The 449,025-nt window shown below is 66.9% G+C and carries 414 protein-coding genes, 4 tRNA genes, 1 other RNA gene, 27 pseudogenes and 2 riboswitches (2 of these 448 running past the window's edge); of the genes and pseudogenes, 217 read left to right on the top strand and 229 right to left on the bottom strand.

Annotated elements, in window-relative coordinates; genetic code table 11:
* The 9 genes from ROSELON_RS11725 to ROSELON_RS11685 form a co-directional block, all read right to left on the bottom strand.
* Window positions 1–237: the beginning of a hypothetical protein gene (locus ROSELON_RS11725; protein ID WP_025312574.1), read on the bottom strand. 360 nt of this gene lie to the left of the window's left edge; only the first 237 of its 597 coding nucleotides appear in the window; the start codon lies at window positions 235–237; its stop codon lies off the left edge, out of view.
* 3 nt (window positions 238–240) lie between these two features.
* Window positions 241–1,950, bottom strand: a complete 1,710-nt coding sequence (gene ureC, locus ROSELON_RS11720; RefSeq protein ID WP_025312573.1) for an urease subunit alpha — start codon at window positions 1,948–1,950, stop codon at window positions 241–243.
* Between the two features lie 16 nt (window positions 1,951–1,966).
* A complete protein-coding gene (locus ROSELON_RS11715) occupies window positions 1,967–2,467 on the bottom strand; it encodes a GNAT family N-acetyltransferase (protein WP_025312572.1) in 501 nt (166 codons plus the stop codon).
* Window positions 2,464–2,859, bottom strand: coding sequence for a carboxymuconolactone decarboxylase family protein (locus tag ROSELON_RS11710; protein ID WP_025312571.1), 396 nt, complete (start codon window positions 2,857–2,859; stop codon window positions 2,464–2,466). Before ROSELON_RS11710 ends, ROSELON_RS11715 begins: the two co-directional genes overlap by 4 nt.
* Before the next feature lies 1 nt (window position 2,860).
* Window positions 2,861–3,691: a cyclase family protein gene (locus ROSELON_RS11705; protein ID WP_025312570.1), complete on the bottom strand. Its 831-nt coding sequence runs from the start codon at window positions 3,689–3,691 to the stop codon at window positions 2,861–2,863.
* A gap of 80 nt (window positions 3,692–3,771) precedes the next feature.
* Window positions 3,772–4,077 carry an urease subunit beta gene (locus ROSELON_RS11700; protein ID WP_025312569.1) on the bottom strand — a complete coding sequence of 102 codons (306 nt, stop codon included), beginning with the start codon at window positions 4,075–4,077 and terminating at the stop codon, window positions 3,772–3,774.
* A 74-nt stretch (window positions 4,078–4,151) separates the two neighbouring features.
* Complete coding sequence (locus ROSELON_RS11695) at window positions 4,152–4,454, bottom strand: urease subunit gamma (protein WP_025312568.1); 303 nt, start codon at window positions 4,452–4,454, stop codon at window positions 4,152–4,154.
* 24 nt (window positions 4,455–4,478) lie between these two features.
* On the bottom strand, window positions 4,479–5,315 hold the full coding sequence (locus tag ROSELON_RS11690; RefSeq protein ID WP_025312567.1) for an urease accessory protein UreD: 837 nt from the start codon (window positions 5,313–5,315) through the stop codon (window positions 4,479–4,481).
* A gap of 86 nt (window positions 5,316–5,401) precedes the next feature.
* Entirely contained in the window at window positions 5,402–5,962 is a 561-nt protein-coding gene (locus tag ROSELON_RS11685) for a hypothetical protein (RefSeq protein WP_025312566.1), read from the bottom strand.
* 63 nt (window positions 5,963–6,025) lie between these two features.
* On the opposite strand from ROSELON_RS11685, the gene pyrC reads away from it, so the two are divergent.
* From pyrC to ROSELON_RS11630, 11 genes and pseudogenes are all read left to right on the top strand, one after another.
* Window positions 6,026–7,069: a dihydroorotase gene (pyrC, locus tag ROSELON_RS11680; RefSeq protein ID WP_025312565.1), complete on the top strand. Its 1,044-nt coding sequence runs from the start codon at window positions 6,026–6,028 to the stop codon at window positions 7,067–7,069.
* 16 nt (window positions 7,070–7,085) lie between these two features.
* Window positions 7,086–7,766, top strand: a complete 681-nt coding sequence (locus tag ROSELON_RS11675) for an orotate phosphoribosyltransferase (protein WP_025312564.1) — start codon at window positions 7,086–7,088, stop codon at window positions 7,764–7,766.
* A 234-nt stretch (window positions 7,767–8,000) separates the two neighbouring features.
* On the top strand, window positions 8,001–9,509 hold the full coding sequence (locus ROSELON_RS11670) for a replicative DNA helicase (protein ID WP_025312563.1): 1,509 nt from the start codon (window positions 8,001–8,003) through the stop codon (window positions 9,507–9,509).
* A 148-nt stretch (window positions 9,510–9,657) separates the two neighbouring features.
* Window positions 9,658–10,701: an alanine racemase gene (gene alr / locus ROSELON_RS11665; RefSeq protein WP_025312562.1), complete on the top strand. Its 1,044-nt coding sequence runs from the start codon at window positions 9,658–9,660 to the stop codon at window positions 10,699–10,701.
* Window positions 10,701–11,492: an MlaE family ABC transporter permease gene (locus tag ROSELON_RS11660; protein WP_038650384.1), complete on the top strand. Its 792-nt coding sequence runs from the start codon at window positions 10,701–10,703 to the stop codon at window positions 11,490–11,492. The genes alr and ROSELON_RS11660 overlap by 1 nt, the downstream gene beginning before the upstream one ends.
* Complete coding sequence (locus ROSELON_RS11655) at window positions 11,489–12,235, top strand: ABC transporter ATP-binding protein (protein ID WP_025312560.1); 747 nt, start codon at window positions 11,489–11,491, stop codon at window positions 12,233–12,235. The genes ROSELON_RS11660 and ROSELON_RS11655 overlap by 4 nt, the downstream gene beginning before the upstream one ends.
* A gap of 75 nt (window positions 12,236–12,310) precedes the next feature.
* Window positions 12,311–12,691, top strand: coding sequence for a hypothetical protein (locus ROSELON_RS11650; protein ID WP_025312559.1), 381 nt, complete (start codon window positions 12,311–12,313; stop codon window positions 12,689–12,691).
* Window positions 12,692–12,733: 42 nt separating this feature from the next.
* A pseudogene (locus ROSELON_RS11645) lies at window positions 12,734–13,181 on the top strand (paraquat-inducible protein A).
* Window positions 13,182–13,221: 40 nt separating this feature from the next.
* Window positions 13,222–13,602 carry a hypothetical protein gene (locus ROSELON_RS11640; protein WP_156945934.1) on the top strand — a complete coding sequence of 127 codons (381 nt, stop codon included), beginning with the start codon at window positions 13,222–13,224 and terminating at the stop codon, window positions 13,600–13,602.
* Window positions 13,603–13,644: 42 nt separating this feature from the next.
* The gene (gene radA, locus ROSELON_RS11635) at window positions 13,645–15,012 is read left to right on the top strand and encodes a DNA repair protein RadA (protein ID WP_025312557.1); all 1,368 of its coding nucleotides are present in this window, start codon (window positions 13,645–13,647) and stop codon (window positions 15,010–15,012) included.
* 37 nt (window positions 15,013–15,049) lie between these two features.
* Window positions 15,050–15,607, top strand: a complete 558-nt coding sequence (locus ROSELON_RS11630; protein ID WP_025312556.1) for a CvpA family protein — start codon at window positions 15,050–15,052, stop codon at window positions 15,605–15,607.
* 4 nt (window positions 15,608–15,611) lie between these two features.
* Here the strand turns inward: ROSELON_RS11630 and ROSELON_RS11625 are convergent, their stop codons facing one another.
* Entirely contained in the window at window positions 15,612–16,073 is a 462-nt protein-coding gene (locus tag ROSELON_RS11625; protein WP_156945933.1) for a hypothetical protein, read from the bottom strand.
* 184 nt (window positions 16,074–16,257) lie between these two features.
* Between ROSELON_RS11625 and purF the strand changes: the two genes are divergently transcribed.
* Window positions 16,258–17,739 (top strand): amidophosphoribosyltransferase, encoded by a 1,482-nt coding sequence (gene purF / locus ROSELON_RS11620; RefSeq protein ID WP_038651462.1) that lies wholly within the window; start codon window positions 16,258–16,260, stop codon window positions 17,737–17,739.
* 177 nt (window positions 17,740–17,916) lie between these two features.
* Here purF and ROSELON_RS11615 read toward each other — a convergent pair whose 3' ends face one another.
* Complete coding sequence (locus ROSELON_RS11615) at window positions 17,917–18,513, bottom strand: biotin transporter BioY (protein WP_025312553.1); 597 nt, start codon at window positions 18,511–18,513, stop codon at window positions 17,917–17,919.
* Between the two features lie 154 nt (window positions 18,514–18,667).
* Here ROSELON_RS11615 and ROSELON_RS11610 point away from each other — a divergent pair, with 154 nt between their 5' ends.
* Window positions 18,668–19,330 (top strand): SDR family NAD(P)-dependent oxidoreductase, encoded by a 663-nt coding sequence (locus ROSELON_RS11610; protein WP_025312552.1) that lies wholly within the window; start codon window positions 18,668–18,670, stop codon window positions 19,328–19,330.
* Window positions 19,331–19,408: 78 nt separating this feature from the next.
* Here the strand turns inward: ROSELON_RS11610 and ROSELON_RS11605 are convergent, their stop codons facing one another.
* Both ROSELON_RS11605 and ROSELON_RS11600 read right to left on the bottom strand, forming a co-directional pair.
* Complete coding sequence (locus tag ROSELON_RS11605) at window positions 19,409–19,822, bottom strand: cell division protein ZapA (protein ID WP_025312551.1); 414 nt, start codon at window positions 19,820–19,822, stop codon at window positions 19,409–19,411.
* Window position 19,823: 1 nt separating this feature from the next.
* Window positions 19,824–20,882 (bottom strand): coiled-coil domain-containing protein, encoded by a 1,059-nt coding sequence (locus tag ROSELON_RS11600; RefSeq protein ID WP_025312550.1) that lies wholly within the window; start codon window positions 20,880–20,882, stop codon window positions 19,824–19,826.
* 342 nt (window positions 20,883–21,224) lie between these two features.
* Here ROSELON_RS11600 and tkt point away from each other — a divergent pair, with 342 nt between their 5' ends.
* Window positions 21,225–23,249, top strand: a complete 2,025-nt coding sequence (tkt, locus tag ROSELON_RS11595; RefSeq protein ID WP_025312549.1) for a transketolase — start codon at window positions 21,225–21,227, stop codon at window positions 23,247–23,249.
* A gap of 50 nt (window positions 23,250–23,299) precedes the next feature.
* On the opposite strand, the pseudogene ROSELON_RS11590 reads toward tkt, so the two are convergent.
* Window positions 23,300–24,260, bottom strand: a pseudogene (locus ROSELON_RS11590) (DUF808 domain-containing protein).
* A 242-nt stretch (window positions 24,261–24,502) separates the two neighbouring features.
* On the opposite strand from ROSELON_RS11590, the gene gap (ROSELON_RS11585) reads away from it, so the two are divergent.
* From gap (ROSELON_RS11585) to ROSELON_RS11555, 8 genes are all read left to right on the top strand, one after another.
* The gene (gap, locus tag ROSELON_RS11585; protein WP_025312548.1) at window positions 24,503–25,507 is read left to right on the top strand and encodes a type I glyceraldehyde-3-phosphate dehydrogenase; all 1,005 of its coding nucleotides are present in this window, start codon (window positions 24,503–24,505) and stop codon (window positions 25,505–25,507) included.
* Between the two features lie 149 nt (window positions 25,508–25,656).
* Complete coding sequence (locus tag ROSELON_RS17550; RefSeq protein ID WP_025312547.1) at window positions 25,657–26,673, top strand: hypothetical protein; 1,017 nt, start codon at window positions 25,657–25,659, stop codon at window positions 26,671–26,673.
* A 956-nt stretch (window positions 26,674–27,629) separates the two neighbouring features.
* Window positions 27,630–27,884, top strand: a complete 255-nt coding sequence (locus ROSELON_RS11575; RefSeq protein ID WP_025312546.1) for an LCCL domain-containing protein — start codon at window positions 27,630–27,632, stop codon at window positions 27,882–27,884.
* Between the two features lie 117 nt (window positions 27,885–28,001).
* Window positions 28,002–28,145: a hypothetical protein gene (locus ROSELON_RS18205; protein WP_156945932.1), complete on the top strand. Its 144-nt coding sequence runs from the start codon at window positions 28,002–28,004 to the stop codon at window positions 28,143–28,145.
* Between the two features lie 132 nt (window positions 28,146–28,277).
* The gene (gene gap, locus ROSELON_RS11570; protein ID WP_025312545.1) at window positions 28,278–29,276 is read left to right on the top strand and encodes a type I glyceraldehyde-3-phosphate dehydrogenase; all 999 of its coding nucleotides are present in this window, start codon (window positions 28,278–28,280) and stop codon (window positions 29,274–29,276) included.
* 139 nt (window positions 29,277–29,415) lie between these two features.
* Window positions 29,416–30,597 (top strand): phosphoglycerate kinase, encoded by a 1,182-nt coding sequence (locus ROSELON_RS11565; RefSeq protein ID WP_025312544.1) that lies wholly within the window; start codon window positions 29,416–29,418, stop codon window positions 30,595–30,597.
* 61 nt (window positions 30,598–30,658) lie between these two features.
* Window positions 30,659–32,269: a hypothetical protein gene (locus tag ROSELON_RS11560; RefSeq protein ID WP_025312543.1), complete on the top strand. Its 1,611-nt coding sequence runs from the start codon at window positions 30,659–30,661 to the stop codon at window positions 32,267–32,269.
* Between the two features lie 105 nt (window positions 32,270–32,374).
* Entirely contained in the window at window positions 32,375–33,265 is an 891-nt protein-coding gene (locus ROSELON_RS11555; protein WP_025312542.1) for a fructose bisphosphate aldolase, read from the top strand.
* A gap of 72 nt (window positions 33,266–33,337) precedes the next feature.
* Here ROSELON_RS11555 and ROSELON_RS11550 read toward each other — a convergent pair whose 3' ends face one another.
* Window positions 33,338–33,820 carry a bacterioferritin gene (locus ROSELON_RS11550; RefSeq protein WP_025312541.1) on the bottom strand — a complete coding sequence of 161 codons (483 nt, stop codon included), beginning with the start codon at window positions 33,818–33,820 and terminating at the stop codon, window positions 33,338–33,340.
* 201 nt (window positions 33,821–34,021) lie between these two features.
* Between ROSELON_RS11550 and ROSELON_RS11545 the strand changes: the two genes are divergently transcribed.
* The 6 genes from ROSELON_RS11545 to ROSELON_RS11525 all read left to right on the top strand — a co-directional run bounded on the left by ROSELON_RS11545 (window position 34,022) and on the right by ROSELON_RS11525 (window position 38,633).
* Window positions 34,022–34,312 carry an FtsB family cell division protein gene (locus tag ROSELON_RS11545; protein WP_025312540.1) on the top strand — a complete coding sequence of 97 codons (291 nt, stop codon included), beginning with the start codon at window positions 34,022–34,024 and terminating at the stop codon, window positions 34,310–34,312.
* A gap of 143 nt (window positions 34,313–34,455) precedes the next feature.
* Window positions 34,456–35,478: a pyruvate dehydrogenase (acetyl-transferring) E1 component subunit alpha gene (gene pdhA / locus ROSELON_RS11540; RefSeq protein WP_025312539.1), complete on the top strand. Its 1,023-nt coding sequence runs from the start codon at window positions 34,456–34,458 to the stop codon at window positions 35,476–35,478.
* 18 nt (window positions 35,479–35,496) lie between these two features.
* Window positions 35,497–36,876: a pyruvate dehydrogenase complex E1 component subunit beta gene (locus ROSELON_RS11535; RefSeq protein ID WP_025312538.1), complete on the top strand. Its 1,380-nt coding sequence runs from the start codon at window positions 35,497–35,499 to the stop codon at window positions 36,874–36,876.
* Window positions 36,877–36,888: 12 nt separating this feature from the next.
* Complete coding sequence (locus tag ROSELON_RS11530) at window positions 36,889–37,875, top strand: 2-oxo acid dehydrogenase subunit E2 (protein WP_407059655.1); 987 nt, start codon at window positions 36,889–36,891, stop codon at window positions 37,873–37,875.
* Window positions 37,833–38,237 carry a 2-oxo acid dehydrogenase subunit E2 gene (locus ROSELON_RS19205; protein WP_407059654.1) on the top strand — a complete coding sequence of 135 codons (405 nt, stop codon included), beginning with the start codon at window positions 37,833–37,835 and terminating at the stop codon, window positions 38,235–38,237. The genes ROSELON_RS11530 and ROSELON_RS19205 overlap by 43 nt, the downstream gene beginning before the upstream one ends.
* Window positions 38,238–38,294: 57 nt before the next feature.
* The gene (locus ROSELON_RS11525; RefSeq protein ID WP_025312537.1) at window positions 38,295–38,633 is read left to right on the top strand and encodes a carboxymuconolactone decarboxylase family protein; all 339 of its coding nucleotides are present in this window, start codon (window positions 38,295–38,297) and stop codon (window positions 38,631–38,633) included.
* Between the two features lie 214 nt (window positions 38,634–38,847).
* On the opposite strand, the gene ROSELON_RS11520 is transcribed toward ROSELON_RS11525, so the two are convergent.
* Window positions 38,848–39,381, bottom strand: a complete 534-nt coding sequence (locus tag ROSELON_RS11520; protein ID WP_025312536.1) for a pseudouridine synthase — start codon at window positions 39,379–39,381, stop codon at window positions 38,848–38,850.
* Between the two features lie 98 nt (window positions 39,382–39,479).
* On the opposite strand from ROSELON_RS11520, the gene ROSELON_RS11515 reads away from it, so the two are divergent.
* A complete protein-coding gene (locus ROSELON_RS11515; RefSeq protein ID WP_025312535.1) occupies window positions 39,480–39,716 on the top strand; it encodes a DUF2798 domain-containing protein in 237 nt (78 codons plus the stop codon).
* Window positions 39,717–39,777: 61 nt separating this feature from the next.
* On the opposite strand, the pseudogene polA reads toward ROSELON_RS11515, so the two are convergent.
* Window positions 39,778–42,592: pseudogene (polA, locus tag ROSELON_RS11510) on the bottom strand (DNA polymerase I).
* An 84-nt stretch (window positions 42,593–42,676) separates the two neighbouring features.
* On the bottom strand, window positions 42,677–42,880 hold the full coding sequence (locus ROSELON_RS11505) for a zinc-finger domain-containing protein (RefSeq protein WP_025312534.1): 204 nt from the start codon (window positions 42,878–42,880) through the stop codon (window positions 42,677–42,679).
* A 104-nt stretch (window positions 42,881–42,984) separates the two neighbouring features.
* Between ROSELON_RS11505 and ROSELON_RS11500 the strand changes: the two genes are divergently transcribed.
* Window positions 42,985–43,932 carry an ABC transporter ATP-binding protein gene (locus ROSELON_RS11500; protein WP_025312533.1) on the top strand — a complete coding sequence of 316 codons (948 nt, stop codon included), beginning with the start codon at window positions 42,985–42,987 and terminating at the stop codon, window positions 43,930–43,932.
* A 128-nt stretch (window positions 43,933–44,060) separates the two neighbouring features.
* Here ROSELON_RS11500 and ROSELON_RS11495 read toward each other — a convergent pair whose 3' ends face one another.
* Together ROSELON_RS11495 and ROSELON_RS11490 are read right to left on the bottom strand one after the other, a co-directional pair.
* Window positions 44,061–44,444 carry a histidine triad nucleotide-binding protein gene (locus tag ROSELON_RS11495; RefSeq protein WP_025312532.1) on the bottom strand — a complete coding sequence of 128 codons (384 nt, stop codon included), beginning with the start codon at window positions 44,442–44,444 and terminating at the stop codon, window positions 44,061–44,063.
* Between the two features lie 14 nt (window positions 44,445–44,458).
* Window positions 44,459–46,033, bottom strand: a complete 1,575-nt coding sequence (locus ROSELON_RS11490; RefSeq protein ID WP_025312531.1) for a DUF5928 domain-containing protein — start codon at window positions 46,031–46,033, stop codon at window positions 44,459–44,461.
* A 150-nt stretch (window positions 46,034–46,183) separates the two neighbouring features.
* On the opposite strand from ROSELON_RS11490, the gene ROSELON_RS11485 reads away from it, so the two are divergent.
* The 3 genes from ROSELON_RS11485 (at window position 46,184) to ROSELON_RS17545 (ending at window position 49,284) form a co-directional block, all read left to right on the top strand.
* Complete coding sequence (locus ROSELON_RS11485) at window positions 46,184–47,002, top strand: sulfotransferase family protein (protein ID WP_025312530.1); 819 nt, start codon at window positions 46,184–46,186, stop codon at window positions 47,000–47,002.
* A 145-nt stretch (window positions 47,003–47,147) separates the two neighbouring features.
* Complete coding sequence (locus tag ROSELON_RS11480) at window positions 47,148–48,419, top strand: tetratricopeptide repeat protein (RefSeq protein ID WP_025312529.1); 1,272 nt, start codon at window positions 47,148–47,150, stop codon at window positions 48,417–48,419.
* Between the two features lie 175 nt (window positions 48,420–48,594).
* The gene (locus tag ROSELON_RS17545; RefSeq protein ID WP_156945931.1) at window positions 48,595–49,284 is read left to right on the top strand and encodes a FecR family protein; all 690 of its coding nucleotides are present in this window, start codon (window positions 48,595–48,597) and stop codon (window positions 49,282–49,284) included.
* 9 nt (window positions 49,285–49,293) lie between these two features.
* On the opposite strand, the gene ROSELON_RS11470 is transcribed toward ROSELON_RS17545, so the two are convergent.
* Together ROSELON_RS11470 and ROSELON_RS11465 are read right to left on the bottom strand one after the other, a co-directional pair.
* The gene (locus ROSELON_RS11470; protein WP_025312528.1) at window positions 49,294–51,498 is read right to left on the bottom strand and encodes a CHASE2 domain-containing protein; all 2,205 of its coding nucleotides are present in this window, start codon (window positions 51,496–51,498) and stop codon (window positions 49,294–49,296) included.
* Between the two features lie 158 nt (window positions 51,499–51,656).
* On the bottom strand, window positions 51,657–52,403 hold the full coding sequence (locus ROSELON_RS11465; protein ID WP_025312527.1) for a Crp/Fnr family transcriptional regulator: 747 nt from the start codon (window positions 52,401–52,403) through the stop codon (window positions 51,657–51,659).
* 381 nt (window positions 52,404–52,784) lie between these two features.
* On the opposite strand from ROSELON_RS11465, the pseudogene ROSELON_RS11460 reads away from it, so the two are divergent.
* Window positions 52,785–53,553, top strand: a pseudogene (locus ROSELON_RS11460) (phosphate ABC transporter ATP-binding protein).
* Between the two features lie 142 nt (window positions 53,554–53,695).
* Here ROSELON_RS11460 and ROSELON_RS11455 read toward each other — a convergent pair.
* Window positions 53,696–54,688 carry an adenosine kinase gene (locus ROSELON_RS11455; protein WP_025312526.1) on the bottom strand — a complete coding sequence of 331 codons (993 nt, stop codon included), beginning with the start codon at window positions 54,686–54,688 and terminating at the stop codon, window positions 53,696–53,698.
* Window positions 54,685–55,377: an endonuclease III gene (nth, locus tag ROSELON_RS11450; RefSeq protein WP_025312525.1), complete on the bottom strand. Its 693-nt coding sequence runs from the start codon at window positions 55,375–55,377 to the stop codon at window positions 54,685–54,687. The genes ROSELON_RS11455 and nth overlap by 4 nt, the downstream gene beginning before the upstream one ends.
* A gap of 110 nt (window positions 55,378–55,487) precedes the next feature.
* Between nth and ROSELON_RS11445 the strand changes: the two genes are divergently transcribed.
* The 3 genes from ROSELON_RS11445 to ROSELON_RS11435 all read left to right on the top strand — a co-directional run bounded on the left by ROSELON_RS11445 (window position 55,488) and on the right by ROSELON_RS11435 (window position 58,038).
* Complete coding sequence (locus tag ROSELON_RS11445) at window positions 55,488–56,369, top strand: methylated-DNA--[protein]-cysteine S-methyltransferase (RefSeq protein ID WP_025312524.1); 882 nt, start codon at window positions 55,488–55,490, stop codon at window positions 56,367–56,369.
* Between the two features lie 130 nt (window positions 56,370–56,499).
* Complete coding sequence (locus ROSELON_RS11440) at window positions 56,500–57,165, top strand: OmpA family protein (RefSeq protein WP_025312523.1); 666 nt, start codon at window positions 56,500–56,502, stop codon at window positions 57,163–57,165.
* A 102-nt stretch (window positions 57,166–57,267) separates the two neighbouring features.
* Window positions 57,268–58,038: a FadR/GntR family transcriptional regulator gene (locus tag ROSELON_RS11435; RefSeq protein WP_025312522.1), complete on the top strand. Its 771-nt coding sequence runs from the start codon at window positions 57,268–57,270 to the stop codon at window positions 58,036–58,038.
* A gap of 60 nt (window positions 58,039–58,098) precedes the next feature.
* Here the strand turns inward: ROSELON_RS11435 and ROSELON_RS11430 are convergent.
* Together ROSELON_RS11430 and ROSELON_RS11425 are read right to left on the bottom strand one after the other, a co-directional pair.
* A pseudogene (locus ROSELON_RS11430) lies at window positions 58,099–59,318 on the bottom strand (mandelate racemase/muconate lactonizing enzyme family protein).
* Window positions 59,319–59,416: 98 nt separating this feature from the next.
* Window positions 59,417–60,505, bottom strand: a complete 1,089-nt coding sequence (locus ROSELON_RS11425) for an alcohol dehydrogenase catalytic domain-containing protein (protein ID WP_025312521.1) — start codon at window positions 60,503–60,505, stop codon at window positions 59,417–59,419.
* Between the two features lie 158 nt (window positions 60,506–60,663).
* On the opposite strand from ROSELON_RS11425, the gene pcaD reads away from it, so the two are divergent.
* From pcaD to ROSELON_RS11410, 4 genes are all read left to right on the top strand, one after another.
* Window positions 60,664–61,467 carry a 3-oxoadipate enol-lactonase gene (gene pcaD, locus ROSELON_RS11420; RefSeq protein ID WP_025312520.1) on the top strand — a complete coding sequence of 268 codons (804 nt, stop codon included), beginning with the start codon at window positions 60,664–60,666 and terminating at the stop codon, window positions 61,465–61,467.
* Window positions 61,464–62,006 carry a lyase family protein gene (locus tag ROSELON_RS19080; RefSeq protein ID WP_342665286.1) on the top strand — a complete coding sequence of 181 codons (543 nt, stop codon included), beginning with the start codon at window positions 61,464–61,466 and terminating at the stop codon, window positions 62,004–62,006. Before pcaD ends, ROSELON_RS19080 begins: the two co-directional genes overlap by 4 nt.
* Window positions 61,888–62,844, top strand: coding sequence for a lyase family protein (locus ROSELON_RS19075; RefSeq protein WP_342665336.1), 957 nt, complete (start codon window positions 61,888–61,890; stop codon window positions 62,842–62,844). The genes ROSELON_RS19080 and ROSELON_RS19075 overlap by 119 nt, the downstream gene beginning before the upstream one ends.
* Before the next feature lie 160 nt (window positions 62,845–63,004).
* Entirely contained in the window at window positions 63,005–64,153 is a 1,149-nt protein-coding gene (locus ROSELON_RS11410) for a TCR/Tet family MFS transporter (RefSeq protein ID WP_342665285.1), read from the top strand.
* Window positions 64,154–64,352: 199 nt separating this feature from the next.
* Here the strand turns inward: ROSELON_RS11410 and ROSELON_RS11405 are convergent, their stop codons facing one another.
* Genes ROSELON_RS11405 through ROSELON_RS11395 form a run of 3 tightly spaced genes read right to left on the bottom strand, consistent with a single transcriptional unit; the run spans window position 64,353 to window position 66,846 of the window.
* The gene (locus ROSELON_RS11405) at window positions 64,353–65,327 is read right to left on the bottom strand and encodes a threonine ammonia-lyase (RefSeq protein WP_025312519.1); all 975 of its coding nucleotides are present in this window, start codon (window positions 65,325–65,327) and stop codon (window positions 64,353–64,355) included.
* Window positions 65,324–66,157, bottom strand: coding sequence for an alpha/beta fold hydrolase (locus ROSELON_RS11400; RefSeq protein WP_156945930.1), 834 nt, complete (start codon window positions 66,155–66,157; stop codon window positions 65,324–65,326). The genes ROSELON_RS11405 and ROSELON_RS11400 overlap by 4 nt, the downstream gene beginning before the upstream one ends.
* Complete coding sequence (locus ROSELON_RS11395; RefSeq protein WP_025312517.1) at window positions 66,157–66,846, bottom strand: haloacid dehalogenase type II; 690 nt, start codon at window positions 66,844–66,846, stop codon at window positions 66,157–66,159. Before ROSELON_RS11395 ends, ROSELON_RS11400 begins: the two co-directional genes overlap by 1 nt.
* A 182-nt stretch (window positions 66,847–67,028) precedes the next feature.
* Here ROSELON_RS11395 and ROSELON_RS11390 point away from each other — a divergent pair, with 182 nt between their 5' ends.
* Window positions 67,029–67,457 (top strand): FKBP-type peptidyl-prolyl cis-trans isomerase, encoded by a 429-nt coding sequence (locus tag ROSELON_RS11390; RefSeq protein WP_025312516.1) that lies wholly within the window; start codon window positions 67,029–67,031, stop codon window positions 67,455–67,457.
* 26 nt (window positions 67,458–67,483) lie between these two features.
* Here the strand turns inward: ROSELON_RS11390 and alaE are convergent, their stop codons facing one another.
* Window positions 67,484–67,915 carry an L-alanine exporter AlaE gene (gene alaE / locus ROSELON_RS11385; protein WP_025312515.1) on the bottom strand — a complete coding sequence of 144 codons (432 nt, stop codon included), beginning with the start codon at window positions 67,913–67,915 and terminating at the stop codon, window positions 67,484–67,486.
* 115 nt (window positions 67,916–68,030) lie between these two features.
* On the opposite strand from alaE, the gene ROSELON_RS11380 reads away from it, so the two are divergent.
* Complete coding sequence (locus ROSELON_RS11380) at window positions 68,031–68,627, top strand: hypothetical protein (RefSeq protein ID WP_025312514.1); 597 nt, start codon at window positions 68,031–68,033, stop codon at window positions 68,625–68,627.
* Here the strand turns inward: ROSELON_RS11380 and ROSELON_RS11375 are convergent.
* The 4 genes and pseudogenes from ROSELON_RS11375 to fabA all read right to left on the bottom strand — a co-directional run bounded on the left by ROSELON_RS11375 (window position 68,618) and on the right by fabA (window position 71,948).
* The gene (locus tag ROSELON_RS11375; protein ID WP_245605338.1) at window positions 68,618–69,148 is read right to left on the bottom strand and encodes a dimethylsulfonioproprionate lyase family protein; all 531 of its coding nucleotides are present in this window, start codon (window positions 69,146–69,148) and stop codon (window positions 68,618–68,620) included. The two genes, ROSELON_RS11380 and ROSELON_RS11375, sit on opposite strands and share 10 nt — an antisense overlap.
* A gap of 164 nt (window positions 69,149–69,312) precedes the next feature.
* Window positions 69,313–70,101 carry an enoyl-ACP reductase FabI gene (locus ROSELON_RS11370; RefSeq protein ID WP_025312513.1) on the bottom strand — a complete coding sequence of 263 codons (789 nt, stop codon included), beginning with the start codon at window positions 70,099–70,101 and terminating at the stop codon, window positions 69,313–69,315.
* 6 nt (window positions 70,102–70,107) lie between these two features.
* Window positions 70,108–71,337: a beta-ketoacyl-ACP synthase II gene (locus ROSELON_RS11365; RefSeq protein WP_025312512.1), complete on the bottom strand. Its 1,230-nt coding sequence runs from the start codon at window positions 71,335–71,337 to the stop codon at window positions 70,108–70,110.
* Window positions 71,338–71,437: 100 nt separating this feature from the next.
* Window positions 71,438–71,948 (bottom strand): annotated as a pseudogene (gene fabA, locus ROSELON_RS11360) (bifunctional 3-hydroxydecanoyl-ACP dehydratase/trans-2-decenoyl-ACP isomerase).
* 204 nt (window positions 71,949–72,152) lie between these two features.
* On the opposite strand from fabA, the gene irr reads away from it, so the two are divergent.
* From irr to ROSELON_RS11345, 3 genes are all read left to right on the top strand, one after another.
* Window positions 72,153–72,572: a Fur family transcriptional regulator Irr gene (gene irr / locus ROSELON_RS11355; RefSeq protein WP_025312511.1), complete on the top strand. Its 420-nt coding sequence runs from the start codon at window positions 72,153–72,155 to the stop codon at window positions 72,570–72,572.
* A gap of 157 nt (window positions 72,573–72,729) precedes the next feature.
* Entirely contained in the window at window positions 72,730–74,550 is a 1,821-nt protein-coding gene (typA, locus tag ROSELON_RS11350) for a translational GTPase TypA (protein WP_025312510.1), read from the top strand.
* Between the two features lie 59 nt (window positions 74,551–74,609).
* Window positions 74,610–75,314 (top strand): hypothetical protein, encoded by a 705-nt coding sequence (locus ROSELON_RS11345; protein ID WP_156945929.1) that lies wholly within the window; start codon window positions 74,610–74,612, stop codon window positions 75,312–75,314.
* A gap of 81 nt (window positions 75,315–75,395) precedes the next feature.
* Here ROSELON_RS11345 and cysE read toward each other — a convergent pair whose 3' ends face one another.
* From cysE to ROSELON_RS18200, 27 genes and pseudogenes are all read right to left on the bottom strand, one after another.
* A complete protein-coding gene (cysE, locus tag ROSELON_RS11340) occupies window positions 75,396–76,214 on the bottom strand; it encodes a serine O-acetyltransferase (protein WP_025312508.1) in 819 nt (272 codons plus the stop codon).
* 233 nt (window positions 76,215–76,447) lie between these two features.
* Window positions 76,448–76,642, bottom strand: coding sequence for a hypothetical protein (locus ROSELON_RS18450; RefSeq protein WP_198020754.1), 195 nt, complete (start codon window positions 76,640–76,642; stop codon window positions 76,448–76,450).
* Complete coding sequence (locus ROSELON_RS11335) at window positions 76,594–77,157, bottom strand: DUF2793 domain-containing protein (protein ID WP_198020753.1); 564 nt, start codon at window positions 77,155–77,157, stop codon at window positions 76,594–76,596. The genes ROSELON_RS18450 and ROSELON_RS11335 overlap by 49 nt, the downstream gene beginning before the upstream one ends.
* Window positions 77,150–81,059, bottom strand: a pseudogene (locus ROSELON_RS11330) (baseplate multidomain protein megatron). Before ROSELON_RS11330 ends, ROSELON_RS11335 begins: the two are co-directional and overlap by 8 nt.
* 3 nt (window positions 81,060–81,062) lie before the next feature.
* The gene (locus tag ROSELON_RS11325) at window positions 81,063–81,503 is read right to left on the bottom strand and encodes an NlpC/P60 family protein (RefSeq protein ID WP_025312507.1); all 441 of its coding nucleotides are present in this window, start codon (window positions 81,501–81,503) and stop codon (window positions 81,063–81,065) included.
* Window positions 81,500–82,387, bottom strand: coding sequence for a DUF2163 domain-containing protein (locus tag ROSELON_RS11320; RefSeq protein ID WP_025312506.1), 888 nt, complete (start codon window positions 82,385–82,387; stop codon window positions 81,500–81,502). Before ROSELON_RS11320 ends, ROSELON_RS11325 begins: the two co-directional genes overlap by 4 nt.
* A complete protein-coding gene (locus tag ROSELON_RS11315; RefSeq protein ID WP_025312505.1) occupies window positions 82,384–83,016 on the bottom strand; it encodes a DUF2460 domain-containing protein in 633 nt (210 codons plus the stop codon). The genes ROSELON_RS11320 and ROSELON_RS11315 overlap by 4 nt, the downstream gene beginning before the upstream one ends.
* A gap of 15 nt (window positions 83,017–83,031) precedes the next feature.
* Entirely contained in the window at window positions 83,032–83,697 is a 666-nt protein-coding gene (locus tag ROSELON_RS11310) for a phage tail tape measure protein (RefSeq protein ID WP_025312504.1), read from the bottom strand.
* A complete protein-coding gene (locus ROSELON_RS11305) occupies window positions 83,681–83,908 on the bottom strand; it encodes a rcc01693 family protein (protein WP_025312503.1) in 228 nt (75 codons plus the stop codon). Before ROSELON_RS11305 ends, ROSELON_RS11310 begins: the two co-directional genes overlap by 17 nt.
* On the bottom strand, window positions 83,905–84,219 hold the full coding sequence (locus tag ROSELON_RS11300; protein WP_025312502.1) for a gene transfer agent family protein: 315 nt from the start codon (window positions 84,217–84,219) through the stop codon (window positions 83,905–83,907). Before ROSELON_RS11300 ends, ROSELON_RS11305 begins: the two co-directional genes overlap by 4 nt.
* A gap of 11 nt (window positions 84,220–84,230) precedes the next feature.
* Window positions 84,231–84,644: a phage major tail protein, TP901-1 family gene (locus ROSELON_RS11295; RefSeq protein ID WP_025312501.1), complete on the bottom strand. Its 414-nt coding sequence runs from the start codon at window positions 84,642–84,644 to the stop codon at window positions 84,231–84,233.
* Between the two features lie 46 nt (window positions 84,645–84,690).
* Complete coding sequence (locus ROSELON_RS11290) at window positions 84,691–85,095, bottom strand: DUF3168 domain-containing protein (RefSeq protein ID WP_025312500.1); 405 nt, start codon at window positions 85,093–85,095, stop codon at window positions 84,691–84,693.
* The gene (locus ROSELON_RS11285; protein WP_025312499.1) at window positions 85,092–85,421 is read right to left on the bottom strand and encodes a head-tail adaptor protein; all 330 of its coding nucleotides are present in this window, start codon (window positions 85,419–85,421) and stop codon (window positions 85,092–85,094) included. Before ROSELON_RS11285 ends, ROSELON_RS11290 begins: the two co-directional genes overlap by 4 nt.
* On the bottom strand, window positions 85,418–86,014 hold the full coding sequence (locus ROSELON_RS11280) for a head-tail connector protein (RefSeq protein WP_245605337.1): 597 nt from the start codon (window positions 86,012–86,014) through the stop codon (window positions 85,418–85,420). Before ROSELON_RS11280 ends, ROSELON_RS11285 begins: the two co-directional genes overlap by 4 nt.
* 215 nt (window positions 86,015–86,229) lie before the next feature.
* On the bottom strand, window positions 86,230–87,399 hold the full coding sequence (locus tag ROSELON_RS11275; RefSeq protein WP_025312497.1) for a phage major capsid protein: 1,170 nt from the start codon (window positions 87,397–87,399) through the stop codon (window positions 86,230–86,232).
* A gap of 25 nt (window positions 87,400–87,424) precedes the next feature.
* The gene (locus ROSELON_RS11270; RefSeq protein ID WP_025312496.1) at window positions 87,425–87,985 is read right to left on the bottom strand and encodes an HK97 family phage prohead protease; all 561 of its coding nucleotides are present in this window, start codon (window positions 87,983–87,985) and stop codon (window positions 87,425–87,427) included.
* A gap of 9 nt (window positions 87,986–87,994) precedes the next feature.
* A complete protein-coding gene (locus tag ROSELON_RS11265; RefSeq protein ID WP_025312495.1) occupies window positions 87,995–88,243 on the bottom strand; it encodes a GTA head formation protein, RCAP_rcc01685 family in 249 nt (82 codons plus the stop codon).
* The gene (locus ROSELON_RS11260) at window positions 88,240–89,403 is read right to left on the bottom strand and encodes a phage portal protein (protein ID WP_025312494.1); all 1,164 of its coding nucleotides are present in this window, start codon (window positions 89,401–89,403) and stop codon (window positions 88,240–88,242) included. The genes ROSELON_RS11265 and ROSELON_RS11260 overlap by 4 nt, the downstream gene beginning before the upstream one ends.
* Window positions 89,404–89,493: 90 nt before the next feature.
* Complete coding sequence (locus ROSELON_RS11255; protein ID WP_084613770.1) at window positions 89,494–90,870, bottom strand: DNA-packaging protein; 1,377 nt, start codon at window positions 90,868–90,870, stop codon at window positions 89,494–89,496.
* Window positions 90,764–91,120: a hypothetical protein gene (locus ROSELON_RS11250; RefSeq protein WP_025312492.1), complete on the bottom strand. Its 357-nt coding sequence runs from the start codon at window positions 91,118–91,120 to the stop codon at window positions 90,764–90,766. Before ROSELON_RS11250 ends, ROSELON_RS11255 begins: the two co-directional genes overlap by 107 nt.
* A 313-nt stretch (window positions 91,121–91,433) precedes the next feature.
* Window positions 91,434–92,591 carry an endolytic transglycosylase MltG gene (mltG, locus tag ROSELON_RS11245; protein WP_025312491.1) on the bottom strand — a complete coding sequence of 386 codons (1,158 nt, stop codon included), beginning with the start codon at window positions 92,589–92,591 and terminating at the stop codon, window positions 91,434–91,436.
* 6 nt (window positions 92,592–92,597) lie between these two features.
* Window positions 92,598–93,854, bottom strand: a complete 1,257-nt coding sequence (fabF, locus tag ROSELON_RS11240) for a beta-ketoacyl-ACP synthase II (RefSeq protein WP_025312490.1) — start codon at window positions 93,852–93,854, stop codon at window positions 92,598–92,600.
* Between the two features lie 183 nt (window positions 93,855–94,037).
* On the bottom strand, window positions 94,038–94,271 hold the full coding sequence (locus ROSELON_RS11235; protein ID WP_025312489.1) for an acyl carrier protein: 234 nt from the start codon (window positions 94,269–94,271) through the stop codon (window positions 94,038–94,040).
* A 210-nt stretch (window positions 94,272–94,481) separates the two neighbouring features.
* Window positions 94,482–95,219 (bottom strand): 3-oxoacyl-[acyl-carrier-protein] reductase, encoded by a 738-nt coding sequence (fabG, locus tag ROSELON_RS11230; protein ID WP_025312488.1) that lies wholly within the window; start codon window positions 95,217–95,219, stop codon window positions 94,482–94,484.
* Between the two features lie 78 nt (window positions 95,220–95,297).
* Complete coding sequence (locus ROSELON_RS11225) at window positions 95,298–95,873, bottom strand: hypothetical protein (protein WP_025312487.1); 576 nt, start codon at window positions 95,871–95,873, stop codon at window positions 95,298–95,300.
* Window positions 95,866–96,808, bottom strand: a pseudogene (gene fabD, locus ROSELON_RS11220) (ACP S-malonyltransferase). Before fabD ends, ROSELON_RS11225 begins: the two are co-directional and overlap by 8 nt.
* 96 nt (window positions 96,809–96,904) lie before the next feature.
* Complete coding sequence (locus ROSELON_RS18200) at window positions 96,905–97,534, bottom strand: hypothetical protein (RefSeq protein WP_025312486.1); 630 nt, start codon at window positions 97,532–97,534, stop codon at window positions 96,905–96,907.
* 578 nt (window positions 97,535–98,112) lie between these two features.
* Here ROSELON_RS18200 and rpsF point away from each other — a divergent pair.
* The 6 genes from rpsF to ROSELON_RS19070 all read left to right on the top strand — a co-directional run bounded on the left by rpsF (window position 98,113) and on the right by ROSELON_RS19070 (window position 103,210).
* Window positions 98,113–98,466, top strand: a complete 354-nt coding sequence (rpsF, locus tag ROSELON_RS11210; protein WP_025312485.1) for a 30S ribosomal protein S6 — start codon at window positions 98,113–98,115, stop codon at window positions 98,464–98,466.
* 15 nt (window positions 98,467–98,481) lie between these two features.
* Entirely contained in the window at window positions 98,482–98,709 is a 228-nt protein-coding gene (gene rpsR, locus ROSELON_RS11205) for a 30S ribosomal protein S18 (protein ID WP_025312484.1), read from the top strand.
* Between the two features lie 12 nt (window positions 98,710–98,721).
* Entirely contained in the window at window positions 98,722–99,348 is a 627-nt protein-coding gene (rplI, locus tag ROSELON_RS11200) for a 50S ribosomal protein L9 (RefSeq protein WP_025312483.1), read from the top strand.
* A 259-nt stretch (window positions 99,349–99,607) separates the two neighbouring features.
* Window positions 99,608–101,872 carry an Ig-like domain-containing protein gene (locus ROSELON_RS11195; protein WP_156945927.1) on the top strand — a complete coding sequence of 755 codons (2,265 nt, stop codon included), beginning with the start codon at window positions 99,608–99,610 and terminating at the stop codon, window positions 101,870–101,872.
* 110 nt (window positions 101,873–101,982) lie between these two features.
* Window positions 101,983–102,987, top strand: a complete 1,005-nt coding sequence (locus ROSELON_RS11190; RefSeq protein WP_342665284.1) for a PQQ-dependent sugar dehydrogenase — start codon at window positions 101,983–101,985, stop codon at window positions 102,985–102,987.
* Entirely contained in the window at window positions 102,974–103,210 is a 237-nt protein-coding gene (locus tag ROSELON_RS19070; protein WP_342665283.1) for a PQQ-dependent sugar dehydrogenase, read from the top strand. Before ROSELON_RS11190 ends, ROSELON_RS19070 begins: the two co-directional genes overlap by 14 nt.
* A 39-nt stretch (window positions 103,211–103,249) precedes the next feature.
* Here ROSELON_RS19070 and ROSELON_RS17540 read toward each other — a convergent pair whose 3' ends face one another.
* From ROSELON_RS17540 to paaN, 14 genes are all read right to left on the bottom strand, one after another.
* On the bottom strand, window positions 103,250–103,732 hold the full coding sequence (locus ROSELON_RS17540; RefSeq protein WP_025312481.1) for a hypothetical protein: 483 nt from the start codon (window positions 103,730–103,732) through the stop codon (window positions 103,250–103,252).
* A 103-nt stretch (window positions 103,733–103,835) separates the two neighbouring features.
* The gene (locus ROSELON_RS11180) at window positions 103,836–105,692 is read right to left on the bottom strand and encodes a hypothetical protein (protein ID WP_156945926.1); all 1,857 of its coding nucleotides are present in this window, start codon (window positions 105,690–105,692) and stop codon (window positions 103,836–103,838) included.
* A gap of 344 nt (window positions 105,693–106,036) precedes the next feature.
* Window positions 106,037–107,365: a trigger factor gene (gene tig / locus ROSELON_RS11175; RefSeq protein WP_025312479.1), complete on the bottom strand. Its 1,329-nt coding sequence runs from the start codon at window positions 107,363–107,365 to the stop codon at window positions 106,037–106,039.
* Between the two features lie 139 nt (window positions 107,366–107,504).
* A complete protein-coding gene (locus tag ROSELON_RS11170; protein ID WP_025312478.1) occupies window positions 107,505–108,440 on the bottom strand; it encodes a lysophospholipid acyltransferase family protein in 936 nt (311 codons plus the stop codon).
* Window positions 108,441–108,480: 40 nt separating this feature from the next.
* Entirely contained in the window at window positions 108,481–109,092 is a 612-nt protein-coding gene (locus ROSELON_RS11165) for a class I SAM-dependent methyltransferase (RefSeq protein WP_025312477.1), read from the bottom strand.
* Window positions 109,093–109,294: 202 nt separating this feature from the next.
* On the bottom strand, window positions 109,295–109,939 hold the full coding sequence (locus ROSELON_RS11160; RefSeq protein ID WP_025312476.1) for a DUF1826 domain-containing protein: 645 nt from the start codon (window positions 109,937–109,939) through the stop codon (window positions 109,295–109,297).
* A gap of 122 nt (window positions 109,940–110,061) precedes the next feature.
* Window positions 110,062–111,267: a GTP-binding protein gene (locus ROSELON_RS11155; protein ID WP_025312475.1), complete on the bottom strand. Its 1,206-nt coding sequence runs from the start codon at window positions 111,265–111,267 to the stop codon at window positions 110,062–110,064.
* A gap of 170 nt (window positions 111,268–111,437) precedes the next feature.
* Complete coding sequence (locus ROSELON_RS11150) at window positions 111,438–113,447, bottom strand: 3-hydroxyacyl-CoA dehydrogenase NAD-binding domain-containing protein (protein WP_025312474.1); 2,010 nt, start codon at window positions 113,445–113,447, stop codon at window positions 111,438–111,440.
* 2 nt (window positions 113,448–113,449) lie between these two features.
* Entirely contained in the window at window positions 113,450–114,151 is a 702-nt protein-coding gene (locus ROSELON_RS11145; protein ID WP_025312473.1) for an ABC transporter ATP-binding protein, read from the bottom strand.
* Window positions 114,138–114,923 (bottom strand): ABC transporter ATP-binding protein, encoded by a 786-nt coding sequence (locus ROSELON_RS11140; RefSeq protein WP_025312472.1) that lies wholly within the window; start codon window positions 114,921–114,923, stop codon window positions 114,138–114,140. Before ROSELON_RS11140 ends, ROSELON_RS11145 begins: the two co-directional genes overlap by 14 nt.
* Complete coding sequence (locus tag ROSELON_RS11135) at window positions 114,920–115,876, bottom strand: branched-chain amino acid ABC transporter permease (RefSeq protein ID WP_025312471.1); 957 nt, start codon at window positions 115,874–115,876, stop codon at window positions 114,920–114,922. Before ROSELON_RS11135 ends, ROSELON_RS11140 begins: the two co-directional genes overlap by 4 nt.
* Before the next feature lie 2 nt (window positions 115,877–115,878).
* On the bottom strand, window positions 115,879–116,751 hold the full coding sequence (locus ROSELON_RS11130; RefSeq protein ID WP_025312470.1) for a branched-chain amino acid ABC transporter permease: 873 nt from the start codon (window positions 116,749–116,751) through the stop codon (window positions 115,879–115,881).
* 87 nt (window positions 116,752–116,838) lie between these two features.
* A complete protein-coding gene (locus tag ROSELON_RS11125; protein ID WP_025312469.1) occupies window positions 116,839–117,987 on the bottom strand; it encodes an ABC transporter substrate-binding protein in 1,149 nt (382 codons plus the stop codon).
* Between the two features lie 38 nt (window positions 117,988–118,025).
* Window positions 118,026–119,681, bottom strand: coding sequence for a phenylacetic acid degradation protein PaaN (gene paaN, locus ROSELON_RS11120; RefSeq protein ID WP_025312468.1), 1,656 nt, complete (start codon window positions 119,679–119,681; stop codon window positions 118,026–118,028).
* A 105-nt stretch (window positions 119,682–119,786) separates the two neighbouring features.
* Between paaN and paaG the strand changes: the two genes are divergently transcribed.
* From paaG to ROSELON_RS11100, 4 genes and pseudogenes are all read left to right on the top strand, one after another.
* The gene (gene paaG / locus ROSELON_RS11115) at window positions 119,787–120,581 is read left to right on the top strand and encodes a 2-(1,2-epoxy-1,2-dihydrophenyl)acetyl-CoA isomerase PaaG (protein ID WP_025312467.1); all 795 of its coding nucleotides are present in this window, start codon (window positions 119,787–119,789) and stop codon (window positions 120,579–120,581) included.
* Between the two features lie 14 nt (window positions 120,582–120,595).
* Entirely contained in the window at window positions 120,596–121,021 is a 426-nt protein-coding gene (gene paaI, locus ROSELON_RS11110; RefSeq protein ID WP_198020807.1) for a hydroxyphenylacetyl-CoA thioesterase PaaI, read from the top strand.
* 29 nt (window positions 121,022–121,050) lie between these two features.
* Window positions 121,051–122,360: pseudogene (paaK, locus tag ROSELON_RS11105) on the top strand (phenylacetate--CoA ligase PaaK).
* Window positions 122,361–122,457: 97 nt separating this feature from the next.
* Entirely contained in the window at window positions 122,458–123,057 is a 600-nt protein-coding gene (locus ROSELON_RS11100; protein ID WP_025312465.1) for a TetR/AcrR family transcriptional regulator, read from the top strand.
* Here the strand turns inward: ROSELON_RS11100 and ROSELON_RS11095 are convergent.
* From ROSELON_RS11095 to ROSELON_RS11040, 12 genes are all read right to left on the bottom strand, one after another.
* Window positions 123,041–123,661 (bottom strand): acyltransferase, encoded by a 621-nt coding sequence (locus ROSELON_RS11095; RefSeq protein ID WP_025312464.1) that lies wholly within the window; start codon window positions 123,659–123,661, stop codon window positions 123,041–123,043. The genes ROSELON_RS11100 and ROSELON_RS11095 overlap by 17 nt on opposite strands.
* Window positions 123,658–125,718 carry a phenylacetic acid degradation bifunctional protein PaaZ gene (paaZ, locus tag ROSELON_RS11090; RefSeq protein ID WP_025312463.1) on the bottom strand — a complete coding sequence of 687 codons (2,061 nt, stop codon included), beginning with the start codon at window positions 125,716–125,718 and terminating at the stop codon, window positions 123,658–123,660. Before paaZ ends, ROSELON_RS11095 begins: the two co-directional genes overlap by 4 nt.
* 15 nt (window positions 125,719–125,733) lie before the next feature.
* Window positions 125,734–126,489, bottom strand: a complete 756-nt coding sequence (locus tag ROSELON_RS11085) for a Phenylacetic acid catabolic protein (RefSeq protein ID WP_025312462.1) — start codon at window positions 126,487–126,489, stop codon at window positions 125,734–125,736.
* Between the two features lie 19 nt (window positions 126,490–126,508).
* A complete protein-coding gene (paaE, locus tag ROSELON_RS11080) occupies window positions 126,509–127,585 on the bottom strand; it encodes a 1,2-phenylacetyl-CoA epoxidase subunit PaaE (RefSeq protein ID WP_025312461.1) in 1,077 nt (358 codons plus the stop codon).
* A 20-nt stretch (window positions 127,586–127,605) separates the two neighbouring features.
* Complete coding sequence (paaD, locus tag ROSELON_RS11075; RefSeq protein ID WP_025312460.1) at window positions 127,606–128,130, bottom strand: 1,2-phenylacetyl-CoA epoxidase subunit PaaD; 525 nt, start codon at window positions 128,128–128,130, stop codon at window positions 127,606–127,608.
* 12 nt (window positions 128,131–128,142) lie between these two features.
* Window positions 128,143–128,997, bottom strand: coding sequence for a 1,2-phenylacetyl-CoA epoxidase subunit PaaC (gene paaC, locus ROSELON_RS11070; RefSeq protein ID WP_025312459.1), 855 nt, complete (start codon window positions 128,995–128,997; stop codon window positions 128,143–128,145).
* Entirely contained in the window at window positions 128,997–129,281 is a 285-nt protein-coding gene (paaB, locus tag ROSELON_RS11065) for a 1,2-phenylacetyl-CoA epoxidase subunit PaaB (protein ID WP_025312458.1), read from the bottom strand. The genes paaC and paaB overlap by 1 nt, the downstream gene beginning before the upstream one ends.
* Window positions 129,282–129,359: 78 nt before the next feature.
* On the bottom strand, window positions 129,360–130,364 hold the full coding sequence (gene paaA, locus ROSELON_RS11060) for a 1,2-phenylacetyl-CoA epoxidase subunit PaaA (protein ID WP_025312457.1): 1,005 nt from the start codon (window positions 130,362–130,364) through the stop codon (window positions 129,360–129,362).
* A gap of 16 nt (window positions 130,365–130,380) precedes the next feature.
* Complete coding sequence (gene pcaF, locus ROSELON_RS11055; RefSeq protein WP_025312456.1) at window positions 130,381–131,586, bottom strand: 3-oxoadipyl-CoA thiolase; 1,206 nt, start codon at window positions 131,584–131,586, stop codon at window positions 130,381–130,383.
* Window positions 131,587–131,725: 139 nt separating this feature from the next.
* A complete protein-coding gene (locus ROSELON_RS11050) occupies window positions 131,726–132,634 on the bottom strand; it encodes a PaaX family transcriptional regulator C-terminal domain-containing protein (protein ID WP_025312455.1) in 909 nt (302 codons plus the stop codon).
* Between the two features lie 97 nt (window positions 132,635–132,731).
* Complete coding sequence (locus ROSELON_RS11045; protein WP_025312454.1) at window positions 132,732–135,872, bottom strand: efflux RND transporter permease subunit; 3,141 nt, start codon at window positions 135,870–135,872, stop codon at window positions 132,732–132,734.
* Window positions 135,869–137,011 (bottom strand): efflux RND transporter periplasmic adaptor subunit, encoded by a 1,143-nt coding sequence (locus ROSELON_RS11040; protein ID WP_051508402.1) that lies wholly within the window; start codon window positions 137,009–137,011, stop codon window positions 135,869–135,871. Before ROSELON_RS11040 ends, ROSELON_RS11045 begins: the two co-directional genes overlap by 4 nt.
* Before the next feature lie 268 nt (window positions 137,012–137,279).
* Between ROSELON_RS11040 and ROSELON_RS11035 the strand changes: the two genes are divergently transcribed.
* The 6 genes and pseudogenes from ROSELON_RS11035 (at window position 137,280) to ROSELON_RS11010 (ending at window position 143,551) form a co-directional block, all read left to right on the top strand.
* Window positions 137,280–137,798, top strand: coding sequence for a YeeE/YedE family protein (locus tag ROSELON_RS11035; protein WP_281172812.1), 519 nt, complete (start codon window positions 137,280–137,282; stop codon window positions 137,796–137,798).
* Window positions 137,799–137,812: 14 nt separating this feature from the next.
* A complete protein-coding gene (locus ROSELON_RS11030) occupies window positions 137,813–138,262 on the top strand; it encodes a DUF6691 family protein (protein ID WP_025312451.1) in 450 nt (149 codons plus the stop codon).
* A gap of 31 nt (window positions 138,263–138,293) precedes the next feature.
* Window positions 138,294–139,178 (top strand): MBL fold metallo-hydrolase, encoded by an 885-nt coding sequence (locus tag ROSELON_RS11025; RefSeq protein WP_025312450.1) that lies wholly within the window; start codon window positions 138,294–138,296, stop codon window positions 139,176–139,178.
* A 122-nt stretch (window positions 139,179–139,300) separates the two neighbouring features.
* A complete protein-coding gene (locus tag ROSELON_RS11020) occupies window positions 139,301–140,974 on the top strand; it encodes a bifunctional protein tyrosine phosphatase family protein/NAD(P)/FAD-dependent oxidoreductase (protein WP_025312449.1) in 1,674 nt (557 codons plus the stop codon).
* Window positions 140,975–141,113: 139 nt separating this feature from the next.
* Window positions 141,114–142,855, top strand: a pseudogene (locus tag ROSELON_RS11015) (SulP family inorganic anion transporter).
* Between the two features lie 120 nt (window positions 142,856–142,975).
* On the top strand, window positions 142,976–143,551 hold the full coding sequence (locus tag ROSELON_RS11010; protein ID WP_025312448.1) for a peroxidase-related enzyme: 576 nt from the start codon (window positions 142,976–142,978) through the stop codon (window positions 143,549–143,551).
* 12 nt (window positions 143,552–143,563) lie between these two features.
* Here the strand turns inward: ROSELON_RS11010 and ROSELON_RS18190 are convergent, their stop codons facing one another.
* Window positions 143,564–145,021: a tetratricopeptide repeat protein gene (locus ROSELON_RS18190; RefSeq protein WP_025312447.1), complete on the bottom strand. Its 1,458-nt coding sequence runs from the start codon at window positions 145,019–145,021 to the stop codon at window positions 143,564–143,566.
* Window positions 145,022–145,245: 224 nt separating this feature from the next.
* Between ROSELON_RS18190 and ROSELON_RS18760 the strand changes: the two genes are divergently transcribed.
* The 7 genes from ROSELON_RS18760 (at window position 145,246) to ROSELON_RS17535 (ending at window position 150,958) form a co-directional block, all read left to right on the top strand.
* A complete protein-coding gene (locus tag ROSELON_RS18760) occupies window positions 145,246–145,926 on the top strand; it encodes a haloacid dehalogenase-like hydrolase (protein ID WP_245605336.1) in 681 nt (226 codons plus the stop codon).
* Entirely contained in the window at window positions 145,833–146,753 is a 921-nt protein-coding gene (locus ROSELON_RS18755) for a UbiA family prenyltransferase (RefSeq protein ID WP_245605335.1), read from the top strand. Before ROSELON_RS18760 ends, ROSELON_RS18755 begins: the two co-directional genes overlap by 94 nt.
* Window positions 146,744–147,172 carry a GtrA family protein gene (locus ROSELON_RS10995; RefSeq protein WP_342665282.1) on the top strand — a complete coding sequence of 143 codons (429 nt, stop codon included), beginning with the start codon at window positions 146,744–146,746 and terminating at the stop codon, window positions 147,170–147,172. The genes ROSELON_RS18755 and ROSELON_RS10995 overlap by 10 nt, the downstream gene beginning before the upstream one ends.
* The gene (locus ROSELON_RS10990; protein WP_025312445.1) at window positions 147,169–148,494 is read left to right on the top strand and encodes an FAD-binding oxidoreductase; all 1,326 of its coding nucleotides are present in this window, start codon (window positions 147,169–147,171) and stop codon (window positions 148,492–148,494) included. Before ROSELON_RS10995 ends, ROSELON_RS10990 begins: the two co-directional genes overlap by 4 nt.
* A complete protein-coding gene (locus tag ROSELON_RS10985; RefSeq protein ID WP_025312444.1) occupies window positions 148,491–149,228 on the top strand; it encodes an SDR family oxidoreductase in 738 nt (245 codons plus the stop codon). The genes ROSELON_RS10990 and ROSELON_RS10985 overlap by 4 nt, the downstream gene beginning before the upstream one ends.
* Before the next feature lie 132 nt (window positions 149,229–149,360).
* A complete protein-coding gene (locus ROSELON_RS10980) occupies window positions 149,361–149,768 on the top strand; it encodes a hypothetical protein (protein ID WP_156945925.1) in 408 nt (135 codons plus the stop codon).
* Window positions 149,753–150,958 carry a hypothetical protein gene (locus tag ROSELON_RS17535; RefSeq protein WP_156945924.1) on the top strand — a complete coding sequence of 402 codons (1,206 nt, stop codon included), beginning with the start codon at window positions 149,753–149,755 and terminating at the stop codon, window positions 150,956–150,958. The genes ROSELON_RS10980 and ROSELON_RS17535 overlap by 16 nt, the downstream gene beginning before the upstream one ends.
* An 89-nt stretch (window positions 150,959–151,047) precedes the next feature.
* Here the strand turns inward: ROSELON_RS17535 and ROSELON_RS10970 are convergent, their stop codons facing one another.
* Entirely contained in the window at window positions 151,048–151,425 is a 378-nt protein-coding gene (locus ROSELON_RS10970; protein ID WP_025312441.1) for a PAS sensor domain-containing protein, read from the bottom strand.
* Between the two features lie 284 nt (window positions 151,426–151,709).
* Here ROSELON_RS10970 and ROSELON_RS10965 point away from each other — a divergent pair, with 284 nt between their 5' ends.
* Together ROSELON_RS10965 and ROSELON_RS18185 are read left to right on the top strand one after the other, a co-directional pair.
* Complete coding sequence (locus tag ROSELON_RS10965) at window positions 151,710–151,964, top strand: hypothetical protein (RefSeq protein ID WP_025312440.1); 255 nt, start codon at window positions 151,710–151,712, stop codon at window positions 151,962–151,964.
* 24 nt (window positions 151,965–151,988) lie between these two features.
* Window positions 151,989–152,288 carry a hypothetical protein gene (locus tag ROSELON_RS18185; protein WP_156945923.1) on the top strand — a complete coding sequence of 100 codons (300 nt, stop codon included), beginning with the start codon at window positions 151,989–151,991 and terminating at the stop codon, window positions 152,286–152,288.
* A 233-nt stretch (window positions 152,289–152,521) separates the two neighbouring features.
* Here the strand turns inward: ROSELON_RS18185 and ROSELON_RS18750 are convergent, their stop codons facing one another.
* Genes ROSELON_RS18750 through ROSELON_RS10955 form a run of 3 tightly spaced genes read right to left on the bottom strand, consistent with a single transcriptional unit; the run spans window position 152,522 to window position 155,212 of the window.
* Window positions 152,522–152,737, bottom strand: a complete 216-nt coding sequence (locus ROSELON_RS18750) for a hypothetical protein (RefSeq protein ID WP_245605334.1) — start codon at window positions 152,735–152,737, stop codon at window positions 152,522–152,524.
* A complete protein-coding gene (locus tag ROSELON_RS10960) occupies window positions 152,734–153,543 on the bottom strand; it encodes a hypothetical protein (RefSeq protein WP_245605333.1) in 810 nt (269 codons plus the stop codon). Before ROSELON_RS10960 ends, ROSELON_RS18750 begins: the two co-directional genes overlap by 4 nt.
* A 4-nt stretch (window positions 153,544–153,547) precedes the next feature.
* The gene (locus ROSELON_RS10955) at window positions 153,548–155,212 is read right to left on the bottom strand and encodes a hypothetical protein (RefSeq protein WP_198020752.1); all 1,665 of its coding nucleotides are present in this window, start codon (window positions 155,210–155,212) and stop codon (window positions 153,548–153,550) included.
* Between the two features lie 432 nt (window positions 155,213–155,644).
* On the opposite strand from ROSELON_RS10955, the gene ROSELON_RS10950 reads away from it, so the two are divergent.
* Window positions 155,645–156,241 (top strand): hypothetical protein, encoded by a 597-nt coding sequence (locus ROSELON_RS10950; protein ID WP_156945922.1) that lies wholly within the window; start codon window positions 155,645–155,647, stop codon window positions 156,239–156,241.
* A gap of 18 nt (window positions 156,242–156,259) precedes the next feature.
* Here the strand turns inward: ROSELON_RS10950 and modC are convergent, their stop codons facing one another.
* Genes modC through ROSELON_RS10930 form a run of 4 tightly spaced genes read right to left on the bottom strand, consistent with a single transcriptional unit; the run spans window position 156,260 to window position 159,229 of the window.
* Window positions 156,260–157,342, bottom strand: a complete 1,083-nt coding sequence (modC, locus tag ROSELON_RS10945) for a molybdenum ABC transporter ATP-binding protein (RefSeq protein WP_025312437.1) — start codon at window positions 157,340–157,342, stop codon at window positions 156,260–156,262.
* Complete coding sequence (modB, locus tag ROSELON_RS10940) at window positions 157,339–158,034, bottom strand: molybdate ABC transporter permease subunit (RefSeq protein WP_025312436.1); 696 nt, start codon at window positions 158,032–158,034, stop codon at window positions 157,339–157,341. Before modB ends, modC begins: the two co-directional genes overlap by 4 nt.
* A gap of 1 nt (window position 158,035) precedes the next feature.
* Window positions 158,036–158,806, bottom strand: coding sequence for a molybdate ABC transporter substrate-binding protein (gene modA, locus ROSELON_RS10935; RefSeq protein ID WP_025312435.1), 771 nt, complete (start codon window positions 158,804–158,806; stop codon window positions 158,036–158,038).
* Window positions 158,807–158,863: 57 nt separating this feature from the next.
* Complete coding sequence (locus ROSELON_RS10930; protein WP_025312434.1) at window positions 158,864–159,229, bottom strand: winged helix-turn-helix domain-containing protein; 366 nt, start codon at window positions 159,227–159,229, stop codon at window positions 158,864–158,866.
* 330 nt (window positions 159,230–159,559) lie between these two features.
* On the opposite strand from ROSELON_RS10930, the gene ROSELON_RS10925 reads away from it, so the two are divergent.
* Genes ROSELON_RS10925 through ROSELON_RS18740 form a run of 4 tightly spaced genes read left to right on the top strand, consistent with a single transcriptional unit; the run spans window position 159,560 to window position 164,172 of the window.
* Window positions 159,560–160,621, top strand: a complete 1,062-nt coding sequence (locus ROSELON_RS10925) for an efflux RND transporter periplasmic adaptor subunit (RefSeq protein ID WP_245605332.1) — start codon at window positions 159,560–159,562, stop codon at window positions 160,619–160,621.
* An 11-nt stretch (window positions 160,622–160,632) separates the two neighbouring features.
* The gene (locus ROSELON_RS10920) at window positions 160,633–163,692 is read left to right on the top strand and encodes an efflux RND transporter permease subunit (RefSeq protein ID WP_025312432.1); all 3,060 of its coding nucleotides are present in this window, start codon (window positions 160,633–160,635) and stop codon (window positions 163,690–163,692) included.
* 28 nt (window positions 163,693–163,720) lie between these two features.
* Window positions 163,721–164,002: a VOC family protein gene (locus ROSELON_RS18745; protein ID WP_245605331.1), complete on the top strand. Its 282-nt coding sequence runs from the start codon at window positions 163,721–163,723 to the stop codon at window positions 164,000–164,002.
* A gap of 2 nt (window positions 164,003–164,004) precedes the next feature.
* Window positions 164,005–164,172, top strand: coding sequence for a VOC family protein (locus ROSELON_RS18740; RefSeq protein ID WP_245605330.1), 168 nt, complete (start codon window positions 164,005–164,007; stop codon window positions 164,170–164,172).
* 81 nt (window positions 164,173–164,253) lie between these two features.
* Here ROSELON_RS18740 and ROSELON_RS10910 read toward each other — a convergent pair whose 3' ends face one another.
* Window positions 164,254–164,823 carry a cytochrome b gene (locus ROSELON_RS10910; RefSeq protein ID WP_025312431.1) on the bottom strand — a complete coding sequence of 190 codons (570 nt, stop codon included), beginning with the start codon at window positions 164,821–164,823 and terminating at the stop codon, window positions 164,254–164,256.
* A 358-nt stretch (window positions 164,824–165,181) separates the two neighbouring features.
* Here ROSELON_RS10910 and ROSELON_RS10905 point away from each other — a divergent pair, with 358 nt between their 5' ends.
* The 6 genes from ROSELON_RS10905 to ROSELON_RS10880 are packed head-to-tail and all read left to right on the top strand — an operon-like array spanning window position 165,182 to window position 172,343.
* Complete coding sequence (locus ROSELON_RS10905; RefSeq protein WP_025312430.1) at window positions 165,182–166,474, top strand: amidohydrolase family protein; 1,293 nt, start codon at window positions 165,182–165,184, stop codon at window positions 166,472–166,474.
* A gap of 31 nt (window positions 166,475–166,505) precedes the next feature.
* Window positions 166,506–167,489, top strand: coding sequence for a BMP family protein (locus ROSELON_RS10900; RefSeq protein WP_025312429.1), 984 nt, complete (start codon window positions 166,506–166,508; stop codon window positions 167,487–167,489).
* A 10-nt stretch (window positions 167,490–167,499) separates the two neighbouring features.
* Window positions 167,500–168,858 carry an amidase gene (locus ROSELON_RS10895; RefSeq protein WP_025312428.1) on the top strand — a complete coding sequence of 453 codons (1,359 nt, stop codon included), beginning with the start codon at window positions 167,500–167,502 and terminating at the stop codon, window positions 168,856–168,858.
* Window positions 168,855–170,372, top strand: coding sequence for an ABC transporter ATP-binding protein (locus ROSELON_RS10890; protein WP_025312427.1), 1,518 nt, complete (start codon window positions 168,855–168,857; stop codon window positions 170,370–170,372). The genes ROSELON_RS10895 and ROSELON_RS10890 overlap by 4 nt, the downstream gene beginning before the upstream one ends.
* Window positions 170,362–171,405 (top strand): ABC transporter permease, encoded by a 1,044-nt coding sequence (locus tag ROSELON_RS10885; protein WP_025312426.1) that lies wholly within the window; start codon window positions 170,362–170,364, stop codon window positions 171,403–171,405. Before ROSELON_RS10890 ends, ROSELON_RS10885 begins: the two co-directional genes overlap by 11 nt.
* Window positions 171,402–172,343, top strand: a complete 942-nt coding sequence (locus ROSELON_RS10880; RefSeq protein WP_025312425.1) for an ABC transporter permease — start codon at window positions 171,402–171,404, stop codon at window positions 172,341–172,343. The genes ROSELON_RS10885 and ROSELON_RS10880 overlap by 4 nt, the downstream gene beginning before the upstream one ends.
* Before the next feature lie 44 nt (window positions 172,344–172,387).
* Here ROSELON_RS10880 and ROSELON_RS10875 read toward each other — a convergent pair whose 3' ends face one another.
* The 5 genes from ROSELON_RS10875 to ROSELON_RS18440 form a co-directional block, all read right to left on the bottom strand.
* Window positions 172,388–173,002, bottom strand: a complete 615-nt coding sequence (locus ROSELON_RS10875; protein WP_025312424.1) for a DUF3726 domain-containing protein — start codon at window positions 173,000–173,002, stop codon at window positions 172,388–172,390.
* Window positions 172,999–174,657, bottom strand: a complete 1,659-nt coding sequence (locus ROSELON_RS10870; protein ID WP_025312423.1) for a hypothetical protein — start codon at window positions 174,655–174,657, stop codon at window positions 172,999–173,001. The genes ROSELON_RS10875 and ROSELON_RS10870 overlap by 4 nt, the downstream gene beginning before the upstream one ends.
* A gap of 27 nt (window positions 174,658–174,684) precedes the next feature.
* Window positions 174,685–175,671, bottom strand: coding sequence for a membrane dipeptidase (locus tag ROSELON_RS10865; protein ID WP_025312422.1), 987 nt, complete (start codon window positions 175,669–175,671; stop codon window positions 174,685–174,687).
* 102 nt (window positions 175,672–175,773) lie between these two features.
* Complete coding sequence (locus ROSELON_RS18445) at window positions 175,774–176,154, bottom strand: aspartate dehydrogenase domain-containing protein (protein WP_198020751.1); 381 nt, start codon at window positions 176,152–176,154, stop codon at window positions 175,774–175,776.
* 7 nt (window positions 176,155–176,161) lie between these two features.
* Entirely contained in the window at window positions 176,162–176,584 is a 423-nt protein-coding gene (locus ROSELON_RS18440; RefSeq protein ID WP_198020750.1) for a hypothetical protein, read from the bottom strand.
* Between the two features lie 104 nt (window positions 176,585–176,688).
* Between ROSELON_RS18440 and ROSELON_RS10855 the strand changes: the two genes are divergently transcribed.
* Window positions 176,689–178,041, top strand: a complete 1,353-nt coding sequence (locus ROSELON_RS10855) for an NAD(P)/FAD-dependent oxidoreductase (RefSeq protein WP_245605329.1) — start codon at window positions 176,689–176,691, stop codon at window positions 178,039–178,041.
* 8 nt (window positions 178,042–178,049) lie between these two features.
* Here the strand turns inward: ROSELON_RS10855 and eutC are convergent, their stop codons facing one another.
* The 3 genes from eutC to ROSELON_RS10840 all read right to left on the bottom strand — a co-directional run bounded on the left by eutC (window position 178,050) and on the right by ROSELON_RS10840 (window position 180,702).
* On the bottom strand, window positions 178,050–178,745 hold the full coding sequence (eutC, locus tag ROSELON_RS10850) for an ethanolamine ammonia-lyase subunit EutC (protein WP_281172864.1): 696 nt from the start codon (window positions 178,743–178,745) through the stop codon (window positions 178,050–178,052).
* A 52-nt stretch (window positions 178,746–178,797) separates the two neighbouring features.
* On the bottom strand, window positions 178,798–180,174 hold the full coding sequence (locus ROSELON_RS10845) for an ethanolamine ammonia-lyase subunit EutB (RefSeq protein WP_025312419.1): 1,377 nt from the start codon (window positions 180,172–180,174) through the stop codon (window positions 178,798–178,800).
* Window positions 180,175–180,306: 132 nt separating this feature from the next.
* On the bottom strand, window positions 180,307–180,702 hold the full coding sequence (locus ROSELON_RS10840; protein WP_025312418.1) for a hypothetical protein: 396 nt from the start codon (window positions 180,700–180,702) through the stop codon (window positions 180,307–180,309).
* A 186-nt stretch (window positions 180,703–180,888) separates the two neighbouring features.
* On the opposite strand from ROSELON_RS10840, the gene ROSELON_RS10835 reads away from it, so the two are divergent.
* The 9 genes from ROSELON_RS10835 (at window position 180,889) to hisH (ending at window position 189,084) form a co-directional block, all read left to right on the top strand.
* Window positions 180,889–182,076, top strand: a complete 1,188-nt coding sequence (locus ROSELON_RS10835) for an aminotransferase-like domain-containing protein (protein WP_025312417.1) — start codon at window positions 180,889–180,891, stop codon at window positions 182,074–182,076.
* A gap of 116 nt (window positions 182,077–182,192) precedes the next feature.
* Window positions 182,193–182,927 carry a Flp family type IVb pilin gene (locus tag ROSELON_RS17530; RefSeq protein ID WP_217520156.1) on the top strand — a complete coding sequence of 245 codons (735 nt, stop codon included), beginning with the start codon at window positions 182,193–182,195 and terminating at the stop codon, window positions 182,925–182,927.
* 67 nt (window positions 182,928–182,994) lie between these two features.
* Window positions 182,995–183,069, top strand: a tRNA-Gly gene (locus tag ROSELON_RS10825).
* A gap of 326 nt (window positions 183,070–183,395) precedes the next feature.
* Window positions 183,396–185,459 carry a YjbH domain-containing protein gene (locus tag ROSELON_RS10820; RefSeq protein WP_217520154.1) on the top strand — a complete coding sequence of 688 codons (2,064 nt, stop codon included), beginning with the start codon at window positions 183,396–183,398 and terminating at the stop codon, window positions 185,457–185,459.
* Window positions 185,450–186,163 carry a YjbF family lipoprotein gene (locus ROSELON_RS10815; RefSeq protein ID WP_025312414.1) on the top strand — a complete coding sequence of 238 codons (714 nt, stop codon included), beginning with the start codon at window positions 185,450–185,452 and terminating at the stop codon, window positions 186,161–186,163. The genes ROSELON_RS10820 and ROSELON_RS10815 overlap by 10 nt, the downstream gene beginning before the upstream one ends.
* 176 nt (window positions 186,164–186,339) lie before the next feature.
* Window positions 186,340–186,609 (top strand): hypothetical protein, encoded by a 270-nt coding sequence (locus ROSELON_RS10810; RefSeq protein WP_025312413.1) that lies wholly within the window; start codon window positions 186,340–186,342, stop codon window positions 186,607–186,609.
* Window positions 186,610–186,685: 76 nt separating this feature from the next.
* Window positions 186,686–187,795: a DUF1972 domain-containing protein gene (locus ROSELON_RS10805; RefSeq protein WP_025312412.1), complete on the top strand. Its 1,110-nt coding sequence runs from the start codon at window positions 186,686–186,688 to the stop codon at window positions 187,793–187,795.
* A gap of 58 nt (window positions 187,796–187,853) precedes the next feature.
* A complete protein-coding gene (hisB, locus tag ROSELON_RS10800; RefSeq protein ID WP_025312411.1) occupies window positions 187,854–188,441 on the top strand; it encodes an imidazoleglycerol-phosphate dehydratase HisB in 588 nt (195 codons plus the stop codon).
* A gap of 4 nt (window positions 188,442–188,445) precedes the next feature.
* Window positions 188,446–189,084: an imidazole glycerol phosphate synthase subunit HisH gene (gene hisH / locus ROSELON_RS10795; protein WP_025312410.1), complete on the top strand. Its 639-nt coding sequence runs from the start codon at window positions 188,446–188,448 to the stop codon at window positions 189,082–189,084.
* Between the two features lie 74 nt (window positions 189,085–189,158).
* Here the strand turns inward: hisH and ROSELON_RS10790 are convergent.
* Window positions 189,159–189,440, bottom strand: a pseudogene (locus ROSELON_RS10790) (DUF2147 domain-containing protein); the annotation flags it as partial.
* 278 nt (window positions 189,441–189,718) lie between these two features.
* On the opposite strand from ROSELON_RS10790, the pseudogene hisA reads away from it, so the two are divergent.
* The 3 genes and pseudogenes from hisA (at window position 189,719) to ROSELON_RS10775 (ending at window position 191,559) form a co-directional block, all read left to right on the top strand.
* Window positions 189,719–190,436, top strand: a pseudogene (gene hisA, locus ROSELON_RS10785) (1-(5-phosphoribosyl)-5-[(5-phosphoribosylamino)methylideneamino]imidazole-4-carboxamide isomerase).
* 56 nt (window positions 190,437–190,492) lie between these two features.
* Window positions 190,493–191,254 carry an imidazole glycerol phosphate synthase subunit HisF gene (hisF, locus tag ROSELON_RS10780; protein ID WP_025312409.1) on the top strand — a complete coding sequence of 254 codons (762 nt, stop codon included), beginning with the start codon at window positions 190,493–190,495 and terminating at the stop codon, window positions 191,252–191,254.
* Window positions 191,251–191,559, top strand: coding sequence for a phosphoribosyl-ATP diphosphatase (locus ROSELON_RS10775; protein ID WP_025312408.1), 309 nt, complete (start codon window positions 191,251–191,253; stop codon window positions 191,557–191,559). Before hisF ends, ROSELON_RS10775 begins: the two co-directional genes overlap by 4 nt.
* 7 nt (window positions 191,560–191,566) lie before the next feature.
* On the opposite strand, the gene ROSELON_RS10770 is transcribed toward ROSELON_RS10775, so the two are convergent.
* The 4 genes and pseudogenes from ROSELON_RS10770 to rlmB form a co-directional block, all read right to left on the bottom strand.
* Entirely contained in the window at window positions 191,567–192,040 is a 474-nt protein-coding gene (locus ROSELON_RS10770; protein ID WP_025312407.1) for a CoA-binding protein, read from the bottom strand.
* Between the two features lie 202 nt (window positions 192,041–192,242).
* A complete protein-coding gene (locus tag ROSELON_RS10765) occupies window positions 192,243–192,719 on the bottom strand; it encodes a YHS domain-containing (seleno)protein (protein ID WP_051508399.1) in 477 nt (158 codons plus the stop codon).
* A 44-nt stretch (window positions 192,720–192,763) separates the two neighbouring features.
* A complete protein-coding gene (locus tag ROSELON_RS10760) occupies window positions 192,764–193,072 on the bottom strand; it encodes a hypothetical protein (RefSeq protein WP_025312405.1) in 309 nt (102 codons plus the stop codon).
* 3 nt (window positions 193,073–193,075) lie between these two features.
* A pseudogene (rlmB, locus tag ROSELON_RS10755) lies at window positions 193,076–193,865 on the bottom strand (23S rRNA (guanosine(2251)-2'-O)-methyltransferase RlmB).
* Window positions 193,866–193,996: 131 nt separating this feature from the next.
* On the opposite strand from rlmB, the gene ROSELON_RS10750 reads away from it, so the two are divergent.
* The 3 genes from ROSELON_RS10750 to ROSELON_RS10740 all read left to right on the top strand — a co-directional run bounded on the left by ROSELON_RS10750 (window position 193,997) and on the right by ROSELON_RS10740 (window position 196,123).
* Window positions 193,997–194,080: transfer RNA gene (locus ROSELON_RS10750), tRNA-Tyr, on the top strand.
* Between the two features lie 260 nt (window positions 194,081–194,340).
* Window positions 194,341–195,009: a sugar transferase gene (locus ROSELON_RS10745; protein ID WP_245605328.1), complete on the top strand. Its 669-nt coding sequence runs from the start codon at window positions 194,341–194,343 to the stop codon at window positions 195,007–195,009.
* Window positions 195,010–195,097: 88 nt separating this feature from the next.
* Window positions 195,098–196,123 (top strand): hypothetical protein, encoded by a 1,026-nt coding sequence (locus ROSELON_RS10740; protein ID WP_025312401.1) that lies wholly within the window; start codon window positions 195,098–195,100, stop codon window positions 196,121–196,123.
* Between the two features lie 123 nt (window positions 196,124–196,246).
* Here the strand turns inward: ROSELON_RS10740 and clpX are convergent, their stop codons facing one another.
* Window positions 196,247–197,512 (bottom strand): ATP-dependent Clp protease ATP-binding subunit ClpX, encoded by a 1,266-nt coding sequence (gene clpX, locus ROSELON_RS10735; protein ID WP_025312400.1) that lies wholly within the window; start codon window positions 197,510–197,512, stop codon window positions 196,247–196,249.
* A 156-nt stretch (window positions 197,513–197,668) separates the two neighbouring features.
* Entirely contained in the window at window positions 197,669–198,292 is a 624-nt protein-coding gene (locus ROSELON_RS10730; protein ID WP_025312399.1) for an ATP-dependent Clp protease proteolytic subunit, read from the bottom strand.
* 120 nt (window positions 198,293–198,412) lie between these two features.
* Here ROSELON_RS10730 and ROSELON_RS10725 point away from each other — a divergent pair, with 120 nt between their 5' ends.
* Window positions 198,413–199,645, top strand: a complete 1,233-nt coding sequence (locus ROSELON_RS10725; protein WP_025312398.1) for an FAD-binding domain-containing protein — start codon at window positions 198,413–198,415, stop codon at window positions 199,643–199,645.
* Between the two features lie 123 nt (window positions 199,646–199,768).
* On the opposite strand, the gene ROSELON_RS10720 is transcribed toward ROSELON_RS10725, so the two are convergent.
* Genes ROSELON_RS10720 through ROSELON_RS10710 form a run of 3 tightly spaced genes read right to left on the bottom strand, consistent with a single transcriptional unit; the run spans window position 199,769 to window position 202,460 of the window.
* Window positions 199,769–200,215, bottom strand: a complete 447-nt coding sequence (locus ROSELON_RS10720; protein WP_025312397.1) for a PaaI family thioesterase — start codon at window positions 200,213–200,215, stop codon at window positions 199,769–199,771.
* Window positions 200,212–201,228, bottom strand: coding sequence for a phosphotransferase family protein (locus tag ROSELON_RS10715; protein ID WP_025312396.1), 1,017 nt, complete (start codon window positions 201,226–201,228; stop codon window positions 200,212–200,214). Before ROSELON_RS10715 ends, ROSELON_RS10720 begins: the two co-directional genes overlap by 4 nt.
* Window positions 201,225–202,460, bottom strand: a complete 1,236-nt coding sequence (locus ROSELON_RS10710) for an acyl-CoA dehydrogenase family protein (RefSeq protein ID WP_025312395.1) — start codon at window positions 202,458–202,460, stop codon at window positions 201,225–201,227. Before ROSELON_RS10710 ends, ROSELON_RS10715 begins: the two co-directional genes overlap by 4 nt.
* Before the next feature lie 141 nt (window positions 202,461–202,601).
* Between ROSELON_RS10710 and ROSELON_RS10705 the strand changes: the two genes are divergently transcribed.
* The 3 genes from ROSELON_RS10705 (at window position 202,602) to ROSELON_RS10695 (ending at window position 206,178) form a co-directional block, all read left to right on the top strand.
* The gene (locus ROSELON_RS10705) at window positions 202,602–203,816 is read left to right on the top strand and encodes an acyl-CoA dehydrogenase (RefSeq protein ID WP_025312394.1); all 1,215 of its coding nucleotides are present in this window, start codon (window positions 202,602–202,604) and stop codon (window positions 203,814–203,816) included.
* A gap of 104 nt (window positions 203,817–203,920) precedes the next feature.
* Window positions 203,921–205,108, top strand: a complete 1,188-nt coding sequence (locus ROSELON_RS10700; protein ID WP_025312393.1) for an acyl-CoA dehydrogenase family protein — start codon at window positions 203,921–203,923, stop codon at window positions 205,106–205,108.
* Between the two features lie 8 nt (window positions 205,109–205,116).
* Window positions 205,117–206,178, top strand: a complete 1,062-nt coding sequence (locus tag ROSELON_RS10695) for an acyl-CoA dehydrogenase family protein (RefSeq protein ID WP_245605327.1) — start codon at window positions 205,117–205,119, stop codon at window positions 206,176–206,178.
* 159 nt (window positions 206,179–206,337) lie between these two features.
* Here ROSELON_RS10695 and choV read toward each other — a convergent pair.
* Window positions 206,338–207,347 (bottom strand): annotated as a pseudogene (gene choV, locus ROSELON_RS10690) (choline ABC transporter ATP-binding protein).
* A complete protein-coding gene (gene choW, locus ROSELON_RS10685) occupies window positions 207,344–208,300 on the bottom strand; it encodes a choline ABC transporter permease subunit (RefSeq protein ID WP_198020749.1) in 957 nt (318 codons plus the stop codon). The pseudogene choV and the gene choW overlap by 4 nt, the downstream one beginning before the upstream one ends.
* 77 nt (window positions 208,301–208,377) lie before the next feature.
* Here choW and ROSELON_RS10680 point away from each other — a divergent pair, with 77 nt between their 5' ends.
* Window positions 208,378–209,022 carry a glutathione S-transferase family protein gene (locus tag ROSELON_RS10680; RefSeq protein ID WP_025312390.1) on the top strand — a complete coding sequence of 215 codons (645 nt, stop codon included), beginning with the start codon at window positions 208,378–208,380 and terminating at the stop codon, window positions 209,020–209,022.
* 26 nt (window positions 209,023–209,048) lie between these two features.
* On the opposite strand, the gene choX is transcribed toward ROSELON_RS10680, so the two are convergent.
* On the bottom strand, window positions 209,049–209,978 hold the full coding sequence (choX, locus tag ROSELON_RS10675) for a choline ABC transporter substrate-binding protein (protein WP_025312389.1): 930 nt from the start codon (window positions 209,976–209,978) through the stop codon (window positions 209,049–209,051).
* A gap of 156 nt (window positions 209,979–210,134) precedes the next feature.
* On the opposite strand from choX, the pseudogene betI reads away from it, so the two are divergent.
* The 3 genes and pseudogenes from betI (at window position 210,135) to betA (ending at window position 213,854) form a co-directional block, all read left to right on the top strand.
* A pseudogene (gene betI, locus ROSELON_RS10670) lies at window positions 210,135–210,721 on the top strand (transcriptional regulator BetI).
* A gap of 5 nt (window positions 210,722–210,726) precedes the next feature.
* Window positions 210,727–212,172: a betaine-aldehyde dehydrogenase gene (betB, locus tag ROSELON_RS10665; protein ID WP_407059683.1), complete on the top strand. Its 1,446-nt coding sequence runs from the start codon at window positions 210,727–210,729 to the stop codon at window positions 212,170–212,172.
* Window positions 212,172–213,854 (top strand): choline dehydrogenase, encoded by a 1,683-nt coding sequence (betA, locus tag ROSELON_RS10660; RefSeq protein WP_025312387.1) that lies wholly within the window; start codon window positions 212,172–212,174, stop codon window positions 213,852–213,854. Before betB ends, betA begins: the two co-directional genes overlap by 1 nt.
* A 4-nt stretch (window positions 213,855–213,858) precedes the next feature.
* On the opposite strand, the gene ROSELON_RS10655 is transcribed toward betA, so the two are convergent.
* The 3 genes from ROSELON_RS10655 to ROSELON_RS10645 are packed head-to-tail and all read right to left on the bottom strand — an operon-like array spanning window position 213,859 to window position 216,899.
* Window positions 213,859–215,085: a vWA domain-containing protein gene (locus ROSELON_RS10655; protein WP_025312386.1), complete on the bottom strand. Its 1,227-nt coding sequence runs from the start codon at window positions 215,083–215,085 to the stop codon at window positions 213,859–213,861.
* Window positions 215,082–216,188: an AAA family ATPase gene (locus tag ROSELON_RS10650; RefSeq protein WP_025312385.1), complete on the bottom strand. Its 1,107-nt coding sequence runs from the start codon at window positions 216,186–216,188 to the stop codon at window positions 215,082–215,084. The genes ROSELON_RS10655 and ROSELON_RS10650 overlap by 4 nt, the downstream gene beginning before the upstream one ends.
* A gap of 3 nt (window positions 216,189–216,191) precedes the next feature.
* Complete coding sequence (locus ROSELON_RS10645; RefSeq protein ID WP_025312384.1) at window positions 216,192–216,899, bottom strand: hypothetical protein; 708 nt, start codon at window positions 216,897–216,899, stop codon at window positions 216,192–216,194.
* A gap of 134 nt (window positions 216,900–217,033) precedes the next feature.
* On the opposite strand from ROSELON_RS10645, the gene ROSELON_RS10640 reads away from it, so the two are divergent.
* The 5 genes from ROSELON_RS10640 to ROSELON_RS10620 all read left to right on the top strand — a co-directional run bounded on the left by ROSELON_RS10640 (window position 217,034) and on the right by ROSELON_RS10620 (window position 222,017).
* A complete protein-coding gene (locus tag ROSELON_RS10640) occupies window positions 217,034–218,413 on the top strand; it encodes a phosphohexomutase domain-containing protein (protein ID WP_038650370.1) in 1,380 nt (459 codons plus the stop codon).
* A 206-nt stretch (window positions 218,414–218,619) separates the two neighbouring features.
* Window positions 218,620–220,038 carry a dihydropyrimidinase gene (gene hydA / locus ROSELON_RS10635; protein ID WP_025312382.1) on the top strand — a complete coding sequence of 473 codons (1,419 nt, stop codon included), beginning with the start codon at window positions 218,620–218,622 and terminating at the stop codon, window positions 220,036–220,038.
* Complete coding sequence (locus tag ROSELON_RS10630; protein WP_025312381.1) at window positions 220,035–220,433, top strand: VOC family protein; 399 nt, start codon at window positions 220,035–220,037, stop codon at window positions 220,431–220,433. The genes hydA and ROSELON_RS10630 overlap by 4 nt, the downstream gene beginning before the upstream one ends.
* Window positions 220,430–221,113, top strand: coding sequence for an aspartate/glutamate racemase family protein (locus ROSELON_RS10625; protein ID WP_025312380.1), 684 nt, complete (start codon window positions 220,430–220,432; stop codon window positions 221,111–221,113). The genes ROSELON_RS10630 and ROSELON_RS10625 overlap by 4 nt, the downstream gene beginning before the upstream one ends.
* A complete protein-coding gene (locus ROSELON_RS10620; protein ID WP_025312379.1) occupies window positions 221,103–222,017 on the top strand; it encodes a dihydrodipicolinate synthase family protein in 915 nt (304 codons plus the stop codon). Before ROSELON_RS10625 ends, ROSELON_RS10620 begins: the two co-directional genes overlap by 11 nt.
* A 123-nt stretch (window positions 222,018–222,140) precedes the next feature.
* Here ROSELON_RS10620 and ROSELON_RS10615 read toward each other — a convergent pair whose 3' ends face one another.
* From ROSELON_RS10615 to ROSELON_RS10590, 6 genes are read right to left on the bottom strand one after another with little or no spacing between them, the layout of a single operon-like run.
* Window positions 222,141–223,382, bottom strand: coding sequence for a CoA transferase (locus tag ROSELON_RS10615; protein ID WP_025312378.1), 1,242 nt, complete (start codon window positions 223,380–223,382; stop codon window positions 222,141–222,143).
* Window positions 223,379–224,257 (bottom strand): FAS1-like dehydratase domain-containing protein, encoded by an 879-nt coding sequence (locus ROSELON_RS10610; protein WP_245605326.1) that lies wholly within the window; start codon window positions 224,255–224,257, stop codon window positions 223,379–223,381. Before ROSELON_RS10610 ends, ROSELON_RS10615 begins: the two co-directional genes overlap by 4 nt.
* On the bottom strand, window positions 224,254–225,150 hold the full coding sequence (gene sucD, locus ROSELON_RS10605; protein WP_025312376.1) for a succinate--CoA ligase subunit alpha: 897 nt from the start codon (window positions 225,148–225,150) through the stop codon (window positions 224,254–224,256). Before sucD ends, ROSELON_RS10610 begins: the two co-directional genes overlap by 4 nt.
* 12 nt (window positions 225,151–225,162) lie before the next feature.
* Window positions 225,163–226,341 carry a malate--CoA ligase subunit beta gene (locus ROSELON_RS10600; RefSeq protein ID WP_025312375.1) on the bottom strand — a complete coding sequence of 393 codons (1,179 nt, stop codon included), beginning with the start codon at window positions 226,339–226,341 and terminating at the stop codon, window positions 225,163–225,165.
* 51 nt (window positions 226,342–226,392) lie between these two features.
* Window positions 226,393–227,334 carry an HpcH/HpaI aldolase/citrate lyase family protein gene (locus ROSELON_RS10595; protein ID WP_025312374.1) on the bottom strand — a complete coding sequence of 314 codons (942 nt, stop codon included), beginning with the start codon at window positions 227,332–227,334 and terminating at the stop codon, window positions 226,393–226,395.
* A gap of 24 nt (window positions 227,335–227,358) precedes the next feature.
* Window positions 227,359–228,561 carry a pyridoxal-phosphate-dependent aminotransferase family protein gene (locus ROSELON_RS10590; RefSeq protein WP_025312373.1) on the bottom strand — a complete coding sequence of 401 codons (1,203 nt, stop codon included), beginning with the start codon at window positions 228,559–228,561 and terminating at the stop codon, window positions 227,359–227,361.
* An 86-nt stretch (window positions 228,562–228,647) separates the two neighbouring features.
* Here ROSELON_RS10590 and ROSELON_RS17830 point away from each other — a divergent pair.
* Window positions 228,648–229,997 (top strand): annotated as a pseudogene (locus ROSELON_RS17830) (helix-turn-helix domain-containing protein); the annotation flags it as partial.
* Between the two features lie 157 nt (window positions 229,998–230,154).
* Here the strand turns inward: ROSELON_RS17830 and ROSELON_RS10580 are convergent.
* From ROSELON_RS10580 to ROSELON_RS10515, 14 genes and pseudogenes are all read right to left on the bottom strand, one after another.
* The gene (locus tag ROSELON_RS10580) at window positions 230,155–231,216 is read right to left on the bottom strand and encodes a YeeE/YedE family protein (RefSeq protein ID WP_025312370.1); all 1,062 of its coding nucleotides are present in this window, start codon (window positions 231,214–231,216) and stop codon (window positions 230,155–230,157) included.
* Between the two features lie 90 nt (window positions 231,217–231,306).
* Window positions 231,307–232,530 carry a 5-aminolevulinate synthase gene (hemA, locus tag ROSELON_RS10575; RefSeq protein ID WP_025312369.1) on the bottom strand — a complete coding sequence of 408 codons (1,224 nt, stop codon included), beginning with the start codon at window positions 232,528–232,530 and terminating at the stop codon, window positions 231,307–231,309.
* Between the two features lie 8 nt (window positions 232,531–232,538).
* A complete protein-coding gene (locus ROSELON_RS10570) occupies window positions 232,539–232,979 on the bottom strand; it encodes a DUF302 domain-containing protein (RefSeq protein ID WP_025312368.1) in 441 nt (146 codons plus the stop codon).
* A 70-nt stretch (window positions 232,980–233,049) separates the two neighbouring features.
* A pseudogene (locus tag ROSELON_RS10565) lies at window positions 233,050–234,311 on the bottom strand (FCSD flavin-binding domain-containing protein).
* Window positions 234,312–234,398: 87 nt separating this feature from the next.
* Window positions 234,399–235,094 (bottom strand): c-type cytochrome, encoded by a 696-nt coding sequence (locus tag ROSELON_RS10560; RefSeq protein ID WP_025312367.1) that lies wholly within the window; start codon window positions 235,092–235,094, stop codon window positions 234,399–234,401.
* 4 nt (window positions 235,095–235,098) lie between these two features.
* Window positions 235,099–236,139, bottom strand: coding sequence for a c-type cytochrome (locus tag ROSELON_RS10555; RefSeq protein WP_038650365.1), 1,041 nt, complete (start codon window positions 236,137–236,139; stop codon window positions 235,099–235,101).
* A gap of 1 nt (window position 236,140) precedes the next feature.
* The gene (soxC, locus tag ROSELON_RS10550; RefSeq protein WP_025312365.1) at window positions 236,141–237,415 is read right to left on the bottom strand and encodes a sulfite dehydrogenase; all 1,275 of its coding nucleotides are present in this window, start codon (window positions 237,413–237,415) and stop codon (window positions 236,141–236,143) included.
* A 32-nt stretch (window positions 237,416–237,447) separates the two neighbouring features.
* On the bottom strand, window positions 237,448–239,145 hold the full coding sequence (gene soxB / locus ROSELON_RS10545; RefSeq protein WP_025312364.1) for a thiosulfohydrolase SoxB: 1,698 nt from the start codon (window positions 239,143–239,145) through the stop codon (window positions 237,448–237,450).
* A 90-nt stretch (window positions 239,146–239,235) separates the two neighbouring features.
* Complete coding sequence (soxA, locus tag ROSELON_RS10540) at window positions 239,236–240,099, bottom strand: sulfur oxidation c-type cytochrome SoxA (protein ID WP_084613766.1); 864 nt, start codon at window positions 240,097–240,099, stop codon at window positions 239,236–239,238.
* Between the two features lie 36 nt (window positions 240,100–240,135).
* A complete protein-coding gene (soxZ, locus tag ROSELON_RS10535) occupies window positions 240,136–240,465 on the bottom strand; it encodes a thiosulfate oxidation carrier complex protein SoxZ (protein WP_025312362.1) in 330 nt (109 codons plus the stop codon).
* Window positions 240,466–240,489: 24 nt separating this feature from the next.
* A complete protein-coding gene (gene soxY / locus ROSELON_RS10530; protein WP_025312361.1) occupies window positions 240,490–240,912 on the bottom strand; it encodes a thiosulfate oxidation carrier protein SoxY in 423 nt (140 codons plus the stop codon).
* 29 nt (window positions 240,913–240,941) lie between these two features.
* Window positions 240,942–241,418: a sulfur oxidation c-type cytochrome SoxX gene (soxX, locus tag ROSELON_RS10525; RefSeq protein ID WP_025312360.1), complete on the bottom strand. Its 477-nt coding sequence runs from the start codon at window positions 241,416–241,418 to the stop codon at window positions 240,942–240,944.
* A gap of 114 nt (window positions 241,419–241,532) precedes the next feature.
* A complete protein-coding gene (locus tag ROSELON_RS10520; protein ID WP_025312359.1) occupies window positions 241,533–242,123 on the bottom strand; it encodes a thioredoxin family protein in 591 nt (196 codons plus the stop codon).
* A gap of 30 nt (window positions 242,124–242,153) precedes the next feature.
* Complete coding sequence (locus ROSELON_RS10515; protein WP_025312358.1) at window positions 242,154–242,894, bottom strand: cytochrome c biogenesis CcdA family protein; 741 nt, start codon at window positions 242,892–242,894, stop codon at window positions 242,154–242,156.
* 158 nt (window positions 242,895–243,052) lie between these two features.
* On the opposite strand from ROSELON_RS10515, the gene ROSELON_RS10510 reads away from it, so the two are divergent.
* The 3 genes from ROSELON_RS10510 to ROSELON_RS10500 all read left to right on the top strand — a co-directional run bounded on the left by ROSELON_RS10510 (window position 243,053) and on the right by ROSELON_RS10500 (window position 244,958).
* Window positions 243,053–243,361 (top strand): thioredoxin domain-containing protein, encoded by a 309-nt coding sequence (locus ROSELON_RS10510; protein ID WP_051508468.1) that lies wholly within the window; start codon window positions 243,053–243,055, stop codon window positions 243,359–243,361.
* Window positions 243,362–243,536: 175 nt separating this feature from the next.
* Window positions 243,537–243,839, top strand: coding sequence for an ArsR/SmtB family transcription factor (locus ROSELON_RS10505; protein ID WP_038651412.1), 303 nt, complete (start codon window positions 243,537–243,539; stop codon window positions 243,837–243,839).
* A 63-nt stretch (window positions 243,840–243,902) separates the two neighbouring features.
* On the top strand, window positions 243,903–244,958 hold the full coding sequence (locus tag ROSELON_RS10500; RefSeq protein WP_025312355.1) for a YeeE/YedE family protein: 1,056 nt from the start codon (window positions 243,903–243,905) through the stop codon (window positions 244,956–244,958).
* A 9-nt stretch (window positions 244,959–244,967) separates the two neighbouring features.
* On the opposite strand, the gene ROSELON_RS10495 is transcribed toward ROSELON_RS10500, so the two are convergent.
* From ROSELON_RS10495 to ROSELON_RS10485, 3 genes are all read right to left on the bottom strand, one after another.
* Window positions 244,968–245,294 (bottom strand): hypothetical protein, encoded by a 327-nt coding sequence (locus tag ROSELON_RS10495; RefSeq protein WP_025312354.1) that lies wholly within the window; start codon window positions 245,292–245,294, stop codon window positions 244,968–244,970.
* A 126-nt stretch (window positions 245,295–245,420) separates the two neighbouring features.
* The gene (locus ROSELON_RS10490; protein ID WP_025312353.1) at window positions 245,421–247,559 is read right to left on the bottom strand and encodes an RND transporter family protein; all 2,139 of its coding nucleotides are present in this window, start codon (window positions 247,557–247,559) and stop codon (window positions 245,421–245,423) included.
* Between the two features lie 32 nt (window positions 247,560–247,591).
* Complete coding sequence (locus tag ROSELON_RS10485) at window positions 247,592–248,440, bottom strand: fumarylacetoacetate hydrolase family protein (RefSeq protein WP_025312352.1); 849 nt, start codon at window positions 248,438–248,440, stop codon at window positions 247,592–247,594.
* A gap of 137 nt (window positions 248,441–248,577) precedes the next feature.
* On the opposite strand from ROSELON_RS10485, the gene ROSELON_RS10480 reads away from it, so the two are divergent.
* Entirely contained in the window at window positions 248,578–249,504 is a 927-nt protein-coding gene (locus tag ROSELON_RS10480) for a ribokinase (protein ID WP_025312351.1), read from the top strand.
* Between the two features lie 3 nt (window positions 249,505–249,507).
* Here the strand turns inward: ROSELON_RS10480 and ROSELON_RS10475 are convergent, their stop codons facing one another.
* The 6 genes from ROSELON_RS10475 to phnD all read right to left on the bottom strand — a co-directional run bounded on the left by ROSELON_RS10475 (window position 249,508) and on the right by phnD (window position 255,057).
* Window positions 249,508–250,713 (bottom strand): NAD(P)/FAD-dependent oxidoreductase, encoded by a 1,206-nt coding sequence (locus ROSELON_RS10475; RefSeq protein WP_025312350.1) that lies wholly within the window; start codon window positions 250,711–250,713, stop codon window positions 249,508–249,510.
* A gap of 72 nt (window positions 250,714–250,785) precedes the next feature.
* On the bottom strand, window positions 250,786–251,403 hold the full coding sequence (locus ROSELON_RS10470) for an LbetaH domain-containing protein (protein WP_025312349.1): 618 nt from the start codon (window positions 251,401–251,403) through the stop codon (window positions 250,786–250,788).
* 11 nt (window positions 251,404–251,414) lie between these two features.
* On the bottom strand, window positions 251,415–252,272 hold the full coding sequence (gene phnE / locus ROSELON_RS10465; RefSeq protein WP_025312348.1) for a phosphonate ABC transporter, permease protein PhnE: 858 nt from the start codon (window positions 252,270–252,272) through the stop codon (window positions 251,415–251,417).
* The gene (gene phnE, locus ROSELON_RS10460) at window positions 252,272–253,213 is read right to left on the bottom strand and encodes a phosphonate ABC transporter, permease protein PhnE (protein ID WP_025312347.1); all 942 of its coding nucleotides are present in this window, start codon (window positions 253,211–253,213) and stop codon (window positions 252,272–252,274) included. The genes phnE (ROSELON_RS10465) and phnE (ROSELON_RS10460) overlap by 1 nt, the downstream gene beginning before the upstream one ends.
* An 11-nt stretch (window positions 253,214–253,224) precedes the next feature.
* Window positions 253,225–254,031 carry a phosphonate ABC transporter ATP-binding protein gene (phnC, locus tag ROSELON_RS10455; protein ID WP_025312346.1) on the bottom strand — a complete coding sequence of 269 codons (807 nt, stop codon included), beginning with the start codon at window positions 254,029–254,031 and terminating at the stop codon, window positions 253,225–253,227.
* Between the two features lie 96 nt (window positions 254,032–254,127).
* Window positions 254,128–255,057 carry a phosphonate ABC transporter substrate-binding protein gene (gene phnD, locus ROSELON_RS10450; RefSeq protein WP_025312345.1) on the bottom strand — a complete coding sequence of 310 codons (930 nt, stop codon included), beginning with the start codon at window positions 255,055–255,057 and terminating at the stop codon, window positions 254,128–254,130.
* 428 nt (window positions 255,058–255,485) lie between these two features.
* Between phnD and ROSELON_RS10445 the strand changes: the two genes are divergently transcribed.
* Both ROSELON_RS10445 and ROSELON_RS10440 read left to right on the top strand, forming a co-directional pair.
* On the top strand, window positions 255,486–256,637 hold the full coding sequence (locus tag ROSELON_RS10445; protein ID WP_025312344.1) for an alpha-D-ribose 1-methylphosphonate 5-triphosphate diphosphatase: 1,152 nt from the start codon (window positions 255,486–255,488) through the stop codon (window positions 256,635–256,637).
* Window positions 256,638–256,648: 11 nt separating this feature from the next.
* Window positions 256,649–257,482, top strand: a complete 834-nt coding sequence (locus ROSELON_RS10440) for a sugar phosphate isomerase/epimerase family protein (RefSeq protein WP_025312343.1) — start codon at window positions 256,649–256,651, stop codon at window positions 257,480–257,482.
* A gap of 70 nt (window positions 257,483–257,552) precedes the next feature.
* On the opposite strand, the gene ROSELON_RS10435 is transcribed toward ROSELON_RS10440, so the two are convergent.
* Window positions 257,553–258,698: an alpha-D-ribose 1-methylphosphonate 5-triphosphate diphosphatase gene (locus ROSELON_RS10435; protein ID WP_025312342.1), complete on the bottom strand. Its 1,146-nt coding sequence runs from the start codon at window positions 258,696–258,698 to the stop codon at window positions 257,553–257,555.
* Between the two features lie 46 nt (window positions 258,699–258,744).
* Between ROSELON_RS10435 and ROSELON_RS10430 the strand changes: the two genes are divergently transcribed.
* Window positions 258,745–259,431: a DUF1045 domain-containing protein gene (locus tag ROSELON_RS10430; RefSeq protein ID WP_025312341.1), complete on the top strand. Its 687-nt coding sequence runs from the start codon at window positions 258,745–258,747 to the stop codon at window positions 259,429–259,431.
* On the opposite strand, the gene phnN is transcribed toward ROSELON_RS10430, so the two are convergent.
* The 8 genes and pseudogenes from phnN to phnG form a co-directional block, all read right to left on the bottom strand.
* Window positions 259,413–259,955, bottom strand: coding sequence for a phosphonate metabolism protein/1,5-bisphosphokinase (PRPP-forming) PhnN (gene phnN, locus ROSELON_RS10425; RefSeq protein ID WP_025312340.1), 543 nt, complete (start codon window positions 259,953–259,955; stop codon window positions 259,413–259,415). The two genes, ROSELON_RS10430 and phnN, sit on opposite strands and share 19 nt — an antisense overlap.
* A complete protein-coding gene (gene phnL / locus ROSELON_RS10420; RefSeq protein ID WP_025312339.1) occupies window positions 259,955–260,635 on the bottom strand; it encodes a phosphonate C-P lyase system protein PhnL in 681 nt (226 codons plus the stop codon). Before phnL ends, phnN begins: the two co-directional genes overlap by 1 nt.
* 11 nt (window positions 260,636–260,646) lie before the next feature.
* A complete protein-coding gene (gene phnK / locus ROSELON_RS10415; RefSeq protein ID WP_025312338.1) occupies window positions 260,647–261,417 on the bottom strand; it encodes a phosphonate C-P lyase system protein PhnK in 771 nt (256 codons plus the stop codon).
* Window positions 261,414–262,091 (bottom strand): alpha/beta fold hydrolase, encoded by a 678-nt coding sequence (locus ROSELON_RS10410; RefSeq protein ID WP_025312337.1) that lies wholly within the window; start codon window positions 262,089–262,091, stop codon window positions 261,414–261,416. The genes phnK and ROSELON_RS10410 overlap by 4 nt, the downstream gene beginning before the upstream one ends.
* Window positions 262,088–262,949, bottom strand: a pseudogene (locus ROSELON_RS10405) (alpha-D-ribose 1-methylphosphonate 5-phosphate C-P-lyase PhnJ). Before ROSELON_RS10405 ends, ROSELON_RS10410 begins: the two are co-directional and overlap by 4 nt.
* Before the next feature lie 220 nt (window positions 262,950–263,169).
* The gene (locus tag ROSELON_RS10400; RefSeq protein ID WP_025312336.1) at window positions 263,170–264,261 is read right to left on the bottom strand and encodes a carbon-phosphorus lyase complex subunit PhnI; all 1,092 of its coding nucleotides are present in this window, start codon (window positions 264,259–264,261) and stop codon (window positions 263,170–263,172) included.
* Between the two features lie 3 nt (window positions 264,262–264,264).
* Window positions 264,265–264,834 (bottom strand): phosphonate C-P lyase system protein PhnH, encoded by a 570-nt coding sequence (gene phnH / locus ROSELON_RS10395; protein WP_025312335.1) that lies wholly within the window; start codon window positions 264,832–264,834, stop codon window positions 264,265–264,267.
* A complete protein-coding gene (phnG, locus tag ROSELON_RS10390) occupies window positions 264,834–265,310 on the bottom strand; it encodes a phosphonate C-P lyase system protein PhnG (protein WP_025312334.1) in 477 nt (158 codons plus the stop codon). Before phnG ends, phnH begins: the two co-directional genes overlap by 1 nt.
* A 96-nt stretch (window positions 265,311–265,406) precedes the next feature.
* Here phnG and phnF point away from each other — a divergent pair, with 96 nt between their 5' ends.
* From phnF to ROSELON_RS10375, 3 genes are read left to right on the top strand one after another with little or no spacing between them, the layout of a single operon-like run.
* Window positions 265,407–266,120 carry a phosphonate metabolism transcriptional regulator PhnF gene (phnF, locus tag ROSELON_RS10385; RefSeq protein ID WP_025312333.1) on the top strand — a complete coding sequence of 238 codons (714 nt, stop codon included), beginning with the start codon at window positions 265,407–265,409 and terminating at the stop codon, window positions 266,118–266,120.
* A 56-nt stretch (window positions 266,121–266,176) separates the two neighbouring features.
* The gene (locus ROSELON_RS10380; protein WP_025312332.1) at window positions 266,177–266,566 is read left to right on the top strand and encodes a carboxymuconolactone decarboxylase family protein; all 390 of its coding nucleotides are present in this window, start codon (window positions 266,177–266,179) and stop codon (window positions 266,564–266,566) included.
* Window position 266,567: 1 nt separating this feature from the next.
* Window positions 266,568–267,041 carry an SAM-dependent methyltransferase gene (locus ROSELON_RS10375; RefSeq protein WP_025312331.1) on the top strand — a complete coding sequence of 158 codons (474 nt, stop codon included), beginning with the start codon at window positions 266,568–266,570 and terminating at the stop codon, window positions 267,039–267,041.
* On the opposite strand, the gene ROSELON_RS10370 is transcribed toward ROSELON_RS10375, so the two are convergent.
* The 4 genes and pseudogenes from ROSELON_RS10370 to ROSELON_RS10355 all read right to left on the bottom strand — a co-directional run bounded on the left by ROSELON_RS10370 (window position 267,026) and on the right by ROSELON_RS10355 (window position 270,890).
* Entirely contained in the window at window positions 267,026–267,928 is a 903-nt protein-coding gene (locus tag ROSELON_RS10370; RefSeq protein ID WP_038650361.1) for a LysR substrate-binding domain-containing protein, read from the bottom strand. The two genes, ROSELON_RS10375 and ROSELON_RS10370, sit on opposite strands and share 16 nt — an antisense overlap.
* A 19-nt stretch (window positions 267,929–267,947) precedes the next feature.
* Window positions 267,948–269,463: pseudogene (locus tag ROSELON_RS10365) on the bottom strand (tripartite tricarboxylate transporter permease).
* A gap of 21 nt (window positions 269,464–269,484) precedes the next feature.
* Complete coding sequence (locus ROSELON_RS10360; RefSeq protein WP_025312329.1) at window positions 269,485–269,922, bottom strand: tripartite tricarboxylate transporter TctB family protein; 438 nt, start codon at window positions 269,920–269,922, stop codon at window positions 269,485–269,487.
* Window positions 269,919–270,890, bottom strand: coding sequence for a Bug family tripartite tricarboxylate transporter substrate binding protein (locus tag ROSELON_RS10355; protein ID WP_025312328.1), 972 nt, complete (start codon window positions 270,888–270,890; stop codon window positions 269,919–269,921). The genes ROSELON_RS10360 and ROSELON_RS10355 overlap by 4 nt, the downstream gene beginning before the upstream one ends.
* 373 nt (window positions 270,891–271,263) lie before the next feature.
* Here ROSELON_RS10355 and ROSELON_RS10350 point away from each other — a divergent pair, with 373 nt between their 5' ends.
* The 4 genes from ROSELON_RS10350 (at window position 271,264) to gghA (ending at window position 278,103) form a co-directional block, all read left to right on the top strand.
* Entirely contained in the window at window positions 271,264–272,220 is a 957-nt protein-coding gene (locus tag ROSELON_RS10350; RefSeq protein WP_025312327.1) for a hydroxymethylglutaryl-CoA lyase, read from the top strand.
* Window positions 272,217–273,422 (top strand): CaiB/BaiF CoA transferase family protein, encoded by a 1,206-nt coding sequence (locus ROSELON_RS10345; protein WP_025312326.1) that lies wholly within the window; start codon window positions 272,217–272,219, stop codon window positions 273,420–273,422. Before ROSELON_RS10350 ends, ROSELON_RS10345 begins: the two co-directional genes overlap by 4 nt.
* A gap of 65 nt (window positions 273,423–273,487) precedes the next feature.
* Window positions 273,488–275,698 (top strand): 1,4-alpha-glucan branching protein GlgB, encoded by a 2,211-nt coding sequence (glgB, locus tag ROSELON_RS10340; protein ID WP_051508398.1) that lies wholly within the window; start codon window positions 273,488–273,490, stop codon window positions 275,696–275,698.
* Between the two features lie 35 nt (window positions 275,699–275,733).
* Window positions 275,734–278,103, top strand: coding sequence for a glucosylglycerol hydrolase (gene gghA, locus ROSELON_RS10335; protein ID WP_025312324.1), 2,370 nt, complete (start codon window positions 275,734–275,736; stop codon window positions 278,101–278,103).
* Window positions 278,104–278,107: 4 nt separating this feature from the next.
* Here the strand turns inward: gghA and malQ are convergent, their stop codons facing one another.
* From malQ to ROSELON_RS10310, 5 genes and pseudogenes are all read right to left on the bottom strand, one after another.
* On the bottom strand, window positions 278,108–280,024 hold the full coding sequence (gene malQ / locus ROSELON_RS10330; protein ID WP_025312323.1) for a 4-alpha-glucanotransferase: 1,917 nt from the start codon (window positions 280,022–280,024) through the stop codon (window positions 278,108–278,110).
* A complete protein-coding gene (gene glgX / locus ROSELON_RS10325) occupies window positions 280,017–282,110 on the bottom strand; it encodes a glycogen debranching protein GlgX (protein WP_025312322.1) in 2,094 nt (697 codons plus the stop codon). The genes malQ and glgX overlap by 8 nt, the downstream gene beginning before the upstream one ends.
* Window positions 282,107–283,534 (bottom strand): glycogen synthase GlgA, encoded by a 1,428-nt coding sequence (glgA, locus tag ROSELON_RS10320; protein WP_025312321.1) that lies wholly within the window; start codon window positions 283,532–283,534, stop codon window positions 282,107–282,109. Before glgA ends, glgX begins: the two co-directional genes overlap by 4 nt.
* A complete protein-coding gene (gene glgC / locus ROSELON_RS10315) occupies window positions 283,531–284,799 on the bottom strand; it encodes a glucose-1-phosphate adenylyltransferase (RefSeq protein ID WP_084613764.1) in 1,269 nt (422 codons plus the stop codon). The genes glgA and glgC overlap by 4 nt, the downstream gene beginning before the upstream one ends.
* A 178-nt stretch (window positions 284,800–284,977) precedes the next feature.
* Window positions 284,978–287,354: pseudogene (locus tag ROSELON_RS10310) on the bottom strand (glycogen/starch/alpha-glucan phosphorylase).
* Window positions 287,355–287,671: 317 nt separating this feature from the next.
* Between ROSELON_RS10310 and ROSELON_RS10305 the strand changes: the two are divergent.
* From ROSELON_RS10305 to ROSELON_RS10285, 5 genes are all read left to right on the top strand, one after another.
* On the top strand, window positions 287,672–290,374 hold the full coding sequence (locus ROSELON_RS10305) for a cation-translocating P-type ATPase (protein WP_084613874.1): 2,703 nt from the start codon (window positions 287,672–287,674) through the stop codon (window positions 290,372–290,374).
* 122 nt (window positions 290,375–290,496) lie between these two features.
* A complete protein-coding gene (gene acsA, locus ROSELON_RS10300; protein WP_051508466.1) occupies window positions 290,497–292,203 on the top strand; it encodes an acetate--CoA ligase in 1,707 nt (568 codons plus the stop codon).
* A complete protein-coding gene (gene pdhA / locus ROSELON_RS17825; protein WP_025312317.1) occupies window positions 292,200–294,194 on the top strand; it encodes a pyruvate dehydrogenase (acetyl-transferring) E1 component subunit alpha in 1,995 nt (664 codons plus the stop codon). The genes acsA and pdhA (ROSELON_RS17825) overlap by 4 nt, the downstream gene beginning before the upstream one ends.
* 1 nt (window position 294,195) lies before the next feature.
* Window positions 294,196–295,365 (top strand): dihydrolipoamide acetyltransferase family protein, encoded by a 1,170-nt coding sequence (locus tag ROSELON_RS10290; RefSeq protein ID WP_025312316.1) that lies wholly within the window; start codon window positions 294,196–294,198, stop codon window positions 295,363–295,365.
* The gene (locus ROSELON_RS10285) at window positions 295,362–295,622 is read left to right on the top strand and encodes an acyl carrier protein (RefSeq protein ID WP_025312315.1); all 261 of its coding nucleotides are present in this window, start codon (window positions 295,362–295,364) and stop codon (window positions 295,620–295,622) included. The genes ROSELON_RS10290 and ROSELON_RS10285 overlap by 4 nt, the downstream gene beginning before the upstream one ends.
* A gap of 26 nt (window positions 295,623–295,648) precedes the next feature.
* On the opposite strand, the gene ROSELON_RS10280 is transcribed toward ROSELON_RS10285, so the two are convergent.
* The 3 genes from ROSELON_RS10280 to ROSELON_RS10270 form a co-directional block, all read right to left on the bottom strand.
* On the bottom strand, window positions 295,649–296,143 hold the full coding sequence (locus tag ROSELON_RS10280; protein ID WP_025312314.1) for an anthrone oxygenase family protein: 495 nt from the start codon (window positions 296,141–296,143) through the stop codon (window positions 295,649–295,651).
* Window positions 296,144–296,247: 104 nt separating this feature from the next.
* Window positions 296,248–297,075 (bottom strand): NmrA family NAD(P)-binding protein, encoded by an 828-nt coding sequence (locus ROSELON_RS10275; RefSeq protein ID WP_025312313.1) that lies wholly within the window; start codon window positions 297,073–297,075, stop codon window positions 296,248–296,250.
* A gap of 108 nt (window positions 297,076–297,183) precedes the next feature.
* Window positions 297,184–298,236 carry an AraC family transcriptional regulator gene (locus ROSELON_RS10270; RefSeq protein WP_245605325.1) on the bottom strand — a complete coding sequence of 351 codons (1,053 nt, stop codon included), beginning with the start codon at window positions 298,234–298,236 and terminating at the stop codon, window positions 297,184–297,186.
* 646 nt (window positions 298,237–298,882) lie between these two features.
* On the opposite strand from ROSELON_RS10270, the gene ROSELON_RS10260 reads away from it, so the two are divergent.
* The 4 genes and pseudogenes from ROSELON_RS10260 to ROSELON_RS10245 all read left to right on the top strand — a co-directional run bounded on the left by ROSELON_RS10260 (window position 298,883) and on the right by ROSELON_RS10245 (window position 304,326).
* Window positions 298,883–300,472, top strand: coding sequence for an ABC transporter substrate-binding protein (locus tag ROSELON_RS10260; RefSeq protein WP_025312310.1), 1,590 nt, complete (start codon window positions 298,883–298,885; stop codon window positions 300,470–300,472).
* A 225-nt stretch (window positions 300,473–300,697) separates the two neighbouring features.
* Window positions 300,698–301,660: an ABC transporter permease gene (locus tag ROSELON_RS10255; RefSeq protein ID WP_038650358.1), complete on the top strand. Its 963-nt coding sequence runs from the start codon at window positions 300,698–300,700 to the stop codon at window positions 301,658–301,660.
* A gap of 10 nt (window positions 301,661–301,670) precedes the next feature.
* A pseudogene (locus tag ROSELON_RS10250) lies at window positions 301,671–302,623 on the top strand (ABC transporter permease).
* Entirely contained in the window at window positions 302,623–304,326 is a 1,704-nt protein-coding gene (locus ROSELON_RS10245; RefSeq protein ID WP_025312309.1) for an ABC transporter ATP-binding protein, read from the top strand. The pseudogene ROSELON_RS10250 and the gene ROSELON_RS10245 overlap by 1 nt, the downstream one beginning before the upstream one ends.
* A 54-nt stretch (window positions 304,327–304,380) precedes the next feature.
* Here ROSELON_RS10245 and cobD read toward each other — a convergent pair whose 3' ends face one another.
* Genes cobD through ROSELON_RS10230 form a run of 3 tightly spaced genes read right to left on the bottom strand, consistent with a single transcriptional unit; the run spans window position 304,381 to window position 307,050 of the window.
* Window positions 304,381–305,352: a threonine-phosphate decarboxylase CobD gene (gene cobD / locus ROSELON_RS10240; protein ID WP_025312308.1), complete on the bottom strand. Its 972-nt coding sequence runs from the start codon at window positions 305,350–305,352 to the stop codon at window positions 304,381–304,383.
* A gap of 1 nt (window position 305,353) precedes the next feature.
* On the bottom strand, window positions 305,354–306,295 hold the full coding sequence (cbiB, locus tag ROSELON_RS10235; RefSeq protein WP_025312307.1) for an adenosylcobinamide-phosphate synthase CbiB: 942 nt from the start codon (window positions 306,293–306,295) through the stop codon (window positions 305,354–305,356).
* Window positions 306,292–307,050: a hypothetical protein gene (locus ROSELON_RS10230; RefSeq protein ID WP_245605324.1), complete on the bottom strand. Its 759-nt coding sequence runs from the start codon at window positions 307,048–307,050 to the stop codon at window positions 306,292–306,294. Before ROSELON_RS10230 ends, cbiB begins: the two co-directional genes overlap by 4 nt.
* A 12-nt stretch (window positions 307,051–307,062) precedes the next feature.
* Here ROSELON_RS10230 and ROSELON_RS18435 point away from each other — a divergent pair, with 12 nt between their 5' ends.
* The 3 genes from ROSELON_RS18435 to ROSELON_RS10220 all read left to right on the top strand — a co-directional run bounded on the left by ROSELON_RS18435 (window position 307,063) and on the right by ROSELON_RS10220 (window position 308,850).
* The gene (locus tag ROSELON_RS18435) at window positions 307,063–307,230 is read left to right on the top strand and encodes a hypothetical protein (RefSeq protein WP_198020816.1); all 168 of its coding nucleotides are present in this window, start codon (window positions 307,063–307,065) and stop codon (window positions 307,228–307,230) included.
* 604 nt (window positions 307,231–307,834) lie between these two features.
* Window positions 307,835–308,503 carry a hypothetical protein gene (locus ROSELON_RS10225; protein WP_025312305.1) on the top strand — a complete coding sequence of 223 codons (669 nt, stop codon included), beginning with the start codon at window positions 307,835–307,837 and terminating at the stop codon, window positions 308,501–308,503.
* Window positions 308,504–308,514: 11 nt separating this feature from the next.
* The gene (locus ROSELON_RS10220; RefSeq protein ID WP_025312304.1) at window positions 308,515–308,850 is read left to right on the top strand and encodes a hypothetical protein; all 336 of its coding nucleotides are present in this window, start codon (window positions 308,515–308,517) and stop codon (window positions 308,848–308,850) included.
* A gap of 27 nt (window positions 308,851–308,877) precedes the next feature.
* Here the strand turns inward: ROSELON_RS10220 and ROSELON_RS10215 are convergent, their stop codons facing one another.
* From ROSELON_RS10215 to ROSELON_RS10205, 3 genes are read right to left on the bottom strand one after another with little or no spacing between them, the layout of a single operon-like run.
* A complete protein-coding gene (locus tag ROSELON_RS10215; RefSeq protein ID WP_025312303.1) occupies window positions 308,878–309,675 on the bottom strand; it encodes a metal ABC transporter permease in 798 nt (265 codons plus the stop codon).
* Window positions 309,675–310,418: a metal ABC transporter ATP-binding protein gene (locus tag ROSELON_RS10210; RefSeq protein ID WP_025312302.1), complete on the bottom strand. Its 744-nt coding sequence runs from the start codon at window positions 310,416–310,418 to the stop codon at window positions 309,675–309,677. The genes ROSELON_RS10215 and ROSELON_RS10210 overlap by 1 nt, the downstream gene beginning before the upstream one ends.
* Complete coding sequence (locus ROSELON_RS10205; RefSeq protein WP_084613762.1) at window positions 310,415–310,912, bottom strand: Fur family transcriptional regulator; 498 nt, start codon at window positions 310,910–310,912, stop codon at window positions 310,415–310,417. The genes ROSELON_RS10210 and ROSELON_RS10205 overlap by 4 nt, the downstream gene beginning before the upstream one ends.
* 77 nt (window positions 310,913–310,989) lie before the next feature.
* Between ROSELON_RS10205 and ROSELON_RS10200 the strand changes: the two genes are divergently transcribed.
* The 5 genes and pseudogenes from ROSELON_RS10200 (at window position 310,990) to ROSELON_RS17510 (ending at window position 318,097) form a co-directional block, all read left to right on the top strand.
* Window positions 310,990–312,084, top strand: a complete 1,095-nt coding sequence (locus tag ROSELON_RS10200; protein WP_025312300.1) for a zinc ABC transporter substrate-binding protein — start codon at window positions 310,990–310,992, stop codon at window positions 312,082–312,084.
* A gap of 100 nt (window positions 312,085–312,184) precedes the next feature.
* Window positions 312,185–312,552 (top strand): annotated as a pseudogene (locus ROSELON_RS19200) (DUF6525 family protein).
* Between the two features lie 156 nt (window positions 312,553–312,708).
* Window positions 312,709–313,761: a homocysteine S-methyltransferase family protein gene (locus ROSELON_RS10195; RefSeq protein ID WP_025312299.1), complete on the top strand. Its 1,053-nt coding sequence runs from the start codon at window positions 312,709–312,711 to the stop codon at window positions 313,759–313,761.
* A pseudogene (gene metH, locus ROSELON_RS10190) lies at window positions 313,758–316,486 on the top strand (methionine synthase). The gene ROSELON_RS10195 and the pseudogene metH overlap by 4 nt, the downstream one beginning before the upstream one ends.
* A 169-nt stretch (window positions 316,487–316,655) precedes the next feature.
* Window positions 316,656–316,879: riboswitch (cobalamin riboswitch) on the top strand.
* Between the two features lie 96 nt (window positions 316,880–316,975).
* A complete protein-coding gene (locus ROSELON_RS17510) occupies window positions 316,976–318,097 on the top strand; it encodes a BLUF domain-containing protein (protein ID WP_025312297.1) in 1,122 nt (373 codons plus the stop codon).
* A gap of 69 nt (window positions 318,098–318,166) precedes the next feature.
* Here ROSELON_RS17510 and cobF read toward each other — a convergent pair whose 3' ends face one another.
* The 6 genes from cobF to ROSELON_RS10155 are packed head-to-tail and all read right to left on the bottom strand — an operon-like array spanning window position 318,167 to window position 323,307.
* Complete coding sequence (cobF, locus tag ROSELON_RS10180; protein WP_025312296.1) at window positions 318,167–318,907, bottom strand: precorrin-6A synthase (deacetylating); 741 nt, start codon at window positions 318,905–318,907, stop codon at window positions 318,167–318,169.
* Window positions 318,900–319,631, bottom strand: coding sequence for a uroporphyrinogen-III C-methyltransferase (cobA, locus tag ROSELON_RS10175; RefSeq protein WP_025312295.1), 732 nt, complete (start codon window positions 319,629–319,631; stop codon window positions 318,900–318,902). Before cobA ends, cobF begins: the two co-directional genes overlap by 8 nt.
* Window positions 319,628–320,959 carry a cobyrinate a,c-diamide synthase gene (locus ROSELON_RS10170; RefSeq protein WP_025312294.1) on the bottom strand — a complete coding sequence of 444 codons (1,332 nt, stop codon included), beginning with the start codon at window positions 320,957–320,959 and terminating at the stop codon, window positions 319,628–319,630. The genes cobA and ROSELON_RS10170 overlap by 4 nt, the downstream gene beginning before the upstream one ends.
* The gene (gene cobM, locus ROSELON_RS10165; RefSeq protein ID WP_025312293.1) at window positions 320,952–321,746 is read right to left on the bottom strand and encodes a precorrin-4 C(11)-methyltransferase; all 795 of its coding nucleotides are present in this window, start codon (window positions 321,744–321,746) and stop codon (window positions 320,952–320,954) included. The genes ROSELON_RS10170 and cobM overlap by 8 nt, the downstream gene beginning before the upstream one ends.
* Window positions 321,743–322,111 (bottom strand): cobalamin biosynthesis protein, encoded by a 369-nt coding sequence (locus ROSELON_RS10160; protein ID WP_025312292.1) that lies wholly within the window; start codon window positions 322,109–322,111, stop codon window positions 321,743–321,745. The genes cobM and ROSELON_RS10160 overlap by 4 nt, the downstream gene beginning before the upstream one ends.
* Window positions 322,108–323,307 carry a bifunctional cobalt-precorrin-7 (C(5))-methyltransferase/cobalt-precorrin-6B (C(15))-methyltransferase gene (locus ROSELON_RS10155; protein ID WP_025312291.1) on the bottom strand — a complete coding sequence of 400 codons (1,200 nt, stop codon included), beginning with the start codon at window positions 323,305–323,307 and terminating at the stop codon, window positions 322,108–322,110. The genes ROSELON_RS10160 and ROSELON_RS10155 overlap by 4 nt, the downstream gene beginning before the upstream one ends.
* Between ROSELON_RS10155 and ROSELON_RS10150 the strand changes: the two genes are divergently transcribed.
* Window positions 323,306–324,061: a cobalt-precorrin-6A reductase gene (locus ROSELON_RS10150; RefSeq protein ID WP_025312290.1), complete on the top strand. Its 756-nt coding sequence runs from the start codon at window positions 323,306–323,308 to the stop codon at window positions 324,059–324,061. The genes ROSELON_RS10155 and ROSELON_RS10150 overlap by 2 nt on opposite strands.
* Here the strand turns inward: ROSELON_RS10150 and cobJ are convergent.
* From cobJ to cobN, 6 genes and pseudogenes are all read right to left on the bottom strand, one after another.
* Window positions 324,034–324,786 carry a precorrin-3B C(17)-methyltransferase gene (gene cobJ / locus ROSELON_RS10145; protein WP_025312289.1) on the bottom strand — a complete coding sequence of 251 codons (753 nt, stop codon included), beginning with the start codon at window positions 324,784–324,786 and terminating at the stop codon, window positions 324,034–324,036. The two genes, ROSELON_RS10150 and cobJ, sit on opposite strands and share 28 nt — an antisense overlap.
* Window positions 324,783–325,511 carry a precorrin-2 C(20)-methyltransferase gene (locus ROSELON_RS10140; RefSeq protein WP_025312288.1) on the bottom strand — a complete coding sequence of 243 codons (729 nt, stop codon included), beginning with the start codon at window positions 325,509–325,511 and terminating at the stop codon, window positions 324,783–324,785. The genes cobJ and ROSELON_RS10140 overlap by 4 nt, the downstream gene beginning before the upstream one ends.
* Window positions 325,508–326,137: a precorrin-8X methylmutase gene (locus ROSELON_RS10135; RefSeq protein ID WP_025312287.1), complete on the bottom strand. Its 630-nt coding sequence runs from the start codon at window positions 326,135–326,137 to the stop codon at window positions 325,508–325,510. Before ROSELON_RS10135 ends, ROSELON_RS10140 begins: the two co-directional genes overlap by 4 nt.
* A 3-nt stretch (window positions 326,138–326,140) precedes the next feature.
* Entirely contained in the window at window positions 326,141–326,494 is a 354-nt protein-coding gene (locus ROSELON_RS18735) for a hypothetical protein (RefSeq protein WP_051508396.1), read from the bottom strand.
* Window positions 326,475–327,323 carry a hypothetical protein gene (locus tag ROSELON_RS10130; protein ID WP_245605323.1) on the bottom strand — a complete coding sequence of 283 codons (849 nt, stop codon included), beginning with the start codon at window positions 327,321–327,323 and terminating at the stop codon, window positions 326,475–326,477. Before ROSELON_RS10130 ends, ROSELON_RS18735 begins: the two co-directional genes overlap by 20 nt.
* Window positions 327,320–330,621: pseudogene (gene cobN, locus ROSELON_RS10125) on the bottom strand (cobaltochelatase subunit CobN). Before cobN ends, ROSELON_RS10130 begins: the two are co-directional and overlap by 4 nt.
* A gap of 420 nt (window positions 330,622–331,041) precedes the next feature.
* Window positions 331,042–331,258: riboswitch (cobalamin riboswitch) on the bottom strand.
* A gap of 35 nt (window positions 331,259–331,293) precedes the next feature.
* On the opposite strand from cobN, the gene ROSELON_RS10120 reads away from it, so the two are divergent.
* The 6 genes and pseudogenes from ROSELON_RS10120 to ROSELON_RS10100 all read left to right on the top strand — a co-directional run bounded on the left by ROSELON_RS10120 (window position 331,294) and on the right by ROSELON_RS10100 (window position 336,997).
* Window positions 331,294–332,466: an NnrS family protein gene (locus tag ROSELON_RS10120; RefSeq protein ID WP_025312286.1), complete on the top strand. Its 1,173-nt coding sequence runs from the start codon at window positions 331,294–331,296 to the stop codon at window positions 332,464–332,466.
* A 207-nt stretch (window positions 332,467–332,673) separates the two neighbouring features.
* Window positions 332,674–332,790 (top strand): annotated as a pseudogene (locus ROSELON_RS19195) (DUF1289 domain-containing protein); the annotation flags it as partial.
* A gap of 21 nt (window positions 332,791–332,811) precedes the next feature.
* Complete coding sequence (locus tag ROSELON_RS10115; RefSeq protein ID WP_407059682.1) at window positions 332,812–333,519, top strand: DUF6925 family protein; 708 nt, start codon at window positions 332,812–332,814, stop codon at window positions 333,517–333,519.
* Between the two features lie 4 nt (window positions 333,520–333,523).
* A pseudogene (locus tag ROSELON_RS10110) lies at window positions 333,524–334,971 on the top strand (cobyric acid synthase).
* A 120-nt stretch (window positions 334,972–335,091) separates the two neighbouring features.
* Complete coding sequence (locus ROSELON_RS10105) at window positions 335,092–335,667, top strand: YceI family protein (protein ID WP_025312284.1); 576 nt, start codon at window positions 335,092–335,094, stop codon at window positions 335,665–335,667.
* Window positions 335,668–335,788: 121 nt separating this feature from the next.
* Window positions 335,789–336,997: a cytochrome b/b6 domain-containing protein gene (locus ROSELON_RS10100; protein WP_025312283.1), complete on the top strand. Its 1,209-nt coding sequence runs from the start codon at window positions 335,789–335,791 to the stop codon at window positions 336,995–336,997.
* A 27-nt stretch (window positions 336,998–337,024) separates the two neighbouring features.
* Here ROSELON_RS10100 and cobS read toward each other — a convergent pair whose 3' ends face one another.
* Window positions 337,025–337,795, bottom strand: a complete 771-nt coding sequence (gene cobS / locus ROSELON_RS10095) for an adenosylcobinamide-GDP ribazoletransferase (protein WP_025312282.1) — start codon at window positions 337,793–337,795, stop codon at window positions 337,025–337,027.
* Window positions 337,792–338,799, bottom strand: coding sequence for a nicotinate-nucleotide--dimethylbenzimidazole phosphoribosyltransferase (gene cobT, locus ROSELON_RS10090; RefSeq protein ID WP_025312281.1), 1,008 nt, complete (start codon window positions 338,797–338,799; stop codon window positions 337,792–337,794). The genes cobS and cobT overlap by 4 nt, the downstream gene beginning before the upstream one ends.
* Window positions 338,800–338,999: 200 nt before the next feature.
* On the opposite strand from cobT, the gene cobU reads away from it, so the two are divergent.
* The gene (gene cobU, locus ROSELON_RS10085) at window positions 339,000–339,521 is read left to right on the top strand and encodes a bifunctional adenosylcobinamide kinase/adenosylcobinamide-phosphate guanylyltransferase (protein ID WP_025312280.1); all 522 of its coding nucleotides are present in this window, start codon (window positions 339,000–339,002) and stop codon (window positions 339,519–339,521) included.
* Between the two features lie 24 nt (window positions 339,522–339,545).
* Here the strand turns inward: cobU and ROSELON_RS10080 are convergent, their stop codons facing one another.
* Window positions 339,546–341,000, bottom strand: coding sequence for a cobyric acid synthase (locus tag ROSELON_RS10080; protein WP_025312279.1), 1,455 nt, complete (start codon window positions 340,998–341,000; stop codon window positions 339,546–339,548).
* Window positions 340,997–342,511 carry a cobyric acid synthase gene (locus ROSELON_RS10075; RefSeq protein ID WP_156946008.1) on the bottom strand — a complete coding sequence of 505 codons (1,515 nt, stop codon included), beginning with the start codon at window positions 342,509–342,511 and terminating at the stop codon, window positions 340,997–340,999. Before ROSELON_RS10075 ends, ROSELON_RS10080 begins: the two co-directional genes overlap by 4 nt.
* Window positions 342,512–342,751: 240 nt before the next feature.
* Here ROSELON_RS10075 and ROSELON_RS10070 point away from each other — a divergent pair, with 240 nt between their 5' ends.
* Entirely contained in the window at window positions 342,752–343,318 is a 567-nt protein-coding gene (locus ROSELON_RS10070) for a cob(I)yrinic acid a,c-diamide adenosyltransferase (protein WP_051508393.1), read from the top strand.
* A gap of 74 nt (window positions 343,319–343,392) precedes the next feature.
* Here the strand turns inward: ROSELON_RS10070 and bchE are convergent, their stop codons facing one another.
* Complete coding sequence (gene bchE, locus ROSELON_RS10065; protein ID WP_025312276.1) at window positions 343,393–345,240, bottom strand: magnesium-protoporphyrin IX monomethyl ester anaerobic oxidative cyclase; 1,848 nt, start codon at window positions 345,238–345,240, stop codon at window positions 343,393–343,395.
* 126 nt (window positions 345,241–345,366) lie between these two features.
* Window positions 345,367–346,074: an SDR family NAD(P)-dependent oxidoreductase gene (locus ROSELON_RS10060; RefSeq protein ID WP_025312275.1), complete on the bottom strand. Its 708-nt coding sequence runs from the start codon at window positions 346,072–346,074 to the stop codon at window positions 345,367–345,369.
* Between the two features lie 305 nt (window positions 346,075–346,379).
* On the opposite strand from ROSELON_RS10060, the gene ROSELON_RS10055 reads away from it, so the two are divergent.
* Together ROSELON_RS10055 and ROSELON_RS10050 are read left to right on the top strand one after the other, a co-directional pair.
* The gene (locus ROSELON_RS10055) at window positions 346,380–347,723 is read left to right on the top strand and encodes a cobyrinate a,c-diamide synthase (protein ID WP_084613873.1); all 1,344 of its coding nucleotides are present in this window, start codon (window positions 346,380–346,382) and stop codon (window positions 347,721–347,723) included.
* A gap of 158 nt (window positions 347,724–347,881) precedes the next feature.
* Window positions 347,882–348,229: a cysteine-rich small domain-containing protein gene (locus ROSELON_RS10050; protein ID WP_025312273.1), complete on the top strand. Its 348-nt coding sequence runs from the start codon at window positions 347,882–347,884 to the stop codon at window positions 348,227–348,229.
* A 108-nt stretch (window positions 348,230–348,337) separates the two neighbouring features.
* On the opposite strand, the gene ROSELON_RS10045 is transcribed toward ROSELON_RS10050, so the two are convergent.
* On the bottom strand, window positions 348,338–351,130 hold the full coding sequence (locus tag ROSELON_RS10045) for a bifunctional aconitate hydratase 2/2-methylisocitrate dehydratase (protein ID WP_025312272.1): 2,793 nt from the start codon (window positions 351,128–351,130) through the stop codon (window positions 348,338–348,340).
* Between the two features lie 494 nt (window positions 351,131–351,624).
* Here ROSELON_RS10045 and ROSELON_RS10040 point away from each other — a divergent pair, with 494 nt between their 5' ends.
* Both ROSELON_RS10040 and ROSELON_RS10035 read left to right on the top strand, forming a co-directional pair.
* Window positions 351,625–352,779 (top strand): glycosyltransferase 61 family protein, encoded by a 1,155-nt coding sequence (locus tag ROSELON_RS10040; protein ID WP_025312271.1) that lies wholly within the window; start codon window positions 351,625–351,627, stop codon window positions 352,777–352,779.
* Entirely contained in the window at window positions 352,776–353,879 is a 1,104-nt protein-coding gene (locus ROSELON_RS10035) for an NAD-dependent epimerase/dehydratase family protein (RefSeq protein WP_025312270.1), read from the top strand. Before ROSELON_RS10040 ends, ROSELON_RS10035 begins: the two co-directional genes overlap by 4 nt.
* A gap of 19 nt (window positions 353,880–353,898) precedes the next feature.
* Here ROSELON_RS10035 and ROSELON_RS17500 read toward each other — a convergent pair whose 3' ends face one another.
* The gene (locus ROSELON_RS17500) at window positions 353,899–354,462 is read right to left on the bottom strand and encodes a glycosyltransferase family protein (protein WP_025312269.1); all 564 of its coding nucleotides are present in this window, start codon (window positions 354,460–354,462) and stop codon (window positions 353,899–353,901) included.
* Window positions 354,463–354,472: 10 nt separating this feature from the next.
* Entirely contained in the window at window positions 354,473–354,784 is a 312-nt protein-coding gene (locus ROSELON_RS10030; RefSeq protein ID WP_156945919.1) for a hypothetical protein, read from the bottom strand.
* A gap of 241 nt (window positions 354,785–355,025) precedes the next feature.
* Here ROSELON_RS10030 and ROSELON_RS17495 point away from each other — a divergent pair, with 241 nt between their 5' ends.
* From ROSELON_RS17495 to ROSELON_RS10005, 5 genes are all read left to right on the top strand, one after another.
* The gene (locus ROSELON_RS17495; protein ID WP_217520152.1) at window positions 355,026–356,888 is read left to right on the top strand and encodes a glycosyltransferase; all 1,863 of its coding nucleotides are present in this window, start codon (window positions 355,026–355,028) and stop codon (window positions 356,886–356,888) included.
* 4 nt (window positions 356,889–356,892) lie between these two features.
* On the top strand, window positions 356,893–359,175 hold the full coding sequence (locus ROSELON_RS10020) for a glycosyltransferase family 2 protein (protein ID WP_025312266.1): 2,283 nt from the start codon (window positions 356,893–356,895) through the stop codon (window positions 359,173–359,175).
* A 95-nt stretch (window positions 359,176–359,270) separates the two neighbouring features.
* The gene (locus tag ROSELON_RS10015) at window positions 359,271–359,567 is read left to right on the top strand and encodes a hypothetical protein (protein WP_025312265.1); all 297 of its coding nucleotides are present in this window, start codon (window positions 359,271–359,273) and stop codon (window positions 359,565–359,567) included.
* A 160-nt stretch (window positions 359,568–359,727) separates the two neighbouring features.
* Window positions 359,728–360,294: a hypothetical protein gene (locus tag ROSELON_RS10010; protein WP_025312264.1), complete on the top strand. Its 567-nt coding sequence runs from the start codon at window positions 359,728–359,730 to the stop codon at window positions 360,292–360,294.
* Window positions 360,295–360,372: 78 nt separating this feature from the next.
* Window positions 360,373–361,299, top strand: coding sequence for a Stf0 family sulfotransferase (locus tag ROSELON_RS10005; RefSeq protein WP_025312263.1), 927 nt, complete (start codon window positions 360,373–360,375; stop codon window positions 361,297–361,299).
* On the opposite strand, the gene ROSELON_RS10000 is transcribed toward ROSELON_RS10005, so the two are convergent.
* The 3 genes from ROSELON_RS10000 to ROSELON_RS09990 are packed head-to-tail and all read right to left on the bottom strand — an operon-like array spanning window position 361,257 to window position 367,854.
* On the bottom strand, window positions 361,257–362,702 hold the full coding sequence (locus tag ROSELON_RS10000; RefSeq protein ID WP_156945918.1) for a thioesterase domain-containing protein: 1,446 nt from the start codon (window positions 362,700–362,702) through the stop codon (window positions 361,257–361,259). The genes ROSELON_RS10005 and ROSELON_RS10000 overlap by 43 nt on opposite strands.
* Window positions 362,703–362,716: 14 nt before the next feature.
* The gene (locus ROSELON_RS09995) at window positions 362,717–365,851 is read right to left on the bottom strand and encodes a non-ribosomal peptide synthetase (protein WP_025312261.1); all 3,135 of its coding nucleotides are present in this window, start codon (window positions 365,849–365,851) and stop codon (window positions 362,717–362,719) included.
* Window positions 365,848–367,854 carry a non-ribosomal peptide synthetase gene (locus tag ROSELON_RS09990; RefSeq protein WP_198020746.1) on the bottom strand — a complete coding sequence of 669 codons (2,007 nt, stop codon included), beginning with the start codon at window positions 367,852–367,854 and terminating at the stop codon, window positions 365,848–365,850. Before ROSELON_RS09990 ends, ROSELON_RS09995 begins: the two co-directional genes overlap by 4 nt.
* A gap of 105 nt (window positions 367,855–367,959) precedes the next feature.
* Between ROSELON_RS09990 and ROSELON_RS09985 the strand changes: the two genes are divergently transcribed.
* The 10 genes from ROSELON_RS09985 (at window position 367,960) to ROSELON_RS09945 (ending at window position 378,871) form a co-directional block, all read left to right on the top strand.
* A complete protein-coding gene (locus ROSELON_RS09985) occupies window positions 367,960–368,922 on the top strand; it encodes a metal ABC transporter solute-binding protein, Zn/Mn family (RefSeq protein WP_025312259.1) in 963 nt (320 codons plus the stop codon).
* Window positions 368,923–368,941: 19 nt separating this feature from the next.
* On the top strand, window positions 368,942–369,748 hold the full coding sequence (locus ROSELON_RS09980) for a metal ABC transporter ATP-binding protein (protein WP_025312258.1): 807 nt from the start codon (window positions 368,942–368,944) through the stop codon (window positions 369,746–369,748).
* Between the two features lie 5 nt (window positions 369,749–369,753).
* Window positions 369,754–370,968 (top strand): metal ABC transporter permease, encoded by a 1,215-nt coding sequence (locus ROSELON_RS09975; RefSeq protein ID WP_025312257.1) that lies wholly within the window; start codon window positions 369,754–369,756, stop codon window positions 370,966–370,968.
* Window positions 370,968–371,900, top strand: a complete 933-nt coding sequence (locus tag ROSELON_RS09970; RefSeq protein ID WP_025312256.1) for a metal ABC transporter permease — start codon at window positions 370,968–370,970, stop codon at window positions 371,898–371,900. The genes ROSELON_RS09975 and ROSELON_RS09970 overlap by 1 nt, the downstream gene beginning before the upstream one ends.
* Window positions 371,901–372,060: 160 nt before the next feature.
* Window positions 372,061–372,342, top strand: coding sequence for a helix-turn-helix domain-containing protein (locus ROSELON_RS09965; protein WP_245605322.1), 282 nt, complete (start codon window positions 372,061–372,063; stop codon window positions 372,340–372,342).
* Window positions 372,339–373,106: a P-type ATPase gene (locus ROSELON_RS19055; protein ID WP_342665278.1), complete on the top strand. Its 768-nt coding sequence runs from the start codon at window positions 372,339–372,341 to the stop codon at window positions 373,104–373,106. Before ROSELON_RS09965 ends, ROSELON_RS19055 begins: the two co-directional genes overlap by 4 nt.
* A complete protein-coding gene (locus ROSELON_RS18940; RefSeq protein ID WP_342665334.1) occupies window positions 372,995–375,109 on the top strand; it encodes an HAD-IC family P-type ATPase in 2,115 nt (704 codons plus the stop codon). The genes ROSELON_RS19055 and ROSELON_RS18940 overlap by 112 nt, the downstream gene beginning before the upstream one ends.
* A gap of 12 nt (window positions 375,110–375,121) precedes the next feature.
* Complete coding sequence (adhP, locus tag ROSELON_RS09955) at window positions 375,122–376,141, top strand: alcohol dehydrogenase AdhP (RefSeq protein ID WP_025312254.1); 1,020 nt, start codon at window positions 375,122–375,124, stop codon at window positions 376,139–376,141.
* A 25-nt stretch (window positions 376,142–376,166) separates the two neighbouring features.
* Window positions 376,167–377,894 (top strand): cation:proton antiporter, encoded by a 1,728-nt coding sequence (locus ROSELON_RS09950; RefSeq protein ID WP_025312253.1) that lies wholly within the window; start codon window positions 376,167–376,169, stop codon window positions 377,892–377,894.
* Window positions 377,891–378,871 (top strand): universal stress protein, encoded by a 981-nt coding sequence (locus tag ROSELON_RS09945; protein ID WP_025312252.1) that lies wholly within the window; start codon window positions 377,891–377,893, stop codon window positions 378,869–378,871. The genes ROSELON_RS09950 and ROSELON_RS09945 overlap by 4 nt, the downstream gene beginning before the upstream one ends.
* Before the next feature lie 141 nt (window positions 378,872–379,012).
* On the opposite strand, the gene ROSELON_RS09940 is transcribed toward ROSELON_RS09945, so the two are convergent.
* From ROSELON_RS09940 to ROSELON_RS09920, 5 genes are all read right to left on the bottom strand, one after another.
* Window positions 379,013–379,906, bottom strand: coding sequence for an IS3 family transposase (locus tag ROSELON_RS09940; protein WP_084613758.1), 894 nt, complete (start codon window positions 379,904–379,906; stop codon window positions 379,013–379,015).
* A gap of 160 nt (window positions 379,907–380,066) precedes the next feature.
* Window positions 380,067–380,771, bottom strand: a complete 705-nt coding sequence (locus ROSELON_RS09935) for an IS6 family transposase (protein ID WP_025312250.1) — start codon at window positions 380,769–380,771, stop codon at window positions 380,067–380,069.
* 303 nt (window positions 380,772–381,074) lie between these two features.
* Window positions 381,075–382,514 carry a phage terminase large subunit gene (gene terL / locus ROSELON_RS09930; protein WP_025312249.1) on the bottom strand — a complete coding sequence of 480 codons (1,440 nt, stop codon included), beginning with the start codon at window positions 382,512–382,514 and terminating at the stop codon, window positions 381,075–381,077.
* A gap of 34 nt (window positions 382,515–382,548) precedes the next feature.
* The gene (locus ROSELON_RS18430) at window positions 382,549–382,983 is read right to left on the bottom strand and encodes a DUF5681 domain-containing protein (protein ID WP_025312248.1); all 435 of its coding nucleotides are present in this window, start codon (window positions 382,981–382,983) and stop codon (window positions 382,549–382,551) included.
* Window positions 382,970–384,373, bottom strand: a complete 1,404-nt coding sequence (locus ROSELON_RS09920; RefSeq protein ID WP_245605321.1) for a site-specific DNA-methyltransferase — start codon at window positions 384,371–384,373, stop codon at window positions 382,970–382,972. The genes ROSELON_RS18430 and ROSELON_RS09920 overlap by 14 nt, the downstream gene beginning before the upstream one ends.
* Before the next feature lie 395 nt (window positions 384,374–384,768).
* Between ROSELON_RS09920 and ROSELON_RS09915 the strand changes: the two genes are divergently transcribed.
* The 4 genes from ROSELON_RS09915 to ROSELON_RS18510 are packed head-to-tail and all read left to right on the top strand — an operon-like array spanning window position 384,769 to window position 387,086.
* On the top strand, window positions 384,769–385,002 hold the full coding sequence (locus ROSELON_RS09915) for a DUF3489 domain-containing protein (RefSeq protein WP_025312246.1): 234 nt from the start codon (window positions 384,769–384,771) through the stop codon (window positions 385,000–385,002).
* A complete protein-coding gene (locus ROSELON_RS09910) occupies window positions 384,999–385,412 on the top strand; it encodes a DUF2924 domain-containing protein (protein ID WP_025312245.1) in 414 nt (137 codons plus the stop codon). The genes ROSELON_RS09915 and ROSELON_RS09910 overlap by 4 nt, the downstream gene beginning before the upstream one ends.
* The gene (locus tag ROSELON_RS18515) at window positions 385,409–386,467 is read left to right on the top strand and encodes a recombinase family protein (protein WP_217520150.1); all 1,059 of its coding nucleotides are present in this window, start codon (window positions 385,409–385,411) and stop codon (window positions 386,465–386,467) included. Before ROSELON_RS09910 ends, ROSELON_RS18515 begins: the two co-directional genes overlap by 4 nt.
* The gene (locus tag ROSELON_RS18510) at window positions 386,388–387,086 is read left to right on the top strand and encodes a hypothetical protein (RefSeq protein WP_217520148.1); all 699 of its coding nucleotides are present in this window, start codon (window positions 386,388–386,390) and stop codon (window positions 387,084–387,086) included. Before ROSELON_RS18515 ends, ROSELON_RS18510 begins: the two co-directional genes overlap by 80 nt.
* Window positions 387,087–387,449: 363 nt before the next feature.
* On the opposite strand, the gene ROSELON_RS09900 is transcribed toward ROSELON_RS18510, so the two are convergent.
* Window positions 387,450–387,539 (bottom strand) — tRNA-Ser (locus ROSELON_RS09900).
* A gap of 220 nt (window positions 387,540–387,759) precedes the next feature.
* Between ROSELON_RS09900 and ROSELON_RS09895 the strand changes: the two genes are divergently transcribed.
* The 7 genes and pseudogenes from ROSELON_RS09895 (at window position 387,760) to ROSELON_RS09865 (ending at window position 394,296) form a co-directional block, all read left to right on the top strand.
* Window positions 387,760–388,638, top strand: a complete 879-nt coding sequence (locus ROSELON_RS09895) for an SPOR domain-containing protein (protein WP_245605320.1) — start codon at window positions 387,760–387,762, stop codon at window positions 388,636–388,638.
* 33 nt (window positions 388,639–388,671) lie between these two features.
* Complete coding sequence (locus ROSELON_RS09890; protein WP_084613872.1) at window positions 388,672–389,868, top strand: D-alanyl-D-alanine carboxypeptidase family protein; 1,197 nt, start codon at window positions 388,672–388,674, stop codon at window positions 389,866–389,868.
* The gene (tmk, locus tag ROSELON_RS09885; protein WP_025312242.1) at window positions 389,868–390,506 is read left to right on the top strand and encodes a dTMP kinase; all 639 of its coding nucleotides are present in this window, start codon (window positions 389,868–389,870) and stop codon (window positions 390,504–390,506) included. The genes ROSELON_RS09890 and tmk overlap by 1 nt, the downstream gene beginning before the upstream one ends.
* Window positions 390,507–390,585: 79 nt before the next feature.
* A complete protein-coding gene (locus ROSELON_RS09880; protein WP_025312241.1) occupies window positions 390,586–391,719 on the top strand; it encodes a DNA polymerase III subunit delta' in 1,134 nt (377 codons plus the stop codon).
* Between the two features lie 26 nt (window positions 391,720–391,745).
* A pseudogene (locus ROSELON_RS09875) lies at window positions 391,746–392,556 on the top strand (TatD family hydrolase).
* Window positions 392,557–393,354, top strand: coding sequence for an MBL fold metallo-hydrolase (locus tag ROSELON_RS09870; protein WP_025312240.1), 798 nt, complete (start codon window positions 392,557–392,559; stop codon window positions 393,352–393,354).
* Window positions 393,355–393,363: 9 nt separating this feature from the next.
* Complete coding sequence (locus tag ROSELON_RS09865) at window positions 393,364–394,296, top strand: AEC family transporter (RefSeq protein ID WP_025312239.1); 933 nt, start codon at window positions 393,364–393,366, stop codon at window positions 394,294–394,296.
* A 19-nt stretch (window positions 394,297–394,315) separates the two neighbouring features.
* Here ROSELON_RS09865 and ROSELON_RS17490 read toward each other — a convergent pair whose 3' ends face one another.
* The 6 genes from ROSELON_RS17490 to ROSELON_RS09835 all read right to left on the bottom strand — a co-directional run bounded on the left by ROSELON_RS17490 (window position 394,316) and on the right by ROSELON_RS09835 (window position 401,022).
* On the bottom strand, window positions 394,316–395,353 hold the full coding sequence (locus ROSELON_RS17490; RefSeq protein WP_025312238.1) for a Hint domain-containing protein: 1,038 nt from the start codon (window positions 395,351–395,353) through the stop codon (window positions 394,316–394,318).
* Window positions 395,354–395,501: 148 nt separating this feature from the next.
* The gene (locus ROSELON_RS09855) at window positions 395,502–396,518 is read right to left on the bottom strand and encodes an ABC transporter permease (RefSeq protein ID WP_025312237.1); all 1,017 of its coding nucleotides are present in this window, start codon (window positions 396,516–396,518) and stop codon (window positions 395,502–395,504) included.
* A gap of 16 nt (window positions 396,519–396,534) precedes the next feature.
* Entirely contained in the window at window positions 396,535–398,241 is a 1,707-nt protein-coding gene (locus ROSELON_RS09850; protein ID WP_025312236.1) for an ABC transporter permease, read from the bottom strand.
* Window positions 398,238–398,495: a DUF1330 domain-containing protein gene (locus tag ROSELON_RS09845; RefSeq protein WP_342665277.1), complete on the bottom strand. Its 258-nt coding sequence runs from the start codon at window positions 398,493–398,495 to the stop codon at window positions 398,238–398,240. The genes ROSELON_RS09850 and ROSELON_RS09845 overlap by 4 nt, the downstream gene beginning before the upstream one ends.
* Before the next feature lie 204 nt (window positions 398,496–398,699).
* Entirely contained in the window at window positions 398,700–399,812 is a 1,113-nt protein-coding gene (locus ROSELON_RS09840) for an extracellular solute-binding protein (protein WP_025312235.1), read from the bottom strand.
* A 112-nt stretch (window positions 399,813–399,924) separates the two neighbouring features.
* Complete coding sequence (locus ROSELON_RS09835; protein WP_025312234.1) at window positions 399,925–401,022, bottom strand: ABC transporter ATP-binding protein; 1,098 nt, start codon at window positions 401,020–401,022, stop codon at window positions 399,925–399,927.
* Between the two features lie 267 nt (window positions 401,023–401,289).
* On the opposite strand from ROSELON_RS09835, the gene ROSELON_RS09830 reads away from it, so the two are divergent.
* A complete protein-coding gene (locus tag ROSELON_RS09830) occupies window positions 401,290–403,071 on the top strand; it encodes an ABC transporter ATP-binding protein (RefSeq protein ID WP_025312233.1) in 1,782 nt (593 codons plus the stop codon).
* 116 nt (window positions 403,072–403,187) lie between these two features.
* On the opposite strand, the gene ROSELON_RS09825 is transcribed toward ROSELON_RS09830, so the two are convergent.
* Together ROSELON_RS09825 and ROSELON_RS09820 are read right to left on the bottom strand one after the other, a co-directional pair.
* Window positions 403,188–403,274, bottom strand: a tRNA-Leu gene (locus ROSELON_RS09825).
* A gap of 144 nt (window positions 403,275–403,418) precedes the next feature.
* Complete coding sequence (locus ROSELON_RS09820; RefSeq protein WP_245605319.1) at window positions 403,419–404,726, bottom strand: peptidoglycan-binding domain-containing protein; 1,308 nt, start codon at window positions 404,724–404,726, stop codon at window positions 403,419–403,421.
* Between the two features lie 167 nt (window positions 404,727–404,893).
* On the opposite strand from ROSELON_RS09820, the gene lipB reads away from it, so the two are divergent.
* The 3 genes from lipB to ROSELON_RS09805 all read left to right on the top strand — a co-directional run bounded on the left by lipB (window position 404,894) and on the right by ROSELON_RS09805 (window position 408,322).
* Complete coding sequence (gene lipB / locus ROSELON_RS09815; RefSeq protein WP_025312231.1) at window positions 404,894–405,556, top strand: lipoyl(octanoyl) transferase LipB; 663 nt, start codon at window positions 404,894–404,896, stop codon at window positions 405,554–405,556.
* Window positions 405,557–405,877: 321 nt separating this feature from the next.
* Window positions 405,878–407,776: a cytochrome c oxidase subunit I gene (locus ROSELON_RS09810; protein ID WP_025312230.1), complete on the top strand. Its 1,899-nt coding sequence runs from the start codon at window positions 405,878–405,880 to the stop codon at window positions 407,774–407,776.
* 6 nt (window positions 407,777–407,782) lie between these two features.
* Window positions 407,783–408,322, top strand: coding sequence for a DUF2244 domain-containing protein (locus ROSELON_RS09805; protein WP_025312229.1), 540 nt, complete (start codon window positions 407,783–407,785; stop codon window positions 408,320–408,322).
* A 30-nt stretch (window positions 408,323–408,352) separates the two neighbouring features.
* On the opposite strand, the gene ROSELON_RS09800 is transcribed toward ROSELON_RS09805, so the two are convergent.
* Complete coding sequence (locus ROSELON_RS09800) at window positions 408,353–408,844, bottom strand: GatB/YqeY domain-containing protein (protein WP_051508392.1); 492 nt, start codon at window positions 408,842–408,844, stop codon at window positions 408,353–408,355.
* 177 nt (window positions 408,845–409,021) lie between these two features.
* On the opposite strand from ROSELON_RS09800, the gene carA reads away from it, so the two are divergent.
* The gene (gene carA, locus ROSELON_RS09795; RefSeq protein ID WP_025312227.1) at window positions 409,022–410,176 is read left to right on the top strand and encodes a glutamine-hydrolyzing carbamoyl-phosphate synthase small subunit; all 1,155 of its coding nucleotides are present in this window, start codon (window positions 409,022–409,024) and stop codon (window positions 410,174–410,176) included.
* 82 nt (window positions 410,177–410,258) lie between these two features.
* Window positions 410,259–412,307, top strand: a complete 2,049-nt coding sequence (locus ROSELON_RS09790; protein ID WP_025312226.1) for a glycosyltransferase family 2 protein — start codon at window positions 410,259–410,261, stop codon at window positions 412,305–412,307.
* On the opposite strand, the gene ROSELON_RS09785 is transcribed toward ROSELON_RS09790, so the two are convergent.
* Window positions 412,253–412,894, bottom strand: a complete 642-nt coding sequence (locus ROSELON_RS09785) for a GntR family transcriptional regulator (RefSeq protein WP_025312225.1) — start codon at window positions 412,892–412,894, stop codon at window positions 412,253–412,255. The genes ROSELON_RS09790 and ROSELON_RS09785 overlap by 55 nt on opposite strands.
* 129 nt (window positions 412,895–413,023) lie before the next feature.
* Between ROSELON_RS09785 and ROSELON_RS09780 the strand changes: the two genes are divergently transcribed.
* A complete protein-coding gene (locus ROSELON_RS09780; protein WP_025312224.1) occupies window positions 413,024–413,680 on the top strand; it encodes a pyrimidine 5'-nucleotidase in 657 nt (218 codons plus the stop codon).
* Between the two features lie 61 nt (window positions 413,681–413,741).
* Window positions 413,742–414,947 (top strand): UbiH/UbiF family hydroxylase, encoded by a 1,206-nt coding sequence (locus ROSELON_RS09775; RefSeq protein WP_025312223.1) that lies wholly within the window; start codon window positions 413,742–413,744, stop codon window positions 414,945–414,947.
* Here ROSELON_RS09775 and ROSELON_RS09770 read toward each other — a convergent pair whose 3' ends face one another.
* From ROSELON_RS09770 to ROSELON_RS09760, 3 genes are read right to left on the bottom strand one after another with little or no spacing between them, the layout of a single operon-like run.
* Complete coding sequence (locus ROSELON_RS09770; protein WP_025312222.1) at window positions 414,948–415,700, bottom strand: hypothetical protein; 753 nt, start codon at window positions 415,698–415,700, stop codon at window positions 414,948–414,950.
* Between the two features lie 47 nt (window positions 415,701–415,747).
* Window positions 415,748–416,206, bottom strand: a complete 459-nt coding sequence (locus ROSELON_RS09765) for an Lrp/AsnC family transcriptional regulator (RefSeq protein ID WP_025312221.1) — start codon at window positions 416,204–416,206, stop codon at window positions 415,748–415,750.
* A gap of 10 nt (window positions 416,207–416,216) precedes the next feature.
* Window positions 416,217–416,672 (bottom strand): Lrp/AsnC family transcriptional regulator, encoded by a 456-nt coding sequence (locus tag ROSELON_RS09760; protein WP_025312220.1) that lies wholly within the window; start codon window positions 416,670–416,672, stop codon window positions 416,217–416,219.
* A gap of 136 nt (window positions 416,673–416,808) precedes the next feature.
* On the opposite strand from ROSELON_RS09760, the gene ilvC reads away from it, so the two are divergent.
* Together ilvC and ROSELON_RS09750 are read left to right on the top strand one after the other, a co-directional pair.
* Window positions 416,809–417,831, top strand: coding sequence for a ketol-acid reductoisomerase (ilvC, locus tag ROSELON_RS09755; protein WP_025312219.1), 1,023 nt, complete (start codon window positions 416,809–416,811; stop codon window positions 417,829–417,831).
* A gap of 136 nt (window positions 417,832–417,967) precedes the next feature.
* Window positions 417,968–418,873 carry a DMT family transporter gene (locus ROSELON_RS09750; RefSeq protein WP_025312218.1) on the top strand — a complete coding sequence of 302 codons (906 nt, stop codon included), beginning with the start codon at window positions 417,968–417,970 and terminating at the stop codon, window positions 418,871–418,873.
* Here the strand turns inward: ROSELON_RS09750 and ROSELON_RS18425 are convergent.
* From ROSELON_RS18425 to ROSELON_RS09735, 3 genes are all read right to left on the bottom strand, one after another.
* A complete protein-coding gene (locus tag ROSELON_RS18425; protein WP_198020744.1) occupies window positions 418,870–419,304 on the bottom strand; it encodes a CAP domain-containing protein in 435 nt (144 codons plus the stop codon). The two genes, ROSELON_RS09750 and ROSELON_RS18425, sit on opposite strands and share 4 nt — an antisense overlap.
* Window positions 419,305–419,628: 324 nt before the next feature.
* Window positions 419,629–420,477: a histidinol-phosphatase gene (gene hisN, locus ROSELON_RS09740; RefSeq protein WP_025312216.1), complete on the bottom strand. Its 849-nt coding sequence runs from the start codon at window positions 420,475–420,477 to the stop codon at window positions 419,629–419,631.
* A 90-nt stretch (window positions 420,478–420,567) separates the two neighbouring features.
* Complete coding sequence (locus ROSELON_RS09735) at window positions 420,568–420,954, bottom strand: helix-turn-helix domain-containing protein (RefSeq protein ID WP_025312215.1); 387 nt, start codon at window positions 420,952–420,954, stop codon at window positions 420,568–420,570.
* 318 nt (window positions 420,955–421,272) lie between these two features.
* On the opposite strand from ROSELON_RS09735, the gene ROSELON_RS09730 reads away from it, so the two are divergent.
* Complete coding sequence (locus tag ROSELON_RS09730) at window positions 421,273–422,232, top strand: NADPH:quinone oxidoreductase family protein (RefSeq protein ID WP_025312214.1); 960 nt, start codon at window positions 421,273–421,275, stop codon at window positions 422,230–422,232.
* A 19-nt stretch (window positions 422,233–422,251) separates the two neighbouring features.
* Here the strand turns inward: ROSELON_RS09730 and ROSELON_RS09725 are convergent, their stop codons facing one another.
* On the bottom strand, window positions 422,252–423,106 hold the full coding sequence (locus ROSELON_RS09725; RefSeq protein ID WP_025312213.1) for a LysR family transcriptional regulator: 855 nt from the start codon (window positions 423,104–423,106) through the stop codon (window positions 422,252–422,254).
* Window positions 423,107–423,227: 121 nt separating this feature from the next.
* On the opposite strand from ROSELON_RS09725, the gene ROSELON_RS09720 reads away from it, so the two are divergent.
* From ROSELON_RS09720 to ROSELON_RS09700, 5 genes are all read left to right on the top strand, one after another.
* A complete protein-coding gene (locus ROSELON_RS09720; protein WP_025312212.1) occupies window positions 423,228–423,431 on the top strand; it encodes a DUF1127 domain-containing protein in 204 nt (67 codons plus the stop codon).
* Window positions 423,432–423,595: 164 nt separating this feature from the next.
* Entirely contained in the window at window positions 423,596–424,333 is a 738-nt protein-coding gene (locus ROSELON_RS09715) for a Bax inhibitor-1/YccA family protein (protein WP_025312211.1), read from the top strand.
* Between the two features lie 116 nt (window positions 424,334–424,449).
* A complete protein-coding gene (gene chrA / locus ROSELON_RS09710; RefSeq protein ID WP_025312210.1) occupies window positions 424,450–425,721 on the top strand; it encodes a chromate efflux transporter in 1,272 nt (423 codons plus the stop codon).
* Between the two features lie 109 nt (window positions 425,722–425,830).
* Window positions 425,831–425,998 carry a 50S ribosomal protein L33 gene (gene rpmG / locus ROSELON_RS09705; RefSeq protein WP_005630270.1) on the top strand — a complete coding sequence of 56 codons (168 nt, stop codon included), beginning with the start codon at window positions 425,831–425,833 and terminating at the stop codon, window positions 425,996–425,998.
* 82 nt (window positions 425,999–426,080) lie between these two features.
* Window positions 426,081–426,587, top strand: a complete 507-nt coding sequence (locus tag ROSELON_RS09700; protein WP_025312209.1) for a GNAT family N-acetyltransferase — start codon at window positions 426,081–426,083, stop codon at window positions 426,585–426,587.
* Between the two features lie 57 nt (window positions 426,588–426,644).
* Here the strand turns inward: ROSELON_RS09700 and ROSELON_RS09695 are convergent, their stop codons facing one another.
* On the bottom strand, window positions 426,645–427,337 hold the full coding sequence (locus ROSELON_RS09695; RefSeq protein WP_025312208.1) for a metal-dependent hydrolase: 693 nt from the start codon (window positions 427,335–427,337) through the stop codon (window positions 426,645–426,647).
* 81 nt (window positions 427,338–427,418) lie between these two features.
* On the bottom strand, window positions 427,419–427,661 hold the full coding sequence (locus ROSELON_RS09690) for a hypothetical protein (RefSeq protein ID WP_025312207.1): 243 nt from the start codon (window positions 427,659–427,661) through the stop codon (window positions 427,419–427,421).
* A 218-nt stretch (window positions 427,662–427,879) separates the two neighbouring features.
* On the opposite strand from ROSELON_RS09690, the gene gatC reads away from it, so the two are divergent.
* The 15 genes from gatC (at window position 427,880) to ROSELON_RS09615 (ending at window position 445,102) form a co-directional block, all read left to right on the top strand.
* Window positions 427,880–428,167: an Asp-tRNA(Asn)/Glu-tRNA(Gln) amidotransferase subunit GatC gene (gene gatC / locus ROSELON_RS09685; RefSeq protein WP_025312206.1), complete on the top strand. Its 288-nt coding sequence runs from the start codon at window positions 427,880–427,882 to the stop codon at window positions 428,165–428,167.
* Window positions 428,168–428,172: 5 nt separating this feature from the next.
* A complete protein-coding gene (gatA, locus tag ROSELON_RS09680; RefSeq protein WP_025312205.1) occupies window positions 428,173–429,657 on the top strand; it encodes an Asp-tRNA(Asn)/Glu-tRNA(Gln) amidotransferase subunit GatA in 1,485 nt (494 codons plus the stop codon).
* Between the two features lie 34 nt (window positions 429,658–429,691).
* The gene (locus ROSELON_RS09675; RefSeq protein WP_156945916.1) at window positions 429,692–430,252 is read left to right on the top strand and encodes a hypothetical protein; all 561 of its coding nucleotides are present in this window, start codon (window positions 429,692–429,694) and stop codon (window positions 430,250–430,252) included.
* A gap of 6 nt (window positions 430,253–430,258) precedes the next feature.
* Window positions 430,259–430,909, top strand: a complete 651-nt coding sequence (locus ROSELON_RS09670; RefSeq protein WP_025312203.1) for an N-acetylmuramoyl-L-alanine amidase — start codon at window positions 430,259–430,261, stop codon at window positions 430,907–430,909.
* Window positions 430,910–430,942: 33 nt separating this feature from the next.
* An RNA gene (gene rnpB / locus ROSELON_RS17655) (RNase P RNA component class A) lies at window positions 430,943–431,306 on the top strand.
* Between the two features lie 99 nt (window positions 431,307–431,405).
* Window positions 431,406–433,214 (top strand): glycosyltransferase family 2 protein, encoded by a 1,809-nt coding sequence (locus ROSELON_RS09665; RefSeq protein WP_245605318.1) that lies wholly within the window; start codon window positions 431,406–431,408, stop codon window positions 433,212–433,214.
* A gap of 314 nt (window positions 433,215–433,528) precedes the next feature.
* Window positions 433,529–434,770 (top strand): hypothetical protein, encoded by a 1,242-nt coding sequence (locus ROSELON_RS09660; RefSeq protein WP_025312202.1) that lies wholly within the window; start codon window positions 433,529–433,531, stop codon window positions 434,768–434,770.
* Entirely contained in the window at window positions 434,767–435,558 is a 792-nt protein-coding gene (locus ROSELON_RS09655) for a hypothetical protein (protein WP_025312201.1), read from the top strand. Before ROSELON_RS09660 ends, ROSELON_RS09655 begins: the two co-directional genes overlap by 4 nt.
* Window positions 435,555–437,858 (top strand): sulfatase-like hydrolase/transferase, encoded by a 2,304-nt coding sequence (locus ROSELON_RS09650; RefSeq protein ID WP_025312200.1) that lies wholly within the window; start codon window positions 435,555–435,557, stop codon window positions 437,856–437,858. Before ROSELON_RS09655 ends, ROSELON_RS09650 begins: the two co-directional genes overlap by 4 nt.
* Before the next feature lie 290 nt (window positions 437,859–438,148).
* Window positions 438,149–438,961, top strand: a complete 813-nt coding sequence (locus ROSELON_RS09645) for a hypothetical protein (protein WP_025312199.1) — start codon at window positions 438,149–438,151, stop codon at window positions 438,959–438,961.
* Complete coding sequence (locus ROSELON_RS17485; protein ID WP_198020743.1) at window positions 438,961–440,127, top strand: glycosyltransferase family 61 protein; 1,167 nt, start codon at window positions 438,961–438,963, stop codon at window positions 440,125–440,127. The genes ROSELON_RS09645 and ROSELON_RS17485 overlap by 1 nt, the downstream gene beginning before the upstream one ends.
* Window position 440,128: 1 nt before the next feature.
* Entirely contained in the window at window positions 440,129–442,132 is a 2,004-nt protein-coding gene (locus tag ROSELON_RS17480; RefSeq protein WP_051508390.1) for a glycosyltransferase family 61 protein, read from the top strand.
* Window positions 442,133–442,142: 10 nt separating this feature from the next.
* Window positions 442,143–443,006: a glycosyltransferase family protein gene (locus ROSELON_RS09625; protein WP_025312197.1), complete on the top strand. Its 864-nt coding sequence runs from the start codon at window positions 442,143–442,145 to the stop codon at window positions 443,004–443,006.
* Window positions 443,007–443,036: 30 nt separating this feature from the next.
* On the top strand, window positions 443,037–443,909 hold the full coding sequence (locus ROSELON_RS09620; RefSeq protein WP_025312196.1) for a glycosyltransferase family 2 protein: 873 nt from the start codon (window positions 443,037–443,039) through the stop codon (window positions 443,907–443,909).
* 5 nt (window positions 443,910–443,914) lie between these two features.
* On the top strand, window positions 443,915–445,102 hold the full coding sequence (locus ROSELON_RS09615) for a glycosyltransferase family 2 protein (RefSeq protein ID WP_025312195.1): 1,188 nt from the start codon (window positions 443,915–443,917) through the stop codon (window positions 445,100–445,102).
* A 32-nt stretch (window positions 445,103–445,134) separates the two neighbouring features.
* Here ROSELON_RS09615 and ROSELON_RS09610 read toward each other — a convergent pair whose 3' ends face one another.
* Entirely contained in the window at window positions 445,135–445,608 is a 474-nt protein-coding gene (locus ROSELON_RS09610; protein ID WP_025312194.1) for a DUF1178 family protein, read from the bottom strand.
* A 33-nt stretch (window positions 445,609–445,641) separates the two neighbouring features.
* Complete coding sequence (locus ROSELON_RS09605; RefSeq protein WP_025312193.1) at window positions 445,642–446,154, bottom strand: NUDIX hydrolase; 513 nt, start codon at window positions 446,152–446,154, stop codon at window positions 445,642–445,644.
* A 113-nt stretch (window positions 446,155–446,267) separates the two neighbouring features.
* Here ROSELON_RS09605 and ROSELON_RS09600 point away from each other — a divergent pair, with 113 nt between their 5' ends.
* The 4 genes from ROSELON_RS09600 to hemP all read left to right on the top strand — a co-directional run bounded on the left by ROSELON_RS09600 (window position 446,268) and on the right by hemP (window position 448,849).
* Window positions 446,268–446,822: a glutathione peroxidase gene (locus ROSELON_RS09600; RefSeq protein ID WP_025312192.1), complete on the top strand. Its 555-nt coding sequence runs from the start codon at window positions 446,268–446,270 to the stop codon at window positions 446,820–446,822.
* On the top strand, window positions 446,819–447,973 hold the full coding sequence (locus ROSELON_RS09595) for an arginase family protein (protein ID WP_025312191.1): 1,155 nt from the start codon (window positions 446,819–446,821) through the stop codon (window positions 447,971–447,973). The genes ROSELON_RS09600 and ROSELON_RS09595 overlap by 4 nt, the downstream gene beginning before the upstream one ends.
* A 28-nt stretch (window positions 447,974–448,001) precedes the next feature.
* The gene (locus ROSELON_RS09590; RefSeq protein WP_025312190.1) at window positions 448,002–448,511 is read left to right on the top strand and encodes a pyridoxamine 5'-phosphate oxidase family protein; all 510 of its coding nucleotides are present in this window, start codon (window positions 448,002–448,004) and stop codon (window positions 448,509–448,511) included.
* A gap of 155 nt (window positions 448,512–448,666) precedes the next feature.
* Complete coding sequence (gene hemP / locus ROSELON_RS09585; protein WP_025312189.1) at window positions 448,667–448,849, top strand: hemin uptake protein HemP; 183 nt, start codon at window positions 448,667–448,669, stop codon at window positions 448,847–448,849.
* 12 nt (window positions 448,850–448,861) lie between these two features.
* Here hemP and ROSELON_RS09580 read toward each other — a convergent pair whose 3' ends face one another.
* Window positions 448,862–449,025, bottom strand: the end of a protein-coding gene (locus ROSELON_RS09580) for a hypothetical protein (RefSeq protein ID WP_156945915.1). The gene runs 886 nt beyond the window's last position; 164 of the gene's 1,050 nt are visible here — the last part of the coding sequence; its start codon lies beyond the right edge, outside the window; it ends in the stop codon at window positions 448,862–448,864.

Below are 449,025 nucleotides of genomic sequence, written 5' to 3'. Positions count from 1 at the left end.
CAGGTAAATGCCCTGCGCCAAAAGGCTTTCGGCGGCGCTGCCGGGCGAGCCAGGCGCATCGAACACGGCGGTGACGAGGTTCGGCGCGACTTGCCGATAGGTCTCGACCGCCCCATCCGCATATCGAATTTCGATCCCGCCCGCGAGGTCGCCGGACTTGGGGCAATCGGCAAGGGCGGCGATGGGCAGGCAAAAGCAGGCCGCCGCAAGGGCCGGGGTCAGGATGTTCATCATCATGCCTCAATACATGAAATAGCGCTGCGCCATGGGCAAGGTTTCGGCCGGCTCGCAGGTGAGCAACTCGCCATCCGCCCGTACCTCGTAGGTTTCGGGATCGACCTGGACCGTCGGTGTCGCCCCGTTGTGGATGAGGTCGGATTTGCGCACGGTGCGGATGCCCTCGACCGCGACGGTTTCCTTGGCCAGCCCAAGGCTCTGGCCAATCCCCGCCGCTTGCGCGGCCTGGCTGACGAAGACGACCGAGGACCGTTCCACAGCACGCCCGAAACTGGCGAACATGGGCCGCGACCAGACCGGCTGTGGCGTCGGGATCGAGGCGTTGGGGTCGCCCATCTGCGCCACGGCGATCGACCCGCCGACCAGCACCATTTCCGGCTTCACCCCGAAAAACGCCGGGGTCCAGATCACCAGATCGGCGCGTTTGCCCAGCTCGACCGAGCCGATCTCGGTGCTCATCCCATGCACGATGGCCGGGTTGATCGTGTATTTCGCGACGTAGCGTTTGACGCGGTAATTGTCGTTGTCGCCCTGTTCCTCGGGCAGGCGGCCACGCTGTTTCTTCATCTTGTCGGCGGTCTGCCAGGTGCGGATGATGACCTCGCCCACCCGGCCCATGGCCTGACTGTCCGACGCCATGACGCTGAACGCGCCCATGTCGTGCAGGATATCCTCGGCCGCGATGGTCTCCTTGCGGATGCGGCTTTCGGCAAAGGCGACATCCTCGGGGATGGATTTGTCGAGGTGGTGGCACACCATCAGCATGTCCAGATGCTCTTCCAAAGTATTCACAGTGTAGGGCATCGTCGGGTTCGTGCTGGAGGGCAGGATGTTCTGATATCCCACGACCTTCATGATATCAGGGGCATGGCCGCCCCCCGCCCCCTCGGTATGGAAGGCGTGGATGGTGCGGTCGCCGATCGCCCTCAGCGTGTTTTCCACAAATCCACTCTCGTTCAGCGTGTCCGTGTGGATCATCACCTGCACGTCCATGTCATCGGCCACCGACAGGCAGCAATCGATGGCGCCGGGCGTGGTGCCCCAATCCTCGTGCAGTTTCATGGCGCAGGCCCCGGCACTCACCATTTCGACCAGTGCCTCGGGGCGCGAGGCGTTGCCCTTGGCCGACAGCCCGAGGTTCACCGGGAAGGCGTCGAAGCTCTGCAGCATCCGCCCGATATGCCACGGCCCCGGCGTGCAGGTGGTGGCGAGCGTGCCATGGGCCGGGCCGGTGCCGCCGCCCAGCATCGTCGTGATGCCGGAATGGATCGCGTCGTCGATCTGCTGCGGGCAGATGAAGTGGATATGCGCGTCAAAGCCCCCCGCCGTGACGATGCGCCCCTCGCCCGCGATGGCCTCGGTCCCCGGTCCGATGATGATGTCGACATTCGGCTGGGTATCGGGGTTGCCCGCCTTGCCGATGGCGGCGATGCGCCCGTCTTTGAGCCCGATATCGGCCTTGGTGATGCCGGTATGGTCCACGATCAGCGCATTGGTGATGACCGTGTCCACCGCCCCGCCCGCGCGGGTGACCTGAGACTGCCCCATGCCGTCGCGGATCACCTTGCCGCCGCCGAATTTCACCTCTTCGCCGTAAGTGGTCAGGTCACGCTCGACCTCGATGATCAGGTCGGTATCGGCCAGCCGCACCCGGTCGCCCGTGGTGGGGCCATACATGTCGGCATAGGTGGTGCGGGGGATACGGGTGGGCATTCAAGTCTCCGGTCGGTCAAAGCGTCATTTGGAGGTTCACAAATCGCGCATCGCTTCCGTGATACGGCGTGAAGCCAACAGAGCGATAAAGGGAAATTGCGGCGGTCAGAAACGGCATGGTTTCCAAGGTCATGCGCCGAAAGCCCATAGTCCGGGCTTCTTCCAGGATCGCATAGCACAGCTTCCGGCCAAGGCCGGTGCCCCGCGCCCTCTCGAAAACGTACATCCGGTTCATTTCGCAATGGGTTGCCGCCTTGCGGCTCAGCATAACGACGCCAAGCGGTTGCTCTGTTGAAGCGGCAAGCAAACACGCACCATTGGGCGGGGCGAAATGGCCCCCTAGATCCGCAAGTTCGGCCTCAACGTCATGGTTCCCAAGATAGGCGTCGACCATAGCATCAGCGTCGCGCGAATACGTGCGGAGGGCCGCGAAATACGTGCGCGTCAGATCTGCGGCGGCCTTGAAATCCGCGGGTATCGCGGCGCGCGCGATGGTTATGGCCGAGGACTCGATCACGCCTTGAACACCTCGTCCACCTCGACCTGCATCGCGGTCACCAACCCGTTGGTCTGCATCGCGGTGCCGATCACGGCCAGCAGTTCCATATGCATCGCGTCGGTCATGCCCTTGGCCTTGGCCTGCGCGGTGTGGGAGTGGATGCAGTAGGTGCAGGAATTCGCCACCGAGACGGCGACATAGATCATCTCCTTGGTCAGCGGGTCCAACTCGCCCGGGCCCATCAACACCTTCAACCTGTCCCAGATCTCGCGCAGGCGGGCCGGATCATGGGCCATCGCACGCCAGAAATTGTTGACGTAATCCGTGCCCCTCAGGGCACGGATCTCGGCGAACACCTCTGCCGCCTCGGGCGACAGGTCCTCGTCACGCAAAAGGGGCACGGTTCCCATATCAGGCCAGCCCCATGATCCGGGCCGGGCCGCCGGTGCCGCCGCGCACCTTGGGCGCGCCCACCATGAGCGTGCCACCCGAGGCCGGCATGGCATCAAGCCCTGCAAGGCATTCGATGCCGTAGCGCCCCGCCGGCAGCCATGCGTAATGCGTGGCGAAATCGGCCGAGGGGCCGTGATCGAGCGACAGGGTGTCGACCGCGATGCAGGCCGCGTTGGTTTCCTCCAGCAACATCTGCGTCGCCTCGATATGGAAGCCGGGGAAATGCAGCGACCCGCCGCGCGCGGCATCCGCGCCCCGGAAGTCATCGGTGCCCACCTTGTCGGCCCAACCCGAATTCATCGCCACGCAGGCCCCGTCGGGGATCTCGCCATGTTCGGAAATCCACGCGGTCAGGTCGTCAGGCGTGACCTGCGTATCGCGATCCTCGGCCGCGCGGGCGCGGATGTCGATCACACAAAGCGGACAGGCGAGGTTTTCGACCGGGATCTCGGCCACCGATTGACCATCGGCGGAAAAATGCAGCGGCGCGTCGATATGGGTGCCCGTGTGCTCGTTTACCGTCAGGACATAGAGGTTATAGCCATTCTCGGCGAAATCGAACTGCTTGTCGTAGGATATGCCGGGCACACCGCCGAAGGTCGGAAACTCCTCGGACAGCTCATGCGTCATGTCCATCACTGTGCGCGGGGCCTGCGCAAAGGCCTGTTTGGGTGCCACAAGGCCGCCGCCCGCAGCGGCCCCCGCGGCCACGGCCGCGCCCCCCTTGAAGAAATTGCGGCGCGACAGCATCCGCTCCTTCACCTTGTTCATCACGCAAATATCGCACATGGCACGTCACTCCCTTTCGTGGTTGTTGCCGTTCGGTCTTGCCGCCGATCGGGCTTGCCGTCTGTCCCGCCTCGCCGTGATCAGAGCCCTCCCTGTACCTGTTGGTTGAAGCCCCAGACGGCGCGCGCGCCGCCATAGGGGACCAGTTGCACCTCGCGCGTCTGGCCCGGCTCGAAGCGCACGGCGGTGCCGGCGGCGATATCAAGGCGCATGCCGCGCGCCGCGTCACGGTCGAAAGCCAGCGCGGCGTTGGTTTCCGCGAAATGGTAATGGCTGCCGACCTGAACGGGGCGGTCGCCGGTGTTCGAGACCTCGAGCACCAACGCCTCGGCGCCTGCGTTCAACTCGATCTCGCCGGGGGCGGTCATCACTTCGCCGGGGATCATGGGTGGCCTCCGGCGGGCGCGGTATGGATCGGGGTCGGCAACATCGTAATGGCTCCTTTGCGCGGCACCATGGCTCAGCGAATGGGGTGATGGACGGTCACCAGCTTGGTGCCATCGGGAAAGGTCGCCTCGACCTGCACGTCATGGATCATATCGGGCACCCCCGCCATGCACTGATCGGCGGTCACCACATGGGCGCCCGCCTCCATCAGGTCGGCGACCGAGCGGCCGTCGCGCGCGCCCTCGACCACGAAATCGGTGATCAGGGCGATCGCCTCGGGGTGGTTCAGCTTTACGCCGCGCAGCAATCGGTTGCGCGCCACCATGGCGGCCAGGCTGATCAGCAGCTTGTCTTTCTCGCGGGGGGAGAGGTTCATCGCATCAGGCGTCCTTTGTCGTCGTCATATCTGCCAGACCCGCGGCACCGGCCGGTTCGTCAGGGTCGTGATGGCCTGTGCAAGGGCGATCCGCAGCCTGTGCGCATCGCGCGACTGGAACCGGGCCGTCAGACGCCCGTCCCAGGCCGAGGCCGCCGCGCGCACAGGGCCGTCCGCAGGCAAGGCCGCGCGCAGCCGGTCCAAGCGATCCCCTGCATTGGGGGCCATCAGCGTGAGGGTGGCCAGCGCTACAGCCCCGTTCAGCCCCGCCACGCCGGGCCGCGCCAGGTCCTCGGGGCCCAGACGGACGACCTCCAGCATGTCAAGGCGTCCTCCGCGCCGGACGCTGCGATGATCTTGTAGCAGAACCTGCGACAGCCGCTCGCCCATCGCCGCGCGGCCCAGGACCAGGGTTTCCAGCATCACCAGTTCGGCATCGGCGGCCATGTCGACCGTCAGGCGCCGGTCGATCGCCGCGCCGTCGAACAGGATCAACTCTTGCGGCAGCCAGTCCAGCACCGCCCCCGCGCCAAGGGTCAGCCGCGTCGCGACCCGTCCGTTGCCCGAGGCCGCCCGATAGGCCCGCTCGGCGGTTTGCGTGGTGCCGACGGCCCGCGCGCCCGCGCCGATCTCCAGTTCATACGCGAGGCGGTCGCCCCCGGTGATCCCGCCGGATGTATTCAGAAACACTACCTCGGGCGCGCGGCCATGCATGCGGGGCAACATGGCCTTGGCGCAGCCCGCCTGAGCCAGGTCCCGCAACCGCGCCGCCGGCCCGCTCCCCAGACGCACCGCCGCGCGACCCCGGGCGCGTTGGTGGCCGGCACGGCAGGCCGGATCGGTATCGGCAAGATCGAACATCGTGCCCCGAGCCTAGGCACCCGCCGGGCGACAAGGCAAGCATCCGTCCGTGCGGGCCTGCTTCTCTGGCAAGAAATGCCCAAGAATCAGGCACTCTCAGGCGCTGCGGTCGATCTCACCGATAAGATCGGACAGCGCGACCCGGCCCGGTTCGGCGCGCGGGCTGTTGGACAGCGCAAAGCTGGCTCCGACGAAGACCGCCACAAGGCCGACACTGCCCATGACGACCGCGCCGGCGAAATCGCCCTCGGTTCCCAGGACGACGCCGCCAGCAAAAGACCAAGCCCCACCAGCCCCATCGCCCCGCCCACCAGAAACATGCCGATCCGCGCGCCCCCGACATGACCCAGCCGGACCTCGACTTCCGGGCGCGCCTGGGCCAGATCGCGCAGCAACCTGTTCATGTCATGGAAAAACGCGTGCTGCTCGGGCGGCGTCCCCGTCATCGAGAGCATCGCCTCCTGCGTCGAAAACTTGAAGCGAAAGGTGGTGAAGGAGACACCGCGCGAGCTTTGGACGGTGAAGGACAGCTCGACAAGATCCGACCAGGGCAGCCATGGTCCATCGTCAAGCGACATCCCCTCGGCATCATGCGCGACGCGACGCGCCGGACGCGCGGGGGCCGGACGAAAACGGAAGCTTGCCATTCCCCTCTCCTGTGGCGACACGCGCTTTGCACCCTCACGCACTATGGTGTAGCGCATCTGACCATGACAACTTCATTGACGATCCGCCGCCCCGACGACTGGCACCTGCACCTGCGCGATGGCGCGATGATGCAAGCTGTGCTGCCCGAAACCGCGCGTCATTTCGGCCGCGCGATCATCATGCCGAACCTCGTGCCGCCGGTGGTCACGGGCGACGATGCCCGCGCCTATCGCGACCGCATCATGGCCGCCCTGCCCGGCGACATGACGTTCGAGCCGCTGATGACGCTGTATCTGACTGAGGCGACGGACCCCGCCGATGTCGCCGCCGCCCATGCCGACGGGTTGGTGCATGCGGTCAAACTCTACCCCGCCGGGGCGACGACGAATTCCGCCTCGGGCGTGCGCGATTTCGACAAGGTCATGGGCGTGCTGGAGAAAATGGCCGAGATCGGCCTGCCGCTCTGCATCCATGGCGAGGTGACGACCCCCGAGGTCGATATCTTCGACCGCGAACAGGTCTTTCTGGACACCGTGCTCGAGCCGCTGCGCCAGCGCGTGCCCGAGATGAAGGTGACGCTGGAACACATCACCACCAGCCATGGCATCGACTATGTCGCGGGCGCGGACGGCGATATCGCGGGCACGATCACCACGCATCACCTGATGATCAACCGCAACCACATCCTGGTGGGCGGGATCAAGCCGCATTACTACTGCCTGCCCGTGGCCAAGCGCGCGACCCATCAGGCCGCGCTGCGCCGTGCCGCGACCTCGGGCAATCCGCGCTTCTTCCTCGGGACCGACAGCGCGCCCCATGCCGATGAGGCCAAGGAATCGGCCTGCGGCTGCGCGGGGTGCTTCACAGCGACCAATACGCTCTCCTGCCTCGCCCATGTGTTCGAGGAGGAAGGCGCCCTCGACAAGCTGGAAGGCTTTGCCTCGCTTTTCGGGCCGGCGCGCTACGGCCTGGCCCCACACGACGCCACCGTGACGCTGCAAAAGCGCGACGCGCCCGCCGCCTACCCCGACAAGATCGACACCGGCGCGGGGCCCGTGACCGTGTTCGACCCCGGCCACCCGCTCTACTGGCATGTGATTGCCTGATCTCAGGACTGACGCGATGATCCCCTCTTCCTACCCCGACGATGCGCAGATGGCGCAGATGGCCGCGCGCATGCTGCTCGATATCCGCGCCGTGCATTTCAACACGGACGAGTTGTTCACCCATGCCAGCGGCAAACAGGCGCCCACCTATATCGACTGCCGCAAGCTGATCTCGTATCCGCGCATCCGTTCGACCTTGATGGATTTCCTGACCTGCAAGGTGATGCGCGCCGCGGGGTTCGAGGCCTTCGACAACGTGGCGGGCGGCGAAACCGCAGGCATCCCCTTTGCCGCTTTGGTGGCCGAGCGCATGGCGCTGCCCATGTCCTATGTGCGCAAGAAACCCAAGGGCTACGGCCGCGCCGCCCAGATCGAGGGCGAGATGCACGAGGGCGAGCGCGTGCTGCTGGTCGAGGACCTGACGACCGATGGCGGATCGAAGCTGAAATTCGTCGACGCGATTCGCACCGCCGGGGCCGACTGTGCCCATACGGCAGTCGTTTTCTACTATGGCATCTTCCCGGAAACCGAGGCACGGCTGGCCGAGCATGGCGTGACGCTGCACTGGCTGACCACATGGGCCGATGTCATCGCCGAGGCCCGCCGCGCCGGCGATTTCACCGAAGCTACCCTGACCGAGGTCGAACGATTCCTCTCCGACCCCGAGGGCTGGCGCGCCTCGCGCGGCCTGTCGTGACGCAGAGATGATTTTCGCGCGCGGCGCGTGGCACATCCGTCACGTCACGGTCACCTGACAGCCAGATATTGCGGGCAGCTTCCTGCGGCGCCCAAGATGCTGTAGGTTGGTGGGGCAAGGCGCGGCGGCGCGAGTTACTCACAGCTTATCCAGATTGACCGTTCCGCACCCGGCCGGTCTATATCCGTGTCTCACATCGCCGCCCGTCAGATCGGCGATCACTGGGGGAGCGACATGACCACATTGATACCGGTCCCGAGCGCGGGCCAGGGCGAGGCCGGCACAGCGGAGGACACGCCGCCGCTGCCGCATAACATCGAGGCCGAACAACAGCTTCTGGGCGCGATCCTCAGCGCCAATGACGTGCTCGACCGGGTCGACGACCTCGTCAAACCCGAGCATTTCTTCGACCCGGTCCATCGCGAGGTCTTCACCATGGCCGCGGGCCGCATCGCCAAGGGACTGGCGACCGATGCCACCACGCTGAAGAACTTCGTCTCGGACATCGCCGGGCTGAAGGATCTGGGCGGCGCCGAATACCTGGTGAAACTGCAACTGGCCGCCATCGCCACCTCGGCCGCGCGCGATTACGCGCAACTGATCCACGACCTCGCCGTGCGGCGCGAGTTGATCGCGCTCGGCGCCAATATCTCCGACCGCGCCCGCGCGATGCGCGACGACATCAGCCCCGATGAACAGATCGTCGAGGCCGAAAGCGACCTGTTCAAACTGGCCTCCACCGGCAGCACCAGCCGGGGCTTCCAGTCCTTCCTGCGGGCCCTGCATGATGCCGTCCAGATGGCCAACGCAGCCCATAACCGGCAGGGGCAGTTGGCCGGGGTCTCCACCGGGCTGACCGATCTCGACCGGATGCTGGGCGGCTTGCACGAATCCGACCTGCTGATCCTCGCCGGGCGTCCCTCGATGGGGAAGACGTCGCTGGCCACCAACATCGCCTACAACGTCGCCAAGGCGTGGAAACAGGGCCAGAAGGAGGACGGCAGCCAAGGCACGATCGAAGGCGGTGTCGTGGGGTTCTTCAGCCTTGAGATGTCCTCGGCACAGCTGGCGCAGCGGATCCTGTCGGAGGCCGCGGAAATCCCCTCGGAACTGATCCGCAAGGGCGACCTGACCGAGGAAGAATTCCAGCGTTATCTGCGCGCTGCGGGCGAATTGGAACGCTGCCCCCTCTATATCGACGACACGCCGGCGCTTCCCATCGGGCAGGTGGCGGCCCGCGCGCGGCGCCTGAAACGCTCGCCCCAGGGTCTCGACCTGCTGGTCATCGACTACCTTCAACTTCTGCGCGGCTCGGCCAACAACCGCGACAACCGCGTGAACGAGATTTCCGAGATCACCCAGGGCCTCAAGGCCATCGCCAAGGAATTGAACATTCCGGTCATCGCGCTGTCGCAGCTCTCGCGCCAGGTCGAACAGCGCGAGGACAAGCGCCCGCAACTGTCGGACCTGCGTGAATCCGGCTCGATCGAACAGGACGCGGATGTCGTGATGTTCGTCTATCGGGGCGAGTACTACAAGGAACGCGAGAAACCCGGCGAGGAAAACCTCGAGGCCATGACCAAGTGGCAGCAGGACATGGAGCAACTCCACGGCAAGGCCGAGGTCATCATCGGCAAGCAGCGCCACGGCCCCGTCGGCTCGGTCGAGCTCAGCTTCGATGGCCGCTACACGCGCTTCGGCAACCTCGTCAAACCCTGGCAGCAGGGCTCGGACGGGTTCTGACCCGCCCCATCTTTATCCTTCAAATATGCATCGGTGCGGACCGCACCGGCGCGGCAAGGGGGTCAAGACCCCTTGTCGCGCGCCCCGTCGGCCCATGCGCGGCGCAATGCGCCTTGACCCGCGCGCGCGCAGGTCCGAGACAGGCGGCATGGGAACCGGAACGCTTCATATCGATCTCGACGCGCTGGCCGCGAATTGGCGGGCGCTGGATGCGCGAACCGGCTGCGAGACGGCGGCCGTGGTCAAGGCCGATGGCTACGGCCTGGGTGCGGCGCGCGCCGCCACGGCGCTGGCGCGGGCCGGGGCGCGGCGGTTTTTCGTCGCCACCGCCGAAGAGGGTGCAACGCTGCGCGCCGCCTTGGGCCAAGGCCCCGAGATCAACGTCTTTTCGGGCCATATGGCGACGGATACCGCGCTGATCCGTGACGCCAATCTGACGCCGATGCTGAACGACGCGGCGCAACTGGCGCGCCACCGCGCCGCCCTGCCCCAGGCCGCCTATGGCGTCCAGCTCGACAGCGGCATGAACCGGCTGGGGATGGAGCCCGCCGACTGGGCCGCCCTGCGCGGGCAGGCCGAGGCCGGGCCCCTGACCCTTGTCATGAGCCACCTTGCCTACGCGGATGAGCCGGATCACCCGCAGAACGCCGAGCAACTGCGCCAGTTCACCGAGATGACGGCCGGGGTCTCCGTGCCCCGCTCCCTCGCGGCGACGGGCGGCATTCTGCTTGGTCCCGATTACCATTTCGACCTGACCCGCCCCGGCATCGGCCTTTACGGCGGCCTGCCTTTCGACGCGGCGCAGCCGGTCGTGCGCCTGTCGCTGCCCGTGATCCAGACCCGCGACGTGATGCCGGGGGAACATGTCGGCTATGGCTGCACCTTCACCGCCGCGCGCCCCACGAAGATCGCCACCCTTTCGGCAGGCTATGCCGACGGGCTGATCCGCGCCATGTCGGGCAAGGCACGGCTTTTCGCGGGCAACACGCCCTGCCCGCTTGCCGGGCGCGTGTCGATGGACCTGCTGACGGTGGATGTCACCGACCTGCCCGAGACGCCCGAGGCGCTCGACATCCTGTGCCCATCACAGACGGTCGATCACCTGGCCGAGGCGACGGGCACCATCGGTTACGAGATCCTGACCTCGCTCGGGCCGCGCTACGCGCGCCGTTACGCCGGCGAGACGGCCTGATGACCCGCGCCGGCCTGCTGGCCCCGCTGGCCGTCCTCGGGCGGGCGACACTGGGCCTGTTGGCGGGCAGCGGGCGGTTGGCGCTGTTCGTGCTCGGGATCCTGCGCCATATCGTGACGCCGCCGTGGTACCTGCGCGAATTGGGCCAGCAATTGTTGCATATCGGCTGGCTGTCGCTGCCGGTGGTGGGGTTGACGGCGCTGTTCACCGGGGGCGCGCTGGCCTTGCAGATCTACGCGGGCGGGTCGCGGTTCAACGCGGAATCGGTTGTGCCCTCGATCGTGGCCATTGGCATGACACGCGAACTGGGCCCGGTTCTGGGCGGGTTGATGGTGGCCGGTCGCGTCGCCGCCGCCATCGCCGCCGAGATCGGCACGATGAAAGTGACCGAACAGATCGACGCGCTGACCACGCTCAGCACCGATCCCACGAAATACCTCGCCGTGCCGCGGGTTCTGGCCGCCACGCTGACGTTGCCGCTGCTGGTGGCCGCGGGCGACAGCATCGGCATTCTGGGCGGCTATCTGGTGGGCATCAGCCGCCTGGGTTTCGACGGGGTGACCTATCTGGACAATACCGCCGATTATCTCGAGGCGTGGGATGTGATCTCGGGGCTGATCAAGGGCGCGGTCTTCGGGTTCATCGTGGCGGTGATGGGCTGCTATCACGGTCTGCGTTCGGGGCGCGGGGCGCGCGGCGTCGGGCGGGCCACGACCAAGGCCGTCGTCGCCGCCTCGATCCTGATCCTGGGCGCCAACTACCTGCTGACCGAGGTGTTCTTTCGCGCATGATCGCCATCTCTGACCTGCATAAATCCTTCGGTGCCGCCCCGGTGCTGCGCGGCGTCACGCTCGAGGTGCCCAGGGGCGAAAGCCTGGTGGTGATCGGCGGCTCGGGCACCGGCAAGTCGGTGCTGCTGAAATGCATTCTGGGGCTGGTCACGCCGGATTCGGGCAGCATCACGCTGAACGGCGCGGATGTGACCGGCACGGGCCGCGCGGCGTTCCTGGCGCGCTTTGGGATGCTGTTTCAGGGGGCCGCGCTGTTCGACAGTCTGCCGGTCTGGCAGAACGTGGCCTTTCGACTGGTGCGCGGCCCCGATCGCCGCCCCAGGGCCGAGGCGCGCGAGATCGCCCTGGCCAAGCTGGCGCGCGTGGGCCTGGGCCCCGAGGTGGCCGACCTGCACCCCGCCGAACTGTCCGGCGGCATGCAGAAACGCGTGGGCCTGGCCCGTGCCATCGCCGCCGACCCCGAGGTGATCTTTTTCGACGAACCGACCACCGGCCTCGACCCAATCATGGCCGGCGTCATCAATGACCTGATCCGCGAGATCGTGGCCGAGATGGGGGCGACGACGATCACCATCACCCATGACATGAGTTCGGTGCGCGCCATCGCCGACAGGGTGGCGATGCTGCACGCGGGCAAGATCCGCTGGCACGGGCCCGTGGCCGAGATGGACAGCGCCGAGGACCCCTATCTGCGCCAGTTCATCACCGGTGCCGCCGAGGGGCCGATCGAGACCTTGCGCTGATCCGACCAGCGGCGTGTCCACCTCTGGTCGGCGCGGGCGGGGTGCGGTAAGTCCCCGCCGAAGGAGAGACGCCCCATGCCCCCGCTCGATCCCATCGCCATCGTCGAGGCCATCGCCACCGTCTTCTGGACCTATGCGGCGATCGGTGCGGGCGAATGGCTGTGGCGCGTCCGCCGCACCGAGGCCAGCAGCCATATTCCCCATGTCACCGACCTGATCGCCAACCTGGTCCCGGCGATGATCGCGCTGGTCGTCATCGTTCTGGCAGGCGCGTTTTTCGGGCTGCCCACGGTGGTGGTCGTGATCGCCGTGCTGTTTCCGGCGGGCCTTGCCTTTGGCGTGCATATGTCCCTGAACGATCTGCGCGACACCGCCCATTGGCAGGGCGAGGTTCTGCGCCTCGCCCTCGTGCTGATCGTCGCGGCCGTTGTGATCTGGTATCGACAACTGCGCTAGGGCGGGCTTGCGTGGGGCAGTCTACGGGCGCATCTGTCGAGCATGAGCCGTTTTCTGATCGGGGCGAACCTGTCGCTCCTCGTGCTGTTTCCGCTGGCCTGGGCCGCGCCGCTGATGCGCGCGGGGCTGTTGCCGTTGTTCGGGCTGTCCGAGGTGTCGGTTCTGTCGGGGCTCGGCGCGCTCTGGGCGGGGGGGCGAATGGGGGCTGGCGGGGTTGGTGGCACTTTTTGCCCTGGTCGCGCCGATGGCCAAGACGATCCTACTGGCGCTGATCCACCTGTCGCGGGCGCCCGCGCGCCTGCTGCCCGCCGTGCAACTGATGGGCAAGCTGGCTATGGCGGACATCTTCCTGATCGCCGTCTACATCACGCTGGCCAAGGGGCTGACCCTGGGCCGGGTGGAAACGGCCTGGGGCCTGTGGCTGTTCACGGGCTGTGTGCTGGCCTCGCTGGCGATCTCCATCGAAACCGGCCGCCGCCTGCCCCGCTGAGGGGCAAGGGACACTGGCATTGACCGGGCGGGGCCGCTACATGCCCGGCATGGACCCGATCAACCTCGCCCCCGCCCTTGCCCTGACCCTTGGCACCTATGCGCTGCTGGCATCGCTGGCCTGGCTGCGGCGCGTCTCGGCCGAAAAGGTCGCGGGGCGGCGCAATGGCATCTTGCTGAACCTTGCACGACGGGCCGGCCCGCCGGTGATCGGCGGGATTGTCCTGCTGATCGCGGGCACCGTCTTCGGCGTGATCGGCGCGGGCGGGGTTGCGGGCGTGCTGGTGGCCGGGGGCCTTGCCTACGGGCTGCATCGCGGCCTTGACGATCTGCGCGCCAATGACAAGCGGGTGCTGGCCCTGCGCCTTGCCATGACGGCGGCGATCTCGATGACGCTGATCTGGCAGGCCGGCCTGTTCTAAGTCGTCTGGTCAAGCGCGCCTGCCTGCGATACCCCCCTCGCCATGGCAAAACCCGTCACGACTTTTCTCTGTTCCGCCTGCGGCGCGACCCACAAGAAATGGGCCGGGCGCTGCGATGCCTGCGGCGCGTGGAACACCATCACCGAAGAAACCCCGCTGTCTCAAGGCCCCTCCGGCAAGGGGCTGGGGGCGGCCAAGGGCGCGCGCGTGCCCCTGTCGGACCTGCGCACCGAAGAGGCCCCGCCACCGCGACATTCCAGCCAGATGGCCGAGTTGGACCGTGTTCTGGGCGGCGGCCTCGTGCCCGCCTCGGCGACGCTGGTGGGCGGCGATCCGGGGATCGGGAAATCGACGCTGCTGTTGCAGGCTGCCGCCAGTTTTGCGCGCGCGGGCCTCAAGGTCGTCTATGTCTCGGGCGAAGAGGCCACCGCACAGGTGCGCATGCGCGCGCAGCGCCTTGGCCTGGCCGACAGTTCGGTGCTGCTGGCCGCCGAAACCAACCTGCGCGACATCCTGACGACGCTCGAGGCCGAGGCCCCCGACCTCGCCATCATCGATTCGATCCAAACGATGTGGCTGGATACGGTGGACAGCGCGCCCGGCTCTGTCAGCCAGGTGCGCGCCTCGGCCCATGAATTGACCACCTTTGCCAAGCGGCGCGGCACATCCGTGATGCTGGTGGGCCATGTCACGAAAGAGGGCCAGATCGCGGGCCCCCGCGTGGTCGAACACATGGTCGACACCGTGCTCTATTTCGAGGGCGAGCGCGGGCACCAGTTCCGCATCTTGCGCTCGGTCAAGAACCGCTTCGGCCCGGCGGACGAGATCGGCGTCTTCGAGATGACCGGCGCGGGCCTGTCCGAGGTTGCCAACCCCTCGGCCCTGTTCCTGTCGGACCGCGAGAAACCCTCGCCCGGATCGGTCGTCTTCGCCGGGATCGAGGGCACCCGCCCCGTGCTGGTCGAGGTGCAGGCGCTGGTCGCGCCCTCCTCGCTGTCGCAACCCCGCCGCGCGGTCGTGGGCTGGGATGGCGGGCGATTGTCGATGATCCTTGCCGTGCTCGAGGCGCGGGCGGGCATCACCTTTCAGGGCCTGGACGTCTACCTCAACATCGCGGGCGGCATGCGCATCAATGAACCGGCCGCCGATCTGGCCGTCGCCGCCGCGCTGCTGAGCGCGCGCGAGGATGCCGCCCTGCCGGCCGAGACGGTGGTTTTCGGCGAGCTGTCGCTGTCGGGCGCGCTCAGGCCGGTGAGCCAGGCCGAAAACAGGTTGAAAGAGGCGATGAAACTTGGTTTCTCCACCGCCATTGCACCCGTGGGCTGCAAGATTTCGCAAGACAGCGGCGTGACGGTTCAATCCATGGCGGATTTGCCCCGTTTCGTCGGAGAGGTTTTCGGGGCAGGTTGACCCCGCATGTCACGACAAGAGAAAGGCGCGGGCAGCCATGGAAGGTTTCACCATTTTCGACGGGGTCGTGGCCGGCGTCATCGTGGTTTCGGCGATCCTCGCCTATTCCCGCGGCTTCGTGCGCGAGGTGATGTCGATCTTCGGCTGGATCGGCGCGGCCGTCCTTGCCTTCATCTTCGCGCCCAATGCCCTGCCCCTGATGAACGAGATCCCCTATCTGGGCGATTTCATCGGTGGCAGTTGCGAGTTGGGGATCATGGCGTCCTTTGCCGCGGTCTTTGCCGTGTCGCTGGTCGTCATCTCGCTGTTCACGCCGGTGTTTTCCTCGGCCATCCAGCAATCGGCCATCGGCGGCGTCGATGCGGGGCTGGGCTTTCTCTTCGGGGTGGCGCGGGGCGTGTTGCTGGTCGTGGTGATCCTGATCGCCTATGACCGCGTCGTCGGCGACGAGCCCATTTCGGCGATCTCCGACAGCCGCTCGGTCCAGGTCTTCGCCAGCCTGCAGGGCGATGTCGAAGACCAGATCCCGACCGACGCGCCGGGCTGGATCCTGCAACGTTACGAGCAGTTGACCAACACCTGCGCGGCGCAGTGACGCCTCAGGCGCGGGCGGCGTGGCGGCCAAAGCCCACCAGCCCGGCCAGCAGCACCGCCGCCGCGCCCAGCCAATAGAGGTAAAGGCCCAATTCGGCGACCTGTCGCACCGTATCCCAGCCCAGATCGAAGATGCCGCGAAAATCGGTCAGCGACAGGCCGATTTCGGCCACCTGATCCTCGGCCCGCCACAGTTGCCAGCCGACATAGCCCCAGGGCAGCGCGCCGGCGAAAAAAGTCAGCCCGCGATGCGGCCGTCCCGCCAGCGCCATCAGCAGCGCCAGTCCCGCCAACAGGAAACTGGCCCCAAGCACCGCCATTTCGCGCGGCAACTCGATGCCATAGTCGCGCCAAGCCGTCTGCAGGGCGTCGAAGGGGCGCAGCTCCATCCCCAGTCCGACATCGACCCAGGGCAGCGCGCCGCCGGCCAGCATCGCGGCCGCCCCGAGGATCGCAACTCCACGCATCACCCATCCTCCATCGTCAGGTCGCGGCACTCTCGGACAGGGGCCGGGGACGGTCAAGGCGTCGCAATGTGACGTCGGCATGACAGCAAGGGTGACAGAACTGATTTCACCCCTTAGATGAAGCACCGTGTGACGAGCCATGCGGGGGAATCGCCCCCGCCCCTGCCAGCACCGGAGCGCGCTGATGCCCCTGCCCCAGTTTCCCCGCCACCCTTTCGACACGGTCGGCGACGACAAGCTGCGCGAGGAATGCGGCGTTTTCGGCGTGACCGGCGTGGCCGATGCCGCGAATTTCATCGCCCTTGGCCTGCACGCTCTGCAACATCGCGGGCAAGAGGCCGGGGGTATCGTGACCCACGACCCCGAGCACGGGTTTTCCTCGGCCCGCCGCTTTGGCCTGGTGCGGGACAATTTCACCTCGCAGAAGATCATGGAAACCCTGCCCGGCGCCATCGGCATCGGCCATGTGCGCTATTCCACCGCCGGGTCCAAGGGCGCCACGCAGATCCGCGACGTGCAGCCCTTTTTCGGCGAGTTCGCCATGGGCGGCGCGGCGATTGCGCATAACGGCAACATCGTGAATGCCGACGAACTGCGCCGCGAATTGATCGAGCGCGGCTCGATCTTCCAGTCCTCATCGGACAGCGAATGCATCATTCACCTGATGGCGCGGTCCTTGCAGCGCAACATCCCCGAGCGGATGAAAGACGCCCTGCGCCGCGTCGAGGGCGCGTTTTCCGTCGTCGCCATGACCCGCACCAAGCTGATCGGCGTGCGCGACCCGCTGGGGGTGCGCCCGCTTGTCCTTGGCCGTATCGGCGAGGGGTGGGCGCTCAGCTCGGAAACCTGCGCGCTCGATATCATCGGTGCCGAGTTCGTGCGCGAGGTCGAACCCGGCGAGATGGTCGTGATCAGCCCCGAGCACGGCGTCGAAAGCTTCAAGCCGTTCGAGGCCAGGCGCCCGCGCTTCTGCATCTTCGAACATGTCTATTTCTCGCGCCCCGACAGCATTCTCGGCGGCCGCTCGGTCTATGAAACCCGTCGGCAGATCGGTGTGGAACTGGCGCGCGAGGCCCCGGTCGAGGCCGATCTGGTCTGCCCGGTGCCCGACAGCGGCACGCCGGCGGCCATCGGCTACAGCCAGGAAAGCGGCATCCCCTACGCCATGGGGATCATCCGCAACCAGTATATGGGCCGCACCTTTATCGAGCCGTCCGAGCAGATCCGCAACATGGGCGTGCGGCTCAAGCTGAACGTGAACCGCGCCCTGATCCGGGGCAAGCGGGTGATCCTGGTCGATGACAGCGTGGTGCGCGGCACCACCAGCCGCAAGATCAAGGAGATGATCCTCGATGCCGGCGCGGCCGAGGTGCATTTCCGCATCGCCTCGCCGCCCACGGCCTGGCCCTGTTTCTACGGCGTCGACACGCCCGAGCGTGAGAAACTGCTGGCCGCGACCATGACCGAGGATGAAATGCGTCGCCATCTCGGCGTGGCCTCGCTCAAGTTCATTTCGCTCGACGGGCTGTACCGCGCCGTCGGCGTGGCCGAAGGGCGCGACCCCAAGGCCCCACGCTATTGCGACGCCTGTTTCTCGGGCAATTACCCGGTGCAGCCCACCGACATGATGGCCAAAGGTTTCGAACTGGCCGAACCGGCCGAGTAAGCGCCACACCGCGAGTCGGCTGGCGGGTCAAGGATCGCGCGCAGCGCGACCGCGCAAGGCGCGCCCCGCCCAAACCGTGACGGCGTGGCGCAGCCAAACCGTCATGGGCGGGAGGGCCCGGTCAAAAAAAAACGCCGCCCCCGAAGGCGCGGCGCTCTCCAAACGCTCTGTCGTGGGTCAGGCGCGCTTCAGCGCCTTCCAGCCGCCGGCGACGACCAGCGCCACGATCAGCGCCTTGACCGCATCGCCCAGCAGGAAGGGCGCGACAAAGGCGCCCCAGACGCCCGCCGCCGACAGGCCGGCCCAGCCCGCGTCGATCCCGGCCAGCGCGGCCAGACCCAGCGGCCATGCGGTGCCGGGAATGTAGAGCAGCGCCGACAGCACCAGCGCCACCAGCGTGGTCGAGATCACGCCACGCGCCCAGCCCCGCTCGGCCGCGTAACCCGCACCCCAGGCCAGACCCACAAACCCCACAAGGAAGCCGGCGGTCGGGCCGGCAAAGGCCACGCCGTTCAGCCCGCCCGCGAAAACCGGCAGGCCCGCCGCGCCCTCGGCCAGGTAGGCCATCAGCGTCACCGCGCCCAGGCGCGAGCCGAAGGTGAAGCCCACCGTCAGGATCGCGAGCGTCTGCAGGGTCATCGGCACCGGGAAGAACGGCACGCTGATTTGTGCGGCCAGCGCGATGAACAGCGTGCCCAGCACGACCGCGGCGATCTTGCGGGCCAGGCCCATATCGCCCATCGTGGCGTGAAGAAGTGTGGTGTCGCGGCCCATCGGCGCCTCCCGTCGAAGTGATGTCCCAAAAAACTCGACTTCCCGTATCCCCGCCCCCTCGTCGCCTGTCAAGCCGAAGCCACGCGCCCGCCCGTTGCGACGCGCGGGCGCATCCCCTTGCATCCCCCGCGCCAAAGGCGCAGATCGCGGGGCGATGAGCAAGATACTTGATGGCAGGATTGCCCTTGTCACCGGGGCCTCGCGCGGGATCGGCGCGGCCTCGGCAGAGTGGCTCGCCGAACACGGCGCGCATGTTGTGGCAGTGGCCCGCACCGTCGGCGGGCTCGAGGACCTGGACGACCGGATCAAGGCCAAGGGGGGCGAGGCCACGCTGGCCCCCATGGACCTGACCGATGACGATGCCATCGCGCATCTGTGCCGGTCGATCTATGACCGCTGGGGCAAGGCCGATATCTGGGTCCATGCCGCGATCCATGCCAGCCCCCTCAGCCCGGCGCCGCATATCCAGAAGAAGGACCTCGAGGCCGATATCGCCGTCAACATCCGCGCCCTGTCGCGGCTGATCGCCATGGTCGAGCCGCTGATCGCGCCCGCCGAGGCGGCGCAGGCCATCTTCTTCGACGATGACTGGGAGGCGAAATTCGGCGGGGCCTATGGCATGTCCAAGGCCGCGCAGCGCGCGCTGATCGAATGCTGGCAAAAGGAAACCGTCAAGATCGGCCCGCAGGTCCACCTGCTGCGCCCAGCGCCGATGCCCACGGCGACGCGCGGACGCTTCTACCCCGGCGAAAACCGTGACAAGCTGGCCCCTCCCGGCGCCGAGGCCGCGCGCCTGCTGGCCCCGCTTTTCACCTGACGGATCAACGCCTGCCCTTGCAAGACGCCGCACCCGCACGGGGCGGCGTCTTTCGTTTACGGCGCGCGACGTGTTCCCCTACTCGGGCTTTTTCGCCATCTCGTCGGCCAGCGCCTCGGCGCGGGCGGCCAGTTCGGCCAATCCGTCGGTGACCTGATCGGGCAGTTCGGTGCGCGGCCCGGCCTCCTGCAATTCGGCGATGCGGCGCGCGCGGTCGGCCAGGCGTTCCTCGGCCGAGCGCAGGGCCTTTTCCTGTGCCGCCACCTTGGCCTGCGTCTCTTTCAACTCGTCCTCCAGCGCGGCCGTCTTGTCGGCCAGCATCAAGCCCGCCATCAGCAGCATCCGGTCCGACGGCATGCGCCCGATCTGTCCCAGGATCACGGCGGCCTCGGTGTCCAGCAGATTGGCGGCGGCGCGCAGATACGGCTCTTCGCCTTCCTGGCAGGCCACCGAAAAACTGCGTCCTCCGATCTCGATCTCGACCTCTGGCATGTCAGGACTCCTCGGTCTGGGGGGCGGGCGCGGGCGCGCCGGCCTCGATATCGGCCAGAATGCGGGCAAGTTCGGCGGCATCGGCCGCACGCGCCGCCTTCAACATCTCGATCTGTCCCAGAAGGGCCTGATTGATCCCCTCGGCGTCCACCTCCTCGGACGCAAGCACCTCGCCGACCTCGTCCGAGACCTGTTCGCAAAGGGCCTGCAATGCGCGCATCTCACCGCGCATCGACATGATCCGGCCATCGGGATCGCCGCCGCCGGCCTGCATCGCCTCATCCGCCGCATCCTGGGCGGCATCGCGGTCTTCCCAGGCGGCATTGCGCTGGTTCTTGAGCCGCTTGGCCCGACGCTGAAGCGTTTCGATCACCTTTTCCTGTTTGGCGATGGTCGCGGCCAGATCCGGCGCCGCTGTCTCGGCCGGGGGGGCGGAGGCGGGTGCCGCATCGTCCTGCAGCGCCGCGATCTGCGCCTGCAAGGCCTCGCGCGCGGCCGTGGCCTCGGCCAGTTCGCCTGACAGACGTTCGGCCTCGGCGCGGGCGGTCTGTGTGGCGTCGGTCGCGGCGGAGAGTTCCGCGGCCAGGCTCTCGGCGGCGTCCTTGCGCGCGGCGTCGGCCTCGGTCACGGCCCGCTCCGCCTGGTCGAGCCGGGCGGCCAGATCGTCGCGCTCCTGTGTCAGCGCGGCAAGGTCGGCGCTCAGGCGTTCGGCCTCGGTCCGGGCGGTTTCGGCCTCGGCCATCGCCTTGGCCAGATCCTCGTCGCTGCGGTCGTCCGGCGGCGCGTCGCGCGCCGCCTCGGCGGTGTTCAGCGCCTCCTGCGCCTCGCTCAGCCGCGCCTCCAGCGCGGCGACCCGTTCCGTCATCTCGGCGGCCTGCGCCTCGGCCTCGGCCCGGTCCGCCTCGGCGGCCTCGGCGCGGGCCTGCAAGGCGTCCGTTGCCCCGTCGCGCCCGGCTGCGTCGGCGCGCAGGCGTCCCACACCCTCGGCTACCCGATCGAGCGCGGCGGCAAGCCGCCCCTCGAGCGCACTCAGTTTCTCGAATTCGGCACTGTCACCCATGATCCGGTCCGACCCCCGTCCTGCCTGTTCTTGCCCTGCCCGGTCTTGTCCGGCCTGTTTTGTCCGGCCAGCCTGCTCAAAGCCCCACGCGCACCCAGCGTCCGGTGCGGCGGGCCTTGGTCTCGGTGTCAAACGAATCGCAATCCGCCCCGATTTGCAAGGGATTCCCCAAAACCCGGCGGAAACGGCGCAGCCCGGCACGCCAGGTAACTGGCCGGCGCGGCGGAAGCGCGGCGCGGGGCACGCGCCTTGCACTTCATCCCGCCTCTGGTATCACGCGCGCATCTTGCCACCGGAGCGTCCGCGGCGTGGCCCGCGACCCATTGCAGAGGATTTCCGCCCATGGATCTCGCCGCCCTCGCGCAGAACCACCCCGACCATTGGCGCCGCGCCGCAGCCATCCGCACCTTGACGCTGGATGCCGTCGCCGCCGCCAATTCCGGCCATTCCGGCATGCCGATGGGCATGGCCGACGTGGCCACGGTGCTGTTCGAGAAACACATGACGTTCGACGTGACCGCCCCCGACTGGCCCAACCGCGACCGGTTCATCCTGTCGGCGGGCCATGGCTCGATGCTGATCTATTCGCTCCTCTATCTCATGGGGTCCGAGGACATGACGCTGGAGCAGGTCAAGAATTTCCGCCAACTGGGCAGCATCACCGCCGGCCACCCCGAATACGGCCACGTGAAAGGCGTCGAGACGACCACCGGCCCCTTGGGTCAGGGCATCACCAATGCCGTGGGCTTTGCCATGGCCGAGGAATTCCTGCGCGCCAAGTGGGGCAAGAAGATCATCGATCACTACACCTACTGCATCGCCGGCGATGGCTGCCTGATGGAGGGCATCAGCCACGAGGCCATCGGCCTGGCCGGGCGGCAGGAACTGTCGCGCCTGATCGTGTTCTGGGACAACAACAACATCACCATCGACGGCACGGTCGACATGGCCTGCCGCACCGACCAGGTGGCCCGCTTCGAGGCCGCCGGCTGGGACGTGTTCGAATGCGACGGCCATGACCCCGTCGCCATCGACGCCGCCATCACCGAGGCCAAGGCCAGCCCGCGGCCCGCGATGATCGCCTGCAAGACGCATATCGCGCTCGGCTCCTCGGCGCAGGACACGTCGAAAGGGCATGGCGCGCTGACCGATGCGCAGCTGATCGCCGACACCAAGAAAGCCTATGGCTGGGACAATGCGCCCTTCGATATTCCCGCCGACCTCAAGGCCGAGTGGGAGGCCATCGGCACCCGCGGCCGCGCCACCCGCGAGGAATGGGACACCCGCTTTGCCCTGATGTCCGAAGGAAAGCAAAAGGACTTCACCCGCGCCTTCGCCGGTGACATGCCCAAGAAACTGTCGGCCACCATCAAGGCGCTGAAAAAGCAGGTGTCCGAAACGCAGCCCAAGCTAGCCACCCGCAAGGCCAGCGAAATGGCGCTCGAGGTGATCAACCCGATCCTGCCCGAAACCCTGGGCGGGTCGGCCGACCTGACCGGCTCGAACAACACCAAGACCGCCGATCTGGGCGTCTTCACCCCCGAGGATCGCGCCGGGCGCTATATCTACTATGGCATCCGCGAGCACGGCATGGCGGCGGCGATGAACGGCATGGCGCTGCACGGCGGCGTGCGCCCCTATGGCGGCACGTTCTTCACCTTCACCGATTACGCGCGCCCGGCGATGCGCCTGTCGGCGCTGATGGGGATCAATGTGCAATACGTGATGACCCACGATTCCATCGGCGTGGGCGAGGATGGCCCGACGCACCAGCCGGTCGAGCACCTGGCGATGATGCGCGCCACGCCCAACTGCCTGGTCTTCCGCCCCGCCGACGCGGTCGAGGCCGCCGAGGCTTGGGAAACGGCCCTGTCGCAGAAAACCTGCCCCTCGGTGCATGTCCTGTCGCGGCAGAACCTGCCCACGGTGCGCACCGAGCACAAGACCAAGAACCTGACCGCGCAGGGCGGCTATGTTCTGGCCGAGGCGGAAGGCAAGCGCGAGGCGATCCTGATGGCCACCGGGTCCGAGGTGTCGATCGCGCTGGCCGCGCGCGACCTGTTACAGGCCGAGGGGATCGGCACGCGCGTCGTCTCGATGCCCTGCTGGGAGCTGTTCGAGGAACAGGACGAGGCGTATCGCCGCCGTGTCCTGCCCGGCGGCCCGGTGCGCGTCGCCATCGAGGCGGCGATCCGCTTTGGCTGGGACCGCTGGCTGTTCGGCGAACGCGGCAAGCGCGAGAAATCGGGCTTCATCGGGATGCACGGCTTTGGCGCCTCGGCCCCGGCGGCGGACCTTTACGCGCATTTCGGCATCACGCCCGAGGCGACGGCGGACAAGGTCAAGGCCCTGCTCGGCCGCGGCTGAGCACGCCGATACCGGAAATGACGGAAGGGCGCCCCGGCGGGCGCCCTTTTTCAATGGCCGCCCGCGCCGCCCAGGCCCACGGCCCGCAGAATCGGCGCAAACACCCGCGCCACCACCGGGATCAGCGCCAATCCCAGCGCCAGGCCCAGGATGCCGTCGATCACCGCCTTGACCGCCCACATGGCAAAGCCCCCGGCGCCTTCGACTAGATGGGCGACGCCGTCGATCAGGTGCTCGGGCGCGTGCCAGCCCAGTTCGGCCGCGCCATGCACGATGATCGAGCCGCCGACCCAAAGCATCGCCGCCGTGCCCACGGTCGTCAGCAGTTTCAGAAAGCCCGGCATGCCGCGCACGATCGCGCGCCCGATGGCCCGGCCCAGGCGCGTGCGCCCCTCGGCGGCCATGTGCAGCCCAACGTCATCGGCCTTCACGATGATCGCGACCGAGCCATAGACCGCTACGGTGATGCCGATCCCGGCCACCCCGAGGGCCGCGGCCTGGAACCAGATATTGCCCACCTCCAGCGCCGCCAGAATGATGGTCATGATCTCGGCCGACAGGATGAAATCGGTCTTGATCGCGCCCTTCACCTTCTGCTCTTCGAGGTGGACCGCATCGGTGATGTCCTCGTCGATGGGCTTGTCGATCTCGGGATGCGGCGTCAGCACGTGCCAGATCTTTTCCGCCCCCTCGTAGCACAGATACGGCCCCCCCCAGCATCAGCAGCGGCGGAATCGCCCAGGGCGCGAAGGCCGAGAGCAGCAGCGCCAGTGGCAACAGGATCACGAGCTTGTTGAAGATCGAGCCGCGCGCGATCTTCCACACGATCGGCAATTCGCGCGCTGCCTCGAACCCCTGCACGTATTTCGGCGTCACGGCGGCATCGTCGATCACGGCGCCCGCGGCCTTGGTGCCGGCCTTGGCCGCCTGCCCGATCACGTCATCGACGGACGCGGCCGCCACCTTGGCGATCGCCGCCACGTCATCCAACAGTGCCAGAAGTCCGCTCATCACGCCTCTCCATGCCGCGTTCCGGGGGCGGAGCATAGCGGCCCGCCCTACCCTGACAACCCGGCGCGGGGGGGCGGAGGCTGCCTGAAAAAGCGGCAATGCGGGGTCCGGTGTTAGCGCAAACCCCGCATGTTTACGCTAACAAGCTGCAGAAACTAGGTTTTTCAAGCTTCCCCGAACGGGCATGCTTTTGTATGCACGCCTCGAAACGCATTGGATTCCAAACCAAGAGGCGCGCGATCATGACCATCACACTCGGCATCAACGGCTTCGGACGCATCGGCCGCTGCACGCTGGCCCACATCACCGAGGCCGCCCGCAACGATGTGCAAGTGGTCAAGATCAACGCGACCGGCCCGATCGAGACCAGCGCCCACCTGCTGAAATACGACAGCGTGCATGGCCGCTTTCCCGGCGAGATCCGCGTCTCGGGCGACACGATGGATCTGGGCCGCGGCCCGATGCAGATGTTTTCGACCTACGACCCGCAAGAGCTGGACTGGGAAGGCTGCGATGTCGTCCTCGAATGCACGGGCAAGTTCAACGATCGCGACGCCGCCGCCGTCCATCTGGGCCGCGGCGCCAAGCGCGTGCTGGTGTCGGCCCCGGCCAAGAATGCCGACAAGACCGTGGTCTACGGCGTGAACCACCGCGAGTTGCTGGACACGCATCACGTTGTCTCGAACGGATCCTGCACCACCAACTGCCTTGCCCCGCTGGCCAAGGTACTGAATGACGCCATCGGCATCGAGCGCGGCATCATGACGACGATCCACAGCTATACCGGCGATCAGCCCACGCTGGACCGCCGTCACAGCGACCTCTACCGCGCCCGCGCCGCCGCCATGGCGATGATCCCCACCTCGACCGGCGCCGCCAAGGCCCTGAAAGAGGTGCTGCCCGAAATGGAAGGCCGTCTTGATGGCACCGCCCTGCGCGTGCCGACGCCGAATGTCTCGGCCGTGGACCTGACCTTCGAGGCGGGCCGCGACGTCACGGTCGAGGATGTGAACGAGATCATGCGCGAGGCGGCCGAGGGCCACATGCGCAGCGTTCTGGCCTACGACCCGGAGCCCAAGGTCTCGGTCGATTTCAACCACACCACCTACAGCTCGATCTTCGCACCCGACCAGACCAAGGTCGTCGGTGGGCGGACCGTGCGCGTCATGGCCTGGTATGACAACGAATGGGGCTTTTCGGCGCGCATGGCCGATGTCTCGGCCGCGATGGGCCGCCTGCTGCACTGAGCGCCCCGACACGCCATGCCAGCCATCCGAACCGCCCTCGCGTGAAATGGTTTTCGCTGGCGGTAATTGACACGGGTCAAAGCGGAAGATCGTATCGGATGAAATAATCCTCCTGCCGGATGCTGCCCGGCACAACGGGAGGAGAAATCATGGCACCTCAGAGCTTTTCCGGGGCCGCAACGCGCATTGGCGCTGCGGCCCTTTTTCTTTTCGGCATCTGCGCTGACGGCGTCGCGGCGCAGACCTGCCCGGATGTGGGCCTGTCGGGGCGACCGCTGAGCTATTCCGCCGGCCAGTTGACCGGGGCCGGACAGACCGTCAACGTCATGGCGGGCGGCAATGTCGATCTCAGGGGGTGCGCCTCGGTGCCCGGCCATGGCTGGATCATAGAGGGGCCGGATTTCGAGTTGATGCTGTCGGCCATGCCGCCGGGGCAGTCGCTGACACTGTCGGTGGACGGCACCTGCGATGCTGTCCTTCTGGTCAATGATGCCCGCGGTCGCTGGCACTACAATGACGATGCGGGCGGCACGCTGGACCCGTTGATCACCCTTCCGGGCGCGTCGAACGGGGTCCATGACATCTGGGTGGGGACCTTTGGCGCGGCCACCTGTCCGGCCACGCTGACCCTGCACGTCAGCGGCACCGGAGCCGCGCCGCCGCCGCCACCCTCGAATGTGGTGCGCTTCGACCTGCCGCGCGTGCGCGGGGAACTGGTCGATTGGTGCGTGACCTGGGGGGCGGATTGCGGCCAGGGCGGCGCCGACAATTTCTGCCGGTCGCAGGGCTATGCCCGCGCCGAAAGCTGGGAACGCTTCCCCGGTCAGCGCACGCTGGTTCTGGGCGATGATCGCATCTGCCCGGGTGGCTGTGATGCGTTGCGCGACGTGGTCTGCACCGGCAGTGGCGGCGCGGCCCCACCGCCTCCGCCCAGCCTGCAACAGACCTTTGCCGTGCCGCGCGTGCGTGGCGAGATCGTCGATTGGTGCGTGACCTGGGGGGCGGATTGCGGCCAGGGCGGGGCCGACAATTTCTGCCGGTCGCACGGCTATGCCCGCGCCGAAAGCTGGGAACGCTTCCCCGGTCAGCGGACGCTGGTGCTGGGCGATGATCGCATCTGCCCGGGCGGCTGCGACGGGTTGCGCAATGTCGTGTGCACCGACTGAGGGCCTCCGCCACCCCGCCGCCCGATGGCCGCTTGCATGACGGAGGAAAAGAGCTGTGACCCCGACATCCCCGAAACCGGCGTGGCCACGTGCCCTCGCCCTGCTGTCCGCCCTGTTGTTCAGCCTGGCCGCCGTCCCGGCCATGGCACAGCGCGACCCTTGTCCCTGGACGAATGACGGGGAATGCGACGAACCGGGCGGCACGGGACTGTGCGCGCCGGGGACGGATCGCGCGGATTGCGCCAGCGGCTCGGGGGCGGCCGGCGCAGGCGAGGGCGGGGTGTTCCCCGCGCCCACGATCGACGGGCGCGAGATCGGGCAGAGCGGCCCCTACCGGGTGGATTGGTGCCTGCGCTACGGCAGCGCGTGCGGCCAGCCGGCCGCCGACGCCTTTTGCCGGCGGTCCGGGTTCGACCGGGCTGCGGACTGGCAAACCACCGGCCACAGCCCGACCGTCGTTTTGCAGGGGCAACGGCGGCTGTGCTCCGGCGCGCATTGCACGGCGCTGGCCAATCTGCGCTGCATCGGGCGATCCGCCCCGCCCCAGCCACCGGCCCCGCCCGCCCCGCCGGGCGGCGGCGATCCCGGCACCGACCGGACCGATCTGATCCCGATCCCCCGCATCAATGACCTGCCCATCGATATCTGCCTGAACTGGCAACGCAATTGCGGCCAACCCAGCGCCGACCGCATCTGTCAGGCCCTGGGGCGCGGCACCGCGCTGAGCTATGACACCCGCCCGGCCCCGGCCACCTGGGTTCAGGGCGATCAGCGCCAATGCACCCCGGCCGCCAATAACGGCCAGGCCTGTCTGGCCATCGTCGATCTGGTCTGCTCGGATGCGCGCCCCGACGGCACGGGCGGCGGCGCGTCTGGGGGGTGTCAGCCCGATCCGGGCACAATGGCGACATTGAACAACATGGAGGAACGGGTCGGGGCAGATCCTGTGCTTCGACGTGACCGGGGCCGCCCATGTCCTCTACGGCGTACTGCTTGGCGGGGCGGAGGGCGTCTATTCCTTCAACTCGACGCTGGCGATGGCGGCGGTCCAGGCCGGCGTTCTCGGCAATGGCCAGAGCGGGCAGGTCCGGGTCGAGATCCTGCCCGGTCCGGGGCTGTTCCGGGGCACGACGCGCTACGGGGTCACCTCGGGCGACAGCGATCAGAGCGGGATTGGCCATCTGGCCTTTCGCTTCGTCGAGGCGCGATAAAGGCGGTGCCGGGTGGGGGCGCGCGGCCGTGACGTTTTTCGCCTTTGCCCTGCCGCGTGGCGCGTGGCAGGTTGCGCCCTGCGGCAGGATCGAGACCTTGGCAGGAGATGACCCGACATGACCGACAGGGTGGCGTTCTACCTTGCGGGGGCGATCCTGCTGGCCGCAGCCGCGGATGCCCTGTTCAACGACGGTCGCCTGATGTTCATGACGGCGCAGCGCGTGCTGGAGTTGTTGCGTTGGGTCGCGTTTTGGCGTTGACGAAGCGCGGCCTGTCCGATTGCATCCTCACCGTGTGGGTGATAGCTCGCTGTTAGCGGTAACATATCGATCGAAACGCCGCAGAAAACGCAAATTGCCGGGGCATGCGCCCCTTATCTCGCGGAGGAGATCATGGCAGTCAAAGTGGCCATCAACGGCTTCGGACGCATTGGACGCAATGTCCTCAGGGCGATCATCGAATCGGGGCGCACCGATATCGAGGTGGTGGCGATCAACGACCTGGGCCCGGTCGAGACCAACGCCCACCTGCTGCGCTTCGACAGCGTGCATGGCCGGTTCCCGGCCGAGGTGACGACCACCGAAACCTCCATCGACGTGGGCCGAGGCCCGATCGCGGTCACGGCGATCCGCAACCCCGCCGACCTGCCCTGGGCCGATGTCGATATCGTGCTGGAATGCACGGGCATCTTCAAGGGCGACAAGGCCAAGGTGCATCTGGAAAACGGCGCCAGCCGGGTGCTTGTCTCGGCCCCCTCGGACGGGGCGGACAAGACCATCGTCTACGGCGTGAACCATGACACGCTGACCGGCGACGACCTGCATGTGTCCAATGCCTCCTGCACCACGAACTGCCTCGCCCCCGTCGCGCATGTGCTGCACAACGCCATCGGGATCAAGCGCGGCTTCATGACCACGATCCACAGCTACACGGGCGATCAGCCGACGCTGGACACGATGCACAAGGATCTCTACCGCGCCCGCGCCGCGGCCATGTCGATGATCCCCACCTCGACGGGGGCCGCGCGCGCCGTGGGCCTTGTGCTGCCGGAACTCGACGGCAAGCTGGACGGCGTGGCGATCCGCGTGCCCACGCCCAATGTCTCGGTCGTCGACCTGACCTTTGAGGCGGCGCGCGACACCTCGGCCGAAGAGATCAACCGCGCCATCCATGCCGCCGCCGAAGGCCCGCTGAAGGGCATTCTGGGCGTGACGGACATGAAGCTGGTGTCGATGGACTTCAACCACGACCCGCATTCCTCGATCTTCGCCACCGACCAGACCAAGGTGATGGACGGCAACATGTGCCGCATCCTGACCTGGTATGATAATGAATGGGGCTTTTCCAACCGCATGGCGGACACCGCCGTGGAAATGGGAAAATACCTCTGATCCCCTGATCCACCCTCGGGGAAACCGCGCGCCCGTGATCGGCAGCGCGCGGTTTTCCATGCGTGGTAGCGCAAACGCGCCTGACCTTCCGGCCCAGCCGCGCTATCACACCGCAAACGCCATAGCGGAGACGATCTAGATGAGCTGGAAAACCCTCGACGACATGGAATTGGCGGGCCGTATCGTTCTGACCCGTGTGGACATCAACGTGCCGGTCGAGAACGGCGAGGTCACCGACGCCACGCGCATCGAGCGGATCGTGCCCACCGTCCACGACATCCTCAAGGCGGGCGGCAGCCCCGTGCTGCTGGCCCATTTCGGCCGCCCCAAGGGCAAGGTCGTGCCCGAGATGTCGCTGGAACCGCTGGTGCCCGCGCTGGAAAAGGCATTCGGCCATCCCGTCACTTTCGTCGCTACGCCCACGCGCGGCGCGCTGGAAAGCCTGCCCGAAGGGGCCATCGCGCTGCTCGAGAACACCCGCTTTGCGCCCGGTGAGGAAAAGAACGACCCCGAGATGGCGCAAGTCCTCGCCGGTCTGGGCGATGTCTACTGCAACGATGCGTTTTCGGCGGCGCACCGGGCGCATGCCTCGACCGAAGGGGTCGCGCATCGGCTGCCCGCTTGCGCGGGCCGACTGATGGAGGCCGAGTTGACCGCGCTGGAAGCCGCGCTTGGCAAACCCAGGCGCCCGGTTCTGGCCGTGGTGGGCGGGGCCAAGGTCTCGACCAAGCTGGACCTGTTGGCCAACCTGATCGAGAAGGTCGACATGCTGGTGATCGGCGGCGGCATGGCCAACACCTTCCTCGCGGCGCAGGGCCTCGACGTGGGCAAATCGCTGTGTGAACACGACCTTGCCGATACCGCGCGCGAGATCATGGCCAAGGCCGAGGACACGGGATGCGAGATCATCCTGCCCTCCGACGTGGTCGTGGCCGAAGAGTTTCGCGCCCACGCCCCCAACACGGTGGTGGCCGACACCGCCGTGCCCGCCGATTGCATGATCCTGGATGCCGGCCCCGACAGCGTCGAGCGCATTCTGGGCGCCATCGACCGGGCCGAAACGCTCATCTGGAACGGCCCGCTCGGCGCATTCGAGATCGCGCCGTTCGACGCCGCCACCAACGCCGCCGCCGCCCATGCCGCCGCCCGAACCGAGGCGGGCGAGCTGATCTCGGTCGCCGGCGGGGGCGACACGGTCGCCGCGCTGAACAAGTCGGGCGCGGCGGATCGGTTCACCTACATCTCGACCGCCGGCGGGGCCTTTCTGGAATGGATGGAGGGCAAGACCCTGCCGGGCGTCGCTGCGCTGGACCAAGCTTAAGGCAGACGCACGCCCGAATCGCGCTAGGCTGGGGCCGTCCGTTTCCGAGGGAGGCCCCGCCATGCTGTCCATTTTCCGCACCCTGCTGCCCCGCGCCGCGCTGATCGCCGGCGCGCTGGCCCTGCCCTTGCCCGCGACCGCGCAGCAGGGCGACCCCCGCCCCGGCTTTGCCGAGATCCTCGCCCCCGACCGTCTGGCCGGGATCGTGGCGAATTTCGGCATCGCCGCGCTGCGGACGCAGATGGAGGTGGAATACCAGCACCTCTCGACCGACATCTTGCGCGGCCAGGTCAGCCTGTCGGGCGTCACCTTGCGCCCACAACTGCCCCATGACCGCGCGCGGCTATGCGAGATCACACTGGACCGGGTGACGATCTCGGCCAGCCCCTTCGCGGCGGTCACCGACATTTCCGCCGCCCGCGTGGGCGCGGTCGGTGCGGCGGCGACGCTGGCCTGCCTGCCGCCCGACACGGCCATGCCCCTGCGCACGATGGGCCTGGGTCAACTGGCCTTCGACCGGGTCGGCGTGGATCTGGAATACGTGACCCTGACCGGCGGATTGCTGATCGACGGAACCGCGGCCCTGAACGGCATCGGCGTGCTGGATCTGTCGGCCGCCGGCACCATCCTGCCGCGGCCGGGGCCGAACGGGCGCCCCGGCGACCCGGCCATCCGCCTGACGCGCGCCGTGCTCAGCTTTCAGGACCGGGGCGGCTGGGACGCGGCCGAGGCGATCATGCCCCCCGCCCTGCGCCAGCCCGACGCGGTGGTGCAACTGGGCACCGAGGGGTTGATCGACCTGTTGACCGAGGGCGGCACGCAGGCCATCGGCGCCGCCGAACGCGCCTTTGTCGATGACCTGATGGCTGAAATCGCCCGCTTCATGACCGATCCCGGCGAACTGACGCTCGAGGCCGTGCTGCCCATGGGCGGGCTGACCATCGAGCCCGAGGCCTATGACAAGCCCGCGCGCCTGATCTCGCTGTTGGCGCTAGATGCCCGCAGCGCGCCTTCGGCCCGCGCCGCCCTGATCGACAGTGCCACGCTGGCCCGCCTGGGGGCCGAGGACCTGAGCGATGACGAACGCCTGACCCTGGGGGCCGCGCTGCTGTCGGGCGAAGGCGTGCCGCGCGCGCCGTCTCGCGCGCTCGAGGTGCTGGCCCCGCTTCTGGCCTCGGACGATCCGGCCCATGCCGAGGCGGTGCTGTTGTCGGCCCGCGCCATGGCCGCGCGCGACCCCGCACAGGCCTATGAGTTGGCCCTGCAGGCCCCGGGTGCCGTGGGCGTTGTCAGCCTGCTCGACGGGCTGGAGACCCAACTGGGCACGGGCGACGTGCTCGACCTGCAGGCCGGCACCACCCTGAGTGCCGAGACATTGGCCCCGGCCCTGCCCCAGGGCAATGACCCGCGCGCCCTGCGCGACCTTGCGGTGGCCTATTTCACCGGGGCCAGCCAGCCGCGCAACTATGCCAATGCCTATCTCATGGCGCTGTTGGCGGATGCCGCCGGCGATGTCGGGGCGCCGCAACTGCTGACCGAGATCACCGGGCGTTTCGATCTGCGCGGCCCCGAGGTGCGCCGGCTCTGGGCCGCCCGTTCGGCCGAGATCGAGGCGCTGGCGCTGTCGTCCTGGATCGAGGGCGATCTGGCCGCGCGCTACCGCATCGACTAACCCCGGGCGGCGCGATGTTTGCGCCACCATGATTTACAGCCCACCGGCCCCGGCCTACACCGGGGCCGGAAACCTGTCATGCCGAACAAAGGAGTGCCCGACATCATGGCCAGCGACGCGATGAAAGAGCAGATGAAAAACGGTCAGGGCTTCATCGCCGCGCTCGACCAGTCGGGCGGGTCCACCCCCAAGGCGCTGCGCCTTTACGGGGTCGAAGAGGACGCCTATTCCTCCGAGGCCGAGATGTTCGACCTGATCCATGCCATGCGCGCCCGCATCGCCACCGCGCCGGCCTTTACCGGCGACAAGGTGATCGGCGCCATCCTGTTCGAAATGACCATGGATCGCGAGATCGGCGGCAAACCCTCGGCCACCTATCTGTGGGAGGACCGCGGCGTCGTCCCCTTCCTCAAGATCGACAAGGGCCTGGCGGACGCGGCCGATGGCGTGCGACTGATGAACCCGATCCCCGGCCTTGACGGCCTGCTCGACCGCGCCGTGGCCGCCGGCATCTTCGGCACCAAGGAACGCTCGGTCATCGACGCGGCCAACCCCAAGGGCATCGCCGAGAACGTCGCCCAGCAGTTCGACCTGGCCCATGCCGTTCTGGCCAAGGGGCTGATGCCCATCATCGAACCCGAGGTGACGATCTCGATCCCCGACAAGGAAGCCGCCGAAGAGATCCTTCTGGCCGAGATCCAGAAGAACCTCGACAAGCTGCCCGAGGGCCAGCAGGTCATGCTGAAACTGACCCTGCCGACCAAGGCGAACCTCTATGCGCCGCTGATCGCGCACCCCAAGGTGCTGCGGGTCGTCGCCCTGTCGGGCGGCTATGCCCGCGACGAGGCGAATGCCAAGCTGGCCGAGAACGCGGGCATGATCGCCAGCTTCAGCCGTGCCCTGACCGAGGGGCTGTCGGCGCAGCAATCGGACGAGGCGTTCAACGCCGCCCTGGCCGAGGCGATCGACGCGATCCACGCCGCCTCGATCACCTGATCGCCTGCGCGGCACCGGAGACGACAAAGGCCGGGGCATGGACCCCGGCCTTTTCTTGTCCGTGTCGGCGCCTCAGCCCTCGGCGACACCGGAAAAATAGGTCTGGATGAAGGTCGGCTCGCCCATCCGCTCCAGCAGGTCGAGCTGCTGGTCCAGCCAGCCCCAATGCCCTTCTTCGTCGATGACGATGGACTCGAACAGCATACGGCTTCCAATATCGTTGGCCTCGAACGCCTCGCGCGCCGATTTGGAATAAAACTCGATCGCCTCTTCCTCGTCGGCCCGGTCGGTCTCGAACATCTCTTTCAGGCTCTCGGCCTTGACCGGCTCTTTCTGGGCCACCATCCGCGGGGTGCCGCCCAGATACAGGATGCGCTCGATGAACTTGCCGGCATGGCCCAGTTCTTCCTGCATCTCGTCGCGCATCGTCGCGGCCAGCTTGTCCAAGCCCCAATCCTCGAGGACATGGGCATGCAGCAGGTATTGCTGCGCGGCGGTCAATTCCATCGACAGGGCTTGCTGCAGCGACGCTAGGCTGGACTGGTTACGGGGCATGGGATGTCTCCTTTGGCACGAAGTTTATCACGTTTGACATCGACGTAAGCACGTGGTGACGCCACACAAGATGGCGCAACGCCGCTCCGCCGCGCATCGGCAGCGCCTGTAACAGGGGGGATTCCCATTTGCGGCCGGATGTGCGATTCTCTTGCCAAAGGTGGCCATCAGAGACCGCCGAGCCGAGGCAGAAAGACAGCGATGTTGCGCTCCGTTTCACCCACCGGGCTGATCCTGCCCCTCCTCCTGATCGTGGGGGCCTATTTCACCTTCATGGCGGTTCAGGGCAACAATGGCCTGTTTCAGCGCATCCAGATCGAGTCCGAGGTCGACCGCCTGTCGCGCGATCTCGCCCGGCTCGAGGCGCAGACCCAGCGCATGGAAATCCTGACGCGACGCCTGTCGGACGATTACCTCGATCTCGATCTGCTGGACGAACGCGTGCGCGCCGTCCTGGGCTATGCCCGGCCCGACGAACTGATCCTGCCCTGATCCGACGTCATTCGCCTCACGCATGGCTGTTCTGCGCGGCTTTCGCGCCGTTGCGTCATCGTGGGGGGTGCATTCACGCTCGGCGTTTGCTAAGGATTGTTCAACGTTAAACTATTCCCGCGCAGAGGGAGGGGGCAAAGCCTATGGCAACCCGGAAAACAGCCGCGAAATCAACGGCCAAACCCAATGTCTCGGCCGACGAGCTGAAAACCTATTACCGCGAGATGCTGCTGATCCGACGATTCGAGGAGAAAGCCGGCCAGCTTTACGGCATGGGTCTGATCGGCGGGTTCTGTCACCTTTACATCGGGCAGGAGGCCGTGGTGGTCGGGCTCGAGGCGGCCGCCGGCGAAGGCGACAAGCGCGTCACCTCGTATCGCGACCACGGCCACATGCTGGCCTGCGGCATGGACCCCAAGGGCGTCATGGCCGAGTTGACGGGCCGCGAGGGCGGCTATTCCAAGGGCAAGGGCGGCTCGATGCACATGTTCTCTAAAGAGAAGCATTTCTACGGCGGCCACGGCATCGTCGGCGCGCAGGTGCCCATCGGCGCGGGACTGGCCTTTTCCGACAAGTACAAGGGCAATGACCGCGTGACATTCGCCTATTTCGGCGATGGCGCGGCCAACCAGGGCCAGGTCTACGAGACCTACAACATGGCCCAGCTTTGGGACCTGCCGGTGATCTTCGTGATCGAAAACAACCAGTATGCCATGGGCACGGCCGTCAAACGCTCGACCAAGTCGCCGAACCTGTGGGAACGCGGCGCAGCCTACGGCATCGCCGGCGAAGAGGTCGATGGCATGGACGTTCTGGCGGTGAAGGCCGCGGGCGAAAAGGCCGTGGCGCACTGCCGCGCGGGCAAGGGCCCCTACATTCTCGAGGTGATGACCTATCGCTATCGCGGCCACTCGATGTCGGACCCGGCCAAGTACCGCACCCGCGAAGAGGTGCAGGAAATGCGCGAAAAGCGCGACGCGATCGAACATGTGCGCCAGCTTCTGCTCCAGGGTGACCACGCGACCGAGGACGACCTCAAGGCGATCGACAAGGAAATCAAGGAGATCGTCAACGAAAGCGCCGAGTTCTCGAAACAGAGCCCCGAGCCCGCGCTCGACGAACTTTGGACCGACATTTACGCCGACGCGGCGCCGCAGACCGCCTGATCGGAGGGGACAGACCAGATGGCAACCGAAATCCTGATGCCCGCGCTTTCGCCCACGATGGAGGAAGGCACCCTTGCCAAGTGGCTGGTGAAAGAGGGCGATACCGTCGCCGCCGGCGATATCCTGGCCGAGATCGAAACCGACAAGGCCACGATGGAATTCGAGGCCGTGGACGAGGGCGTGATCGGCAAGATCCTCGTGGCCGAAGGCACCGAGGGCGTGAAGGTCAACAGCCCCATCGCCATCATCGGCGAAGAGGGCGAGGACATGGAGGCCGCCGAGGCCAGTTCCTCGCCCGCCCCCGTGGCGCTCGAAACCTCCGAAGGCCGCGCCGATCCGGCGCCGTCGAACGGGGCCGCCCCTGCCCCCGCTGCCCCCAAGGCCGACACCAGCCCCGACTGGCCTGCCGACGCCGAGATGAAAAAGCAGACCGTGCGCGAGGCGCTGCGCGACGCCATGGCCGAAGAGATGCGCCGCGACGACACCGTCTTCGTCATGGGTGAGGAAGTGGCCGAGTATCAGGGCGCCTACAAGGTGACCCAGGGCCTTCTGGACGAATTCGGCGCCAAGCGCGTGATCGACACCCCGATCACCGAGCACGGCTTTGCCGGGCTCGGCGTCGGCGCGGCCTTTGGCGGTCTGCGCCCCATCGTCGAGTTCATGACCTTCAACTTCGCCATGCAGGCGATTGACCAGATCATCAACTCGGCGGCCAAGACGCTCTACATGTCCGGCGGCCAGATGGGCGCGCCCATGGTCTTCCGCGGCCCCAACGGCGCAGCGGCCCGCGTCGGCGCCCAGCACAGCCAGGATTACGCCGCCTGGTATTCGCATATTCCCGGCCTCAAGGTCGTGCAGCCCTATTCGGCCGCCGACGCCAAGGGCCTGCTGAAAACCGCGATCCGCGACCCCAACCCGGTCATCTTCCTCGAAAACGAGATCCTCTATGGCCGCTCCTTCGAGGTGCCGCAGGTCGAGGATCTGACCATTCCGTTCGGCAAGGCACGGGTCTGGCGCGAGGGCACGGATGTGACCATCGTCAGCTTCGGCATCGGCATGACCTACGCGCTCGAGGCCGCCGAGCAACTGGCCAGGGACGGGATCGAGGCCGAGGTGATCGACCTGCGCACCCTGCGCCCCATCGACTATGACACGGTCATCGCCAGCGTCATGAAGACCAACCGCTGCGTCACCGTCGAAGAGGGCTTCCCCGTCTGTTCCATCGGCAACCACATCGCGGCCCATGTGATGCAGAACGCGTTCGACTATCTCGACGCGCCGGTCCTGAACTGCACCGGAAAGGACGTGCCGATGCCCTATGCCGCGAACCTCGAAAAGCACGCGCTGACCTCGGTCCCCGAGGTGATCGAGGCCGTGCGCGCCGTCACCTACCGCTGAGGAGAGCCGCAGATGCCCACAGAGATCCTGATGCCCGCGCTCTCGCCCACGATGGAGGAAGGCACGCTTGCCAAATGGCTGGTGAAAGAGGGCGACACCGTCAATTCCGGCGACATCCTGGCCGAGATCGAGACTGACAAGGCCACGATGGAATTCGAGGCCGTGGACGAAGGCACCATCGGCAAGATCCTCATCGCCGAAGGCACCGAGGGCGTGAAGGTGAACAGCCCCATCGCCGTTCTTCTAGAAGATGGCGAAAGCGCCGAGGATATCGGCACCGCCGGGGGCCCCGCACCGTCGGCGCCGCAGGCGTCCGACGCGGGCAAGGAGGCGGCCGCCCCTGGCGGCTCCGACGCGCCCGCGCCCGTCGCCGCCGCCGCCACCCCGGCGCCCGCCGCGCCCACGGGCGGTGACGGCAGCCGCATCTTCGCCTCGCCGCTGGCGCGCCGCATCGCCGCCGACAAGGGGCTCGACCTCGCTCAGATCAAGGGCACCGGTCCGCGCGGGCGCATCGTCAAGGCCGATGTCGAGGCCGCCCAGCCCGGCGCGGCCCCTGCTGCCGCAGCCCCAGCCGCCGCGTCCGAGGCTCCGGCCGCGGCATCGAAACCCGCCCCCGCCGCCATGCCCGCAGGCCCCGATGCCGCGCAGGTCATCAAGATGTACGAGGGCCGCGCGTTCGAAGAGGTCAAGCTCGACGGCATGCGCCGCACCGTCGCCGCCCGCCTGACCGAGGCCAAGCAGACCATCCCGCATTTCTACCTGCGCCGCGACATCAAGCTCGACGCGCTCTTGGCCTTCCGCAGCCAGCTCAACAAGCAGCTGGAAGGGCGCGGCGTGAAGCTGTCGGTCAACGACTTCATCATCAAGGCCTGTGCCCTGGCGCTTCAGGCTGTTCCGGCGGCCAATGCCGTCTGGGCCGGCGACCGGATGCTGCGCCTGAAACCCCGGACGTGGCCGTGGCCGTCGCCGTCGATGGCGGCCTCTTCACCCCGGTTCTGAAGGATGCCGAGATGAAATCGCTCTCTGCCCTTTCGGCCGAGATGAAGGATCTCGCCACCCGTGCCCGCGACCGCAAGCTGGCCCCCCATGAATATGTCGGCGGCGCCTTCGCGATCTCGAATCTCGGCATGTTCGGCATCGACAATTTCGATGCGGTCATCAACCCGCCGCATGGCGCGATCCTGGCCGTCGGCGCGGGCGTGAAGAAACCCGTCGTCGGCGCCGATGGCGAACTGGCCGTGGCCACCGTCATGTCGGTGACGCTCTCGGTCGATCACCGGGTGATCGACGGTGCGCTCGGGGCGGAATTGCTGCAACAAATCGTGGACAACCTCGAGAACCCCATGGTCATGTTGGCCTGAGGGCGGCGCCAGCCCGGCCCGCCCCGACAATCCGGACTCATCAAGGGGTGCAAACCTATGAACTGGAACGATGTCGTGGCCGAGGGCCAGGTCCATATCGAGGATTATTGCGGCAAGCAGGAAAAGGCCGCCAGTGGCTTTTTCGCGCTGCACGAGGCGACACTGGAACCCGGCGCGCTCGACACCAAGCACAAGGAACTGATGGCATTGGCCATCGGGATCGCCAAGCAATGCGTCGATTGCATCGGCTTTCACACCAAGGCCGCCAAGGCCGCCGGTGCGACCCGCGCCGAGATCGAGGAAACCGTGTCGGTCTGCGTGATGATGGGCGGTGGCCCGTCGCTGATGTACGGGACCAAGGCGCTCGAAGCCTACGACCAGATGCCCGAGGCGTGAGCTGTCCGCCGACTGCGCGAAACCTCGCCTGTGGGCTGATCTGGATCAGCGACTCGTTGACAATGCAACGGCAGGCATGGTTTAACGCCACTCGGGATACAAAGGCATACGCGGCCGCGCCGGAGGAGACGTAGACGCGACCAGAAGGGGCAGCGCCGTCAAGGTCTGCCCCTTCTTCGATTCAGGGCCGCGCCCCGGATTCTTTTACAAGATTTCACGACAGACGACGCCACACCCCCGGCGCCAGCCCCTCGAGTGTATGCGGGCCGATCTGCCAGCGGATCAGCCGCAGCACCGGCAGGCCGACATGGGCGCACATCCGGCGTACCTGGCGGTTCTTGCCCTCGGTGAGGGTCAGGCGCAGCCAGGCCTCGGGCACGGATTTGCGAAACCGCACCGGCGGGTCGCGCGGCCACAGCCAGTCGGGCTCGGACACCGCCTCGATCTTGGCGGGCCGGGTCAGACCGTCCTTCAACGTCACACCCTCGCGCAGGGCTGTCAGCGCCGCGTCATCGGGGGTGCCTTCGACCAGTGCAAAATAGGTCTTGGGCGTCTTGGCCCGGGGCGAGGTGATGCGCGCCTGCAAGCGGCCATCGTCGGTCAGCAGCAAGAGCCCCTCGCTATCGCGGTCCAACCGTCCGGCGGCATAGACACCGGGCTGGTCGATATAGTGCGCCAGCCCCGGCCATGTCCCCTCGTCCGTGAACTGGCTGAGCACGTTCATCGGTTTGTTGAACGCGATCAGCATGACGCCGGCACGGATGCACAGACCGCTGTGCGGCCACATTGATTGACCACGCCAATGATCAGGCCACATGGGCGCGTAACCATCAACGGAGTTCCCCCATGATCCCGCATCGTTATGCCCCTGTCCTGTTCTCGCTCATTCTGTCCGGCCTGATGTCGGCCATCGTGTCGGCCATCGCCACCTTTCGCACGGTCGGCTTGCCCGCCGATTTTGCCGCCATCTGGGTCGGGTCCTGGCTGACCTCTTGGGCCATCGCCTTTCCGGCCGTTCTGGTCGTGGCCCCCATCGCCCGCCGCCTCGTGGCGGTGCTGACGACCCGTTCGCAGCAGGGCTGAGCCGTCGCATGTAAGTACGGCCTGTGTACGCCCGGTGTACGGGGTGCGACAGGGTCCGCGCTCAATGCGCCTCGGCCCAGTTTGCCCCCTGCCCCGCATCGACCACCAGCGGCACATCCAGATGCACCGCCGGGTGCGCCGCCCCCTCCATCACCTCGCGGGCGCGGTCGATCAGGCTAGTCCACGGCCCCCTCGTCTACCTCGAAGATCAATTCGTCATGCACCTGCAACAGCATGGTCGCGGGCAGATCAGCGATGGCGGCCTCCATCCGGACCATGGCACGGCGGATGATGTCGGCGGCCGTCCCCTGGATCGGCGCGTTGATCGCGGCCCGCGCGGCAAAGCCCGCGGTCGGCCCCTTGGCCCCGATCTCGGGCGTGTTGATCTTGCGGCCAAAGAGCGTCTGCACGAACTTGTGCTCCTTCGCGAAGCCCTTGGTCGCGTCCATGTAATCCTTGATGCCGGGGAAGCGTTCGAAATAGCGGTCGATGAATCCCTGCGCCTCGGCGCGCGGGATGCGCAGGTTGCGCGCAAGGCCGAAGCCGGAAATCCCGTAGATCACGCCGAAATTGATCGCCTTGGCCTGCCGCCGCACATCCGGCGTCATCTGGTCCAGCGGCACGCCGAACATCTCGGACGCGGTCGCGGCGTGAATGTCCTGCCCCTCGCGGAAGGCCTGCTTCAGCGCGTCGATCCCCGCGATATGCGCCAGGATGCGCAGCTCGATCTGAGAATAATCGAGCGAAACCAGCACTTTGCCCGTCTCGGCCACGAAAGCCTCGCGAATGCGCCGCCCTTCGTCCGAGCGCACGGGAATGTTCTGCAGGTTCGGATCGGTCGAGGCCAGCCGCCCCGTATTCGCCCCGGCGATCGAATACGAGGTATGCACCCGCCCCGTGTCCGGGTTGATGTGGTCCTGCAATGCGTCGGTATAGGTCGATTTCAGTTTCGACATCTGCCGCCAGTCCAGCACGCGCGCGGGCAGATCATGCTCGGTCGCCAGATCCTCCAGCACATCCGCCGGCGTGGAATACTTGCCGGTCTTGCCCTTCTTGCCGCCTTCAAGGCCCATCTTCTCGAACAGGATCTCGCCCAGTTGCGCGGGCGAGCCGACATTGAATGTCTCGCCCGCCAACGCGTGGATCTCATCCTCCAGCGCGGCCATCTTCTGCGAGAACGCGTTGGACATGCGCGACAGCGTATCGCGATCCACCTTGATGCCCGCCCGCTCCATCCGCGCCAGAACCGGCACCAGCGGGCGCTCCAGCGTCTCGTAAACCGTCGTCACCTGCGCACGGTGCAGCTGCGGCTTGAACAGCAGGCCTAGGCGCAGCGTCACATCCGCATCCTCGGCGGCATAAGGCGCAGCCTTGTCGATCTCGACCCGGTCGAAGGTGATGGCCGATTTGCCCGAGCCGATCAGATCCTTGATCGGGATGCAGTGATGCGACAGGTAGCGCTCGGCCAGCGTGTCCATCCCATGCCCATGCAACCCGGCGTTCATCGCATAGGACATCAGCATCGTGTCGTCGATGGGCGCGACGTCGATGCCGTAGCGGGCCAGCACCTTGACGTCATACTTGGCGTTCTGCGCCAGCTTCATCACCGCGTCGTCCTCAAGCAGCGGTTTCAGCATCTCCAACGCCACGTCCAGCGCCATCTGCCCCTCGGCCAGCGCGTCGTCCGAGAACAGGTCCCCGCCCGCCCCGCCGCCGCGATGCTGCAACGGGATGTAGCAGGCCTTCCCCGGCGCCACGGCCAGCGAGACACCCACCAATTCCGCCCGCATTTCATTCAGCGAGGTCGTCTCCGTGTCGAACGCCACCGAGCCGCGCGCATGGGCGGCGTCGATCCATCTCTGCAGGGCCGCCGCGTCGCGGACGATCTCGTAGTCCTCGGGCTTGATCGGTGGAAACTCGGGCGCGCTTTCGGCCTCCTCGCCCGAGGCCGCCCCGCCCGGATCGGTGTCGGGGATGGTCGGCGGCGCGACGCCCATCTCCTCGGCGATGCGGCGGGTCAGCGTGCGGAACTCCATCTGCGACAGGAACTCCAACAGCTTGTCCGCCTCGGGCTCGCGCACCTCCAGATCGTCGAGGCTCTCGTCCAAGGGCACCTGGTCATCCAGCGTGACGAGTTTCTTCGATAGCTCGATCTGCGCGCGCTTCTCGATCAGCGTCTGGCGGCGCTTGGGCTGCTTGATCTGCTCGGCACTGTCCAGAAGCGTTTCCAGATCGCCATATTCGTTGATCAACAGCGCGGCGGTCTTGATCCCGATCCCCGGCGCGCCGGGAATGTTGTCGACGCTGTCGCCGGCCAAGGCCTGCACGTCGATCACGCGATCGGGGCCCACCCCGAACTTGGCTTCGACCCCCTCGGCATCGATGCGGGTGTTCTTCATCGCGTCGAACATCTCGACCCCGCCGCCGACCAGCTGCATCAGGTCCTTGTCCGACGAAATGATGGTGACGCGCCCGCCCGCCTCGCGCGCCTGGCGGGCCAGCGTGGCGATGATGTCATCGGCCTCGAACCCCTCCAGCTCGATACAGGCCAGGTTGAAGGCCCGCGTCGCCTCGCGCGTCAGCGGGATCTGCGGGCGCAGATCCTCGGGCATGGCGTCGCGATTGGCCTTGTATTGGTCATAGAGGTCATTGCGGAACGTATGACTGCCCTTGTCGAAGATCACAGCCGCATGGGTCGGCGCATCGGGGCCGGTATTGGCCTCGATCATCTTGTGGATCATGTTGCAAAACCCCGACACCGCCCCGATGGGCAGCCCGTCGGATTTCCGCGTCAGTGGCGGCAGCGCGTGATAGGCCCGAAAGATGAAGGCCGATCCGTCCACCAGGTGCAGGTGATGTCCCTTGCCGAATGCCATGATCCCTCCGCGCGCGCGTCTGCCCCGGTTCCGAAACGTCCGGGCGCGCCCCGCAACCGGGAAGGATCGGCGCCCCGGAAGGTGTCAGGCCTTTTGCCCGTCCTCGCCCAGGACCTTGTCGGCGAAATCGGCATGCACGAACAGCTTGTCGCAATAGCCGCACTCGACATGGCCCGTGTCGCGATCCAGCGACAGCCAGACGCGCGGGTGCCCCAATGCGCCTTCACCACCGTCGCAACTCACGCGCCAGGCGTTCACGATCTCGGTTTCGGGGGCGGGTCTGGTCATGCTCGGTCGTCCTCCTGCTTGTCCCACGCGGGACCGCACCTTAAGTCGCCATTCGGTATCGCAGCTTGCACGCGGCCCGACAAGGCCCGGAAAGGACCATCACGATGACCCAGACCCAGACCCGCACCGCCATCGAGATCCGCGGCCTGACCAAGACCTACGCGGCCTCGGGGCGGGCGCCGGCGAAACAGGCGCTCAAGGGCGTGGATCTCGACATCCCGACCGGGTCGATCTTCGGGCTGCTGGGGCCGAACGGGGCCGGCAAATCGACCCTGATCAACATCATGGCGGGGATGGTCCTGAAATCGTCGGGCTCGGTCAGGATCTGGGGCTTCGACCAGGATGTGAACCCGCGGCAGTCACGCGCCGCAATCGGCGTCATGCCGCAGGAACTGAACCTCGACCCGTTCTTCACGCCCCGCGCCGCGCTCGAGGTGCAGGCCGGGCTCTACGGTGTGCCGAAATCCGAACGCCGTTCGGACGAAATTCTCGAACTCGTCGGCCTTACCGACAAGGCCGAGGCCTATGCCCGCACGCTCTCGGGCGGCATGCAGCGCCGCCTGCTCCTGGGCAAGGCCCTGGTGCACGCGCCCCAGATCCTCGTCCTCGACGAGCCGACGGCCGGGGTCGATATCGAATTGCGCCAGATGCTCTGGCAGAATGTGCGCCGCCTGAACCGGGCCGGGATGACCATCATCCTGACCACCCATTACCTCGAAGAGGCCGAGGAAATGTGCGACGAGATCGCCATCATCAACCATGGCGAGGTGATCACCCGCGACCGCACCGAAAACCTGCTGGCGCGGATGGATCGCAAGACGCTGCTGATCTGGCCCGAGGGCGCGGCGGGCGAGATCACCCTGCCCGAGGGCGTCACGCTCGAACGCCGCGAGAACGGGGCGCTCGCCTTGTCTTACCGCACCACCGACACCAGGCCGGGCGCCATCCTCGACGCCGTCCGCGCCAGCGGCACCGCGATCCGCGACATCCGCACCGAGGATCCGGACCTCGAAGACGTCTTCGTGTCGCTGACCTCGGGCCGCGCTGCCTGACCCCCTTCATCTTGGCCGAAAAACTCCGGGGTCCGGGGCAGCGCCCCGGAACCTGAGCCGCCCCGGCAAGGGGCGGCGAGGCGAAAGGTGTGCGGCGCAAGCCGCTCCGCTGTCCTGGCGGCCCGGCCTCAGACCGCCTTGGCCAGCATCCGGCCCAACGGGCGACCGCCCAGGATATGCAGATGGTAATGGGGCACCTCCTGCACCCCGTCGCCGCCTGCATTGGAAATCACCCGATAGCCCGCCCCGCCCATGCCCGGGGCGACCTCCAGATCGGCGCAGATCCGCGCGACGACGCGGTGGAAATCCACGATTTCGGCCTCGCTGGCCTGGGCCGCGAAATGATCCAGCGTCACATAGGCCCCTTTGGGGATCACCAGCACATGCACGGGGGCCTGCGGGGCGATGTCGTTGAAGGCCAGCGTATGGTCGGTTTCCATCACGGTGCTGTTCGGGATCTCGCCGCGCAGGATCCTGGCAAAGATGTTCTGGTCGTCATAGGCATAGGCCATCGCTGGGGGCTCCTTCAGTCGGCAAAGAGATAGGGGGTATCGGCCAGCGCCTGCCCGATCTCGGGGGGCGTGTCGAAAAAGCTGCTCAGCACGGCGCCGTTGACCTCGGGGTCGCGATCCTCGCGGACCCGCCAGTGATCGTTGAACTCGGCTTCGCGGATGCGCACCGATTCGTACTGGAATTCGTGGCGCAGCGTCGGCAGCATGCGCTGGATGACCTCGGTCGGGGTTTCTTCGGTCGCCAGCCCCACACGCCGCGCATGGCCCACCAGATACTGATCGTCGAACACGCATTGCAGCTCGAGCAGACGGGTCGCGGCGCGATCGGACATGAAATCGCGCATCAGGTCGATATTGGCCGGATCCAGGCAGATCATCAGACGATCCGTGTCGTAGTAATCGAACAGCATGCGCATCAGCGCGCGGCGGTGGCGGTTGCGTTTGTCGAGCGTCCGCTCGATCCCGCCAAGATGCGGCACCGTGCAGCTTTCCTCGTCGAAGAGGTATTCGACCCCGGCAATGCCCAGCCGATCCTCGGCGGCGTAGAGCATGCGCTTGGCCACATGCCATTTCTTGCAGACGATCATCAGCAATTCGCGATCCGGGCCAAGCGTCGCCTCGCGCTCCCAGAACCGGGTGCCAAAGCGCCGCCCGATCCGGCCCCGTCCGGTCAGGAAGGCATGCAGCTTGGCCCCCTCGCGCCCGACGGTGAAATCGGTGCGCCCCGATTCCCACAGCGCGCCCAGGCGCTCCTTGAGGACCGTCGCCTCGGGGCTGATCTTGCGCGCGAACAGGTAATCCTGACTGATCAGCAGATCGAACTGGTCATTGTAGAAGGTGACCGGCATCCCGTAATCCGAGAACATCTTGAACGTCAGGGTGCGGCTTTCGATCTCGCGCTCGGGCACCAGGTGGCGCACCAGCGTCTGGAAAAAGGTCTCGTCCGGGATCCAGGTGGTGCGGAAAAAGCGCACGACATCGGGCCGTTCCTTGCAGAAGGCCAGGATCGCCTCGATGGTGCGGCGGCGCAGGCACCACCACTGGCTGCCGATCATCACCTCGATATCGCGGGGAATGCGCCGCTCCAGCCCCAGCCGTTTCTGGATCTCGAACATGGTATAGAAGGCGCGCTTGTGCTTGCGCTCGTTGAACCAGTGCCGATAGATCAGCCGCTCGGCCTTGAACCCGGTCTTGATCCAGTCGGAGGCGAAGAAATCGAAGCTTTCGATATAGTCGCGGTCCGCCGCGTCGAGAAACCGATGGGCATAGGCCGCCGATTTGACAGATCCGCAATCGCCCGAGAGCATGTAGAAATGGGTGGCGCGCGCAAAGGCCTCGACGGCGGCCTGCACGGCGTTCAGCGTGGCCTGCACGAGGCTCCACTCGCCCCAGCCGCATTTGATCCGTTTGGCGAACACGACATTGGGGTTGTCCTTGAGCGCGTCGCGGATCTGGGCGAAGGCCTCGGGCCTCGCGCGGGCATCGAAATGGATCGACACGTAGTCGCCAGTCGCCGTGAGACGCTCGGCCTGGCGGATGATGGCCGGCGCGTCCTTGTGGCAAAGAAGAATGAAGGCGATTTTTGCCATGCCGGAAACGATTAGCCTCAAACTTGCCTTTTTGTTTGCTCATTACTAGCCGAGCGAGATTGATAAAACATCACTTCTTTGGTCTTTTCTGATCGAACCCGCAGCGGCATACCGGCAGCACGCATGTGCGACAAGGCAGAGGCAACGAGTATGGGGTTTCCCGGAACCTGGATGACCACCAGCGAAAGCGTCGTGTACCGCGTGGTACCGAAATGCGCCTGCTCGACCATCGGGCAGATCATGTACTACACCGACAATGGCGAATTCTTCGACGGCGACATCCACGATGCCCAGTCGGGCATGCACAAATGGGCGTTCGACGATAGCCAGCCGCTGATCACCAGGAACGTGACCGGCCACGGCTCGTACGCGTTTACCTGCGTGCGCAATCCCTACACGCGCATCCTGTCGTCGTTTTTCGACAAGATCTGCGGCATCCAGCGCAATGGCCGACGCTATCGCGGCAACATGGTGCCGCTTCTGATCCAGAAATACGGGATCGAGGTCGGCGGCGACGACGGCAAGGGCGAGTTCGACCAGATCGCCAGTTTCCGCCGGTTTCTGCTGTTTGCGCGCGATACGATCCGCTGGCGCAAGCCGATGGACCCCGACATTCACTGGTCGGCCATGTCGGGCCATGTCTCGACCTTTGTCGTCAATGGCGGCACCTACGACCACATCTTCTGGACGGAAAAGTTCAACGAGGGGATGCAGACGGTGCTCGACAAGATCGACGTCGCCCACCCGATCGCGCTGCAGGACGTTCCGCGTTTCAACGAAAGCGAGGGGCACGGCCCCAAGCGCGCCCACCCGGTCGAGGACTATTTCGACGATCTGTCGATGCACCTGGTCTACGAGATCTACAAACGCGATTTCGAGCTTTTCAAATACGATTTCGAGAACCCGGCCAACAAGATGCCGATCGGCGAGATCGACCTCGACGAGGTGCACGCCAAACTGGGCGAGTGACGCCTTTTCCGCGCCGACCGTTGCGGGGATGCCGCATTGCCGGGTCAAGCCGCAGCCGATGGCAAACGCGACGTTGCGTCGCGTGCGCGGGCGGGGCTAGCCTTGCCGCGTTTACCAAGAAGGTCTTTCAGACAAGAGGTACGGGATGTTCGATTTCACCACGGCCACCGCACGGCGCGGCGCGGTCGCGGCACTGCTCTGTGCCTCGGTCTTGTCGGCGGGCGCGATGCCCGGCGCGGCGCAGACCGCCAGCCTGGCCCAGCAGCGCGACGCGGTCTTTGCCGAAATGCTGGCCGATCCGACCAACCGCGACGTGATGATGCGCTATGCGCAACTGTCGGTTCAGATGCGCGAGTTCGAGGCCGCCGTCGCCACGCTGGAACGGCTGATCGACCTCGAGCCGCGCAATTCCACCGCGCGCGTCGAGCTTGGCATCGCCTATTTCTCGCTGGGGAATTACGACCTGGCCGAATACCATTTCGCCGCCGCCGAAGCCGGCGGCGCCCTGACCCAGTCCCAATCCGCCCAGGTCGCGCGCTACCGCCAGGAGGCCACGCGCCGCGACGCCGACAGCGCGTGGTCGGCGCATGTGGCGCTTGGCTATGCCTTCACCGAAACCGACCTGTCGCAGTCCGAGGGCCTGTTCGGGTCGGCCAGCCTGGATTGGCGGCTGGATCTCGGCGGGCCCTTCGTGACGCAATGGGTGACCGAGGCAGCGCTGTCCAGCTACCTGCCCGGCACCGATTTCGACGACATCCTGTTCAATTCGCGTCAGGAGATGCGGCTGACCACCGGCCCCGAGTTTCGCCTGACCGGCGACACCTACGGCCCGCGGCTGCGCCCCTATGTCGAGCTGTCGATGGTGCGCTTTCCCGACGACCCCTTCGACCTGAACACCGATTTCGACAGGGCCGCCATCGGCATCGCCTACCAGAACCCGCATAACGAGCGTTGGACCACCTTTGCCGATCTGTCCTACGGCACGGGCGAGTTGCTGGAGAATGGCGGCGAGGACTTCACCTATCACGAGGTGATGCTGGGCGCGGTCTTTCGGCCGTCGCGCGACACGCGCCTGCGCCTGACCGTGTCGGCCGAGGGCGCCGAGTTCGATTTCACCACCGACACCGCCTATGGTCTCCGGCTCGAGGCGCAGCATGCCTTCGACGCGCCCTTCGATCTGCCGCGGCAATGGGTGGCCGGGGCCTTTGCCAGCGCCGACTGGATCACCACCGACTACGACTTTGCGTTTTTCGACGATGACGAGGAAACCCGCACCGCCTTCGGCGTGATGCTGCGCAGCTTCGTGACCGACAGCCTGTATCTCGAGACCCGCGTCAGCCATGTGATGACCGAATTGAACACCGGCCCCGATCAGGATGCCTCGGTCGTGTCCGCTCAAATCGGATGGGAGTTCTGAGATGCCGCGCCTGACCTCTGTCGCCCGCCCCGTCCTGGCCGCCGCGCTGCTGGCCATCGGCGCCCTGCCCGCCGCCGCACAGCAGATCGGCACCGTCGCTCGGCCGAGCGACTGCGCGGCACCCCGCCGGGGGCGGCCACCCGCACCCTGGGTGTCGGCACCGCGCTGACGGCCGATGAAACGGTCCAAAGCTCGGCCACCGGGCGCGGGCAGCTGTTGTTCGCCGACCAGTCCACCCTGTCGCTGGACCCCGAACACCACCATCGTTCTGGACCGCTTCGTGTTCGACCCCAACCAGGGCGCGGGCGAGATGGGCCTGCAACTGACCGAAGGTGCGCTGCGGTTCATCGGCGGCACGCTCAGCCGCGACGAGCCGGCCACCATCACCACCCCCTCGGCCACGATCGGGGTGCGCGGATCGTCCGCGCTGGTCTTCGCCTCGGGCGGCGACACCTATGCGGTGTTCATCGCCGGCGAGCGTCTGTGCCTTGCCACAGCGTCGGGCGGCACCGCCTGCACCAGCCGCCAGGGCGGCGTGCTGGGCAATGACGGCTACCTGGGCGAGGTATCGCCGCAATTCCTGGCCTTTCTGCTGCAACTGATCGACGGCGCGCCGCAATCGGGCGGTGGTGCGGGCCTGGGCAGCGGTGTGGACACCCCCAACCCCTCGGACCGCGGCCCGGTCTCGACCGGCGGGGAGGAGTTCGATTTCGACCTGTTCGAGGACGGGTTCGACATCGACACGATCATCGGGTTCTTCGCGGGCGAGGAATGCCTTCCGTTCTTCTACGAAGAACTCGGCACCAACCGCGCGGCCCCCAATGAAATCTACGAAGGAATCTTCTGCTTCGGCGGCGATTTCTGAGGCCCGCGCCTAGCGTTTCGCGGTCGCCACCGCCGCCCCGATCCAGTCGGCGGGCGGCGGCGCACGGTAGAACGCCTCGATCCGGTCCAGATAGAGCCGCGTCAAGAGGGCGGTGTCGCAGAAATCGACCTGTAGCGCGGCAAGGGCGGCAAAGCCCTCTTCGGCGCGGGCCCAGTTGCGCGCCAGGTAGTCGCCCCGCGCCTCGACCAGAAGCTGCGCGAAACGCTCGACATCCGGGGCGCCCGCGGGCAGGACCGTGGCGATCTCGACCGGGGTGCCGAACCCCTTGACCGCGATCAGGTCCAGCACGATGGCCACCAGCCCCTCGGCCGCGCCGTGCCCGGCGGCGGCGGCCGTGGCGGGACCGACGCAGGCCGCGACGCCGTATTGCCGCGTCAGCCCCTCGAGCCGCGCGGCCAGGGTCACGCTGTCGCCGATACAGGTGTAGGACAGTCGGTCGCGCGATCCCATCAACCCGACCGAGGCCGGGCCGGTGTTGATCCCGATCCCGACCGAGACGGGCGGCAACCCCTCGTCGTGCAGGGCCGCGTTGGCGCGGGCGGCGGCCTCCTCGACCGCGAAGATCGCGCCAAGCGCCGCCTCGGCATGATCCGCGCGCGCGATGGGGGCGTTCCAGAACGCCATGACCGCATCGCCCATGAACTTGTCGATGGTGGCGCCGCGATCGACCAGCGCCTCGGCCACCGCGGACAGGTAGGTGTTGACCAGTGTCACGACGCGGGCCGGGTCCATCCCCTCGGTCACGGTGGAAAAGCCGCGCATGTCCACGAACATCACCGACAGATCGCGCTCGGCCCCGTCGGGGGTCAGGGCCGCCTCGGGGTTGGCCTCGATCCGCCCGATCAGTTCGGGCGGCAGGAAATAGGCAAAGCGGTTGCGGATTGACCGGCGCGCGCGCTCCTTGGCGATGAAGCCCAGGGTCGTGCCCGGCACATAGACCGCCACCGCCGTCAGGACCGGCAGAACCGGGTTGAACAGCCAGCCGCCGGAAAACGCCCACAGCCCCCCAAGGATCGCCACCGCCACCAAGGCCGCCGCCGCGATCAGGCCCGCCACAGGATGCTCGCGCAACTGCAAGAGCGTCAGCACCCCGCCGATCAGCACGATCACCACCACCTCGAGGCCGAACATCCAGTCGGGCCGCGTCAGGAAACTGCCCGAGACGATCTGTTCGATGACCTCGGCATGCAGCATCACGCCGGCCACCTGCCCGCTCAGCGGCGTGGTGCGGATGTCGAACAGCCCCTGCGCCGAGGACCCCACCAGCACGATCCGCCCCGCCAGCCGTTGCCGCAACTCGGGGTCCGGCCCGTCCAGTTGCAACACCTGCGCGGCCGGTGTGACCCGCGCGGGCTGATCGCCCGCGAAATGGATGCGAAACCGGCCATCACCCTCGACCGGGTAGCTGAGCGCCCCGCTGCGCATGGCCACGGCCGCATTGGTCCCGCCCGACACCTCGCCCGAGGCTTCGGTCGTGCGCAGGATATGGCCGCCCGCGCCTTGTGCCACGCGCAGGAGTTCCGCCGACAGCGCGGGGATCAGGGCCTCGCCCACCTGGCTCACCATGGGCACGCTGCGGGTGATCCCATCGGCATTGCGCCCCAGGCTGACCATGCCCAGCCCCGCCGCCGCCTCGGTCAGGGCGGGCAGGTTCTCGACCGCCGCCGGGTAGCGCACCAGCCCCGGCGGCACCGTGCCGGTCACGGCGATCCCCGCCATGGGGACGGGCCGACCGCCCTCGGGCGCGCCGGCCACGGACAGAACCACGGGGCGGCCCGCAATCGCCGCGGCGAAGCGGTCGTCATGGGGCGGCAGCCCCAGATCGGGCAGGATCGGGGGGATGCCCTCGGCAAATCGCGCCCAGCTTTCGGCGATCCGCTCGGGAGAGGTGCGGTCCGGCTCGGGGAAGAGCACATCGAACCCCACTGCCGCGGCCCCGTGATCGAACAGCCGGTCGGTCAGGGCCGCCATGTAGCTGCGCGGCCAGGGCCACTGCCCGAAGGCATCCAGCGAGGCCTCGTCGATATCGATGACATGGACCGGCGCCTGGGGATCATAAGCGCGCGGGCTGGCGCGCTGGTAGGCGTCGAACACCGAATCGCGCGCCCGTTCGAGGATCAGCGGCGCGGCCCCGGCCAGCAGCAGCATCAGCGCCGTCATCCCCAGGCCGAGCAGCAGGGTGATCCGCCTCATCTCCTGCCCCGCCCTCGGGGCCCGTCATCGGGTTTTCGCGGCACCGGCAGCCCCTTTTCGCTTGTCGCTATCACCCTCGGATCGTGGGCGATTTTGGCCGCTGTGGCAAATGCCGCCTGCCCCGACCGGCACGAAAGCATTGGCGGTGCGACTGGCCGCTAGCTCAGGCCCGCCTGGCTTTCGGGGTCGATGGCCGGGATCGTGTCGCCCGAGGGCGCCGCGCCGGTCACCGGCCGGCTGCGCGCCGCGCGGTCCATCGGCACGCTGTCGGCGACCTTGCGGGCCAGTTCCTGCCCGAAGAGGGCCACCATCGCATTGTTCAGCGCGGGCTTGCGCGCCATCATCGCCTTGAGCGGCCCGATCGGCAGACGGATCACGGTGCCCCCCTCGGGCAGGCGCACATCCGCCGAGGACGGATTGCCCGTCAGAAACGCGATCTCGCCCACAAAGGCCGGCCCGCCCACCGGAAAGCTCTTGCCCTGTTTGCTGATCTCGATGCGGTCCGAAAACACCAGCATCAGGTGTTCGACCGGCTTGTTTTCCAGCGTCAGTGGCGTGTCGGGGCCCACGGTCTCGCGCTCCATGATCTTTGCGATGCGGCGAAACTGCCCCGGTGTCAGCGTTGCGAAATGGCGCAGCAGGGCGCGGTCCTCGGCGCTCATGCGCCAGGTCGTCCGCTCGAGCAGGATCAACAGGATCAGCGCCACGTTCACCGCGACCAGCGACATGTTGGCCAGCACCGATTGCAGGATCGGCTCGGGGCGCAGGGCGTAGAACAGCACGTCGCAGACGATGCCCGTGGCCACGAGGAGACGCAGCACCAACTCGTCGCGCACCGCGAAACCCGTGATCTTGAGCGCAAGCCCAAGGCCGAGAAGAGCGGTCAGATAAACGGGATCGGTCATTCAAAAGGGCCGTTCTGGAACAATTGGCAGCAATACCGCGGCCAGACGGCCACCCCGCCTTGTTATCGAAGGGGGCGCGGAACGCAAAGCCTTGCGTGCCTCAAACCGCCCGCGCCGGCGCATATGAAGTTTTCATGACAATGCGCGCAAAACGATCTGCATCAAATCCGGCCCGGCCCATGCGCCCCAAGCTGCGCCTGCGAGACAACCAACAGACCGCCCCGCCCCGGCCCCCGCGCCGCGCGGGGCCGCCTCAGATGATCGCCGAGGAGACCGGACATGGAGGACAGGACGACTGACAGCGCGATAGCGCGTGGCGGCGCGCCCGCACGCCCCGTCGCCACCGACCGCCCGACCATCACCCACCCCTCAGGGCGCAACATGGACCCCCTGATCGAGGTCCGCGGCCTGAACCTGTGGTACGACAGGGGCGCCCCGCCGGCGCTGTCGCAGATCGATCTCGATCTCTACCCCGGCGAGGCGCTGGCGTTCATCGGGCCGTCGGGCTGTGGCAAATCCACGATGCTGAAATGCTTCAACCGGATGCATGACATCACGCCCGGTGTGAAGATCGAGGGCCGGATCACCCTCGAAGGCGAGGACATCCACGATGCGCAAGTCGATCCGCCGCTGTTGCGCCGGCGCTTTGGCTGGGTGGCGCAAAAGCCCAACCCGTTCCCCAGCACGATCTGGCACAATGTCACCTATGGCCCGCAGTTGCACGGGTTGATGCGCGACCGGGACGAGTTGGAGGCCCATGTCGAGGATTGCCTGCGCCGCGCCCATCTGTGGGACGAGGTCAAGGATCACCTGCACGAGATGAAGGGCACCGACCTGTCGGGCGGGCAGCAGCAGCGCCTGTGCATCGCCCGCGCCCTCTCGACCAAGCCCGACGTGTTGCTGATGGACGAACCCACCGGGTCGATCGACCCCATCGCCACCAAATCGGTCGAGGACCTTGTGCTGGAACTCAAGCTGGACAAGGCCATCGTGATCGTGACCCATTCGATGATGCAGGCCCGCCGCGTCGCCGACAGGGTGGCCTATTTCCACCGTGGGGCGTCTGCTGGAGATCGGGCCGACCGAACGGGTGTTCACCGAAACCCGCACCGAGGAGGCCCGCGCCTTTATCGAAGGTCAATTCGGCTGAGGGGGACGCAGCACCGGCCCGCGTTTCGCCGTCCCTTCGGGACGCCGACCCGGCGGGGGGCCAGCCCCCCGCACCCCCCGGCATATTTCGAGGATAAAGATGACGCGCGCGGGGTCTGACCGACAGGGGGCCGGACGCGGGCCTAGATCAGGCCCTGCTCGGCGAAAACCTCGCTGAGCGGGCGCGCGGGCCGCGGCCCCACATGGCGGATCACCTCGGAGGCGGCGGCCACGCCCATCCGGCCGGCCACCTCGATGTCGTGGCCCGTGGCCATGCCAAAAAGGAACCCGGCGGCGAACTGGTCGCCCGCGCCGGTGGCATCGACCGGGGTGATGCGCTCGACCGGGATCTCGACGCGGGCGGCCCCGCGCAGGATCTTCACCGGCTCGCCGGAATGGGTGCAGACCACGATGTCGCAGATCGTGGCGGCCTGGGCCAGCGCGGCGTCCAGATCCTCGGTCTGGTAAAGCGCCAGCCATTCCTCGTGATTGCCGATCACGTAATCCATCTGCCCCTCGATCAGGTGCAGGAAATCGGCGCGGTGACGGTCGACGCAGAACGGATCGGAGAGCGTGATGCCCACGCGGCCCCCGCCCTTGCGGCAGTGATCGGCGGCGGCGGTAAAGGCGGTTTTCCCCTCGGGCTTGTCGTAGAGATAGCCCTCGAGAAACAGCCAGCGGGCATTCGCGGCCACGCTGGCATCCACGTCGCCCTCGTCGAAATCGGCGCCCGCGCCGAGATAGGTGTTCATCGACCGCTCACCATCGGGCGAGACAAAGATCATCGAGCGCGAGGTCGGCGCCTCGGCCTCTGCCGCGGGCGGGTTCGGAAAGGCGGTGCCGCCCTCTTCCATGCCCTTGGCGTAGAATTGGCCCAGCGCGTCATCCTTGACCTTGCCGAGGAAGGCCGTCTTCAGACCCAGAGTGCCCGCGCCCGCCACCGTGTTGGCGACCGATCCACCCGGCGCCTGCACGCGATCGGACATGGCGGCATAAAGCAGTTCGGCGCGGTCCTGCTCGATCAGTTGCATGATCCCTTTCTGGATGCCCATGTTGTCGAGAAAGCTGTCATCGCCATGGGAAATCACGTCGACGATGGCGTTGCCGATACCGACGAGGTCGTAGTCTTGGGTCATGTCAGGTCTTGTCCTTTTTTCGCGCGGGGGCGTTTTGGGGTGGGCTCGACCGTCTTGTCCTCGAAGGGGCAGAGGTCGCGGATCAGGCAGGCGGGGCATTTGGGTTTGCGCGCAACGCAGGTGTAGCGCCCGTGCAGGATCAGCCAGTGATGGGCGTGCAGCTGGAACTCGGCCGGGACATTATCCTCGATGGCGCGCTCGACAGCATCGACGTCCTTGCCCGGCGCGATGCCGGTGCGGTTGCCGACGCGGAAGATATGGGTATCGACCGCCTGCGCGGGATAGTGCCACCACATGTTCAGCACCACATTGGCCGTCTTGCGCCCGACACCGGGCAGCGATTGCAGGGCCGCGCGACTGGACGGCACAACGCCGCCATACTCCTCGACCAAAATACGGCTCAGCTTGATGACGTTCTTGGCCTTGTTGCGGTAAAGGCCGATCGTCTTGATGTGCTCAATCAGCCCTTCTTCGCCCAGGTCCAGCATCTTTTCGGGCGTATCGGCGATCTGGAACAGCGTTTCGGTGGCCTTGTTCACCCCCGCATCCGTCGCCTGCGCGCTGAGTGCCACCGCCACGACCAGCGTATAGGCGTTGACGTGGTTGAGCTCTCCCTTCGGTTCGGCCGCGGCGGCGTGGAACCGGGTGAAGATCTCGTGCATCGCGCGGTAGGGCAGTTGCTTGGCCATGCCCCCTAATGCCGCTTGCCGGGACGAGCTACAAGAGACGCTTTGGCGCAAGAAGCGGGTCGCGGGCCTGCGGGGCCGCGCCTAGATTGGGACAAGACAGGAGAGACGCGATGACCGAGCTTGCCCCCAACGCCCCCGACGCCCCCGACGCCCCCGAGATGGCCTATCACTTTCACATCGTGCGACGCGCACTGGACGTCATCGACGCCGCCGCGCCTCCCGGCCCGTCGCTGGACGATCTCGCGCGCGAGATCGGCCTCAGCCCCGCGCATCTGCAACGGGTTTTCTCGCGCTTTGCCGGGGTCAGCCCCAAGCGCTACCAACAATACCTGACGCTGGATCACGCCAAGCGCCTGCTGGCCGACCGCTACACGGTGCTGGACACGGTCGCCGAAACCGGCCTGTCGGGCGGCGGGCGGCTGCATGACCTGTTCCTGACATGGGAGGCGATGAGCCCCGGCACCTACGCCGCCAGAGGCTCGGGCCTGACGATCCGTTGGGGCCGGTTCGACAGCCCCTTTGGCCCGGCCATCGTCATGGGTACCGATCGCGGAATCTGCGGCATCGGTTTCGCCGCCGAAACGGGCGAGGCCGCCGCTTTGGCCGACCTGATGTCGCGCTGGCCCGAGGCGACCTATCTCGAGGACCCCGCCGCCATCGCGCCGTGGACCGAGGCCGCCTTTGGCGTGTCGGGCGGCGACGTGAAGCTGGCCCTGATCGGCGCGCCCTTCCAGATCAAGGTGTGGGAAGCGCTGCTCTCCGTCCCCTCGGGCCATGTGACCACCTATTCCGAGATCGCCCGCGCCATCGGACGCCCCAGGGCGGTGCGCGCGGTGGGCACGGCGGTGGGGCGCAACCCGATTTCATGGCTGATCCCCTGCCACCGGGCACTGCGCAAATCGGGGGGGCTGGGCGGCTATCACTGGGGCCTGCCGGTCAAGCGCGCCATGCTGGCCTGGGAAAGCGCCGCGGCCGAGGCCCCGCCGCGCTGAGTCTTGCGCAGGTTTTCGCCAAGCGTGTTTTTCCCCCTGCGCAGACCCGCGCAGGGTGTTATATCTGGCACCAATCCGGCCGCGCAGCCCTGCTGCGGTCGCAAAACACGTTGCAGAGCAGGAAATTCGCATGAACCTGATGTCCAAGACCCCGATTGCCGTGATCACCGCCGCGACGCTGGTGCTGACCGGCTGCGTGTCCAACACCGTGCAGGACCCCAACGCCAACCGCACCCGCGACGGCGCCATCGTCGGCGGCATGCTGGGCGCGTTCTTCGGCGCCACCGCCGATGATGACAACCGCGGCCGCAACGCCGTGCTGGGGGCCGCGGCCGGCGCACTGGCGGGCGGCGCCATCGGCGCGGCGCTGGACCGGCAGGCGCGCGATCTGCGGGCGTCCATGGCCAACGAGCGCATCGCCATCGAGAATACGGGCGAGGAACTGATCGTTACGTTGCCGGAAGGTATCCTTTTTGATTTTGATAGCGCGGCGATCCGAGCCAGTCTGCAGGCAGATCTGCGCGCGCTGGCGCGCAACCTGCAGCAATATCCCGACACAACCGTGGACGTGGTGGGCCATACCGATAGTACTGGCTCGGCTGAATACAATCAGGATCTCTCTGCGCGGCGTGCAAATGCAGTTGCAGGCGTCTTATTGGAAGAGGGCGTCAACCCAGCCCGTGTCAGAGCCTTTGGACGAGGCGAAAGCGAGCCCGTACCCGGAGTCTCTGTACAGGATCCCTCCGTTCAATATTTGCACCGCCGGGTCGAGGTCATCATCCGTCCGCGCGCCTGACCCGTCCCGCCGATCCGCCGCCGCAAGACCCCGGCAATGCTGGACTTGCGCGGCGATGCGGTCATAATCCTTGACCAATATCAGGGAGGGAGGTGCCGCGTCATGCCGTTTCAGCGCATCGAGGCCGAGAAACTGTCGCACAGCGTCGTGCGGCAGATCGAGCAACTGATCCTGCGCGGCATCCTGCGCCCGGGTGAACGCCTGCCCTCCGAGCGGGAACTGTCCGAGCGCCTCGGCGTGTCGCGGCCGTCCTTGCGCGAGGCCATCGCCGAGTTGCAGGAGCGCGGGTTGCTGGCCACGCGGGCGGGCGCCGGGATCTACGTGGCCGATGTTCTGGGCTCGGCCTTTTCGCCCGCCCTCATCCGGCTGTTCGCGCAGCACGAGGAAGCGGTCTTCGACTATATCGCCTTTCGCCGCGACCTTGAATCGATCGCCGCCGAGCGTGCCGCGATCCATGGCTCGGACACCGATCTCAAGGTGATCGACACGATCTTTCGCAAGATGGAAGCCGCCCATTCCAAGCGAAACCCCTCGGACGAGGCGGAGCTGGACGCCGAGTTTCACCTCGCCATTCTCGAGGCGTCGCACAATGTCATCCTGCTGCACATGATGCGGTCGATTTTCGACCTGTTGCGCGAAGGGGTGTTCTTCAACCGGCAGATCATGTTCAAGAACCGCACGATCCGCGATCTTCTGCTGGAACATCACCGCGCGATCAATGACGCGCTGCAGGCGCGGGATGCCGCCGCCGCGCGCGCCGCGGTGATCGAGCATCTGAGCTTTGTCGAAGAGGCGCTGGAGGCACAGCGCAAATCCGAAAAGAACGAGGAAATCGCACGGCTGCGCTACGAACACGAGCAGGCGCGCGGATAGGGCGCCGTTTTCCGCGCGGAAAACGGACCGGATTTCTCGAGAAATCCGGCCGCGCCCGGCTCAGTCGGCGGCGCCCCCGGCAAAGGCGTTGCCATTCTGCCAGTCGCAGGGGGCCTCCTGCATCTCGAGATGCAGGCGGTCGGTGGTGACGGGATGCGCGCGCGCGATGGTATCGTTCAGGGCGATGCCGAGGCCGGGGGCCTTTGGCGCCTCGAGAAGCCGCCCTCGACCTGCGGGCGCCCCGAGACGAGGGCGTCATGGAACGGGCTTTCAATCGCCTCGACCATCAGGATGTTCGGACAGGTCACGCCCAAGTGTACGTTTGCCGCCCATTCCACCGGCCCGGCATAGAGATGCGGCGCGATCTGCGCGCCCGCCGCCTCGGCCAGAGCGGCGATCTTTTTCCCCTCCCACAGGCCGCCGGCGCGGCCAAGGGCCGGTTGCAGGATGCGCGCGCCATGGGCCAGCGCGGCGGCGAACTCCGCCTTGGTGGTCAGGCGTTCGCCGGTGGCCACCGGGATCGTCGTGGCGCGGGCCACAGCGCCGAGCGCGGGAAAATCGTCGGGCGGCACGGGTTCCTCGAACCACAGGGGATCATCGGGTGCGATGGCCTGGGCCAGCCGGATCGCACCGGCGGGCGTGAATTGGCCATGCGTGCCGAACAGCAGGTCGGCCCGGTCGCCCACCGCGCCCCGGATCGCGGCACAGAAATCGGCCGAACGCGTGATGTCGGACATCGCGGGCATGTGCCCGCCGCGCATCGTGTAGGGGCCGGCGGGGTCGAATTTCACTGCCGTCCAGCCCTCGGCCACGCGGGCGCTGGCGGCCTCGGCGGCCAGCTCGGCGTCGACCCAGAACCGGTTGGGGTCGTGATGCGGCTCGGGGTAGAGGTAGGTATAGGCGCGCAGCCGGTCGTTCATCCGCCCGCCCATCAGCGCCCAGACGGGGCGGTCGCGCGCCTTGCCCAGGATATCCCAGCAGGCCATTTCCAGCCCCGAAAACGCGCCCATCACGCTCGGGTCGGGGCGCTGCGTGAAGCCAGCGGAATAGGCGCGGCGGAACATGGTCTCGACATTCTCGGGGCTGGTGCCCTGCATGTGGCGGGCAAAGACATCCGCGATCACCGCGGCCATGGCCCTGGGGCCGACGGCGCTGGCATAGACCTCACCCAGGCCGGTGATCCCGTCATCGGTTGTCAGGCGCAGGATCAGCCAATAGCGCCCGCCCCAGCCCGGCGGTGGCGGCGCGACGGGAAAGATCTCCAGATCGGTCAGGCGCATGATCGGCGGTCCTTGCTGTGGCGTGTGGCGGGCCGGTGGGGGGCTGTCTGCCCCCCACACCCCCCGAGAGGTATTTCGACCAAGAAGAAGGGGCGGGCCTAGTCGAAGGTGATGACGTTGCGTCGGGCCTGGCCGGTCTTGGTGTCGGCGATGGCCTCGTTGATCTGGTCGAGGCGCCAGCGTGTCGAGATCAGTTCGTCCAGTTTCAGGCGGCCTTGCCGATAGAGCTCGATCATCCACGGGATGTCGCGGCCCAGCACGATGTCGCCCATGAGCGAGCCGCGCACCCCCTGCCCCGTGGCCGCCAGGATCACCGGCTCGTAGGAGGTGGTGTCGCCGGAATGGGGCATGCCGACGGCATAGACCGTGCCGCCCGGGGCGAGGAAGCGGGAGGCCATGTCATAGGCCGGGATCGCGCCCACCGAGACGAAGACATGATCGGCGGCGCGCCCGCCGGCGGCGGCCTTGGCCGCGCGCCAGGGTTTGTCGCCCGAGGCCGGAAGGGCCGCCGTGGCGCCAAAGTCCAGCGCGACGTCCAGCTTGGTCTCTTCGAGGTCGAGCGCGATGATATGGGCCGCCCCCGCGATCCGCGCGCCCTGAATCGCGTTGAGCCCCACGCCGCCCGCACCGATCACCACCACCACGTCGCCGGGGCGCACGCCCGCCGTGTTCACCGCAGCGCCGACCCCGGTGGGCACACCGCAGGCCAGCAGGCAGGCGACGTCGCCCGGGATATCGTCGCCCAGGGGGGCGGTCTGGCTGACATGGACGGTGACCTTTTCGGCGAAGGCCCCGCAATTCATCGCCTTGGTCACCTCGGTCCCGTCCGGCAGGCTCAGTTCCGGCGGCAGCGGCTGGTTGCCGGTGCAGTAGACCGGTTTCGCCGTGGCGCAGGACGGGCAATGCCCGCAGGAGCGGATCAGGGTGACGAGGACGCGATCGCCCTCGGCCAGCGCGGTCACGCCGGGGCCCCGCGCGGTGACCCGGCCCGCCGCCTCGTGCCCGTAGACGGCCGGCAGATCGCCGCCCCAGGCGCCCTCGATATAGGAAATGTCGGAATGGCAGATGGCCACGGCTTCGAGCGTGACCTGAACCTCGCCCGGGCCAGGATCGCGCAGATGCACCGTTTCGACCTTTAGCGGCGTGTTGAATGCGCGGCACACCGCGGCGCGGATTTCACTCGGCACGGGGTCCCCTCCCTCCTGTGTCCCTGTCGTGCAGCCTGCGCGCCCCGGCCCGCGCGCGCAAGGCCAAAGGCGGCGGCCGTTGGCCCGTGCGCGACCTGCTTGCACGCGCGCCCCGTCTGGCCGACAACCAAGGCAAGCCGACAGAGGAGGACCCACCGATGGACTGCATCCAGCTGGACGATGTGACCTTGCACGTGAAGCAGGAGGGGCCCGCGGACGGGCCGCCGGTGCTGTTCGCCAACTCGCTTGGCACGGACCTGCGCCTGTGGGACGACGTGGTGGCGCGCCTGCCCCGGGGGCTGCGCCTGATCCGCTATGACAAGCGCGGCCATGGCCTGTCGACCTGCCCGCAAGCGCCCTACACGATGGGCGCACTGGTGCGCGAGGCCGAGGGGCTGCTGGATGCGCTGCAGGTCAGGGAGGCCGTGGTCGTCGGCCTGTCCATCGGCGGCATGATCGCCCAGGGGCTCGCGGCCAAGCGGCTGGATCTGGTGCGCGCGGTGGTGCTGTCGAACACCGCGCCCAAGATCGGCACGCGGCAGATGTGGGCCGATCGCATCGCGCAGATCCATTCCGGGGGGCTGAGTTCGATGTCGGACGCGATCATGGAGCGCTGGTTCTCGAAACCCTTCCGCGAGAGCCCGGCCGTGACCCCGTGGCGGCGCATGGTCGAGGTCACGCCCGAGGCCGGGTATGCGGGCTGTTCGGCGGCCATCGCGGGCACGGATTTCTACACGACGACGGCGGCTCTGCGCCTGCCCGCGCTGGTCATCGCGGGCGATCAGGACGGCTCGACTCCGCCGGACGTTGTGCGCGAACTGGCCGACCTGATCCACGGCGCACGATACGAATTGATGCGCGGCGCGGGCCACCTGCCCTGCGTCGAGGACCCCGACACCTATGCCACCCATCTGACCGATTTCCTGCGCGACATCGGGCATCTGCCGGGGGGCCGCGCATGAGCGTGACGCCCTTCGACAGCGCGCTTTATCGCGGTCTTTTCGGAGATGACGAGATTGCCCGGTTGTTTTCCGACACGGCCGAGCTGCGCGCGATGATGCTGGTCATGGGCACGCTGGCCAGGGTGCAGGGCCGCGCCGGCGTCATCCCCGAGGTCAGCGGCGCCTTCCTGCACCGTGCCGCGATGGAGGTGCAGATCGACCCCGCCGGCCTTGCCGCCGCGACGGCGCGAAACGGGGTCACGGTTCCGGGGCTGGTCACGGCCTTTCGCGCCGCGCTGAATGCGCCCGAGCATGCGCCCTACCTGCATTGGGGCGCCACCAGCCAGGATGTGCAGGACACCGCGCTGATGCTGCGCCTGCGCCAGGCCCTGATGCTGATCGGAGGGGCGGTTGGGCCGGGCGTTGACCGGGCTGGCCGATCTGGCCGAGGCCGAGTCCAACACCGCGCAGGCGGCGCGCACCTATGGACAGGTGGCCACCCCCAGCAGCTTCGGCGCCCTGATCGCCAGCTGGGGCGCGCCGCTGATCCGCGCCCATGATCGGCTGGGCCGCCTGCGCGAGAGCTGCCTGTGCGTGTCGCTGTCCGGGGCGGCGGGCACCGGCGCGATGCTGGGGCCCGACCCCGACGCCCTGCGCGCCGCGCTTGCGCAATCGCTCGGCCTCGCCGATCCGGGCGAAAGCTGGCACGCCAGCCGCGACCGCGTGGGCGAGATCGCGGGCTGGCTGACCGCCATCGCGACCACAGGCGGCAAGATGGGCGAAGACCTGATCCGCCTGACCCGCAGCGAAGTGTCCGAGATCCGCCTCGACGACGCGGGGGGCTCCTCGACCATGCCGCAGAAACAGAACCCGGTCGGGCCCTCGGTTCTGGTGGCGCTGGCGCGCCAGGCCGTGGCCCTCGACAGCGTGGTGCGCGGCGCGGTGCTCCATGGCGAGGCGCGCGACGGCGCGGCCTGGTTCGCGGAATGGCTGGCCCTGCCGCAACTGGTGGCGGCGGCGGCGAAATCCGCCGCCCTCATGGCCGATCTGTCGGGCGCGATCACCCCGACCGGGCCGCCATGGCCGCCCGTGCCACCGACCCGCTCGGCCTCATCCATGCCGAGGCGCTGTCCTTTGCGCTGGCCCGTCACCTGCCGCGCCCCGAGGCGCAGGCCGCCGTCACGGCGCTGGCGGCCCAGGCGCGCGAGACGGGTACTCCCCTGCCTGACCTCGTGGCGCAGCGCCACCCCGAGGCCCCGCTGCCCGATCTGTCGCCGCCCGCGACACTCGGCACAGCGCCCGCCCAGGCCCCGCCTTTGCGAAGGCCGCCCGCGACACCGCGGCCCGGATCGCGGCGGCGCACGCCCCTGGCTGACCCCACCCCATCTTCATCCTTGAAATATGCAGGCGCGCGCACCGCGCCACGGCGCCGAGAGGGGGCTCGATGCCCCCTCTCGGCGCTTCCCCCGGGCGACGCGGCATGCGCGGCGCAAACCCGATGGACTCCGGGCCCATTGTCAATCTAACTTGACAGATATCTGACAACGAGACCCGGTCCATGCGCCTGCCCGTCCTGTTCATCCTGATCACCGTCTCGCTGGATGCGATGGGCATCGGCCTGATCCTGCCTGTCATGCCCGAGTTGATCGCGGATGTCCGGGGCACCGGCCTGAACGATGCCGCGCTGTGGGGCGGGATCCTGTCGGCGGCCTATGCGATCATGCAATTCGGCTTTGCGCCGACCATCGGCAACCTGTCGGATCGGTTCGGGCGGCGTCCCGTCCTGCTGGTCTCGATGGCGGTGATGGCGCTGGATTACGTGGTCATGGCCATCGCGGGGTCGATCTGGCTGCTGCTGGCCGGACGCATCGTGGCGGGGATCACCGCCGCGACCCATTCCACGGCCTTCGCCTTCATGGCCGACATCACCGAGCCCGAGAAACGCGCCAAGGCCTTCGGTTTGGTCTCGGCGGGGTTCGGGATCGGGTTTATCCTGGGGCCGCTTCTGGGGGGGCTTCTGGGCGATCTCGATCCGCGCGCGCCCTTTGTCGCCGCCGCATGCCTGGCTGCGGCCAATGTCGTCTTCGGCCTGCTGATCCTGCCCGAAAGCCTGCCGAAAGAGCGCCGCCGCGCCTTTGACTGGCGCCGCGCCAACCCGGCGGGCGGGCTGATGCAGATGGGCAAGCTGCCGGGGGTGCGACCCCTTCTGGCGGTGATGCTGGCCTATCAGATCTCGAATTTCGTCTACCCCGCGATCTGGGCCTACTGGACGCAGGGCGCATTCGGCTGGGATGCCGGGATGGTGGGGGCCTCGCTGGCGGCCTACGGGGTTGCCATGGCGGTGGTGCAGGGCGGGCTGGTGCAGCCGGTGCTGCACCGCCTTGGCGAGCTGCGCGCCGTGACATGGGGCCTGATGCTGAACACCGGCTGCCTGATCGCCTATGCCCTGATATCGCAGGGGTGGATGATCTGGGTGATGATCCCGATCTCGGCGATGGGGGCGATGGTCGCCCCGGCCTTGCAAGGCGTGCTCAGCCGCGCGGCGGGGGCCGACCAGCAGGGCGAATTGCAGGGCGTGCTGGCGTCGCTGTCGGCGCTCTCGATGATCCTGTCGCCCTTGATGATGACACAGGCGTTTTTCTGGGCCACGCGCGAGGGCGGCGCGATCTGGTGGCCGGGCGCCCTTTTGCCCTGGCGGCGGGGTTGATGGCGTTGTCTTTGATCCTGTTTCTCGGGGCGCAGGCCCGTGCCGTGGCCCGCACCCCGGCAGAGTGATCTGATCAGAGGGATTGCGCCGCGCCTTGCCGCGTCGCCCGGGCAAGCGCGGCAAGGGGCATCGAGCCCCTTGCCGCGCTGACGCCTCCGGCGGGCATATTTGCGGGATAAAGATGGGGCGGGTTCAGCGCTCAGGTGGCGGTGAGCACCGATGCGAACGTGTCGGCATCGACATTGCCACCCGAGGCGAGCGCGATGACAGGGCCGTCGTCCAGGACCTCGCCGTGGAACAGGGCGGCGGCCAGGGCGACGGCACCGCCGGGTTCCAGCACCAGTTTCAGCCGGTCGAACGCCGCGCGCATCGCGGCGCGGACCTGATCCTCGGTCACCACGATACCCGGCCCGCAAAGGCGCTGCATCACCGGGAAGGTGATTTCACCCGGTTGGGGCGTCAAGATGGCGTCGCAGAACCCGGCCTCGGGGCCGGTGTTGCGTTGGATCGTGCCGGCGGCCAGCGAGCGGGCGGTGTCGTCGAACCCCTCGGGTTCGACCGGGCGGACGGTCATGGTCGGGGCGCGGGCCTCGAGCGCCAGCGCGATGCCCGAGGTCAGCCCCCCGCCGCCGCAGCAGGTCAGGACGGTTGCCCCCCTGATTCCCACGGCCTCCGCCTGTTCCGCGATTTCCAGACCGCAGGTGCCCTGCCCCGCGATCACCTGCGCGTTGTCGAAAGGTTTGATCAGGGTCAGGCCGCGGTCCTTGCACAGGCGCGCGCCAATGACGTTGCGATCCTCGCCCCCCGCCCGGTCATAAAGCACCACCTCGGCCCCGTAGGCGCGGGTGTTCTCGATCTTGAGGCGCGGCGCATCGGCGGGCATCAGGATCGTCGCCGGGATACCATGCAGTTGCGCCGCTCGCGCCACACCTTGCGCGTGGTTGCCCGAGGAATAGGCCAGCACGCCCCGCGCGCGCGTCTGAGGGTCGAGCGCCGAGATCGCCGCCCAGGCGCCACGGAACTTGAAGCTGCCGGTGTGTTGCAGCACCTCGGCCTTGAGCCAGACCGGGCGTCCGGCCATCGCGTCGAGCAACGGCGCATTGAGCAGCGGGGTGCGGCGCACGACGCCCGCCGCCCGCGTGGCGGCGGCCTCGATCATCGCGATATCGGTCATTGGGCGCGCTCCAGCACGGTGTCGATCACGGCGCGCGCGCCGGGTTCGTCGAGGAAGGGCACATGGCCGCGATCGGCCAGCTCGGCAAAGGCCATGTCGGGGCGGCGGCGGCGCATCTCGGCCGTGGTTTCGGACGACAGGATGTTGGACTGCGCGCCCCGGATCAGGCCAAGCGGCAGCCCGTCGAACGCATCGAACAGCGGCCAGAGATCAGGCTGCACGGCGTCCGGTTCAAAGGCGGGGGCCACGGCCTCGCGCAGGCGGGGATCGTAGCGCAGGGCAAGACCATCGTCGGTCTGGAGATAAAGGCGGCGCGCGAAATCGGCCCAGGTGGCGGCCGGCACGTTCTGGAAACTGTCGGCATAGGCCACGGGAAAGGCGGCGGCGGCTTCCTCCAATGTGCGGACCCCGGGGCGCTTGCCGATATACTGCATGATCATCGACAGGCCCTCGGGCATCACATCGGGGCCGATATCGTTGAGGATCACCCCCGCCAGGCGATCCTTGGCGGTGGCGGCCAGCATCATCGCCACAAGCCCGCCGCGCGAGGTGCCGAGGATCACCGCCCGCGCGATCCCCAGATGATCGAGCAGGGTCAGCACATCGCGCGCCTCTTGCGGGACGCTGTAAGTGGCCGGGTCGCCGTGATCGGACGCGCCGCGCCCGCGGAAATCCATGCGGATCACGCGGGCGCGATCGGCGTAGTGGTCGAGCACCGGCTCGAAATCCTCCATGTTGCGGGTCAGGCCCGGCAGGCACAGCAGCGACGTGCCGCCCCCCTGATCGTCATAGGCCAAGCGCAGGCCATCCTCGGCGGTCACGAATTCCATCACAGCATCTCCAGCAACTCGGGCACGCCCGAGAGATCGGCCATCACGTGATGCGGGCGGGCCGGCAGGCGGTCGACCGGCTCCCCGGCGCGGTTGACCCAAAGCGTCGTGAAGCCGTAGGCGGCCGCCGAGGCCGCATCCCAGCCATTGGACGAGACGAACAGCACCTCGTCACGCCGACAGTCAAAGCGCGCGCCAACCAGGTCATAGACCCGCGCGTCGGGCTTGAAGACGCCGACCTCCTCGACCGACAGCACCGCGTCGAGCGCGTCGCGCAGCCCCGCCGTTTCGACCGCGCCCGACAGCATCTCGGGCGAGCCGTTGGACAGGATCGCGGTGCTCTGCCCCGCCGATGTCAACGCGGCCAGCATCGCGGGCACCTCGGGATAGGCCTCGAGCCGCCAATAGAGGCCCAAAAGCGCCTCGCGGAGGGTGGCGTCGTGATCCTGCCCCGCGCGTTCAAGCGCCCAGTCCAGCCCATCCTGCGTGACCTGCCAGAAATCGCAATGGGTGCCGGTCACCGCCCGCAGCCAGGAGTATTGCAACTGCTTGGCCCGCCAATCGGCCGAGACCTGCGGCCAGACCGCGGCGAACCCCTCGCGCCCCGGTTCGACGGCCAGCGCCCGCGCGGCGGCAGAGACATCGAACAGCGTGCCATAGGCATCGAAAACGCAGACCCGGATTGCCATGATCACCCCTTTTTTCCATGTCGTGGCCACAGTGGCACAGGGCGGCGGCCCCGACAATCGGCCGCGCGGGGGGTTTCAATACGGTCCCGGACCTCCTAGATTTGTGTCGAGCCAACGCAACAGCCCTGCGCCCACGGCGCGGCCCTGCGAAATTCACACATTCCCAAAACAGAGAGATCGTCATGACCCAGGCCAAGCCGGGCACCACCGTGTCCATCCACTACACCGGCACCCTTGCGGACGGCACCACCTTCGACAGTTCGGAGGGGCGCGACCCGCTGACCTTCCAGATGGGCGAAGGCCAGATCATCCCCGGTCTGGAAAACGCGCTGTCGGGCATGTCCGAAGGCGAGAGCAAAACCGTCACCATCCCCGCCGACGAGGCCTATGGCGCCCATCGCCCCGAGGCCATCCAGCAGGTCCCGCGCGAGGCGGTGCCCGATCACATCCCGCTGGATCTGGGGACCCAGTTGCAGGTGCAGACGCCCGAGGGCCAGACCCTGCCCGTGACCGTGGCCGAGGTGACCGACGAGACGGTGACGTTGGATGCCAACCACCCGCTGGCGGGCAAGGACCTGACCTTTGCCGTCGAGCTGGTCAAGGTCGCCTAAACCTTTCGCGCCGCGCCCCCGCCGGATCACCGGTCGGGGGCGTGCGCCAACCCCGGTGGCGCGAGGCCAAAGGCCCGCCGCACCCGTTCCAGCACAAGGCCAAAGGGCCGGCTGAGCAACACCATCAGCCACACCGCCGAGCCAAGCGCGATGGCCATTTCACCGACATCCGCGCCCGCGACCCACAGGATCATGGCATAGACCGGCACCTGAAAGCTCAGGAAAGCCGCGATATCGAGGGCCGTGCGCGCGATCAGCCCACGCGCGGGCACACGCCGGAACCACATGTCGCGCCACATGCCATAGGGCCGCCCGGTCAGCACCATGACCGGCACCGTCAACGCCCTTGTCACCAAGACCTCGCGCGGGGACATCCCGGCCAGCAACAATTCGGTTAAGCCCGCGACGATCGTGAAGAACACGATGGTCGTGCCGGTATCGACCACAAATCCACGCATGATACCGCGCTATCACCCCCTGCCCCGCCATGCCAGCGCCATGCGCCGTGTCATTGCGCAGCCCCCAATTGCGTGCTTGGCTTTCCCCATCGGCAACCGCCACGAGGACTGCCCCATGACCAGCCGCATCGACAAGCTGCGCGCCCAGATCCGCGCCGCCCAGAGCGAGCTTTTCGACGAGATCGAAGAGCGCCGCGCGCGCTTTCGCTACAGTTTCGCGGGCCGCCGCGTTCAGTTCGAGGGCGAGATCCGCGCCCGCCACCGGGCCGCGCGGGAAAACCTCGTCAGCTTTCTGTCGCGCGCCCGGCCGCTGGTGCTGCTGACCGCGCCGGTGATCTACGCGCTGATCCTGCCCTTCGTGCTGCTCGACCTGTTCGTCACCGTCTATCAGGCGGTTTGCTTTCCGGTTTACGGCATCCCGCGAGTCCGCCGGGCCGAGTACATCGTGATCGACCGCCACCAGTTGCAGTATCTCAACGCCTTGCAAAAGCTGAATTGCATCTATTGCGGCTATTGCAACGGGCTGATCGGCTATGTGCGCGAGATCGCCGCCCGGACCGAGGCCTATTGGTGCCCGATCAAGCATGCCCGCCGCATCGCAGACCCCCATGATCAGTACACGGGCTTTGCCGATTTCGGCGATGACAGCGGGTTTCAGGCCCATGTCGAAGCACAGCGCGCCGCACTGAAGGGGCGGGTCGATCAAACCTGACGTCGTCCGGCGGTGAATTTCATCTTGGGATCGCTCAGTTTGTCCGCCGGCCCCGCCCAGGCATAAGCCAGCAGGCAGGGCTCCTGATCGCCGATGGTGATGCGGTGCTCGTCGCCGGGGCGGTTCAGGATCAACGAACCCGGTGCATAGACGGCGGCGTTGTTTTCCGACCATGCCCCCGAGACCGAAATATAGCTTTCCTCGATCTCGGAATGACTGTGCTGCGGATAGGTGGTGCGCGGCGCGAACAGCACGAAGCCGAGGATCAGACGATCCCACGCGATCGGGCCGCGCGGCCCCAGGATCTCGCAATAGGCGTATTTCCGGGCCAGCGCCGGCGGCACCTTGTCATAGCCGTATTCCCATGTCAGCCGGTCGCGTTGTTCGCGCAATGCGCGCGCCATCCCCTGCATCGAGCCGCGCTCGCCGGTGTCCAGCGCCCGCGAGAAATGCGCCGTGACCGGCTTTTGGCTGATTGCGCGCGGGGTAATCGGCGGATTGGCCGCGATGATCCGCGACAACTCCTCGCGCACCTTCTTGCGGTGACTGCGGATCGCGGGGCTGCCCCCGGCCCGAGCCGTAGCGATAGAGCGTCTCGAACTCGCGCAACAGGTAGATCCAGTTGGGCTGATCGCTCAGACGGTCGGAGATCTGTGGCGTATCCATCGGCGCGAAACGGCCTGCGTCACAGGTTTTCGGGCTGCGCCATGCCCAGCACGTGATAGCCGCCATCGACCGCGATGATCTCGCCCGTGGTGCAGGCCCCGTAATCGGACGCCAGATAAACCGCGGTGCCGCCCACTGCCTCGAGCGTCGCGTTGGCGCGCAGCGGCGCGTTGGCCTCGGTTGTCTTGAAGGTCTTGCGTGCGCCGCCGATGGCGGCCCCCGCCAGCGTCTTCATCGGCCCCGGAGAGATCGCGTTGACGCGGATCTTCTGCGGCCCGAGGTCGTTGGCAAGATAGCGCACCGAGCTTTCGAGCGCCGCCTTGGCCACGCCCATCACGTTGTAGAACGGCGTCACCCGGTTCGACCCCTGGTAGGTCAGCGTGATCATCGACCCGCCCACGGGCATCAACTCCGAGGCGCGCTTGGCCACGTCGATGAAGGAATAACAGCTGATCGTCAGCGAATTGCGGAAATTCTCGCGCGTGGTGTTGATGAAGCGCCCCGTCAGTTCCGCCTTGTCGGAATATGCGATGGCATGGACCACGAAATCGAGGGTCCCCCATTCCGCCTTGATCCGGTCGAACGCGGCATCCATCGAGGCGTCGTCGGTCACGTCCACATCGACCAGCAGGCTTGCGCCGACGGACGCGGCCAGGGGCTCGACCCGCTTGCCGAACGCCTCGCCCTGATAGGAAAACGCCAATTCGGCCCCTTCGTCGGCCATCGCGCGGGCGATGCCCCAAGCGATCGAGCGCTCATTCGCGACGCCCATCACAAGGCCGCGCTTGCCCTTCATCAAATCGGTCATGTCACATCATCCGTCAAACCGCGAGAGCAGCATCGACCCGTTCGTGCCCCCGAAACCAAAGGAATTCGTCATCACGGTATCCAGCCCCGCGCCTTCGACCAGCGCGGTGGCGATCTCGGACGCATCCAGATCCGGATCCAGCGTTTCGACATTGATCGAGGGCGCGATGAAATCATGTTCCAGCATCAGCAGGCAGAACACCGCCTCCAGCGCGCCGGCCGCCCCCTGCGCATGGCCCGTCATCGACTTGGTCGAGGAAATCGGCGGCGTGGATCCTGCGCCAAAGACGCGGCGCACGGCCTCGACCTCGCCCACGTCACCGACCTTGGTCGAGGTGCCGTGCGCGTTGATGTAATCGACCTTGCGCCCCTCGGGCAGCGTTTGCAGGGCCAGCCGCATCGCGCGCTCCCCCCCCTCGCCCGAGGGCGCGACCATGTCATGCCCGTCCGAGGTGGCGGCAAAGCCGGTGACCTCGGCATAGATTTTCGCGCCGCGCGCCTGCGCGTGCTCCAGATCTTCCAGCACCAGCATCGCGCCGCCGCCCCCGATCACGAACCCGTCGCGATCGGCATCGAAGGCGCGGCTGGCGCGCTGCGGCGTGTCGTTGAATTTCGAGGACATCGCGCCCATCGCGTCGAACAGGCAGGACAGCGTCCAGTCCAGTTCCTCGGCGCCGCCGGCGAACATCACGTCCTGTTTGCCCATCATGATCTGCTCGGCCGCGTTGCCGATACAATGCAAGGACGTCGAACAGGCCGAGGTGATCGAATAGTTGATCCCCTTGATCTGGTAGGCCGTGGCGAGGTTGGCGGAAATCGTGCTGCTCATGCATTTGGGTACGGCAAAGGGGCCGATGCGCTTGGTCCCGCCCGATTTCAGCACCGTCTGGTGTGCGGCGAACATGGCGCTGGTCGACGGCCCGCCCGAGCCCGCGATCAGCCCGGTGCGCGGATTGACGATGTCGCCCTCGTCCAGACCCGCATCCGCGATGGCCTGCCCCATGGCGATATGGGCATAGGCCGCACCCGGCCCCATGAAGCGCAACGCGCGCTTGTCGATATGGTCCGACGGATCGATCTTGAGCGTGCCGGCAATCTGGCTGCGAAAGCCGTGCTCGGCCATCTCGGCACTGGCCTCGATGCCGGACCGGCCTGCCTTGAGGCTGTCCACCACCTCGGCGGCGGTATTTCCGATGGGCGAGACGATGCCCAATCCTGTGACGACGACGCGGCGCATGGGCGGGTTCCTCCGTTACCTCGGCGCGGTGTGTAGTGCAGTCCCGCCACGTAGCGCAACAGCGCTTTGCACGCGCGTGCGGTCCGGCGGAAACCGGCGCTCAGCTTTCGCTCAGCGCGACCTTCATGTCCTTGACCTGATAGATCACCTCGCCATCGGCCTCGACCCGGCCGTCGGCCACACCCATGGTCAGGCGGCGGGTCTGCACGGCCTTGGTGAAATCGACGGTATAGGTCAGCATCTTGCGGTCGGGGCGGCACCATGCCGGTCAGCTTGACCTCGCCGACGCCAAGCGCATAGCCCCGCCCCTGCCAGCCGCGCCAGCCCAGGTTGAAGCCGGTCAGCTGCCACAGACCGTCAAGCCCCAGGCAGCCGGGCATGATCGGGTTGCCCGGGAAATGGCAGTCGAAGAACCACAGCTCGGGCGTGATGTCGAACTCGGCCACCACGTGCCCCTTGCCATGGGCGCCGCCATCCTCGGAAATGTCGGTGATCCGGTCCATCATCAGCATGGGCGGCTCGGGCAATTGCGCGTTGCCGGGTCCGAACAGCTCGCCACGCGCGCATGCCAGTAGGTCGTCCTTGTCGAAACTCGTGGGATAGTTGGCCATGGCCCCCCGCCTGTCCTGTGCGTCCTGCCCGATCACCGCCGGGCGTCAAGATTTGCCTCGTCTATCACCCGCGCTTGAGCGGTGGCAAGGCCGCGCCCCCTGCGGCAGATTCGGTTTTGCAATTGAAACCAAGGGGGCAATACCCCTATATTGTTGTCGAATGATAAGCATGTGCAGGAAGGCGACGGTCGGATGACGCCCGCGATGACCCCCGAAGCGCTCGAGCGCGGAAAAACCTGGCTGCAGGACGGCAAGCTGCGGCCCACCCGTCAGCGCCTGACCCTGGCCGCCCTGCTGATCGGGGATGGCGAGAACCGCCACGTCACTGCCGAAAGCCTGCATGACGCCGCGCTGGCCTCGGGCGACAAGGTGTCGCTCGCCACGGTCTACAACACCCTGCGCGCCTTTTGCGACGCCGGCCTGATGCAAGAGGTCACCGTCGATGGCAGCCGCAGCTATTTCGACACCCGCATGGACGAGCATCCGCATTTCTTCATGGAAGATGCCGGCCGCCTGACCGACGCCCCCAAGGCGGGGATCGAGATCAAGACCCTGCCCGAGGTTCCCGAAGGCTACGAAGTGTCGAAGGTCGATGTGGTCATTCGCCTGCGCCGGGTCGACTGAGCCCCGGCCACCGGCCGAGGCAGAAAATCCCGGGATTTTCTGACAGGAAAAGCAGGCTTTTCCTGCACCGGCCCAGTGGTGGCGCTTTTGCCCTAGCCAAGCGCGGCACAAGCGGCTAACGCCCTGCCAACCCTGACATGACCAAAGGCCCCCGTTCATGGACCTGCGCAATATTGCGATCATCGCCCACGTCGACCATGGCAAGACCACGCTGGTGGACAACCTTCTGAAACAATCCGGCGCCTTCCGCGAGAACCAGGCCGTGGCCGAGCGCGCGATGGACAGCAATGACCTCGAACGCGAGCGCGGGATCACCATCCTGGCCAAGGCGACCAGCGTCGAATGGCACGGCACGCGCATCAACATCGTCGACACCCCCGGCCACGCCGATTTCGGCGGCGAGGTCGAGCGCATCCTGTCGATGGTGGATGGCGTCGTGTTGCTGGTGGATGCCGCCGAAGGGCCGATGCCGCAGACCAAGTTCGTCACCGCCAAGGCGCTGGCGCTTGGCCTGCGCCCCATCGTGGTGCTGAACAAGGTCGACAAGCCCGACGCCGAACCCGACCGCGCGCTGGACGAGGTGTTCGACCTCTTCGCCGCGCTTGACGCGAACGAGGATCAGCTCGATTTCCCGCATCTCTATGCCTCGGGGCGCGCCGGCTGGTGCGACCCGGATCTCGACGGCCCGCGCAAGGACCTGCACGCGCTGTTCAACCTGATCGTCAACCACGTCGCCCCGCCCCGGCAGCTCAAGCATGTGGACGAGGATTTCCGCATGCTGGCAACCACGCTCGGCGCGGACCCGTTCGTCGGCCGCCTTTTGACCGGTCGCGTTGAATCGGGCCGGCTGAAGGCCGGCGCGACGGTCCACGCCCTCAGCCGCCATGGCGAACAGATCGAACGCTTCCGCGTCTCCAAGATCCAGGCGTTCCGCGGCCTGTCGCTGCAGGAAATCGACGAGGCCGTCGCAGGCGATATCGTCACACTCTCGGGCATGGCCAAGGCCACCGTCTCGGACACGATCTGCGCGCTTGCGGTCGAAGACCCGATCCCCGCGCAGCCCATCGACCCGCCGACCATCTCGGTGACTTTCGGCATCAATGACAGCCCGCTGGCGGGCCGCGACGGCAAGAAGGTCCAGAGCCGCGTCATCCGCGAGCGCCTGATGAAAGAGGCGGAATCGAATGTCGCCATCAAGGTCACCGACACCCCCGGCGGCGAGGCGTTCGAGGTCGCGGGCCGCGGCGAATTGCAGATGGGCGTGCTGATCGAGAACATGCGCCGCGAGGGGTTCGAGCTGTCGATCTCGCGCCCGCAGGTCATCCTGCGCGAGGAAAACGGCCAGACGGTCGAGCCCGTCGAAGAGGTCACGATCGATGTCGATGACGACTATACCGGCGCGGTGATCGAGAAACTGACCGGCCCGCGCAAGGGCGAGTTGGTCGAGATGAAGCCCGCCGGCGCCGGCAAGACGCGCATCGTGGCGCTGGTCCCCTCGCGCGGGCTGATCGGCTATCATGGCGAGTTTCTGACCGACACGCGCGGCTCGGGCGTGCTGAACCGCGTGTTCCATTCCTGGGCCCCGCACAAGGGCGCGATCCCAGGCCGCCGCGCGGGCGTTCTGATCTCGATGGAAAACGGCACCTCGGTGGCCTATGCGCTGTTCAACCTCGAAGATCGCGGGCGGTTCTTCATCGGCGCGCAGGAGGATGTCTATCAGGGCATGATTCTGGGCGAGCACAGCCGCGAAAACGATCTCGAGGTGAACCCGCTCAAGGGCAAGAAGCTGACCAATGTCCGCGCCGCGGGCAAGGACGATGCCGTCACCCTGACCCCGCCGGTGCGCCTGTCGCTGGAAGAGGCCATCGCCTATATCGACGATGACGAACTGGTCGAGGTCACACCCAACGCCATCCGCCTGCGCAAGCGCTATCTCGACCCGCACGAGCGCAAGCGACAGGCCCGCGCCAGCGTCTGACCGCCGACGCGGGGCCCCGGCGATTGACCCGGTGCCCACACGCGCCCATGCTGCCCGGCATGACGCATCGCACAGCTCGACGTTCGGGACACTGGGCCGCGGCGCTCGCCATGGCGCTGCTGCCCACAGGCCCGGCCCCGGCCGAGCCCGTGGCCTGCCCCGACGGCCGGACATCGGTCGAGGGCGCGGGCGCGACCGCGCCGGTCATCTGCGACATCGTCGCGGCCGGCCGCCGCGAGATCGCCCAATGCGGCGGCCTCGACCTGTCGCGGCCCATCGAGATCGCGATCAACCCCGATCTCGGGCTGCACTGCGTCGGCCAATACCATTGCGGGGAAAACCGGATCGAGCTTCTGCCGCCCGATACCTATCTCGAGGGCACCGCCATGTCGGCCAACAGCGCATTCGCCACCATCGCGCCCGATGCCTATTTCGCAAGCATCATCCGCCATGAACTCGCCCATGCCGCAATGGATACGATGATGGACTGCCCGTTCGAGCATTGCCTCGTGGGCCAGGAATACGTCGCCTATACGCTGCAGATCGAATTCCTGCCCGGCCCCGAGCGGGACGCCTTCCTCGCCGGTCTGCCCGAGGTGACGCGCCCGGTCTCGCGGGACGAGCTGACCCCGATGACGCTCTTCATGGCGCCGGGCATCTTCGCCCAGAAGGCGTGGCTGCATTTCAGCGCCCGGCCGGACCCGTGCGGCTTTCTCGGGCAGGTCGCCCGCGGTACCGTCCTGCTGGACCAGGACAGGTTCTAGCCCATCCCCCGAACGGCGAAAGCTGCGGGGGGCACCCGCGGCTTTGTGGCTCTCGCATGGTCGGCGGCCGAAAGCTGCGCCTCAGCCTTTCTTGGACCCGCCGGCAAAGAGGTGATCCATGCTCAGCGACGGCTGATCGCACCCCGCCTCGCCCACGATCTTGGCGGGCACGCCGGCCACCGTGGTGCAGGCCGGCACCTCGGCCAGCACGACCGACCCGGCCGCGACACGGCTGCAATGGCCCACATGGATGTTGCCCAACACCTTGGCCCCGGCCCCGATCAACACGCCGTCGCCGATCTTGGGGTGGCGGTCTTCCTCTTCCTTGCCGGTCCCGCCCAGCGTCACCGAATGCAACATCGAGACATTGTCGCCCACCACCGCCGTCTCGCCGATGACGATGGAATGGGCGTGGTCGATCATGATCCCACGGCCGACCCGCGCGGCCGGGTGAATATCGACCGAGAACACCTCGGAAATGCGCATCTGCATGAAATAGGCCATGTCCGCGCGTCCCTCGCGCCACAGCCAATGGGCCACGCGATAGGCCTGCACGGCCTGGAATCCCTTGAAGAACAACAAGGGCTGGATATAGCGGTGGCAGGCCGGGTCGCGGTCGTTGACGGCGGTGATATCGGCGCGCGCCGCCTGCCCCAGCGACGGATCGGCGGCATGGGCGGCGTCCGCGATCTCGCGCAAGAGCTGTTCCGACATGTCGCCCGAGGCCAGTTTCTGCGCCATCCGGTAGGCCAGCGCATCCTCGAGGCTCGCATGATGCAGGATACAGGCATGCACCAACCCGCCCAAGAGCGGCTCGGCGGCGATGGCGGCCTCGGCCTCATCGGTGATCCGGCGCCAGACCGGGTCCAGTTCCGTGGGATGGCTGCGGGTGCGGGCCATGGCGCCCTCCTGTCCTCTGTCGCGCTCCCCTCCATATAGAGCATGCCCGCCCAAGGCCCAAGGCCGAAAGCCCCGCGCCAAGGGCATCCCCCTGGCATGACCCGTCATATCGGCGCGCCCACCCCATCTTTATCCTTCAAATATGCACCGTGCGGCACGCACGACAGCGCGGCAAGGGGCTCGATGCCCCTTGCCGCGCTTCGCCCGGGCGACGCCGAAGGCGGCGCAATCCCTCAGACCGGATCGGGCAGCGACAGGTTCGCGAAATGCGCTACCAGCCGCAGCGTCCCGCCCGCGAAATCGCCCCCTGTCGCGGTGATCTCCAGCGCGGTGGGCGACCAATAGACCTGCGGCGCGCCGGGGCCGTTCACCCAGGAGTTCACCGCCAGGCCCAGCCCCGAGCCGTAGCGCGCCGCATCGCCCGCCACACCAAGGCTCCAGGCCGTCGCCGTGCCGGTGATCTCCGCCACGACCCGCCCGTCACGCCAAAGGCGATGGCCCGCGCGGGAAAGGCGATCGGCGTGGTGACCGAGGCCCCCGGCGTCAGCGTCACCTCCATTTCGACCGCCCGCATCGCCAAAGCCGCGCCGCCGGGCGAGAGCGTCAGCGCCCCCATCCGCCAGCCCGCCCCGTCGAAGATCGCGGGCGCGCCCGCATCCAGCACCGTCGCGCGCCAGCCCCGCCGCGCGGGCGCAAACACCCAGCCGCCGCCCAGCGCGATGGCCACCGTCCCGGCCTGCCCGGCCCAGTCGTTCACCGCGCCTGCCGGCACGCCATAGCATGTCCCCTCGGGCGCCGAGGCGGGGGGCGTCGTCTCGCTGACCGAGGTTAGGACCAGCTGCGCCAGCCCGTCCAGACGGCCCAGCGCCTCGTTCACGGTCACGTGTTTCTGCGCCTGTGCGGGCGCCAGCATCGGAAGGCTCAGGTTGGGCGTGTCAGTCATCGATCTCGATCCTTGCAAACGGGCCCGGTCCGAACCGGTCGGAAACCTGGGCAACCTCGATGGAATAGGCGGGCGCGGTGCCATCGGCGGCGCGCATCGCGTCGGTATAGGTGAAGGCCGGGGTGGCCAGCGTCTCCTCGCGGCGCAGGCCGGTGGCGTCCAGGATCCGCAGCAGGTACATCTCGCTGGCCTCGCCCAGCGGCACGTCCAGCCCCTCCCAACTGTCGGCGTCGATGCGCGAGCGGCGGATCCACGTCACCGCGCGCGCGGCCCCGATGCGGCGACTACGCAAATGCGCGGGGCTGTAGGGGCGCAGGCCGATCCCCTGAAAGGCCAGCACCGTTTCGCTGTAGCTGGGGTCATCGACCGCGCGCCGCCCCGGCCCGACGCGCCAGTAGCGGGCCAGCCCACGCGCGGCGGCGGGCAGATCGACCTGCCCCACCGCCCCGTCGAGCAGCACGAAAAGGCTGCCCTCGGGCCAGATGGCGGGCATGGTCGCGTCACTGCCCTGTTGCCCGCGCAGGCGCAGGCCGATCTCCCACAGATCCGTGCCGACGAGCGTTGCGCCCTGAAACTGGATCACTTCCCAATCCGCCCCATCGCCCGAGCCGATCGCGGCCAGGTTGGCACCGTTCAGCACCGCCGCCGCCTCGGCCCCGGACGGCGCCCCCGTGGCGATGCGCAGCCTGAGCGGGCCGCCGCGATCCCACAGCCCCGGCGTGGCGGCGAAAAGCGGCGTCTCCAGCGTGCCGGCGACAGCGCCCTGTTCGACCAGACGGTTCAACTCGAACCCGTCCGGGCCCGGGGCGGCGTAGACGGCGGCCGTGCCGGGCCATGGATCGGCGGCCACGGCGATATGCGGGGCGTGGGCCACCTCGTCCCCGGTCAACAGCGGCAGATCGAGAAAGATCGCCGAGACCGGCAGGGGCGGCACGAATTGCGACTGCTGGATCGCCTCTTCGACCTCGTCCGAGGGCTCGGGCGTGGTGGGTTCGACGCGGACCGCCTCGATCTCGCGCGCGCCCCGCGCCTCGACCCGGTCGATGCGCCAGGTGCTGCCATCGGCCAGCGCAATCATATCGCCCGCGCCAAGGCCGCGGCGCGAGGGCGGCAGCGCCAGTTTCACCGCGTCGCGCGCCACGCGCGCCTCGGCCAGCCAGCGTTCGGCGATGGCCTGCCCCTCGGCCCCGGTCAGCGCCAGCGGCAGGCTGCTGTCATTGACCACATCCGCCCCGTCGCCGGGATGCACCGCCTCGGCGACACGGCCCTCGTAAGTCGCCTCGGCCTCTGTATAGCCCAGCCGCAGGCGACCCACCGTCTCGGCCTGGGGCGCGCGGATATGGGTGAACCCGCCCACCCCCTCACCGTCCAGCGCGGTGCAATCGCCCTCGATCACGGCGGCGGGGCGCGGCGCCACGGGCAGGAACACGACCCGGCCCTCGCGCTCGACCGCATGAAAGCCGTGTGCCAGCATCAAGGGCTGCAGACGGGCGCGCGCGCTTTCGGTTTCGCCCGACAGATGCCCGCGCACCAGCCCGCGCAGGCGCGAGACGTCATACTCGTCCGGGCGCAGGCCCGCCGCCTCGCAGATCTCGGCCACCACCAGATCCAGTGGTGCGGCATCCAGCCGCCCGGTCAGCCAATGGCCGCGCCGCCAGTTGGCCCCATCGGCCCAGCGCGCCCGATCATTGGGAAAGGCCGGCCAGGGCCGCGCATCCCAGGCCCAGGCATAGGCGTGGTCCATCTCCAGCATCGGGCCGCCATAAACCTCGGAGACGGGGTTGTTCGCCGGATCCTGCCAATGGGACATCACGGCGCGCAGGTATTGCGCCTGGATCAGGTCGTCGCGCCGCCCGTTCGAATGGCGCGGGATGGCGCTTTCGGCGCTTTTTTCGTCGAGGAACGCGTTGGGCTGGTTGGCGCCTTTGTCGATGGCCGCGCATCCGAATTCGGTAAAGCGGATGGGCTTGGATTGCGGCACCCAAGGGCTGGCCGCCGACTGCCGCACGCCGCCGCGCCGCTCGTGATGGGCCGAGGCCCACCACCCCAGCAGCGCCTTGTAGGCATAGACCCAATCCTCGCCCGCTGCGCCATCGACAATCGGCACCCGGCGCTGCGCGGCCCGAGCCTCGGGGGTGGGGTAAGTACCACGCGCCGCCCTCGCCGCCCTCGATATTGGCGCGCAGGTAATCGAGATCGTGGATCGCCTCCCAGTCTTGGGCATCGGTGTGATCGATCCCCTCGCGCCAATCGGCCGTGGGCATGTAATTGTCGATCCCGATGAAATCGATCTCGTCATCGGCCCAAAGCGGATCGAGATGGAAATACACATCCCCCGAGCCGTCCTGCGGGTGATAGCCGAAATATTCGCTCCAGTCGGCGGCATAGGTCAGCTGCGCATCGGGCAGCAGGGCGCGCACGTCGGCGGCCAGAGCGCGGTAGCGCGCCACCGCCGGAAAGCCTGCATCATCGCGCATCTGCGTCAGCCCGCGCATCTCGGAGCCGATGCAGAACGCCGCGACCCCGCCCGCCGCCGCGCAGAGCGCCGCGCAATGCAGGATGAAGCGCGAATAGGTCCATTCCTCGGGACCGTGATAGGCGACCTCACCGGCGCTGACGGTGAAATCTGCGGCCGTGACCGTGCCGAAAAACGCCGCCACCGCCGCCGCATTGGCCGGCGTGCCATCGGGGCTGTCGGGGTGCCCGGGCGCAAGATCGCCGGTGATCCGCCCGCGCCAGGGCAGTTTCGCCTGCTCGGTCCCGCCCCAGGGGTCGGGCAACCCGTTCCCCGCCAGGACCTCCATCAGCAGGAAGGGGTAGAACATCACCTGCTGCCCGCCCGCGTGGATGGCGGTGATCGCCTCGATCACGCTGTCATCGGCGGGCGTGCCGCCATAGACGGGGCGGTCGTCGGCATCGCGGGCGATTTCCTCGGCATCCTTGCGGGTCAGCCCGCCGACCGTCCAGCGGTGCTTTTTCGCCTTGCGGCCGCGATCCTCGACCTTGGGTTTTACCCGGCAGGACCCGGCGCGCAGATCGTCGCCGAACCACGAATAGATCAGCGACACCGCGCCCAGACTGGGCAGCGTGTCGCGCAGGGTCTCCAGCGACTGCGCGAAATCCGACAGCCCCCCCTCGGCCGAGACATTGGCCGCCCCGCCCGAGCCCAGCGCCCCGTCATAGGCGACCGCGCTGGTGGAGAGCGCATATTCGCCGGTGCCCGGCATCATCGCCACGGCGCGCAGCATCTCGGCGGCGGCGGGCAGATGCGGGGCCTGCGGCTGTGCGCGGCGCACCACCTCGAAGGAGAACTGCGGCACGCGGTTGCCATAGGCCGACAGGTCCAGATCCTCGAAGACGACATAGGCGATGCCGCGATAGGCCGGCACCTCGCCCGCGCCCTCGACCGCCTCGATCAGCGGGTCGGGTAGCTGATCCTCGCGGCCCGTATAGACGCGCATGGTCACGCTCTGGCGGTCGATCTCGACCCCGTCGGCCCAGATGCGGCCCACGCGCGCGATCTCGCCCTCGCACAGCGCGACGGCCAGGCTGACCGAATAGGCATAGGTCACCGTCTTGGGTTGCGGCGCGGCCCCCTTGCCGCCGCCCGATTTCTTGCGCGTCTCGACGAATTGCGTGGCCCAGATGACCTGACCGCCCAGGCGCATCCGCCCGAAGAGCCGCGCCACCGGCGCCCCCTCGCCCGCGCCGGTAAAGCGAAAGCGCTCGACACGGCCCTGTTCGATGGCCTCGGCGCCCGCGCCCATCAGGCGCTGGTCGATCACGCGCCCGACCGTGGCCCCGACCGCCCGCCCGATCACCGCGCCCGTCAGGCCGAAGATCGTGGCATTGGTCATGCCGCCAAGGGCCGCGCCCGCCGCGGAGAGGAGGATTGTCGCCATGTCTCAGATCCTTTCAGGAAAGGCAAAGCGCGCCACGACGCGCCGCGCCCAGGGGCCGGACAGGCGGCTTTCGACGACGCCCCGGCCCGAATAGGCGTGGATGAAGGTCTCGGCCCCGGTGGCCACCTCGCCCTGCACGCCCATGTGTTTCGCCACGCCGCCCGCCCGCATGCGGAACAGCAGCACGTCGCCCATCGCGGCCTGCGCCACGGGTTTTTCGCGCATGTGCCGGCGCGCGGCCTGCCACAGGCGTTCCTCGCGCGCGGCCTCGGACCAGTCGGGCGTATAGCCCGGCACCGCCTCGGGTAGTGCGCCGAACCGCTCGCGCCAGATCCCGAGGATCAGCCCAAGGCAATCCGTCCCCGCCCCCCGGCACGAAGCCTGGTGCAGATAGGGCGTGCCCAGCCAGCGCCGCGCGGCACTGACGATCTCGGGGCCGCTCATCTGAGCGACCCGCCGGTCTTTTGCGATTTGCGCGCCGGGTGGGCCGCCATCCAGTCATCGCCGGGAATATCGGGAAAGCCACGAAAATTCAGCAGGTTGGCGAATTTCAGCTTGCAGGTTTCCATGCGCTTGTCGCAGCCGGCGGTCAGCCGCACCGTCACACCCGGCCCCAAATCTGCGCGCAGGCTGTCCCACAGCTCGACCCGGCGGCGGCCCTGATCGTCCAGCCGGTCGCGCTTGATCGCGCCCGACAGGCCCGCGCCCGCGCCGTCCAGCACGTGCAACACGCCGCGTTCGAACCAGCGCGGCTCGAAAGGCAGCGCGCCGTCGAAAATGAAGACGCGGGCGTTTTCGACCGCAACCGGGGCCGCCTCGGTGGCATACCCGGGCGCGGAGAGGTCGAACCCACAGGCCGCATCCCCCAGAACGGCGGAACAGGCGCGCTGATAGACGCGCCCCTGCGGCCGGTTCAACACCTCGGCCAGGCCCCGCAGCTCGGCGGTAAAGGCCCCCTCGGCGCGGCTGATCTCGCCCAGGAAACCGCGGAATTGCAGCACCCGGTTTTCGGGGGCGTCCCATTGCACCATCCACGCCTCGATCCGCGCACCGTCGAAGCGGCCCGCCTTGATGTCGGCCTCGGTGATGGCGGCATCCGACAGGGCGCCCACGGCTTCGGTATTGTCGACCGACAGGCCCGTGGTCTGGCTGAGTGCCGCCGCCGACAGGCCGGTGCCCGCGCGAAAGGTCACCCCGTCGAAACTCAGGTCCCGGTCATGGTCGGTGAAGCCGTAGCGCGCACCATCGGTCCGGGTCAGCGTCCAGCAGCGCGCCACATTGGTCGCGCCGGTGGACAGATGGGCGTCCAGCCCCGCCGCCCCGCTCATAGCCGGATCTCCACCACCGGCACGCTCAGCGCCTCGCCCGCCTGGAACGAGGCGACGCTGGCCTGGATCGTGTCGGTGTCGAACCGCACCGGCACGTCGAACTCGAACCCCGCCGTCACCTCTTCGCCCGCCTCGGGCGCGTCGGCAAAGCTGATCTGCCCGGTGGCATGATCGACGGTGAAATGCACGCCCTGCACCAGTTCCTCGGCCGAAACGCCGGCCAGAACGGTGCCCTGAACCGGCTTGTCGATGGGGCGCACATAGGCGATCTCGCCCGAGGCATAGCGTTTCGACAGGGGAAAGGTCGTCGTTACCCCGTCGCCCGTGCCGATCCGCTGATCGCGAAAGGCGGGCGTTTCCGAGGGCAGGCAGGATTTGAAATCCGACCAGTCCTTCCACCGAAAGCCGTAAAGCTGCCCGCGCCGCGCCTCGAAAAACGCGATCAGCCGCGCGATATCATCGAGCGAGCGCATCGCCACGCCCGCATCATAGCGGCGGCGCGATTGCGCCCACGGCGTGTTGCGTTCCTCGAACCCGTTGGTCAGCGTCACCACCTCGGTGCGCCGCTCGGGCCCGCCGACCGAGCCGAAGCTCAGGGTGGCGGGAAAGCGAACCTCGTGAAATCCCATGTTTCTCGGCCTTTCTCAGCGGTTGCGCTGACCACGGGCCAGCGCGCGGCCCATCTCGGCGGCGATCTGGCTCTGGCTGCGGCGGAAGCCCTGCACATCGGGCGTGGTGATGTTCATGGTGACCGTCACGGCCCCGCCGCCCCCGGCGGCCTGCACGCCCAGACGCCCGTCGGCGCCGCGCGTCAGCGGCATGATCGCCTCGGGGCCGGCCTCGCCCATCAACCCGGTGCCGCCGCGCATGGCAAAGGGCGTCGGCCCGCTGACCACACCGCCACGGGCAAAGGGCGTCACCCGCCCGCCGGAAAACGCGCCCCCCTTCTCGAAGGGCAGCAGGTTGGTCATCAATCCGTTGATCCCATTGGCGATCACGCCCCCAACCGCGTTCTGCACCGGCCGCATCGCGGTGTTGTAGGCGGCGTCGATCATGCTGGTCGCCACCGTGCGCAGCGCGTCCGACAGGCGCATCCCGTCAAAGACCAGCCCGTCAAAGGCGCGCCGCAACCCGCCGCCGATGGCGCGGCTCATGCTCTGCACCTCGCGGTTGGTATAGAGCATCGCGCCCTGCATGCCCTGCAACTCGGCCTGGAACGCCGCCGCGATCGAGGTCGCGCCAGACAGCGTCGTCTCCAGATCGGCGATCTGCGCCTCGAACCCGTCGAGATCGTCACCCATGTCGGCCATCGGCCTTCTCCTCTCGTGTCGGTTGGTCGGGAAAGCGCGCCAAGAGCGCGTCCAGCGTGTCACGGCGCATCGGCGCGGCCCCGGTTCCCTCGCCCAGCATCAGCAGCAGCTCGGCCGGGGTCAGCGCCCAGAACTCGGCCGGGCGCAGGCCGAGGCCGTGGATGCCCGCCCGCATCAGCGCGGGCCAGTCGAACCCGGCCCGCGGCGTCATTGCGCGCCCCGAAAGGCCAGCGCCAGAAGGCGCGCGGCGACCCGCGCGGCCTCGATCACGCCGCCCTCGATCTCGGCATGGGCCAGATCGCGCAGATCGCCCTGCCAGCCGCCGCCGCGCAGCCCCGCGCAGATCAGCGCCAGCACGTCGCCTGCGCGCGGCCCCTCGCCCTCGAAGCGTTCGACCAGCGCCGGCAGGCTGCCGGCCCCCAGACGATCCTCCAGCTCGGCCAGTGCGCCAAGGGTCAGGCGCGCGACATGGCGCTGCCCGTCGATGACCAGCGCGACCTCGCCTGCATGGGGGTTTGCCATCGGCCTGCCCCTCAGATCGCGGTGAAGGTCAGCGCGCCGGCCGAGGCCATGGCCATTTCATAGCTGGCCTCGCCGTCATGGCTGCCCGCATATTCGATCGAGGTGATCTGGAACGGCCCCTCGATGATGCCGAAATCGGGGATCACGACCTGGAAATCCGGCAACTCGCCCGACCAGAAGATCGCGCGCGCGCGCTCGTCGGTATTGGCGTCGCGAAACACGCCCGACCCCGAAATCGCGGCCGTGCGTACGCCTGCGCCCGACAGCAATTCGCGCCAGCCGCCGGTGGACTCCAGGCTGGTCACATCCACCGTTTCCGCATTGAAGCTGAGCCGCGTCGCGCGCAGCCCGGCGATGGTCTCGAACTGGCCCGAACCATCCATATCGACCTTGACCAGCAGGTCCTTACCGCTTTGAGCCGTCATGTCTTTCTCCAATATTAAAAATGGGTTGCGAGGCATTACTCAAGTATCACACGAGGTCGATCCGCGCGCGAAACCAGATCTCGATCTCGCGCCCGGCGCCGGCGCGCCGCGCCCGCGCGCGCAGAAAGTCCAGGCTGACGAGACGCCCGCGCGCCAGGCTCAGCGCCGCACCGTCCAGCGCGTCGGAAATTGCGACGGCCAGCGTCTTGGCGGCGGCGAAACCGGGCCCGTCGGTGATGACGCTGACCGGCAGATCGTGGATCGCGCCCGCCCCGGTCTTGTCCGAGCGGTCGCGCACGCGTTCCGGCCCGAGGTTGACATAAAGCGCGGGCACCGGGCCAGGCGGCAGCGCGTCGTAGATGGCGCCCTGCGACAGCGACGCCACCTGCGCATCGGCGCTCAGCGCCTCGTAGATGGCCGCTTGCAGGGATGCGGCGGCGGCGTAACTCATGCGCCCGTCTCCTCCTTGGCAAAGCAGATCAACGTGCGGCCGGTGGCGTCGCCCTCGGTCACCGCCTCGATGCGAAAGATCCGCACGCCCTCGCGGAACCGCATTTCGGGCCGGGGGCGCGAGGGGGCGCCCGGCGGGGCCGCGCGCACCGTGATCCTGAGATTGACCTGCGAGGCGACATCGACCTCGCGGCCCGCGCCGCGCGGCGCGACCTCGGCCCAGAGCCGGCCCAGGGGCACCCAGTTTTCGGTGTAGCCGCCCGCGCCATCGGCCAGCCGTTGCGGTGCCTCGAGCGTCAGGCGGCGCGACAGGTTAGGCACGCTCATGCCCCCGCCCCCCGCAACCGGACCGAGCGGTGCGGCTCGATCAGGACCGACACCGCAAACGGGATGCCCTCGTCGGCATTCACGTTCTGGCCATAGAACTCGCCCGCCAAGAGCAGCAACGCCTGGCTGAGATCGGCGGGCATCACGGGCCAGTCATCGGCAAACCCGGCGGTAAAGGCGATCTCGGCCGACCCGCCCGTCGGGATCGGCGGCAGGCGCATGCCCGTGGCGATCAGTTGAGGGCGGTGCGCGTCCTCCTGCAAATGATAGGCGGCGGGGTCGATGACCGTCTCGGCCCCGCTGCGATTGATCAGGGTCAGGCTGTCGATCGCCGCCACGGGCGCGATCGGCAGGCGGTGCGCCTGATCGGTGGACCAGTGGCCGATCGTCAGCAGGAACCGCCGCCGGAACAACGCCTTGCCGGTGCGCGCCTCGATCGCCGAGGCGGCGGCGCGCAGGCAGCTTTCCAGCCGCGCGTCCTGGTCGGCGTCATCGGTGAACCCGCGCGACAGGCGCAGGTGATCTGCCAGTTCGGCAATGGGTAGGACGCCGCTTTGCGCGCTGGTCAGTTCGACCATCATCATGGGTATCATCTCCGGGAATTCCTGCCTCGGGCCTTGGGGGACCGGGATATTGTTGTTGTGCAGGGCCGGGGCCCTGCGGCGCTCGGGAGTGGGAGAGGAGGGACAGGGAGGGCGGCGGCACGAGACGCTGCTCATGCGGGGAAACGCGCAGCTGGATCGCCCCTGCCGCCGCCGCCCCGCTCCGGCCGAAAACACGCCGGGACGGGGGTGCCGGGCCGCGCCCGTCAGGCGGTGCCGAACTTCATCAGCTTGATCGCCGCGAAATCGGTCACGTCGCCGCCCACGCGCTTGGTGGCATAGAACAGCACATGCGGCTTGGCCGAGAACGGGTCACGCAAAACGCGCAGATCGGGACGTTCGGCGATGGTGTAGCCCGCGCCGAAATCGCCAAAGGCGATGGCCGCCGCGTCGGTGGCGATGTCGGGCATGTCCTCGGCGATCAGCACCGGATACCCCATCAGGCGGGCCGGTTCACCCTGGCTCAGGCCGTCGGACCACAGGAAGCGGCCATCGGCATCCTTCATCTTGCGGACCGCCCCGGCGGTTTTCGAGTTCATCACGAAGCTGGCATTGGCGCGGTAGCGGGCGCCGAGCGCGTAGACCAGATCGACGATGGCATCGGCGGGGTTGGCCGCATCGAAATCGCCGTCGGTGCCGGTGGCGACATAGCCCAGGCTGCCCCAGGCCCAGCTGCCGTTCTCGACCATCGGATGGGTCAGAAGACCCGTGGGCTTGCCCGACCCGTCGCCGTTGAGGAAGGCGTCCGCCTCGGCGCGGGCGAACTTGTCGGCGATGCGGGCGGCCAGCCACCCCTCGATATCGAAGGCCGCATCGTCCAGCAGGCGCTGGCTGGCCTTGGGCAGGGCCGACAATTCGTGCAGCGGGATCGAGATGCGCTCGATCTGCGGCGTGTCGGTTTCGCCCGTGGCGCTGGTTTCGTCGGCCCAGCCGGCACCGGCATCGGTGGTGTCGATGAGGACGTCGAAACTGGTCGCCTCGACGGCCACGACATTGGCGATGGCGCGCAGCGAGGACGAGGATTGCAGCACCGACTGGATCGTCTCGGCCGTCTGCGGATCGACCAGATAGCCGCCCTCGGCGTTGACGGCGGTGTTCATCGCCTTGCCTTCCAGGTCGAGGCCGCGCAGCGCGTCATCCTCGCCGCAGCGCAGATAGGTCGACAGCGCCTTCTTGTGCGGCGCGCCGGTGTCGATCTCGGCGGTCAGCGCGGGGCGGGCATGGGTCATGGTCTTGGTGGTCAGCATGGAAATCCGCTCTTCCTGTTTTTGAAGCTTCACTTGCATGTCGTCTTGAAATTGACTGATTTCATTCATGAAACCGGCAAGTGCCGATTTCACCTCAGCCAAGGGGGCCGAAGGCTCCGTCTCGGTCATCACGAACACCTCTCTTACGGTGGGATCAGCGGGCCGAACGCGCCGCCAGTTTGCGGCGGGCGTCCTGAAACACCGTCGCCAGGTCACGCAGGTCGCTGGCCTTGGCGTCCGGCGCCGTGGCCGCGGCAACCCGCGCCTCGGGGAGCATGGGGAAGGTCACCAGCGACACCTCCCACAGCTCCACTTCCGACAGGAGACGCTGCCCCTTGTCGTTCTTGTGGGCGCGCACCGTGCGATAGCCGATGCTCAGCCCGTCGATGGCACCCGCCTCGATCAGGGCCGCGGCCTCGCGGGCGCGGGCCACGTCATCGAGAAGGCGGCCCTTCACGAACAGGCCCCTGGCATCCTCCGAGACGCTGTCCCAGATGCCGATGGGCTCGCGCGGGTCGTGCTGCCACAGCATCTTGACCCGACGCTCGGCCGTCAGGCTGCGGGCGTATGCCCCCGGCTCGACCACGTCGCCGCCCTGATCCGCCGCCCCGAAGAGCGAGGCATAGCCTTCGATCTTCACGCCATCCTTAAGCGTCAGATCCGCGTCGAAGCGGCAGAACTTAGTCTCAAGCCCTGTCTCGAAAAGTCCATTCATATCGGTCTCCTATCCGCCGACATTGAGGTTCAGCAGGTGGTTGATTCCCTGGGCGAGGATCACGCTGACGACGCCGAACACCGCCAGCCACAGGCGCTTTTCCAGCCGCTCCAACGCGGTTTCGATGCCCTGCAGGCGAAAGCTCAGCGCCTGCCAGCGTTCTTCCAGCACCCGTTCATTCGCCTCGATCCGGGCGTTGGCGGCGTCGAAAGGCGCGTAGAGGTACCGCGAGCCGCCCGTCGCCTCGCGGCCACTCATGCCTCCTCCGGGCGCTCGGGCAGGCCGAGCATGCGGCGTTTCTCACCCTCGGTGAGGAAATCGGCCTCGGCCACCCGGCGCCATTGCGCCTCGCGCTCGACCGACAGCGCCGGGACCTGGTCGAGGTCGGGGCGCAGGTCGATCGGCTCGCCCCCCAGCCCCGAGAGCCAGAAAGACAGCGTCGCCAGCACCTTCTGCGCCAGGGGCAGCACCGTCAGCCGGTAGAAGGCGCGGTTGGCCTCGGCGTAATTGGCGTAGGTCGCATCGCCGGGGATACCCAGCAGCATGGGCGGCACGCCGAAGGCCAGCGCGATGTCGCGGGAGGCGGACTCCTTGGTTTTCTGGAACTCCATGTCCGAGGGGCTGAACCCCATCGGTTTCCAGTCGAGCCCCCCTTCCAGCAGCATCGGGCGGCCCGCGTTGCGCGCGCCCTGGTGGTGGCTTTCCAACTCCATCTGCAGGCGGTCGAACTGGTCTTGCGACATCGATCCGGCGCCATCCACGCCCCGATAGATGATCGCCCCCGAGGGCCGCGCGGCATTGTCCAGCAACGCCTTTGACCAACGCGCGGCGGCATTATGGACGTCGATGGCCGTCGCCGCCGCCTGGATCGGGGCCAGACCGTAGTGGTCGTCCTGCGGATGGAAACCCTTGATATGGCAAATCACCTCGGGCGCGTAGCGATGCTTGCGGCTGCCCACGGTATAATCATAGGCCATGGGCCAGCCATCGGCGCCGGGCACCAGCGCCATGCGGTCCGAGCGCAGGACATGCAGCTCGACCGGCCAGCCGGGTTCGGGTGTGACGGCCTCGAGATAGGCGTTGCCCGACAGCATCAGCTGCGCATAGGCGGCCTCGAGCAACTCGGCCCGGCCCTGGCCCGCATTGGGCCGCGCGATCAGCGCCAGCGCGGGGTGCGCCTCGTATCGCCGCGTGCTGTCCTGCGCCACGATGGGCAGGGCGGCGGCGGCCTCGGCGATCAGGCGGACGGCGCGATAGCCCACCGGGTTGCCGAGAAAGCCGTTCTTCGTCAGCGAAACCGTGTCGCGCGGCGACCAGGCGACCCGCCCCGCGCTGCCCCAGACGGCGACGCGCGCGCTGGCCGAGGCCTTGCGCTCGGGCGTCTGGGGTTCGTTTTTCCTCAGGAAATCCAAAACCATGCGCTATCTCTCCTCAAGCCATGCAAACGGGCGCGGCGACCGGATGGTCCCGCGGTCAGGGCGCGCGGCGCGCGCCGGGTCAAACTGTCGTCAAAGTCCGCGGATCGCGGGGTTCAGCCGGTTGGCCGCCGGGGCGATCAGCCCGTCGGTCAGCGCCCAGACCAGCGCATCCAGCCGGTCGGGGCTGCGCCCGCCCTGATAGCCGGTCAGCGTCATGCGGCACATCTCGTCTTCCAACTCGGGCAGGCTGCCCAGATGCGCGACGCGCCCCTGTTCATAGAGCGCGGCGACGGGTTCGGCCCGGGCGGCCTTGCCACGGGCGGCGCGCACGGCGCGGTAATTCACCAGCGGGTCCACCTGCCGCATCAGCGTTTCGACAAGATCACCGCCCTGGTTCACCTCGGCCACCATGCGGGCGGCCTTGTGGCGGTGATAGGCGGCGCTGGCGGCCTCGGCCCATTCGGTCGGGCTGACGGCGCGCAGGCTGCAATCCTCCAGCACCACGGCGCGCCAGTCGCGCACCGGCCCCTGTTCGACGATGCCGACCACCACGATGCCGCAGGCGTCCGAGGCGTCATGGCCCGTCACCGGCGGGTCGACGGCGACGATCACTCGCATGTCGCCCGGGCGCACGCCGGTGCGGCTGCGGTCGATCTGCGCCCGCTGCCACAGCGCGCCGTCGACATCGTCCAGGAGCTCGCCCGCCAGTTCCTGCCGCCCCAGCCGCGTGCCGGCATAACGTGCCTGCACTTCCTCCAGGAACGAGGGCGCGAGGAAGGCGCGGTTGGCCTCGGTCGGGGCGTGGGTCATCACCGTCGAGGGCCGCGCCAGCAGGTCCTTCAGCGCGGGCACGTTGCGCGGCGTGGTGGTGACCACGGCCTGCGGGTGCCGGCCCAGGCGAAGACCGAATTGCAGCATGTCCCATGTCTCTTGCGCGTTGGGCCATTTGGCCAGTTCATCGGCCCAGGCGGCGTCGAATTGCGGGCCGCGCAACGCCTCGGGGTCGTGGGCCGAAAACAGCCGCGCCTCGGCGCCGTTGGGCCAGACCAGCAGGCGTTCGCCCGCCACCCAGCGCGGTTTGCGATCCGGCGGAGAGCAGGCCAATATCCCGCTCTCCCCCTTCACCATCACCGCCAACGCCTGGTCATAGGTCTCACCCAGCAGCGCCACGCGCCGGGCGCGGCCCGGATCGCGCGGGCCGGCGCCCTCGACCATCGACCGCACCCATTCGGCCCCGGCGCGGGTCTTGCCCGCGCCGCGCCCGCCCATCACCACCCAGCTGCGCCAATCCCCCATCGGCGGCAACTGGTGCGGCAGCGCCCAGACCTCGAACAGCCAGGGCAGCGCCGCCAGCGCATTGTCACTCAGGCTGTCCAGAAACGCCGCCTGCGCCTCCGGCGTCGCGGAGGCAAGCAAGCCGCATTTCGACCTCGGCCCGCGCCCCGTCGAGGTCGAGCTTGCATCCATTGCGGTCTGTCCCAAATCGTTTGCTTCCTGCGGCACGGGCCTTCTCCTGCATCTCCATCGTGAACATCAGGGCGTTGTTCATCGCCTTGACGTCCTTGATGACCTCGCGTTCGCCGGTTTCCGGCATGCTCCTGAGCACCTGCACCGTGTCCCTGAGGGCCTCGATCGTGGTGTCGAAAGCCTCCATCGCGTAGGCCACGATTTTCTCCGCCTCTTCCAGCGTGAGGTCGAGTTGAATGTTGTCGGTCATTGAAAATGTCCCCGTGATCGGAAATGCGTTCCCCGAAGCACGAGCAAGACATGAAAAAACGGCCTCGGGGGTATCCCCGGGCCGTTCACCCACGTCATCCAGCGTGTTACAAGTGATGCCACGGACCGCGCGCAGGGTCAATAGTTTTTGTGTTTTCAAGGGGTTAACGAATGCGCCGCGCGGTAACGACCTGTTAACCCGGCCGCCCCTTCATCTTGGCAAAAAAACTCGAAAAAAGCGGCCCATGGCCGCCGCGCGCGGGTGGGGGTCAAGACCCCGCCCGCGCGCCGCCTGCCCGCGACAAGCCCTTGTTTCACTGGTTCGCGCGCTCGGCCTCGATCTGCCGCCAGCGCGCGACATTCTCGTTATGCTCGGCCAAAGTCACCGCAAAGGCATGGCCGCCCGTGCCATCCGCGACGAAGAAGATGTACGGGGTTTCGTCGGGGTTCACCGCCGCCTCGATCGCCGCGCGGCCCGGATTGGCGATGGGCGTGGGCGGCAAACCGTCGATCACATAGGTGTTGTACGGCGTCTCTGCCCGCAATTCCGAGGCGCGAATCCCCCGCCCAAGCACGCCCTGCCCGTTCGTGATTCCGTAGATCACGGTCGGGTCGGTCTGCAGGCGCATGCCGCGGTTGAGGCGGTTGACGAAGACGCTGGACACCTGCCGACGCTCTTCCGCGACGCCGGTTTCCTTCTCGATGATCGAGGCCAGAATCAGCGCCTCTTCGGCACTGGCCAGGGGCAGGCCATCGACTCGGTTTTCCCAGGCCGCGGTCAGGATCGCCTCCTGCGCGGCCTGCATCTCGGCCAGCAACGCGTTGCGATCGGCCCCGCGCCGCATCTCGTAGGTATCTGGGGCCAGCATCCCCTCGGGCGGGATCTCGGCCACCTCGCCCGACAGGAAATCGGCGCGGTTCAGCCCCTCGACGATCTGCCAGCTGGTCAGCCCCTCGGGGATGGCCACGCGATAGACGCTGATCGCGTCGCTTTCGACCAGCTCGCGGTAGATGGCCGGGATCTCGTCGTCATAGGAAAACTCGGCCAGATCGCGCAGCGCCTCCTCGCCCGGCACGCGTTCGCGCAGGCGCAACTCGCCCGTGCCGTCGATGCGCAGCACATAGGTGGCGACATAGCGGAAGGTCGAGGGCCCGCCCGTGGTGACGATATCGAGGATCTCCTCCATCGAGGCGCGCGCCGGGATCTCGTAATTCCCGAACCTCAGATCGCCCGCCCGGTCGGCATATTCCGTCCCGAGGCGGAAAATCATGGCGCTGCGCACGGCCCCGGCCTCTTCCAGCCCGTCGGAGACCGCGCCGAGCGTGGCCCCGCGCGGCACCTCGTAGAAGATGGGCTGCTCCAGCGGCCCCTCGGCCTGGAACTGGTGCTGGCCCCAGCCGATGACGCCCGCCAGCGCGATCAGCGCCACGATCAGAAAGCTCATCCCGTTCGCGGCAACGGATTTCCACATGATCGCTTACACCTTGCCCATGATGAGACAGGCATTGGTGCCGCCAAAGCCAAAGCTGTTGGATTGCACGATGTTGATCTCGGCCTTCACCGCCTCGTTGGCGCAGAGGTTGATCGGCGTCTCCGCGGCCACGTTGTCGAGGTTGATGGTCGGCGGCGCGACCTGGTCGCGCATGGCGAGGATGCAGAAGATCGCCTCGATCGCGCCGGCCGCGCCCAGCAGGTGGCCGGTCGAGGATTTGGTCGAGGACATCAGCACCCTGGAGGCATGATCGCCCATGACGCGCTCGACCGCGCTCAACTCGATCGTGTCGGCCATGGTCGAGGTGCCATGCGCGTTCACATAGTCGATATCGCTGGCCTGCAGGCCCGCGCGTTTCAGGGCGGCGCGCATGGCGCGTTCGGCGCCTTCGTGATCGGGCGGCGGGGCGGTGATGTGATAGGCGTCGCCCGACAGGCCATAGCCCAGGATCTCGCCGTAGATTTTTGCGCCGCGCGCCACCGCGTGCTCGTATTCCTCCAGCACGACGATGCCCGCGCCCTCGCCCATGACAAAGCCGTCACTGTCCGCATCCCAGGGGCGGCTGGCCTTGGTCGGATCGTCGGCGCGCTTGGTGCTGAGCGCCTTGCAGGCATTGAAACCGGCGATACCGATGCCGCAGATCGGCGATTCCGCGCCGCCCGCGATCATCACGTCGGCATCGCCCCACTGGATCAGGCGGGCCGCGTCGCCGATGGCATGTGCCCCGGTCGAGCAGGCGGTCACGACGGCATGGTTGGGCCCTTTGTAGCCATGGCGGATCGACACCTGCCCCGAGACCAGGTTGATCAGCGCGCCGGGCACGAAGAAGGGCGACACGCGGCGCGGCCCCTTTTCGTTGAGCGTGATCGAGGTATCGGCGATGGAACTCAGCCCCCCGATGCCCGATCCGATCAGGACCCCGGTCCGCTCCAGCGCGTCGGCGTCCTCGGGGGTCCAGCCGGCATCCTTGATCGCCTGATCGGCGGCGGCCAGCCCGTAGAGGATGAAGTCATCGACCTTGCGCCGTTCCTTGGGCGCCATCCAGTCATCGGGATTGAAGGTGCCGTTCGTGCCGTCGCCAAGGGGCAGCTCGCAGGCATAGGTGGTGCCATAGCCGGTCGCATCGAACCGCGTGATCGGGCCCGCGCCCGACTGCCCGGCCAGCAAGCGCGACCAGGTTTCCTCGACCCCGCAGGCCAGCGGCGTCACCAGCCCCAGCCCCGTCACAACCACTCGACGCATGTTTCTCGCCCTTCTTGCCAAACTTCGGGTTCTGATACCGCCAGAGGGGGACCGGGGGCAATCCCCTGCCCGGCCCGTCCTCGGCAAGGAAGCGCCGCCGCACCGCCGCGCCAGCCTGCGGCGCAAAGAAAAACGGCGCCCCGGGCGGGACGCCGTTTTCCACAATCCTGTCAGGACTGGCGCTTACTGCGCTTCCTTGATGAACTTGACCGCGTCGCCGAAGGTCTGGATCGTTTCGGCGGCGTCATCGGGGATCTCGATGCCGAACTCCTCTTCGAAGGCCATGACCAGCTCGACCGTGTCCAGCGAGTCGGCGCCCAGATCGTCGATGAACGAGGCGCTCTCGGTCACCTTGTCCTCTTCCACGCTCAGGTGCTCGACAACGATTTTCTTCACGCGATCTGCAACGTCGCTCATCTTGATGTCCTCATTCCTAGCTTGCGCCCCTCGTCTCTTCGGGCGCTTTCGTTTGCGTTCTGCCTGTCCGGCCACTCAATCCGCCCCGAGGGGCCGACCGGAAAGCAAGATGCCCCCGGCAAAACTGCGCCGCTCATAGCATAGTTCCCGACGAAGGCAATGGGGGGCGGGCCGCAAAATGACGCCGCGGCAGCCCTGCCATGGACCTTGTCAGATCATCGCCATGCCGCCGTTCACATGCAGTGTCGCGCCGGTGACATAACCGGCCTCGGGGCTGGCCAGATACAGCACCGCCGCCGCGATCTCGGCCGGATCACCCATGCGGCCGGCCGGGATCTGGGTCAGGATCTTGTCCTTCTGATCGTCGGTCAGCTTGTCGGTCATCGCCGTCTGGATAAAGCCCGGCGCGATGCAGTTCACGGTGATGCCACGGCTGGCGACCTCGTAGGCCAGCGATTTCGACATGCCCACCAGACCCGCCTTGGCGGCGGCGTAATTGCCCTGACCGGGATTGCCCGTGGCCCCCACGACCGAGGTGATGTTGACGATCCTACCCCAGCGCGCCTTCATCATGCCGCGCAAGCTGCCGCGACACAGCCGCATGGCCGCCGTCAGGTTCACGTCGAGGACCTGCGCCCATTCGTCGTCGGACATGCGCATGAACAGGTTGTCCCGCGTGATGCCGGCATTGTTCACCAGGATGTCGAGGCTGCCCATGGCTGCGGCCGCCGCCTTGGGCAGGGCATCGACGACCTCGGCATCCGACAGGTTGCAGGGCAGCACATGCGCCCGCTCGCCCAGATCGGCGGCCAGCGCCTGCAGCGGGTCGACCCGCGTGCCCGACAGGCCCACCGTGGCCCCCGCGCCGTGCAGCGCGCGCGCGACATCCGCGCCAATCCCGCCAGACGCGCCCGTCACCAGCGCCGTTTTTCCCGTCAGATCGAACATACCCGTGCCTCCGCTCCGTGATGGTGCGCCCGTCCCTAGCAGGTCGCGCCGCGGCGTTCCATAGCCAGAGCGCCGGGCCTAGTCGGCGGCCACGAGCGGCCGGATCAGCGCGCTGTCGGGGTCCAGTCGCTGCACCCCGCCCAGGGCGCGCAGCGCCTCGATCTCGCGGGCAAAGCCCTCGTCGCCCAGGATCGCCAGCGCAAAGCGCCGCCGTTCGGCCACGGCCACGTCGCTGCGGTCGAAGGGCAGCCCCAGATCGCGCGCGCCGGCGGCATCGCTGACGCGAAACCTGCCGCCGTCGATGCGCCGCTCGGTGCCGGCCAGCCACAGCAGGATGGCGTCATTGTCCAGCGTGCCGACCGCCCGCGTGCTCAGCCCGGCATTGCGGAAATGGTAGCCGATGGCCAGCAGCCAGTTCGCATCGTCTGTGCCGGGAATATCGCCGAGGACCACCTCGGACAGGCCGGGATGCTGCTCCAGCAGGTTGGTGACCCGCTCGGTGCTGGCGCCGGTGATCTTGCCCTCGACATGCAGGCGCGTGCCGTCCTCGACGCGGAAGGTCGTGGCCCCCGACGTTGCAAACACCAACAGCGCGGCGGTGCCGCCGACGGCGACGATCAGGCCCAGCGCCCAGATAAGCAGCTTCCTAGCCATCGACGCTCGCCACCGCGGCCTTGACCTCGTCCACGCTGCCCACGGGGCGGGTGGCGACGCTGCGGTCGATGCGCCGCACCATGCCCGACAGCGCCTTGCCGGCGCCGATTTCCCACATCTCGGTCACGCCATGGGCGGCCATCCAGCCGACGCTTTCGCGCCAGCGCACGCGCCCCGTGACCTGATCGATCAGGCGCGTGCGGATCGCATCGACCGAGCTGTCGGCCTCGGCCGTCACATTGCCCACCAGCGGCACGATGGGCGCCGAGAAAGCGACCTCGGCCAGGGCCTCGGCCATCGCGTCGGCGGCCGGTTGCATCAGCGCGCAGTGAAACGGGGCCGACACCGGCAGCAGCACGGCGCGCTTGGCGCCCTGTCCCTTGGCGATCTCGATGGCGCGGTCCACGGCGTCGCGATCGCCCGAAATCACGACCTGACCCGGATCGTTGTCATTGGCCGCGGCGCAGACCTGGCCCTTGGCGGCCTCGGCGGCGACGGCACTGGCGGCGTCGAAATCCAGCCCCAGCAGGGCGGCCATCGCCCCCTCGCCGGGGGCCACGGCCTTTTGCATTGCGTCGCCGCGGATCCGCAGCAGCCGCGCGGCATCGCCGAGGCTGATCGCTTGTGCCGCGGCCAGCGCCGAATACTCGCCCAGGCTGTGGCCCGCGACATAGGCGGCGGCGGTCACCTCGACGCCCTCGGCCTGCAGCGCGGCCATCACCGCCATGGAGGTGGCCATCAGCGCGGGCTGGGCGTTGCGGGTGAGCGTCAGATCGTCCTGCGCCCCCTCCCACGATCAGGGTCGAGAGCTTTTCCCCCAGCGCCGCGTCCACCTCGTCAAAGACGGCGCGGGCCTGCGGGTAGGTTTCGGCCAGATCGCGGCCCATGCCGATGGTCTGGGCCCCCTGGCCGGGAAAGATGAAGGCGCGGGTCATGGATGTCTCTCCTCCCATCAACGGGTCGTGGCGATCGGATGGGAGGGAGCTAGCGCAAGCCGCGCGGCGGGGCAACGCCCAAGAACCGCGGCGGGATCAGTCCCTGAGAATGAGGCGCACCTGCACGTCGTTGCAGGTATCGCCGTCGAACGTGCCGACATAGATATCGACCCGCCCGTTCAAGGGCTCCATGTCGCGCAGCCGCAGACGCCCGTTGAGGTCGGGGCCACTGTCGTCGTCGAAATGGTAATTGCCCTGCGCATCGCGCAGCAGAAGAGTGGTGTCGCAGTCGCTGTGGATGCGCACCACGAAACGTTCGAAATCGTCCATCTCGGACAGGTAGAGCGAAAAGGTCGGGTTGGCATAGACATAGCCCGTGCCCGGAATGCCGGGACAACTGTCCAGAGGGGTCTGCCCGCCGCCCGAGGCGTCGAGGCGGACGGTTTCGTCCTCGAGATCCTCGCCCGTCGTGGTGTAGGCCTCGCCCAGATAATCCGTCGAGGGGCACCCGACCACGGGAGAGGTCGGGATATAGGGTGTCACCGGATCGGGATCGGTCGTACCGCCCCCGGTTCCGCCACCCGTGCCACCCGTGCCGCCGCCGCCCGTGCCGCCGGTGCCGCCGCCCCCTGTGCCGGGGTCGCCGGTTCCGCCGCCGCCCGTTCCGCCGGTGCCGCCGGTGCCGGTGCCGCCACCGCCCCCGCCGGTCCCCGGTGCCGCCGCCATTGCCGGGCTCGGTCGGAATCCAGCCGGCGAAATCTTCGGTGTCGTCATCGGGGTCGTCGGGGGGCTGCACTGGGACATAGTCATCCCAGGCGGATTCGAACTCGCTATCCTGCAACTCGCTGTGGATGGTGTCGTTGTGTCCGCTCATCGCGCCCGTGCCGATATCCAGAACCACCATGCCGGCCACGGTCAGGGCCGCGAGCAACACAAGCCAGTCGACCGTCACCACGCCATCTTCGGCGGTGCGGAAATCGGCAAGCTGTCCAAACCGGGTTTTCACGACGATATCCTTCATGCAGCTGCGCCGGCACGCCACGGGTCGCACCGGGGGAGAGTCCACCGTCGCAAGGGTGGCGCGGAAATCGGACCGAATTGCGGCAGAGCCGCGGACAAACTGCGGAATCGCGCCGCCGCTGCGGGCGCGACACGTCAGGCGGGGCTTGTCATCTTGCAACGCCGCGCGTATACGCCCGCAATCTCCGCCTGATCTGAATGCATGGCGTGCTCCCTCGTGGCCGGGGGGCGGAGATGGAACCATCCGGCCTTTGAAAGACGCCCGTAACAGCACTGGAGATGACATGCCTCTCTATGAGCATGTGTTCATTGCGCGTCAGGACCTGTCGAACGCGCAAGCCGAAGGCCTGATCGAGCATTTCGGCACCGTCCTCAAGGACAACGGCGGCGATGTGGTGATGTCCGAATACTGGGGCGTCAAGACCATGGCCTACAAGATCAACAAGAACCGCAAGGGCCATTACGCCTACATGCGCACCGACGCCCCGGCGACGGCCGTGCAGGAGATGGAGCGCCTGATGCGCCTGCATGACGACGTGATGCGCGTCATGACCATCAAGGTCGACGCCCACCCCGAGGGCCCCTCGGTTCAGATGCAGAAACGCGACGAGCGCGAACAGCGCCGCGAACGCCGCTAAGAAGAGGACAGGACAATGGCAGCCAAACCGTTTTTCCGTCGCCGCAAGACCGATCCGTTCGAGGGCGAGAACGCCCCCAAGATCGACTACAAGGACACCCGCCTGCTGCAGCGCTACATTTCCGAGCGCGGCAAGATCGTGCCCTCGCGCATCACCGCCGTGGGTGCCAAGAACCAGCGCAAGCTCGCCCAGGCGATCAAGCGCGCGCGGTTCCTGGCGCTCCTGCCCTACAGCGTGAAATAAGGAGCCCAAGTCATGGACGTCATCCTTCTGGAACGCGTGGCCAAGCTGGGCCAGATGGGCGAGGTCGTCTCGGTCAAGGACGGCTACGCCCGCAACTTCCTGCTGCCGCAGAAGAAAGCCCTGCGCGCCAACGAGGTGAACCTCGCCGCGTTCGAACAGCAGAAAGCCCAGCTCGAGGCGCGCAACCTCGAAACCAGGAAAGAGGCCGAATCGCTGGCCGAAAAGCTGGACGGCCAGCAATTCGTCATCATCCGGTCTGCCTCGGATTCCGGGGCGCTCTACGGCTCGGTCTCGACCCGTGACGCGGCCGACGCCGCCACCGAAGCCGGCTTCAGCCTCGACCGCAAGCAGGTCGTGCTGTCGCGCCCGATCAAGGAGCTGGGCCTGCACACCGTGCACGTCAAGCTGCACCCCGAGGTCGAGGTCGATATCGCGCTGAACGTCGCCCGCTCGCCCGAAGAGGCCGAGTTGCAGGCCTCGGGCAAGTCGATCCAGGACCTCGCCGCCGAGGAAGAGGCCGCCGCGGAGTTCGAGATCGCGGAGCTGTTCGACGATATCGGCGCCGCCCAAATGGACGAGGACGACGAGGGCGCAGCCCCCGCCGCCGAGGACGACGCCGCGGAGAAAGACGAGGACTGATCCCTCGCGTCAATGCCGAAAAACGGGGCCGCTCCTGCAAGGGGGCGGCCCTTTTCTATTGGCGCGCCCCAAACCTCGCACAGCCCCCGGGCGCGACTGTGCCAGCGAAACAACGCTTTGTCTGAAATAGTAGTCAAATGAAACGACTCACCTTGAGCCGATCGCCGGGATTTCGTTCGGTGTGACCAAATCGTGCGCGCGGATATCGCCGGGGAATGGCGGACAGAACGCGGCGCGCGGATGGATCGAGGGGGACATCATGCGATTTTCGACACATGCCGGATTGCCGGGCCGGGCGCTCTACTGGATGGCGGCGCTGATCATGGGGCTTGCACTGAGCCTCGGCCAGCAGGCCCAGGCCCAAACCACGGTCGGAACGCTGGACCTGTCGAATGTCGGTGTCGATGGCGCACAGGATACCGTGCTGACCACGACCCTGCCCGGCGGCACGGTCGACAGCATTTCCCTGAGTTTCACGATCCAGCATTTCGGCATTTCCTACGGAAGCGAAACCTACATCATCATTCAGGCTCCTTCGGGCGATTCAATCACGATCAATAATTCCACCTTCGGATTCCGCAGCGGACCCGGCACATTCACGTTCAACGGATCGGTTCCCTTCCCGCCCAACCCGTCGGCGGGCACATGGACCGTGCGTTTGGGCGACAGCTTCAACGATAGCGGGATAGACCACCGCTATAGCGCCGGCTCGACCCTAGATTTTGTCGGTATCAGCAACGACACCACCCCACCCGAGGCCACCATCGCCTCGACCGAGAGCAGCCCGACCAGCACCGCACCGATCCCGGTCACGGTGAGTTTCACCGAGGATGTCACCGATTTCGACGCCGGCGACCTTGACATTTCGGGCGGCACGGCCACGAATTTCACCGGCAGCGGCAGCGCCTACAGCTTTGACCTCGTGCCGACGCAGGACGGCACGCTGACGGTCGATATCGCCGCCGGCGCCGCGCAGGACGCCGCCGGAAACGCCAGCCTTGCCGCGCCGCAATTCTCGATCGTGCATGATTGCACCTGCCCGACCGTGACCTTGTCGAGCCCGAGCCCGATCCCGACAAACGTGTCTCCGATCCCGATGATCGCGACCTTCTCCGAACCCGTCGTGGGCTTCAACGATGTCAATGTGGTGGTCACCAACGGTTCTGTCAGCGCGTTTTCGGGTAGCGGTGCCGTCTACACCTTTGACGTGATCCCGGATGCCGAAGGCACCGTGCTGGTCGATGTACCCCGGGACGTGGCCGAAGATCTTGCCGGAAATGAGAATATCGCCGCGCAACAGTTCAGCATCCACTACGACGCAACCGGCCCCGGCCTGACCATCACGGGCGTGCCGGACACGGTGCTGCCCGGCGACGAGGTCAAGGTCTTCTTCACCTTCGGCGAGGATGTGACCGGGTTCGACGCCACAGACATCACCGTCACCGGGGCGACGGCAGGGCCGCTGACCGGGGGGCCGGATGTCTACACCATGACCCTGATCGCCGACGGCACCGGTAACCTGACGGTCACCGTGCCCGATGGCGCGGCGCAGGATGCGGCCCTCAACCCCTCGACCGGGGCCACGGCCACGGCCGAGCTGGACAGCGCCGGCATCGCGGGCGAGATGATCGCCGCCTTCATGGAGACCCGCGCGCGTAACCTGATCGCCAACCAGCCCGGCCTGACGCGGTTCCTGAATGGTCAGGAGGGCGGCCAGTTCAGCGCCTCGGTCACCCGAGGCTTCGGCGATATCGACATCCATACCGGCGCCGGCCCGGTCTGGTTCAGCCTCAGCGGCTCGGCCACCGAATTTGACGGCGGCGGCGACAGCGCCTATGCGCTGGCCACCCTGGGCGCCCATGTCGCGGTGACCGACGGGCTGCTGATCGGCGGCATGCTGCAATTCGACCATGCCGAGGACGACATGGGCGGCGGGCTCGAGACGCGCGGCACCGGCTGGCTGATCGGGCCCTATGTGGTGGCGCAACTGGGCGCGCAGCCGCTGTTTTTCGAGGGGCGTCTGCTCTATGGCGAAAGCGACAACGAGGTCTCGCCCTTTGGCACCTTCACCGACGATTTCGACACAGAACGCTGGCTGACCCTGATCGCCCTCGAAGGCGCCTACGAGACCGAGCATCTGCGCTATTTCCCGCGCCTGCAGATCAGCCACGCGGTCGACACGCAACTGGCCTATGTGGACAGCCTGGCGAACCTGGTGCCCGAGCAGACCGTGCGCCTGAGCGAGGTTTCGGCCGGCGTCGATTTCGAGGCCCCCCTCCTTGGCGATGACAGCGGTCACCTGCTGACCTGGGGCATGTCGGGCATCTGGTCACGGGTCGAGGGCGACGGCGCGGCCTCGGCCTTCATCGACGAAACCGAGGGCGGGCGCGGACGCGTCGACCTGGGATACCGCTATGCCGGCAATGGCCTGTGGTCGCTCAGCAGCGATGTGTTCGTGGACGGCATCGGATCGGGCGATTTCACGACCTACGGGGTGGCCTTGGGCTTTGACATGCGGTTCTGAGGCGCGTGGGCGCGACCCGTGTCGCGCCCACATTCGCGTGAGAATCGGGCGTGGCTGTGGCAAAGCCCGACACGGGGCCTAAGGTTTTGCAGCGAGTTGAGAGGACCGCCATGACCCCTGCCCTGCCCCACCGCGCCGCCCCGACGCTGACCCTGACGGTGATCCTGTCGCTGTCGCTGCCCGCTGCCGTACCGGCACAGCCTGTCGCGGACGGTCCCCCGAACCGGCCCGGCACCACCCCCGCCTTCGCCGCGCAGACCGAAGCGCCGGAACAGATCAGCGGCTTTGAACTGGCCCGCGAAACCGTGGCCACGGGCCTCGAACGCCCCTGGGCCGTGGCCGTTCTGCCGGACGGCGCAGGATATCTGGTCACCGAACGCCCCGGACGGGTGCGCCATGTCAGCCGCGCGGGCGCCGTCTCGGACCCGATCGCGGGCGTGCCCGAAGTGTTGGCGCGGCGACAGGGTGGCTTGCTGGATGTGGCCCTGTCCCCCGATTTCATGGACAACCGGGTGATCTTCCTCACCTATGCGCGGCCGATGGGCGATGGCCTGTCGGCCACGGCCGCCGCGCGCGCCGTCCTGTCCGAAGACCTGTCGCGCCTGAACGAGGTGACCGAGATTTTCGTCCAGACCCCGCCATCGCCCACGCCCATGCATTACGGCAGCCGCATCCTGCCCGTGGGCGATCATGTCTTCGTCACCACGGGCGAGCGTTTCACCGATGCCGAACGCGCGCTGGCGCAGGACCCGGCCGCGACCTATGGCACGGTGGTCCGGCTGCTGGCCAATGGCGACATCCCCGCCGGAAACCCCTTTGCCGGGACCGAAGGCGCCCGGCCCGAGATCTGGTCGCTGGGGCATCGCAACATCCAGGGCGCGGCCCTGCATCCCGAGACGGGCGATCTCTGGACGATCGAGCATGGCCCGGCGGGTGGGGACGAGTTGAACCGGATTGAACCGGGCGCGAATTACGGCTGGCCGGTGGTCAGCTACGGCGTGAATTACGACGGGTCGTCCGTTGGTCTGGGCGAGGCTGCGCATGCCCCCGACTTCACCGAACCGCGCTATTACTGGGACCCGGTGATCGCGCCGGGGGGCGATGGTGGTCTATGAGGGGGCGATGTTTCCCGAATGGCGGGGCGATATCCTCGCGTCGGGTCTGGTCGCGGCGGCCATCGTGCGGCTGGACCTCGACGGAGACAGCGTGCGCGGCGAAGAGCGGCTGATGCCGGGCATCGGGCGCGTGCGCGACGTGGCGGTGGACGACGACGGCGCCATCGTCGTGGTGCTGGACAGCCCCGACGCGCCGGTGTTGCGGCTGGTGCGACGGGACTAGGCAATCCCCCGCCCCGCCCCCGTATCGGCGGCAGGACGGTCAAAAGCTTTCGACCGTCAGCGTCGCGGCACAGGTGCGCCCATCATAGGTGCCGACCCAGATGTCATAGATCCCCTCGGGCGGGGTCCACAGGGTGAGCCGCGCGTTCAACCCGTCCGCGCCGTCATCGTCGAACCACCATCCGCCGGCCGGATCATGCAACAACAAGACGGTGTCGCAGGACCCTGCGGCGCGAAAGCTCACCCGGCTGTAGGCCGCCATGTCCCGCAGCCAGAATTCGAGGGTCGGGCGCCGGGCGACATGGCCGGCATCGGGAAACCCGCAGCCCTGCAAGTGAAACGCCCCTCCGGCGCTGACGGTGTAGCTGCGGGCCTGCCACAGCTCGGCCCCCGTGGCGTCGTCATAGCGCGCCGCCGCCATTTGCCAGGTCGGGCAGGCGACGGCCGCACCGTTCACGGCCATCAGCCAGATGCAGCCAAGGACCACCCGCCACATCAGACCCGTCATGTTTTCCTTGCCCATGGAACGGCATCATGGGCGCGTCGGGTTAAGAAAACCCTGCCTTGAAAGCATCGGGGCCGCCAGATAGGCGGCCCCGGTCGTCGTTTTCTCGGCTGCGCGCGCCTTAGAACTGGCTGCGCAAGGCCAGGCTTGCGGCACAGCTTCCGCCGCCATAGGTGCCCACCCAGACATCGACCCGCCCGTTCAGGGCCGCGGTGTTCGTCAGCCGCAACAGCGGCATCAGGCTGCCGGCGCTGTCATCGTCGAAATGCCACTGTCCAAAGGCATCGCGCACCAGCAGGGTCGTGTCGCAACTCGAATTCACCTCGATTTCCAGGGCGCCATAGCGCTGCATGTCGCTGAGATAGAGGCTGAAATTCGGGGCGGCATTGGCATAGCCACGGCCCGGCGTGGTGCACTCGCCCAGGGCCGTGCTGCCGGCTGCGGTGGTCTGCAGCGTGTAGCCGAAATCGGGCCGCAGATTGTCGCCGCTGGCCGTGATCGGCTGACCGCTGAAGGCCGGGTTCGGGCAGCCCTGCGGCGGCGGCGGCGGGGCCAGTTGCGAGGCCTGCAGCGTGAAGGTCGCCGGACAGCTTCCGCCGCCAAAGGTGCCGACCCACACATCGACCCGCCCGTTCAACGCCGCGCCCGGCACCGTCAGGCTGGGCTGCAGATTGCCCGCGCCATCGTCGTCATAGTACCACTGCCCATCGGCCCCATGCACCAGCAGCGTCGTGTCGCAGCTGCCATTGGCCTCGAGCTGCAGCTCGTAGCCCTGCATCCCCGACAAATAAAGACTGGTCTGGGGCATGGCCGTTGCGCTACCGCCCCCGTCGACGCCGGGGCAATCGGCGACGCGGGTGTCCGAGCCGGTGGCCTGGATCGAATAGGCCTGAGGCTGCAGCAATTGCGCGGCCGTGAAGTTCAGCGGCGGACCGGGGATCGCCGGGTTGGGGCAGCTGACCGGCGTCGGTGGCGCCAGCGAGATCGCCTGCGCCGTCAGGGTCGCGGGGCAGCTTTGCCCGCCAAAGGTGCCCATCCACACGCTCAGCTGGCCATTGGCCGCCGCCGCAGGGATCGTCAGACGCGGCTGCAGATCGCCCGCGCCGTCGTCGTTGTAATACCACTGCCCGTCCGCGCCATAGGCCAGAAGCGTCGTGTCGCAGCTGCCATTGGCCTCGAGCTGCAGCTCGTAGCCCTGCATCCCCGACAGGTACATCGTGTATTGCGGCGCCTGCGTGGCGGTGCCGCCGCCGTCGACACCGGGGCAGTCATAGACCCGCGTCTCGCTGCCCATGGCCGTGCCCGACAGGCTTTGCGGTTGCACGAGTTGCGACGCGGCAAAGGTCAGCGGCTGGCCCGTGAAGGCCGGGTTGGGGCACACCACCTGCTGCACGGGCATCGGGGCGGGCGCCGGTGTCGGTGTCGGTGCCGGCAAGGGCAGCGGCACGGGGGTCGGCATGTCGGTCGCGCCCATCCCGCTATCGGGAAGAGGCACCGGCATGGAGCCATCTTCAGGAACGTTGGTCAGGTTCAGCGTCGCCTCGCAGCCGCCGCCCATGAACGTGCCGACCCAGACATGCACCGTGCCGGACATCTGCGCGGGGTCCTCGATCGTGATCGCGGGGTTCAGCCCGTTGGTATCGTCGTTGAACAGCCATTGGCCATCCGAGGTCTGGACCAGAAGGGCCGGATCGCAGTCGCTTTCGACATCGAAGACGACATGGCGCCCCGCCATGTCGGAAATATTGAAGGAATAATCGGGGGCCGACCGGAACTGCCCGGTGCCCAGAATACCCAGCCCGCAGGCCTCGAGCGTTTGGTCCCCGCCAGCGGTCACCGGCCGGCTGAGGGCGGTGAACGGATCCTCGGAAAGACCGGAATAGGTGATCGCATCCGTCGCGAGCAAGCCGCTGGGACAGGCGATCGCGGCGCCCCCCATCGCGACAACTCCGACCACGCTCAGGGTTAATAGACGCATCTTCCTTCCTTCCTCGCTGCGCGCCGACCCGTGAGAGAGACCCCTGCATCGGACCCGCGCCTTCCTTTTACGGCCAGATCCTACCGGCCCGAGGGTCGTGCCGAAATTACGGGAAACCCTCACCTGCATCACTCAACCCAAAGGATACCGCCACCTGCCGGTTTCGCATAGGAAAAACCTTGCTCGACATGACGCAGGTCCTATCGCCGCATTCGGGCCCGGCAGGCCCCCGCGCGCCCCGGGCGGCACACAGGCGGGCGGATACCGGGCCGAGGTGAACGCACAACGAAAAAGGCGGCCCCGAAGGACCGCCTTTCGCATCGCTGCAGCGCCTGTGTCGTGGCTCACTCTTCTTCGAGCGCGTCCACAGCGGCCTTGAGCTCGTCTTTCGAGACCTCCTTTTCGGTGATCTCGGACAGTTCGAAAACGAAATCCACCACCTTGTCCTCGAACAGCGGCGCGCGCAGTTGCTGCTGGGCGGCCTGGTTTTGCTGGATGAATTCGAAGAAGGCCCGTTCCTGACCCGGATACTGGCGCGCCTGGGTCATGACGGCCTGCGTCATCTCGGCATCGGTCACCTGCACATCGTTCTTCTGGCCCAGTTCGGCCAGCAGAAGGCCCAGCTTCACGCGGCGTTCGGCCAGCGACTTGTGCTCGTCGGTCGGCTCGATCTCGGGGTGGTCGTGGCCTTGCACCTCGGGGTTTTCCTCGTGCCACAGCTGATGTGCGATCTGGCCGGCCTCGGCCTCGACCAGGCTGGGCGGCAGCTCGAAAGTCACGATCTCGTCCAGCTGATCCAAAAGCTTGCGCTTCATCACCGCGCGGGCGGCGCCAGTGTATTCGGCCTTGAGGCGGTCGGTGATCTGGCCTTTCAGCGCGTCGAGATCCTCGGCCCCGTATTTCTTGGCCATCTCGTCATCGACCTCGGCGGGGACGGGCTTTTTCACTTCCTTGACGGTCACGTCGAAGACGGCCGGTTTGCCGGCCAGGGTCTCGGCGCCGTATTCCTCGGGGAAGGTGACCTCGACGGCCTTTTCCTCGCCCTTCTTGAGGCCGATCAGCTGATCCTCGAAACCGGGGATGAAGCTGTTGGAGCCCAGCACCAGCGGATAATCCTCGGCCGAGCCGCCCTCGAAGGCTTCGCCGTCGACCTTGCCGACGAAATCGATCACGACCTGATCGCCATCGGCGGCCTTGCCGCCTTTCTTGGTGGCGAAGTTCTGGGCGCTTTCGGCGAGGTTCTTCAGCGCCTCGTCCACATCCGCCTCGGCGGGCGTGACGGTCATGCGCTCGAGCTTGATGGCCTTGTAATCGACCTCGGGGATCTCGGGCAGCTTTTCATAGACCATCGAGACGACGACATCGTCGCCCTCTTTCCAGTCCTCGTTGACCATCTTGATCTCGGGCTGGGCCGCGGGGCGGTCGCCGGTTTCCTCGAGATGACCCTGCATGGCGCCATCGACGGCCTCCTGCATGGCCTCGCCCATCACGCGCGGGCCGAACTGCTTGCGCAGCAGCGCCATCGGGACCTTGCCCTTGCGAAAGCCCTTCATCTGCACCTCGGGCTGGGCCTCGGCCAGTTTCTGGGAGACGCGGGCCTCCAGATCGTCGCCGGTGATGGTGATCTGGTATTCGCGCTTGAGGCCGTCGTTCAGGGTCTCGGTGATCTGCATGGGGCTCCTCACGGGATCGGGGCCGCGGACCCGGCTCCTCCGGGGCGGCACGCGTGGCGTCTTGAAAATCAGGGGTCCTTCTAGGTGCGGCGCGGGACGGGCGCAAGGGGGAATGCCCCGCGATCCGGTCAGGGCGCGCTCAGTAGACGGGGGGCACCCCGTCGGGACGCCGCAGAAAGCGTTCCAGACACCACCAATAGGGCACCGGATCGTCGCGGATCAGGTCCTCGATCGCGACGTTCACGCGGGCGGTGTCGGCCTCGATGTCACCGGATGGAAAGCCGGCCAGAGGGGGGCGGATATCATAGATGAACCGCCCCTCGGCATCCTGCCGGTAGCGCACCGGTACCACGACGGCCCGCCCCATCCCGGCCAGACGCGCCGTGGCGGTCGTGGTGCCCGCCGGCACCCCGAAAAACGGGACATAGACCGCGCCCTTGCGGGCCTTTTCCAGATCGGGTGCGAACCAGACAAGCGATCCGCTGCGCAATTCGCGCACGATGGACCGGATATCGGTTCCGGGAATGATGGCGTCGCAATAGCCCGAGCGCGCCCAGTGCAGCACCGCATCCGCCGCGTCATGGCCGGGTTGGCGATAGACTCCGACCAGCCTGCGGCCCGCGCGCGGCAGTTGGTCGGTCAGGCTGCCATGAACCTCGGGCGCGCCGTAATGGCAGGTCAGCAGCAAGACGCCCTGCCCCGTCTCGAGCGCCGCGGACAAATGTTCGCCGCCGTCGATCCGGGCCAGCGGGTAGGCCGGGCGATCGCGCCGCTGAACGATCCAGACGCGCATGGATTGCAGAAGCGACAGGGCAAAGCGCGTGGTGGTGGCCCGCGCCAACGCGGCGCGCTCGGCCTCGGGCCGTTCCGGCAGACAGACGTCGATATTGCGGCGCGTGACGTGGCGCACCCGCGGCACCCGCCACAGCATCCAGCCCAAGGGCCGCGACAGGGCCGCCAGCGCCCGGTCGGGCAGCGGAGCCAGCAGGGCCGCCAGCCCCAGGACAGGCCAAAGCAGCCAGTTGCGCGGCCGCAACAACAGCTTGACGGGAAATCGGGGGGGCGGGGCGCTCATGACAGGTGCATAGCGCCGTCCACCGGGTCGCGTAAATGGCCTAGGCGACGCGGCGGTATATCCGCGCGGGTCCGACCTTTTTCTTCGCGATCCCGGTCACCGGCGCGAAACCGGCATCGAGCAGCCGCGCATTGAGATCGTCCATGTGGCGCATCGGAACCCGCAGGACGAAAAGCTCTTCGGCCATGTCCATGATGCCGCGTTCCAGGGCGTGGATTTCTTCGACCGTCATCTGGCCGTAGAGATGCTGATGCACGCCCAGGTAACAGACGATGCCATAGCGGGGTCGCCGCAATTTCGGCCTGAGACCGTCCAGACCCCGGGACAGGTCGCCCGTGTCGAAATGCGCGTCGGTGTCGCGCCCTTCGAACTTGCGCCGCGCCTCGGCCACCGCCGCCGGGCTGAGGTCGACCCCGTCGATGAAGGGGCTGCCGGCATCGGCAAAGGCAAGCGCCACCGTGCCGTCATGGCAGCCCACATCCAGCATCGACCGGCCTTCAGCCTCGGCCAGGGCCGCGTCGAGACCATGCAACCGGTCCATCGGACGGCCCGAGACGATCTGGCTGGGATCCTCGATTTCAAGAACCTTGGCGCGATACACATCGCCGTTGGACTTGGGCTTTTTCCACAGCCACTTGCGCAGCGCTTTCATGCTCGATCCCTTTCTGGCGTGCCTCGCAGGTTTCGGCCCGACCGGCGCCGGCGCATCCTGCTCGGATTGCCGAGAGTCCGTCCTGAATGCAACGTGCAGGTCAAGGGGGCATATGCGCCCGACCCGTGATTGACCTTGATGGCGCACGGCATGCCCGCCCCGCCACGGCGCGCCCGCACGGATGTTTCATGGTGTCGTGGCGCTACACCGCGTCCTCGGGATCGTCGACCGGGTCCAGCACCAGCACCAGCCGCGTCTCGCCGCTGCCCTCGATGGGCGGCGAGCGGTGCAGAAGGCCCGACGCCGGGGCCTCGGGCCAGAGCGTGCCGCGCAACAGGATCGGCGCGCCGGTCGGCACGGTGAAGATGCGGCGCGGCTCGCCTCCGTCGGTCGAGATGCCGTATTGCGTGCCGGTGCCGCGATAGGTGCAGACCAGCCGCGCGGTGACCGCGTCGATGTGGAACCGGCGGCAGGCATTGGTGGTGACCACATCCAGCCGCAAACGCAGCCAGCGCGCGCGCATCAGCTCGGCGAACAGGTCCGCAAGCGCGGCGATATCATCAACCAGACGGTCGCGCGCCGCGCAGGCGGGCGTACCGGCGGCGGCGCAGATCCCGGTCACGGTGGAATGCACCGCCTCGGGGCGCAGGATCACGCGCGCACGCGGCAATCGTGCGGGGTCGAGCGTGTCGATCCACGCCTGGACATCGGCGGCCGGGCGGCGACGCCAGATCGCCGCGGCCGCGCCGGGGTGGTGAATGGCCGACAGCCCCTGGGGCGTGTCCGCGACGCCCACCCCGATGGCGGCATCGCGCAGGATTTCGCGGGCGAGGTCTTGGGGTTGCATGGCGCGGCCTTCTGTTGCGCGACGAGAGGGATGATGCCGCCTTCCACCTTGGAGCCGGCCTGTCGGGAATGGCCGGGGTCGGGCCGGGGCGGCGGTCGGGCATGGATGGTTGCCGTTCGCCGTCAGACCGCGGCGCGGGCGCGCCAGACCGGGAACGGATCGGGCAACCCCTCCCATGCGGCCGGTTCGAACGCTGCGCTGTCGATCAAGGCCGCGTTCAGCCGCGCACAGATCGCCTCGCGGTCGAGGCCCACGCCGATGAACACGATCTCCTGCCTGCGATCACCCCATGGCTCGGCCCAGTTGCGGGCGATCTCGGCCTGCATTTCGGGGTGAGTCGGCAGCCGGTCCTCGGGAACCGAGGCCCACCACCGCCCCAGCGGCGTGACCGAAGAGATCGCGCCCGCAAGGCTGAACTCCACCGCCCAGTCCGGCCGCGTGGCGATCCAGAAATGGCCCTTGGCCCGGATCGTTCCCGGCAAGTCCCCGTTCAAAACGTCGTAGAGCCGTTGGGGGTGAAACGGTGCGCGGGCGTTATAGACGAAAGAGGTGATGCCATATTCCTCGTCCTCCGGCACGTGATTGGCAAAGCCATAAAGCTCCTTGGCCCACATCGGGTGTTCATGCGCGGTGTCGAAATCAAACAGGCCGGTATCGAGGATGGCCTCGGCCGGCACATCGGACTGATCGGTTTCGATGATCCTGGCATCGCCATTGAGCGCGCGGATGATCTTGCGCGCGGCATCCGTGCGCTCTGGCCCGGCATCGGTGACCTTGTTGAGGATCACCACATCGGCAAATTCGATCTGCTCGGTCAGCAGGCTGACAAGGCTGCGGTCGTCTTCTTCGCCCAGGCTTTCACCGCGATCGGTCAGGAAATCGTGGCTGGAATAATCCTGTAGCAGGTTCACCGCATCGACCACCGTCACCATCGTATCGAGCCGCGCGACATCCGACAGGCTTTGGCCCATCTCGTCGCGGAAATCGAAGGTGGCGGCGACGGGCAGCGGCTCGGAAATGCCGGTCGACTCGATCAGCAGGTAGTCGAAACGCCCCTCTTGCGACAGATGCCGCACCTCTTTCAACAGGTCGTCGCGCAGCGTGCAGCAGATGCAGCCGTTCGACATCTCGACCAGCTTTTCCTCGGAGCGCGACAGTTCGGTGCCCTCGCGCACCAGATCGGCGTCGATATTCACCTCGGACATGTCGTTGACGATGACGGCCACGCGCCGCCCGTCGCGGTTGTTCAGCACACGGTTCAGCAGAGTCGTCTTGCCCGCGCCGAGAAAGCCGGACAGCACGGTGACGGGAAGGCGGGTGTCGGTCATGGAAAGAAAACCTCGGGAGATCGGGTTGCATCGGTCGTCTCGGGCCACAGGCGGTGCCCGGATCTTCTTGCTATGTTATGACATTACATTTCATAAGCGCAACCCGCCTGCGGGCACAGTGGGGCGCCGGGCCGTGACATACCCGTCGCGACCCGGCCCGGGCGCGGCGCTCAGTCCTGGCCCAAAACCGCCATCAGCGCGTCCGAGGGCGAGCGCCCCAGATCTTGCGTCAGCCCCTCGGCACCGCGTTGCATCGCATGGAACATCGGCCCACCCCGCCAACGGGGAAAGCCGTAGCCGTGGATCTTGACCAGATCGATATCGGATGGCTGGGTTGCGACGCCTTCGGCAAGGATCGCGGCGGCCTCTTCGGCCATTTCGGCCACAAGACGGCGGGCGACGGCGTCTCGGTCCATCTCGGGCCCCGGATGGATCTCGCCGGCCAGCAGTTCGGCCACCGCGTCCGAGGGCTGTGGCGTGCGGTTGCCCGGCGTGTAGTCATACCACCCGCCGCCGGATTTCTGGCCCTTGCGCCCGGCGCGCACAAGGATATCGCCCAGCGTGGGCGGCACGTCCTCGCCGCGTGCGCGGGCGCCCTCGCGCTGGAGATAGGCGATATCGAGGCCGCCCAGATCCTGCGCCTGAAACGGGCCCATCGCCATGCCGAACCCGCGCATGGCGGCGTCGATCTCGGCAATCGGGACGCCCGCGCGCACCAGGTCTTCGGCCGCGGCGCGATAATGCTTGAGGATGCGGTTGCCGATGAACCCGTCGCAGATCCCGGCCTGCACGGGCATCTTGCCCAAGCGCTTTGCCAGGGCGAAGCCGTTGGCCAGCACCTCGGGCGCGGTGTCGGGGGTCGGCACGATCTCGAGCAGTTTCATCACATGGGCCGGGCTGAAGAAATGCAGGCCGATGAAGCGGTCCGGGTTCAGCAGGCCCACGGCAATGTCGCGCGGATCGAGGTAGGAGGTGTTGGTGGCCAGCACCGCGTCGGGGCGGCAGACCGCGCCCAACTGCGCGAAGACGGCGCGTTTGACCGAAATTTCCTCGAACACGGCCTCGATCACCAGATCGACATCGGCCAGACCGCCGTAGTCCGTCGTTGCGGTGACGCCGGCCATGCGGTCGGCCCGCCCCTCGGGCGTCAGGCGGCCGCGCTTGACCGCGCCGTCGAAAATGCCGCCCAGATTGGCAAGGCCCCGCTCCAGCGCGTCGTCGTCGCGTTCCACCATCACGACCGGCAGGCCGGCATTGCGCAACGCGGCGGCGATGCCCGCCCCCATGGTGCCGCCGCCGATCACGGCGGCGGTCGCGACCGGGCGCGGGACGACGCCCTTCAGGGATTTCGGGCGCGGCGCGGCGCGTTCGGCAAAGAACACGTGGCGCAGAGCCGCCGCCTGATCCGAGCCGCGCAGATCAAGGAAAGTCTCGCGTTCAAAGGCCAGCGCGTCGGCGAAATCGCCCGTCACCGCCCGTTTCACGCAGGCCAGCGCCCGCAGCGGGGCGGCCGCGCCCCTGGCGGCCTTGGCGACGGTGGTGTCCTGCGCGGCCCAGAAGCCCTCGGGCGGGGCCGAGGCGGGCCGATCACATAGCGGCGCGGGCAGCGGTGCTTCGATGGCTTCGCGGGCAAAGGCCACGGCTCCGGCCCGCAGATCGCCCTCGATCACCGTGTCGATCAGGCCCAGCGACAGCGCCTTGGGGGCCTTGACCGGCTTGCCCGTGGTCACCATCGCCACCGCCTGTTCCGCGCCCACCAGGCGCGGGGTGCGCACGGTGCCCCCCGCACCGGGCACGATGCCCAGCGTCACCTCGGGCAATCCGACCGAGGCATCGGCGACGGCCACGCGGAAGCGGCAGCCAAGCGCCACCTCGAACCCGCCCCCAAGGGCCGAGCCGTGGATCGCCGCGACCCAGGGCTTGGCCGCCGTCTCGATCCGCGCGACAAGGTCGGGCAGATGCGGCGGCACGGGCGGTTTGCCGAACTCGGTCACATCGGCCCCGGCGATGAAGGTGCGTCCCGCGCAGATCAGTACGACCGCGCGGATACCGGGGTCGGCATCCAGCGTTTCGGCGGCGTCCCACAGACCCTGGCGCAGGGCGTGGCCCAGCGCATTGACCGGCGGGTTGTCGACGGTGATGACGGCGATCTCGCCCTCGCGGGCAATGGACACGACCATGATCAGATCCCCAGATAGGCTTCGCGGATGCGCGGGTCGGCTATGAGATCCTCGGCCGGGCCGTCCATCACGATCTGCCCGGTTTCCATCACATAGCCCCGGTCGGCGATCGACAGCGCGCCAAAGGCGTTCTGCTCGACCAGCAGGACAGTCACGTCCAGCGCCTTCAAGCCTTTGACCACATCGAAGATCTGCTGCACCAACAGCGGCGCAAGCCCCATGCTGGGCTCGTCCAGCAACAAACAGGCGGGCCGGCCCATCAGCGCGCGGGCGATGGCCAGCATCTGCTGTTGCCCGCCAGACAAACCACCCGCCACCTGGTTGCGCTTTTCCTTGAGGATCGGGAACATGGTGAAGGCATCTTCCATGTCGCGATCGACGCGGTCATCGGTGAACAGGAAGGCCCCGAGCCGCAGGTTTTCCTCGACCGAGAGGTTGGTGAAGATCTGCCGCCCCTCGGGCGACTGGGCCAGGCCCAGCTTCAGCCGCCGGTGCGCGGGCACCGTGGTGAAGGGCTCGCCGCGAAAGGTGATCGCCCCCGCGGTGACCGGCTGGACTCCCGACAGGCAGCGCAGAAGCGTCGTCTTGCCCGCCCCGTTGGCGCCCACCACGGTGACGATCTCGCCCGATGTCACGGTCAGGTCGATCCCGTGCAGCACCTCGATCCGCCCGTAGCGCGAGCGCAGTCCCTCAACTGTCAGCATGGGTCGCCTCCTCGGCCTGCGTTCCCAGATAGGCGGCGATCACGTCGGGGTTCCGGCTGACCGTGGCCGGGTCGCCCTCGGCGATCTTTTCGCCGTGGTCGAGCACGACAATGTGGTTCGAGATCCGCATCACCAGTTTCATGTCATGTTCCACCAGCAGGATGGCGACGCCCTCTTTCGCCACCTCGGCGATGAGGTTGTCGATCTCCTCGGTTTCGACGGCGTTACAGCCCGCCGCCGGCTCATCCAGCAGCAGTACGCGCGGGTTCAGCGCCAGCGCGCGGGCGATCTCCAGCCGCTTGAGCGCGCCATAGGACAGGTTGCCGGCCTCCTGCTCGGCCGCGCGCGACAGGCGCACACGTTCCAGCAGGGCATAGGCGCCCTCGGCCGCCGCCCTGGCCCGCTTGCGCGAGGACGGCAGGTTGAACATGTCCGACAGGACATGGCCGCTTTCCTGCAGGTGATAGCCCGCGATGGCGTTTTCCAGAACGGTCATCTGCTGAAAGATCTGCAGGTTCTGGAAGGTCCGCGACAACCCGCGCCGCGCCAGCAGATGCGGGGCCATGCCGGTCACGTCCTCGCCATCGAGCACCACCTTGCCGCCGCCGGGCAGGTAGACGCCCGAGATCATGTTGAACAGCGTGGTCTTGCCGGCCCCGTTCGGCCCGATGACCGAGACGATTTCACCCGGTTTCACGTTGAAGCTGACATCGTGTACGGCGCGCACGCCCCCGAACTCGATGCCCAGCCCTTCGACTGACAGAAGGCTCATTCTCCCCTCCCCCGGAACAGGCGCAGGAGCGACGGTAGAACCCCTTCGCGCATGAAGATCATCACAAGCATCATCACAAGGCCGAGCATCATCATCTCGTATTCGGCAAAGACGGTCAGAACCTGCGGCAGCACCGTCAGGATCGTCGCGCCGAAGATCGCGCCCAGAACCGATCCGGCCCCGCCGAGCACGGCCATGGTCACCATCTCGATCGAGTGCATGTATCCCGCCACCTCGGGCGTGATGAAGCGGTTCTGCAGCGCCAGAAGCGAGCCCGAGGCAGAGGCATAGACCGCCGAGATCACGAAGGCCTGCAGCTTGAGGCGGGCCACATCGACACCGACCGTGCGGGCCGCCACCTCGGAGCCGTGCAGCGCGCGCCAGGCCCGCCCCGTCGGGCTGTTGTGCAGGTTCAGGGCGATCCAGGCCCCGACCAGCAGGGCAAAGCCGCTGAACGCATACCAGAACTCGGAATTGCTGAGGCTGAGGCCGAGATCGTTCAGCAGGCGGCGCAGGCCCAGATCGTTGACCTGGATGCCGTCGGGCCCGCCGGTCACCGCGGCCTCGTTCGACAGGACCATCGCCACCAGAATGCCGAAGCCGAGACTGGCCACCCCCAGGTAATAGCCCTGCAACCGCAGGATCGGACGGCCCACCAGATAGGCCAGCACCGCCGAGATCGCGGCCCCCAGAAGCGCGGCAAGGCCCACATGGATGCCGAAATGCTCGGGCGCCAGCGCGCAGGCATAGGCACCGATCCCGGCGAACCCGGCATGCCCGAGGCTGATCTGACCCGCATAGCCGGTCAGGATCACGATCCCCACGACCGCCAGACCGTTGATGAAGACCAGCGCGCCCACGCGGTAATAGAAGGACGACGGGAAGAACAAGGGCGCCAGCACGATCAGCGCCGTCAGCACCAGAAGGCTGATCTGTTTGGAACTGAGACGCATGATTACACCCGATCCATTGATTTGCTACCAAAGAGGCCCTGGGGCATCACGAAGAGCACCGCCAGGATCACGATGAAGGCCGCCGCGTCCTTGTATTGCGAGCTGATGTAGCCGGCGGTCAGCGCCTCGAGCAGGCCAAGCAGGATGCCGCCCACCAGCGCGCCTTTGGGGTTGCCCATGCCGCCCAGCATCGCGGCGGCAAACCCCTTGAGCGCCAGCGCAATGCCGACGTCATAGCTGGTCAACGTGATGGGCGTGACCAGCACCCCCGCCAGCGCACCGATGGCCGCCGACAGGCTGAAGGCCAGGGTCATCACCCATTTGGTGTTGATGCCGACCAGTTGCGCCGCAAGGCGGTTGTTCGAGGTGGCCAGCACCGCGCGGCCCGTCAGGGTGCGGGTGAAGAACAGAAACAGCCCGATGAACACGGCAACCGCGCCCGCGATCACCCACAGGCTTTGCGGCAGGATCGTCGCGCCCATGATCTGGATCGGCGTGTCGCCGGAAAAGGCCGGAAAGCGGTGCAACTGCTTGTCGAAGACCAGCTTGGTGACACCCTTGATGAAAATGGCCGCCCCGATGGTGATGATGATCAGCGACACCACCGGCGCACCGCGCGCGGGCTCGATCGCCAGCTTGTTCAGGGCCACACCGATCACGCCGGTGACCACGATGGCCAGCACCGCCGCCAGCGGCAGGGGCAGACCGGCGGCATGGGCGAAAACGGTGATCATCCCCCCCAGCATCACGAATTCGCCCTGGGCGAAATTCACGACGTCCGAGGCATTGTAGATGATGGTGAACCCCAACGCGACGAGCGCGTAGACCGCGCCGACCGTCACGCCGGAAAAGAGAAATTGCATGAGTTCAGACATGTCGGGGCACTCCGCAGGCGGGCAACGCTAGGGGGATCCGGAAATGGCCGGGCGCAGGGACGCGCCCGGCCGTGATGTCTCGGGCGATCAGTCGACCAGCGTCCAGCCACCGTCGCGGATTTCCAGCATCCGGAAGGCGGTGATGTCGAGGCCGAGGTGATCGTCGGGCGACATCGTGTAGATGCCGGTGGTCCCGACCAGACCGTCGGTCGCCTCGATGGCGTCGCGGATGTCCTGCGGGTCGCTCGACCCGGCACGCTCGATGGCATCGACGAGGATGCGGAAGGCGTCATGCGCATACCCGCCAAAGGTGGTCACGGGCATGTCATAGGCGGCTTCGTAGGCCTGGGTATAGGCCTGCACCACGTCGTATTGCGGATCGTCCTCGGCCAGCAGATCGGCGACCAGCAGCGCCGTGCCCGGCAGGCGAACGCCCTCGGCGGCATCGGCGCCGGCCAGATCGATGAAGCCCTGCGACGCGACGCCATGCGACTGGTAGAGCGGCATGTCGATGCCAAGCTGGGCATAGTTGCGCGTCACGATCGACGGGCCCTGGCCGAAGCCCGGGTTCAGAACGGCCTGGATGCCCTCTTCGCCACGGATATTGGTCAGCTGCGGGGTCATGTCGGCATCCTGCGGGCCATAGCGTTCGTCGGCCACGACCTCGATCCCGTACTCGCCCACGATCGACAGGCACTGCTCGCGCATCGACGCGCCGAAGCCGTCGGTGCCCGAGATCATGCCGATGCGCATGATCTCGCGCGCCTGCATGTCTTCGAAGATGCGCGCACAGGCCATGCGGTCGGTATGCGGCGTCTTGAAGGTGAAGGGCTGGACCGGATCGATGATCTGGATCGCCCCGGCCAGCGAGATGAAGGGGATCTCGGCATCGTCGACCATCGGCATGATCGACATGGTGGTGCCGGTGGTGGTGCCGCCGATGATGGCCACGACCTCGTCATCCTCGATCAGGCGGGTGGCGAAGGTGCGCGCGCGGTTCGGGTCGCCGGCGTCGTCATACATGATCAGTTCGATCTGTTCGCCGTTGATGCCACCGGCGGCGTTCACCTCGTCGACCAGCATGCGCAGGGTCTTGGCCTCGGGGTCGCCGAGGAACGAGGCCGGGCCGGTTTCCGAAAGCGTGGCGCCGATCCGGATCTCGGCCATCGCCGCACCGGCAAGGCCGAATGCGAGAATACCGGTCAGGGCCGTCGTCGTCAGGGTCTTCGTCGTCATGGGTTCTATCCTCCCTCTGGTACGGATGCAGGCGACCGTCAGGCCGCGCGCGGGCGACGCCACATCGCGACCCGGAACCGGTTCGCGACGAAGGCGGCATCTGTCAGGCTGGCATTGCCGGCCGGATTCGCGCCAGTGACATGAAAGTCACTGAACGCGGCACTTTGATTGACGTAGATATTGCCGGTCAGATTGACCGACAGGTTTACCCCGGCGCGCGCAAAGGCAGCGGCCACGCGGGGGATCCGGTCCTCATCGGTGTCGTAGAGCGCGGCGGTGATGGCCCCCTTGCGCTGCGCCAGATCGGCGGCACGGGCCACGCCCGCCTCGGCATCGTCGACCGCGACGACGAAGGAGATCGGGCCGAAGCATTCCGCCTCGTACGCGTCTGTCTCGCCCGCCTCGACCGCCAGAATCAGGGGGCTGGCGCTGCGCCCCTCGGCGAGGGGTTGGCTATCGCGGATCACGCGGCCAAGGCTGCGGGCCTGCGCGACGCGGTCCAGCGTCGCGGGGTTGGCCAGCGTGCCACACACGCCCGAGGCGCGGGCCGGATCGGCCAGCAGCGCATCAACCGCGCCCGCGATGCCCTTGGCGACCTCGTCAAAGCTCTTGTGGCCCATGTCGGTGTCGATCCCGCCGCGCGGCACGAAGATATCCTGGGGCGCGGTGCACATCTGCCCGGAATAGAGCGACAGCGAAAAGGCGATATTGGCACACATGCCCGCAAAATCATCGGTCCCGGCGATGACGATGCTGTTGACCCCGGCCTCTTCGGTATAGGCCTGCGTGCCCGGGGCGGCATGGCTGCGCACCCAGTCGCCAAAGGCGTTCGAGCCGGTATAGTCGATCATCCGCACGGCCGGGACCTGCACCAGGTCTTGCGTGATCTCGGCGCCAGGCGCGTCGGCGGCCAACAGCACGGCGTCGGCCGGATACCCCGCCTCGGCCAGCACCTCGCGCGCGAGGCGCACGGTCAGGGCCAGCGGCAGGATGGCCGATGGGTGCGGCTTGACGATCACGGTGTTGCCGGTGGCCAGGCTGGCGAACAGGCCCGGATAGCTGTTCCAGGTCGGAAAGGTGTTGCAGCCGATGACCAGCGCCACGCCGCGCGGCACGACCTGCCAGTGCTTTTCGATGACCAGCGGCGCGGCCGTGCCCTGCGGCTTTTCCCAAAGGGCGCTCTCGGGCACGCGGGTCATTTCGGCCCAGGCCATCGCCACGGCCTCGAGGCCCCGATCCTGCGCATGCGGGCCGCCGGCCTGAAACGCCATCGGGAACGCCTGCCCGGTCGTGTGCATCACCGCGTGGCCCATGAGAAAGCTCATGGCGTTCAGCCGCGTCAGGATTTCAAGGCAGACGCCCACCCAGGCCTCAGGCCCGGCCTCGGCCCAGGCGGGTGCGGCGGCCTGCGACGCCGCGATCAGCGCGGGCGCATCGGCAGCCGGATAGGTGATATCGAGCGCAAAGCCCCATGGCGACACCTCGGCCCCGACGCGCTGCGCATGTGGATGGCCGGGGATCTCGAAGGCTGTTCCCAGCGCCGAATCGAACGCCACCTGGCCGTCGTCGCGCGCCGTCTCGCCATAAATCTTGCCGCTGGGGATCTCGGGGAACGGCGTCCAGAACCCGCGCGCGGACAGGGCGCGCAGCGCGTCGTCCAATAGTCCCCGATGCTGGTCGAATAACGTGCCCAATGAAGCTCCCCCCTCGTTGGCATGGTTTATCATTGACCGGACGGTCGGTCTATGCAAGGTTTTTTTTCAGTGCCTGGAATTGCAGCACCGAGGGAGGGATGTGCGATGACCGAGACCGAAACCGTATTGGCCGAGCTGCAACAGGGCGTCCTGTGCCTGACGCTGAACCGGCCGGACAAGCTGAATTCCTTCAACGAGGAGATGCACCTTGCCCTGCGTGCGCAAATCGAGCGCGCGCATGAGGACCCGGCCATCCGGGCGGTGCTGTTGACGGGGGCGGGGCGCGGCTTTTGCGCCGGGCAGGATCTGGGCGATCGCGACCCGCGCAAGGGCGGGCCGGCCCCCGATCTGGGCCATACGCTGGAGACCTTCTACAACCCGACGCTGCGGCTGATTCGCAGCCTCGAAAAGCCGGTGATCTGCGCCGTGAACGGGGTCGCCGCCGGGGCGGGCGCGAATATCGCGCTGGCCTGCGACATCGTTCTGGCCGCGCAATCGGCGCGGTTCATCCAGGCGTTTTCCAAGATCGGCCTGATCCCCGATGCCGGCGGCAGCTGGAGCCTCGCGCGCATCCTGGGCGAGCCGCGCGCCAAGGCGCTGGCGCTGACCGCCGAGCCGGTCGATGCCGAAACCGCCGCCGCCTGGGGCATGATCTGGAAGGCGCTGCCCGACGACACCCTGATGGACGAGGCCATGGCCCTGGCCAGCCGCTTGGCCGCGGGGCCGACACTGGGGCTGGGCCTGACCAAGCGCCTGATCCAGGCCGCCGCGACCAACTCTCTGGATGAACAACTCGACATGGAACGCGACCTGCAACAGACGGCCGGGCGCAGCGCCGATTATGCCGAGGGGGTCGCGGCCTTCCTCGACAAGCGCAAGCCGGAGTTCAAGGGCGCATGACGGCCGCATCCGACATGACCCCGCAGGAACTGGCCGAAGCCTCGGCACAGGCGATGTGGAACGACGACAGCGCCAGCCAACGCCTCGGCATGGTGCTGGACCATGTCGCGCCGGGGGCCGCCACCCTGTCGATGACCATCACCGACGCGATGTCGAACGGGCATGGCAATTGTCACGGCGGCTATATCTTTACCCTGGCCGACAGCGCCTTTGCCTTTGCCTGCAACAGCTACAACGCCGTCACGGTCGCGCAGCACTGCTCGGTCACCTATCTGCAGCCGGTCCGCATCGGCGACCGGCTGACCGCCATCGCGACCGAGGTATCGCGCCGCGGCCGGTCGGGCATCTACGATATCCGCATCATCAATCAGGACGGGGCGCATGTGGCCGAGTTTCGCGGCCATTCGCGCACCGTCTCGGGCACTCATCTGCCGGTCTGACCGGCACCGCGTTTCCAAGGGAGGACAGAATGCAAGACCTTACGCCCCGCAGCCAGGATCTCGACCCGATCGAAATCGCCTCGCGCGACGAAATCGAGGCGCTGCAGTTTCACCGCATGAAGCGGTCGCTGAAACATGCCTTCGAGAACTCGCCCTTCTATCGCAACCGCTTCATCGAGCATGACGTCCACCCCGAAGAGCTGAAGACGCTGGCCGATATCGCGAAATTTCCTTTCACCACCAAGCAGGATCTGCGCGACACCTATCCGTTCGGCATGTTCGCCGTGCCGCAGACGAAACTGGTGCGCATCCATGGCTCGTCGGGAACCACCGGCAAGCCGACCGTGGTGGGCTATACCAAGGACGATATCGACCATTGGTCGAACCTGATCGCGCGCTCGATCCGGGCCGCAGGCGGGCGGCCCGGCGACATCCTGCACAATGCCTATGGCTACGGCCTGTTCACCGGGGGCCTCGGCGCCCATTACGGGGCCGAGCGTCTGGGCTGCACCGTTGTTCCGATCTCGGGCGGGATGACCGAACGCCAGGTGACGCTGATCAACGATTTCAAGCCGCGAATCATCATGGTCACGCCCTCCTACATGCTGTCGATCCTGGACGAGTTCCGCCGCCAGGGCCTTGACCCGCGCGAGTGCTCGCTCGAGGTCGGCATTTTCGGGGCCGAGCCCTGGACCAACGCCATGCGCGAGGAAATCGAAGAGGCGTTCAACATGCAGGCGGTCGATATCTACGGCCTGTCCGAGGTGATGGGCCCCGGTGTCGCGCAGGAATGCGTGGAAACCAAGGACGGCCTGCACATCTGGGAAGATCACTTCTACCCCGAGATCATCGACCCCAACACGGGCGAGGTTCTGCCCGATGGCGAGATGGGCGAGTTGGTGTTCACCACGCTGACCAAGGAAGGTCTGCCGATGGTGCGCTACCGCACCCGCGACCTGACCCGCCGTTGCCGGGCACGGCGCGCACGATGCGGCGGATCGAGAAGATCACCGGCCGCAGCGACGACATGATCATCCTGCGCGGCGTCAATGTCTTCCCCACCCAGATCGAGGAACAGATCCTGAAATGCGAGGGGCTGACGCCGCATTTCCAGATCGAACTGGGCCGCGAGGGGCGGATGGACAACATGACCGTGCATGTCGAATGCGCGCCGAACTTTACCGACGAAGGCGCTCGCGCCGCCTCGGCCAAGGAATTGGCGCATCACATCAAGTCGGTGGTCGGCGTCTCGACCCGGATCGACGTGCGCGACCCCGAGGCGATTGCCCGCTCCGAGGGCAAGGCCAAGCGGGTGGTGGACAACCGCCCCAAGAATTGACCGGCCGGTTGGTGACAGAAAGTCATTAACCCAATATGACAATCAGACCGTGCCTGCGGAAACGCAGGCACGATCAGCAGGGCGAAAGAGAGCGGCGATGGCGCGAACACGGGCGGATGATTTCGAGGACAAGCAGCGCAGCATCCTGCACAACGCGGCTGCGGTCTTTGCCGAACAGGGCATGGACAAGGCCTCGATGTCGTTGATCGCAAAGCAGGCCGGCGTGTCGAAGGCGCTGCTCTATCACTACTACCCCGGCAAGGATGCGCTGATCTTCGCGATCATCCACACGCATCTGCAGGAACTGGACGAAACGATTGCCCAGGCCGATGATGCATCCCTGCCGCCGCGGCAGCGGCTGCGCCGTCTGGTCGGGACGGTGCTGGACTGCTACCGGGGCGCCGATATCGAGCACAAGGTGCAGCTGAACGCGACATCAGCCCTGAACGACGATCAGAAGGCCGCCCTGACCGCGATCGAGCGGCGGATCGTGCGCCGGTTTTCCGCGGTCCTGCGCGACCTGAACCCCGACCTCGACAGCAAGGAACGACCGCTGTTGATGCCGGTGACCATGTCGCTTTTCGGCATCATGAACTGGGTCTACATGTGGTTCAAGGACGGCGGCCCGATCACCCGCGAGGATTACGCCGATATCGCGACGACCCTGGTGCTCGAGGGCGTCAAGGCCGTGCGCTGAGGCGCGCACGTTCCAGGATCAGCGGGTCGTACACCGGCGCGGTGACCCTGCGGCGGTTTTCCTCGGGGGCGTTCAGCGGCGTAGCCGGGCGCAGCTTGTCGCGCGCCTCCATCGCCATTTGCTGATAGACGCCGGTGCCCCGCCGTTTCCAGTCGATCTCATCCTCGGTCAAGGTGCGCACCACCTTGGCCGGCGACCCCACCGCCATGCTGTTGGGCGGGATCTGCGCCCCTGCCCTGACAAAGGCCATGGCCCCGATGATGGTATTTTCGCCCACCACCGCCTCGTCCATCACGACGGCGTTCATGCCGACCATCGCGTTACGCCCGATATGGCAGCCATGCAGCACCGCCCCATGGCCGATATGCCCGGCCTCCTCGATGACGACATCCTTGTCGGGAAAGGCATGCACGACGCAGGTTTCCTGCACGTTCGATCCCTTTTCCAGGACGATCCGACCGAAATCGCCGCGCAGCACGGCACCCGGCCCGACATAACACATCGGGCCGATCAGCACGTCGCCGATCACCACCGCCTCGGGATGGACGAAAGCGGCCGGGTCGATGACCGGCACGATCCCGTCCCAGGCGTAGATGCGGCTCATGCCTGCGGCCATGTCTTGGCGACCATGGTCAGCACGTCATATTGCGCGACGACAGCGCCCTCCTGGTTTGTCACCTGGCAATCCCAGCGCACCTCGCCATGATCGGCGGTTTCGCGGGGATTGATCTCCTTGCAGGTCAGACGCACCTGCAGCGTGTCCCCGAAATAGACGGGTGTCAGAAAACGCAGATTGTCCACGCCATAATTCGCCAGAACCGGACCCGGCGCGGGATCGACGAAAAGACCCGCCGCGAAGGACGCGATCAGGTAGCCATGGGCCACGCGATCGTCGAAGAACGGGTTCGCGGCGGCCGCGTCACTGTCCATATGGGCGTAGAAGGTATCGCCGGTGAACTCGGCGAAATGCTCGACATCTTCCTGCGTGATCTGGCGGCTGGCAGTGACCAGTTGGTCGCCGATCTGCAGCTCGGACAGCGATTTGCGGAACGGGTGCGTGCCCTGCTGCGCCTCGGCCCCCTCGATCCAGCGGCCCGTGACCGCGGACAGAAGACGCGGGGTGCCCTGAACGGCGGTTCGCTGCATGTAATGCTTGACGCCGCGCATGCCGCCCATTTCCTCGCCCCCGCCGGCGCGGCCCGGCCCGCCATGCACCAGCGGCGCCAGCGGCGAGCCATGGCCGGTCGAGGTCTTGGCCGAGCGGCGATTGCCGATCAGAACCCGGCCATGGAAGGGCGCCATGCCGATCACCATCTCTTCGGCGACCGCCTTGTCATCGGTAAAGACCGAGGCGACGAGCGAGCCCTTGCCGCGCCGCGTCAGCTCCACCGCCTCGTCCATCGTGTCATAGGGCATGACGGTCGAAACCGGGCCGAACGCCTCGACATCATGGACAGCCTGCGCCGCAAAGGGCGTGTCGCAATACATCAGCACCGGGTTCAGGAAAGCGCCCTTCTCGGCATCGCCCGACACGATGCGCACATCGTCGGGGTTGCCGGCCACGATCTCGGCATCGGCGCGCAGCGCGGCGATCCGCTCGCGCACCTCGTCGCGCTGGTCAAGGCTGGCCAAGGGCCCCATGCGAACGCCCTCGTCCGCCGGGTTGCCAAGCGCCGCCTTGCCCAGACGATCGGACAGCGCCGCCACCAGCGCGTCGACATGGGCGCGCGGGGCGATCACCCGGCGGATCGCGGTGCATTTCTGCCCCGCCTTGACGGTCATCTCGCGCGCGACCTCCTTGACGAACAGGTCGAACTCGTCGCTGCCCGGTGCGGCATCGGGACCAAGGACCGAGGCATTCAGGCTGTCGGCCTCCATCGTGAAGCGCGTGGCGTTTTCCACGATGGCCGGATGCGTCTTGAGCTTGCGCCCGGTCGCGGCCGAGCCGGTGAAGGTGATCGCGTCCTGCCCGGTGACGTGATCCAGCATGTCCCCGGCCGAGCCGCTGACCAGTTGCAGCGCGCCCTCGGGCAGAATGCCGGTGTCGATCATGCGTCGCACCATCAATTCGGTCAGGTAGGCGGTCTGCGAGGCGGGTTTGACGATGCAGGGAACGCCCGCCAGCAGGTTCGGCCCGATCTTTTCCAGCATGCCCCAGCAGGGGAAATTGTAGGCGTTGATATGGATCGCGATGCCTTGCAGCGGGGTATAGATATGCTGGCCCGCGAAACTGCCATCTCTTGACAGCGGCTCGACCTCGCCATCGGTCAGAACGCGGGCGTTAGGCAATTCGCGCCGCGCCTTCGAGGCAAAGGTCAACAGCGTGCCGATCCCGCCCTCGATATCGATCCAGGCATCGGCGCGGGTGGCGCCGGTGGCGAGGCTCTCGGCGTAGAACTCTTCCTTCATGCCCATCAGGGCCTGGCCCAGCGCCTTGAGCATCAGGGCGCGTTCGTGGAAGGTCATCGCGCGCAGGGCCAGCCCGCCCCGGTCGCGGCCCCAGTCCAGCGCGGCCCGGTAATCGAGCCCGGTCGCATCGATCAGCGCGACCGGATCGCCCGTCGCGGCATCCAGCAGGGGAACCCCATCCTTCGCGCCGCGGGTCCATTCCCCACAGACATAGCTTTCCAGTCGGCGCGGGGCCCTGGTCGTGATGGTCATCGGGTCTTCCTTTGTTCAGGTCAGGTTCAGCGCCGACAACTGCGTGTCGAGCTGATCGGTCCAGGCGGCCAGCAGGTCCTCGTTCGGGGTGCGGCGCAGGCCGAAACGCTTTTGCGTCTCGAACCGCTGCGAGCCGGCAAGCCCGAAACTCGCCGCGACGCGCGGCCGCCAATAAGCGATGGACTGCGCGGCCTCGGCGCGCCCCTCGTCGGTGGCGGCGATGCGGGTCAGCCCCTCGATCCCCAGTTCGGCATGGCGGGCCTCGCGCGGGGCGATCTCGCGGAACACCTCGGCCAGGGGCGCGTAGGACAGGCGCGTCAACTCGGTCATCTGAACGCCGGTGGCCAGCCCCATCAGCACGTTCATCACCACCGCATCCGTCCAGCCGGTGATGGGGTAGTGAAAGACCGACAGGCGCATGTCGCCGCCCGTGCGCATGGTGCCGATTTCGGCGTCGCGCCCGACGCGGGCGGCCCAGTCATGCTGGTTCTGGTAGCGGCCCGTGTCGGTGCCGAAGCTGCCCATCACGTCCAGCACGCGTTCGGCATGGTCGGCCTTTTCCAGCGTGATGCGGCTGGCGGCGATGCGTTCCTTGATGCCGGGGGCATAGTTGATCGAGGCGGCGAACCCGGCCGATCCGGCCAGTTCGCTGTCGACGAACGAGCCCATCAGCCGCAGCAATTCGCCCCGGTAGCGGGCCGGCACATTCGCCGGCGAGGTCAGCACCCCACCCTGTTGCAGGTAGTCTTCGATATTCATCGTGTCGGACATGGGTTCCTCCCTCTCGCGATCATTCGTCGTAGCTGACGACGACCTTGTCGGTCAGCGGGATGGCCTGACAGCTGAGCGCATAGCCCGCGCGCACCTCGTAATCTTCCAGCGCGTGGTTGATCGCCATCTCGACCTCGCCCTCCAGCACCTTGCAGCGGCAGGTGGAACAGACCCCGGCCTTGCACGAATAGGGCGCGTCCAGATCGTTGGCGAGCGCGGCATCGAGAATGCTCATGTCGCGCGTTTCCATCTGGAAAGTGCGGCTGGCACCATCCAGCGTCACGGTCGCCTCGGTCGTCTCGGCGGTGCCATTGGCCTTTTTGCTGACCGGGCGGGCCTTGGCGCGGCCCGGCTGGCCCGAGGCGAACAGCTCGAACTTGATCTGGCTGTCGCTGAGCCCGTGATCGCGCAGCGAGGCCGCGATGGTCAGCATCATCGGCTCAGGCCCACAGATAAAGGCCGTGTCGACCGATTTCGCGTCGATCCAGCGGTCGAACAGCGCTGTCATCTTTTCGGCGTCGATCCGGCCGGTGAACAGGTCGATCTCCTGCCCCTCGGTTTCCAGCACATGGATCACCGAGAACCGCCCGAGATAGAGGTTCTTGAGATCCTCCAACTCTTCGCGGAACATGATCGAGCTGATCTGACGATTGGCATAGACCAGTGTGAATTTCGACTTCGGTTCGCGCGTCAGCACGGTCTTGACGATCGACAGAAGCGGCGTGATGCCCGACCCGCCCGCAAAGCCCAGGTAGTGCTTGTCCGCGTCCGGCTGGATCGGGGTGTAGAACTTGCCCATGGGCGGCATTGCGTCCAACGTCGCGCCGGCGGACAACTCTTCGTTGGCCCATGTCGAAAACGCCCCGCCATCGACGCGCTTGATGCCGACGCGCAGCACGCCCTCATCCTTGCCCGCACAGATCGAGTAGGACCGGCGCAGTTCCTCGCCGTCGAAGTCGCGGCGGAAGGTCAGATACTGGCCTTGGGTGAAATCGAAGGCCTCGGCGTCCTCGGGGCGCGGCCTCAGCGTGACGACGACGGCGTCGCGGGTTTCTTGGCGCACCTCGGTGACCTCGAGGGGATGGAAACGTGCCATGATGCGTTACCTCCGCATCCTCAGATGCATTTGAAATAGTCGAAAGGTTCAAGGCAGTCCTTGCAGCGATAGGATGCCTTGCAGGGGGTCGAGCCGAACTGGCTGACCCGTTCGGTGTTGTTCGATCCGCAATGCGGACAGGCGATCATCAGGTTCGAGGACCCTGACAGCCGGTCGACCCGCGCCATCAGGCGCCCATCGGCGGCGGTGCCGTCGACCGGCGGGGCGATGCCGTAGTCGCGCAGCTTTTCGCGGCCCTCGGCACTGATCCAGTCCGTCGTCCAGGGCGGCGATAGCTGCCGCTCCAGCCGCAGCTTCTCGATCCCCTCGTCGCGCAGTTTCCGCTCGATATCGAGGTTGATCACCGTGGTCGCCGGACAGCCCGAATAGGTGGGCGTGACCGTGACCACCAGCGTGTCGCCGTCCCAGGCCACATCGCGGATGATGCCCAGATCGGTCAGGCTGATGACCGGGATTTCCGGGTCCGGCACCTCGGACAGCCAGCGCCAGACCTGCTCGGTCGAGGGCAGGGTCGACGGATGCATCGCCTTGCCCCCTTACCAGGTCGCGCCGGGATAGGCGCGCTGCAGGAACTGCATGTCGGCCAGAATGTATCCCAGGTGCTCGGTATGGATGCCGCGCTTGCCGCCCTGATGGACATAGGTGCCCTCGGGGCGCTTGAGCGTCGCCTGGTCCAGCACGTCATTCACGACCGCGTCCCAGCCGGCCCGCAGGCTGTCGGGGGCAGGCGCGATGCCGGCCTCGGCCACGGCCGCATCGCTGTCGTCGGAGACGAACAGCTCGCCCGTGTAGGACCAGTTGTCTTCCAGCGACGCCTGCATGCGCTTGTGGCTTTCTTCCGTCCCGTCGCCGAGGCGGATCACCAGATCGGCCGAGCGTTCGAGGTGATAGGCCACCTCCTTGATCGCCTTGGCGGCGATCTCGGCCACGCGCGGGTCGGTCGAGTTTTGCAGCGCCGTCAGCATCTCGTGATGCCAGGCATCGAACAGGAACTGGCGCATCAGCGTGTTGCCGAAATCGCCGTTCGGGCGCTCGACCAGCAGCACGTTGCGGAATTGTGCCGCGTCGCGCAGGTAGGCCAGGTTGTCGGCGGTCCGTTCCTGCCCCTCGACCTCGCCGGCGAGGCCTAGCCAAAGCTGAGTCTGGCCGATCAGGTCCAGCGCGGTGTTGGCCAGCGCGATGTCTTCCTCCAGCACCGGGGAATGGCCGCACCATTCCGACACCCGGTGCCCGAGGATCAGCGTGTTGTCGCCCATGCGCAGCAGGAACTCGACCAGCGCGACCTGCAGATCCGGCGTCATCTCGACCGGGGCAGCGGCGCCCTGCCCGGCCGCGCGTTCGGCGGCCAGGGCATCGACATTCGGGGTTGTCATGTCAGGCAGCGACGGCATCACATGTGCCCCACTTCATCGGGAATGTCGTAAAAAGTCGGGTGACGATAGACCTTGGAGTTCGACGGCTCGAAGAGCGGGCCCTTGTCGGACGGGCTGGAGGCGGTGATGTCGCCCGATTTCACCACCCAGATCGACACGCCCTCGTTGCGGCGCGTGTAGACGTCGCGGGCGTTCTTGATCGCCATTTCGGCGTCGGGCGCGTGCAGGCTGCCGACATGGCGGTGGTTGAGGCCGTGCTGACCTCGGATGAAGATCTCCCAAAGGGGCCATTCGCTGGACATAACTCTCCTCCTCCCGCGAGCGGGTTGCAAAACTGCGTTTGTCTGGCGGTTCAGGCGCCCCGCGGCGCCTGATCTGGTTTACTCGGCCGCGACGGTCGCCGACCGGCGGCGTGCCTCGGCCTTTTCGGCATGGGCGCTGAGCGCATCGCGGAACCACGCGCCGTCGTCCCAGGCCTTGACCCGCGCACCCAGGCGTTCCTTGTTGCAAGGGCCGTTGCCCGCGAGCACATCGTAGAATTCCGACCAGTCGGGCTCCGAGAAATCGTAGCAGCCCTTTTCCTCGTTCCATTCGAGGTTGGGGTCGGGGATGGTCAGGCCGAGGTAATCGGCCTGCGGCACCGTCTGGTCGACGAATTTCTGGCGCAACTCGTCATTGGTGTTGATCTTGATCTTCCACGCCATCGACTGCGCGGAATGGATCGAGTCCTTGTCCGACGGGCCGAACATCATCAGCGACGGGTACCAGAAGCGGTTCAGCGCATCCTGCGCCATCGCCTTCTGCTCGGGCGTGCCCTGGGCCATCTTCATCATGATGTCGTAGCCCTGCCGCTGGTGGAAGGACTCTTCCTTGCAGATGCGGATCATGGCGCGGCTGTAGGGGCCGTAGCTGGTGCGTTGCAGCGGCACCTGGTTCATGATCGCGGCCCCGTCGACCAGCCAGCCGACCGCGCCGATATCGGCCCAGTTCAGCGTCGGGTAGTTGAAGATCGACGAATACTTCATCTTGCCGCTGTGCAGCTTTTCCAACAGCTCGTCGCGGCTGACCCCCAACGTTTCGGCGGCACAATAGAGGTACAGGCCATGACCGGCCTCGTCCTGCACCTTGGCCAGCAGGATCGCCTTGCGTTCCAGCGTGGGCGCGCGGGTGATCCAGTTGCCCTCGGGCAGCTGGCCGACGATCTCGGAATGGGCGTGCTGACCGATCTGGCGGATCAGCGTCTTGCGGTACCCTTCGGGCATCCATTCCTTGGGCTCGATCTTTTCGCCACGGTCCACGCGTTCCTGAAACGCGCGTTCCTCGGGCGTCATCTGGTGATGCTTCTTGATGTCGCTGGCGTCTGTCTTGACCATCTGGGCATACATTTTGGCTATCTCCTGTTCACACGCGTTCCACGATAAGGGCGATCCCCTGCCCCACCCCGATGCACATGGTGCAGAGCGCGTAGCGCCCTCCGGTGCGGTGAAGCTGATACAGCGCCGTCGTCACCAATCGCGCGCCGCTCATGCCAAGGGGGTGCCCCATGGCAATCGCGCCGCCGTTCGGGTTCACATGGTCTGCATCGTCGGGCAGACCCAGATCCCGCAGAACGGCCAGCGCCTGGGCTGCGAATGCCTCATTAAGTTCGATGAGGTCCATCTGGTCAAGCGTCATGCCCGCGCGGTCCAGAACCTTGCGCACGGCGGGTGCGGGACCGACGCCCATGATGCGCGGCTCGACGCCGGCAGCCGCCATGGCCACCACGCGCCCCTTGGGCGTCAGGCCCTGCGCGCGCGCCGCCGCCTCGGAGGCGATGACCAGCGCGCCGGCCCCGTCATTCACACCCGACGCGTTGCCGGCCGTCACCGTCAGGTCGGGGCCGTTCACACCCCGCAGCTTGGCCAGTTTCTCGGCCGTGGTGCCGGGGCGCGGATGCTCGTCGGTATCGACGATCAGCGGCTCGCCCTTGCGCTGCGGCACGTGAACGGGGACGATCTCGTCCCCGAACACCCCGGCTTCTTGCGCGGCGGCCCAACGCGCCTGGCTGCGGGCGGCGAACGCATCCTGATCGGCGCGGGAAATGCCGAACTGCTCGGCCACGTTGTCGGCGGTCTGCGGCATCGAATGGGTGCCGTAGACTTCGTGCAGTTTCGGGTTCGGAAAACGCCAGCCGATCGTCGTGTCATAAACGGCATTGGCGCGGGAATAGGCGGCCTCGGCCTTGGGCATGACGAAGGGGGCGCGGCTCATGCTTTCGACGCCACCGGCGATGACCATGTCACAATCGCCTGCCCGGATCGCCCGCGCGGCCATGCCGACCGCGTCCATGCCCGACCCGCACAGCCGGTTGATCGTCGTGCCCGGCACGGCAATGGGCATGCCTGCCAGCAACACCGCCATGCGGCCGACATTGCGGTTGTCCTCGCCCGCCTGGTTGGCACAGCCATAGATCAGATCGTCGACCTTGGACCAGTCCACCTGCGGGTTGCGCTCCATCAACGCCTTGAGCGGCAGCGCGGCCAGATCATCGGCCCGGACCGAGGCCAGCGCCCCGCCGTAACGCCCGATGGGCGTGCGCACCGCGTCGCAGATGAAAGCATCCGTCATTCAGAACTCCTCCCCTTCCGGATCGGGCCAAGATCTCACTTTGACCGACCGTTCGGTCACCTTATACACGAGAAAACATCACAGACAAAATCTTTTTTTACCGATTTAGTGATGCTTTCGCGCGGGACCAGTCCGGCGCTCAACGGCCCGCCAAACCGGGGGTTTGCCCAAGGCTTCGTTGCGCCGACAGGGTCGCAAGCCGGCTGCGGCTCTGCGGGGTTGCGCCCGGCAACAGGCCCGCCGCGTCGCGAAACGTGGTGCCGACATACGAATCGGCGGTATCGCTCAAGGCAAGATAGAGCGACGCGAAAAGCGCCCGCGCCTGCCGGCTGGGCCAATCCGCCGGCATGGCCGCGCCGGGCAGGCGCGGGTCGCGCAAAACGGCCGCGCGAAAATCATCGACCAGCATGAGACGCGCCACCAGGCTGTCGCGCGGCGACAGGCGCGCGCCCACCGCGCACATCTCGGCGAGGGGGGCAAATCGCGCGATCATGCGCGCATAGGCGTCGGACACGTCGTGCAGGTTCCAGTACTGCGCCGCATAGTCCGGCAGCATCGACGCGCCCTCGGCCAGCCGGCTGTGGAACACCAACCCGGGCGGCAGCGCCTGCTCGGGCCGCAACGGGCCCAGGCACAGCCCCTTGCCGATGGGCGCAAACCCTTCGGGCGCGGGGGTCTCGGGGTTTTCCGGCACGAAGAACACCCAGCCCGCGGCCTCCTCCTGCCCCGAGAACAGCACCCGTTCGGCGGACGCGAACTCGATCCGGGCGCGGTCGGTCAGGCGGTAGTAGCTGCGCCGCCCCACCCGTTCGCCGATCAGCTGGCCCGCCGCCACCAGCCGCGACACGGCCGTGCGCACCAGCGATTCGCTCAGCCCGGCGGCATTGGCGATCTCGATCAGGGTGCCCATCCACAGGATGCCGCCGCGCGGCACGACGACATCGCCATAGATCGTGACGATGAACCGCGCCGCCCGCGGCGGCTGCGCGACCCAGGTGGACAGCAAGGTCGCCGCCGCGCCGCTCGTGTCGAATGTGTCTGACGCCATGCTTGTCGAATTCGCCCTTGGATGGTGTGGTCGAAAGGTAGGGCCGGCATATGCCCGATGCAAAAAAGCTCTGCGTCCCGGGACAGCTCCCGCGCCGTCAGGGAACGGGCTGCGGCCCGTCGCTTTCCGCCCTCACCCCCGCCCGGTTCGGTCGGGGGCCGTCCTTGAGCATCAGCATGGCCGGCGTCAGGATCAGGGTCAGAAGGGTCGCCACCGACAGCCCGCCGACGATGGCGCTGGACAGTTCGGTCCAGTACTGCGTCGATGGCGCGCCGAGGGCAAGCTCGCGCGTGAAAAAGTCGAGCTTCGCCCCAAGAACCATCGGCATCAGCCCCAGCGCCGTCGTCACCGCCGTCAGCAGGACCGGCCGCAAACGCTGCGCCCCGGCCCTGAGCGCTGCCTCGCGGGCCGCCATGCCGGCGCGGCGCAGGTCGTTGTAGGTGTCGATCAGGACGATGTTGTTGTTCACCACGATACCCGCCAGCGCGATCACGCCGATCCCGCCCATCACGATCCCGAAGGGCCGCCCGGTGACAAGCAGCCCCAGCAGCACCCCGGCGATGGAAAAGACGATGGCGCTCATGATCACCAGCGCCTGATAGAAGCTGTTGAACTGCAACACGAGGATCACGAGCATGAGGAAGATCGCCGCGAGGAAGGCGCGGGTCAGAAAGGCGGCGGCCTCGGCCTGATCCTCGGCTTCGCCGGCGAAACTGTAGCTGACCGTAGGGGGCAGGTCGGCGGCCTCGAGCGCGGCCTGCAGGGCGGTCACCTGATCGTTGACCAGAAGGCCGGGGGCGACATTCGCCTCGATCGTGACCACGCGCCGTTCATCGATCCGGGTGATCGTTCCGGTGCGCGCCACCGGCGCGAAGGACACGAAGTTCGAGATCGGCACCAGCCCCGCCGATGTCGGCACGCGCAGATTGACCAGCTCGGACAGCGACCGCTCCTCGGCCGGAAAGCGCACCCGGATATCCAACTCGCCATCGGCGTCGTCGGGGCGGTAATCGGCGACGGCGATCCCCAGGGTCAGCAGTTGAACCGCCTGCCCCAGCAGGCTGACATCGGCGCCAAACCGCGCGGCCTCGGCGCGGTCGACACGAATCGCGACCTCGACCCCGGGGATGGGGCGCGTGTCGGCCACATCGGTAAAGCCGCCGATCCCGTCCATCAGCGCCAGCACCTGCTCGACCGCCGCCGCCTGCACCGACGGGTCCTGCGCCGCGATGCGCAGGTTGACCGGCTTGCCGGTCGTCGGCCCGCCGCTTTCGGTCTGCACCTGCAGGTCGATGCCGGCGATGTCGGCCATGTCGCGGCGGATTTCGGCGCCGATCTCGGCGGCCGGGCGGCGTTCGTCCCAGTCGATCAGGTCCAGCTGCAGGGTGCCGATCGTTTCCTCGTCGCCCTGCCCGGCCTGCATCAGGGACCGGGCATAGATGGTTTCGACCTCATCGTGGCCCAGAAGGCGATCCTCGACGCGGCGCACAAGGTCGTCGCGCTCGTAGATCGAGAAATTGTCGCGCGTGCGCAGCTGGACCTGCATGACCTCGGGCTCGACCGTGGGAAAGAAACTGACGCCGCGGCCGAACTCAGCATAAAGCCCGCCGCCGGCAAACAGCAGCGCCACGGCCAGCAGAACCGTCGCCCCCGGCCGCAGGATGGCCCATTCCAGCGCCCGCACATAGGCGCCGGTCAGCCCGCCGATGCGCCGTGGATCGCCATGTTCGGCCTCGTGCAGACTGCGTTTGGCCGCGGCCGACTTGGGCTGGCGCTTGCCGATGATCCCGCCCAGCACGGGGATGAAGATCAACGCCATGAACAGCGAGGCGAACAGCGTCAACAACACGGTGATGGGCAGGAATTTCATGAACTCGCCCACAAGCCCGCCCCAGAAGAGCAGCGGGAAGAAAACACTCAGCGTCGTGGCGGTCGAGGCGATGATCGGCCATGACATGCGCTTGGCGGCCGCGGCATAGGCCTCGCGCGGGGTGGCGCCCTCCTGCAGGCGGCGATCGGCCAGCTCCACGGTCACGATGGCCCCGTCGACCAGCATGCCGACCACAAGGATCAGCGCGAACAGCACAACGATGTTCATCGTGTAATCCATCGCCCAAAGCGTGCTGACACCGGCCAGGAACGCCCCCGGTATCGCCAGCCCCACCAGGATCGCCGAGCGCAGCCCGAGGGCGAAGACGATGACGATCATCACGAGGATCACCGCGGCGATCACATTGGCCTCGAGATCCGACAACAGGGTTTCGACATACTCGGACTGATCGCCCAGATAGGTGATCTCGACACTGTCGGGCCAGTCGGCGCTGATCTCCTCCAGCAGCGCATGGGTGTCGGCCACCGTGTCGATGATGTTGGCGCCCGAGCGTTTGGTCACCTCCAGCGCCAGGGCGGGCTGACCATTGATGCGGGCAAATCCGGTCGGGTCCTCGAAGCTGCGGCGCAGGGTGGCCACGTCGCGAAAGGTGATGACCGTCCCGTCGCGTACGCGCACCGGGATGTCCAGAACATCGCCCAGATCCTCGATCAGGCCCGGCACGGTCAGCACGATCCGGCCGCCGCCCGTTTCGATCGCGCCCGCCGCGATCAGCCGGTTGTTGCGCTGCAATTGCGAGATCAGTTCGTCAAAGGACAGGTTGTAGGTCTGAAACACTGTCGGATCGATCAGCACTTCGAGAAATTCGTCGCGCGCGCCGCCGATCTCGACCTCGAGCACGCCGGCCAGACCCTCGATCCGGTCCTGCGCGTCGCGCGCCAGATCGTTCAGCGTCCGTTCCGGGATCGGCCCCGAGATGACGACCGTCAGGATCGGGAACAGCGCGGTGTTGATCTCGGTCACGGTCAGGTCATAGGCGTCATCGGGCAACTCGCCTTCGACATTCTCGGCCGCCTCGCGCACCCGGTCGAGTGCCTCGTCGATGTCGCCGCCCGCGGCGAATTCCAGTTGGACGCTGGCAAACCCCTCGAAGGCGTGGCTTTCCATGGTCTCGAGATCGGCGATGCCGGCGAACTCGGTCTCCATCGGCTCGATCAGCAGGCGTTCGGCATCGGCCGGGCTGATGCCTTCGAGGCCCGTGGACACGTAGACCAGCGGCAGCGGCACCTCGGGGGTCGCCTCCTTGGGGATGGCGGAATAGGCATAGATGCCGACCGTCAGGATCATGACCAGGGCCATCATCACGACCTTGGTGCGCGAGAAGGCCGCGTCGATCACCGCGGTCATCGATCGCCCCCGGCATCGCCCGCCGTCGCCCCCGTGTCCGGCGACGCCGGCAGGGCGCGGACCGGATCGCCGTCGCGCACATAGCCCTGCCCGATCGTGATGACCCGCGCGGTCTGCGGCAGGCCGACCACGTAGACGCCGGCAATCTCGGCGCGCACGATCTCGATGGGGTGGAACACGACGCGATCGGCTTCATCCACCGTCTTGACGCCCAACTGCCCCTCGGGGCTGAGCGAAACGGTGGACGGCTGGATGAAATGCGCCTCCCGGGTGCCGGTCGGAATGCGAACCTCGGCCGAAATACCGGCGGGGATGGCGCCATCTTCGTTCGGCACCTCGATCTCGGCCAGGAAGGTGCGCGTCTCGGGATTGGCCGACGTGCCGACAAAGGTCACCCGCCCCTCGACCTCTTCGCCGGTGATGAAGCGCACCGTCGCCACCTGCCCGTCCCGGATGCGGCGCAACTGCTGCTGGGGGACCTGGATGGCGACGGTTAGCGGGCGGTTGTCGACAACGCGCCCGACCTCGGCCCCGGCCTGGACGAATTCGCCCGCGTCCAGCGACAGGGTTTCCAGCCGACCGGCAAAGGGCGCGGTGATGTCCAGCGCCTCGATCGCCTCTTCGGCCGCGGTCGCCGCCGCCGCCGCGGCGGCAAGCACGGCCTGGGCCTCTGCGACCCGGTCCACCGTGCCCACGCCGCGCTCCAGCAACTCGGTCGCGTTGTCGAATTCGCGTTGCGCGCGCGCCAGTTCCTCGCGCGCGCGGTTCAGATCGGCCTCGGCCCGCCGCGCCGACAGCCGTGCGATCACCGCGCCGCCCTCCACGAACGCCCCGCGGGTCACCAGAACCTCGGCCACATCGCCCGAGCCCTCGGCCCGGATGGCAGTATCGCGATCCGGCAGGGCCTGCCCCTCGGCCTGGAAGAACAGCGTCACAGGCTCGGGCACCACGGTCTCGACGGTGACGGCGACAGGCGCGGGGCCGGCCACCGGCGCTGCTGCGCTCTCCTCGGTTGCGGGAAACACGATGCCACTGCCCATCCACGCCACGATGACCACCACCAGCGCGGCGGCCACCCAGACCGAGCGCGAGGCGCCTGGATCGTCGCGGAAGGTCAGGCGGTCACGATCATCACTCATCTGCGTCACTATCCCATGCGCGGGGCCACCGGCCCGGTCGGGCGGGCTGGCGTGAAATCCTGACCGGACGCTAGCGGCCCCCTGCACGCGCAACAAGGCGCGTTCTCGTCACAAGGCCGCGCACGGCGTGCGACCGGCGCCAGGAAAGGGACACACCCGATGCCGTCGACCTGCCACGGATCGGCAGCCGTTTCTCCCGATCGCGACATTCGCGCGGCCAGTGTGACTACGTCACTGAACCGCACGCGCCGTTTCGGTATGCCTTGGAATGCGAACAGGATACCCTTTCTGCAAGACACTGCTTGCATTGGGAAAATGCAGGCATGACGCAGAATCACTCAGGAAACGAGGCATGATCGAAACAGCATTCACCCCCTTTCAATCGCTGGCCGGCGGCGTCCTTATCGGGCTGGCCGCGGTTTTGCTGATGTGGACCCTTGGCCGCGTGATGGGCGCAACCGGCATTCTGGCCGGCCTTCTGGCCCCGGCCTCGGTCTATGACTTCGGCTGGCGCGCGGCCCTTCTGGCCGGCATGGTCACGGGCCCCGTCGCCTATCTGGCCGTCACCGGCGAGATGCCCCCGATCGAAGTGCCGGTCTCGACCCCGATGCTGCTGATCGGCGGCTTCATCGTCGGCGTCGGCGTGACCTTCGGCTCGGGCTGCACGTCCGGGCACGGCGTCTGCGGGATGGCGCGCCTGTCCAAGCGCTCGATCGTGGCGACGCTCAGCTTCATGGTGACCACGGCGGCCACCGTCTATGTCATTCGTCACGTGTTCGGAGGATAAGCGACATGGGCTTTCTGCGTATTCTCTCGATCTACCTGATCGGCCTTGTCTTTGGCATCGGGATCGTGATCTCGGGCATGGCCAACCCTGCCAAGGTTCTGAACTTCTTTGACTTCTTCGGCATCTGGGACCCCAGCCTGATCTTCGTGATGGGCGGTGCCGTGACGGTGGCCTTCTTCGGCTATCGCCTGGTTCTGCCGCGCCCGCGCCCGATCTTCGAGGGTCGGTTCCAGTTGCCCACGGCGACCAGGCTCGACGCCCGGCTGATCGGCGGCTCGGCGCTCTTCGGGGTCGGCTGGGGCATCGCGGGCTTCTGCCCCGGCGGCGCCCTGCCCGCCCTCGGGACCGGCCGTATCGAGGTCATCCTGTTCACCGCAGCCCTCTTGGCGGGCATCTTCGTGGCCAGGGGCCTGCAGGCCCGGCTGCGCAACCGCAATTCGTCTGCCGCCACGACCGGCGCATGACGAGACCGACATCTTTCGGAGGAGACCCCACATGACCGACTATCCCGTTAACATGAACGTCCGCCCCGAGGTCGAACCCTTCTTCGACCCCGCCACCAACACGATTTCCTACGTGGTGAAGGACCCCAACTCGACCAGCTGCGCGATCGTCGACTCGGTGATGGATATCGACTATGCCGCCGGCCGCATCAGCTATGACAATGCCGACGCGATCATCGCCTTCGTCAAGGACAAGGGCCTGACCGTCGACTGGCTGATCGAAACGCATGTCCACGCCGACCACCTGTCGGCCGCGCCCTACATCCAGGAAAAACTGGGCGGCAAGATCGGCATCGGCGAGAACATCGTCACCGTGCAGAACGTCTTCGGCAAGGTGTTCAACGAAGGGACCGAGTTCCAGCGCGACGGGTCGCAATTCGACGCCCTGTTTCAGGATGGCGACACCTACGAGATCGGCGGCATGCGCGCCTTTGCGATCTACACGCCCGGTCACACGCCGGCCTGCATGACGCACGTGATGGGCGATGCGGCTTTTGTCGGCGACACGCTGTTCATGCCCGACGGCGGCTCGGCGCGTTGCGATTTCCCCGGCGGCTCGGCCGAAACGCTGTACGAGTCGATCCACAAGGTGCTGGCCCTGCCCGACAACACGCGCCTGTTCATGTGCCACGATTACGGCCCGAACGGCCGCGACATCAAGTGGGAGACCACCGTCGCCGAGGAAAAGGAATTCAACATCCATGTCGGCGGCGGCAAGTCGAAAGAGGATTTCGTCAAGTTCCGGACCGAGCGTGACGCGCAACTCGACATGCCCAGGCTGATCATCCCCTCGCTGCAGGTGAACATGCGCGCGGGCGAGGTGCCGACCGACAAGGACGGCAACCCGATGCTCAAGGTGCCGATCAACGCGCTGTAACCACACCGATCCGGCCCGCCCCCGCCAAGGCCCATGTCCCGATTGGGGGCCGATGGGGCGGGCCGTTTTCTGACCAGGGTGCGAACGACCACCCGACCGGGATTTCAGGAGGAGCATCCCCCATGGACACCAAGGCCATTTCCGCCAATCTGTCGGTCGCCCCGCAGATCACCGCCCATGACGTCGACACCGCCAGGGATCACGGCTTTCGCGCGATCATCTGCAACCGCCCCGACGGCGAAGGCATGGATCAGCCCAATTTCGAGGAGATCGAAGCCCGCGCCCATGCCCTCGGGCTCGAGGCCCGCTACCTGCCGATCACGCAAGGCAAGGTCACGGACGCCGATGCAAAGGCCTTTGGCGATCTGCTGACCGAGTTGCCGGGCCCGGTGCTGGCCTATTGCCGATCAGGCACCCGTTCGGCCACGCTCTGGTCGCTCAGCGAGGCCGAGCGTCTGTCGGTCGCCGATATCCTGGCCGCGACCAAATCGGCCGGCTACGACATGGCCGGCGTGGTGCGCCGCATCGTCAATGGGGGCAAGACCCCGACCGACCGCGCCGATGCCGAATACGATGTCGTTATCGTGGGGGCCGGTGCGGCCGGGATCTCGGTCGCCTCCAGCCTGAAATCCCGAAAACCGGGCCAGACCATCGCCATCATCGACCCGGCCGATATCCACTACTACCAGCCCGGCTGGACCATGGTGGGCGGCGGCATCTTCGGCGCGCCAAAGACCGCCAAGACGCTGGGCAGCCTGATCCCCCAAGGCGTGCATTGGATCAAGTCGGCGGTCGCCGCCTTCGAACCCGAGAAGGACGTGGTGGTTCTGGATGGCTGCCGCGTGGTGAAATACAAGCGCCTCGTTGTGTGCCCGGGCCTCAAGCTCGACTGGCACAAGATCGACGGGCTGGTCGAAACCCTCGGCCAGAACGGCGTCACATCGAATTACCGCTACGACCTTGCCCCCTATACATGGGAGCTTGTCAGCGGCCTGAAATCGGGCCGCGCGCTGTTCACCCAACCGCCGATGCCGATCAAATGCGCCGGGGCCCCGCAAAAGGCGCTGTACCTATCCGGCGATCACTGGCACCGCACGGGCGTGCTCGACAGGATCGACATCCAGTTCATGAATGCCGGCGGCGTGCTCTTCGGCGTCAAGGATTACGTCCCGGCCCTGCAAGGGTACATGAACCGCTACAAGGCCGATCTGAACTACTTCCACAACCTCACCGCCATCGACGGCGCGGCGAAAAAGGCGTGGTTCGAGGTCAAGGAACCCGATCAGGAGGTGCGCACCGTCGAGGCCGAGTTCGACATGATCCATGTCGTGCCGCCCCAGGCCGCGCCCGATTTCATCCGTGTCTCGCCCCTGGCCGATGCGGCGGGCTGGGTCGATGTCGACCAGGCGACCTTGCGCCACAAGACCTATGAAAACATCTGGTCGCTCGGCGACGTGATGAACGCCCCCAACGCCAAGACCGCCGCCGCAGCCCGCGTGCAGGCGCCCATCGTGGCCGAAAATCTGGCTGACGATATCGAGGGCAAGTCGCCCACCGCACTTTACGATGGCTATGGCTCCTGCCCGCTGACGGTGGAAAGAGGCAAGATCGTTCTGGCCGAGTTCGGCTATGGCGGTGCGCTGTTGCCCAGCTTTCCGAAATGGGTGATCGACGGCACCAAACCGACCCGCGCGGCGTGGCTGCTGAAAGAGCAGATCCTGCCGCCCTTCTACTGGAAGGCGATGCTGCGCGGGAAGGAATGGATGGTGAAACCCGAAAAGGTCTCGTCGAGCTGAGCCCCTGTCGGGGGCGGCGCATCAGGAAACGCCGCGCCGCCCCCTTGCGCCCCGTTTGCGCCCCCGCGCCTGATACCCCTGCACCCGACACCCCCGCCCCAGCCCACCCGCACCGACACGACAAAGACGGCCCAGACCCATGTTTTCTTCTCTTCGCAAGTATGTTCCTGTGCTGGATTGGGGGCGCCGCTATGACCGCGACGCGCTGCAAAACGACCTGATCGCGGCGGTGATCGTCACGATCATGCTGATCCCGCAATCGCTGGCCTACGCGCTGTTGGCGGGTCTGCCGCCCGAGGCCGGTCTCTACGCCTCGATCCTGCCGATCATCCTGTATGCCATTTTCGGCACCAGCCGCGCGCTGGCCGTCGGCCCGGTCGCCGTGGTCTCGCTGATGACCGCCGCCGCGGTGGGCCAGGTCGCCGAACAGGGTACGGCGGGATATGCCATCGCCGCGCTGACGCTGGCGCTGCTGTCGGGCGGCATCCTGCTGGCGATGGGGGTGTTCCGGCTGGGATTCCTGGCGAATTTCCTCAGCCACCCGGTGATCGCGGGGTTCATTACCGCCTCGGGCGTCATCATCGCGGCCAGCCAGCTCAAGCATATCCTTGGCGTGGATGCGAGCGGCCACAACCTGTTCGAACTGGTGGTGTCGCTGGTCGCGCATCTGCCCGAGACGAATGTCATCACGCTGATCATCGGGGTGGCGGCCACGGCCTCCTGTTCTGGGTCCGCAAGGGGCTGAAGCCGCTGCTGATTGCCAAGGGCGTGAACCCGCGGATGGCCGATATCGCGCAAAAGGCCGGGCCGGTGGGCGCGGTCGTGGTCACCACGCTGGCGGTCTGGGTCTTCGGACTGTCGAACTGGGCGGGCGTGTCGATCGTGGGCGAGGTGCCGCAATCGCTGCCGCCCTTCACCATGCCGGATCTGTCGCTCGACCTTGTCTCGGCACTGTTCATCCCCGCGCTTCTGATCTCGATCATCGGCTTTGTCGAGTCGATCTCGGTCGCGCAGACGCTTGCCGCCAAGAAACGCCAGCGCATCGACCCCGATCAGGAGCTCATCGGCCTGGGCGCGGCCAATGTCGCGGCAGGGTTTTCGGGCGGCTACCCGGTCACGGGTGGCTTCGCGCGCTCGGTGGTGAATTTCGACGCCGGCGCCGAAACGCCTGCCGCTGGCGCCTATACCGCCGTTGGCCTGGCCATCGCCGCGCTGGCGCTGACGCCGCTCGTCTTTTTCCTGCCCAAGGCGACGCTGGCGGCCACCATCATCGTCGCCGTCCTCAGCCTCGTCGATTTCTCGATCCTGAAAAAGACCTGGACCTATTCCAAGGCCGATTTCGTGGCCGTCGCCGCGACCATCCTGCTGACGCTCGGGTTTGGTGTGGAAACGGGCGTCTCGGCAGGCGTGATCCTGTCCATCGGCCTGCATCTCTACAAGACGTCCAAGCCGCATGTGGCCGAGGTGGGGCTGGTGCCGGGCACCCAGCATTTCCGCAACATCCACCGCCACGAGGTGCTGACCGACCCGCATGTCGTCACCTTGCGCATCGACGAGTCGCTCTATTTCGCCAATGCCCGCTTTCTCGAGGACCTGATCCAGGACCGCGTGACCGAGGATTGCCCGGTGAAACACGTGGTTCTGATGTGCTCGGCGGTGAACGAGATCGACATGTCGGCGCTGGAAAGCCTCGAGGCGATCAACGAGCGCCTGCGCTCGATGGATGTGCAACTGCACATGTCCGAGGTGAAGGGCCCCGTCACCGACCGTCTGAAGCGGTCGCATTTCCTCGACGAGATGACGGGGCGCGTGTTCCTGTCGCAATATGACGCCTGGGCCGCACTGACAGGTCCCCACCCGGAGGTGACCGCCGCTCAGTGAGCGGCGCGTTTTCCTCGAGGAAAACGGCACGGAAAACTCGAGTTTTCCGCCCCCGCCCGGCCGCTTGCGTTGCGACGGGCGCGCGGGCACTCTCACCCGGATCTCAGGGAGGAGAGGACCATGCCGCAACCCGATCACGTTTCGATCTACGACCTGCCCGACCCGTCCGAGATGGACGAGGACATGCAGCGCTATTTCGAGATCTGCGCCGAGAAACTGGGCCTTGTGCCCAACGTGCTGCGCACCTTTTCCTTCAACCAGGAAAAGCTGCGCAACTTCGCCGCCTATTACAACACGCTGATGCTGGCCCCCTCGGGGTTGAGCAAGCTGGAGCGCGAGATGGTGGCCGTGGTGGTGTCCTCGGCCAATCGCTGCTTCTACTGCCTTGTCGCGCATGGGCAGGCGGTGCGCGCGCTCTCGGGCGATCCGCATCTGGGCGAGATGCTGGTGATCAACTACCGGGTCGCGACCCTGGACGCCCGGCAACGCGCGATGCTCGATTTCGCGTGGAAGCTGACGACCGCCCCGTGGGAGGTGGACGAGCCCGACCGTCAGGCGTTGCGCGATGCGGGCCTCAGCCAGGCCGACATTTTCGACCTCGCCGATGTAATCGGGTTCTTCAACATGTCCAACCGCTTTGCCATCGCCTCCGACATGATGCCGAACGCGGAATATCACGCGATGGATCGCGGCTAGGCGCGGCTCGGGTCACTCGCCGGCCAGCGCCCGCGCCCCGGCCAGCGTGCCGGGGCCGACCATCGCGTCCAGCGCGCCGTCATAAAGGCCGCGCTCTTGCAGGATGCGCTGGAATTCCAGCGCGGTTTCGCGGTCCCAGGGTGGCGTGCGGCCGTTGACCGTGCCGCGCATGCTGGCGGGGTCCACCTCGCCGGTTTCCAGCGCACGAACATATTCGGCGGCCGCCCGCGCGGGGTCGCGCTCGGTGCCGATCCCCTGCTCGAGAAAGAAGGCGCGGGTCGCGATCGCCTCTGGCGAGCCGTTTTCGGCGGCGAAACCGACCCAGCCATAGCGCCGCCGCGGGTCCGGCGCGATGCCCGGTGCGCCTCGGTCATAAAGCTGGGCCAGGCGCAGCGCGGCCGCGACATCGCCATCGCGCGCCAGTTCGGTCAGGATCGGCACCGCGCGGCTGGCATCGGGCAACTGCACGCTGGTGCCGGGCGGCACGTCGTCGCCCGTCAGGTACAGCTCCAGCAGGGTCGAGCGCGCGCGGTGATAGCCCGCCTCGGTCGCCATCTCCAGAAGGCGCAGCATCTCGTCGCCGTCACGCGGCACGCCGCGACCCAGACGATGCATCTGCGCCAGCGTCACCATCGCCTCGGTGTCACCCAACGCGATGGCCTGGCGGTAATAGGCGATGGCCTGCTCCACGTCTTCGTCGACGGGCCGAATCCCCAGCAGATAGTAATCGCCCAGCCGGGAATAGGCCGCCCCCACCCCGGCCTCGGCGGCCCGCTCGTACAGGCGCACGGCCTGGCGCTGTTCGCCGGTGACCTGGGCAATGGTGGCCAGATGGAACAACGGCCCCCCTTCCTCTGGCAAGGCCTCGGCGGCGGCGATGCAATCGCGTTGCGCGGCGGCCAGCGCCTGAAAGATCTCGCGTTGTGCAACCTCGGTTTCGGCGATCTCGGCCGAAGGCTCTCCGGCGGTCGCCATGCAGGCCGCAAGGCGCGCCTGCGCCGCCGCAAGCCGCGCCGCCTCTTCCTCGGCCGCAAGCCGCGCCGCCTCTTCCTCCGCCGCAAGGCGCGCTGCTTCTTCCTCGGCCGCAAGCCGCGCCGCTTCTTCCTCGGCCGCAAGACGTGCCGCCTCTTCCTCGGCCGCAAGACGTGCCGCCTCTTCCTCGGCCGCAAGCCGCGCCGCTTCTTCCTCGGCCGCAAGCCGCGCTGCTTCTTCCTCGGCCGCAAGGCGGGCGGCCTCGGCCATCGCCTCGGTGTCGTCCGCCGGCGTCAAGGTTTCAACGGGGCCGGTCATGGCCTCGCGCACGGCGGCGGCCGCCGCCTCGGCCCCCGGCAGCGCCTCGGGGGTGGCGGCGGCATCGGCCATCTCCGCCGCGGCATCCGCGCCCTCGACCGCGACATAGGGCGCGGGGCCGGTCATCACCTCGCGCAGGGTCTCACCGGCGGCCGACAGGCCCGCTTCGGTCTGGGACAAGGCCGGCGCGGCCGCGCAAAGCGCGAGGGCCGAAACGAGCAGTGCAGGAGCAGGGCGACAGGACTTGGGCAGCGACACGGGCGATCATCCTTGGCAGCGCGGGACAGGGTCGCGCAGGACGATAGCCGTGGCCACCGCCCCTGTCGATAGGGCGAAGATGGCGGCGGACGGCAGAAACCACTGGCCAAGCCCGCGCCCTTGGTGCACCTTCACGCCCGTTTGAAATGCAAGGGAATTTCACGCTGGCCCGCTCCGACGCCCCCGCCCTGCCCGATCCGGACGACCGGTCAGATGCGCCCGCAGCCGATCTGGCCGCCGCGGGGCATGTTCTGGTGGTCGATCTCGACGGGACGTTGATCCGCACCGACATGCTGCACGAAAGCTTCTGGTCGGCGGCCGGCAATGACTGGCGGGTTCCGGCCCGCGCCCTGCACTGGCTCGGCCGAGGCCGCGCGACCCTCAAGGCCGAACTGGCGACGCGGGCACAGATCCACCCCGCCGACCTGCCCTATAACGCCCAGATGATCGCGCGGATCGACGCATGGCGGGCGGCCGGCGGGCGGACCGCCCTGGTGACGGCGACGGATATCCGCCTGGCCCAGCAGATCGCCGGTCATCTAGGCCTGTTCGACGAGGTGCATGGCTCGGACGGCAGCCGCAACCTCAAGGGCGAGGCCAAGGCGGCGTTTCTGACCGAGCGCTTCGGGCATGGCAATTTCGTCTACGCCGGTGACAGCGCGGCGGATCTGCCCGTCTGGCGGGCCGCTGCGGGCGCGATCACGGTCGGGGCCAGCGCGCGCACGCGGGCCGGTTGGCCGCAGACGGCCCGCCCGCCGAACATCTGGAGCGCGGTCACGGCGGCGCGCGCGCCTTGGTCAAGGCGCTCAGACCGCATCAGTGGCTGAAGAACCTGCTGGTTCTGGTCCCGGTCATCGCCGACCCCCTGCATGGCGAAGGCGCGGCGTTCGGGATCTTGGGCGCCTTCGTGGCGCTCAGCCTCTGCGCCTCGGCGGGATATGTGCTCAACGACCTGCTCGATCTGGCCGACGACCGCAGCCACCCGCGCAAGCGCAGACGCCCCTTTGCGGCGGGGGCCTTGTCGGCGGCGACGGGCACGCTCTTGATGCCGGTGCTGCTGCTGACGGGGCTGGCCGTGGCCCTGGCGGTGTCACCGGCGCTGCTGGGGCTTGTGGCGCTCTATTTCGTGGCCACCACCGCCTATTCGGTCAAGCTCAAGCGCCATGCCATCGTCGATATCTGCATGCTCGCCTTTCTGTTCACCTTGCGGGTCATCGCCGGGGGCGCCGCCATCGGCAGCAGCCTGTCGGTCTGGCTGCTGGCCTTTTCGATGTTCATCTTCTTTTCCCTGGCCGCGGTCAAACGCCTGGGCGAGATGAGCGAGGCCGGCGCCGCCGGGCGCGAGGTCACGCGCCGCGGCTACCGGGCCGAGGATCGCGGCATCCTCAGCCAGATGGCCATCGCCTCGGGGTATCTCGCGGTGCTGGTGCTGGCGCTCTATGTCGACCAGCCCGACGTGCAGGACAAGTTCCCGGCGCCCTGGCTGCTCTGGGGGGTCTGCCCGATGCTGATCTTCTGGATCAGCCGCATGGTGCTGGTGGCCGGACGCGGCGAAATGGATGACGACCCGCTGGTCTGGACGCTGGAAAACCGCACCAGCCGGTTGGTGGTGGCCATCATCGCCGCGATGATCGCCGGTGCGCTATGGCTGTGACGGGGCGCACCCTGGTGCTGCGCTACACCGCCTTTGCGGTGATAGCGGTGCTGGCCAATCTGGCGGCGCAGCGCCTGGTTCTGGCCGGCGCCGACCCCGTGGGAGGGCTGCGTTTTGCCGCGGCGATTGCCGCTGGCACGCTGGTGGGCCTCGTGGTGAAATACGTGCTGGACAAGCGGTGGATCTTTTACGACCAGACCACAGGCGCACGCGCCCAGGGGGCGCAGTTCCTGCTTTATGCGCTGATGGGGGTGGTGACGACGGCGATCTTCTGGGTGAGCGAAACCGCCGCCTGGCTGATCTGGGGGACGGATCTGGCGCGGGAGGTGGGCGCGGTGCTGGGCCTGAGCGTGGGGTATGTCACGAAATACCTGCTCGACCGGCGCTACGTCTTTCGAGACGCGAGGGAGATGGCGTGACGAACCTGTCAGGTTGGGGACGGTTCCCCGTGGCCGAGTGCCGGGTGATCCGGGCCCGCACCCAGACCGACGTGGCCCGGGCGCTGTCGCAGGGGCCGCTGATCGCGCGCGGCAACGGCCGCGCCTATGGCGACAGCGCCCTGAACCCGGACCTGACGCTCGATATGCGCGGGATGGACCGGATGCTGTCCTTCGATGCCGAAACGGGTGTGCTGGTTGCCGAAGCCGGCGTGCTGCTGGCCGACATCATCGCGGCCTTCCTGCCGCGCGGGTGGTTTCCCGGCGTCACCCCCGGCACCAAGTTCGTCAGCCTGGGCGGGGCGATCGCGGCGGACGTGCATGGCAAGAACCACCATGTCGACGGCGCTTTCGGCAGTTTCGTGGACTGGATCGACCTGATGGGCCCCGATGGCCGCATCACCCGCGTGTCGCGCGACCATCAGCCCGAGTTGTTCGGCTACACGCTGGGGGGGATGGGCCTGACCGGGGTGATCCTGCGCGCCCAGATCCGGCTGCGCGCGGTGCAAAGCGGCTGGATCGTGCAAGACAGCTACGCCACCCGGACCCTCGAGGAGGCCATCGACGTTTTCGAGGATCACCTCGACTGGCTCTATTCCGTGGCCTGGATCGATTGCGCGGCCCAAGGCGCGCATCTGGGACGCTCGATCGCAATGCTGGGCCGTCACGCAACGCCCGAGGACCTGCCCGAGGCGCGGCGCTCCGCCCCGTTTCAGGTGAAACGCAAACGCAGCCTGACGATGCCCATCGATCTGCCGGGATTTGCCCTGAACCGCTATACGGTCCATGCCTTCAATACGCTCTACTACCATCTGGGTGCGTGGAAGGCCGGCCGCACCCTTGTCGATTGGGATAGCTATTTCTACCCGCTCGACGCGATCCGCGATTGGAACCGCATTTACGGCAAGCGCGGGTTCTTCCAGTTTCAATGCGTCCTGCCCACCGACAGCGCGCGCACGGGCCTGCACCAGTTGGTGCAATGCATCGCCGCCTCGGGGCAAGGCAGCTTTCTGTCCGTGCTCAAGCGCTTTGGCGCGCAGGACAGCCGGTTTTCCTTTCCGCAGGCCGGCTATACGCTGGCCCTCGACTTTCCCGCCAATGACAGGAGCCTGGCTTTGATGAAGACGCTCGACCGCATCACTCTCGACCATGGCGGGCGGTTCTACCTCGCCAAGGATTCGCGCATGCCCTCCGAGGTGTTCGCCGAGGCCGATCCGCGCACCGAGGCTTTTGCTGCGATGCGGCGGGAAACCGGGCTGGACGCGGCCTTTGCCTCGCTGCAATCGCAAAGGTTGGGGCTATGAGCGGCGGGCCGGTCCTGATCCTCGGCGCGACCTCGGGCATGGCGCGCGAGATCGCCCGCACCTTTGCCGCCGCCGGGCATCCCATCCAGCTGGCGGCGCGCAATGTGGGGCGCCTGGCCGATGACAAGGCCGATCTCGAAACCCGCCACGGCATCGCGGTCACCCTGCACGAATTCGACGCGTTTGACCTCGACGCGCACAAGGCATTCGTCGATGGGCTGCCCGCCCTGCCCGCCATCGCGGTCTGCGCGGTGGGCGCGATGGGCCAGCACGAGGAAAACATCAACGATCCCAAGGCCGGGGCGCAGGTCATGCGGGCCAATTTCGAAGGCCCGGCCTCGATCCTGGGGCATCTGGCCAACGCGATGGAAACCCGCGGATCGGGAACGCTGGTGGGCATTTCGTCGGTCGCGGGCGACCGCGGGCGGGCCTCGAATTACGTCTATGGCGCGGCCAAGGCGGGGTTCACGGCCTTTTTGTCGGGGCTGCGCAACCGGCTGGCGCACAAGGGCGTCCATGTCGTGACGGTGAAACCCGGGTTCGTGGCGACCGCCATGACCGAGGGGATGGATCTGCCCGAAAAGCTGACCGCGCAGCCTGTCGAAGTGGCCAATGCGATTCGCAGCGCTGTGCAGTCGCAGAAAAACGTGATCTACGTGCGGCCGATCTGGCGGCTGATCATGCTGGTGATCCGCGCCATCCCCGAGCCGATCTTCAAGAAAACGGACATTTGAGCCGATCGGGCGGGCCGAATCCCGCGCACCAAACCGCCAGAACGGCGGGATTCTGCCCAAGCTGCAACAGCTGTGGAAAAACCGGGTTGGGCATTGTTGCGATTTTAACACTTTGGGCGTACCCCGGTGCCCATGAAAGGGACAGTTTTCGCGCTCAACGTGGCGCGACGTAGGGGCAGTTCATCCAGGCTACTGGACCGGAGTGATATCGTTCTGGCGACCTCGGTCGCTTCGACCTGTATCGCCGCGATCTGCAGTTTCGTCGTGCTTTCCAACGTGTCCGACGCCCGTATCGGGTCTCGGGGCGCAACCGCCATCGAAGAGACAGCCAGCCTGCGGCCCGCGCCGCGCCCCCGCACGGCCGAGGCTCGCCGTTACCCCGAAGCCGAGGCATCGGGGGCGCTGACGCTTGGCGAATTCGACGATGACATCGCGGCCGTGCGCCATGCGCCGCTGCTCACCCCCAGCGCGCGCCGCGCCTGGCCCTGGCCAGCCCGCGGGGCGACCGCCCCGATGCCGCGCCGGTGTCCGTGCCGGTAATGCTGGGCCGCCCCCCGGTCGAGGCCCTGCCGCGACCCGAAATCGGGGTGGAACTGGTGCAGGTGGCGCGCAACATGACGCCGGCCCGCGCGCTGGAATTGCCGACGCCCGCGATCCGCCCCGAGGCGATCGTGGCGCGCGCCGCGCCGCTAAGCGCCCCGCAATCGCCCGCTGATGCCGTGCCCGACGGCGCGACGCCCTCGGTCCTGTTGGCAGCCGTCAGCCCGCGCCCGGCGCTGCGCCCCGAGGGTCTGGCCGAACGCTTCCCCGTGCGCGCCACACCGGGCCGCGCCGAGCCTGCGGTTCAGGTCGCCCGCGCTGCCGACCCCGAGGACGAGATCACCCTCGCCCGTTACGAGGAACCCGCCGCCCCCCGGCTGCTGCGGCCCCGCAGCGGCGCCAACCCCTGCTCGCCCCGTCTGGCCGAGATCCCGCGCCGCCGTGGCAGCGCGCCGGGTGGCGCGGCGGTGATGGCCAGCCTGGGCAACGGGTCCGGTACGGGACGTGACAATGCCATCGCCGATCAGGCGCTGGCCGGCAACGTCCCGGATTTCCTGCGCGATCTGCAGCCAGTCAGCTTCACCGGCATCGCCGGGGGCCGCCAGACCGAGATCACGATCTGCGTGACACCCGATTACCTTGCCATCGGCTCGGACGAAGATCACGTGCGAGTGCCCCTCGGCTTGCCGGCCGCGCTGCGGGTGGCTGACGGGTTCGACATGATGCTGCCGACGACGCGCATGGTCGATGCGATCTATGCGCAGGCCGACCTGCGCCTGTCGCCCTCGCCCATGACGCCGGGGCCGCAGATGTCGTCGACGGATTATTTCCTGCGCCATGACGCCACCGTGGACGGCCAGTTCGCCCGCGCCGGCGGCCGCGGCGGCATTTTGGTCGCCGGTCACAAGAAGGATCTGGTGATCGCCAACCGCCTCAGCCGCGCGCCCGGTCGCGTGGCGATCTACGGCTGGCACCGCAGCAACGGCAACCCGATCCAGCCGCTGTCGACCGTGCATGGCGAATACTATGCCGATTACAGCCATGGCATCCGTCTGGTCAGCCGCACGGCCTATATCGACGGGCGCGCCATCGACCTGCGCAGCCTGCTGACCGATGGGCAATATGCCAGCCTGCTCAACAGCGATGGGCCGCTCAATTCGGCCACCGTGCGCCTGGCCGCCCTGCAATAACCACCGCAAGTCGCAAGACGAGGGACGCGGAAGAGAGAAAGGCCCGCCACCGGCAAACCGGGGCGGGCCTTTTTTTGCGGATGGGCCGTTCAGACGGGGTTTTGCGCCCCGGCGAAGTAGATCAGACGCCCGTCACCGTCATAGATCGGGCGGATCCTCAGGCGGTTGACGAAGGGCGTGCCGTCCTTGCGGTAGTTCAGGATGTCGATGGTGAACCGCGTCTCGGCCCGCAGCCCGTGGCGAATGGCCTCGATCGCATGCGGATTCGTGTCGGGCCCTTGCAGAAAGCGGCAGTTCTGGCCGACCGCCTCTTCGGGGGAATAGCCCGTCTGGGCCTCGAACTCGTCGCTGACATAGATCATCGGGTTGTCCGGCAGCGACGGGTCCGAAAACACCACGCTCATCTCGACCTCGTCCTCTTCCAGCAACGACTTGAGGAAAGCCTTGTCTTCGTTCCGATTTTCCATGTGATGGCGCCCTCTTGTGCGGTTGGGGGTCGATACGTCTTGGCCGATTACTGCCTAGCGCATCCGCGCGCCGCACTCCAATGGCAAATCGAAGACCGATGGCCGATTCGCGTCGATTCGCGGCCCCGGACGCTCGTGCCCGCCATAGACCCGCACGCCACCGCCAAAAACCGGCCGATACGCCCTAACAAGGCCCCTAAACGCGGGCAACGGGGGGCGGATTCGGTGGACGCGAAGGTTCTGGTATGCTATTGCATGCTTTGTGTGAGCGAGGAGTAGATGCAATGACGGCCAGCGATATTCTGACGCCTGCCTGGGAATCCTCACGGACCGTGGCCTTGGCACTGATCGCAGGTTTTGCCCGCAAGACCGGGTTCAGCACCTTGGAAAGCCGCGTCGACGACCTGCCCTTGCGCGGGCAGGCGGTGATCGTGGGTTTGACGCTGGCGCTCCTCCTCGGGTGCAGCCTGTTCGCCGCCCAGTTCGGGCTGCTCGGGTTTGCCCTGTTCCTCGGGGCCGTCGTCGTGATCGTCGGCTGACCCACAGCGCCCCCGTCGCCTCAATTGATCCACGTCACCTTGATTGGTGCGTTGCAGCTATTTTTTTTCGCGGGGGCCATTGCCGGTTTTTGGCATGGCTCTAACTCAAGCTGCACAGACGACCACAGCAACCAATCACGAGGAATGACCATGGAAATCGGTGGCCTTATTCTGAATTTCGGCACGCTGGGTTTTGTTGTAGCCTTTGCCTACATCTCGGCCCGCGCGACCGAAAAATACCGCAAGTCCAATCCGCCCAAATCGGCCCTGTCGAAGGACGGCATCGAAGAGCGGCTTCAGCAGGCACGCGTTGCCGTGAAGTAAAAATCAGGGGTCCGGAACGCCGGGCCCCTTCTGCTTTTGGCCCCTGGTCGGCCGCGCCCCAACCTCCCGAAAAAGTTAAGTGACTGCGTCGGACATGAATTGTGCCGGTGGACATTGGTGTCTGCAGACCAGCATCATCGTGACATCCCATCGGTATAGGAAAGGCCCGCGCCATGAATGACGCGGGCCCTTTCGTGTCAGGTGTTCCGGCCCGTTACGGACCGCTCGCCCCCTCAGATATCGCGGAAACAGCGGAACCCGAGGTGGTAGTTATGGTGGCTCGACGGCGACATTACGCGGCTGCCATGCCAGAAGGGCGCGCGCCAGCGGGCCCAGTGCTCATGCGCCCGGATCGTGTCCCAGATGAACCACGAGCCTTTCATCTCGGTCACACCCAGCGTGGTCGAGCCGCGGCTGGCCATCTGATCCTCGGACAGGGGCAGGTTCATGTGCTCGGCGGCGTTGCCATCGATATCATAAACGCCCAGGGGCGACCGGCATTCGGGGAAAGAGCCCGCCGGATAGGTGTTCGAGCACAGCCCGTGAAGCTGCCGCCATTGCAGCCCGGCGATTTCGACGAGCCCGTGGCGCAGACGCCCGAGCGCCATTGACCGATGGAATAGAGGTTGCGCGTCGAAGCGTAGCGGTTGTTGTGCCAGCTGCGCATCGTGTTCACGGCGGCCGACATGCCCATGCCGCGCACCATGTCGAACGGGTAGTCCGGCGGCAAAAGCTGACCGGCCGCGGCCCCCTCCCACTCATGGGCGTCGCCCATGCGCTTGCCTTCGGCCGCGCACAACATCGCCGCCTCGTTGGCGCGCACCCAGGTCACCGGGTAGGCCAGCGGAATGTTGGGGTATTCGAACATGTCCGCGCAGACGGTTGCATCCGACGGGCTTTGGGTTTCGGGGTCATAAAGCGGCACCATGAAGGGTTCGCCGCAGATGCGTTCGAAGGCACGATTGCGGTAGCTGTCGCGCACCTGCTCGACCGATCCGCCCAACCGCGCGGCCGCCTGTTCCGGCGTCATCGGGTGGCGTGTGACCGACGGGTTGCCCTGCCCCATCCATGGCGCGGCGGCAAAGATTTCCTGGATGCGACGCATCTCGCTGCCCGACACGCCGCGGATCTCGCGCATCTGCTGGAACATCAGCGCGTTGTTTTCGGCCAGGGTCTGGCCCGATGCGGCTCCCGACAGGGTCAGCGCCGCCAGGGCCGCGCCGAGGGTGGTTTTCAGGGTCGTTCCCAATCGCATCACGTCACTCCCTCCGGATCAGGTAGAAAAAATCGCGGTTGTCGGGCGCACTGACGAACCGCGGAATGCGCTGTCCGTTCGACCCGCGCGCGTCCACTTCGGCCATGCCGGTCACGAGGTGCTGGGCCTCGAGCTCTTCTTCCGCGCGCTGGTAGAGCGCCATGTAGGTGTGCTCCTGGCTGTTCATGTCCAGAAGCATGGCATAATCGCATTGATAGGCCTGAAAGGTGCGCGCCATGGCCGAGGGCGTCGCCGTCGAGAAATAGGCGTAGATCAGGAATTGCCGCCCCTCGACCGTGCGCGTGCAGGCCCCGGCGCGCAGGGTGCGCAGATCGGCATTGGCCGAACCGGACCAGTTGCCGCCGCCCCAAGAGGTCACGCGCGACCCCGGAACGCCATTCTCGATGATCGGCACGCCGTTCTGGCGCGCGAATTGCAGCGTTGACAGGACCTCGGGGGAATTGTCCGCCTCGGTCCAGGTGCGCATCACGACCTCGCCGTCATGGGTCATGTAGAGGGTCGAGAGGTTTTCCCACAGCCGCGACAGGATCACGCCATCGACCATGAACCCGTAATGGTTGCCATAGTTGAAGGTCGCATAATCGCCAAAGCGCCAGGCGCCGTGGTCGCGCTTGAACCCGCCGGTGAAGATCGCCGCCACCGATTCCGCGAAGGTCGGGTTCAGCGTACCCGTCCGCACCAGCGGATCGGCCCGTTCGAACCCGTCGGGGCCGCGCCCCTCGTAATGGCGATGGCTGGGGCGCGACGACCAGCCAAGCCGCGGATGATCCGTTCCAGGCTCGTAGCCCAGCGTGAACTCGGCCATGTCGAAGGCGACCAGGTAGACATCGGCGCGGCTTTCCACCCCGTCCAGCCGGTTGGCGCCGCGCACCTGGAACACCTCGTTCGCGATCATGCCCGGTTGCATGACGCTGGCATAGATGCCTTCGGCGCCATCGACCTCGTACCAGCTGCCCGCCTGCATGCCGCCATCGGCATCGACCAGGTCAAACCCCATATAGGGCCGCATCAGGGGCGCTCGATCGAGCAGCGCCTCGCCCAGCAGGGCCACGCCATCGACCTCTTCCTCGATCTCGAGTCCCTCGGACGAGACCATGAAGGCATCCTCGAAAAAGGTGCCCTTGATCAGGTTCACGATCGAGTCGCCGAACATGACATTGTCGCGCAGAAACTCGGCCACGGCCTCGCGCGTGGTGCGATTTCCGGTCACAGGGTTGCGCAGAAACAGCGCCCACTCGCAAAGCGGCGCAAAGGGCAGGCCCGTGTTGCGCGCCTCGGCCAGGCCGTCATTTTCCCAAGGGGCGCAGAGGATCTCTTCGCCCTCTTCGTCCTCGGTGCCCGAAACACGGATCGCCGGGGTGCCGCCGTCCTGCACCAGCGACACCTGCCATTCGGCACGATCGGCGTTCTCGAGATGGTAGTAGCGGCTCGATCCGCCCGGCGGCGCGATTTCCAGAACGAACCACGCGTTCACGTAAGGGTTCATCGAGTTCAGACGAAAGACCGTGCCATCCTCGGCCGTCACCTCGTCGGTGTTGAGAAAGGGCTGCATCGCCCAGATCGATCCGGGCACATCCGCCCCCAGCCGCGCCATGCGCTCGGCGATGGTTGCGCCATCGGGCGGGGCAATCCCCTGGGCCGCCGCCATCGGCGCCGAAAGACCGATCGCGACACCAAGCCCGAGGGCGCAGCCGCGCAATGCAGAACTGGAAACTGGTCGCGGACAGGACGGGGCAGCTTTGGACAAGGAAACGCTCCATGCTTGCAAAATGGCGGCCTGGGTCTGGTCGGCCGGTTCGGAAAATACCTGACAGGGAGTGTTGCAATACTTGTCCGCGTGACGCAACGGCGCGCAGGCCATCGGTGCGATCAATTCCGCCTATTTCGTGGACCTGGGACAGAGGCTGTGGCACCGGGTCAGCTCTGCGGTTAACGAAGTTTTAACTGCGGGACGGATTAGGATTGGTCCTGCGTCCCCTACATGACGAGTGACGCGGAATCGGTCGACATCCTGTCGTCCGAGCCGGGGGGCGTCTGGCACGGCCACGACACGACATCTTTATCGGACAAGGGGGCACCGATGACTGAACGAGCCAAGGCGGACTCACAAAGCGACGTTGCGCAAGCGGCATTCGACTCCGGCGATGCGGGGCTGGCGCGCAAGATGGCCGAGGCCGGACTGAAACGCCATCCCGAGGATCGCGCCCTGCTGCGCCTGCTGCTGCGCGCGCAATTGCGCGTTCAAGACAAGGGCGCGGCGCGCAGCACCGAGGAAAAGCTGGCCGAGGATCATCTCGATTCCGATACGCTGAGCCTGCTGATCGACACGGCCCTGACCGACGACCGCAGCGGCGACGCGCGCGCCATCGTCGCCCGAGCCATGTCCGAGGGGCAGATCGGCGGGGCAGACATTGCCGCCGCGCGCGCCAGAATCGCCTTTCATGACGGGGATGTCGAAGCGGCCAAGGCGATTCTCGTGATGGCGATCGAGGCGCATCCCGAGGCGCCGGGTCTGCGCCCGATGCTGACCGAGACGCTGATGGTGTCGGGCGGCGCGGCCTATGCCCGCGATGTGCAGAAGAACCTCGGAAAGGAACCGGTGAACCCGGCCCCGCAGGATGCCGAGACCACGCCCCCCGACGACCAGACGCCGGAAACCACCGCCAAAGGGGCCTGAACCACGGGCGAGGCCGGCTCAGCCGCCCACATCACCGGGCGCGATGGAGACGGTCTTGACGATGGCATGCACATCGCCGCCCGCGGCCAGCCCAAGCGCGGCCACCGACCGCTGCGTGATCCGCGCCAGTATTCGGCCCGCGGGCGTTTCCAGCGCCACCAGCGCGCCCGGCCCCTGGCCGGTGCGGATCTCGGCGATGCGACCCGATATCACGTTCAGCGCCGACAGCCCCTCGGGGCGGTGACGCGACAGGATCACGTCGCGCGCCGCAATCCGCAGCCGCAGCTCCTGACCGGGGGCGGCCCTGACATGCGGCAGAAACAGGGGCACACCGCCCGCCGCGACCTCGCTCAACCCGTCGGGATGGTGCGCGCGGACGGTTGCGACGATCATCGCCCCGGCCTCGCGCGCGCCCAGGGGCGTGATGCCGGGATCGCCCAGCACCTCGGCCGCCGTGCCCTGCGCGACGACGCGCCCGCGTTCCAGCACCACGACGGTCGTGGCGAGACGCGCGACCTCGGCCGGGGAATGACTGACATAGAGGATCGAGACCTCGCCCTCGTCACGCAGGCGCTCGAAATAGGGCAGGATCTCGGCCTTGCGCGCCTCGTCCAGCGCGGCCAGCGGCTCGTCAGCCAGAATCAGGCGGGGCGAGGACAGCAGCGCGCGGCCAAGGGCGACGCGGCTTTTCTCGCCGCCCGACAGATCCCGCGGCCGCCGCGACAGCAGCGCTCCCAGCCCCAGCATCTCGATCACGCGCGCCACCTCGGGTTCCGGCGCGGGCTGTTTGGAAAACCACCGACCGAAAAGCAGGTTCTGACGGACCGTCAGATGGGGGAACAGCCGCGCCTCCTGAAACACGTAGCCCATCTGCCGCCGCTGCGGCGGCAGGCACAGGCGCCGCGCAGTATCGAGGAGCACCGTGTCCCCCATGGCGACGCGCCCCGCATCAGGGTGAAAAATGCCCGCTACGGCATTGATAACCGTTGTTTTTCCAGATCCCGATGGACCGAATAGCGCCGTGACGCCCGGTGGCGCGGAAAACTGAACATCGACCGTCAAGCCATTGAATCGATGATTTATTTTCACATCCAGGGTCATGCGCCACCGATCCGCCGGGCCACCACGCGGCCCAGCCATTCGGACAGCAGCAAGGCGCCCATGGCCACGCCGACCGACACCAGAACGAGGCGCAGCGCGGCATCCTCGCCGCCGGGAATTTGCAGGAAGGCATAGATCGCCGACGGAACGGTGCGGGTTTCGCCGGGGATGTTCGAGACGAAGGTGATCGTTGCCCCGAACTCGCCCATCGCCTTGGCGAAAGCCAGGATCGCCCCGGTGATGATCCCCGGCAGGATCAGCGGCAAGGTCACGGTCACGAACACCCATAGCCGCGATGCGCCGAGGGTCTGGGCCGCCTGTTCCAGCTTGGCATCGACCGCCTCGATCGACAGGCGGATCGCCCGCACCATCAGCGGAAAGGCCATGACTGCCGCTGCCAGCGCCGCCCCCGTCCAGCGAAAGGCCACGGGCATGCCGAGGGTCGACAAAAGGCCGCCAAGGGCGGTCTGCGGACCGAGGCTGAGCAGAAGCAGGTAGCCCGTGACCACCGGCGGCAGGATCAAGGGCAGATGCACAAGCCCGTTCAACAGCCCATGGCCCGGAAAGCGCCCGCGCGCCAGCGCATAGGCCACCGCGATGCCAAAGGGCAGACTGGCCGCCACAGCGACCGCCGCAACGCGCAAGGACAGCCGCACCGCTTCCCATTCCGCCGGGCCCAGCCAGTCGCCCATCCTAGCCCCCCGGCGCCCGGAACCCGTGCGCCGCCAGGATGGCGGCCGCTGGCGAGGCTTGCAGATAAGACAGGAATGCCCGCGCGGCCGGCGCGTCACCGCCGTCCATCAGCGCCACGGGATAGGTGATGGGCGGGTGGCTGTCTTCGGGAAAGACACCCAGGATGCGCACGCGCGGCTCGGCCATCGCGTCCGAATGGTAGACGATGCCCAGCGGCGCGGCACCGCTGGCCACAAGCATCAGCGCCGCGCGCACATTGTCGGTTTCGGCCACCTGCCCGGCGACCTCGTCCCACCGGCCCAGATGCGCCAGCGCCGCGCGCCCGTAGATGCCGGCGGGCACCGCCTCGGTCAGGGCCATGGCAAGCCGCCCGCCCGCCAAGAGCCCGGACAGATCCAGCGTCGGCGTGATCTGGATCTCGGTTTCGGGCGCCGTGGCCCCGTGCGCGATCAGGACCAACCCGTTCGAGGTCAGATCGAAACGGCTGCCGGGCACGACATGTCCGCGCGCCTCAAGGTGATCCATCCAGGCCGCATTGGCCGACACGAAGATATCGGCCGGCGCGCCCTGTTCGATCTGCCGCGCCAGAGCCGAGGACCCGGCAAAGGACAGACGCAGGGATTGCCCCGTCGCCGCGGTATAGCCATCGGCGATCTCCGACAGCGCCTCGGTCATCGAGGCGGCTGCGAAAACGGTCACCGCGTCGGCGGCCGCAGCGCGCGGCAGGCCGAGACAGGCACAGAGCAGAAAACCGACAATCAAGCAGCGCATGGCACCCTCGGACGCGTGCCATCACGGGTATCTTGGCGCGGCAATCGCGGGCAAGCGTTATTTTCCATCGGACATATCGCCCAACAGATCGGCAAGGGCCGCGATCTCGTCGGCGCCGGCCAGGGCGGCGCGGTGTTCAAGCCGTCGATAGAGGGAGAGCACCTGTGCGCCCTGCCCTGTCAGGGCCGCGCCGCCGCCCTGCGCGCCGCCGCGCACGCATGCCACCAGGGGCGCGCGCCAGGCGTCGTTCATCTCTTCGACCAGGCTCCAGGCGCGTTTGTAGCTCATGCCAAGGCGCCGCCCGGCCGCGGCGATCGACCCGGTGTCCCGGATCGCCTCGAGCAGGTCGGCCTTGCCGGGGCCGAAACGGGCCGCCCCGATCACGAGACGCAGCCGCAAGCGCGGGTTCGGAGCCCGGCTCATCCGCCCGGGTCCGGCCGGTCATGCCCAAGGGTGGGACCACCGCGCATGGGGACCCGTCTTGCACGTCTTTTGCCGATGGTATGTGACATGGGTCGCCCCGTTGGGTTGTGCCGCCCAGTTGGCCTTGGCGTGTTTCTGGCCCCGGCGGGGGACCGCGCGCAATGGGTTTTTCCGGCGTGGCGGGGCACCGGCACCGGATGGCGCGCGTGCGGGACGGGCGGATGCCGCAGGCGCGGCGATGTGATTTCTGTTTCACATCAAGCGCTACACAAAACGCACGGTGCCGCTTATGTGCATGGCTTCCGTGATCATCGCCCCGAGGAGTCGCCCATGTCGTTGCGCCGCCGTTCCCTGTTTATGTGTCTCATCTCGGCCCTCGCCATCTCGGGTCCCGCGGCTGCGCAAGACGACGCGCCCGGTGACACGATCCGGCCCGTGCGCCTGATGACGGTCGGCGACGGGGCCGACGGGATCACGCGACAGTTCTTCGGCCAGGTGGTCGCACGCCAGACGGTCGATCTGGCCTTTCAGGTCGCGGGGCAGATCGAGATCTTCGATGCCGAGGAAGGGGCCGAGATCGCCGAGGGCGCGATGATCGCGCAGCTCGATCTGGAACCGTTCGAACTGGCCCTCGAGCAGGCGCAACTGAACTACGATCAGGCCCAACGCGAGCTTGCCCGCCTGGAACAGTTGACCAGCTCGGTGTCGCAGGTCGCGCGCGAGGATGCCGAGACCGCGCTTGGCCTGGCCCGCGTGGCCCTGCGCAACGCCGAGTATTCGCTGGAAAACGCCACGCTGCACGCCCCGTTCGATGCGCTGGTGGCCAGCCGCAACGTCGCCAATTTCACCACCGTCAGCGCCGGAACACCCGTCGTGCGCCTGCATGACATGTCCGAGATCCGCGTCGAGATCGACGTGCCCGAGGTGCTGTTTCAGCGCGCCGGGCAGGCCGAGAACGTGATGCTGATGGCCCGCTTTCCCGCCAGCGACAGGACCTATCCGCTGGGGTTGCGCGAGTTCAACGCCGAGGCATCGGCTGTCGGCCAGACCTATCGCCTGACACTGGGCATGCCGCGGCCCGACGATCTCGTGGTGCTGCCGGGCGGCTCGGTTACCGTTCTGGCGCGTCTGCCCTTGGCCGAGCGCCAACTGATCGTTCCCGCGGCCGCCATCCGCATCGGCAATGACGGGCGCACCTATGTCATGCAATTCACCCCCACCGGGGCCGATCTGGGCACCGTCCGGCAGGTCGAGGTCGAGATCGCCCCGATGCGCGACGGGGCCTTTGCAATCCTGTCGGGGATCGAGGCGGGCAGCGAAATCGTCAGCACGGGCGCACATGCGGTGCGTGATGGCGAAACCGTGCGCCGCTTTGCCGGCTTTGCGAACTGAGGGGCGGGCCCATGACCATCGCGCGCGCGTCCATAGACAAGCCGATCCTGACCTGGATCGTGATCCTGATTTGCCTGTTCGGGGGAATCTGGGGCTTTCTCTCGCTGGGGCGGCTGGAAGACCCCGCCTTTACCATCAAACAGGCGGTCGTCGTAACCCAATACCCCGGCGCCAGCGCCGAGGAAGTCGCCGAAGAGGTGTCCGAAACGCTCGAGGCGGCGATCCAGAGCATGGGCGAGGTCAGCCAGATCACCTCGATCAACCGGCCCGGCGTGTCGCGCATCGATGTCGAAGTGGACGACACGATCCGGGGCGAGGAGTTGCCACAGATCTGGACCGCCCTGCGGCAAGAGATCGAGAATGTTTCGGGCGCCCTGCCCGAGGGGGCCGGCACGCCGGTGGTCGATGACGGGTTCGGCGATGTGTACGGCATTTTCTACGCCGTGACCGCGGACGGGTTCACCGATGCCGAGCGGCACGAACTGGCCACCTTCCTGCGCCGCGAACTGCTGGTGGTGGACGGGGTGGCCGATGTCGCGGTGGCGGGGCTGCCCGACGAGGCGATCTTCGTCGAACCGGACCTGACCATCAGCGCCCATCTGGGCGTCGATCCGCAGATCATCGCCCAGGCGCTGGCCGAGGCGGATTCGGTCGCCGATGCGGGCGCCATAGATGGCGAGACCGCGCGCACCACGATCCAGCGGCCCGAGGGATCGGACAGTGTCAGCGAAATCGCCGGCCTGTCCATCGGCGTGGCCGGCGAGGTGCTGAACCTGTTCGACATCGCCCAGGTCGGTCGCGGGCGGCAGGACAACCCCGACCTGATCGTGCGTTTCAACGGCAGCGAGGCCTTCACCCTCGGGGTGGCGGGGCTGGACAATGAAAACATCGTCGATGTGGGCAACCGCGTCGATGCGCGCCTGGCCGAACTGGCCCCTGAAATCCCCTATGGCGTGGAGTTGCAGCCGATCTACCAGCAACATGTGGTGGTGGACGAGGCCTCGACCGGGTTCCTGATCAACCTGGCCATGTCGGTGGGCATCGTCGTGCTGGTTCTGGGCGTCTTCATGGGGCCGCGCGCCGCGATCGTTGTCGGCACGACCCTGCTGCTGACGGTGGTGGGCACGCTTCTGTTCATGGCGCTGTTCAGCATCGAGATGGAGCGCATCTCGCTTGGTGCGCTGATCATCGCGATGGGCATGCTGGTGGACAATGCCATCGTCGTGGCCGAGGGGATGCAGGTGGCCATGGCGCATGGCCGAACCTCGCGCCAGGCCGCCGACGAGGCCACCGGCAAGACGCAGATCCCCCTGCTGGGGGCGACCGTCATCGGCATCATGGCCTTCGCCGGGATCGGCCTCAGCCCCGACTCGACCGGCGAATTCCTGTTCTCGCTGTTTGCGGTGATCGGCATCTCGCTGCTGCTGTCGTGGATTCTGGCCATCACGGTCACGCCGCTTCTGGGGCACTATTTCTTCAAGCAGGGCGAGGAGAATGCCGATGACGCCTATGGCGGCATGGTGTTCCGGGCCTATGGCGCGTTGTTGCGCGGGGCCTTGCGGGTGCGCTGGCTGGTGGTTGTCGCACTGATCGCGGTGACGGCGGCCTGTTACGTGGGCTTCGGCCAGGTCAAGCAGCAGTTCTTTCCCAACTCGAACACGCCGCTCTTCTTCGTGCATTACACGATGCGGCAGGGCACCCCGATCGACGTGACGTCCGAGCGCATGGCCATGGTCGAAGGCTTTCTGGCCGAGCGCGACGAGGTGGTCGATGTTTCGAGTTTCGTCGGTCAGGGCGCGACGCGGTTCCTGCTGACCTACAGCGCGGAACGGCCCAACCCGGCCTATGGCCATCTGATCGTGCGCACCCAGACGCTGGACCAGATCCCGCCCCTGCGCGCGGCGCTCGAGGCCTTCGCGGCGGAAAACCTGTCGGATGGCGAGTTCCGGACCGAGCGGCTGGTCTTCGGCCCCGGCGGCAGCAGCCCGATCGAGGTGCGGTTTTCCGGCAGCGACCCGCAAGTGCTGCGCGACCTGGCGGATCAGGCCATCTCGGTGATGGAGAACGCCTCGGACGATATCCTGGCCCCGCGCGTGGACTGGCGCGAACAGGAGCTGGTGCTGCGCCCCAACTATGCCACCGACCGCGCGCAGGCCGCCGGTGTCAGCCGCGATGACGTGGCCCAGATCGTGCGCTTTGCCACCGATGGCGTGCCCGCGGGCACCTATCGCGAGGGCGAACGATCCATCCCGATCATCCTGCGCGTCGCGCCCGAGGCCGGGGTCGGCGTGCTGGACCAGACCGTCGTCGCGCAGGACGGAGAGACGCTCTTGCCGCTGGAACAGGTCGTGGACGGGTTCCGCGTGGAGGCTCAGAACACCCTGATCCGCCGGCAGGATCGCCTGCCCACCATCACGGTCGGCGCCTCGATCCCGCCCGAGCGCACGGCCGCCGAGGTGCATTCCCAGATCCGCGACGCCGTCGAGGCGATGGAGCTGCCCTTTGGCTACCGGATGGAATGGGGCGGCGAGTTCGAGGCCTCGTCTGACGCCAATGCCAGTCTGGGCGCGCAACTGCCGATCACCGCGCTGATCATGGTGCTGATCTCGGTCCTGCTGTTCAACGCGATCCGCCAGCCGCTGATCATCTGGCTGCTGGTGCCGATGGCGGTCAACGGCGTGGCCATCGGCCTGCTGGGCACGGGCTTGCCGTTTTCCTTCACCGCGCTTCTGGGTCTGCTCAGCCTGTCGGGGATGCTGATCAAGAACGGCATCGTCCTGGTCGAGGAGATCGACCTGACACGGGCCACGGGCAAACCCCTGCGCGAGGCCATCGTCAGCGCGTCGGTCTCGCGTTTGCGGCCGGTCCTGCTGGCTGCGGGCACGACCATCCTGGGGATGGCGCCGCTGTTGGGGGATGCGTTCTTCGTCTCGATGGCGGTCACGATCATGGGCGGCCTGGCCTTCGCCTCGATCCTGACGCTGGTTGCAGCCCCGGTGTTTTATGACATCTTCTTCTCGCGCTCGGAACGCAAGGCGCGCGCGTCCGAAGGGACGGCGTCAGCGGCCTGAGCCGTCACGACAACGGCGGAGGACCGACATGGCAAAACGGAATTTCAAGGTACGCGCCCTGGGCGAGATCGCCATTCGCTGCCGCGACATGCCGGCCATGGTCGCATTCTACCGCGACGTGGTCGGGCTGGAGCCGATCCGCGAGCCCGAGGGGCAGCCGATCGTCTTTTTCCGCATCGCCGAAGGGTTGGCGGGCATACGGCGGTTCTGGCGCTGTTTCGCCACGATATCGAGGGCGCGGGACGCACGCGCGGGGGCGCGGCCCCGCCTGCGACCGGCGCGGGATCCTCGCTGCATCATATCGCGCTGACCGTGCCGTGGTCGGAACAGCAGGCCGTCATCGCCTGGTACGAGCATCTCGGCCGCGACTACACGGTCGAAACCTTCGACTGGATCGGCTGGCGCGGGGTGTTCACCTTCGATCCGGACGGCAATACCGTCGAACTCGTCGCCAAGGACCCCGACTGGGTCGCGGCATGATGCCCTGAGCGGGACCCGTGACCACACAGGCAAAAGGGCGGCCGGGTAGCCGCCCTGCCCTGTTTCGGCCGCACCCGAGGGTCAGGCCCCGACCGTGCGGCCCATCATCCGGCGCAAGGTGCCGTCGCGCGATACCGCGTGGTGCTTGATCGCCGCGGCGATATGCAGACCGACCGCGCCAATCATCACCCAGCCGCCAAGCGCGTGCATCCCGCCGGCGCGCGCGGCCAGGGCCTCGTTCGCGACAAAGCCCTCGGTGCCGCGGGTGGCCGCCACTAGTTCCCAGCCGAAGATATCCAGGCCCGACCCGCTGGCCACGGCCATCAGGATGCCCGAGACCGGCATCATCACCGTCCCGATCAGCAGCAGGACATGTACCGCCCCCGCAACCAGGCGCGCGCCCTTGCCCTCATGGCCCACGGGGCGCGGCATGCCATTGGCCAAGCGCCAGAGAATGCGCAGCGCCGCCAGCCCCAGGATGATCAGGCCCACCGACTTGTGCAGCCCCATCAACGCGCCCTTTTCAGGCCCGCGCGGCAGCCCCTCGAGATAAAGGCCAAAGGCCAGCATCGCCATGAAAGCGATGGCGATAATCCAATGCAGCGCCACGGTCATGTGGCTCAGCCGCGCGGGCGTGTCCTTGAAACTCATGATCTTTCCTTTCAACCAGTCCACATCGTCTTGCCCCGCCCGGTCCGGACGGGGTCTGTCTCTGGGGTGGTCGTTCCCCGGACGGGTACGCCGTATCCACGGGTCCCGAAACGCGACCCGTCGCCCCGCATGAACCCCTTTCACGATGGCACCTGCCGTTTCCGTCGCCGCCGGAGTGGATTTTTCGGGCCGCCTGCCCGACAGCCGATGCGCGATCTGCGTAGCAAAGCGGCAGGCCCCATGGCGGGCGGTGACAAAAAACGGTCAAGACGGCGCCGGGCCGCCGCCGGCACGATTTTGCTTGGGGTCCGCTCACGCTGAGTTTACCGTATGGTCAAAAAACAGGGGACCGGGGGATATGCTGGATCTGATCATCACGGGCGCCCGCCTGCCCGACCGGGCGGGCACGGTCGATATCGGGATCAAGGGCGATCGAATCGCCGATATCGCCCCGCATATCGCGGCCGAGGCCCCCGAGGTGATCGACGCGGGCGGGCGGCTTGTGGCCCCGCCCTTTGTCGACCCGCATTTCCACATGGATGCCACGCTCAGCCTTGGGCTGCCTCGCCTGAACGTCTCGGGCACCTTGTTGGAAGGCATCGCGCTCTGGGGCGAGTTGAAGCCGCTGCTGACGCCCGAGGCCGTGATCGCGCGCGCGTTGAAATACTGCGATCTGGCCGTGGCGCAGGGGCTCCTTTCCATCCGGTCCCATGTCGATGTCTCGACCGCGCCGCTGGTGGGCGTCGAGGCCCTGCTGGAGGTCCGCAAACAGGTCGCCCCCTACATCGACCTGCAACTGGTGGCTTTTCCGCAAGACGGCTTGTTCCGCGCCGAGGGCGCCGAAGAGAACCTGTTGCGCGCGCTGGACATGGGCGTTGACGTGGTGGGCGGCATCCCCCATTTCGAGCGCACGATGGAGGATGGCGCGCGGTCGGTGAAACGCCTGTGCCAGATCGCGGCCGAGCGTGATTTGCGCATCGATCTGCATTGCGACGAAAGCGACGATCCGATGTCGCGCCACGTGGAAACCTTGGCCGCCGAGGCGACGCGCCTGGGGCTGGGGGATCGCGTGGTGGCCAGCCATGTCACCGCGATGCATTCCTACGACAATTACTATGCGTCCAAGCTGATCCCCCTGATCGCGGAATCAGGCATGAACGTGGTGCCGAACCCGTTGATCAACATCACGCTGCAGGGCCGATCCGACACCTACCCCCGTCGGCGCGGCCTGACCCGCGTGGCCGAGTTGCGCGCAGCGGGCGTCAATGTCGCCTTCGGGCAGGATTGCACCATGGACCCGTGGTATCCGCTGGGCTCGGCCGACATGCTGGAGGTCGCGCATATGGGCATCCATGCCGCGCCCATGACCTCGCGCGAGGCGATGGGATGGGCGTTCGACAGCGTCACGCTTGGGGGCGCTGCGGCCATGGGCCTGCCCGACCCGACCCTGCGCGTGGGCGGCCCGGCGAACATGGTCGTGCTGCAGGCCCGCGACAAGATCGAGGCCGTGCGCCTCAAGGCCACGCGCCTTGCCGTCATCAAGCACGGGCGCATCCTTGCCCGCACCGCGCCGCGCGTGGCCGCGCTGTCGCTGCCCGACCGCCCGATGCGGCTCGACCCTGCCGACTACGCGCCGCCCGAACAGAAATAACCAAGCAAACCCAACAGGAAAGGATGCTGCCATGTCCCTGAGAACCACCCGCCGCACGCTGATGATGGGGGCCGCCGCCACGCTGGCGCTGCCCGCCTATATCCGCCGCACGAATGCGCAAACCACGATCCGCGTTGCGGGCGTGCATGCCAGCCCCGTGGAAAACGCGTGGAACAGCCGCATCCATCTGGCCATGCAAGAGGCCGCCGCCTCGGGCCTGATCGAGTACGAGTTTTCCGAAGGGGTCGCCGCCACCGACTACCCCCGCGCGATGCGCGAATATGCCGAAAGTGGCGCGCAACTGGTCTGGGGCGAGGCCTATGCCGTCGAGCGCGAGGCGCGCGAAGTGGCCGCCGACTACCCGGAAACGGCCTTCCTCATGGGCTCGTCCGGGGCGGCGGAGGGCGAGAATTTCGGCGTCTTCGGCACCCGCAACCACGAGGCCGCCTATCTGGCCGGCATGCTGGCGGGCGCGATGTCGGAAACCGGCACCTTCGGGTCCGTCGGGGGCTACCCGATCCCCGAGGTGAACCTGCTGATCAACGCCTTCCGCATGGGTGTGACCGAGGTGAACCCCGATGCCACGTTCCTCAACGGCTTCATCGGCGCGTGGTTCGACCCGGCGCGCGCGCAGGAAATGGCCATCGCCCAGATCGACCAGGGCGCGGATGTGCTGTTCGGCGAACGCATCGGCACCGCCGACGGCGCGCAGGCGCGTGGCGTCAAGGCCATCGGCAGCCTGATCGACTATACCCCGCGCTACCCCGAAACGGTCTTTGCCAACGCGATCTGGAACTATGGCCCCACCATCGAGGCCATCGTCGCCGATATCCAGGCGGGCAACCCGGTCGGCCGCGACTATACCGAGTATTCCTTCATGCAATATGGCGGGAACGAGTTGATCTATGTCGCCGACATGGTCCCGGCCGAGGCCGTCCCGGCGATGGAGGCCAAGCAGGCCATGATCCAGTCGGGCGAATTCGAGGTGCCGATCGACGCCAGCGAACCGGCCTGACCAGCCCCCGATGAGCGACGCCACGGCTTTGGCCGGACATATCGCGGCCGGGCGGATTACCGCCCGGTCTGCCATGGCGTCGAGCCATGACGCCGCCGAGGCCCAATCGGGCCTCGGCTCTGTCGCACGCCTGCTGCCGCGCGAGGTGGCGTTGGGCATGGCCGCCGCGCCCGGCCCGTTTTGCGGCGTGCCCATGCTGGGCAAGGATCTGGGCGCGGCGACGCAGGGTCTTGTGGCTTGCGCCGGGTCGCCCGCCTTGCGGTCGCGTTTAAGCGACCCGGACGAGGACAGCCCGTTTTTCGCCCGCCTGCGCGCAGCGGGCGCCCTGCCCTTTGGCCTTAGCACCGTGCCGGAATTCGGCTTTGCCCTGTCGGCGGAACCGCCCGAGGTGCTGCCCGCGCGCAACCCGTTCGACCCCACCCGCACACCCGGCGGATCGTCTGGCGGCGCGGCGGCGGCGGTCGCGGGCGGCATCGTCGCGCTGGCCCATGCCACCGACGCGGCGGGATCAATCCGCGTGCCTGCCGCCTGTTGCGGGCTGTGGGGGTTGAAACCCTCGCGCGGGGCGCTGCCGCAGGGGCCGGGGTTCTTCAACAACCTCATGGGCGTAGCAGGCGACGGCGTGCTGGCGCGCTCCTTGCGCGACGTGGCCACGGCCTATGAATTGACCGCGAGCGAGGCGCGCGGTGTGTCGGCCGACGCCGCAGAACTTCCACTGCCCAGGCGCCCGCGCATCGCCCTTGCCCTGGCCCAACGATGCAGCACCGCCGACCAGGACGCCGCCCGCGCCACCGCCGAGCTGTTCGCCGCAACCGGCTGCGAAGTGATGGAAATCAACGCCCCCGATGCGCTCGGCGCGAAATGCCATGCGCTTGCGGGCCGCATCCTGTCGCTCAGCCAGGCCGAGTGGCTCGACACCCTCGGCGTGCCCGACGCCGAGGTTTCGCCCCTCATCGCCGCATGCCGCGCGCGCGGCGTGGCAATCACCGGCACGCAAGCCTTTGCCATGACGCGAGAGGTGGCGCAGCTGTCCCATTTCGGATGGGCGCTGTTCGACCGCTGCGACGCGATCCTCATGCCCATCCTGTCCGGCCCGCCGCCCGAGATCGGGCATTTCGACTTCACCGCGACAGATGTCGATGCCCATCTGGCCGCGATGGAAGCCATGGCCCCGAACGCCGCCATCGCCAATGTCTGCGGCCTGCCCGCGCTGGCAATTCCAGCCGGGATGGCCGATGGCTTGCCCGTCGGCGTGCAACTGATGGGGCCGATGGGGTCCGATGCGGCGCTGCAGAGGCTCGCCGCGCGGATCGTTGACGCCCTGCCGCCAATCCCCTACCCCGCCCCCATCGCCGGGATGCCGCAATGACCCCTGTTCTGGACCTCGACCACATCACCAAGCGCTTTGGCGCGCTGACCGCCAATGACGAAGTGTCGCTGTCATTGGCCAAGGGTGAGATCCTTGCCCTGTTGGGGGAAAACGGCGCGGGCAAGACGACGCTGATGAACATCCTTTTCGGCCATTACGCGGCAGACGCGGGCGACGTGCGTGTCTTTGGAGAAGCGCTCCCCCCCGGCAAGCCCCGCGCGGCGATCGAGGCCGGTGTCGGCATGGTCCACCAGCATTTCACACTTGCCGGCAACCTGAGCGTTCTGGAGAACGTCATGCTGGGGTCGGAACCGCTGTCGCGCCTGCGGTCGGGCCGTGCGGCGGCGCGGGCGAAACTGATGGCGATTTCCGAGCGCTTCGGCCTGCCGGTGGTGCCCGAGGCCAAGGTGGCGCGCCTGTCGGTGGGCGAGCGTCAGCGCGTCGAAATCCTCAAGGCGCTCTATCGCGACGCGCGCATCCTGATCCTGGACGAGCCGACAGCCGTTCTGGCCCGCCCCGAGGCGCAGCGCCTGTTCGAAACCCTGCGCGGCATGACCGAGGGCGGGCTGTCGATCATCTTCATCAGCCACAAGCTGCACGAGGTGATGGCCGCTTCGGACCGGGTGGCGGTGCTGCGCGGGGGCCGCATGGTGGCCGAGCGCCAGACCGCCCGTACCAACCCGGCGGAACTGGCCGAGTTGATGGTGGGCCGCAAGGTCGAACGCCCCGTGCGTCACGATCACGGCATCGGCGCGCCGGTGTTGCGCGCCGAGGGTGTCAGTGTTGTCGACGAGGGCGAAACGCGGTTGGATACGGTCGATTTCACCGTCCATGCCGGCGAGATCCTCGGCATCGTGGGTGTGTCCGGCAATGGGCAGGGTGCGCTCGGCGCGCTTCTGTCGGGGCTGGCGCATCCGGCCGCGGGGCGGCTGTCGCTTGACGGCGCGGATGTGGGGCATCTGGGGCCGCGCGGCCTGATCCGGGCCGGGGCCGCCCGCGTCCCCGAGGATCGCCATGCCGAGGGCGCGGTGGGCGAGATGAGCGTCTGGGAGAACGCCGTTCTGGAACGGCTGCGCACGGCGGATTTTTCCTCTCGCGGCTTCGTCAGGCAGGCCGCCGCCCGCGCCCATGCCAGCGACCTGATCCGGCGCTTCGACGTTCGTGGGGCCACGCCCGACACGCGCATCCGCCTGCTCTCGGGCGGGAACATGCAAAAGCTGATCCTGGGCCGATGCCTTGCGACGGGGCCGAAGTTCATCCTGGCCAACCAGCCAACGCGCGGCCTGGACGAAGGGGCCATCGCCGCGGTGCATGAGGAATTGCTGGCCGCCCGCGCCGAGGGCGCGGCGATCCTGCTGATCTCGGAAGAGCTGGAAGAGGCCGTGGCCCTGTCGGATCGCATCCAGGCCATCGTGAAGGGGCGGTTGTCAAAACCCATCCCCTCGGACAAGGCGGATGCGCGGCGCCTCGGCCTGATGATGGCCGGCGTGTGGGAGGAAACCGATGCGGCTTGAAAGACGCGAAACCGTGCCCCTGGCGCTGGTCGCCGGGGCGCCGCTGGCCGCCGTTTTCGCCGCGCTGGCGCTGGCGGCGGGGTTGATCCTTGCGGCAGGGGTGAACCCGTTGACCGCCTACGGCGAGATGCTGCGCGGCGCGCTCGGCTCGCGCCTGTCGGTGACCGAGATGTTGACGCGCGCCACGCCCCTGATCCTGACCGGGCTGGCCGCCGCCGTCGCGTTTCGCGCCCGGCTTTGGAATATCGGCGGCGAGGGGCAGTTCTTCATCGGGGCGCTGGTGACGGCATGGATCGGCCATTCGCTGAACCTGCCCGGGCCGATCGGCGTGGCCGTTCTGATGGTCTGCGGCATGGTGGCGGGCGCGCTGCTGCTGGCAGGGCCTGCGTTTTTGCGGCTGCGCTTCGGCGTGGACGAGGTGGTGACGACGCTCTTGCTGAACTTCATCGTGATCCTGTTCGTCGGCCTGATGATCGAGGGGCCGTTGCGCGACCCGCTGGCCTTTGGCTGGCCGCAATCGGTGCCGGTGGATGGCGATTACCGCCTGCCCGACCTGATCGCGCGCACGCGGCTGCATATCGGGTTGCTTTTCGCCATTGCCGCCGCCGGGATCGTCTGGCTGGTGCTGTCGCGCACCGTCTTTGGCGTCGAGACGCGCGCGGCCGGCCTGAACGCGCGCGCCGCCGCCTTTGCCGGGATATCCTTGCCGCGCACGATCATGGGAGTGGCACTGCTGTCGGGGGCGCTGGCGGGGCTGGCGGGGTCGGTCGAGGTGATGGGCGTCACCGGCGGCGTGACCACCACCATGTCGCCGGGCTTCGGCTATGCGGGGATCGTGGTGGCGATGCTGGCCGCGCTGCACCCCGCGGGCGTTGTGGCGGCGGCGATCTTTGTCGCCACCGTGTTCGTCGGCGCCGACGCCATGAGCCGCGCGACCGGCGTGCCCAGCTTCATCGCCGACGTGATCGTGGCGCTGTCGCTGTTAACCATGCTGGTTGCGCTGCTGTTCACCACATACAGGATCCGCCGATGACCGAAGCGCTGGAGCTCTTGCTGAACACCTCTCTCTGGGCTGCCGTGCTGCGCATCGCCACGCCGCTGATCTTTGGCGTTCTGGGCGCGCTCTTGTGCGAACGCGCGGGCGTGCTGAACCTCGGGATCGAGGGGATCATGACAATGGGCGCGATGGTGGGCTGGCTGACGGTCTATCTGGGCGGCGATCTGTGGATGGGGCTGGCCGTGGCGGCGACGGCGGGCGCGGTGATGGGCCTGCTGCACGCGACGCTGACCGTGCCCTTGGGTCTGTCGCAGCATGTCTCGGGCCTGGGCATCACGCTGTTCGCCTCGGCGCTGGCCTATTACCTCTATCGCCTGATCGTCACGGTGGGCGAGACGCCGCCCACGATCACGCCGTTCCAGCCACTGGACATTCCCGGCCTGTCGGACATCCCCGGCATCGGGCCGGTCCTCTTCGGGCAGACGGCCCCGACCTATCTGGCGCTGCTGGCGGTGGGGGTCATGGCCTATGTGCTGACGCGCACGCCGCTGGGTCTGGCCATCCGCATGACTGGCGAAAACCCCCACGCGGTCGAGGCCCAGGGGCTGAACCCGATCCGCATCCGCATCGGCGCGGTGATGGCGGGCTCGGCCCTGATGGGGCTGGGCGGGGCCTTCCTGACCACGGCGGCGTTCAACTCGTTCTTTCCCGAGATGGTGCAGGGGCGCGGCTGGATCTGCATCGCGCTGGTGGTGTTCGCCAGTTGGCGGCCGGGCAAGGCGCTGATCGGCGCCCTCTTGTTCGCGTTTTTCGACGCCTACCAGTTGCGCCTGCAAACGGTGGTCGAGGGCGTGCCCTACCAGTTGTTCCTGATGGCGCCCTACGTGCTGTCCATCGTCGCGCTGGTGCTGGTGGCCCGTCGGGCCGAGGTGCCCGAGGCGCTGATGACCCCCTATCGCCGGGGCGAGCGCTGAGGGTCGGGAAAGGCACCGCACGGGCCGGAGTGTCAGCGTCGCGGTCAGTCGGTATCGCCCGCGTCCGGACCGGCCCCGGCCGCGCGCGAGGTCGCGCTGTCGGGCACGTAGGTCCGCGCGGTCAAGGCCTCCAGGCGCGCCCAGTCCTCCGCCCCGACAGGGCGCGCGCGCCAATCGGGCGGCGTGACGCGATCGGGGGGCTGCGTCATTGTCAGCCTGACCTCGCTGGCCATCGGGGCCGCAAGGTCGCCCGTCGCCACGGCCCCGCCCGGCGCGCAGATGACCGAGGCACCGGCCCAGGCCAGCCGATAGGCCCCGCCCCCGTTTGCACCCCGCAAGAGCAAGGGGGCTGCCAGCAGCAGCGGCGCGGCCACCTGCCCCGTTGGCACGGTCAGCGACGGCAAATGGTCGGACAGGGCCACCATCGCCGACAGACCGCAGGCCGGCAGGGGCACCGGCGCGTCCAGACCGAAACAGGCGCAGGCGCGCGGGGTATCAAACAGCGCGGCGAGCACCGCCACACCCGGCATCCCGTGGCGTTCCAGGACATGCACGGCCAGACCGGCCTCTTCGGCCATGCCCCAGGCACAGCCTGCGCCGCGCGCGGCCCGTGTGGCCGTGGCGCGGATCTCGGACAGGGTGCGGCTGATGTCGGTCATGACACGGGGTCCGAAACGGCCTGCCGGATCGGCGGATAGGCCCAGTCATCCTCGGGCAGGTCATGCAACTCGTCGGGGAACGGGGCGTTTTGATACATTGTGATCCGCACCCAGCGATCCGAGCGCGGGTCAAACCGTGTCGCCCCGAAAAACGCCAGCTTCAACCGCAGCATGTCGATGGGCACCATGTCGGCCGCCAGCAGGTTGCCCCGGATCTCGGCATAGGGGGCCGCGCGGGCCATCTGGACGCGACGCAGGATGCGGCGGTGCTGCGGCCGGGTGGCAAGGAAGTCGCCCACCGACATCTCGGGCGCGACACTGTCCAGCGCGGCGGCCAGCGCAACGGCGCGGTGGGCCATGTCCATCGGGTCTTGCAGGGCGGCGCCGGCGTCGCGTGCCCGCTCGCCCAGACGCGGTTCGCGCTTGGCTGCGGAGACATACCAGAACCGCGCGCGGGCCTCGGGCCGCGCAGGGTTGGCATCGAGCGCCCATCCGTATTGCGCCCGCAGCAGGCGCGACAACGCCCCTACCGTCTCGGCCCCGTCGATGGGAAAACCCGCCATCTCGTCCGCGCCCATGGTCTCGGCCAGATCGTCGACCACCGCGCCATGGGGCTCGATCATCAGGGCCACGACCAGTTCCTGCCCCTCGAGGCTCAGCCCCCCCTCGGCCCACCGCCAAAGCGCCTCCCATGGATGTGGCGACACCAGGCACCCGGCGGCCAGATGCGCCGTCAACCGCGCAAGATCGCGGCGCAGATCGTCGATCTTGCCCCGCTGCACCGGATGCGCCGAAGGCCACTGATCGAGTGTGCCGCGCACCCGCCGAACCGCGCCCTCGAAAGCGGCGCGTGTCCCTTCATCGGCCTCGGGCAAGGCGCGCACACGCGACAGGGCGGTCTCGCGCGCCGTGATCCACGCATCCAGAAGAGCAGGATGATTGACCAGGAACGGCGCCATGCCCAGGCCGGTGGAATTGCCGATCCCGAACCGGCGGCGCAGGGCCGGATCCAGCCGCGCGGCCCCCGCCCCGCCCTGCGCGGCGGCCAGATGCTCGACCAGGTCCATGACAAAGGCCCGGATCAGCCAGACCGTCAGCATTTCGGCCCGAAACGGGCCGTCGAGCAATCCGCGCCCGCGCAAGGCGCCGAAATCGGCCGCCCCGAACTTGCCCGAGCCATACACCGCCGTGGTCCGCATGAGGTAGCCCACCGCATCGATCCGGTCGGGGTCGGGCTGGCGCCCGGCGGCAAGGCGGCTGACGACATGATCCCACAGGCGGACCGAGCGATTGGCCCGCGACAGGACGAGTTCACGGTCGCTGACGCGCCCTGCCTCCTGCAGCGGGACATTGGCGGCCAGCCGGTCCAGATCGGCCGTGCCGGGCGTGCCGTCGACCAGGGCAAAGGTGGCGTCCCACGCCTCGGCGATCACGCGGTCCGAGCGCATTTTCTCCGGCAGGTCATGGGCGAAGGCCACGAGCGAAAAGGCCCCATCCGGCCCATTCGCCCGGTAGACGGCCCGCCCGACGCCACGCGCGTCGATCTCCCACAGGGGGCGATCCACCTGCCAGCCCTGTCGCCGCAGGCCGCGCAGCAGCACCCGCATGAAGCTGAGCCGTGTCTGATGCGCCGCCCCCAGCCGCGGCAGTCCCATGACCTGATCGGGGGGGCGGCATCTGGGTCATGCGGCGGGCCCGAAGCTGTCGTCGAAAAACCGTAGCCAGTTCTCGCCCATGATCGCCGCCACCTCGGCATCTGAAAACCCCTTGGCGTGCAGCCCGGCGGCAAGGCGCGGAAAATCGCGGTTGTCGGCGAAGAAATCGGGCATCGTCGGAAAGCCTGGCGCATCCGCGGACCCTTCGCCATAGTCGATCTTCTTGGTCCAGCGGCCGACGCGCATCCATTCCACGACGCTGTCGGGCTGGTCCTGACACAGATCGCTGCCGATCCCGATCCGCGCGACCCCCATGAGGTCGGCTGTGTCGGCCACCATTGCGCAGAAATCGTCCAGCGTGCACCGCGAGCCGCCGCGCAGGTGATGCGGATAGAGGGAGACCCCCAACATGCCGCCCGTCTCGGCCAGGGCGCGCAGAACCGTGTCGGATTTGTTGCGCCGGGCGGGGTGCCAGCGCGCGGGATTGGCATGGGTGATGGCGATGGGGCGGCGGCTGTGTTCGATCGCCTCGAGCGTCGAGCGCTCGGCGGAATGGCTCATGTCGACGACCATGCCGACGCGGTTCATCTCGGCCACCACCTCGCAGCCCATCCGGGTCAGGCCCGCGTCGCGATCCTCGTAGCAGCCGGTCGCGAGCAGGGACTGGTTGTTATAGGTCAGTTGCATGAAGCGCAGGCCCAGGCGGTGCAGGATCTCGACCAGCCCGATATCATCTTCGATCGGGGCGGGCGTCTGCGCGCCAAAGGCGATGGCGGTGCGACCCGCCGCCTTGGCCGCGCGGATGTCGTCGGCCGTGAAGGCCTGGCAGATCAGGTCCGGGAACCTTTCGAAACGGCGGTTCCACGCCTCGATGTTCAGGACCGTCTCGCGGAACATCTCGTGATAGGCGATGGTGACATGCACGGCATCGACGCCGCCCGCCCGCATCTGGCGGAACACCTTTTCCGACCAGTTGGCGTATTGCAGCCCGTCGATGACATGCGGTGCGGCCATGAGCCCCGTTTCCTGATCGTCCCCGATGCAGCCTCGCCCCCTCACGGGGCGGTTGGCAACGGTTTTCTGGACGGGGCCGCACACCGCGGGGGGCGTGCACGCTCAGATCACCACCGGTCTGCGGCGGCGGTTGATCTCGCGCAGCAGGCTGTAGATCGTGGCCATGGATGTCTTGGCATTGCCGCCCGACGCCGCGTTGTCGATCTGCACCCGGAACCGCGCCACGGGCGAGGTCACCTCGTAGCTGTGGCGGTTGCCGGTCGCGGCGGGGTCCGCGATCAGTTCGACCCGGGTTGCATCCAACCCCGCCCCCGCCAGCGCCAAGGTCGCCGCAACATTGGCGTTCTTGGGGTACGTCAACGCGGCCTCGCGCGCCGAGCCGTTGAAAAAGGCCGTGGGCGCATCCAGCCGATCCAGATCGAGGCTTGCCTCGGCCGCCGTGCCCAGCCAGGCGGCGGGCGGTTTGACCCCTTGGTAGCGCACCGACAGATCACCCGCCGGCGCAAGTGCCGACAGCAGGTCGATGCCCCCGATCGCCCCCGCAGGCAGGATCAGGGGCGCGCCGCCCGCCTCGGCGGCCTGGTGAAGGGACCGGGCCAGGGGCGTCGTCGGCCAGCGCCCCGACCGAGACCACGATCACCGGCACACCCGCCTGCAGGACCTGCGGCACCGGGCCCGAGACAGCGCCATGGCCCGCGCATTCCGCGACCAGATCGGGCGCGTCAGACAAAAGATCCGACAGATCGCCGGTCACCTGACACCGTTCCGCGGCGCGACAGCCTGCAAGGGCCTGCCGTGTCCGTACAACTGTGCCGGGCCGCACCAGCACGGTCAGACGATCCAGCGGCTCCTCCGCCAGGAGATCGGTCAGACCCCACGCGATATTGCCGTATCCGATGAGTCCAAGATGCATTCGCCGTCCCGCGCCCCCGCACATGCCCTGGCTGCCCGGGCCGGATAGCATCATGGGTGGCCCCGATCTGGCAACCGGTTTCGACCTCGCCAGGTGGGCGTTTCATGCTGCGCCGCGCCTCGGGCCACAGGTTTCGCATTGAAATCGCCGCCACCCTGCCCGAGGGTTCGCCACATGGCCAAGGTGGCATCGGGATCGGGCGGGGCAGCATGACGGATGTCGATATCGCGATTGTCGGCGCGGGGATCGTGGGCACCAGTTGCGCGCTCTGGGCGCGGATGCGCGGGCATCGCGTGGTGCTGATCGATCCGGCGCCGCCGGGGTCGGGTACCAGTGCGGGCAATGCCTGCACGCTGGCGACCTATGGCTGCCTGCCGGTCAACGACCCTTCGGTGCTGCGCGACCTGCCGCGCCTGATCTTCGGGGGCGACAGCCCGGTGTCGATCTCGTACCGTCATGCGCTGCGCCATCCCGGTTGGATGCTGGCCTTTCTGGCCAATTGCCGGGGGGCGCGGTCGCGCGCGATCGCGGGGCATCTGGCGGGTCTGTTGGCCCATGCCGATGCCGGGGTGAACCCCTTGATCGCCGAGGCGGGGGCCGAGGACCTGGTGGTTGCCCGCGGGCAGGTGACCGTCTGGTCCACCGCGCGCGCCGCACGCGCCGCCGAGGCCGGCCTTTCCCTGCGTCGCGATCTGGGCGTTGCGCTGACCGAGGTCTCGCCCGAAACCGCCGCCGCCATGGAGCCGGGACTGGCCCTGCCGATCCGGCGGGCCGTCCATTACCCCGAGGCACGCCATGTCACAGACCCCGAGGCGCTGGTGCAAAGGTTTCACGCCCGCTTCACCGCGCTTGGCGGAGAAACGCTGGTCGCGGCGGTGTCGGCCACGCGTGCGGGCCCCGATGCCGTTCGTGTGGTCGCGGGCGACCAGCGGATCGAGGCCGGGCATGTCGTGATCGCCGCCGGGGCCTTTTCCCGCCGCATCGCCGGATCGGGGGCCGAGCACCTGCCCCTTGGGACCGAGCGCGGCTATCACCTGCTGTTCCCCGGCGAGGCGCAGAGGCTGACCCGCCCCGTCGGCTGGGCCGAGGGCGGGTTCTATGCCACACCCATGGGGCGGGGTTTGAGGCTGGCCGGTACAGTCGAAATCAGCGGCCTTGACGCCCCGGTCAATGCCCGCCGATTGGCCTATCTTGACCGCCGTGGGCACGAGATGCTGGGCCCGTTGCCGAAACCGGCATCCAGCTGGCTGGGCTATCGCCCGACCCTGCCCGACAGCCTGCCGGTGATCGGCCCGAGCGTGCAATCGGGGCGCATTCTGCATGCCTTTGGCCATCAGCATCTGGGCCTGACACTGGGCGGGATCACGGGGCGCCTGATCGCGGATCTGGCCGAGGGGCGGCACCCGAACATGCCGCTTCGCCCTTACCGGTCCACGCGCGGTTTCCTGCGCGGCTGAGGCGGCCCTCAGCCCTCGGGCGGCAGCGCCGCCGCCCCGGACAGCGCCCGGGTCAGGGCCACACCGCTTTTGCCTGTCGCGCGCATCGCCTCGATCAGCCGGGCGGTTTGGTCTGCCGCCGCGTCGACGCCCAGCCCCGCATCCCGGATGTTCGAGATGCAGTTGCGCGCGCTGTCGGGTGTCTCGGGCCGCGGCCGATGGGTGATATAGACCCCAAGGCTGTCCGCCGCCGAAAGGCCGGGGCGTTCGCCGAGCGCCATCACCACGGTTTCGGCCCCCAAGGCGCCGGCGATCTTGTCGCCCAGCGCCACGCGGGCCTGCCGCGCCAGCACGACCGGCCCCGTGTGTAACCCGATCCCGGCCAGACGGTCGGCCAGCGCCGCAATGAACGCCACCCCGTTCAGATGTACCGCCGTCGCCGACAACCCGTCGCCCAGGACCAGTGCCACGTCGATGGGGCCAAGCCCCCCCAACGCCGCATCATCAGGCAGGCCGCGACCCAGATCGGGGCGGCGGATGAAGGTGTCGCGCGTGTCGGCCCGGCTGACCACGGCGAGATGCCCGAGCCCTGCCCGGTTCAGCGCCGCGCCAAGCCGGGCAACATCCAGATCGGCCAGAACCGCAGCGCGCGCCCGCGCATGATCCAGCGCGAAATCCAGGGTGCTGCCGGTGCTCAGCGCCGCCCCCGCGCGCCAAAGGTCAATCGCGCCTGCGTGAGCGCGCGGATGTCGTCGCGCGATATGGTGGGCCGGTCACTCATGCTGCGGGCAGGCGCAGCTGGCCCAGCGCCGCCTCGAGCGTCGGCAGGGTCACCTCGGGCGTGCCGATGCCGTTGGCCGCCATCCACCCGGCAAACTCGGGTGCCGGCGGGCGGCCCAGCGTGTCGCGGATGAACTGCGCGTCGTGGAACGCAAGGCTTTGGTAATTCAGCATGATGTCATCGGCGCCGGGAACGGTGATGACGAAATTCACCCCAGCCGCGGCCAGCGTTGTCAGCAGGATATCCATATCCTCCTGATCGGCATAGGAATGGTTGGTGTAACAGATATCCACCCCCATCGGCAGGCCGAGGAGCTTGCCGCAGAAATGATCCTCCAGCCCCGCGCGGATGATCTGTTTCCCATCGGCCAGGTATTCCGGCCCGATGAACCCCACGACCGTGTTCACCAGAAGGGGCCGATAGCGCCGGGCGACGGCATAGGCGCGCGCCTCGATGGTCTGCTGGTCCATGCCGTGATGGGCCTCGGCCGACAGGGCCGCGCCCTGCCCCGTCTCGAAATACATAACGTTCGCCCCCGTGGGCGCGCGGCCCAGCGCGGTGGCGGCATCATAAGCCTCGTCCAATAGGGGCAGCGTCACGCCAAAGCCCGCGTTCGCCTTTTCCGAGCCTGCGACGGACTGAAAGACCAGATCGACGGGGGCGCCGGCCTCGATCGCGGCGATGGCGGTGGTGACATGGCCGAGGCAGCAATGCTGGGTGGGAATGTCGAGCTGGGTGCGGATGGCCTCGAGCACCTCGCAGATGCGGATAAAGTCGGGCAAGCTGTCGGTGGCGGGGTTCACGCCGATCACCGCGTCGCCCGCCCCCATCAGCACCCCGTCCAGCGCGGCCAGCGCAATGCCCCGGCTGTCATCGGTGGGGTGGTTGGGCTGATTGCGCGTCGACATCCGCCCGCGCAGCCCGATGGTCGAGCGAAAGCGGGTCACGACCTCAAGCTTGGCGGCGACCGCGATCAGGTCCTGGGCGCGCATGATCTTGCTGACGGCCGCCACCATTTCCGGCGTCAGGCCCCAGGCAATCGCGGCGATCTGCGCACCGGTGGTGGCGGGGTCCAGCAGCCAGTCGCGAAACTGCCCCACGGTAAAGGCCGCGACAGGCGCGAAACGCGCCATGTCATGTTGCTCGAAAATCAGCGCGGTGACCGCATCGCCATCCTGTTCAAGCACGTCGTCGAGGAAATCGCGCAACGGCACATCGGCCAGACAGACCTGCGCCGCGATACGCTCGACCGGCCCTTCGGCGGCGATCCCGGCCAGGGCGTCGCCGCTGCGTTCGGGGGTTGCCTTGGCCAGAAGCCCCTTGAGCGAGGCAAAGCCGAAGCGTGTCCCGTTGATATCCGTGCGATACCCCATGGCATCAGAGGATCACGCGGAACGCCCTGCGACAAGCCCCCACCGGGCCATCGCGCCACACAGCCGCCTGTTGCCCAAACGCACGGCATATCCTGCGCGCGGCAGCCAAATCGCAGGCAGCCGCCACAGCCCTCAGCGCTGCAGGGTGCCGATATATTCGGCCAGCGCGATCAGCCGGGGCGGCGTGGGCGTCATGACGCCCGGCTCGGTCTCGAACGGTACAAGCTCGCCTTCGAAGAGCAGGCCGAACTCGGGCATGGTGCCCGTATCGCTGGTATAGCCGTCGATCCGCGCCATGACCTCGAGCATCGGAAACGTGCCGCCGTTGCGCGCCGCCAGCAGCGTCAGGTCGGCGGGGCGCGGGGTCACCCCGATCGCGGCCGGCCCGTCCCCCGCCCCGGCGCCGCCATGGCAGGTGGCGCAAAGGGCCACGAAATCCTCTGCGCCGGTCGGCGGCTCTTCGGCCTCCATGCAGCCCGCCAGCGCCAGCGCCAGCGCGACGCCGCCCAGCCCGATCCCGTAACGCATGATCCGATCCTCCCCTCAGTTGCGTCTGCCCGATCCGAGGCCGCCTGTCGCGGGCGGCCTCGTGTGCGATCAGTTTACGGCGTGCCGCGCGTGCCCCGCCTTGATCGGGGTCATGCCGGAACAGCCCCCTTGCGTCGGATCGCCGTTGCGTGTCCCTTGGGGGAAACCGCGTTCTCAGGCATCGCCATGACCCCACATTTCGCCGCCCGAATGGCGCGTGTCACCCCCAACGCCATCGGAGAGTTGCTGGCCCTTGGCGCCGACCCGTCGATCATCTCCTTCGGGGGCGGCTACCCGGACCCCACGCTTTTTCCCGTTGCCGCGTTGGAGGCGGTGTTTTCCGAGGTGATCCGCGCGCCGGGCGGTCTGGCCATGCAATATGCGCCCTCGGACGGCCTGCCGCGGCTACGCGAACAGGTGGCCGACCTGATGCAGCGCGACGGCACGCCCTGCCGCGCCGAGGAGGTGCTGATCCTGCAAGGCAGCCAGCAGGGGCTGGACTTTGCCGCGCGGATGCTGGTGGACCCCGGCGACGTGATCGTGACCGAGGACCCAACCTTTCTGGGGGCCAGGATCGCCTTTGACACGGCACGACCGCGCTATGCGGCCATCCCCGTCGATGCCGACGGGATGCGCATGGACAGGCTGGAAGAGGTGCTGACCACCACGCCGAAGGTGCGGATGATCTACACGATCCCCGAATTTCAGAACCCCACCGGGGTCACCCTGTCGCTGGCACGTCGCCAGCGCCTGATCGACCTGGCGAACCGCCATGACGTTGTCGTGCTCGAGGATTCGCCCTATCGGCAGATCCGCTTTGCGGGTAACCCCCTGCCGAGTTTGAAATCGCTCGACACGCAAGGGCGCGTGATCCACCTGGGGTCGTTTTCCAAGGTCCTCGTCCCCGGTTTGCGCGTCGGATGGGCGCTGGCCGCGGCGCCGTATCTCGACAAGCTCAAACTGCTCAAGACCGCCGCCGATACCCAGACCTCGACCCTGAACATGGCGGCGACCAGCCTGTTTCTGGACCGCCACGATCTCGACGCGCATATCGCCGATCTGCGGCATGCCTATGGCCGCAAGAAAGAGGTCATGCTGGACGCGATCCGTCGGCATTTCCCGCAGGATGTGACGGTGACCGACCCCGAGGGCGGGTTGTTCACCTGGGCGACCTTTCCCGAGGGATTCGACGCCACCGTCTTCATGCGCGATGTCGCCCTGCCCCGGGCGCGCGTCGCCTACGTGCCCGGCGGCAGCTTTTTCCCGGTTGACCCACGCCCCAACCACGCGCGCTTCAACTACTCGGCGCAGCCCGAAGATCGCATCGTCGCCGGGATCGCCGCCCTGGGCGATGCCCTGAAGCGCCATGCATGACGCGGCCAAGTGCAGCGAATTCGGCAAATTTTCATCCAAATTCAGCCGTTTTTTACCGGTAGGGTCCAACGCGACATGTTCAAGAGGTCACCATGGATCGCGACCCTGTCCGACACATGCACACGGCAACACCACGTGCGTTCGCTTTTGACGAAAGCGGCGCGACGGCGGTGGACTGGGCCGTGCTCAGCGCGGCGACGCTGGGGGTCGGGCTGGCCGTCATCTCGGCAACCAGCAGCGGCCTGAACTCGTTGTCGGGCGACATCTCGACCGGGCTCAGCGCGGTCATGGAGGTCACGGAATCGGTCCTGGCCGCCTTCGATTTCGAGACCGGCATCGGGACATGGCTGGGCGGGGTCGTGCTGGATGTGCCCGGCTTCGGCAACATGCTGGTGCTGGATGGCCAGGACAACGCCGGCGGCATCGGCACCTACGCGACGATCGCGCTCGACCCCAATGCCGCCTATGCGGAAATCACCTTCGATCTCGCCTTTGTCGACAGCTGGGACAACGAAAACGCCTATGTCTACATCAACGGCACGGCGGTGGCGCTGGGCACATTCACCCATCTCGACCATCCGCAGTTCGGGACAGGCGATGTGCCGCCCGCAATGACCGAGCTTGGCGGCGTGACGGTGACCTTCGGCGACCCGGTGGCGACGCAGGGCGGGTATTTCGACGCCGGCCATGCGGGCCATTACGTCGATTATACCCAGCCCGTGACCCTTGTGATCGAAACCGGCGGCGCCTCGGAAATCGAGCTTGGGTTCGGCACCACCCTGAACAGCTCCCACACCGACGAGTCGCTGGGAATCGACAATATTCAGGTGATTTCCACCGAAACGCCGTGATCGGAAAAAAGATGGAATTTTCCTCTTGCGGCCCCCGAAACCTCGGACTAAACACCGCCCTCACAGAGCGGGTGTAGCTCAGGGGTAGAGCATTACCTTGCCAAGGTAAGGGTCGTGAGTTCGAATCTCATCACCCGCTCCATTTCTCCGACAACCCACCGGAGAGCCGTTCACTCAAAGCCGTCAACGCACAAAGCACGCTTCTCTGACGTGCGTGCGGTGTTGCAGAATTGCTGCGATCGCCGTGCGGCCTGCGGTCCTGCCTGTCTTTTGGCCCCCATAGATCGTAGCGAGATGCCACACTGTAGCATGCGCGTATGTGCCGCCCGTGCTGCGCCGCCGTCGTTGGATCACAAGACCCGGAACCGCCACTGAATGACCAGCCTTCGCCTCGTCGGATGTGTGAGTCTTGGGTGCCTCGCCCATGTGGCCATCGCCACGGATGGGGCGGCCGATACCCTGTCGAGCATGCCGACCTTGAATTATTACGGCTTGCCGGGGCTGGTCGACATGCCCAGCGCCAACGTCTTGCCGGATGCCGATCTTGCGTTCACCGGATCCTATATCGACGGGACTGTGCGCGGCACGCTGGCCTTCCAGGTGCTGCCCAGCCTGACGGCGACCTTTCGCTACGCGGGCACGCCCGATTTTCAGCCGGGTAGCAGCGCCATTTCGGAACCCTACTTTCTGGACCGCAGTTTCGACCTGCACTGGCAAGTGATCGAGGAAGAAAGCTGGTGGCCGTCTCTGGCCGTGGGCATCCGCGATATCGCGGGAACCGGGATCTATGGCGGCGAATATATCGTGGCGACCCGCCATTTCGGGGCGCGCGATCAACTGGCCGTGACGGCGGGCCTGGGCTTTGGTCGTCTGGGCGGGCGCGACGCCTTCGACAACCCGTTCGGCCTGGGCGATCGACCGGCGCGCGACGTCGGCGAAGGCGGCACGGTCAATGTCGATCAGTTCTTCCGGGGCGACGCGGCCTTTTTCGGGGGCATCGAATACCAGGCCACCGACCGGCTGAGGCTGCAACTCGAGTATTCCTCGGATCTCTATCGCGAAGAGGTCGCCGATGGCGTCATTACCATCGAAAGCCCGATCAATGTAGGGGCGACCTACGATCTGGGCGATTGGGGACAGATCGGGGCGCATTACCTGTACGGCACGACCGTCGGGCTAACCTACTCGATTGCGACCAGCCCGCGCCGCGGGGTGGTGGCGGGGTCTTTCGACCGCGCCCCCGAGCCGGTGCTGCCGCGCCCACGGGCCGACAACGGCTATTCCACGGCCTGGGTCGCCCAGGCCGACGGCCCACCCATCCTGCGCGACAATGTCGAGCGTCTGTTCGAGGAAGATGGCGGCCTGGAACTGGTGTCGCTGGCCTTGGATCCGGGGCGCGCGACCCTGCGCGTGCGCAACATCGTCTATCCGCAGGAGGCACAGGCACTTGGCCGTGTCCTGCGCGTGATGAGCGTGACCATGCCGCATTCGGTCGAGGTGTTCGAAGTCATCTTCACGGTCAACGGCGCCGATGCCAGCCGCGTGCGGGTCAACCGCCGCGACGTCGAGGCGTTGGAGCATGACGTGAACGGCCCATCGCGGTTGCTTGCCGGCGCCGAGGTCGAGGGCGCCGGGCAGGTGCGCGATCCGGCCACGATTTCCATTCCCGGCAGCGCGCCGAACCGTCTGACCTGGGGCGTGGGCCCCTATGTGGAAACCGCGCTCTTCGATCCGGAAACCCCGTTTCGCGCCGATCTGGGCATCGAGGCCGAGGCCCGATATGAATTCGGCGACGGCTTCGTGGCCGAGGGTGTCGTGCGGCTGCCGCTTGTCGGCAACCTCAGCGAGGCGCGCATCGTCGATGGCATCGAACCCGGTGGCCCCTTCCCCGTCCGGTCCGAAGGGGCGCTCTACCACCAAGAGAGCGAGCTTCACATTCCGCGCCTGACCCTGTCGCATTACGGCCAGATCGGCAGCGACTTCTACACGCGGCTGAGCTTTGGATATCTCGAACGCATGTTCGCCGGCGCCTCGGGCGAGATCCTGTGGCAACGCGCCGACAGCCCCCTGGGCCTCGGCGTGGAATTGAACCATGTCTGGCGGCGCGATTTCGACGGACTGTTCGGCGTGCAGGATTATTCGGTCACGTCCGGCCATGTCTCGGCCTACTTCCCGATCATGGACGATTTCAGCGGACAGGTCGACGTCGGCCGGTATCTGGCCGGGGATTACGGCGCCACCTTCCGGGTCGATCGCGATTTCGCGAACGGCTGGAGCGTCGGCGCCTTTGCCACCTTCACCGATGTCAGCTTCGAAGAATTCGGCGAGGGGTCGTTCGACAAGGGAATCGAGCTGACGATCCCGACCACGTGGTTCTTCGGCACCTCGACGCGCAATACGGTCACGACGGTCCTGCGCCCCATCCAGCGTGACGGCGGCGCGCGCCTGCAGGTGGAGGGACGCCTGCACGATCTGATCACCGATTACCATCGTCCCAACCTCGAGGAGACGGAGGGCATGCTGTGGCGCTGACCCGACTGACCCACAAGCGCAGCCGGCATGTGACATCCGTACTGGCCGTGCTGGTTCTTGGCCTTGCCGCCTGTGGCGATGCGGGTAACACCCCGGCCCTGTCGGTCGCGCGCAACCTGACCTCTGCGATCCTGCCGGGGGGCGAGGCCGAGACGACCACGGCCTCCGAGGCGCGTGCCATGCTGACCCGCGACCGTATCGAACGGATCAACCGGCCGCTTCTGCTCGTGGAATGGCCGACCGTTGACGGGGCCGAGCTCTTTTCGCTTGTCGGCGAGAACGGCGGTGTCGAAACATGGCGCAGCCCCGAGGACCGAGGTCTGGCCTTGACGTCGGACGGCGTCCTGCGGTCGACGCGCGGCTACGGCGCCGATCTCATGGCGTCCGAGGCGACCGCGCTGGTGGCCACCTGGTCGGGGCAGCGGGCGGGCTCGTACAACCGCATCATGGTCCATCTCGATGGCGAGTTGCGCGAACAATCCCGGTCGCAAAGCCTGCATGTCTGTTCCGTGCGCGCCACGGGACGGGAAACGATCGACATTTACGACATTCACTACACGGTCACGCGACTGGTCGAGACATGCGAAACGCCGGCTGGCAGCTACGATAACCAGTACTGGGTCGAAGCGAACGGAACGGTCCGGCGATCAGAACAATGGGTCTCTCCCGAAGTCGGCCATTTGCTGATCGAAAGGTTGAATTGATCGTGGCACGCCCGTCGGTCCGCGTTCATCCCGTTGGCAAGAATGGAGGACTTTGCTGAATAGTTGATCTGCCAGTGACCCCTTGCGGTCGTTTTTCTTCGATCCGGCCGGAAACCGTTGATCGATGCAAATAGCTCACGTACAACCAACCCGAATTGCCAATTTGGAGGCCAACCATGCCCAAGATCCTGTCCGCGTCTTTGATGGCGCTGTTGATGGCCACCCCAGTCATCGCCCAAGACATTCGCCCGCTCAGCACCACCGCGTCGTCTCAGGATGAATGCGACCCGGCGGACTTCAACACGCAAGAAGCATATGACGAGTGCGTTGCCGCCCTTCCGATCCTCGGAAGCATCCCCAGCGGGGCCATCATCGTGGGCGGTGTCGTCTTCATCGGGGCCGTTGCAATTGGTCTCTCGTCCTCCTCGGGCACCAACGGCACCTGAACCACGGACATTACAGAAGGGGGCCTGCAGCGGAACGCCGCTGCGGGTCCCTTTTTTTCTGACGGGGAGACACCGCATGCCCGGACGGGACGGGCCGCGCATTGCCATAGTCGGTACGAATGGCGTGCCGGCCCGCTATGGCGGGTTCGAGACCTTGGCCGAGCAACTGATCCGCGCCGCGGCCCTCGAGGGGGTGTCAGACCGGTTCACGGTGTGGTGCCCTGCCCCGCGCGGCACCCCGCCGCCGCCGCAGCGGTGGCTGGGGGCCCGGCTGCGCAGCCTGCCCCTGCGGGCGAATGGCGTGCAGTCGATCCCCTACGATATCGCCTCCATGGCGCGGGAATGCTGGGGGAAGGACCCGGCGACCACGGTGCTGGTCCTCGGCACGTCGGGCACGGCGGCCCTGCCGCTGTTCCGCTGGACCGGCCGCAGCCGCCTGATCGTGAATATCGACGGGCGTGAATGGGGCCGCAAGAAATGGGGCAAGGCGGCCCGCGGTTTCCTGCGCCGGTCCGAAGCAGGCGCGGTGCGCGCCGCCCATGCGGTCATCGCCGACAACAGGGTGATCGCCGACGAGATCGAGGCCCGCTATGGCCGCGCGCCGCGCATCATCGCCTATGGCGGGGATCACGCCCTGAGGCCCGCCCCGGCCGATATCGCGGACCTGAACCTGCCGGAACGCTATGCGCTCGGGATCGCGCGGGCGGAACCCGAAAACAGTCTCGACCTCATCCTCGACGCTTTTGCGCCCTATCCCGACCGGCCGCTGGTGCTGGTCTCGAACTGGCAGGACACCGCGCAGGGCCGCGCGCTGAAGGCGACCTATCGCGGCGCGTCCCATCTTCACCTGCTCGATGCGGAACACGATCCCGCGCGCCTGCGGGCCATCCGCGACCGGGCGCATCTGTATATCCATGGCCACACGGCGGGCGGCACGAACCCGTCGTTGGTCGAGATGATGCATTTCGGCATTCCCGTCGCGGTCTTTGACTGCGCCTACAATCTGGAAACCACCGAGGATCGGGCCGCAAGGTTCCGTGATGCCGAGGGGTTGGCCCGCCTCTATCCCGACCTTTGCGACACGCCGTTGGCGCGGCAGATCGGCACCGCACTGGCCGAGATCGCCAACCGCCGCTACCGCTGGGACGAGGTTGCCGCAGCCTATTTCGACCTGCTGGGTCTCTGAGGCTTTCCCTGCCCCCCGCACGCGCCTATAAGCGCCCACAAGACGACGGAGAAACCCGATGCGCAGCGCTCAGATCACCCGCAAGACCGCGGAAACCGATATCACGGTCGAGATCGACCTCGATGGCAGCGGCCGGTACGACAACCGGACCGGCGTGGGCTTTTTCGATCACATGCTGGACCAGTTGGCCCGACACGCCCTGATCGACATGACCATTTCGGCCGAGGGGGATCTGCATATCGACGATCACCACACGGTCGAGGATGTGGGCATCACGCTGGGCCAGGCGCTGACACAGGCGATGGGCGACAAGCGGGGCATCCGCCGCTATGGCGCCTGCCTGCTGCCGATGGACGATGCGCTGGTGCGCGCGGCGCTGGACCTGTCGGGGCGGCCTTACCTTGTATGGAACGTCGCGTTTCCGACGCAAAAGATCGGCACGTTCGATGTCGAGCTGGTGCGCGAGTTCTTTCAGGCCCTGTCGACCCATGGCGGCCTTACGCTGCATGTCGATGCGCTGCACGGTCTGAACAGCCACCACATCGCCGAGGCCGCCTTCAAGGCGGTGGCACGGGCGCTGCGCGATGCGCTGGACTCCGACCCGCGCAAATCCGACGCGATCCCGTCGACGAAGGGCAGTTTGTGACCCGATGACCACCGTCCTGATCGATTATGACTCGGGCAATCTGCATTCCGCGGAAAAGGCCTTTCAACGCATGGCCCGCGAGGTCGATGCCGGCCGCGTGATTGTCACATCCGACCCCGAGCAGGTGGCCCGCGCCGACCGCGTCGTGCTGCCGGGCGACGGGGCCTTCCCCGCCTGCCGCCGCGGGCTGCAAGGGTTCGAGGGGCTGGAACAGGCCCTGATCGAAGCGGTCGAGACGCGCGGTGTGCCGTTCCTGGGGATCTGCGTGGGCATGCAGATGCTGGCCACGTGGGGCCGCGAGTACGAGGATGTCGCGGGCTTTGGCTGGATCCCCGGCGAGGTTGTCCGGATCGAACCCGATGACGCGTCGCTGAAAGTGCCGCATATGGGCTGGAACGATCTGGTGATCGACCGCCAGCACCCGGTGCTCGATGGCTTGGAAACGGGCGATCACGCCTATTTCGTGCATTCCTTCGCGATGCGCGTCGCAGAACCCGACACGCTGCTGGCGCACGCCGATTACGGCGGGCCGGTCACGGCGATCGTCGCACGCGACACCGTGGTCGGCACGCAGTTCCACCCCGAGAAAAGCCAGCGCGCGGGCCTGCGCCTGATCGCCAATTTTCTGACCTGGCGCCCCTGACCTGGCGCCCCTGACCGGCATCAAGAAGAGCGCCACGCGGCGCTCTTTCCCGGAGAGGCCGATACGATGCGGCGCTACTGCAGGCGCACCCAGTTCTGCCGGGCACAGAGCAACCCGCCCGCCACACAGCCCCGTAGCGACAGGCGATCGCCGTCGACCTCCATCCGGCCGATATAGATGCGGTCGTTCGATGGGCGATAGACCGATCCCTCGTAGCGCCCATCGCCTTGCGGAACCATATCGATCACGATCTGCCGGCCGATATTCTCGGACTGGTATTCGCCGGTTTCGTCGAAGGTGCGAATGATCGTGCCGCATACGGCATTGCCACAGGTCGTCATGCGGACCATGGCAAAGGATCCGTCATCCGGCTCGGTCTGTCAGATCCCTTCGGCGATGTCGGCGGATGCGGGTCCGGCAAGCCCCATCACAAGGGCAAGGCCAACAGCCAGTTTCTTCATCAAGGTGTCCTCCCAAAACTCCCTGAGCATCAGGGTGCGGGCAAATCGCGGCCACTGGCAAGGTTGACGTGGGGGCGTCGGGGCGGCGTCGGGGCGGCGGCACACCCTTGCCCCCGCCACGGACGCGGTGCAAAAGCACACGGAGTTTTTCATCCGATACCGGGGGCCGCGTCATGATCCTTTACCCAGCCATCGACCTCAAGGATGGGGCCGCCGTGCGCCTGCTGCGCGGCGAGATGGACAAGGCCACCGTGTTCAACACCGACCCCGCCGCACAGGCCCGCGCGTTTCAGGACGCGGGCTGCCAATGGCTGCACCTCGTCGACCTGAACGGCGCCTTTGCCGGCGCGCCGGTCAACGGTGCCGCTGTCGAGGCAATCCTCGAGGCAACGGACGTGCCCGCGCAACGTGGGGGGCGGGATCCGCGATCTCGACACGATCGAGATGTGGCTGAACAAGGGCATCGCCCGCGTGATCCTGGGAACCGTCGCGGTCGAGGACCCCGACCTTGTGTGGCAGGCCGCCGCCTCGTTCCCCGGTCAGGTCGCGGTCGGCATCGACGCCCGCAAGGGCCGCGTGGCGACCAAGGGCTGGGCCGAGGAGACCGACGTCATGGCGACCGATCTGGCCCGCAGCTACGAGGATGCCGGCGTGGCCGCGATCATCTACACCGATATCGACCGTGACGGGGCGATGGGCGGGCCGAACGTGTCGGCCACGGCCGATCTGGCGCGGGCGACCAGGATCCCCGTCATCGCCTCGGGTGGCGTTGCGTCGCTGGCCGATCTCGAGGCGCTGCGCGATACCGGCGTGATCTCGGGGGCGATTTCGGGCCGCGCGCTCTATGACGGGGCGCTGGACCTCACGGCGGCGCTGGCCGCCCTGGCATGAGGCCGCCGCGCGTGAACACGCTTCCCCCCTCGGCTGCGATGGCGTAGAGCGTCCCCATGCTCAAGACCCGGATCATCCCCTGCCTTGACGTCGCCGACGGGCGCGTCGTCAAAGGCGTGAACTTCGTCGATCTGATCGATGCCGGCGACCCGGTGGAACAGGCGCAGGCCTATGACGCCGCCGGCGCCGACGAGCTGTGCTTTCTCGATATCCACGCCACCCATGAGAATCGTGGCACGATGTATGATCTGGCCACGCGCACGGCCGAGCATTGTTTCATGCCGTTGACCATTGGCGGCGGTGTGCGCACGGTCGAGGATGTGCGCAACCTGCTGTTGGCCGGGGCCGACAAGGTGTCGTTCAACTCCGCCGCCGTGGCCGACCCCGACGTGGTGGCCCGCGCCGCCGACAAGTTCGGCAGTCAATGCATCGTCTGCGCCATCGACGCCAAGACGGTCGCCCCCGGAAAATGGGAGATCTTCACCCATGGCGGGCGCAAACCCACGGGCATCGACGCCGTCGAATTCGCGAAAACCGTCGTGGCCAAGGGTGCGGGCGAAATCCTGCTGACCTCGATGGATCGCGACGGCACGAAACAGGGGTTCAACATCCCGCTGACCCGCGCCATCGCCGATGCCGTGCCCGTCCCGGTGATCGCGTCGGGCGGGGTCGGCACGCTCGACCACCTTGTCGAGGGCGTGACCGAGGGCCATGCCAGCGCGGTGCTGGCCGCGTCGATCTTTCACTTCGGAACCTACACCATCGCCGAGGCCAAGGCCCATATGGCCGCGGCGGGCATCCCCATGAGGCTGACATGAGCACGCTGGAACGGCTGGCCGCCACGATCGAGGCGCGCAAGGGCGCCGACCCGAAATCGTCCTGGACCGCCAAGCTGTTGGCGCGCGGCCCCAAGAAAGCCGCCGAGAAATTCGGCGAAGAGGCCATCGAGGCGATCATCGAGGCCGCGCGCGGGGACCGCGAAAAGCTGACTGCCGAAGCGGCCGACGTGCTGTATCATTTCCTCGTCATGCTGGCCTCGCGCGACGTGGCGCTGGCCGATGTCTATGCCGAGCTCGAACGGCGCGAGGGCACCTCGGGCATCGAGGAAAAGGCCAGCCGCTAGATTATCGTCACAGTTTCGAGCTGATGATGCCCGTTGCGAACCCGCCCATGCGCAACTCGCCGAACAGGCGCTGATACTCGATTTTGGGACAGCGATTCTGGATGACAATCAGGCCCGCGGCCTCGGCCTCGGCGGCGGCCTCGGGGTGCTCGACGCCGATCTGCATCCAGATCACCTTTGGGCGCGGCTGCATCTGCAAGGCGGCCTCGACGATGGCGGGCACGGCCTCGGGGCGGCGGAAAATGTCGACCACGTCCACACCGCCCGCGATCTCGGACAGATCGGCCACACAGGTCGCGCCGAACATCTGTTGGCCCGCCTGCCCCGGATTGACCGGCACCACGCGATACCCTTTCAGCCGCAGATAGCGCGCGACGTAATGGCTGGGCCGGACGGGATTGGGGCTGACCCCCACGCAGGCAAAGCTTTTTGACTGGCGCAGCACGCGCCGCAAAAGGTCATCTGAAGGCTGTGTCGTCATGCCCGCTGCATATCACGACAAAAAAGCGCCCGCAGCGGAAATCCGGCGGGCGCAAGTCACGGAACGAGGGACAGTGATGGGTGCGCGGTGTTCCGTACCGCCGCACCTATGAAACAGATGGGGCAAGATTGCGGGAATTGAAGGGGTGGCACAATTTCGTGATCACGCCACATGGCGGTTCTGCGCTTCCCAAATGGTCTGTTCAGCCCAGAATCCCCGGCCAGTTCGCGTCGCCTTGCGCGATGACATCGGGCAATTCCGCCCGCCAACGGCGCAAGACCCGCATCGACGCATTCAGGAACAACCGCCCGTCATGGATATGCCATGCCTCGGGAATGGTGGGGGCCAGATACCCCCGCGCCGCGGCAAAGGCGCAATACCCGCCGAATGCAGGCGCGAAGCTTTCGGGCGCGGCCGCGAAACGATCCCTGTGATCCGCCTCGGCAAACGCCCATCGCGCGCCCTGCCAGTCGTGGACCAGCGACGGATCGCCGGCAAGCGGCTGTGCCTGCGTGAAGTAGGCCACGGGGTCCGTCCCCCCGAGGGCAAACCCGCCCTGCTGAAAGACCGGCGGTTCGGCCGCGTCCGCGGGCCGGGCCACCACAAGCGCAATCGCAGATCCGGCGGCGATGACCCCCAATGCGCGGCGGCGGTCGTATCGGTCAGCTGACTGGGACAAGGGCGGCCTCCTGTGCGATCTGCCTGGTGCGGGGCAGACAGACGTCAATCGAAAATGTCCTCGAGGAAATCGAACCCCTCCTCGAACACCTCGCGCAGCAGGCCCTTGCGCTTTTTCCGTTTTTTCTTGCGCCGGTCAGGCCGATCCGATTTGGGCGGCTTGCCATGGGGGGCGGGCTGGGCCGGGCTGCGCTTGGCGGCTTGTCGCGTTTCGGCCGGCTTCAGCCACTTCATCTCGTGCAGGGGGGCGCCGCAGGCCCCACAGGCCAGTTCATGTCCGTCCCGCGCCGTCAGACGCAGGGTCTGTCGACGGCCACAATAGGAACAGGTGGCGATCTTGGTCTGATGCGGCATCGATTACTCCGAAAACTCCCGTGTCATGGCATATAGGGACACGGCCGCCGCATTCGAGACGTTGAGCGAGCCAAAAGCCCCCGTCGCCGGGATTCGCGCCAACAGATCGCAAAGATCACGGGTCCGGGCGCGTAGACCCGGCCCCTCGGCACCCATCACCAACGCGACGGGGCGCGTTCCGGCCTGCGCCGCCGCCGCGCCGATGTCGACATCCCCGGCGCCATCGAGACCGATAAGGACAAAACCCATGTCGCGCAGACGCTCCATCGTGTTTCCCAGATTCGCCACCCGCAGATAAGGTTGGCGTTCCAGCGCCCCCCGAGGCCGTCTTGGCCAGCGCGCCCGTCTCGGGGGCGGAATGCCGGGCGGGGGCAATCACGGCGCGGGCGCCGAACACCTCGGCCGAGCGCAGAATCGCCCCGACATTGTGCGGGTCGCTGACCCGGTCGAGCAGAACGACACAGGGCGCTCCGCTCCCGGCGGTGACCAGGTCGTCCAGTGCCCCCCAATCCAGCGGCCTGACCTCGAGCGCCGCACCCTGGTGCACGGACCCCGCATCCAGTGGAACCGGGAACTTGCGGGCGTCGGCCAATTCGGGGCTCAGGCCGCCCTGGGCGATGGCATCGCTCAGCTTGGCCTCGGCATTGCGCGTCACCACCAGCCGCAGCTTTTCCCGTTTCGGATTGAGCAAGGCATCCCGCACGGCATGCAGACCGAACAGCCAGACCGTTTCGGCGGCGGCGGCCCGCTTGCCCCGTTCCTTTTCGATGACCCAGGTGGGTTTTCTGGCCATGGCGCGATCCTTTTGCGTGACGGATAGCTTGGCGTTACGGGGCGCGACACGGAATGCCAAGCCCGAGGCGCGGATTCGCGCGATTTGCAGTTGACGCCCCCCCAACGCCCCATTATCCAGCCCATCGCGTCGGGCGACGTGCTGCAAGGTGCGGCAGCGGACTGTAACTCCGCCGGGGAGACCCATGCCTGGTTCGATTCCAGGGTCGCCCACCACTTCCCCGCTTCCGGGTCGTGCATCTCCGAGATGGTTGCGTTGCGGCCCTCGGTGCGGCACCGGCCTTGACGAGATGCCTGAGCCTTTGCCGCGAGAGCAATTCACAGGTTGTGGCATTATTATGACACCTGTGGTTAGTTTCCCGATCACCGGCCCCGACATTGACGGCAATCCGTCTAGGATGCCATGCAGAACAAGCGGCTGACCGACGCAGGCTGCCACCGAGCGACGGAAAACCGGGGGATTTTGGAGGTGTCGCGTGACGCTGGTACCTGATGTCAGTGGTTTCACCGAGTCGCGCAGCAGAACCTTGCGCGCGCGGACATCCGATGCCGTGTTCCGCATCTCCAAACGGGCCTTCGATCTGGTCTTTTCGACAATCGTTCTTTTACCGGCGATGGTTGTTGTGGGTCTGGCGCTGCTGATCCTGAACCCGATTTTCAACCCGGGCCCCCTCTTCTTTCGGCAAATACGGATGGGGCGCAATTGCCGCCCGTTCTGGGCCTACAAGTTCCGCACCATGCGGCAAGCCGCGCCAGGCACGGCCCGCTGCCGCCCGCTGAACGCCCCGCTCGAAGTGGATCGCATCACGAAGATCGGTGGCTTTCTCAGGCGGTCCCGCTTTGACGAACTGCCGCAGATCCTGAATGTCTATCGCGGCGAGATGAGCCTGATCGGCCCGCGCCCCGATTATTTCATCCATGCCCATCGCTACATCCGCGCCATTCCCGAGTATCGTGCCCGCCACGCCGTGCGTCCGGGCATCAGCGGCCTTGCCCAGATCGAAGTCGGGTATGCTCAGGGCCTCGAGGCGACGCGCCTGAAAACCGCGGCCGACATGGATTATATCCGCAGTGCGGGTCTGCGGCTCGACACGTGGATCCTGTGGCAGACCATCCGAGCCGTCATCGACATGCGCGGCGAGTAATCAAGCCCGTGGCCACGCGTCGGCCTTGACGTTATACCGGGGCCAATACGAACAAGAACGCGGCGGAGGTCGAGCAGCCATGTCCCGCATGCCGGAGCCTGCCCAAAAAGGGTCCCCCGCGCCCCCCCGGACGCACCCTTTCAACGTGGTCATCGTTGGGCAATCGGGCCGGCTCCAATACGAAGCGGCCCTGTTCGCCGTGTCCTTTCGGGCGGCGAACCCCGATTTTCCCGGCAAGCTTTTGGTGGCGGAACCCAACGATAGTGACGCATGGTCGCGATCACCGCGCATGTCCGACGACGGGGTGCGTGGCCTGCTCGAGGCGTGCGGCGCGTCGATCATCCCGTTCGAGGCGCGCCATTTCGGCGAGCGATATCCCTATGGCAACAAGATCGAACTGTTGTCGGCGCTGCCCAAAGGCGAGCCCTTCGTCTTTTTCGACAGTGATACGCTGATCCTCGACGATGTGACGCGGGTGCCCTTCGATTTCGACCGCCCCTCGGCCAGTCGTCGGGTCGAGGGGACATGGCCCCAGATCGAACTTTATGGCCCCGGCTACACCGAGACGTGGAAATCGCTGTACGACAAGTTCGGTCTCGACTTCGAAACATCGCTGGACCTGTCGCAGCCCGATGAGTACTGGCGGCGGTATCTCTATTTCAACGCCGGGTTCTTCTACTACCGCTGCCCGCACGAATTCGGCGCACGGTTTCTGGACTATGCCCTGGCGATCCGCGACGACCCGCCGGCAGAACTGGTTTGCCAGTCCCTCGATCCGTGGCTGGATCAGGTGGCTCTGCCCCTCGTGATTCACAGCCTCGGCGGGGGACGTGACGCGCTGAAAGAGGGATGGCTGGACGGACAGACCAGTTGTCACTACCGGCTGCTGCCGCTGCTCTATGCGCGCGAAGATCAGCGGGTGATCGACATTCTGGAGACCGTGACGGCGCCGAACCGCGTCAAAAAGGTGCTCAAGGGTTACGACCCGATGAAACGCATGATTTATCAGGGGAAAGGCGCCAAGGCGCGGGCGCTTTTCGATCAGGCGAACCTGCCGCGCCGGGAACAGGCCCTGCGCAACACCCTCAAACGCGAAAAACTCTGGTTGCGGTGATCCGCGCCGCCCACCCTAGGATTGGACTCAAAGAGATCGGAAAACGACAACGGCGCCGTCCTGTAAGGGACGACGCCGCATCACATCCATCAATCTGGCCCTGCGGCCGCCAGCGCGGCCCGCTCAGCCGGCGGTGGCCGGCTCGCCCTTTTTCCGCTCGGCGTAGATCATCAGCGGCTGCGCATCCGACGTGACCGCCTCTTCGTTCACCACGATCTCTTCGACGCCCTCGGCACTGGGCAGTTCGAACATGGTATCCAGCAGGATATCTTCCATGATCGAGCGCAGGCCACGGGCCCCGGTCTTGCGCGCAATCGCCCGTTTGGCGATGGCCACCAATGCATCATCGGTGAATTTCAGCGCCACATCCTCAAGCTCGAACAACCGTTGGTATTGCTTGACCAAGGCGTTCTTTGGCTCGGTCAGGATCTGGACCAGCGCCTCGGCGTCGAGGTCCGTCAGCGTCGCGATCACCGGCAGGCGGCCGACGAATTCGGGGATAAGACCGAATTTCAACAGGTCCTCGGGTTCGAGCTCGGTAAATACCTCGCCGATGCCGCGGCTGTCATTGTCCTTGACGTCGGCGCCGAAGCCGATGGCCGACCCCTTTCCGCGCTGCGCGATGATCTTTTCCAGACCGGCAAAGGCACCGCCGCAGATGAACAGAATGTTCGTCGTGTCCACCTGCAGGAACTCCTGCTGCGGATGCTTGCGCCCGCCCTGAGGGGGCACGCTGGCGACCGTGCCTTCCATGATCTTCAAGAGCGCCTGCTGCACGCCCTCGCCCGACACGTCGCGGGTGATCGAGGGGTTGTCGGACTTGCGCGTGATCTTGTCGACCTCGTCGATATAGACGATGCCGCGTTGCGCCCGGTCGACATTGTACTCACTGGCCTGCAACAGTTTGAGGATGATGTTCTCGACATCCTCCCCGACATAACCGGCTTCGGTCAGGGTGGTGGCATCGGCCATGGTGAAGGGCACATCGAGGATGCGGGCCAGCGTCTGGGCCAGCAGCGTCTTGCCGCAGCCCGTGGGACCGATCAGCAGGATATTCGACTTGTTCAGCTCGATATCCGATTTGCCCGCGTGGTTGAGGCGTTTGTAGTGATTGTGCACCGCGACCGAGAGCACGCGTTTGGCGTGAGCCTGGCCGATGACGTAATCGTCCAGCACGTCGCAGATCTCCTGCGGGCTGGGAACGCCGTCCGTGGCCTTGAGGCCGCTGCTTTTGGTCTCTTCGCGGATGATGTCCATGCACAGCTCGACGCATTCGTCGCAGATGAACACCGTGGGTCCGGCGATGAGTTTGCGCACCTCGTGCTGGCTCTTGCCGCAGAACGAACAATAGAGCGTGTTTTTCGAGTCGCTGCCGGATGAACTTGCCATGTCGTCTCCCTAGACGGGTCGTCGGGGGGCGTTTGCCCCGTTTTTCCGGCGCCGGGCCGGACCTTAGAAAGACTAAAACAGCCCCGGCGCCTTCACAATCTCAAATTCCCAGGGCGCGAAACCGTGTCATTTTCGCCTCGGCCCTGGCAGGGGCGCTTACCCCTCCGCGCCCGCGCGGCTTTCCACGATCTCGTCGATCAAGCCCCATTCCTTGGCCTGCTCGGGATCCATGAAGTTGTCCCGCTCGAGCGCATCGACCACGGTCTCGAAATCCTGGCCCGTGTGCTTAACATAGATCTGGTTAAGGCGATCTTTAAGTTTCTGCGTCTCCTGGGCGTGGATCATGATATCCGTCGCCTGCCCCTGATAGCCGCCCGAGGGCTGGTGCACCATGATGCGGCTGTTTGGCAGGGAAAAGCGCATGCCTTTTTCCCCCGCCGTCAGCAGCAAGGACCCCATCGACGCCGCCTGCCCGATGACCAAGGTCGACACCTTGGGCTTGATATATTGCATCGTGTCGTAGATCGACAGCCCGCTGGTCACCACGCCGCCGGGCGAATTGATGTACATCGAGATTTCTTTCGACGGGTTTTCTGCCTCGAGATGCAGCAGCTGCGCCACGATCAGGCTGGACATGCCGTCATGCACCGGACCCGAAACGAAGATGATGCGCTCTTTCAGCAGACGCGAGAAAATGTCGTAGGCCCGCTCGCCCCGGCTGGTCTGCTCGACGACCATGGGAACGAGGGTATTCATGTAAAACTCGTGGGGATCTTTCATAACGCCTGCCTCACCTGATGCGCGTTGCTTTCGACAGAGTCTTAGGGGGGCATCGGGGGGGCTGCAAGGGCGCGCGACGTCTCATGGTCGGGCGCGGCACGCGCCCTAAATGACGCCGCCATGACAGAGCAGCAGACATTTCCCCCGACCCGTGCGGCCGCACTTGGCCGCCTGAAATCCTTTTTGCCGCAGGCCGGTCGCGATTATGCGGCCATGCGCAACCACGATTTGCCCGATCATGGCCACCCGCATGTTTCGCGTCTGTCTCCCTATATCCGCCATCGGCTGCTGACCGAAGAGGAAGTCGCCCAAGCCGTTTTGGGCCGTTTTTCATTGGCTTCGGCGGAAAAGTTCATCCGAGAGGCCTTGTGGCGCACCTACTGGAAGGGCTGGCTGGAAATGCGGCCGGCCGTCTGGTCAGACTATCGAAGCGGCCTGTCGGCGGCGCTGGATGCGATGGCGCGGGACCCGGCGCTGCATCAGCGCGTCGCCGAGGCCGAAGCCGGAGAAACCGGGATCGCGGCCTTTGACGGCTGGATGCGGGAATTGGCCGGGACCGGCTATCTTCACAATCACGCGCGCATGTGGGCCGCGTCGATCTGGATCTTTACCTTGCGCTTGCCATGGGAGATCGGAGCGGACCATTTCCTGCGTCATCTGATCGATGGGGACCCGGCCTCGAACACGCTTGGCTGGCGATGGGTCGCCGGGCTGCAGACACGGGGGAAACATTACCTGGCGCGGCCCTCGAACATTCGGAAATACACCGGCGACCGGCCGATCGACGCGGGGCTGGAGCGCCTGGTTCAGGAGGCTGCGCCCCTCTCAGGGCCACCCGCGCCCGAACGCCGGCCCGCGCCCAGGGGCAGCGACCCGCAGCCGGGGCGGCGCACGGCCGTGCTGCTGACCGAGGACGATCTGTCGCCTGGTTTCGTCCTGGAGCGCCTAAAGGGCGTGGCCGAGCCCGTGGCCCACGCCACGCTGTGTTCGGTCGAGGCCCGCTCGCCCCGCGGGGCCGCCGCCCCCGTCACCGCCTTCACGCGCGGTGCGATCGAGGATGCGCGCGCGCGATGGGCGGACAAGCTGGGCAGCCGCGGACCGGCGGACGCCACCGCCGACGAGATCACGGCCTGGGTGGCAGAGACCGGGATCGAGCAGCTTGTCACGGCTTACGCGCCGGTCGGGCCGGCCGCGTCCGCGCTGAAACAGATTGACCGGGCGATGGCGGATCTGGGCGGCACGGTCGTGCAGGTCCTGCGCCCGTGGGATGCCGCCGCCTGGCCGCATGCGACACACGGGTTCTTCCGCTTCAAGGAGCAGATACCGGGTTTGGTGTCACACCTGATGCGATAAAGACAGGGTTGCCACGGTGACGTTCGAAAAAGACAAGCCCGCTTGCGGAGAAACGCCGATTGCGACCCCACAGGCCGTCAAGCATATGGGTTTTTCAAAAGCGCCGCAGGGTCGACACGACTGTCACGCAGAGTTATCCACAGGGCTCTGTAATGGCCCGTCCTGCACAGGGCGATAACGAAACACACCGCTGGTCCTGGCCAGCACGACGCCCGTTTCGTCGCGCAGGTGACCTTCGGCGAAATAGGTCGATCTGCCCCCGCCGGTGCGTTGGCCCTCGGCGATCAGGTGCTGACCGGCCGGGCGCGCCAGGAAATTCACGGTCAGGGAAAGCGTCAGCGCCATTTGCCGAACCGCAGGGTCGCCGGTGTAACACCCCGCATAACCCATCGCGGTATCCAGCAAGGTGGCGTGGACGCCCCCATGGGGCAATCCCTGACGGTTCATCAGATGCGCGCCCAAGGGCATTTCGACCCGCGCCCAATCCTGCCGCCACCCGGTCAGATCGAACCCCAAATGCGCCTGCAGGGCATAGGCGGGCTCTTGCAGGTCAGGCCGCAAATCGGTCATCGCAAAGCCTCCTCGCCCGCGGCAGCGTAGACCGGCACCAAGGCACCGAGGTCCAGCCCGCGTTCGGGATTCGACGCGTTGCCATCGAGCGCCCGTTTCTTCACGCCCTGCAGGATCGCCCCCATGCGGAAAAAGCAGAACGCGACGTAGAATCCGAAATCCTGGATCTCGTCGAGCCCCATCCGCGCGCAATAGGCCGCCACAACGGCCGCGTCCGATGGCAGGCCTTGTGCCTCGCGGTCGACACCCGCCAGGCCGCGCCCCTGGGCCCCCGGCGGCATCTGCCATTGCATGATGAGGGCGGCGAGGTCGGCGAACGGATGGCCTAGCGTAGAGAGCTCCCAGTCGAGAACAGACACGATATCAGGGCTTTGCGCATCAAAGATCAAGTTGTCGAGGCGGTAATCGCCATGCACCAGGGTCACGCGCCCGTCATCGGCGGGGCAATCCCTGTCCAGTGCGGCCATCAACCGATCCATCGCCGGGATCGCGTCGGTTTCAGTGGCGCGATACTGTTTGCTCCACCGGTCGATCTGACGCCGGAAATAGTTGCCCTGCGGGCCGAAATCAGTCAGGCCCGTCGCCTCCAGATCGACACGATGGATCGCCGCCAGAACGCGCACCATCTCCATGATGTACCCGTCCCGCTCGGTGCGCGGGATCTCGGGCAGCCGGGGGTCATCAAAGCTGCGCCCGGCGACATGGCCCATCAGGTAGAAGGCCGAGCCGATCACGCGCTCGTCCTCGCACAGGGCGTGCATCCGCGCGACAGGCACGCCGCTGCCGGCCAGCGCGCGCTGCACGCGATATTCGCGCTCGACCGCATGGGCCGATTTCAGCAATGGCCCCGGCGGCTTGCGGCGCAACACATAGGCCGCTCCAACCGCAGGCCGCAGCAGAAAGGTGGGGTTCGACTGCCCGCCTGCGAACTTGGTCGCGGCCACAGGGGGCGGCAGGTCGGGGGCATGGGTGGCCATCCACGCCCCGATCGCCGACAGATCCAGATCGCTCATGGGGCGGCGTTGGTGTATTTGCGCAATTCGGCGCGCGCGACCTGCCTGCGGTGAACGGCGTCGGGCCCATCGGCAAAACGCAGCGTGCGCAGATCCGTCCAGATGCCAGCCAGCGGCGTGTCCTGGCTGATGCCGGTGGCGCCGAAGATCTGCATCGCCTCGTCCACCACCTTCAAGGCCATCAGGGGGGCCTGCACCTTGATCTTGGAAATCCATGGCTGCGCAGCCCGCACACCGGCATGATCCATCATCCACGCGGCCTTGAGACAGAGCAGACGGGTCATCTCGATCTCGATCCGGGCATTGGCGATGATGTCATAATTCGCGCCCAGGTCGGCCAGCGGCTTGCCGAAGGCCTCGCGCCCCAGCGCCCTTTTGCATGCCAATTCAAGGGCATACTCGGCCCGACCGATGGCGCGCATGCAATGGTGAATGCGCCCCGGCCCCAGCCGGCCCTGCGCCACCTCGAAGCCGCGCCCCTCGCCCAGAACGACCGCATCCAGCGGCACGCGCACATCGGTGAAGCGGATATGCATATGCCCGTGCGGCGCGTCGTCATGGCCGAAAACCTGCATGGGGCGCAGCACCTCGATGCCCGGTGTATCGGCGGGTACGAACAGCATGGTGTGGCGGCTGTGTTTCGGCGCGTCCGGATCGCTGCGCGTCATCACGATATAGAGCGAACATCGCGGGTCACCCGCACCGGTTGCCCAGTATTTCTCACCATTTAGGACGTAGTCTTCACCGTCTCTTTCGCATTTTAGCGAAATCTGGACGGCATCCGAGGAGGCCACGTCAGGTTCCGTCATCAGGTAGGCGGACCGTGTCCGCCCCTCCATCAGCCCCGGCAGCCAGCGATCTTTCTGGGCCTGGGTGCCGTAGCGTTCGAGCACCTCCATATTGCCGGTATCGGGCGCGTTGCAATTGAAGATCTCGGGTGCGATGGTCACCGCGCCCATCTCTTCGGCCAGATAGGCGTATTCGACCGTGCTGAGGCCATAGCCCTTGTCGCTGTCAGTCAACCAGAAGTTCCACAGCCCTCGCGCCTTGGCCTTGTCCTTGAGCGACGCCAGGATCTCCAATTGCCGCTCGGTCATCGCGAACCGGTCGCCCGACGGGTGGCGGCCCACCTCGGCGTGATATTCGGCATCCAGCGGCGCGATCTCCTCGCGGACCATCTGGCGCACCTGTTCGACCAGCGGGCGCACGCGCGCCGTCTGGCCAAGGTCCATTGCGGGTTCCATGGCCCCTCCTCCCCAAAAATCTCCCTTGTTGGGCTGACGCTAGACGGCGCATCCGGCCCTCGCAAGCTGAGAGGCTTGCACAAACAGTGCAAATGGGATGAGTTGCGCGCAAGATTTGAGGAGACAGACATGCCTGACGGACAGACGCGCCATACCGGCCCCTCGCTTGCGCCCTTCGACTGGGCCGACCCGTTTCACCTGACCAGCCAGTTGTCGGAAGAGGAACGCATGATCGCCGACAGCGCCCGCGCCTATGCGCAGGACAAGTTGCTGGCGCGCGTGACCGACGCCTACCTGAACGAGACCGTCACCCCCGAGGTGTTCGCCGAGATGGGTGAGATGGGCCTCTTGGGCGTCACCATCCCCGAGGCATACGGGGGTCTTGGCGCGGGCTACGTCACCTATGGCCTCGTCGCGCGCGAGATCGAGCGCATCGATTCCGGCTATCGCTCGATGATGTCGGTGCAATCCTCGCTGGTTATGTACCCGATCAACGCCTATGGCACCGAAGAGCAGAAACAGAAATACCTCCCCGGCCTTGCCAAGGGGGAGTTGATCGGCTGTTTCGGCCTGACCGAACCCGAGGCCGGCAGCGACCCGGCGGGGATGAAGACGACCGCCAAAAAGGTCGATGGCGGCTACGTCCTGTCCGGCGCCAAGATGTGGATCTCGAACGCACCCATCGCCGATGTCTTCGTCGTCTGGGCCAAATCCGAGGCGCATGGCGGCAAGATCCGTGGCTTTGTGCTTGAAAAGGGCATGACGGGTCTGAGCGCGCCCAAGATCGGCGGCAAGCTGTCGCTGCGGGCCAGTGTGACGGGCGAGATCGTGATGGACGCGGTCGAGGTCGGCGAAGATGCGCTTTTGCCCCATGTCGAGGGCCTCAAGGGGCCGTTCGGCTGCCTCAACCGTGCCCGCTACGGCATCGCCTGGGGCGTGATGGGCGCGGCCGAGGATTGCTGGCACCGCGCACGGCAATACGGGCTGGACCGCACGCAGTTCAACCGCCCGCTGGCGCAGACGCAGCTGTTCCAGAAAAAGCTGGCCGACATGCAGACCGAGATCGCCCTGGGCCTGCAAGCCGCGTTGCGTGCCGGTCGCATGATGGATGACGGCACCTGCGCGCCCGAGGTCATCAGCCTGATCAAGCGCAACAATTGCGGCAAGGCGTTGGAGATCGCACGCCAAGCCCGCGACATGCATGGCGGCAACGGGATCATGGCGGAATACCACGTCATGCGCCACGCCCAGAACCTCGAGACGGTGAATACCTACGAGGGCACTCATGACGTCCACGCCCTGATCCTGGGGCGCGCGCAAACCGGGTTGCAGGCGTTTTTCTGACGCTGCGCGCGCGGCGACGTCGCGTCGGACTGGCCCGGCGCGGCGCGCGTGTTAGTCTTTTCCCCAAGGCGGTGCAGGAGGGCACCAAAGGGGGAGAAGACACCATGGATCTCGACTATTCCCCGCAGGAGCGGGCTTTTCAGGCAGATCTGCGCGATTTTCTGGCCGAACACCTGCCACGCGACATCGCCGCCAAGGTGACCGCGCGCCGCGAGGTGAGCAAAGACGACATGGAACGCTGGCACGCGATCCTGAATGCACGCGGCTGGCTGGCGGGCAGCTGGCCCAAGGCGTTCGGCGGTGAGGGCTGGGGTCCGATCGAGCAGCATGTTTTCGAAGAAGAATGCTGCCTTGCCGGTGCCCCGCGCATCGTGCCTTTCGGCGTGAAAATGCTGGGTCCTGTTCTGATGCAATTCGGCACGCCCGAACAGCAGGCCGATCTGCTTCCCCGCATCCTGGATGGCACCGATTGGTGGTGCCAGGGCTATTCTGAACCCGGTGCTGGCAGCGATCTGGCCAGCCTGAAAACCCGCGCCGACCGTGATGGCGACCACTATGTGATCAACGGGCAAAAGACGTGGACGACGCTGGGCCAATACGCCAATCGCATCTTCTGTCTCGTGCGCACGAAGGTCGACGGCAAGCCGCAGGAAGGGATCAGTTTCGTCCTCGTCGATCTGGACAGCCCCGGCATCGAAATGCGGCCCATCCGCCTGATCGAGGGCGGGTACGAGGTGAACGAAGTGTTCTTCACCGATGTGCGCGTGCCGGTCGCCAACCTTGTCGGCGCGGAAAACGAGGGCTGGACGATCGCCAAGTTCCTGCTCGGCCACGAACGAACGAACATCGCCGGGGTCGGGTTTTCGGTGCAGGCCCTCGAGCAGGTCAAGTCACTGGCGCGCCAGATCACGCGCAATGGCCGGCCCCTGATCCAGAACACGCTGTTTGCTGCCCGCCTGGCTCGGATCGAGGCCGAACTGGACGCGATGAAGATCACCAACCTGCGCATGCTGGCCCGCGCGGCCCAGGGCGGACGGCTGGGCGCCGAACCCTCGATGCTCAAGATCAAGGGCACCGAGATCCGGCAGGCCATCAACGATCTCGCCCGCCGCGCGCTCGGGCCGGCGGCGGCCCCTTTCCCGTCCGAGGATCTGGACGGCAACCTGTCCATCGCCCCCGAGGGGCACGCCCATGACGCGGCCAGCTATTTCAACAACCGCAAGATCTCGATCTATGGCGGCTCGAACGAGATCCAGCGCAACATTCTGGCCAAGGGGATGATGGCGCGATGAATTTCGAGATGAGCGATGACCGCCGCATGCTGGCCGAGACGCTGCGGCGCTACCTGTCCGAGCAATACGGATGGGACCACCGGCTGCGCGTCGCCTACCAGGCCCCCTTTCACGACCCGGAGAAATGGGCCGGAATGGCTGACCTCGGCCTCTTCCATGCGCTGGTGGGCGAGGATCGGGGCGGCATGGGGGGCAGCGGATTCGACATCGCCGTGATCTTCGAGGAGATCGGCCGCGCGCTCTGCCCCGAGCCTGTCCTCGGCGCGGTCATGGCGGCACGGCTGCTGTCGGCGACGGGCACGCCGCTGACGGCGCTTCTCTCGGGCGAAACCCGCTACGCCGTGGCCATTGGCGAGTTGGACGCGCCCTATGATCTGGACGGCATCGCCTGTCGCGCAGACCGCACAGGCGACGGATGGCGTTTGACAGGGCGCAAGAGCGTCGTTTACGGCGGCGGCGTGGCCGACCGGCTGCTTGTCGCGGCGCGCGCCAACGGGCAAATCGCACTGTTCGACCTGGCGGCAGCCGAGGCCGACCTGCACCCCTATGCCATGATCGACGGCGGCCCCGCCGCGGAGGTGCTGCTGGAGGACACGCCCGCCACGCCGATCCTGCCCGCCGCCCAGGCCGCACTGTCCGACGCGCTGGACTGGGGCGCGCTGGCGCTCTCGGCCGAGGCGCTAGGGGCGATGGAGGCGACGAGCGCGGCGCTGATCGACTATCTCGGGACGCGCAAACAGTTCGGCCAGCCCATCGGCACTTTTCAGGCCCTGCAGCATCGCGCCGTCGACCTGACCATCGACATCGAACAGGCCCGCTCGATCGTCATCCTCGCGGCCAGTGCCATGGGCACCCCGGTACAGGCGAAACGGGTTGCACAGGCCAAGCACCTCGTCGGGCGCGTCGCGCGCAAGCTGGCCGAAGAGGCGATCCAGATGCATGGCGGCATCGCCATGACATGGGAGTATCCGGTCAGCCACTATGCCAAGCGGCTGGTGATGATCGACCACCAGCTTGGCGATAGCGATCATCACCTGGGCCGGCTGATCGAGACCCTGCAAACCGCCTGACCTACCCCACGCGCGCCGCGCCAGGAAACCGGCGCGGCCTTTACCCGATCTTTATCCTGAAAATATGCAAAGGCGCGCAGCGCCCCAAAGCGCGCAAAGGGGCTCGATGCCCCTTTGCGCGCTCCGCCCGGGCGACGCGCGACAGCGCGGCGCAATCCCTCAGCTCGACAGCCGCGCCACGATGCTTTGCGGCGTGACACGCCCGATCGGCCTGTCGCCCTCGGCCACGGTCAGGACCGCCTCGCCTGCTGCCAGCCGATCCATCAGGTCGCGCACGGGCGTTTCGGCGCCCACACGCGGCCCGGCGCCTGGCCCGGCCTCCATCACGTCGCGGCCGTCAGCACGCCAAGCGGGTTCATGTTGGCGACGAACTCGGCCACGTAATCGCTGGCCGGGGCCGAGAAGATCTCGCGCGGGGTGCCCACCTGCACGATGCGCCCGCCCTCCAGGATCGCGATGCGATTGCCGATCTTGAACGCCTCATCCAGATCGTGGCTGACGAAGATGATCGTGCGTTTCAGATCGCGCTGCAGGTCCAGCATCTCGTCCTGCAATTTCGTGCGGATCAGCGGATCGAGGGCCGAGAACGGCTCGTCCATCAACAGGATCGGCGCGTCCGTGGCAAAGGCGCGCGCCAGCCCCACGCGCTGCTGCATGCCGCCCGACAATTCGCCCACCTTGCGCTCGGCCCAGTCGGACAGGCCCACGAGGCTGAGTTGCCGGTCCACCGCCTCGGCCCGCGCACTGGCCGGCAGACCCGCAAGCTCCAGCCCCAGACCCACATTTTCGCGCACGCTGCGCCAGGGCAGCAATCCGAATTGCTGGAACACCATCGCCACCGTGTTCTGACGCAAACGGCGCAGCGCCGCGCCCTTGGCCTCGGTCACGTTGACCATCGTGCCCCCGGCCGCGATCTCGACCGATCCGCGCGCCACCGGGTTCAACCCGTTCACCGCCCTCAGCAGCGTGGATTTGCCCGACCCCGACAGGCCCATCAGCACCAGGATCTCGCCCTCGGCCACGTCGAGCGAGCAATCGTGCACCCCCAGCACATGGCCGGTTTCCGCCTGGATCTCGGCCCGGCTCTGGCCGGCATCGGCCATGCTCAGGGATGGCGCGGGATGGGGCCCGAACATGATGCAGACCTCGTTGAACCGGACAGCGGTCATTTCGTGCGCACCCTCAACAGACGATCCAGAATGATGGCCACCACCACGATGATGAAGCCCGACTCGAACCCAAGCCCGGTATCGACGCGGTTCAGCGCGCGCACCACCGGCACGCCCAACCCGTCTGCGCCCACCAGCGCGGCGATCACCACCATCGACAGCGACAGCATGATGGTCTGGTTCAACCCCGTCATGATCTGCGGCAGGGCAAAGGGCAATTCCACCTTCCACAGCAGCTGCCGCGGCGTCGCGCCAAAGGCCTGTCCGGCCTCGATCAGCGATTGCGGGGTCGAGGCGATACCCAGATGCGTCAGGCGGATCGGGGCGGGCAGCACGAAGATCACCGTGGCGATCAGGCCCGGCACCATGCCGATGCCGAAAAAGACGATGGCCGGAATGAGGTAGACGAAGGTGGGCAGCGTCTGCATCAGGTCGAGCACGGGCCGCATGGCCGCATAAAGACGCGGGCGATGGGCGGCGGCGATGCCGATGGGCACGCCCAGCCCCATGCAGACCACGCAGGCTGAAACGACCAGCGTCAGGCTTTCGGTCGTCTCCTCCCAATAGCCCTGGTTCACGATGAACAGGAACCCGGCGGCCACCAGCGCCGGCACCTTCCAGCTGCGGTGCAGCCACCAGGCCAGCCCCGTCAGCAGCGCGATGATCAGGATCGCGTGCGCCTCGGGGGCGTAAAGATAAACCTCTTCGCCACGGCCGACATCGCGGATCCAGCCGGTATTCGGCGGTTCCTGCAACAGGGTCAGGATCGCCTCGATCAGCACCTCCAGCATGTCCGATATCCAGTCGAACACCGAGGCCCCGTTGGCCTGCAGCCAATCGAACCCGGCCTCGGCCGCGTCGCCGATCCGGATCTTGCACTCGGTCAGATACCCCAACGGGCCCAGACCGGCGGTGTCCTCGGGCGTTTCACATTCCGTCAGCCAGCTCAGCATCGGACGGTATCCTTTTGTCTTGAGGCGACTCGGGCGCCGGGCGCAGGCTGGGCACGCTCCCTGCCAAAGGTAAGACCATGACCGATCTGACGCTTTACACCCACCCGATGTCGCGCGGTCGCATCGCCCGCTGGATGATGGAAGAGGCCGGACTGCCCTACACGGTCAAGGTCGTGCAATATGGCGACGAGATGAAATCGCCCGCCTATCGCGCGATCAACGCGATGGGCAAGGTGCCCACGCTGGTCGACCGCGGCATGGTCGTGACCGAGGCGGCGGCGATCTGCGCCCATATGGCCGATCTTGCGCCGCAGGCCGGGCTGGCCCCGCCGCCCGGCACGCCCGAACGCGGGGCCTACTACCGGTGGCTGTTCTTCGGCGCCGGCGCCGTCGATCCGGCGGTCAGCGTCGCGTCGCTGGAGGTTTCGACCGACGATCCGCAGGTTTACCGGCGCGTCGGCTGGGGCAGCCTGACGGCGGTGGCGGCCACACTCGAGCATCTGCTGGAAGACGGTCGTACACATATCCTTGGCGAAGCCTTCTCGGCGGTTGATGTCTATCTCGGTAGCCAGATCGCCTGGGGGCTGCAATTCGGAACCCTGCCCGAGCGCCCCGGTTTTGCCGAGTATGTCGCCCGCATCCTGGACCGCCCGGCCGCGAAACGTGCGGCCGAGCTGGACGACGCCTTGATGGAAGAGGTCGGCATGGGCGGGTCCGCGTAAGGCCCCCGCCCTGACCGTCCCTGGGATCAGAGCCCGAGCGCCTCACCCACGGCTGCTTCGGCATCGCCGCCGTCGATGGTGGTCACGCCATCCAGCCACCCCATGACGAGGTCGGGATTTGCGCTCATCCAGGCGCTGGCGGCATCGACGGGATCCTCGCCATCGTTCAGGATCGCGCCCATGATCTCGTTTTCCATGGCCAGCGTGAATTGCAGGTTGTTCAGGAAGGCGCCAAGGTTCGGGCATTCGTCGACCAGGCCCGCGCGGGTGTTGGTAAAGACGGTCGCACCACCCAGATCCGGTCCGAACCAGTCGTCGCCGCCGGTCAGATAGGTCATCTCGAAATTGGCGTTCATCGGGTGCGGTTCCCACCCGAGAAAGACGATCGGCTCGTCCCGGTCGGTCGCGCGGGCAACTTGCGCCAGCATCCCCTGTTCGCTGCTTTCGACCACCTCGAAGTCGGCATCGCCCAGACCAAAGGCGTTGTCCGCGATCATGTCCATGATCAGGCGGTTGCCGTCATTGCCGGGTTCGATGCCATAGATCTCGGCGTCCAGCTCTTCGACCGCGGCGGCGATATCGGCGAAATCGGCGATCCCCAGCGCCGCGCCGGCGGCATTGGTGGCCAGCGTGTATTTCGCGCCCTCAAGGTTGGCGCGCACGGTGTCGACGGTGCCGGCCTCGCGGTAGGGGGCGATGTCGGCCTCCATCGTGGGCATCCAGTTGCCAAGGAAAATGTCCACATCGCCTTCGGCCAGCGAGGTGTAGGTCACCGGCACCGACAGGACGAGGGTTTCGGTCTCGTAACCCAGCGCCTCGAGCACCACGGTGGTGGCCGCCGTGGTGGCGGTGATATCGGTCCAGCCGACATCCGAGAAGGTGACGCTGTCGCAATCGGCCATGGCGGGGGCCGCGGCCAACGCGGCAATGGCGGTGGCGGTGGTCAGGCGGATCATTCGGAACACTCCCTTGTGTTGTTTTTCATGTCGTCTCTCCGGCGCGGAGTTGACCACCCAGCTGTCATTGGTGCAAGCGGCACGTCCGGATTTTTATTGATTGATGAGTCAATCAAAACGTCTTAGATCGAGGATTGCAAGCAGATGGTGGTCCGAATGCCCAAACTCGGAATGGAAGCGATCCGTCGCGGCGAACTGGTCGAGGCGGCGATTCATGAAATCGGTGCGCGCGGCTCGCTCAACGTGACCGTGGGCCAGATTGCCAGGCGCGCGGGTGTCTCGCCGGCGCTGGCCTTTCACTACTTCAAGGGCAAGGACCAGAGTTTCTGGCCGCCATGCGCGCGATCCTGACGGTCTACGGGGCCGAGATCCGCGGCGCGCTGGTGGCCGCCAAACGCCCCGAGGACCGGCTCGAGGCGCTGATCCGCGCCAGTTTCGGACCTTCGAACTTTCGCCACGAGGTCGTTGCGGCCTGGCTGAATTTCTACGTGCTGGCCCTGACCGACGCGGGGGCGCGGCGGCTGTTGACCGTGTATCAGCGGCGGCTGCGCTCGAACCTGATCCATGAGTTGCGCCCACGCGTCGGCCCGCGCGCGCCCGAGGTGGCCGACCGGATCGCGGGGCTGATCGACGGCCTGTATCTGCACGCAGCACTCGATACCGGCAACACCGATGGGCACGCGGCGGCAGATCAGGTGTTGGCGGCGCTGGCCAGTGACCTGAAAGAAAGGGACAAGCGATGAAGGGCATGCAACCCAAGGCCAGCCATTTCATCAACGGCGCCTATGTCGAGGATGAGGGCGGCGCCGAGATCGCCCTGACCTACCCGGCGACCGGCGAAACCCTGGGCCGCGTTTATGCCGCACGGCCCGACATGGTGGCCGAGGCCGTACGCGCCGCCGAGGCCGCCCTGCCCGGCTGGTCGGCCATGACCGGGGCTGAGCGTGGGCGCATCCTGACCCGTGCGGCCCAGATCATCCGCGAACGCAACCGGGACCTCAGCGCGTTGGAAACGCTCGATACCGGCAAACCCCTGTCGGAAACGCTGGTGGCCGATGCCGCCAGCGGCGCGGATTGCCTGGAGTATTTCGGCGGCATGGCGGCAACGATCACGGGCGAGACCGTGCAGCTGGGTGCCGATTTCGCCTACACGATTCGCGAACCTCTGGGGGTTTGTGCCGGGATCGGGGCATGGAACTACCCGATCCAGATCGCCTGCTGGAAGGCCGCCCCGGCGCTGGCCTGTGGCAACACGATGGTGTTCAAACCCTCGGAGGAAACGCCGCTGACGGCACTGAAACTGGCGGAAATCCTGCTCGAAGCGGGCGCACCGCCGGGCGTGTTCAACGTGGTGCAGGGCGCAGGCGAGACGGGCGCAGCACTGGTCGATGACCCGCGTGTGGCCAAGGTCTCGCTCACCGGGTCGGTGCCCACGGGCCGCAAGGTCTACGAGGCCGCCGCGCGCGATTTGAAGCATGTGACAATGGAACTGGGCGGCAAGTCGCCCCTGATCATCTTCGACGATGCGGAGATCGAGGATGCAGTGTCCGCCGCGATCAACGCCAATTTCTACTCGACCGGGCAGATCTGTTCCAACGGCACGCGGGTCTTCGTGCAGTCGGGCCTCAAGGACGCGTTTCTGACGCGGCTGGCCGAACGGACCGAGGCCGCCGTGATCGGCGACCCGATGGACGAGGCCACGCATCTTGGCCCCATGATCAGCGAGGCGCAGCGCGCCATCGTGTTGTCCTACATCGCCAAGGGGCTGGACGACGGCGCGCGTCTGGTCACGGGCGGGGCGGCCATCGACGGCCCCGGCTATTTCATCCAGCCCACGGTCTTCGCAGATGTCACCGATGACATGGCCATCGCGCGCGAGGAAATCTTTGGCCCGGTCATGTCGGTGCTCGATTTCGACACCGAAGACGAGGTGACGCGCCGCGCCAATGACACGGAATTCGGGCTGGCAGCGGGCGTCTTCACCCGCGACCTTGCCCGCGCGCACCGCATGGTCCGCGCCCTTCAGGCCGGCACCTGCTGGATCAACCAGTACAACCTCACGCCCATCGAGATGCCGTTCGGCGGGGTCAAGGCCAGCGGCATCGGACGCGAAAACGCCCGCGCCGCGATCGAGGCCTATAGCCAGCCGAAATCCGTCTATGTGGGCCTGAGCGCGGTGGAGGCGCCGTTCTGATGCAAGCCGATTACATTGTCGTGGGCGCAGGCTCTGCCGGGTGCGCCATCGCCTATCGCCTGGCCGAGGCGGGCAAACAGGTCATCGTTCTGGAACATGGCGGCACCGATGCGGGGCCCTTCATCAAGATGCCCGCGGCCCTGTCCTACCCGATGAACATGGCCCGCTATGATTGGGGCTACCAGACCGAGCCCGAGCCGCATATGGCCGGCCGCCGCATGGCCTGCCCGCGCGGCAAGGTGATCGGCGGGTCGTCCTCGATCAACGGGATGATCTATGTGCGTGGGCACGCCCGCGACTATGACGCCTGGGCCGAGATGGGCGCGCAGGGATGGTCCTATGCCGATGTGCTGCCCTATTTCCGGCGCATGGAAAACTGGCACGGCGACGATGGCTGCGGCACCTGGCGCGGCGACGACGGCCCCTTGCACATCACGCGCGGGCGGCGCGACAACCCGCTGTTCGAGGCCTTCATCGAGGCCGGATCGCAAGCGGGCTATGGCCGGACCGAGGATTATAACGGCCACCGGCAAGAGGGGTTCGGCGCCTTCGAAATGACGATCTGGAAGGGGCAACGCTGGTCCGCCGCGGATGCCTATCTGAAACCGGCCCTGAAACGCGAGAATTGCACCCTTGTCAGGGGTTTGGTCGAACGAATCCATATCGAGGACGGCCGCGCGACGGGGGTCTGGATCAGGCGGGGCGGGGCCGAGGCCCAGTTGATCCGCGCGAATGCCGAGGTCGTGCTGACAGCCGGCGCAATCAACTCGCCCAAGCTGTTGATGCTGTCGGGCATCGGGCCGGCGCACCATCTGGTGGAGCATGGCGTGCCGGTGGTGGCCGACCGCGCGGGCGTGGGCCAGAACCTGCAGGATCATCTGGAACTCTACATCCAGTATGCCGCAAGGCAGCCCGTGTCCCTCGCCCCGTATTGGAGCCTTTGGGGCAAGGCGCTGGTGGGCACGCAATGGGTGCTCACGCGCTCCGGCCTTGGCGCGTCGAACCAGTTCGAGGCCTGCGGCTTCATCCGCTCGCGCGCCGGGGTCGAGTATCCCGATATCCAGTTCCATTTCCTGCCTATTGCCGTGCGCTATGACGGCTCGGTCAGTGCGGCGGGCCACGGATTTCAGGCCCATGTCGGGCCGATGCGCTCGAAAAGCCGCGGGCGCGTGGCGCTGACGTCGTCTGACCCGGCGGCCGTACCGTCGATCCTGTTCAATTACATGAGCCACGAGGACGATTGGCGCGATTTCCGCAAGGCGATCCGGCTGACGCGCGAGATCTTCCAGCAACCGGCCATGCAGGCCTTTGCGGGCGACGAATTGCTGCCCGGCGCGGATGTGGCCAGCGACGAGGCCCTTGACGACGTGATCCGCGATCATGCCGAAAGCGCCTATCACCCCTGCGGCACCTGCCGGATGGGGCGGCGCGACGACCCAGACGCGGTGGTCGACCCGGAAAATCGCGTGATCGGGGTCGAGGGGCTGCGGCTGGCCGACAGCTCGATCTTTCCGCAGGTCACCAATGGCAACACCAACGCGCCGTCGATCATGGTGGGCGAAAAGGCCGCCGACCATATCCTTGGCCGCGATCCCCTGCCCCGCGACAATCGCGGCCCGTGGATCGCCCCGGATTGGGAACATGCGCAACGCCAGGCCCCATTGCCGACCGCCGCGCAATAGGCCCTCAACCTGCCCCGATCCGCAGCACGCGACCAAAGGGCGGATCGTCCAGCGGCGCGGATCCGGGCACGGCCCAGAGCACCGGAAACCCCGGCATCGGGCCAAAGGGCGCATCGAGATCGGTCAGCATCACGGAGATCGACGGCTGAAGCCGCGCGGCCTGTGCGAGAACCGGGGCGAAATCCGTGCCGCCGCCGGTGCGCAGCGGCAGGTGATGCAGGTCGCGCCACGATCCGACGTCCAGGCGGTGGGCCTCGAATACCTCTTCGTCGAAGGCCAGCAGGTGCGCCTCGGCCCCGCTGCGGCGGGTGATCCCCTCGGCCTCGGACAGGAATAGCGACAGAGTCAGCGGGTCGATGGAACTGGACGTGTCCAACCCGATCACGACACGCGGGCGGGTGTCGAGCCGCGCCATGCCCGGCTGATACGCCGGGTCGGGCGTATGCGCGGCCTGCGCCTGCGCGGTCATGGCGATCCAGCGCGCGGCGGGGCGGCGATGGCTGAGATGTGGGCGATGGATCAGGGCGCGGGACAGGAGGCCGCGCAACTGCATCTCCCACGAGACGGCGGGCGGCGACATATCGGCCAGCACCGCCCCCAGCCGCCCGATGCCGGTGCCGGCCTTGCGCCCTGCCTCCATCGCGCGCAGCAACTGGTTGCGCCAATCGGCGGTTTTCTGGCGCTCTCCCTCGGGGTCGGGTTCGCCCAGCTCGACATCCTGGGCAAAGCCGCGTGTCACGCCAAGTTCCCGCGCATTTTCAGCGCGTTTCGGGTCGCTGTGCAGGTACATGGCCAGCCGGTCGGCATCCCAATCGGCCAAGGCGGCAATGGGCGAACGGGCCGGCTCCCCGATCTCTTCCAGCAGATCGGTCAGGGTCACGGCGGGGCGTGGCAGGGCATGACCGGCCAGCAGCAGGGTTTCGTTGATGATCCCGTCGGCGGCGAGACCAAAGAGCGATCCGTCGAACCGCGCGCCAAGTCGTTCGGCCAGCGCCGCCTGCCGGTCGGAATGGCGCAGCGCGACGTGCAGAATATGGTGCGCGGCCAGACCGACCGCCTGTGCCAGCGGCAGGCTGTCGAACCCGGGACCGTAGAGGATGGTGTCGCCCTGTGTGCGCGTCGCGCCCGAGGCGTCCCTGTGTCGGCACCACAGCGACAGAACCGCCAGCGCGGGATCGACCTCGCCCAGGTGGGCGAGGGCTGTGGCCGCGCGGGTGGCATGGGCGGTCATGGCAGGCCCGCCGCTTCGCGCGCGCGGGCATACTCGGCATAGGCCTCCGAGGTCGCGAACGCCTCGTGCCAGTCGTGTTCCATCGCCTTGGAGATCAGCAACTCGAACCCGAAACTGGCCAGTTCCGACAAGGGCAGCGCGCGCTGCGCCGGGTCGCCCAGCCCACGCATATCGGCCAGGATCTCGATGGCGGCGGGCATGTTTTGCGCGTTCGCCGCGCCGATCAATCCGTAAATCAGGGCTGTCAGCCCGTGCAGCGTTTGAGGATAAAGCTCCGCCCGCTTGGCGCGCGGGGTCTCCAACATCTCGGCCACATGGACCGAGGCTTCGATCTCGTCGGCGATTAGGGCGAACTCGGCCGCCGCCGCCTCGCCCACGGTGCCCGCAACCATGACCTGCCGGGTCTGCCGGTCGGGCACCGCCTGCATGATCCGGCTGACGCGCGCCCAACTGCGGGGGGTGCAGGCGATGGTCTGACCGCGCCGCAACGCATCCTCGGTCGTCTCGAACAGGTCGGGACGGGCGCGCAGAAAGGCCGCGACAGCGGGGTGGATGCCCGCCGCGGCGGCATAGGTCTTGAGCCAATCCTCGGCGTCGGCCTGCACGATCATGTGGATCAGCCGGTCCGACAGGGCGGTGCCCATGTCATAGGCGATGGCCCCGTCCTCGACCATGTTGCCGGCAGCGACGATGAAGACGCTGTCGGGCAGACGATGGCGCCCGACCCGACGCTCCTGCAGCAAGCCGTACACGGTGGGCTGCAATGTCGGCGCGGCGGCGGTCAACTCGTCGAGGAACAGGATCGCCGGACGCGCGGGATCATCGGGCAGATCCTCGGGGCGGTACCAGACGGTGCGCCCGGCCGCATGATCGTAAAAGGGCAGGCCCCGCAGGTCCTGGGGTTCGATCGTGGTCAGGCGCAGGTCATGCAGATCGGCGCCGACCTGTCGCGCCAGGGTTTGAACGATCTCGGTCTTACCGACGCCGGGGCGGCCATGCAGCATCCAGCTGCTGGTCAGATCGCCCCTTGCTTGCACAGCCCAGGCCGCCCCCAACACGCGCAACGCCTCGCCCGCCGACACCGCGTTTGCATTCACTGTCATGCCTCAAATCTCCGCCGTCTCGGTCTGTGCCATGGCCCGCTTTTCCATCCAGGCGGCCAGGCGGGTATGGGCCGAAATGCCGCGTGCCTCGATCCGCACCTCGCGGATCATCTGCCCGTCGCGCAGGTTGGCGTGATGCACCATTTTCTCTGTCAGATCAGGCCCGAACAGTTCGGTCTCGATCAACTCGCGTTCCTCGGGGCCGAGGTCGAGCACATGGGGCTGGGGCCGGGCCGACTGGATCGACACCAGCGTCAGCGGGGTCACGCGCGCCAATTCGGATTGCTCGATGACCAGGGCCAGTTCGCCCTCGGCGACATCGCGATAGGCCGCGATCTTGCGCAGTACCGCCTTGGCGCGAAAGGCCAGGGTATCGAGGCGGCGCGCGGCCTCGTCCTCGGACATCAGGCGCGCGCGCCCCTTGTCCGACAGGCGCAGCACCTTCATCTCGACGAACCCGATCAGCAGCACCATCGCCAAAGGGGCCTGCGTCACCGGCAGCGCCATGCGTGACGACGAAAAGGCCAGAAAGACAAAGGGAATGAGCGCCGCGAGATAGCGCAGCAGCTGCATTTCCACCAGCAGGCGCGCCCACAGCCCCGGGCGCGCCTGTCGGGGGATCAACGCCACGCGGCCAAAGAACTTTTTCGGAAGCGAGCGTGTTTCCAATACCCCCGCATTTCGTATCGTGTCCTGCGTGACGACCAGCATCGGCAGCCCCCGTGTTGCCTCGCATCCAGAGCCTAGCGTAAATCGTCGCCGGACCAAGGGCTGCGGGTGGTTTGTGGGCAAGGCGTTGGGTATACCGCCCCTGACGCTTGCCCACCATGGAAGGACCCGCCCCTATGGCATTCGACGCGCTGACGCTGACCTGTTTCAAGGCTTATGACATCCGCGGACGTCTCGGCGACGAGTTGAACGAGGATATCGCCTATCGCATCGGGCGCGCCTTTGCCCAGGTGCTGGGGGCGAAACGTGTCGTTCTGGGCCGCGATGTGCGCCCGACCTCGGACAGCCTTGGGCAGGCCGTGGCGCGGGGGCTGATGGCCTGCGGCGTCGAGGTGCTGGACCTTGGCCTGTCGGGCACCGAAGAGACGTATTTCGCCGTCACCCATCTGGGGGCCGATGGCGGGATCTGCGTGACCGCCTCGCACAACCCGATGGATTACAACGGCATGAAGATGGTGCGCGCAGGCTCGGCCCCGATCGGCAAGGCCGAGGGGATGGCGGAGATTCAGGCCTTGGCCGAAACGGGCGAATTCGCCCCCGAAATCGACGGCGGCACGGTTGTGGACGCGTCCGGCACGCGCGACGCCTATGTCGAAAAGCTGCTGGAGTTCGTCGAGATCGACGCGCTCAAGCCGCTGAAAATCCTTGTGAATGCCGGAAACGGCGCTGCAGGCCCCAGCTTTGACGCCCTCGCCGACGGGTTGGCGGCCGCTGGCGCGCCGCTGCAATTCGTGCGCATGCATCACGATCCCGACGGGTCCTTTCCAAACGGCATCCCCAACCCACTTCTGGACGAAAACCAGCCGGTGACTGCGGATGCCGTGGTGGCCGAGGGTGCCGATATGGGCGTGGCCTGGGACGGCGATTTCGATCGCTGCTTCTTCTTCGACCACGAGGGCGGCTTCATTCCCGGCGAATATGTGGTCGCCCTGTTGGCCGAGGCGTTCCTCGCCAAGGAGTCGGGGGCCAAGATCATCCACGACCCGCGCATCATCTGGGCCACGCAGGACATCGTCGCCCGAATGGGCGGCGAAGCCATCCAGTCGCAATGCGGCCATTCCAACATCAAGCAGGTCATGCGCGACACCGGCGCCGTTTACGGCGGCGAGATGTCGGCGCATCACTATTTCCGCGATTTCATGGCCTGCGACAGCGGCATGATCCCGTGGCTGCTGGTCGCCGAACTGGTCAGCCGCCGTGGCGAAAGCCTGAAAGACCTCGTGGCCGAACTGCGCTGCTCTTACCCGTCGTCGGGCGAGCGGAACTTTCGCGTCGATGACGCGAAGGCCATGATCGCGAAAATCGATACTGCCTACGGCGCCGCTGCGAAAGACCGTGACGAAACCGACGGCCTGAGCCTGAGCTTCGGCGATTGGCGTTTCAATCTGCGGGCGTCGAACACCGAACCCCTGCTGCGCCTGAACATCGAGTCCAAGGGCGACCCTGCCCTCGTTCAGACAAAACTGGCGGAAATGCAGGACCTGATCCAAAGCTGAATCATAGCATGTGGATAACTTGTGGATAGGTGGGCTTTGAATCAGGCTGACCCGTCCTTGACCCCTTTTTATGTCGATCAAGGCGGTGAATCTACAAGGTACGACATCCATGGGCATGCAGCGGCACCCGGTGTGCACGCCGCTTGGTCTTGCCCATCGCGGCCCCCTGCCCCATGCTCGCGCCAGCGCAGCGTGCAGGGTGCCGGATGAGCCATGACCTGATGATCCGCGGCGGTCGCGTTATCACCGCCGACGGCCAATTTACCGCCGATATCGCCGTGTCGGCCGGGCGCATCACCGCCATCGGCCACGGGCTGGGCATGGCGACCGAAACGATCGACGCGACCGGATTGATGGTGACCCCCGGCGGCGTCGACCCGCATTGCCATATCGAGCAGATGTCGGGCATGGGCCTGATGAATGCCGACACGTTCGAAACCGCCACCCGATCCGCCGCGATGGGGGGCACGACCAGCGTCATTTCCTTCGCCGCGCAGGGCAAGGGGCAGCGTCTGTCCGAGGCGGTGGCCGACTATGCCGCACGGGCCACGCGCGGGGCGGCCATCGATCACGCCTTTCACCTGATCGTCGCCGACTCTGCGGCCCCCGATCTCGAGGCCGATCTGCACAGCCTGATCGCCGCCGGGCATCGCTCGATCAAGGTGTTCACCACCTACAATATCGGGCTGGGCGATGCCGAGATCCTGCGCGTCCTGCGTATCGCACGCACGGCCGGCGCGCTGACCTGCATCCATGCCGAAAACGATGCGATCATCGCCGAGACACGCACCCGCCTGCTGGCCAAGGGACGCACGCGCCCGATCGACCACGCGGCCTCGCGCCCCCGCGCGGCCGAGATCGAGGCCGTGGCGCGCATGTGCCGCCTGGCCGAATTGGCACAGGCCCCGGTCATGATCTTTCACGTCTCGACGCAAGAGGCCGCCGCCGAAATCCGCGCGGCCCGTGCCCGTGGCGCACCGGTCTGGGCCGAAACCTGCCCCCATTACCTGTTCCAGACCGAGGATATCCTCGACAAACCGGGGATCGAGGGGGCGAAATGGATGTGCTCGCCGCCGCAACGGACCGCCCGCGATCAGGCCGCCCTTTGGCAGGCGCTGGCGCTCGGAGACCTGCAGGTCGTGTCCTCGGACCACGCACCCTATCGCTTCGATGACACGGGCAAGCTGTCCGCGGGGCCGGACGCCCCCTTCCCCGCCATCGCCAACGGGATGCCGGGTCTGGAGTTGCGCCAACCGCTGATGTTCGAGGCAATGGTCAGCCGCAGACGCCTCGGCCCCGAGTCGTTCGTGGCGCTGACCGCCACCCTGCCCGCGCGGCTCTACGGCCTTGACCGCAAGGGTGACATAGCCCCGGGCATGGACGCCGATCTGGTGCTGTGGGACCCGACGCGCGAGGTCACCTATGGCGCGAACGATCTGCATGACAATGTGGGCTACAACCCGGCCGAGGGCACGACCGTGCGGGGCTGGCCGGTGCGCACCATCCTGCGCGGGCGCACGATCATGCAGGACGGCACCTATCTGGGCCAACCGGGAACCGGCGACTGGATCGCACGACCGCGCATCGGCACCCACCCCACCGCCATCACCGGAGTTCCGACATGACCACCACACGCCCCGAGGCCCCAAACCAGTTGGCCATCACCTTTCTTTACTACCGCGACCTGCCCCGGGCCGAGGCGTTCTACCGCGACGTGATGGGGTTTCCCCTGGTGATCGACCAGGGCGGGCTGGCCAAGATCATGCGCATCTGCGACGGCGCCCATGTGGGCCTGGTGGACGAGGCGCATGGCATGCACAAATGGGCCGAAACGCGGCCTGTGCAGCTCTGCGTCCGGGTGCCGGATGTGGATGCGTGGTACACCTATATCGAGGCGCAAGGCGTTGAAAACCTGTCGCAAATGTTCGTCAATGACGCGATCGGCATTCGCGCCTTCGTCTTCGACGACCCCGAGGGCTACCAGGTCGAAATCCAGCAGGCCACGCGGGCGGGCGCATGAGCCGGCTTTACGTCATCAACCCCAACTCCTCGCAAAAGGTCACGGACGGGATCGCCGCCGCCCTCACCCCATTGCACGGATTGGGCGTCGAGATCGCGTGCCGCACCCTGCCCGAGGGGCCGCCCGGCATCGAATCCCAGGCGCAGGCCGACGAGACGATCCCCCACATGCTGCGCCTCGCCGCCACGCTTGAGGCCGACGCGGCAGCCTTCGTCATCGCCTGTTTCGGCGATCCTGGCCTGCATGCCCTGCGCGACCGCACCGCCAAACCGGTGCTCGGCATCCAGGAAAGCGCGGTCATGACGGCGCTGACCCTCGGACACCGGTTCGGCGTGATTGCCATTTTGCCCGCCTCGATCCCGCGGCATCTGCGGGCCTTCGGGGCGATGGGCGTCCGCGATCGGCTGGCCGGTGACCGCGCGCTCGGGCTCGCGGTGGCCGATCTCGCCAACGAGGCAGCCACCCTGGCGCGCATGACCGAGGTCGGGGCAACGCTGCGCGACACTGACGGCGCCGATGTGCTGATCCTGGGCTGCGCCGGCATGGCGCGGTTCCGCGATCCCCTGGAACGGGCGCTCGGCCTGCCGGTCGTCGACCCCTGTCAGGCCGCTGCGGCCATGGCCATCGGGCGCATCGCGCTCACCCAATCCCACAGCGTCGGAGTCGAACATGCTGGATGAAACCGCCAAGGGCGTCTTTACCATCGCCGTCACCCCCTTTCTGCCCGATGGGGCCCTCGATGAGGCCAGCATCGACAGCATGGTCGCCTTTTACGAGGACAAGGGGGCCACCGGCCTGACGATCCTGGGCATGATGGGCGAGGCCGGCAAACTGTCCGCCGAGGAATCCGTCACCGTTGTGCGCCGCGTCATCGCCCGGGCCTCGGTGCCCATCGTCGTCGGCGTCTCGGCCCCCGGCCTCGCCGCCATCAGGGCGCTGGCCGACACCGCGATGGAGGCCGGCGCCGCCGGCGTCATGGTCGCCCCGCCCGCGGCCCTGCGCACCGATGACCAGATCACCGGCTATTTCCGCAACGTTTCGGAAACGCTGGGAAAAACCCCTTGGGTTTTACAGGATTTCCCGCTGGTGACGGGGGTGCAGATGTCGCCCAAGGTCTGCCTGCAGATCTTCGCCGAGAACCCCAGCTGCGTGATGCTGAAACACGAGGATTGGCCGGGCCTCGAAAAGATCTCCGCCCTGCGCCGGGCCGAGGCCGAGGGCGCGCGGCGCGTCTCGATCCTGTGCGGCAACGGGGCACAATTCCTGCCCGAGGAAATGCTGCGCGGCGCGGACGGGGCGATGACGGGCTTTGCCTATCCCGAAATGATGGCCGAGATCGTGCGCCTGACAGGCGCGGGCGAGGTCGAGGCCGCGCGCGATCTCTTCGACATCTACCTGCCGCTCGTCCGCTACGAAAGCCAGCCGGGCCTTGGCCTTGCCATCCGCAAATACACGCTGGCCAGACGTGGGGCCATCGCGCATCCCACCGTGCGCAAACCGGCCCCCGCCCTCAGCGACGCCACGATTGCCGAGGTCGAGGCGCTGATCGCCCGGCAAGAGGGCCGGCTGAGCGCCCGGACCTGACCCCATCCTTATCCTGAAAACATGCCTGCGCGCGGCACGCGCGAGAGCGCGGCAAGGGGCTCGATGCCCCTTGCCGCGCTTGCCCGGGCGACGTGCGCAGGCACGGCGCAACCCTTTGCCGGATCAACAGGCCAGCTGCACCTCGCTGGCCGGGGCCTGTTGCACGATCCCCTGATCGAACAGCGCGGCGATCTCGCTATCGGGCAAGCGCGCCACGTCGCCCAGGATCGCCTCGGTATGCGCGCCGAGGGCCGGCGCCGCACGCGGCGCCTCGCGTGGTTCCGAGGAAAAGGAGAACGGCGTGCCCGGCACCTTGAAGGTGCCGATGCCCGGCTGCTCGATCCGGCTGAACATCGGGTTGTCCAGCGACAGATCCGGGTCCTCGGCCACGGCGCGAGCAAAGTCGCGAAAGATCGACCACGTCACCCCGGCCTCGTCGAAATGCGCAGCGAAATCGGCCAGCCTGCGGGCGGCGAACCACGGGCGCAGCACCTCGGTGATGGCGTGGCGATGGCGGAACCGCGCGCCTTCGTCGCGCAGGCTTTCCCCAAGGCGCGTTTCCAGGGCGGCCATGTCTTCGGTCGTGCCCGTCACGTTCAGCAGGCCGCGCCATTGCCGGTCGGTCAGCCCGATCACCATCACGCGCTCGCCATCGGCGCAGAGGAAATCCTGCCCGTAGGCGCCGTAAAGCGCATTGCCCGATTTGGGCCGCGACACGCCGTTCACCTCGACCTCGCCGATGATGCCCAGATGCCCCAGCATGGCGGCCGCCACATCCTTGAGCGACAGGTCCACGGCACTGCCCTGCCCCGTGCGCAGGCGCTTGCGTTCGGCCGCCAGCAGTGCGCTGACCACCATGTTGCCGGCAATGCAGTCCCAGGCCGGCAGGGCATGGGCCACCGGCTCGGTCGAGCCTTCGGGGCCGGTCGCCTCGGGAAAACCGATGGCCGGGTTGACGGTATAATCGACCGCCGGACGCCCGTGGCGGTCACCCATCAGCGTGACCATGCACAGGTCGGGGCGGCGGGCCGACAGGGTTTCGTGGTCCATCCAGCCGCGCACGCGCAGGTTGGTGATGAACAGGCCGGCATCCTCGCCTGGCGCGGTGATGATCTCGGTGATGATCTCGCGCCCGCGCGGGTGTTTCATGTCGATCGCGATAGACCGTTTGCCCTTGTTCAGGCCGGCCCAGAACAGGCTTTGGCCGTCGCGGGTCACAGGCCAACGGCCCGCATCGAGGCCCCCCTGCAACCGGTCGAAACGGATCACATCCGCCCCCATCTGCGCCAGCGTCATACCCGCCAGCGGAACAGCGACAAAGGCCGAACCTTCGACCACGCGCATACCATCGAGAATTCCCATCAGTCCCACTCCGCCGTTGCTTGCATGCCGAGGTAGCCCTCGGGCGCTGCCGTTCCCAGATCCATCGATTTCCCACCTGGCGCGAGGCGCCCCTGAAGCCGCAGATCATGGCTGTGGAACATCGGATGCACGCCACGAAAGCGAAAGCGCCTTGGCGGTTCTCCCACATGACGCTTGGCCGTCTCCATCAGCATGATAGCCTGCATCGGCCCGTGTGTGACAAGGGCCGGATACTTCTCGACCTCGCGCGCATAGGGCAGGTCGTAATGGATGCGATGCGCATTGTAGGTGGCCGCCGAGAAACGGAAAAGCCGTGCTTCGTTGATTGGCACGGTCTCGTCGAAATCGGGCGTTTCCAGTTCGGGAATGCGTTTTGGCGCTTTGAACTCGTCGGGGATGTGCAGGTAGACGATATCCTGCTCTTCCTCGACGAAGCAGCCCGTCTCGCCCTCGATCTGATGGGTCACCGTGACAAAGACCATATCGCCGGTGCCCCCCGTCTTGGGGGTCACCGACTTGATGGTCGAGATGCGCCGCAGGCGTTCGCCGATGCGCAGCGAACCGGAGAACGACAGCTTGCCCGCCGCCCACATCCGCCGCTTGAAGGCCAGCGGCGGCAGGAAATCGCCCAGTTTCGGATGCCCGTCCTCGGCCAGTTGGCTGAGCGGCACGAATTCCGGAAAGGCCGCCCAGTGCCACAGCCGAGGCATCAGGCAGCCACGCCGCACATCCCGCCGCAGCGACAGCGGGTGCGAGACGGCGGCGCTCATCATGCCGGCCAGTTCCGGCGTCAGACAGCCCCAGCGTTCTTCGGTCCGGCCGACCCACTCCTCGGCCTCGCGCATTGCGACCATGGGAAATGTCTCCACGCGGCTCATGCGGCCGCCTTTACACCAAGAACACGTGCCACGGTCTCACCCATGACCGAGGGGTTGGGCGCAACGGTAATGCCGGCCTCCTGCAGGATCTCGACCTTTTCCTGCGCACTTTCGCCAAAGGCCGAGATGATGGCCCCCGCGTGACCCATCTTGCGGCCCTTGGGGGCGGACAGGCCCGCGACATAGGCCACGACCGGCTTGGTCATGTGCTCGCGGACGAATTGCGCGGCCTCGGCCTCTTGCGGGCCGCCGATCTCGCCGATCATCATCACGGCGTCGGTCTCGGGGTCGGCCTCGAACAATTCGAGAATGTCGCGGAAGGACGAGCCGTTGATCGGGTCGCCGCCGATCCCGATGGAGGACGAAATACCGATGCCGAGCGCCGACATCTGGCTGGCGGCCTCGTAGCCCAGGGTGCCCGAGCGGCCCACGATACCCACGCGGCCGGGCTTGTAGATATGCGGCGGCATGATCCCCATGAACCCCTTGCCGGGGCTGATGATGCCGGCGCAGTTGGGCCCGATCAGGCGCATCTTCTTTTCGCGCGGGTAGCGGCGGAGAAAGCGCTTGACCTTCATCATGTCCTGCGCGGGCAGACCGTCGGTGACGCAGACGCAGGTCTTGATGCCCGCATCGGCGGCCTCCATCATGGCGTCGGCGGCAAAGGGCGGCGGCACGAACAACAACGACGCCTCGGCCCCGGTGGCCTCGACCGCCTCGCGCACGGTGTCGAACTGGGGCCGGCCAAGCGCGGTGGTGCCGCCCTTGCCGGGGGTGACGCCGGCCACGACATTCGTGCCCTCGTCGATCATTTCCTGGGTGTGGAACTGGCCGATGCGGCCGGTCATCCCCTGCACGAGGACTTTCGTGGTCTCGGTGATCAGAATAGCCATGGTTCTGTCTCCTTATTCGGCGGCAACGGGATGCGGGCGGGCGGCCACGGCGGCCTCGGCCGCGCCGGCCAGTGTCTCGGCCGAGATCAGTGGCAAGCCCGAGGTCTCGATGATGCGCCGCCCCTCTTCGACATTGGTGCCCGACAGGCGCACCACGACGGGAATGGTCAGGCCGACCTCCTCGTAGGCCTGAACGACCCCTTTCGCGATCCAGTCGCAACGATTGATGCCGGCGAAGATGTTGACGAGGATCACCTCGACCTTGGGATCGGTCAGAACCGTGCGAAACGCCGTCACGACGCGTTCCGGGCTGGCCCCGCCGCCGATATCGAGGAAATTTGCAGGTTCGCCGCCGGCCAGCTTGATCATGTCCATCGTCGCCATGGCCAGACCGGCGCCGTTGATGATGCAGCCGATGTCGCCATCGAGGCCGACATAGGCCAGGCCGTTATCGGCGGCCATCGCCTCGCGCGCGTCCTCTTGGCTGGTATCGCGCAGCGCCTCGACCTGCGGGCGGCGGTAAAGCGCATTGGTGTCGAAGCTCATCTTCGCATCCAGCGCCACCAGATCGCCGGTGCCGGTAATGGCCAGCGGGTTGACCTCGACCATCATGGCGTCGAGATCGCGATAGGCGCGGTAGCAGGCGCGCAGCATGGTCACCATCTGGCCGATCTGCTTGCCCTTGAGCCCCAGCTTGAACGCCAGTTCCCGTGTCTGGTATTCGACCAGGCCGGTGGCCGGATCGATCACCATGCGCACCAGGCTGTCGGGGTCGCTTTCGGCCAATTCCTCGATCGCCATGCCGCCATGGCCCGAGGCCACGATCATGATCCGTTCGGTTTTCCGATCGAGCACGAAGCCCAGGTAGATCTCCTGTGCGATGTCGGTCGCTTCCTCGACCCAGAGGCGATAGACCCCCTTGCCGCCCGCGCCGGTCTGCTTGGTCACCAACTGCGTGCCCAGCAGGGATTGCGCATAGTCGCGGATCTCGGCCTCGGAGCGGCAGACCTTGACGCCGCCGGCCTCGCCACGGCCGCCCGAATGGATTTGCGCCTTGACCACCCAGGCGTCGCCGCCCAGTTGCCGGGCCTGATAGGCCGCCTGTTCGGGCGAATAGGCAAGACCGCCACGCGGGACGGGAACCCCGAACCCCGCAAGGATTTCCTTGGCCTGGTATTCGTGAATATCCATCTTCTTTCCCTCCGATCCGGGCGCGCGCATCGGGCGCGCGCCGCCGCTAGGTTAAGACTTGGCCGCGATGGCGCGGGCCACGTCGATCACGTTCTGGGCCATCTTCTCGCTGGCCGCGTCGATCATCTTGCCGTCGAGGCTGGCAGCGCCACGCCCCTCGGCCTCGGCTTTCTTGAGTTCTTCGATGATGCGCTCGGCGCGCGTCACCTCGGCCTCGGGCGGGCTGAAGACCTCGTTGGCCAGTTCGATCTGGCTGGGGTGGATCGCCCATTTGCCCTCGCAGCCCAGCGCGGCGGCGCGGCGCGCGCCGTCCTTGTAGCCCTCGGGATCGCTGAAATCGCCGAACGGGCCATCGACGGCGCGAAGCCCGTAGGCACGGCACGCGATCACCATCCGCGTGATCGAGGCGTGCCACTGATCGCCCGGATAATCCGGGTTCAGCCCGCCGATATTGACCGTTCGCGCCCGCATCGACGCCGCATAATCAGCCACCCCGAAATGCAGGCATTCCAGCCGCCCGCCGAATTGCGCGATGGCCTCGACATTGGCCATGCCAAGCGCGGTTTCGATCAACGCCTCGAGGCCGACGCGCTTTTCCTGTCCGCGGGCCTGCTCGATCTGGTTGACCATGGCCTCGACCATATACAGGTCGGCGGGCACGCCCACCTTGGGCACCAGGATCGTGTCCAGCCGGTCGCCGGCCTGCTCCATGATGTCGACCACATCGCGATACATGTAGTGGGTATCGAGCCCGTTGATGCGCACGCTGACCGTCTTGCCCTTGGCGTTCCAGTCGATGTCGTTGAGCAGTTGCACGGCGTTCTTGCGCGCCTGTTCCTTCTCGGGGGGCGCGACGGCGTCTTCGAGGTCGAGAAACACGACATCGGCGGCGCTTTCGGCTGCCTTTTCGACCATCGCGGGGTTCGAGGCCGGCACGGCCAGTTCGGAACGATGCAGCCGTTGCCGCCGCAGCGGGTGAAGCGTGTGAGACACGGGTTTCTTCCTTTTTACAGTCTGTTACTCGGCCGCGATGCGCAGCCTGGGTTGCGCCGTCGCCACCCCTGTGAAATGCCTCTGCGCCTCGGCCACGCCGGCGCCCATCGGGATTTGCGCGCCTGCGCGCACCAGCGCCATCTCGGCGATGGACAGGGCCGTCAGGCACATCCCCTCGTTCAGGTCACCCAGATGCCCGATGCGGAACGCCTTGCCCGCCAGACGCCCGAGGCCCGAGCCGAAACTGGTGTTCATCTCGTCATAGGCGATCCGGATCACCTCGCGCGCATCGACCCCGTCGGGGGTGCGGATTGTCGAGACGGTGTTCGAATAGAGCGACGGGTGCTCGGCCACGAGGTCGAGACCCCAGGCATGGATGCCCCGGCGGATGCCCTCGGCCAGGCGGGCGTGGCGTGCGATGACCTCGTCCAACCCCTCGGCGAAGATCCGGTCGAGCGCGGCCCGCAGGCCATGCAGCAACATGGTGGGCGGCGTGTAGGGGAAATAGCCCCCCGCGTTCATGGCGCGCATATCCTCGAACTCGAAAAAGGCGCGGCGCATGGTCGAGGTCTTTGCCGCGACGGCCGCCTTGGCGCTGACCGCCAGAATACCCAGACCGGCGGGGCACATCAGCCCCTTCTGGCTGCCGGTCACGGCAAGGTCGACGCCCCAGTCATCCATGCGGAAATCGATCGACCCGATGGAGCTGACGCCATCCACGAAGAGCAGCGCATCGTGGAAGGACGCATCGAGCGCCCGGCGCACGGCCGCCACATCCGACACGACGCCGGTCGCGGTTTCGTTATGGGTGACGAACACCGCCTTGATCTCGTCGCGCGTGTCGGCGCCGAGGCGACGCTCGAACTCGGCCACCGGCACGCCTGCGCCCCAGGCCACGTCGATCACCTCGACCTCGAGGCCAAGGCGCTGCGCCATCTGCACCCACAGGTCGGAAAACTGGCCGTAGCGGGCCATCAGGACCTTGTCGCCAGGGTTCAGCGTGTTGGTGATTGCTGCTTCCCACGCGCCGGTGCCGGACCCCGGCAGCAGGAACACCTCGCCGGTGCGGGTGCGAAAAACCTGCTTGAGATCCTCGAACAGACCGATGGTCAGATCCCCGAAATCCGACGCGCGCATGTCCTGCTGGCCGATATTCATCGCGCGGCGCACGTCATCCGGCACATTGGTGGGGCCGGGAATGAAGAGATGGGTCTGACCGGTTTTCATGGGCTGAGTCCTTTTTCGCCTGTGGCTTGCACCCACGTTTGCCCAATTTGCGGGCGCGAGTGAAATCTTTCCGGGTCCTGCTGTAAATGCGAGAATTTACATGCTATAAAATCTGTAAACTTGTGAAATTTTCTGGATACAAAGGCATGCTGAAAACCTTCATCGGCCCCCGTCTGCGCCGCCTGCGGCTGGACCACGATCAGACACAGGCCCAGATGGCCAAGGCGCTTGGCATCTCGACCTCCTACGTTAACCTGCTGGAAAAGAACGAACGCAGCGTCTCGGTGCCGGTGCTGCTGAAACTGTTCGATGTCTATGGGGTCGACTGGCGCGAGATCGCGGAAGACGACGACACCGCCGTTCTGGCCGATCTGCGCGCCGCCTTGCAGGACAGTTTCTTCGAGGCCAATCGACCCGACCTTACACAGATGCGGGCCGCACAGATCCACGCGCCGGATCTGGTGGCCTCGTTCCTGAAGCTGCACCGCGCCTATCTGGCCGCGACCGACCAACTGGCCAGTGTCGCGGGCGGCTCGGGCGATGCGGCGCAGATGCTGACCACCTCGCCCGAGGCGGCGGTCCACAACTTTTTCCGGCGCCATCACAACTATTTCGAGGCGCTGGAACAGGCGGCGGAAACCTTCTGGGACGGTCGCCGCGTCGAGCCGGACGATATCTACGCCGCCCTCAAGGCACGTCTGATGGACAGGCTGGGCCTGCGCGTGCGGCTGGTCACCGTCAACGACATGCCCGATTCCTTGCGCGAATACGACGAAGACCGGCGCGAGGTGCTGCTGTCCGAGGCGCTGGACCATCCCAACCGGGTATTCCAACTAGTCCATGTGGCAGGTCTGATCGAACACAAAGGGATGCTGGACACGATCCTGGCGCAATCGGGTATCGACGATGCGCATGGCCTGGCGCGCTGTCGGGTCGAACTGTCCAACTATTTCGCCGCGGCCGTGCTGATGCCCTATGGCCCATACCTGTCCGAGGCGCTGAGCTGTAAATACGATTTCGACCATCTGGCCACGCGCTTCGGGGTCAGTTTCGAACAGGCCTGCCACCGCGCGACCACGCTGCAGCGCTCGGGCGCGCAGGGCGTGCCGTTCTTCTTCCTGCGTGTGGACAAGGCCGGAAATGTCACCAAGCGCTTCAACGCGACCGATTTCCATCTGGCCGAATATGGCGGCGCCTGCCCCCGGCTGGACGTGCACACCTCGTTCCGGACACCGGGGCGCATCGTGCCGCAATTCGTCGAGATGCCCGATGCCAGCCAGTTTTTCGTCTTTTCGCGCACGGTCGACCGCCCCAGCGTAACGCGCCACAACCAGGATGTGCGCCTCGCCGTCGCCATGGGCTGCGCGACCGAACATCTGGACCAGATCGGCTATGGCGAGGATCTGCGCGCCAGTCACACGCATCCGACGCCGATCGGCATCAACTGCCGTATCTGCCCGCGGGTGAATTGCGACCAGCGCGCCCATAACGCGGTGGTCCTTCGGAACCGGTCGACGAAAAACGGCGCGGCGCGACCCGGTATGCCAGCTAGAGACCGGCGGCAGCGGCCGGGGTGGCCGGGATCGCCCGCGTTCAGGCCGTGGCGGGGGCTGGCCCGGCGCGGTTCAGCATGCGCGTCGTCGCGATGGCCCCCAGCCACATGCAGAACACCGCCGTCCAGGCCGTCAGTGACAGGACCGCGCCCCCCGAGACACCCGCGCCCACGGCGCAGCCCCCGGCCAGCATGGCCCCGAACCCCATCAGGGTCGCCCCGATCAGGTAGCGCTCCATCGGCGTGTCGGGGCCGAAGCGTTCCAGCTTCCACTCGCGGGCCAGCAGGGCCGACGTGCCCGAGCCAACGAAAACGCCCGGCACAAGGCCGATCCCGAAGCTGAGCACGACCGAGCGTTCCGTGACCAGGGCCATCAGCGTATCGGTGGCCGGGCCCGTGAAGGTCACCGACAGGACCGGCACGATCTCGAAGGAATTGGAGGCGATGGCATAGGTCGCCACCCAGCCCAGCGTCACGGCGGCGCCCACGAAAAACGCCGCGATCATGACACCCAGGCTGACCGCACGCCGCCAGGCCAGAACCACGGCCCCGAGCAGCCCAAGACCGGCCACCGCCGCCACCTGTCCATGCGCCAGCCCCAGCACCGGGCCAAGGTCGCGGGCGCTGCCGCCGACCAGCCACATTTGCGAGATCTGTTCACGCAACGGCGCAAGCACGCCGGTATAGCTGGCCTGCGCCACAAGGGTCACGACCAACCCGGTGACCAGCGCCCGCAGGTTGCCCGTCGCCGACAAGACCAGCAAACGGCTGGCACAGCCGCGCGCAAGCACCATGCCGATCCCGAACATCAGCCCGCCGACAATGGCGCCCGACAGGCTGCCGGTCGCGGCCAGTTGGCGGGCATCGCGCACGTCCAGAATGCCGGTCGCGATGGCCAGTTGCGTCAGCATCACGGCGGTGGCGAACACGATCAGCCAGATGGCCAGTTTCGAGCCCGCCTGCCCCTCGGCCACCTCGACCGTGGCCGCCCGCAGGCAAAACCGCGAGCGTTGCGCGGCCCAGCCGAAAAGCAGACCTGTCAGCGCCCCGGCACCACCCAGCACCAGCGGTTCGCCCCATGTGATCAGCAGGTTTTCCAACATCAGCGCGTCTCCAGATTGGAGCGTGTCTTATACCATCCGACCGGCGCGTGCGTTGATTTGGCTCAAGGTGCGCAGATCACCGGCCCGGCCTCACTGGGCCGCGACCGGACGGCGCGCAAGCTGGCATTGCGCCCAAAGATCGCCAAGCGCGTCGACGAGACGGTCCACCTCCGCCGGGCCATGCACGGGCGAGGGCGTGATGCGCAGACGCTCGGTGCCCTTGGGCACCGTGGGGTAGTTGATCGGCTGGAGATAGATGCCGTGATCGGCCATCAACCGGTCCGAGATGAAACGGCATTTCACGGGATCCCCGACCATGACGGGGATGATGTGGCTGTCATTGTCCAGATGCGGGATGCCCAAGGCATCCAGCCGCGCGCGCACGTCGGCTACGCGCGCCTGATGCTGCGCACGTTCGCGCTCGCTTTGCTTGAGATGACGCACCGCGGCACAGGCCCCGGCGGCCACGGCTGGCGGCAGCGCTGTGGTGAAAATGAACCCACTGGCAAAGCTGCGCACGAAATCGACCAGCGCGGCCGAGCCGGCGATATAGCCGCCCATCACGCCGAACGCCTTGCCAAGCGTGCCTTCGATCACGGTCAGGCGGTCCATCAGCCCCTCGCGCTCGGCGATGCCGCCGCCGCGCGGGCCGTAAAGACCCACGGCATGGACCTCGTCGAGATAGGTCATCGCCCCAAAACGATCGGCGATATCGCAAATCGCCTCGATGGGCGCGATATCGCCCTCCATGGAATAGACGGATTCGAAGGCGACGATCTTGGGGCAATCGGCGGGCAGCGCGGCCAGCTTGGCCTCGAGATCCACCAGATCGTTATGCTTCCAGATCAGCTTTTGCGCGCGGGAATGGCGGATGCCCTCGATCATCGAGGCATGGTTGCCCGCATCCGACAGCACGACGCAGCCCGGCAGGCGCGCCGCCAAGGTCCCCAGCGCCGCCCAGTTCGAGACATAGCCCGAGGTGAACAGTAGCGCGGCCTCCTTGCCATGCAGATCGGCCAGTTCGGCCTCAAGCGCGACATGGGCATGGGTCGTGCCCGAGATGTTGCGCGTCCCGCCCGCGCCCGCGCCGGTGGCGTCCAGCGCATCATGCATTGCGGCAAGCACGTCGGGGTGCTGCCCCATCCCCAGGTAGTCGTTCGAACACCACACGGTGATATCGCGCGTGCCGCCCTCATGCCGATTGACGGCGCGCGGAAAAGCCCCGCGTTTGCGTTCAAGCTCGGCGAACCAGCGATAATTCCCCTCGTCTTTCAGGGCCTCCAGTTCGGCGCTAAAAAATCCGTCGTAATCCATTCCCTCCGTCACTGTCCGCGCGCCTCGAGGATGATGGCGTCAAGCACGGCCTCGACCTCTTGCATGGGGCCGTCCGGGTAGTCGCGGTGGCCCAGCAGGACCTGCCCGTCCATCTCCATCACGAAGATCGAATAGGGGCAGTGCACGATATTCATCGGGTCGGCTTCCATCACCCGGCGCGACATCGCCGCCGAGCAGAAAAGGTAGATATCGGCATTGTCGAATATCGGCTCGGCATCGCCCGCGCCCACATCCTCGGCGGTGCGGTTCAGCATCTCGCCGACATGGCTGGTGTAGTCGATGACAAGGCCGCGATTGATGATCGCATTCTCGACCGCAAAGGTCGCGTCTTCGAAACTGCCATCGAAGGGAAAGGTGATCGCGTGCTGTGCCGAAGCTGCCGTCGCGGTGGCCATCATCGCCGCGCAGAATGCCAGTGCCTTCTTCATAGGTGCCGTCCCATGGGTTGGGGGACCGGGCGGCGGTGTTTCCGCCACCGCCCGGCCGATGAAAGGGGGATCAGGTGAACATGTCCTCGACGATCGCGTCGTACCAGCCGAGGCTTTCGCGGTAGGTTTCGGCGCGGGTCTCGGGCGTCTCGTCGACCTGGCTGATGAAGCTGTCGACGCTGGCAATGCCATCATCGGTCGCCTCATAGGTCGCGCCGACCTTGACCCCGTCATCGGTCGCGATCAGCGACCAGCAGGTATTGGCGAAGCGCGGCGGGAAGGCCCGCCCGTCCGTCAGCGCCGCCACGATAGCGTTTGCCGCCACCTTGGCCTGGCTGTTGGCCGAGAAGCCCGATTTGGGCATCGCGCCCTGCGCGGCCGCATCGCCCAGAACGTGGATGTTCGGATCGATCCGGCTGGACAGGTCATAGGCCGAAACGGGGGCCCAGTTGCCCTCGTTAATGCCGGCGGCGAATACGATGCCCCCCGCCCTTTGCGCCGGGATGACGTTGCAGACATCGACCTGCTCGACCTGGCCGTCGATATTGATCGTCATGGCCGCCGGGTCCACGGTGACGTTGCCGCCGCCGAAATCCGGGCCGATGCGCTGGATCATGCCGGGGTAATGGCGTTCCCACCCGTCCTCGAACAGACCCTGTTTTGAAAGTTCTCCTTGGGGTCGGCGACCAGGATCGTCGCGGTCGGGTTCATCTCGGACAGCAGATGCGCCACCATCGAGATCCGCTCATACGGACCCGGCGGGCAACGATAGGGGTTGGGCGGCGCGACCATGGCAAAGACGCCGCCTTCGCGCATGTTCATGATCTGGTTTTTCAAAAGCTCGGTCTGGCTGCCGCCCTTGTAGGCATGGGGCATGACGTTCTGCGCCGCCGTCGACCAACCCGGCACGCTGTCCTCGACGAAATCGATGCCGGGGCTCAGCACCAGCCGGTCGTAGGGCAGCACGTCGCCACCGGCCAGCGTGACGGTCTGCGCCTCGCGATCGACGCCGGTGGCCCAGTCATGGACCACGTTGATCCCGCCCGCCGCAAGGCCACCATAGGTATGCCCGAGGCTGTCGAACTCGCGGAAGCCGCCGAGGTAGAGGTTCGAGAAGAAGCAGGTGTAATAGGCGCGTGTCGGCTCGACCAGGGTGACGTCGATGGCCCCGCGCGACCCGCTGGCGACGTAGCGCGCGGCCGTGGCCCCACCGGCCCCGCCGCCCACGACGACGACACGCGGCGCGGTCTGCGCGCGCGCAATCATCGGCGCACTCAGCGTCGCGGCCAGGGCGGCCGTCGTGCCCAGAAAAGCACGTCTGTTGATGGTCATGGTGTCTTCCTCCCACTTCCCCGGCCGGGTTGCACCGCCGGGGCGTTGCGTGAACCCGTCCCTCCTCGGCCGGGTATGCGTCCGCTCTCAGTTGGCGGCTTCGAAGTAAGCAGCCAGCGCGGCGATCTCCTCATCGCCGAGTCGCGCCGTGATCGTCTGCATGACCTGATGATCGCGTTCTCCGGAGCGATACGCAACAAGTCCGTCGATGAAATCGAGCGGCGCCAGCCCCGCGATCGACGGGATGTCGTCTCCGCCCTCGGGCCGGTGGCAGGCCGTGCATTCCGCCGACAGGTATTCGCCGTAATAGGCGTCGCCCTGGATCCGCAGGATGCCCAGCACCTCGTCGCTGGGGGCCAGCAGCACGGCGGTGGCATTGGCAAAGACCGGGTCGGGGGTGCCCCCCTCGGCCCTGAGATAGGCAATCAGGTCGTCGCGATCCTGTTCGTTGTGGATGCCGCGAAAGACCATCCGCAGGCCGGCGATGTAATCGTTGGGCTCGGCAAGGAACCGGTCCAGTTCGGCCGCCGTCCAGACCAGCCCCTCGGACGCGGCGTCGATCAGGGCCTCGGAATAGCGGTAATCCATGGCCACGCCGGCCGGACGCCCGACGATGCCGTTGAGATGCGGCCCGATCCGGTTGATCGCGCCATCTCCGATCATGTGGCACGCCGCGCAGGGGCGGTAGAGTTCCCGCCCCCGCTCGGGGTCACCTTCGGCCAGCGCGGGGGACCCCATGCCGGCCGTCAGCAGAACGATCGCTGTCAGAACGCGTGCGCCCATCGGATTACTGCGGCGTTTCCGACATGATGTAGGCCAGAACCGCGCGGATATCCTCATCGGCCTCGATCCCGTTGAACACCATCCGGCTGCGCGGCATGAAGCTGCGCGGATCGTGCAGATAGGCGATCAGGTTTTCCTCGGTCCAGACCAGGCCGTCCTCGGCCGCCTCGCGGAAGGCGGGCGAATACCGGAACCCCTCGCGCGCGCCGGCATCGGCGCCGACGATCCCGTTCAGGGCCGGGCCGACGCGGTTGCGGGCCCCTTCGCCCACCTCGTGACAGGCCTGGCACTGACGCCAGATCCCGGCGCCGGCGGCGATCAGCTCGGGGCTGGGTCCGGTCTCGACGGGGTTTTCTTCGACCACCGGCTCGGCCGCCGCGGTGTCGTCGCCCTCTTCGTCGGGGGTCACGTCCAGCACGGTGGCCCGCATGGTGATCTCGACGGCCCCGTCGGTGCAGTCGGTCATGCAGGGCTCGCGCGTCCAGGCCGCCACCTCGGTCTCGTCGCGGTCATCCATGAAGAACCCGCCCGCATTGGGCATCTCGACATCGTGGAACGTCTCGTTCGACAGCACGAAATCGTCGTCCACGACATTGTTGAGGTTCAGCAGATAGGCGACGATGGCGTATGTCTCGTCCGGGGTCAGCGACTCGGCCTGGCCGTAGGGCATGGCGCGATAGACATAGTCGACCACGGTCGAGAGATAGGGCCAATAGGACCCGATCGTCTTGGTCGGGTCCTCGTGGGTCAGGGTGCCCTGCCCGCCCGCCAGAACCGGCCAGCGGCCGACCGCCTCGCCGAAATCGCCATGACAGGCCGAGCAGTAATCGACGAACAACTCCTCGCCAGTCCAGACATCGCCCTCGCCCACCGGCAGGCCCGTGCCATCGGGGCGCACGTCCCAATCCCAGGCCGCGACCTCTTCGGGCAGCGCCGCACGCCCGAGGCCAAAGCCCCCCTCGCGCGAGGCGGCGCTGTCCTGGGCCACGGCGATCGTGGCGGTCCCGGCCAGCAGGGCGGCCCCCAGCGTGAGTGTTTTCAACATATCAACCGACCTCGACATTTTCGGCCTCGCCATTTTCGTTCACGAACCAGGTCTGGATCCCGTTATTGTGGTAGATCGAGTTCTCGCCCCGGAACTCGCGCAGCTGTTCCTTGGTCGGCTGCACGTAGCCGGTGGAATCGATGGCCCGCGATTGCAGCAACAGCGGCGAGCCGTCCCAGTCGAACTCGTAGTAGAACCGGTGCATCGACTTATCGAGCGACGGGCCCGACATGCGCGCCTGGTGCCAATTGCGCCCCCCATCCAGCGTGACGTCGACGCGCGGAATGGTGCCGCGGCCCGACCACGCGATGCCGGTCAGAACGGTCGGCCCGGGGCCATGCAGGATCGGGGCCTGCGGGCTGGGGTTGGTGATGACCGACTTGGCATCCATCACCCAGGTGAAGCGGCGCGCGTCGCCATCCTCCAGCAGGTCGGTGTATTTCGAGGTTTCCTCGCGGTGGTGCCAGGGCTCGTCGCCCACTTCGAGACGGCGCAGCCACTTGATCCACATGTTGCCTTCCCAGCCAGGCACGACCAGGCGCAGCGGATAACCCTGTTCGACGCGCAGCGCCTCGCCGTTCATCTTGAAGGCCACAAGGCAGTCGTCCAGCGCCTTTTCCATCGGGATCGAACGGGTCATGCCCGCGGCATCCGCCCCCTCGGCCAGCAGCCAGCGGCCATTCGTCTGCACCCCGGCCTCTTCCAGCAGCAGGCGCAGCGGCACGCCGGTATATTCCACGTTATGGATCATGCCATGGGTGAACTGGCAGCCGTTGAGCTGCGCGCCCGCCCATTCCATGCCGGTATTGGCCGCGCATTCCAGGAAGTAGACGTGGTTCTCCCGCGGGAAGCGCATGATGTCTTCCATCGTGAAGACCATCGGCGTGTCCACCAGACCGTTGATCATCAGACGGTGATCGGCGGGGTCGATCTCGGCCGCGCCGCCGTGGTGACGCTCGAAGCAGATGCCGTTGGGGGTGATGATCCCGTCCAGCTCGTGCAGCGGCGTGAAGTTGATCGAACTGACCAGATCGGCAGTCAGCCATGGCACCGTGCGGCGCACCACCTCGCTTTCATAGGGCGAGGGCATGCCATAGGGGGCCGCATCGACACCGGCGCCGAGATACTGGCGCCAAGGCTGGGCCTCGGTGATCAGCGGATCGGGCGTTGCGGCCTGGGCGTGCACCAGTTGGCCGCTGGCCAATGCGCCGCCTGCCGCCGCCGAAGCGGTCAGGAAAGTGCGGCGCGACGGAGAGAAGGATTTCTTGTCGGACATGACGACTCCTTTTCGATGGGCGGTCGGGGCGGTCAGCCCGACACCACGTCCACGGTGTTGTTGGGGTCTATGTTCACGGTACCGACCTCGCGGATATGGCTTTCCACCACATCCCAGATCGCCGGCCCCTCGGTGCCTTCGTTCACGCTTGCCCAGCCGGCAACGACGTAGGTTTCGGCGGGGTCGATCGGCTCGCCGGTTTCGAGCAGGGTCATGTTGGTGATGCGGTTGCCCTGTTCGGCCAGCGGGTCGATCCGGTAGCCCATGCCGCCGACACGCACCATGTCGCCGCCCTGCTGGTAGTAGGGGTCGGGGTTGAAGATGTTGTCGGCCACATCCTCGAGCACGATCTTGAGGAACTCGCCGGTCATCTCGTTGCGGTAGGCCTCTGGATAGCTCATCGCGGTGGCGTTGAAGATATCCTCGCGGGTGATGTCCTGGCCCGGAATGACACTGGCCCCCCAGCGGAAGCCGGGGCTGAGCGCGATCTGTGCATCCCGCTGCGAAATCAGCGCGTTGCAGATCACGTCGTCCCAGGTGCCGTTGAAATTGCCGCGCCGATACAGCAGCGAGCCCGCCTGGCCGATCACCTCGGACATCTCGGCCTCGAAGGGCGCGCGCGTTTCGGCCACCAGCGCCGACATCTCGGGATCCGGCGCGATCACATCCGAGAAAACCGGGATCAGGCGATGCTCGATGCCGCGCATCGCACCGTCCTGAACGTCCAGATCGACGCGGCTGACGAATTTGCCGTGGCTGCCCGACGCGATCAGGAAGGTATTGCCGACCTGCACCGGTTCGGGCAGCGCGTCATGCGTGTGACCCGTCAGGATCACGTCGATGCCGGGGACGTCCGCGGCGATCTTGCGGTCGGTGTCAAAGCCGTTGTGGGAGAGAAGGACAACGACCTCGGCGCCCTCGCCGCGGACCTGTTGCACAACCTCGGCCATGCGCTGACGGCGCAGGCCGAAGCTGAGATCGGGGAACATCCACGAGGGGTTGGCGATCGGCATGTAGGGAAAGGCCTGCCCGATCACGGCAACGGATGTGCCGCCCCGTTCGTAGATGCGGTAATCCTCGTAGACGGGTTCATCCCACATCGCGTCAAAGATGTTCTGGCCCAGGAAGGCCGGGACGAGGTTGCCGCCCTCGACGATTTCGTTCACGCGATCGGCGCCGAGGGTGAATTCCCAATGCGAGGTCATGGCGTCGACGTTCAGCGCGTTGAACAGATCGACCATGTCCTGGCCCTGCGTCCGCAGCGCGGGCAGCGAGCCCTGCCACGTGTCGCCCCCGTCCAGCAGCAGCGCCTCGGGGCGGTCGGCGCGGATAGCGTTGATGACCGTGGCGATGCGATCCAGCCCGCCCATGCGGCCGTAGGTCCGCGCGAGCGAGGTGAAATCGCTGAAGGTCAGCGCGTAATCCATCGCGCTGCCCTGCTCGATCCCGTAGGCGGCGCGGAAATCGGCGCCCACGATATGCGGCGCAAGGCCGGTCATCTCGCCGACACCGAGGTTGAACTCGGGCTCGCGGAAATAGATCGGCTGGGTCTGGGCGTGAATGTCGGTGATGTGGATCAGGGTGACATTGCCCGTGCCACCGCCGCCGATCAGGTCATCCTGCGTCAGTTGCTGTTGCGCGGCCAGGCGGGCCCAGTTGCCGAAGCCCGATGCACCGTAGAGCGCCGAGGTGGCGAGCGCGGCCTGGAGAAAGTGGCGGCGGGAGATCATGATTCACCCTCTGGTTTTATTCAGGTTTTTGAATGTTTTTGGGCGCAAGGCCCGCCCCGGATGTCTCCGCGGCGGGCCTTTTGTGGCGGGTTAGTTGCGGACCGAAGGGCCTTCGACCGTCAGGCCGTTGCCGCGCGAGGCGACATACAGCTCGAGCGCGATGAACTCGGGGCTGCCCTCGGCAAAGGTATGCGCACGGGTATCCCGGATGCAGCCGCGGAAGCGCGAATGCGTCGAGTTCAGGCGGGCGTTCTTCAGGCGATAGGTCGGAAAGCCGTTGATCTGACCCTGGCTCAGATGGTCTGCGCGGATGTAGTTGCCATAATTTACCTCATGGCAGCTGGCACAGCTCATTTCGAGAATACCGTACTCGGTATAGTAGATCTCGCGGCCCCGTTCCCAGGTTTCGCGTGCCGGACCGTCGATGGCGACATTGACCACCTGACCCCGACCGACCGAGGAGATCAGCGCCTCGAGATTGACCATGTCGCGGCTGGACCAGCCCAGGGGCTCGGCGTTCATCCGTTCGGTCACGCATTCGTTGATCTGCATGGTCAGCGTCTGGACCTCGCCACGCTCCTCATCCCACTGGGGATAGACGGCGCGCACGTCCGACAGGCTTTCGGCGTTTTCATGGCATCCCGCACAGCTGGCGCCATCGGGCCCCATCGCCGTGTTGAACAACGCCTCGCCCTGCTCGACGAACAGCATGGCCGGGTTGTCGAAATCGTCCATCTGCATGGCCTGGGTCTCGTTCGACCGGAAGGTCCAGCCCGAGTAGATCATGTCGAGATGTCCATCGAGGTGATCGGGTGCATTCGTGCGCACGATCATCTCGATCTCGCCGTTCACGGTCAGATCCGCGTCCTCGTCCGCCGACAGCGTCACCGCCGAGGCCGCAAGGGCCATGGCTGCCACGCTGCCGAGCGCGAGTGCTTTCTTCATGGTTTTCATGGTCGTTCGCCTCCTCCCTGCGATGACCGGCGCGTATCAGGCGACCGTGATGTCGGCGGTTTCCTCGTAGACGGACCCGTCGTCGTCATACCAGGTGAAGTTGAAGGTGCCCGTCTCGTTCACGACCGCCGAAAACTGGAAATACGGGTTGGTCGAGATCGACGGCTCCATCGTGACGTCGATCACGTTCTCGCCGTTGAAATCGCAGGTGAAGCGATTGATGATCGAGCGCGGAATGACGTTGCCGTCGCCATCACGGCGCTGACCGCTTTCCATCGGGTGGCTGATCAGGGTGCGGATCGACACCACGTCGCCGGCCGAAGCCTCACGCGGGACACGCACACGGGGGGTAACATTGTCTGCCATTTCTCGTGTTCCTTATGCCTGACCTCAGCCGCCGCAGCCGCCGATGGTGACTTTCACTTCCTGCTGGGCGCGACGGAACGTGCCGTCGGGCATGCGGGCGATCGCGATCACGTCCTGCTCGCCGGCCAGACGGATCCGGGTCGAGGCCGCCTGCGCGCCCGAGGCCGGGCCGAAGTTGAACGTGGCCACGCCGGGGTTCGGGTTGCCGGCGGCCAGCACGATGATCGCCTCGGCGCCGGGGGCATCGACCTCGATCGGGACGGTATTGCCGTTCTCGGCGATCTCGGGCGCGATCAGGGTGATCCCGTCGCTGCCCGCCTCGGCGCCGCCGGTAAAGGCGTTGATGGCGTCGTCGACCAGCGCGGCGCTTGCCATGCCGGGCAACAGCGTGATCGCGGCTGCGGCGCCAACGCCGGTGCCCACGAATTGCCTGCGGTTCATTTCCATTCTCTCAGTACTCCTTTCTCGGCCCGACCTTATTCGGTGAGCGTCATCAGATAGGCGATCACGTCCTCGATCTGCTGCGGCTCGAGGATCGGCGACAACGGCCCCTCGGCCGCGCGCCCCGTGTAGCCGTTGCCGGGCCGGACAAAGCCGCTGACCCGATAGAACGAGGGCATCACCGAGTCCGGAAAGATGTTGTCGGCATTCACGAGCATGCCGCGCAGGGCGGCCTCGGTCCAGCGATCGGCCGCACCATCCAGCGTCGGCCCCACCTCTCCATGAAACGGATAATCGTCCAGCGCGGTCACCTGGTGGCAGGCAATGCAGTTGCCCAAGCCCCGGTTGGTCATCACCTCTTCGCCGCGGACCGGATCCCCCGGTACGCCGGTCAGAGAAACCTCAACCTCGCCATATTCGTTTGCAGCGACATCATCCGGTGCGATCACATCGGCATGAAGCGCCGTTGCGGCCACGCCCAGAGCGGCCGCCAAAAGCAGTTTGCGCGTCAATTTGTCCTCCCTAGGCGAGTTCCGCCTTGCATACGACCGTAGACGAACTAACGCCGTGATTGCAACAACACATTTCGCTTTGTGAATACAACCTGCGCGAGAATCACCCGAAGCTCACTCCGTGCCCCCGATGCGCAGGCCGGCGGCGGCCCGTTCGTTAAACATTCTCGCGTGATAGCGCTGAAAATCCTCGTCGCCGTCATACCCTTCGTCCAGCACCCATTGCAGCAGGTCGTACATGGTCGGCGCCCCGAATGCGCCCGGCATGGTCACCACGGCGGCCTCTGCCCCCGATTCGCCCGGCGGCACATCCGATTCGAAAAACAGAATCGTCGGCGTGAACATGTTGCGCCACCGGCGGGCGATATCGCTTTCGGTCATCACCTCGCCGTCGAAATCCGTTACCTCTGTCGCACCGTGCATGTTGATGCGCACGAAAAAGAAGTCGTCTGACAGCATCTCTTCGATCTCGGGGACGACGAAGACCTCCTCGTGCATGCGTGTGCAGTAGATACAGCCGCGCTGTTCGATGATCACCGCGAAACGTTTGCCCTCGGCCGTGGCATCGCCCAGGTCCTCGCGCAGGTCGCGAAATGTCTCGTGCAGCCAGTCGGCCTCGTGCAGGCCATCGCCGGTCAGGGCCTGCGCGGCGGCAATGGATGGCGCGATGGCAACAAGCGCAGCCGCCATGACGGTTCTCAGCATTCCGAACTCCTCCCTTTTTGCGTGTGCCCGTCAGCCCATCTGGCGGAACACCTCGAACGACTCGATCATCCATTGCCCGATGTAATTCAGGGCATTGGTGGCGATCAGCACGCCGAAGACGACCAGCAGCGCGCCCATCGTCTTTTCCACTGCGCCCAGATGGCGCCGGAACCGGCCCATCAGGCGCATGAACGGCCCGACAAAGGCCGCCGCGCCGATGAACGGCAATGTCATGCCAAGCCCGTAGGCCGTCAGCAGGATGGCCCCCTGCCCCGCCGTCTCGGTGCCGGCGGCGGTGAACAGGATCGCCGCCAGCACCGGCCCCACGCAGGGCGTCCAGCCAAAGGCAAAGGCCAGACCGATCAGATACGCGCCGCCGAGGCTGAGGTTGCTGACGCTGCCGGTCTCGGCGCGCCATTGCCGATTGAGAAACCCGATCTTGAAAACGCCGAGGAAATGCAGCCCCATCACGATGATCAACGCCGCCGCGATCCAGCGCAGAATGTCGAACCAGTCGCGTAGCATCTGCCCGAACACCGAGGCCGAGGCTCCAAGCCCGACAAAGACCGTCATGATGCCGGCGGCAAAGATCGTCGCCGCCACGATCGCCCGCGCGCGCACGGCGGGTGTCGCGCCTTCGCCCGCTGCGACCTGATTCACGCTTACGCCGGCAAGGTAACTCAGGTAGAACGGCACCATTGGCAGGATGCAGGGTGACAGAAACGACAGGAGGCCTGCCCCAAACGCCCCCCAGATGGTGACATCGAACATGACCGCCCCTTTTGTTTCATATTCAACAATTCAGATTAGAAACGATGACAGCGACGCGTCAACCAAAACGCGATTCTGGCGCCGTTGCCGACACGCGATGGTGGTCGCCGCCCTGGCGCTCGCCCCCCTCCCCGCCCCAGGCCGATCTGGAACTTGTGATGATCGAGCAGGCCGGATGCTTCTATTGCGAGCAATGGCACGAAGAAGTCGGCGACGCCTACGCACAGACACCCGAGGGGCGGGCCGCCCCCTTGCGCCAGGTGCAGCTGTCTCAGCCGATGCCGGACGACCTCGCGATCACGCGCCGCGCCGTTTACACGCCGACATTCATCCTGGTCTCCGAGGGCACGGAAATCGGCCGGATCGAAGGATATCCAGGTGAGGACTTCTTTTGGGGACTTCTTGAGCGTATGATCGTGGAAACCGGGGTAGATCTGGAAACGGGGGCGGACCCTGTCACCAACTGACGCGACAGGGCGGAAAAGACATTTGGCACGTACGGCATCAAGGTTCAGCGATATCGCGCATCTCGTCGGGACAGCGCCCGCCGACGAGGCCCGCGAGGCCGAGGCCCGCGAGACCGGGGCGCGTGCGCACAGGCCGCTCAACCGGCCGACGATCTTGCCCCGTGCAGGTGAGGCTATGGATGACGCGACATGGCGTCTGTTGCGCGACCACGCGCAGGAGGCGTCGGATTTCCTCAAGGCGATCAGCCACGAAGGGCGTCTGATGATCCTGTGCGCCCTGGCCGATGGCGAGAAATCGGTCACCGAGATCGAACAGTTGCTGTCCTCGCGGCAGGCCGCGATCAGCCAACAACTGGCCCGGTTGCGCCTCGAGGGGCTGGTCACGGCCCGACGCGAGGGCAAGCAGATCTTTTACAGTTTGACAGATGATCGGGCCCGCCGGATCATCGAACAGGTTTACGAGTTGTTCAGCAGCTAGACGCCGGCCCTGCGGGAGAGGAGCCCGCAGCCGACCGGGCGTTCAGCCACGCAGGGAGGGAACATGCTCGACATTCTCGGGGAAACCGGGGCCATCCTGCTGATCGGTCTGGTCGGCGGGATCGTCCTGGGACTTGCGGCGCGGCTGGGACGGTTCTGCACGCTCGCCATGATCGAGGATGCCCATTATGGCAACGATCTCAGCCGTCTGTGGCTATGGGTCATGGCCCTCGGCACGGCCCTTGCGGCGAATTTCGCCCTCGATGCCGCCGGATTGATGGAGATCAGCCAATCCTTCTACATCACCAATGCCTTCCCGGTCCTGGGCGCGGTCCTGGGCGGGCTGATGTTCGGCTACGGCATGGCGCAGGCGGGAAATTGCGGCTTTGGCCACCTGGCCCGGATCGGCGGGGGCGATCTGCGCTCGCTGGTGATCGTCCTGGCGATGGGCGTCACCGCCATGGTCACGATCTCGGGCCTGCTGGCGGCGCTGCGCATCCGCCTCTTCCCCGTCACCTTTTCGCCGGACCGTCCGCAGGGTCTGGCCCATGCCGCCGAGCGGATCACGGGCATCGATGCCTCGCTGATCGGCATGGCCCTGGGCGTCGTGATGATCCTGGCCGCGATCCGGTTTCTGCCGACCGAGCGGCGGGCCTCGCACCTGTTCTGGGGCGGACTGGTGGGCCTGACCGTGACCTCGGGGTTTTTCGGCACCTGGTGGGTGGCGAATACCGGGTTCGGGGCTTGGCCCGTGGTGTCGCACGCCTTTACGGCGCCGGTCGGCGACACGATCCACTACGCGATGTTCTCCAGCGGGCTCGATCCGAAATTCGGGATCGCATCGGTTGTCGGCGTCATCATCGGTGGCGGCATCGGCAGCGTGATCCGCTTCGGCCTGCATTGGGAGGCGTGCGACGACCCCCGCCAACTCAAACGGCAACTGGCCGGGGCAGGCCTGATGGGCGTGGGCGCGGTTCTGGCGGCGGGATGCTCGGTCGGACAGGGGCTATCGGGCTTTTCGGTGCTGGGCTATACGGCGCCGCTGACGGCGGCAGCGATCTGGGCGGGGGCCTGGCTGGGCCTGCGCCAGTTGATCGTCGGCTTCGCAGCGCAACACTAGGCCCGGCCGTTAGCGCGAAAAGCGGACGATCCCACCCCCCGGCGCGTTGCTGGCGGCCCCGATCTCGGCAAAGCGCATCTCGAATCCGTCTGGGGCGATGTTCACCTGAACGCGGACGCGGTCGCCCACATCGAACACGGTATAGTCCGGCGTGACGCGGCCGGTGATCGTGAAATCCTCGGGCGTGTCGCTGCGCAGATGCCCGGTGCCGCTGACCCGCGCGCCCGTCTGGCGCAACGCCCACGTCCCGTCAAAGCGCCCCTCGACCGAGGCGCAGGTGATCTCGGCGTGCCAGCTTTGCGAATCGGGTGTCGTGCCACTGAGGCGGCAGCGCAACCGGGCCGAGGCCCCATCCTCGCGGATGATGCGCCCCTCGCCCTGCCAGTCCCCCGCAGTCGGGGAACGGGTCGGCGGCCGCCGGCATGGCCAGCAGCAGGGCGACAAGGATTGGGGCAAGGCGGGTCATTGTTTGAGGATAAGCCGCAGAAACGCCGGAAGGAACAGCACATCGACGATCAGCGCCACGACCAGCGCCAACCCCACCAACAGCCCGAACATCGGCAGGCTGGGCACCGCGCTGAACAGCGTGGCGCCCAGCCCGGCCAAGAGCAGCACGGTCGTTCCGATCATCGGCCGCCCGGCACTGGCCAGCGCGTGATGCAGACGCGCAGGCACATCGCCGCGCGCAAGGCGCAGCCGGTTGAGATAATGGATCGTGTCGTCGACCGCGATCCCGAAGGCCATCGTCATCGCGATCGCCCCGGTCAGCGTCAGGCCCGTCCCGCTGAGCACCATGGCGGCCTCGACCGCGACGATGGGCAACGCACTGGATAGCGCGCCGATCAGGCCCAGCACCATGGACCGCAGGTGTACCGAGACCAACACCACCACCGCACCGAGCGCGAGGTAGAAGGCCAGCCGCATGTCGGCGATGATCTGCGGCACCAGTTCGGCGGTGAGCAACGAGTAGCCCGCGATCTGCGTCACATCGCCCAGGCCGGCCTCGGCAAGGGCGGCCGCCAGAGGGGCCACCTCGGCATCCAGTGGCGCGCCCTCGAGCGGCAGGGGCAACAGCACCGGCAGGGCATAGGACAGTCCGTCCGCGGCGACGAACGGGCTGTCCCGATCCGCCAACAGGGTCGCAAAGGACCGCGTGTCGGGTCCGTCATAGATGACCGCGGCGGCCCGGGCGAGGCGGTCTTCATCCGGCGCGGACAGGCCGGGGGTGCCATCGGCATCCTGCACGACGAGATACAGACTGGCATTTCCGAGGCCCGCATCGGCCATCAGGTGCAGGCCGCGCCCCAGCGTGCTGTCGGCCTCGACATGTTCATCAAGGCCAAATCGCGGATCGGCCGCCCCCAGAAAGGGCAGCAGCGCCAAGGCCGCACACCCGGCCATCACGGTCGTGCGTTTGGGTCGATCCAGCCAGCCCTGCGCCGCCTGCACAGCCGGGCCGAAGGCATCGCGCCGGGGGGCACGCTCGACCCCCAACGCGCGGTGGATCACGGGAAAGGCCAGCAGAAAGGCCAGAAAGACCAGCACCATGCCCAACGGCCCCCAGACGGCAAAGGCGGTCAGGGCATCGGTCCCAATCACCGCGAATGCGACAAAGGCCATGGCCGATGTCGCACTGGTCATCGCCGCCGCAGGCAGGGTTTCGCGCAGGGCCGGGCCAAGGGCCCCGTCCGACGCCCCCGTAGCGGCCGCGTGACGCTGGATGGCATAGTGCAGATGCATGCAATCGGCAAAGCCCAGCACGATCAGGATGGTGGGGATCACCGACAGGAACGGGTCGAGCGGCGTGGCCGTCGCCGACAGCAGCCCGAGAAACCACAAGGTGCCCATCAGGGGCGGCACCGCGCAGGCCACGGCCGCCCGCCACGACCGCAGTGCCAGCATCGTCGCCAGCACGCAAAACAGGATGGCCAGCGGCGTGACCACGACCTGATCGCGCAACAGCGCACTCGTCACGGTGCGGTCGATCTCGGCCTGACCGACGATCTGGATATCCAGCGGGGGAACGGCCCCCAACAGAGGCACAAGATCGGCCGCTATTGCACCCCGATCGGTCCCCCGCTGGGCAATCAGATGGATGAGGGTCGCGCCGATCTCGGGCGCGACCAGCCGGTCGGCATAGGCCGCCTGATCGACAAGGGCCGCCAAGCGCTGCTCGGGCGGCATGGCCAGGGCCGCGGGGCTGCCCATGAAGCCCGCCGTGCCGTCGGCGGCGGGCACGGTGAAAAGGCTGACCACCTGAGACACGCCCGACAGGAACTGCAGGTCGAGCACGAGGTCTTCCAACGCGCCAAGACCCGCGTCGCTGCCCAGGATGTCGGACCGGACCAGCAGAACCTCGTCGGCCTCGCCAATCGAAAACGCCTGAGCGAACCGGTCGTAGCGTGCATAAGCCTCGGACGGGCCGGCCAGGGCACGCACAAGATCGGAACTTGCCGACAGGCCCCGCACGGCCCAAAGCGACATCAACACCGACAGGATCAGCGACAGGGTCAGCAGCCCCCGCCAGAGCGGCCGCGACAGGACGCGGAGCATCAGGCCCGCGACCCCGCCGATCTTTGCGCGCTCTGCTGGTTCCGCCATGCCGCCCCCGCCCCCGCCGCCGCCCGGTGACCTCAGGCGTCCCAGGCGATGGTGCTCTGACGCTGGGTGCCCAGGCCCTCGACGCCGCAGGCGATCTGCTGGCCGGCGCGCAGGAACACCGGCGGCGTCTGCCCCATGCCGACGCCCGGCGGCGTCCCGGTCGAGATGATGTCGCCGGGCTGAAGGCTCATGAACCGGCTGATATAGCTGACGAGGTGGCGCACCCCGTAGACCATCGTCGCGGTCGATCCGTCCTGATAGCGGTGGCCGTCCACCTCAAGCCACATCGCCAGCGCCTGCGGATCGGCGATCTCGTCGGCGGTGACCATCCAGGGACCTGTGGGGCCAAAGGTATCGGCCGATTTGCCTTTGACCCACTGGCCCGCGCGTTCGATCTGGAACTCCCGCTCGGACACGTCGTTCACCACGCAATAGCCCGCGACATGCTCCATTGCGCGGGCCTCGTCGACATAGGACGCGGGCTTGCCGATCACGATGCCCAGCTCGACCTCCCAATCGGTCTTTTGCGCACCGCGCGGGATGCGGATATCGTCATTCGGCCCGCAGATTGCGCTGGTCGCCTTGAAAAACAGGATCGGCTCGGGCGGGATCGCCATGCCCGCCTCGGCGGCGTGATCGGCATAGTTCAGGCCGACGCACACCATCTTGCCGATGGCCCCGACGCAGGGCCCCAGGCGCGGTGTTCCCTCCACCCGGGGCAGGCTGTCGGGGTCGAGGGCTGCCAGACGAGCCAACCCCTCGGGCGTCAGCACCGCGCCCGCGATATCGGTCGAATGGGCAGAGAGGTCGCGGATCTGCCCCGCCGCATCCAAAAGCCCCGGCTTCTCGGCGCCGGCCTCGCCATAGCGCAGCAGTTTCATGTCTCGCCCTTCCCTGGTTGCAGTTCTCCCGCACGGGTGTGCCCAAGCGTGACCTCGGGTTCAAGACGGAACTCGGGCATGGACGCTGCCGCGTGGCTGGGCCAGTCTGCGCGCACCCTGGTTTCGAGAGGCCGCCCATGAGCCATGACATCGTGATCCTCGGCGTGTTCGTCGCCGATACCGCCTACCGCGCCGCGCGCCTGCCGCGCATGGGCGAGACGCTGATCGGGTCGGGCTTTGCGCTGGGGCCGGGGGGCAAAGGCTCGAACCAGGCGGTCGCCGCGGCACGGGCGGGCGGGACGGTCGGCTATCTCACGCGGTTGGGCGACGACGATTTCGGCGCGATGGCGCGCGAGATCTGGGCCGAGGCCGGGGTCACATCGCTGGCCACGGTCGATCCCGAGGGGTTCACCGGCGCGGCCTTCGTCTTTGTCGACGAGGCGACGGGCCAGAATGCCATCATCATCAGCCCCGGCGTCGGGGGCGAGATCTCGGCGGCCGACGTCGTCGCACGGGCCGATCTGATCCGGGGCGCCAAGGTGGTGATGACCCAGCTGGAACAACCCCTGGACGCGGCCGAGGCGATGCTGCGCACGGGGCGCACGGGGGGCGCGATCACCATTCTCAACCCCGCCCCGGCAGCCGACGTGCCGGACGCGCTGTTGGGCTTGTGCGATTACGTCACCCCCAACGAGACCGAGGCCGAGGGGCTGACCGGCCTCGAGGTCACCGATCTCGCCAGTGCCGAGGCCGCGGCGCGGGCGTTGCTGGACCGTGGTGTGGCCAAGGCCGCGATCCTGACACTGGGGGAAAAGGGTGCGCTGTGGGTGGATCACGCCCGTGAATTCCACACCCGGCCCATGGACGCCGGGCCGGTGGTCGACACGACTGGCGCGGGGGATGCCTTCAACGGCGGGCTGGCCACCGCGCTGGCCGAGGGGCGCGGCCCCGAGGAGGCGATGCGCTTTGCCACCGCCACGGCGGCGCTGTCGGTCACCCGCCACGGCACGGCACGGGCGATGCCGACCCGCCCCGAGATCGAGCGGCTGCTGACCGGAGCGTGAGGGCTAGATCACGACCTTTTCTAGCAGCGGGCGGTTTTCAAGGATGCGTTCGACCCCGAAGGCACCGAGGTCGAGGCTGCGATAGCCGCCATGCACGATCAACTCGGCCACGGCGCGGCCCGTGGCCGGGGCCTGTTGCAGACCGTGGCCGGAAAAGCCGTTGGCACAGATGAAATTGGGGCATTCCGGGTGCCGTCCGACGATGAGGTTGTGATCGAGCGTGTTGTAATCGTAATGCCCGGCCCAATGACGGATCGGCTTGATCGCCTCGAAGGCCGGGGACCGTTCGGCGAGCGCGGGCCAGATGATCTCTTCGAATTCCTCGTGACGCGGGTCAAAATCGTCCCAGTCGACGGCGGGGTCCTCCAGCGGCGGCGCCCCGGTCAGGAAATAGCGCCCCTCGGGGCGACAATAGACGCCGCTGGGGTCGATCATCAGCGGCAGGCGGCCGCCATTGACCGTGGCGGTGCCTTGTGGTGTCCGGGCGCAGTCAAAAACGAACACCGTGCGTTTGCGCGGCTCGACCGGCAGCTCAAGGCCCGCCATGCGCGCCACCTGGGCCGCTCGTGCACCGGAGGCGTTGACCACGGTTCCGGCGGACACATGTCGCCCTGACGTGAGGATGACCTCGGTGACGCGGCCCTGTGCGGTCACAAGGTCCACGACCTCGTCGTTGATATACGCGGCCCCTTGGGCCCGGGCCTTGGCGCGAAACCCCTGCATCAGGCCGGTATTGTCGAACCACCCTTCGCCCGACCGGCCATAGGCCGCCAGATGGATGTCCGCGACATTGAGGTGAGGAAAGGCACGGGACAGCTCGTCTTGATCCCACAGCACGACATCGGCGCCGCAGGCCGACTGCACGGCGTGGTTCTCGCGCAGGATGCGCGCGGCCGTTTCGCTATTGGCCAGCGTCAGGTACCCGCCCTCGTGAAAATGCAGATCCGGGCCGGGGGCATCGGTTGCCGCGATCGCCGCGAAGTCGCGGATCACCTGAAGGCCATACTGGCTGATCCTGACATTGATCTCGTGCGAGAACTGGGTGCGGATGCCCGAGGCCGACAGGCCGGTCGAGGCGAAGGCATAGCTTGGGTCACGCTCGACGACCAGAACGCGCCCCCCGAAATCGGGGTCCGAGGTCAGGTAACTCGCCACCGCCGAGCCGATGACGGCCCCGCCAACGATCACAACATCATACTTGTCGGCCATGCCCACCCCGCCTTGTCCGCACGTGCAACGGCCTAGCGCGGGATCGGGCGGGCTGGCAAGACGCGCGGGCGGCTAGCGGTATTTCTCGATGAAAGCGTCGATGGACAGCGCGCGGAAATCGGGCAGCGCGGCCCCGAAGACATCATGCGACCAGTCCCACCAGGCGATCTCCATCAGCGCATCGGCCTGTGCGGGCGAAAACCGCCGCTTGAGCGGCTTGGCGGGGACGCCCCCGACGATCATGTAGGGGTCGACATCCCTCGTCACCACGGCCCCGGCCCCCACCACGGCCCCGGTGCCGATGGTGACGCCCGCCAGAACCGTGACGTTATGCGCAATCCACACGTCATGACCGACGGTGACCCAGTGATCCTTGCGCCATTCGAAGAACTCGGCCTCGTCCTCGCCGAACCCGTATTGCTCGGCGCGATACAGCGCGTGATGCTGGCACGCGCGCCATGTCGGATGGTTACCCGGGTTCAGCCGAACCATGTTGGCGATGTTCGTCCATTTGCCGATGGTCGACCAGATGACGTGGCCGAACTCGCAGATGTAGGAATAGTCGCCCATCTCGCAGGCGGCCATTTTCGTGAAGCGACCAACCTCGGTGTAGCGGCCAAGCGTCACGTCCGCGCCCAGCTCGGCCTCGGGGTGGAGCGTCGGTGCCACCCCGAGTGTCTTCTTGCTCATGGCGTCATCCTTCAATCGTGGCGTACGCCGATCACCCAAAGGCGAATGCGTTTCGACAGCCAGTCGATGGCAAAGATCAACACCAGCACATTCAACACCACGAAGGCCACCTGATCATAGAGCGAGGCGCGGAAGCGTTCGATGATGATCATGCCGATACCGCCCGCGCCCACGATGCCCAGAATGGTGGCCGAACGGGTGTTGGACTCGAGGAAATACAGCGATTGCGAGATGAAGACCGGCAGAACTTGCGGGATATAACCATATCGGATGACCGCCAGCGGCCCCGCCCCGGTCGAGCGGATGCCCTCGACCTGCTTGCGGTCGATATTCTCGATCGCCTCGGAATAGAGCTTGGACAAGGTGCCCAGATCCGACACGAAGATTGCCAGCACACCGGCCAGCGGGCCAAGGCCGACCGCCCGCACGAAGACAAGCCCCCAGACCAGTTGATCCACACCGCGCAGGATATCGAGAAATCGGCGCACGAGATGGCGGACCAGCGCGATGCGCACCACGTTCCTTGCGGCGAGAAACCCCACGAACAGCGCCCCGATGGTGCCCAGAAGCGTGCCCAGGAACGCCATCGCCAGCGTCTGCGCAATGCCCTTGTAGATGTTGGCGTATTGCCAATCGGCCATGTCGCGCCACACCACGAAATTGCGCAGCAGGTCCCAGACCCGCTGGGACGCGTCGGCCAGTTTCCAGATCTCGAAATACCACAGAGACCCGATCACGTAGACCAGGGCGATGATCCACGGCGTCCAGCGACGCACCGTTTGCCCGACCCCGCCGAAGGCGCCGGGATGTGCCGCGCGGATGCTGTCGATCTGTGCGTCGTCCATTATGGACAGCGAAGCGATGATCATCAGAAATTCTCCCGCCCGATGAAGCCGTGGCGCACCCGCTCGGAAATCAGGTCGATGATGGTCACCGTCGCGATCACGAGGATCAGAACCGCCAGCACCCGGTCATCCGAGTAGAACGAGATGACGCGGTTCAACTCCTGCCCGATGCCGCCCGCGCCCACGAAGCCGATGATCGACGAGGCGCGCACGTTGATCTCGAAGCGCAGCATGGCGTAGCTGAAGAAATTGGGCGCGACCTGCGGCACGACCCCGTAGGCGATCTTTTCGGCCCAGGTCCCGCCGACTGCGGTGATGCCCTCGACCGGGCGGGACGAGGCGTTCTCGTTGACCTCCGCGAACAGCTTGCCCAGGGCGCCGGTGCTGTGGATGGCAATGGCCAGCACGCCGGCCAGGGGGCCGATGCCGATCATGAACACGAAGACCAGCGCCAGCAGGATCTCGGGAATGCCGCGGCAGATCTCGAAGACGCGGCGCGAGATCCAATAGGCCCAACGCGACGGCGCGAAATTGGCCGAGGCCGAAAAGCTGAGGATGAAGGCAAAGAAGGTGCCCAGGAGCGTTGCCGTGATCGCCATCAGGACCGTCTCGAAGATCAGGCCCATGTAGTCCCAGAAATCCGTGTACCAGTAGATCAGCGAGCCGGGCACGGCGCGGCCGTCCTCGGTGCGCCCCTCGAACAGGAGATCCCATTGCAGATCGGGAATGATGGTTCCGAAATATTCGAAGATGCGCGGCACGCCATTGGCCAGCCGGTCGGGGTAAAACTGGCTGATATAGACCGACAGCCCGAGGCATAGGGCGAAGCCGACCAGCAGGACGATGTTCCACACCCGTTTCGAGGCGCGCAATTCGGCGCGATGGCGTTCAAAGGCATGCACGGCGTCGTGCGGGGCGTCGCCCGTTGCACCGGCCGAGCCGCCCATCATGCTGATGTCAGACATGGGATGCTCCGTCAGGCCAGTTCTCGCACGCGCGCTGCGGCCGGGATTGCGGTCGAGGTCGCGGCCTCGTTGAAGGCTTCATTCGCCTCGGCGCCGTAGATCTCGCGCGCCATGCCGGTGGTCAGCAGATCGGGCGTGCCGTCAAAGACGATACGGCCGTCCTGCATGCCGATGATACGGTCGCAATACTGCCGCGCGGTATCCAGCGTGTGCAGGTTGCAGATGACGGTGATGCCATCCTGGGTGTTGATGTCGCGCAGGGCGTCCATGACGATCTTGGCATTCATCGGGTCGAGCGAGGCGATGGGCTCGTCGGCCAGCAGGATCTTGGGCTCTTGCGCCAGAGCGCGGGCGATGGCGACGCGCTGCTGCTGGCCGCCCGACAGCGTTTCGGCCTTTTGCAGCGCCGTATGCGCCATTCCGAGGCGATCGAGCGCCTGGATCGCAAAGGCGCGTTCGCGCGGGGTGAAGACCTGCGCCATCGAGCGCCAGGTGGGGATGGTGTGCAGACGGCCGGTCAACACGTTGGTGATGACATCCAGACGCCCCACCAGGTTGAACTGCTGAAAGATCATCGCGCAATCCGAGCGCCAAGCCCGCAGCTCCTTGCCCGAGAGCTGGGCAATATCGGTGTCGCCGAACAGGATCTGCCCCTCGGAGGGGTCGATCAGGCGGTTCAGCAGGCGCAGAAGGGTCGATTTGCCCGCGCCCGAGCGGCCGATGATGCCGACCATCTGCCCGTCCGGGATTTCGAGGTTGGCGTTCCCGACGGCGATGGTGTCGCCGAACCTGCGGGTCAGTTTTTCAAGCTTGAGCATGGTGCGTCCCCTTTTCGCGCCTTGATGCGGGCCAATAGCCATGGCCAAGGGGCCGGTACGCACAGGCACCGGCCCCCCGTTCGGTCCGGTCGGCGCTCAGCGCTGACCTTCCAGTTCGCGACGCATGTTGATGATCGGCTCGTAGAAGGCGTGGTTGATCGGCCAGTAGCCCATCGCCTCGCCATCGTTGATCGCGTCGAAGCAGGCCCGATCCTCGACCTGCAGCTGCATCATGGCGCCCATCACCAGGTCCTTGAGGTCCTGCGGCAGGTCCGAGCGGATCACGCGCGGGCCGTTGGTGATCAGGTTCGACTGCCAGATGATCTGGATTTCCGACATGTCCAGCATGTCACGATCCACCATCGAACGCAGGTTGCCACGCGAATAGCCTTGGTTGATGTCGCCCACACCCGAGGTCCAGGTCACGCCGGCATCGTACTGACCGTTCAGCACCGCCACAACGGCCTGCTCGTGGCCGCCGCCAAACCCGGTTTCGCCGAAATACCCTTCCAGCGGGCCGCCCAGTTGCTCGGCCAGTTCATAGGAGGGCACAAGGTAGCCCGAGGTCGAGTTCGGGTCGGCAAAGGCAAGGCTGCGGCCTTCCATGTCCTCGAGCGTCTCGATGCCGCTGTCGGCACGGGTGTACATGACCGAGTAATAGCCCAGCGAGCCGTCGATCTGCATGGTGGTGTAAAGCGGCTCGACCGCATCCTTGTCCTGCAGGTAGATGCCGGCATAGCCGGACGAGCCGAGGCCCGCGAATTCCAGCTGGCCGGCCAGCAGGCCCTGCAACACGCCCGCGTAATCCGATGCGGGGAACAGTTCGACGTCAACGCCAAGACGTTCTTCCAGGTAGGCTTCCTGGCAGGCGTGGTCGCGCAGGCGGTCGGCTTCGTTCTCGCCGCCCAGCAGGCCGATGCGGAACACCGGCACCTCGTCGCGCCAGTCGGCGTCCTGGGCCAGTGCGGCGGTGGAGGTCAGGGCCGTCGCGCCCAGGGCGAGCGCGGCAATCGTCGGTTTCATCATGGGTTTGGTCCCTATGGCTAGTTCCGGTGAAATGATCCGGTGCGGGGCATCACCGCGACCGTCGCAGCCCACCCCGTCGCCTCGGGGTGCTAGGGATGTTTTGTGACCGCTCGGCAAAATCCATGTGAAAGCTCTGTAACCACAGGCCAAGCCGTTGATCCGCCCGGCGCTTTCGCCGATCGCCCAGTGACAGGGTGGCCATCACACGCCGGATCGCCGCATCGACAACCCCAGAATTTGTTGAGTTTAGCACCCCAGGCGTGGATCGCGGGGCGGGCCACTCAACCTGAAGTGTCGGAATCGCCCGATAACCCTTCGGCATCCTTCAGACCGCACCGGCGCCCTGTCACCAAAAGATCATCCCGCTGGCATGTACCCGTTACAAACCGCGCCTTTGTCGGGGCATCCCTGCCGCAAGGAGACATGCGATGTTCGATCAGGCCGACCCTGCCCTGCTGACACTGTCCAATGCCCGTATCGTCACGCCCGACGGCATCGTCGAGGGCGGTCTCGCCATCGAGGCGGGGCGCATCGCCGGGCTGACCCGGGCCGCTGGCGACCGCGACCTCGGCGGGGCCTTCCTGATCCCGGGTATTGTCGATCTGCACACCGATCACGTCGAACGTCACACCCACCCTCGGGTCGGTGTGATCTGGTCCTTCCTGCCCGCGCTCATGGCCCATGACGGCGTGGTGGTTTCCGGCGGCACCACCACCGTCTTCGACAGCCTGTCCGTCGGCGCCTCGATGAAACGCCCCGAACGGCGCGAGATTCTCGGGCCGCTGGTCGCCGCCCTGATCCACGGGCAGGATCGCGGCCTGTTCCGCGCCGACCACCTGCTGCACATGCGCTGCGAGATCTCGGACCCCACCACCATGGCCCTGACCGACGCCATCATCGTCCTGCCCGTGGCGCGGCTGGTCTCGGTTATGGATCACACGCCCGGCGACCGCCAAAGCCCGGATGTGGAAAAATGGTTCAACCACATGATCCACGAGATGGAGGTCGACGAGGTGACAGGCCGCGCCATGATGGAGGACCTGTTCGCGCGCTCGCGCAGCTGCGGACCCGAGGTGCGCGCCCATGTCATCGCCGCCGCCCAGGCCAACGCCCTGCCCCTGATGAGCCATGACGACCGGACCGAGGGTCATGTCGATCAGGCCGTCTCCGAGGGCGTCCATATCTCCGAGTTTCCCACCACGCTGGCCGCCGCCCGCCGCGCGCGCCAAGCGGACCTGTCCATCGTCGCCGGTGCGCCGAACTACCTGCGCGGTGGCTCGCAATCGGGCAATGTCGCTGTGGCCGAGTTGCTGGCCCATGGCCTCGTGGATGCGCTGGCCTCCGACTATATCCCGCGCTCGCCGCTGGATGCGGCCTTTGCCATCGCCGCCGATTCCGCCCTGCCGCAGGATCTGCCCGCCGCCATCGCGCTGGTCACGCGCGCCCCGGCCCAACTGACCGGTCTGAAGGATCGCGGGGCCATCGCCGACGGGCTGCGCGCCGATCTGGTCGCTGTGCGGCTGCAAGATGGTCAGCCGGTCGTTCAGGCGGTCTGGCGCGCCGGCCGGCAGGTTTTCTGAGGGGATCGACCATGACACCGCTCAAGATCGGGGCCGCGCTGATGGTGGCCGACCTGCCCCGCTTCCGTGATTGGCTGATCGCCGATCAGCGCGATCTCGAACTGCAGGACTTTCTGCTGCCCGAGGTTCTGCTGGGCGACTGGCCGGGGCGCGTGGCCGCCGCCCGCACCCATCTCGACGGGTTCGAGGGGCGGTTGGGCATCCACGGGCCGTTCTACGATCTGGCCCTCGACACCGCAGACCCCGAGATCGCGCCCATCGTCGCCCGGCGCTACGTCAGCGGGGTGCGCGCTGCCGCCGCGCTCGGGGCGTCACAGATGGTGATCCATTCCCCCTATTCCACGTGGGATTGGTTCAATTTCGGAAACAACCCGCGTATCGGGGCCACGCCCGCCGCCGCCGAGCGCAAGATCGACGCGGTCCACGCCATCCTGCGCGAGGCCGTCGCGCTGGCCGAGGCCGAGGGCATCACGCTGGTCATCGAAAACATCGAGGATATCGACCCGCGCTTTCGCCGCGATCTGGCCAGCAGTTTCGGGTCGGACGCGGTGAAACTCTCGATCGACACCGGCCACGCGCACTACGCCCACGGCGCGACGGGCGCACCACCGGTGGATTACTTCATCGCCGATGCCGGCCCGCTGCTGGCCCATGTGCATCTGCAGGATGCCGATGGGTTCGCCGACCGCCATTGGGCACCGGGGCGCGGAACGGTGAACTGGCACGCGGTCTTCGCCGCCATCGCCGCCCTGCCGCAGCGCCCGCACCTTGTGCTGGAACTGCGCGAGGCCGCCGACATTCCCGTTGCCATGGACTACCTTTCGGGTCAGGGCCTTGCCCGCTGAGGGCACCGCCGCGCGCCGCCCCGCGCCCAAGCGCCGAGGCGGGTTCAAGGCCCGCCGAGGCGCTGCCCCCTCACGCCACGCGCGTGCCCGCCGACCACACACCGCGCAGGGCCGGCACGCCCTTGACGGTGGCGAAGCGGATCACGTCGGCGCGCATCCCTTCGGCCAACCGCCCGCGATCCATCAGCCCCGTGGCCTGCGCCGGCGCGGCCGAAACCGTGGCCATGGCCTGCGCCATGTCGTCCCAGATCTCGCCCAGCTTCACCGCCGCATAGAGCAGCGCCGCGGGCACATAATCCGACGACAGGATATCCAGAAGGTCGGCCTCGGCCAGGTCCCGCGCCGCCACATTGCCCGAATGCGACCCGCCCCGGATCAGGTTGGGCGCCCCCATCATGACCTTGATCTTGTGCTGATGGCAGGCGCGCGCCGCCTCCTTGGTGGTGGGGAACTCGGCCAGTGCAATCCCGTGCCCGGCCGAGCGCACGACATGGCTCAACGTGGTGTCGTCATGGCTGGCCAGCACCGCGCCCAGGCGCTGTGCGGCCTCCACAGCCGCGGCCTCATGCGCGTCGCGCACCCGATCGCCGAGGGCCTTGCGGGTCGCCACATGGTCCATGAACACCTCTTCGCTCAGGCCATGCTTGCCCTTCATGTAGGTGCGGTACTGGTCGATATCGGCGAATTGGCGCTGCCCCGGCGTGTGATCCATCAGGCTCAGGATACCGACGCGATCCTCGGGCGAAAACTGCGCCAGTTCCTCGATCAGGGTTTCGGAACAGATCTCGGCCCGCAGGTGGATATGGTGGCTGATCTTCAGCGCCGCGGCCGCGCGCATCTCGAGCAGTTCGTGCGCCAGGTCGCGGGCATAGCGCGACCAGCCGATTCCGCCCTTCCCCTCGATCGACCCCACGCGGATCGCGTCGAACACCGTGGTGATGCCGCAGGCCGCCAGTTCCGCGTCATGGGCCACGATCGCCGCGTCATGCGGCCAATGCGCCGAGGGGCGCGGGCGGATGTGACGTTCAAGGTTGTCCGTATGCAGCTCGATAAGGCCGGGGGCCACGTAATCGCCCGCGCAATCCACCGCACCCGGCGGCACACGCGGCCCGGTCGCGATCTCGACAATTTCGCCGCCGCGCAGGGTGATCGCCCCCGTCACCGCCCCCGAGGGCAGGATCAGGCGGGCATTGGCAAGCGTCAGCGTGTCGGGCATCAGGGCGTGGTCCTTGGGCATGTGTGCATCAACCGGAGCAGGGAATATGGATAGGTTCAAGCGATACGGCATCTACGCGGTCCCCGAGGGGCCGCTCTATCGCGCCGGCGCCCAATGGCTGGGCTGGGACAGCGTGACGGGCACCAGCCTCGCGCAGCCCGAGGTTGCGGGTCTGACCGCCACAGCGGCCGCCCTGACGGCCACGCCGCGCAAATACGGGTTTCACGGCACGATCAAGCCGCCCTTCCGCCTGACCCATCCCGACGAGGCCGATGCGCTCGACGCCGCCGCGCGCGCCTTTTGCGCCACGCGGTCCCCCGTGGTGATCGACCGGCTGGAGCTGCGTCGCCTGGGCTCGTTCATCGCCATTGTGCCCGCAACGCCCGATCCGGCGCTGTCGGCCCTGGCGTCCGCGACCGTCGAGGCGCTGGACGGGTTCCGTGCACCGGCATCCGAGGCCGAGTTGGCCAAGCGCCGCAAACCGGGCCTGTCCGACCGGCAGGAGCATTACCTCAGGCGCTGGGGCTATCCTTACGTGATGGACGCGTTCCGCTTTCACCTGACGCTGACCGGCAAACTGCCCAGCGCGCAGGCCGAGGTCACGCGCGCCGCCCTGGCCACGCATTTCGCGCCGGTGCTGACCGCCCCTTTCGTTCTGGACAGCCTGTGCCTGATGGGCGAGGACGCCGAGGGCATGTTTCATCTGCTCCACCGCTATACCCTCGCAGGGTAGAGCGCGGCCATGGCCTGCGCCACGGCCTCCGAAAGCGGGCCGGAGTTGTCGATCTCGGTGACCGTCAGGTCGGTGGGCATCTCGGGCGCTGGCCGCGACAGGCGTCGGGCGATGTCTGCCGCGCTTTCGCGGGCGCGCCCGGCCAGACGGCGCTTCAACGCCTCGGGGGTCGCGGTGATATGCAGCACGTGGACATCGTCGAACGCGCGGCCTGCCTTGCCCAGGACTCCGCGCGAGAGGTTGGCCAACACATCCCGACCGCCGCGTAACACGGTCTGCACCTCGCGCGGGATGCCGTAGCTCAGCCCATGCGCCTGCCAGTGCAGCGCGAAATCCCCGCCAGCGGCCCGCGCCGCGAACAGGGCCGGGCTGATCCCGTCGAACGCCTCGCCGCCCACCGCTTCGGGTCGGGTGATGACGCGGCGCGCGCGATAAAGATCGGGGCGCGCGGCGCAGAGCGCCTCCATCACGCTGTCCTTGCCGACGCCTGACGGCCCGACCACGGCGATGAACCGCCCCGCCATCACGCCGCCCTCGGGGTAAAGGCCGACACGTCGATCTCGCGATCGGCGACACGGGCGCGCGCCTCGAGATCGTGAAAGATGCCGACGATGGCCGCGCCACCAGCCTTGGCCTCTTCGATCAGGGACAGGACCGTCTCGCGGTTGGTGGCGTCCAGGCTGGCGGTGGGTTCGTCCAGCAGCAGGGCCGGGTAGCCATGGGCAAAGCCGCGCGCGATGTTCACGCGCTGCTGTTCCCCGCCCGAAAAGGTCGTGGGCGACAGCGACCACAGCCGTTCGGGGATGCGCAGCCGCGTCAGCAGATCGCGGGCGCGGTCGAGCGCCGCGTCTTCGCTGCGCCCCAGCGCCAGCAGCGGCTCGGCCACCACCTCCAGCGTGGGCACACGCGGTAGGACGCGCAGGAACTGGCTGACATAGCCCAGCGTCTCGCGCCGCAGCGCCAGGATCTCGCGCGGCGCAGCGCGGGTGATGTCGATGCCATCGATCCGCACCGACCCGCCCTGCGCCGTGTAGTTGCCGTAGAGAATGCGCATCACGGTGGATTTGCCCGCCCCGCTTTCGCCGGTTAGCGCCACGCATTCACCGGGGGCGACCGAAAACCCCGCCCCCTCGATCACCGGGATGACGGCGCCGCCCTGATTGTGGAGCGTGAAATTCTTAGCGAGATTTTCGACCTTGATCATCGGGGGCCTCCTCAGACGTGCAGAACCGAGCTGACGAGCAGCTGCGTATAGGCGGCCTGCGGATCGTCGAGCACCTGATCGGTCAGACCGGTCTCGATCACATGGCCGTCCTTCATCACCATAAGCCGATCCGCCAACAGGCGTACGACAGCCAGATCATGCGTCACCACGATGGCGGAAAGACCCATGCGCCGCACAAGCCCGCGGATCAGGTCCAACAGCCGGGCCTGCACGCTCACATCAAGGCCCCCGGTCGGTTCGTCCATGAACACCAGCCGGGGCCCGGTCACGAGGTTGCGCGCGATTTGTAGGCGTTGCTGCATCCCGCCCGAAAAGGCCGAGGGACGGTCGTCGATCCGCTCGCCCGCGATCTCGACCCGGCCCAGCCAATCCAGTGCCTGATCGCGGATATCGCCGTAGTGCCGCGCCCCCACGGCCATCACGCGTTCGCCCACATTGCCGCCCGCGCTGATCCGCATGCGCAACCCGTCGCGCGGGTTCTGGTGGACAAAGGCCCAATCGGTGCGGCCCAGCATGCGGCGTTCGGGTTCCGACATCCGCAAGACATCGCGCGGCCCGTCGGCGCGGGTGTCGAAGACCACCCGCCCCGCGTCCGGCGCCAGATGCCCGGCAAGGCAATTGAGCAGCGTGGATTTGCCTGATCCGCTTTCACCGACGATCCCCAGCACCTCGCCGGAGTACAGGTCGAAACCGACATCGGCGCACCCGATCCGTGCGCCATAGCGTTTCGTCAGGTCCTGAACGGACAAAAGCGGCGTCATCGGTGCATCTCCAGAAAACGGGTCATCATCGGGTCGATCGTCTCGGCCGCATCGAAGGGCAGCATGTGGCCGGCCTCGATCTCGACCAGTTCGGCCTTGGGCAGGGCGGCATAGGCATGCCGCTCCATCTGCCCGGTCAGCATGCTGTCGCGCCCCAGCAGGGACAGGACCGGCATGGTCAGCTTGGGCAATAACGGGCGACCGTCAAAGCGCGCGGTGGCCACCATCGCATCCTGAAAACCGCCACGGTCCATTGCCTCGATCCGGTCACGGATCGCGGGGCGAGCCGTGACGTTTTCAGTGCGCCGCGCCATCATCCGGGCAAAGCCGCGCGGGCCGGGAAACCGCGAAAACACGGGCGCGGTCCAGACACCCAGACGTTTCGGCATCCAGTCGGGCAGCGACAGCGGCACGTCGATCAGGATCAAGGCGCGGCAGCGGTCGGGGGCCCTTGCCGCCAGCGCCATGGCCACCATGCCCCCCAGCGAATGGCCGACGATGGCAAAGCGCGGCGGCAGGCCCGGCACCAGTGCCTTGGCATAGGCCGCGACCGTGTCACCGGCGCGCGGCGCGGCCCCATGGCCGGGCAAATCGGGCCAAAGACCCGTCTCGGCCTGCGGCCCCCAGCGCAGCCCGTTCAGGCCGGTGCCATGGATCCAGACGGTCTCGCTCATGCGGGCACCGCCTCGCCCAGTTTGCCCACATGCCCCTCCGCACGCCGCGAGGCGCAGAAATCGGTGTCGGAACACACGAACATGCGACTGCCCCGATCGTCGGTGATGACCTCGTCCAGATAACTGTCCTCGGCCCCGCAAAGCGCGCAGGCATGCGGCGCCTTGGACGGATCGAAGGGGTAATCCTCGAAATCAAGGCTGACGACCTTGGTGTAGGGCGGCACGGCGTAGATGCGCTGTTCCCGCCCCGCACCGAAAAGCTGTAGTGCCGCGCTTTCCAGCTTGGGGTTGTCGAATTTCGGGATCGGGGATGGGTCCATCACGTAACGCCCCTCGACCGTGACCGGGTAGGCATAGGCGGTCGCGATCTCGCCGTGGCGGCTGATATCCTCGTAGAGCTTCACATGCATCAGCCCGTAATCCTCAAGCGCGTGCATCTTGCGCGTCTCGACCTCGGAGGGTTCGAGAAACCGCAGCGGCTCGGGGATCGGCACCTGATAGACGAGGATCTGATCCTCGGTCAGTGGCGTTTCGGGGATGCGGTGGCGGGTCTGGATCACGGTGGCCTCGGCCGTGTGTTCGGTCGTGGCCACCCGGGCGGTCTTTTCAAAGAACTTGCGGATCGAGACGGCGTTGGTGGTGTCATCGGCCCCCTGGTCGATCACCTTGAGCCTGTCATCCGGCGTGAGGCAGGCCGCGCTGACCTGAACCGCCCCCCGTCCCCCAGCCGTATGGCATGGGCATTTCACGGCTGGCGAAGGGCACCTGATAGCCCGGCACGGCGACCCCTTTCAGGATCGCGCGGCGGATCATGCGCTTGGTTTGTTCGTCGAGATAGGCGAAGTTGTAGTCAGACATGAGAGCCTCGGAGGGCATTGGCGATGGAATGGGTGCTTTGGGGGTTTTGGCGGTCTCGTCGCCGTGGTGGCCGCGATCATCGGCGCGGCAGTGTATACCGTACTGATCCGGGACCGCGACGCCCCGAACCAAGGGCTTCGCAAACACCCCCGCCCCGGCCGGATCCCCCGATCCGACCCCCGACGCGGCGTGCCCAAATCACGGTGAGGATCAGCGCCGATCATTCCGCCGCCTCTTGCGCGTCGGCCTGCATTGCCTCGGCCCGCAGCCGACGGATCAACTCCAGTTCGGACTGGAAATCGACGTAATGCGGCAGCTTGATGTGTTCCAGGAACCCCGTCGCCTGCACATTATCGGCATGGTAGAGAACGAACTCCGCATCCTGTGCGGGCGCGCCGACATAGTCCTCGCCCAATTCCTCCCACCGCAGGGCACGATCCACCAGCGCCATGGAAATCGCCTTGCGCTCGGTCTGCCCGAAGACGAGGCCGTAGCCGCGCGTGAATTGCGGCGGTTCGGTCCTGGACCCGGTGAACTGGTTTACCGTCTCGCATTCGGTCAGCACGACGTCTCCCAGCTCGATGGAAAAGCCCAGCTCGGGGATCTCCATCTCGACCGGCACGGTGCCGATGCGCAACTCGCCCACGAACGGATGGTTTCGGCCATAGCCGCGCTGCGTGGAATAGGCCATGGACAACACGAATCCCTCGTCGCCACGGGTCAGGGCTTGCAGGCGCAGGGGGCGGTCGGCGGGTAACTCCAAAGGCTCGCGCGTCAGGTCGCGCGGGGTCTCGGCACCCTCGGGTTCAGGCTGGATCAGGTCCTCGCGCGCGAGAAAGTCGGTGACATGCGGCAGCGGGTCCTGCGCCGCCGTCCCCTCACGTGCCGCGGGCGGCTGCAGCCCTTCGGCCGCCAGGGCGAAATCCAGAAGCCGATGCGTGTAGTCGAAGGTCGGGCCCAGCACCTGCCCGCCCGGCAGATCCTTGAAGGTCGCGCTGATGCGCCGGTCGCAGGCCATCGCGCCCGTGTCAACGGGATGGGTCGCGCCGAAACGCGGCAGGGTGGTGCGATAGGCGCGGATCAGGAACACCGCCTCGATCAGGTCGCCGCGCGCCTGCTTGATCGCCAGCGCGGCGAGATCGGGGTCGTAAAGCGAGCCCTCGGCCATCACCCTGTTCACGGCAAGGCTGAGCTGTTCGCGGATCTGCGCCAGGCTCAACTCGGCCACATCGGTGTCGCCGCGCCGTTCCTCGGCCAGCCAGGCATGGGCATTGTCGATCGCGCGCTCGCCGCCCTTTACGGCCACATACATGGATCAGCCCTCCTCTAGGCGGGTGGAGCGCGGCAAACCGGCCACGCGGTCGCCGCAGGTAAAGTAGGTATCGAACCCCAGCGGGAACTGCCGGCGGTTGGCCTGAAAGGCCGCGACGTCAGGCACCGACAGGCGCGCGCTGTCCTCGATGCCGGGGCCGGTCAGGGTCGCGCCCGCATTGTCCAGCGCGTCCAGCTCGACGATCAGGGTCGCCGCGCGGTCGGGGTATTCCGGCGTGCCGATCCGGAACCGCGTCACAGGCTGCAAACCCGACCACGTGCCCAAGGCAAAGGCCGCGTGCTCGGGCCCGACGACAGGCGCGGCGGTGTGAAAGGTGATCCAGCCGCGCAGCGCCTCGGTGTCATGGGACGGGGCCAGATAGAGGCCCGTCGTGCTGTCGCAAAGCGTCAGCAGCAGCGCGCCCGCCGCGGGCGAGGCCGGCGCGGGGGGCATCGCCCCGGCCATGGTCTCGATCCGCCCGGGACGCGACAGCGCCGACAGGGCCGCGCGAAAGGCATGTGCGGCGTCGCGCGGCGGATCGGCAAAGCCGCCGTCAAGAAACTGGGCCTGCATCAATTCTCTCCCCGGACCATGGTGAAGAACTCGACCCTGGTGGCCGCCGCCTTGGCCGCGCGCGCGGCCTTGGACGCCACCGCCTCGTCGCGCAGGGGCGCCAGAATGGCGGTCTCGATCGCCTTGGCCTCGCCGGCCTCGGACAAGGCGTCGATCAGCGCGGCCGCCAGCGCCGCGTCACGATCGCGGCCCTGCACATGGCCGTGCCCCACGGCACCGCCCGTCAGACGGACGGAACAGCGCGTCACGGTCATTTCGCCCAGGTTGAACGGCGCACCAGTCGCACCGGCGCGACCGCGCAGCATGACCGTGCCGACCTCGGGGGGGCGCAGCACCTCATGCGCGGGCGGGTCCGCCCGGTACGCCGCCCACAGCGCGCACAGGCGCTCCGACGGCGCCTTGGCCAGCGTCGACAGGCGCAGTTTCCGGGCCGCCATCGCCGCCGCGTCCGATACCTCGGGGGAAGAGATCGACATATTTTCGAGTTGTCCATTTTTCTATACAACTATACAAATCATACGAGGCCACCCGAGGCGGCACAAGCCCACGTGACATGAAGATTTGGTGACAGAATGGGACGCTCCCCCCTTTGGACCGCGATCCGCGACCGGTTGTCGGAAGAAATCGCCGATGGGCACTACGCCCCGGGCGACAAGCTGCCGACCGAGGCGAAATTGGCCGAACGCTTCGGCGTGAACCGGCACACAGTGCGCCGTGCCCTTGCCGATCTGGCCGAGACCGGCACGATCCATGCCCGGCGCGGCGCGGGCGTGTTCGTGCGCCATCGCCCGACGCCCTACCCCATTGGCCGCCGCGTCCGGTTCCACCAGAACCTGACCGCCGCCGGCCGCGTGCCCGAAAAACGCATCCTGCATCTGGAAACGCGCGCCGCCGGCCCGGACGAGGCCGAGGCCCTTTCGCTTGATGACGGGGCCGAGGTGCATGTCTACGAGGGGCTCAGCCTGTCAGACGGCGCACCCATCGCGCTGTTTCGTTCGGTCTTTCCGGCGGCGCGGTTCCCGCAGATGCTGCGCGCGCTGCAGGCCACGCAATCGGTGACCCAGGCGTTCAAGGCCAATGGCCTTGACGATTACACCCGAGCCCGAACGACGATCACGGCCAAGACGGCATCGCCCACCCTTGCCACGCATCTGCATCTGCCCGGTGGCGCGGCGATCTTGCGCACCGTCGGTGTGAATGTGGATGCCGCGGGCCGCCCGGTCGAATACGGGCGCACATGGTTCGCCGGCGACCGCGTCGCCTTGACCCTGGGCGAGGACGGTTGATCGCCGACACCGCGCAGACCACACTCGGGGATCAGATGGAATGAGGGAGGACACAGATGGGCACGTTCGACGAGGATCTGTTCGAAAAGGGGATGGAACGGCGCAAGGCCACGCTTGGCGAAGATTATGTCGCCAAAAGCTTCGAGAGCGCCGACGACCTGACCCAAGGCTTTCAAGAGGCGATGACCGCCTGGGCCTGGGGCTTTGGCTGGGGCGATGACGCCATCGACGCCAAGACCCGTAGCCTGATGAACCTGTCCATGCTGGGCGCGCTGGGGAAGATGCACGAATGGGAAATCCATTGCCGCGGCGCGATCCGCAATGGCGTCACCCGCGACCAGATCCGCGCCGCCGTGCATGTCGTCGCGATCTATTGCGGCGTGCCGCAGGCGCATGAATGTTTCCGTGTCGCCCGAAAGGTTCTGGCCGAGGAAGGGATGCTCTGACATGGCGCAGGGCGTTACCCTGCACCCCATCGGGCGGGTCGTCTCGAACCGGGCCGCGCCGGTCGATGACGACTGGGACAGCATCGCGGCCCGGATCGAGCTTGACCCAGCCCGGTTCACGCCCGAGGCGCTGATGGGCCTCGACCGCTTTTCCCATGCCGAGATCGTTTTTCTGTTCGACCGCGTGACGCCGGCGCAGATCGAAACCGGCGCGCGGCATCCGCGCGGCAACCCGGACTGGCCACGGGTCGGAATCTTTGCGCAGCGTGGAAAAAACCGCCCGAACCGCATCGGTGTCACGGCCTGCCGGGTGCTGGGGGTCGATGGGCTGGCGCTGCACCTTGCCGGTCTTGATGCCATCGACGGCACGCCGGTGCTGGACATCAAGCCGGTCATGTCGGGCTTTGCGCCGCGCGGGCCACTCAGGGAACCGGATTGGGCCAAGGTCCTGATGCAAGGCTACTGGCGCGCCTGATCGCCCTGCCCCTGCAATATCCGAACCAAGGCCGCGACCTGCGGCGACAGGTCGTCGGAACCGGGCAAGGCGATCATCAGGTCGCGCGTCGCCCAGGGCTCGTCGATGGGGATCATCACGATGCTGCCATCCCCAAGATAGGCCTCGACGGCGCCGAAGGGCAGGATCGCGATGCCAAGCCGCGCCTGCACCATGCGCCGCACGCCATCGAAGCTTTTGACTTCGACCGTGGTGCGGATGGTGATGCCCAGATCCTCGGCGCGTTTGTCGACATGGGCCTGCAGGGAACTGTTGCGCTGAAGGGCCACCACGCTGTGTCCGTCGAGATCGCGCAGGCGCAGCGTGCGCCGCGCGCTCAGCGGATGATCGGCCGGGGCGCAGACCACCAGCGTGTCGCGGCGATAGGGCAGCACATGCAGCCCCGCCGCCTGGGTGAAGGCCGAGAATATCCCCAGGTCCACCGCGCCGCTGCGCACCGCCTGGATGATCTCGACGCTTTCCATTTCGGCCATCTGAAGGCTGATGCCCGGATTGGACACAAGGAACTCGGCCAGGTCTTCGGGCAGGAACTGCGTGATGGCCGAGGTATTGGCCGCCATGCGGATCGCGCCGCGATGGCCGGCGGCGTGGTCCTCCAGCTCGGATTGCAGCCGCGCGACCTGCCCGGCCAGCACCTCGGCATGCCTGAGCATCAGCCGCCCGGCCTCGGTCAGGGTCACGCCGCGCCGATGCCGCCGGATCAACGCCACACCGGCCTGTTTTTCCAGATCCGAGAGGCGGCGGCTGGCGGCGGAGGCGGCAAGGCCCAGCTTGGCCGCGGCTGCAGCGATGCTGCCCTCCTGCGCGAGGCTGCGAAACAGGGCCAGCGAGGTCAGGTCATAGGCCATGGACACGCCCGCCCTTGCGTCACCCTTCCATGGTGCGCGATTGCGCCTGCTTGTGGTCGCGCATCGTCAGCCAGACCGAAAGCCCGAGGAAGAACACCGTCATCACATATAGCGTGATCGAGATCGGGCTGGCGATCAGGATGCTCCAATCGCCATCGGAAATCGACATCGCCCGGCGCAGGTTCCGCTCCATGTCGCCACCCAGCAGCAGCCCGAGAACCAGGGGCACGAGGCTGACGTCCATCTTGCGCAGGATGTAGCCTATGACCCCGAAAAACACCATCATCTCAAGATCGAAGACCGAGTTCGAGATGCCGTAGACCCCGACGAAGGTGACCGCCGCCACGATCGGCATCAAGGCCCAGGTCGGCGTCATCATCAGCCGGGTGAAGATACCGATCATCGGCAGGTTCAGGATCAGCAGCGCGATGTTGGCCATATAGAGCGAGGCGACCAGACCCCAGACCAGATCGGCCTGCCGTTCGAACAGCAACGGCCCCGGTTGCACGTTAAGCGAAATGAGCATCGCCAACAGCACGGGCGGTCGTGCCCGAGCCGGGAACGCCAAGGCTGAGCATCGGGATCAGGGCGCCGCCCGAGGCCGCGTTGTTGCCCGACTCCGGCGCCGCCACCCCGCGCGGATCGCCCTTGCCGAAGGTGCCGTTCTTGTTCGAGGTCTGCTTCTCGGCGACATAGGACATGAAGGACCCGAGCGAGGCCCCCGCCCCCGGCAGAACGCCGGCGACAAACCCGACGCCGGACCCGCGCAGCATCGCCCAGCGGGTGCGCCAGATCGCGCCCCATTGCGGCAGCCAGCTGCCCACCGGGATGGCCTTGGGCCGGTCCTTGAGATGCTTTTCCAACAGCATCAGGATTTCCGAGATCGCGAACAGGCCGACAAGGGCCACGATCGGCTCGATCCCGTCATAAAGGTGGAAACTGTCGAAGGTGTAGCGCGGCACGCCCGAGATCGGGTCGAGACCCACGGTCGCCAGCATCAGGCCGATCAGCGCGGACAGAAGGGTCTTGCGCGGATCGACCCCGGCGATCCCGCCAATGGTGGCGAAGGCGAGGATGTAGAGCGCGAAGTAATCCGCAGGGCCGAAATGGATTGCCGCGCGCGCCAGCACCGGCGCAAACAGCGACAGACCGATGACCGCGATGGTGGCCCCCACGAAGGACGCGACACCGGAAATGGCCAGCGCATTGGCCGCCTGGCCCTGCACCGCCATCGGATAGCCGTCGAGCGTGGTCATGATCGCCGGTTCGTCACCGGGAATGTTGAGAAGGATGGAACTGATCCGTCCGCCGTACATGCAGCCGAAATAGACGGCACAAAGCAGGATCATCGACGAGGTCGGATCGAAGCCGAAGGCAAAGGTCAGCGGGATCAGCACCGCGACCCCGTTCACCGGACCAAGACCCGGCAATGCGCCCAGCAGGGTCCCGATGAAACACCCCATCAGCAGCAGGCCGATATTGAGCGGCGTCAGGGCAACGACAAAGCCTTGACCCAAAAGCGACAGGATTTCCATGAAACGTCCCCCTGCCCCGCGTCAGTCGCTGACGAAGAGCTCTCCCAGGAAGTCGAGCGGCAGGCCCAGCACCTGATCGAACAATGCCCAAAGCGCAGGCGCCATGACCCCGCCGAGAATGACGGCCCGCCACGGCGCGCCCCCCAGAATGATGCCGATCAGCGCGATGAGCGCGAAGGTCGCCAGCGGAAAGCCCAGGGGCTCCAGCGCGATGGTATAGCCGACCAGCACGGCCAGAGCGGCGGCCTGACGGCCCAGGCGCTGTGGCGCGGGCCAATCGACCTGCCCCGCGGGGAATACCACGAGAGAGGCGGACAGGATCATCATCGGCATCCCGACAATGATCGGAAAGACCGTCGGCCCCAGCACATCGCCGAAGGTGATGGCGTAGGTCCCCGCCTGCCGTGTGTAGAGTGCCGCGATCACGAAGATCGCGACACCCAGTAGTCGTATGCTCATTCGATGACGCCGATATCGCGCGAGATCTGCTCCATCACCTCGGCCTGTTCACGCACGAAGGCTTCGAACTCGTCGCCGCCACGCCAGATCGGGACCAGACCGGACGCGGTGGCCGCTTCCTGCCATGCGTCGGAGTTGTAGAGCGTTTCCAGACGCTCGACCCAGGACGCGTATTCCTCGTCGGTGACGTCGCCGCCGGTGTAGAGCCCGCGCCAGTTGTAACCCGTCACGTCGATGCCTTGCGAGATCGCTGTGGGGATATCGGGGAAGGCCGGGATCGGATCGTCGCTCAGCGCCGCCAGAACGCGGATATCACCCGATTCGACAAAGCCCGCGATCTCGCCAAGGTCGGTCGACACCACATCGATCTGGCCGCCCATCATCTGCGTGACCGCGTCCGTGCCGCCGTCGAACTGCACCCAGCGGATGGCGCTGATGTCGTCCACGCCCGCGGCGTCGGCGACCATCAACAGGCGGATGTGGTCCCAGCCGCCCGCGCCAGACGAACCGGCGGTGACCAGCGCGGTCGGATCTTCGGCCATGGCCGCGTTCAGTTCTGCCAGGCTCTGAATCGGGCTGTCATTGTCCACGGCGATGACGCCCACATCGGCGCCCAGCATCGCAAGGTAGCGCATCGTATCCAGCGGCGCGGGGTAGCGGCCCTGCGCGATCTGGGTGATGCCCACGGTCGAGGTGGCCACGATCAATTCGGCATCGTCCGAGCGTTCCGAGGCGACCATCGCGAAGGTCACCGCCCCCACGCCGCCGGGCATGTTGGTGACCTGAACGTTGCCATCGACGAGATCCAGTTCCGTCAGGATCCGGCCGATGGTGCGGCAGGTAAAGTCCCAGCCGCCGCCGGGATTCGACGGGGCAATGCATTCATTGGCCGAGGCCGGGGTGGCGACCGTCACCATGGCGGTCATTGCCAAGCCCAGGGCCACCGACGTGTTGGTCAAGATTTTCATGTAACGTCCTCCCAAAAACGTGCAGCGAAGAATGATCAGTTGTGGCTGGATTGCAAGGGGATGCAACGGCAACCCGCAAGTCCCATCTTAAAGCGAGATGTCTACATCGCGTTTTGCGATGCCTGCTTCGGGCACATGGCGCCACGCCGGCGAACGGTCGATTCTGCCATGTTTGCCTTTGCTTGGCTCGACGAAGAGGCCCCCGCAATAGCGGCCATGACGGGTCCAATACGCTGTCAAGCTCGGCAGTCGAGCCGACCGTGGGCGCGGGCGCACCCGTCCCGCCCCTTGCCGAGGCCGGCGCATTCTTGCCAGACTGACGGTGCAGCCCCCCGTCGAACCACGGGCGGGACACGCCGAAAGGATGACAGACATGGCCAGCGCCACCCCCGTGCCACCGGGGTCCCACATCACCATTTGCGAGGTCGGGCCCCGCGACGGCTTTCAGAACGAAAAGACCTTCATCCCGACCGCGAAAAAGATCGAGATCGTCAACGCGCTGTTTGCCAGCGGGCTGCGGCACATGCAGGTGACCTCCTTCGTCAGCCCGCGCGCGGTGCCGCAACTGGCCGATGCCGAAGAGGTGTTGGCCGGGATCGACCGCCCCGAGGGGGCCTTTGTGACCGCGCTGGTGCCGAACCTGCGCGGTGCCGAACGGGCCGCCGGCGCGGGCGTCGATGCGGTGCATACCGTGGTTTCGGCCTCGGAGACGCATAACCTCAAGAACGTGAACCGCCCCGTCGATCAATCCCTGTCCGAGTTCGAGGCCGTTTTCGCCACGCTGGACAAGGCCGGCATCGCCATCGAGGGCGGCATCGCCACCGCCTTCGGCTGCCCCTTCGAGGGGATCGTACCGCCCCGGCAGGTCGCGCGCATCGCCAAACGGTATCAGGAGCTTGGTGCAAGCAGCGTCTCGCTGGGGGATACCACGGGCATGGCCACGCCGCTGACGGTGCAGGCCGCCATCCGCGCCATCCGCGACGCGGCGCCGGGGCTGGAGATCCATCTGCATTTCCACAACACGCGCGGCGTCGGCCTGGCCTGCGTCATGACCGGCCTGTCCGAGGGGGTCACCCATTACGATGCGTCCGTCGGGGGCCTTGGCGGCTGCCCGTTCGCGGCGGGGGCCACGGGCAATATCTGCACCGAGGATCTGGTCTATCTGCTGCAGGAAAGCGGCTACGAGAGCGGCGTGGATCTCGACAAGATCATCGCCGCCGCCACGCTGACGCAAGAGGTGATCGGCCGCCCCTTGCCCGGACAGGTGCTCAAAGCGGGGCCGCGCCTGAAACGCCATGACCCCGACCTGACCGTGACGGCCGCAGGATGAGCGCGCTTCCCCTTTCCGGCGTCCGGGTCATCGACCTGACGCGTATCCTGTCCGGTCCGTTCTGTTCCATGATCCTCGGTGATCTCGGGGCCGAGGTCGTCAAGATCGAGGCCCCCGGCGGCGACCATGTCCGCGGCCAGGGGCACAAGATCGACGGCCTGTCGTGGTATTTCGCGGGCTTCAACCGCAACAAGCAGTCGCTGGAACTGGACCTGCGCAAGCCCGAGGGCGTCGCCGTGCTGGAACGGCTGCTGGCGCGCGCCGACATCCTGACCGAGAATTTCCGCCCCGGCGTTCTGGCCAAGATGGGCCTGACCGAGGCCCGCCTGAACGAGATCAACCCCGATCTCATCGTGGTCAGCGTGAACGGATATGGCTCGACCGGGCCCTATGCCGACCGCCCGGCCTTTGACTTCATCGCGCAGGCCATGTCGGGCTACATGGCCACGAACGGCACGCCTGACACCGGCCCGCTGCGCACCGCGCCCCCCATCACCGACCTGGTGGCTGGACTTTACGCCGCGCTTGGGGCCGTCGCGGCCCTGCGCGGGCGCGAAAACGGCGGCCCGGCGCAGCGGGTCGAGGCGTCGATGATGATGTCCATGATGTCGATGATGGCCTATCTGTCCTCGAACGCGCTAGCCACGGGGCGCGACCCGGTGCCGACCGGCAACGATCACCCGATCGCCTCGCCCTATGGCCTGTTCCGGGCCTCGGATGGCGATATCGCGGTGGCCCCCTCGACCGAAGTGATCGTGCAACGTTTCATGAAGGAAATCGGGCTGTCGCACCTGTTGGACGAGCCACGCTTTGTCAACAACGCGATGCGGGTGCAGAACCGGGCCGAGCTGAACGCGCTGATCAATGCGGCGGTCGCGGGCGGCACGCAGGCGGAATGGATCGCGCGGTTGAACAAGGCCGGCGTCCCCTCGGGGCGCGTGCAATCGCTGACCGAGGCGCTGGCCGATCCGCAGGTCGCCGCGCAGGAGATGGTGCTCGACGTACCCCATCCGGGTCATGGCACGGTGAAGATGACGGGCTTCCCGATCAAGTTCTCGCAAACCCCGCTGCGCGTGCGCCATACGGTGCCAGACCTGGGCGAACATGGCCGCGAGGTCCTGCGTGCCGCTGGCTATGACGAGGCCGAGATCGACGCGCTGATCGCCAATGGCATCATGGGGGCGGGCGACCCCGCTGGATAGGGGCTGGCCCCGCGGGTCGGCCGCCCCGGTTGATGTTCGCGGGATAATCCCTATCCTTTCTGCATATGCAAACAGATCACCGCGACCTGACTGCCCCCATCGCCCCGCCCGCCCTGTTGACCCGCCTTCTGAACGGAACACTGGATGATCCGTTCGCGGTGCTTGGACCGCATGATCGGAGCGGCGACAGGATCGTCACCGTGTTCGTTCCGGGCGCGGACAGCGTTTCGGCGACGGTCGACGGCGCGCAATCAGCCCACCCGCTTGCCCCGGCCAAAGAATATGACGGCATATTCTTCGGCCCGGTTCCGGGCGATGCGCCTTACCGGCTGCAAGCCACCGCCCCGGGCGGCGTCGCGTGGGAGTTCGACGACCCTTATCGCTTTGGCCCGGTTCTGGGCGAGATCGACGACTACCTGATGGGCGAAGGGACCCACAAACGCCTTTGGGAGGTTCTGGGCGCCCATGTCATCACGCATGAGGGCGTGGCCGGCACGCATTTCGCGGTCTGGGCACCCAATGCCAAACGCGTGTCGGTGGCGGGCGGCTTCAACCTGTGGGACGGGCGGCGGCATGTGATGCGCCGCCGCGCCAATACCGGCGTATGGGAAATCTTCATCCCCGGCATCGGCGAGGGCGAACCCTACAAATACGAATTGCTTGGGGCGGACGGAAAACTCGGCCCGCTCAAGGCCGACCCGGTCGGCTTCGGCTCGCAACACCCGCCGGAAAACGCCTCGGTCGTGCGCGACATTCGCGGCTATGGCTGGCCCGATGACGACTGGATGGAGACGCGTGCCGGGCGCAAAGCCCGCACCGCGCCAATTTCGGTTTACGAGGTGCATCTGGGATCGTGGCGCCGCAAGGAAGGCGGGCGTCCCATTTCCTATGTCGAGGCGGCCGAGGAGTTGGTGGATTATGCCGCCGACATGGGCTTTACCCATATCGAACTGATGCCGATCAGCGAATATCCCTTCGATGGATCCTGGGGCTATCAGCCCGTGGGCCTGTTCGCGCCAACCGTGCGCCACGGGCCGCCGCATGAATTCCGCGATCTGGTTGCCGCAGCCCATAACAAGGGGCTTGGCGTCATCCTCGACTGGGTGCCGGGGCATTTCCCGACCGATCCGCATGGGCTGGGCCGTTTCGACGGCACCGCGCTTTACGAACATGCCGACCCGCGCGAGGGGTTCCATCAGGATTGGAACACGCTGATCTACAATTACGGGCGGACCGAGGTGAGGAACTACCTTGTGTCCAATGCGATCTACTGGCTCGAGGAATACCATGTCGACGGGCTGCGCGTGGATGCCGTCGCCTCGATGCTCTACCGCGACTATTCGCGGGCCGAGGGCGAATGGGTTCCCAACAAGGATGGCGGGCGCGAAAACTACGAAGCCATCGCCATGTTGCAGGAGATGAACATCGCCACCTATGGCGCGCAGCCCGGCATCATGACAGTGGCCGAGGAAAGCACCTCTTATCCCAAGGTCTCGGCCCCGGTCGATCAGGGTGGCTTGGGCTTCGGCTACAAATGGAACATGGGCTGGATGAACGACACGCTCGACTACATGTCGCGCGAGCCGATTTACCGACAACACCACCACCACCAGATGACCTTCGGCCTGACCTATGCGTTTTCCGAAAACTTCATCCTGCCGATCAGCCATGACGAGGTCGTGCATGGCAAAGGCTCGATGCTGACCAGGATGCCCGGGCCGGAGGATGAGAAATTCGCCAACCTGCGCGCCTATTACGGCTTCATGTGGGGGCATCCGGGCAAGAAGCTGCTGTTCATGGGGCAGGAGTTCGGCCAGCGGTCGGAATGGAACCATGACGCGCAGATCGACTGGGCGGCGCTGGACGATCCGCGCCACGCCGGGCTGCAGCGTCTGGTGCGCGACCTCAACACGCTCTATCGCGGCACGCCCGCGCTGCACGCGCTGGATGCCGACCCCAAGGGGTTCCAGTGGATCGAGGCCGATGATGCCGCCAATTCCGTCTACGCGTGGCTGCGCCGCGGCGGGCCGGACGACCCCAACGCCGTCATCATCTGCAACTTCACCCCCGTGGAACGCCCGGCCTACAAGCTGGGTCTGCCGGCCACTGGGCGCTGGCGCGAGGCGCTGAACACCGATGCCGAGATCTATGGCGGTGGCGGGCGCGGCAACATGGGCGCTGTCGATGCCGTAGGCAAGCCACGCCACGGCCAGGCGGCCAGCACCGAGATCTACCTGCCGCCGCTCTCCACGGTGATCCTGATCCACGAGGGCTGAGCGCCCCCGACATCATCAAGAATTAAGGAGCCGCGATGCCCCTGACCGACCGAATTGTGTTCGACGAGGACGCCGCCCGCGCCGAGGCCGAGGCCGCGGGCCACGCGCTCACCACCGCCGAGACGAGTTTCGAGGCCGAACGCGCCATCGCACGCCGCCTTGGTGGCCGGGTCGAGGGCGCGCGTGCGCTGTTCGGGTTCTGGACACCGGACCTGCTGGATCAGCGCGTGCCCTCGGGGGACATCTTCCTCGAGATCCTGTCGCCGGTCGAGCAACTGGACCTGACCCGCGCGCATCAGACCGTCCGGTTCGAACGCGCCTGGGTGCCCGTGATCCGCGAAGAGGCGCATTGCTTCACCGCCGTCACGGGCATGCGCGCGGGCAGCCGCGAGACCATCGGAGACTTCTATGCGCTGGCCTGGCGCGATGCCGAGGACCAGTGGCACCGCATCCTGGACCCGCTGGCCATGTCGCTGCCTTTTGGCGCGTTGGCCCCGGCGGAACTGTACGATACGGACGCCATGCAGGCGGGGCGCGGCGACGCCGCCTATTTCGAGGCGCTGCGCGGCGACGCCCCGCACAAGTTCGGCCCGCCGGGCAACATCCTGCAAATCCACGTGCCCACGGCAACGGCGGGTGGGACCCTCGCCAGCCTGACGCGCCACTACCAACGACTGGCCGAACGGGTCGCGCGCGACCTGCCGCTGGAACCCGCCGACCAGTTGTTTCTGGGCTATGACGCGGTGCAACTGTTGCCGGTGGAACCCACCACCGTCTACGAGAAAGGCCCGGATTTCTGGCAGGAACAGGCCGGTGACAGCGACGCGGTCGAGGTCTCGCTGCTCAGGCCCGACACGACGAACTGGGGCTATGACATCGTCATCGCGGGTATGTCCACGGTGAACCCTGTGCTGCTGGAATCCGGCCGCCCGGACGAGTTGATCGACCTGATCGCGGCACTGCATTCCTTTCCGAACAAGCCCAAGAAACTGATCCTCGACGTGGTGTTCGGCCATTCCGACAATCAGGGGCTCGATGCGCTGAACAGCCATTTCTTCGCCGGGCCGAACATGTATGGCCAGAACCTCGACTACCAGAACCCCGCCGTGCGCGCGATCCTGCTGGAGATGCAGCGCCGCAAGGTCGATTTCGGGGCCGATGGTGTGCGCGTCGACGGCGCGCAGGATTTCAAGTGGTGGGACAGCGCCGCGCAGGTCTTGCGCCATGACGACGATTTCCTGCAGGAAATGGCCGATACCGAACAACAGGTCGCCGGCACCCGCTATCGACCGTGGTTCATCTTCGAGGATGGCCGCCCCTGGCCGGACGAGGATTGGGAACTGTCCTCGGATTACCGCGCGGTGATCGAGACGCAGCGCGACGATGACGTGTTCCAATGGGGGCCGCTGACCTTCGCCCACAACACGCCGTTCCTTTATACCTTCTGGCTGTCGAAATTCTGGCGCATCCGCGAGATGCTGGACGTGGGCGCGAACTGGATCTCGGGCACCTCGAACCACGACACGTTGCGGCGCGGCACACAGGTGAACCCCAAGCTGAACGTGAACACGCGCCTTGGCCGCACGCGGATGGAGATCCTCGACAAGGCCTATGACAACCCCGCCGTCCATGTGCTGACCTATGTGGCGCTGCCCGGCGTGCCGATGGATTTCCTGAACGCCATGGCGCGGGCCAGTTGGGGCTTTATCCGCAATCAGGATGACCGCTACGGGGTCAAGGTCGTCGCCGAAGAGGCGATCAGCCTGAAATGGCAGGTCGATGAATACAGCTATTCGGTGCCCGCCAATTTCCGCCGGCTCAAGGAACTGGGCTTCGAGACGCGGGCGGACCTGGCGCGCTTCATGGAGTTTCTGCCCGCGCTGGTCGAGGTCACGGAATACGATCTGGAAGAAATCGCGCGCCTGCTGTCCAGGGCCGAACCGCCGCTGGCCGGGCCGGATTTCACCGTGGTCAACCTCAAGCGCATCGCGCGGGCGTGGATGGACGACATGCATGACTATTGCAACGTGTCGAACTCCCTGCCGTCGCTCGATGGCGAACAGGCCGCGTTCTGCCTGGCCACGCGCAATTTCCGCCGTGCGCGCCCATGGCTGCGCGACAATTACGGACCAAGGGACCATTTCGACCATTTGCGCCCGATCAAGGGGCGCACCGTCTTTGCCTCGCTCAGGCATGGCCCAGATGGCGAACAGGTCTTTTCCGTCGCCCATATGGAGGGCAAGCCGACCGAGGAAATCGACCCCCTGACCCTGCCCGTGCCGGGGATCGAAGGCACGGGCTGGCGGCTGGCGCTGCGGACACCGTCGATCGGCGGCGAGTATATCGGCGGGCCGATCACGCTGCACGACTCGATGGCGCTGGTTTACACCCGCGCGCCGCGCTGAGCGCTCAGCGTTTGTGCGCCGCCATGATGCGGGCGGCGTGCGCGATGCGCGGGTCGCGGCCCAGATCCGCCGCGCCGACAGGCAGGCGCTGGCGCCAATTCGGGTATTGGGTCGTCGTGCCCGGCAGGTTCGGCTGCGGCACGACATCCAGCGCGCATTCCACCTGCACCATGGCCAGCGCTGACCGGGTCGCGCCCAGTGCATGGTGCATCGCGTCGACCGAGGCCGGGTCGGTCCCTTTGGGTGCAACCTTGGCCGTCATCGCGTCGAAGGCCGCCACCTCGTCCTTGCGTCGCGCGAGTTCCCGGTCCGCGAATGCGGGCGTGACATGCCCCAGATCGCGCCGCGTCTCGATCTCGTGCCCCTGCCGCCAGCCTTTCCACGTCGGCAGATCATGGGTCGAGAAACTGGCGATGGATTTCGGCTCGAACCGCTCGGGCGCACGAAACACAGGCGCGTCGCCCGGCATCTGTTCAAAGAGTTGCAAGCGGCAGCTCTGAATTCCGGACGCCGCCAGCGCAGCGCGCAACCCGCGCGGCACATTGCCCAGATCCTCGCCCACCACCACGGCCCCCGCGCGCGCGGCCTCGAGCCTGACCACCGCCAGCATCGCGTCGCGCGGCATCTGCACATAGGCGCCCGGCGCACCCTCGGGCACCCAGAAGGCGCGGTCGAACCCGAGAATATGGTCGATCCGCACCGCCCCCGACAGCGCCATCTGGCAGCGCAGGGTTTCGGCCAGCGGGCGAAAGCCCTTGGCCACCAGCGCGCGCGGATTGAACGGGGCCAAGCCCCAGCTTTGGCCATCGGCGGAAAAGGCATCGGGCGGGGCCCCCAGCGACGCGCCAAAGGCGAAACTGTCGCGATCCTCCCAGGTTTCGGCCCCGGCGGGGTGCGTTCCCACGGCCAGATCGAGATAAAGGCCCAAGCCCATGCCTGCCGCCCTGGCCCGCCGATTGGCTGCCATCAGATCGTTTCGCGCGCGCCATTGCAGCCAGGCATGAAAGGTGACGGCCTCGGCCATCTCGGCCCCGGCCCGTGCCACCACGTCACTGGCGGGGTCCTGCAGGGCCGCGGGCCATTCCGCCCAATAGGCCCCGTGCCGGTCCGACAGGGCCTGATGCAGGGCGAACCGCGCAAGCGGCGCGCCTTCGTCACGGCGGAATGCGTCGAAATCGGCATCGCCGCCAGCGGATTGAAACACCGCGAAAGCGGCCTGCAGGGCCGCGCGGCGGCGCGGGATCTCGACCCCGTAGTCGATCAATGCGCCGGATGGCGCGGGCGACGTCCCGTCGCCGAGGTGAAACGCGCTCAGGCGGCGACGATGCGAGGGGGTGTAGGGGCTGAACCCCGCGGGATCGGCAAAGAACCCGGCATGGATCGGGTTCAACCCCAGAAACGCCGCCCCCTGTCGCGCCAGCCCCTCGGCCGCGATGGCCAGATCCTCGTAATCGGCCAAGCCGCCGAGAACGGCCGGACGCATCGCATGCAGCGGCGCCATCAACCCCCAGGCGCGGGGCGGCGCGGCAAGGCGCGCGGGCGCGACGATCACGCTACACCGCGCCCCGCCCACATGCAGATCGTGCAGGCCCAAGGGCAAGGCCGGCACCGTGTCGCCTCGCCCCTCTGCGGTGCGGCCATCCTCGCGTTCGAGGAACCAGACCGCATCCTCGGGCAGGACCCCACGCAAGGCGGTATCGGGCACGCCGACGACCCAATGTGGCAGCGTTCGCGCCGCCGTCTCGGCCTCCAACCCGGCCAGATGCCCGGCCGCCTCGGCCTCGTTGCGCACCGGCAGACCCATCGCCGCCAGGAGCGCCCGCATCGTCGCCTTGCCCGTGCGCCGCCGCCGTCCTGTCTGGTCGGTATAGGATGGGATGATCCCCGCCCGCTTGGCCAAGGCCGACAGCGCGTCAGCCATCGCGCGCCTCCAACACGCAAACCGCTACAGAGGGGCCCGTGATCCGCAGCGCGTCCCCGGCATCGATATCCCCGAACCAGGCCTGGCCACTGTCGATCCGGTGACGCCAGGACCATCCATCGGGCGGATCGGGCAAGGTGATCGTGGCCGCCGCGTCCCCGGCAGTGAACACCAGAAACAGCGCTTCCTCGCGCTCGGCATAGGCCGGGCTGCCAGAGGCCATGCGCAATTCGGCACAGAGCACGCGACGCTCGGGATCGTCCCAGTCGGCCTGCGTCATGGGCACGCCATCCTCGCGCCACCAGAACAGGTCCTCGACCCCGTCAACCGCACGTTCCTGACTGTGCAGGAACCGCTTTTGCCGCAGAATGGGGTGCGCCTTGCGAAACGCGATCAGCCCGCGCGTGAAGGCGCGGAACGCCTCGTCGGCTTGGCCCCAGTCGATCCAGCCCGTTTCATTGTCCTGGCAATAGGCATTGTTGTTGCCGTTCTGGCTGTGGCCGACCTCGTCCCCGGCCAGCAGCATCGGCGTGCCCTGGGCCAGCAACAGCGTCGCCATCATGTTGCGCCGCCGCCGCGCGCGCGCCGCGATCACGCCCGGATCGTCGCTTGGCCCCTCGACGCCGAAATTGTCCGAGAAATTCTCGCCATGGCCGTCGCGGTTATCCTCGCCATTGGCCAGGTTGTGGCGCTCCACGTAGGAAACGACATCGGCCAGCGTGAACCCGTCATGGGCCGTCAGCAGGTTGACCGAAGACGTGGCGTTGCGCCCCGAATGATCGAATTGCATCGCAGACCCGGTCAGGCGCTCGGCCAGTTCGGGCACCAGCCCGGCATCGCCACGCCAATAGCACCGCACGCCGTCGCGAAACTTGTCGTTCCATTCCATGAAGGGCGGTGGGAAGGCCCCGAGTTGATAGCCCCCCGGCCCGATATCCCAGGGCTCGGCGATCAGTTTGACGTTGGTCAGCACCGGGTCCTGCCGGATCGCGTCGAAAAACGCCGCGCCCCTGTGAAACCCGTGATCCGTGCGCCCCAGCGTCGAACACAGGTCAAAGCGGAATCCGTCCACATGCATCACCTCGACCCAGTAGCGCAGACTGTCGAGGATCATGCGCAGGACCATCGGGTGATCCACGTTCACCGTGTTTCCCGTGCCCGTGTCGTTGATGTAGCTACGTCCGTCCGAGGCGAGGCGGTAATAGCTGAGGTTGTCGAGGCCCCGGAAACACAGGGTCGGTCCCGTCTCGGACCCTTCGCAGGTGTGATTGTAGACCACATCCAGGATCACCTCGATCCCGGCGGCATGCAGCCGCGCGACCATGTACTGAAATTCGGCGATCTGCCCCGCGGTCAGGTAGCGCGGTTCAGGCGCGAAAAACCCCAGCGTCTGGTAGCCCCAGTAGTTCGTCAGCCCCTTTTCGACGAGGAACCGGTCATTCAGGAACGCCTGCGACGGAAGCAGCTCGATCGCCGTGATCCCGAGATCCGTGAGGTAATCCAGCACCGCGTCCGAGCCGAGCGCGAGAAAACTGCCCGGATGATCGGCCCCGGGAAACTGCTGCGTGAACCCTTTGACATGCGCCTCGTACAGGATCGTCTCGGCCTCGCGGGTGTGCGGCGGACGATCCTCGCCCCAGGAAAAGCTGGGGTCCTCGACCGAACAGCGCGGCATGTAGGGGGCGCTGTCACGCTTGTCGAAGCTCAGGTCCTGGTGGCTGTGGCCCACCGTATAGCCCATCAGCGCGTCATGCCAGCGCGGGTGGCCCGTCAGGCGTTTGGCATAAGGGTCGATCAACAGCTTGTTGTAGTTGAAGCGATGCCCCTGATGCGGGGCATAGGGCCCATCGGCGCGCAACCCGTAAAGCTGCCCCGGCCGCAGCCCCGACACGTAGCCGTGCCACACGTCACCATCGCGTTCGGGCAAGTCCAGGCGCGCCGTCTCGTGCCGGCCGTCTTCGGAAAACAGGCAGACGGTGATGCGCGTGGCATGTTCCGAGAACACGGCGAAATTCACGCCCTCGCCATCGAATGTCGCCCCCAGGGGCGCGGCGCGGCCTTCGGCCATCATCGGTTTTGGGGTCATGCGGGGTCAGCCACCTCGTGATAGAGCCGGGCATAGGCGGCGGCCGAGGCCGCCCACCCGACGGGCTGGGCCATGGCATTGCGCTGCATGCGGGCCCAGGTCGTCTTGTCCTGGTAGAGCGTACATAGGTCGATCAACCCCAGGGCAAGCGCATGGGCCGTGGGCGGGGTAATCTGGATGCCCGTCGCCACCCCCTTTGACAGGGCGGCGGGGTTTGCCGGGATAACCGTATCTGCCAGCCCCCCGGTCAGCGCCACAAGCGGGATCGTGCCGTAGCGGAGCGCATAAAGCTGCGTCAGACCGCAGGGCTCGAACCGCGAGGGCACAAGGATCGCGTCCGCCCCGGCGATCAGACGGTGCGACATCGCCTCGTCATAGCCGATATGGACGGCGACATTCTCGTGGTGCGCCGCGTCGCGGAACGCAGCCTCCAACGCGGCCTCGCCCGTGCCCAGAAGCACCAGTTGACCGCCCCGGTCCACCAGCGCGGGCAAGGCGTCGATCAAAAGGTCCAGACCCTTTTGCTCGGTCAGGCGCGAGACCACAACGCAAAGCGGTCCGCCCGCCTCGGGCAGGGCGAACTCCTGCCGCAGGGCTTTCTTGTTCTTTGCCTTGCCGCGCGGGCTCTTGTAGCGCGCGACGATATGGGGGTCGGTGGCCGGGTTCCAGATCTCGGTGTCGATGCCGTTCAGGATGCCCGCCAGATCGCCCGCGCGCGCCTCGATCACGCCGTGCAGGCCGGCGCCGAACTCGGGCCGCGTCAATTCCCGCGCATAGCTTGGCGACACCGTGGTGATCCGGTCCGACCAGAGCAGACCGGCCTTCAGCGCGTCGATCTGCCCCCAGAATTCGAACCCGCCATCCTGCACGAAATCGGCCGGGTCCAGCCGCAGCGCGCCCAACCTGTCGGCCGCGGCCGTACCGTGAAAGGCGATGTTGTGGATGGTGAAGACTGTGGGAACATCCGCACCGCGCTTTTTTAGGTAATAGGGCGCGAAACCCGCCTGCCAGTCATGGCCATGCACCAGATCGGGACGCCATGTGCCCACCCCCTCGGCCGCCACCCGCGCCGCCATCCACGACAGCGCGGCGAAGCGCTCGGGATTGTCGGGCCAATCCTGCCCGCCCGGCCCCATGTAGAGCGACCCGTCGCGGTCGAAGAGATGCGGCGCATCGAGCACCAGCAGGTCGATCCCGGCCGCCTGCGCCGACACCAGCCGCCCCGGCCCGCCGAACAGGTCGTCGTCGTGCAACACCCCCTCACCCTTGCCGATCGCCGCCATCACGGCCGGGTAGCCGGGCAGCATGACCCGCATCTCGACACCCGCCTGCGCCATCACGCCGGGCAGGGCGCCGACCACATCGGCCAGTCCCCCCGTCTTGACGAAGGGCACGCATTCCGAGGCGACGGACAGGACCTTCATCCCAAAGCCGCCGCGCGGGCTTCGATCATCTTTCGGGTGATCAGCGTCACGCCCCCTTCCGAGACGCGAAACCACTTGGCATCTTCCTCGGGGTCTTCGCCCACGACCAGCCCCTCGGGGATCTGCACGCCGCGGTCGATCACGACCTTGGTCAGCCTTGCATGACGCGCGATATTGGCGTGCGGCAGGACCACCGCCTGATCGAGGCTGGAATAGCTGTTGGTGTGAACCATGGTGAACAGCAGCGATTGACGGATCTCGGTGCCCGAGATGATGCAGCCGCCCGACACCAGCGAACTGACGGCGGTGCCGCGCCGGTTTTCCTCGTCATGGATGAATTTCGCGGGCGGCACGATCTCGGAATAGGTCCAGATCGGCCAGTTGTGGTCCCAAAGGTCCAGATCGGGGGTAAAGCCCGTCAGATCGACATTCGCCTTCCAGAAGGCATCGAGCGTGCCCACGTCACGCCAATAGGCCGGGGCGTCGGGCGCATGGCGCACGCAACTGTCCGCGAAACGATGCGCCATGGCTTTGCCGGTCTTGACGATGTCGGGAATGATGTCGCCGCCAAAATCATGGCTGGAATTCGGGTCTGCGGCGTCGGCGATCAGCAATTCGCGCAGGAGTTTCCACGAGAACACGTAAATCCCCATCGAGGCCAGCGCGACAGTCGGGTCATCGGGCGTGCCGGGGGGGTCGGCGGGCTTTTCGAGAAAGCTGGTGATGCGGTCCTGCGCGTCCACACCCATCACGCCGAATGCCGTCGCCTCGGCGCGCGGGACGGTCAGGCAGCCCACGGTCACGTCGGCCCCGGTTTCGACATGCTGGCGGATCATCCGCTCGTAATCCATCTTGTAGATGTGATCGCCCGCAAGGATCAGCACGTAATCGACGCCGTAGCTGTCGACGATGTCGATGTTCTGCGTCACAGCATCGGCCGTGCCGAGATACCACTGATGCTCCGACACGCGCTGGCTGGCCGGCAGAATATCGAGGTATTCGTTGCGCTCGGGCCGGAAAAAGCTCCACCCGCGCTGGCAGTGCCGGATCAGCGAATGCGCCTTGTATTGCGTGGCGATCGCCATCTTGCGAATGCCCGAGTTCAACGCATTGGACAGGGCAAAGTCGATGATCCGCGCCTTGCCGCCGAAATAGACGGCCGGTTTCGCGCGGTTGTCGGTCAGTTCCTTCAGCCGGCTTCCGCGGCCACCGGCCAGGACAAAGGCCATGCTCTTGCGCATGAGGCGTGATGAGCTGTCGACCATGGGCTGCGGCCCTCCCTTTTGCCGGTCATGTGCATCGCCAGAGCACGGCCAAACCGGCAGGTACCCCGACGATCGGATGGCATGGCCGCGTCAGCGCTTTCATCGCCACCCACATCCTCGGCCAGCCTAGGGCAACGCGGCGCAGTTGCAACCGCCCCGACAGACGGGGCGGGCGCGTTCAGATCACCGGCGCGGCGCTCCACACATCCCTGAGATAGCCGCGAATTGTCCGGTCGGACGAGAACCAGCCAGACCGCACGGTGTTGCGCGCAGCCATCCGCGTCCAGGCATCGGCATCGCGATAGGCGGCATCCACGGCCCGTTGCGCGTGCCAGTAATCGCTGAAATCCGAGCAGACGAGGAAGTAATCGGGCCCCGACAGGTTGTCGACGAGATGGGCGTAGCGCTCCGGCTCATCCGGGCAGAAGGTCCCGTCGCGCACCGCCGCCAGGGCGGCGGCGAGGCGTGGATCATCGGCAATGGCGCGGGCGGCATGGTCGTCGATCTCGCGGCGGGCCACCACCTCATCGGCCGTCATCCCGAAGAGAAAGAAGTTCTCTTCCCCGACACGCTCGCGGATTTCCACATTGGCGCCGTCCAGCGTTCCGATGGTCGGCGCACCGTTCAGCGCGAACTTCATGTTGCCGGTGCCCGAGGCCTCCTTGCCGGCGGTCGAGATCTGTTCCGACAGGTCCGAGGCCGGGATCAGCCGCTCGGCCAGGGTGACGTTGTAATTCGGCAGGAACACGATCTTGAGCTTGTCGCGCGTGACCGGGTCGGCATTCACCACATCGGCCACGTCGTTGATCAGGCGGATGATGTCCTTGGCAAAGTAGTACCCGGGCGCCGCCTTGCCGGCAAAGATCTTGACCCGCGGGGTCCAGTCGGCGTCGGGTGCGGCCCGGATCGCCTGCCACAACGCAATGGCCTCGAGGATGTTCAGGTGCTGGCGCTTGTATTCATGCAGACGCTTGATCTGCACGTCGAACATCATCGCCGGGTCCAGCGCGATGCCATGCGTGGCCTCGATCCACGCGGCGAGATCGGCCTTGTTGGCGCGCTTGGCCTCGGCATAGGCCGACAGGAAGGCCGGGTCGTCGACATGGCCCTCCAGCTGCGCCAGCTGTTCGAGATCGCCGACCCAGTCCTCGCCGATCCGTGCGGTGATCAGGCTGGCCAGCCGCGGGTTCGACGACAACAGCCAGCGCCGCGGCGTCACGCCGTTGGTCTGGTTGACGATGCGTTCGGGGTGCAGGGCGTTCAGTTCCTCGAACACGGTCGATTTCATCAACTCGGTGTGCAGCGCCGAGACGCCGTTCACCCGATGCGCCATGACGAAACTCAATTCGCCCATCTTGACCACGCCGGGTTCGCGGATCGTCACGCTGCTGGACGGGTACGCCGCGCGATGGGCCGTGTCGATCCGGTCGATGATCTCCAGATGCCGGGGCAGAAGACGGCCGAACAGGTCGTCGGACCACCGCTCCAGCGCCTCGGGCAAAAGCGTGTGGTTGGTGTAGCCCAGGGTGTTGCGGGCAAGGTCCATCGCCTCGTCGAAGGGCACGCCGTTCTCGTCATGCAACAGGCGCACCAGTTCGGGCCCGGCGATGGCCGGATGCGTGTCGTTGAGCTGGATCGCGACCTTTTCGGGGAGTTTGTGCAGATCGCCATGTTCCGTCTCGAAGCGGCGTAGAATGTCGGCCAGCGAGGCGGCGGTAAAGAAATACTCCTGCTTGAGGCGCAACTCCTTGCCGATCTCGGTCGTGTCGTCGGGATAGAGCACCCGGCTGATCGTGCGGGCCATCGCCTCGGGCGCGGCGGCGGCGACGAAATCGCCACGGTTGAAACTGTCGAGATCGAACCCTTCCTCGGGCTTGGCGGCCCACAGGCGCAGCGTGTTCGCCCAACGCCCCTGCCAGCCGACGATCGGCGTGTCGTAGGCCGCCGCGATCACGGCCTCGGCCGGGGTCCAGCCGGCCTTTTGCGCTCACCCCCAAATCCGATGCGATAACGCGCCTCGGGGCGCTCGATTCCCAGGCGTGGTGCTGCTGCAACCATTTTTCCGGCAACTCGACCTGTCGGCCATCGACGATGCGCTGGCGAAAGAGGCCGTGCTCATAGCGGATGCCATAGCCATGGGCCGGGACGCCAAGACTGGACAGGGATTCCAGAAAACAGGCCGCCAGACGGCCCAACCCGCCATTGCCCAGCGCCGCATCGGGTTCATTGGCGATCACCTGCCAGGGATCGAGGCCCAACGCCGTCAATGCCTCGCAGGTGTCGTCCAGCAGCCGCAGGTTGACCAGCCCGTCCTGCAACAGCCGCCCGATCAGGAACTCCATCGACAGGTAATAGACACGTTTTGCCCCGGTCTCGTAGCTTTTGCGGGTCGAGGCGAACCAACCGTCCACAATCCGGTCGCGCACCGCAAAGGACAGCGCCATGCGCCAGTCATAGGTGGTGGCGTGGTCGGCATCCTTGCCCATCGTGTAGGTCAGATGGTGCAGGATTGCGCTGCGCATGCCCTTGGCATCCACGGGCGTCAGGAAGTTCATGTGGCGCTGCCTCTGCTTCTTTCTCGCGTGATGAGCCTCTCGCGTTCTTTCGCAGCACGGATCGCGATGCAAGGGACGAAGCGCAGCGCGCCCCGATCCTGGTGCAAAAACCACATCCTGATCAGCATTGCCGGCAAGTGATCAAGACTTGGGCAATTCGCGCAAGGCGGGCGTGCGTGCATCTGCGGATGGTCCGTGCCCGGCGGGGGGCGGGCGGGGGCGTCGCATTTTCTTTTTCCGATGGTTTTGGGAAACATGGCAGCGGCCACGCGATGTGGGGCGGCCATCCGGCTGCCGACGGCCCAAGGGATACGCCGATGCAAGAGATCAAGACGCCAGCCCCCCATGCCACCGATCTGGCCAGCGTTGCGCAACGGCTGGGGACCGACCCGATGACGGGTTTGACGCGCGACGAGGCCGCCAGCCGCCTGTCGCGTCATGGGCCGAACCGGCTGCGTCGGCAAAAGCGCAAAGGCTGGGTCGCCATCCTGCGCCACCAGTTCACCAGCATGATCGTCTGGCTCCTGGCCGCGGCCTCGGGCCTGTCGCTGGCCTTTGGCGACATCGCCGAGGGTCTGGCCATCATCGTCGTCCTGCTGATCAACGGCGCGCTGGGGTTTTTCACCGAGTTGCGCGCCGCCCGCTCGATGGAGGCCCTGATGCGGATCGCGCAGGTGCGCACGCGGGTGCGGCGCGACGGGTCCGAGCGGATGCTGGATGCGCAGGACCTCGTGCCGGGCGACATCGTCGTGCTCGAGGCCGGCGACGTGGTCACCGCCGATCTCAGGCTGGCGGGCGCGTCGAACCTCGAAATCGACGAGTCGATCCTCACGGGCGAATCGATCCCGGTGCGCAAGCAGACCGACGCGGTGGCGCCCGATGCCGCCATCGGCGACCGCGCCGGCATGGCTTACAAGGGCACCGCCGTCACAAAGGGCGCTGGCGAGGGCATCGTCGTCGGAACCGGCACGCAGACAGAAATCGGGCGGATCAGCGACCTTGTCCAAAGCGCCGAAAGCGAGGTCGCGCCCTTGGAACGCCGCCTCGACCTGTTGGGGCATTGGCTGGTCTGGCTGACGCTGGCCCTGGCCGCGCTGACCATCGGGGCGGGCATCCTGCGTGGAAACGAGATTGCGGCGATGCTGCAGACCGGCGTCGCCCTGGCCGTGGCCGCCGTGCCCGAGGGGTTGCCGGTCGTGGCCACGCTGTGCCTTGCGCGGGGGATGTGGCGCATGAGCGCGCGCAACGCGCTGATCACGCGGCTGTCCTCGGTCGAGACACTAGGGGCGACCACGATCATCCTGACCGACAAGACCGGCACCCTGACCGAGAACCGCATGACGGTGATGCGCTATCTCTTGCCGGACGGGGACGTCGAGGTTGCCAAGACCGGCGATGGCACCCCGTTTTCCCGCGACGGATCGCCCCTCACCCCCGAGACAGCGACACCGCTTGATTGGGCGCTGCGCGTGGGCGCGCTGTGCAGCACTGCCGAACTGGACCACGGCGCGCAGGCCAACCATACCGGTGATCCGATGGAGGTGGCGCTGCTGGCCGTCGCGGCAAAGGCGGGTCTAAGGCGCGAGGCGCTGCGCGGCACCTTGCCGGAACATGCGAAACACGCCTTCGACCCCGATCGCAAGATGATGGCCACGGTCCATGGCAATGGCGCGGACGGGGGGGCGGAGAGGGGCGCCATCTATGCCGTCAAGGGCGCGCCCGAGGCCGTGCTCGAGGTCTGCACCCAGGTCATGACGCCGGACGGTCAGGTGACGGCCCTGCCCCCCGAGGCGAAAGCCCGCTGGCAAAGCCGTGCGGCGCAATCGGGGCAAGAGGGGCTGCGCCTGCTGGGTCTGGCGATGAAGCAGACCGGCGATGGCGACGGCGACCCGTATCGGGACCTCGTCCTGCTGGGCATGGTCGGGTTGCGCGATCCGCTGCGCGACGGCGTGCGCGAGGCGATCGCCGATTGCCACCGCGCCGGCGTCCGGGTGGTCATGGTCACCGGCGATCACGCCGACACCGCGCGTGCCATCGCCGGTCGTGCCGGGCTGGGGTCGGGCGATCTGCGCGTGATCGAGGGCCGCACGCTGGCGGGCCGCCCCGCCGACACGCTGGACGAGGCCGAGCGCGCGCGCATCCTGACGGCCGATGTCTTTGCCAGGGTCGCACCGGACACCAAGCTGACGCTGGTGTCGGTGTTTCAACAGGCCGGCCATGTCGTGGCCATGACGGGCGACGGGGTGAACGACGCCCCGGCGCTGAAAAAGTCCGACATCGGCATCGCCATGGGCCAGCGCGGCACCGAGGTGGCCAAGGAAGCCGCGCATATGGTCCTGCGCGACGATGCCTTTGCCACGATCACCGAGGCGATGCGGCAAGGCCGCGTGATCTTTGGCAATATCAGGAAATTCGTGGTCTACCTGATGTCGTGCAACATCAGCGAGGTGCTGGTGGTGGGCCTTGCGGTCGGGGGCGGCCTGCCGACGCCGCTCTTGCCACTGCAGATCCTGTATCTGAACCTGATCACCGATGTGTTCCCCGCCTTCGCGCTGGGGCTGGGACGCGGCGATGACGCGGTGATGCACCGCCCCCCGCGCGACCCGGACGAGCCGATTGTCGGGCGTCCGGAATGGCAGTGGATCGCAACGCTGGGGGCTGCGATCACGGTCTCGACCCTAGCGGCCTTCGCCTTTGCGCTGTTCTGGCTCGGGCTCGACACCGGGGCCGCGGTGACCGTGGCCTTTCTGACACTGGCGCTGGCGCAGGTCTGGAACGTGTTCAACCTGCGCGATCCCGAGGCGGGCCTGCTGCGCAACGAGGTCAGCCGCAACCCCTATGTCTGGGGGGCTATCGCCCTGTGTCTGGCACTGATCGGCCTTGCGCTCTGGCAGCCGTTTCTGGCGGATCTGCTGCAGTTGGAGTCCCCCGGCATGGCGGGCCTGATCTGCGCGGGGGTGGCCAGTTTCGGGCCGCTGCTGGTGGGGCAGGTCCTGCTGATCCTGAGGCGCGCGCGTTGACTGGCCCCTGCAACCGTCCGAGGGTTGACAGCGAGGGATTGTAAACACGCCTTGCGTGCATTGACCTGCATCATGTTTCCCGGCCCGAGTCGCTTTCACACTGGGCGCGAGGGAGGATGACGATGCAAGGCAACCGCGACGCGACCGGCGCCGGTGCCCTGCCCGATGCGGCATGGGCCGAGGCGCGTTCCATGATCGACGGCCTGGGCGATGGCCTGAACATCGCCCACGAGGCGCTGGACCGCCATGTTGCGGCCGGACACGGCGACCAGGTGGCGCTGCGATGGCTGGGCAAATCCGGCGAGCGGCGCGATCTGACCTATGCCGCGCTCAGCACCGAGGCCGCACGCTTTGCCAATGTCCTAGCGGCCCATGGGGTGCAGCGGGGCGACAGCGTCTTTGCCATGACCGGGCGGGTGCCCGCGCTTTATGCCTGTGCCCTGGGCACGCTGAAGGCCGGCATGGTCTTTACACCGCTGTTTTCGGCTTTTGGCCCGGAACCCGTGCGCACCCGGATGGAGATCGGCAGCGCCAATGTGCTGCTGACCACCGCCGCGATCTACAAGCGCAAGATCGCGGCCTGGCGCGACGCGATCCCATCGCTGAAACTGGTGCTGATCCTGGGCGATAACGCCCCCGAGGGCTGTGTCGCCCTGGCCCCGGCGATGGCCGCCGCCGCGCCCGAGTTCGAAACGGTGCCCATGCGACCCGACGACCCGGCGCTGATCCACTTCACCTCGGGCACGACGGGCAAGCCCAAGGGCGCGGTCCATGTCCATGATGCGGTCGCCTATCATGCCTATTCCGGGCGGCACGCGCTCGATCTGACGCCCGGCACGATCTATTGGTGTACCGCCGATCCGGGTTGGGTGACGGGCACCTCCTACGGAATCATCTCGCCCTTGGTAAACCGGGTCACGCTGCTGATCGACGAGGCGGAATTCGACCTCGATCGTTGGTACGGCATCTTGCAGGACGAGGCGGTCGAGGTCTGGTATTCCGCCCCCACGGCCATTCGCATGATGATGCGCGCCGGACCCGAGGCGGCGGCGCGGTTCGATTTCTCGTCGCTACGGTTTCTGGCCAGCGTGGGCGAGCCCCTCAACCCCGAGGCCGTAACCTGGAGCGCCGAGGTCTTCGGCCAGCCCTTTCACGACAACTGGTGGCAGACGGAAACCGGCGGCATCATGATCGCCAACCTGCCGGGGATGGAGGTGCGCCCCGGTTCGATGGGCAAGCCGCTGCCGGGGATCGTCGCGGGGATCGTCGAGCGCGACGGCGATCGGCTGCTGGAGTTGGGCGCGGGCAAGGTCGGCGAACTGGCGCTGCGCCCCGGATGGCCCTCGATGATGCGCGCGTATCTGCATGAACAGGCCCGCTACGACAAATGCTTCGTCGAGGACTGGTACCTGTCGGGCGACCTCGCCATGCGCGACGGCGACGGATATTTCTGGTTCGTCGGGCGGGCCGACGACCTGATCAAGACATCCGGCCACCTGATTGGCCCGTTCGAGGTGGAAAGCGCGCTGATCGAACATGCGGCCGTGGCCGAGGCCGGTGTCATCGGCATCCCCGACGAGACCGCGGGCGAGGTGGTCAAGGCCTATGTCACGCTCAACCCCGGCTTCGATCCGTCCGACGCTCTGGAACGCGTCATTCGCGGCCATGCGCGAAAACGGCTGGGTCCCGCCGTGGCCCCGCGCGAGGTGGTGTTCCGTCAGACCTTGCCCAAGACACGGTCGGGCAAGATCATGCGCCGCCTGCTGAAAGCGCGCGAGCTGGGCCTGCCCGAGGGCGACATTTCCACATTGGAGACCGACGAAACATGAGTGTCACCGACAAGCCCCGTCTCGACCGTGCGCATGTGCTGGACATCTTGCGCCACATGATCCGCATCCGCCGGTTCGAGGACAAATGCGCCGAACTGTACACGCAGCAGAAAATCCGCGGCTTCCTGCATCTCTATGACGGAGAGGAGGCCATCGCCGCCGGCGTGATCCCGGTCTTGTCCCACACCGACAGGATCGTGGCGACCTACCGCGAACACGGCCATGCGCTGGCGCGCGGTGTACCGATGCCGCAGGTCATGGCCGAGATGTTCGGCAAGGCCGAGGGCTGTTCGGGCGGGCGTGGCGGCTCGATGCATCTGTTCGACGCCGAGGCGGAGTTTTTCGGCGGCAACGCCATTGTCGGCGGCGGACTGCCCCTGGCCGGGGGCCTCGCGCTTGGCGACAAGATGCGCGGCGAGGATCGCGTGACGGTCTGCTTTTTCGGCGAGGGCGCGGTGGCCGAGGGCGAGTTTCACGAGACCCTGAACCTGGCTGAGTTGTGGGACCTGCCCGTCCTGTTCGTCTGCGAAAACAATGGCTATGCCATGGGCACCGCGCTGGCGCGCTCGGAAAGCCAGACCGATATCCGCAGCAAGGCCGCCGCCTACGGGATCGAGGCGCAGGTCGTGGACGGGATGAATGTGGTGGAGGTCGAGGCCGCCACCCGCACGGCGCTGGCCCGCATCCGCGAGACGGGGCGGCCTGTCTTTCTGGAATGCCAGACCTACCGATTCCGCGCGCATTCCATGTTCGACGCTCAGCTGTACCGCGAGAAATCCGAGATCGAGGCCCGCCGCGCCGATGGCCCCATCGTCCGGTTCCAGACATGGCTGTTGGAGGCCGGGCTGATCCACGACAGCGACATCGCCACGATAGAGGCAGAGGGCGACACCGAGATCGCCGAGGCCGTGGCCTTTGCCGAGGCCGGCACGTGGGAGCCCGTCGAAACGCTGGAGGCGCATGTGCTGGGGCCACAGCCGGACCCGCCCGCGCCCGCCGCCCCCTCGGGCGAGACAGTCGAGATCACCTATCGCGAAGCCGTCAAACAGGCCATCCGCGACGCCATGACTCGCGACGACCGCGTGTTCCTGATGGGCGAGGATGTGGGAGCCTATGGCGGCTGCTACGCCGTGTCCAAGGGGCTGATGGACGAGTTTGGCGAAGCGCGCATTCGCGACACGCCCCTGTCGGAGTCGGGCTTTACCGGCGCGGGCATCGGGGCGGCGGCTGCCGGCATGCGCCCCATCGTGGAATTGATGACGGTGAATTTCAGCCTGCTGGCGCTTGACCAGATCATGAACACCGCCGCCACGATCCGGCACATGTCGGGCGGGCAATTCGGCGTGCCGCTGGTCATCCGCATGGCCACGGGCGCGGGCAAACAGCTGGCCGCGCAGCATTCGCACAGCCTAGAGGGGTGGTATGCCCATATTCCGGGGCTCAAGGTGCTGGCCCCCGCCACGGTCGAGGATGCGCGCGGCATGCTCTGGACCGCACTGCAGGACCCCGACCCGGTGCTGATCTTCGAGAATGTCATGCTTTATAACCGCACCGCCATGATCGACGCGGCCGCCGGAGCCGTCGATATCACCAAGGCAGCCGTGCGGCGCGCGGGCATGGATGTCAGCCTGATCACCTATGGCGGGTCGTTGTGGAAAACGTTGGAGGCCGCCGAGGCGCTGGCCGCCGAAGGCATCGAGGCCGAGGTGATCGACCTGCGCAGCCTGCGGCCACTGGACGATGCCACGATCATGGCCTCGGTCGGCAAGACGCGCCGCGCGGTCATCATCGACGAGGGCTGGCGCAGCGGCTCGCTCTCGGCCGAGATCTGCGCGCGCATCGTCGAACAGGCGTTCTGGTCGCTCGACGGCCCGGTGGGGCGCGTTTGCGCCCGCGAGGTGCCGATCCCCTACCCCAAGCATCTCGAAGACGCCTCGATCCCTCAGGGTCCCGACATCATCGCCGCCGCCAGGGCGCAGTTGGGCCGCTGAGATGGCCGTGTTCAGCATGCCATCGCTCGGGGCCGACATGGAGCGCGGCAGGTTGGTCGAATGGCTGGTCCAGCCCGGCGATACGGTCAAACGCGGCGATGTGGTCGCGGCGGTCGAGACCCAGAAAGGCGCGATCGAGATCGAGATCTTTCAGAACGGCACGGTGCACGAATTGCTGGCCGATCTTGGGGCGGATCTGCCCGTCGGTGCGCCCTTGGCCGTTGTTCTGGCCGAGGGGGAGGCCCCGCCCGCCCCCGTCGCCGCGCCACCCGCGCCCCAGGGCGCGGAGTCCCCGCCCGCGTCTGCGCCATCCGCCCCGCCGGTCGCTGACGAACCACGCGTCATGCCGGGGTCTGCCGCTGCTGCCTCACCGGCGGCCCGTCGGCGCGCCAAGGACCTCGGGGTGGATCTGGCGGCGCTCCAGGGCAGTGGACCGGGCGGCGCGATCCTGCTGGCCGATGTCGAGCACGCCGCGCCCGTTCGGCCGCGCCCGGCCTCCTCGCCCATGGAAGAGATGCGCAAGGCCATCGCCGCCGCGATGACACGGTCCAAACAGACCATCCCGCATTTCTACCTGTCCGAGACGATCGACGTGGACCCCGCCATCGCCTTTCTGAAAACCCGCAACGCCGATTGCCCCCCGGCCGATCGCGTGCTGCTCGGGGCGGTCTTCGTGCGCGCCGCCGCCCTCGCTGCCGCAAAGGTGCGCGAGATGAACGGCCATTACAGCGATCCCGAGGGGTTCGTCGCCGCGTCTGCGGTCCATGTCGGCGTCGCCATCGCCTTGCGCGGTGGCGGTCTGGTCGCGCCGGCCATCCAGGATGCGGCAGACCTGTCGCTGGATGACACTATGGCGGCGATGCGCGATCTGGTCAGCCGGGCGCGAAGCGGGCGTTTGCGCGGGTCGGAAATGACCTCGGGCACGATCACCGTCTCCAGCCTCGGCGATACGGGCGCCGAGGCGATGAGCGGGGTCATCTTTCCGCCGCAGGTCGCCCTTGTCGGGCTGGGCGCGCCCCATCTCAGGCCCTGGGTGGTCGAGGGCGCGGTCGTGCCGCGCCATGTCGTGACGCTGACCCTGTCTGCCGATCATCGCGTCAGCGACGGGCGGCAGGTTGCCCGTTTTATCAGCAGGTTCGCCGAACTTCTTCAAGCGCCGGAGATGCTATGACCAACACCGAGTATCGTGCCCTCTTTCTCGAGGAACTGACCCGCATCGCCCCTGATATCGAGGCCGACACCGTCGCCGATGACGAACATATCCAGGACGATCTGGGGCTGGACTCGATGGATGTGCTGAACCTTGTCACCGCGCTGCACACGCGCCTGGGCTTTGACATTCCCGAGGGGGACTATCCGCGGATCGAAACCCCCGCCAAGGCCGCCGCCTACCTGGCCGAACGCGCGGCGGCGTCCGAGGGGGCGTGACGGCACGCACATTGGTGTCGGGTCGGCTATCCCACGGCCATGCGGATCAGGCCCAGCATCATCATGGTGGACGCAAAGACGCAGGCCACCGTGCGGACGGTGTTCCAGAACGTCCATCGCGGCAGGTATCTGTCGGCCCAATAAGCCAAGGCGCGGTCGTCGGGCGGGGTCATCGCGGCCAGCGCCTGGTTCATGGGCACATTGAAGGCGACCGTCACGCCGAAGCACCCCACAAGGTATGCCCCCGCCGCCAGCAGGATTGGCAGCGCGGCGTTTGCCTCGACCCGTGGGGCCGCGACGAGGCCCAGCAACAGCGATACCGGCGCCATGCCCAGGAACAGGGACATGAAAACCCAGCGGAACACCTCGCGATTGATGGATTGCATGGTTTCGATGCCGCTTGCGCCCGGTGAGCGCGACAGGCTGCGCATGAGGAAATCCGAAAAGGCGAGGAAGACACCGCCGATCGCTGCATATGCCACGGCAGCGATGTGCATCACGGCGAGGAGGAGCATGGACATATGATCACGTCCTTTCTGAGTTGGTCAGGGGGCGGCTGCGACGCTGCCGCCCCCCAAGGAAAAGAATGGATTGGGCTGGCGGAATGCCGCCGCCTTGCGCGCTGTCAGGCCGCGACCGGCCAGAGGCCCGCCTCAGCCGCCGCGCGGGCGAAGGCGCTGAAATCGCGCGGCTTGCGGCCCAGCGCACGCTCGACCCCGTCGGTGACATGGGCGTTGCGCCCGTCCAGCGTTTCGCGCGCGATGGCGGTAAAGACATCGGCCACGAAATCGCCGCCCGATTGCGCGATATTGGCGTGGAACGCCTCGAAACTGATCGGCACGTGCCGGATCTCGCGGCCCGTCGCCGCCGACAGCTCGGCTGCCATCTCGGCGAAGGTCATCAGGCGCGGCCCCGTCACCTCGTAGAGCTGACCCCGGTGGCGCGCCTCGGTCAGGGCGGCGACGGCCACATCGGCGATATCGTCGATGTCGATGATCGGCTCGGGCATGTCGCCGCCCGGCATAGGCAGCACCCCGGTCAGGATCGGGTCACGCAGGTAGCCCTCGCTGAAATTCTGCGCGAACCAGGCCGCCCGGACGATGGTGAACTCCAGCCCACAGCTGCGCACCACCTCCTCGCCCAGCCGCGCGTGATGCTCGCCCCGGCCCGACAGCAGGACAAGGTGGTTGACCCCGGCGGCCTTGGCCGTTTCGCACAGCGCGTCCAGTTTTTCGACAGCACCCGGAAAGGCAAGGTCGGGGAAATAGGTGACATAGGCCGCGCGCACCCCGTCGAGGGCGGGCTGCCAGGTTTCGGGGGCCTCCCAGTCGAAGGGCCGGGCCGACCGGCGCGATCCATGGCGGACCGGCAGGCCCTTGGCCTCAAGCTTGGCGGCGACGCGGCGGCCGGTCTTGCCGGTGGCGCCGATGACGAGGGTGGGGTTGGGGTGCATGACGCGGTCTCCTTGGGTCGGTGTTGATACCCGAGGGATAATGGCGGGCCTGCCACGCGGTCTTGACCGCGGGTGCCAGGCTTTTGACCGTGGCCGCCACTGTCACGATCAGCGGCGCAAATGATCGCGCCGATAGCTAGCCGGTGTCGTGCCCAGCCAGCGCTTGAACGCACGCGTGAAAGAGCTCTGTTCGGAAAAGCCGGTGAGAAAGGCGATTTCGGCCAGGGAATGGCGGTCATCGCGCAACAACCCCTCGGCCAGGTCGCGGCGCGTTTCTTCGGTCAGGCCCTGAAAACTCTTGCCCTGCTCGGACAGACGCCTGTGGAAGGATCGTGCGCTCAGGCCGAGGCTGCGCGCCACATCCGCCATTTTCGGCACCCCCTCGCTGAGCGATTGCGCGATGCTGGCCCGCGCCTGACGGATCAGCGGTGTGTCCTGCGTGATCTGCGACAACTCGGCCTCGAGATGCGAAATCAGGTAGCGCGAAATTCCGTCGTCGCCGAGGATGTTCGGCTGCGCCATTGTCTCGGGCGAGAACAGCAGCGCATCGCAGCCCGCCTCGAACCGCAGCGGACAGCCGAACCATGCGGCGTGGGCCGCGACAGAGCGCGGCTCGGGATGCTGGAGGCGCAGTTCCAGTGGCGTCACCGGGCCGGGCGCGACCTGCCGGGCCAGCGAGACGGTCGCGGCCAGCGTTGTCTCATTCGACAGGCGCAACCCAAGGCGTCGTTCGCCCGGCCGGTGCAGCACGAACAACAGGCCGCGCGGATCGGGCCGCAGCTCGTATCGGACGACGCTGGTCCAGAGGCGGGCATAGCGCGCGATCCGCGACAGCGAGCCGTGCAGATCGACCGCCGCCTTCCACGCCAAGCCCAGCGCGCCATAATCGTCACAGCGCATCGAGGCGCCGACGCGCACTGGCAGATCGGTGACATCGGTCTGGGTCGCCATGGTTTCGAGCATGTCATAATAGGCCGCCGCCGGGATCATCTGCCGGGGGTCCCAGGCCGCCTGCGGGTCCAGCCCGACAGACCGCAGCAGGCCATCGCCATCCACCGCGTCACCGGCCGCCGCCACCATTTTTCGCGCAAAGAGTGACGTGACATAGCCCATGCCGCCCAGCTTAGGGGCAAGCCGGGGCGTGGCCAAGGCACGGCCCATGCGCGCGGTCAGGATGCCCTGCCCCGGCCAGCCGGGAGTGTCGCCGCCATCTCGCGCGCGGCGGCCAACGCCTTTTCGCCCCACAGGGGCCAACTTTGCGTCACCCCCTCGAACAGAATCGAGATCCGGGCCTCGCAGCCCGGAAGATCTGCAAGGGCGGCCATCATGGTAGCCGCCGCTTGCTTGTGCGCCTGCAACAGCTGCCGCAAGCGCGCATCCGGTGGCGCGGCCGCCACGCGCGCAGGTTGGCCGAGGCGACACCGGTCTGGGCACCGGCGCCTCGGGCGGTATCGGCTCGGGCGTCGAGCAAATGGCCGCGACCTGTGGCGCGCTTGGCATCGCCGTGACCAGCGCCGCCAGGGCGGATACCACGCGCGGCCTTGGCGCATCGGCAGCACTCGTGCGCGGCGCTTCCGGCGCTACGCGGCGGCGCAAGCGCGCCTTTGCCGAAAAGGGGCATGTCGGCAAACTGGATTTGCATGTGCCGAAAGCCACGCCACCACGGCAATGGGGATCGGCTTGCCGGGGAAAAACGCCGCGCCTCATGCGCAAAGCTGACGTCGCGCGCGGCGCGTCGGCACGTCTGGACAACCGTCAAAACCTGTCCATACTCCCGCGCAGTCAAAAAACGTTCAGGGAGATTACGATGACCTTTCGTGTAGCCGCCTTCGGTGCGGCGCTGCTGGCCACCACGGCGCTGACCGCAGCCGAGGTTTCGGCCGAGACGCTGCGTTGGGCACGGGCCGCCGAGGCGCTGACCCTCGATCCGCATTCGCAGAACGAAGGCCCGACGACGACGCTGATGCACCAGATCTACGAGCCGTTGATCGTGCGCAACCATGCCGGCGAAATGGAAGCCGGCCTCGCCACCAGCTGGGAACCGTCCGAAGACGATCCCAATGTCTGGGTCTTCACCCTGCGCGAAGGCGTGACCTTCCACGGCGGCGAAGAGTTCGACAGCGCCGACGCGGTGTTCTCGATCGAACGCGCGATGACGGAAACCTCGAACTTCAAGGAACTGCTCAGCTCGGTCTCCGAGGTGCGCGCAACCGGCCCCTACACGCTGGAAATCGTCACCGACGGTCCGAACCCGCTGCTGCCCAACAACCTGACCAACATCATGATGATGGATCAGGGCTGGGCCGAGGCGAACAACGCCGAGGCGGTGCAGGATTACGCCGCAGGCGAAGACACCTATGCCGCGCGCAACACCAACGGCACCGGCCCCTACGTGCTGCAAAGCCGCGAGGCCGATGTGCGCACCGTACTCAGCGCCAATCCCGACTACTGGGGCGTGGGTGAGTTTCCGTTGGCCGTCAGCGAGATCATCTTCACCCCGATCCAGAACCCGGCCACTCGCGTCGCGGCCCTGCTGACCGGCGAGGTGGATTTCATCCAGGACGTGCCGGTCCAGGATTTGCAGCGCGTCAACGACGCCGACGGGATGGAGGTGATCACCGCACCGCAGAACCGCGTGATCTTTTTCGGCATGAATGTCGGCGCCGAGGATCTGGAGCTGGACAATGTCGATGGGGCAAACCCCTTCGCCGATCTCCGGGTGCGTCAGGCCATCGACATCGCGATCAACCGCGAGGCCATCCAGCAGGTCGTGATGCGCGGCCAGTCGGAGCCCGCGGGCGTGATCATGCCGCCCCCGGTCAACGGTTGGACCGAAGAGCTTGACGCCTACCCCGCCTATGACATCGAAGCGGCCAACGCCCTGATGGAAGAGGCCGGCTATGGCGACGGTTTCTCGGTGCAACTCGACTGCCCGAACGATCGCTACATCAACGACGAGGCGATCTGCCAGGCCACCGTCGGCATGCTGGCGCAAATCGGCATCACCGCGAACCTGTCGGCCCTGCCCCGCGCGCAGCACTTCCCGCTGATCGCGAATGGCGAAACCGACTTCTATATGCTGGGCTGGGGTGTTCCGACCTATGACTCGGAATACATCTTCAACTTCCTCTACCACACCCGTGGCGAGGGGCGCGGCAGCTGGAACGGCACCAATTTCTCGGATGCCGAGATGGACGAGATGATCGTGTCGCTGGCCTCCGAGGTCGATCTCGACGCCCGCGACGCCACCATCGCGCAGCTTTGGGAAATGGCCGAGGAAGAGTTGATCTACATCCCCGTCCACAACCAGATCCTGAACTGGGGCATATCGGACGGCTGGAGCACGCTTGTGGATGCCGACGACTCGGTGAAATTCAAATATTTCGAAGCCGAGTGACCTGACATCGTGGGGCGGCACGCACAGCATGCCGCCCCGCACCCCCAACGGCCGCACGCCGCGCTTGCCTGTTTTTCTCTTCCATTTTCCTGATGTTGGGATCGCCGGGATCGGTCGCCCTTTTGCCGTGCCGAGATCGCGGGGTCGGCTCCGTCGGAATGACGACTTGACCCTTTGGGCAAGAGAGTGCAGCAACCCCCGAAGCAAAACGGAAATGGCAGGCAGATGGTCAGCTACATCCTCAAACGCATTCTTCAATCGGTGCTGGTTCTTCTGATCGTGGGGCTGGTGGCCTTTGCGATGTTCCGCTTCGTGGGCGACCCGATCGACACGATGCTGGGGCAGGAACGCACGATGCAGGATATCGAGCGGCTGCGCGAAAGCCTGGGGCTGAACAAGCCATTCTTCGTGCAATACTGGGATTTCCTGGTGCGCGCCGTGCAGGGCGATCTGGGCATCTCGTACCGTCAGGGGCGGCCCGTCGCCGAGATCATCGCCGAACGGCTGCCCGCCACGCTGGAACTGGCGGCCGTGTCGGGCCTGTTCGCCATGGTGTTCGGCATCGTCTTCGGCATTTTCACCGCGATCCGGCGCGACGGGTTTGCCGCCAACACGATCATGACCCTGTCGCTGATCGGCGTGTCGCTGCCCACCTTTCTGATCGGCGTGCTGCTGATCTACGTCTTCGCGGTGGAACTGTCCTGGCTGCCCAGTTTCGGGCGCGGCGACGTGGTGCAGGTGGGCGGCTGGTCCACCGGGTTCCTGACGCAATCGGGGCTGGTCGCCCTGATCCTGCCATCGATCACGCTGGGGCTTTACCAGATGACGCTGATCATGCGGCTGGTGCGCTCCGAGATGCTCGAGGTCATGCGCGCCGATTACATCCGCTTTGCGCGCGCCCGCGGCCTCAAGGACCGCGCGATCCATTTCCGCCACGCGCTCAAGAATACGCTGGTGCCCGTCATCACCGTGACCGGCCTGCAACTGGGCTCGATCATCGCCTTCGCCATCATCACCGAAACGGTATTCCAATGGCCGGGCGTCGGGCTGCTGTTCATCAATGCGATCCAGTTCGTCGACATCCCGGTCATGGCCGCCTACCTGATGCTGATCTCGGTGATGTTCGTCGCCATCAACCTGGTCGTCGATCTGCTCTATGTCGCGATCGACCCGCGGCTGAGAACGTGAAGGACGTCCCATGACAGACAACGCGAACACCGTTCAGGCCGAACGCGCCCGCTCCCGCATCGCGATGGCGTGGGACAGCGACGTGGCCCATTCCTTCCGGCGCTCGCCCGTGGCGCTGATCTCGTCCGCCGTGGTGCTGCTGTTGGTCCTGTCGGCGGTCTTTGCGCCGCTGATCGCGCCGCATGACCCGTTCAACCCCGCGACGCTGAACCTGATGAACGGCTTCACCCCGCCGGGCGAGGCCAACATGTTCACCGGCGACAGCTTTCTGCTGGGCACCGACGACCAGGGGCGCGATGTGTTCTCGACCATCCTTTACGGCTTGCGCATCTCGCTTTTCGTGGGGTTTGCGGCGGTGTTTCTGGCGCTGGTTATCGGGGTCACGCTGGGGCTGATCGCGGGTATGTCGGTGGACTGACCGAAACGATCATCATGCGCGTGGCCGACGTGCAGCTGACCTTTCCCGCCATCCTTGTCGCGATGCTGATCTTCGGCATCGCCAAGGGCATCACCCCGCCCGAATACCGCGACCAGATGGCGATCTGGGTGCTGATCCTGGCCATCGGCCTGTCGGACTGGGTGCAGTTCGCCCGCGTCGTACGCGGCGCGACGCTGGTCGAACGCTCGAAGGAATATGTGCAGGCCGCGCGCCTGATCGGGCGCTCGCCCTTTTCGATCATGCTGCGCCACATCCTGCCCAATGTCCTGTCGCCGGTTCTGGTGATCGCCACGATCTCGCTGGCACTGGCCATCATTGCCGAGGCGACGCTGTCCTTCCTCGGCGTCGGCGCGCCCCCGACCGAGCCCTCGCTTGGCACGCTGATCCGCATCGGCCAAGGCTTTCTGTTCTCGGGCGAGTGGTGGATCCTGTTCTTCCCGGCGCTGACGCTGCTGGCCCTTGCCCTGTCGGTGAATCTGCTGGGCGACTGGCTGCGCGACGCCCTGAACCCGAGGTTGCGCTGATGTCCCTGCTGGAAATCGAGAACCTGACGGTCGAGTTTCCGACCCGCCGCCAGACCTTTGTCGCAGTCAAGGATGCGCATCTGACAGTCGAGCCCGGCCAGATCCACGGCCTTGTCGGCGAAAGCGGCGCGGGCAAATCCACCATCGGCGCGGCGGTCATGGGCCTGCTGGAACGCCCAGGCCGCATTGCCGGCGGCCTGATCCGGTTCCGGGGCGAGGAGATCTCGGGCCTTGATGCCGAGGCGATGCAGGCGCTGCGGGGCAAGAAGATCTCGATGATCTTTCAGGACCCGCTGACCTCGCTCAATCCGCTGTTCACGGTCAAACAGCAACTGGTCGAGACCATCCGCGCGCATCTGGACCTGTCCGAGGACGCGGCCGAGGCCCGGGCGGTCGAGTTGATCGACCGCGTCGGCATCCCCAACCCGCAGGAGCGGGTGAACCAGTATCCGCACCAGTTTTCGGGCGGGATGCGGCAGCGCGTGGTGATCGCGCTGGCGCTGTGCTCGGAACCTGACGTGATCATCGCGGACGAGCCGACCACCGCGCTGGACGTGTCGATCCAGGCGCAGATCCTCGACCTGATCAAGGAACTGGCGCGCGAGCGGCAGGTGGGCGTGATCCTGATCACCCATGACATGGGCGTGATCGCCGACACCACCGACAAGGTCACGGTGATGTATCAGGGCGAGGTCGTCGAAAGCGGCGCGACGGGTGATGTTCTGGGCCGCCCCCAGCACCCCTATACCAAGTCGCTGATCGCCGCCGTCCCGCGGCCAACGATCAAGCTGGCGCGCTTTCCGCTGATCTCTTACGGCGGGCGCGTGACCGAGTTCCATATCGAGGACCTTGCGCGCAGCTGGCCCACCGACGCCTCGGAACGCGGCAAGCCGCTGATCGAGGCCGAGGGCATCACCAAGACTTTCCTGTCCAAGGGCGCGATCCTGCCCTCTCGCCGGCAATATTTCACCGCCGTCGACCAGGCCCGGTTCGAGATCCGCCAGGGCGAGGTGTTCGGCCTTGTCGGGGAAAGCGGCTCGGGCAAGTCGACCATCGCGCGGATGATCGCGGGGCTGTACCCGGTGGATGGCGGCGCGGTGCGCTACCGTGGGCAGGACGTGACCGCCGGCAAATCGGGGGTGCCCGACTGGTATCGACGCGAGATTCAGATGATCTTTCAGGATCCCTATTCGTCGCTCAACCCGCGCATGCGGGTGGACTCGATCGTCGCCGAACCCGCGCGGCATCACGGCATCCTGTCGGGGCCTGCCCTGAAGGCACGCGTGGACGAATTGCTGGACCGTGTCGGCCTGGGCGCCGAGGCGGGGCTGAAATACCCGCACGAGTTCTCGGGCGGGCAGCGGCAGCGCATTTCCATCGCGCGGGCTCTTGCGACGCAGCCCAAGTTCCTGATCTGCGACGAACCGACCAGCGCGCTGGACGTGTCGATCCAGGCGCAGATCCTCAATATCCTCAAGGATCTGCAGGAACATCTGAACCTGACCATGCTGTTCATCAGCCACGACCTGCCCGTGGTGCGCCAGATGTGCGACCGCGTCGGCGTGATGAAGGACGGCAAGCTGGTCGAGGTGGCCGAAACCGAGACGCTGTTCAGCCGCCCGCAACATGCCTATACGCAGCATCTCCTGTCGTTGATGCCGCGCCTCGACGGTCTGTCGGACGAAGGGCTGAACGTCGCCTGAACGCCCCGCCACCGCCGCGTGGCGTGGACGGTCCGCGCAAGACCCGTCATGCCATCAGGTCGCCCCCGGCAGCGCCGCGCGCAGGCGCTGCCATGCCGCCTCGCTGCCCGGCAGGCCGAGGCGGATCCAGCCATCGCTATAGGGGAAGATGCGTGTCCAGATCGCGGCTCGGGCCAGACGCTCCTGCGCGGCGCGGGCATTGCCCGCGTCATAGGTCCGAAACAGCGCCGTACCGCCGACAAGGCCCCACCCCGCCGCCACGGCCAGCGCATCCAGTCGAGCGCTGTCATCCGCCAACCGCGCGCAGCAGGCCGCGCGCCATGTGGCATCGGTCAGCGCCGCCGTCCCTGCCACGATCGCCGGGCCGCTGACGGCCCATGGCCCGGCCAGCGCACGGATCGCGGCCACGGTCTCGGTCCCCCCAATGGCAAAGCCCAGCCGCAGCCCGGCCAGACCGTAGAACTTGCCGAAGGACCGCAGCACGATCGCCCGTTCGCCCATGTGCGCCAGTCGCGGCGCAAGCGATAATTCGGGGTGCGGGTCGGCGAAACTCTCATCCACCACCAACAGCCCGACCCGGTCGGCCAGGGCGGCCATCTCCTCCGGCGTCCAACACCGCCCATCGGGGTTGTTGGGGTTTACCACCACCGCCAGATCGGCCCCGGCCATGTCGGTGGGTGACGCCACCGCCTCCACCTCCCAGCCCTGGGCGCTCAGCGACGCGGCATGTTCGTTGTAGCTGGGCGACAGCACGGCGGCCCGCCGGACCGGCCGCAGGCGGGGCACCAGCTGGATGGCCCCCTGCGCCCCGGCCAGCGCCGCCACCTGCGCCCCGGTGCCATAGGCGCGGGCCGCCGCGCCCTCGAGCGCGGCGATATCCTGCGCGGTGGGCAGGGCGGCGATTGCGTGATGCGGCAGGTCCGGCATCGGGTACGGCACCGGGTTGATCCCGGTCGACAGATCGATCCAGTCGGCCCCGCCATAGGTCGCGCGCGCCCTGTCCAGATCGCCGCCGTGGTCGCGCATGTCAGCCCCCGATCCAAGCGAGCGTCACAAGGCCCGCGCCACACAAGACCATCGCTCGCAGGTAAAGGGCAAGGCCGCGCGCCATGTCCTCGGCATCCGGGTCGGGTGCGCCCGCGTTGACCCAGGGCTCCTGGACGACACGCGCGTCATAGACACGTGGCCCGGATACCCGGATGCCAAGGGCCCCGGCCATCGCCGCCTCGGGCCAACCGGCATTGGGCGACCGGTGCTGGCCCGCATCGCGCAGCATGACAGACCAGGCCCTGCGCCTCTGCCCCGATACCAGCACGAAGATCAGCCCCGTCAGCCGCGCCGGGATCAGATTCAGCGCGTCATCCATACGCGCGGCGACCTTTCCGAAATCCTCGTAGCGGTCGTTGCGATAGCCGATCATCGAGTCGAGCGTGTTGACCGCCTTGTACCCGGCCAGCCCGGGCAAGCCCAGGATCGCCCCCCAGAACAGCGGGGCCACAACCCCGTCCGAGGTGTTTTCAGCAAGGCTTTCGACGCCGGCCCGTGCCACCGCTGCGGCATCCAGCCCCTTGGGATCACGGCTGACGAGCATGGCGACCGCGGCCCGCGCCCCGGCCAGATCGCCCGACGCCAGCGGCCGCGATACGGCGGCGACATAGTCGTGCAACGCCCGCGACGCGATCAACGGCCAGCCCAGTATTCCGGCCAGGATCACCCCGCCCCACCCGTCCGGCAGAACGCTCTGGACCCAGATCGCGGGCAGGATCGACACCGCCAGTACGATCGCGACGGTAACGCCCCCCCAGACGCGCCGCCGCCGGTCGGGGCCATGATTGAGCCGCGTCTCGAGCGCCGAGATCACCGCCCCGATCCACGTCACCGGATGCCCGATACGGGCGTAGAGGCGATCGGGCCAGCCGAGACAGGCGTCGATCACCAGTGCAAGCGCCATCGCAGCGGCAAAACTCATGCGCGCCCCCCGGTGCGAAATCGCAGAATATGGGTATAGCCCGCGCGCCGCAGGTGATCCTCGGCATCGGCGGGGGCCTGCCCCGGCGCAAAGATCAGCGCACGCGCTGGCCCGGTATGCGCCCGCGCCCAGCCCAAGGCGGCAAGGTCGCGGGCCATGGCCGGGGTCGGGTCGTTCTTGGGGCCGCGCGACCGCGTCGTGCGCGTGGCGGACCGCGCCGCAAGGCGCGCGGCCTCGGGCAGATCGGGCCCGGTGGCCCAGGCGGACACGAGATCGTCAATCTCGGGAAAGGCGGTATCGCCGGGATCGGTGCGGCAGGGCGGACCCCAGTAGCCACCCACGATCTCGGCTGCGGGTGGGGGCGGCATCCCGGCCAGACACCGCGCCGAGCGGGGGGCCCAGAGCACCGCGTCGGGGCATGGCAGCATGACCGGGTCGGTCGCCCCCTCGACCGCAAGGCAGGCCGCCGCGATCCGGTCCTCGGGCGCGCCCGCCGCCCGCGCGAGGGCCACCAGCGACGCGGTCGACATGCCGGCGCCGCCACCGGGCGGCAGGTCGGCCTGCAGCCGGATCCGGAGGGCATCAGCCAGACCGAGATGGCGCAGAAACCCGCGACAGCGCGCGATATCCAGCAGCGGTTCGGCCTGCTCGAGGCCGAGCGTGGCGGACGCGGCGATCTCGGCCCGCGCCCCGGCGACCGGACAAGCCAGCGTGATCAGCGCAACCTCGGCGGCGGGGCCAACCCGCCCTTGCAACCATTCCCCGAAATGTCCCGCGACGAAGACCATCGATCAGACAACGCCCCGGTGGCGTGGCAGCTTGGGTCGGCATTCGAAGCGGCGGCGCATGTCGGTCATGTCTTTCAAAAATCAGCCAAACCTGCTTTTAACGGCACGATGTCGACGCACCTGGCAATCACGAACAGCCTGGGGTGAGCCGCCACCTCGCCCTGGTCAATCCACCGCCATACCCTATCGCCCGTGACGGGGCGGGCTGCAACTCGGAACTATCCCCGATCTGGCCGTCGCCGCCCTGTCCCATGATCGGCTCCGAGCAGCCCGCTGCGGACGCAGCGGGGGGGGGGGGAACGAGCTTTGATCCCATGCTCCGATCCAACCAGGCCCGATTAGGCCCTGCCCCAAGCTGCGCCCAAGACGGCGGTTCGCGCAGTATGGGCCACCGGGCTGACGCAACGACGCGCCCCGCCGCGACCGGGCAGGCGGCGGGATTGACAACGCGGCCGCCTCGCGGGACGAGGCCGAGACAGACCGAACCTTCGATGCGTTCGAACAGGATTTCGGCGCACCCGCGCGCGATCAGGCGGTAATGGTGCAGAGCGCCGACACGGGCGCCGGTGGCGTGCTGACGGCGTTGGAAACCCCATCCTCGATCTGTCCTTTACCGAAGGCGTGTCTGCTGTGCTCAGCATCTTCTCCCTTCCCGATCCCGAAGGCGTGGGGGCGACCCACCTTGCACGCAGCGATCTGGCCGCTTTGGTGGATGGGGCGCGGCTGCGGCAGTTGCGCGATATCTCGCCCCTTGGCCCTTCAGATCCTGTCAGACGACCTGATCACCGTGATCCCGGATCGGTCCGTCTGGCAATCGCAGCGCAGTGACGCTCGTGCCCGCGCCAGGGCCGGGGCGGACCCGAAGCCCGAGCTGTCGCTCGTGGGGTTGTTTCGATCATGGCGCGCGGCTGTGCTCTGCCCCCTGCCGCCGAACCTCGGGCGGATCTGGTCGCTGGCGCTGATCGCGGGCCTCGGCATCCCGATGACGGCCTTCGTGGCGATCATGCCAACCGCGCTGACGACGGCGATGGCCTTTCGCAGCCTTTTGATCGTGGGCTCGGCGTCCTTGTCGGAGCTGACGGTGCTGGGGGCCACGGGGTTGTTTTTGACGCCGTTTGCGGTCGTGCTGGCCGTGCCGGTGGCGGTGATGCTGCCCCTGCGGGCCGGACATCTGCGCGCGGGGCTGGTGCGGTTTTCGTGGATCAGCCGCGCGGCGGTGGCTGCTCTCCGCCACCGGATTGCCATCGACCCGACCATCGCCTTCGGCATCGCGGTGGACGATACGATCCACCTGGCGAACCGGCTGCGCCTGGACCAGGGCGCGCGGCACAGGCCACGGTGGCCCGATGTGGCGCGGGCGCCGCAGGCCACCATCCCGCCTGTCGTGACGACCAGCCTGATCGTCTCGGTGCTGGCCTAGGTGGATGACTGATGAAACCACGTCTTCCGCTTTTGATCATGGCGTTTCCAACCGCCGGTCGGGCTCAATTCACCCTGTTGCAAATGACCGGCGACTGCCAGGGTGAAGGCATTTACGCCGATGGCACGGAAAGCGCCCGGTTGCGATGTCAGCTCCAGATTGACGGCAGCGATACCCGCGTCGCCGGTCGCCCGGGGCGCGCCGAGGTGATCCTGCGCGGGGCATCGGCTACAGAGGCGGCAATCATCCATTTCGGGCTGAATGGCGACGGGACACTGCCGTTTGCGGCCGAGCAGACTCTTGCGGACGGGCGCATCCAATCGTCGGTTCTGCTGTCGCCCCGCTAGACCTTTGCAGGTCCATGCGGCGCGCGATCAGGCCCCGCTGCGGCTGCGCCATCCAAACAGGTTCAGCACCGCGAAAATGATCGCGGCCACGCAGACGATGGTCGGGCCGGCCGGCGTGTCGAACAGATAAGCCCCCTGCAGGCCGGTCACGGCCGAAATCGCCCCGATCGCGGCGGCGATCATCGCCATGGCCTCGGGCGTCCGGGCCAGGCCACGGGCGGCGGCGGCCGGGATGATCAGCATGGCCGCGATCAGCAGCACCCCCACCACCTTGATGGCGACGGCCACCGTGATGGCCAGCGAAATCGTCAGGACCAGTTGTTCGCGCTTGGGATCGAGACCGCTGGCATAGGCCAGTTCGGGACTGAGGGTCGAGGTCAAGAGCGCCGCCCAGCGCCAGACGATCAGCGCAACGACCAGGGCCGCGCCGCCCCAGATCACCACCAGATCCCCGCGCGACACCGCCAGGATATCGCCGAACAGATAGGCCATCAGATCGAACCGCACGCCCGAGATGAACGACACCGCCACCAAGCCGAAGGCCAGGGCGGCATGCGCAAGCACACCCAGCAGCGTGTCCATCGCATAGCCTCGCCCGGCCAGCACCGTCACGGTCAGCGCCATGAGCAGGGCCACGGCCAGCGCCCCGGCAAAGATCGAGATCTGGAGCGCCAGCGACAACGCGACCCCCAGAATGGCGGCATGGGCCGTCGCATCGCCAAAATAGGCCATCCGGCGCCAGACCACGAAACAGCCCAGCGGCGCCGCGGCAAAGGCCACCCCGATCCCCGCAAGGGTGGCGCGGGTCATGAAATCGTCGAGCATTATTCGGCGGCCTCGTGGCTTTGCGGGTGGTCGTGGTCGTGGCCGTGGTCATGCTCGTGCCGATAGAGCGCCAAGGCCCCCCCGGTCCCGGTGCCGAACAGCGCCCGATACTCCGGTGCCGAAGCGACGACCGCGGGCGTGCCCTCGCAACAGACATGACCGTTCAGACAGATGACGCGGTCGGACGCGCTCATGACCACGTGCAACTCGTGGCTGATCATGACGACGGCACAGCCGGTCTCGCGGCGCACGGCCTCGATCTGTTGGTAGAAGGCCGCCGATCCGGGTTGATCCAGCCCCTGCGTCGCCTCGTCAAGCAGCAGGACATCGGGCTGGTTGATCAGCGCCCGCGCCAGCAGGACGCGCTGGAACTGCCCGCCCGACAGCTGCGACATCTGCCGTGTCAGCAGGTCGGGCACGCCCGCCTTGGTCAGCGCCGCCTTGCATCGGTCGCGCGACACGGGGTCGGTCAGGCGCATGAAACGGTCGACCGTGATCGGCAAGGTCGGGTCGATATGCAGACGCTGCGGCACGTAGCCGATCTTCAGCCCCGGCTTCAGGGTGATCTTGCCGTCGCTGACCGGCGTGGCCCCGATGATGGCGCGCAAGAGGCTGGTCTTGCCCGACCCGTTCGGCCCCACGATGGTGACGATCTCCCCCGGTTCGAGGGTCAGGTCCACATGGCGCAGCACGCGGTTCGCACCATAGGCGACGCTCAGGTCCTTGACACTGATCAGGCTCATGCATCTGCTTTCTCGGCGCAGGCCGGGCAAATGCCCTCGGCCTCGAACACCGTTTTCTCGATCTGAAACCCCGCGGCGCGGGCGGCGGCGGCAAAGGCCCCTTTGCCGGGCGAGGCGGGCGTTTCGGCCACCGCGCCGCAGATCCGGCAAATCATGAAGGCCGGCGAATGCTGCTCGGTGGGATGGGCGCAGGCGACAAAGGCATTCAGGCGCTCGATCCGGTGCACGAAACCATGTTCCGACAGGAAATCGAGGGCGCGATAGGCCACCGGCGGCTGCGAGCCGAACCCCGCCCCGCGCAGCAGATCCAGAATGGCATAGGCCCCCAGCGCACGATGCTCTTGCAGCAGCAACTCCAGCACCTTGCGACGCACCGGCGTCAGGCGCAGGCCTTCCTCGGCGCAGCGCGCCTCGGCTGCGGACAGGGCCTCGGCGACGCAGGTCATGTGGTCATGCTTTTCGAACCCGAGGGGAACCGCGCTTTCGGCGGACATGAGTCTTGCCTCACTTGCCATGTTATTTCATATCATTTAGGCAACAGCCAATGTTATACAATCACACGGGGTTCTCCATGTCCAGAAAGCTTGCCTCCCTATCCGTAGCGGCCACCCTGTTGGGCGGCACGGCGATGGCCGATGTGCCCAGTGTCGCCGTCGACATCGCACCGATCCATTCCCTCGTGGCGCGCGTGATGGACGGGGTCGGCGAACCGAACCTGATCCTGCCGCCGGGGGCCTCGCCGCACGAATACAACCTGCGCCCGTCCGAGGCCGACGCATTGCAGAACGCGGATGTCGTGATCTGGATGGGCGACAGCCTGGCGCCCTGGATGACCAGCGCCGTGCGCGTGCTGGCCGAGGGGGCCGGGGTTCTGACCCTGCTGGAAGCGGAGGAAACGACCTTGCTGCCGTTCCGCGAAGGGGCCCTGTTCGAGGCGCATTCGCATGGCGATGAAGATCATGACCACGATCATGACGACCACGCGGACGACGATCATGACCACGAAGATCACGCAGATGCGGCGCATGATCACGACGACCACGGGCATGACGACCATGATCACGACGATGACCACGCGCATGACGACGAGCACGCCGATGAGGAGCATGCCGACGCCGATGGGCACGACCACGGCCATGACCACGGGGCGTTCGACCCCCACGCATGGCTGTCTCCCGCGAATGCGGCGGCATGGCTGAACCTGATCGCGGCCGAATTGTCCGCGGCCGATCCCGAGAATGCCGGGGCCTATTTCGCGAATGCCGCGGCGGCGCAAGCGGAACTCGAGGCCGTGTCGGCCGAGGTCACCGAACTCCTCGACCCGGTGCGCGGTGGCAATTTCATCGTTTTCCATGACGCGTACCAGTATTTCGAGACGGCCTTCGATTTCCCGGCCTCCGGCGCCATTTCGCTGGGCGACGCGCAAGATCCCAGCCCGGCGCGGATCGCCGAGATACAGGAGCGCGTCCGCGACGCAGGGGTTCAGTGTGTCCTGGCGGAACCGCAATTCGACCCCGGCCTTGTGGCCACCGTTCTAGAGGGCACCGAGGCGAATACAGGGGTGATCGACCCGCTGGGTGTCGATCTTGACGTCGGGCCGACGCTGTACCCGCAATTGATGCGGAACCTGGCCACAACCCTGGCCGAGTGCCTGTCAGCGGCGTGATCCAAACGGCCGGCGCCCAGGGGCGTCGGCCGCACAGGATACCAAGTCCGCCTCGGGCCGCAGACCGGCGGCCGGGCGGACCAGGACACCACTTTGAACGATGTGGACGGGTCTGGCCGCGAAAGACGATCGCTCGCCACACGTTTGTTCCATCTTGGCCGGGGCGCAGCGCCATGGCGCGATCGGCCCCGTGTCACGACGAAAGAGGGTCGACTTGGGCGGAAACCTTGGAACAACCCGACTGCGCAGGCGGCGTCGGCGGCAGGATCCGATGCGCGACTACGACCGCCTGCCCCTGTCCTGCGCGCATGGGTCGCCGGCGCGGCCCTGCCATGGCGTCCGCGATCGGTGCGGCGCGCCTTTGAGCGCGCCCTTGCGCGCACCGGCGACCCGCAAGCGGCCCTGGCCGAGTTGGACCGCCTTCAGCACATCCAGTTGTCGCGCGAACGCCCCGACGACATGGCGTGATCGCCGGCAATGACAGTGGCGCAGTCCCGCCTCAACGCGGCCGCCGCGCCAAATTTTTGTGAGTCCACCTCATAAACATCGCGAAAATCATTCAGTTCAATTCATGTCGACCCATCGCTATGGTGCCGCAAAACCGAGCTGACCGGACCATCACCGATGTTGAACTTCTCCTTGCCCGAAAGCCCCGCCCATGCCGCGTTGCGCGCCCTGGCGGCCGAGCGCATCCTGATCCTCGACGGGGCGATGGGCACCATGATCCAGACCCTGAACATGACCGAGGAGGATTTCACCGCGAACGGCCATATCCACGGCCCCGGCTGTCGCCATCACTATCACCCCGACCATCCGCAGATGGGCAACAACGACCTGCTCGTGCTGACCCAGCCGCAAGCGGTCGAGGACATCCAGGTCGAATTCGCTTTGGCCGGGGCGGATATTCTCGAGACGAACACGTTTTCGGCCACCACGATCGCCCAGGCCGATTACGGGCTGGAAGGGGCGGTGCATGACCTCAACCTGGCCGGCGCGCAGGTGGCGCGGCGGGCCGCCGAACGGGCGATGGCCGCCGATGGCCGCCCGCGCTTCGTCGCAGGTGCGGTCGGGCCGACGAACCGCACCGCCTCGATCAGCCCCGATGTGAACGACCCCGGCTATCGCGCCGTGACCTTCAATGACCTGCGTCTGGCCTATGGCCAGCAGATCGACGGGTTGATCGAGGGCGGCGCCGACCTGATCCTGATCGAGACGATCTTTGACACGCTCAACGCCAAGGCCGCGATCTTTGCCGCCTATGAAAGTTTTGCCAAGGCCGGCCGCCGCCTGCCGATCATGATCTCGGGGACGATCACCGACGCCTCGGGCCGCACCCTGTCGGGCCAGACGCCCACGGCCTTCTGGCATTCGGTGGCCCATGCGCGCCCGTTCACGGTCGGCCTGAACTGCGCGCTGGGGGCCGCCGCGATGCGCCCCCACATGGCCGAGATCGCGGGCGTCGCGACCTCGCTGACCTGCGCCTATCCCAATGCCGGGCTGCCCAACGCCTTTGGCGCCTATGACGAAACGCCCGACGAAACCGCGGCACAGGTCGCCGATTTCGCACGGGACGGGATCGTCAATGTCGTCGGCGGCTGCTGTGGCACGACCCCGGACCACATCCGGGCCATCGCCGATGCGGTGGCCGAATTTGCCCCCCGCAAGGTGACCGCATGACCCGCTATCTTCGGCTGTCGGGCCTCGAGCCCTTTGTCCTGACGCCTGACATTCCCTTCGTGAACGTGGGCGAGCGCACGAACGTGACCGGCTCGGCCCGCTTTCGCAAACTGATCGTCAACCGCGACTATGCCGCCGCGCTGAACGTCGCGCGCGACCAGGTCGAGAACGGCGCGCAGATCATCGATGTGAACATGGACGAGGGGCTGATCGATTCGACCGCCGCGATGGTCGAGTATCTCAATCTCATCGCCTCCGAGCCCGATATCGCCCGCGTGCCGATCATGATCGACAGCTCCAAATGGGAGGTGATCGAGGCCGGCCTGCAATGCGTTCAGGGCAAGCCGGTCGTGAACTCGATCAGCCTGAAGGAGGGCGAAGAGGCGTTTCGTCATCACGCCGGGCTGTGCATGGGCTATGGCGCGGCGGTGGTGGTGATGGCCTTTGACGAGCAGGGCCAGGCCGACACGTATGAGCGCAAGATCGAGATCTGCGCCCGCGCCTATCGCATCCTGGTGGACGAGATGGGCTTTCCGTCCGAGGACATCATCTTCGACCCGAATGTCTTTGCCGTCGCCACCGGCATCGAGGAGCATGACAATTACGGCGTCGATTTCACGAGGCGACCCGTTGGATCCGGCAGAACCTGCCGCATGCCCACGTGTCTGGTGGCGTGTCGAATTTGTCCTTCAGCTTTCGCGGCAACGAGCCGGTGCGCGAGGCGATGCATGCCGTCTTCCTTTACCACGCCATCAAGGCGGGCATGGACATGGGCATCGTCAATGCCGGGCAGCTGGCCGTCTATGACCAGATCGACCCCGAGCTGCGCGAGGCCTGCGAGGATGTTGTCCTCAATCGCCAGCCCAAGGCGGGCGGCACCGCGACCGAGCGCTTGCTGGACATCGCCGAGCGTTTTCGCGGCGGCAAGCGTGAGGAGAAGGTGCGCGACCTCGCCTGGCGCGACTGGCCGGTGGAAAAGCGGCTGGAACATGCGCTGGTCAACGGCATCACCGAGTTCATCGAGGAAGACACCGAGGCCGCCCGCGCCGCTGCCGAGCGTCCGCTGCATGTCATCGAAGGGCCCTTGATGGCCGGCATGAACGTGGTGGGCGACCTGTTCGGCGCGGGCAAGATGTTCTTGCCACAGGTGGTGAAATCGGCCCGCGTGATGAAACAGGCCGTCGCGGTCCTGCTGCCATACATGGAAGAGGAAAAGCGCCTGTCGGGCGGCGACGGGCGGCAATCGGCGGGCAAGGTGCTGATGGCCACCGTCAAGGGCGATGTCCACGACATCGGCAAGAACATCGTCGGTGTCGTTCTGGCCTGCAACAACTACGAGATCGTGGACCTTGGCGTGATGGTGCCGCCGCAGAAGATCCTGCAGGTCGCCCGAGAGGAGAACGTGGATATCATCGGCCTGTCGGGCCTGATCACGCCATCGCTGGATGAAATGGTGCATCTTGCCTCCGAGATGGAGCGCGAAGGCTTCGACATTCCGCTGTTGATCGGGGGCGCGACCACGTCCAAGGTGCATACCGCCGTCAAGATCGCGCCGCGTTATGCGCGCGGTCAGGCCGTCTATGTCACGGATGCCAGCCGCGCCGTGGGCGTGGTGGGCGCGCTGCTCAGCCCGACGCAGAAAGACGCCTATGTCGCCGGCATCCGGTCCGACTATGCCGACGTCGCCGAAAAGCACGAACGCGGTGAACGCGCCAAGCAACGTGTCCCGCTGGCCGCCGCGCGGGCCAATGCCCTCAGGCTGGACTGGGACGCCTACACCCCGCCCGCCCCGACCTTTACCGGCACGCGGGGTATCGAGGATTGGGATCTGGCCGAGATCGCCCGCTACATCGACTGGACGCCCTTTTTCCACACATGGGAAATGCGGGGCGTCTATCCAAAGATCCTCGAGGACGAAAAACAGGGCGAGGCGGCGCGCGCCCTCTTTGCCGACGCGCAGGACATGCTGAAACGCATCATCGACGAACGCTGGTTCACGCCGCGCGCCGTTCTGGGCTTTTGGCCCGCGAACGCGGTCGGCGACGATATCCGGCTGTTCACCGGGGCGGATCGGGCCGAGACGCTGGCCACATTTCATACGCTGCGCCAGCAAACCGCCAAACGCGGCGACCGCCGCAACCTCGCCCTGTCGGATTTCATGGCGCCCGAGGGCAAGGGGGCCGATCATGTCGGCGGCTTCGTCGTGACCGCGGGCCCCGAAGAGATCGAGATCGCCGAGCGGCTGGACAAGGCCAACGACAATTTCGGCGCGATCCTCGTCAAGGCGCTGGCCGACCGGATCGCCGAGGCGATGGCCGAGATGTTGCACCAACGCGTGCGGCGGGAGTTCTGGGGCTATGCGACGGACGAGGCGTTCGCGCCGCAGGATCTGATCGGCGAGCCCTATGCCGGGATCCGCCCTGCCCCGGGCTATCCGGCGCAACCCGACCACACCGAAAAGCAGACGCTGTTCCGGCTCCTTGATGCCGAGGCAACGACGGGCGTGCGCCTGACCGAAAGCATGGCGATGTGGCCCGGCTCGTCGGTCTCCGGCCTCTATATCGGCCACCCCGACAGCTACTATTTCGGCGTCGGCAAGGTCGAACGCGACCAGGTGGAAGATTACGCGCAGCGCAAGGGCATGGACGTGGACGAGGCCGAGCGCTGGCTTGCGCCCATTCTGAATTACACGCCCGGATCCTCGCCAGACCGCGCCGCGGCGTGACCGGGCGGGCTGCGCGTGGGGTGATCGCAGCGCCCGACGCCTCTCGCCGCGCTTGCGCGCAGGCGGGCGGGGCGTGGGCAGATCAATTTTCTGAATCCAGCGCAACCCCTCACCATGTCGAGACAAAATGCCAGCCGGTGCGTAAGTTTCCGTTTGCACTCGCCGCCCGATCCACACTGCCCGCGATGGTGCGCAGGCGTCCTTTCAGGGGCGTCTGGCTGAAAAGGGAACACGGTGCGCCCGATGGTCCGACCGACCGGGCAAATCCGTGGCTGCCCCCGCAACTGTGAGCGGCGAGCGAGACCGGAGAACGCCACTGGGCCCAAGGCCCGGGAAGGACCGGTCGAGCAACAACCCGCAAGCCAGGAGACCTGCCATCTGACATGTTGGACCGGGCGGGGTGCACCGGGGGGACTGGGGACGCCACCGCCGGACCAGGCGGTTTCGTCCGTTGGCCTGCCGCCCCGCCGATGATGAGAGGCGGCAAAAATGCGACACGTGACAATCCCCTTTCCCGATGGGCAGCGGATTTTTCGCCTTGCCTATTCCAGCCGCGCGGCCGCCGGGTTGCAACGCCGCGAGGTCGTCACCCTGGCCGCCCAGTCGGAAACGAAGAACCGTCGCAACGGGGTCTCGGGCGTGCTCATTTCCAGCAAAGACACGTTCCTGCAATGGCTCGAGGGGCCGGCCGACGATGTCTGCGCCCTTATGGCGCGCATCACGGCCGATCCGCGGCACCGGGACATCTCGGTCCTGAGTGCCGGTTGGATGCCGACGCGGCGTTTTCCCGGCTGGCCGATGCGTCTTGCCGAACCTCCGGTGCAGGATGACAGCCTGCCAGGGGCGGTCCTCGGGCCCCGTGGTGGGGCGTTGGATGTCGACCAGGCGATGATCGCCTTCGAGCATGCGGCCCATGGCCATCGGCGGCGGATGCGACGGGACTTGAACGGCGGGGGCACACCGGTCAGCCTGGCCGAGCAGTTGGTGCGTTGCGGGTCCGACAGCCTGCCCAACCTGCCGCCGCCGGCCAGAAAGGATCTGCGCACGCGGGCGCAACTTGTCGACGAGGTCTGCGCCGCCTTCGCGAAGGGCTGGCAGGACGAGGTCTGGTCCACGGCCGAGATCGCGGTCGGGTTGGGGCATCTGAACTGCCTTTGGCAGCGCCTCGGGCGCAGTCCTTTGCCGTTGCGCGATCAGGGGTCGGTTGCCATCGTCGTGCCGCCGGGCAACTTCGAAATCCTCGGCGCGGTGGTCAAGGCCGATCTGCTGCGCGCTGCGGGCATGTCCGTTCAACTCGTGCTGGAAGGCGATATCGAGGCGACACTGGCCACCCTGTCGCGCACAGATCCGGCGTCGATCGTCATTGCGGGCCCACGAGTCGGTCTGGCGAGCGACGCGGACCGGACGGCCGAGTTGGCCCACCGGATCAAGGCCCGTATCCCGGATCGTCCGGTCCATGTCGGTGGCCGCGCCGGTGGCGCGCTGTGCGACTGGCCCGCGCGGCTGGGGTTTCGGCGCGATGCGACGGGACCGCTTCCGGCAAGTGATGTCGAATGGCTGGCGCTCTCGGTCATGGCGTGGATGGCGCGCGATGGGCGGTCATTGGCCTGACAGCGGCGCGGCCCGCTTTCTCGGGCCTCGCGCGATCGTTCGGCGGGCCTTGGCGCGCAGCCGGCGGCGTCACCCCGCGCCCTTGCGGATCAGATAGGTGTCCATGATCCAGCCATGGCGCGCGCGCGCCGCGGCGCGGGTGGCGACGATGCGCGGCCCGGCCTCGGCCAGCGGCCCGGCCTCGAGCACCTGCTCGGGCATGCCCAGAAACCCACCCCACCAGATATGCAGCCCCTCGGGCGGCAGGCGCTGGAAACTGCAGTCCCCGTCCAGCATCACGGCGACGGTTTCGGCCCCCTCGGGCCAGCCATGATCGCGCAGGCGGCGGCCGGTGGTGACGGTCACCGCCCCGTTCACAGTGTTGAACGGGACGGCATGCGCTGCTGTCAGAGCCTGCAAGGCGGTGATCCCCGGGACGACGCGCAAGCGCGGCCTCGGCACCAGGCGATCCGCGATCCGCAGGGTCGAGTCGTACAGCCCCGGATCCCCCCAGACCAGCAGCGCAACAGGCCCCCGCGGCTGCGCTGCCGCCATGGTCGCGGCCCAGATCGCGGCGATCTCGTCATGCCAGCGCGCCACCCGCTCGGCATAGGGCAGGCTGTCATCGCGCAGGGGCATGTCGAACTCGGCCACCGGGGCGGTGCTGCCGCAGGCCGCAAGGATCTGATGGCGCAATTCGGCAAGGTCGGACTTTTCCGCCCCCTTGCGCGGCACCATCACCAACGCCGCGTCACGCAGCGCGGCCCGCCCTTCGAGGGTCAGGTGATCGGGGTTCCCGGTGCCGATGCCGACCAGCCATAGCTCAGTCATCGTGAAAGCTCTCGGCCAAGGGGCCATAGAAGATGAGGGCGGGCTTGTCGCCGGTGCCCTTGGCCAGTTGATCGGCCAGGGCCGCAAGGGTGCTGCGCGCATAGCGGGCCGCGGGCGATCCGACCGCCTCGGCCAGCATGGCCGGGGTGTCGGCGGCCAGGCCGCGCGCCATCACTGCCTGCGCAAGCAGGGGAAAGGTGCGCTTGCCCATGAAGACGACGGTGCAGGCCGTGGCATCGGCCAGCGCGTCGAGGTCCAGATCGGCGGGCAGTTGGCCCGAGGCGTCATGCCCGGTCACGAATTGCACCCGCCGCGCGCTCAGCCGCCTCGTCAGCGGGATGCCCGCCGCCGCCGCCGCCGCAAAGGGCGAGGCGACGCCGGGTATGATCTCGAAGGCGATCCCCGCCTCGCGCAAGGCCACCAGTTCCTCTTCCAACCGTCCGAACAGCCCGCTGTCGCCGGATTTCAGGCGCACGACCCGCCCCCCGGCGCGCGCGTAATCCACCAGCAGGCGGCTGACATGGTGCTGCTTGGGCGAGGGGCGGCCCGCGCGTTTCCCGACCCCCACAAGGTCGGTACTGGGCCGGGCATGCGAAAGGATCGGACCGGCCGACAGATCATCGTACAGGATCGCATCGGCGCGCTTTATCCGGTCCAGCGCCTTGAGGGTCAAAAGCTCGGGGTCGCCCGGCCCCGATCCCACGAAACTGACAAAGCCCGTCATCCGGCCTCTCCCGCGATCAGGTGAAAAAAGGTGCCGGTGGCATGGCCCCGCCGCGATCCCGTTTCGGGGACGGGATTGCCATCGGCATCGGTGACGCTGGCCAGCGGCGCGTCCGGCTGCTCGAGGATCGTCGAATAGTGGAACTCGTGCCCCTTGAGCGCCGCGCCGCTCCGGTGGCCGGGCATCGGCCCGTCAAGCACGGCGCGACGATAGCCGAGGTGGAACTTGCGACATTCGTAGGAGGTCACGAGGCCCAGCAACCCCGCCATCGCGTGACGGTGCCCGTCCTTGTCCACCAGGGCCTGCCCCATCGCCATGTAGCCCCCGCATTCACCATGGACCGGCCTGGTCCGGGCGTGCTGCCGCACCCCGTCCAGAAATCGCGTGGCCGCAGCCAGCCGACCGGCATGCAATTCGGGGTAGCCGCCGGGCAGCCAGACCAGATCGGCCGAGGGGTCGGGCGCCTCGTCGGCCAGGGGCGAAAACGGCAGGATCTCGGCCCCCGCCGCGCGCCAGCCCTGCACCAGATGCGGATAGGCAAAGGAAAACGCGGCATCCTGGGCCAGGGCGATCCGCTGTGCCGGGGGCGTTGGCAGCGCCCCTGCCCCCTTGGGCCCCGTCCCGCAGGCGACGGCACGGATCGCGGCCAGATCAACATGCGCGCGCAGAAAGGCGGCGTAGCCCGCGATCGCAGTCTCGAGGTCGGCATGCTCCACCGCCTGGACAAGGCCCAGATGCCGTTCGGGCAGCGCCAGATCGCCCCGCCTGGGCAGGGCGCCCAGAACCGGCAGGCCCGCGCGCGCCATCCCGAGGCGGGTCAAGCGCTCGTGCCGCGGGCTGGCCACCCGGTTCAGGATCACACCGGCAATCTGAACGTCCGGGTCGTAGCGGGCAAAGCCCAGCGCCGTGGCCGCTGCCGATTGCGCCTGCCCGCCCACGTCGAGGACAAGGATCACGGGCCAGCCCATCTTGCGCGCGATCTCGGCGCTGGCGCCGAACCCTGTCCGCCCGCGCGTCGCGACGCCATCGAACAGGCCCATGGCACCCTCGGCCACACACAGATCCGCCCCATGCGCCCTTGCCGCGATCGCGGACAAAAGGCCCTCGTCCATCGCCCAACTGTCGAGGTTGAACGAGGCCCGCCCGCAAGCCGCCCTGTGAAAGGCCGGGTCGATATAGTCGGGCCCGGATTTGAACGGTTGCACGCCGAACCCATCCTCGGCCAGGGCGCGCAGCAAGCCCAGCATCACGGTGGTCTTTCCCGTGCCCGAGGCCGGGGCCGACACCATCAGACCCGGGGGAAACGGCGGCACCGGCGCCTCAGTCATCGCCATCGCTCCAGCCGGCCCAGGGGCTGTCGGCCGATTGCGGGCGGTAGCGCCGGTCATAGTCGGGGGCGTAAAGCCGGCTTTCGGCGAAGCCCGTGGCCGCGATGGCCGGCCCGACAAGAATCAACGCGGTGCGCGAGATCCCCTCGGGCATCTCGTCGGCGATGCTGGCGAGGGTCGCGCGCACGATCCGCTCGTCCGGCCAGCTTGCCCGCCACACGACCGCGACCGGACAATCCGCACCGTAATGCGGCGTCAACTCGGCCACCACCCGGTCGAGATTCTGGATCGACAGGTGAATGGCCAGCGTCGCGCCGGTCGCGCCGAAGGCGGCCAGGGTCTCGCCCGCGGGCATGGAGGAGGCGCGGCCCTGCGTGCGGGTCAGGATCACCGACTGCGCCACCCCAGGCAGGGTCAATTCCGCCCCCAACGCGGCCGCAGCCGCGGCGAAAGAGGGCACACCGGGGGTGACCGAATAGGGAATGCCCATGGCGTCGAGCCGGCGGAGCTGCTCGCCCATCGCGGACCAGACCGACAGGTCGCCGGAATGCAGCCGCGCGACATCCTGCCCGGCGGCGTGGGCCGCCGCGATGTCGGCCATGATCGCATCGAGGTCCATCGAGGCCGTGTTCACGATACGCGCGCCATCGAGGCAATGGGCCAGCACCGCCTCGGGCACCAGAGACCCGGCATAAAGGCAAACGGGGCAGCGCGCGATCAGGTCGCGCCCCCGCAGCGTCAACAGATCGGCGGCACCGGGTCCGGCACCGATGAAATGCACGGTCATGTCTCGTCCCTTTCTGCCAGCGCGCAGGTCGCCATGCCATCGCCCGAGATCACGCGCGGCGCGATCAGCCGCGCACCGGGCCCGGCCGCGGCCAAAGCCGCCGCTTCGGCCAGGCTGCCCGTGCCGCGTGCCGCCTGCGACTGTGCGGACTGCGTCGCCGTCTCCTGCCCTGACAGGGTGGCGGCGTCAACCGGCTGGACGGGCAGGCCAACCGCCCGTGCAAAGCCGGAAAAGACCGCCGTCTGCGCCTTGTCCTCGGCGGTGGCGAGCATCGCAACCCGGCGGGCGCCGGCCGCCAGGGCCAGAGCCTGCGCCAGGCTTTCGCGCGTCGCCCCCCCGCGAAAGCCGAACCCGGCCACGATCACAGAACCACCCGCCATTGCACCACCGGATAGGCGGCCTTCCAGCCGCGCTTTGGCCCAAGGGGCGTGGCCTCGGCCAGATCGATGCGCAGCAGGTCGCCCCCAAGCCGCGCCGCCCATGTCGCCAGCAATGCCTCGGATTCCAGCGTCACCGCATGGGCCACCAGCCGGGTGCCCGGCGCCAGGCGCGCGGTCAGATCGTCTAGCAGCGCGCCCGACGCCCCACCGCCCACGAACACCGCCTGCGGGGACGCCAGCCCATCGAGGGCCGCGGGCGCCGCCCCCTCGACGACCTGCAGCCGGTCCACGCCCAAACGGTCGGCATTGCGGCGGATGCGCGCGGCCCGGTCGGGACGCGTTTCGATGCTGATGGCCTCGGTCGTGGGGTGCGCCAACAGCCATTCGATCGCGATCGACCCCGAACCGCCGCCGATATCCCACAAGGTCTCGAACGGGCGCGGGGCCAAGGCCGACATTGCAAGGGCGCGCATCGGACGTTTGGTGATCTGACCATCGGTCTCGAAAAACCTGTCGTCGATGCCGCTTGCTCCGGGCAGAACGGCCCCGTCGCCGGCTATCTCGACCGCTACGGCAACCGGATGGGCGAAGGCCGTGTCGGGCAGCGCCCTAGCCTGTGCCTTGGTGATCCGCTCTTGCGGGCCGCCAAGGGACTCCATCACCGTCAGGCGACTGTCGCCAAACCCCGCCCCGACCAGATAGCGCGCAAGCTCGGTCACGGCCGCGCCGTCGCGCAGCAGCACGACCGTGCGCTGGCCCGGCGCAAGCTGCGGCCGCAGGCGCGACAGCGGGGCGGCATGCAGGCCCAGGCACACCGTGCCCTGCAACGACCAGCCCAAACGCGCCGCCGCCAGCGAAAAGGCCGACGCGCCGGGCAAGGCGCGCCATTCACCCGGCGACAAATGGCGCGCGATCACCGCGCCCGCCCCGAACCAGAACGGATCGCCCGAGGCCAGCACCACCACCCGCCGACCGCGCAGCCCCAGCAGGATCGGCAGGCCATCGGCAAAGGGCACGGGCCATTCGATCCTGTCGCAGTCCAGATCCGGCAGCAGCGCCAGGTGGCGCGCGTGGCCCATCACCACCTCGGCCTCATCGAGCGCGCGACGGCTTGCAGGCGACAGCCCGTCCGGGCCATCTTCACCCAGACCGACAATGCTCAGCCACGGAGCCTCAGCCATGCCCGACAGCCTCTTGATCCTCGGCGGCACGACCGAGGCGACGGCATTGGCCCGCGCCGTGGCCGAACGCGGCATCGCCGGCACGGTGTCCTTTGCGGGGCGGGTGGAGCGGCCCCTGCGCCAGCCCCTGCCCCAGCGCGTGGGCGGGTTCGGCGGGATCGACGGGCTCGCGCACTATCTGGATGCGGCGCGCATCACCCACGTGATCGACGCGACGCACCCGTTCGCGGTGCAGATGAGCCGCAACGCCGTCGCGGCCTGCGCGCAGGCCGGTGTATCCCTGATCGCGCTGACGCGACCGCCCTGGCAGGCCCAGCCGGGGGACGATTGGCAGCATGTGCCCGACATCGCGGCGGCGGTGGCGGCGCTGGACCGGCCGCGCCTGAACGTCATGCTGGCGGTGGGGCGGATGCATCTGGCCGAGTTCGCCCCGAACCCGCAGCACCGCTATCTGCTGCGGCTTGTCGATCCGCCAAGCGGCCCCCTGCCCCTGCCCGAGGCCGAGGTCGTCGTCGATCGCGGCCCGTTCGACGCGGCCGCCGACCGCGCCCTGATGGAGCGCCATGGCATCGAGCTTGTGGTTTCGAAAAACGCCGGCGGCAGCGGTGCCTATGCCAAGATCGCCGCCGCGCGCGCGCTCCGGCTGCCGGTGCTGATGATCGACCGCCCGGTACCGCCCACGCGCCGCGAGGTTCATTCCATCAAGGCTGTGTTCGACTGGCTCGCTCATTCCGGCACGGACCTCGGCGTATAGACGAAGGGGGCCCCGTCGCGCGCGATGATGCGCGTCGCCGACGACCCGATCAGCACCACCGTGCGCATATCCGCCATCTCGGGGCTGGCCTCGGCCAGGCGCGCGACGCGGATCTCTTCCTCGGGGGTCGAGACCGCCCGCGCGAAGACCAGAACACGGGACGGGGCGCAGATCTGCCGCATCAGGTCCAGCGCATGCCCGAACCCGTCCGGCCGCGCCCTGGAGCGCGGATTGTAAAGCGCGATGGCGAAATCCGCCTCGAGCGCGAGACGCAGGCGCTTTTCGATCAGCGCCTGGGGTTTCAGGTTGTCGCTGAGGTTGATGGCACAGAAATCATGGCCAAGCGGCGCGCCGATATGCGCCGCCGCCGCCAGCATCGCCGTGATGCCCGGTAGAACCCGGATATCGAGATCGCGCCAGGCCTTCGGCCCCGCCTCGACCGCTTCGAACACTGCGGCCGCCATGGCAAAAACGCCGGGATCGCCGGAACTGACGACCACGACGTGACGCCCGGCCTCGGCCATTTGCAGGGCATGGGTGGCGCGGTCCAACTCCTCGCGGTTGTCGGTTTCGTGCCGCGTCAGGCCCGGGCGGGCCGGGACGCGGCGCACATAGGGGATGTAGCCGACCACATCCGTCGCCCGGGCCAGGGCTTGCGTGACCTCTGGCGTGACCAGCGCGGCATCGCCCGGCCCCAACCCCGCGATCACCAGCGAGCCGGTCATGGGCGCCGCCCCTGTCCGTGCACGATGACGATCGAGAAATAGGGCGCCGCGCGGTCGCCGGCCTGGGCCAGCGGCACGGCGGTTTCATCGGACATGCTGGCACATTCCACCAGCCACGCCCGGTCCAGCTTGCCCGCCGAGGCCAGCGCGGCCCGCACCTTGGACAGGTTGCGCCCGACCTTCATCACCACGATGGCGTCGGCATCGGCCATTCGGCGCGCAAGCTCTGCCTCGGGCATCGTGCCCAGAAGCACCGTCAGAACATCATCGCCCCAGGTCACGGGAATGCCGGTCGCCGTCCAGGCCGCCGACATGCCGGTGATCGCGGGCACGACCTGCACCGGCACGACATCCTTCAGCCGCGTGTAGAGATGCATGAACGATCCGTAAAAGAACGGATCGCCCTCGCACAGAACGACGACATCTTCCCCGGCGCGCGCAAGGTCGCGCAGATGCGCCGAGACATCGGCGTAGAACGCGGACAGGCAGGCCGCATAGGCCGGGTCGTCGAGCGGGATCTCGGTGGTGACAGGGTATTCCATGGCGAATTCGGTCGCGTCGGCGCGCAGCATGCCCGTGACGATCCCACGCGCACGCCCCGGTCGCCCGGCCTTGCGGAAATATGCGACATGGGCGGCCCCGCGCACGAGGCGGTCGGCGCGCACGCTCATCAGATCGGGGTCGCCGGGGCCCAGCCCGACACCGTATACCGTCCCGGCGCTCATTCGGCGCGGCTCGCGATGGCGTTGATGGCCGCCACGGTGATCGCGCTGCCGCCAAGGCGACCCTCGACGATCAGGCAGGGCGATGGCTGCGCCGTCCAAAGCGCCTCTTTCGATTCCGCCGCCCCCACAAAACCCACCGGGCAGCCGATGATCGCGGCCGGGCGTGGACAGTCGGGGTCTTCCAGCATTTCCAGCAGGTGGAACAGGGCCGTGGGCGCATTGCCGATGGCCACAAGGCTGCCGGCCAGATGCGGCCGCCACACCTCCAGCGCCGCCGCCGACCGCGTGGTGGCCAGGCGCGCGGCCAGCTCGGGCACGCCTGCGTCCTGCAGGGTACAGATCACCTCGTTTTCCGCAGGCAGGCGCTTGCGCGTCACGCCTTCGCTGACCATACGCGCGTCGCACAGGATGGGGGCGCCGCCCTCGAGCGCCGCGCGGGCCGCCGTGACCATCCCGGGCGAAAAGCGCACATGCGCCTCCAGCCCGACCATGCCCGCCGCATGGATCATGCGAACGGCGACCTGTTCCTCGTCGGCGTCGAAGCGCGCAAGATCGGCCTCGGCCCGGATGGTCGCAAAGCTTTCGGCGTAGATCGCCGCGCCGTCTGTTTCGTAGGTATAAGGCATGGGTCAACCGCCGATAAAGTCCGCCACCTGCCACGGGGCGATACCGCGGCGCACCGGGTCATCCCATGGCGCGCCGTTCGTGACAAGGTCAAAGCAACCCGCGCGCCCGACCAGGGTCAAATCCGTTGCCGCGGGCCGCGCGCAGCCTTTGGCGCAACCCGAGACATGCAGGCGTCGGCCCGCCGGCAGATGCGGCGCAAGCGCCTGGGCCATGGCGCGGGTTTCGACGCTGGCCTGGGGGCAACCGGGCGCGCCGGTGCAGGTGCCGATCCGCAGGCGCGGATCGGCCGGGTCGGTCACAAGGGTCTTGTGCGCCACCACCGCCGTGGCGTCGATGTCACCGGGCAGGAAAACCATGCGCCAGGGCGTGACACGCAGCACGCGGGCACCGCAATCGGCCAGGTCCGCGAGTTCCACCAGATCCGACGCCATCAACTGACCAAAGGCCGCGGCCACGAGCAGACCGCCCGGCACCGGGCCCGGCTGCGGGGGCGGCGCGGCACGGTTGGGCGACATCGCCCCCGCCAGATCCGCCGGCAGACGCGTGCCCGACGCAAGGTGTCGCGCCATGCCGCCCCCGGCCATCCGCGCCAACACCCCCCGAGGCGAGGAACCACCGCGCGAGGGCCAGCGCCAGCGCGGCCGCATCGTCTGTGTCACGCACCGGGCGGCCCGTGGCACAGCCGTCGGCGCGCACCAGGATGCCGGGCCCATGGCCCTCGATGCGGATGTCGCCGCTGACAGCCGCCAATCCGCGCACCGGCCCAGTATCGACGACAAAGCCGAATTTCGACGGCAGGCCCGCGAAATCCGCTGTGCGCAGGCCATCGGCAAGCGCCGCCACGATCCGGGTTTGCGGGTCGTCCGCACCGCCCGCCCTGAAGGGATCGGCGACGATATTCATCCGCCCCTCGGCCACGGGGTCGGCATCGAGCAGACCCAGCCGCCCGAGGGCCCCCAGCAGCGCGGCATGCTGCTCGGCCCGAACCCCGCGCAGTTGCAGGTTGGCCCGGTTCGTCAGGTCGATCAGCCCATTGCCAAAGCTGTCAGCGGCATCGGCAAGGCCGCGCGCCTGCTTTGGCGTGATCTCGCCCCTGGGCGGGCGCACCCGCACCACCAGACCATCGCCCGAGGCCATCGGCCGGTGTGCGCCGGGGCACCAGCCGCGGATGGCGGGCGCGCTCATGTTCCGGTCTCCAGCCTGGGCGATTGCGCGTCGGCCAGGATCGCTCTGCGGGGCGATGGCCCGTAACCGGCGGCTTGCAACTGGGAAAAGCGCGCGCGCATCGCGGCCAGCGCGGCGGCATTCGCCCCCTCGAGAAAATCGGTGACCTCCGGGTCGCCCAAAGTGGCATCCCAGAATAATTCGAACAGGTGCGGCCCGACAACGCCCGCCAGATGCGCAAAAGCGGCCATGTTTTCCAGCGTCGCGGCGATCTCGGCGGCCCCCTGAGCCCCGTGCCGGCGCATCCCCGCGATCCAGGCCGGGTTCGCGGCCCGCGCCTGCACCAGGCGGGCGATGTCCTCGGTCAGTGTCCGGGCGCGGGGGCGGGACGGGTCGGTCGTATCAAGATGGTAGAGCCGCGCCGAACCGCCGGTCAGGCCCTGCGCAGCAGCAAAGCCGCCCCCTTGGCTGGCGTAGTCAGGGGCAAGCAACAGGTCGGTTTCGGGCAGATCCTGAAGTTGGACGAAGGCATCAGCCTGCGCCACGCGCGCCTTCAGGCCGTCGAGGTCTTGACATTGCGTCTCGCCATCAAGCGCCCAACTCGAGGCCGCCAGCCAGGCCTCGCCCGCCGCGTGCCGGCCCTGCTCGGACAAATCGCCCAACAACGGCCCCATCAGCGGGTCGAACCTGCCCGGTGCGGGGCCATAGACACGCGGCGCGTCCCGGCCGGAATAGGGGGTCCAGTCGGGTGCCTCAGCACACTGGCTCAGCGCGCGGACCGCCTGCTGAAACAGCGCCGAAAGCGTTGGGAAGGCATCGCGGAACAGGCCCGAGACCCGCAGCGTCACATCGATACGCGGGCGGTCAAGCGCGGCAATGGGAATGATGTCGAGCCCCGAGACCCGCTCGGACCCGTCGTCCCAGACCGGCCGCACCCCCAAAAGCGCCAGCGCCATGGCAAACTCCTCGCCCGCCGTGCGCATCGTGGCCGCCCCTGCGAGATCGACGACCAGCGCCCGCGGCCATTCGCCGTTTTCCTGCCGATGGCGGCGGATCAGCTCTTCGGCCAGCGCCACACCATGCCGAAAGGCGGCGCGCGACGGCACGCTGCGCGGATCAGTGGTGTAGAGATTGCGCCCGGTCGGCAGCACATCCGCCCGGCCACGATAGGGCGAGCCAGACGGCCCGGAATCGATCCGCCGCCCCGATAGCGCGTCCAGCAGCGCCTGACGCTCGGCCTTGGCCGAGGCGGCGGTGTCGAACGGGCCTGCAACCGCCCGCGCGCGGCCCCAGACATGCAGCCCGTCCCCGAATTCGCTGTCCGTCACGTCGCGAACGAAGCGATTGATGCGAGCGATGGCTTCGGTTGGGCAAGAGGCTTCTGTGATCCCAATATCTTTTTCAATACCATGAGCTTGCGCCTCGTTGCGAATGTCGAACATGAACCGCTCACAGGTGCGCGGGTGCAATTCGTCGGCCCTCGGGACCTCGTTTAGCAACGCCTCGAGACGCGCCAAACGCGGCGGCGTGCCCGACGCCTTGAGAGGGGGCGGGACATGCCCGATGGTCACGGCCCCGATCCGCCGCTTGGCTTGCGCCGCCGCGCCGGGATCGTTGACGATGAAGGGGTAGATCACCGGCAGATCACCGATCAGCGCCTCGGGCCAGCAAGTCTCGGACAGGGCGACGGCCTTGCCCGCCAGCCATTCCAGCGCGCCATGCGTTCCGATATGCACGACCGCATCGGTCTGCGTGCGCAGCCAAAGGAAAAAGGCCACATAGGCATGGCGCGGCACCTGCGCGCCGGCCCGATCGTCGTTTTCGCACGGTGCCGGCGCGATCGGGTCCGGTTGCAGCAGGACCAGCGCATTGCCGCGCCGGACAGCGGCAAAGGCAAACCCCTCGGGCGTGGCATCCGGGTCTGCCTCGGGCGCGCCCCAGGCCGATTGAAGGTCGTCGCGCAATGCTTTGGGAAGTAGGGATAATGCGGCGCGATAGGTCGCCATCGGATAGGCGATGCGCCCGGTGCTCAGCGCCGTGTTCAGCGCGGCCCCCTCGGTGATGCGGTATCCGGTCTCGGACAGGTCGTCCAGGATCGCCTCGGCCGATGCCAGCGCGTCGAGCCCCGCCGCATGCGCCATGTTCCAGTCGCGCCCCGGACAGGTGGACAGAACCAGCGCCACACGCCGATCCGCGGGCGGTATGATCGACAGCCGATGCCAGGCCGCGACCCGGTCGGCAATCGCGTCCACGCGGCCCGCCTCGGGCATGTGGACATGACGCGAAAACTGCAGATGGGCATCGCGCGCACCCGGTTCCTTGAAGGACGCGACGCCGGCAAAGAGCCGCCCGTCCATCTCGGGCAGCACCACATGCATCGCCAGATCGGCCGGCGACAGGCCGCTTTCTGCTGCGGCCCAGGCCGCGCGGGTCGAGGTTGCCAGGGCAACCTGAAAGACCGGGACGCCGGCGGCATCCAGCGGCGAAGTCCCGCCCTCGTCCCGGCCGGAAAAAGAGGTGGCATTGACGATGGCAGCGGGACACAGGGCCCCGATCTGCCTGTCCAGCCACACCCGCGCCTCGGGCGCCTTGAGCGACGGGGCAAACAGGCCGAGCGCGCGAAAGCCGCGCGCGCGCAGCGCTGCGAACAGCGCCTCGATCGGCGCAAGGTCCGCCGCCACCAGGTAGGAGCGATAGAAGATCACCAGAACGAGGGGAGCGGTATCGTCGAACCGGGCGGGCGCCGGGCAGCTCACCCCGTCCTCGGGCGTCCAGGCGCCGACTTGCGGCAGCGTCTTGGCCCCCGGTACCGGCCCCGCATAAAGCCCCGCCGCAAGCGCCATCTGCGCCAGCGCCGCCTGTGCCGCCACCGCACCGCCGCTGTCGCAAAGCGACGCCAGCCGCCGCAACGTCGAGACCGGCACAGTCGAGACCGCGTCGAGCCGCGGATCGGGCCGCCCGTCGGCGGGCAGAACGGCCAGGGCGATCCCCTTCTGCCTGGCCAGCGCCTCGACCCTTTGCAGACCATAGGGCCAATAGGGCGCCCCCCCGATCAGGCGGATCAGGATGCCCTTCGCCCCCTGAAGCGTCTGCTCGACATAGGCATCGACCGAGCGCGGATGCTTGAGCGCCGCGATATTGGCCAGGCGCAGCGCGGGCATCCGCCCCTCGGGACCGCCCGCGCGGTGCCACCCCGCCGCGAAGGCTCCGAGGTCACTGTCGGAAAACGACAAGACCCCAGATCCGCGGGCGTCTGCCCCAGATCGGTCGGCGTTCCGGTTTCCTCGAGCCCGTGGCCGTCTCGGAAAATGACATGCATGCGAGCCTGTGCCTCGACTTACTCAGCGGCGTGTGCGTCGGGCACTAGGATACCCCGCATCGCAGCAGGGTCCACAGGGTTCGGCCCGGCGATCGTGATGCGGTGCCATGGCACGGGTGCCCGGGGCCTGTCACACTGGTGGCGCGCCCGCGCGATCGGTGTGCCCGGGTTCGACAACTCGGGACGGTCGAAGACCACAGTGGCGAAAACATCATGCCTGCGGTCGTGATGTTGGCGGCTGCGAGGGGCAGTCCCGTCACCAATGGGGCCCACGGCGCCTTGTCGGCCGCGCGTGCAGATCGGAAGCTCCACCTGTGATGCTGCGCGCGGCATGCGGTCTCCATCCTGTCAGGTCGACGCAGGCCCAAGGCGCGGAATGGCGGATTGGGCCCCCGGTCCGACACCGGGGCACCACGCCCGGTTTGAGTCTTCGCGCTGGCAGGTCCACCGGCTTGCGCATCTGAGGGGTGGCCTTGGCCAGTCGCCTGGCCTTGCCGTCCCCCGGCCCGGAACCAGTGGCTTGTGAACGCCCTCTCCGGTCACGGTCGCGGGGGCGGGCGCCTCGGGCCGCTGTGAAGCCCTGTCGCATTCCCATTCCACCCGTAAACCTGCAGGCACCAGCCCATCACGTATCGAAACAATACGTGACCTTGTCAATCCGGAGGCTCCGACATGAGCCATGACCACGCGGACCACGACCGTACATGGCCGCAACGCGGTGTCCTTGCAGCGGCCGCCCGGCCCATGTTCCTGCTTGCCGCGCTCTGGGCCGCCGGGGCGGTCGCCTTGTGGCAATGGGCGCCCGAGGTGATGGCCGGTCTGCCGGACCCGCTGTCGTGGCATATCCACGAGATGACCTTTGGCTTCGGCGGGGCGGCCATCGCCGGGTATCTGTGCAGTGCCGTCAGCAGCTGGACAGGCCGCGCCCCGATACAGGGGGCCCCGATCGCGGCGCTGGTCGTTTTGTGGTCGGGCGCGCGCGCGGGCCTTCTGGCGCCGGACGTGCCGGGGTGGATCGCCGCGCTTGCCTCGGCCGGGTTCTTCTGGCTTGTCGCAGCACTTCTGGCGCTCGAGGCGCGGCGCGCGGGCAAGGGGTGGCAACCCGTCTTCATGGCCGCGTCCGGTCTGGCGGGCGTCATTTCCGGCGCGTGGATCCTGGTAATGGAGGCCGGCGGTTTTCACCCGGCCTTTCCGGCCATCGCCGTGCTCGGCTTCGCCGCGATGCTGATCCATATCGGCGGACGCATGGTGCCGGCCTTCCTCGACTATGCCGCCCGTTCGGAGGGGCAGCCCGTGCGCGTGGTGCCGGCCCTGCCGCGTCGCCTGACGCTGGCCGCCGTCCTGGCGGCGGCGGCGCTTTTGGCTGGCGGCGCGATCTCTGCGGCCTCGGTCGCGCTTTTGGCCGGCGGCGTCCTGATGCTGGCCTATATCGCGACATGGCCACTGTCCGCCGCCCGCGATGACGTGCTGCTGGCCATCCTGACCCTTGCCTGCCTGTGGGTGCCGGTGGGCCTGATCCTGTGGGGGCTGTCGCTGCGCGGCATGGCCCTTGCCCCCGCCGAGGCACAACACGCCCTCGTGCTCGGTGCCATGGGCGGTCATTTTATGGGGCTGGCCGCACGGGTCTTTGCCCACCGAACCCCAATGGGCCTGAAGGCGCGCGGCGGCATTGCGCCGGTCTATCTGCTGATCCTGTGCGCCGTTCCGGCCCGCATGGCCGGCTTGATCGACCTGTCGGCCGTGTTGTGGTGCCTGGGCTGGCTGGGATTTGCCATGGTCATGACCCCGCATCTCAGCGGGCCATTGCCTCGCCCCGTTTTCAGCGGGTCACGCCGTCAAGGGTGATTGCGCGCCGCAGACGCTTCACTATGGTGGCGTCCGATGGTGGCAGACCGGCCCTAGGGCCCTACATGAACGCGCGCATGGCGGATCGGCACGGCCCTGGACGGGTCGAAGGTGCGATGCCTGACCGCCCGAAACCCCGATCGCCCGAGAGGAGGCACACCCGCATGACGGCAACGCTCAGACCGCCCCCCCGCCAGCCCCTGCCTCGGCGTGTGCGTGATCGATGACACGGGACGCGCCTGCATAGGCTGCGCCCGCACGCTGGACGAAATCGCCATATGGGGCCGCGCCAGCGACGCCGAACGTGCTGCGGTTTGGGCTGCTCTGCCGCGGCGTGCGGCCGAGATGGGCCTGACGGTCCGACGGCTTCACTGGCAGGGCGATGAGCTGCTGGACGAGGTCGAGGCCCGTTTTGCAAGCGCCTCGGGCAGTTTCGTGGCAGGTGTCCATGGCGCGGCGGCCGAGGTTCTGCGCGCCCCGGACGAAGCCTTCGAGGCGCAGCGAAACGGCGCTGTCCTGACCCTCAGAACAGGCCGGGCGGCCCTGCGCCTCGAGGCGGCGGTTTACCTCACCGCCTTCGAAATCCAGCGCGCGGACGGCGCGCCACTGATCGCGTTGGCCGTGCCATCGGGCCGCGCGCGGCTGGCCGCCGCCCACGCCCTGACCGATCTGGGGCCGGACGACGACAACCTGCTGGCGCGCGATGCCGGGGGGCATCGCTTCGATGTCGGGCTGGGCCGGCGCGCGGCGCGCTTCACGTTGCGCTGCCCCGATGACCTGGCCCGGGCCATCGCGCCCCATTGCGGCACGCCCTGGCCGGACTGCATGGGCCGGATCGACGCCGCCGTTCTGGCGGCAAGCCCCGTGCGCGTGGTCGAGGCCCCCTGCCTGCGCGCCGAGGTCGATACCGAGATGACCCCGCCGGGCGGCACGCCGCCCGATGGGCCGCATACCCGGCTGACACCCGATGACATCGCGCAGGGGGTCGACACGCCGCCATCCGTGCCCTTGCCCGAGGATTACGCGCTGTCGGCCTTGTTCTATCCCGCCTGATCCGGTGCCTCGCGCGTTGATGATCCAGGGAACCGGCAGCAATGTCGGCAAGTCCCTGCTGGTCGCGGGGCTGTGCCGCGCGGCACGGCGGCGCGGCCTGTCGGTTGCACCGTTCAAACCGCAGAACATGTCGAACAATGCCGCCGTGACCGCCGATGGCGGTGAGATCGGGCGTGCGCAGGCGCTGCAGGCCATGGCCGCGGGGCTGCCGCTTCAGACGGACATGAACCCGGTGCTTCTGAAACCCGAAACCGATATCGGCGCGCAGGTGATCGTGCAGGGCCGGCGCGTGACGACCTCCATGGCCCGCGACTACCAGGCCATGAAAGGGCAGTTGTTGGCCCGCGTGCTGGAGAGTTTCCAGCGCCTGAAGGCAGCCCATGACCTTGTGTTGGTCGAAGGGGCCGGCAGCCCGGCCGAGGTCAACCTGCGGGCCGGCGATATCGCCAACATGGGCTTTGCCCGCGCCGCCGATGTGCCGGTGATCCTGGCCGGAGATATCGACCGTGGCGGCGTGATCGCCCAGATCGTTGGAACACAGGCCGTGATCGACCCGGCGGACGCCGCGATGGTCGCGGGGTTTTTGATCAACCGGTTTCGCGGCGATATCAGCCTGTTCGACGATGGATATGACTATATCGAAAAGACGACCGACTGGCCGGGTTATGGCGTGTGCCCCTATTTCGCCGATGCCTGGAAACTGCCGGCCGAGGACGCTGTCGACCTGTCCAGCCCGCGTCGCGACAGCGGGCTGCATGTGGTCTGCCTGACGCTCAGCCGGATCGCCAATTTCGACGATCTCGATCCGCTGGCACAGGAACCCGGCGTACGGCTAACCATGCTGGGCCCCGGGCGCGCCGTTCCGGGCGATGCCGATCTGGTGATCCTGCCCGGCACGAAATCGACGCGGGGCGATCTGGCCTTTCTCAGGGCGCAGGGATGGGATGTGGATCTGGCCGCCCATATCCGCCGCGGGGGGCGGGTTCTGGGCATCTGCGGCGGCTACCAGATGCTGGAGCGCCGCATCGCCGATCCCCATGGCATCGAGGGGTCGGCCGGCACCGATCCGGGCCTTGGCCTGCTGGATGTCAGCACCGTGATGACGCCCGAGAAACGCCTGACCGAGGTCACGGCGATCCATGCCCCGACCGCCGCGCCGTTTCACGGCTACGAGATCCTATCGGCCAGACCGATGGCCCAGACCGCGCCCGGCCGTTTGCCCATGTCGACGGCGCGGCCGAAGGCGCGATCAGCGCCTCGGGACGAATCTCGGGCAGCTACCTGCACGGCATGTTTCGCGACGATGGGTTCCGCGCCACCTATCTGGCAGAATTTGGCCTGACGTCGTCGCAATCGCGCTACGATGCCGGGGTCGAGGCGACACTGGACGACTTGGCCACGCATCTGGAAACGCATCTCGATGTCGAGGGTCTGTTGGCCGCCGCGCGATAGACCGTGCCGCTGTTCATCCGCACACAGGCCCTGTGTTTACACATTGGATTTCCAAACCATTCCCCGGCAACAGATAAGCGTCATCACGAACCACCACCCTCAACCCCTTCGGATGATGACATGAAAAATCTCCTGCTTGCGAGCGCCCTTGCCCTGCCCCTGACCGCCACCACCGCGATCGCAGAGGCGCAGACCTACGTTCTGGATGCCAGCCACAGCCAGATCGTATTCTCCTACGATCACCTCGGTTACTCGACCACCTACGGCATGTTCTCGGGCTTTGACGGCACGATCGCCTTCGATCAGGAAAACCCCGCCGCCTCGACGGTGTCGGTTTCCTTCCCCGTGCGCAGCATGCTGACCGGCTGGGAAGCCCGGTTCGAGCATTTCATGTCGGGCGATTTCTTTGCCGCCGCCGATGACGAGATGGTCACTTTCGAGTCCACCGGCATTGAGATCACGGGCGAGACCACGGCCCTGATCACGGGCGACCTGACCCTGAACGGCGTCACCCGCTCGGTCGTTCTGGACACCGTGCTGAACCAGGTCGGCGACCACCCGATGGAGGGGCGTCCCTGGGCCGGCTTCGACGCGACCACGACGCTTTTGCGCTCCGACTTCAATGTCGGCGCCTTCGCGCCCTTCGTCAGCGACGAGGTCGAGGTCATGATCTCGATCGAGGCATCTGCCAGCTGAACGACCGAACGCCAGACCCATCGCCGCTGCGCGCACGCCGGTCCCGGTGCGCAGCGGCCGTCGCGCGGGGCACACTGCCGCGCGCCGTTTTCGGCATTTCGTCCGCTCAGGGGAAAATCGCATGGCTCTGACAAACTCGACCACCCGCTACGGCATCGTCAGCAAGACCTTCCACTGGCTGACCGCGATCGGCATCCTCGTGATGCTGCCCATGGGGGTCGTGGCAACGCAGATGCCCCATGACACGGCCGACCAACTGGCGCGCAAGGCAACGCTGTTTTCCCTGCACAAGACCGTGGGGGTGGCGCTGTTCTTCATATCCATCCTGCGGATCGGCTGGGCGCTGACGCAACCCAAGCCCTTTCACCTTGCCCGGAAACGCGGTGTCGAGACGGTGATGGCCGACACGGTCCACTGGATGCTCTATGGGGCGCTCATCCTCGTCCCGCTGTCGGGTTGGGTCCATCACGCCGCGACCGAGGGCTTTGCGCCGATCTGGTGGCCGTTTGGCCAAAACCTGCCGCTGGTACCGGAGAGCGCAGCCGTGGCCGAGATAGCAGGGGTGGTGCATTATGTCTTCGTCCTTGCTCTGGTGGCATCGCTGGTCGGGCATGTGGCCGGCGCCCTCAAGCATCATGTCGTCGCGAAAGACGACACGCTGCGGCGCATGGGGTTCGGCCGGGTCGGCGGTGCGCCGCAAACCCCGGTCGAGCCCTTTGTCTTCAGCCCGCTTCTGGCGGTCATGATCTGGCTGGCCACGCTGGGGGCCGGCTATGCGGTCAGCGTGATCGACAGCCCCGCGCGCAACGCAGACGTCACCGCCCTGACCCAGCCCGAGACCGGCTGGGAAGTGACCGATGGCGACCTGGATATCGCGATCACGCAATTCGGCAGCACCGTCAGCGGCGGGTTCGAGACCTGGTCGGCGGCCATCCAGTTCGACGAAACGATCCCGGCCGGGGCCGCGTCTCATGGTCGGGTTGCCGTCGAGGTCGCCATCGGCTCGCTGACCCTCGGCTCGGTCACCGCGCAGGCACTGGGGGACGGGTATTTCGAGGCCAGCCTGTTCCCGACCGCGCGGTTCGAGGCCGACATCCTGTCAGAGGACGAGAGCTATGTGGCGGTCGGAACCTTGACGATCCGCGAGATCGCGCTTGCCGTCACCCTGCCCTTCGCCCTGGAGATCGAGGGCGACACGGCACACATGCAGGGGGACCTGACGCTGGATCGGCGTGATTTCGACATCGGGATGGCCATGACCGACACCGCGCAGCTGGCCAATGAGGTCACGGTCTCGATCGCGTTGACAGCCGTGCGGGTGGCGCCCTAGGCGCGGCTGCCGGACCGGCGGGCGTGATCAGACCCAGGCCAGAACGCCAAGCAGGATCGCGGTTTCCGTCAGCTGTTGCACCGCCCCCAGCGCATCGCCCGTCTGCCCGCCAAGGCGGCGCTTCAACAGGCGCTCGAGCCAGAGGAACACGGCAGTCGCGGCCAAGCCCGCTGTCAGCGCGGGCCAAGGCCCCGCGACAAGGCCAAGCCCCACCAACCCCAGCGCCCCGGTGGCCAGCGCCAGACGCAGCCCCCCCGGCCCCGGCCCGGCCTGCGTGAACTCGGCCTTTCCTTCGGGCCGCGCGTAGGGCAGGCGCAGCAACAGGACAAGGGCCGCCAACCGGCTGAGACCATGCGCAGCGACAAGCGTGGCGGCGGCAAGCGCGCCGTCGAGATGGGCCAGAGCCGCAACCTTAAGGCCCAGAACAAGGGCCAGCGTCACAACTCCATAGGTGCCGATCCGGCTGTCGCGCATGATTTCGAGGACGCGCGCGCGGGTCGCACCCCCGCCCAGCCCATCAGCCAGATCGGCCAAGCCGTCCTCGTGCAGCGCGCCGGTCAGCCGGACGCCAAGCGCAACCGTAATCAGCGCGGCGACCAGCGGGGGAAAGACCAGCGATGCAAGGCTGTAGACCAGGGCGAGTGCCGCCCCGATCCCCAGCCCCACAAGCGGGAAGTATCGCATCGCACGGCCCATCCGCTCGGGCGTGTAGTCGGGCGCCCAGGGTAGCGGCAGACGGGTGAGGAACTGTGTCGCCATCAGCGCCAGTTGCCCCTCCTCGGCCAGGCGGGGCGTCATGCCGGGCCGGCCACCCCGGCCTCGTCGAAACTGGCCATGTCGTTCAACATGGCCGCGGCCGCCTTGAGCAGCGGCCAGGCAAGAAGCGCGCCGGTGCCCTCGCCCAGGCGCAGATCCAGCGACAGCAGCGGCTCGGCCGCCAGGGCACCCAGCAACGCGGCATGGCCCTGTTCGGCCGAGCGATGGGAAAAGACCATCGCCGCGCGCGTCTCGGGGCGCAGCCTGACCGCGGCCAGCGCGGCGGCGGTGGCGATGAACCCGTCCACGATGACGATGCGCCCCGAGGCCGCCGCGCCCTGCATGGCGCCGGCCATCATCGCGATCTCGAACCCGCCATACTCGGCCAGCGCCTTGGCCGGCGTCAGATCGCCGGTCCGGGCGGCGGCCTGTTCCAGAACGGCGCGCTTGTGCGACAGGCCGCTTTCATCAAGGCCGGTGCCGCGCCCCACCAGAATGTCCAATTCGATGCCGGTCAGCTTGTGGCCAAGGGCTGCGGCCGTGGCGGTATTGGCGATGCCCATTTCGCCAAAGGCGACCGCGTCCCATGCCCCGTCCGCGCCAAGGATCTGTCCGGCCTCAAGCGCCGCCGCGCACTGCGCGTCCGTCATCGCGGGGCCGCTGGCGAAACTGGCCGTGCCGGCCGCGATGCGCCGGTCGATCAGGCCCTCGGCCTCGAACGGGGCGCCCGACACCCCGGCATCGACCACGCGCAGGTCCACGCCGACGCTGCGCGCAAAGACATTGGCCGCCGCCCCGCCGCCAAGGAAGTTCAGCACCATCTGGCGTGTCACCTCGGCCGGAAAGGCCGAGACGCCCTCCTGCGCGATGCCGTGATCCGCGGCGAAGATCGTCAGTTGGCAGGTCTCCATGCGCGGGGTCAGCGTCTTTTGAACCGTGGCGATCTGCGCGGCCAAGTCCTCGATCCGGCCCAGCGAGCCGGGGGGTTTGGTCTTGAGATCGATCTTGCGTTGCAGGGCACTGGCAAAGGGGGTCTCGACGGTCATGACTGCTCCGGTTTTTGACGTGGCGGCTTCATACTCAGCCAGGCGGTCGGTATCAATTGCCGCCATGTCGCAAGCCCCTTGGCCCCACGGCGCGGGTGAGAAGGGCCTCGGCGCGAAAGTTCCGGCTTGGCGAAACGCCCGGTCGATGGCATCCCCGACGCAGCATCGATTTCGACCCTGCCCGCAGAGGGAGTGACCTTTTGGCCCCGATCATTCTTGTCACCGGCGGCGCACGTTCCGGCAAGAGCAGCCATGCCGAGGCACGCACGCGCGCCTTTCCAGGCGAACGCATCTACCTTGCCACATCGCGCGTCTATGATGACGAGATGCGCGACCGCATCGACCGGCATATCGCCGATCGCGGCGCGGGCTGGACCACGATCGAAGAGCCGGTGAACCTGCCTGCGGTGCTGGACCAGACCGATGGGCGCGGGCCGCGACTGGTCGATTGCCTGACGCTGTGGCTGTCGAACCTGATGCTGGACGGCCGGGACTGGGAACCGGCGGCGCAATGCCTGATCGAGACCCTGTCGCGCCAAACCAGCCCGGTGATCCTGGTCAGTAACGAGGTCGGAATGGGCATCGTGCCCGAAAACGCCCTTGCCCGGGCCTTTCGGGATGCGCAGGGCTGGCTGAACCAGCGTGTGGCCGTCATCGCCGACGAGGTGCAATTCGTCGTCGCGGGTCTGCCCTTGCAGGTCAAGGGCCCGCCCCAGCTGTGACGGCGCCCCGCCCTGTCCGGGGGGCTACCGCGCCAGAGACAGCAGCGCGTCGAGATCGAGATCGGCCGCGATCTCCTCGGCGAAGGCATCAAGCGCCCGATCAAGGCGCGCGTCATGGCCCTCGCCCGAGCTTTGCCCGCCCATCTGACCGAGCCAATGGCCGCGAAACGCGTCCGAGGCGAACAGGCCGTGCAGGTAGCAGCCCGCCACCTGCCCATCGCGCGACACCGCGCCTTCGCCCCGCCCGTCGAGCGTGAGCCACGGCTTGCCCAGGCCCGGCCCGTCGGTCCGGCCCATATGCATCTCGTAGCCGGTGACGCGGGCGCCGCTGACGCCGTCGCGGGCGTCGATCTCGACCAGGCGTTTGTCGGCGGTCAGTGTGGTGTCGATCTCCAACAGGCCCAGGCCCGGCGTCTCGCCCGCCGCGCCCTCGATCCCGTCGGGGTCGCGCACCACGCGGCCCAGCATCTGGAACCCGGCACACAGCCCCGCGACACGGCCGCCACGCCGCAGATGCGCGCGCAGGTCGATATCCCAGCCCTCGGCGCGGAATGCCTCGAGCGCCGGGCGCGTGGTCTTGGACCCAAGCAGCAGAACCACATCGGCGTCGCCGGGCAAGGGCTGGCCCGGCCGGATCCAGCGCAGATCGACATCGGGTTCGGCCAGAAGCGGGTCGAGATCGTCGAAATTCGCCATCCGCGACAGCTGGGGCACGGCGATGACAAGCCCCCCACCGGCCCCTGTCTTGCGCCCGTAGCCCAGCGAATCCTCTTCGGGCAGCGCGCGCGCCGCCTCGGACCAGCGCAGCAGCCCCAGCACCGGCCAGCCGGTCTCGGACAGGATGTCGGCCGCCGCCGGGGCGAAGATCGACGGATCGCCCCGAAACTTGTTGACGAGCACGCCGCGCACGCGGGCGCGATCCTCGGCGCTCCAGAGGCGATGATGCCCGATGGACGCCGCCGTCACCCCGCCGCGCGACTCGTCGCCCAGCAGGATGGCGGGCAGATCGGCTGCCTCGGCCAGCCCCATGTTCGAGATGTCCTGCGCGCGCAGGTAGCGTTCGGCGGCGCAGCCCGCCCCCTCGACCAGCACCAGATCATGCCGCGCCGACAGTTGGTCGAGGCTGTCGCGGACGGTAGCGCGCAACTGCGGTTTCAGCCGCTGATAGGCGCTAGCGGAATAGCGCCCCATAACCCGGCCCTGCACCACGACCTGCGCATCGATATCGGTTTCGGGTTTCAGAAGGACGGGGTTCATATGAACGCTGAGCGGCACGCGCGCGGCGCGGGCCTGCAGGGCCTGCGCGCGCCCGATCTCGCCGCCATCCGCGGTGACGGCCGCGTTGTTCGACATGTTCTGCGCCTTGAAGGGCGCGACCGTCAGGCCCCGGCGCGCATAGGCCCGGCACAGGCCCGCGACCAGCAGGCTCTTGCCCACGTCGGACCCGGTGCCCAGCACCATCAAACGCCGTCCGGTCATCGCGCCAGCGCCAGCAGCGCGTCGAGATCCATATCCGTTTCCAGTTGATCGGCCAGCGCATCGAGCGTCGTCTCGATCTGTGCCTCGTGATCGCGCCCCGAGGCCCGCCCCCCCAACGCCGTCAGCCAATGATCGCGATAGTCGGCCGCCCCGAACAGGCCATGGACATAGCCCCCCATGACACGCCCGTCGGCGGACACGGCCCCTTCGTCCTGCCCGTCGAGCCTGAGCCATGGCTGTGCCAGGCCGGGGCCCACGGTCCGGCCCATGTGCATTTCATAGCCGGTGATGCGCGCGCCGCTGATCGTGTCGACGGTATCGATCTCGATCAGACGCTTGTCATCGGTGATCGTGGTCTCGAGATCGAGCAGGCCCAACCCCTCGGTCTCGCCGGGCGCGCCCTCGATGCCGTCCGGGTCGCGCACCATCCGGCCCAGCATCTGGTAGCCCGCGCAAATGCCCACGACCCGGCCGCCCCGGCGCACATGGGCGAGGATGTCGATGTCCCAGCCTTGCCGGCGCAGCGCCTCGAGCGCGGGGCGCGTCGTCTTCGATCCGGGCAGCAGCACGACATCGGCGTCGGCGGGGATCGTCTGGCCGGGTTTCACCCAGATCAGGTCGACCCCCGGCTCGGAGGACAGGGGATCGAGATCGTCGAAATTGGCGACCCGGTCGATCTGGGGCACGGCGACCTTAAGCGCCCCGCCTTCGGACCGGCCGGGCCGTTCCAGCGCCAGCGCGTCCTCGGCGGGCAGCAGGGCAGCGCCGTCGAACCAGCGCGCCACCCCCAGAAACGGCCAGCCGGTCGTTTCGGTGATGGTGCGACAGGCCGGTTCGTAGAGCGAGAAATAACCCCGGAACTTGTTCACCAGGTAGCCCACGATCCGATCGCGCTCCGCCTCGGTATGCAACAGCCAACTGCCGACCATGGCGGCCAGCGCACCGCCCCGGTCATTGTCGGTCAACAGCACCACGGGCAGGTCGACCGCCTCGGCAAAGCGCATATTGGCGATGTCGGAACGACGCAGATGCGTCTCGGTCGCGGCGCCGGCACCTTCGACGAGGACCAGATCCGCCTCGGCCGCGGTGCGGTTGTAGCTGTCGATCACCGCAGGCATCAGCGCCGGCTTGAGCTTGTGGTAATGCCGCGCGGGCCAGTTGCCCAGCGCCCGGCCCCGCAGCACCACCTGCGAGCCCACCATCGCCTGCGGTTTCAGCAGGATCGGGTTCATGTGGATCGAGGGCGCGCGCCCCGCTGCGCGCGCCTGCAGGGCCTGCGCGCGACCGATCTCGCCGCGGCGCACCGTGCCGTCGGGTCCGGGCGGAAGGTCGCCATCGGCGGCAACGGCGGCATTGTTCGACATGTTCTGCGCCTTGAACGGCGCGACCGTCAGGCCCCGGCGCGCATAGGCCCGGCACAGGCCCGCGACCAGCAGGCTCTTGCCCACGTCCGAGCTTGTGCCCTGGATCATCAGGGCGGGGCCCCGTCGCGGCGGCGCGGGGGTCAGCATCGGGACATCGATGTCGGGCATCGGCGGCGGCGCGTCGTCGGGCGGCAGGTCGTAAGTCATGGCACCTCGCGGAACGGTTGGGCACAGGGTGATGTGCCTGTGGCAGAGAGCTTGTCAAGCGGCGGCGCGAGCGGTCGGCCCATGCGCGTTGCGGAGCGTCGGGGTTTCCAACAGCCGCCCGTGGTTCTATCTGTTTCACGACAGATTGCCGCACTTTGACTTCGAAAAGGAAAATCCAGCATGACCACCGAGACCCCATCGACATCTCCAACTCTCGTGGTCACCCGAACGGGCGACGCCGGCGAAACGGATATCGGCACGGGCCGTGTGCTCAAATCCGCGCCGCGGATCGAAGCCTACGGCACGGTCGACGAGGCCAATGCCGTGATCGGCGTTCTGCGCACCGCCGCACGCGATGACAGCGAGCTTGACGGGTGGCTTCGCGAAATCCAGACCGATCTGCTCAATATCGGGACCGACCTTCACATGGCGGGAGAGGCCAACGAGGCACAGCGGTTCAAATCCGCGCCCACCGAACGGATCGAAGGTCTGCTGGAATCCCTCAACGCGAGCCAGCCGCCGCTGACGAGTTTCGTTCTGCCGACCGGGGTAAATGCCGCCGGGGCCTACGCCCATCTCGCGCGGACCGTTGTGCGCCGAGCCGAGCGCCGCGTCGTCGCGCTGTCGCAGGTGGAGGCGGTAAATCCTGAGGTGCAGACCTATCTCAACCGCCTCGCGGATTTCCTGTTCGTGGTCAGTCGAGCGCTGAACGAGCATGGCACCAAGGACGACGTCTGGGCGTCGTGACACGCGACTGACAACGCAAAGCGCCCGGCGATTGCCGGGCGCCCCCTTTTGCAACGGGTCAGGCGCGCCGCGCCTCAGCGCAGCGCGGCTTCCTGTTCTTCTTCGTCCATTTGCGGGTTGCCGGCCACCTGGCTGGGATTGGCCGTGGCGGCATGGACACGTGACAGTGCGGCGTCCATATCTTCCTCGGACATCTGCTGATCGCCGCCGCCGCCACAGGCCGCTGCGGCCAGGGCTTTCTCTCGGGCCCGCAGATCGGCCACCACCTCGGCACGCTCGTCCTCGGACAGGGGCCGCTTGACCGCACCATTGGCCGGGGCCTTGGCCGCGCCATTGCTCAGGCCCAGACCTTCCTCGGCGGCCTTCATGCGCGCCTCGGCTTCTTCTTCCTTGCGCTTGGTGCGCGCCTTCCAGGCGTTCACGTCGCCGAAATCGACCTTTTCATCCAGCTTCTTGGTGCTGTCGAAATTCCACTTGAGCTTCTTGATGGTCTGCGGCCCCCAGTAGCCGAACTTGCCCAAGTCATAGAACTTGCGTTCCAGCGCACTCTTGATGAAGGCCTTGAGGCAGCCCAGCAGGTAGCGCCGCTTCAGCGGATCCTTCTGCCACGGATAGTGGAACAGCGACCGGCGCATGTAGAATCGGCGATAGTTGTTCATCACCGCGTCCAGCAACTCGCCCCGGTCCATGTTCTTGGGCTTCATGATCGGCGTGACGAAGTTGTATTTCTCGAAATCGAAGACTTCGACCTTGTCCTCCATCTCGCGGTAGAGGTCGGAATAGGGCCAGGGCGTGAACATCGACCAGTTGGCCATGTCGGCACCCCAGTCCATGACCATTTCGTAGGTCTCGTTGATGGTCTCGGGGGTTTCGCTGTCGATGCCCATGATGAACTGGGCCTCGGTGACAATGCCGTTCTCGCGCAGCAAACGGATCGCCTTCTTGTTCTCGGCGACCGAGGTTTCCTTGTTGAACAGGTCGAGATTCAGCTGTGCCGCCGCCTCGGTGCCCAGCGAGATGTGGATCAGGCCGGCCTTGCGGTAGAAGGGCAGATCCTCTTCATCGCGCAGGATGTCGGACACGCGGGTGTTGATGCCCCAGTGAATACCCAGATCGCGGTCGATCAATTCCTGGCAGAAGGCGACGAAAGCCTTCTTGTTGATGGTCGGCTCCTCGTCGGCGAGGATGAAAAAGCCCACCTTGTGCTCTTTCATCAGGTGCTCGATCTCGTCGACCACCAGCTTGGGGTCGCGCACGCGGTAGTCGCGCCAGAATTTCCACTGCGAGCAGAAGGAACAGGTAAAGGGGCAGCCACGCGACATCGTCGGCGTCGCGACGCGCACGTTCAGCGGGATGTAGATGTATTTCGGCCAGTCCAGCACCGACCAGTCGGCCACGATCGAATCGACATTCTTGATCGGCGGTTCGGGTTTGGTCGCGATCACCTTGTCGCCCTCGCGATAGGCGATGCCGCTGATCTGCCCGCGATCGTTGGGCCAGCGCCCGGCATGGACCGACTCGACCAGGTTCAGCATGACCGCTTCGCCCTCGCCGCGGACCACGGCGTCGATCCAGGGGGCCTCTTTCAGCACCTGGTTGTACATGAAGGTGCCGTGGATACCGCCCAGCAAGCACACCGCCTCGGGGTGCATTTCCTTGGCGATCTCGAGCGCGCGCTCGGCCTTGTAGATCGAGGGCGTCATGGCGGTGCAGCCGATGACGTCGATATGATCTTCCTTGGCCAGTTCGGCGCGGAGTTGATCCTCGGTCAGGTCGTCGGTCATCGCATCGATGAAGCGGATGTCGGTATACCCACCCGATTTCAGGAACCCCGCAAGGTAGGCGACCCAGGCGGGCGACCATTTCCCGGCGATCTCGGCGCCGCCGGAATGATAGTTCGGATGAATCAGGACAATGCGCATCGGCGGTTCCTCCTCGGCGCGGTCCAGAGGCGCCGGTCAATGTTCACGCGGACAGTTGTCAGGCAAACTTGACAGATCGATGCGTCGGGGAAATTGACATGAATCAAGCGCAGGCGCGCCGCAGCATCAATTCATAGACATGCCGCCGTCGATATTGAGGGTCTGGCCGGTAATATAGCCGGCCTCCCAGCCCAGCAGAAAGCGAATCGCGGGCGCGACCTCTTCGGCGGCGCCGAACCGACCCAGCGGGATTTCGGAGATCAGGCGATCCTTGGCCTCGGTGATCAACGGCACCGACATGTCGGTCATGATGACGCCCGGCGCGATTGCGTTGACGGTCGCGCGCCGGCGCAGGCGCCGCGCCAGGGCGCGGGTCATCCCGACCAGGCCGGCCTTGGCCGCCGAATAGGCGACGTAATCCCCTGCTCCGCGCCGAAACGCCACCGACGAGGCGAACACCATGCGCCCCATCCGGCCGGGGGGAAGACGCTCTTCCATCGCGGTGGCAAAGTCGTAGGCGTTCGACAGGTTGTCGGCCATCGCGCGCTGCCAGATCTCGGGCGTGTCGGCGAGATCGGGATCGGGGGGCATTACCCCGGCCAGATGGACCAGCCCGTAGATCGGCCCGTCGACCGTGGCCAGCGCGGCGCGAGCGGCCTCGACCCCGGCGGCCTCGAGCGGCACGACCGGCGAGTCCAGCGGCGCGGCAAGATCGTCGAGCGCGGGCCCCGGCCTGTCGATGAGCAAAACGTCATACCCGGCCGAGCGCAGGGTCTTGGCGGTGACACGTCCGATTCCACCCGCTGCGCCCGTGATTGCGATGCGATCCGCCATGCTGGTCTCTCCTTGCTTGACTGCTACAGGCTTTCTGCACCGCATCGGGGACAGAAGGAACCCCCCTGCCGGGCGCCCCCGGTCATGCTGTCGCTGCACGCCCGCCGCCCCTTGACAGCTTGTGCCAAGCCCACCCATCTGAGGTGGCCGGTCCGGCATGGCAAGACCCCAGACAGTCACCCGCGCGAGACATGTGAACCGGCAAAACGCAACCGCACGTGAAGCGAACGACCTTTCGCGGTCCGAAAGCATCTGACAGGTCAGGAGCACTCCGAATGGGCGAGGCCGTCGAACCCGGAACTGACATGCCGCCGCAGGCCCTGGCGGAGGATTTGCGCCACGCCCCACCGCCGGGGCTGGTGATCGCGGCGCCCGCGTCGGGGATCGGGAAAACCACCGTGACGCTAGGGCTGTTGCGGGCGCTGCGCGACGACGGGATGACGGTGCAAGCCTTCAAGAACGGCCCGGATTACATCGACCCGGGCTTTCATACCGCCGCGGGCACGCGCCCGTCCTACAATCTCGACCTCTGGGCGATGGACGCGCCGCTGGTCGACGCGGTGCTGAGTGCGGCCGCCGGGGCCGATCTGGTGCTGTCCGAGGGCGCGATGGGCCTGTACGATGGCAGCGCTGCACCGGGTGTTGCCGGGCGCGGATCAAGCGCCGAGGTGGCCACGCGGTTCGGATGGCCGGCCGTGCTGGTCCTGGATGTCGCGGGCCAGGCGCAGACGGCGGCGGCCATTGCCTACGGGCTGGCCCGCCACCCCGACGCGCCGCCACTGGCCGGGGTGATCCTCAACCATGTCGCCGGCGCCCGGCACGAGATGATGATCCGCGAGGAAATGGCGCGGCTCGGCATCACCGTGTTCGGCGCGCTGCCCCGACGCAGCGACCTTGCACTGCCGTCGCGGCATCTGGGCCTGGTGCAGGCCGAGGAACAGCCCGACCTCGAGCTGGTGCTGTCGCGCCTGGGGGCCTTTCTGCGCGACCATGTCGATCTCGCCGGCCTGGTGGCCACCGCCCGGTCGGGCGGCGCGCAGGGCGCTGGGGCCTGGCCCGCGCCGCCGGCCCAAAGGATCGCCTTCGCGCGGGATGCCGCCTTCTCCTTTGCCTATCCCCACCTGATCGAGGGATGGCGCCGGGCGGGGGCCGAAATCCTGCCGTTTTCGCCCCTGGCCGACGAGGCGCCCGACCCCTCGGCCGATCTCGTCTGGCTGCCCGGCGGCTACCCCGAACTTCACGCCGGGCGGCTGGCCGCCTGCGATACGTTCCGCGCGGGCGTGACCCGATTTGCCCAGACGCGCCCCGTCCACGGGGAATGCGGCGGCTACATGGTGCTGGGCGAGGCGCTGATCGATGCACAGGGCGTGCGCCACCGGATGCTGGGGCTTTTGCGCCATGCTACCAGCTTTCGCCAGCGGCGCCTGCATCTGGGCTATCGCCGCGCCGAACTGGTCGCCCCGATACCGGGTCAGGCGCCGGGCGCGCGGCTGTTCGGGCATGAGTTTCACTATGCCACCCTGCTCGATCCGCGCGATGCGCCGCTGGCGCGGATCCGCGATGCGCAAGGCAACCCGGTGCCCGAAACCGGCTCGGCGCGTGGTACGGTCACCGGAAGTTTCTTCCATCTGATCGCGGCTGCGGCCTGAACGCCGGCCGGCGACGGAGGACCGCGGCCGGGGCGCACCGATCCCCGGCTCCGAAAACCGGGCCGCCCGCGGGCAAAACCCTCTCGACGCGCTGGATCGGCGGTTTATCTTAGCGGCAGCCACGCCGGACGGCACCGACAGGATCAGAAGGAAACGCGATGCAACCCAAGGACATGACCAAGAACGAGGCGTTCAAGGGCTTCACCAACACGTCCTGCCCGTTTCTGCCCTGCCACAAGGGCGTGCAGCGTGAGTTCAACTGCCTGTTCTGCTATTGCCCGCTGATCGCCTATGAATGCCCCGGCCCGTACGAGGTTTTCACCGACAAGAACGGTGTGACGCGCAAGGATTGCTCGGCCTGCACGCTGCCGCATGACGGCTATCACCAATCGTGGAATTTCGTGCAGCGTTGGCTGGAATACCCCGTGCCGTGGTCGGGCAACCCGCAGACCGAGCCACCGACACGCCGCCCCAAGCCGCACGGTGACGACGACCTCGAAGGCTGAACCGCAACCGGGGACAGCATAGCCTGAGACCCCGACCGCACCTGCCGTGGCGCGCCACGATTTACGGGGCGCCATGCACCTGCACGCGCGCCCCGATCTTTTAGCCGTTCAGAAATGCACCGACAGGCTGTCCATCGGTTTCTGGACCGGCGGCGCGAATTTGGTCAGGTCGATCCCCTCGACGGCGGATTTGTATTCCTCCAGCGTCGGCGTGCGGCCCAGGATGGCGGACAGCACCACAACCGGCGTGGACCCGAGCAGCGACTCGCCCTTCTTGGTCTCGGAATCGGCCACCACGCGGCCCTGGAACAACCGGGTCGAGGTCGCCAGCACCGTGTCGCCCTTTTCGGCCTTTTCCTGATTGCCCATGCACAGGTTGCAGCCCGGACGCTCGAGATAGAGGATATTGTCGTATTCCGTCCGCGCCTTGGTCTTGGGGGCGGCGTCGTCGAACTCGAACCCGCAATATTTCTGCAGGATTGCCCAGTCGCCCTCGGCCTTCAACTCGTCGATGATGTTGTAGGTCGGCGCGGCGACCACGAGAGGCGCCTTGAACGCGACCTCGCCATGCGCGGCTTCGAGGTTGCGCAGCATCTGGGCCACGATCTTGATGTCGCCCTTGTGGACCATGCAGGACCCCACAAACCCCAGGTCGACCTTTTTCTGCGCCCCGTAATACGAGATGGGGCGGATCGTGTCATGGGTGTAGCGCCGGGACGGATCGGGGTTGCTGACATCGGGGTCGGCGATCATCGGCTCGGCGATCTGGTCGAGGTCGACGACGACCTCGGCGAAATACTGCGCGTTGTCATCGGGCCGGAGCGCCGGTTTTTCGCCCGAGCGGATCTGCGCGATACGCCGGTCGGCGATCTCGATCAGGCCCGCCAGCATCTGCACGTCATTGTCCATGCCGGCATCGATCATGCCCTGAATGCGCGACTTGGCGATCTGCAGGCTTTCGATCAGCGTCTCGTCATTCGAAATGCAGATCGATGCCTTGGCCTTCATCTCGGCCGTCCAGTCGGTAAAGGTAAAGGCCTGATCGGCCAGAAGCGTGCCGATATGCACCTCGATCACGCGCCCCTGGAACACGTTGTCGCCGTGTTGCGCCAACATCTGCGCCTGGGTTGCGTGGACCACATCGCGGAAATCCATGTGCGCGGCCATCGTGCCCTTGAAGGTCACCTTGACCGACTCCGGGATCGGCATCGTCGCCTCGCCCGTGGCCAGCGCCAGGGCAACCGTGCCCGAATCCGCACCGAACGCCACGCCCTTGGACATGCGCGTGTGACTGTCGCCGCCAATGATGATCGCCCAGTCATCCACGGTGATGTCGTTCAGCACCTTGTGGATCACGTCCGTCATCGGATGATACACCCCCTTGGGGTCGCGGGCGGTGATCAGGCCGAACTTGTGCATGAAGGCCATCAGTCGCGGCGTGTTGGCCTGCGCCTTGAGATCCCAGACCGAGGCGGTGTGGCAACCCGACTGGAACGCGCCATCGACCGAGGGCGAGATGACGGTGGCCGCCATCGCCTCGAGCTCCTGGCTGGTCATCAGCCCGGTGGTGTCCTGGCTGCCGACGATGTTGACCTTCACCCGCACGTCCGAGCCCGCATGCAACGGCTTGCCCGGCGTGTTGCCGCGTGCATTGGCGTTGAAGATCTTTTCCACCGCGGTCAGGCCCTGCCCCTCGTGGCTGATCTCGCGCGCCGGCGCGAATGCAGATTTAAGCGGAACACCCAGCGTCTCGCAGGCGAAGGTCTGGAGCATCTTGCCAAAGACGATGGCATAGGAACTGCCGGCCTTCATGAACTCCATCTTCTGCGGGGTAAAGCTGTCGGACAGGTCGGCCAACTCGGTGGTGCCATCCTCGCTCAGCAGCCGTTTCTTGCGGGTGTCGATCCTCAGCACCGTGCCCGTGGCGACCGAATACTTCTGCTCGAGGATCGGATTGCCGTCATTGCCGAGGATCGGCTTGCCGTTTTCGTCCAGCTTCTTGACCCAGTTCCTGAGGTCGACGCCGATGCCGCCCGTCACGCCCACCGTGGTCAGAAAGATCGGCGAAATACCGTTGGTGCCCGCCACGACCGGGGCGTAATTGACGAAGGGCACATAGGGCGAGGCGGGTTTGCCCGTCCACAGCGCAACATTGTTGACCCCCGACATGCGCGAGGACCCGACGCCCATCGTCCCCTTTTCGGCGATCAGCATCACGCGCTTGCCCGGATGCTGCAGCTTGAGCGCCTCGATCTCTTTCTGGGCCTCTTCCGAAATCATGCATTTGCCGTGCAATTCGCGGTCGGACCGCGAATGCGCCTGATTGCCGGGCGACAGAAGATCGGTCGAGATATCGCCTTCGGCGGCGATATAGGTCACGACCTCGATCTCGTCCTCGACCTCGGGCAGGCTGGTGAAGAACTCGGCATCGGCATAGCTGCGCAGAATATCCTCGGCCACCGGGTTGCCGACGGCATAAGCATCTTTCAGGCGGTCGGTATCGGCCTCGTAGAGAAAGACCTGGGTCTTGAGCACTTCGGCCGCATCGCGCGCGATGTCGGCCTGCTTGCCAAGGGCAAGGTCAAGCAGCACGGCGACAGACGGGCCGCCCTTCATGTGGGACAACAGCTCGAAGGCGAAGGCCCGCGTGATCTCGGGAACGTCGGCCTCGCCCAGGATGATCTTCTTGAGGAACCGCGCCTTGACACCCGCCGCACTCGTGGTGCCGGGCAGCGTGTTGTAGATGAAGAAATCCAGGCAGGCCGCGCGATGCGCACTGTCGCGGTCTTCGATATGCGCGATCACTTCGTCCAGCAGCGCGCCATCGTCGATCGGCTTGGGGCTGAGACCTTGGGTTTTGCGGGTTTCGATTTCCGAAAGATAGTCTTGATAAAGGCTCATGATCCTGATCCCGACTGACAGATGACTGGAGGGCACGGCAGACACCGCTTTGCAGCCTTGTATACTTTTGCATACATTTATGCCAAGGATTTTGTCACCCACCCTCTGCGACATTCCGCGCAGCGGCCCGATCAGCCGGACGGTCCGGGCGGCGTGCACCGGAGCGATGACGCACGGCAAGGCCCGTGGGAAACAACGCTTGAACTGGGGGGCATGTCGGGCAATCCTGCCGTTGGGACATGGACACGTTGGGGGAGCGTCGCGCAAATGACTGCCTGTAGGCCGTGCGTCGACACCGCGACCGAGGCGCGCGGTGCACGACCCATTGATCATATTGGCCTACGGGGGCGCTTCATGACGCCAGACGGGCTGCGGCCACACCCGCAGCGCATCGGGTCAGGCCCCGTCCGCCCCTATCGCTTTGCGCCGACGAGCGGTGCCTTGGCATCGGCGACGATCTTGCCCGCAATCCAGTACCCGGCCCCACCCCACGCATGACCCCGTCGATTTCGGATCTTCCGACGCTGGACGCGGTGCGCGACACCGCGGGCTGGACATGGCCTGATGCGGCCGGATCCTGCGGGCCGATCCCGGATCTCTCGCCCGCCACAGCGCCCCGTGGCAAGACCGTGCTGCGATGCGACTGGATGCCCGGTGTGGCGCTGGATGGCCACCAGGTCGCCCTGCCGCCCGACCCTGCCTATGCGCAAGACGTCTATTGGCGCAGTGTTGCCGTCAGGCGGCGCGAGGCGTGGCTGCTGAAGGGCGATATCATCGTCGAACCGGGCCATCGGGGCATCCTGCTTGATGGCGAACCGCTGGACTTGCCGAAACAGATCGCCACTGATACCGCCCGCGCTGTCGCCCCCGCCACCCCGAGCACGGCGCCGCCCGATCCGGGCCGCGAGGCATTTGTGGAAACGGCGATCCTGTTCCAGCATGTATGGGAAGGCTCGTTTTTCGACGCGTTCTATAGCCTCCATCCCCGCCTGTGCGAGGCTGCGGATCTCGGCATCGATCCACGTATCCCGCTGTTGGTGACACGCCGCTTTCACGGCCACGCGGTCACCCGCGACATCCTGAACGCGCCTCTGGCCGCGGGCCGGCCGATCGTTGTGCAGGATTACGGCCAGCGGGTGCGGTGCCGATCGCTCTACCTTCTCGATCCCTATCGCTTCTATCGCCCGCATTGGGACAGGATGTCGGAGGCCATCGCCGCCGAGGCCCCGCCAACCGCGATCGGCCCCCGGATCGTGCTGGTCCGCGACGAAAACGCCAAGGCGAGCCGGACAACCCGCGGCTATGACATTCTGGTCGCCGCGCTGTGCGCGCAGGGGTTCGACTGCGTCGACCCCGGCGCGCTGACATTGGGTCAACAAAAGACGGTCTTTGCCAAGGCGCGCCATATCGTCACCGAAAACGGCGGCGCCCTGACCAACATGATGCACCGTCGCGAGGGGCCACTGCGGATCGACAGCCTGATCGCGTCGGTCTATCGGACCACGACATTTCAGGTCATGGCCGCCATGTACGGGCACGATTTCACGTCGCATGTGCTGCCGTCACGGCGCACGGAGACAGGGATAGAGATGCAATTGGACCGTATCACGTGCGAGGCGGTCCTCGCCGCGGCAGGAGGCACCACATGAGGATCGCGATCTTCGGGGCGTCGGGTTTTGTCGGCAGCAACATCGCCCATCACCTTGCGCGCAATCCGGCCTATGAAACACGGCTTTTCGACCTGGAAGAGCGCAAACTTGCCCTGCGCTTCGAAAACGAGTCTTATGATTTCGAGCCGGTCAGCATCGCCAATGGCAACCCGCGCGTCGACGAGATCGTAAGCGAAAGCGATCTGGTCTTCGATCTGGCCGCCTATGTGCACCCTGCGATGTTTCTCGCGCGCCCGCTTGATGTCGTGCAGCTCAACTTTTTCGACTGTCTCAATGTCGTCGAGGCCTGCGTGAGGCACCGCAAGCGGCTGATCCACTTCTCCACCTCCGAGGTCTATGGCAAGGCGCATGGCAGCTCGGATCCCTTCCGCGAGGATACGACCGACCTGGTTTTGGGCCCGGTCGGAAAGACGCGCTGGATCTATTCCTGCGCCAAGCAATTGCTCGACCGGATGATCCACGCCCATGGAGAGGAACATGGGCTGGACTACACGCTTGTGCGCCCTTTCAACTTCGTCGGCCCACTGATGGACAAGTACAGCCGTGAATGGCGCCATGACGACAACCCCCGTGTCTTCGCCAACTTCATGTCCGCCCTTGTTTATGGCCGCCCCCTGCAACTGGTCGAGGGTGGGCGCAGCCGGCGCTGTTTTACCCATATCGACGACGCGGTCGCCGCCATTCAGGCGATCATCGACCACCCCGAGGCGATGTCGCGCCAGGTGGTGAATGTGGGCAATCCCGAAAACGAGACCACCATCCGCGGACTGGCCGAATTGATGAGCGCGCGCTACCGCGCCGTCTGCCCCGCCGGACCGGCGCCCCGCATTCTCGACGTGGCCGCCCGCGACTTTTATGGCGACGGGTACGAGGATTGCGATCGACGGCTGCCCGACATATCCAAGCTGCGCGCTATCGGCTCGGTCCCCCCGGCGGGGGCTGGAGGAAACGGTGCATTTGTCGATGGATTATTTCCTGCAGCATCACAGACGTCTGGTCGACATTCTGGGCGACTAACCATGCTGGTGCCGCGACACCATCGGATGCGACGTGTCGCAGTCATCGCGCGCCCTCGCTGATTTCCTGCAGGGCGCTGCGTCAGACCGGCATGGCGTCGACCTCGCGCCGGATCACCTCGGCATCGCGGGTGCGCCACAGATCGACCTTGCCGATATCGTCAAGGGTCACCCCGGCGCTGGCATCGTCAAAGGCCGCTTGCAGATGCGGCCGGATCAGGCCGGGCAGCGCCGCCCGATGCGCCGCCAATCGCGACAGGACCGAGGCTCGCACGGCCCCTGCGGGGATTTCCTCGGCGGCAAGCTCTTGCACCGCGTCGGCCACGGCGCGCGGATCTGCGGGTACGACCCGGCAATGCGCGGGGTCCATCATCTCGATGCGGCCGCCCTGCGCCTCGGTCGTGACGACGGGCAGATCCAGCAACTGGTATTCGACGCTGGCCCGCATCGGCCCCTCATGATCCGACAGGCACAGACCCACCCGGGCGCCCTGCAGGGCGCGGGCGTAGTCGCTCTTCTGGATCAGGCGAAAGGCGCCGTCACCTGTTTCGTGGTTGTAGAATTCGGCCATCGGCAGCAGGGCGCGCGTCCGGACAAGGGCGGCTGCGCTGGGCCGCCAGTAAAGCAGTCGAAGGGACGGGATCATGGCGGCAAGCTCATGGCGCTTGTAGGCTTCCAGCCCAGCGACGTAGACGGCATCCTACCGTTTTTTCGACGCCATCGACGGGGGTGAAACGCGTTTCATCGACCAGGTTCAACTGGTTGAACTGGATTACGGCAAGCCCGGCCGCCCGGCACAACACGGCCTCGTCGGCGGTGTTGGCGAAAATCAGAAACCGCGCCTTTGGCCAACGCACGGCAAAAGCGTCGATTTCTGCCGCAAGCGACGCGGCCTCCTCGGCGGTGGCAATGCCCCAGGCAAGGGTCAGAAGATGCAGCGCGGGACGGTCGCACAATGCCCGAGGCATCAGCGGCGCAATCCCCAATGTGCATCCGTGAAAGTGGCTCCGCTTGGAGAGAGTGACAAGGGGAGCGTGCGATACCAGCCCCCCGAAATACTGATCCGATCCGGTCATGTCCTGTCCATCCGGGCGCACTGGCCCGCGCCCGCGCGACAGCCGTGAATGGCCCACGGCCGGCCGGGGCGCAAAGAATTTGCACTTTCCAGATCGCTTTCCTATCACACGCTGGCCGGGATGAGGAGCGATGATGGACAGGGAACACCTGCTGCAGGCGGCCGAGGCGCTCGACGCTGAAAACGCCGACGCCGCGTGGCGCACGCTCTCGGGTTTGCGGGCGTTGTCCGCATCTGCCCCCGAGCGGCGTCTGGCCCTCAGCCTGTGGAAGCGCGCGGTTAATCTGAGCATGGCCAAAGACAGGCTGTCCTCGGCGGACGGGCTTGCGATCCTGCGATTTGTCGCCGACCTCGACAACATCGCGGCGACCGGCAACCATTGGCGTCTCTATGACGACCTCGCCGCCGTCGATCCCGCCATCGACGCGGGCGCGCTTGCCTCGGTCCTCGTCACTGCGCTGGGCGACGTGGTGTCCGACATGCCTCGGGAATTGCGCAACGAGCTTCTGATCCGCTGCTTCATGGCCGGACGTGCCGACCTGCTGAGCGATCTGTGGGAGCATTATTTTCGGACCGCACCGGATTTCGTGCCGGATTTCTGGCTGTTCCAGGCCTTTTACCGATCGCTGCACGAGATGACCGAGGGGGAAGCGGGGGACCGTATCCTCGGGATGTGCCGGGCGGCGGGGCGGGAAACCCTGTTGCCGCTTTTGCGGGTCTATCTTGCGCTGCTGCACCAACGCGAACTTGCCGATGCCTTCGCGGCAGCGCGCGACCTGACCGATCCGATGCAGCGGCGCATGATCGTTCTGTGGCTGCGCGGCAACTCGCATCCGCGCGACATGATCGCCGAGGCCGTGCGCCTGCATGCCGATCTCAGCGGTCCCGACGACCATGACGAACGGGCCTACATGCAGGCGCGGCTGAAGGCCGCCGAGGGCGCGTGGGCGGAGGTGAAGGCCATCACCTCGGGCCTGCCCGCCGATGTGGAATTCCAGGGCGAGGCCCTGTGCCTCGAGGCCCTGGCCGAGGGGCATCTGGGCCATTACGACGCCGCGCATGCCGCGCTGAGACACGTGCGCGCGGGCCGCGACGTGCCGTGGTTCCTGTCGGGGCGCGCGGCCCTTGTCGGCGCGGTCGTGTCGCGGTTGGCGCACGGGGCACCCCCGCCCGATCTGGCCAGCCCCCCCACCCTGTCGGTCGTCGCGGGGCGTCCGCTGGCGCAGTCGCTGTGGATCGGGCCGCGCCTGAGGTGGATCGAGGAGATGTCGATCCGCTCCTATCTGCGAAACGGGTGGCGCTATCAGCTTTTCGTCTACGACATCCCCGAAAACGTGCCCGAGGGGGTCGAGGTGATGGATGCCACGGCCATCCTGCCCCGCAGCACCGTGTTCCGCGAGGGCGCGGGCAGCGGCATGCACCGGGGATCGCTGGGCGCGTTTTCCGACCTGTTTCGCTACGCGCTTCTGTCGCGTCGGGGCGGGCTTTGGACCGATACCGATGTGATCAACCTCGACCGGTTCGAGCCGGATGGCGCGCGCATGATCGCCACCGAATGGACGGATGCGGGCATCATCGGGCCGAACGGCGCGCTCATGGCGGCCCCGGCCGGCTGCGCCTTTCAACGGGCGGCCCTCGACCGCGCCCGCGCGCTTCATGCCGACGCCGACATGCATTTCGCCCGGATCGGCCCCGAGTTGCTGGCCGAGATGATCTGGCAGGGCGACGGGTGCGACTACGATCTCTTGCCGCCCGATTACCTCAACCCCATCGGATGGATGGAAACCGGGCGTCTGCTCGGCCCGTTTGCACACACGGCCGCCGCGCTGATGCAGACACAGGCGCGCTGCCTGCATGTCTATACCGAAACCTGGCGTCTGATCGGCCTCGACCTCGGGGCCGAACCGACCGCGGATGGCAGTTTCCTTGCGACCCTCAATCAGCGGCTGCGCGAGGCCCCGGCCGACCTGTCCGTCCGCGACATACTGAAGGGATGACCCCATGATCATCGGCCATGACGAGATGTTGCGGCGCGCCGGTATCGACGGGCCGGTGGCCTCGCTCGAGGATTTCGTGCGCGGCGGGCGCGCGCCCATTGGGGCGATCACCGCCTCGGGGGCCGATCCCCACCACATGATCGACACCGAGACCGACATCGCCGTGCTCGGGGCGGCCCTGCGCCGCGCCGGGGCGGTCGAGGATCGGTATTGGCAGATCCGCATCGGCGAACGCCTGGTGGCGCTGACCGGCTCTGACCGGGTGGCGTCCGACCTGGTGGCCTGGCTGATCGAGGCCGGCGATTACGCGCGGGCGCGCGACCTGCATGAAAGGATCGCGGGCGATGACGCGCGCCACGCGGATCGCAGGCTCGACCTGCTGCTGGCCGAGCGCGACTTCGACGCGGCGCTGGCCTGCGACGGGGCGTCGGACAGTCCCGCGCGGATCGGCAAGGCGGCGCTCGCCGCCGGCCACTGGGACCTTGCCGCCGAGATGATCGCGGCCGCCTGCGACGCGTCCCCCGACAGCCCCGAGGCCGCAAGCCTGAGCATTCGCCTCGTCGCCCTGCAAGACGGCCCCGAGGCGGCGATCGCAGCCCTGGCCGAGCGCCAGCAGGTTCTGCCCCCCAAAAGCGCAACTGCGCGCCTGCTGCGGTATCGGCTGCAACTCGATTGCGGGCGCTATCTCGAAACCTTTGACGAGCTGCGCGAGCAGATCTCCGAACGCCGGGACGGTTGGGGCCTCTACTGGCTGGCCGAGGAAGCGGCGGCGCAATGCGACAGCCTGCAGGACTTCAGCGAGGTGTTGGACGGCACGCTGGCGCTGTATCCTCTGCAGCGACACCTCATCCGGCAAAAGGCCGGGCTGGCCGCGACCCTTGGCGATTTCGACACGACCGAGGCGCTGTTGCCGGTGATCCGTCTGTTCTCGGAATGGTCATGGCACGAAACACGGGTCATGACGGTGTGCCAGGATGCCGGGCGCGACGTCGTCGAGGATGTGTTGTCGGCCGCGGTGGCGGTCTCGGTGCCCAAAGAGCGCGTGAACCTGACAGTGGCCCATTACTATTACTACTTCAACGGCACGCCCGAAGGTCTTGCCCGGGCGCGCGACCTTGCGGCGCCGGTGGCACGGACCATGCGCGACGACCCGCATGTGCAGAACCTCGAGCTGCGCCTGACCCTCGCCCTTGGTGAACGGGACGCGGCGCAACGGACATTCGAACAGCTGCCGTCGGGCCTTGCGCGGACCGCGCCGCTGGCCCCCTTCGAGGCGCGTTTTGCCGCCGATGCCGGGGACCACGCCCGCGCTGCCGCAATCTGGCGCGATCACCTGACCCGCAGCCGCGCCATGGCGCTGAACGCACGCACAGCCCATCCCGAAACCATCCATCTGAAATGGGCCCCCACCCAGGACGCTGTCCTGCTGTTCATGACGGTCTTCAACGGGATCGAGTTCCTCGACTGGTTCTTCGACCATTACCGTCGCCTTGGGGTGACCCATTTTTTTGTGGTCGACAACGGCTCGACCGACGGTTCTTTCGAGTGGCTGGCGGCGCAGGACGACGTCTCGCTGTTTCGGCAAACCGGCAGTTTTCGGCAATCGGGATGCGGCGTGGCCTGGGTCAATCACCTGATCCGCCGCTTCGGGGTCGGGCATTGGTGTTTCTACGTCGATATCGACGAGGCTTTCGTCTTTCCCGGCGTCGAGCGCGGCCGCACCCTGCGCGATCTGATCGCCTATGCCGATGCAAAGGGCTGGCGCAGCATTCCGGCGATGATGCTGGACATCTACCCGGAGGATCTGGGCACGGACGCCACGCAAAACCCCTTCGAGCGCAGCAAGTACATCGACCGGGATTACCTGTTCTTCGACAACGAGGTGCCGCCCTATCATTTCGTGCAGGGCGGTGTGCGGGCGCGCCTGTCGGGTCGCAGCCTGATGATGACCAAGGCCCCCCTTGTCAAACCGGGGGCCGATTTCTGCTATCTCGCCAACAACCACCAGCACAGCCATGTCCCGGTCGCGCCGCTGTCGGGCGCGCTGTTGCACTACAAGTTCATCGGCGACCTGATGGCGCGGGTGGACGAGGCGATCGAACGCGACGAGCATTTCATGGGCGCACGGTTCTACAAGGCGCTGCAAACACCGTTGCGCGCCGCGCGGGAAAAGGACGTCCTGCTCAGCGCGCATTCCGTGGCCTATGAGGGGCCGGCGCAACTGGTCGAGATGGGCCTGATGTCGGCCCCCGACGATTGGGGCCTGTGGCCCGAAAGGCCCACCTGACCAATTTGATGGATATTCGGCGCCTGCGGGCTGGCCAGTGCACGAATCCCGCGATACGGTCTGGCCCAAGTCATGTCGTGACATGGAGATATTCGATGACCTTTCTCGGACGTGTAGCCCGTCTTGCGCTTTCCATTCTGCCCGTGGCCTCGGTCGCGTCCGCCGGCCAGCCGGTGATGCCCAGCGATTGGGACATCGCCCAGCGCACCGACAGCGTTGCGGCCTATTCCCGCTTCATCCTCGAACACCCCGACAGCCCCCATGTCGAAGAGGCGCAAAGCCGGATCGAAGCCCTGGGTCAGTTGGAAGCGTCGATCACCGCGCGCGTGGCCCCGGCCGTCGATGCCGGTCTTCAGTCGGCCGGCAGCAATGCCCGCCTGATGAACATCTGAGCCACCGCCAAGGCAGGAGAGCAGATATGAACCTTCGGAAGTCCACCGCCGCCGCCCTGACGGCCGCCACGCTGGCCGGCCTCGCCGGTGCTCCTGCCATGGCGCAGCAGAGCGAATTCATCGCCATCGCAACATCGCCGAAAACGACTCGAGCTTCGGGATGCTCAGCTTCCGCCAGGGTCTGGGCGGTTCCCTGTATGACGGGTTCGTGCTGCGCTTCGACGCGGCGCACAGCGCATACGATGCCGGCGCCTCGGACGGCACGCTGACCAATCTCCGCCTGCTGGCCGGTTACGCCATGCCGCTCGACTCGACCGCGCGGCTGACCTTTTTCGGCGGTGTGTCCTATCGCGATCGCTCCTATTCGCCGAACAGCCCCTTCCTTGACGAGGTGGACGAGGCGGGCGTTTTCGTGTCGGTCGAATTCAACTACGACCAGCCGAACGGAAACGAGGGCTTTGCGCTGGCCGAGTATGACTCGGTCGAGGAAACGTTCTACACCAGCGCGTTCTACCTCTTTGGTCTGAATTACGACATCCGCGTCGGCCCGACCGTCAACTACCTCGACGAAGGCGATTATTCCCGCACCGCCGCCGGTCTGCGGGCCGCTTTCGACATCGGCGACTCGGCCGAGATCAGCGTGACCGGCGCATGGGCCGAAGGCGACACGGGCGGCAACACCATCGACTCGTCCTACGCCGAATTGCAGTTCCGCATCACCTTCTGATGCCTGGGACCGCCCCCATCGGGGGGCGGTTTCCTTCTGCGCCGGGCCCCCAAAGGATCGGGACAGGTTGCATGGTCTTTGGTTTTTTGTCGCGCGCGGTCCAAGGGTCGCGCCCCGCTGCCCGACACCGATACCGCCGAAAATGACGACACAGCACTCGAGATCGCGCTCGATCCCGAGCCCAAGGCGGTGGATCGGCCCGATCCGCTGCTCGACGGCGGCTACGAGGTCTTGCGCCGATCGGCTCTGGTCTACTCGAATTTCCGCTCTGGCACGCACATGCTGCGGTCTTCGCTCATCCAGTTGACCGATTTCCAGACCGGCGGCGAGGTCTTTGCGCGGACCAATACGGCGTCCGGCTCCTTTTCGGATTACGTGGCGCAGCCCGAGACCAACACCACAGATCTGCTGCTTGACCCCGAACGCCATCTTCCACTTTTCCTCGCGCATCACATCTCGACGCTCGACGCGGCGAACCCTGTGCTGTTCGACGTCAAGTATTCCCAGGCTGCACGGCTGGGTGTGGATGACATGACCCTCGCGCCGACCGTCCTGAAATTCTTCGTCGCCTTGCATGTGCCCATCCTGCATGTCATCCGCCGAGACGTCGTGGCGCAGGCAATTTCGCATCTTCTGGCCGAACAGCGTGGCCGGTTTCACGCCGAGGCAGACGCGTCCGGCGGGTCGGAAACGCCGACCGCACCCGTCTGGCTGAACCCGTCCGAGGTTTGCGACCTCGCCCAGACCCGGCGCGAGGAACAGCGCCGTGCCCAGGCGCATCTCACCGCGATTTCGGCCGATGTCTGCACGATCTTTTACGAGGATCTGTCCGGCACGACCCTGGTGCCCGAGTTGCGGCGCATCAGCCGGTTTCTCGGGCGCTACACCCGTGTCGATCCCGGCTACAAGCCGCCCACGCGCGCGCAGAACAGCCGCCTGGATGTGGCGAACCGGGTCGAGATCTACGACTTGGCCATGGAGCGCATGCCGGGCCTCGTCCTCTGACGCCCCGCGTCGGCCACGCCTTCGGCATCGGCCCGGGCCAGCCATTCCGACCGGGCATGCAGCAGCGCGGCGTCCTCGTGGAAATATTCCAACGCGCCATCGATCAGGCGCAACGCAATCTGGTGATCCTCGGGGCCAAGGATTTGGTTCAGCGCGGCGAGGACATGCCCGATCGTGATCGAGCTGCGGCTCAGCGCATCGACCAGCAGCAGGTGGCATTGCCCGTCCAGACCGGACACTTTCGCAATGGCGGCGCGCGCCATCAGCGCCGGAACCGGGGTGCGGGCGCGGTGCTCGATCTCGTCCGCGACGGCCTGCGCGGCCGAGAATTTCCGCGAGTAGAGCAAGCTCAGCACAAGCTGAAAGCCGCCGAATACGTCGGACCCCGACAGGCGCAGTGCCCGCCGCCAGGCGATGCGGGACAGACGCAGCGCGCCCGCCTTCTCGCCGGCCGCCCCCAAAATGCACCAGTACCGCGCCGTATGGCCCGCGCCGAAAACACCGCGCATCGTTTCACGCCAGAACACGCCCCGTCGCCCCGCCCCGGCATGGGCGGCCAAGCGGGCCGCGTGCAACCACTCGGCCGCGTGGCCATAGCGTGCAACCAGACCGTCATAGAGGACCGCCGCATCGGCAAAGCGCCCCGCCAGGCTGAGATCCCGCGCGGTCAGCGCGCGATCCAGGTCCTCGGGCGTGAAACGGGCCGTCAGCCGGGCCTCGGGCTGGCGCGTGCCGGCAAGGATGCCATCGACAACCGACGCCAGCTTTCGCGCCTGAGCCCCGTGGATGATAGCCACGTGTGATGTCGCGATCTGGTGGACGGCCATGTCGCCCCCGGTCAGCAGCGCGAATTCTTCGGCGTCGTTCTTGCGGGGGCCGGGAAAGGCCTCGGGGCAATAGATATAGTCGACATCGATCGGGGTGATGCGCAGACGATGTTCCCAGCGCAGGTGGCTTAGCCGTGCCTCGACCGGAATATGGGCATTTTCCTCGAACCTGGGCAGCGTCGGCCCGAGGTTCGAGTTGGGATCGACCAGGATCGTTCGGCCCGGATTGCCCCCCTTGTCCCTCAACAGCCCGGCCAGAACAAAGGCAAGGAACCCCGCAAAGGAATAGCCGACAAGGTGGAGGGGGCGGTCTCCGAATTCAGCAATCAGTTCTTCGGCCATGGCCTCGGCCAGGGATTGCAGGCTGTCCTGCCGCTCGGCATGAGGGTCATCCTCGGGCAGGTTCAGGCCGTAAACGGGCCGCCCGTCGGCGGGCAGAGCGTCGACCATTTCGCGCGCCCAAAGGCACGCGCCCCGCAACCCTGTCACCGCGATCAGGGGGGGCTTTTGCGCCGCGCCCTGGCGCAGGGTCACAAGAAAGCGCCGCCGCGGCCCCGCGCAGGATCGGCTGGCCATGGCCTGCAGCCGGTTCAACGTCGCATCGGCGAAAAACGGTTGATGTCGAGGCGTCGGTCAAAAACCTCTTCTGCGGCCAGCAAAAGCTGCATCGCCGAAAGCGAGTTGCCCCCCGCGACGAAGAAATCCGTGTCCGGCCCGGATGGCGGCGTGCCGAGCGTATCGGTCCAGGCGGCAACGAGGCGTTCGTCGACATGCGACAGATCCGCCGCCCCGGCCGTGGCCGCGGCCGCCGCGCGGCGCGCCTCCAGCGTGTCGCGCAGCGCGGCGCGATCCAGCTTGCCGTTCGGCGTCAGGGGCAGGGTCGCGAAGGCGTGGATCTCGGTGGGGAGGTGAGTGCGCGGCAGACTGCGGGCAAGCTCGAGCCTGAGCGACGTCACATCCAGCGCTTCGCCCGAGACGACGGCGGCGGCCAGCCCCGTGACCCGGCCCCCGTCCTCCGACCACAGCGGCAAAAGCGCGGCGGTCTCGATCCCCGCACACCTCTGGATGGCGTCCTCGATTTCCGCCGGTTCGATGCGATGGCCATTGAACTTGATCTGCCCGTCGACACGACCGTGGAAATGCAGGCAGCCGGCGCTGTCACGACTGACACGGTCGCCCGTCTGATACAGCCGCAGGTCGCCGTGGTCGGGCAGGCCGACTTGGCGCGCGGGAAAGGTTCGGAACCGCTCTGCCGTCAGATCGGGCTGTGCGACATATTCCTTGGCAAGGCCAGCGCCGCCGATCCACAGCTCGCCGACGAACCCGGCGGGCAGGACATGGCCCGCGCGGTCGAGCACCAAGGCAAGGTTGTTGGGCAAGGGCCGCCCCAGCGGCACGGGCCCCGTCCCGCCCGCGGTGATGCGGTGCATGGTCGTCAGCGCGCTGTTTTCGGTCGGCCCGTAGACATTGTAGAGGGGGATCCCGGGATGGTCGCGCAGGAACCTCTCGGCGTGCTCTCGGCTTGCGGCCTCGCCGCCGATGGCGAGCCAGCGCAGGGTTCGGAACACCTCGGGCCGGGTATCGACCAGCAGGTTGAAAAGGCCCGTGGTCACGAAGGCCTTGGTGATTTCGTAACGCTCGAGATGGTCGCCGATGGCCCGCGCATCGCCGAGCGGCCCCTCGGGCGAGACGAGTTCGGCCCCGTTCAGCAACGCGCCCCAGATCTCGATGAACGCCCCGTCGAAACCGGGCGAGGCCAGTTGCGGGACGCGATCGCCGGGTCCCGGCGGGGCGGGCGTCAGCCCGGCGGCCAGCCGCGCGATCCCGCGATGCGGTGTGGCCACCCCCTTGGGGCGCCCGGTCGACCCCGAGGTGAAGACGATGACGGCCGTGCCATCCGGATCGCCGGTCGCATGATCCGGCAGTTGGGCGCCGGGGTCGGTCGCCGTGACGGGCGGCAGGCGCAGGATCGGTCCGATCCCGTCCGTTTGCGCGGCCGCCCCCCCTGCCCCCACGACCCTGCGGCAGCCCGCGATATCGATCATGTCGCGCAAGCGCGCGGGTGGATGCGTCGGATCGAGCGGCACGACGACAAGGCCGGCCAGCACGGCCCCAAGAAGCGCCCGGATATGATCCGCCCCGCGCTCGGCCGACAACCCGACACGCTCGCCCGGCGCAAGACCCTGCTGGCGCAACCAGTCGGAAATGGCCAGCGATTGCGCCGCAAGGTCCCGATAGCTCCAGCACAGATCGGGCGTGCGCAACGCCGGCGCGTCGGGGCTGTGGCGCACCTGCGCCAGAAAGAGGGTCGCAAGATCCACCGCGTCGGGATAACGGGCCGGGGCAGTCGCGTGCCGGGCGAGGTCGGCCCGTTGGGCCCCCTCCGGCACCAGCGGCAGGCGCGTCGGAACAACCGTGGCCGGGGTCTCGGCCGTGATGACATGCACAAGCATCTGCCGATACGCCCCGAGCGCCCGGTCCAGCGCGTCGCGGGAAAACAGACGGCGTTGCCCGTGCAGGCGCAAGCGCAAGCGCCCCGCCTCGCGGTAGATGGCCAGTTGCATGGCCACCGGCACGGGTTTCGCCTCGGGCTCGATCCGCGCCACCCGGCAGCCCGGCAGGTCGAGGGTCGGGGTCGGGTCGCCGTAATAGATCACCGAGGCACCCGCCGGCCCCTCCGACAGGATAGGCGCGGCCCCGAGGGGGATCTCGGCAAGGGCACGACCCACGTCACCGGCCAAATCTGCAAGGCACCGGTCCGCCCCGAGCGAGGCCGTCAACGCGACGTTCTCGACGAACATGCCGATCACATCCATGCTGGCCGCGCCGGACCTGATCGTGCGCGACACCGAGACCGACACGTCGGATTGATCGCAAAGCCGGCCGACGAGAACCTGAAACAGCGCGGCGGTCAGGCCGAAGACGGTGGCGTCACAGGCCCGCGCGGCACGGCCAACGGCGTCGCTCTCCGTCGGGTCGAGCAAGACCTCGACGAAATGGGCCATGGTGTCCAACTGCTCGCTCGGCCCCTCGACCTGGGTCGGCCATACCGGCTCGGCCAGCGGTTGCCGCGCAGAAGGGTCGGCCTCGCGCGGCGGGCGGCCTGCAAGAAACGCGCGGTATTGGCCAGGGTCGGGCAACGCCTGCGGATCGGGCGATGCGCCGACCTCCAGCGCGTAAAGACGCGACAGATCCTCGGCCATGAGGGTGAATGACCTGTGATCCGACATGAGGTGATGGAACAGACCCACCAACACGTAGGCGTCGGGACCGCAGATCAACAGGTGAAACCCCGAGAGCGGGCCCGAGGCGATGTCGAAGCGCCGTTGCGACAGGGCGGTGATGCGGCGCTGAACCCATGCCTCGGTGTCGGGTTCGCCACGGGGGCACAGCTCGGCCTCGACCCCGGACCAAGGCGGCGGCGCGCTGAAATCCGGCATGCCCTGCCCGTCGCGGGACAGAACGCGCAGATGAAAGGCGTCATGGCGCTGCAACAGCCGCCCGATCGCCCGGTCAAGGGCGTCGAGATCGAGCGCGCCGCAGATCCGCCAGGCGCGGACCTGGGTGAACCGCGCGCCCGCCTTGCCAAAGCGTTCGGCCATCCACATCCCGGTCTGGGCCGGGGTCAGTTGCACCGGGCCTTCGGGCGCGGGCGCGACCGCCTGCCGGTCTGCGGCCATGCGCGCCCGCGCGCGCGTCGCCTTTTGCAGCAGATCGTCGCTCATGTGCCCGGCTCGCTGGCAGCGGGCGCATCGTCAAAAACGTCGGCGAGGCGGTGGCGCATCGTCTCGCCATGATGGGTCTCGAGCCACGCGGACAGTCGGGCGACATCGCGTTCGGTCGTCAGCACATCACCCGGCACAAGCACCCCGAGGTCTTCTTCGATGCGCAGTTGAAGGCGCATCAACGACAGCGAGTCGCCCCCCGCGAGGAAGAAATCGTCATGCCGGCCATGGCGCGCGCGTCCGAGGGTTTCCTCGATGATCAGGACAAGGATCGCCTCGAGCGGCGTGCGCGGTGCGGCATAGATCTGGGTGAACTTGTCCTGCAGGCGCAGCGCCGCCTCGATCCGGGCGGGCTTGCCGATACGGTTCAGCGGGATTTCGGACACCGGGAAAACGCTGCGCGGCAGGGCCTCGGCGGGCAGTTTCCGCGCCACGGATTGCAGGATGGCGTCGGGATCGAACGCGGCGGGATCGGCGGGCACCACGGCGGCCAGCACGTCTTGCCCGAGCGAGGGGTGCGGCGCGCCAAAGACGATGGCCGCGGCCACGGCGCCCTCCTCGAGCAGAATGGCTTCGACCATGACGGGCGACACCATGGCCCCGCCCCGGTTGATCAACTCTTTCAGGCGGGCATGAATGCGCAACTCGGCCTTTTCGTTCAACTCGGCCAGATCGCCCGAACGCAGCCAGCCGTCATGAAATGCCTCGGACGGATCGCCGGGATGGACATCGTAGCGGGTGATGACATTGGGGCCGCGCAGCACCAGCTCGCCTTGGACGAAAGGCGCGGTCGTGATCTCGCCCGCCTCGGTCAGGATCGCGATCTCGGTGCCCTGTGCCGGGCCGAGGGGGCCGTGGGTCGGCCCGGGCCCATAGGGCTGATGGGCGACCCAACTGGCGGCCTCGGTCATGCCCATCCCCTCAAGCACCGGACAGCCCAGGTGCCGCTGGAGCGTGTCGCGCGTCACGCTGGCCAGTGCGGCCGAAGAGGAGCGAATGAACCTGAGCGCCACCCCGCGGGCAAGCCCGGCCTCCCGCTCCAGCGCCTGCGCGACGCTGTGATGGATTGTCGGCACGGCGGTGTACCATGTGGCCCCCGCGGCCGCGCAGGCGTCGAGGACCAGCGCGCCATCGCCCCCCATCATGGGGACCGTCGTACCGCCCGACGCGATGGTCGCCAGGGTGCCGATGCAAAGACCATGCACATGAAACAGCGGCATCGGGTTGACGCAGATCTCGCCCGGCGCCAGGGCCAGGGTACGCGCCGCCGATTGCGCCCCCGCGGCCAGATTGGCCTGGGTCAGCTCCACGACCTTCGGGCGCCCCGTGGTGCCGGAGGTCTCAATCACGAGCGCCGGGTCAGCAAGGCCGGCAAGGTCCAGAGCGGGCGGCGCGTCCGAGACGGTCTCGACCTCGATCCGGAATTCGGCGAACTGGCCGGTGGGCATCAGGCGATGAACCGGGCGGTCCAGTTGCGGCAGATCGAGGCCTTCAGGCGCAACAAGCGCCTTGATCGAAAGCCGCTGCAGAAGGTCGGGCAATTGGCCCACCATCGAAGGGTCGATGGGCACAACCGGCAGATGCGCCAGAAGGCCCAGAAAGGCCGAGACGGTCATTGGCCCTCGCGCGGCCCAAAGCGCGACCCGGTCGCCCGCGCCAAGGCCCGCCTGTGCCAGCGTCGCGGCGACCTTGTCCACAAGCCGGCTCAACCCCTGATAGGAAAGCGCCTGTTGACCGTCAGCCGACAGGATCGCGGGCGCATGGGGCGCCGTGCGCGCCCGCGCCTGAATTTGTCGGACAATCAGCGGCGGCTGAGCGACTGTCACGATATCACGCCCTTTCTGGCCGAGCCGTTCTCCGCGAAGCGTATCATCCCCGTGTTTAAGGCGGCAATCGCGGGGTTGGAAGACGGCCACGCGCCGAAACCGCACCACCAGGACGCCGCCGAGCGATTGCGGCCCGATCACGCCGCCCGCCGATGACGCCACGATCCACCGGATCAAGTTTTTGCGAATGCTTCGCAAAAGCATTGACCCTGATAATGCCTCGCACTAGCACTATATGTGCGTACAGGACCCCGACCGGGGAAAGCTAACAGGGAACCGAACATGAAACTGACCAAGCGCACTTTCGTTGCTGCTGTTACGGCCACACTCATGGCGCTGCCCGCCGGCTGGGCGGCGGCGCAGGACCGGCTGACCGTCATCGCCACGACGGGCATGATTGCAGATGCCGCCGCGAATGTCGGTGGCGATCTTGTCGAGGTGACGTCGCTCATGGGCGAAGGCGTCGACCCGCACAGCTACCGACAGACCCGCACCGATATCGTGGCCCTGGCCAATGCCGATCTGGTGCTGTGGAACGGCCTCTTCCTCGAGGCGCAGATGGAAGAGTTCATGCTGGGGCTATCCGAGGGCGGCACCGTCGTCGCCGTGGCCGAAAGCATCCCCGACAGCCTGCTGCTGAGCTCGCAGGATTACGAGGGCCGCACCGACCCGCATGTCTGGATGAACGTCAACCTCTGGAGCAATGTCGTCGTCACCATCCGCAATGCGCTGATCGAAGCCGACCCCGACAATGCCGCCACCTACGAGGCCAATGCCGACACCTATCTGGCCGAGCTGGGCGAGCTTGCGCAATATGTGGTGCAGGTGCTCTCGACCGTGCCCGCCGAAAGCCGCGTGGTGGTCTCGGCGCATGATGCGTTCAACTATTTCGGGAACGCCTACGGGTTCGAACCCGTTGGTATCCAGGGTCTGTCGACCGAATCCGAGGCTGGGCTGCAGGAGATCGCGGCCATGGTCGACTTTCTTGTCGAGCGCAACATCGGCGCGGTATTCGTGGAATCCTCGGTCTCGGAGCGCAACATCCAGGCGGTGATCGAAGGCGCAGCCGCCCGCGGTCACGAGATTGTCGTCGGCGGCGAGTTGTTCTCGGATGCGATGGGCCAGCCGGACACGTATCGCGGCACCTATATCGGGATGCTGGACCACAACGCCACGACCATCGCCACGGCGCTGGGTGGCGAGGCGCCCAATGGCGGCATGAATGGCCTTTTGGTCGACGGATGAACAGGGAATGACACAACAGATGCAACCAACAATCGTCGCAGAGGACGGCCGGGCAACACGCCCGGCCGTGCTGCCGCCAGATGCCGCGCTGGTCACGCGCGGACTGACCGTCTCCTACGGTGAGAAACCGGCGGTTTTCTCGGTCGATGCGACCTTTCCCAGCAATGCCATGTCGGCGATCATCGGGCCGAACGGCGCGGGGAAATCAACGCTGTTGAAGGCCGCGCTTGGCGTCATTCCGCGTCTGTCGGGCGAGGTCTACGCCTTTGGACAGCCGATCGACGCCGCCCGCGCGCGCATCGCCTATGTGCCGCAGCGTGCCAGCGTCGACTGGGATTTCCCGACCACGGTCATGGATGTCGTGCAGATGGGACTTTACCGCAAGCTGGGCCTCTTGGGCCGTCTGTCGGGCCAGATGACGCGGCGCGCCAGCGCGTGCCTCGAGCGTGTCGGCATGGCCGATTTCGCCCATCGTCAGATCGGCCAGTTGTCGGGCGGCCAGCAACAGCGCGTGTTCCTGGCCCGCGCCTTGGCGCAGGAGGCTGACCTTTACCTGCTGGACGAGCCTTTCGCAGGCGTCGATGCCGCGACCGAACGGGCGATCATCGACGTGCTGAAATTGCTGAAGGCCGAGGGCAAGGCCGTCATCGCCGTGCATCATGACCTGTCGACGGTGCGCGACTATTTCGACCATGTCTTCCTGATCAATGTGCGCCGGATCGCCGAAGGGCCGGTCGCCACCGCCTTCACGCCCCAGACCCTGCAGGCGGCCTATGGTGGGCGGCTTGCCGCGACGCATCTCGACGAGCTTGCCGTGCTGGGATGATCGACATGGGCCCATTCCTCGATGCGCTCTTTCTGCAGGCGGGCTACAACGTCTCCCTCGTCACCATCGGCGCGGCCCTGTTGGGCTTCGCGGCCGGGGCATCGGGGACGTTTCTGTTTCTGCGCAAGCGGGCTCTGGTGTCGGACGGCGTCGCGCATGCCACCCTGCCGGGCGTCGCGCTGGCCTTCATGCTGATGGTGGCGTTCGGCGGCGACGGGCGGAACCTGGCCGGCCTGATGATCGGGTCCGCGGTGACCGCCGGTCTGGGCCTGCTGATCATGGAATGGATCCCCCGGCGCACCCGCCTGTCCGAGGATGCGGCCATCGGCTCGGTGCTGGGCGTGTTCTTCGGCCTCGGGATCGTCCTTCTGACCGTGGTGCAGACCATGAGTTCGGGGCGTCAGGCGGGGCTGGAGAGCTTTCTGCTCGGCTCGACCGCCGGCATGTTGTTCAACGACGCCATCACCATCGTGATCGGCGGCTCGCTGGTGGTGTTTGCGACATGGCTCATGCGCCGGCCGATGACGCTGGTGGCCTTCGACAGCGATTATGCTGCGGCGATGGGTTATGACGTGCGCCGGATCGACCTGTTGATGATGGGTCTGGTGATGGCGGTCACCGTGATCGGCCTGAAACTGGTGGGCCTGATCCTGATCGTCGCCATGCTGATCATTCCCCCGGTCACGGCCCGGTTCTGGACCGAACGCGCCCAGCGCGTCGTCTGGATCGCGGGCGGCGTCGGCGCGGTATCGGGCTATCTTGGTGCGGTGATTTCCGCCTCGGCCCCGGCCCTGCCGACGGGCCCGATCATTGTGCTGGTGGCGGCGGCGGTCTTTGTCGTGTCGTTGTTCCTTGCACCGGGCCGCGGCGTGCTGGCCGCGCTCTTGCGCCACCGGCGGTTCCAGGCGCGCGTGCATCGCCGCCAGGGGCTCTTGGCGCTTGCGGCACAGCACCCCATCCGAGAGGCATACACCTTGCGCCTGTTGTCGCGCGAAGGGTTGGTGCGCGCCGATGGCGTGCCCACGGATGCCGGGCGCGCGCAGGCAGCCAAGGTCGCCCGGGACGAACGTCGCTGGGACGTGGCGCGCGAGATCAACCAGGATGCGGGCCTTGCCGGCCTCTATGACGGGCTGACGCCCATCGAAAAGGTCTTTACCGCCGACGAGATCGCCGAGTTCGATCGGCGCCTTGGCCCGCCCACAGCCATCGGAGGCGCCTGATGGGGGCCGACTTCGTCCAATTCTCTCTCACGCCGATCCTGATCGGGACCCTGGCCGCCATCGCCTGTGCGCTGCCGGGGAATTTCCTCATCCTGCGCAAGCAGGCCCTGATCGGCGATGCGATCAGCCATGTCGTGCTGCCCGGCATCGTGGTGGCCTTTCTGCTGACCGGCGTTGTCGCGGCAATCCCCATGATGCTGGGGGCCGCGGGCGCAGCCATCGTCGCCGTCATCCTGATCGAGGCGATCAAGCGGTTGGGCAAGGTCGAGCCCGGGGCCGCCATGGGCGTGGTTTTCACGACGATGTTCGCCGCCGGTGTCCTGGCCCTTGAACAGGCCGATCTGGGCAATATCCATCTCGATATCGAGCACGCGCTGATGGGCAATCTGGAAAGCCTGATCTGGTTCCGGGCCGAGGGCTGGCAGTCGCTGCTCGACCCTCAGGCGCTGGCCGGTCTACCGCCGGAACTGGGCCGCATCGCCATTGTCTGCGCCCTGGTCGTGATCCTGACGCTGGTGTTCTGGCGCTGGCTGAAGATCGCCACCTTCGACGAGGATTTCGCCCGCGCCCTCGGTATCCCGGCCTCGGCCGTGGGCTTTGGCCTGGTGATTGCCGCCGCGATCGCCGCGGTCGCGGCCTTTGATGCGGTCGGCTCGATCATCGTCATCGCCATGTTCATCTGCCCGCCCGCCGCCGCGCGCCTGATGACCAATCGACTGGCGCATCAGGTCTGGTGGTCGGTCGGTTTCGCCACGCTGTCGGCGGTGCTGGGCTATGTCTTCGCGGGGTACGGGCCGCTCTGGTTCGGTGGACAGAACGCGGTCAGTGCCGCGGGCATGATCGCGGCGGTGTCGGGCGTGATCCTGGCCTTCGCCTGCCTCTTCGGGCCCCATCGCAGCCGTGTGGGCGTCGGCCGGGAAGAGGCCGCCTGACCCCCCACCCGGCACCGCCCTCGCAATCTCCAATCCCGACCTGACCGCGTCGCCGCGCCCCGCACGATCTCGGCCGTGACGGCAATGTCGCAATCGCCAACCGGCGACCGTTGAGGTCGTTTGAGCGTGTTTCAGGCACTTTGAGGCACTTTGAGGCACGATGACGCTGTATCATGAGCGCAAAGCCTGTATGCTGGTGGTCTGGGGACTCAGCCTGGGGTCACGCATGCTCAGCAAGCCATTTCTGACGACGCAAGAAATCGCGGACCTCCTGAAGGTGCGCGAGCAGACCGTTCGCGGCTGGATCCACCAACAAGAGTTGCGAGCCGTGAAACTCGGGCGCGAGTTTCGCGTGGCCGTGAAGGACCTCGAGGCGTTCGTCAACGACCACGCCACGCGCGAGCCAAGCTGGCAAGATGACTCCGGATCGCAGCAACCATGACGGCACATGACGCCAAACTGTCTCGACCCGCAGCCGTCACCGCGCCCCAGGGCGAGCCGACGACGACCCAGTTTCACGATCACAGCGTCGAAGACGTTTTTCGCGCGCTCGACGCCGACAGCTCGGGCCTGACTGCGGCGGGGGCCGCTGCGCGGCTGGGCCGTGTCGGGCCGAACCGCCTGCCCGAGCCGCCGCGCGCCGGACCGCTGGCGCGGTTTCTTCGACAGTTCAAGAACCTTTTGATCTACGTCCTGATCGGGGCGGCCATGGTGACGGCGGCTTTGGGGCATCTGGTCGACACCGGGGTGATCCTTGCCGTGGTTCTGGTGAACGCGATCATCGGGTTCATTCAGGAAGGCAAGGCCGAACAGGCGCTGTCGGCGATCAAGGACATGCTGGCGCCCGACGCGCGCGTGTTGCGTGACAACCGCCGCACCCTTGTGCCGGCCGAGGCCCTTGTCCCCGGCGATGTCGTGCTGCTGGAACCGGGCGACCGGGTGCCGGCAGACCTGCGCGTGATCGTCGCCCATGGGCTGCGCATCCAGGAGGCCGTGCTGACCGGCGAATCCGTCCCGGGGAAAAGGCGACCGCCCCTGCAGCGGCCGACGCGCCGCTGGGCGATCGCCGCTCGATGGCGTTCAGCGGGGCGCTGGTGGCCGCCGGCACCGGCCGCGGTGTCGTCGTGGCGACCGGCGCGGACACGGAGATCGGCCGCATCAGCGGGATGCTGGAGACGGTCGAGACGACGACAACGCCGCTGTTGAAACAGATGGAGGGTTTTGCCCGCACCATCACGCTGGCCATCCTCGCGCTGGCGGCGCTGATCCTGGGCTTCGGGTATTTCGGCAGCGGGCTGAGCTTCAGCGAGATTTTCATGGCGGTTGTCGGCCTGTCGGTCGCCGCCATCCCCGAGGGGCTGCCGGCCATCCTGACCGTCACCCTGGCCATCGGGGTGCAGGGCATGGCCGCCCGCCGCGCCATCGTGCGCCGTCTGCCCGCGATCGAGGCGCTCGGCTCGGTCTCGGTGATCTGTTCCGACAAGACCGGGACCCTGACCAAGAACGAAATGACCGTGGCATCCGTGGCCACCGCGCGGCGTCTGTTTCAGGTCACCGGCACCGGCTACGGCCCCGGTGGCCGCGTGCTGCTGGACGATACGGAGGTCGATCTGGAGACCTACCCCCTGCTGGGCGATCTGGCGCGCGGCGCGATCCTGTGCAACGACTCCGACATCGCCGAGGTGGACGGGCGCTGGTCGGTCACCGGCGACCCGATGGAGGGGGCGCTGGTCTCCTTCGGCTGGAAGGCAGGGCAGGACCCGACCGCCCTGCGCGAGGCCAACCCCCAGACCGACGCCATCCCCTTCGACGCCGCACACAGGTTCATGGCAACGCTGCACCATGATCACCAGGGCGGCGCCGCGATCCATGTGAAAGGCGCGCCTGAGCAGGTGATCGCCATGTGCGCCGCACAGCATGGCGAAGAAAACGGCCATGAGGCGCTGGATGCCGAATACTGGCATGCCCGCGCGCACGAGATCGCGGCACAGGGCCAGCGGGTACTTGCCGTCGCGACAAAGCCCGCCGATCCGGGCCGGCAGACCCTGACCTTCGACGACGTGGACAGCGACCTGATGCTGCTGGGTCTAGTGGGGCTGATCGACCCGCCCAGAGAAGAGGCCATCGCCGCCGTCGCCGACTGCCGCGCGGCGGGCATCCGGGTCAAGATGATCACCGGCGATCATGCCGGCACCGCATCGGCCATCGCGCGGGCCCTGGGCCTCGAGAATGCGCAGGACGTCCTGACCGGGGCCGAGATCGACCGGCTGTCGCCCCCCGATCTGCGCCGCGCCGCCGAACGCACCGATGTGTTCGCGCGCACCAGCCCCGAACACAAGCTGCGTCTGGTCGAGGCGTTGCAGGCCGGCGGCGCGGCCGTGGCCATGACCGGCGACGGGGTGAACGACGCCCCCGCCCTCAAGCGCGCCGATATCGGCGTTGCGATGGGCCGGACCGGCACCGAGGCCGCCAAGGAGGCCGCCGAGATCGTGCTGGCCGATGACAATTTCGCCACCATCGCCCAAGCCGTCCGCGCGGGCCGCACGGTCTATGACAATCTGAAAAAGGCCATCGTCTTCCTGTTGCCCGTGAATGGCGGCGAGGCGCTGGCGCTGATCGTAGCCCTTCTGCTGGGTCTGACGTTGCCCATCACCCCGGTGCAGATCCTGTGGGTCAACATGGTCAGTTCCGTCGTACTGGCCATGGCGCTGGCCTTCGAAGGGCCGGAACCCGACATCATGCGCCGCCCGCCGCGTCGCGTGGATGAACCGATCCTGTCCCGTTTCGTGTTGTGGCGGGTGGGCTTCGTGTCGCTTTTGTTCTGCGCGGGCATCTTCGGAACCTTCACGCTGGCCCAGGCGCAGGGCGCAAGCCTCGAGGTGGCGCGCACCATCGCGGTCAACACGCTGGTGGTGATGGAAATCTTCTACCTGTTCTCGGTCCGCTTCCTGAACACGAGCTCGCCGTCGCTGCGCGCCGTTCTGGGCACCCGGCCCGTCCTGATCGCTGTGGCGGCCGTGACGGTGCTGCAATTTGCCTTCACCTATGCCCCCTTCATGGAGGCCTTCTTCGACACCCGCCCGCTCAGCCTGGCGCAGGGCCTGATGGTCGTGGCCATCGGGCCGGTCCTTTTGCTGATCCTGGAAATCGAGAAACGCGCGTTGCGCCTGTCGCGCCCGGTCGTTACCCACCCCACCCCGCCCCAGTGAAAGGAGACCCCCATGAGCATGATGAAAGCCGCCGTTGTCACCGATTTCTCCAAACCGCTGGAGTTGAAAGAGGTTCACAAACCCGAGGTTTCGGACGGCAAGATCATCGTCAAGATCGAGGCTTGCGGCGTGTGCCATACCGACCTGCATGCCGCCCGCGGCGACTGGCCGGTCAAGCCCGAGCCGCCCTTCATCCCCGGCCACGAGGGGGTGGGCATCGTCGCCGAGGTCGGGCGCGGCGTCACCTCGGTCAAAGAGGGCGACCGCGTCGGCGTGCCCTGGCTGCACCATGCCTGCGGGCATTGCACCGCCTGTGTCACCGGGTGGGAAACGCTCTGCCGGACCGAGCCGCAATATACCGGCTACACCGTCAATGGCGGCTTTGCCGAATACGTCGAGGCCGACCCCACCTATGTGGGCCACCTGCCCGACGGGCTGGATTTCGCGCCCGCCGCCCCGATCCTTTGCGCGGGCGTGACCGTCTACAAGGGGCTTAAGGAATGCGACCTGCGCCCCGGCCAGACGGTCGTGATCTCGGGCATCGGGGGGCTGGGCCATCTGGCGGTGCAATATGCGCGCGCCATGGGGCTGCACGTGATCGCCGTCGACGTAGCCGAGGACAAGCTGGCCCTGGCGCGCGAGTTGGGCGCAGGTGCCGCCATCAACGCCATGGCCGACGATCCGGTCGACGAGGTGACGCGCCTTGGCGGGGCCGACGGCGTGCTGGTTACCGCGGTGTCCAACAGCGCCTTCAGCCAGGGCGTCGGCATGCTGGCCCCCGGCGGCACCATGAGCCTTGTCGGCCTGCCGCCGGGCGATTTTGCATTGAACATCTTCGACGTGGTGCTGAACCGCAAGACGATCCGCGGCTCGATCGTGGGCACCCGCGCGGACCTGGCCGAAAGCCTGTCTTTCGCGGCCGAGGGCAAGGTCGCGTCGCATTTCGCCACCGACAGCATGGACAACATCAACGGCATCTTCGACCGCATGGAACAGGGCAAGATCGATGGCCGCATCGTCATGACGCTCTGAGCCGCCAGAAAGGAAGACAGGGCGCATGACCGACGCCATCGAAGGCTACATTTTCTACGAGATCGCGGCCCTGCTGGTTCTGGCCGCCGGTGTCGGGTTCGTGGGGCTGTTGCTGCGCCAGCCGCTGATCGTGAGCTTCATCGCCGTGGGCATCCTTGCCGGGCCTTCGGTGCTGGACATCGCGCATTCCGACGAACAGATCGACCTACTGGCCGAACTGGGCATTGCGGTGCTGCTGTTCCTTGTCGGGTTGAAGCTGGATTTCAACCTGGTGCGCACCCTCGGGCCGGTGGCGCTGGTCACCGGGCTTGGGCAGGTCGCTTTCACCACCGTCTTCGGCTTTCTCATCGCGCTGGCGCTGGGGCTGGACGCGCTGACGGCGATCTACGTGGCCATTGCGCTGACCTTTTCCTCGACGATCATCATCGTGAAGCTTCTGTCCGACAAGCGCGAGATCGACGCGCTGCACGGCCGGATCGCGCTGGGGTTTCTGATCGTGCAGGACATCGTCGTCGTGGTCGCCATGATCGCGCTGTCGGCCATCGGCGTGGGCGGCGCCGCGGCCGAGGGCGATGCCGCGCTGGCCGAGGTTCTGCGCGTTCTGGGCTACGGTGTCGCGATGCTGGGGTTCGTGGTGCTGTTCATCCGCTACGTGGCCAACCCGCTGGTCGAACGGCTGTCGCGCGCGCCGGAACTGCTGGTTTCCTTCGCCATCGGCTGGGCGGCGCTGCTGGCGGCGGTGGGCCATTACCTGGGCTTCGGCAAGGAACTGGGCGGCCTGCTGGCCGGGGTGTCGCTGGCCTCGACCCCGTTTCGCGAGGCGATCGCGGCAAGGCTGGCCTCGCTGCGCGACTTTCTTTTGCTGTTTTTCTTCATCGCGCTTGGCGCCTCGCTGGACCTGTCGGTTCTGGGGGCAAGCGTCGTGCCCGCCATCGTGCTGTCGCTGTTCGTGCTGATCGGCAACCCCCTGATCGTTCTGGCGATCATGGGGGCGATGGGCTATCGCAAACGCACCGGCTTTCTTGCCGGGCTGACGGTGGCGCAGATCAGCGAGTTTTCCCTGATCTTCATGGCGATGGGGGTGGCGATCGGCCATGTCGCGGACGAGGCATTGGGGCTGGTCACGCTGGTCGGCTTGGTGACCATCGCGGCCTCGACCTACATGATCACCTATTCGCACCAACTCTACGGCCTGTTCGAGCCCGTGCTGGGCGTCTTCGAACGCCGCCGCCCCAGAGCCGAGGAGGACGGCAGCGCCGAGCCTGCCCGCGCCCATGACGTGATCCTGTTCGGACTGGGCCGCTATGGCCTGGGTATCGCCTCGGCGCTGCGCGACAGCGGCAAGCGAATCCTGGGCGTCGATTTCAGCCCCGAGGCGGTGCGCCACGCCCGCGCGCAGGGCTTTGACGTGGTGTTCGGCGATGCGACCGATCCCGAGTTTCTGGGGCACCTGCCGCTGGCGCGGGCCGAATGGCTGGTGATGGCGGTCCCCGAACACGATACCGGGTTGACCCATGACGATGCGCGCCATTCCCTTCTGAAAGCGGTGCGCGACCTGGGCTATGACGGCAAGATCGCCGTCGCCGCGCATCGCGACGCCACCGCCGAGGCGCTGAAGTCGGACCGCGCGGATCTGGTGCTGATGCCCTATCGCGACGCGGCCTTTGCCGCCGCCAGGATGATCGCGGTCGGCGTGCAGGCGCCCGAGCACCCGGTCGAGGACCCAGAGGGCCAGAAGGAGTTGCCGGCATGACGGCCGAAACGAGAAAGCCGCGCAAGATCTTGGCAGTGGCCGATGCAGGTGACGGGCGGATCGCCCTCGAAAGCGCGCTGGCCCTTGCCGACACCCATGGCGCGGCGGTCGAGGTCATGGCCTGCGTGGAACCCCCGCACGACCTGTCGATCCTGTCGCGCCTCTCGGGCGAAGACCCTGACAGGTTGATCGCCGACGCGGTCGAGCACACTTATGCCGAGGTTCGCTCCCGGCTATCCTCGATCGCGCCGAACCGGCAGATCGACATCTCTGTGGCCGTCGGCAAGGCCTATCTCGAGATCATCCGCCATGTCGCGCGATCGGGCTGCGATTTCGTGATCAAGACAGCCGAACCGCTATCGGGCATGGATCGTTTCCTGTTCGCCAGCACCGACCAGCATCTGCTGCGCAAATGCCCCTGCCCCGTCTGGCTGCAGACACCCTCCGCATCGCGACGCCCCCTACGCATTCTGGCCGCGGTCGATCTCGATACCGCGGACGCCGCCGAGCCGCAGACACTGACCGATCTGAACCGGCGCGTCATCGATGCCGCCTGCGCGATCGCCGAGGCGCCGAACGCCGAGGTCGTCGTGCTTCATGCCTGGGAGGCGATGGGCGAAGGCATGATCTGGGCGTTCTCCGGGCGCGGCAACGCGCGCATGTCGGCGGATAAATACGTGAACGAGATCCTCGACGTCCGGCAAGCGGCAATGGATCGCTTCCTCGCACAGCTGCGCAACGAGATCGGCCCCCGGCCCCGCCTGGTGCCGCGCCTGGCCCGCGGAACCCCCGAGACCGTGATCCACGCCCAAAGCCGCCAGGTCGGCGCGGACGTGGTCGTCATGGGCACCGTTGCGCGGACGGGCCTGAGCGGGGTCTTCATCGGAAACACGGCCGAGAACATCATCAACAGCCTCGAATGCCCCGTCCTCGCCGTGAAGCCCGAAGGTTTCGTCAGCCCCCTGCTGCGCGGCTGACACGCGGGCGACCTGCGCGCGAGAGACCGGCAAAGCACGCGGTGGGGCGTGCCCGTGCCCCGGCGACCTGGGACCCGACGGTCCGGATATGCCCGAACAGATCCTCATCCAAGTGGTCGTCGAAGTGACCTTCCCCCGCGATTAGGGCCGGGTTGATCCAGAATCTTCCGGTTGGTTTTGAGTGTTAAGCGGCAGCGTGGAGACCGCAAGAGTCTCAAGCGCTGGCGCGGTGGTTTTTATCAGGAACTCCGTTGGGGTTAGGTATCCGAGCGCCGAATGCGGGCGCTTGGTGTTGTAGTGGCTGCGCCATCGTCCGATTTCCTCGCGTGCGTGGTGCAGTGATCGGAACCAGTGAAGGTTCAGGCACTCATCCCGGAACTTGCCATTGAAACTCTCCACGAAGGCGTTTTGCACTGGCTTGCCGGGCTCGATGAACCGCAGGCGCACACCGGTTCGCTCGGACCAGTCGAACATGGCCTTGCTGGTGCCTTCTGGGCCGTTGTCGAGGATGATCTCCTCCGGGAGGCCCATGCGAAGGGCCAGATCATCGAGGAACCGTGCTACGCGTGCCCCAGGGATCGACACGTCGACAATCTGGCCGGGACAGAACCGGCTGTGGTCGTCGACGACGTTGAGCACCCGGAACCTTCGACAATCAGCGAGCTGGTCGCTGACGAAGTCCAAGGACCATCGTTGCATTGGCCTTTCCGGCACCTGCGGCGCGACGCGATCGCGCCTAGGCAGCTTGCGGCGCTTCTTGGTACGAACCTGCAAGCCATGCTCGGTGTAGAGCCGATACGTGCGCTTGTGGTTCATGACCAGGCCTTCGCGTCGCAACATGGCGTGCAGGCGCAGATAGCCGTAGCGTCGGTTCTCAGACGCCAATTCCTTCATGCGCTTGATCGCCGCCTCATCGTCCTTTGGCAGTGGTTGGTACTGCTGCACCGACCGCGCCAAGCCGACAATCCGGCACGCGCGCCGCTCGCTGAACCCACGCTCGGTCATCAGAAAGCCCACAGCTCGTCGCTTCGCCATGGGCTTACCAATGTTTTTGCAGCAGATCCTTCATCGCGGACATATCCAGCATTTGGTCTGCAACGATCCGTTTCAGCTTGGCGTTCTCAGCTTCCAAGGCTCTCAGAGGTGGTGTCAGACAAATTCGAACCAGTCTCAGGTAGGACAGTGACGCTGTCTCTCATGCCGCGCAGAGACCGCGCCACTCGGTGAGAGCGGCGGCGCGGTTGGCCTTGAAGATGTTGCGACTGGAAAGGCTGCGTTCCTGGTTGAAGTGGTTGTAGACGGAGGCGTGGGTGGATGCGAATTTCTGAAGACTCCGCATGCGCCGGAACCTGAGCATGGCGCGTTCTCGTCGTCGGAATGGCAGATGTGAATTCTCCGCTCTGTTGTTGGCCCAGCGGCCAGTTTCCTGATTGTCCTCAGCGCCCAGCTCCTTCAGGGCCGCACCGTAGGATCGCAGTCGATCGGTCACGATTACCTCGGGTCCGCCATGCTTGCGCATCGCTTTTCTGAGGAATTTCAACGCCGCCTTCCGATCGCGTGTCTTGGTGACGTAGCTTTCCAGCACCTCGCCTTCGTGATCGACAGCCCTCCAAAGGTAGTGTTTCTCGCCGTTGATCTTCACGAAAATCTCGTCGAGGTGCCACTGCCAGCGACTCGATTTCATGCCGTCGATGCGGCGCTTCTTGATCTCGGCTGCAAACATCGGGCCGAAGCGATGCCACCAGAACCGGACGGTTTCGTAGCTGACATCGACACCGCGTTCGTGCAGCAGGTCCTCCACGGTGCGGAGCGACAGCGGAAACCGAACGTAGAGCATCACCGCCAGGCGGATGATCTCAGGGCTGGTTTTGAAGTACTTGAATGGGGAGCGTTTGGTCATCGGCAGAGGCTACGAAACCGCCCTGCCCTACTCAAGCCAAGTTCTTCTGACAGAGCCCGCATGAGGCCAGAAATCAACCGACGGATTCTCCTGAAGGCTGGACGGAAGTCGGGTCTCAGGTCACAGAGAACTTCCGCTTCCCGCCCATCGTGCAGGTGGCTGCGTCCGATGCAGGTGCAGAACCAATGTCTGTTTGGGATTCGAACCGGCGGGACCTGCACGATGTTCTTGGGTGTATCGAACACGGATCGAAAGCTCGAGCGGGCATGGCCTCTCGGGACCGAATCTGATCGGACGTGACTCTCACCGTCGACGACGCATCGACTCCAGCCGGGCGACCCTCTCCCGGGCGAGCGGGTGCTCCCTCCCAAGCTTGCGCCAGAAGCCTGTGCTCTTGGTCCAGTTCATCATCTGGCTGAAGCTGTCGACCTGGTCGTCGTAGCGGCCACGCGGGAAGGCAAGGAGTTCGCGTCGGAAGTCGTCCAGCCAACCCGCTTCGCGGGGTAGCAAGACCTGGCCTTCAGACACTGGATCACACGCGGCACGGAAGCGGGTCTCCTTGTCTTGCTCGGGCGTGACGCGCCGGAAGCGCGATCGGTTCTGCTCAATGCAGTCTTGGAACAACGGACGGCCAGTCGCGGCATCCTCGATCAACACAACGTCGGCCTCCCACTCCTCCCCGAGCCGCAGGCAGGTCCGCTTTAGGTCGGGGTAGTCGAGCCGGTCCCTGAACACGTTCAGGAGCCACCATTTGCGATCCCGGAAGCCCCAGGTCGTGCAAACCGAGTAATCCGACCGGGGATCGGCCGCGGTGCCGGTGTCCCAGCTTTGCGCCACCATTTCATAGGCGTGGCGCGGCAGGATCTCGTCGTAGGTGCCGAACCATTCCCACCGCAGCGGAGAACCGTCGGGGGCCACGGGGTTCTGCTGGTATTGGCAGTTGAAGACTGCCGCCCCCATCTCCCGGCGCAGTCTTTCCAGGACGTCCAGCCCAAAGCGCTCCGGGAACAGCGGCTCTCCCTTTTTGCGACAGTGGTGCTGCCCCTTCCCCGCGGCGATCCGCTGGTCATCCTCCGCGATCGCGGGCAGGTTCAAATGCCGGTACCCACCCTTGCCCAGCAGGTAGCCGGGCGGGTCAAGCTCGTGCAGGCGCTGCGCGATCATCACGACCCGTCCCTCGGAAGGATTGTCAAACCGCGACAACAGCGAGCCCTCGATATATTCTTGTGCCCGCACCAACTCGGCCTCGGAACTGGCATCCCCGGCCTTCATCAGGTCGTCGATGATGATGTAATCTGCGCCGTGACCGGTGACCGCGCCACCGATCGACACGGCCTTGCGGCTCCCTCCCTTGGTGGTGCGGATCTCGTCCACGGTATTGCCGCGACCGCCGAGACGGGTCCCGGGGAACATCTCGCGGTACCAGCGCGATTGCATCACGCGCCGACAATCCTCCGAGTGTCTCCGCGCGAGGTCGAGGCCGTAGCTGGCGACGATGATCTTCGAGGACGGGCGGTGCCCGAGCACGAAGGCCACGAAGGCGACAGAGACCGTGATCGACTTCAGGTGCCGCGGCGGCACGTTGATCACCAGCCGCTGGTTTGCCCCGATGCGGACCTCGTCGAGCTCGTGGCACATGGCCTGGACATGCCAGCCAGGCACGAAGTCCCCTTCGCGCCCGGAATGAAGCGTCCCAAAGACCCGCCAGACGAAGTAGAAGAACTGGTCTCGCGCGAGCGCCATGGCGCCCGCGCGCAGCTGTTGCCGGCTGGGAGATTCATGTCGGCGCCTCCCCCTCCGCGTCACCCTCCTGGCGCGTGGCCTCTTGTTGCGCCGTGAAGAAGTGCTGGAGCAAGTCCAAGTCGACAGGCTCGGGCTGCGCCCCGTCCTCCGCCGCGGTGCTGTCAGCATTGACACCGAAGAGTTGCGGGTCGAGCTCGATCAGCTTCAACAGCGTCTTGACGTCCCCGCTGAGGGCCTTCGCGACCAGTCGCTTCGCGGCCGCCTCTGCCTTCGAGACCCTCCTGGTCTGCTGGCCTTCGGTGACCGTGATCTTCGCCTCGAGTTCGCGTCTGAGGCTCGCACTGATCCCCTTCGCCTCCTTGGGACGCCCCTTGGGATTGCCCGACTGACCTTTCTTGAACCGCGTGACCTTCGGAGGCCGGCCATAGCCGACCTCGTAGTCGCGATCATCATCGTCACGCGTCGACATCGCTCCCCTCCTCCGTGTGTTCGGATTGCGCGGAGCGCGACTTGATCTCGAAGGTCTCCCCGGAGGTCGCGTGCACGGCGGCCTTGCCGGTCGCTTCCTGCCATCGGCGGATGGCAACATCGACATAGGCCGGGTCGAGCTCGATCAGGCGCGCCCGTCGCCCGGCCTTCTCGGCGGCGAGCAAGGTTGAGCCGGAGCCACCGAAGCAGTCGAGCACGATATCGCCGGCATGGGTCACGTCCATGATGGCGTCGGCCACGAGCGCCGTCGGCTTCACCGTCGGGTGATCGACGAGGTCTGCTGCCCTGCCCTTCCCGAAGCTGTTTACTCCGGCGTAGTCCCAGACATTGGTCCGGTTACGGCCGTGCTTGCCCAACTCCACGTTGTTGACATGGGGAGCTCCCGGCTTGCGGAACACGCAGACCAACTCGTGCTTGGAACGATAGAGGCTACCCATCCCACCGTTGGTCTTGTTCCAGACACAGAGGTTGATGAGCTCGAGACCGCAGCCCTTGCCGGCCGAGATCAACTCCTCGACATGGCGCCAATCCATGCAAATCATCGCGACGCCGCCATCGGGCAGCGTGGCGATCACGCGCTCGATGGAGGCCTTGATAAACGCCCGGAACTCACCGTCCGACATCTCACCGGATGCCATCGTGAACTCGCGATGCTGTGCGGCATTGCCACTGCGGACGTGACCGTTGACCGGGACGTTGTAGGGCGGATCGGTGAACACCATGCGGGCGTCCTCTCCATCGAGCGCGATGTCGTAGCTGTTCCCCTCAAGCGCATCCCCGCAGAACAGGCGATGGGACCCAAGGATCCAGAGGTCCCCGCGACGCGTCACCACGTGACCATCGGGATCCGGCTCCGGCACAGTTTCGGCCTCGGTTTCGCCAGAAGTTCCGGCCGTGCCGATGACGAGGTCGATCTCGGCCGTCTCGAACCCCGTGATAGTGACATCGAAGTCAAGCTCGCCCTCGAGACCCAGCTCGAGCAGGTCGGCGAACTCGAGGCGAAGCGCCTCCTCGTTCCAGTCGGACAGCTCTGCCAGCTTGTTGTCGGCGATCCGCAGCGCCCGAACCTGCGCCTCGGACAGGTGATCTGCGATGACCACCGGGACGGTCTTGAGGCCGTTCGCCTTGGCGGCCTCCCAGCGACCGTGACCGGCGATGATCGTGTCGTTCGCGTCAACAAGGATCGGGACCACGAAGCCGAACTGCGCGATCGACGCCTTCAGCTTGGCGATGCTCTTCGTCGTGTGGGTCCGATTGTTGCGCCCATAGGGACGGAGCGCGTCGATGGGTTTCTGGACGACCCTGTCGGCCATCCACGTGGTCTTGGGCTGTTCTCCAGCCGAGCTCGGTTTGTTGGCATTTCCAGCCATCTTTCAGTCCTCCAGCATGGCGCGCGATGGCGCCTAGGCGTTGAGAGGATCGCTTCGGATGGAATGAGGGCGCGCAGATGCAACTCCTCGGACCGAAGGATCCGGATCATTGCCTCTGGATGCTGCCCTTCGGCCGCCACGCGGCCCGGAATGCTTCCCGGAGAGCAACACGCTCTCCTTCGAGACGAGCGGAATTTAGGGCCTCCGTCCGGACCTGTCAATAAGCCATTGATTTCATTCATACCTCGCCCACGTTTCTTCGCCATCTCCGGCAAGAATGGACTGGACTACCGCTGCGAACAGAGCATGCATGCGGTCACGCCCGGATCAGAGCCCGGGCTCTCCTCGGTACCGGGGCCGGCATGTCGCCCGCCCGAGAACCAGGAGAGACACCGATGTCCAAGCCAAAACAAACCAAGACCGAGACCGTCCGCGCCATGCTCGCCCAGCCGCAGGGCGCGAGCCTCGAGGCGATCTGCAAGGCCACTGGCTGGCAGCCGCATTCGGCCCGCGCGGTCCTGAGTGGGTTCCGCAAGGCCGGCTACCAAATCGAGCGCAGCGCGCCTGAACGCGGCAAGACCAGCGGCTCGATTTACCGCATCACCGCAGAACCCGAGGCCGCAGAATGATCCGTGTCGCGGATCTCGAGACCATGGACCGGGCCGCGCTTCTCGCGGCCTGGTCGGACCTCTTCGGAAGCCCCGCGCCCAAGGGGATCAGCCGGACATTCCTGCGGCTCTTCATTGCCTTCGAGATCCAAGCCCGTTGCTCGGGGGGACTATCGAAGAAGACGTTGGCGCTCGTCACGCGACAAGAAAATGAAGTCCCGCCGAAGGCGACAGGCCGGGCCCTCAAGCCCGGCGGGCGACTCCTCCGGGAATGGAACGGCATTACCCATGTCGTCGATGTCACCGAGACCGGCTTCGTGTGGCGCGGCGAGACATGGCGCTCGCTCTCCGCAATCGCCCGCGAGATCACCGGCGCACACTGGTCCGGGCCCCGGTTCTTCGGCCTTAACCGCAAGAAGGCAGGGTCATGAGCAAGACCACGATCCGCTGCGCCATCTACACCCGCAAATCCTCCGACGAAGGCCTCGACCAGGACTTCAATTCGCTCGACGCCCAGCACGAGGCCTGCGCCGCCTACATCGCGAGCCAGCGACACGAGGGCTGGAAGTTGCTGCCGGACCGATACGACGACGGTGGGATCTCCGGCGGAACCCTGGAGAGGCCCGGTCTGCAACGGCTCATGGCCGACATCGACGCGGGGCGCATTGACATGGTCGTCGTCTACAAGATCGATCGCCTGACGCGCTCGCTGGCTGATTTCGCGAAGCTGGTGGATCGCCTCGAGGCCGCGACCTGTTCCTTTGTCTCCGTCACGCAGGCCTTCAACACGTCCTCGTCCATGGGGCGCCTTACCCTGAACGTGCTGCTCTCCTTCGCGCAGTTCGAGCGCGAGGTCACAGCCGAACGGATCCGCGACAAGATTGCTGCCTCGAAGAAGAAGGGGCTCTGGATGGGCGGCCTGCCGCCGTTGGGCTATGACCCTCATCCAGATCCCACCCGTCGGGAACTCGTGGTGAACCACGCCGAGGCCGAGACGGTTCGCAAGGTGTTCGCGCTTTACGAAGCCAATGGATGCCTGAACGCGACGGCTCGCGCAGCGGAGAAGCTGGGTTTGCGATCGAAGCGCCATGTCTTCTCGTCAGGTCGTATACAAGGCGGCCTGCCCTTCAGCCGTGGACAGATTCACAAGCTACTGACCAACCCGGTCTATCGCGGCTTGATCCGTCACAAGGACAAGAGCTGGCCGGGGCTGCACGACGCCATCATCGATCAGGACCGCTGGGACCGGGTACAGGCGATGCTGCAGGATGCCAGTGCAAGGCGGCGGGGCGAGCCGGACATCCTCGCAGATGACGCAGGCGAACGTCGCGCCGCTCCTCGGCAAAGTAAAAGACGAGACCGGAGATCGTCTCACCCCCTCGCACACCCAGCGTCATGGACGCCGCTTGCGCTACTACGTCTCCAACCGGCTTGTCTCCGGCGGACGGGATCCGGACGCCTGGCGTCTTCCGGCGTCCGCGCTTGAAGACGCAGTCTGCACCGTCGTTGCCACCCATCTGCATGACAGTGCCGCCCGCCACTCCGTTGTGCAGCACGCAGAGGCCTCTGCAAGTTCGGCGATATCGCAAAGAACGCGAGCCCTCGCAGACGAGATCAGGTCTGGCGGCATCTGGCGCGCCGTCCCACTGATCGACAGCATCCTGATCGCGCGCGGAACGATCCGGGTCCACCTCGACGGCACAGCCCTTGCATCCGATCTCGATCTGTCTTCCGCTCCCCTCGCGCCGGGCCTGCTGTCCATCAGCGCCCCATTCACTTGCCGGCGGCGCGGAAACGAGACCAAGATCGTTGCACGCGACCCTTTGCCAGATCCTGACCCGACGCTTCTCCGCGCATTGCGCTCGGCGCATGCCTGGGCGGCGGCCATGCGACGTGGCGCATCGCTCAAGGAAATCGCAGCCGATGCCGGGGTCACCGAACGATACGCTGCCCGCATCATCCCGCTTGCCTGTCTCTCACCCCGCCTCCAACAGGCCATCGCCGAGGGAACCCAGCCCGCGACGGTCACCCTTGAAAGACTGATCCGCCGAAAGCTGCCATTGGACTGGGACGCCCAGGACCAGGCGCTCTATTCCGACACCTGACGCCGTTCCCTGATCCAAGCAGTGCCGTCCCTGCTTCGCAGAGACAATTCCCTGTTCCATGAGAAAAATTCCCTGTTCCAACGCCCAGGGAATTCGCTCGCAAGTCGCTGTAATCGTGCGGGGATTTCTCCTGACGGCAGGCCTGAACACCTTCGATTGACCGAAATTCCCTGTAAATGCGCTGGTATCAGGGAAATCTCCCGAAGACCGCACCGGGCAAACTGGCCGGCTGAGACTGGCGGGATATCAATCCAAGAAACGATGGCGAAGGTGCGTCTCTGTCGAAAACGCCGCCACGCAAGTGGCGGGAATTGCGGGGAGAATTCGCGCAGTTTGCGTACAGGGAAAAGAGACAGGGGTCCGTGGCGGAGGAGGTGGGATTCGAACCCACGGTGCGCTTTCACGCACGCCGGTTTTCAAGACCGGTGCATTCGACCACTCTGCCACTCCTCCGGGCTCTTCGGCCGGCCGCCTCATCCTCTAGAGGGCGGGCCACGATTCTGAAAGCGGTTCGCGACGCTTTCTGCCGTCGATCAACGGATGGCTTTTCAGATTGACGTCAAGTCTGTATGCTCTTCGAAAAAACGACAGGCAGCCGTGTTTCGACACGATCAAAACAAAAGATGTGCACAATGCACGCGATGAGCGCGAAGCGAGCAGTAAGATGAAATCCATGCGACTTTCCCGGTGTAACGGTGCCCTCGTCCTGTCCCTCACCGCCGTTCTGGCGCTTGGGGCATGTTCGGAAACCGGCGAGTTCTCCTTTGGCTCGCGTAACGCCGATGCCGATGGGCCGGCGGCGATCGGGGCCACCCGGCTGATCGAGCGCGACGTCGAGGCCCCCGAGGTCTTTCAGGTCTCGGATCAGGGTCTGTGGGATGGCCGCCCGTCGCTCGGCGGGGTCTGGGTCGCACATCCCGATGCGACCGACCCGGAACGGGTCATCATCCGCAACGAGGAAAACGGCCGCTTCGTGATTGGCGCGCTTTTCCGCCGCGAACGGGACAATCCCGGCCCGGTGATCCAGATCTCGTCGGATGCCGCCGCCGCCCTTGAAATCCTCGCCGGCGATCCGGCGCGGGTGCAGGTCACCGCCTTGCGCCGCGAAGAGGTGGAGGAGCCCGACCCGACGGCCTCGGCCGATCCCGAGGCTGACCCGTTGCCAGAGGGAGAGGCCGTCGCGACGCTCGCGACCGAAGCGTTTGCGTCCGAACCGCTCGACCCGATCGCCGAGATGGCCAGTGGCGCGATCGCGGCCAGTGCGGCCGCCACCCCGGCCCCTGCCCCGACCCCCGCGTCGCTGCCCACGGGTTCGTCGCTGGAGCGGCCCTTCGTTCAGATCGGCATCTTCTCTGTGCAGGAAAACGCCAACAATACCGGTCAGGCCTTGCGCCGCGCCGGGCTTGTGCCCACCATCTACGATCAGGAGAGCAATGGCCGCCGGTTCTGGCGGGTGGTTGTCGGTCCGGCGCCCAGTGCCGCAGATCGTGCCGCCGTTCTCGAAACCGTGCGTGAACTCGGCTTCGGGGATGCCTATTTCGTCACGCGCTGATCGTTTGAGTGGGGCCCCATGACCGCTGCCAACATGACTGTTTCACCTTTTCGCGCCGCGGCCGGTGTCGTTGCGGCCCTCTTGCTGCTCGGCGCCGGCCCTGGCCCCGCGACGGCGCAAGCCTTCGAGACCGAGGCCAGCGCGGCCTATGTCGTCGATCATGGCACGGGCCAGGTCCTGCTTGCGCGCAACGCCGACGAGCCGCTGCCCCCGGCGTCGATGTCGAAACTCATGACGCTGTTGATGACGTTCGAGGCGTTGCAGGACGGTCGCCTGACCCTCGACACCCGACTGCCCGTCAGCCAGCACGCCATGGATTACGGCGGCTCGACCATGTTTCTCAATACCACCGACCGCCCCACGGTCGAGGACCTGATCCGCGGCGTGATCATCGTGTCGGGCAATGACGCCTCGGCCGTCTTGGCCGAAGCACTCAGCCCCGATGGCACCGAAGACGGGTTTGCCGACCTCATGACGCAGCGTGCCCGACAGTTGGGCATGATGCAGTCGGTCTTTCTCAATTCGAACGGCTGGCCCGCCGACGGGCACGTGATGTCGATGCGCGATCTGGGCATTCTGGCCGAGCGGATCATCACGGAATACCCGCAGTACTACACCTATTTCGCGGAAACCGAGTTCGATTACGAAAATCGCGCGCCCTTGAATCGGTTCAACCGCAACCCGATCCTGGGAATGGGGATCGGGGCCGACGGGCTCAAGACCGGCCACACGCAAGAGGCCGGCTACGGCCTTGTCGGCTCGGCCCAGCAGGGGGACCGGCGCGTCACGTTCGTGATTTCGGGCTTGCCCTCGTCCGAGGCCCGGGCGCGGGAATCCGAGCGTATCGTCAACTGGGCCTTCCGCCAGTTCGTCATGCGCGACGTGATCGACGAAGGCACCGAGATTGCGCGCGCGCCGGTCTTTCTCGGGGCGGCCGACAGCGTGGGGCTGGCCCCGTCGCAAAGCGTCGAAATGCTGGTGCCCGCCCTGCTCGACCCCGAGATCACGGCCGAGGTGACCTATACCACACCGCTACAGGCCCCGGTTCAGGCGGGCGACGTGGTGGGCGAGTTGGTGATCCACCAAGGCGTGCGCGATATCGAAACCCGGGTTCCTGTCGTGGCCACGGAAAGCGTGGCGGCGGGCGGCCTGATGACACGGCTGCGCACCGCCGCACGCTCGGTCATGACACAGGTGCTGGGCCCGACGCCGGACGCCGCGGGAAGCTGATGGACAATGTCGCACCGGCCCTGTTCATCAGCCTCGAAGGCATCGACGGCTCGGGCAAATCCACGCAAGCCCGTCGATTGGCCGACCATCTGCGCGCCATCGGGCGCAACCCCGTTCTGACGCGCGAGCCCGGCGGCGCCCCCGGGGCCGAGGAAATCCGGCGCCTGCTGGTCGAAGGGGACCCCGATCGCTGGTCGCCCGAAACCGAGATCCTGCTGTTCACCGCTGCGCGCCGCGATCATCTCGAGCGCACGATCCGCCCCGCTCTGGCCGGGGGGCGCGATGTCGTCACCGACCGGTTCGCCGACTCGACCCGTGTCTATCAGGGGGCCACGCGCGGCGATCTGCGCGGGCTGGTCGATGCCATCCACGCCGATGCCATCGGCGTCGAGCCGGACCTGACCCTGATCCTCGACATGGACCCCGAGGTTGCGTTGTCGCGTGGGCTGGCCCGCAAGTCGGGCGAGGACCGCTTTGAAGAGTTCGGGCTGCCCTTCCAGCAAAAGCTGCGGGCCGGGTTCCGCGCATTGGCACAGGAGTTTCCCGACCGCTGCGTGTTGATCGATGCACAGGCCGACGAGGACACGGTCACCGCCGCCATCGCCGCCGCCATTCCCGCCGCCGCCGACCGCGCGTAGGGCGGGATTCATCCCGCCGACCCCGTTTCACGGCACCCTGCCCCTCCCGCCTTGCGCGCCACCATGCTAGACCGCCCCCATGAGCGACGATGCCCTGCCAGAAGCCGACCGGACAGACGGTGCGCCCCACCCGCGCGCGGCCCAGGCCCTGTTCGGTCAGGACGCCGCCGAGGCCGAGTTTCTCTCGGCGCTCAATTCGCAGCGCCTGCCCCATGGCTGGCTGCTGACCGGCCCGCGCGGGGTGGGCAAGGCCACTTTCGCATGGCGCGCGGCGCGCTATCTGATCGCAACCCCGCCCGATGGCGGCCCTGCGCTCTTCGCCGCGCCCCCGGCCGACAGCCTCGACATCTCGCCCGAGGATCCGGTCGCCCATCGCCTGCGCGCCCTTTCCGAGCCGTCGCTGATGCTGCTGCGCCGGGCCTGGGACCATGACAAGAAACGCCTCAAGACGCAGTTGACCGTGGACGAGGTGCGCGGGCTGAAATCGTTCTTTTCGCTGTCCTCGGGCGGCGGGCGGCGTGTGGTGATCGTCGATTCCGCCGACGAGATGAACGCCTCGGCCGCGAATGCGCTGCTCAAGGAACTGGAGGAACCGCCGCGCGATACGGTCCTGTTCCTGATCTCGCACCGGCCATCCGGCCTGTTGCCGACGATCCGGTCCCGCTGCCGGACGTTGCGATTTGCCCCGCTCGGCCCCGAGGACCTGGCCGCCGCGCTGGCCCAGGCGGGGCTCGTTGCCCCCACCGGCCCCGAGGCCGAGGCGCTTGCCGCGCTCTCGGGCGGATCGGTGGGCGAGGCCGTGCGCCTGATCTCGATGGATGGGCCCACGCTCTATGCCGAGATCGTGGACCTGTTGGCCAGCCTGCCGCAACTGGACCGCGCCCGCGCGCTGAACCTCGCCGGGGCGGCGGCGGCCAAGGGGGCCGAGGCGCGCTTTGACCTGACCTTGTCTTTGCTCGATACGGCCTTGGCGCGCCTGGCGCGGGCCGGGGCCACCGGCCAGCCCCCCGCGCCCATCACGCCGGGCGAGGAGGGCATGTTCGCCAAACTCGCGCCCAATCCCTGGGCAGCGCGCGCCTGGGCCGAGCTTGCGGCAACGCTGACCGCGCGGGCACGACAAGGGAAAGCGGTCAACCTTGACCCTGCCGCGCTCGTATTCGATATGTTCCTCGACCTCGACCGCACGGCGGCCCGCCTTGTCGCCCCTGCCTGACCGAGACCGAAGGACCGATATCCCCGATGCCCGAGACCATCCCACAGATCGTCGACAGCCATTGCCACCTCGATTTCCCCGATTTCGCCGGGGAGTTGCACGAGGTCATCGCGCGCGCGGCCCGCGCCGGTGTGGCACGTATGGTCACGATCTGCACCAAGTTGAAAAATAGCGCGCGAGGTGCAGGCCATCGCCGACATGCACGCGCCTGTCTTTTGGGCCGCCGGCACCCACCCGATGAGCGCCGCCCAGGAACCGCTGGCCAGCGTCGCGGAGTTGGAGGCACTGGCCGCACACCCGAAATTCGTGGGCATCGGCGAGACCGGACTGGATTACCATTACACCGCCGAGAGCAAGGATATTCAGCAAGAAAGCCTGCGCATCCATATCGAGGCCGCGCGCCGCACGGAGCTGCCGCTGATCATCCATGCCCGCGACGCCGACGAGGACATGGCCCGCATCCTGACCGACGAATACAAGGCCGGCGCCTATGCTTGCGTCATGCATTGCTTTTCGTCCGGGGCAGGGCTGGCCCGCGCGGCGCTGGATCTCGGCTTCTACCTGTCGATGTCGGGCATCGCGGCCTTCCCCCGCTCGACCGAGCTGCGCGAGATCTTTGCGAGCGCCCCGCTGGACCGGATTCTGGTGGAAACCGACAGCCCCTACCTGGCCCCGCCACCCCATCGCGGCAAACGCAATGAACCGGCCTATACCGTGCACACCGCCCGCGTCGGTGCCGAGACCTTCGGCGTGACCGAGGCCGAGTTTGCCGCCGCAACGACGGCCAATTTCGACCGGCTGTTCTGGAAGGCCGCCGAGTGGGCAAAGGCCGCGTGAATGGGTGAGCTGCGTTTCACCATTCTGGGGTGCGGCTCGTCCGGCGGTGTGCCGCGCCTCGGCGGCCACTGGGGCGATTGCGACCCCGAGGAGCCGCGCAATACCCGCCGCCGATGTTCGCTGCTGGTGGAACGCGCGGGCGAGGATGGCACGACCGCGGTTCTGATCGACACCTCACCCGATCTGCGCGCGCAACTGCTCGATGCCGGGATCGGGCGGCTGGACGGCGTGGTCTACACCCACGCCCATGCCGACCATGTTCACGGCCTCGACGATCTGCGGATGATCGTGTTCAACATGCGCCAGCGCCTGCCGGTCTGGGCCGATGGCGCCACGCAGAACGATCTGCTGAACCGGTTCGGCTATGCCTTCGTGCAACCCGCGGGCAGCGCCTATCCCCCGATCCTCGACCTCAACAGCATCACCGGCGACGTGGTGATCGACGGCCCCGGCGGGCCGGTCACCCTGACGCCCTTCGAGGTCACGCATGGCAACATCCATGCGCTCGGCTTCCGTATCGGCGATCTGGCCTATCTGCCCGATGTCTCGGATATTCCCGAGGACGCATGGCCCGTGCTTGAAGGGCTCGATTGCTGGGTGCTGGATGCCCTGCGCCGCACGCCCCACCCCAGCCACGCGCATCTGGACAAATCCCTGGAGTGGATCGCGCGGGCCGCACCGCGCCGCGCGATCCTGACCAACATGCATATCGATCTCGACTATCGCACCGTCCTGAACGAGACGCCCGCGCATATCACCCCGGCCCATGACGGGATGATGATCACCTATCACATCTGAGGGGATGCGATGGCCGACCTGCTGAGTGTCGTGCTGCCCGTCTTTCTGGTCGTGGGCGCGGGCTATCTGGCCGTCTGGCGCGGCCTGTTCCCCGATAGCGCGGTCAGCGGCCTGATGGTCTTTGCCACCAAGTTCGCCATCCCCTGCCTGCTGTTCAGTGCGATCGCGACGCTGGATCTGGGGCAAGAGTTCGACCTGTCACTTCTGTTCAGTTTCTACACCGGGGCCGCCAGCGTCTTCGCGCTCGGGCTGCTCGGCGCACGGATCGTCTTTCGCCGTCCCATGGTGGACAGCGTCGCCATCGGCTTTGTCGCAATGTTTTCCAACAACGTGCTGCTGGCCCTGCCCATCATGGAGCGCGCCTATGGTGCCGATGCCCTGGCCCCGAATTTCGCCATCATCGCCGTGCATGCGCCGTTTTGCTACCTGCTGGGCATCATCACCATGGAGATCGTGCGCGCCGGCAGCGCCCGACCGCTACACCTGATACGGGTGGTCTCGGCTGCGGCCTTTTCGAACGCCATCATGATCGGGATCATGCTGGGCTTTGCCGTCAACCTGACGGGCCTGCCCATTCCGGGCGTGGTGGACGAGGCGTTGAGCCTGATGGTACGCGCGGCCCTGCCCGCGGCGCTGTTCGGCCTTGGTGGCGTGCTTTGCCGCTACAAGCCCGAAGGCGACGCCTATGTGATCGCGATGATCTGCACCTTGGCGCTGATCGTGCACCCCGTCATCGCCTACACGCTTGGCCTGCGGGTCGCAGATCTCAGTCAGGGGCAACTGCGCTCGGCGGTCATCGCCGCGGCCATGGCACCGGGGGTCAACGCCTATCTGTTCGCGGACATGTATGGCGTCGCGCGGCGTGTCGCGGCCTCGTCAGTGCTGATCGGCACCGCCCTGACGGTCGTCAGTGCCTCGGTTTGGCTTGTGATCCTGCCCTGACTGCGGCGCGCCGCGGCAATCACGCGGCCAACAGGGCGCGCGCCTCAACGGCCGTGACGACGGGATATGAGGTCTCGCGCGCGGCGAAGGGGCGGAACTCGGGGAAGCGGGCCAGCAGATCGGCCTCGGTTTCGGGCGACAACCAGCCCGCCGCGATATCGCCGGGATGCAGGCTTTCGGCCTCGACCCCTTCGGCCAGTACCGCGTGGTGCCCGTCGAGCAGCAAATGGTGATAGACCACCTCGCCCCCGGCGATGATGCGGACCCGGTGCTGATCGACGAAATGCCCGGCCGGCACCCAGACCGCCGGCGCGCCGAACAGCATTTCGGCCTGCCAACCGCGCACCAGCAGCCGATGCTGGCGCGACAGGCGCAGCCGGCGGGCGTTGCCCACGGTGCCCGGTGCGAATTCGACCGGCGCGAACCGCCCGAGCGCCGGAAACCGGCTGCGCCCGATCCAGCGGATCGGACAGGGCGGGCCGTCGGCAGTCAGGACCATCTGACCCTCATGCAGGGTCTCGACCGCGACCTCACCCTCGGGCGTGGCAATGGCCGTGCCCGAGGCAAAGCAGATCGGGGTGGCGTAGCTGGTCGCCGTGTAGGAGGGCCCCTCCTGCGCGCCGACGACGGTCAGGGGCACCCCGATCGGGGGAAAGCCGCCTTGCGGCCCCAGAAACGCCAGCCCCTCGATCGTGGCATAGCTGGGCGAGCCGGTGCGGAAATTGACGGCCACCAGTTGATAGGTGTTACCGTCGGGATCGCTGACGGTGATGCCGTATTCGGCCTCGACGATGGTCCCAGCCCCGAAGGTTTGCGTAGTCGTCGACGTCACCTGAACCGTTTCGGAATTGGCCAGTCGCTGCCCGGTGTCGTTATCGGCGAAGGCGGGATCGTTGTCGTTCAGCTCGATCTCCTGCCACGCATTCGACCCCAACGTGATCGTGGCCCCGACCAGATGGCTGCCATCGCCCTGCGTCACGCCATCAAGACCGTTACCACCCGTGGTACCGGTCACGGTCAGCAGACCTTCGGGAAGGATGAAAATGGAATAGGCCAAGTCTCGCGCTCGGTGAATAGACTGCTCGACGGCTTCGATAAGGTATCATTGTGGCGAAATTTGGATCGCGCTGCATTCCGGGGCGTGTTCGCCAAAAAAAGGGCGCACGAAACCCTCGCGCGCCCTTCTTGATGGATCGGCGGACCGATCAGCCGGGCGACATTCCCCGCAACCGCTCGGACCGGCGGCGCAGGATCTCGACCGCCGTCAACAGCAGGATCGAGATCGCCACCAGGATCGTAGCGGCGGCCAGGATGGTCGGGCTGATCTGTTCGCGCAGGCCGGTGAACATCTGCCATGGCAGCGTCTGCTGCCCCGCCGAGCCGACGAACAACACCACCACCACTTCGTCGAACGAGGTGATGAAGGCGAACAGACCGCCCGAGATCACACCCGGCAGGATAAGGGGCATCTGGATCCTGAAGAAGGTCGTGACCGGGTTCGCCCCGAGGTTCGACGCCGCCCGCGTCAGCGACCGGTCAAAGCCCACCAGGGTCGCCGTGACGGTGATGATGACAAAGGGAATGCCCAAAGCGGCATGGGCCAGAACGACGCCCCAATAGGTCCCCTGCAGCCCCACACGGGAATAGAAGAAATACATCCCCGCGGCCGAGATGATCAGCGGCACGATCATGGGCGAAATCAGCACCGCCATGATCGCCCCCTTGAAAGGCACGTGGCTCTGGCTGAGGCCGATGGCGGCCAGCGTGCCCAGAGAGACCGAGATCAGCGTTGCAACCGGCGCGATGACGAGCGAATTGCGCAGCGGCGTCATCCACTCGGCCCCGTCCAGGCCCCACAGCTTGCCCACGATCAAGCCGAACAGGGCCCCCACAAGCAGCGGCAGCAGGATGTAGCGTTCGCCCTTCAGCATCCACATGCCCGCCGCGAAGGCCAGGCCAAGCACGGCGCCGATGCCAAGGCCGCGCCAAGGGTAGCCATCGGAACCGAAAAAATCCTGATAGTGCTTCAGCGAGTATCCGGCGGGATCCAGCCGCAGCATTTCCGGCGTGAAGGTGAAGAAATCCTGCGCGTTGAAGCTGAGCGGGATGATGATCAGGATCGGCGCAATCAGGAAAAAGAAGATCAGGCCGCACAGCACGCGGAAGCTGTAGAACCAGATCTTGTGGCCGGTCGAGGCATAGGGCGGCAGTTTATGGTCCATGTCTCGCTCCTTTTCCTCAGCCCAGCTTCACGTTGTCGATGCCGACGAACTTGTCGTAGAGCCAGTAACACACCAGCACCACCGCCAGCAGGATCGACCCCAGCGCGGCCGCAAGGCCCCAGTTCAGGCTTTCCGAAATGTGAAAGGCGATCCGGTTCGAAATGAAGGTGCCGGTCCGGCCGCCCACGAGTTCGGGCGTGATGTAATAGCCGATCGACAGGATGAACACGAGGATCGAACCCGCCCCGATGCCCGGCACCGATTGCGGGAAATAGACCCGCCAGAAGGCCGTCCATTGCGTCGCGCCCAGGGATTTCGCCGCTCGCATGTAGGAGGGCGGGATCGTCTTCATCACCGAATAGAGCGGCAGGATCATGAAGGGCAGCAGGATATGCGTCATGGCGATGATCGTGCCCGTCTGGTTGTTGATCAGCGCAAGCCGCGCATCATCGGCGACGAAGCCAAGCCAGACCAGCGTGTCATTGATCACGCCCTCGTTCTGCAGCAGCACCTTCCAGGCCGAGGTCCGCACCAGCAGCGAGGTCCAGAACGGCAGCAGCACAAGGATCAGGAGCAGGTTCGACGTGCGCATCGGCAGGTTCGACAGCAGATAGGCGATCGGATAGCCCAGCAGGATACAGCTCAGCGTGATGACCAGCGACATGAACAGGGTGCGCTGGAACAGCAGGATGTAGATGCGCTGCTCTTCCGGTTGCGCGGCAACGCCGTCGGGGGTCAGCTGCAGGTCGACCGCCGACAGGAAGTAGCCCGCCGTGTAGGGATCGGAAAACGCCTCGATGGTTTCCCAGACGGGCAACTCGATCCAGCCGTCATCCATGTCTTCCCAGACCGCGCGCAGATCGACCGTTTCGAACCCTTGCGCCGCGTCGGCTGCGGTTCGCAGCATGGCTGCGCCCGGCCCGTCATATGCCGACAGGTTGGTGGCGGTCGCACCGGTCAGGTCACGGTACAGCGCCAGGTAGACGGTATTCCAAGGCTCTTCTTCCAGGGGCGAGTCCGCGTCCTCGGTCTGAACCGTGCGGGCAAAGCTGCGATAGGCATCCGCCGTCTCGGGCAGCGCCTGCCGGATGTCAGCGGCCAGTTGGAACAACGGCTCGGGTCCCGCGGCGTCCTCTCCGTCGGCCGCAAGCGTCGCGGCCCATTCCGCCTGCGCGGCCGTCCAGTCGGGCGATGCCATCATCGCGGCCCAGGCGACGGGGTCTTCCCACGCGGCGTCGAGGTCGATGAACTGGTCGGCGTAGCCTTCGCCGACATCGTCGACCCCGCGCCCCGACCGCCGGAACATCGAACTGAGACCGGTTGTCTCGTAATTCAGTCGACTGCCAAGGCGCGTGTGAATCCGGCGTTCGGCGGCCTCCATGAAATCGTAGCTCAAGGCCGCAAAGACATCCTCGTCGGGAATGTCCTCGGCGTCCCAATCCTCGAGCGCCACAACCGTGCGCGGCAAGGTCTCGGACACGATCTGGTTCTCGACCGACCGGAACAGCATGTCGAAGATCGGCGCGACAAAGGTCACGAGGATGAACAACAAAAGCGGCGCGATCAGCATCAGCGCACGCATCTTCTGCGCGCGCAGGGCCCGGTTCAGGCTGACCTTCAGCGGGCTGCCATCGGCGGCCAGAACCGGACCTGTTTCCGCGGCGTCGGCGCGGCGCGCCTCGGCGGCCGCACGTCCCATATCGCCTGCTGTGGCATCGGTCATTCCGTGCCCTCCACGATGATGATGGTGCTTTCGGCGCAGCGGCGGCGGATATCGGCGACCTCCTGATAGTCGGGGTCGTCATATGCGGCGAGCGCGGCCTCGTAGCTGGGAAACTCGATGACCACATGGCGGTCGCCCGCCGTGCCCTCCTTGACGACCGAGCGGCCGCCGCGAATGACGAACCGCGCGCCATGCGCTTCGAGGATCGGCGTGTCGCGACGCACGTATTCCGGGTAGCCCTCGGGGTCGGTCACGGTGATCGTCCGATGATGTAGCCTTTGGGCATGTGCCTTGCGCCTTTCGCCGTCTGTCGTCTGGGTAGGGTGCGCTTCAACGCACCAGCGGTGCGCAGACCCCGCTGCGTCGGGGCCGATGCGCTCAAGCGCATCCTACGAAGGGGAAGATGTGCCCGGGGCCGCCGCGCGGACGGCCCCGAACCGGATCATCTCAGCCGCGGATTACTGGGCCAGCCACGCCTGGAAGCGGGCGTCCAGATCGTCGCGGTAATCGGCCCACCATTCATAGTTGAACAGGAAGGTCCGCTCGGCGTTGGCCGGGTCGGTCGGCATGTGCGGCGCCATCTCGATGCCAAGGTCGGCATGGGTCGAGACCAGCGGCGCCGAAGACGCACGCGCCGGCCCGTAGGAGATGTACTGCGCCTGGTCGGCCAGACGCTGCGTGTCAGTGGCGAACCGCACGAAATCCAGCACGCGGTTCAGGCGATCCTCAGGCAGACCCTCGGGGATGATCCAGCCGTCGAGATCGAAGACCTGCGCGTCCCACATCATGGCGACGGGCTGGCCCTGCTCTTCGATCAGGCTGAACAGGCGACCGTTATAGGTCGACCCGAAGACAACCTCGCCATCCGCCAGCAGCTGCGGCGTGTCGGCACCAGCGGTCCACCAGATCGTGTCGTCCTTGATCGTTTCGAGCACGGCAAAGGCACGGTCGATGCCCTCTTCGGTCTCCAGAACGTCATAGACGTCTTCCATGGCGACACCGTCGCACATCAGGGCCCATTCGAGGTTGCCGATCGGGCGACGCTCGAGGCTGCGCTGGCCGGGGAAGGCTTCGAGGTCGAACACGTCGCAGATATCGTCGGGCGTGTTGCCGCCCCATTCCTCGACATCGGTGCGGTAGCCGAAGGTGGTCGAGTAGACGATCTGCGGGATGAAGCAGTCCGACACGATCAGATCGCCGAAATCCTCCGAGGCGGGCGTGCCATCGGGGGCCGGCGCCAGGATCTCGTCGTGGTCGACTTCCATGGCCAGGCCTTCGTCACAGAGGCGAATGGCGTCCGATGCCACCACATCGACGAGGTCCCAGGTGACGTTGCCGGCCTCGTCCATCGCCCGCATGCGCGCCACGGCTTCGCCCGAACTTTCGTCCCAGATCACTTCGAGGCCTTCGTGCATTTCCTGGTAGGGGTCGGAATAGGCCCGGATCTGGCTGGTCTGATAGGCCCCGCCCCAGCTGACGAGGGTCATGCTGTCGGCCATCTCCTGCGCCATGGATGCGGGGGCGGCCAGGGCGGCCCCGGTGGTAAGGAGCATCAGGCTCTTGAGTTTCATTATGTCTCTCTCCTTGCTGTTGGACGTCAGTGCTACACGTTCCGGTTCATTGTCTTTGTTGTTGGGCCGTCGCCAAACCGTCCAAGGGCGTTTGGCGACCGGAAAGGCCAAGTCAGGCGTCAAGCGCCCGGCAATCCTGCGGACGCCATCCGATCTCGATATGCTCGCCCGGACGCAGGCGGCGCTGGTCGGGCGCATTGCGTGTCTTGATGATGAAATCGTCACGCCCCGCGACGCGCAAACGCGTGCGATAGATGTCGCCCATGTAGATGAATTCCAGAACCTCGGCATGGATGGTGTGAGCATCCTCGGCCAGACGTTCCTTGTTGTATTCGACGCGTTCGGGCCGGATCGACACAAGCGTGCGGTCACCGACGGCGCTCACGTTCACCGGCATGGCGTCGATCACCTCGCCATCGTCCAGCGTCACCTCGCAGCGGTCGTCGGCGATCTTGCTGACGACGCCTTCCAAGGTGTTGTTTTCTCCGATGAACTGCGCCACGAAACTGTTCTGCGGCTCTTCATAGAGCGTATCGGGCGGGGCCAATTGCTGAATGCGCCCATCGTCGAACACCGCCACGCGATCCGACATGGTCAAGGCTTCGGTCTGGTCGTGGGTCACATAGACCGTCGTGATGCCGAGGTTGTGGGCCAGGTTGGTGATCTCGAACTGCATGGTTTCCCGCAACTGCTTGTCGAGCGCGCCCAGCGGCTCGTCCATCAGCACAAGCTCGGGCTCGAACACCAAAGCCCGTGCCAAGGCGATGCGCTGCTGCTGACCACCCGACAGTTGCGCCGGACGGCGCCCGCCGAAATCGCCCATCTGCACCATGTCGAGGGCGCGATGCACCTTGGCCTCGCGATCGGATTTGCCGACCTTGCGCACCTCCAGCGGGAAGGACAGGTTCTCGGCCACCGTCATGTGCGGAAACAGCGCGTAGTTCTGGAACACCATCCCGATGCCGCGCTTGTGCGGTGGAATGTTGTTGATCGGCTGGCCATCGAGGGTGATTTCGCCATGGGTGGCGGTCTCGAACCCGGCCAGCATCATCAGGCAGGTTGTTTTGCCGGACCCGGACGGGCCCAACATGGTCAGAAACTCACCCTTGCCGATTTCAAGGTTCAGGTCTTTGACGACGAGCGTTTCGCCGTCATAGCTTTTTTGAACGCGGTCGAATGCGACAAACGCGTCGGTCCCGTTGGAGGCCAAACCTCACTCCCCTGTTGTGCGTCCTAGCGTACCCTAGGTTTGGACACCAGTAAAACAAGCGCTTGGCATGCTTGCAACCAATTAGCCCACAAAACCCGGCCACAACGCCGAAAAGGCGTGCAAGCGCCCATTTTCACGGCAAAAGTTGACGCCTTGCTTGCGCATTCTCCATGGCGTAGCACGAAGGCAACCGTTCCTTTCCCCTGGCCAAGGCTGTCTGGTGCCGCGCCCCGTTACGAAATCACGCCCATTCCAAGGTGCGTCGCGATGAGCCGCCAACAGGGATTGGAGGGCACGCCACAGGCGGACGCGACGGTATCGAACCTTGTGCCGCGCTTCTGGCGCGATCACGTGGTGCAACACTGGCCCATGCTGGTCGTCGCCACCATCCTGATGTCGATCGAAGGCGCGGCATTGGGGGCGTTTGCATGGCTGGTGCGGCCGCTTTTCGACGACTATTTCTCGGCAGGCTCCTTCGATGGTGTCGCCTGGATCGCCTTTACCATTGCCAGCCTGTTCCTCATCCGGGCGACGGCGGGGTTCTTTCAGCGGCTGATCGTCGTCACCATCGGGCTCAAGGTGACGATGGCCCTGCAGTCGCGTCTGGTGTCGCATCTGCTGACACTCGACCAGCGCTTTTTTCAGGACAATTCGCCCGGGGCGCTGATCGAACGGGTGCGCGGCGACACGCTCTCGTTGCAGGGGTTGGCCTCCGGGACCTTGATGTCGCTCGGGCGGGATTTCGTCTCGCTGCTTTCGCTGCTGGCGGTGATGCTGTGGACGGATTGGGTCTGGACCCTGCTGGCCATGGTGGGGGTGCCGTTGCTGGTCGTGCCGATCACCCTGGTGCAGCGCTATATCCGCAGGACCACACGCCGCGCCCGCGAGGCCGCCGCCCGCCTGTCGAACCGGCTGGACGAGATCTTTCACGGGATACAGACGATCAAGCTGAATCGTCTGGAAGACCACGAGGATGCCCGCTTCGCACGCGAGACGCGGCGGTTCCTCAAGCCATCGATCAAGGCACAGGCCGGGTCGGCCGCCAACCCGGCCCTGATCGACATGGTGGCCGCGGCCGGTTTCGTCGTGGTGGTCTATTACGGCGGGGCGCAGATCATCGCCGGCGACAAGACCGTGGGGCAATTCATGTCCTTCTTCACGGCGCTCGGCCTGTTGTTCGAGCCTTTGCGCCGGCTGTCGTCGATCTCGGCCAGGTTGCAGGCGGCGATGGCGTCACTCGAACGCCTCTACGCGGTCCTCGATGCACAGCCCAGCGTGCGCGCCCCCGCCAATCCGCAACCGCTCGATCACGGCGACATCGTGTTCGACGACGTGACCTTTTCCTACGGCGACAGCCCGGTGTTGCGCGGTCTGACCTTCACCGCCGAGGCGGGCAAGACAACAGCGCTGGTGGGGCCCTCTGGCGCTGGCAAGACGACTGTCTTCACCCTGCTGACACGTCTGATCGATCCGTCCGGCGGACGCATCATGATCGGCGGAACACCGGTGGATTCGCTCGACATCGCGCAGTTGCGCGCCGCCATCGCCGTCGTCGGGCAGGAAACGGCCCTGTTCGACGAAAGCATTGCCGACAACATCCGGCTGGGGCGTCTGGAGGCGCCAGACGACGCGGTGATGGATGCGGCGCGGAATGCCTCGGTCGACCTGTTTGCCGATCAGCTTTCCGAAGGGATGGACACGCAGGTCGGCCCGCGCGGGTCGGGCCTGTCGGGCGGACAGCGTCAACGCGTCATCATCGCGCGCGCTTTGCTGAAATCGGCCCCGATCCTCCTGCTGGACGAACCGACCTCGGCGCTGGATGCGCGCTCCGAGCAACTGGTGCAGCAGGCGCTTGACCGGCTGGCCAAGGGGCGCACGACACTGGTGGTCGCGCATCGGCTGTCCACCATCCGCGAGGCGGACAAGATCGTTGTGATGGAGGGCGGCCGCGTCGCCGAAGAAGGCACCCATGACATGCTCATGGCCCGCCAGGGGGCCTATTGGCGGCTGCACCAGCTCCAGGCTGCGGGGGTCGATCCGGGGCTCTGACGACTGGCAGCTTCGGCAGACGAGACCTTGTCCGCTGCCCCGCCCCTGCGAACAACCCTGTGCCATGGGCATGGCGACAGCAATCGCCCGCATCTCATTGCGTCGGTTTCGGGAAATGGTGCGGTCGAGAAGACTCGAACTTCCACGGGAGTTACCCCACAGCGACCTCAACGCTGCGCGTCTACCAATTCCGCCACGACCGCACGTGATCCGGTAGGTGCGCGGTCTTTAACCGAGGTGTCTGACCTTGTGAAGAGGGCGCGGCGAAAAATCTGCGCAAGATCCCGACCCCGCAAACCGAAAGGGGCGGGCCGGTCGGCCCGCCCCGGAACACGGCCAAGCGCCGCTTACTGGTTGACCTGGAAGGTCGGCAGCGCGTTGGGCGCCGGCTGGGGCTGGGCTGCGGGCACCGGGGCCGCCGCAGCCGCGCCCCCCTGCAGGCGCATCAACGCCCCGCGCAAAAGCGGCGTGCGTTCGGGTTGCCCCGGCATGAAGGCCGGTGTCGAGCCCTGCTCGAGCGACGAGATCGCCGCATCATACCACTGCACGGCCAGATCGCGCCGCGCGTTGGCGCCGAACCCCTCGCGCAGGTGATGGCCCAGCAACTCGCCATAAGCGCCCTCGCCCAGCGCCACGAGCGTCAGGGCCGAGCCAACGGCCATGCGCATGTCGTCCTGAGCATAGCCGACCGCCAGGCAGACCCGCGCGGTCGAGGCCATATCGGCGGGTGCAACACCCGTTCCGGCCACCACGCGCTGCATCTCGGGGACAAGCTCGGCCTGCCCGACCAGCGACAGGCGGTCGATCTGGGCGCTGAGCATGGTCGAGAAACCGTTGCACTGCTCGGCAATCTGGGCCTGGCTGAGGCCGGAGATCTGGCCCATCAACTCCTCGCCCCGCGCCATGGCATAGGTGCGCGCCACGCAGAACTGTTCGGACAGGGCCTGTCCGGCATCCCCCATGGTGGCGAGCGTGACATACCCGCCATTCGACGAGGTCTGCAGCATCACCGCATTGCAGCTGTTGGCCAGCGACATACGCGGCTGGCTGTTGGCAAACAGGTTCGGCATCGCCCCGCCCCCGGACGCGGTCGCCATGCCCGGCGCGGGCTGACCGGCGGGCGGCTGCTGGGCGGGGTTCACGATGACGGTCGTTGCGGGGGCCATCGGCTGCGGCACCGGCTGGAAGCTCTGGATCGGGGCGCCGCCCTGCAGGCTGTCGCGATAGGCATAGAGCAGCGATTGCCCGCGCAGGCCGGTTTGCTGGGCCCCGCCCTGGTTGGTGGCCCAGAAATAGGCATCCATCAGGAAATCGAACTGGTACGAGGCGAACTCGCGTCCATTCACCGGGTAGCCCATCGAGGCCTGAAAGCGCTCGATCGCCGAGCGCGTGCCGGGGCCCACCTGGCCATCGACGGTGCCGGCATTGTAGCCGAAATAGTTGAGCGCCGTCTGCGTTTCGCGGCCCTGTTGCGTCGCCGGGATGCCAGGGCGCACGACGCGCGTGCCGCCGGTGGTGCGCGGGCGCTGCCCCTGCGACAGGGCGTGGCCGATGACACCGCCAATGATGGCGCCACCGATGAAATCGCCTGCATCTGCCTGCGCGCGGTCGGCAGGGGCGGCAGCCAATGCTGCGACAAGACTGGCCGTGGTCATAATTCTTGCAAACATGCGGTCCCTCCAGGAAAAGCCGAACGTGTCTTAACGTGACCCTAGCACACCACGCCGACATGCTAAGCGCGAATTGGCCGAACTTCAGGAAAACCCCACCTTGGGCACCATACCGGGGTGACATTTAAGCCGCTGCGGCGCATATCGCGGCCATGGTGGAATGGATCACATCGGACGACCCCGTCCCTTACCCCGATGCCGTGGCCTGGATGGAGGGGCGCGCCGGCGCGATCGCCCGGGGCGCGGCTGACGAATGCATCTGGCTGCTCGAACATCCGCCCCTCTACACGGCCGGCACCTCGGCCAATCCGGCGGATCTGCGCGCCCCCAATCGTTTCCCGGTCTATCAGACACGCCGCGGCGGGCAGTATACCTATCACGGCCCGGGGCAGCGGGTGGCCTATGTGATGCTGGACCTCAACCGGCGCGGGCGCGACATTCGCCGCTTTGTCACCAGCCTCGAGACCTGGGTCATCGCGGCGCTGGCCGAGTTCAACCTGCGCGGCGAAATCCGCCCCGGCCGCGTCGGCGTCTGGATCGCGCGCCCCGATCACGCCCCGCTGCCCGACGGCACCCCGCGCGAGGACAAGATCGCCGCCATCGGCGTTCGGATCCGCAAATGGGTCAGCTTCCACGGCATCTCGATCAACCTGGACCCCGACCTCGATCACTTCGACGGCATTGTGCCCTGCGGCATCTCGGGCCATGGCGTGACCAGCCTGGTCGACCTCGGCCTGCCGGTCACGATGCCGGATCTCGATCTGGCGCTGAGGAGGACATTCGACACCGCGTTTCCAGACCCGTCCGCTCCCTGAACCGCCCCTTGGGCCGGCGCCCCGGCCGGCATGCGCCGCGCTGCTGTCGGGTCTGACTGCGGTTGCACCGCTGACGTTTTGCAAGGGTCGGCCCGGTCGCCGCCCTCATCCATGCGGCTGCTGCGCATGCCGCAACGGCACCCTTGGCCCCGCTCAGCCGTGCATTGATCTGGGACAAGTTTTTCGCGCTCAGCGTGTGGCCGATTGACGCGTATCCGTTGCCTTGTCAACGACCGCCCTGATAGAACGGAGGCGAGAGGAAACGCGTGGGGGGGAATCTGTCGATCTCTTCCCGTGCAGAACGCTGAACGGGAGACGACCATGGCAGACGCCACTCTTTCGGGGCATGACCACGAGCGGCCGGGATTTTTCACCCGGTGGTTCATGTCCACAAACCACAAGGATATCGGGCTTCTGTACCTGTTCACAGCAGGGATCGTCGGCCTGATTTCGGTGATTTTCACGGTCTACATGCGGCTGGAGCTGATGGAGCCCGGCGTACAATACATGTACGTCGCCTTCGAAGGCGCGCCCGGCATGATCGAAAGCATCTTCACCCGTGCAGGTGAGGCGCTGGCGACGGCCGGCGGCGGCACGAACGCCTTCGCGGATCAGCTGTCCAGCCTGCAGGGCTCGATCCTGGGGGCCGTGTCGGGCACCGGGGACGAGGCGCGGGTGGTCATCGACGGCGCGCTCCGCGCCCAGGTGGTCGAGGTGCTGGATGCCGCCGCAGCCTCGGCCAACCCGGCCGAAGCCTCGACGCTTCTGGCGCTGCGCGACCAGCTCGACGGCACGCCCGATGGCCATCTCTGGAACGTGCTGATCACCGGGCATGGCGTGCTGATGATGTTCTTCGTCGTCATTCCCGCGCTCTTCGGAGGCTTTGGCAACTATTTCATGCCGTTGATGATCGGCGCGCCGGACATGGCGTTTCCGCGCCTGAACAACCTGTCCTACTGGCTCTATGTCGCGGGGACCGCGCTGGCCTTCTGCGCGGTGTTCATCGACGGCGGCGCCGGCCCGGGCTGGACATTCTACCCGCCGCTGTCGTGGCAGGATGCCCCCAACAGCCGCGCCGTGGATTTCGCGATCTTCGCCGTGCACGTCTCGGGCGCCAGTTCGATCCTCGGGTCGATCAACATCATCACGACCTTCCTGAACATGCGCGCACCGGGCATGACGCTGCACAAGGTGCCGCTGTTTGCCTGGTCGATCTTCGTCACGGCCTGGCTGCTGCTCTTGTCGCTGCCGGTTCTGGCGGGCGCCATCACCATGCTGCTGACCGACCGCAACTTCGGCACCACCTTCTTCGACGTCGCGGGCGGGGGCGACCCGGTCCTGTTCCAGCACATCTTCTGGTTCTTCGGTCACCCCGAGGTCTACATCGTGATCCTGCCAGCCTTCGGCATCATCAGCCACGTGGTCGCGACCTTCTCGAAAAAGCCAATCTTCGGCTACCTGCCGATGGTCTACGCGCTGGTGGCGATCGGTGGCCTAGGCTTCGTCGTCTGGGCGCACCACATGTACACGGTGGGCATGACCCTGACGCAGCAGGCCTATTTCATGGTCGCCACGATGGTCATCGCGGTGCCCACGGGGGTGAAGATCTTCAGCTGGATCGCCACGATGTGGCAGGGCTCGATCGAGTTCAAGACGCCCATGCTGTTCGCCATCGGCTTCATCTTCCTGTTCACGGTCGGCGGTGTGACGGGCATCATCCTGTCCCAGGCCGGCGTGGACCGGGCCTATCACGACACCTACTATGTCGTGGCCCATTTCCACTACGTGATGAGCCTTGGCGCCGTGTTCGGCATCTTCGCGGGGATCTACTACTGGTTCGGCAAGATGTCGGGCCGGCAGTACCCGGAATGGGCGGGCAAGCTGCATTTCTGGGCCTTCTTCATCGGGGCCAACCTGACCTTCTTCCCGCAGCACTTCCTGGGCCGTCAGGGCATGCCGCGGCGCTATATCGACTACCCCGAGGCCTTCGCGCTTTGGAACTATGTCTCGTCGATCGGCGCGTTCCTGTCCTTTGCGTCCTTCCTGTTCTTCATCGGGATCGTGGCCTATGCGCTGTTTGCCGGCCGCCGTGTCGAGGAACCGGCCTATTGGGGTGAGCATGCGGACACGTTGGAATGGACCCTGCCCAACCCGCCGCCGGAGCACACTTTCGAAGAGCTGCCGACGCGCGAGATGTGGGATCGTCAACCGCACCACTGAGGGGCCATGCCGATCCAGACCCATGAACGACAGCAGGCCCCGGCATCGTCCGGGGCCTTCGCGTCAGAGGGCGGGCGCGGGGCGCCGCGCCTGCACTTGTTGCTGACGCCGCACAAATCTTTGACACCCGAAGGCTTCGTGTGGTTCATCGGGCTGACCGCCGCCCTGATCGCCGTGCCGCTTTTCCCCGTGCTGGGCACCAGCGTGTTCTGGGCACTCCTGCCCTTTATCGCGGCGGCGGTCGCGGGGATCTGGTTTTCGCTGAAACGCTCCTGGCGCGACATGGATCTCTATGAAGAGGTCTGCATCTGGGATGACCTCATCCGGATCGAGCGGCATGACCCGCGGCGCAAGACCCCACAGGATTGGGAGGCCAACCCCTACTGGGTGCGCGTCTCGCTGCATGGCAAGGGCGGGCCGGTGCCCAATTACCTGACCCTGTCGGGCGGCGGTCGCGAGGTGGAACTGGGGGCGTTTCTGACCCCGGTCGAGCGCAGCCAGTTGAAGGATGCGCTGAACCGCGCGCTGCGCCCGGACACGGCGTGAACCGCCCCACACACGGGGCGGGGCCCGCGATCAGCTCAACCGCGCCTTGACCAGCGGACCGACCGCACCGAAATCCATCTGCCCGGCGTAACTGGCCTTGAGCACGCCCATGACCTTGCCCATGTCGCGCAGCGTTTCGGCCCCCGTTTGCGCCAGCGCCGCATCCACCGCCGCGGCGATTTCATCGTCATCCAGCTGGCGCGGCAGATACGCCTCGATCACTTCGATCTCGGCGCGTTCCTTTTCGGCCAGTTCCAGACGGCCGCCTTCTTCGTAGGCGCGTGCGCTTTCCTGACGCTGCTTGACCATCTTGGCCAGGATCGCAAGCAACTCGTCCTCGCCAACGCCCGAGCTGCCGCCCTTGGCGCGCGCGGCGATGTCCTGATCCTTGATGGCGGCATTGATCAGCCGCAGCGTGGACAGGCGTGTCTTGTCCTTGTCGCGCATCGCGTCCTTCAGGCCGGTGGTGATCCGTTCCCGCAGGCTGGTGCCGTTCGTGGCAGCCGGTGCTGTCTGACCCATGGCGTCAGGCCCCCTTGATGAAAACCAGGAGGCATAGATAGGGCATACCCCCACGAGCCACAATAAGGACGCTGCAACGCGGCATTTCCCCGCCGGGCGTAACGGGGCACGGCTTGACCGCGCGACCCGCGATCCTTAAACCCGCATCGATTTGCCCGCTGCCCCCCGGAGTTTCCCATGACATCCAAGCCGACCGCCTGCCTCGCCCTTGCTGACGGAACGATCTTTTATGGCCGCGGGTTCGGAGGCACCGGAACGCGGGTGGCCGAATTGTGCTTCAACACCGCCATGACCGGTTATCAGGAAATCATGACCGACCCCTCCTATGCCGGGCAGATCGTGACCTTCACCTTTCCGCATATCGGCAATACCGGCGTCACGCCCGAGGATGACGAAACCGCCGATCCGGTGGCCGAGGGGATGGTGGTGAAATGGGACCCGACCGATCCCTCGAACTGGCGCGCGACGGGTCACCTGGTCGCGTGGCTGGAAAAGACCGGGCGCGTCGGCATCGGCGGGATCGACACACGCCGCCTGACCCGTGCCATCCGGCAGCAGGGCGCGCCGCATGTCGCGCTGGCCCATGACCCCGAGGGCAAGTTCGACCTCGAGGCGCTGGTTGCTGCGGCCCGCGGCTTTGCCGGGCTCGAGGGGCTGGATCTGGCGCGCGACGTGACCTGCGCGCAATCCTACCGCTGGGACGAGATGCGGTGGGCCTGGCCCGAGGGCTACAGCAGGCGCGAAGGGCCCGCGCCCAAGGTCGTGGCCCTCGATTACGGTGCCAAGCGCAACATCCTGCGCTGCCTTGCCAGTGCGGGCTGCGACGTGACCGTGATGCCCGCCACCACCACCGCCGAAGAGGTGCTGGCCCAATCGCCGGACGGTGTGTTCCTGTCCAACGGCCCCGGCGATCCGGCCGCGACCGGCGCCTACGCCGTGCCCGCGATCAAGGGCGTGCTGGACGCGGGCCTGCCGGTTTTCGGCATCTGCCTGGGGCATCAGATGCTGGCGCTGGCGCTCGGGGCGAAAACCGTCAAGATGAACCACGGTCATCACGGCGCGAACCACCCCGTCAAGGAGATGGAGACCGGCAAGGTCGAGATCACCTCGATGAACCACGGCTTCACCGTCGACAGCCAGACCCTGCCCGAGGGCGTGATCGAAACGCATGTCTCGCTTTTCGACGGGTCGAATTGCGGCATCCGCATGGCCGACCGGCCGGTGTTTTCGGTGCAGCATCACCCCGAGGCCAGCCCGGGACCACAGGACAGTTTCTACCTGTTCGAACGCTTTGCCGAGGCTGTCCGCGCCAAGGCCGCCAAGACGGCCTGACCCGACCGCGCCGGCCCTTAACTTTGCGTTAACCACTCCATCCTATCCTGTGGATACTTCGGCAGTTCCACAGACAGGCGGCATGCGCTCGATGGACGGGGACCAACTCGATATCGAGAGGCGCAGCGCCATTCGGGACGTGGATATCGCGCGGCTGTCCTCCGGGGCTGACGACGCGTGCGGGGCGGTTGCGCGCAGCCCCGCCGGATCAGGCGACAATGACAGGTTGGACGACCGGCTTGCCGCGCTGCTGATCGGTCGCGGGCACAGCACGCATGCTCAGGTCGCCGCCGCCCGCGAAGCCGGCCGCAGCCTGTCCTTGCCCATCGGCCAGATCCTGCGCGCCCGCGGCCATCTGAGTGAGGCGGAATTGCTGTCGGCCCTGGCCCAGCTGTGGCACACCACCATTGTCGATCTCGAAAGCGAGCCCCCCGATCCCGAGCTGGCTTCGCGCGTCTCTCCGGCGCAGGCCATCGCGGCCGAGGCGATCCCCTGGCGTCGGGCCGGATCTGCCATTGTCATCGCAACCGCGCGCCCGGACCTGTTGGCGACGCTGGGTGCCGCCTTTCCGCACGGTACACACCTGGTGCCTGTTCTGGCGGGACGCGACCAGATCGTTGCCGCCCAATGCACGCTTTACGGCCACGCCCTTGCGCGCGAAGCGGAAGGCCGAGCGCCCGAAACCACGTCCTGCCGCACCTGGCGACCACAGGCCATGACGCGCGCCGGTCTGGCCATGGCGGCGCTGATCGTCGTGGCCGGCGTTCTGTTTCCCGGCCCCCTGATGCTGTTTCTGATGGGCTGTGCAGGGATCGTCTTTCTGTGCAATCTGGCGCTCAAGCTGCTGGTCGTGGCCGCCATGCTGACACGCCCACGCGCACCCGCCACCGACCCGGCCGGGGCGCGTCTGGCGGTGCTGCGCCCACCGGTGGTGACCCTGCTTGTCCCGCTGTTCCACGAAGCAACGGTCGCCACCCATCTCGTGCAGCGTCTGGCGCGGCTGCACTACCCGCCGGAACGGCTGGACATCCTGTTGTGCGTCGAGGCCGAGGACGATGTTACCGCCCGTGCGCTCGCGGCCACGCGGCTGCCGCCCCACATGCGCGCCATCACCGTGCCCGAGGGTCAGCCGCGGACCAAGCCGCGGGCGCTGAACTATTGCCTGAACTACGCCCGCGGCGACATCGTCGGGATCTACGATGCCGAAGACCTGCCCGAGCCCGACCAGATCGCGCGCGTCGTTCAGCGCTTCGCCGAGGTCGGGCCCGAGGTCGCCTGCCTTCAGGGGCAACTCGACTACTATAACAGTGCGCATAACTGGATCGCGCGCATGTTCACCATGGAATATGCCAGCTGGTTCCGCGTCCTGCTGCCGGGGGTGCAACGGCTTGGGCTGGTGGTGCCCCTTGGCGGCACAACGCTGTTCCTGCGCAGCGACGCCCTCGAACGGCTGGGCGGTTGGGATGCACATAACGTGACCGAGGATGCCGAACTTGGCCTGCGACTGGCGCGGGCGGGCTATCGTACCGAGATCGTCGAGACCACCACCTTCGAAGAGGCGAACGCCGCCATTCGCCCCTGGATCCGGCAGCGATCGCGCTGGCTTAAGGGGTATCTGGTGACTTGGGCGGCGGCCATGCGGCAGCCCTTTGCCCTGTGGCGCGACCTCGGGACCTGGCGCTTTGTCGGGGTGCAGGCGCAGTTTCTTGCCGCCGTTCTGGGGTTTCTTCTGTCGCCGCTCCTGTGGTCGCTGGGGATCAAGGCCGCAGGCTTTGCCCACCCGCTTGACCGCTACATGCCCGAGGGGTGGTACCCGCCCCTGTTCGCCGTGATGTTGCTTGGCGCCGGCCTGACCATGGCGGTCGCGCTGCTCGGGTGCAGGGCCGCGCATCTGCGCCATCACCGCATCTATGCCCCGCTGATGGAGGTCTATTACATCCTCGGCATCGCAGCGGCCTGGCGGGCCGTGTTCGAAACCCTCGTGCGCCCGTTTTTCTGGGCCAAGACGGCCCACGGCCAGTTCGGCGGTACCCATCCATTGGCGGACACGGTGCGCGATCGGCAGCAGCGGCCCGATCAGTCCTGTTCGGCCTCTTCCTTAAGGCGCACGACGAACGCGATGGACAGGTGATCTTTCAACACCTGTGCCGCGCGCTCGCCATCGCGATCTGCGATCGCCTCGACGATGGCGGCATGTTCTTCCAATGCTTTTTCTCCACGCCCGGCCGCGGCCAGGGATGTCCGCGCCATCAGCGCCATCGAGCGATAGACAAGGTCGAGCTGCTGAACGAGGTAGCGGTTGTGGCTGGCCAGGTGGATCTGGTGGTGGAACCGCCGGTTTGCCCGCGCCAGCGCCTGCGGATCGTCCAGCAGGACACGATCGGCCTCGACCATCTCGCGCAGCACCTGGATTTCCTCTTCGGCGGCATGTTGCGCCGCCAGTTTCGCGGCCAGCCCCTCCAGTTCCTGGCGAACGGCATAGAGTTCCGCCGTTTGCGCGTGGTCCAGCGACGCCACGATCAGCGATCGGCCATCGCGGGTCAGCAGGCTTTGGGTTTCAAGCCTTTGCAAGGCTTCGCGAATGGGGGTGCGGCTGACCCCGAAGCGTTCGGCCAATTCGCTTTCGACAAGCCGTGACCCCGGCCGATACACGCCCGAGTCGATGGCCTCGAGGATCAGGGCATAGGCATCCCTGTTGGGCTCGCCGTTCAGTTTCATCGTCGATCTTTCCTTGCAACATCAGGCGCCAACGCTATGCAGCGGCCATCTGCTTGTCCAGTGGACGCACGCGCACAGGTGGGCCGAACGGACTGGACGACGCGCCCCGACGGCCCTAAGCCCCACCCCATGGACACGGATTCCCCAAAACCGCATTTCGCCCATGTCGAGACCTGGGTCTTCGATCTGGACAACACACTGTATCCGCCGGAAATGGCGCTGTTCGATCAGATCAACATCCGCATGACGGATTGGGTGATGCGCGCCCTCAACGTGGACGAGGCCGAGGCAAACCGCCTGCGGTTGAAATACTGGCGCGAGCATGGCACCACGCTGGCCGGCCTGATGCGGCATCATGATGTCGATCCCGGGCCCTACCTCACCGAAGTGCACGAGATCGATTTCACGGTTCTGACCCCGGACGCCGAGCTTGCGGCGCATATCCGCGCCCTTCCCGGGCGGCGTATCGTCTATACCAACGGGACCGAGCCCTACGCCCGCCGCGTGCTGGATCATCGCGGCCTGTCCGGTCTGTTCGATGCGGTATATGGGGTGGAACATGCCGCCTTTCGCCCCAAGCCCGAGCGCGAGGCCTTTGACACGGTCTTCGCCCAGGACGGGCTGGACCCGACCCGCGCCGCGATGTTCGAGGATGATCCCCGCAACCTGGCCGCGCCCCACGCGATGGGGATGCGCACCGTCCATGTCGCGCCCGCCCCGGACCCGGCGGATCATGTGCACCACCACACCGTCGATCTGACCGATTTTCTTGGCCGTCTGGGATGATCGCCCGCAGAGGACAGAGTGCCGCGTCGCCCGATGACGCCACGCGGCCTAGATTTGACCCATGACCGAGATTACCGATATCGACATCTTCATCTCCGGCGGCGGTGTTGCCGGCCTGACGGCGGCCGCGGCCTTTGGACAGGCCGGGTTTTCCGTTCTCTGCGCGGACCCGATGCCGCCCGTGACCGACCGCGATGCGCAAGGCTCGGACCTGCGCACCACCGCTTTCCTGCAACCCTCGCGCACGTTCTTCGAGCGCATCGGCCTGTGGGATCGGCTGGCCCCCCATGCCATGCCCCTGCAGATCATGCGGATTGTCGATGCCGGGGGCGAAACGACGGAACCTCGCGTCGCGCATGACTTCAACGCCGCCGACATTTCCGAGCTGCCCTTTGGCTGGAACCTGCCCAACTGGCTGTTGCGCCGAGAGATGGTGGCCCATCTGGCGAGCATGCCGAATGTCGATTTCCGCCCCGGAACCGGCACCGCCCATGTGCTGACCCGCGAGCGCGAGGCGCGCGTGACGCTGGGCGATGGTACCCGGCTGCGCGCCAGACTGGTCGTGGCCGCCGACGGGCGCAATTCGCCCGTGCGCGAGGCCGCTGGGATTGGTGTCAAGACCATCCGTTATGGGCAAAAGGCGTTGGCCTTTGCCGTGACGCACCCGATTCCGCACGAGAATATCTCGACCGAGATCCACCGCTCGGGCGGGCCGTTCACCTTGGTTCCTCTGCCCGATTGGGAGGGGAGCCCCTCGTCCGCCATCGTCTGGATGGAACGCGGCCCCGAGGCCAAGCGCCTGATGGCTTTGGAGAAAGAGGATTTCGAGGCCGAGATGACCGAGCGCTCGGGGCACCTGTTCGGGCCGCTGACGCTGGCCTCGCGCCGCACGATCTGGCCGATCATCACGCAGGTCGCCGACCGGATGGAGGGCGAGCGCGTTGCCCTGATCGCCGAGGCGGCGCACGTCATGCCGCCCATCGGCGCGCAGGGGCTGAACATGAGCCTTGCCGATCTGCGCACCCTGCTGGACCTGGTCGAAGCGCATCGTGACGATCCGGGCGCGGCCGACCTGCTGCGCAAATATCACCGCGCCCGCCACACCGAGGTCGTGGCGCGGCTGACAGGCGTTGATGCGCTGAACCGCGCCTCGATGGTCGAGGCGCAGGGCCTGCGCGACATGCGGATGCGGGCGCTGAACGCGATCTATTCGGTCAAGCCGGTGCGCCGGGTGATGATGCAGGCGGGGTTGGGCGCGCGCGGCTGATCAAAGCCGACACTGGATCGCCTCGGCCGCCCGCAGCGCCCGATCGGACAGCTTGGGGTCCAGCCCGTCCATCAGCCCGTAGGCGAGCATTCTGTCCGCCAGTTCCTGCGTGATGAAGGCCTCATGCAGGGCGTCCCACGCGCCGGGCGGCCAGTTCGGGCCAAGGGAGTCGCAAATATCGAGCCCGCAGCCCCAGGCGTAGGCCAAGGCCTCGGGCAAATCGGGGTCGGCCATCACCTTTGCGATCAGGTCGCGGATCGGCCAGCCGCCATGGGCCAACATGTGAAGCTCGTAGAAGACATCCGGGCCATTGCGGCGCTGCATGCCGCGTTCCAGCATCATACCAGCAAAGCGGTCGAGCACGGCCCATTGCCGATCCGACCAAAGTGATTTTTGGCCGGTCGGAAAGCGGATCAGCGAGCGTTCGTAAAGGCCGTTGTGACAGGTGTCGCCAGCGGCCAGAATTTCCAGGAAACGTGGCAACAGCCACGACCAGACGCGCTGTTCCAGCCCCTCCTCGACGCTGTCATGCCACGACCAGACATCGGCCAGCGTCCAGTTGCGGGCGGGACGGCGCAAGAGTCTCGCGGCCACATCCGGCCCCATGCACATCCCGCAGGTGCAGATACCCAGATGGATGGGCGGCGGCGCATCAAAGACGCGATACGCCTCCTCGATCAGCCCATGGAACGGATGATCCGAGAAAACGCGGCCGGCGGTGATCTTGTCGCTTTCGAGCAAAGGGCGGGTCATGCGGGCAAGCTGCCCCGTGTGGCTTGCAAGCGAAATGGCGGCTTTCCCTACCCCAGCGGGCCGGGAAGGTGCTCCTCGGACAACAGGACATTGGCCTCGACATTGCCGACACCGGGCAGCGTCATGATCCGGCGACGCAGGATGCGTTCGAAATCCGGCAGATCGCGCGCGACGATCCGCAAGCGGTAATCGTACATGCCCAGCACATGTTGCACCGTCTGCACCTCGGGGATGGCGGTGACCGCGCGCTCGAAATCCTCGAGGCTGACGCGCCCCTTGGTGGCCAGTTTCACGCCCAGGAAGACGGTCACGCCGAACCCCAGTTTTTCGAGGTCGAGATCGAGGTGACGGGGTTTGAGCACGCCCGCCTCGTTCAACCGCTTGATCCGCCGCCATGCGGCGGGCTGGCTGAGGCCCACGCGGCGGCCGATCTCGCTGGCCTTGAGGGTGGCAGAGCCCTGCATCACACGTAGAATGGCGCGGTCGGTGTCGTCCAGATCGATCACATCTTTTCCTTTACAGTGGCAGGCTCTGCGCCTCCTTGATGGTGGCAACCTGCATCAGCGCCTCGATATCGGCGATATGCGGCAGGGTCAGGATGCGGGATCGGTAGATCTCCTGGTAATGCGGCATGGATCGCGCGATGACGTAAAGGCGCACATCCACGACCCCCAGAAAGGTCTGGATCGCGATGACCTCGGGCACCTTGCGGGCGGCGGCAAGAAACTCGTCAAAGGCACGCGGGTCGGTCTTGTCGAGTGTCACGCGCAAGCTGACCTCGACCGCATAGCCAAGCGCCGCCCAGTTGATCGCCGCGCGGCTGCCCTTGATGACGCCCTGAGCCTGCAAGCGTTCCAGCCGCTTGTAACAACTGGCCAGCGGCAGGCCCGCGGCCTCGGCCAGTTTGGACACCGGTTGGTCGGGGTCCGCTTGCAAGTGTCGCAAGATGCGCCGATCGAGATCGCTGAGCATGATTTCTTACGGTAACCCCAATTGACGAATGATTTTCTCTTTTTCTGCGCATTATTTGCCAATTTCGCAACAGGCTTTCGCGACAGCGGGGCGCAGATTGCGCCCCAGAGAGACGAACCGCAAAACGGAGAGACCCATGCGCGTTTACTATGACCGCGACTGCGACGTGAACCTGATCAAGGACAAGAAGGTCGCCATCCTCGGCTATGGCAGCCAGGGCCACGCCCACGCCCTGAACCTGCGCGACAGCGGCGCCAAGAACGTCGTCGTCGCCTTGCGCGAAGGGTCCGCCAGCGCCGCCAAGGCCGAGGCCGAGGGCCTGCAGGTCATGGGCATCGCCGAGGCCGCCGCCTGGTGCGACCTGATCATGTTCACCATGCCCGATGAGCTTCAGGCCGAGACCTATCGCAAATACGTCCATGACAACCTGCGCGACGGCGCGGCCATCGCCTTTGCCCATGGCCTGAACGTGCATTTCGGCCTGATCGAGCCCAAGCCCGGCGTCGATGTCATCATGATGGCCCCCAAGGGCCCCGGTCACACCGTGCGTGGCGAATACGTCAAGGGCGGCGGCGTGCCCTGCCTTGTGGCCGTGCATAACGACGCCACCGGCAAGGCACTGGAAATCGGCCTGTCCTATTGCTCGGCCATCGGCGGCGGCCGCTCGGGCATCATCGAGACCAATTTCAAGGAAGAGTGTGAAACCGACCTCTTCGGCGAACAGGCCGTGCTCTGCGGTGGCCTGGTCGAGTTGATCCGCATGGGCTTCGAGACGCTGGTCGAGGCGGGCTATGCCCCGGAAATGGCCTATTTCGAGTGCCTGCACGAGGTGAAGCTGATCGTCGACCTGATCTACGAGGGCGGCATCGCCAACATGAATTACTCGATCTCGAACACCGCCGAATACGGCGAATATGTCAGCGGCCCGCGTGTCCTGCCCTATGACGAGACCAAGGCGCGGATGAAGGCCATCCTGACGGACATCCAGACCGGCAAGTTCGTGCGCGACTTCATGCAGGAAAACGCCGTCGGCCAGCCCTTCTTCAAGGGCACGCGCCGCATGAACGACGCCCACCAGATCGAAGAAGTCGGCGAGAAGCTGCGCGGCATGATGCCCTGGATCTCGGCCGGCAAGATGGTCGACAAATCGCGCAATTGAGCGCGCCCCACCGTTCCAAAAAACGCGCCCCCGGTTGCCGACCGGGGGCGTTCACGTCTCGACCCGGCATGCCATCGCTTGCGCAAACTGGCCGCCCGCGACAGGGTCGCCCCAGCCGCCCGACAGGAGCCCCATCATGCCCAGCCCCGACCGCCCCGGCGCCCTGAACTGGGCGCTGATCACCCTGTTGGGGGTGATCTGGGGCACGGCCTTCATGGGGGTTTCCCTGGCTCTGGACGGGTTCGGCCCCTGGTGGGTGACGGCGGGCCGCACGACGCTGGCCGCCATCCTTCTGGGCGGTCTTGCGGCGGCGACCGGACAGGGTGTCACCCATCTGTCCGGCGGGCGGGCCTGGGCCTTTTCGACAGCGATCGGCCTTGGGGCCATCGCCCTGCCCTTTTCCCTTCTGAGCTGGGGTCTGACACAGGTGCCGTCGGCCTTTGCCGGCGTCGCGATGGGGGCGGTGCCGTTGCTGGTGCTGCCCCTGGTCGCCGTCTTCTCCCCCGAAGAAGGGATCGGGCCGCGTCGCATCCTCGGCGTGGGCCTTGGGTTTGTGGGGCTGGTCATTCTGGTTGGGCCCGGTGCGCTGGACAGCGGCACCCTGGTGGGACGCATGGCCTGTATCGGGGCGGCCTGCTGCTATGCGGGCGGCTCCGTCCTGACGCGGCGGGCGCCGCCGATGCCGCCGCTGGGCTTTGCCGCCGCGACGCTGATCATCGCCAGCCTCGCCCTCGTACCACTGGCCCTGTGGCAGGAAGGCGTCCCGCGGATGGGTTCGGCCCCGGCCATGGCCGCGCTGATCTATGTCGCGCTGTTTCCCACCGCCCTGGCCACCTTCATCCGCATCCGCGTCATCACCACCGCGGGGTCACTGTTCATGAGCCTGACCAGTTACATGGTTCCGGTCTGGGCGGTCCTGTTCGGCGTCACGCTGATGAACGAGGCCCTGCCCCCACAGCTTTTCTGGGCCTTGGCACTGATCCTGATCGGAATCGGGATCAGTCAGAGCCGCGCCTTGTCAGCCATGCGGCGCAAATCCTAACAGGGCCGCGCCAGGACCAGCACCCAGACCGAGCCGGCCCGTGCGATCCCGTAATCGGTCACGCGCGGGTCGAGCATGTTGCGGCGATGCTCGGCCGAGGCTGTCCAGTCGCTCAGGACAGTGCGCAGGTCGGACTGGCCGCGCGCGATGTTCTCTGCCGTCCGACACGAGTCATAGCCGGTGCGCGTGACGCGCGTATGCGCCGTGGACCCGCCCTGCCCATCATGGCTCAGCCCGCCTGTCCGGCTGAGGTATTCCGCGTGTTGCGCCGCTGCGGCCTGCAAGGCCGAACTGTGCGCAAGGGGGCGCACGATCCCGGCCTGCGCGCGCTGCAGCGATATCTGCGTGCCGGCCGAGGCGATGTTGAGACTCTGCTCGGCAGACAGGCGCGTCGTGCCGGGCGCATTGGCACAGGCGGACAGTCCCGTCACAATGGCACATGCCAGAAGCAATGGGCGGAATGTCATGGTGGTTTCCTCGCTCAAGCGACTGTTTTGGCGAGCATGGCGAGGTCGGAAACGGGCTGCAACACCCTGTGTGCTACGCCCGGCGATCAGCGATTTTCGGCCTGTGTAACGATCTGTGGATAAGCTTGGGATTAATCCGAAAAATGAATTTTTTTCCGATCTGTGCCCAAAATTTTTTCCGAGATGATTGCGAAAATACAAGCATCGAAACCGCTGAAGCATAGGATTGCCCGACAGCCGGGCTCGGCCGCGACCCTAATTTCAAAGCCTGCACCCAGAGCGGACAACTCAAAGATCAGATGCGGCCCGAAGATGCGCAAGGGTCTCGGCATGAAGCTGCGCACTGGACGCCGCGAGGACCCGACCGCCCTCATGCGCCGGGCCACCTTGCCAGTCGGTCACCACCCCGCCCGCGGCCTCGATCACGGCGATGGGCGCGCAGATATCATAGGGGTGCAGGCCGGCTTCGATCACCAGATCGATGTGACCGGATGCCAAAAGGGCATAGGCATAGCAATCCAGCCCGTAGCGCGTCAGCCGCACGGCGTCGCGCACGGTTTCGAACGCGCGACGCTCTGGCCCCGTGCCGATCTCGGGGAATGTGGTGAACAGGGTCGCGTCGGCAAGGCGTGCGGCGGGCGCGACGGCCATAGTGCGCGCCCCGCGCGGGCCTGTCAGGCGGGCGCGTCCCAGACCACCTTCGAAGCGTTCGCCGATATAGGGTTGGTCGATGAGGCCGTAGATCGGCCCTTGGTCATCGCAAAAGGCAATCAGCACACCCCATGTGGGCGCCCCGGAGATGAACGCGCGCGTGCCGTCGATCGGGTCCAGCACCCACGTGTACCCTGATGTCCCCGGTGTCGCCGCCTCTTCCTCGCCCAGGATGCCGTCTTGCGGGCGCCGAGACGCCAGAACGGCGCGCATCGCCGCTTCGGCGGCGCGATCCGCCTGCGTAACCGGGTCGAACCCCGATAGGTCCTTGTTGTCCGAGGTCAGGGTCGCCGTGCGGAAGTGCGACAGGGTGGCGCGCCGCGCCGCTTCGGCCAGGGCGTGGGCCGTGGCGATGATTGCAGGCACCTCCTGCGCGGCGATGCGGGTGGCCGACCCGCGCCCGGTCGGGGTGTCGATTGGAGTCATCGGGAACCTCTTCGCAACGAAGCCGCCGGTCTGGCAACGGCTTCGTCGAGGTCGCATCAACCCCGCCGGGGGTCAAGCCCGGCGCCCGTGTCAGGCCGCGGCGTCTGACAGCACGCGGGCCAGTTCGAACAGGCGACGACGCTGATTTTCCGGGATCGCGTAATACGAGCGGATCAGTTCCAACGCTTCCTTGTCGGCAAGAATGTCGTCGGGCAGCCCGGAGGCCTCGGTCGCAGCGCCCTCCGACAGGACCTTGGCACCGTCCATGCCGTCGAAGAAATAGCTGACCGGAACAGTCAGGGCCTCGGCAATGTCCCAAAGGCGCGACGCGCTGACTCGGTTCATGCCGGTTTCGTATTTCTGGATCTGCTGAAACTTGATGCCGACCTTTTCGGCCAGCTGCTGCTGCGTCATGCCGACCATCCAGCGGCGATGCCGGACGCGCTTGCCGACGTGAACATCAACCGGGTGTTTCACGACATTCTCCTTTGTGTTGCCAAACCTGTCTTAGCGTGCCGTGGGTCGTTTGAAACCACGTGGCGAGTGCCGCTCAACCAACGCGACAGTGTGCAATTAGCGCTCCAAAAGCGCAGATCAATCCCAAGTGGTGATTTCATCGCACCCACTCGCGTCCACGGGCCTGAACCGCATGCACACTAGATTACTCGCCCTTCGCGTGTATGCAATGGGGTTAATTCGCGCAGTTATCATTTACCCGTGAAGACGGCACTCTGGCCGCCCGCGACCACAGCGGCTAGCCTTGGCCAAAGGACTGTCACGAAAAGGGGCTGCAGTATGCGCGCATTCCAGGTCACGGGCTTCGACACGGCCCCTCAACTGGTCGAAACCGACTGCCCTGTGCCCGGCCCCGGGCAGGTTCTGGTGCGGATTTCGGCCTGCGGGCTGAATTTTGCCGATCTCTTGATGATGTCGGGCCGGTATCAGGACACGCCCGCCCCGCCCTTTACCCTGGGCATGGAGATCGCCGGCACGATCGAGGCGCTGGGGCCGGGGGTGACCGGGACCGCGCCGGGCACACGGGTGGCGGTCTTTGCGGGTCAGGGGGGCCTGGCCGAATATGGCGTGTTCGACGCCGCGCGCTGCGTTGCGATCCCCGACATGATGCCGGACACCCATGCCGCCGGCTTTCTCGTGGCCTATGGCACCAGTCACGTCGCCCTGGCGCGGCGGGCCCGACTCGGTCAGGGGGAGCGCCTGCTGGTGCTGGGGGCGGGCGGCGGCGTGGGCCTGACGGCGGTCGAACTGGGGGCGGGCATGGGGGCCGAGGTGATCGCCGTCGCGCGCGGCGCCGACAAGCTGGAGGCCGCCCGCGCGGCCGGGGCCCGGCACCTGCTGGATGCGACCGAGGTCGACCTGCGCGGCGCGGTCAAGGACCTTGGCGGCGCGGATGTGGTCTATGATGCCGTCGGCGGCGACATGTTCACGGCGGCCCTGCGCGCCACCAATCCACTGGGTCGCATCCTGTGCATCGGATTTGCCAGCGGCACGGTTCCGCAGATCCCCGCGAACCATTTGCTGGTCAAGAATATCGACGTCATCGGCCTCTATTGGGGCGGCTACCTGAAATTCGCCCCGCAGATCCTGACCGACAGCCTTTCGGAGCTGATGCAGATGTATGCCGAGGGCCGGATCGCCCCGCACATCGGGGCGACACGCGAGCTGGGGGCTGCTGCCGAGGCGTTGGGCCTGCTGAAGGATCGGCGCGTGGCCGGCAAGGTCGTGGTGACGATCTGACCGATCCGCAGCCGCGGCGTCACAGCGCGCGATAGGCCTGCCGGATGAAATCGACCAGCGCCCCGGCGGGTTCACTGCGGCTCAACTCGGCGCGGTAAAGGTTGATCTTGATGCGCGGCAGATTGGGCAGCGCGCCATTGTGGTCGATGCGCTCGACATAGGGCGGTTCGGTCCCTTCGATACAGGCATGTACCGCCAGATCGGCCGAAACCGAGGCCTCGACCGTGCGGGTCGAGTCGCTCTCGACCGCCATTTCCCACGAGATCGCGGCGGCATCCAGCGCGTCCTGCACACCACGCCGAAAGATGCAGGCATGTTCAAAGGCCAGCCGCAGCGGCCTCTGACGCCAGACCTGCCCGGCATGTGCCCCGACCCAGATCAACTGCCGTTCCATCAGCGTTTCGCCCCCTGTGCCGACATGATCCTCGGTGGTGAGGATCACATCCACCTCGCCACGATCCAGCATCCGCTTGAGCCGCGACGTGTAGGACGACACCAACTGCACCTTCATGCGCGGGAAGGCCGCGTTGAACCGTTGCAAAACCTGCGGAATCGCCGGGTAGACGATGTCGCTAGGCACCCCAAGGACCAGTTCGCCGACATAGCCGGGGGCCGTCAGACGGCCCAAAACCTCGTCGTTGAGATCCAGCATGCGGCGGGCGTAGCCAAGCATCTGCTCGCCCGCTGCGGTCAGCGACAAGCGCCGCGCCGAGCGGTCGAACAGGCCGACGCCGATCGACTCTTCAAGGCGTTTCAACTGCATCGACACGGCAGATTGCGTCAGGTTCAGGAACCCCGACGCCTTGGTGACCCCGCCGGCATCGACCACGGCGACAAAGGCGCGCAGCGCCGTCATATCCAGATTTCGCGGCACATCATGATCCTTGATTCAAAAGTTCAGTAACATTCACTTTAAAAATGCCTTGCTGCACCGCATATATCAAGCATCGAAATGGTTCCCCAACCTCATTTCACGATTCCAGAAAGGTGTTGCCATGGCCACTCTTGCCACTGCCCGTCTTGCGCCGTCGCGGCGCCCGTTCAATCTTGCCGCCCTGATCGGGCGCGCCTATGCCACCTGGCGCCAACGCCGGCAGCTTGCCGCGCTCGACGCGCATGCCCGGCGCGACATCGGCCTGACCGAGGGCGAGGCGCTGCGCGAAGCGCTGCGTCCGGCCTGGTCGCTGGGGGCTTGGTAAGGCGCTGCTGTCTGACCCAGGCCAATAGCCAAAAACTATCGAGCTTGCAGCCCCGCCAAGGGTGTTGGCTCTTGAATTGACGCCCGTCCTTGCCGATATTTCGCGTGAGGATGGGCGTCCGCCGTTTTTGGCGCCCAGACACTTGTTTGTCTCAGGAGGACTGCATGGCTGACTATCATACGGCCCGCGCCCGCGCAGGGGCGTTGCCCGCCGAAATCGACCAGGGCCTGCGCACGCACATGAACAAGGTGTATGCCACCATGTCGGTGGGCATGCTCGTAACCGCCGGTGTGGCCTGGGCCGTCGGGTCGAACCCGACGCTGATGGCCATCTTCCGCGACCCGCAAACGATGCAGCCCAACATCCTGGGCTGGGTGGTCATGTTCGCCCCGCTGCTGATGGTGTTTGCCTTCGGCGCCGTCATCAACAAGCTGTCGGCCGCCGCCGCACAACTGTTCTTCTACGCGTTCGCCGCGGTGATGGGCCTGTCGATCAGCTGGATCTTCGCCGTCTTCACCGGCGTGTCGATCGCCCAGACCTTCCTGATCACGGCCATCGCCTTCGCGGGTCTCAGCCTGTGGGGCTACACCACGAAAAAGGATCTGTCGGGATGGGGCACCTTCCTGATGATGGGTCTGATCGGGCTGATCGTGGCGTCGATCGTGAACATCTTCCTGGCGTCTTCGGCCGTGGCCTTCGCGATCTCGGTGATCGGTGTGCTGATCTTCGCGGCGCTGACCGCGTATGACACCCAGTCGATCAAGCAGGAATACATCGACCACGCCCAGTATGGCGATCAGGAATGGCTGGACAAGTCGGCGATCATGGGCGCGCTGCGTCTCTATCTCGACTTCATCAACCTCTTCATGTTCCTGCTGCAATTCCTGGGTAACCGCGAATAACCGCGCCCCTATCGAAACCGTGTCAGGCCGGGCCGGGTGCCCGGCCTTTCCTTTTGCCCCGCCCTGTCACGCAAGTTTCACATGGCAATCGCAGGGGGCCGGTATAAGGCGGCATCATGGAAACGCCCGCCCCGACGCTTAGCGACATCACCCGCGTGTTTGGCCGCATCGGTCTGCTCAGTTTCGGCGGCCCGGCGGCGCAGATCGCGCTGATGCATCGCGAGTTGGTCGAAGACCGGCCGTGGCTGAGCGAAAAGCAGTTTCTCAACGCACTGAGCTTTTGCATGCTGCTGCCCGGCCCCGAGGCGATGCAACTGGCCACCTATGCCGGCTGGCGGCTGCAAGGCCCACTGGGCGGGCTGATCGCCGGGCTGCTCTTCGTCATTCCCGGCGCTGTCGTGATCTTCGCGCTGGCGGCGCTCTATGCCGCTTACGGCGACATCCCCGTGGCCGAGGCCCTGTTTCTGGGCATCAAGGCCGCCGTGATCGTGATCGTCGCCCAGGCGCTGTGGCGCGTGTCGAAAAAGGCGCTGCATGCCCCCCTGGCCTGGGGCCTTGCCATCGCGGCGTTCCTTGGGCTGTCTGCCTTTGCCCTGCCCTTTCCCGTGATCGTGCTTGGCGCGGGCCTGATCGGCGCGCTGAGCGCCCGTCCCGGCGCGGGCACCCCGGCCCACGCCGTGCCGCTGTCGCGAACCTTGCGCACCGTCCTGCTGTGGGGCGCGATCTGGCTCTTGCCGCTTGCGGCCCTGTGGCTTGTGGCGCCCGGCGGAACGCTGGCCGAGATCGGGCTGTTCTTTGCCAAGCTGGCCGTCGTCACCTTTGGCGGGGCCTATGCCGTCCTCGCCTGGATGGTGCAGGAGGTCGTCCAGACCCATGGCTGGCTGACCACGGCACAGATGATGGATGCGCTGGGGTTGGCCGAGACGACACCGGGCCCGTTGATCCTGGTGACCCAGTTCGTGGGCTTTCTGGCCGGCGCGTTCGAGGGCGGCACGATCCTGGGCGTTGCGGCCGCTCTGGTCACCTTGTGGGTGACCTTTGCGCCGTGCTTTCTGTGGATCTTCGCCGGTGCCCCCTATGTCGAGTGGATCGCGACGCAACCGCGGCTGACCGGCGCGTTGTCGGCCATCACCGCCGCCGTGGTGGGGGTCATCGCCAATCTGTCGCTCTGGTTCGCGCTGCATGTCCTCTTTTCCGAGGTGGCGCAGGTCAGCATCGGGCCGATGCAGCTGTGGCTGCCCGATACGGCGAGTTGGCAACCCGGCGCGCTGATCCTGACGGCGCTGGCCGCGCTGCTGATCCTCTGGCGCAAGCTGGACCTGATCGTGGCGCTGCCGCTCATGGCGCTGGCCGGTCTGGGCTGGGGCCTTGCGAATGGCCTTCTGTAAAGGGCGATTTCGCGGTTGACTCCTGCCGTGTGCCCGGTAAAAGGCGCACTTCAATGACCTGCGGGCGTATCGCTGCGCCCCGCCCCGCCCCTATCCCGAGGAGCCCACCATGGCGAAGCCGACCACCATCAAGATCCGCCTGAACTCCACGGCGGGAACCGGCCACTTCTACGTGACCAAGAAAAACGCACGCACGATGACCGAGAAGATGACCGTACGAAAGTATGATCCCGTCGCGCGCAAGCACGTCGAATACAAGGAAGGCAAGATCAAGTAAGATCGACCTCCATATTCCGACAGTCCGGGCCGCGCACACACTGCGCGGCCTTTTTGTTTTTCAGGTTACGAAAGTCACGGCCATGCTGCCCGAGATCAAGATCCGCCCCACCACGGCCGCCGACATGGCGGCCATCGATGCCCTGCTGTCCGAAAGCTACCCGGTTCTGCTGGGCGGTGATTATACGGCCGAAGTTCTGGAAACCACCCTGCCCGTCATCGCGCGCGCCCGGCCCGAGTTGCTGCGCTGTGGCAGCTATTACGTCGCCGAGGATGCCGGGGGCCGCGCGCTGGCCGCCGGCGGCTGGACCCATGGCGGCCCACAGGGCGACGTCGGGCCGCGCGACGTAGCCCATATCCGGCATGTCGTGACCCACCCCGAGGCGACGCGGCGCGGGCTGGGCAGCGCCATCCTCGAACATTGCTTCGACAAGGCGCGCGCGCAGGGGATCACCTGGCTTTTGTGCCAGTCGACCCGCAGCGCCGTGCCCTTCTATCGGACGATGGGGTTCGAGGACCGCGCCGAGATCGACATAACGCTGGAACCCGGCGTGACCTTTCCCGCCGTCGAAATGGCGCGCGTTCTGTAAGCGGCGACCCGGAAATCTCGAGATTTCCGGGCCGTTTTCCTTGAGGAAAACGCGCGCCTATAGCTCGACCGTTTCGCCCACTTCGGGCGCCACGACGTTGCGGCTGGGCAGGGCCGCGACAAGCATCTCGGCGTCCTGCGCCAGCAGCGGGAAGGTCTTGTAATGGACCGGGATCACTGTCTTGAAATCGAACAGGTTCGAGGCGGCATAGGCCGCACGCTTCATATCCATGGTGAAATGCCCGCCGGCGCACAGGATGCCGATCTCGGGCGCGTGCAGATCCTGCAACACCTTCATGTCGGCCATCACGTCGGTATCGCCCGACACATAGACCGTGCGCCCCTCTGCGTGGATCATGTATCCCGCCTCGGCCCCGGCATACATCGGCCCATGCGGCGTTGAAATCGACGAGGAATGGTTTGCATTCACCATCGTGACGCGCACCTCGCCGATGGCGACGGTGCCCCCCTTGTTGAAGCCCACGGTCTCGACGCCCTCGGCCTCGGCCCAGTGGCTCATCAGGTCGTAGATACCGTAAAGGGGCAGGCCCAGTTCGCGCGACAGCGCCACGGCATCGGTGGTGTGATCGCCATGGCCATGGGTGATCAGGATCGCCGTCGCCCCGGCCAGCATCTCGTCTCGCCGATCCTGGGGCCACATCGGGTTGCCGGTTTCCCATGGGTCGATCAGCAGGATCTGCCCGCCGATCTCCAGCCTGATGCTCGCATGTCCCAGCCACGTGTATTTCACGGCCGTGCCCTCCTCTCCCGTTTGGTCACTCTGCCGGGAAGAGTGGTCTTCGTTCCGCGCCGGGTAAAGGGGAAGAGCGCGTTATTCCGCGGCCATGGCGGCGGATGCCTGCCCGTCCCGCACGGGGGCGGGTTGAATCCGGCTGCGCAGGCAGCGCGCGCAGAGCGCCGCGCACAGCCCCGACAGGATCACCCCCACGGCCAGCGACTGGGCAAAGTCCATGCCGCGCAGGATCAGTTGCGGCAAGACGAGAATGCAGGCCGCGAAAAAGCCGACGATACCGGGAAAGACGATACTGAGTACTATCTTCGTGATACGTTCCATTGGAGTCACCTTCGTTGCGTTTGGCGCGATCTTTGGATTTCCCGACCCCAGCCTCGGCATCAAACCTGTCGGCAATATGGCGACTTTCAGGAGTTTTCGCCCAATCCGATGCAGACCGGGCCGCGCGCTTCACCGCTTGCAGCGCCTCGGAGGCCTCGCTAAACCCGCCGTGACCCGAAGGCCCCACGGGGGCCGGCCCGAGTGACGGAGACCGCCCGATGTCCATCGACACCGCAACCGCCGCCAAGGTGGCGAAACTGGCCCGCATAAAGGTCGAGGACGACGACCTGCCGGCGCTGGCGCAGGAATTCAACGCGATCCTCGGCTTCATCGAGCAATTGAACGAGTTGGATGTCGATGACGTGGCCCCCATGACCAGCGTCGAGCCCATGCGCCTGAAGCGCCGCGAGGATGTGGTGACCGACGGCAACCAGCCCGACAAGGTTCTGGCCAATGCGCCCGACGCGCGCGAGGGGTTCTTTGCAGTGCCCAAGGTGGTGGAGTGATCGCCATGTCCGATTTGTCGAAACTCACCATCGCCGAGGCCCGCGACGCCCTGCGCAAGGGCGATACGAGCAGTGTCGAGTTGACCGAGGCCTGCCTCGCGGCCATCGACGGTGCCGATGTGCTGGGGGCCTTCGTGCACAAAACGCCCGAGATCGCGCTCGACCGCGCGCGCGCCGCCGATGCGCGGATCAAGTCGGGCGATGCGCCGGCCATGTGCGGCATCCCCATCGGCATCAAGGATCTGTTCTGCACCGAGGGCGTGGCCAGCCAGGCGGCCTCCAAGATCCTCGAAGGGTTCAGGCCGCAATATGAATCCACCGTCTCGGGCCGGTTGAAGGACGCGGGCGCGGTCATGCTGGGCAAGCTGAACATGGACGAGTTCGCCATGGGCAGTTCGAACGAGACCAGCGTTTACGGCAACGCGGTCAACCCGTGGCGTGCCGACGACTCGACCGAGGCCCTGACGCCCGGTGGCTCGTCCGGTGGGTCGGCCAGCGCCGTGGCCGCCGATCTGTGCCTTGCGGCGACCGGCACCGACACCGGCGGCTCGATCCGCCAGCCTGCCGCCTTCACGGGCATCGTCGGCCTGAAACCGACCTATGGGCGGTGCTCGCGCTGGGGCATCGTGGCCTTCGCCTCGTCGCTGGATCAGGCCGGGCCGATGACCAAGACGGTGCGCGACGCGGCCATCATGGGCCAGGCGATGATGGGCCACGACCCCAAGGATTCCACCAGTGCCGACCGCGCCGTGCCCGATTTCGAGGCGATGCTGACCGGCGACATTCGCGGCAAGGTCATCGGCATTCCCACCGAATACCGCATGGACGGCATGCCCCCCGAGATCGCCGCGCTGTGGGAACGTGGCGCCGAGATGTTGCAGGACGCCGGGGCCGAGTTGCGCCAGATCAGCCTGCCGCATACGAAATACGCCCTGCCCGCCTATTACGTCATCGCGCCCGCCGAGGCGTCCTCGAACCTCGCGCGCTATGACGGCGTGCGCTTTGGCTACCGCGCCAAGCTCGAGCAGGGCGACGGCATCACCGAGATGTACGAGAAAACCCGTGCCGATGGGTTCGGGGCCGAGGTGAAGCGCCGCGTGATGGTCGGCACCTACGTGTTGTCGGCAGGCTTCTACGACGCCTATTACAACCGTGCCCGCAAGGTCCGCGCGCTGATCAAGCGCGATTTCGACGTGGTCTTTGCCGAAGGGGTCGATGCGATCCTGACGCCCGCCACCCCCTCGGCAGCGTTCCAGTTGGGGCAGGAGTTCGACGACCCGGTGCAGATGTATCTCAACGACGTCTTCACCGTGACGGTGAACCTTGCCGGATTGCCCGGCATCTCGGTGCCCGCGGGTCTGGATGCCAAGGGCCTGCCCCTCGGGCTGCAATTGATCGGCCGGCCATGGGAAGAGGGCGATCTGCTCAACACGGCCTATGCCATGGAAACCGCCGCCGGTTTTGTGGCGAAGCCTGAGAAATGGTGGTAATCTCGCCGCAACGATACCGCGACGAGGCCGAGCAATGACAAGATACGGCATGGGACTGGCGGCCCTTTTGGGGTTGGCCGCCTGCGGTGGCGTCCCAAGCGACGTTCCCGCGACGGTGGATCTGCAGGCGCGCGAAGCCTTCGAGGCGCGGCGGACCACCCTGCGCGGGGAGCCGTCCATCGGGGCAGACGCAGCCCAGGGAACCGCCGCCGACACCACCGACATCGCGACCCAGGCCGCAGCCGCCATCGCCGAGGCCGAAGCCGAAGCCCAGGGCATCCAACCGGCGGATCCGGCGGTGGGCGCGCCCGCCCCCGCGGACGCCGCGCCGGGCGAAACGTCCTCGGCCGCTGGCCCCGCCGCCCCGGCCGGCCGCGGATTGCCGGCTCTGCCAGCCGAGGACGAGGCGCTGGCCCTTCCGGGCGGCGGCAGCCCGCCCGACACCAGCGCGCCGGGTTGCGCACAATTCGCAACCGCCGGGGCCGCGCAGAACTGGTTCATCGCCAATGGCGGTCCCAGCATCGACCCCGATGGCCTAGACCCCGACGGCGACGGACGGGTCTGCGGTTGGGTGCCGCCCGCCCCGCAAGGCTAAGGCGGCATGCGTTCGCCCAATCACGGGCCGCGCCGGGGCGGGCACCGGCCCGAACTGGTCGTCTTGCACTATACGGCCATGACCAGTTGCGACGCGGCCGAGCGGGCCTTGTGCGACCCCGCGCGCGAGGTGTCGGCGCATTACCTGATTTCGCGGACAGGCGATGTGATCCAACTGGTCGCCGAGGATCGCCGCGCCTGGCATGCGGGGGCCGGAACGTGGCGCGGCGCGGAGGATGTCAATTCCCGTTCGATCGGGATCGAACTGGACAATGACGGGTTTTCCCCCTTCGCCGCGCCGCTGATGGATGCGTTGGAAGACACCCTTGCCGGCCTCCTGGCCCGCTGGTCCATCGCCCCGCAGGGCGTCATTGCCCATTCCGACATGGCACCCGCGCGCAAGTCCGATCCGGGCCCGCGATTCGACTGGCGGCGACTGGCGCGGCAGGGTCTGGCCATCTGGCCGGAGTGGACGCCGGCGAACGGCACCGACCCGCACGCGTTTCGCCGCGATGCCCGGGCCTTCGGCTATCCCGATCTGTCGGATGAGTTGCTGTTGCGCGCCCTGCGCCTGCATTTCCGCCCTGCCGCCGCCGGCCCGCTGGATGCCATCGATTGCGGCATCGCCGCAGAGCTTGCCGCGCGATACGGTGATTGACCGCACGCCGGCGCAGTCATAGATCCACCCTGCGCGGAGGGCCGGATGGCCGCGGGGTGGCAACACCGCGAGGAAAGTCCGGACTCCCTGAAGCAACGGTGCCGGGTAACACCCGGGCGGAGCGATCCGACGGAAAGCGCCACAGAAATGAGACTACCCCGGTCCGCCGGGGAAAAGGTGAAACGGTGGGGTAAGAGCCCACCGCGCCGCTGGCAACAGGGGCGGCACGGCAAGCCCCACCGGGAGCAATGCCGAATAGGGATCGCATCACGGGGCGCTTCACCCCCGCGATCCGGGTTGGCAGCCCGAGCGTATCGGCAACGGTGCGCCTAGAGGAATGGTCATCCAGAGGGGGCGACCCCTTGGACAGAATCCGGCTTACAGGCCCTCCGCGCAGTTTTCCCCGCCCCGCCCCGGCATGGCCGGTGGATTCCGGCCCGCGACCCATGTTATGCCCGTGCCAAATTAAGACCGCCCGCAAAGGGGCATCCGAGGCGTGCAGCATCTGAAAAACAGCTCGAAGCACGGCACGGTCATGGGCGTGTCGATGATGAAGGACGAAGCGCCCTTCCTGCTGGAATGGTTTGCCCATCACCTCGCGGTCGGCTTCACCGATATTCTTGTCTACACCAACGATTGTTCCGACGGCACGGTCGAGATGTTGCAAAGGCTGGAAGAGCTTGGGCTTGGCTATCACCGGCCCAACGACATCCCCGAGGGGCAGAAACCGCAGCCCTCGGCGCTGAACCATGCCCAGGCCGAACCGCTGGTGCGCAACGCCGACTGGGTGCTGGTGTTCGACGCCGACGAATTCCTGGCGATTACCCATCCGTCCGGCACGCTCGAGGGGATGCTGGACGACGCGGTGGCCCAAGGCGCGAACGGCATCGTCATCACATGGCGGATCTTTGGCTCGGGCGGCGTGGTGGACTGGTCGCGCGCACCGGTCACCGAGCAATACACCCGCGCCGCGCCGCCGCTCTGGAACAAGGGCTGGGGGGTCAAGACGCTGTTCAAGTTCGACCACCAGTATTGGAAACTCGGCATCCACCGCCCCTCGATCAAGAACAAGTGGCTGGAGACCGACTTTCCCGACAGCGTGAAATGGCTCAACGGCTCGGGGCGGCCGATGGAGGACTATTTCAAGTTTCGCGGCTGGCGCTCGATCCGGCGGACGATCGGCTATGACTGGGCGCAGATGAACCATTACGCCGTCAAATCGGTCGACAGCTATGCCGTGCGCAAATTCCGCGGCAACGTGAACAACAAGAAAGACAAGTACAACGCCGATTACTGGTCGTTGCAGGACCGCAACGAGGTCGAGGATACCGCCATCCTGCGCCACGCCGCACGCCGCGCCGAAATCGTCGAGGACTTGCTGAAAGACCCCGTTCTGAACGAGTTGCACTTCGCCGCGCTGGAGCGGGTGGAAAAGCGTCTGGACGACTATCGCAAGACCGAGGCGTACCAGCAGCTGAAGGACAGCCTGATCGAGGCCGGCAAGGTCCCCATCACGCAGGTCGAAGCCAAGCCGCCGCAGCCCCGCGACCCCGCCAAGATCGCGGCCCTGATGAGCCGGGTGGAAAAAAAGGTTGCCGACCAGCCCAAGGACGAGCGCCGCAACGAGACCGTCGCGGGCTGGGCCGCGCCCGATGGCGATCCGTACATGGAGGGCGAGATCGACATCTCGGGCGACATCGCCGTCGAATGGGTCGCCAATCACGAGATCGAATTGCCCGCCGATCCGCGCATCTTCGCGCCCGAGGCACTGTCTGCCGTGCTGATCGGACGGTTCGAGCGTCGCCACGCGCGCAATATCGCAGGCTACCTGTCGGGCTGTAGCCGGGTCCTGGAAATCGGGGCCGGGATCGGCTTTATCCCGATGCGCACCGTCCAGATCAGCGACGGGCTGGTCTATTTGGGTCAGGACAGCCGCGCGGCCCTGATCGAGATGGCCACCCGCATTGCCGCCCATAACGGGATCACGGATACCGCACGGCTCAAGCTCAGCGACGGGCCCTTGCGCCTGCCCGGCGACGGCGCGGACGGGGCGGGGGGGCTGGCCGCCTACCTGCACGATTTTCGCCCCGACGCGCTGCGCATCGCGCGACCGGGCGACCTGCCGCCCGAGCTGCTGGCCAAGCTCGAGTTGAAAACCGTCAGACGCGTGGTCATCCCCTTCGTGTCCGACGAACAGGCCGACGAATTCCGGCTTCGCTACGCGCCGGTCCTGCGAACGGCCGGCTTTGCCGAGGATCCCGAGCGCGCAACCTCGGGCAGCCTGCAATTCGACAGGTGCCAATGACATGTCCAGGGCTTGGAAGCGGCGCGGGGCGGGTCTAGTCTCGCGCAGACATCACGACGGGAGCAGCCGGTGAGCGACAACCCCAAAGACGACGCGGTACAGGTGCCAAGCCACGGCGTCGTCGTTCACGCCCCCAATGGCGACGTGATCCGCTACGATCCCTCGGGGCTGGTGATGCGCCTGTCCGACAAGGTGATCGCGGATATCGCCCTGCGCCTTGGAGGGGTCCCAGCGCCCCCAGGGCGACCGCCGCACCCAGCGCGGCGCAGCCCAACAGCGCAGAGGGTATCGACGCCGAGGCGGCCCTGGCCGGTGTGGATGCCTGGGATATCCGTCAGCAGCGGGCCTGGCTGCGCTTCTCTGCGCGGCTGCCCGGCGAACAGGGCGTGCGCGGCTTTCGCAAACCCGTGTCGGGCGGCGATATCCTGGCCGACAGCCCCGGCGCGGTCCTTGGCATCCTGGGCATCGGTGGCCCCCGTGCGGCGCTGGCCAATCCGCGCCGAGCCGCCTTTCCCCCGCATATCGTGGCACCGGCCGACGATATCGGGGCGGTCGGCCATGCCGGATTCGAGATGGCCGTCAAGACCGACCGGCTGGAACACCTGCGTGAGATGACGCACGAGGCGCTGGCCGCCGAAACCATGCTGTTCTGGCAACTGGAGAAATTCGAGCCGCTGCCCCTGCTCGTGACGCGTGTTGAAACCGACGGCTCGGCCACCGCCGCCGACCTCGCGCGGGGGCGCGCCGCCGAGAACCTGCTGATCGCGGCCGAGAACCTGCGCGATGCGGCGCGAAGCATGGGGCGCAAGCCGCGCCTGCTGGCGATCTGCCTCGATTACGCGCTGGAAGATACCTCGCCCGATGCCACGGCCTATCGCGACGGGATGCTGGCGCTGATGGACCGATTGGAAGAGGGGCTGTGGGCGCTTGGCTATGACAAGCCGCTCTTCGTGGCGCGCTTCGAACCCGGCCTGCCCGAGGTCGCGCCAGCCGCCGCGTTGGAGGGACAGTGGGAACTGGCCTGGAACCACGGCGATCACAAATTCATCCATTCCGCCCCGGCCTACATGTTTGCGCTCGACGCGTTCGACCGCCCGACCGAGGAGGCGCGCGTGCAGATGGCCGAAATGACCGCCGCCGCCATTGCCGCCGGCCCTGACTGGCGTTGCCCCACCCTGTTTCTCGCCGAACACGAGCCGGGTACCCCCGAGGTGATCCGCGTCATCGCGCAGGCCCAGGGCGATCTGGTTATCGACCCCGACGACCTGCTGGGCGCGGGCGGGACCGCGGGCTTTCACCTGAGCGGCGACACCACCGGGGCCCGGATCACCAAGGTCGAGATTGCCCCGGATGATGCCCAGGCCATCCTCGTCCATTGCGACCGCACGCCCGAGGGCCGCGACCTGGGCCTGGCCTATGCCTGCGGGGCCGAGGCCCATGGCGGCCGCAACACCGGGGGCTTGCGCGATACATGGTGGCTCGACAGTCGGACCGACACGCGACTGTTCCGTTGGGCCCTGCCCGCCCGTTTGCCCGTTCGGAAGGGCCGCACATGAGCCTGTCGCTCGACACCCCGCTGCCCGGCGGCGCGCTGTGCAACGATCCGGCCGGCGCCTTCGCCCCGATCCTTGAAGAGAGCGGCGGCCATTGGTGGCACGGGCAGGAAGACAGGTTCCAGATCGACCGCGCCAACGGGGCCATTTCCGCCTGGACACCCGAGGCCGGGGATCTGGTGGCCTACCCGACCCCGCCCAGCGAAGGCCATGGACAGATCGGCCATGCCGGCGATCTGACCGGCCTGCAATGCCGCGATCAGACCCATTGCGGCGTCGGCGTTGACGGGGCGCTCAGGGATGCAGGCACCCTTACTGCGGCCATCCGGTGGTACGCCCCGCCCGGTGCCGAACCGCGCACGCTGATGACCGTGAACACCGCCGTCCACGCCAAGGGCAACAGCGGCAATTACCTGTTTCTCAGCGCCGACGGCGCCACGCTGACCCTGAAAGACGACGCCAACAGCGCCACGGTCAGCGTCCCCCTGCCAAAGGCGGACGCCCCGCAGACGGCCCTGCTCTCTCTCGGCGGCAGGCATCTTGCGCTGCAGGTTCTGGGGGGCGCGCGCGACGAGGCGCAGGCAGGCGCGCCCATCCTGTCAGGGACCGCCAGCCTGTTCATCGGCTGCCGCGACCAACGGCCCCGCCTGCTCAAGAAACTGGGGGCGGCCCTGATCCTCGATACCTGGCTCTGGCCCGGTCGCGCCCTTTTGCAGTCGGACGCGCCCGAGGATCGCCGCCTGGTGACCGAGCTTGCCCGCTATCGTCTGTGGTCGGAGGACGAAACATGACCTTCAGCCCCGACGCCATCGCCGACAGCCATATCTGCCTGATCTGGGTGGATGACATGATCGATGTCTACACCTGGCGCGACAGTTTCGGCATCCGCATTCAGACCCCCAACCTCGACCGCTTCATGGCCCGCGCCGCGCGGTTTTCCAACGCCTATGCCACCGTGCCGCTCTGCGCGCCCTGCCGGGCCGAGATCGCCACCGGCCTGTCGCCGTTCCGCACCGGGCTGGTGGACCTCAACCGTTTCTGGCGCGACGTGATGCGCCCCGAACGCGCCTGGCAATACGACCTGCGCCGCGCGGGGTTTCATACCTTCACGACCGGCAAGGTGGACAGCAATTACCGCCCCATGCCGGAAGAGTATCGCCGCATCCTCTTTCACGAAGAGCCCGAGGCCGAAGACAAGGGGCGGCGGCGCGGCGTGCATGCCTATCTCGACCGTGGCCCCGGCATCAAGGGCGTGAACCACCCCGATGACGACGGCAGCCAGGATGACCGGTTCTACGACTTTTGGGTCGCCCAGAACGCCATCGATTTCCTGGATCGCGCCGATCCGACCCGGCGCAACCTGATCCAGCTGGGCTTCAAGCATCCGCATTACAACCTGATCACGCCGGATCGGTTCTACGCGCAATACGACCCCGCCGCGATCCGCTGGCCCGACATCGCCCATGCCGAGGATTACTTCGGCCCCCAGCCCGGTTTCGCCGTCTACGAGGCCGCCTATATCGCCAATGGGGTCTGGACCCCGGAAAAGGCCGGCGACGAGGCCTGGCGTCAGGTCGTGCGCGCCTATTTCGCCGCCATCAGCCATGTCGATCACGAGATCGGCCGCTTCCTCGATGCGCTTGACGCCTCACCACTGGGTCAGAACACCACCGTCATCTTCCTCAGCGACAACGGCTTCAACCTCGGCAACCACGACAGTTTCCACAAGATGAGCCAATGGGACAGCGCCGCCCATATTCCCTTGGGCATCTGGCATGCATCGATGGAACAGGGGCAAGAGATCGACCTTCCCGTCAGCCTGCACAACATCCCCAAGACCATCATGCACCTGGCCGGCCTGCCGCCGCGCCCCGACTGGACCTCGGGGCAATCGCTTCTGCCCCTGATCGGCGACGGGTTCGGCAGTTTCGACGAGACGAAATCGCCGGTCACTTCGGTCTTCGGCACGCTGTCGGTCCGCCCCTCGGTCGAAGGCTACCGCCACCTGCGCTACTTCCGCTATCCCAATGGCGAGGAACACGTCTACGACATCGAAACCGACCCCGGAGAGACCGAGAACCTCGTCGCCACGGCCCCGATGGAGTTTCTCCGCGCCGAACTGGTCAAGGGCGCGCTGTCGCTCGGCCTCGATCTGCGCGGCTTCGAGAACCCCGCCGGTGGCGTCAACGCCATGATGGCGGTCGATGGCTCGGTCATTCTCGCCGGCGGGCGCGGCAACAATGATTACTGGGCCTACGGATCGGACGCCGAAAAGATCCACGAGGAAAAGGACGGCGGTACCGACACCCTGTGGTACATGGCCGGGCCGGATGACTACGTGCTGCATTGCCCCGCCAATGTGGAAAAGATCCGCATCGCCACCGTCGTGGCACGCCACGAGGGCGACGTGGCCGAGGGCAAGCGCCTGCAGATCGTCGCCCATCCCCACAGCCCGATCGAATTCGAAACCTCGGAACGGGTCGAGATCGACCTCAAAGGGTCCGATGGCGACGACATCATGATCGGCCCGAAACACGGGGCCGCCACCTTTTACGGCGGCGGCGGAAACGACCTGATGATCGCCAAGGCCAAGCAGGCCAATCGCCGGCATGCCTTTTACGGCGAGGCGGGCAATGACACGCTGCATGGCGGGCCTGGGCGCGACACGCTCGATGGCGGCACCGGCGACGACGTGATCCATGGCAACACCGGCCGCAACCACATCCATGGCGGCCATGGCAACGACCTGATCCACGATGGCGAGGGCGCCTCGACCATCGACAGCGGCCCCGGCCGCAACCAGTTGCACCTCGGCGAGGGCGACCATGTCATCCATGTGGGGGCTGGCCTGACCCGGATCGAGGCCGGCGCCGGGGCCAAGACCTTTCACATCGCGCCGGGCGGCGTCACCGTGATCGCGGGCTGGAGCCCGGATCAGCGCTATGACCTGTCGCGCTGGCATGCACGCCCCACGATCACCACACGGGGGCCGGATCAAGTCCGCCTGCGCGTGGGGCTGAGCATCCTCGATCTTCACGGCGTGGCCGAAAACGCCGATATAGCCGCCCAACTGATCCAGCCGGGCGACTAGCCCATATCCCCCTTCATCTTGGCCAGAAACCTCTCGGGGGTGCGCGAGGGGGCAGACAGCCCCCTCGCCCGCGGCCTCGCCGCCAGCGCCGGACGGGGCTCGATGCCCCGTCCGGCGCTGCCCCCGTGCGACGCGCCGCAACCGCGGTGGGCCAAGGCTCATTTCTGCAACATGCTTCGAAAACGCCGCGCAAAGGCTTTGCCTTTGCCCATGAAATCAGGAACATTCACCGCAACAGATCAAGCGCGGCACAAGCCGCCCGTCATCGAGCAGGAACAAGGGGAACCCCCGTGGAACTCAACCGTCGTCCCGTCGCCTCCCTCTGGATCGGCGACCGTCTGCAATACCTCAACCAACTTTGCCTGAAGTCGCATCTGCGCCACGGGCACCCGGTCACGCTCTATTGTACCGACACGGTCACCAACGCCCCCGAGGGGGTCGATATCCGCCCCGCGACCGAAATCATGGATATCCCGATGGATATCGTCGAACAGACCTCGGCCAGCTTTCTGTCGAATGTCTTTCGCTACAAGATGATCCAAAAGACGGGCGCGATCTGGATCGATTGCGATGCCTTCTGCCACAAACCCTTTCCCGATGAATGGGAGTGGATCTTTGCCGGGCACGGCATGCGCGGCGCCTTGAATTGCGGGGTCGTGGGCCTGCCGCAGAGCTGCGAAATGATGGACCTGCTGCTGGACTACTACGACAACCTGCCCGAGGTCCCGCCCTGGTGGAACAAGAACCAGCGCCGCAAGATCACGCGCCAGAACGATGACCTCCCCCACGCGGTCAAGATCTACAAGACCGAGCGCACGGCCTTCGGCCCGCAGGCTTTCACCCATTTTGCCCGTGTGACCGGCGATATCGACCGCGCCATGACGCCCGATGCCCTTTACCCCGTTCCGTTTCAGCTCAACGACATCTTCTACGACCCCCATGGCCGTGTCGAAGGCTGGTTCACCGATCAGACGGTGTCGGTGCACCTTTATACCAACGGGACGAAACCGTGGTGGCGCAAGCACCCGCCGCTGGAAAACTCCTATGCATGGCGCATGTGCCAGGAGGTGGGCATCGACCCCGCCGCCGCGTTGGAGGCGTGATGCAACCGGCACTCCAACTCCCCCCTGCCCAGCCCGAGGAGATGCCGCTCGACTTCGACCCGCTTGCCCCCATGGCGTGGCAGGCGGGGTTTCACCGGGACGTGACGCTTGTTCCCTGGGGCGAAAACCCGGTTCGTGGCGCGAAACGCGCGGCGGGACTGTTCGACGCCACAGGGGCCTTCATGCCCGAGGGGCAATGCTGGCGCTATCGCGCGGGCCCGATCACGGTGCCCCCCGTCCCGCCGGCCGAGATGGGTCAGATCGAACGCCTCGAGGGGCGATGGTTGTTCGGCGGGCTGTGTTACGGCCATTTCGGCCATTTCCTGGTCGAAAGCAGCACACGGCTTTGGGCACTGGACGCGCTGGACGGGATCGAGGGCATCGTATTCTACCCGAAGCAGCAACTCACCCATGAGCGGCGGCAATTCCGCCACCTTCTGCCGTTTTTCGCGGCCATGGGCCTGGAGCATCTGGCGATCCGCGCGCCGCAAAAGCCGGTCGTGATCGACGAATTGGCCGTACCGCCGCCCGGCTTCGGGATGGAAGAGATGATGGCCGGGCGCCCCGAATTCCGGGCCTGGATGCGCGACAACCTTGGCGCCGCGATCGCCGCCGACGGCCCCGAGGCGGTTTATGTCTCGCGCTCGCGGCTTCCGTCCAAGCGCGGATCGGTCCTGATGGAGGATCGGCTTGAACACCTGATGGAGGCGGCGGGCTACACCGTCATCCATCCGCAGGAACACCCGCTCGAGCAGCAGATCGCCCTGTGGAAAGCGGCGCGGCGCATCGTGTCGCTGGATGGCTCGGCCCTGCACCTTGCGGCGATGGTGGTCGACCCGGCCACACAGGTGGCCATTCTGAACCGCGGGCCGTCGCAGAACATCGAGGATTACATCCTGCAGTTCAACCATTTCGCCGGGATCGCGCCCTTGCGGGTCGAGGCGATCAACGGCTTTTTCAGCCGGGCCGGCAAACGCGTGAAAAAGCGCGAGACCTACGCCACGCTCGACTTTCCCTCGGCCGGCGCGCAACTTGCGGCTGCGGGGTTCATTCCCTCGGCAGAGGGCTGGAGCGCCCCCACCGCCGACACGGTCGCCTCCGCCGCGGCCGAGGCCGAGGCCGACCTCGGAGAACCCTTGGCAAGGCACGAGATGACGTGGGCCTGACATGACACCATCCCTCACCCTGTTCTTCATCGTCGAGCCCCCGCAATACCAGTATTACGCATGCTTTCTGGCTGCCTCCATCCGGTCGCACCTGGACCCCGAGATCACGTTGGTGGGCTACTGCCCGGCACAAAAGATCGACAGGCTGGATCCGGCCGTCGTCACGGCACTCGACCGCATGAGGTGCGAGATACGCCCGATGCAGACCGAAGGGATGTTCGACCCGCCCTACCCCCATGGAAACAAGCTTGTCGCCTGCCTGCAGCCGCGCGAAACCGACTGGGGCGGCTTTCTCGACAGTGACATCCTCGTGGTGGCCGGCCATGACATCCGACGCCTGTTCGCGCCCGACCATGTGACCTGCACCGTGGCCACCTCGATCGGTTGGGCCCCCGATTGGCTGTGGGATACCGTCTATGACGCGTGCGGCATGCCCGTGCCCGAGGACCGCGTCTATCTTTCGCGCAAGCCGCGCGATCCGGTGCCACCCTATTTCAATTCCGGCATCGTGATCTTTCCCGAAGGCTATCGCAGCGCCAACGGCCAAAGCTTTGCCGAGACCTGGATGGAGGTCGCCCAGACAGTCGACGCCGTCGACAGCCTCGCGCCGTTCTGCCGGCCCTATCTGGATCAGATCACGCTGCCGGTGGCAATGAAACGCGCCGGGCTGGGCTGGAACGAATTGGCGCAGAAGGACCATTTCATTCTTGGCGGCCGCATGCGCCACAGCGCCGTTCCCATCGACGAGATGGGGATCACCACGGTGCATTACCGAAACTGGGGCCTTTTGCAGACGGCCGACCTGACGGACCGCGCACAGGATGAGTTGGAGCGTCAGGTCGGCGTGCGTCGGGTCCGCGAACTGGCCGACGAAGCCCGTCCGCCCGCGGCGACGCTCGATTTCGCACCCGACCGGTCGATCTGCGCACCACCGATCCTCGAACACGAGGTGACGCTGGTGCCGTGGTCGGTGCAGGAACCCGGCGAGACACGCCGGGCCGCCGGGCTGTTGGCGGCGGATGGGCGGTTTCTGCCCAGCGGTCATTGCTGGCGCAACCACGCGGCCCCCCTCACGATGGCGCCCGACCGCCCCAAGACAGCGCCGCAAGACAGGCTCGCGGGGCGGTGGCTTTACGGGGGCATGTTCGATCCGCATTTCGGCCGTTTCCTGACCGAGACGACCAGCCGCCTATGGGCCGCGGATGGGCAAAAGGCCTTGGCCGGTCTTGTCTTTCTTCCTGCGCAGGAGGCCCGCAACGAACGCCGCCTCTACCGGCATCAGTTGCCGATCCTAGCCGCGCTTGGCTTGTCGCATCTGCCGGTGCGCGTCCCGCAAACGCCCGTGACCATTGAGGAGTTGGTCATTCCCGATCCGGCCTTTGGGACCGCAGACATGATCGCAGGTAGGCCAGACTACCGCGACTGGATGGCCCGCAGCCTCGGCGCCATCGAACCGGCCGTCGATGGCCCGCGCGATCTCTATGTGTCCCGCAGCGCCCTGCCCGAGATCGAACGGCGCACCCTGATCGAAACCCGCATCGACGCGCTGATGCAAGAGGGCGGCTACACCGTCTATCATCCCGAAACGCAAAGCTTTGCGGAACAGGTGGCCACCTACAAGGCCGCACGGCGGATCGTGGCCCTCGATGGGGCGGCGCTGCATTTGGCGGCGATGGCGGTCGCGCCCGACACCGAGGTAGCGATCATCGCGCGCGGCCCCTCCAGCAATATCGACGATTACATCACCCAGTTCCGCGCCTTCGCGGGCATCGACCCGTTGCGCATCGATGCGCCGCGCGGCCATTTCCATCCGGCCGGCCGGCGGGTCGTCGACGCCGACACCCATGCCGTGCTGGACATGGCCCATATCGGCCTCAACCTTGCGGCCTCGGGCTTCATCCCCTCGGCGCTGGGGTGGGAGGCGTCCTTCGAAGACCAGATCGAGGCCGAACAGCGCGACCTGGAACGACGCATGAAAACGAAACTGGACTGGCACACCACCTGAGGAGGCGACGATGGCCAAGGAGTTTGCCTGCGCGCTGACCCATGTGCGGCACGAGACATTCTTTCTGGAAAAATGGATCGACCATTACAGCGGCATCGTCGGGCGCGAGAACCTGCATGTCGTCATCGACGGCGACGATTGGGAGCCTGAGGTCGATCTGACCGGCATCCATACCGAGGTCTTGCTCGAGGCCCCGCGACGCCGGATCAAGAACGACCGGTTCATGGCCAAGGAGATGTCGGGGCGCGCCAACAAGCTGCGCAAACGCTACGAACATGTCATTCGCGGCGATGTCGATGAATACGTGGTGATCGACCCGGCCTCGGGCCTCGACTGGCCGCAAGCCTTTGAGGAACTGACCGAGCAGGGGTATATCTTCGCCCTCGGTGTCGACATGGTCGAGGCGGAGGACGAGACCGCCCCGATCGACCGCACGCAACCTATCCTGGGCCAGCGGCGGCGCGGCTTCGTGGCCGACCGATACACCAAGCCCTTCGTCATCACGCGCTGGAACAACTGGGCCGGGGGGGCGCATCGCCTGCTGAACCGCCCGACCGTGATCTCGAACCATTTTTTTCTGTTCCACATGGCGCTGGCCGACAAGACCGTGGCCGAGGAACGGCTCGCGGCGCGTGGCGGGTTGCAGCAGCATCGCTCCTTTGTCGATCACCAGACGGGACGCCTCGAGGCCATTGCCGATCACGGGCTGTCGGCCCCCATCGACTTTGCCGAGGCCTGTGCCGTGGGTCGGGGGCAATTCCCCGTGGAACCCGACGGAAGCGTCACCAAAAGGCCCCGTGCCGCGACCGACCCCCGCGCCACCGAACAGGGGTTGCCCACCATCGTGCCGGAGCGGTTCTTTGGCCTTGCCTGAGCCGCGACCGTCCCGCCCATAAGGCCCGCCATGACCCTGACCGTCGTCACCATCGCCAAGGAACCGCTGCCGCTGTTGCGGCGCTTCGTGACATGGCACCTGTCGCAAGGGGCGGATCGGATCATCCTGTTTCTCGACGATCCCGACGACCCGGCGCGCACGGCCCTGGCCGGCGAGCCGCGCCTCGACCTGATCCCCTGCACGCCCGAGACCTGGCGCAAGATGGGGGCGAAACCCGACGCGCGGTTCACCCGCCGCCAACGCGCCGCCCTGACCACCGGCTATCACACTGCATCCGAGGGCTGGGTGCTGATCCTCGATGCGGACGAATTGATGTGGTTTCCCGGCCAGACGCTTGCCGACGCCACGGCGCGGTTCTCGCCCGCCATCGCCTCGGTTCGGGTGGCCAGCGCCGAGCAGGTGTTCCTGCAAGACGGGGGCGAGGCCCTGCGCCTGCCGATATCGCGGCAAGCGGTGAACGAGATCTACGGGCAAGATGCAGAGCTTTTCCGCCCCCGCCTGGGCCTGGTGGGCCATGCCGAGGGCAAGAGCTTTCACCGCGCCGGCCTCGACGGCGCGCGGTTCAAGATGCATTGGGGCCATGACGCCGAGGGCAACCGCCTGCCCGAACACCTGCTCTGCCCCGCCGACGGGGCGCATCTGGTGCATTACGCTGCACCGGATTACGACACTTGGCGGGCCAAGGTCGGCTGGCGCACCGGGTCGTGGGGCTTTGCCGAACCGGTCAAGCAAACCCTGTTGGCCGCGTTCGACGCGCCCGATGCCGAGGCGCGGTTTCGCGCGCTTTATGACAGGCTCTATACCCTGGACGCCGATACGGTCCGGCACCTTGAAGATCGTGGCGGGCTGCGGCGCGACGGGCCGCCCCTGCCGCGGCTCTGACCCCGATGGCCCACGTCACGGTCCTGAGCATGATGCGCGACGAGGCGCCCGCGCTCCTGGAATGGGTCGCGTGGCAAAGGCTGATCGGGGCCGAGCGCCTGATCGTCTACACGAATGACTGCCGCGACGGGACGGACCGGATGCTCGACCGCCTGGGCGAGATGGGCGAGCGCGTCATCCGCCGCGACAATCCCGTGGCCCCCGGCGGCAAACCGCAACCCACCGCCCTGACGCATGCCCAGACCCAGCCCGAAACGCTGGACACCGACTGGCTGATCGCGCTGGACGCCGATGAATTCCTGTACGTCAAGACGGGCGCGGGCCGCCTGCCCGATCTGCTGGATGCCGTGCCGACCGGCACGCAGGGCATCGTGGTGACCTGGCGCATGATGGGGTCGAACGGATTGACCGATTGGAACCCCGGCCTTGTGACCGAGGCCTATACACGCGGCGCGCCGGACGATTTTCGCAAGGGCTGGGGCGTGAAAACCCTGTTTCGCCCCTTCGAGGGCGTCAAGCTGGGCATCCACCGCCCAACGGTGAAGGGCGCTGGCCGGGACCCCGAGGTCAAGGCGCGGCTGCTGGACATGGCCTGGGTGAACGGGTCGGGTCAACCGATGACACGACAGTTCATGGACGGGATGTGGCGCTCATCCGCGGTCACGCTGGGCTATGACCTGGTGGAGTTGCCGCATTTCGCCGTCAAAAGCCGCGAGGCCTATTTGCTGCGTCAGATCCGGGGCAACGTGAACGCCAAGCCCGACAAATACGACAGCACCTATTTTGCCATGTTCGACCGCAACGAGACAGACCAACCTGGCCTTACGCGCCATGTGCCGGAGTTGTGTGACCGCATCGCCGACTACCTGCGCGATCCGGTTCTGAGAGATCTTCACCGACAGGGCATGGCGTGGCACACGCAACAGATCGCCCGGCTGCGCGCCCGCCCGGATCACGCCGCGCGCATGGACGCGCTCGCCCGCGCGTCAGAGGTTCCTTTCGAGCGATTGGACGACCTTTTGTTTGTCCAACCCCTGCCGCCGCAGGGCAAACGTGCCGTGGCCCAGATGCGCGCACGCGGCGTGCCCGATCACGACATCGCCCGCGCCGTCGCGACCTCGGTCGCCAAGCTGGAAGCGGCGCGCGATGCCCGTGATGCGGCCGACTTGCGCGCCCGTGGGATCATTCGCTGACCCGCCAAAGCGCCCCCCCACGCCCGAAAGGATCAGTTCGCCTTGTCCGGCGGTAGGACCGGCAAGGGCGCAATCTCGATGCCGTCTTCGATCAGGGCACGAGCCTCTTCGGTGCTGGCCTCGCCATGAATGGCGGCCTGGTCGCGGTCGCCCAGATGCATCGCGCGGGCCTCTTCGGCGAAACGCGGGCCGACATAGGTCGAGTTTTCGGCCAGGTGTTTGCGGATCGCACGCAGGACCTGCTCGGCCGGGTGCTGCGGGGCCGACAGCGGCCCGGCCTCGGGCGCAGGCGCGGCTGACGTGGCAGGCGCGGCCTGATCCTGCGGCGGGGCCGTCGCCTCGCCCACAGCGACGCCGGGGGCCATCAACGCCTTTTTTACATCCGACGATCCGCAGACCGCGCAAGACACAAGACGCCGATCTGCCAAGGTTTCGAAGGCCTCGGCCGATTGGAACCAGCTTTCAAAATTGTGCCCCTCGGCACATTTCAACGCATATCGGATCATCCTGAGTCAGATTTATGGAATGCGGCCCCGCGATCAATAGAGACGTGCGGGATCGAAGCTGCGGATGATCGCCTTGAGTTCCGGCTCGTCCACCTTGTGCGACGCCTTTTCGGGCGTGAGCCATTTGCGCTTCCGTTCCTCGGACTCGGGGTACTCGTCGTCCAGTTTCTGCACGGCGACCGGAAAGACGGCGACGATACAGGGCAGCGACAGTTCCTCGTCCAGCCATTTGTCATAGGCATAAAGGCCGATGCATTGCCCATTGGTCTTGCCTCGGACCCCGGCCTCTTCCCAGGCTTCCTGCGCCGCGGCGGCGGCGGGTGTCATGCCATCCATCGGCCACCCCTTGGGAATGATCCAGCGCCCCGTGTCGCGCGAGGAAACAAGCAGCACCTCGACCCGGTCCCGGCGGCCCGCCTTGGAGGATTTGGATTTTTTCCTGGCCTTGACGACCCGATAGCACAGCGCGGCGAATTGTGTCCGCGTCTCGCGCTTGGAGGCACCGGCGATGCGCAAGGGGGCCTGATATGTCGGTGTGTTCGTCATGACGCGCCGATATGGCACGCGTCATGTGGTTTTTCAATGGCCGGCGCGCGGCGGCGCCGGCCCCTTGACCCCGAAAGCGCCCGCGATACCTGCCCTTTCAAAGGAGAGACGTCATGATCCGCCTGACACGCCGCAGCTTCGCATCCGCTTTGGCCATTCTGCCGGCCGCAACCGTCCTGACGCGGGCGGGCAGCGCCCAGGCCGTGCCCGCCTTTCAGTTCGAGTCCATCGACGGGGGGCAGTACGATCTGTCCGACTGGGCGGGGCGGCCTATCCTTGTGGTGAATACCGCCTCGATGTGCGCCTACACGCCGCAATACGACCAACTGCAAGCGCTGCACGAAACATACGGGCCCCGCGGCCTTGTGGTGCTGGCCGTGCCGTCCGACGATTTTGCGCAGGAGTTTGACAGTGAGGACGAGGTGGCCGAGTTCTGCGATCTGAACTTCAACCTGACCCTGCCCATGACGACGATCACGCGGGTGCGCAGCCCCGACGCGCATCCGTTCTTTGCCTGGCTCGATCAGGAATACGGGGTTCGGCCGGGGTGGAATTTCAACAAGGTTCTTCTTGGGCCAGACGGCCGCCTGGTCGAGCATTTCGGGTCTGCGACGCGCCCCATGGGCCGGCGCATGCGGTCCCGGATCGAGTCGCTCTTGAACACGTGACACCGCTTTTCTTCGGGTCCGAGATCTATCGCGGGTCCTCGTACGGGCGCTGGCACCCCCTCAGGGTGCCGCGTGTCAGCACAGTGATGGATCTGGCCCGTGCCATGGGCTGGCTGGGCAGCGACCAGTACCGCGGTTCGCCCCGCGCCAAACCGAAGGCGCTGCATATCTGGCACACCGAAGACTACGTGGCCGCGCTGCAGCGGGCCGAGACCGAGGGCCGCGTCAGTCAGGCGATGCGCGACCGTCACGGCCTCGGCACAGTGTCGAACCCGGTTTTCCCCGAGATGTTTCGCCGCCCGGCCACGGCGGCGGGCGCATCGCTTCTGGCGGGGGAGTTGCTGGCCGAGGGCGGGGTGATCCACCATCCGGGCGGCGGCACGCATCATGGGTTCCCTGACCGGGCGGGCGGGTTTTGCTACCTGAACGACCCGGTCCTTGCGATCCTGTCGATGAAGCGCGCGGGGGTTCGACGGGTGGCCTATATCGACATCGACGCCCATCACAGCGACGGGGTCGAACATGCCTTTGCAGGCGACCGGGACACATTGCTCATCTCCTCGCATGAGGAACGGCGATGGCCCTTTACCGGCGCCCTTGCCGAGGATGGCGGCGGGAATTGCCTGAACCTGCCGGTGCCGCGCGGCCTGAACGATACGGAAATGGCCAGCATCCGTGACCGCCTTATCCTGCAGGCGGTCGAGGCCTTTGCTCCCGATGCCATCGTGCTGCAATGCGGGGCGGATGCCGTGGCGGAGGACCCGCTTTCGCGCCTGACCCTGTCGAACAACGCGCATTGGGACGTGCTGCGCGGGCTTATGGCGCTGGGGTGCCCGCGCCTCCTGGTTCTGGGGGGCGGCGGGTACAACCCATGGTCGGTCGGGCGACTTTGGACCGGCGTATGGGGGATCTTGAACGGCCACGAGATCCCCGACCGCCTGCCCCCCGAGGCCGAGGCCGTGCTGCGCGCCCTGCATTGGAGCAACGCGCGCGGCGGTCGCAACCCGCCTGAGCACTGGTTCACGACGCTGCGCGATGCCCCCCGCCCCGGCCCGATCCGCCCCGAGGTGGCCGAGCGATTGGCGATCTTGTGCGCCCGGCCCGCCGCCATGGGCCGAACGACGGAACAACAGCCCATCCCGGCCCGTTGACCCCGTGACGCATAACGGAGGTTTCGACATGACCGACAAGACCCATACCGAGAAGCTGCGCCGCGCGCTGTTCGACACGCTGGACGATGAACGCACCGGCATGCTGGGCGTGCAGGGCAGCCCGGACCACATGCAGCCAATGACGCATTTCTTCGACCCCGACACGCAGGTGCTGTGGTTCATCTCGGGTCGTGACACCGACCTCGTTAAACAGGTCAAGGCCTCGCCCCACAAAGCCCATTTCACAGTCACCGCCGGCGATCGCAGCCTCTATGCCTGCATTTCGGGGCAGCTGGCGCAGGTCGAAAACCGCGCCAAGCTTGAGGAATTATGGAGCCCCGTCGCCGCGATGTGGTTCGACGGCGATATCGACGACCCGAATGTCGCGCTGCTGTCCATGCCCCTGTCCGAGGCCGCCGTCTGGACGGTCGAGGCCGGTGCCCTGCGCTTCGGCATGGAAATGGTGCGCGGTGCCGCTGGCGCGCATGACCCGGACTTGGGCGAGCATGGCGTGCTGGAGTTTTCCCGCGTCGCCTGACCGCGCCCGCTGACCGTGAATTTGGCCCGCCTGTCCCGGCGGGCCTTTTTCTTGCGCAATGCGCCGTGCAACGCCTAAGCGAAAACTCAGGATTGACATACCTTACTGAATCACTCAGGATTTTGTCATATCGCCGCGAACCGGAGAGTCACAGCATGAGCTATCAAACCGCCTTCCCCCAAGATGCCATTCGCGCCGACGCCCCCCGCGCGGTTGACCTGCCCACCTACGACGCCCGCCGCCTGACCGGGGGCGAAAACACCGCACAGATCGTCCTGGACGACAAGACCTACACATTGCGCATCACGCGGGCCGGCAAGCTGATCCTGACCAAGTGATGCTCGCGCCGCTCAGCGCAATTGCTCTGCAATCAACTCGAACCGATCGCCGAGCCATTCGTAAATCCAGACCTGACAGCGCGCCGCGCCACAGAACGGATTGATACGAAACTGCCAGTCGCAATCCGCCCGGCCAAGCAGGACCGACACCCGATCTCCGGACACGCGAAACGCAT

It is taken from the genome of Roseibacterium elongatum DSM 19469, from assembly GCF_000590925.1.
In the GTDB taxonomy this organism is placed as follows: Bacteria; Pseudomonadota; Alphaproteobacteria; order Rhodobacterales; family Rhodobacteraceae; genus Roseibacterium; species Roseibacterium elongatum.
This window is presented reverse-complemented; position numbering and strand designations above follow the sequence as displayed.

What these genes read in the sequence shown, in the direction of transcription:
- ureC (WP_025312573.1), bottom strand. Translation starts at nt 1,950, where the DNA reads ATGCCCACCCGTATCCCCCGCACCACCTATGCCGACATGTATGGCCCC.
- ROSELON_RS11710 (WP_025312571.1), bottom strand. Translation starts at nt 2,859, where the DNA reads ATGGGAACCGTGCCCCTTTTGCGTGACGAGGACCTGTCGCCCGAGGCG.
- ROSELON_RS11705 (WP_025312570.1), bottom strand. Translation starts at nt 3,691, where the DNA reads ATGTGCGATATTTGCGTGATGAACAAGGTGAAGGAGCGGATGCTGTCG.
- ROSELON_RS11700 (WP_025312569.1), bottom strand. Translation starts at nt 4,077, where the DNA reads ATGATCCCCGGCGAAGTGATGACCGCCCCCGGCGAGATCGAGTTGAAC.
- ROSELON_RS11695 (WP_025312568.1), bottom strand. Translation starts at nt 4,454, where the DNA reads ATGAACCTCTCCCCCCGCGAGAAAGACAAGCTGCTGATCAGCCTGGCC.
- ROSELON_RS11690 (WP_025312567.1), bottom strand. Translation starts at nt 5,315, where the DNA reads ATGTTCGATCTTGCCGATACCGATCCGGCCTGCCGTGCCGGCCACCAA.
- ROSELON_RS11685 (WP_025312566.1), bottom strand. Translation starts at nt 5,962, where the DNA reads ATGGCAAGCTTCCGTTTTCGTCCGGCCCCCGCGCGTCCGGCGCGTCGC.
- pyrC (WP_025312565.1), top strand. Translation starts at nt 6,026, where the DNA reads ATGACAACTTCATTGACGATCCGCCGCCCCGACGACTGGCACCTGCAC.
- ROSELON_RS11675 (WP_025312564.1), top strand. Translation starts at nt 7,086, where the DNA reads ATGATCCCCTCTTCCTACCCCGACGATGCGCAGATGGCGCAGATGGCC.
- ROSELON_RS11670 (WP_025312563.1), top strand. Translation starts at nt 8,001, where the DNA reads ATGACCACATTGATACCGGTCCCGAGCGCGGGCCAGGGCGAGGCCGGC.
- alr (WP_025312562.1), top strand. Translation starts at nt 9,658, where the DNA reads ATGGGAACCGGAACGCTTCATATCGATCTCGACGCGCTGGCCGCGAAT.
- ROSELON_RS11660 (WP_038650384.1), top strand. Translation starts at nt 10,701, where the DNA reads ATGACCCGCGCCGGCCTGCTGGCCCCGCTGGCCGTCCTCGGGCGGGCG.
- ROSELON_RS11655 (WP_025312560.1), top strand. Translation starts at nt 11,489, where the DNA reads ATGATCGCCATCTCTGACCTGCATAAATCCTTCGGTGCCGCCCCGGTG.
- ROSELON_RS11650 (WP_025312559.1), top strand. Translation starts at nt 12,311, where the DNA reads ATGCCCCCGCTCGATCCCATCGCCATCGTCGAGGCCATCGCCACCGTC.
- ROSELON_RS11640 (WP_156945934.1), top strand. Translation starts at nt 13,222, where the DNA reads ATGCCCGGCATGGACCCGATCAACCTCGCCCCCGCCCTTGCCCTGACC.
- radA (WP_025312557.1), top strand. Translation starts at nt 13,645, where the DNA reads ATGGCAAAACCCGTCACGACTTTTCTCTGTTCCGCCTGCGGCGCGACC.
- ROSELON_RS11630 (WP_025312556.1), top strand. Translation starts at nt 15,050, where the DNA reads ATGGAAGGTTTCACCATTTTCGACGGGGTCGTGGCCGGCGTCATCGTG.
- ROSELON_RS11625 (WP_156945933.1), bottom strand. Translation starts at nt 16,073, where the DNA reads ATGCGTGGAGTTGCGATCCTCGGGGCGGCCGCGATGCTGGCCGGCGGC.
- purF (WP_038651462.1), top strand. Translation starts at nt 16,258, where the DNA reads ATGCCCCTGCCCCAGTTTCCCCGCCACCCTTTCGACACGGTCGGCGAC.
- ROSELON_RS11615 (WP_025312553.1), bottom strand. Translation starts at nt 18,513, where the DNA reads ATGGGCCGCGACACCACACTTCTTCACGCCACGATGGGCGATATGGGC.
- ROSELON_RS11610 (WP_025312552.1), top strand. Translation starts at nt 18,668, where the DNA reads ATGAGCAAGATACTTGATGGCAGGATTGCCCTTGTCACCGGGGCCTCG.
- ROSELON_RS11605 (WP_025312551.1), bottom strand. Translation starts at nt 19,822, where the DNA reads ATGCCAGAGGTCGAGATCGAGATCGGAGGACGCAGTTTTTCGGTGGCC.
- ROSELON_RS11600 (WP_025312550.1), bottom strand. Translation starts at nt 20,882, where the DNA reads ATGGGTGACAGTGCCGAATTCGAGAAACTGAGTGCGCTCGAGGGGCGG.
- tkt (WP_025312549.1), top strand. Translation starts at nt 21,225, where the DNA reads ATGGATCTCGCCGCCCTCGCGCAGAACCACCCCGACCATTGGCGCCGC.
- gap (WP_025312548.1), top strand. Translation starts at nt 24,503, where the DNA reads ATGACCATCACACTCGGCATCAACGGCTTCGGACGCATCGGCCGCTGC.
- ROSELON_RS17550 (WP_025312547.1), top strand. Translation starts at nt 25,657, where the DNA reads ATGGCACCTCAGAGCTTTTCCGGGGCCGCAACGCGCATTGGCGCTGCG.
- ROSELON_RS18205 (WP_156945932.1), top strand. Translation starts at nt 28,002, where the DNA reads ATGACCGACAGGGTGGCGTTCTACCTTGCGGGGGCGATCCTGCTGGCC.
- gap (WP_025312545.1), top strand. Translation starts at nt 28,278, where the DNA reads ATGGCAGTCAAAGTGGCCATCAACGGCTTCGGACGCATTGGACGCAAT.
- ROSELON_RS11565 (WP_025312544.1), top strand. Translation starts at nt 29,416, where the DNA reads ATGAGCTGGAAAACCCTCGACGACATGGAATTGGCGGGCCGTATCGTT.
- ROSELON_RS11560 (WP_025312543.1), top strand. Translation starts at nt 30,659, where the DNA reads ATGCTGTCCATTTTCCGCACCCTGCTGCCCCGCGCCGCGCTGATCGCC.
- ROSELON_RS11555 (WP_025312542.1), top strand. Translation starts at nt 32,375, where the DNA reads ATGGCCAGCGACGCGATGAAAGAGCAGATGAAAAACGGTCAGGGCTTC.
- ROSELON_RS11550 (WP_025312541.1), bottom strand. Translation starts at nt 33,820, where the DNA reads ATGCCCCGTAACCAGTCCAGCCTAGCGTCGCTGCAGCAAGCCCTGTCG.
- ROSELON_RS11545 (WP_025312540.1), top strand. Translation starts at nt 34,022, where the DNA reads ATGTTGCGCTCCGTTTCACCCACCGGGCTGATCCTGCCCCTCCTCCTG.
- pdhA (WP_025312539.1), top strand. Translation starts at nt 34,456, where the DNA reads ATGGCAACCCGGAAAACAGCCGCGAAATCAACGGCCAAACCCAATGTC.
- ROSELON_RS11535 (WP_025312538.1), top strand. Translation starts at nt 35,497, where the DNA reads ATGGCAACCGAAATCCTGATGCCCGCGCTTTCGCCCACGATGGAGGAA.
- ROSELON_RS11530 (WP_407059655.1), top strand. Translation starts at nt 36,889, where the DNA reads ATGCCCACAGAGATCCTGATGCCCGCGCTCTCGCCCACGATGGAGGAA.
- ROSELON_RS11525 (WP_025312537.1), top strand. Translation starts at nt 38,295, where the DNA reads ATGAACTGGAACGATGTCGTGGCCGAGGGCCAGGTCCATATCGAGGAT.
- ROSELON_RS11520 (WP_025312536.1), bottom strand. Translation starts at nt 39,381, where the DNA reads ATGCTGATCGCGTTCAACAAACCGATGAACGTGCTCAGCCAGTTCACG.
- ROSELON_RS11515 (WP_025312535.1), top strand. Translation starts at nt 39,480, where the DNA reads ATGATCCCGCATCGTTATGCCCCTGTCCTGTTCTCGCTCATTCTGTCC.
- ROSELON_RS11505 (WP_025312534.1), bottom strand. Translation starts at nt 42,880, where the DNA reads ATGACCAGACCCGCCCCCGAAACCGAGATCGTGAACGCCTGGCGCGTG.
- ROSELON_RS11500 (WP_025312533.1), top strand. Translation starts at nt 42,985, where the DNA reads ATGACCCAGACCCAGACCCGCACCGCCATCGAGATCCGCGGCCTGACC.
- ROSELON_RS11495 (WP_025312532.1), bottom strand. Translation starts at nt 44,444, where the DNA reads ATGGCCTATGCCTATGACGACCAGAACATCTTTGCCAGGATCCTGCGC.
- ROSELON_RS11490 (WP_025312531.1), bottom strand. Translation starts at nt 46,033, where the DNA reads ATGGCAAAAATCGCCTTCATTCTTCTTTGCCACAAGGACGCGCCGGCC.
- ROSELON_RS11485 (WP_025312530.1), top strand. Translation starts at nt 46,184, where the DNA reads ATGGGGTTTCCCGGAACCTGGATGACCACCAGCGAAAGCGTCGTGTAC.
- ROSELON_RS11480 (WP_025312529.1), top strand. Translation starts at nt 47,148, where the DNA reads ATGTTCGATTTCACCACGGCCACCGCACGGCGCGGCGCGGTCGCGGCA.
- ROSELON_RS17545 (WP_156945931.1), top strand. Translation starts at nt 48,595, where the DNA reads ATGAAACGGTCCAAAGCTCGGCCACCGGGCGCGGGCAGCTGTTGTTCG.
- ROSELON_RS11470 (WP_025312528.1), bottom strand. Translation starts at nt 51,498, where the DNA reads ATGAGGCGGATCACCCTGCTGCTCGGCCTGGGGATGACGGCGCTGATG.
- ROSELON_RS11465 (WP_025312527.1), bottom strand. Translation starts at nt 52,403, where the DNA reads ATGACCGATCCCGTTTATCTGACCGCTCTTCTCGGCCTTGGGCTTGCG.
- ROSELON_RS11455 (WP_025312526.1), bottom strand. Translation starts at nt 54,688, where the DNA reads ATGACCCAAGACTACGACCTCGTCGGTATCGGCAACGCCATCGTCGAC.
- nth (WP_025312525.1), bottom strand. Translation starts at nt 55,377, where the DNA reads ATGGCCAAGCAACTGCCCTACCGCGCGATGCACGAGATCTTCACCCGG.
- ROSELON_RS11445 (WP_025312524.1), top strand. Translation starts at nt 55,488, where the DNA reads ATGACCGAGCTTGCCCCCAACGCCCCCGACGCCCCCGACGCCCCCGAG.
- ROSELON_RS11440 (WP_025312523.1), top strand. Translation starts at nt 56,500, where the DNA reads ATGAACCTGATGTCCAAGACCCCGATTGCCGTGATCACCGCCGCGACG.
- ROSELON_RS11435 (WP_025312522.1), top strand. Translation starts at nt 57,268, where the DNA reads ATGCCGTTTCAGCGCATCGAGGCCGAGAAACTGTCGCACAGCGTCGTG.
- pcaD (WP_025312520.1), top strand. Translation starts at nt 60,664, where the DNA reads ATGGACTGCATCCAGCTGGACGATGTGACCTTGCACGTGAAGCAGGAG.
- ROSELON_RS19080 (WP_342665286.1), top strand. Translation starts at nt 61,464, where the DNA reads ATGAGCGTGACGCCCTTCGACAGCGCGCTTTATCGCGGTCTTTTCGGA.
- ROSELON_RS11410 (WP_342665285.1), top strand. Translation starts at nt 63,005, where the DNA reads ATGCGCCTGCCCGTCCTGTTCATCCTGATCACCGTCTCGCTGGATGCG.
- ROSELON_RS11405 (WP_025312519.1), bottom strand. Translation starts at nt 65,327, where the DNA reads ATGACCGATATCGCGATGATCGAGGCCGCCGCCACGCGGGCGGCGGGC.
- ROSELON_RS11400 (WP_156945930.1), bottom strand. Translation starts at nt 66,157, where the DNA reads ATGGAATTCGTGACCGCCGAGGATGGCCTGCGCTTGGCCTATGACGAT.
- ROSELON_RS11395 (WP_025312517.1), bottom strand. Translation starts at nt 66,846, where the DNA reads ATGGCAATCCGGGTCTGCGTTTTCGATGCCTATGGCACGCTGTTCGAT.
- ROSELON_RS11390 (WP_025312516.1), top strand. Translation starts at nt 67,029, where the DNA reads ATGACCCAGGCCAAGCCGGGCACCACCGTGTCCATCCACTACACCGGC.
- alaE (WP_025312515.1), bottom strand. Translation starts at nt 67,915, where the DNA reads ATGCGTGGATTTGTGGTCGATACCGGCACGACCATCGTGTTCTTCACG.
- ROSELON_RS11380 (WP_025312514.1), top strand. Translation starts at nt 68,031, where the DNA reads ATGACCAGCCGCATCGACAAGCTGCGCGCCCAGATCCGCGCCGCCCAG.
- ROSELON_RS11370 (WP_025312513.1), bottom strand. Translation starts at nt 70,101, where the DNA reads ATGACCGATTTGATGAAGGGCAAGCGCGGCCTTGTGATGGGCGTCGCG.
- ROSELON_RS11365 (WP_025312512.1), bottom strand. Translation starts at nt 71,337, where the DNA reads ATGCGCCGCGTCGTCGTCACAGGATTGGGCATCGTCTCGCCCATCGGA.
- irr (WP_025312511.1), top strand. Translation starts at nt 72,153, where the DNA reads ATGACCCCCGAAGCGCTCGAGCGCGGAAAAACCTGGCTGCAGGACGGC.
- typA (WP_025312510.1), top strand. Translation starts at nt 72,730, where the DNA reads ATGGACCTGCGCAATATTGCGATCATCGCCCACGTCGACCATGGCAAG.
- ROSELON_RS11345 (WP_156945929.1), top strand. Translation starts at nt 74,610, where the DNA reads ATGACGCATCGCACAGCTCGACGTTCGGGACACTGGGCCGCGGCGCTC.
- cysE (WP_025312508.1), bottom strand. Translation starts at nt 76,214, where the DNA reads ATGGCCCGCACCCGCAGCCATCCCACGGAACTGGACCCGGTCTGGCGC.
- ROSELON_RS11335 (WP_198020753.1), bottom strand. Translation starts at nt 77,157, where the DNA reads ATGACTGACACGCCCAACCTGAGCCTTCCGATGCTGGCGCCCGCACAG.
- ROSELON_RS11325 (WP_025312507.1), bottom strand. Translation starts at nt 81,503, where the DNA reads ATGAGCGGCCCCGAGATCGTCAGTGCCGCGCGGCGCTGGCTGGGCACG.
- ROSELON_RS11320 (WP_025312506.1), bottom strand. Translation starts at nt 82,387, where the DNA reads ATGAGCGGGGCGGCGGGGCTGGACGCCCATCTGTCCACCGGCGCGACC.
- ROSELON_RS11315 (WP_025312505.1), bottom strand. Translation starts at nt 83,016, where the DNA reads ATGGGATTTCACGAGGTTCGCTTTCCCGCCACCCTGAGCTTCGGCTCG.
- ROSELON_RS11310 (WP_025312504.1), bottom strand. Translation starts at nt 83,697, where the DNA reads ATGGCCGACATGGGTGACGATCTCGACGGGTTCGAGGCGCAGATCGCC.
- ROSELON_RS11305 (WP_025312503.1), bottom strand. Translation starts at nt 83,908, where the DNA reads ATGACGCCGCGGGCCGGGTTCGACTGGCCCGCGCTGATGCGGGCGGGC.
- ROSELON_RS11300 (WP_025312502.1), bottom strand. Translation starts at nt 84,219, where the DNA reads ATGGCAAACCCCCATGCAGGCGAGGTCGCGCTGGTCATCGACGGGCAG.
- ROSELON_RS11295 (WP_025312501.1), bottom strand. Translation starts at nt 84,644, where the DNA reads ATGACGGCTCAAAGCGGTAAGGACCTGCTGGTCAAGGTCGATATGGAT.
- ROSELON_RS11290 (WP_025312500.1), bottom strand. Translation starts at nt 85,095, where the DNA reads ATGAGTTACGCCGCCGCCGCATCCCTGCAAGCGGCCATCTACGAGGCG.
- ROSELON_RS11285 (WP_025312499.1), bottom strand. Translation starts at nt 85,421, where the DNA reads ATGAGCGTGCCTAACCTGTCGCGCCGCCTGACGCTCGAGGCACCGCAA.
- ROSELON_RS11280 (WP_245605337.1), bottom strand. Translation starts at nt 86,014, where the DNA reads ATGATACCCATGATGATGGTCGAACTGACCAGCGCGCAAAGCGGCGTC.
- ROSELON_RS11275 (WP_025312497.1), bottom strand. Translation starts at nt 87,399, where the DNA reads ATGACCGAGACGGAGCCTTCGGCCCCCTTGGCTGAGGTGAAATCGGCA.
- ROSELON_RS11270 (WP_025312496.1), bottom strand. Translation starts at nt 87,985, where the DNA reads ATGAATGGACTTTTCGAGACAGGGCTTGAGACTAAGTTCTGCCGCTTC.
- ROSELON_RS11265 (WP_025312495.1), bottom strand. Translation starts at nt 88,243, where the DNA reads ATGAGTGGCCGCGAGGCGACGGGCGGCTCGCGGTACCTCTACGCGCCT.
- ROSELON_RS11260 (WP_025312494.1), bottom strand. Translation starts at nt 89,403, where the DNA reads ATGGTTTTGGATTTCCTGAGGAAAAACGAACCCCAGACGCCCGAGCGC.
- ROSELON_RS11255 (WP_084613770.1), bottom strand. Translation starts at nt 90,870, where the DNA reads ATGGATGCAAGCTCGACCTCGACGGGGCGCGGGCCGAGGTCGAAATGC.
- ROSELON_RS11250 (WP_025312492.1), bottom strand. Translation starts at nt 91,120, where the DNA reads ATGACCGACAACATTCAACTCGACCTCACGCTGGAAGAGGCGGAGAAA.
- mltG (WP_025312491.1), bottom strand. Translation starts at nt 92,591, where the DNA reads ATGTGGAAATCCGTTGCCGCGAACGGGATGAGCTTTCTGATCGTGGCG.
- fabF (WP_025312490.1), bottom strand. Translation starts at nt 93,854, where the DNA reads ATGCGTCGAGTGGTTGTGACGGGGCTGGGGCTGGTGACGCCGCTGGCC.
- ROSELON_RS11235 (WP_025312489.1), bottom strand. Translation starts at nt 94,271, where the DNA reads ATGAGCGACGTTGCAGATCGCGTGAAGAAAATCGTTGTCGAGCACCTG.
- fabG (WP_025312488.1), bottom strand. Translation starts at nt 95,219, where the DNA reads ATGTTCGATCTGACGGGAAAAACGGCGCTGGTGACGGGCGCGTCTGGC.
- ROSELON_RS11225 (WP_025312487.1), bottom strand. Translation starts at nt 95,873, where the DNA reads ATGGCTAGGAAGCTGCTTATCTGGGCGCTGGGCCTGATCGTCGCCGTC.
- ROSELON_RS18200 (WP_025312486.1), bottom strand. Translation starts at nt 97,534, where the DNA reads ATGGCGGCGGCACCGGGGACCGGCGGGGGCGGTGGCGGCACCGGCACC.
- rpsF (WP_025312485.1), top strand. Translation starts at nt 98,113, where the DNA reads ATGCCTCTCTATGAGCATGTGTTCATTGCGCGTCAGGACCTGTCGAAC.
- rpsR (WP_025312484.1), top strand. Translation starts at nt 98,482, where the DNA reads ATGGCAGCCAAACCGTTTTTCCGTCGCCGCAAGACCGATCCGTTCGAG.
- rplI (WP_025312483.1), top strand. Translation starts at nt 98,722, where the DNA reads ATGGACGTCATCCTTCTGGAACGCGTGGCCAAGCTGGGCCAGATGGGC.
- ROSELON_RS11195 (WP_156945927.1), top strand. Translation starts at nt 99,608, where the DNA reads ATGCGATTTTCGACACATGCCGGATTGCCGGGCCGGGCGCTCTACTGG.
- ROSELON_RS11190 (WP_342665284.1), top strand. Translation starts at nt 101,983, where the DNA reads ATGACCCCTGCCCTGCCCCACCGCGCCGCCCCGACGCTGACCCTGACG.
- ROSELON_RS19070 (WP_342665283.1), top strand. Translation starts at nt 102,974, where the DNA reads ATGGTGGTCTATGAGGGGGCGATGTTTCCCGAATGGCGGGGCGATATC.
- ROSELON_RS17540 (WP_025312481.1), bottom strand. Translation starts at nt 103,732, where the DNA reads ATGGGCAAGGAAAACATGACGGGTCTGATGTGGCGGGTGGTCCTTGGC.
- ROSELON_RS11180 (WP_156945926.1), bottom strand. Translation starts at nt 105,692, where the DNA reads ATGCGTCTATTAACCCTGAGCGTGGTCGGAGTTGTCGCGATGGGGGGC.
- tig (WP_025312479.1), bottom strand. Translation starts at nt 107,365, where the DNA reads ATGCAGATCACCGAGACCCTGAACGACGGCCTCAAGCGCGAATACCAG.
- ROSELON_RS11170 (WP_025312478.1), bottom strand. Translation starts at nt 108,440, where the DNA reads ATGAGCGCCCCGCCCCCCCGATTTCCCGTCAAGCTGTTGTTGCGGCCG.
- ROSELON_RS11165 (WP_025312477.1), bottom strand. Translation starts at nt 109,092, where the DNA reads ATGAAAGCGCTGCGCAAGTGGCTGTGGAAAAAGCCCAAGTCCAACGGC.
- ROSELON_RS11160 (WP_025312476.1), bottom strand. Translation starts at nt 109,939, where the DNA reads ATGCAACCCCAAGACCTCGCCCGCGAAATCCTGCGCGATGCCGCCATC.
- ROSELON_RS11155 (WP_025312475.1), bottom strand. Translation starts at nt 111,267, where the DNA reads ATGACCGACACCCGCCTTCCCGTCACCGTGCTGTCCGGCTTTCTCGGC.
- ROSELON_RS11150 (WP_025312474.1), bottom strand. Translation starts at nt 113,447, where the DNA reads ATGGTCGTGTCCATTGCCCGCGAGGGCGAGATCGCCGTCATCACCGTC.
- ROSELON_RS11145 (WP_025312473.1), bottom strand. Translation starts at nt 114,151, where the DNA reads ATGCTGACAGTTGAGGGACTGCGCTCGCGCTACGGGCGGATCGAGGTG.
- ROSELON_RS11140 (WP_025312472.1), bottom strand. Translation starts at nt 114,923, where the DNA reads ATGAGCCTTCTGTCAGTCGAAGGGCTGGGCATCGAGTTCGGGGGCGTG.
- ROSELON_RS11135 (WP_025312471.1), bottom strand. Translation starts at nt 115,876, where the DNA reads ATGCGTCTCAGTTCCAAACAGATCAGCCTTCTGGTGCTGACGGCGCTG.
- ROSELON_RS11130 (WP_025312470.1), bottom strand. Translation starts at nt 116,751, where the DNA reads ATGTCTGAACTCATGCAATTTCTCTTTTCCGGCGTGACGGTCGGCGCG.
- ROSELON_RS11125 (WP_025312469.1), bottom strand. Translation starts at nt 117,987, where the DNA reads ATGACGACGAAGACCCTGACGACGACGGCCCTGACCGGTATTCTCGCA.
- paaG (WP_025312467.1), top strand. Translation starts at nt 119,787, where the DNA reads ATGACCGAGACCGAAACCGTATTGGCCGAGCTGCAACAGGGCGTCCTG.
- paaI (WP_198020807.1), top strand. Translation starts at nt 120,596, where the DNA reads ATGACCCCGCAGGAACTGGCCGAAGCCTCGGCACAGGCGATGTGGAAC.
- ROSELON_RS11100 (WP_025312465.1), top strand. Translation starts at nt 122,458, where the DNA reads ATGGCGCGAACACGGGCGGATGATTTCGAGGACAAGCAGCGCAGCATC.
- ROSELON_RS11095 (WP_025312464.1), bottom strand. Translation starts at nt 123,661, where the DNA reads ATGAGCCGCATCTACGCCTGGGACGGGATCGTGCCGGTCATCGACCCG.
- paaZ (WP_025312463.1), bottom strand. Translation starts at nt 125,718, where the DNA reads ATGACCATCACGACCAGGGCCCCGCGCCGACTGGAAAGCTATGTCTGT.
- ROSELON_RS11085 (WP_025312462.1), bottom strand. Translation starts at nt 126,489, where the DNA reads ATGTCCGACACGATGAATATCGAAGACTACCTGCAACAGGGTGGGGTG.
- paaE (WP_025312461.1), bottom strand. Translation starts at nt 127,585, where the DNA reads ATGGCACGTTTCCATCCCCTCGAGGTCACCGAGGTGCGCCAAGAAACC.
- paaD (WP_025312460.1), bottom strand. Translation starts at nt 128,130, where the DNA reads ATGCATCCGTCGACCCTGCCCTCGACCGAGCAGGTCTGGCGCTGGCTG.
- paaC (WP_025312459.1), bottom strand. Translation starts at nt 128,997, where the DNA reads ATGCCGTCGCTGCCTGACATGACAACCCCGAATGTCGATGCCCTGGCC.
- paaB (WP_025312458.1), bottom strand. Translation starts at nt 129,281, where the DNA reads ATGTCCAGCGAATGGCCCCTTTGGGAGATCTTCATCCGAGGTCAGCAC.
- paaA (WP_025312457.1), bottom strand. Translation starts at nt 130,364, where the DNA reads ATGTATGCCCAGATGGTCAAGACAGACGCCAGCGACATCAAGAAGCAT.
- pcaF (WP_025312456.1), bottom strand. Translation starts at nt 131,586, where the DNA reads ATGACGGATGCTTTCATCTGCGACGCGGTGCGCACGCCCATCGGGCGT.
- ROSELON_RS11050 (WP_025312455.1), bottom strand. Translation starts at nt 132,634, where the DNA reads ATGGCGTCAGACACATTCGACACGAGCGGCGCGGCGGCGACCTTGCTG.
- ROSELON_RS11045 (WP_025312454.1), bottom strand. Translation starts at nt 135,872, where the DNA reads ATGACCGCGGTGATCGACGCGGCCTTCTCGCGCACCAAGGTCGTGATG.
- ROSELON_RS11040 (WP_051508402.1), bottom strand. Translation starts at nt 137,011, where the DNA reads ATGAGTGATGATCGTGACCGCCTGACCTTCCGCGACGATCCAGGCGCC.
- ROSELON_RS11035 (WP_281172812.1), top strand. Translation starts at nt 137,280, where the DNA reads ATGCGAACAGGATACCCTTTCTGCAAGACACTGCTTGCATTGGGAAAA.
- ROSELON_RS11025 (WP_025312450.1), top strand. Translation starts at nt 138,294, where the DNA reads ATGACCGACTATCCCGTTAACATGAACGTCCGCCCCGAGGTCGAACCC.
- ROSELON_RS11020 (WP_025312449.1), top strand. Translation starts at nt 139,301, where the DNA reads ATGGACACCAAGGCCATTTCCGCCAATCTGTCGGTCGCCCCGCAGATC.
- ROSELON_RS11010 (WP_025312448.1), top strand. Translation starts at nt 142,976, where the DNA reads ATGCCGCAACCCGATCACGTTTCGATCTACGACCTGCCCGACCCGTCC.
- ROSELON_RS18760 (WP_245605336.1), top strand. Translation starts at nt 145,246, where the DNA reads ATGCAAGGGAATTTCACGCTGGCCCGCTCCGACGCCCCCGCCCTGCCC.
- ROSELON_RS10995 (WP_342665282.1), top strand. Translation starts at nt 146,744, where the DNA reads ATGGCTGTGACGGGGCGCACCCTGGTGCTGCGCTACACCGCCTTTGCG.
- ROSELON_RS10985 (WP_025312444.1), top strand. Translation starts at nt 148,491, where the DNA reads ATGAGCGGCGGGCCGGTCCTGATCCTCGGCGCGACCTCGGGCATGGCG.
- ROSELON_RS10980 (WP_156945925.1), top strand. Translation starts at nt 149,361, where the DNA reads ATGAAAGGGACAGTTTTCGCGCTCAACGTGGCGCGACGTAGGGGCAGT.
- ROSELON_RS10970 (WP_025312441.1), bottom strand. Translation starts at nt 151,425, where the DNA reads ATGGAAAATCGGAACGAAGACAAGGCTTTCCTCAAGTCGTTGCTGGAA.
- ROSELON_RS10965 (WP_025312440.1), top strand. Translation starts at nt 151,710, where the DNA reads ATGACGGCCAGCGATATTCTGACGCCTGCCTGGGAATCCTCACGGACC.
- ROSELON_RS18750 (WP_245605334.1), bottom strand. Translation starts at nt 152,737, where the DNA reads ATGAACCTGCCCCTGTCCGAGGATCAGATGGCCAGCCGCGGCTCGACC.
- ROSELON_RS10960 (WP_245605333.1), bottom strand. Translation starts at nt 153,543, where the DNA reads ATGCGATTGGGAACGACCCTGAAAACCACCCTCGGCGCGGCCCTGGCG.
- ROSELON_RS10955 (WP_198020752.1), bottom strand. Translation starts at nt 155,212, where the DNA reads ATGGCGGCGGCCCAGGGGATTGCCCCGCCCGATGGCGCAACCATCGCC.
- ROSELON_RS10950 (WP_156945922.1), top strand. Translation starts at nt 155,645, where the DNA reads ATGACTGAACGAGCCAAGGCGGACTCACAAAGCGACGTTGCGCAAGCG.
- modC (WP_025312437.1), bottom strand. Translation starts at nt 157,342, where the DNA reads ATGACCCTGGATGTGAAAATAAATCATCGATTCAATGGCTTGACGGTC.
- modB (WP_025312436.1), bottom strand. Translation starts at nt 158,034, where the DNA reads ATGGGCGACTGGCTGGGCCCGGCGGAATGGGAAGCGGTGCGGCTGTCC.
- modA (WP_025312435.1), bottom strand. Translation starts at nt 158,806, where the DNA reads ATGCGCTGCTTGATTGTCGGTTTTCTGCTCTGTGCCTGTCTCGGCCTG.
- ROSELON_RS10930 (WP_025312434.1), bottom strand. Translation starts at nt 159,229, where the DNA reads ATGAGCCGGGCTCCGAACCCGCGCTTGCGGCTGCGTCTCGTGATCGGG.
- ROSELON_RS10925 (WP_245605332.1), top strand. Translation starts at nt 159,560, where the DNA reads ATGTCGTTGCGCCGCCGTTCCCTGTTTATGTGTCTCATCTCGGCCCTC.
- ROSELON_RS10920 (WP_025312432.1), top strand. Translation starts at nt 160,633, where the DNA reads ATGACCATCGCGCGCGCGTCCATAGACAAGCCGATCCTGACCTGGATC.
- ROSELON_RS18745 (WP_245605331.1), top strand. Translation starts at nt 163,721, where the DNA reads ATGGCAAAACGGAATTTCAAGGTACGCGCCCTGGGCGAGATCGCCATT.
- ROSELON_RS10910 (WP_025312431.1), bottom strand. Translation starts at nt 164,823, where the DNA reads ATGAGTTTCAAGGACACGCCCGCGCGGCTGAGCCACATGACCGTGGCG.
- ROSELON_RS10905 (WP_025312430.1), top strand. Translation starts at nt 165,182, where the DNA reads ATGCTGGATCTGATCATCACGGGCGCCCGCCTGCCCGACCGGGCGGGC.
- ROSELON_RS10900 (WP_025312429.1), top strand. Translation starts at nt 166,506, where the DNA reads ATGTCCCTGAGAACCACCCGCCGCACGCTGATGATGGGGGCCGCCGCC.
- ROSELON_RS10895 (WP_025312428.1), top strand. Translation starts at nt 167,500, where the DNA reads ATGAGCGACGCCACGGCTTTGGCCGGACATATCGCGGCCGGGCGGATT.
- ROSELON_RS10890 (WP_025312427.1), top strand. Translation starts at nt 168,855, where the DNA reads ATGACCCCTGTTCTGGACCTCGACCACATCACCAAGCGCTTTGGCGCG.
- ROSELON_RS10885 (WP_025312426.1), top strand. Translation starts at nt 170,362, where the DNA reads ATGCGGCTTGAAAGACGCGAAACCGTGCCCCTGGCGCTGGTCGCCGGG.
- ROSELON_RS10880 (WP_025312425.1), top strand. Translation starts at nt 171,402, where the DNA reads ATGACCGAAGCGCTGGAGCTCTTGCTGAACACCTCTCTCTGGGCTGCC.
- ROSELON_RS10875 (WP_025312424.1), bottom strand. Translation starts at nt 173,002, where the DNA reads ATGACCGACATCAGCCGCACCCTGTCCGAGATCCGCGCCACGGCCACA.
- ROSELON_RS10870 (WP_025312423.1), bottom strand. Translation starts at nt 174,657, where the DNA reads ATGGGACTGCCGCGGCTGGGGGCGGCGCATCAGACACGGCTCAGCTTC.
- ROSELON_RS10865 (WP_025312422.1), bottom strand. Translation starts at nt 175,671, where the DNA reads ATGGCCGCACCGCATGTCATCGACGGGCTGCAATACGCCAACTGGTCG.
- ROSELON_RS18440 (WP_198020750.1), bottom strand. Translation starts at nt 176,584, where the DNA reads ATGCATCTTGGACTCATCGGATACGGCAATATCGCGTGGGGTCTGACC.
- ROSELON_RS10855 (WP_245605329.1), top strand. Translation starts at nt 176,689, where the DNA reads ATGCTGCGCCGCGCCTCGGGCCACAGGTTTCGCATTGAAATCGCCGCC.
- ROSELON_RS10845 (WP_025312419.1), bottom strand. Translation starts at nt 180,174, where the DNA reads ATGGGGTATCGCACGGATATCAACGGGACACGCTTCGGCTTTGCCTCG.
- ROSELON_RS10840 (WP_025312418.1), bottom strand. Translation starts at nt 180,702, where the DNA reads ATGCGTTACGGGATCGGGCTGGGCGGCGTCGCGCTGGCGCTGGCGCTG.
- ROSELON_RS10835 (WP_025312417.1), top strand. Translation starts at nt 180,889, where the DNA reads ATGACCCCACATTTCGCCGCCCGAATGGCGCGTGTCACCCCCAACGCC.
- ROSELON_RS17530 (WP_217520156.1), top strand. Translation starts at nt 182,193, where the DNA reads ATGCACACGGCAACACCACGTGCGTTCGCTTTTGACGAAAGCGGCGCG.
- ROSELON_RS10820 (WP_217520154.1), top strand. Translation starts at nt 183,396, where the DNA reads ATGCCGACCTTGAATTATTACGGCTTGCCGGGGCTGGTCGACATGCCC.
- ROSELON_RS10810 (WP_025312413.1), top strand. Translation starts at nt 186,340, where the DNA reads ATGCCCAAGATCCTGTCCGCGTCTTTGATGGCGCTGTTGATGGCCACC.
- ROSELON_RS10805 (WP_025312412.1), top strand. Translation starts at nt 186,686, where the DNA reads ATGCCCGGACGGGACGGGCCGCGCATTGCCATAGTCGGTACGAATGGC.
- hisB (WP_025312411.1), top strand. Translation starts at nt 187,854, where the DNA reads ATGCGCAGCGCTCAGATCACCCGCAAGACCGCGGAAACCGATATCACG.
- hisH (WP_025312410.1), top strand. Translation starts at nt 188,446, where the DNA reads ATGACCACCGTCCTGATCGATTATGACTCGGGCAATCTGCATTCCGCG.
- hisF (WP_025312409.1), top strand. Translation starts at nt 190,493, where the DNA reads ATGCTCAAGACCCGGATCATCCCCTGCCTTGACGTCGCCGACGGGCGC.
- ROSELON_RS10775 (WP_025312408.1), top strand. Translation starts at nt 191,251, where the DNA reads ATGAGCACGCTGGAACGGCTGGCCGCCACGATCGAGGCGCGCAAGGGC.
- ROSELON_RS10770 (WP_025312407.1), bottom strand. Translation starts at nt 192,040, where the DNA reads ATGACGACACAGCCTTCAGATGACCTTTTGCGGCGCGTGCTGCGCCAG.
- ROSELON_RS10760 (WP_025312405.1), bottom strand. Translation starts at nt 193,072, where the DNA reads ATGCCGCATCAGACCAAGATCGCCACCTGTTCCTATTGTGGCCGTCGA.
- ROSELON_RS10740 (WP_025312401.1), top strand. Translation starts at nt 195,098, where the DNA reads ATGCCGGAGCCTGCCCAAAAAGGGTCCCCCGCGCCCCCCCGGACGCAC.
- clpX (WP_025312400.1), bottom strand. Translation starts at nt 197,512, where the DNA reads ATGGCAAGTTCATCCGGCAGCGACTCGAAAAACACGCTCTATTGTTCG.
- ROSELON_RS10730 (WP_025312399.1), bottom strand. Translation starts at nt 198,292, where the DNA reads ATGAAAGATCCCCACGAGTTTTACATGAATACCCTCGTTCCCATGGTC.
- ROSELON_RS10725 (WP_025312398.1), top strand. Translation starts at nt 198,413, where the DNA reads ATGACAGAGCAGCAGACATTTCCCCCGACCCGTGCGGCCGCACTTGGC.
- ROSELON_RS10720 (WP_025312397.1), bottom strand. Translation starts at nt 200,215, where the DNA reads ATGACCGATTTGCGGCCTGACCTGCAAGAGCCCGCCTATGCCCTGCAG.
- ROSELON_RS10715 (WP_025312396.1), bottom strand. Translation starts at nt 201,228, where the DNA reads ATGAGCGATCTGGATCTGTCGGCGATCGGGGCGTGGATGGCCACCCAT.
- ROSELON_RS10710 (WP_025312395.1), bottom strand. Translation starts at nt 202,460, where the DNA reads ATGGACCTTGGCCAGACGGCGCGCGTGCGCCCGCTGGTCGAACAGGTG.
- ROSELON_RS10705 (WP_025312394.1), top strand. Translation starts at nt 202,602, where the DNA reads ATGCCTGACGGACAGACGCGCCATACCGGCCCCTCGCTTGCGCCCTTC.
- ROSELON_RS10700 (WP_025312393.1), top strand. Translation starts at nt 203,921, where the DNA reads ATGGATCTCGACTATTCCCCGCAGGAGCGGGCTTTTCAGGCAGATCTG.
- ROSELON_RS10695 (WP_245605327.1), top strand. Translation starts at nt 205,117, where the DNA reads ATGAGCGATGACCGCCGCATGCTGGCCGAGACGCTGCGGCGCTACCTG.
- choW (WP_198020749.1), bottom strand. Translation starts at nt 208,300, where the DNA reads ATGCTGAGCTGGCTGACGGAATGTGAAACGCCCGAGGACACCGCCGGT.
- ROSELON_RS10680 (WP_025312390.1), top strand. Translation starts at nt 208,378, where the DNA reads ATGACCGATCTGACGCTTTACACCCACCCGATGTCGCGCGGTCGCATC.
- choX (WP_025312389.1), bottom strand. Translation starts at nt 209,978, where the DNA reads ATGATCCGCCTGACCACCGCCACCGCCATTGCCGCGTTGGCCGCGGCC.
- betB (WP_407059683.1), top strand. Translation starts at nt 210,727, where the DNA reads ATGCAACCCAAGGCCAGCCATTTCATCAACGGCGCCTATGTCGAGGAT.
- betA (WP_025312387.1), top strand. Translation starts at nt 212,172, where the DNA reads ATGCAAGCCGATTACATTGTCGTGGGCGCAGGCTCTGCCGGGTGCGCC.
- ROSELON_RS10655 (WP_025312386.1), bottom strand. Translation starts at nt 215,085, where the DNA reads ATGACCGCCCATGCCACCCGCGCGGCCACAGCCCTCGCCCACCTGGGC.
- ROSELON_RS10650 (WP_025312385.1), bottom strand. Translation starts at nt 216,188, where the DNA reads ATGACAGTGAATGCAAACGCGGTGTCGGCGGGCGAGGCGTTGCGCGTG.
- ROSELON_RS10645 (WP_025312384.1), bottom strand. Translation starts at nt 216,899, where the DNA reads ATGCTGGTCGTCACGCAGGACACGATACGAAATGCGGGGGTATTGGAA.
- ROSELON_RS10640 (WP_038650370.1), top strand. Translation starts at nt 217,034, where the DNA reads ATGGCATTCGACGCGCTGACGCTGACCTGTTTCAAGGCTTATGACATC.
- hydA (WP_025312382.1), top strand. Translation starts at nt 218,620, where the DNA reads ATGAGCCATGACCTGATGATCCGCGGCGGTCGCGTTATCACCGCCGAC.
- ROSELON_RS10630 (WP_025312381.1), top strand. Translation starts at nt 220,035, where the DNA reads ATGACCACCACACGCCCCGAGGCCCCAAACCAGTTGGCCATCACCTTT.
- ROSELON_RS10625 (WP_025312380.1), top strand. Translation starts at nt 220,430, where the DNA reads ATGAGCCGGCTTTACGTCATCAACCCCAACTCCTCGCAAAAGGTCACG.
- ROSELON_RS10620 (WP_025312379.1), top strand. Translation starts at nt 221,103, where the DNA reads ATGCTGGATGAAACCGCCAAGGGCGTCTTTACCATCGCCGTCACCCCC.
- ROSELON_RS10610 (WP_245605326.1), bottom strand. Translation starts at nt 224,257, where the DNA reads ATGAGCCGCGTGGAGACATTTCCCATGGTCGCAATGCGCGAGGCCGAG.
- sucD (WP_025312376.1), bottom strand. Translation starts at nt 225,150, where the DNA reads ATGGCTATTCTGATCACCGAGACCACGAAAGTCCTCGTGCAGGGGATG.
- ROSELON_RS10600 (WP_025312375.1), bottom strand. Translation starts at nt 226,341, where the DNA reads ATGGATATTCACGAATACCAGGCCAAGGAAATCCTTGCGGGGTTCGGG.
- ROSELON_RS10590 (WP_025312373.1), bottom strand. Translation starts at nt 228,561, where the DNA reads ATGAAAACCGGTCAGACCCATCTCTTCATTCCCGGCCCCACCAATGTG.
- ROSELON_RS10580 (WP_025312370.1), bottom strand. Translation starts at nt 231,216, where the DNA reads ATGTTGGAAAACCTGCTGATCACATGGGGCGAACCGCTGGTGCTGGGT.
- hemA (WP_025312369.1), bottom strand. Translation starts at nt 232,530, where the DNA reads ATGGATTACGACGGATTTTTTAGCGCCGAACTGGAGGCCCTGAAAGAC.
- ROSELON_RS10570 (WP_025312368.1), bottom strand. Translation starts at nt 232,979, where the DNA reads ATGAAGAAGGCACTGGCATTCTGCGCGGCGATGATGGCCACCGCGACG.
- ROSELON_RS10560 (WP_025312367.1), bottom strand. Translation starts at nt 235,094, where the DNA reads ATGGGCGCACGCGTTCTGACAGCGATCGTTCTGCTGACGGCCGGCATG.
- ROSELON_RS10555 (WP_038650365.1), bottom strand. Translation starts at nt 236,139, where the DNA reads ATGTTGAAAACACTCACGCTGGGGGCCGCCCTGCTGGCCGGGACCGCC.
- soxC (WP_025312365.1), bottom strand. Translation starts at nt 237,415, where the DNA reads ATGTCCGACAAGAAATCCTTCTCTCCGTCGCGCCGCACTTTCCTGACC.
- soxB (WP_025312364.1), bottom strand. Translation starts at nt 239,145, where the DNA reads ATGATCTCCCGCCGCCACTTTCTCCAGGCCGCGCTCGCCACCTCGGCG.
- soxA (WP_084613766.1), bottom strand. Translation starts at nt 240,099, where the DNA reads ATGAAAACCATGAAGAAAGCACTCGCGCTCGGCAGCGTGGCAGCCATG.
- soxZ (WP_025312362.1), bottom strand. Translation starts at nt 240,465, where the DNA reads ATGGCAGACAATGTTACCCCCCGTGTGCGTGTCCCGCGTGAGGCTTCG.
- soxY (WP_025312361.1), bottom strand. Translation starts at nt 240,912, where the DNA reads ATGGAAATGAACCGCAGGCAATTCGTGGGCACCGGCGTTGGCGCCGCA.
- ROSELON_RS10520 (WP_025312359.1), bottom strand. Translation starts at nt 242,123, where the DNA reads ATGCTGAGAACCGTCATGGCGGCTGCGCTTGTTGCCATCGCGCCATCC.
- ROSELON_RS10515 (WP_025312358.1), bottom strand. Translation starts at nt 242,894, where the DNA reads ATGTTCGATGTCACCATCTGGGGGGCGTTTGGGGCAGGCCTCCTGTCG.
- ROSELON_RS10510 (WP_051508468.1), top strand. Translation starts at nt 243,053, where the DNA reads ATGATCGAGCAGGCCGGATGCTTCTATTGCGAGCAATGGCACGAAGAA.
- ROSELON_RS10505 (WP_038651412.1), top strand. Translation starts at nt 243,537, where the DNA reads ATGGATGACGCGACATGGCGTCTGTTGCGCGACCACGCGCAGGAGGCG.
- ROSELON_RS10500 (WP_025312355.1), top strand. Translation starts at nt 243,903, where the DNA reads ATGCTCGACATTCTCGGGGAAACCGGGGCCATCCTGCTGATCGGTCTG.
- ROSELON_RS10490 (WP_025312353.1), bottom strand. Translation starts at nt 247,559, where the DNA reads ATGGCGGAACCAGCAGAGCGCGCAAAGATCGGCGGGGTCGCGGGCCTG.
- ROSELON_RS10485 (WP_025312352.1), bottom strand. Translation starts at nt 248,440, where the DNA reads ATGAAACTGCTGCGCTATGGCGAGGCCGGCGCCGAGAAGCCGGGGCTT.
- ROSELON_RS10480 (WP_025312351.1), top strand. Translation starts at nt 248,578, where the DNA reads ATGAGCCATGACATCGTGATCCTCGGCGTGTTCGTCGCCGATACCGCC.
- ROSELON_RS10475 (WP_025312350.1), bottom strand. Translation starts at nt 250,713, where the DNA reads ATGGCCGACAAGTATGATGTTGTGATCGTTGGCGGGGCCGTCATCGGC.
- ROSELON_RS10470 (WP_025312349.1), bottom strand. Translation starts at nt 251,403, where the DNA reads ATGAGCAAGAAGACACTCGGGGTGGCACCGACGCTCCACCCCGAGGCC.
- phnE (WP_025312348.1), bottom strand. Translation starts at nt 252,272, where the DNA reads ATGATCATCGCTTCGCTGTCCATAATGGACGACGCACAGATCGACAGC.
- phnE (WP_025312347.1), bottom strand. Translation starts at nt 253,213, where the DNA reads ATGTCTGACATCAGCATGATGGGCGGCTCGGCCGGTGCAACGGGCGAC.
- phnC (WP_025312346.1), bottom strand. Translation starts at nt 254,031, where the DNA reads ATGCTCAAGCTTGAAAAACTGACCCGCAGGTTCGGCGACACCATCGCC.
- phnD (WP_025312345.1), bottom strand. Translation starts at nt 255,057, where the DNA reads ATGATGAAACCGACGATTGCCGCGCTCGCCCTGGGCGCGACGGCCCTG.
- ROSELON_RS10445 (WP_025312344.1), top strand. Translation starts at nt 255,486, where the DNA reads ATGTTCGATCAGGCCGACCCTGCCCTGCTGACACTGTCCAATGCCCGT.
- ROSELON_RS10440 (WP_025312343.1), top strand. Translation starts at nt 256,649, where the DNA reads ATGACACCGCTCAAGATCGGGGCCGCGCTGATGGTGGCCGACCTGCCC.
- ROSELON_RS10435 (WP_025312342.1), bottom strand. Translation starts at nt 258,698, where the DNA reads ATGCCCGACACGCTGACGCTTGCCAATGCCCGCCTGATCCTGCCCTCG.
- ROSELON_RS10430 (WP_025312341.1), top strand. Translation starts at nt 258,745, where the DNA reads ATGGATAGGTTCAAGCGATACGGCATCTACGCGGTCCCCGAGGGGCCG.
- phnN (WP_025312340.1), bottom strand. Translation starts at nt 259,955, where the DNA reads ATGGCGGGGCGGTTCATCGCCGTGGTCGGGCCGTCAGGCGTCGGCAAG.
- phnL (WP_025312339.1), bottom strand. Translation starts at nt 260,635, where the DNA reads ATGATCAAGGTCGAAAATCTCGCTAAGAATTTCACGCTCCACAATCAG.
- phnK (WP_025312338.1), bottom strand. Translation starts at nt 261,417, where the DNA reads ATGACGCCGCTTTTGTCCGTTCAGGACCTGACGAAACGCTATGGCGCA.
- ROSELON_RS10410 (WP_025312337.1), bottom strand. Translation starts at nt 262,091, where the DNA reads ATGAGCGAGACCGTCTGGATCCATGGCACCGGCCTGAACGGGCTGCGC.
- ROSELON_RS10400 (WP_025312336.1), bottom strand. Translation starts at nt 264,261, where the DNA reads ATGTATGTGGCCGTAAAGGGCGGCGAGCGCGCGATCGACAATGCCCAT.
- phnH (WP_025312335.1), bottom strand. Translation starts at nt 264,834, where the DNA reads ATGCAGGCCCAGTTTCTTGACGGCGGCTTTGCCGATCCGCCGCGCGAC.
- phnG (WP_025312334.1), bottom strand. Translation starts at nt 265,310, where the DNA reads ATGTCGATCTCTTCCCCCGAGGTATCGGACGCGGCGGCGATGGCGGCC.
- phnF (WP_025312333.1), top strand. Translation starts at nt 265,407, where the DNA reads ATGGGACGCTCCCCCCTTTGGACCGCGATCCGCGACCGGTTGTCGGAA.
- ROSELON_RS10380 (WP_025312332.1), top strand. Translation starts at nt 266,177, where the DNA reads ATGGGCACGTTCGACGAGGATCTGTTCGAAAAGGGGATGGAACGGCGC.
- ROSELON_RS10375 (WP_025312331.1), top strand. Translation starts at nt 266,568, where the DNA reads ATGGCGCAGGGCGTTACCCTGCACCCCATCGGGCGGGTCGTCTCGAAC.
- ROSELON_RS10370 (WP_038650361.1), bottom strand. Translation starts at nt 267,928, where the DNA reads ATGGCCTATGACCTGACCTCGCTGGCCCTGTTTCGCAGCCTCGCGCAG.
- ROSELON_RS10360 (WP_025312329.1), bottom strand. Translation starts at nt 269,922, where the DNA reads ATGAGCATACGACTACTGGGTGTCGCGATCTTCGTGATCGCGGCACTC.
- ROSELON_RS10355 (WP_025312328.1), bottom strand. Translation starts at nt 270,890, where the DNA reads ATGAAAATCTTGACCAACACGTCGGTGGCCCTGGGCTTGGCAATGACC.
- ROSELON_RS10350 (WP_025312327.1), top strand. Translation starts at nt 271,264, where the DNA reads ATGGCCAGCGCCACCCCCGTGCCACCGGGGTCCCACATCACCATTTGC.
- ROSELON_RS10345 (WP_025312326.1), top strand. Translation starts at nt 272,217, where the DNA reads ATGAGCGCGCTTCCCCTTTCCGGCGTCCGGGTCATCGACCTGACGCGT.
- glgB (WP_051508398.1), top strand. Translation starts at nt 273,488, where the DNA reads ATGCAAACAGATCACCGCGACCTGACTGCCCCCATCGCCCCGCCCGCC.
- gghA (WP_025312324.1), top strand. Translation starts at nt 275,734, where the DNA reads ATGCCCCTGACCGACCGAATTGTGTTCGACGAGGACGCCGCCCGCGCC.
- malQ (WP_025312323.1), bottom strand. Translation starts at nt 280,024, where the DNA reads ATGGCTGACGCGCTGTCGGCCTTGGCCAAGCGGGCGGGGATCATCCCA.
- glgX (WP_025312322.1), bottom strand. Translation starts at nt 282,110, where the DNA reads ATGACCCCAAAACCGATGATGGCCGAAGGCCGCGCCGCGCCCCTGGGG.
- glgA (WP_025312321.1), bottom strand. Translation starts at nt 283,534, where the DNA reads ATGAAGGTCCTGTCCGTCGCCTCGGAATGCGTGCCCTTCGTCAAGACG.
- glgC (WP_084613764.1), bottom strand. Translation starts at nt 284,799, where the DNA reads ATGGTCGACAGCTCATCACGCCTCATGCGCAAGAGCATGGCCTTTGTC.
- ROSELON_RS10305 (WP_084613874.1), top strand. Translation starts at nt 287,672, where the DNA reads ATGCAAGAGATCAAGACGCCAGCCCCCCATGCCACCGATCTGGCCAGC.
- acsA (WP_051508466.1), top strand. Translation starts at nt 290,497, where the DNA reads ATGCAAGGCAACCGCGACGCGACCGGCGCCGGTGCCCTGCCCGATGCG.
- pdhA (WP_025312317.1), top strand. Translation starts at nt 292,200, where the DNA reads ATGAGTGTCACCGACAAGCCCCGTCTCGACCGTGCGCATGTGCTGGAC.
- ROSELON_RS10290 (WP_025312316.1), top strand. Translation starts at nt 294,196, where the DNA reads ATGGCCGTGTTCAGCATGCCATCGCTCGGGGCCGACATGGAGCGCGGC.
- ROSELON_RS10285 (WP_025312315.1), top strand. Translation starts at nt 295,362, where the DNA reads ATGACCAACACCGAGTATCGTGCCCTCTTTCTCGAGGAACTGACCCGC.
- ROSELON_RS10280 (WP_025312314.1), bottom strand. Translation starts at nt 296,143, where the DNA reads ATGTCCATGCTCCTCCTCGCCGTGATGCACATCGCTGCCGTGGCATAT.
- ROSELON_RS10275 (WP_025312313.1), bottom strand. Translation starts at nt 297,075, where the DNA reads ATGCACCCCAACCCCACCCTCGTCATCGGCGCCACCGGCAAGACCGGC.
- ROSELON_RS10270 (WP_245605325.1), bottom strand. Translation starts at nt 298,236, where the DNA reads ATGGGCCGTGCCTTGGCCACGCCCCGGCTTGCCCCTAAGCTGGGCGGC.
- ROSELON_RS10260 (WP_025312310.1), top strand. Translation starts at nt 298,883, where the DNA reads ATGACCTTTCGTGTAGCCGCCTTCGGTGCGGCGCTGCTGGCCACCACG.
- ROSELON_RS10255 (WP_038650358.1), top strand. Translation starts at nt 300,698, where the DNA reads ATGGTCAGCTACATCCTCAAACGCATTCTTCAATCGGTGCTGGTTCTT.
- ROSELON_RS10245 (WP_025312309.1), top strand. Translation starts at nt 302,623, where the DNA reads ATGTCCCTGCTGGAAATCGAGAACCTGACGGTCGAGTTTCCGACCCGC.
- cobD (WP_025312308.1), bottom strand. Translation starts at nt 305,352, where the DNA reads ATGCGCGACCACGGCGGCGATCTGGACAGGGCGCGCGCGACCTATGGC.
- cbiB (WP_025312307.1), bottom strand. Translation starts at nt 306,295, where the DNA reads ATGAGTTTTGCCGCTGCGATGGCGCTTGCACTGGTGATCGACGCCTGT.
- ROSELON_RS18435 (WP_198020816.1), top strand. Translation starts at nt 307,063, where the DNA reads ATGTCCCGCGACGAAGACCATCGATCAGACAACGCCCCGGTGGCGTGG.
- ROSELON_RS10220 (WP_025312304.1), top strand. Translation starts at nt 308,515, where the DNA reads ATGAAACCACGTCTTCCGCTTTTGATCATGGCGTTTCCAACCGCCGGT.
- ROSELON_RS10215 (WP_025312303.1), bottom strand. Translation starts at nt 309,675, where the DNA reads ATGCTCGACGATTTCATGACCCGCGCCACCCTTGCGGGGATCGGGGTG.
- ROSELON_RS10210 (WP_025312302.1), bottom strand. Translation starts at nt 310,418, where the DNA reads ATGAGCCTGATCAGTGTCAAGGACCTGAGCGTCGCCTATGGTGCGAAC.
- ROSELON_RS10205 (WP_084613762.1), bottom strand. Translation starts at nt 310,912, where the DNA reads ATGTCCGCCGAAAGCGCGGTTCCCCTCGGGTTCGAAAAGCATGACCAC.
- ROSELON_RS10200 (WP_025312300.1), top strand. Translation starts at nt 310,990, where the DNA reads ATGTCCAGAAAGCTTGCCTCCCTATCCGTAGCGGCCACCCTGTTGGGC.
- ROSELON_RS10195 (WP_025312299.1), top strand. Translation starts at nt 312,709, where the DNA reads ATGTTGAACTTCTCCTTGCCCGAAAGCCCCGCCCATGCCGCGTTGCGC.
- ROSELON_RS17510 (WP_025312297.1), top strand. Translation starts at nt 316,976, where the DNA reads ATGCGACACGTGACAATCCCCTTTCCCGATGGGCAGCGGATTTTTCGC.
- cobF (WP_025312296.1), bottom strand. Translation starts at nt 318,907, where the DNA reads ATGACTGAGCTATGGCTGGTCGGCATCGGCACCGGGAACCCCGATCAC.
- cobA (WP_025312295.1), bottom strand. Translation starts at nt 319,631, where the DNA reads ATGACGGGCTTTGTCAGTTTCGTGGGATCGGGGCCGGGCGACCCCGAG.
- ROSELON_RS10170 (WP_025312294.1), bottom strand. Translation starts at nt 320,959, where the DNA reads ATGACTGAGGCGCCGGTGCCGCCGTTTCCCCCGGGTCTGATGGTGTCG.
- cobM (WP_025312293.1), bottom strand. Translation starts at nt 321,746, where the DNA reads ATGACCGTGCATTTCATCGGTGCCGGACCCGGTGCCGCCGATCTGTTG.
- ROSELON_RS10150 (WP_025312290.1), top strand. Translation starts at nt 323,306, where the DNA reads ATGCCCGACAGCCTCTTGATCCTCGGCGGCACGACCGAGGCGACGGCA.
- ROSELON_RS10155 (WP_025312291.1), bottom strand. Translation starts at nt 323,307, where the DNA reads ATGGCTGAGGCTCCGTGGCTGAGCATTGTCGGTCTGGGTGAAGATGGC.
- cobJ (WP_025312289.1), bottom strand. Translation starts at nt 324,786, where the DNA reads ATGACCGGCTCGCTGGTGATCGCGGGGTTGGGGCCGGGCGATGCCGCG.
- ROSELON_RS10140 (WP_025312288.1), bottom strand. Translation starts at nt 325,511, where the DNA reads ATGAGCGCCGGGACGGTATACGGTGTCGGGCTGGGCCCCGGCGACCCC.
- ROSELON_RS10135 (WP_025312287.1), bottom strand. Translation starts at nt 326,137, where the DNA reads ATGCCTTATACCTACGAAACAGACGGCGCGGCGATCTACGCCGAAAGC.
- ROSELON_RS18735 (WP_051508396.1), bottom strand. Translation starts at nt 326,494, where the DNA reads ATGGTTTTCCTGCCCGGTGACATCGACGCCACGGCGGTGGTGGCGCAC.
- ROSELON_RS10130 (WP_245605323.1), bottom strand. Translation starts at nt 327,323, where the DNA reads ATGAGCGCGCCCGCCATCCGCGGCTGGTGCCCCGGCGCACACCGGCCG.
- ROSELON_RS10120 (WP_025312286.1), top strand. Translation starts at nt 331,294, where the DNA reads ATGAGCCATGACCACGCGGACCACGACCGTACATGGCCGCAACGCGGT.
- ROSELON_RS10115 (WP_407059682.1), top strand. Translation starts at nt 332,812, where the DNA reads ATGGGCCTGACGGTCCGACGGCTTCACTGGCAGGGCGATGAGCTGCTG.
- ROSELON_RS10105 (WP_025312284.1), top strand. Translation starts at nt 335,092, where the DNA reads ATGAAAAATCTCCTGCTTGCGAGCGCCCTTGCCCTGCCCCTGACCGCC.
- ROSELON_RS10100 (WP_025312283.1), top strand. Translation starts at nt 335,789, where the DNA reads ATGGCTCTGACAAACTCGACCACCCGCTACGGCATCGTCAGCAAGACC.
- cobS (WP_025312282.1), bottom strand. Translation starts at nt 337,795, where the DNA reads ATGACGCCCCGCCTGGCCGAGGAGGGGCAACTGGCGCTGATGGCGACA.
- cobT (WP_025312281.1), bottom strand. Translation starts at nt 338,799, where the DNA reads ATGACCGTCGAGACCCCCTTTGCCAGTGCCCTGCAACGCAAGATCGAT.
- ROSELON_RS10080 (WP_025312279.1), bottom strand. Translation starts at nt 341,000, where the DNA reads ATGACCGGACGGCGTTTGATGGTGCTGGGCACCGGGTCCGACGTGGGC.
- ROSELON_RS10075 (WP_156946008.1), bottom strand. Translation starts at nt 342,511, where the DNA reads ATGCTGACCCCCGCGCCGCCGCGACGGGGCCCCGCCCTGATGATCCAG.
- ROSELON_RS10070 (WP_051508393.1), top strand. Translation starts at nt 342,752, where the DNA reads ATGACCACCGAGACCCCATCGACATCTCCAACTCTCGTGGTCACCCGA.
- bchE (WP_025312276.1), bottom strand. Translation starts at nt 345,240, where the DNA reads ATGCGCATTGTCCTGATTCATCCGAACTATCATTCCGGCGGCGCCGAG.
- ROSELON_RS10060 (WP_025312275.1), bottom strand. Translation starts at nt 346,074, where the DNA reads ATGGCGGATCGCATCGCAATCACGGGCGCAGCGGGTGGAATCGGACGT.
- ROSELON_RS10055 (WP_084613873.1), top strand. Translation starts at nt 346,380, where the DNA reads ATGCCGCCGCAGGCCCTGGCGGAGGATTTGCGCCACGCCCCACCGCCG.
- ROSELON_RS10050 (WP_025312273.1), top strand. Translation starts at nt 347,882, where the DNA reads ATGCAACCCAAGGACATGACCAAGAACGAGGCGTTCAAGGGCTTCACC.
- ROSELON_RS10045 (WP_025312272.1), bottom strand. Translation starts at nt 351,130, where the DNA reads ATGAGCCTTTATCAAGACTATCTTTCGGAAATCGAAACCCGCAAAACC.
- ROSELON_RS10040 (WP_025312271.1), top strand. Translation starts at nt 351,625, where the DNA reads ATGACCCCGTCGATTTCGGATCTTCCGACGCTGGACGCGGTGCGCGAC.
- ROSELON_RS10035 (WP_025312270.1), top strand. Translation starts at nt 352,776, where the DNA reads ATGAGGATCGCGATCTTCGGGGCGTCGGGTTTTGTCGGCAGCAACATC.
- ROSELON_RS17500 (WP_025312269.1), bottom strand. Translation starts at nt 354,462, where the DNA reads ATGATCCCGTCCCTTCGACTGCTTTACTGGCGGCCCAGCGCAGCCGCC.
- ROSELON_RS10030 (WP_156945919.1), bottom strand. Translation starts at nt 354,784, where the DNA reads ATGCCTCGGGCATTGTGCGACCGTCCCGCGCTGCATCTTCTGACCCTT.
- ROSELON_RS17495 (WP_217520152.1), top strand. Translation starts at nt 355,026, where the DNA reads ATGGACAGGGAACACCTGCTGCAGGCGGCCGAGGCGCTCGACGCTGAA.
- ROSELON_RS10020 (WP_025312266.1), top strand. Translation starts at nt 356,893, where the DNA reads ATGATCATCGGCCATGACGAGATGTTGCGGCGCGCCGGTATCGACGGG.
- ROSELON_RS10015 (WP_025312265.1), top strand. Translation starts at nt 359,271, where the DNA reads ATGACCTTTCTCGGACGTGTAGCCCGTCTTGCGCTTTCCATTCTGCCC.
- ROSELON_RS10010 (WP_025312264.1), top strand. Translation starts at nt 359,728, where the DNA reads ATGCTCAGCTTCCGCCAGGGTCTGGGCGGTTCCCTGTATGACGGGTTC.
- ROSELON_RS10000 (WP_156945918.1), bottom strand. Translation starts at nt 362,702, where the DNA reads ATGGCCAGCCGATCCTGCGCGGGGCCGCGGCGGCGCTTTCTTGTGACC.
- ROSELON_RS09995 (WP_025312261.1), bottom strand. Translation starts at nt 365,851, where the DNA reads ATGAGCGACGATCTGCTGCAAAAGGCGACGCGCGCGCGGGCGCGCATG.
- ROSELON_RS09985 (WP_025312259.1), top strand. Translation starts at nt 367,960, where the DNA reads ATGAAACTGACCAAGCGCACTTTCGTTGCTGCTGTTACGGCCACACTC.
- ROSELON_RS09980 (WP_025312258.1), top strand. Translation starts at nt 368,942, where the DNA reads ATGCAACCAACAATCGTCGCAGAGGACGGCCGGGCAACACGCCCGGCC.
- ROSELON_RS09975 (WP_025312257.1), top strand. Translation starts at nt 369,754, where the DNA reads ATGGGCCCATTCCTCGATGCGCTCTTTCTGCAGGCGGGCTACAACGTC.
- ROSELON_RS09970 (WP_025312256.1), top strand. Translation starts at nt 370,968, where the DNA reads ATGGGGGCCGACTTCGTCCAATTCTCTCTCACGCCGATCCTGATCGGG.
- ROSELON_RS09965 (WP_245605322.1), top strand. Translation starts at nt 372,061, where the DNA reads ATGACGCTGTATCATGAGCGCAAAGCCTGTATGCTGGTGGTCTGGGGA.
- ROSELON_RS19055 (WP_342665278.1), top strand. Translation starts at nt 372,339, where the DNA reads ATGACGGCACATGACGCCAAACTGTCTCGACCCGCAGCCGTCACCGCG.
- adhP (WP_025312254.1), top strand. Translation starts at nt 375,122, where the DNA reads ATGAGCATGATGAAAGCCGCCGTTGTCACCGATTTCTCCAAACCGCTG.
- ROSELON_RS09950 (WP_025312253.1), top strand. Translation starts at nt 376,167, where the DNA reads ATGACCGACGCCATCGAAGGCTACATTTTCTACGAGATCGCGGCCCTG.
- ROSELON_RS09945 (WP_025312252.1), top strand. Translation starts at nt 377,891, where the DNA reads ATGACGGCCGAAACGAGAAAGCCGCGCAAGATCTTGGCAGTGGCCGAT.
- ROSELON_RS09940 (WP_084613758.1), bottom strand. Translation starts at nt 379,906, where the DNA reads ATGGCGAAGCGACGAGCTGTGGGCTTTCTGATGACCGAGCGTGGGTTC.
- ROSELON_RS09935 (WP_025312250.1), bottom strand. Translation starts at nt 380,771, where the DNA reads ATGACCAAACGCTCCCCATTCAAGTACTTCAAAACCAGCCCTGAGATC.
- terL (WP_025312249.1), bottom strand. Translation starts at nt 382,514, where the DNA reads ATGGCGCTCGCGCGAGACCAGTTCTTCTACTTCGTCTGGCGGGTCTTT.
- ROSELON_RS18430 (WP_025312248.1), bottom strand. Translation starts at nt 382,983, where the DNA reads ATGTCGACGCGTGACGATGATGATCGCGACTACGAGGTCGGCTATGGC.
- ROSELON_RS09920 (WP_245605321.1), bottom strand. Translation starts at nt 384,373, where the DNA reads ATGGCTGGAAATGCCAACAAACCGAGCTCGGCTGGAGAACAGCCCAAG.
- ROSELON_RS09915 (WP_025312246.1), top strand. Translation starts at nt 384,769, where the DNA reads ATGTCCAAGCCAAAACAAACCAAGACCGAGACCGTCCGCGCCATGCTC.
- ROSELON_RS09910 (WP_025312245.1), top strand. Translation starts at nt 384,999, where the DNA reads ATGATCCGTGTCGCGGATCTCGAGACCATGGACCGGGCCGCGCTTCTC.
- ROSELON_RS18515 (WP_217520150.1), top strand. Translation starts at nt 385,409, where the DNA reads ATGAGCAAGACCACGATCCGCTGCGCCATCTACACCCGCAAATCCTCC.
- ROSELON_RS09895 (WP_245605320.1), top strand. Translation starts at nt 387,760, where the DNA reads ATGCGACTTTCCCGGTGTAACGGTGCCCTCGTCCTGTCCCTCACCGCC.
- ROSELON_RS09890 (WP_084613872.1), top strand. Translation starts at nt 388,672, where the DNA reads ATGACTGTTTCACCTTTTCGCGCCGCGGCCGGTGTCGTTGCGGCCCTC.
- tmk (WP_025312242.1), top strand. Translation starts at nt 389,868, where the DNA reads ATGGACAATGTCGCACCGGCCCTGTTCATCAGCCTCGAAGGCATCGAC.
- ROSELON_RS09880 (WP_025312241.1), top strand. Translation starts at nt 390,586, where the DNA reads ATGAGCGACGATGCCCTGCCAGAAGCCGACCGGACAGACGGTGCGCCC.
- ROSELON_RS09870 (WP_025312240.1), top strand. Translation starts at nt 392,557, where the DNA reads ATGGGTGAGCTGCGTTTCACCATTCTGGGGTGCGGCTCGTCCGGCGGT.
- ROSELON_RS09865 (WP_025312239.1), top strand. Translation starts at nt 393,364, where the DNA reads ATGGCCGACCTGCTGAGTGTCGTGCTGCCCGTCTTTCTGGTCGTGGGC.
- ROSELON_RS09855 (WP_025312237.1), bottom strand. Translation starts at nt 396,518, where the DNA reads ATGGACCATAAACTGCCGCCCTATGCCTCGACCGGCCACAAGATCTGG.
- ROSELON_RS09850 (WP_025312236.1), bottom strand. Translation starts at nt 398,241, where the DNA reads ATGACCGATGCCACAGCAGGCGATATGGGACGTGCGGCCGCCGAGGCG.
- ROSELON_RS09840 (WP_025312235.1), bottom strand. Translation starts at nt 399,812, where the DNA reads ATGAAACTCAAGAGCCTGATGCTCCTTACCACCGGGGCCGCCCTGGCC.
- ROSELON_RS09830 (WP_025312233.1), top strand. Translation starts at nt 401,290, where the DNA reads ATGAGCCGCCAACAGGGATTGGAGGGCACGCCACAGGCGGACGCGACG.
- ROSELON_RS09820 (WP_245605319.1), bottom strand. Translation starts at nt 404,726, where the DNA reads ATGACCACGGCCAGTCTTGTCGCAGCATTGGCTGCCGCCCCTGCCGAC.
- lipB (WP_025312231.1), top strand. Translation starts at nt 404,894, where the DNA reads ATGGTGGAATGGATCACATCGGACGACCCCGTCCCTTACCCCGATGCC.
- ROSELON_RS09810 (WP_025312230.1), top strand. Translation starts at nt 405,878, where the DNA reads ATGGCAGACGCCACTCTTTCGGGGCATGACCACGAGCGGCCGGGATTT.
- ROSELON_RS09805 (WP_025312229.1), top strand. Translation starts at nt 407,783, where the DNA reads ATGCCGATCCAGACCCATGAACGACAGCAGGCCCCGGCATCGTCCGGG.
- ROSELON_RS09800 (WP_051508392.1), bottom strand. Translation starts at nt 408,844, where the DNA reads ATGGGTCAGACAGCACCGGCTGCCACGAACGGCACCAGCCTGCGGGAA.
- carA (WP_025312227.1), top strand. Translation starts at nt 409,022, where the DNA reads ATGACATCCAAGCCGACCGCCTGCCTCGCCCTTGCTGACGGAACGATC.
- ROSELON_RS09790 (WP_025312226.1), top strand. Translation starts at nt 410,259, where the DNA reads ATGCGCTCGATGGACGGGGACCAACTCGATATCGAGAGGCGCAGCGCC.
- ROSELON_RS09785 (WP_025312225.1), bottom strand. Translation starts at nt 412,894, where the DNA reads ATGAAACTGAACGGCGAGCCCAACAGGGATGCCTATGCCCTGATCCTC.
- ROSELON_RS09780 (WP_025312224.1), top strand. Translation starts at nt 413,024, where the DNA reads ATGGACACGGATTCCCCAAAACCGCATTTCGCCCATGTCGAGACCTGG.
- ROSELON_RS09775 (WP_025312223.1), top strand. Translation starts at nt 413,742, where the DNA reads ATGACCGAGATTACCGATATCGACATCTTCATCTCCGGCGGCGGTGTT.
- ROSELON_RS09770 (WP_025312222.1), bottom strand. Translation starts at nt 415,700, where the DNA reads ATGACCCGCCCTTTGCTCGAAAGCGACAAGATCACCGCCGGCCGCGTT.
- ROSELON_RS09760 (WP_025312220.1), bottom strand. Translation starts at nt 416,672, where the DNA reads ATGCTCAGCGATCTCGATCGGCGCATCTTGCGACACTTGCAAGCGGAC.
- ilvC (WP_025312219.1), top strand. Translation starts at nt 416,809, where the DNA reads ATGCGCGTTTACTATGACCGCGACTGCGACGTGAACCTGATCAAGGAC.
- ROSELON_RS09750 (WP_025312218.1), top strand. Translation starts at nt 417,968, where the DNA reads ATGCCCAGCCCCGACCGCCCCGGCGCCCTGAACTGGGCGCTGATCACC.
- hisN (WP_025312216.1), bottom strand. Translation starts at nt 420,477, where the DNA reads ATGACTCCAATCGACACCCCGACCGGGCGCGGGTCGGCCACCCGCATC.
- ROSELON_RS09730 (WP_025312214.1), top strand. Translation starts at nt 421,273, where the DNA reads ATGCGCGCATTCCAGGTCACGGGCTTCGACACGGCCCCTCAACTGGTC.
- ROSELON_RS09720 (WP_025312212.1), top strand. Translation starts at nt 423,228, where the DNA reads ATGGCCACTCTTGCCACTGCCCGTCTTGCGCCGTCGCGGCGCCCGTTC.
- ROSELON_RS09715 (WP_025312211.1), top strand. Translation starts at nt 423,596, where the DNA reads ATGGCTGACTATCATACGGCCCGCGCCCGCGCAGGGGCGTTGCCCGCC.
- chrA (WP_025312210.1), top strand. Translation starts at nt 424,450, where the DNA reads ATGGAAACGCCCGCCCCGACGCTTAGCGACATCACCCGCGTGTTTGGC.
- rpmG (WP_005630270.1), top strand. Translation starts at nt 425,831, where the DNA reads ATGGCGAAGCCGACCACCATCAAGATCCGCCTGAACTCCACGGCGGGA.
- ROSELON_RS09700 (WP_025312209.1), top strand. Translation starts at nt 426,081, where the DNA reads ATGCTGCCCGAGATCAAGATCCGCCCCACCACGGCCGCCGACATGGCG.
- ROSELON_RS09690 (WP_025312207.1), bottom strand. Translation starts at nt 427,661, where the DNA reads ATGGAACGTATCACGAAGATAGTACTCAGTATCGTCTTTCCCGGTATC.
- gatC (WP_025312206.1), top strand. Translation starts at nt 427,880, where the DNA reads ATGTCCATCGACACCGCAACCGCCGCCAAGGTGGCGAAACTGGCCCGC.
- gatA (WP_025312205.1), top strand. Translation starts at nt 428,173, where the DNA reads ATGTCCGATTTGTCGAAACTCACCATCGCCGAGGCCCGCGACGCCCTG.
- ROSELON_RS09675 (WP_156945916.1), top strand. Translation starts at nt 429,692, where the DNA reads ATGACAAGATACGGCATGGGACTGGCGGCCCTTTTGGGGTTGGCCGCC.
- ROSELON_RS09670 (WP_025312203.1), top strand. Translation starts at nt 430,259, where the DNA reads ATGCGTTCGCCCAATCACGGGCCGCGCCGGGGCGGGCACCGGCCCGAA.
- ROSELON_RS09655 (WP_025312201.1), top strand. Translation starts at nt 434,767, where the DNA reads ATGAGCCTGTCGCTCGACACCCCGCTGCCCGGCGGCGCGCTGTGCAAC.
- ROSELON_RS09650 (WP_025312200.1), top strand. Translation starts at nt 435,555, where the DNA reads ATGACCTTCAGCCCCGACGCCATCGCCGACAGCCATATCTGCCTGATC.
- ROSELON_RS17485 (WP_198020743.1), top strand. Translation starts at nt 438,961, where the DNA reads ATGCAACCGGCACTCCAACTCCCCCCTGCCCAGCCCGAGGAGATGCCG.
- ROSELON_RS17480 (WP_051508390.1), top strand. Translation starts at nt 440,129, where the DNA reads ATGACACCATCCCTCACCCTGTTCTTCATCGTCGAGCCCCCGCAATAC.
- ROSELON_RS09625 (WP_025312197.1), top strand. Translation starts at nt 442,143, where the DNA reads ATGGCCAAGGAGTTTGCCTGCGCGCTGACCCATGTGCGGCACGAGACA.
- ROSELON_RS09620 (WP_025312196.1), top strand. Translation starts at nt 443,037, where the DNA reads ATGACCCTGACCGTCGTCACCATCGCCAAGGAACCGCTGCCGCTGTTG.
- ROSELON_RS09615 (WP_025312195.1), top strand. Translation starts at nt 443,915, where the DNA reads ATGGCCCACGTCACGGTCCTGAGCATGATGCGCGACGAGGCGCCCGCG.
- ROSELON_RS09610 (WP_025312194.1), bottom strand. Translation starts at nt 445,608, where the DNA reads ATGATCCGATATGCGTTGAAATGTGCCGAGGGGCACAATTTTGAAAGC.
- ROSELON_RS09605 (WP_025312193.1), bottom strand. Translation starts at nt 446,154, where the DNA reads ATGACGAACACACCGACATATCAGGCCCCCTTGCGCATCGCCGGTGCC.
- ROSELON_RS09600 (WP_025312192.1), top strand. Translation starts at nt 446,268, where the DNA reads ATGATCCGCCTGACACGCCGCAGCTTCGCATCCGCTTTGGCCATTCTG.
- ROSELON_RS09590 (WP_025312190.1), top strand. Translation starts at nt 448,002, where the DNA reads ATGACCGACAAGACCCATACCGAGAAGCTGCGCCGCGCGCTGTTCGAC.
- hemP (WP_025312189.1), top strand. Translation starts at nt 448,667, where the DNA reads ATGAGCTATCAAACCGCCTTCCCCCAAGATGCCATTCGCGCCGACGCC.